The following is a 450,640-nucleotide window of genomic DNA, read 5'->3' as shown; positions in this document are numbered from 1 at the left end:
AACGGCCCGGTCGTCATTACGACCGGGCCGTTAAAGCACTACCTCAGCGATACACCGTTCGGGTCTTGAAACGAGACCTTAACTGAACGGCATTACTCCCTCGGGAGGCTTTTTTTTTAGCGGTAGGCGCCGGAGCCGATCAGGAAATCGTCGACCCGCTCGATGTAGCCCTCCTTCAGTTCAACGGTCTTGGTGACCGGATTGGGCCACTTGTAACTGATCCAGCCGCCGCCGCGCGTTTTGGCCAGCGTGATCATTTCCTGGATCATGAACTTGCCCTCCATGTCCTTGAGGGCGATGCGCGGCGTGCCGACCATCTGCGGGTTGTTGCCGTGCGCCAGCACCTTGCCGTTGAAATCGTAGACATAGACGTACAGGTCGCGGTCGTGGAAATCGGTGTTGGCCGGATCGGAGATCGCGGCGAACGCCTTGTCGCGGCCTTGCGCCTTGACCATCGCCACCGCCCGCTTGACCATGGCCACCGCCTCGGCGCGGCTGCCTTTCTGCGCCGCCGCCGCCGCACCGCCGCCGCACAGCGCCAGCCCCCACGCCAGTCCCAGGGCCGCCGCGGCCACCCATGCCTTCATCCGATGCTCCTCTTATGATTATGTCTGGCCATCTTAGCGCAGGCGCTGGCGGGACAGGGTGCGCGCGTTGCTAATCGGCAACAGGATTGCCGAACAGGCCATCCCACAGCGCCCGCACCTGGGCCGCCTGCGGCGCCACCCGCGCCCGGTCGACGCGCGCCAGGTCCTGGCCCTGCAGCCGCAGCTGGTGCTGCAGCTTGCGGTATTGGCGGTAGGCGTCCGCCACGCTGGCGGCCAGCGCGGCGTCGATCAGGCCCAGTTCGGCGCACATCTTCAGCAGCGCGATGTTGCCGTAGTTGGCGGTCAGCTGCGGATAGCGGTGGGCGTGCTGCAGCACCAGGAACTGGACGATGAACTCGATGTCGATCATGCCGCCCGGATCCTGCTTGAGGTCGAACAGCGCGCTGTGGTTGGGCTTGGCGTCCATCATGCGCTGGCGCATGGCGATCACCTCCGGCTTGAGCGGGCCGTCGGCCGGGCGCGCCTTGCGCAGCACCGCCTCGCGGATCTGCTCGAAGCGCTGGCCGATGGCGGCGTCGCCGGCGCAGTAGCGGGCGCGGGTCAGCGCCTGGTGTTCCCACACCCAGGCCGAGTTGCTCTGGTATTTCTCGAACGAGGCCACCGACGACACCAGCATGCCGCTGGCGCCGTCAGGGCGCAGCGCGGTGTCGATGTCGAACAGGATACCGGCCGGGGTGTGCGAGGTCATCCAGGTGATGAAGCGTTGCGCCAGCTTGGCGTACTGGGCCGGCGCCTCCTGGTCGGGGTCGTCGTACAGGAAGATCACGTCGAGGTCGGACACATAGCCAAGCTCCTTGCCGCCCAGCTTGCCGTAGGCGATGACGGTGAACAGCGGCACCTCGCGGTGGCGCGTGGCCACCGTGCGCCACACCGCCTGGAGGGTGGCGGCAACGATGGTGTCGGCCAGCGCCGACAGGTAGTCGGCCAGCTTTTCCACCGTCAGGTCGCCGGCCAGGTCCTGCGCCAGCAGGTGGAACAGCTGCACGTGGTGGACCTCGCGCAGGATGTCCATCTGGCGCTCGGTGTCGCCGGCGGCGGCGGCCAGTTGCGTGTCGAGCTCGGCGGCCAGCGCGGCCGGGTCGAACACCGCGTGGCGCAGGCGGTCGTCGAGCAGCTCGTCGAGCAGGATCGGGTGCTGGCTGAGGAACTGCGCCGCCCAGCCGCTGGCGTGCACCATGCGGATCACGCGCGCCAGCGTGTGCGGGTACTCGGTCAGCAGCGACAGGTAGGCCGCGCGGCGCGCGATCGCCTCCAGGAAGTCGAGCAGCCGGCCCAGCGTGGCCAGCTGGCTGCCGCCGCGCGATTCCTGCGCGGCCTGGACGATCAGCGGCAGCGCGCTGTTGATCAGGCTCTGCAGCCGGTTGCGGCTGGCCTCGGGCAGCGATTGCAGGCGCGGCGCCTGCCAGGTGGCGATCAGCCGCTTGGCGCCATCCTCGGGCGCGTCGAAGCCGAGCGCGGCGAAGCGCGCCACCAGCGCCTCGCGGTTGTCGGGATCGGCGCATTCGTTGCTGGACTGCAGTTCGATGTCGTTGTCGCCGCCCTCGGTCTTGTCCGAGAACATCTCGTCGAACTGGCCGGCGACGAACTGGCGGTGCGCCTCCAGCTGGGTCAGCAGCGTGGCCGCGTCGGGCAGGCCCATCATCTCGGCCACGGTCTGGCGGTCGGCCTCGCTGGCCGGCAGCGTGTGGGTCTGGGCGTCGTCCAGGTATTGCAGCCGGTGCTCCAGGTTGCGCAGGAAGGTGTACGAGGCCAGTAGCTGGTAGACGATGGCGTGGCTCAGCAGGCCCTTCTCGGCGATGATGCGCAGCGTGGTGCGGGTCGAGCGGTCGCGCAGCGCGGCGTCGCGGCCGCCGCGGATCAGCTGGAACACCTGGGCCAGGAACTCGATCTCGCGGATGCCGCCGCGGCCCAGCTTGACGTTGTTGCTGCGGTCCGGGTGCAGCCGCTCCTGGCGGTTGACCTCGGCGCGGATCTGCGCGTGCATATTGCGGATGGCGTCAATCACGCCAAAGTCCAGGTAGCGGCGGAAGCAGAACGGGCGGACAATCGCCTCCAGCGCGGCGATGTCCTCGGCGCGGCCGGTCACCGCGCGCGCCTTGACCCAGGCGTAACGCTCCCATTCGCGGCCCTGGACGATCAGGTAGTTTTCCACCATGCCGAGGCTGGCGGCCAGCGGGCCGGAATTGCCGTTCGGCCGCAGCGCCATGTCGACGCGGAAGGTGTAGCCGTCCTCGGTGATCTCGGCCAGCGCGGCGATCAGCTTCTTGCCGAGGCGCACGAAGAACTCGTGGTTGGACAGGCCGCGCTGGCCCGGCCCGGCGGCAGTGTCGCCGTCCTCGGGATAGACGAAGATCAGGTCGATGTCGGACGACACATTGAGTTCGCCGCCGCCCTGCTTGCCCATGGCCAGCACCATCATCTGCTGCGGCAGGCCGGAGTCGCGCCCGGTCGGCGCGCCGTGCGCGGCCACCAGCTCGGCGTGCAGCTCGGCCAGATGTTGCTGGATGGCAAAGTCGGCAAAGCGGGTCATGGCGCTCACCACCTCGGCCAGGTTGGCCTGGCCGCCGAGGTCGCGCCGGATCAGCGTGCACACCAGCAGGTTGCGCAGGCGGCGCATGGCGCGCACCAGCGGCAGGCCGCCGGCGGCTTCCTGGCGCAAATAGTGCGCCAGATCGATCTCGGCCAGCGATAATTGCGCCAGTTCGTCGATCCGGGCGGCGCGCTCGGGGGCGGCGGACAGCCAGCGCTGGTAAAAGCGTGAAACGGCGGGGGCAACGGACGGTGAACTCATAAACGGATAAGGTAGAATGGCTGCGACAACCGAGTTTAGCGCGAGTTTCGTGAATTTTTGACGCATGGCCTGATTTATTAGCGTATTAATGCAAAAACCAGAAGAGGAGACCGTGACAGGCGAAGGCCCATTGGCCACGCGCTGGCACCGGCTCCGTGCCGCCTACCGGATTTGCAACCTGGCCACCCATCATGTGCTCGGTTTCGCGCTGAAACTGACGCTGCTGCTGTATGTCGCCTTCACCGTGCTGTTCCTGGCGCTGCGCTACGTGGTGCTGCCGAACATCGACCATTACAAGGGCGACATCGAGCGCGCCGCCAGCCACGCGATCGGCAACCCGGTCAGCATCGCCCGCGTGTACGCGTCGTGGAACGGCTTCCGCCCCAGCCTGTTCCTGGGCGACGTGGTGCTGCACGATCCGCAGGGACGGCCGGCGCTGAGCCTGCCGAGCGTGTCGGCCACGCTGTCGTGGTGGTCGGTGGCGGCGGCCGGCGTGCGCTTCCATGCGCTGGAGCTGACCCGGCCCGACCTGTCCATCCGGCGCGAGGCCGACGGCCGCCTGTACGTGGCCGGCATTTTCATCGATCCCGACCAGCCCAGCGACGGCAAGGGCCTGGACTGGCTGCTGACGCAGCGCGAAATCGTCATCCACGACGGCCGGCTGCAGTGGACCGACCGCCAGCGCGGCGCGCCGCCGCTGGCGCTGGACAACGTCCAGCTGGTGTTGCGCAACCAGTGGCTGCATCACCAGCTGTCGGTGCGCGCCACGCCGCCGGCGGCGCTGGCGCGGCCGCTTGACCTGCGCGCCGACTTCACCCATCCGGCGTTTGGCGCGCGCGTCTCCAACATCTCGATGTGGAAGGGCGAGGTCTACGCCGACATCCGCGACACCGACCTGCTGGCCTGGAAGACCTGGGTCGATTACCCGTTTGAACTGAGCAAGGGCCACGGTTCGCTGCGTGCCTGGGTTGGCGTCGAGCAGTCGCGCCTGACCGGCTTCACCGCCGACGTCGGCCTGCGCGACCTCACCGCCGTGCTGGGCGCCGAGCTGCCGCTGCTGGACCTGCAGCAACTCAGCGGGCGCATCGCCGTGCGCGAGGACATCCGGCCGCCGCTGGCGCGCCAGGGCGCCGCCACGCCGCGCTTCGGCGCGCTCGGCCACAGCATCGCCCTGAACAACCTGACGCTGACCACCCGCGACGGCCTGGTGATGGCGCCGACCTCGCTGTCGGAAAGCTTCGTCGCGGCCGCCGGCGCGCGGCCCGAGCGGGTCGCGCTGCGCGCCGCCCAGCTCGACCTGCAAACGCTGGCCGGCCTGGCCGAGCGCCTGCCGCTGACCGAGCGCCAGCACCAGATGGTGGCCGGCTTCGCGCCGCGCGGCCTGTTGCGCAACTTCTCGGCCGAATGGCAGGGCACGTTCCCGGCCTTGCAGACCTACCGCGTCAAGGGCGACCTGATCGGGCTGGGTCTGAAACCGCAGCCGCCGCGCCTGCCGCAAGCGAAGACCGCCAAGACGCCGGCCATCGCCGGCATGCCGGCCATTCCCGGCTTCGACAACCTCAGCGGCGCGATCGACGCCACCGAGCGCGGCGGCAGCTTCAGCCTCAACTCGCAGCAACTGGTGCTGCAGATGCCCGACTATTTCGCCGAGCCGTCGATGCCGTTCGACTACCTCAACCTGAAGGCGCGCTGGTCGTTCGAAGCGGACAACCAGCTGCTGTTCCAGATCGACGCCATGGACTTCGAGCAGGAGGGCATGAGCGGCACCTTGCAGGGCTCGCACCTGATTTCGCTGGCCGGCAAGGGCCCCGGCAAGGCCGACCTCGACGGCACGCTGACCGGCTTCCAGCTGAACCGCATCGGCCGCTACCTGCCGATGCAGACGCCGCACGACCTGACCCACTGGCTGACCGGCGCGCTGGAGGGCGGCGTCGCCAGCGACGTGAGCATCCGCCTGCGCGGCGACCTGGCGCATTTCCCGTTCCAGGGCGAGGGCAGGGCGCACGGCGAATTCCGCGTGGCCGGCAAGCTGACCGAGGGCAAGCTGAACTACGAGCCCGGCTACTATCTGCACGACGGCAAGGAACTGGGCAAGGACGGCCAGCCGTTGCCGCTGTGGCCGCAGGCCGAGCACATCAAGGGCAGCTTCGTGTTCGACCGCGCGCGCATGGAAATCCACGGCGACACCGCCACCACCGCCGGCGCCGCGCTGAGCAACGTCAAGGCGGTGATCCCGGACCTGAGCGTGCACGATTCGATGCTGGAAATCGACGGTAACGCCGCCGCGCCGCTGCAGGAATTCCTGCGCTACGTGGCGCTCAGCCCGGTGCTGGAGTGGATCTCGCACTTCACCGACGAAACCCAGGCCAGCGGCAACGCCAAGCTGGCGCTGAGCCTGCGCATTCCGCTGGCGCACGCGATCGACACCAAGGTGCAGGGCACGCTGCAACTGGCCAACAACGACATCGTGCTGATGAACGACCTGCCGGTGGTACAGTCGGCGCAGGGCAAGATCGAATTCAACGAGCGCGGCGTCAACCTCAACCAGCTGTCCGGCGCCTTCCTCGGCGGTCCGGTGTCGATCACCGGCGGCAGCCAGAAGGATGGCGCCATCGTCGTGCGCCTCGGCGGCCTGCTGACCGCCGACGGCTTCCGCCAGGCCTTCCCGATGCCGGCCATGCAGCGCCTGGCCGACCATTTTTCCGGCGGCACCCGCTACAGCGGCACGGTGACCGCGCGCGACCACCAGGTCATCGTCGCGGTCGACTCGTCGCTGACCGGGCTGGCGCTGGACCTGCCGGCGCCGGTGAAAAAAAGCGCCGCCGACAGCCTGCCGCTGCGCTTCCTGCTGACCAGCGGCCTGACGGCGGACGGCGCCGGCTACCTGCACGACGATATCCGCATCAACCTCGGCAACGGCATCGCGGCGCGCTACCAGCGCCAGAAGCAGCTCAGGCAGCACTGGAAGATGGTGCGCGGCGGCATCGGCGTCAACATGCCGGCGCCGGAGCCGGACAGCGGCCTGGCCTTCAACATCAGCATGCACGAGCTGAACGTCGACAACTGGCTGGACTTTGGCGACGCCATCGCCGGCCCGGCCGCCGCCGGTTCGGCGGCGGCGTTGGCGTCGCCGTCCGAGGCCAGCGATGTCGCCCAGTACGTGGTGCCCGACGCCATCGCCGCCCGCAGCAGCGAGCTGGTGATCGGCGACCGCAAGCTGGAAAACGTGGTGGTCGGCGTCACCCATCAGAAAGGCACGTGGCAGGCCAGCATCGACTCGACCCAGGCCAATGGCTACCTGACCTGGGCCGAGCCGTCCACCGGCGCCGGCCTCGGCAAGGTGACCGCGCGGCTGTCGTCGCTGGTGATACCGGAGTCGGCCCCGGGCGACGTCCAGGCGCTGCTGGACGGCAAGAGCGCCGCCGCCACCATCCCGGCGCTGGACGTGGTGGTGGACCGCTTCGAACTGTTCAACAAGCCGCTGGGGCGGCTGGAACTGCAGGCCAACAACGCCCAGCTGGCCAGCGCGCGCGAGTGGCGCGTCAGCAAGCTGTCGCTGACCAATGCCGACGGCGAACTGGAAGGCACCGGCAAGTGGGTCAGCAAGAACGGCGTCCACGACACCAGCCTCAACTTCAATCTGGCCATCAACGACGCCGGCAAGCTGCTGGAACGCTTTGGCTACGCCGACACACTGAAGGGCGGCAAGGGCTCGCTGAAGGGCGACATCGCGTGGAAGGGCCTGCCGTACTCGCTGGACCTGCCGAGCCTGTCCGGCCAGATCGCGCTGAATGTCGAGAAGGGCCAGTTCCTCAAGCAGGACCCGGGCGCCGCCAAGCTGCTCGGCGTGCTGAGCCTGCAAGCGTTGCCGCGCCTGCTCAAGCTGGACTTCCACGACGTCTTCTCGGAAGGCCTGGCGTTTGACGGCATCACCGCCAACGCCGCCATCAACCGCGGCATCGTCAAGACCGACAACTTGAAAATGCACGGTGTGGCCGCCACTGTCTTGATGGATGGCACGGCCGATATCGCCAACGAAACCACCAACCTGCACGTGGTGGTGATACCCGAGGTCAACCTCGGCACGGCGCCGCTGGTGTACGCGCTGGCGGTCAATCCGGTCATCGGCCTGGGTAGCTTCCTGGCGCAACTGTTCCTGAGCGCGCCGGTGATGAAGGCGCTGACCTATCATATGCAGGTGTCCGGCCCGTGGAAGGCGCCGGTCGTCACCAAGCTGGACGCCACCAAACTGGAACCGACAAGGGGATCGCCATGAACCACACCGTTGCTGCCATCCAAATGATTTCCTCGCCCACCGTGGCGGACAATATCGCCACCGCGCGCCGCCTGGTGACCCAGGCCGCCCGGGATGGCGCCGGGCTGGTGCTGCTGCCCGAATACTGGGCCATCATGGGCCTGACCGACAGCGACAAGGTGCGCGTGGCCGAGCCGCTGGGGCAGGGACCGATCCAGGACTTCATGGCCGGCCTGGCGCGCGAACTGGGCATCTGGCTGATCGGCGGCACCTTGCCGCTGGCCTCGGACGACGCCGACAAGGTCATCAACACCACGCTGGTGTACAACCCGCAGGGCGAGCACGTCAGCCGCTACGACAAGATCCACCTGTTCGGCTTCACCAAGGGCAGCGAGTCGTACAACGAATCGAAGACGATAGTGCCGGGCAAGCATGTTGGCACGTTCGAGGCGCCGTTCGGCAAGGTTGGCATGTCGGTGTGCTATGACCTGCGCTTCCCGGAACTGTTCCGCGCCATGGGGCCGGTATCGCTGATCGTGGTGCCGGCCGCCTTTACCTACACCACCGGCATGGCGCACTGGGAAATCCTGCTGCGCGCGCGCGCCATCGAAAACCAGTGCTACGTGCTGGCGGCAGCGCAGGGCGGCATCCACCCCAACGGCCGCCGCACCTGGGGCCACAGCATGCTGATCGACCCGTGGGGCACGGTCAAGTCGGTGCTGGCCGAGGGCGAGGGCGTGGTGGCCGGCGAGATCGACCTCGGCTATATGGAAGGCGTGCGCGACAGCTTGCCGGCCCTGAAACACCGGACCATGTGATATCCACTACAATGCCGGTAACACCTCACAGAAAGCATCACCATGAAGCCATTTGAACCGAATCTGTCCACCCTGGCCGTAGCGCGCGATATTTTGCTGACGCCGTTCGGGCTGGACGAGGCCAAGCTGCTCAAGACCCTGGGCGCAATGTTCACCCACAAGGTCGACTATGCCGACTTGTATTTCCAATTTACTAAAAACGAGGGCTGGAGCCTGGAAGAGGGCATCGTCAAGACCGGCAGCTTCTCGATCGACCAGGGCGTCGGCGTGCGCGCCGTGTCGGGCGACAAGACGGCGTTCTCGTATTCGGATGAAATCTCCGAAGCGGCGCTGCTGGATGCCGCCTCCGCCACCCGCACCATCGCCCGCGCCGGTGCCGGCAAGGTGAAGGTGGCGGGCGCCATGAACCATGTCGGCGGCCGTTCGCTGTATCTGCCGCACGATCCGCTGGTGTCGCTGGACGCCACCGCCAAGGTGGCGCTGCTGGAGCGCATCGAGAAGATGGCGCGCGCCAAGGACCCGCGCGTGGTGCAGGTCATGGCCAGCCTGGCCGGCGAGTACGACGTGGTGCTGGTGGTGCGCAGCGATGGCGTACTGGCGGCCGATATCCGGCCGCTGGTGCGGGTGTCGCTGACCGTTATCGTCGAGCAGAACGGCCGCCGCGAAGTCGGCTCGTCGGGCGGCGGCGGGCGTTACGACTATGGCTACTTCAGCGACGCGCTGCTGGAGCAGTATGCGGACGACGCGGTGAAGTCGGCCATCGTCAACCTGGACGCGCGTCCGGCGCCGGCCGGCCCGATGACGGTGGTGCTCGGCCCAGGCTGGCCGGGCATCCTGCTGCACGAGGCGATAGGCCACGGCCTGGAGGGCGACTTCAACCGCAAGGGTTCGTCGACCTTCTCCGGCCGCATCGGCGAGCGCGTGGCGGCCAAGGGCGTCACCGTGGTCGATGATGGCACGCTGGCCGATCGCCGCGGCTCGCTGAACATCGACGACGAGGGCAATCCGACCCAGTGCACCACGCTGATCGAGGACGGCATCCTGAAAGGCTACATCCAGGACACGATGAACGCGCGCCTGATGAAGATGCCGGTGACCGGCAACGCGCGCCGCGAATCGTTCGCCCACCTGCCGATGCCGCGCATGACCAACACCTATATGCTGGGCGGCGACAAGGACCCGGGCGAGATTCTGGCGTCGGTGAAGAATGGTTTGTACGCGGTCAACTTCGGCGGCGGCCAGGTCGATATCACCAACGGCAAGTTCGTGTTCTCCGCCAGCGAGGCGTACATGATCGAGAACGGCAAGATCACCTACCCGGTGAAGGGCGCCACGCTGATCGGCAATGGTCCCGAAGTGCTGAACCGCGTCTCGATGATCGGCAACGACATGAAGCTGGACCCGGGCGTAGGGGTGTGCGGCAAGGAAGGCCAGAGCGTGCCGGTGGGCGTTGGCCAGCCGACCTTGCGGATTGACGGGGTCACAGTCGGCGGCACGGCGTAATTTGCTTTCACCCCCAAACGAAAGGGTCTGACCCCGTACGGGGTCAGACCCTGGCCGCAGCGGTGTGCGGGTTTGCGGGGTGCCGTCAGAACTTGTAAGACGCCTTCACGTAGAAGGTCCGGCCCAGCGGATCGGTGAAGCGCGGATCATACCCGCTCTGGAACGTGGTGCCCTGGTTGGTGTACGGCGGCGCGCTGTCGAACAGGTTCTTGATCCCCACCGTCAGGTCGGTGTTCCGGAAACCGGTATAGCTGGTGGACAGCGAATACGTCGAATACGCCCGCACCTTGTGGTAGTACGCCCCATCCACATCGTTCTCATCCACGTAACCGCTCAGATACTTGTTGGCGAAACTGGCGCTCCACGGCCCTTTCTTCCACGTCACCGTGGCGTTGTGCTTCCAGCGGAACACCGGCGCATTGTCGCCGTACACGCCGACATTCTCCACGAACTCGCCGCCCGTCTCGTTCTGGTACTTGTAGCTGTGCACCCACGTGCCATCGAACTGGAACAGGAAATCCCCGACCGACGAACGCGGCAGCTTCCAGCGCAGGCTGGTGTCGATGCCCGAGGTCTTCACCTCGCCCAGGTTGTCCAGCACCGCGTTCACGTACTGCAGCGTCTTGCCGTCCGCCGAGTAGACGAAGTAACTCTTGTACTTCTCATAGTTGTCGAAGATGGTCGACTCGGCCACGGTGCCGATCGAATCCCTGATCTTGATGTTGAAGTAGTCGAACGACACGCTGACCGCGTTCACCGGCTCAAACACCACGCCCAGCGCGAAAGTCTTCGACTTCTCCGGCTTCAGGTTGGCGTTGCCGCCGCTGCGGATGTATTGCTGCTGGTTGCAGGCGACGTTCGGATTGGCGCCGGCCGCCGCCACGCCGCCCGGGCACAGCACCGGATCGTCATAGGCGTTGCTGGTGAAGGTCGAGGTGGCCGGGCCGTGCAGGTCGTACAGGGTCGGCGCGCGGAAGCCGGTGTTGTACGAGGTGCGGAACAGCACCTGCTTGCTGGCCTCCCAGCGCAGGCCGACCTTCGGATTGAAGGTGCCGCCGACGTCGTTGTAATGGTCGTAGCGCGCGGCCGCCGACAGTTCCAGATCCTTGGCCAGCGGCACGCTCAGCTCCGAGTACACGGCCGAGATATTGCGCTGGCCGGCCTGGTCCTGCGCGTCGGCATAGCCCGAGCTGGACGCCTGCGACGCCAGTTCGCGGTTGACGTTGTAGGTGGCCTTGTCATGCCGGAACTCGGTGCCGAGCGCGAAGCCGACGCCGCCCGCCGGCAACTGGTAAATCTCGCGGCTGATCTTGCCGTCAACGCCGACGCTGGTCATCTTGGCGGACAGGTATTCGCCGCGCAGCTGGGCCGCGTCGATGTAGGCGGTGCCGGCCGCCGACTGCTCGCCGAACGGATTCAGCGTGCCATCCAGCACACCGGCCTTCATCAGCGAGTCGTTGGTGTAGCCGCCGGCAAACGCGCTGGCGGCCTTGTTGACCGCGTAGGTCAGGCCGACGTTGTAGTCCCAGCCGGCCACCAGGCCTTCCGATGCCAGCACCAGGCGGTCGGAGATCGAGGTGTCGTAGCCCTGGCGCTTGCCGGCGGCGACGGTGCGCCAGTTGAGCGTCAGGTCTTCGCCGGTCAGGCCGGCCACCGCCGGCACGCCGGCGCTGCCGCCTGGATAGTAGGGACTGGCCGAGGTCATGGTGATGCCGGTCAGCGGCGACGGCGCGATGGCGCTGGCGTTGGTCGAGCGGCTGTGCAGGTATTCGACGGTGGCGACGTCGTCCGCGCTCAGCTTGAAGCTGGCCTTGCCGAGGAAGGATTCCTGCTGCGTCTTCGGAATGTCCTGGATGTATTTGCTGGTGTCGGTGCGGCAGGTGCCGTTGGACTTGGTGATCAGCCCGGTGCCGATGCAGCCGCTGGCGTAGTACGGGTTGCCGGTGATGCCGTTGTCCGAGTAGAAGTTGGCCGGCTGCGAGGTGCCGCTGCTGTTGTTGATGCCCTTGTCCGGCCGCACGCTGGTGCTGGAGAAGGCGCGCTCGGCGGCGTCCAGCGCGGTCTGCTTGTGCAGGTCGATCACGCCGAACACGTTCCAGCCATCCTTGTCCAGGTCGCCGTAGCCGCCCGACAGGTTGAGGCGCGTCTCGGCGCCGGCGCCGCTGGCCTGCGGCTGGTAGCGCTCGACGCTGACGTTGGCGCCGCTCACCGAGCGCTTGGTGATGAAGTTGATCACGCCGCCGATGGCGTCGGTGCCGTAAATCGCCGAGGCGCCGTCGCGCAGCACCTCGACCCGCTCCAGCGCCGACAAGGGAATGATGTTCAGGTCGACCGACGAGCCGTTGAACGGGTGGTTGGCCAGGCGGCGGCCGTTCAGCAGCACCAGCGTCTTGTTGCTGCCCAGGCCGCGCAAGTCGGCGGTGGCGATGCCGCCGGTGCCGGAGCCGACCGACTGGCTGCTGCCGGTCACGCTCTGGTTCATCGACAGCGTGTTCATCACCTCGGCGGCGGTGGTCAGGCCCTGCTTTTCGAAGTCGGCGGCCTTGATGGTGGTGATCGGCAGCGCCGACTCGGTGGCCAGGCGCTTGATGCTGGACCCGGTCACTTCCACGCGCTGGATCGGCGCCTCGTCGGTTTGCGCCTGCGCGGCGTGCATGCCGACCATCAGGCCGCCGGCAAACAGCACGCGCACGGTGCGGGACATCGCTCTTTCAATCATCATTGTGTTCACTCCTGCATGGGTATGGGAGTTTCATCAGACCACCCACCGCGGGGCCCGAACAATGACGCTTGAACAAGTGTGCTGCGCGCAAACGGTCACAGGTGTAAAGCCCGCGTTGCGCGGGCGGCGCGGCAAGGCGGCGGAGAGCCGGCGGAGAGGCGCGGCACGCCGTCTCTCCGCCGGCATTACAACTGCTTACAGGTGCGAGGAACTTTACGTGATTGCGCGCAGTGTAAATTTATGTCAGAACTTGTAGGTGACGCGCGCATACCACGTCCGGCCCAGCGGATCGGTGTAGCGCGGATCGTAGCCTTGCTGGAAGGTGGTGCTCTGGTTGGTGAACGGCGGGTCCTGGTCCAGCAGGTTGCGCACGCCAACCGTCAGGTCCAGGTTGCGCACGCCGCTGTAGCTGGCCGACAGCGACCACACCGAGTACGAGTCGACCTCGTTGAAGAACTGCGGCGCCACGGCGTTCTGGTCGGTGTAGCCGGACACGTAGCGGTTGGTCAGCGACGCGCCCCACGGTCCGCGGCTCCACGTCAGCGTAGCGTTGTGGCGCCAGCGGAACACCGGCGACGCATCGGCATAGCGGCCGATGTTTTCGGTGAACACGCCGCCGCGCTCGTTCTGGTAGTCGTACTTGCGCACCCAGGTGCCGTCGAGCTGCAACGATACCGTGCCGTAGGGGCCGGACGGCGCGCGCCACAGGACGCTGGCATCGATGCCGCTGGTCTTCACCTCGCCAAGGTTGTTGGTGATCAGCGAGACGTCGTCCAGCCGGGTGCCGGCGGCATTGTAGTGGAACAGGCTCTGATACTTGGCGTAGTCGTTGAACACGGTCTGCTCGGCCAGCGCGCTGATCTGGTCGCGCAGGCGGATGTCCCAGTAGTCGAGCGACAGCGTCAGCGCGCGCATCGGCTCGAACACCAGGCCGGCGCTCCAGGTCTTGGAGCGTTCCGGCCGCACGTCCGGATTGCCGCCCTGGCGGATGTTCTGCTGCTGGTCGCACGCCAGGTTGGGATTGGCGCCGGCCACCGGCACGCCGCCGGGACACAGCACCGGGTCGTTCCACGGATCGGACGAGTTGGTCACTGTCTGTGGGCCGTGCAGGTCGAACAGCGTGGGCGCGCGGAAGCCGCGGTTCCACGAGGCGCGCAACAGCAGCGGCGCCAGCGGCTGGTAGCGCGCGCTGAGCTTGGGCGTGAAGCTGCGGCCGACGTCGCTGTAGTGGTCGAAGCGGGCGGCGGCGTTGAGCTCCAGGTGCTGGATGGCGGCGGCGTTCAGTTCGGCGAACAGCGCGTAGATGCGGCGGTCGCCCGACTGGTCCTGGGCGTCGGCGAAGCCGGAGCTGGAGGCCTGCGAGGCCAGCGCCCGGTTGATGGTGTACAGCGCGCGTTCCTTGCGCGCCTCGCCGCCCAGCGCAAAGCTGAGCGGGCCGCCCGGCAGCTGCATCAGGTCGCGGCTGGCGCGCACGTCCAGCGCGCTGGCGCGCATGCGGGCGCGCAGGTATTCGCCGATCAGCAGCGACTCGTTCAGGTAGGCCAGGCCGGCCGCGGTTTGCTCGCCGAACGGATTCAGCAGGCCGCTGCCGACGCCCTCGACGATGCGCTGGTCGATCACGTAGCCGCCGGCGAAGGCGCTGGCGGCCTGGCTGATGGAGTGGCTCAGGCCGGCGCTGTAGTCCCAGCCGCGCAGCGTGCCCTCGGCGCTCAGCACCAGCCGGTCCGAGGTGCTGGTGGAGAAGTCGGCGCGCCGCCCGGTCACCAGCGGGCGCCAGCTGATGTCGAGGTCTTCGCCGATGAGGCCGGCCACGGCCGGCACGCCGGCGCTGCCGCCCGGATAGTAGGGGCTGTCGCCGTGCATGATCAGGCCGATGCCGGCCAGCGGCGGCGGCGCCACCCGCGCGGTGTTGGTGCTGCGCGCGTGCAGCGCTTCGGCGGCCAGCGTGTGGTCGTCGCTGAGCTTGTAGCTGAAGCGGCCCAGATAGGATTCCTGCTTGGTGCGCGGGATGTCGTCCACCTCGCGCGTGTAGTCGTAGCGGCAGGTCGGCGAACCGCCGGTGTTGGGAATCGATGCCGGCGGCAGGCAGCCGCCGGCAAAGCCGGGATTGCCGCTGATGCCGTTGTCGGAAAAGAAGTTGGCGGGGAAGGGCGTGCCGCTGGTCTGGCTGACGCCGCGGCTGGGGATGACGCCGGTGGCCGAGAACGGCCGCGCCGTGGCCGGCAGCGCCTGCTGGCGGTGCACGTCCAGCACGCCGAACAGGTTGAAGCGGTCGCTGGCCAGGTCGCCGAAGCCGCCGCTGAGGTTGAGGCGGCGCTCGGCGCCGCCGCCGGATTCCTGCGGCTGGTAGGCCTCCAGCGTGACCGCGCCGCCCTTGACCTGGCGCTTGGTGATGAAGTTGACCACGCCGCCGATGGCGTCGCTGCCGTACACCGCCGAGGCGCCGTCGCGCAGCACTTCCACGCGGTCCAGCGCCGACAGCGGAATCACGTTGAGGTCGACGCTGTCGCCCTGGATCGGGTGGGCGGCGATGCGGCGGCCGTTGAGCAGCACCAGCGTGCGCTGGCCGCCCAGGCCGCGCAGATCGGCCTGCGACTGGCCGCCGGTGCCGGCGCCTACCGACTGCGCGCTGGACACCGAGGTCTGGTTCATCGGGATGCTGTTGAGCACCTGCTGGGCGGTGGTCAGCCCCTGGCGCGCGAAGTCCTCGGCGCGGATCGAGGTCAGCGGCAGCGCGGTTTCGCTGGCGATGCGGCGGATCGAGCTGCCGGTGATTTCCACCCGCTGCATGGGCGTGTCGTCCGTGGTCTGCGCCACGGCGTTGGCCGCCAACAACGCCAGGGCGAGGTGCGTGGTGAGTCGTGTTGTCATCATGTTCTCCCTTGAAAAAGCCGCAATACGCAGCAAGTTCAGTCTTGCGGCGTTCACGAGGGAGAAATCTGATCTGCGTCAGAGGTGCGCAATAAACTGCTTGCCAAACGCCGCAAGTTGTTGTTATAGTCGTTGGACACTTTACGGACTGACATGACCCACTTCTTCTTTACCGGCTGGTTTTACTTTAGCTTCCCAACCCCTCAGGCGGTGGAGTAGCGGCCGGTGCACGTAGAAGCAACCCGAGTCCCAGCAGAATTCCAAAAAAACCGCCTCCCCCGAGGCGGTTTTTTTTTACCCCCATTTTTGATCGATCACCTGGAGAACAGCAATGCCCCGTACCGATGATTTGCGCATCCGCGAGATGAAGGAATTGACGCCACCGTCCCACCTGATCCGCGAGTTTGCCTGCACGCCGGCGGCGGAGCAGACTGCCGCCAACGCCCGCGTGGCGCTGCACCGCATCCTGCACGGCCAGGACGACCGCCTGATGGTGGTGATCGGCCCGTGCTCGATCCACGATCCGCAGGCGGCGATGGAGTACGCGCGCCGCCTGGCGCCGCTGCGCCAGCAACTGGCCGGCGACCTGGAAATCGTCATGCGCGTGTATTTCGAAAAGCCGCGCACCACGGTCGGCTGGAAGGGCCTGATCAACGATCCGTACATGGACAACAGCTTCCGCATCAACGACGGTCTGCGCATGGCGCGCGAGCTGCTGCGCGACATCAACGAGCTGGGCCTGCCGGCCGGCACCGAGTTCCTCGACGTCATCTCGCCGCAGTACATCGCCGACCTGATCGCGTGGGGCGCGATCGGCGCCCGCACCACCGAGTCGCAGGTGCACCGCGAGCTGGCCTCGGGGCTGTCGTGCCCGGTGGGCTTCAAGAACGGCACCGACGGCAATGTGCGCATCGCGGTGGACGCGATCAAGGCGGCCTCGCAGCCGCACCACTTCCTGTCGGTGACCAAGGGCGGCCACTCGGCGATCGTGTCGACCAACGGCAACGAGGATTGCCACATCATCCTGCGCGGCGGCAAGACGCCGAACTACGACGCTGCCAGCGTGGACGAGGCCTGCAAGGCGATCGCCGCGCAGGGGCTGGCGCCGCGGCTGATGATCGACGCCTCGCACGCCAACAGCTCCAAGAAGCCGGAGAACCAGGTGCCGGTATGCGCCGACATCGCCGGGCAGGTGGCGGCGGGCGATACGCGGATTGTCGGCGTCATGGTGGAGTCGCACCTGGTGGCGGGGCGGCAGGACCTGGTGCCGGGCAAGCAGCTGACCTACGGCCAGTCGATCACCGACGGCTGCATCGACTGGGACAGCAGCGTGCAGGTGCTGCAAGGGTTGGCGGCTGCCGTGCGCCAGCGGCGCCTGGCCATGCAGGCGTCTGAGAAATAACCCGACCGGAAGGGTCTGACCCCGTACGGGGGCAGACCCTGGCGCCGGCGGTGTGCGGGTTGCGCGGGCGCGGTCAGAAGCTGTAGCTGCCGCGCAGGTACAGCGCGCGTCCCACCGGATCGGTGTAACGCGGATCATAGCCCTTCTGGAACAGCGTGCCCTGGTTGGAGAACGGCGGCTCCTTGTCCAGCAGGTTCTTGACGCCGGCCGTCAGCGTCACGCCCTTGAAGCCGGTGTAGCTGCCGCTCAGGTTCCACAGCGCATACGACGGCACCTTGTTCAGGTACTGCGGGTCGATGTCCAGGTTCTGGTCGGTATAGCCGGACTTGAACGCCTGCGCCAGCGTGGCGTTCCAGTCGCCCAGGCGCCAGTTCAGCGCCAGGTTGTGCTTCCAGCGGAACACCGGATTGTTGGCGGCATAGCGGCCGACGTTCTGGATGAACGGTCCGTCGCGCTCGTCCTGGTACTCATACTTGTGCACATACGTGCCGTCCAGCGTCAGCGTGAAGTTGCCGGCCTGGGTGGTGCCCGAGCGCAGCGTCAGGCTGACGTCGACGCCGTCGGTGTTGACCTTGCCCAGGTTTTCCTTCAGGTCCAGGATCGCGTACGGCGAGCCGTCCGGGTTGCGCAGGAAGCGCGCCTTGTATTTCTCGTAGTCGCCATAGATGGCTTCCTCCGGCAGCGCGTTGATCTTGTCCTTCAGGCGGATGTTCCAGTAGTCCACCGCCAAGGTCGCCTGCGGCACGGGCTCCAGCACCACGCCCACCGAGAAGGTCTTGGATTTTTCCGGCCGCAGGTCCTGGTTGCCGCCTTGCAGCTTGTACTGCTGCAGGTCGCAGTCGCGCAGCGGGTTGGCGATCGGGTTGGACGACAGCACGCCGCCCGGGCACAGGATCGGGTCGTTGTACGAGTTGTTGGTGTCGTTCTTCGACAGCGGCGCGTTCTTCTCGAACAGCGTCGGCGCGCGGAAGCCGGTCGAGGCCGAACCGCGCAGCAGCACCTGCTTGCTCGGCTGGTAGCGCAGGCCCAGCTTCGGATTGGTGGTGCTGCCGACGTCGCTGTAATCGTCGTAGCGCGCCGCCAGGTTGACTTCCAGGTCCGGCAGCAGCGGCAGGTTGACCTCGCCGAAGATGGCCTTGATGGTGCGCGCGCCGTCGGTCGACTGCGAGCCCGACAGCCCGGACGACGAGGCCTGGCCGGCGATGTCGCGGTTGACGTTGAAGTCGGCCTCCTCGCGCCGCAGCTCGGCGCCGATGGCCACCGCCAGCTTGCCGCCGGCCAGGTCCATCAGGTCGCGGCTGGCCTTGGCGTCGATGCCGGTGTTGCGGGTTTTGCCGTTCTGCACCTTGCCGCGCAGGGCGGTGCTGTCCAGGTAGGCCTTGCCGGCCGCGTCCTGCTTGCCGAACGGATTGAGGATGCCGTTGGCCACGCCGGCGGCGAACTTGGCGTCGTTGACGTAGCCGCCGGTGAAGTACTCGGCCGAGCGGCTTTCCGACAGCGTGAAGCCGGCCTTGTAATCCCATTCCCGGAACAGGCCTTCGGCGCTGAACACCAGGCGGTCGGCCGCGCCCTTGGAGTTGATCTCGCGCTGGCCGGCCTCGGTCGGGCGCCAGTTGACCGACAGCGGATCGCCCGACAGCCCCGGCATGGCCGGCACGCCGCCGCTGTTGCCCGGATAGTATTTGCTGGTGTTCGGCAACAGCAGGCCGGTCTGCGGCGGCGGCGCGGTGTGCGACACCACGTCGTTTTCCGAGTGCAGGTATTCAATCGACGCCAGGTGGTCGCCATTGAGCTTGAAGCTGGCCTTGCCGAAGAACGAGGTCTGCTTCTGTTCCGGCAGGTCGTCGATCTGGCGCGTGTAGTCCTGGCGGCAGGTGCCGTTGCTGGCGCGCGGAATCGACAGCGGGGCGTCGCAGCCGGAAGCGAAATACGGGTTGCCGGTGGCGCCCGAGGTCGGGTCGAAGTAGTTGCCGGGGAAGGTGGTGCCGGAGGTCAGGTTGAGGCCGCGCTCCGGGATCACGCCGGTCTTGGAGAACTCGCGCTGCTGCGAGGTCAGGATGTCCAGCTTGTGGTAGTCGAACACGCCGAAGACGTTGTAGCCGTCGGTGTCCAGGTTGCCGAAGCCGCTCGACAGGTTGACCCGCTTCTCGTCGGCGCCGTCCTTGCGCGGCAGCACCGCCTCGGCGGTGATGGTGGTGACCTGCACCGAGCGCTTGGTGATGAAGTTGATCACGCCGCCGATGGCGTCGGTGCCGTAGATGGCCGAGGCGCCGTCGCGCAACACCTCGACCCGTTCCAGCGCCGACACCGGGATGATGTTGAGGTCGACGCTGGCGCCGTCGTACGGGTGGTTGGCGATGCGGCGGCCGTTCAGCAGCACCAGCGTCTTGTCGCCGCCGAGGCCGCGCAGGTCGGCGCTGGCCTGGCCGCCGGTCGGCAGGCCCGAGCTGTTGCCGCCGACCACGTTGGCCGAGCCGAAGCTGGAGCTGTTGGTGGGGATGCGGTCCAGCACTTCCTGGGCGGTGGTCAGGCCCTGCTTGACGAAATCGTCGGCCTTGATCACGGTCAGCGGATTGGCGGTTTCGGCCGCCAGCCGCTTGATCGACGACCCGGTGATTTCCACGCGCTGCATCGGCGCCTCGCTCTGCGCCTGCGCCAGCGGCGCGATCAATCCCAGTCCCAGCACGCCACTCGCATAGACACGGCGCATGGAACGGGACAACACGGTCTCTTTCAACATTTGCTCTACTCCCAAAGCGAACTTGATCTTATGAATTGAACCTTCGTTCACAACGAAGGGCCTGTTGTCGATAATTTCACTGTCGGGGCGGCCGTGTCAATTTGAAAAGATTGTCTGTTTATATAAAACAACGGCGAAAAAAAAGGGCCCGCAGGCCCTTGATTTTTTTGCAGCGTTGCCTTTTACAGCACGTACGGGCCGTGCGCGTAGTGCTTGCCCAGGCTTTCCAGCGTGCGGCGGATCAGGCGGCCCCACGAGAAGGTGGTGGCTGGCTTGGCGGCGAAAGTGGCGGTAGCGGTGGTCATGGCGGCTCTCCTGTGTACTGCGGTAAATGTCGATAGGGGTAGATTACAGCAGGCTCAGATATAAATACAATTCCGTGTTTGGATATGCGCCATAGCTAAGTTGAATATCTTGGCCGATATGCGTTATCGTTCGCGTGAATAATAAAAAAAGGCCGGCGCGGGGCCGGCCTTGGAAGCTACCCTCGGCAGGGTTTAGAACTTGTATTGCGCGGTGACGTAGTACGTGCGGCCCAGCGGGTCGGCGTAGCGGCCGTCGTAGCCGACCTGGTTGCCGCCGCCCGAGTTGCGGATCGAGAACGGCGGATCACGGTCCAGCAGATTGCGGATGCCGGCGGTGATGGTCAGGTTCTTCACGTAGTTCAGCTTGGCTTGCCAGTCGAGCGTGGTGTACGAGCTGACGTCGTGGTCCAGCATGGCGGTCACACCACCGATGCTGCCGTCGGCGTTGACCACGCGCACGGCAGCGTCGTCCGCGGTCAGCGGCTTGTCGTGGTAGCCCGAACGGTAGTTGAAGGTCAGCGAGTTCGACAGCTTGTCCGAGGTCTTCAGTGTGAAGATCATGCGGCTGACCACGCGGAACACCACGTCGTCGTAGGAGTCGAAGCGGCCGATCGACTTTTCCTTGACCGACTTGCCGGTCAGCGGATCCGGCGTTTCCTGCTCGGCCTTCAGCATGTAGGTACCGGTCCAGTTGATGCTGGCCTTGCCGATCGGGGTGCTGGCGCGGTAGGTGGTGTCCCAGTCCAGGCCGGAGTAGCGCGACGACGCCAGGTTGAGCGGCTGGCGGATCGCGACCAGCACGTTGCTCTTCTGGATAGGGTCGGCGTACACGGCGATGTACTGCTGTGCCAGCGACGAGTTCTGATCAAACAGCTGATCCTGCGAGAAGGTGCGGATCTGGTTCTTCAGCTTGACGTCCCACCAGTCCAGGCCCACCGACAGCGCGGTGGTCGGCTCGATGCGGAAGCCGAAGGTGGCTTGTTTCGAGGTCTCGGCCTTCAGCGCCTTGGCGCCGGTGGCCGGGTTGCCGCTGTCCAGCAGGCCGTATTCCGACGAGCCCGGACGGCAGTACTTGGAGCGCGGATCGGTCGGCGCGGTGATCGGGCACGGGAAGTTGTTCGACGAACCGGCGTTCTTCAGCGGGTCGGCGATGTTGTTCAGCGTTGGCGCCTTGAAGCCGGTGCCGTAGGAACCGCGCACCAGCAGCGACTGCACCGGGGTCCAGCGCGCCGACAGCTTGTAGGTGGCCTTGGCCACATCCTCGCCCAGCTTGCCCGATGGCGCGGCCTTGCCGGCGGTATCGTAGCTGACGTTGTTTTTCTCTACGGCGTCGTAGCTGTCGTAGCGCACGGCGGCGGTGCTTTCCAGCGTCTTGGTCAGCGGCATCAGCAGTTCGGCGAACGCGCCCCAGTTCTTGCGGCTGGCGTCCAGCGCCTGCGAGCCGGTGCCGCCGCCGATTTCGACGTCGGTCCAGCCCGGGTTGCCGGGGCCGGGGCCCATGGCGATCTGCGACGGGGTGTCGGTGTAGGTCTGCTTGGTGAAGTCGGCGCCCAGGCCCAGGCCGGCAGCGCCGCCCGGCAGGTCGAACACCTCACGCGAACCGTGCACGCTGACCACGTCGATCTTGGACTTGGTCACTTCCAGGTCCTGCTGCAGCACGGCGCCGGCCAGCACGGCGGCAGCGCCGGTGCTCGACACGAACGGGTTGTACTTGCCGGTGCGGACCAGTTCCTCGAACTTGTTGCCGCTCATGTAGCCGGCCAGCGCCTTGTCGGTCTGCTTGTTCTGCGAGTGGGTGTACGAGGCACCCACGTCCCAGCCGGCGATGGTGCTGTCCACACCCGCCACGAAGTGCACGGCGTCGGTGCGGTACTCGTCGGTACGGCCGCCAGCGTCGGCGCCGCGGTAGTACAGGAAGGCGTCGGTCACGTCAGCGGGGTTGACGCCCTGGCTGGCCAGCAACGGCGCGACCGAGCTGTTGTAGGCGCCCAGGTAGGCGTTGTTGACGCTCTTGACGCCGGTATCGGGGTCGGTGCTGAACACGGTCAGCGGCTGGGCGGCCGGCGCGTAGCGCGCGGTGTTGGTGAACTTGGACAGCACCAGTTCGCTGTAGGCGGTGGTGTCCTTGCCCAGTTTCAGGGTGCCGTTGGCGAACACGCTGTCGCGCTTCAGTTCCGGCAGCAGTTGCACGGTGGCGGCGTAGTCGAAGCGGCAGGCGCCACTGCGCGCGAAGGTGTTGGGCTGGGTGCAGCCGTTCTTGGTCAGCAGGTCGGTGTTGAGCACGACGTCGTCGTCGGCAGTCACCACTTCCACGTTGGCCGGGGTCGAGTTGATCGAGGTCTGCCAGGTGGCGTATTGCTTGCCGTTGTGGGTGAACTTGTGCACGCCCGACTTGGCGAAGTCGCGCTGCGAGGCGTTCAGCTCCTTCTGCTCATCGTGGGCATACGAGACCTGGACGTTGAAGCCATCGGCCTCGACGTTGCCCCAGCCCTTGCTGATGGAGAAGTTGCTGCTCTTGCCGCCGGATTTCTGCGGCGTGTTGTAAGTGCCTTCGACGATCAGGTCGGTCTGGTTTTTCTTCAGGATGAAGTTGATCACGCCCGCGATCGCGTCCGAACCATACAGGGTGGAGGCGCCGTCGGTCAGGATCTCGACCCGTTCCACGGCCGACAGTGGGATGCTGGCCAGGTTGACCGCGCTGCCGGTGCCATACGGCGCCATGCGGCGGCCGTTCAGCAGCACCAGCGTGTACTGGGTGCCGATGGCGTGGATCGACGCCGTTTGTACGCCGCCGCCGCCGCCGTTGACCGAAGCCGACGAGGTGATGAAGCCCTGCATCGATGGCAGTTGGGCCACCAGGTCAGCAACGTTCTGCACGCCGCTTTGCTCGATGTCCGCGCGGCTCAGGGTCTGCACCGGCAGCGAGCCTTCCTTGGCGATGCGCTTGATCGACGAACCGGTGATTTCCACGCGGGCAATCGTGTCCGGGTCAGCGGCCTGCTGGGCCATCGCGGCGGCGTGGAGACCGAACGCCAGACCGCCAGCGCAGATCAGGCGAATCGATCGTGCCATTGCTGTTTCAACCATCATTGCTGTCACTCCCTATATTGAATTCGTTATTTTTTGTGCTGCTTTAATCCATCAAATCATTCGCGGACGGCCACTGTCAACGTGCAAGGAGCGACTGAATGTTGACAAAATGATGTGCCAATTTGGTGCGCGAAGCGCTCTAATTTGGTACGCATAGGCTATAAAACATCGGAAACATTGTTTTGTAATCAAAAACGACGCAAATGTGTGGCGGCGAGGAATGAAACTTGGTTCATATTGGTGCATCCTGTTTTAATGAAACTGAGTTCATGCAGCAACATTACGTTACTTTTACGCGACAGCTGCGCGCGGTACTGGCCTGGCTGTTGCGGGTGCCGAAACTGCGGTATTGTGGGAACCGTTTTTCGGCGAGAGGAGCGAGATGCTGGCGTTTACAGTTCGCCGCCTGGGGCAAATGCTGCCCACCATGGTCGGCGTGGTGCTGCTGTTGTTTGGGCTGTTTAATTGGGTGGGCGGCGACCCGGCCTATCTGCTGGCGGGCAAGATGGCTGACGCCGACGCCATTGCCGCCATCCGCCGCCAGTTGGGCGTGGATCAGCCGTATTACGTGCAGTTGTGGATCTTCATGAAACAGGTCGCCACGCTGGATTTCGGCCTGAGCTGGGCTACCGGCGAACCGGTGTCGGCACTGATCGCCAGCCGGCTGGGACCGTCGCTGGCGATCCTGGCGCCGCTGACCGTGCTGGAAACCGTGCTGGGCGTCGCGCTGGCGCTGGCGGTGGCCTTCCGGCGCGGCACGCTGACCGACCGCGCGCTGATGCTGGCGTGCACGGTGGGCATGTCGATCAGCATCCTGGTGTACATCATCGTGTTCCAGTACGGCCTGGCGTACCGGCTGGGCTGGTTTCCGGTGCAAGGGTGGGGCGGCTGGCGCTACGCGGTGCTGCCGGTGCTGATCGGGCTGGCGGTGTCGCTGGCGCCGACCTTGCGCCTGTTCCGCAGCTTCGTGCTGGACGAGGCGGGGCAGGACTATGTGCGCACCGCGCGCGCCAAGGGCCTGAGCGAGCGGCGCGTGCTGTGGGTGCATGTGCTGCGCAACGCCGCCATTCCCATCCTCACGCATGTGATGGCCAACCTGCCGGCGCTGCTGATCGGCGCCTTTTTGCTGGAGCGCTTCTTCGGCATTCCCGGCATCGGCCGCGAGGTGATCCTGGCGGTGGAGCGCAGCGATTTTCCGGTGATTAAGGCGATCACCGTCTACGTGGCGGCCGCCACCATGGTGTTCAATCTGCTGGCGGACCTGCTGTACCAGGCGGTCGATCCGCGGGTGAGGCTGGCATGACGGCCTGGCAGCGCTTGCGCGCCGATCGGCTGGCCATGGCGTCGCTGGCGGTGGTGGCGGCCTTTTTGTTGATGGCGGCGCTGTCGGCCGCCGGCCTAGTTGCCGCCGGCTGGGAAAACGAGGTGGCGCTCAGCTACGCGCCGCCTTCCTTGGTGGGCGCGGCGGCGGAGGCGGTCGCGCCGGCCGCGCGGCCGCACGCCGTGCCCGACAATCCCTTCGATCCGCTGGCGGACGACCTGCGGGCGCTGCGCGCCAGCCTGGCCGCGCGCAGCGGGGCGGCGACCGCGCCGGAGGCTGGCCGCCGCGCCACGCTGCCGTTCGGCGCCGACAAGTGGGGCCACGACGTGCTGCGTAAAACCATCAAGGGCGGCGAAACCTCGATCGTGGTCGGGCTGGTGGCGGCGCTGGTGGCGGTGGGGCTGGGCACGCTGTTCGGTGCCGTGTCCGGCTATTGCGGCGGCGTGGTCGACGATGTGTTCACCTGGTTCTACAGCATGTTCACGGCGATGCCGTCGGTGCTGATGATCCTGGCGGTGGCGGCGGTGCTGCAGCACAAGGGCGTGCTGACCATCGTGCTGATCCTCGGCCTGACCGGCTGGACCGGCCCCTACCGCCTGATCCGCGCCGAATACCTGAAGCACAAGACGCGCGCCTATGTGCTGGCCGCCGACGCCATCGGCGCCTCGCACTGGCGCCGCATGTTCGGCCACATCTTTCCCAACGTCAGCCACGTGGCGCTGGTGCAGCTGTCGATCCTGGCGGTGGGCTTCATCAAGGCCGAGGTCATCCTCAGCTTCCTGGGCTTCGGCGTCCCGGTCGGCACGGTGTCGTGGGGCAGCATGCTGAACGAGGCGCAGCATGAGCTGCTGCTGGGCCGCTGGTGGCAGCTGGCGGCGGCGGCCGGCGCGATGGCGGTGCTGGTCACGGCTTTTTCCCTGCTCACCGACGCGCTGCGCGACGCGCTTGACCCGCGGGCGGCGTCGTGAGCGCGTCGGAGATGCAGAACGTGTCGAACGTGCTGGAGGTGCGCGACCTGCGCATCGGTTTCGGCGCCGCGCCAGCGGTCAAGGGCATCAGCTTCAGCGTGCCGCGCCACGCCACGGTGGCGCTGGTGGGCGAGTCGGGCAGCGGCAAGTCGCTGACCGCGCTGGCCGTGATGGGCCTGCTCGACGCGGCGGCGGCCGTCAGCGGCGACATCGTTTTCGACGGCCGCGATGTGCTGGCGCTGGACCGCAAGCAGCGCCGCGCGCTGTGCGGCAAGGACATTGCCATGATTTTCCAGGAGCCGATGTCGTCGCTCAACCCGGTGTTCACCGTCGGCGCGCAGATCGCCGAGGTGCTGCGGCTGCACCTGGGCATGGGCCGCGCCGAGGCGCGCCGCCGCACGCTGGAACTGCTGGACGAGGTCGGCATTCCCGATCCCGCCGCCCGCATCGATGCCTACCCGGGCGAACTGTCCGGCGGCCAGCAGCAACGCGTGATGATCGCCATGGCCATTGCCTGCGCGCCCCGTCTGCTGATCGCCGACGAGCCGACCACCGCGCTGGACGTCACCATCCAGCAGCAGATCGTGGCGCTGCTGGCCCGGCTGCAACAGCGGCATGGCATGTCGGTGCTGTTTATCACGCACGATCTTGGGCTGGTGGCGCAGATGGCCGACCAGGTGGTGGTCCTGCGCCACGGCGTGGTGCGCGAAAGCGGCGCGGCTCAGCAGGTGTTGCGGCAGCCGGCCGACGCATACACGCGGGCGCTGCTGCATTGCCGTCCGCCGCTGGACGCGCGGCCATGGCGGCTGCCGGTCATCGCCGATTACCTGGAGGGCGCCACGCCGGCGCCGCAGCCGGCGCGCCGGCGCGGGCGGTCGCCGGCAGACCAGCCGCTGCTGGAGGTGCGCCACCTGAGCAAAACCTTCACGCTGCGCGACGGCTGGCTGCGCCGGAAGGAATTCCATGCGGTGCGGGAGGTCTCGTTCACGCTGGCGCGCGGCAAGACCCTGGGCGTGGTGGGGGAATCCGGCTCCGGCAAGACCACCCTCGGCCTGACCCTGTTGCGATTGCATCAAGCCAGCGGCGGCCGCGCGCTGTTCGGCGGCCGCGACCTGCTGGCCATGCCGGCGCGGGAATTCCAGGACTACAAGCGGCGCATCCAGGTAGTGTTTCAGAATCCCTACGCCTCGCTGAACCCGCGCTTCACGGTCGGTGACATTCTGCTGGAGCCGATGCGCATCCACCGCATTGGCGCCGACGACCACGAGCGCATGACCATGGCGCTGGCCCTCTTGGAAAAGGTCGGATTGCCCGCATCTGCGATCACCCGCTATCCGCACGCGTTTTCCGGCGGCCAGCGGCAGCGCATCGCCATCGCCCGCTGCCTGACGCTGCGGCCGGAGATACTGGTGTGCGACGAGTCGGTGTCGGCGCTGGACGTGTCGGTGCAGGCGCAGGTGCTCAACCTTTTGCAGGATTTACAGGATGAGCTGGGCCTGTCATACCTGTTCATTTCCCACGACCTGGCGGTGGTGCGCTACATGGCCGACGAGGTGTTGGTGATGCGGCAGGGCGAAGTGGTCGAGCTGGCCGATGCCGACACGCTGTACCGCAATCCGCAACATCCGTACACGCGGGCCTTGCTGGCGGCGGCGTCCGGCAGCGGTTAAGCGTTTTTTAAGTTAAGATATCCGTATGGCGAATTTAATCCTCCTGCTCCAACAATATGGCGTCCTGATCGTGTTCGGCATCGTGCTGATCGAGCAGATCGGCATGCCGATTCCTGCCTTCCCGATCCTGATCGTGGCCGGCGCCATGTCGGTTGATGGCGACGCGTCGTGGTTTTCCGTGCTGGCGGTGGCCATGCTGGCCTGCCTGATCAGCGACAGCTTCTGGTTCCGCGCCGGCCGCTTCTACGGCAAGCGCATCCTCAAGCTGCTGTGCAAGATTTCGCTGTCGCCCGACTACTGCGTCAGCCAGACCGAGGACAACTTCAAGCGCTGGGGCCCGAAGGCGCTGATTGTCGCCAAGTTCATTCCCGGCTTTAACGTGATCGCGCCGCCGCTGGCCGGCGCGCTGGGCACCCGGCGCGGGACCTTCCTGTGCTTCAGCATCATGGGCAGCCTGCTGTGGGCCGGCACCGGCATCGCCATCGGCGCCTTCTTCCACACCAGCGTGGACAAGTTGCTCGACATCCTCAGCACCATGGGCACGACCGCGCTGGTGGTGCTGCTGGTGTTGCTGGGCCTGTTTGTGGCATTCAAATACGTGGAGCGCAAGCGCTTCCGCCAGTCGGTGGAAATCGAGCGCATCACCATCGATGACTTCAAGCATCTGATGGAGCAGGGGCACGAGCCGATTCTGGTCGACGCCCGCAGCGCCACCGCGCAGATGCTGGACCCGGCCGTGCCGGGCGCGCTGCTGTTCAATGGCGGCGAGCTGAGCGCGGAGATCAGCGGACTGGACAAGAGCCGGCCGATCATCGTCTACTGCAGCTGCCCGAACGACGTGACCGCCGCGCACGTGGCCAAGAGCCTGATCGGCCAGGGCTTCCACCGCGCCCGTCCGCTGCATGGCGGGCTGGAAGCGTGGAACGCCGCGTTCCGCAGCGAATCGCTGCCGCAGGACAAAACCGCCTCCGCCTAATAAATACATTCAACCCGCACCCCTACCCGATGGGGTCTGGCCCCGTTCGGGGTCAGACCCCGCACACCGCTGCGCCGCGGGGTGTCGCATCCCGAAACGGTAGTCATACTACGCCCCAAATCCCCCGTTTCCCGAAGTTCTGTAGCAAAACTGTACTAAAACTACAAACTCCGCTTGCCTGAGTTGGCGAAAATACTTTAAGCTTAAGCCTCAACTTTTTTCGATCCATCATGACAGCTCAGTCCGTACAAACGCCTCCCTCCCTGACCACTGTGTTCCCTGGTGGCCCGCGTCTGCTGGCGGACATCGGCGGCACCAATGCGCGCTTTGCGCTGGAAACCGCGCCGGGCCGGATTGAAGCGATCGAAGTATTGGCGTGCGCCGCCTACCCAACCCTGGCCGCCGCCCTGGTTGCGTATCTGGCTTCGCCGACCGTCGCCCAGGCGGGCGTCACCGGCATCCGCAACGGCGCCATCGCCATCGCCAACCCGGTCACCGGCGACATGGTGCGCATGACCAACCACCACTGGGCATTCTCGATCGAGGCGCTGCGCCGCGAAGTCAATTTCGACACCCTGGTGGTGGTCAACGACTTCACCGCGCTGGCCAGTTCGCTGCCGCAGCTGTCGGCCAGCCAGAAGCACCAGGTGGGCGGCGGCGTCGGCGTGCCGGGCACCCCGCTGGGCCTGATCGGCGCCGGCACCGGTCTGGGCGTCTCCGGCCTGGTCCCGGGCAAGGACGGCTGGACCGCGCTGCTGAGCGAGGGCGGCCATGTCACCTTCTCGCCGGCCAATCCGACCGAAGTGGCGATCCTGCAGTACGCCTGGAAAGAATTCGAGCACGTCTCGGCCGAACGCCTGATGTCCGGCGCCGGCATCGAACTGATTTACCGCGCGCTGGCCGACCATGGCGGCCTGCCGGCCGAAAAACTGAGCGCGGCCGACATCTCGCGCCGCGCCCTGAGCGGCGAATGCGCGTTGTGCGACCAGGCCATCGAGGCGTTCTGCTGCATGCTGGGCACCATCGCCGGCAATATCGCCGTGACGCTGGGCGCGCAGGGCGGCATCTATATCGGCGGCGGCATCGTGCCCAAGCTGGGCGAGCGCTTTGACCGTTCCGGCTTCCGCGCCCGCTTCGAAGCCAAGGGCCGCTTCAACAAATACCTGGCCGCCGTGCCAACCTGGGTGATCACGGCCGAATATCCGGCATTTGTTGGTGTTTCTGCAATCTTGTCGGAGCGACTTGCCGCTGAGTAAACTCAGTTACATTTCAATGACGTCGAAATGCGCGTTTTGTGCTTTTATCAGGTACAATTCGCGGTGTTGGATGAAACGTCTGGCTTCCTGCCCACGTTTCACGTAGAAAGCAAGGGCTTAGGCCGTTGCCGGCATGTCCCTCCTTCCCGCCAGGTGCGCATAGGCCTTGGTGTCGGAAAAGCAGCTTCAGCGAGTCCTCCCGCCAGCCTCACTGAATGTGATTGATTTCTTTCGATTTTGCTTATGGATACAGTTGAGGCTAAAAAAGTCCTCGAAACCGCCTTGCTATGCGCTCGTGAGCCGTTGTCGATCCACAGTCTGAAAAAACTGTTTGTCGAGCTGGACGATCAGGACCGGCCGCGCGGCCCCGGCGTCGGCGCCGATACGATCAAGGAATTGCTGGAAGAATTGCGGCTCGACTGGGCCGGCAGGGGCGTGGAAGTGATCAGCCTGTCGAGCGGCTGGCGCTTCCAGAGCCGCCCCGAGATGAAGCTGTACCTGGACCGGCTCAATCCGGAAAAGCCGCCCAGGTATTCGCGGGCGACGCTGGAAACGCTGGCCATCATCGCCTATCGCCAGCCGGTCACGCGCGGCGATATCGAGGAGATTCGCGGCGTCGCGGTCAACTCGCAGACGATCAAGATGCTGGAGGACCGCGGCTGGGTGGATGTGATTGGCTACCGCGATGTGGTCGGCCGTCCGGCCTTGCTGGGCACCACCAAGCAGTTTTTGGATGATTTGGGCTTGAATTCGCTGTCCCAGCTGCCGCCGTTGCAGCAAATCAGCGACGGGCAGAACGCGATGGAAACCCTGGAAGCGGCTCTGCAAGAAAACTTTGATAAAGCGGCGCAGCAGGACAGTGCCGATTCCGCAGACATTGAGCAAGAACCCGGCCCTGCGCCAGATTTAACGGTTGACGCTGAGCACAACCAAGAAACGAATAATGAACAAACCTGATACCCCTGTGACGAACGACGCAGCGGCGGCCGAAGCTGCCGTCAAGCCGAAGCGCCGTACCAAAGCCCAGATCGAGGCCGACCACGCGGCGGCCGCCGCTTCCGCCGGCGACGCGCCAGCCGCCAAGCCCAAGCGCAAGACCAAGGCCGACAGCGAAACCGCCGATGCGGTTGCCGCCAACACGCTGGCGCCAGTGAAAAAATCGCGCGCCAAAAAGGCCGATGCCGCCGCCGACGCCGCCCCAGCTGAGGCCGATGCCGCCGCAGCGCCGGCCGCCAAGCCGGCCAAGCCGCGCACCCGGAAGGCCGCGCCAGCCGCCGAGGTGAGCGCCGAGGCGCCAGCCGCCGTTAGCGCGCCGGCCGCCGCTGAGGCCGCAGCGCCGGCCGCGTCCGCCGAAGCCGGCGAGCGCGCCGAGCGCCAGCAGCGTCCGCGTGGGCCGCGCCAGATGCGCGAACAGCGCGCCGCCCGCCAGGCCGCCAATCCGCGTCCGGAGCCGGTGGCCGCCGACGCCGCCGAGGCGCCAGCACCCGCGCCAGGCGCGGAAGGCGCCGCCGCGCCGGCCGTCGCCAAGGATGGCAAGCCGCGCAACGAGCGTAACAACCAGCGCAACGGCAAGAACAAGAAGAACGGCAAGCAGCGCGGCGGCCAGAACGCCGGCGGCGCCAAGCTGAACGACGCCGATGCCGCCTTCTCCTACGTCACCTCGGATGCGTTCGACAGCGACGACGGCAAGGGCCGCCAGCCGCAGAAGGCCGCGCGCCGCGACCTGACCGCCGAGGACGACGCGCCGAAGCTGCACAAGGTGCTGGCCGAAGCCGGCCTGGGCTCGCGCCGCGACATGGAAGAACTGATCGTCGCCGGCCGCGTGTCGGTCAACGGCGAGCCGGCCCACATCGGCCAGCGCATCCTGCCGACCGACGCGGTCCGCATCAACGGCAAGCTGATCCAGCGCCGCGTCAGCAAAAAGCCGCCGCGCGTGCTGATCTACCACAAGCCGGCCGGCGAAATCGTCTCGATGGACGATCCGGAAGGCCGCCCATCGGTGTTCGACCGCCTGCCGACCATGAAGGCCGGCAAGTGGCTGGCCGTCGGCCGCCTGGACTTCAACACCGAGGGCCTGCTGCTGTTTACCACCTCCGGTGACCTGGCCAACCGCCTGATGCACCCGCGCTACGGCATCGACCGCGAATACGCGGTGCGCACGCTGGGCGAGCTGGAAGAGGGCATGCGCCAGAAGCTGCTGGCCGGCGTCGAGCTGGAAGACGGCGTGGCGCAGTTCTCCAAGATCGCCGACGGCGGCGGCGAGGGCATCAACAAGTGGTACCGCGTGATCATCGGCGAAGGCCGCAACCGCGAGGTGCGCCGCATGTTCGAGGCGATCGGCCTGACCGTGTCGCGCCTGATCCGTACCCGCTACGGCGCCATGACCCTGCCAAGCAGCCTGAAACGCGGCCGCTGGGAAGAGATGGAAGAAAACGCGGTGCGCGGCCTGATGGCCGCCTACAGCGTCGAGAAGAAGGGCGGCGCGCAGCCTGCCAAGCAGCCAGCCAAGCCGGCGCCGAACAAGGGCCCGGAAAAGCGCGGCCGCAACGGCAGCCGCGACCAGCACGCCGAGCGCCGTGACGAGCGCGATGATCGTGACTTTTACGATGATGACGAGGACGACGAGAACGAGCCGAACTTCAACCGCGCCGATCTGAGCAACGCCAACGCGCTGCCGTTCGCCAAGCCCGCCCGCAACGGCGGCCGTGGCCAGGGCGGCTTTGGCGGTGGCAATGGCGGCAATGGCGGCAACGGCGCCGGCAACGGCAACCGCGGCGGCAAGGGCCGCCCGGGCCAGGGTGGCGGCCAGACGTCGGGCCGTCCGGGTGGCCGTCCGCAGGGCATCGGCGCGTACGCCGGCGGCCGTCCGCTGGGCGAGGCGCCGGGTCCGCGCGCACAAGGCCAGGGTGGCCGGGGACAAGCGCAGGGCCAGGCCCGCGGCCAGCAGTCCAAGGGCCCGAGCCGGGGTCCGCGCCAGCCGGATCCGTTGCAGACCACCTTCGGCTTTGGCGCCGCCAGTGGCGCGCCGCGCCGCGGCCAGCCGCCGCGCGGTGGCGCCATGGATCATGGCATGCCGCGTCGCCGCAAGGGTTAATCAGCGCACTTTGCCTTGTTGTTTGCCTGTCATGCCGCCCGTGCGGCATTGCGGCGAACAGCATATAAGGTTATAATATCTAGCCTAGTAGAAGTTCAGGAATGCACAAACGGCGCTGAACTCTTCATCTGGCTAGGTGTTTCAAGAAGATGGGCAGATGCCCATTTTTTTTTTGTTGAACCGTTTTAAACGGCTTGTTGTGTACCCACATTAACAAGCCTTGAACTGGAGAATTTTCTTGCAGCTGCCGGAATTAATTGAAAAGACCGTCACCGGTCTGGGCTATGAGCTGGTTGATGTCGAACGGGCCGAGCGCGGACTGCTGCGCGTGTTTATCGATTTCAGCGCGGAAGATGCCGAAGAAAAAGGTCCGATCACCGTCGAGGATTGCGCCACGGTCAGCCATCAGCTGTCGCACGTGCTGACGGTCGAGAACGTTCCGTACGAACGGCTCGAAATCTCGTCGCCGGGGCTGGACCGTCCGCTGCGCAAGCTGTCGGATTATGCACGGTTTGCCGGCTGCGAGGCAGTGATCAAGCTGCGCGCGGCCATGCCGGGTACGAACAACCGGAAATCGTTCACGGGCGTCCTGCTGGAGCCCGAGGGCGAGAATTTGTCGTTGGAATTTGAAAGCAATGAAGGTCCGGCGCAGTTGGATTTTACGCTCGCCGATGTGGATAAGGCACGCTTGGTGCCGCAGGTGGATTTTAAGGGACGCAAAGCATGAGTCGCGAAGTTTTGTTATTGGTAGACGCGCTGGCGCGTGAAAAGAACGTCGATAAGGATGTGGTTTTCGGCGCACTGGAATTCGCGTTGGCGCAGGCCACGAAGAAACGCTATGAGGGTGAAGTCGACATCCGCGTTTCGATCGACCGCGAGTCGGGTGAGTTCGAATCCTTCCGTCGCTGGCACGTGGTGCCTGACGAAGCCGGCCTGCAGCTGCCAGACCAGGAAATCCTGCACTTCGAGGCGAAGGAACAGATCGCCGACATCGAAGTGGACGACTACATCGAAGAGCCGATTGAATCGGTGGAATTCGGCCGCCGCTTCGCCCAGGACACCAAGCAAGTGGTGCTGCAGCGCGTGCGCGACGCCGAGCGTGAACAGATCCTGGCCGACTTCCTGGAACGCGGCGACTCGCTGGTCACCGGCACCATCAAGCGCATGGAGCGCGGCGACGCCATCGTCGAATCCGGCAAGATCGAGGCGCGCCTGCCGCGCGACCAGATGATCCCGAAGGAAAACCTGCGTATCGGCGACCGCGTGCGCGCCTACATCCTGCGCGTCGACCGCAATATGCGCGGCCCGCAGGTGATCCTGTCGCGCACCGCGCCGGAATTCATCATGAAGCTGTTCGAACTGGAAGTGCCGGAAATCGAGCAGGGCATGCTGGAAATTAAATCGGCCGCGCGCGACGCTGGCGTGCGCGCCAAGATCGCCGTCTACACCGCCGACAAGCGCATCGACCCGATCGGCACCTGCGTCGGCATGCGCGGTTCGCGCGTGCAAGCCGTTACCGGCGAGCTGGGCGGCGAGCGCGTGGACATCGTGCTGTGGTCCGAGGACCCGGCCCAATTCGTCATCGGCGCGCTGGCGCCGGCCAATGTGTCCTCGATCGTCGTCGACGAAGAGAAGCACGCCATGGATGTGGTGGTGGACGAAGAAAACCTGGCGATCGCGATCGGCCGTTCCGGCCAGAACGTGCGCCTGGCTTCCGACCTGACCGGCTGGAAGATCAACATCATGACGGCCGAGGAATCGGCCGACAAGGCAGCCCAGGAAACCGCCGCGATCCGCGCGCTGTTCATGGAAAAACTGGACGTCGACCAGGAAGTGGCCGACATCCTGGTGGAAGAAGGCTTTGCCAGCCTGGAAGAAATCGCATACGTGCCAATCTCGGAAATGCTGGAGATTGAATCGTTTGACGAAGATACCGTCAACGAACTGCGCACCCGCGCCCGTGACGCCCTGGTCACCGAAGCCATCGCTTCGGAAGAAGGCCTGGAAGGCATGGACGAGGCGCTGGTCGGTCTGGAAGGCATGGACCGCATCACCGCCGGCAAGCTGGGCCTGGCTGGTATCAAAACGGTAGAAGCGTTTGCCGGCCTGGCTTACGACGAATTCGGCGCCATCCTGGCGTTGTCGTCGGACCGCGCACGCGCACTGATTACGAGTGAATTTGAAGATGTGACCGACGATGAGATGAAGTTGGTTGACGCGAAGTACGACGACCGTGCCAAGGCGCTGCAAGCCAAGGCCTGGAGTCTGACTGAATCCGCAAAGGCTTAATTTGAGTATCTTTATCATCTCCGCGACACATAGAAAAGAGGACTGAATGGCGAGTAACAACGTAGCCCAATTTGCCACCGAACTGAAGATGCCTGCAGACTTGCTGCTGACGCAGCTGCGTTCTGCCGGCGTCGAGAAAAGTTCGGCGTCAGATCCATTGTCGAAAGAGGATAAGGATAAGCTGCTCGATCACCTGCGCCGTACCCACGGCGCCGGCGCTGAAGAGAAGAAGAAAATTACGCTGACGCGCAAGGAAACCACCGAGATCAAGCAGGCCGACGCCAACGGCAAGGCCCGCACGATCCAGGTCGCCGTCAAGAAGACGCGTACCTTCGTGCAGCGCGACGAACCGCTGACCACCACGCCCGCGCCCGCGCCGGCGCCGGTGATCGACGCGGCGGAAGTCGCGCGCCGCGAGGAAGAGGCCAAGAAGCAGGCCGAGCTGATCGCGCGCCAGGAAGCCGAGCTGCGCGAGAAGCAGGAGCGCCTGGCCAAGCTGGAGGCCGACAAGGCCGCCCAGGCCAAGGCCACCGCCGAAGCCGAGGCCGCCGCCAAGCGCGAGGCCGAGGAAGAGGCGAAGAAGGCTGCCGCCGAGAAGGCTGCTGCCGCCGCCGCGCCAGCGGCCGCCCCGGCGGTCGACAACGCCGCCGAGGAAGCCAAGAAGAAAGCTGCCGCCGAGGAAGCCAAGAAGAAGGCTGCGGCCGCCGCCAAGGAGGCCGCCGAACAAGCTGCCGCCACCGAGCGCGCGCGCCAGGCCGTGGCGGACGAAGTGGCCCAGATCAAGGCCATGATGAACGCGCCGCGGCGCGCCATCAAGGCGCCGGAGCCGGCACCGGCCCCGGCCAAGCCGAAGGTTGCCGAGGGCACGCTGCACAAGCCGGCCACCGCCGCCAACGCGGCCAAGCCGGGCGACAAGAAGGACGACAAGAAGCCGGTCGCCGGCAACGACAAGAAGTCGATCAAGTCGGCCAATGTGTCGTCGACCTGGCAGGATGACGCCAAGAAGCGCGGCGGTCCGGGCGGCTCCAAGGGCCGTGGCGGCAACGCCGGCAACACCGCCTCCACCGGCCGCGACAGCTGGCGCGGCGGCAAGGGCGGCGGCCGTCGCCACCACCAGTCGGACGAGCGCGAAAGCAACTTCCAGGCGCCAACCGAGGCCATCGTCAAGGACGTGTATGTACCGGAAACCATCACCGTGGCCGAGCTGGCGCACAAGATGTCGGTCAAGGCGTCCGAGGTCATCAAGCAGCTGATGAAGCTGGGCCAGATGTGCACCATCAACCAGGTGCTGGACCAGGAAACCGCGATGATCGTGGTCGAGGAAATGGGCCACAAGGCGCATGCCGCCGAGGTCGACGATCCGGAAGCGATCCTGGCCGACCAGGGCGAACACGCGCACTTCGAAGCGGTGCCGCGCGCGCCGGTGGTCACCGTCATGGGTCACGTCGACCACGGCAAGACCTCGCTGCTGGACTACATCCGCCGCGCCAAGGTGGCGTCGGGCGAAGCCGGCGGCATTACCCAGCACATCGGTGCCTACCACGTGGACACGCCACGCGGCATGATCACCTTCCTGGACACGCCGGGCCACGAAGCCTTTACGGCCATGCGTGCCCGCGGCGCGAAAGCGACCGACATCGTGATCCTGGTGGTGGCAGCCGATGACGGCGTGATGCCGCAGACCAAGGAGGCGATCTCGCACGCCAAGGCGGCCGGCGTGCCGCTGGTGGTGGCGATCAACAAGATCGACAAACCGGGCGGCAACGTCGACCGCGTGACGCAGGAACTGGTGGCCGAAGGCGTGGTGCCGGAAGAATACGGTGGCGATTCGCCATTCGTGCCGGTGTCGGCCAAGACCGGCCAGGGCATCGATGGTCTGCTGGAGCAGGTGCTGCTGCAGGCCGAGGTGCTGGAACTGAAGGCGCCGGTGGATGCGCCGGCGCGCGGCCTGGTGGTCGAGGGCCGCCTGGACAAGGGCAAGGGCCCGGTGGCCACCGTGCTGGTGCAGTCGGGTACGCTGAAGCGCGGCGACGTGGTGCTGGCGGGGTCGTCCTTCGGCCGCGTGCGCGCCATGCTGGACGAGAACGGCAAGCCGATCGCCGAAGCCGGTCCGTCGATTCCGGTCGAAATCCAGGGCCTGACCGAGGTGCCGCAAGCCGGCGAGGAAGTCATGGTCATGGCCGACGAGCGCAAGGCGCGTGAAATTGGTCTGTTCCGTCAAGGCAAGTTCCGCGACGTCAAGCTGGCCAAGCAGCAGGCTGCGAAGCTGGAAAACATGTTCGACCAGATGGCCGAGGGCGAGGTGAAGAACCTGCCGCTGATCATCAAGACCGACGTGCAAGGTTCGCAGGAAGCGCTGGTGGGCTCGCTGCAGAAGCTGTCGACCTCGGAAGTGCGGGTGCAGATCGTCCACGCGGCGGTCGGCGGCATCACCGAGTCGGACGTCAACCTGGCGGTCGCGTCGAAGGCGGTCATCATCGGCTTCAATGCCCGTGCCGACGCCCAGGCGCGCAAGCTGGCCGAATCGAACGGCGTGGATATTCGTTACTACAACATCATCTACGACGCCATCGAAGAGGTGAAGGCGGCAATGTCGGGCATGCTGGCGCCGGAGAAGCGGGAAACCGTCACCGGCCAGGTCGAGGTGCGCCAGGTCATCATGGTGTCCAAGGTTGGCGCGATCGCCGGCTGCCTGGTCACCGATGGCGTGGTCAAGCGTTCGTCGTCGGTCCGTCTGCTGCGCAACAACATCGTGGTGTGGACCGGCGAGATCGACTCGCTCAAACGCTTCAAGGACGACGCCAAGGAAGTGCGCGCCGGCCTGGAGTGCGGCCTGTCGCTGAAGAACTACAACGACATCCAGGTGGGCGACTCCCTGGAAGTGTTCGAAGTGCAGGAAATCGCCCGTACCCTGTAATTTCAGGGCGACAGCGCGGTATCTGGTAAAGTGGACGGGACTTCCCGTCCACTTGCCGTTTATGGAATCATCATGGCAAAACATAGCAAAAACATCCCACAGCGCGGCTTGCGCGTGGCCGATCAGATCCAGAAGGACCTGTCCGAACTGATCGCCTTTGAACTGAAAGACCCGCGCGTTGGCATGATCACGCTGGCCGAGGTGCAGGTGACCCCGGACTACGCCCACGCCAAGATTTACTTCACCATGCTGAAGGACGATGCGGAGTCGGTGAAGAACACGCTGGCCGGCCTGCAGGCCGCGTCCGGCTACCTGCGCAACCAGCTGGGCAAGCGTCTGCACATCCACACGCTGCCGCAGCTGCACTTCGTGCACGACACCTCGGCCGCGCGCGGCATGGCGATGTCGGCGCTGATCGACCAGGCCAACAGCACCCGCTCGCTGGACGACGGCGACGAGTAATCAGGTGTTCTATAGATTCCGGCGTGCGCCGGAATGACGGGCATCCCGCGCCGTCGTTCCGGCGCACGCCGGAACCCATGCTGAAGTGACTATGAAGCAAACTCATCCTAAAAAAGTCCGCGACCTGGTGGACGGCGTGCTGCTGCTCGACAAGCCGGTCGGCTTTTCCAGCAACGACGCGCTGATCAAGGCCAAGCGCGTGCTCAACGCCAAGAAGGCCGGCCATACCGGCACCCTCGACCCGTTCGCCACCGGCCTGCTGCCGCTGTGCTTTGGTGAGGCCACCAAGTTCTCGCAGGACTTGCTGGAGGCCGACAAGGCCTACGACACCATCGTCCACCTGGGCCAGACCACCGACACCGGCGACACCGAGGGCGCAGTCATCGAGACGCGCGACGTCAACGTCACGCTGGCGCAGATCGACGCCGTGCTGGCGCGCTTCCGCGGCCCGATCAAGCAGGTGCCGCCGATGTACTCGGCGCTCAAGCGCGACGGCAAGCCGCTGTACGAGTACGCGCGCGAAGGCATCACGCTGGAGCGCGAGGCGCGCGACGTCGTCATTCACAAGCTGGAACTGGTCGCCTACGAGGCGCCGTTCCTCACGCTGTCGGTCACCTGCAGCAAGGGCACGTACATCCGCGTGCTGGGCCAGGACATCGGCGCGGCGCTCGGCTGCGGCGCCCACCTCAACGCGCTGCGCCGCACGCAGGTGGGCGCGCTGACCGCCGCGCACATGATCACGCTGGACGAATTGGTGGCGCACAGCGCGCCGCTGACGCTGCTGTCGCCGGTCGACGCGCTGCTGTCCAGCTTCCCGCGCGTGGACCTGACCGCCGCGCTGGCCAAGCGCTTCCTGCAAGGCCAGCGCCTGCCGCTGGGCAAGGAGCCGGCCGTGGCCGTGCCGCCCGGCCACAGCGGGCGGGTGCGCGTCTACGATGGCGACCGCCTGCTCGGCACCGGGCTGCTGCAGGAATACGCCATCCTCGCGCCGGAACGCCTGATTGCCGCGTCCCACAGCTAAACCACCGCGGCGATGCGATATTTACGATAAGTTGCATCGCAACATGCTATACTAGAGGGCTTAGCGTACGTCCTGTGCGCAGCCCGCAGTTTTTCCCCCAAGATAACGACCATGTCTACTACTAAACGCGCAATTCGCAACATTGCAATCATCGCCCACGTTGACCACGGCAAAACCACGCTGGTTGACCAACTGCTGCGCCAGTCGGGTACTTTCCGTGAAAACCAGGCGGTCGATACCCGCGTGATGGACTCGAACGACCTCGAAAAAGAGCGCGGCATCACGATTCTGTCGAAGAACTGCGCGGTCGAGTACGAAGGCACCCACATCAACATCGTCGACACCCCGGGCCACGCCGACTTCGGCGGCGAAGTGGAGCGCGTGCTGTCGATGGTGGACTCGGTGCTGCTGCTGGTCGACGCCCAGGAAGGCCCGATGCCACAGACCCGTTTCGTCACCCGCAAGGCGCTGGCCCTGGGCCTGAAGCCGATCGTGGTGGTCAACAAGATCGACCGTCCGGGCGCGCGCGCCGACTGGGCGATCAACCAGACCTTCGAACTGTTCGATAAGCTGGGCGCCACCGACGAGCAGCTGGACTTCCCGATCGTCTACGCCTCGGGCCTGAACGGCTACGCCGGCATGGACGAAAGCGTGCGCGGCGGCGACATGAAGCCGCTGTTCGACGCCATCCTGAAATACGTGCCAGTGCGTGACGACAACCCGGACGGCCCGCTGCAGATGCAGATCACCTCGCTGGACTACTCGTCGTATGTCGGCAAGATCGGTATTGGCCGCGTCAACCGTGGCCGCGTCAAGCCAGGCATGGAAGTGGTGTTCCTGAACGGTCCGGACGACACCCCGACCAAGGGCCGCATCAACCAGGTGCTGAACTTCAAGGGCCTGGAGCGCGTGCTGGTGGACGAAGCCGTCGCCGGCGACATCATCCTGATCAACGGTATCGAAGACATCGGCATCGGCTCGACCGTGTGCGCGCCGGACACCCCGGAAGCGCTGCCGATGCTGACCGTGGACGAACCCACCCTGACCATGAACTTCATGGTCAACACCTCGCCGCTGGCCGGCCGCGAAGGCAAGTTCGTGACCTCGCGCCAGCTGCGCGACCGCCTGGAAAAAGAACTGAAATCCAACGTGGCGCTGCGCGTGCTGCCAACCGACGACGACACCGTGTTCGAAGTCTCGGGCCGCGGCGAGCTGCACCTGACCATTCTGCTGGAAAACATGCGCCGTGAAGGCTTTGAGCTGGCCGTGTCGCGTCCGCGCGTGGTGTTCAAGATGGTGGACGGCGTGCGCGAAGAGCCGTACGAAATGCTGTCGGTGGACGTGGAAGAAGCCAACCAGGGCGGCGTCATGGAAGAACTGGGCCGCCGCCGTGGCGACCTGCAGAACATGGAATCGGACGGCAAGGGCCGCGTGCGTTTGGAATACCGCATCCCGGCGCGTGGCCTGATCGGCTTCCAGGGCGAATTCATGACGCTGACCCGCGGCACCGGCCTGATGTCGCACGTGTTTGATGCCTACGCACCAGTGGACACCTCGAAAGGCGAACTGGCCGGCCGTCGCAACGGCGTGCTGATCTCGCAGGACGACGGCGCCGCCGTGGCTTACGCGCTGTGGAAGCTGCAGGATCGCGGCCGCATGTTCGTCGAGCACAACACCCCGGTGTACGAAGGCATGATCATCGGCATCCACTCGCGCGACAACGACCTGGTCGTCAACCCGATCAAGGGCAAGCAGCTGACCAACGTGCGCGCCTCGGGCACCGACGAAGCGGTGCGCCTGGTGCCGCCGATTCAGATGTCGCTGGAATACGCGGTCGAGTTCATCGAGGACGACGAACTGGTGGAAATCACCCCGAAATCGATCCGTCTGCGCAAGCGCTACCTGAAAGAGCACGAGCGCAAGAAAGCCTCCCGCGAAGGCGCATAAGTCTGCGACAGTCCCTCGACAAACCGCCCGGTGCAAACCGGGCGGTTTTTTTTTGCGGTTTCGCAGCGATGCTTCCTGCTACAACGTGATACCGCCAGTTACAATGCGTTACGTTCATGTGGCGTTATGTATTCCTATGTATCAGTGGTAAAAAGACACGCAATTTGCGTTACATTTTAGTGCCTCCAGCCGTGCGCGCTCGCACGGGCATCCTGTCGTTTTTATGAATTAAATTTCACAAAAAATGAAAAATAAAAAATTAAATATCGTATTAACCTAGGTTAAGTAAGATTTTTCACTAAAAAAGCTGGTGCGCGGCCGCTCCGGATTGGTGATTTTTCGCACCATAAATGTGCATTTTCAGCCTAATCGATCCAACAATGTTGTTTTATTGATGAAACTATTTCTCGGCAATTGACATCACTTTTGGCAACATGGTTTTATCACTCCCATGAGCTTGCGCTCTAAAAGTTAGTAGAAAAAGCGACTATTGGTTACAAACGGTCGCATCACTAAAAAACAGCCGAACGGTGGAAACACACCCATACCCCCGCCGCCGGCCTACTGATCGGGAATTGAAACTATGCTGAGAAAAACTGTGATCGCGCGCGCCCTCACCATCGCGTTTGGTAGCGCCATCGTTGCCGCGGGTGTCGTTCAGCCTGTCATGGCGCAGTCCAACGCCAGTGGCAACATTTACGGCACCATCGATGCGCCGGCCGGCGCCTCGGTGGCGCTGACCAACACCGAAACTGGCCTGAAGCGTACGGTCAATGTCGATGCATCGGGACGCTACCAGGTGACGGCGCTGCCGGCCGGCCACTACCGCGTCGACCTGGTGCGCAACGGCGCTGTCGCCCAGACCGCTGAAGTGGATGTGTTTGCCGGGCAGGGCGCCAACGCGTCGTTCGCCGCTTCCGTCCAGGCGGTGCAGGTGACCGGTCGCCGCAACCGCATCGATGTGTCGAACACCAACAACGGCGCCGTGTTTACCGCCAAGGAACTGGAAAAACTGCCAGTCGCGCAAAACCTGAACGCGATCGTACTGCTGGCGCCGAACACCACCAAGGGTGATTCCGCGTATGGCAACACCGCGTCGTTCGGCGGTTCGGGCGTGTCGGAAAACGCGTTCTACCTGAACGGCTTCCCGATCACCAACCCGCTGAGCCAGCTGGGTTCGATGGAACTGCCGTTCGGCGCCATCCAGCAGGCGTCGGTGATGACCGGCGGCTTCGGCGCCGAGTACGGCCGTTCGATCGGCGGCGTGCTGAGCGTGACCTCGAAGAGCGGCACCAACACCTGGGAAGGCGGCGCGATGTACAGCATCGAGCCATCCAGCCTGCGCGCCTCGTATCACAACTTCAACTACGCCAACACCGGCGATCCGAACAACACCGGCACCGATGGCAAGCTCGACGTTCGCCGCGACAACCGCTCGGTCAGCAGCAGCCAGTATGGCGCCTACCTGGGCGGCCCGATCATCCAGGACAAGCTGTTCATGTTCATCGCGGGCGACCAGACCATCACCAAGGATTCGTATGTGAATTCGACCTCGGTGACCAACCCGGCCACCATCAACCAGAGCGGCTGGAGCAAGAACCGCCAGCAGGAAAATCGCTGGTTGGGCAAGCTGGACTGGAACATCACCGACGATCACCGCCTGGAGTTCACCACGGCCGGCGACAGCAGCCAGACCCGCTACCAGAAATACGGCTACGCGCTCAACCCCAACAATCCTAACGCCGCCGCGCAACTGGACGGCGTGCCGACCGGCCAGCTGTACTCCTCGGCGGTGGGCAAAAACCTGGGCCCGACCGATCCGGAATTCCCAGGCACGCCAGGCGCCACCGTCAACATGCTGAAATACACCGGCAACCTGACCGACAACCTGGTCATCACCGGTCTGTACGGCGTACTGAAGAGCAAGCACGGCGTCAGTTACGAGGCGCTGGGCGCCAACGCCGGCACCGGCGGCGTACCACCAACCATCACCTACGGCACCACCGCCAAGTGGGGCGCGATTGATCCGGCGCTGTACCGCAACTACAACATCTTCCCAGGCTACATCAGCACTCCGGGCGAAGATGAAACCAAGGCGGCCCGCTTCGACCTGGAATACAAGCTGGACAACCACACCCTGCGCGCCGGTATCGATTCGGCCCGCCTGACCACCTCGGCCGCCGGCCAGATCCGCAGCGGCGGCTCGTCGTGGGCGTATAAATACGTCGGCGCCGCCAACGTTGGCCAGACCATCAATCTGTCCGGCGCGCGGCCAGGCAACGTCGCCGATTTCGGCGGCTCCGGCACCGCTGGTTATTACGTGTCGCAATCGATCTTCAACTCGCTGACCTCGGCCGCCGCCAAGCAATCGGCACAGTACATCGAAGACCGCTGGCAGGTGCGCAAGGACCTGCTGCTGACGCTGGGCCTGCGTAACGACAGCTATAGCAACTCGACCGGCGACGGCGCCAAGTTCGTCGACATGAAGCACGAAGTGGCGCCACGCTTCTCGGCGTCGTGGGACGCCAATGGCGACAGCTCGCTGAAGATCTACGGTAGCGCCGGCCGCTACTACCTGCAGCTGCCGACCCAGGTGGCCGCGCGCGCCGCCAGCCGCTCGACCTTCACCACCCAGGACTTCACCTACACCGGCATCGATCCGACCACCGGCGTGCCGCTGGGCCTGAAGGCGGTGAACACGCCGGTGTCCTCGGATGGCGAGTATGGCCAGGCGAAGAACGTCCAGTCGGTGGTGGCGGCGGACCTCAAGCCCAACTACCAGGACGAGATCACGCTGGGCTTCGAAAAGGCCTACAGCCCTGATCTGAACTTCGGCATCAAGGGCACCTACCGCAAGTTGGGCGCCGGTATCGACGACAGCTGCGACACCCGGCCGATCCTGAAGTTTGCGAGCGAACACGGCATTGACATCCAGAACCCTGGCGCCGTCAACTGCTACATCTACAACCCGGGTCGCGACGTCACCCTGTGGGTCGACGGCAACGACGCCGCCGGCAACCCGGTAGTGACCGGCAAAGGCCAGATGGCGCACTTCAGCGCTGCGGAAATCGGCGAGCCGAAAGCCGAGCGCACCTACGCCGCGCTGGACTTCTTCGCCGAGCACCCGATGCGCCACGGCTGGTATGGCCGCGTGAACTACACGCTGTCGCGCAGCCGCGGCAATATGGAAGGCCAGACCCGTTCGGACACCGGCCAGACCGACGTCGGCACTTCGGCGGCCTGGGACTTCCCGGAATTCGCGCCGGGTTCGAACGGCCTGCTGCCGAACGACCGCAAGCACCAGCTGAAGGCATACGGCTTCTACCAGCTCACGCCTGAGTGGACCGTGGGCGCGTTCGCGCTGCTGCAATCCGGCCGTCCGAAGCTGTGCCTGGGCACCAACGACGCCTCCGACAACGGCAGCAATCCAGCCTATCCGCTGGGGCAGGAATACGGTGGTCCGGGCTATGGCGCCGAGTACTACTACTGCGGCGACAAGCCGACCCCGCGCGGCAGCCTGGGCCGCATGCCGTGGGAGAAGCGCCTGGATCTGAACCTGGCGTACTCGCCACAACTGATCAAGGGTCTGACGGTAAAAGTGGACGTGTTTAACGTCTTCAACAACCAGTCGCCAATCAGCACCAACCCAACCTACGATGACGGCGACAGCAGCGTGATCACGGCAAAATACAACGAGGTGATGAGCTATCAATCGCCGCGTTATGCCAAGTTCACCGTGGAATACAACCACAAGTTCTGACGCTGATCTGATGGCGCCGGCAACATGCGCCATCTTCATGAAACCGCGGCTTCGGCCGCGGTTTTTTTTCGTTTGCGTTTTCTTTTGCACTGGGGTACTTTGTGCGTGGCAGCAAAAACGCATGGAGGCTTACCTTGAGTGACGACAAGAGCTTTTCCTGGCTGAACTGGCCCGGCAATCCCTTCAATCTTGCCCAACAGGCAAGCGACTACTGGATCGACGCCGCCCAGCGCTCGGTCCTGTTCATGGACGTGCTGCGCCAGCGCGGCGATGAACGCAACCACCGTGCCGAACAGACCGCGCCGCACGTGCTGACCTTCGCCTTTGACGTGGTGATGGACGGCCGCCACCTGGAGCGCCCGGTCAATTACGGCCTGCTGCGCATCCTGCAGCCGGACGGCATCGAGCCCGATCCCACCAAGCGTCCCTTCATCGTGTTCGACCCGCGCGCCGGCCACGGGCCCGGCATCGGCGGCATGAAGCATGACAGCGAGATCGGCGTGGTGCTGAAGGCCGGCCATCCTTGCTATTTCGTCGGCTTTACGCCGCACCCGGTGCCGGGGCAGACCATCGAGGACGTGTGCCGCGCCGAGGCGCAGTTCATCGCCAGGGTGGCCGAACTGCATCCCCATGCCGACGGCAAGCCGGCGCTGATCGGCAACTGCCAGGCCGGCTGGCAGATCATGATGACCAGCGCGCTCAACCCCGACCTGGTCGGGCCGCTGGTGCTGGCTGGCGCGCCGCTGTCGTACTGGGCCGGCGTGCGCGGCAAGAATCCGCTGCGCTATCTTGGCGGCATCCTCGGCGGCACCTGGATGACGGCGCTGGCGGGCGATCTGGGCAACGGCATCTTCGACGGCGCGCAACTGGTCGCCAACTTCGAGAAGATGAATCCGTCCAACACCTTCTGGAGCAAGAACTACAACGTGTATTCGAAGATCGATACCGAGGCGCAGCGCTTCCTCGACTTTGAAAAATGGTGGGGCAACCCGGTACTGCTGAACGCCGGCGAGATGCAGTACATCGCCGACTCGCTGTTCGTCGGCAACCGCCTGAGCGACGCCGCACTGCTGGACAGCGCCGGCCATCGCATCGACCTGCGCAACGTCAAGTCGCCGATCGTGGTGTTCTGCTCGTGGGGCGACGACATCACGCCGCCGCAGCAGGCGCTGGGCTGGGTGCTGGACCTGTACGAGGACGACGCGGCGCTGGTGGCCGGCGGCCAGACCATCATCTATTCGATGCACCAGAGCATAGGCCACCTCGGCATCTTCGTCTCGGCCTCGGTGGCCAACAAGGAGCACGAGGAATTCACCGCCGCCATGGACATGATCGACATCATGCCGCCCGGCCTGTACGAGGCGGTGTTCCTCGACAAGGACGAGGAAATGCTGCAGGCGGAAATCGCCGCCGGCGACCTGGCGGCCGGCGATTACGTGATGCGCTTCGAGCGCCGCAACCTGGACGCGCTGCGCGCGCTGGGCGGCAACGACGTGGCCGACGAGCGGCGCTTCGCCACCGTCGCCCGGGTGTCGGAGATCAACAAGGGCTTGTACCAGACCTTCGCCGCCCCGCTCGTGAAAAGCCTGGTGACCGAAACCAGCGCCGAGCACCTGCGCGAGGCGCATCCGCTGCGCATGCGCTACACGGCGTTCTCCAGCAAGAATCCGCTGCTCAACAACATTCCGGCGCTGGCCGAGAAGGTGCGCGCGGCGCGCCGGCCGGTGGCCAAGGACAATGTGTTCCTGCAGTTGCAGGAGGCCTGGTCGAAGCAGATCGTCGACGCGCTGGACCGCTACAAGGAGGTGCGCGACCAGGCCACCGAGAATATCTTCCTGGGCATTTATGGTTCGCCGGTGCTGCAGGCGCTGGTGGGGCTGAGCACGGACGGTGGCAGGCCGCGCCGCATCGGCCGCGACATCGCGCGCGAGGCGACCATCAACGCCAACCGCGCGGCAGCGGCGCTGAGGACCAAGGAAGGCGGCGTGACCGAGGCCATCATCCGCGCCTTGCTGTACATCTTCCGCAGTCCGGAGATGAGCGCGGCCGACGAGCGCGCCTTCGCGGCGATGCGCCAGCTGCGGCTGCGCACGTCGGATGATCAGGAAATGAGCGTGACGATGCTGAAGAAAATCCTGCGCGAGCAGTACCTGATGCTGCAGGTCGATGAGGCGGCCGCGGTTGCCGACCTGCCGCTGCTGCTGCCGGACGAGCCGGAAGCGCGCGCGGCGGCGCTGGGCATCGTGCGCCAGGTGGCCGGCGCCACCGGCACGCTGACCGGCGAGGCGGCCGCACGGCTGGAGCGCATCGCGGAGATGTTCGGTCCGGCCGCGCCCAAGCTGGCAGTGGTGCGCGGCAAGAAGAAGGGCGCCTGAGCTGTCGTTCCGGCGCAGGCCGGAACCCATAGAACGTTCGCAATGAGACGACGCATGCGTTGTATGGATTCCGGCCTGCGCCGGAATCACGAATCACACGGTGGCTGAACGGTGGTAACGCCTGCGCTAGCGCAGCGGCTTGCGCATGAAGACGCTGAGCGGATCGTCGCGGTACTCGCCATACGGGCCACAACGCGCAAAGCCATGGCGCTCGTACAGGGCGATGGCCTCCGGCTGCGACGGCCCGGTTTCCAGCACCATCAGCGGGCAGCCGGCGTCGCGGGCAGCCTGTTCCAGCAGATGCATCAGCTGGCGCGCCATGCCCCGGCCGCGCATGCGCGGCTGCACGTACATGCGCTTGATCTCGCCATACTCGGCCGACAGCACCAGCGCGCCGCAGCCGGCGATGACGCCGTCCGCATCGCGCGCTACGGCAAACTTCACCTCCGGCCGCATCAACGCATTCAGGTCGAGCGCGTAGACGGACTCCGGCGGATACAAGGTCAGCTGGTAGGCATCGAGATCGGCGATCAGCGCGATGACCTCCGGCTGGTTGGGGGATTCGAAAGTGATCTGCATGCGCGCCAGTATAGCGGACTACTCGCGCGAAGCCGGCGTGATGGTTTTGCTGACCTTGCCGTTTTCGTCCAGCATCTGGATCTGCGGGGCGCCGTCTGCGCTGACCAGCAACAGCATGCGCACTCGGCCGCGCGCGTCCTTCAGCTGCAGCGCCGCGCCCTTGTCGCGCGTGTTGCCCAGCCAGATGCGGTTGACGCTCAGCCGTTCCTGGTCGGCCAGCGTTTGCCAGTAGGCGTCGCGCTGCTCGGCCGGCAGGGCGCGCGCCTCGTCGCCGAAGCGGCGCACGTCGGCCAGCGAGGTGGTCTGGAAGTAGGGTACGTCGTTGACGCGCAGCCCGGTCTGTTGGTGCGTGGCGCTGTCGTTGTTGAGCAACTGCAGCGCCTGGTCCTGGCGGAAGCGGTCAAAGGTCAGCGACAGGCCGGACGACACCTTGCCGTCGTCGCCGATGCTGCCTTTCTGGATCAGGCCGCCGTTTTCCGTGCCCTCGTCGTTGATGAACAGCATGCCGGCGAAGGTGCGCCGGTCTGGCCGCGCGCCTTCCTTGCCTTGCATGAAGTCGCCGGGGAACCGGGCGCGGTTGGAGATCACCAGCCGCTTGGTGCCGTCGGGCTCGACGATGTTGATGCGGCCGACCGTGATCTCGTCAAACTCGGGGTGGCGGTCGGCGCGGGCGCCGGTCAGCAGCGCCACGGCGGCCACCGCGCCGGCCATGCTGGCGGCGCCAGCCAGGAAGGTGCTAAGCCGCGACATGGGCACCTCCGCCGGCTTTGCGCATGCGCCATTCAACCACCAGCAACAGCACCCCGCCGAACAGCAGCAGCGCGCCGGCGTATTGCATCACCTGGTTTTGCGGCGCGCGGACGTAGGTCACGTCGACCAGCTCGAACTTGCGCTGGCCGTTGGCGGCCGGCACAAAGAAGACGCCGCCGCGATTGCCCCAGTGCTCGATGGTCTGGATCTTGACGCGGTTGGCCTCGAACTCAGCCTGGGCTTTCAGCGCCACCTCGGGCGTGATGGTGTGCGCCTGCATGAGGAGATTCTGGATTTTGGCGTACTGCTCGAAGATCTGGTCCGACTCGCCCGGCAGGATCACGCCCAGCGACCGGTACTTGTACAGATTGTTGGCGAAGAAGATACCGTCATTGGCAGCCAGCATGAGCGCGAAGCCAAGCAGGCAGGCGGCTGCCGCGCTCCAGATGTATTTGCGGGCGTCGTGCACGCGGCGCCGCACCTCGCCGTTGAGAAACTGGCTGACTTCCGGAATGTGGCGCAGCGAAGTCTGCAGGACCTTGCGGTCGATGCCGGCCAGCAGCTCCGCCGGCGTCAGTTGCAGCGCCTTGACGATGCCGCTGAACATGTCGGCCGATGGCTGCGACTTGTCGTTCTCCAGCTTGGACAGGTAGGACTGCTCGATGCCGATGGCCTCGGCAAACTGCGGTTGCGTCAGATTCTTCTCGGTGCGGATTTGCTTCAATTTTTCGCCAAAATGCATACGCTCGACCTTTCTGAGGGGGGACTTGAGGCGTATTCTTGGGTATTCATGCAAGAATGAAAAGATGAATATGGCGGAATATGCAAGAATTTCGCACCGCCCGGCCGGGCGGCGCGACCGGCTGTCAGGCCTGGAAGGTGTGGCTGCAGCGGTTGCAGACGAAGCTGCGGTCCCATTGCGCATACAGTTGCGGCCATACCTCGCTGTTGTGTTTGCGCGCCGCGATGATGTAAGCAATCGACGCGCCCAGCCAGACCAACGACACCACCGGGCCCAGCACCGGACCTGTCAGGAACAAGCCGGCCACCACCATTGCCAGGAAAATGTACAGCAAGGGTTTCAGATAAGGCTTCTTCGCCGGCGGCGCGGCTTTCTGGGACGCTACCGTCTGCGAGGTGCCCTGGGTTTTGGTCTTGCCGCCGCCGACGGCCAGACCGCCGCGTCCAATGCCGACGCCGACGGAGCGCGAGGTGGTGTTGACATCGGACATGCCGTTTTCAAAAACCAGAGACAACTTTTGTGTGGCGTCGCTTTGGCAGGCTGGGCAGGACAGATCGGCAGGCATTATTTTCCTATCAATAAATAATTGTTGATCAAAGGTAAAACTTTTGCCGCATTATAGTTGCCAATTAGCATCACTATTCTCACCAATTCTCACCGGCGGCCCGACTGGCTAGCGCGGCGGCGGGCGAAAGTGCGGTATAATGCCGACCCCTTCCGCGATTCCCTTAGCGTAGCCGCCATGACCATCCTCAACCTGCCGACCGCCGACCACGCGCCCGTAGTGCCGAGCCGCCGCCTGTCCGTCGCGCCGATGATGGACTGGACCGATCGCCATTGCCGCGTGTTCCACCGCCACATCAGCAAGCACACCTGGCTGTACACGGAAATGGTGACCACCGGCGCGCTGGTGTATGGGGACGTCGAGCGCCACCTGCGCTTCAACGAGGAAGAGCATCCGGTGGCATTGCAGCTGGGCGGCAGCGACCCGGCCGACCTGGCCACCAGCGCCCGGCTGGGCGAGCAGTGGGGCTATGACGAGATCAACCTCAACTGCGGTTGCCCGTCCGAGCGCGTGCAGAAAGGCGCGTTCGGCGCCTGCCTGATGGCCGAGCCGCAACTGGTGGCCGACTGCGTCAAGGCGATGCGCGACGCGGTGTCGATCGACGTCACCGTCAAGCACCGCATCGGCATCGATGACGTGCAAAGTTACGACTTCGTCCGCGATTTCGTCGGTAAAGTGGCGGAAGCCGGCTGCACCACCTTCATCGTCCACGCCCGCAACGCCATCCTGAAAGGCCTGTCGCCGAAGGAAAACCGCGAAATCCCGCCGCTCAAGTATGACTATGCCTACCAGCTGAAGCGCGATTTTCCTGACTTCGAAATCATCATCAACGGCGGCATCAAGACCGAGGCCGAAATCGACGAGCATCTGCAGCATCTGGACGGCGTGATGCTGGGCCGCGAGGCCTACCACAACCCGTTCCTGATGGCCACGTTCGACCAGCGCTACTACGGCGACAGCCGCGCGCCGACAACCCGCGAACAGGTGCTGGAGGCCATGGTGCCGTACATCCAGGCCCAGCTCGCCCAGTACGGCCCGCTCGGTCTCAAGCTCAACTCCATCACCCGCCACATGCTGGGCATCATGACCGGCCTGCCCGGCGCCCGCGCCTTCCGTCAGACCTTGTCCGACTCCAAAAAGCTCGCCCTCGGCGACGCCCACTTACTGCTCGAAGCCGCAGCCCGCCTGCGTTTTGCTGCCTGAAACCAGCGCTAACGACAAACTTTTCTCGGCTGTGGCGGCATTTCCACACAGAAAGTTCGTTTGCGTATTTTCCGGGCAGTAATTGCTTGCTTTGAGGCAAAATTTGCATCTATAATTCCTGAATATACACACATATCCACCGACTTTCGTGTCGTATAGCGGTTCCAAAAAACTACATGCAGGCTGCCGGTGGAGCTGCAATTTTTTGCATTCGCAGTCATTGTTTGCTACTGTTAAAGCCTATTACTTAGCAGCAAGGGTTTTGTTGGGATGGGGCGCCACAAGCGGGGCCTGTCCGAGGCAACTTCTATCAACAGTGTCACTTAAGAAGAAGACGAAATGAATTTAGCAAAAATGAAAGTCGGTACCCGCCTGGGCCTCGGATTCGCCCTGGTGCTGGTGTTCCTGGTGGCCGTTACCGCCGTCGGCATCCTGCGCATGGCGCAGATCCAGAACCGTCTGGACCACGTGATCAGCGTCAACAACGTGGTGTCGCGCCTGGTGGTGGACATGCGTAACAACGTTGCCGAACGCATCAATTCGCTGCGCGTGCTGACCATGATCGCCGATCCGGCCGACATGGAAGCCGACATGAACCGTATCAAGGAACTGGCCGGCAAGTACGCCGAGTACCAGAACAAGCTGGGCGCGCAATTCGCGCTGGAATCGGTGCCGGAAGAGAAGGCGCTGCTGGCCACCGTCAAGGAAGCCGAAGCCGTCGCCATGCCGGCCATCGCCAAGGCACAGGACCTGTGGCTGGCGGGCAAGCCTGAAGAGGCGACCCGCGTGCTGGTCAAAGAAATCCGTCCGGCCCAGAAAAAATGGATGACCGCGCTGGAACAGCTGGGCACGCTGGAAGACAAGATGAACGCGCAGATGCAGGTGGACGCCGCCAACGGCTTCTCCAGCGCCCGTACCTTCATGATCATCATGGGCCTGCTGGCCGTGGCGATCTCGGTGGCGGCCGCGCTGGTGATCACCCGTGGCCTGCTGAAGCAGCTGGGCGGCGAGCCGGACTACACCGCCTCGATCGCCGGCGCCATCGCCGACGGCGACCTGTCGATCTCGATCAACACCACCGGCGCCGACAAGAACAGCCTGGTGTTCGAAATGCGTGAAATGCGCAACAGCCTGCGCGACATCGTCAGCCAGGTGCGCACCGGCACCGAGACCATCGGCACCGCCTCGCGTGAAATCGCCGCCGGCAACGTCGACCTGTCGTCGCGTACCGAAATGCAGGCGTCGTCGCTGGAAAAAACCGCGTCGGCCATGGATCAGCTGACCTCGACCGTGAAGCAGAACGCCGACAACGCCCGTGAAGCCAACCAGCTGGCCTCGGCCGCGTCGGATGTGGCGGTCAAGGGCGGCCAGGTGGTGTCGGAAGTGGTTGACACCATGAGCTCGATCGATGCCTCGGCCAAGAAGATTGTCGACATCATCGGCGTGATCGATGGCATCGCCTTCCAGACCAACATCCTGGCGCTGAACGCGGCGGTGGAAGCCGCCCGTGCCGGCGAGCAGGGCCGCGGCTTCGCCGTGGTGGCGTCGGAAGTGCGCAACCTGGCCCAGCGCAGCGCCGCGGCCGCCAAGGAAATCAAGGCCCTGATCGATGATTCGGTCGAGAAGGTCGGCGCCGGCACCAAGCTGGTGGGCCAGGCCGGCGTGACGATGGACGAGGTGGTGTCCTCGGTGCGCCGCGTTACCGACATCATGAGCGAAATCGCCAACGCCAGCCAGGAACAGAGCGCTGGTATTGCCCAGGTCAACCAGTCGATCATCGAGATGGACAGCATGACCCAACAGAATGCCGCGCTGGTGGAAGAAGCCGCCGCCGCAGCACAAAGCTTGCAAGATCAGGCCGGCGAGCTCGCTCGCGTGGTCAGCATCTTCAAGCTGGTGGAAGGTGAAGAGCGCGCGGCGGTGATCGCCCCGGCGCTGGCGCCGGCCGCCAAGGCCGCCGTGGTCAAACCGATCGCCGCAGCCCGCGCTCCCGTGAAGAAACTGGCGACCAAAGCGGCGCCAGCGCCGGCACCGGCAGCCAAACCGAAAAAAGTCGCCGCGGCAGCCAGCACCGCCGGTAGCGATGAGTGGGAAGAGTTCTAAGCCGTTCTAAAAATTTTGCCGCAGTCTGCCGTCCGCTCTTGTGGACAGATGGCCCGCTGTGGAGTTCGTTTAACCAGTCATTAATAACAAATTGTTGGGAAATCGTATTATGAACAAGTCTGTATTCGCCGCCATCATCCTGTCCGTCGCCACCTCGGCTGTTTTCGCCGCTGAAGTGCCAGCCTCGCTGGCCGACAAAAACTGCAAGGCGGAATATCCAAAAGCGTCGCTGCTGAACGAAGAGCAGGGCGACGTCACCATGGCTTTCCTGGTCGGCACCGACGGTAACGTGGTCGATTCCAAAGTCGAGAAATCGAGCGGCTTCAAGGGCCTGGACAAGGCCGCGCTGAAAGCACTGAGCGCCTGCAAATTCAAGCCGGGCACCAAGGATGGCGCTGTAGCCCAGACCTGGACCAAGGTCGACTACAGCTGGAAGCTGTAAATCGTCTCAAACAGGCCATGCATGGGCATGGCCTGCACGCCGGATTCTTACACTTGGGGAAATCAGATGTTGACTAATAAGCGTTGGTTGAGTGTGATCGCAGCAGTGCTGGTATCGGGCACCGCTTTTGCCGCCGAAGTTCCCGCATCGTTCGATGCCAAGAACTGCAAGGCCGAATATCCCAAAGCGTCGTTGATGAACGAAGAGCAGGGCACGGTATCGATGTCGTTCCTGGTCAAGCCGGACGGCAGCGTGGCCGACTCCAAGGTCGACAAGAGCAGCGGTTTCAAGAATCTGGACAAGGCCGCCATCAAGGCGCTGAGCGCCTGCAAGTTCAAGCCGGGCACCAAGGACGGGGCCCCCGCCGAAACCTGGACCAAGGTCGATTACGCCTGGAAGCTGGACTAAGCTGCAAGCGGCGTGCCGGGAAAAAAGGGACCGTTCGCGGTCCTTTTTTTCGTCTGTGCTGAGGGTTGTAATAAACTGTAATGCCACAGGAACGGCGCCGGACTTCCTTATATAGTAGGATCTGGATTGAGGAGAAAACCGCCATGAAAACCATTGTGATCGCTGTTGCCGCGCTGGCGGCGCTAACCGGCTGCGCCACGCAGCGTCCAGCCTACTACACCACTGCCACCGTGCAGGACCCATATCAGTGGCACACCGTGTCGGTGTTGCCTGCCGGCACGCCGGCGCAATCGGGCACGTGGACCGAGGAACTGCCGGCCCAGCCGCAATCGCGCGTGGTCTACACCACCGAGCCGGCCTACAGCACCACCACCACCTATGTGACCCAGCCGGCGCCGGTCTATTACGCGCCCGCGCCGGTGTACTATGCGCCGGCGCCGTCGTATTACTACCCGCCGGTGTCGCTCGGCCTGAACTTCTCGTGGAGCCGCTGGAGCCGTGGCGGCTGGGGCGGCCGTGGCTGGGGTGGCTACCACCACCGCTGAGCAGCGGCTTGGCCAATAAAAATCCCGCTGGCGCCTGGCGCGCGCAGCGGGATTTTTTTTTTGACCTGGTGGAACGGTGATGCTTAGCGCAACACGTAGATCGAAGCCTGGCTCAGCACGTTTTCCGAGCACAGTTCGTACGCCGACGCGCCAGCCACCGTAATCAGCAAGGCACCGAAGGCGATGTGTAGATAGCGTACCATGGCGGGCTCCTGGACAAAGAGGGATCTGGAATGACTCCAGAATAGTCCACGGCCCGCGCCTGCGACATCAGCCGAATGTCCGACAAAATGTAGGACAAAAGCTCGTCTCTATCTTCTAGTCAACTTTTATTTGGTTTTCCACAGCGTCACCGGTCCGGCCGGGGCGGTGTCCAGCGCGTTGGCTTGCGCCAGCCATTGTTCCAGGCGTTCCGGCTGCTTCAGGTGGATGCCCATGCCGTCGATGATGCCGATCTGCTCCAGCATGTTGGCGTTCAGCTTGGCTTTGGAGACGGTGGGGGCGCTCATGACCATGCGGTCGTAGGCTTTGCGCGCCTTGTTTTCCCACTTGTGCAGGCTGCTCTCGTCGAAGCGGTTGCCTTCGAAATACACGGTCAGCGTGCCGTCCGGATTGCCGAAGCCGACGATGCCCGCGCCGAGGCGGATGCCGGCGTTGTTGCCGGCGTCAAACGACGCCGAAGGAACGAAGACGGCGGCGCGGCCATCGGTATCGGGGCGGCCCACTGGCGTGTCTTTGCTATAGGTACTGACTTCAGAGATGGATTTTTCTTGGGACATACACTTACACGTTTTCAGGGGATAAGTAGCGGTGTTGCGCGGCTTTGCATGGGGATGCAAACGATGTCATATTGTAGCGTTAATCTAGTTCCGGCGGGCAATGGCCGTGGTCAAAATGTTGTAACCTTACGCATTGGTAAAGGTCATTCGGTTATAGTTGGCAACATGATAGCGACGGGAGGCCGGCATGCCACAGCACCAGGGACTGAGCGTGTTCATCATCGACGACAACGAAATGACGCGCAGTTTGCTGCGCGCGATTATCCAGGGCGACAAGTACGAGGTGGTGGGCGATGCCGGCACGGCGGAAGCGGCGCGTCTGCGGCTGCGTTCGCAGCACGCCGACATCATCTGTCTGGACGTGGTGATGCCGGACGGCGACGGCCTGCAGTTGCTGAACTGGATCGCCGAGCGGCAGCCGAAGGCGGCGGTGCTGATGGTCACCGCCAGCACCGACCGTGGCACGGTGGAGCAGGCGCTGCGCAACGGCGCCAAGGGCTACATCGTCAAGCCCTTCAATCCTGGCACCGTGATGGACATGCTGGACAAGATCGCCGCCCAATTACGCGCCCAGCGCGCCGCCAAGGCCTAAAGATAACGTATCGCCGCCACCACGACGCCAATGATCCCCACGGCGCCACCGGCCATGCGCCAGGTTAGCTGATACACGGCATCGTCATGGCGCCCTGGATTTGGATCAAACAGGCGTTGCAAGCGCTGTCATTCGGGGCAGTAGGCGGAGCACTGGTAGTGCCATTGCGACTCGATGGCCGCGCGTTTGCCGTTCTCGGTGATGATCTTGAATCCGGCGTTGAACAGCGTGCGCTGGCGCTCCGCATCCGGATGCGACATGCTGAAGCCGATGAACGACGGCTGACTCGCCCCCGCGAAAGACCGCATGATCTTGACCGCGCCTGATTGAAGCTTCACCAGCTCGGCGCTGCGAAACTGGTCCGTCAGCACCAGCGCGACATCCAGCCGCCCCACAGCCAGCTTGCGCAGGTTGAGGGTTTCCGACTGCGTCGACTCCAGCACAACCCCGCGTTTGGCCAACTCCGCAACGCCGGGCGGATACTCATACCCGTTCACAACGCCGACGCGCATTCCCGCGCGCAAGTCATCGATGGAATTCAGTGTCAACCCGCTGGTTTTGCCGACGAAGGCATGCAACGTCACGGCGTACAACGGTTTGTCTGCAAACCGCACGGTATCGGCCAAATCCTTCGACGGCGACATGCTGAAACAACTCGGCGACGCACCGCGGATTACCAGCGCCCGGCAACGCGCATAGGGCACCACGCGCAGGTCGACATCGACATGGACCGCGCCGAACGCCGCGCGCACCAGCTCGTTCGCCAGCCCGGTGCCATTGTGGTTGGACCACGGACTGAAATTGTCCTCCACCAGCACATGAACCACCTCGTTCGCGGCGCTGTCGCCACTGGCCGTGGCGGCGCCAAACGCAAACAGTAGAGGAGAAGCTGCAATTCGGAGACGGCGCCAGAGCAATTTCGACATAGAGCCTCGACGGAGTAAGCTGCATAAACGCTTGACGTCGCATAACGAAAAAAGCGCCAGTTTTCGTGGAAAACTGACGCTGATCTCTACATGCGAATTCTTTGGGGTGGCTGATGGGGGACCATTTGCCACAAAAAACTCTCATCTCTCGGGCGCTTTTTTACTTTGCTACACGAGCCTGTGTCGCAGATTGTGCCACAGCTTGTTCCTTCATGTCGAATGCTTTAACAAGCTGGACACGTCTGTCTTTTTTTGATGGGGCCGGCGTCAGGTGCCAAACAGGGGGGCGGTCAGCGGCTCATTTCCTCAATGGTGACATGCGGCTGATTCGGCCGCGTTAGCGCGCCCGCTATCTCTCTGGCATTTCTGCGCTTCACGCGGATAACCATTTCGCCGCCGTCCTGCTGCGTGATAGCTAGCCGATCCCCAGGGCCAGCCCCGAGTGCAGAGAGTAGAGTTTTGGGGAGAGCAACGCGCCCCCTCGAGTCTATTTTGACAATTGTGGTCGACATATCGGTGCCTCTTCAATCCCAGTTTCGCCATGCCGCTACTGTACCTCCCTGTGGTGGTAGATGGATAGTGATGTGCGGTCCGGGAAGGCCCTAATCGAGGCGCAAGGGAATTGAGATCGGTTATTTGTCCGCACGGTGCAGTGCAGACATCGCGAGCGTGACAAGCTCGCCAGGCTGCAGACCCAAAGCACCGGCGATCTTTACTACCGTGTCCAGGGATGGGGTTTTTTTCCCCAGTTCCAATTCGCTAACGTATTTTCTTTGAATACCAGCAGTAAGACCGAGCTGCTCTTGAGTCAGTCCCGCCTCTATCCGCGCGGTTCTCAGCACTTCTCCGAAAGCAGTAGCTAACGTATCCAAAAAATTCCCCCTATTGCGGGAATTCTGGCTGGCGGTTAGCATATGGTCTTCCCGCTATAGCGGGAATAATGTAACTTAAATTTTTAGGAAATTAACAGTCTGATCATGTCCCTCTTCAACTCCCGTCATGCCTCCTTAGCTCAGCCAGTGAAAAAACTGATTGCCGCGTGCGCGCTAGTTTCGGGCACGTGCAATGCATGTGTGCTTAACATAGTCGAGGTCCAGCAAGTCAGAGATGTGATGGAAGCAAATGGCGGCTACGCGGTTCCCGACCAGCAGTGCAAGCTCCTGCAGAGCAAGGGGCTGGTGCTCCATGTGATGGGCTATGGGAAAGGTTTAGGAAACACTTCAGTGGCGTGGGCGGAAGTGAGGTTGCAAGACCCGATTTTGGGCGTTATTTCGAATCAGGCGGGTATAAGCACCTTTGCGAATTCAGCAAATGCCACGGACGAGTTGGCCAACAATTTGCTTTACCGATCTATTAAAGATGCAATGTCAAGGCTGGACTTTGAAGTCGCGGCGAATGAGATCGATGCCTTCAAGGCCAAGGCGCGAGAACTGAACTCTCGTAGCGTTGGCAAACCCGGCCCTTGAGCCTCCCCTCAGGCATGGTCATAGCCACCGACCAGGCGAGGCAATTGCGGTCCTGTGCGACTTGAGTCAACGTTGAGCCGCTGCCGATTGACATGTTTTCCTAAAACACCGTGAAGAAGGTTGCGACCCATATGAACACTTTCGAACTCGATACCAATGGCCTTTCGACCGGAGCGTTGTCGGTGCTACGTGCAGCCATCAAGCATGCACGGTCGAGTGCTTCTGCCGGACCACATGTAGTGGCCGTCTCAAATTTTTACGCCTTGGCGAATTTGCCCCGCGACATGCCGCTACCGCAGTTCCAAGAGCTCATCAAAGAGGTCAAGCATACAGCGCTCTTTTCGCATGATTTTTCCGCTGGCGACCTAGGTGCATCTCTGGTGTTTGAAAGTATCGTGGCCACCAGCCGGCACGTGGAATATGTGCTGTCTCCGCACGCGGAGGGGGCGAGTGAGCCGAGCGAGGTTGCGAACGACCATCATATGGCGCAGTTAAATGAAGCCTTGAAAACCGCAGTAGAAAATGCGGATGGCAATGCCGAAGTCTTCGCTCTTTACTTGGGGGCCTCGATTGCTGGCTTCATGACACAAAAGATGTTGAACGAAGACATCGCGATGCAGGCGGTAAAGTTTCTTCACGAGCTGCACCCAAGCATTTCGATCTGAGTTACGACCAAGGTGATTGGAGATGGACGACTGCGGCACCGAATCAAGTCTTGCAGAAAAGGGCCTTGTGATCGCCTACTTGGACTATGACGGAGTGTTGCATCACGACGATGTCTATTGGTCTCGTAAAAAGGGTATCCATATGCGTGCGCCGGGTGCCACGCTATTCGAGTGGGCGTACATTTTAGAGCAGTTGCTGGCTCCTTTTCCTGAGGTTCGGATCGTCTTGAGCACGTCTTGGGTGCGAGTCAAAAGTTTCGACTTTGCCCAGAAGCAGTTGCCTCGAGGCCTTCGAGAGCGAGTAGTCGGTGCTACGTTTCACCGCCGTGAAATGAGCAAATTCGCATTCGATCAAATGGCTCGGGGCGCGCAGATATACGCCGACGTTCAGCGTCGACGGCCGGCAGGGTGGATTGCCATCGATAACGATGCTGAGGGCTGGCCTATTCACTGTCAGGACAATCTGATTAGAACAGAGGATGCTCTCGGCCTGAGTGACCTAAGAGTACAGGCCGCGATCCGAGAGCGGTTGGCGGTACTTGTGAGCGGCATTGCTAACAAGAGCCCCGGCATAAGCCGGGGCAGTCTTCACGTGGAGCGTTAGGACTCCTGCGCAGTTACCTCGCTCTGTGTTGCCAGGTAAGGCGCGAGAATGGTCAGGCGCAGTTGCTTCGACACACTTGCCTCAGCAGAGTCCCAGCTTAATTGGCTTGGCACATCGGCCGGCCAGTCTGTGTGACCCGCGACGATGATGTCGGGCCGCCTACCGAACTCCTGCGTGAGCTGTTGCAGCAGTTCTCCTCCTAAGAACGTGGAGTTAGCGACCGCGCAAGGAATGTACTCTACCAGGCAAGGGTGCTTGTGCCACCGAGCGTTTTTGATAGCGCTCTCCAGCGAGCGGTCGTAGTGCGACAGAATGATGGCCAACGCCCCCATGCGACGTGCGGCTGTGTCGCCGTGGTGCAAATGCTCGTACCCGAAGTCCCGCTTTATGTCCTCCCGTGCCTTGAAGGGGAGGGGCAGGAAACCTAATGCAAGCTGCGCTTCCTCAAAGCACTGGTGACGCTCTCGGTGCAGCTTACGATCATCAGCGTCGTAATCCGAAAAGGTCAGATGGCAAAAGCGGCAGTAATGGGCGCCGTTCAACTCAACGTGGCTTGCAACCTGCGCCTCGTAGCGCTTCTGCAGTTCGTGAAAGTGCCGAGCGCGGAAATACTGCTGCGCCATGGCATCGAGCCGCTGGGTATGGGTGAGTTCAGGATGTGTCGATTTGGCCGCCTTAGCGGCCTTCTTAACCCGGACTATGTCTGCCCAGGTAATTGGGGAGGTATATGTGCTCATCGGTTCTCTCAATCATAGGTTTCCTAAGGCCCGCTCTGTAGGAATCCGAAATTGAGATTCCAACGACGTTGCGCTGAGTGCGCAGAAAAAAGGCAGCGACTGAACTTTGCCATTGCGGACGGCTGGCACCTGCCGGGTGCACACCAATAGTGTATCACGCCACACCGAAAGAAACTAAGAGATCAAGATCAAGGCGAGTTGTTAACGCCCATTCCCGCGACGTAGTCCCAAGGTAGAGCTTGACATAGTACGGGATGCGAAATTCTCTCGGGCCTCACGCGACTTTCACGATCTTTCAGGATTCCTCCTATACTCACTGCACAGCTTGCAAACATGTACGGTGACGCGAAAAGCCTCCGATACCGAAGGTATGCTCCTGATGGGGCCTCATGGCAACGACGACTATTTCGTTGACTGCCGCAAGCACACAGTGATAAAACGGCCCCTGACTTTCCAGACGGAAGGCTTTGACTGTCGGTCTCCGCACTAGCGGAGGTTGCTATGTGAAACGTGCCGCTGTGGTCGACGGGCGAGTAGACAGTGGGGCCACAGGGAAACGGGAACACCACGAGGAAAGCGCATGAGATAGTCCCCGAACTGGCGAAGGTAGTGGTTCGTTGCGCGCAAGACTGCCGGGCTTCAAGTCCCCCATTTGGCACGGGGGCCTGAAGTGGAAGGGGCGATCCTGCTAAAGTTCGGCTTTAGCTAAGGAGGCTGGGCCCTTCCTCTTCGGCAAGGGGCCCCGCCCTAAAAGCGCCAACCAGGCGGAGGGCTTCGCCCTCCGCTAAGAACCTCCCTAGCAAAAAGGGGCTCCTCAGGGAAGGGCCAGGTTAGGGCGCATCGCCCCATCCGAGGGGATGGAATGCTGAGATGGAGGGCGCGGACATCGTCCGTTTTGGTATGTTGGTTCTATGTCGATCTAAGCCGTGCCGCTAAACCGAGGGCGCCTTCGAGTTTGATAGTCTGGCGAACCTCTGCTCAGATAGTCTTGCTTCCGATTTCTCCTTTTAGGAAAGGGCTTCTGACAAAGCCTTCGATTGTTAAGGGGGACATTTCATAAAATCAATTTTCGTTGTAATTTTTGTTGTAGCATGGCTCATCGCTTTTTGGAAAGAAGGAAGCTCTGTCCATGATCGAATCTCTGAGCATCGCTAAGACCGCGACCTACGGCATAGTCCCCCAAACGCTCGCGGGGCTTGCACGCTTCAACTTCCTTTTCGGCTCGAATGGGGCCGGCAAGACCACCATCACCAAGATCATCGCCAATCCCGGCGCGTACCCCAACTGTTCAGTGGCGTGGAAAAAAGGGACTCCGCTAGAGCCACTGGTCTATAACCGCGATTTCGTCGAGCGCAACTTCAACGCCGCTCCACGCCTCAAAGGCATCTTCACCCTGGGCGAACAGGACATTAATAACCTGGAAGCTATCGCTGCGAAAAAGGTTGAACTGGACGCCATCTCCAAGTCCATTGAGCAGCTGACCAACACGCTCCAGGGGGCAGATCAAAAGTCGGGGAAGAAGGGGGAGTTGACCACTCTGGAATCCGAGATCAAAGACAAATGTTGGGCACAGAAGCAAAAGCACGAGGACGCCTTCAAGGATGCGTTCACCGGCTTGCGAGCCAATTCAGAGAAATTCAAGGAGCGCACTCTCACGGAGTTGGCGTCGAACAAGGCCGAGCTTAAAGCGTTGGACTATCTCACTGAGAAGGCCAAGACAGTGTTCGGGGAGGCGCCGGCCATCGAAGCTGCCGTCCCCTCTCTCGGCGCCACCGGGATCACCGGCCACGAGTCGAATCCGATCCTGGCCAAAAAGGTGATCGGCAAAGAGGACGTTGACATCGCAGAGCTGATCCAGCGGCTTGGTAACAGTGACTGGGTTAAGCAGGGTCAAGTCTTCTACGGGCAAAGCAAACCCACCTGCCCATTCTGCCAACAGCAGGTGCTCGACAGCTTTGAGGTCAGCCTCTCCAGCTACTTCGACGAAACGTTCGCTCAGGACACGGCGGCCATTGCCGATCTGCAAAGCGTCTACGAACGCGATGCGGACGCCCTGCGCGCGAAGCTGAAGGCGGTCGCGGATGCCAATTCGAGGTTTATAAACGTGGACGCCTTCGAGGCTGAGCGCTCGGCCATCGAGGCCCGCCTTGCCACGAATGCGTTGCTGCTGTCCAGCAAGGGTAAGGAGCCAAGTCTTCCTATCCAACTTGAGTCGCTGACCGAAATGCTCGCGTCCGCCACCAAGCTGGTGGCGGACGCCAACGCGGCGGTCACCGCGCACAACGAGATCGCGCGTAACATTACCAAGGAGCGGGCTAACTTGACCGGCCAGGTGTGGAAATATGTATTGGAGATCGAGCTCAAGGCCGAATTGACCGCGTACACCGCCAAGAAGGCGGGGCTCACGGCTGCGATCAGCAAGCTGGGCTTGCAAATCCAGGAGGCCACTGCGTCGAAGGCGGCCAAGGCGAAGGAAATCAAGGAGCTTGAGAAGTCAGCGACGAGCATTGAACCGACGATTGAAGGCATCAACAGTCTGCTGAAATCGTTCGGCTTTCGAAACTTCTCGCTCGCCAAGGCGGATGACGGTCCGTTTTACAAGCTGGTGAGGTCGGACGGCAGCGACGCCAAGGAGTCACTTAGCGAGGGGGAGCGGTCGTTCCTTACGTTCCTCTACTTCTTCCATTTGCTCAAAGGCAGTGAGAGCGAGAGTGGCATGACATCCGACCGGGTCGTGGTGTTCGACGATCCGGTGTCCAGCTTGGACAGTGACGTTCTGTTCATCGTCAGCAGCCTCATCAAGTCGCTGTTCGACCCCGTGCGCGAGAAGAAGAGCGGCATCAAGCAGATTTTTGTCTTGACCCACAACGTCTACTTCCACAAGGAGGTGACTTACACCTCTGATCGCGGCGACGACGCCAAGGTGGGCGAGCGAACGTATTGGACCGTCAGGAAGGGCGATGGCGGTGCCACGGTCCAGCTCCACAAATCCAATCCCATCAAGACGTCCTATGACCTGCTGTGGGCGGAGCTTCGTCGCCCCGATAAGTCGGCGTTGACCGTCCAGAACACCATGCGGCGCATCCTCGAGAACTACTTCAAGATTCTGGGGCGGATCGACTTTGACAAAATTTGCGACGAGTTCCAAGGGCAGCAGAAGGCTATGTGTCGCTCGCTATTCGCCTGGGTCAACGACGGCTCGCACTTTGCCCACGACGACGCCTTCTACACGTTTGATGAAGCTTCCATCGAGGTGTACATGGACATTTTCAAGCAGGTCTTCATGAAGACTAATCAACAGGCCCACTACGACATGATGATGGCCGGCCCCCATTGACAAGCCTGCGTTAGCCGGTGGCGGACCGCGTCCGCCCTGGTTGTTCTATCCGTGCTAGGGCAGACGCTGCCGCGCGTTTGGCCTCTGTAATGTTCGTGGCATAGTTTGCTTCAACTGGTTTGCCGTCGATGGTTTCTACTGCAAAGCTCCACCCATTCTCGTCGTCCCAAACGTACGCGATATGCTTGTTGTAAGCCACTGCCAGACCGCCACTCCGGTGAGGCCGCCATCCTGATGCTTCAAGAATCTGCAAGATTCGGCTCGCACGGTCGGCGCTTATCTGTTCTTTCTGGATGTCGATTTGCCCCACGCCAGCGCTTCCGAGCAGAGTACATTTTGCCCAGTAGATGCTCAAGTCTGTTTTGGCTACGGCTTGGATGCCATTACGCACTCTTGTTTGGTGGTTCAACGTATGCCCGCGCTCATCAACTACGGGAGTAAGAAATGCCACCATTACTGCATTCGGCTTGAAGCCTGCGATAGATGCCGCTTGGCCGCTGGCCGCGATGCAAAGAGCATCCGCTAGCTTGTGCATCTCTTTTCCTGTCTTACGCGCGTGTTCGACTTCCAGAACGATTCCTTCATTGCCTTTGATGGCGAATCCGTCGGGAATCTTTGAATGATTCTTGGCGTGGCGGCGCAGTTCCATTTCGGGGTAAATTTGGTAGCCACGTCGATGGAGCTCGCACAGCACTCCATGTCCAATGAGATCGTGACGCCACGAAGCAGGCGGCAGCCACCCTTCTTCAGGGAACCTACCGATATCTTTTCCGCTTCCCGCTTCAATGCCATTTTCAGCCAGTAGCCGAACGCCGGCTGCAGCCAAAACGAGAGCTCGGCCGGCTCCATCGGGGAGCTCGCGCACGAGGACGAGTTGGCGTTCGATCCAGCTTCTTGCCAAGCGGTCGGCGGCTTGCCGGCTGGCAGGGCTGTTTGGCCACAAAAGTTTGCCAAGTTCGGCGGTGCGCAGCCAGCCGAACTGATGTACGAAATGAAGCCCGTTTGCGTCGTTCAGCCGCCGCTGTTCGTGAGGAGTAGTCATGCCCAGTATAGGGCGTGGCGTGTTTATGCTGTTGTTTATCGCAGCGAGCTGCAATAAACAACAGCACTACGGCTCTCCTCCTAAGGTCGGAGAGCCTGCGCACCCTAGGTCGTTCTGCAAGCAGAACTCCTTGCCGGGTTTGCCTTCGCGCCCGCACTCCGTGTCGGGCTCCAGCGTCACCCTGCGGGTGACTCGGGGCGCCTCCCGCGGCCTCCGGCCTCCCCTACGGGGACCGCTTCGCGGGCGGGCAAGGCGTTTTCGGCACTCGCCCGCAGGGGCTCGGCTCCGAGCCTTGCTCGGCCTGCGCCTTACGGCGCAGCAAAAACACCTTGCCCGCCCCCGTACCGGGATCGGGAGGCGGGGCTTTGCCCCCATCGAGCTTTTTTGCCGCCTGTCGCCTCCGGCTCCGGCTTGCGGCAAAAAACTCGACGGCTCCCCCACCAGGCGGCTGCCTGGACCGGGGCTGGCGCCCCCGCTGTGCCATCTCTGGCCGCCTGTCCGCTGCGCTCCCGGCTTGCGGCCAGACATGGCAAAGCGGCCCCCCCCCCCAAAGCGCTAGCTCGGCATTCATCTCTAACCGCGTGACGCCAAATGGCGTGGTGAAAAGTGGTGTGCCGCAAACAGTATCGCGGTATCCTGGAGACGCTCGTTGGAAAGTAGAAAGCGAGTCAAGAAATCGTCCGCTACTGGCTCCCGATAACGCCGAACGGCACCTGACAAGTCTCCATCAGATAGTGCTCGGTCGCTGCGAGCAGATCAAGCTGCGCGGTACTGGCCTGGGCTTTGGACATTCCCGGCTGGACTACATAGATGTGCAGACTGACTCGGCAGAGACGGCTCATCTCGACGAACGTCATAAGCTCGGTCACGCCGCCTCTCTCGAACCTTGTCACCTCCACGCCCGACTTGCGTTTCGGTTCTCGCTTCAGCAAATGCCGGAAAAGGTCGGTCCTTTTGTCTTGGCTGAACAACCAGGAAATGCTCTTCTGTGCCTGACCGCAAACGACGAATAGGTCGTCAACTCGTGCGCCCGGCTTCTCCTTGGAGAACTTGCAGTGGTAAAACACGACGTCGATTTCTTTAGCACCGTCTCGTTCCACCTGACGTATCGCTACGACATCAGCCGACTCGCCCGCACCGTCGTCGTCAAACACGACAGAGTAACTTGGGTCTAATAGGACGTTCTCGATAACCCTTCGCTGAATCGAGTTCGGAAGGCGCGATGTTCCCTGCGCTTCACGAGTGAGGTCAATTCCTATCCAGTCCCACGCGACGATTTTGCTCTTGTTATAAGGTATGTGCTTCGCCTTCGGGGAAACGTGTTGGTTGCCCTCCAGACTCGACCCGTCGACGAACCAAATGAGTGGCGACGCCTTCGTTAGAAATGCTTCCGCACTTGCAGATGCGCGCGCTGTGCAGAATGACAGCCTGTCCCCGGAGACATGGACGACCCTGAAGTTGCTGGTATCTTCGGAGCCAAACAGCTCGAGCCGCAGGACTGTGGCGGCTTCCTCAGTGAATATTCGGAAAGTGAGATCACCTTTGGTGCTTGGGTTCTCCAACTCAATCCCTACAAAGTAGAACGGGACTGGTTCCGCTTCGCCGAACCTCAGTGAATACCCTTGCTCCAGATCGTGATAGAGATGCGTGGGCCAGTCTATGGCAATTGGCATGATTTCAGGCCGGGTACTGATCATGACAGGCTCTAACGTTCCTTTCAGGACCTCGTCCGGGTCTATCTTGGTGTCGAGCACCTTCGCGCCTACGGCATCACACCAGGCGGCGAACGAATCAAGGCGCAACCGCCTAAAAGACCATACGCGTCCCTTTCGTGACACTCCGATGGTCGCCTTTTCGCCGCCAGAGTAGCCTGCTCCAAACAGTACCGACTTCTGCGTGTTCTGCTTTTGTGCGTCCGTAAGCCGCTGTCCGACGTCTGGCCCCATGCGGCCTGTGTAGCGGACCAAACGGCCTAAGTGCTCAGTCAGGCCGACGTTAGTGAACATGAGGCGCGCGATGCCATGGAAACATCTGAATAGCTGCGCTCCGCTCACGAGCTCGGCATCGTCTCCGCCGACCTTGTGGGCGATGCCCTGGAACTCGCCGTGGTTGCCCGAGCCATGCACGTACAAAAGCGCCTGCTCCTCGGACCAGTACATCACAAACATCTCCCAGTTCCAGTCCCGAATGTCCTCCAGGTCCGCCCACTCGGTCTGGCTGCTGCGCCCGACGATGGCGACCAGCATGCGCTTCTGTTCGTTTACCGAGATGTGGAGCTGGTCAAAAGAGCTCGCTCCGCGTAGTCCCTCTTCAAAAGCGTGTGGATTCCATGCGCCGCACCTCGTCCGGTAGATGACAGTGCTAGCGGCCGGACGGATTTCTCTGAGAGGAAATTCAGAGGGGAATTCCGAGAAGCCGTCAACGAATTCCTGGGTCGCCACCTGCTCGTCGATGGCACCGTCGCTAAGCGGAGGCAGGAGTACGTTCCAGTCTGGATCGCGGGAGTAGAGCTTTCTGAGCTCGTCCCTCACTTCGACGATACCAGTATTGGCAATGAAGGTCGCGTTGCCCAGGTCGCTCCTGGAACGTGTGAATCGCCCCGCGAGTTGAAGTGTTACTGCCAGCGTTTTGCGGATGTCGTGAAACGCGGCGATTTTCAGTTCGGGAAGGTCAAACCCCTCTCCCAGCATGTCAACACAGACGACGATACGTGAGCGCCCCGATATTAGCGCCTGCTTGGATTCCTCGCGCTCTTTGGCGGTCAATTTTGAGTGCAGCAGGACCGGTCCGTATTCCGTGTGCGGCTCGTAAAGCTTGAAAACATCGGCGGCGCGGTGAATGTTGGCAACGCGCGCCATTAGGATATGCTTTCCCGTGGTATCCCTGTGGAGCTCCTCAATTGCTTTGGCAGCTATCGCGGCATCTGCCTTGGTCTGGTCGAACTCCAGCACGGAAGAGAAGGCGATGGGCTTGAAGTAGTTTTCAGCCTGCGCCTTCCGAAGCGGATAGCGGTAAATGATCCTCCCGTCCACGAGCTTGTCATCCTCCCGGAAAGGAGTGGCGGTGAACTGAAGGACCTTGCCTGACTTGAACGACTTCTTGAACGTCTTCCAGGTCGGCGCTTCCGCATGGTGTGCCTCGTCGATAAACAGGTACGGGCAGAGTTCAGATATGCGCTCCCTGACGGCCGCTTCGCAACGGGCCGCTATCCCGCTCGTGATAACCACGACGTTGCAGGCGCTGAAGAATCGCTCCGCTTCATCGACGGTTGCAGGGGTGTGCTTGAGGGTGCCTACTACCGGATAGCTGGCCGAATCCAGCAGGAGCTTCGCACGGTCCGCTCGCAGTACACCAAGGTTTAGGAATTTCTCGGCGAGTTGCGTCCTCAGAGCGTCGGTCGGCACTACGACGAGCACCCTTTCGCAGGCGGCAGCGACTGTTGCTGCGATCATCGTATCGGTCTTGCCCGTCCCAGTCGGCATTACTACGGTCGCCACTCCAGCATCCACGCTCCAGTGTGCCATGATCGCGTGCAGCGCGCCGATCTGTGGCGGTCTCAGTCCTACGATTTCCTGCATTTCATCCTCCTGCACATAGGAGAATGCCCCGCGCCAAGACGCGACAGCTTTGATCGGAACGCGGTGGGCAAGGATGCTGTCAATGCTTGATTCGCCTGAATCGAGCCATTCCTCGTGCGAGAGGTCCAGGTCGGACACGGGGACCTCATCGAGCGGGCGCACGATGATCCGCATTCCGTCCACATTCCCTTTCGGCTTTTTTTCGAGCACATGGACGTGTGGAATTGCCTTATCTTCAGGAATGAATACCAAGCCGGTCCCGGCATCGCCGGTCCACTTGGCAAATACTCCCTCGATTTCACAGCCTGGCGATTCGATTTGCCGTATTTCGTCTCCCTTTTGTGTATAACGTAATGCAAGGGAGGAAGGCAATTTCAGTTTCACGGTGCCTCCTGAGTTAGGGCGACCTGTGTGGCAGAGGTGGACGATAACCTCCGCACAGTTCTCAGCAAATTGCTAAAGGGTTCTTTTTAGCAACGACTATATCTGAAAATTATATTTTTTGTAATTAAATTATGGTTTTCGGTAAATTGGCTCTGGCGTGCAACACGTGCGGAAACGGCATGTCGGTCATAGGACTGCTATTCCTTCCGTTCTCTTATTCGAGCAGCAGTTATCGGGGGCGCCCCTTGTATCCAGCCGGCGGCGCCTTTAACGACTTAGGAGCCTTGGCTGCGGATGTAGATTTGAAGAGAGAAGGGTCCACTTCAAAGACGCTGACAGCGACCTGTTGATTTCCATGCACATGTGCAATGAGACGCTCGTGCTTAGGTAGAGGCACCTGTGCTGTCGAACCGCCGAACTCGCCCGAGTTGGCGAGGACTACTGGCTGGTACATGTGGAAGTGCAGCGCTGCCACCATGTTGTCGAATGTTTGAACGTCTTGATTCAAAGCTGCGACCAAGAACATGTCTGACCTGTCGCGAAGGTCGGCTACGAGGTCCAAGTCCGTGGCATCGTAGCAAATGGCCGCCGCAATGCGGGTGCGCGACTTGGTGCCAATCGGCAGCTCAACCAGCGTCATATGCGGCCGATGGCCCTTCACTCCCATCTTCACTTCGTCCTTCATCGGATGCAGCTTGCCCTGCCAAGCGTACTGGAACGCCCGACCGTGTCCCGGAGATTCGGTTCGAATCAACCATAGGCCTTGATTGACGGTGCCGCCGGCTTTGTGCGACTGCAGAAACGTCAAGCCGGTAAAAATATTGGCTCGTGCGTTGTCTGAAAGCCGCCTCAGCAGGAAGACGTGCTCTGGATGCACAGCTAGTTCAGGGAACAGAATGATGTCGACCATCGGAGTATCGGTATTGTCGAACGCTGTCGAAGAGTTTGCTGACGTCCAAGTCTTAAGCTTCTGATGGGTCAGTCTGCAAACCTCGGCCAGGTGGCGGCGATGCTCGGCCAACGTTCCCGGCGTCCAGTGCGTCGGGTCCTTGTCATTAAACTCTTCGCGTCGTGGTCGCATCGGTTGAACGATGGCCACGCGCAGTGGTCGGTCCTGCAAGGGCTCATGGTCATCGACAGGCACCACGTACATCGGCGTTTTGCTTCGTCGGCCAAACAATCCCCGCTGCACCGTCATACGCTCTTGAACAAGCGTAAGCAGTTCTGCGGCAGTTCTGACATCTCCCGCTGCTGAAGCTGCGTTTACGCGGAACTCAACTCCCGGCCATTGCAGGAGCGTCGAAAGCAGGCTGGAGAGCCAAGGTGATACCGGTCCTGGCTCGTCCAGCAACCCGCGTCCGGAGTTCAAGAGGCCGAAACGACGTTTGTACCAAGTGCTACGCAGCCCACTGTATCGGCCTACCTCCTCAGTGACAAGGTAGCGACGGCTCGTGAAGTCAAGCTCCCCGGTAAGTGCCGAGCGCAGGATGCGGCCCAGTCCATAAAGCCAGGCCTTTTCAGGCACCACCCAGGGCGGGCTAGCGTACAACGGGTTCGTGGTATCGCCTCCTTCAATTGACTCCACATGCAGGAAGCCAGGATTCTCAGGCATTTCCGATAGCCTGGACCAATCCTCGCATCGGAGCACGATGTCAGCGGCGCTTTTACCTGAGGACAGCTGCTCCTCTACGCCGGGATGGCGGAGCAACGCATCAGCGAGCACGAGCAGAGCGTTTTCCTGGTCGAAAAGGTTGTTCGATTCGCTGATGACTTGTAGGAGTGGCTGGGTGCTTTTCAACTTGCTCGAGGGCTTTCGCGAATTGCTCGGCCGCTTGTTAGCCTGAACCAGCGCGGCTGGAACAAACTGGCGCCAATTCGACGCCCTTCGTCCGTTCAGCGCTGCTAGCAGCAAGTCCGGACTGCTGAGCGCCACGGATCGTACAACTGCCTCCCGGACCCTTTCGTCGTCCGTGAGCCTGAGCCCGTCTGACAACCAAACACCGAAGCGTCGGGCATTTGGCTGCAGTTGTTGCGCCACGATGGCTAGCGGTATGGCGTTCCTCAGTCCTTCACCCCGCGCGGGTTCAAACAGCGCCGCGCGTTGCAAAGCTGCGTACATTTGCACCTCTGGGGCAACTTCGACCACCGTGGCTAGCGAAGCATCACCGATGGAAGCCAGATAGAGGCGGGCCTGCTGGCGCAGGTACCAGGGCGACGACGTTCGTTCGGTCAAAACGCGGCGAGCGATTCCTCCAAGGTCCTCCCGGTAACCCTGTATGTCCGCACCGTCCGGGTACTCCTCTGGGGCACGGAAGCCGGTCTCCACAGCACCAGCTCGCAGGAGGTCTGCCAGGACGTACTCCGCCACCCGTACCTGCCTGCGCTTGGCAGTGTCCAAGTCCGCAGCCACGTCGAACAATTTAATGTTGAGCGCTTCGGTCACTGGACTCAGTAGGCGGGGGTGAGGGAAAAGGTCCAGACCACAACGCAGCAATAAGGCCAGCGCAGGGTTCTCAGCCCAGCATTTGATGAGCTTGCGCGCTGTTGACTCGAACTCATGCGACAGCACCGCGCCCTGTGTCACCTGGTCGCTAGTGGTCTCGCCTGAGCCCGCCTGGCTTTCAAGGTCCGTCATCGCCAGGCGGTGTCTCATCAGTTGGGCAATGCGCGTCGCGACGAACCGTTTTACGGTGTCGTCCCGGACGTCGGTGTTAGGCACGGTGACCGTCGCCAACGACAATCGAGAGGGCTTAGGGTCGGCGGCGCTTTCAATTTGATCCGAAACCGACAGTAGCCCGTCAAGGCCGCCTGCCGCCTGTGCCAGAGACTCTAGGTCAAAGGTACCGCTCAGCTCTGCGTTGAGCATCTCCATTAGGGCCGATACATGGCTCTGCGCTGAAATCGCCCGGTACGAGTTGATTACGCATTTTTCCAACGACAGCTCGAGCACCTTCTGAGCGCCGATGCGGTCGCAATGCGCTTTCATCGCCAAGCTCACATGGTGTTTGACATGCTCCAACACTGAAGCTTGTCCAAGCCCGCCGGGGCCGCTCTTCGCCTCGATAACAAGACGCATGTCATCGACGTAGCGGCAGTAGTCCAGCAGCTTGACGTCGTCCCCAACCATAGCACCTTCGGCAGCAGACTTTTGCATGTCGCGGTCGAATCGAACTAGGTAAGCGTTCGCAAGGAATCCCGAGGCGACCAGTCCTTGTGGCAACCCGAGCTCGAGCTCTTGATGCTCTCTTCCGCGAATTAGCTCAGCTTCGCGCTGGTCTTCGGAACGCCATTGCCATGAGAAGATGCGTGCAGCAAGCTCCCAGAATGCCGGGTCTGCTGCCGCAGAGTCAGGCAGACCATGTACCGCCCGGTGTTCGCCCTCCAAAATCTTCAGCTCTCCGAGTAAAGCGTTACGGTCTACATTGTCAAAGAACGACTTGATGTCCAGAGAAACCACAAACAGCTCCCGCCGTGGCCGTAGCTGAGAAGTCAGTTCTGCGCAGACGCGACGGGGGCGGGCGAGGAACGTCCGATAGTCCTGAAAGTATTGACGATAGATTCTGCTATTGCCCCAAGAGAAATGGGCTTGAGGCCGGGCGCCACTATTGGTGATCCATGTGCAGTGCAGGCGGTTGCCGTGGCTCACCACGCCATTTGCGCGCATTGCTGCTACATCAGTGCCCGTTGTATCGCCTTGGGCTGACTCCACGGCCTCCGCCAGACACATCATCACTGCAGTTGCCAATGTTTGGTCACGAATGGAAAGGTGGGCCAGTGGTCGCAACTTCAGGCGTGGCTGGTCTTGTACTGACTGCCCATTAGGGCCTTCTGCTTGACTTGACTCGCTGGGCGTCCAGTCATCAAACGTCGGCTCCGCGCCTAGGTCATTGAGGTTGAGGTCCAACAATTGGGCGAGCGAGGTTATGGAGGGGGCAGGCCGAAACCACCAGCGCGCGTTCTTTGGTGCGGGGACGAGCAGCAGGTCCTTCGGTCGGAAATCGGCTTGGCGAACCTCCGTTGCCCACTGCACCAGTTGGTTCTCTAGGTCGATGGTCGAAGCGTCCAGCTCCAGAACATCGGCATACCAATTGTGCCGGCGGATGTACGTGTGTGACTTCTTCCAGGCCTGTGCCAGGACAACTACATCGCAGAGCTTCTCGCCTTTTGGCGGAAGGTCTCGATACTCTTCTTTGACGATAGACACCTGGCTTCCCCTTCGTTCTTGATGTGCGCGCTTTCCAGAGTCCCTGTTTGCACAGGGAAGCAGAGGATAGCATGTTGCAAATTTGAAAAAATGCGTGAATTCTCACTTGATGACGCGAGCGTTGGGAAGGCACCTGCGTGGCGGATTGATCAAGCTTGCGGAAGTCGGTCCCGATAAGCGAGCGTTCTTCGGACTCGTAAGTGAGGACTCCAGTCGAGTTGCCGTCGTAGCTTCGCTTCGTCTACGCCGGGGGAGGTGGACGCGCAGCGCCCCCCCCTGGTTGTTAAAGATGTTGAATTAGGTTCCGCGAGGCCTGTGGGCTTCGGTTAATTTCTTCAACATGACCGAGCTTCCACCAGGTTGCCAAGGTAAAGCGGGAATGGTTGGGAACTTGATGTTGTTGAAATGGCCAACAATCAGGTTGAGCGGTAAGTCAGACCCGTATCCATCTGTTATGGCACCGTCACCGGTCGTGTGCCCCATGAGGCGGCGAAGATACTTGCTCGGTATTTCGGCAGCCTCGAGCAAGTCTTTCATCGTGTGCCGGAAAGAGTACAGTACCTTCCGAGACTCCTTGAGTCCGAGCGCTCGGATGTAGCGACCGAAGAACTTCGAAAAAGACCCGGACAACTTTCCGTGCCAGTCCTTCTTCAGGCCCGGGAACAGCATCGTTTCCCCCTCGGTGCGAAGGTACTCAACGTAACGAAGCAAACCAAGTTCGATCAACTCGGCGGCAGCGGGAATATGTCGTTCAGACTGGGCATTTTTGAGTGTCCGACGGTGGCTCTCGGGTATCGGGTCATCGAACAGGTCGTGGTCCTCGTCAGACGGCCTATCGATAATTACGAAGTACCAGCCGTGGGCGTCGTCATACCGAATGTCGCTCAACGCTAGGCCGGCGACTTCCTCCGGTCGGGCGCCGGTGTAAAACATCAGGAGCGGAATCCAGTAGCTCGCTTCGCCAGACTGTCCGCGAGAGCGCGTATGCAACGTGAAAACTTCGGAACCAAAGAGCTGGTTCAGGTCTGAGGCATCGAATGGCAGTCGCTTTTTACGCCGTTTTCTGACGCTGTTTTCCTTGAAGCCGAGGGTGTTTTCCGCAGGGTTCGATACGAGCTTGTGCTTGCCGACGGCAATTTTGTAGATCGCCCGAATCTTAGAGATACGTTCGTTGATGGTGTCAACGGCCAAGCCGCGTGCACGCATAGCGTCTGCGAATTCTGTCATGTCCCTCGGAGTAACTTGACTAGGCAATAACGTTTTTCCTTTACCTGTCAAAAACCGCTGCAGATCGCGCCAAGGTGTTTGTGCTGCGATGGTGGTCGATTTTGGTCGATCATCGACGTACTCCCGCCATATGGCGAAGACCTCGTCCCAGCCTGGAGCGTCTGAGCGAGTTGGGGCACGCTCAGGGGCGACAACCTGAAGAGGGTGGGGCACGTCGGGAGCGACAGCGTCAGTGTGTACGGGCTCCCCACGTTGTCGCGCCAACTGGTGATCCAGCGTCTCAACAATCGTCCTGAGGAAGGTGTATGAAGCTCGCTTTGCTTCGGCTTCCGCCGGATCAAAGTCCAACCCACACATGTAAAGGAAAGCACGCAGGGCCGGGAGGACAGGGGCTGTGTTCCCTTGAGCGAGCATGCGGCCGAAATGTTTGCGCTCGGATGTGAGCTTCTCACCCAGCTCATCGAACTCGTCGTCGTCCAGACCATCCTCACGCTGGCTGTCATCAAACAGCAGTACCTGCCTTGCCCAGTATTGCGCGGTACTCTGAAGCTGGTCGTCGCTCAGCTTGCTGATGCGTTTTGCCGCCAAAGAGGCGCGGCTCAATTCCATGCGTTCACGCGCTTGTGCGAACTCGGCCTCGATAAACGCCAGTTCAGCATGCGCCCGTGCCTTGGCTTCTCGGAGATCGGAGGTCCCGAGGCTCCGGGTGATGTGGGACTGATTAGCGGGATATGCGTGCCGCAGGGCGGCCGGGATGCGACGGCGAACGTACTTCGTCTTGCGCTTGCCGCGTTCGTAGATGTTTTCAGCGATAGCTTTCATTACCTGTTACTCCTAGTTGGGTTACAGGTTGTATAGCTAGTTTGGCGCTTGATAATGAAAAAAGCGCTTATTTTCCTTAGAAAACAAGCGCTTATTTCAAAAGATGAATTCTTTGGGGTGGCTGATGGGGCTCGAACCCACGACAACAGGAATCACAATCCTGGACTCTACCAACTGAGCTACAGCCACCGCTGTTTTGTTATTCAGCTAGTGCTGAACAACGAGCCAGAATTATACAAGCCAGTTTCGATTCCTGCAAATTTAATTGCAGCATTTTTTTCAAAACCGGCGGATGGCCTAAACATCAACCTTTTCCACCGCCGGGTTCAGGCCCAGCAAATCGGCAAAGGCTTGCGCCAGCGCGGCCGCCTCGCCGGTGGTGTAGCCGCGCAAAGTGGTATCGCCATCGGTGCCATGGCGCAGGCTGGCCGCGTCCAGCAGACGCACCAGCTGGCGCGCCACGGCGTCGCCGGTATCGATCAGCGTGACGTCGGCGCGCGCGTGGTCGCGCAGCACGCGCTCGATGCCGTCGCGGACAAAGGGATAGTGCGTGCAGCCGAGCACCAGCGTATCGGCGCCCTGATCCAGCAGCGGCGCCACGTAATGCTCCAGCATGGCGGCGATGGCCGGCGCGGACAGGTCGCCTTTTTCAATCTCGTCGACCAGGCCCACGGCCGGCTGCAGCAGAAACTCGGCCTGCGTGGCCGCGCTGATCTGCTCGCGCAGTTGCAGGAACTTGTCGCCCTTCAGCGTGCGCGCCGTTGCCAGCACACCCACCTTGCCGTTGCGCGTGGCCGCCGCCGCCGGCTTCAGGCCGGGCTCGACGCCCACCACCGGCAACGCGGGATATTTCGCGCGCACCGCCTTGATGGCGGCCACGGTGGCCGTGTTGCAGGCCACCACCAGCGCCTTGGCGCCGCGCGACAACAGGAAGTCCGTCACCGCCAGCGCGCGCGCGACCACGTACTCTTCGGTCTTGTCGCCATACGGCGCGTGGCCGGAGTCGGCGAAGTACATCAGGTCTTCATGCGGCAACTGCGCGCGGATATGGCGCAGCACCGAAAGCCCACCCACGCCGGAATCGAAGACGCCGATGGGGGAGCCGGGCGAGCGGGCGGGCTGCATCAGGCGGTCACGACCGGGATGTTCAGCTGCTCGATGCGCGCTTTCCATTCCGCCGGGCCGGTGTTGTGCACCGACGTGCCTTGCGAATCCACCGCCACCGTCACCGGCATGTCGACCACTTCAAACTCGTAGATCGCTTCCATGCCCATGTCGGCAAAGCCCAGCACTTTCGACTGCTTGATGGCTTTCGACACCAGGTAGGCCGAACCGCCCACCGCCATCAGGTAGGCCGACTGGTGCTTCTTGATCGACTCGATGGCGGCCGGGCCGCGCTCGGCCTTGCCGATCATCGCGATCAGGCCGGTCTTCTCCAGCATCATGTCGGTGAACTTGTCCATGCGGGTGGCGGTCGTCGGACCGGCCGGGCCGACCACTTCGTCGCGCACCGGATCGACCGGGCCGACGTAGTAGATGACGCGGTTCTTGAAGTCCACCGGCAGTTCCTCGCCGCGCGCCAGCATGTCCTGGATGCGCTTGTGGGCGGCGTCGCGGCCGGTCAGCATCTTGCCGTTCAACAGCAGGGTCTGGCCTGGCTTCCACGAGGCGACTTCTTCCTTGGTCAGCGTGTCCAGGTTGACGCGCTTGGACTTCTCGGTGTCCGGCGCCCACGACACATCAGGCCAGGTCGACAGCGGTGGCGGCGTCATGTAGGCCGGGCCGGAACCGTCCAGCACGAAGTGGCCGTGGCGGGTGGCGGCGCAGTTCGGGATCATGGCCACCGGCTTGGAGGCGGCGTGGGTCGGGTGCATCATGATCTTCACGTCCAGCACCGTGGTCAGGCCGCCCAGGCCCTGCGCGCCGATGCCCAGCGCGTTGATCTTGTCGCACAGTTCGATACGCAGTTCTTCCAGCTTGTTTTGCGGGCCGCGCTGCTTCAGCTCGAACATGTCGATGTCTTCCATCAGCACTTCCTTGGCCATCAGCATGGCTTTCTCGGCGGTGCCGCCGATGCCGATGCCCAGCATGCCCGGCGGGCACCAGCCGGCGCCCATGGTCGGCACGGTCTTCAGCACCCAGTCGATCAGCGAATCGGACGGATTCATCATGATCATCTTCGACTTGTTCTCCGAACCGCCGCCCTTGGCCGCGACCTTGACGTCGACGGTGTTGCCTTCCACCAGCTCCATGTGCACCACGGCTGGCGTGTTGTCCTTGGTGTTCTTGCGGTCGAAGTGCGGGTCGGCCACGATCGACGCGCGCAGCTTGTTGTCGTCATAGTTGTAGGCGCGGCGCACGCCCTCGTTGACGGCGTCGGTCACGGTGCCGGTAAAGCCTTCAAAGCGCACCCCCATGCCAATCTTCAGGAAGACGTTGACGATGCCGGTGTCCTGGCAGATCGGCCGCTTGCCCTCGGCGCACATGCGCGAGTTGGTCAGGATCTGCGCGATGGCGTCCTTGGCGGCCGGGCTCTGCTCGTGCTCGTAGGCGCGGGCCAGGTGCTCGATGTAATCAGCCGGATGGTAGTAGCTGATGAACTGCAGCGCGGCCGCAACGGATTCGATCAGGTCTTCTTGCTTTATGATGGTCATGATGTTCTCGCGTGAGGTAAGGACTTAGTGGTGCTTGGAATCGTTGTGCGTCATGGTGGTGATGCGGTCGGTGTAGGCGATGGCCATGGCCGACAGCAGGAACACGATGTGGATCACGGTTTGCGCCACCAGCGTTTTAATGTCGTAGACGCTGGCGTTGATAAAGGTCTTCAGCAGGTGGATGGACGAGATGCCGATGATGGCCATGGCCAGCTTGGTCTTCAGCACCGAGGCGTTGACGTGCGACAGCCACTCCGGCTGGTCCGGGTGCGCGTCGAGATTCATGCGCGAGATGAAGGTCTCGTAGCCGCCGATGATCACCATCACCAGCAGGTTGGAAATCATCACCACGTCGATCAGGCCCAGCACCACCAGCATGATGGTGGTTTCGGTCAGCTTGGTCGGCGGCACCGGCACCTGCACGGCCGCGTCGGCGGCCACCGGCGCGTGCACCGCCACCGCTTGCAGGATGTGCTGCAGCGCTGCGTCGCTGCCCAGCGCGGCGCCGATCAGGTCCTTGAGCTCCACCCAGAAATGGAACACATACACGCACTGCGCCAGGATCAGGCCCAGGTACAGCGGCAATTGCAGCCAGCGGGTCATGAAAATAAACGCGGGCAGGGGACGCAGTTTGTGCTTCGGGTCGGTCATTACGGCAAAACTCCTGGAAATGAGGCAGACTATCTGGACAAGGCGACATTTTACACGCGCCGCCGGGCGGCCGCATCGGATCGGCGCGTTGAATTATTGGTAAAATTGTCCGGCATGCCATCCTCCGCCGGGGAGTGGCTGGCCTGTAAGGGCGCAGTAAGCGATCCCGTTTATGTTGATCGCAAACGACTACTACACTGGAGACATGTATGAGCAGCACTACCACACAAGGTCCACAAGAATCCCGCATCTTCGCGCCACCGGCGGCGTTCACCGCCCAGGCCGCCGTATCCGGCATGGACGCCTACAACGCCCTGTGCGCCGAAGCGGCCGCCGACTACGAAGGCTTCTGGTCGCGCCTGGCCAAAGAACACCTGGACTGGCAGCAGCCCTTCACCAAGACCCTCAACGAAGACAACGCGCCGTTCTACAAATGGTTTGAGGACGGCAAGCTGAACGTCTCGTACAACTGCCTCGACCGCAATCTGAGCAACGGCAACGCCGACAAGACCGCCATCATCTTCGAGGCCGACGACGGCACCGCCACCCACGTCAGCTACAAGCAACTGCACGAAAAAGTCTGCAAGTTCGCCAACGGCCTGAAGGCGCGCGGCATCAAGAAAGGCGACCGCGTCATCATCTACATGTCGATGTCGGTGGAAGGCGTGGCCGCGATGCAGGCCTGCGCGCGCATCGGCGCCACCCACTCGGTGGTGTTTGGCGGCTTCTCCGCCAAGTCGCTGCAGGAGCGCATCATCGACGCCGGCGCCGTGGCCGTCATCACCGCCGACGAACAACTGCGTGGCGGCAAACACCTGCCGCTGAAAGCCATCGTTGACGAGGCGCTCGGCCTGGGCGGCTGCGACAGCGTCAAGGATGTCATCGTCTACAAGCGCACCGGCGGCGCCATCAGCTTCAAGGAAGGCCGCGACCTGTGGCTGCACGAACTGGTCGATGGCCAGTCGGCCGAATGCGAACCGGAGTGGGTGGAGGCCGAGCATCCGCTGTTCATCCTCTACACCTCCGGCTCGACCGGCACACCGAAAGGCGTGCAGCACTCCAGCGGCGGCTACCTGCTGTGGGCCGCGCTGACGATGAAATGGTCGTTCGACATCAAGCCGTCCGACGTCTACTGGTGCACGGCCGACATCGGCTGGGTGACCGGTCATAGCTACATCGCCTACGGCCCGACCGCGGTCGGCGCCACCCAGGTGGTGTTCGAAGGCGTGCCGACCTACCCGAACGCCGGCCGCTTCTGGGAAACCGTGGCCAAGCACAAGGTCAACATCTTCTACACCGCGCCAACCGCGATCCGCTCGCTGATCAAGGCCTCCGACGTGGACCCGAAAGTGCATCCGAAGAATTTTGATCTGTCGTCGCTGCGCCTGCTGGGCACGGTGGGCGAGCCGATCAATCCGGAAGCGTGGATGTGGTACTACACCCAGGTGGGCGGCGAGCGCTGCCCGATCGTCGACACCTTCTGGCAGACCGAAACCGGCGGCCACATGATCACCCCGCTGCCGGGCGCGACCCCGATGGTGCCGGGCTCGTGCACGCTGCCGCTGCCGGGCATCATGGCCGCGATTGTCGACGAGGCGGGCGTGGACGTGCCGAACGGGCAGGGCGGCATCCTGGTGGTCAAGCGACCATGGCCATCGATGATCCGCACCATCTGGAACAACCCGGACCGCTTCAAGACCTCGTACTTCCCGGAAGAACTGGGCGGCAAGATGTACCTGGCCGGCGACGGCGCCATCCGCAACAAGGACACCGGCTACTTCACCATCACCGGCCGCATCGACGACGTGCTGAACGTCTCGGGCCACCGCATGGGCACGATGGAGATTGAATCGGCGCTGGTGGCCAATCCGCTGGTGGCCGAGGCGGCCGTGGTCGGCAAGCCGGACGACACCACTGGCGAGTCGATCTGCGCGTTCGTCGTGCTGAAGCAGGCGCGTCCGACCGGCGACGAGGCCAAGAAGATTGCGCTGGAGCTGCGCAACTGGGTGGCCAAGGAGATTGGGCCGATCGCCAAGCCGAAAGAGATCCGCTTCGGCGACAACCTGCCGAAGACCCGCTCGGGCAAAATCATGCGCCGCCTGCTGCGCGTGCTGGCCAAGGGCGAGACGATCACTCAGGACGTGTCGACCCTGGAGAATCCGGCGATTCTGGAGCAGCTCAAAGAGACGTCCTAAATCGCGCGGCGGACCACCGCATGTCATGCCACAGCACGTCATTCCTGCGAAAGCAGGAATCCATGCTGAGCAGAGTGTCATGGCAGCCCGACAAATATTGTTGGTACTCCCAAGAATGTTTGCTATAATTCGGCGCTTCCCGAAGTTTGGGACATGCAGGAGAGGTGGATGAGCGGTTGAAGTCGCACGCCTGGAAAGCGTGTATAGGTTAATAGCCTATCGGGGGTTCGAATCCCCCTCTCTCCGCCAAGGATTCGAATTGGATGATCCGAGCAAGTCCGAAATCATCCAGAAAAAGCCGCTTTAGCCCCTGCTACAGCGGCTTTTTTGTTTTCTGACGTCTTTTGCTGTTCAGCTGCATCCAACACTTTAGGGGGCAAGATTCTGCCCCCAATGCCCCCCGCTCTCGGAACGCTTGCCCCCAATTGTGGTCTAACTTGCTTTCGGCATCCCGCCGAGCCAGGAGACTGTCATGGCTAAGAAGAGCGACGCGTTGACTGCGATACAAGTCAAGAATGCGAAACCCCGGGAAAACCCATACAAGCTGTTTGACGGAGGCGGACTGTACCTCGAAGTTGCCCCGAATGGCTCACGGATATGGCGCCTGAAGTTTCGTCAGAGTAACGGAAGGGAAAACCGGCTGACGTTTGGCCCCTATCCCGAAATAACGCTGCAGCACGCCCGGGAAAAGCGCCTGGAGGCGCGTAGACATATACTCAGCGGGGTTGACCCGGCCAAGCGTCGCGACGACGCCAAACGCCGCGCAGCCGAAGACGCTGCCAACACATTTGAGAAAGTTGCGCGGGAATGGTACTTCAACAGGGTGCCGACATGGAGTGAGCGTACCGCCAAGAACATGATCCAGCGACTTGAGGCGGATATCTTTCCAAAGATCGGAAACCGACCAATCGGCGAGCTCAAACACCTCGACATTATTGTGACGCTGCGAAAGATTGAAGAGCGGGGGGCCGCAGAAATTGCCCACCGGATGAAGGCGGTCTGCGCACATATCTTCAGCTATGCTATCCAGTGCGGCCTGGCGGAACGCAACCTCGTCTCCGACATGAAAGACGTACTCAAGACGCGTCGTGCGTCGCACTTCGCGGCGATTGATGCCGATGAACTACCAGCCTTTCTTGGAGTGCTAGAGCGCAATGAAGCCCGCATGTTCCAGCCTACACGCATTGCCTTACGTCTGATGTTGCTGGTTTTCGTGCGAACCAGTGAACTGATCGAGACGCCTTGGAGCGAGATCGACCTGGAGAAGGGCGAGTGGATCATTCCCTGGCAGCGGATGAAGCGCGGCAAGTTGACCGTCAATCCAGACACCACCAACCATCACGTCTGTTTATCGCGCCAGGCATGCGAACTACTGCGCGATCTGCATGCCATTACGGGCGGCGGAAAATATCTGTTTCCCAACCAGCGCGATCACCGCAGACCGATTAGCAACAACACGATCCTAGTGGCGCTTGAACGCATGGGCTACAAGGGGCGAATGACGGGACACGGCTTCCGCGCCTTGGCGATGAGTACAATCAAGGAGCGGTTGGGGTATCGGCACGAAGTGGTGGACCGCCAGCTGGCGCACGCACCGAAGGACAAGGTCGCTAGTGCATACGACCGCGCACAGTTCCTGTCTGAGCGCGGCAAGATGATGCAGGACTGGGCCGACTATCTGGACACGGTGGCTAAGACCGCACCTAGAAAATAAAGTTACGATGCATTTTCGGAGGAGCCCCGACTTTCATAGATGCGCGCATCAACCCATGCCAACACTTCATCACGGAGCCACGCGGACGCACGGCGGGTTATCTTAACGGGCGCTGGAAATTCTCCGCGCTTGGTGTAAGCGTAGACAGTGCTGCGCGAGATGCCACAGATCTGCATCACTTCAGGAAGGCGAATAAAGCGCTTATCGCCGGGCGGCATGGACAGGTTCATCTTTTCCTCCAAAGTTCAAACGGTACCCATACTGTCCTCCAGCGGCCAAGTTTGGACCAGCGGGAATTGAGCGAATGATTCAGTGCCATTTCGCGTTAGCTTCTTCAACAAATAAAATGCAAGAAACGATTTATACCATTTGCGCCAAGACCAGAAGGGAGGACAATAGATATTCCACCGCGAAGGATCGCCCTTCGCAAGACCTGGCATCGCGTCAGGCGTAGCGCTCGTCACGCGCCCTCAGATAGCACCGCATTCGTGCATAGCTTCACCGTCAAACGGCATCGCCCCGAGCGAGCCAGAATCATCAACTTGGCTACGTAAAAGGCCAGCCACGTGCGCATGTCCCTCCGGTGTATGCACGTCATTCCCGCGCAGGCGGGAATCCAATATCGCTCGCGTCATCACGCACATTGCGAGCCGCACGCGCCGTCCAACAGCGCGTGCATATTCTTACTCTGCCGAAGTCCGCAGCGTAAGCCGCGCGTCGTTACTGGCGGCCTGCTGCCAGTGACGACGCGCCAGCAGCCAAGCGCTATATGGGCTCCGCCGCTGATTTCTCAGTGACGCCTGCCAGTGACAGCGGACCTACCGCTATCAGCGCAGCAGAACGCTGCTTGCCAACCTTGCCCCTCGTGGGCCGACAACGTGTGCGAAGCACACCCCATGGACCCTGGGTAACTGGTCCCACCGCGATCGCGCTTCCCAGAGGAGCGGATCGCGGCGCCACACGCGCATGCGGCGCGGGCAAGCAGTGAACAACCGCATACACGGGAGTGGTGTCCCGAGGCCTTTCGATTCCGTCCTTGCTGCGGCAAGAACGGTGGCCAGAAACACTTACCTGACTCGATTACACCAAAGCGCTAACGGAGGACAGCATGCGCGATTTGAACTATCAACTCAAGCAGCTCTGCGACCGCAACCGCGACGGCAGTTACGCCACGCAATCCGACCGTGCCCGCATCCTGTCGCACATCGCCAACCAGCTGCACGATCTCGGATACCGCCACATGAATGCGGACAGCCTGCGCCCCAAGCATGTGGAGGCGCTGATAGGGCAGTGGAAGGCCGATGCAGTCAGCGCCGGCACGATGAAGAACCGCATGAGCGCTATGCGCTGGTGGGCGCAGAAGATCGGCAAGGACAACATCATCGCGCGCAACAACGCCGCCTACTGTATCGACAAGCGCACTTTCGTCACGAACATCTCCAAGGCCAAGACGCTCGATGATGTGCACCTGGCGAAGATCACAGATGCTTTCACGGCTATGTCGCTGCGCCTGCAGGCGGCCTTTGGTCTACGCCGCGAGGAAAGCATCAAGATCGTTCCTTCGTGGGCCGATGGCGGTGACCGGCTAAAGCTCAAGGACACGTGGACCAAGGGCGGGAAATATCGTGAGATCGCCATCCGCACCCCGGAACAGCGCCAGGTGCTCAATGAAGCCAAGCGGTTGGCGGCTAACGGGAGTCTCATTCCGGCCAGCATGCGGTACCGCGATCAGTTGCAGCGCTTTCGTACGCAATGCGATAAAGCGGGAATACACGGCGTTCATGGATTGCGCCATCGCTATGCCCAGGAGCGCTACAGGCAGCTTACGGGCTGGCCCTGCTCAAGTTGCGGCGGCCCTCGCTCGTCACATTTGAATGTCGAGAAGAAGGAACGCGATCTATCGGCTCGTCTTTTACTGTCGGAAGAGATGGGACATGGCCGTGAGCAAATCACCGCAGTATACCTAGGGCGCTAGCATGCCATCATCAAGTATATGAGCTACTCTCAGACGGTCAGTATATTACCCGCAGGTACACGTGATTCGATGGAAGGAGCAGCTAGTGGCTTCTGTCATCGATCCATCTCGGACCCTCGAAATTATTATTTAACATGCGTGAATGTAGGCTCAATTTCGCCACTAAAGATGAGGATAAGTCCGCCCACCGCAGCGATACGCGCATCCTCACCGACTTTCAATCAAAATCTGAAAACATCAGATATAAGTCGTCCAAAGTTTCTGGACCTTCCTGTGAAGATGCGCTGACCGTTGACTGCCATTGTTCTAGATCCGACGAGTCGAGCGGAATGAGATGCGCCAGTGGTAAATCGTACGCGATGTCGAGCGACTCAGTAACGAAATCAAAAGCGCCATAGGCCTTTCGCATAAATTGCGGTAGCGGCCGTTTTTCTTTACGCTCAATCAGGCGGGTCATCGATATCTCAGAGAATATCCACGGCGAATTCGTCGCGTCATCTTCGATATAACCTTTGCAGGACACCGAGTTGGGGGTGTTCAAGAAAATTACGCACTCGCATGCGTCAATCATGTTGTGCAATGCAGTCGAGAGCATTATGTTGACGTGGCTATTCGTCTTATTTCGCTTTTTGTACGAGTAAGTTTCACTTTTTTCGTTGTAACAATGTGCGTTATCAAACTGCCGAAGCAGCTCTTCTGAGTATCCCCACACTGTCGAATCGATAAAGGCATCTAATCCAAATGTTTCTTTCAACCACCCAGCCATTCCCAAAGCAAGGCTACTGTCGGCATGCGAGTGTGAAATGAACACATCCGCCTCAATGGCTGGGAACCAGGAGTTGACAACCTTAGAAGCGGAAATTTGTCCATCGCTACGGTAGTATTTATCTAGCTCCGCTTTGACTACATCCTTCCTTTGTTTATGAAGGGCCCGTCCTTTAGCCTCCCAACGCGCAAAATAATCCTCGTCAATCTTTAAGTTAAAACCTTTAAACAATCTGCTCTCCACTCAATCTACTAGGTTACTTGCCTTTTCCTTACAGATCCATCAGCCGATCAATCATCGCTCCAATGTCGGGCAGATAGTCCTTGAGTTCGGCCTTCTTCGCATTCAAGCGCTCCAAGATTTTCCTGACTTCCTTATCTTTGCTTGGGTAGTACTTCTCAAAATTACCCAGAACTTCCCGGGCCAGGTCTTCCGCCATAGAGCCGCTTCCGCCTATAGGCACCATGAAGAGTCCGTTTTGGTATGCCAGGTCAAACTCTGCACGCATTCCAGTCGCACTTACTGCCGAGCCGCCTGCAGGGGCAGCCTTATTTCCGAACAAGAACAGCGCAATACCTGCAGCACGCACCAGTTCGAACCTGTAAACAGCCCATATCTCGTCTCGGTCGCTTGCTACTGAGCTCCTCTGCGGAAAGGGTCTGACCTCCAAAAGCGAGTGCAAGTTAACGTGATCTTGTGTGTAAGCTTGCTCGACTGCACCAGCGACGATGGAGTTACCGACGCCGACTCCCAGCCCAGAAACAATCCGCTTTTTCTTCTTCACCAGAAGCTCGCCAACCGCCCGCAGGAAGTCCTCAACCATATCTTGTCCCCAGGGCGAATAGTCCGCGACGCTGCCGGAGACGAACACCGAATCTCTACGCGAGTATCGGTCTACTGCACCGAGGAACTCTGTGATCTCCGCATATTCGGTCACCATGATTGCCGTGATATTGAAGCGCTGAAGATCTTTGACGAACAGGTCCTGCTTGGCCGTTGCGTAGGTATGCTCAGCTGTTGTGTTGAAATCCTTCCTACTAACTCGTCGGAGAATGCAATAGTGCTCGCGCGTCGACTTTTGATATCGCTGTCGCACCTCACTCAGAACGTGATCAAGATTGGGATCTGTGAAACTAAAGCCTACGAACAAAAAAGTCTTAACAGTAAGGTCGCCCAGCAATGCGTTAATCAAACCGGGATGCTTGTGTGCATAGCTTTCATAGTCATCACGCGTCAGCACAGCTTCGTTAGGTGTGCCAATATCGCCGTGCATTTTGTACACGACAGCATCGCGCCTGGCATTCGAGGCAGGCAAATGGCTGTCGTTCCACTTGATGTCTACTGCCTTCCGCTCTTTGCGAAGAGCCGTTTCAATCAACGTGTCGTAGTTCGTCGTCCAATAGGTGGAGATCGGCATCTTGGCGAGAATCTCGTGATTTTGGCCAGGTTTGGCGAGCACCGGGAAGGCTTCGATAAGCGCCTGATTCAGGTGGTGGCGGTTGCCACCCTTCGCATTTACAGAGAACTGCGCGAGCTTTACGAGATTGTCGCGCTCCTTTGCAGAGTCGAGTCCCAATTCAGTTGCGAAAGGTTTGAGGAGCGATGCCCAGTCGACAAATCCAACCCCGGCAGACAGCCCCGCCCCGGCGAACACTGCAAGCTCGCGGTTCCTGACCAGCTTCGCCAGAACCTTGGCGTAATTATCTAAATTGTTTTGCATTTGTGCTTTCAACTTTTTATTCAATTCAGTGCCTTAATCACGCCAAGTTCCCCACGCATGGGGAAGGTAAGCCTCGTCACCGGCCAGCCAGGTATCGAAGCTTCGAGAAGCCGGTGCTTCCAATATGGTTAAGCCGGCAGGGCTAGTCACAACTGGCCGCTTCAGCTGCAGCCTTCCCAGCGCATCGATTTCGATGTATGGGTACAGCCCTAGGAATTCGCGAGCCCTGTATTTTTCATGCTCCTGAAGCACAGGGACAATGCAGACCTTTCCCTTGTTTCCATCAAACCAGCCCAGTTCCCAACACATCCACAGCGACTGATCCGCCTGCTGCGTGTCCAGAAACATTAAGCATTCGCTGATGCCCATCATCTTGCGAACAAATGCAGCATTGGCTGGTGACACCTCCGAACGATCTACTTCAGGCGCCGCGATCCAGTCGCAAAAGACCGTATAGCCACGATCAGTCAAATACAAATAAACGCCAAGAACTAGCTCCGCGTCGCGGATAGTCTGGGATAAGAAAATGTCGTACCTACTGTGTCGCCCCTTTGTGAGTGCAGAAAGCACCTTGTCGGCGGTCAGCTGGCGCTGCTTCGCGTACTGGGCAGCTCTGTCCCGAATGTTTTTTTCGTTAAGAAAGTTCATAGGTTCGTCGATGGGAGCGCCTGCTCGCTGCTCGCGACAGTACCGCTTGTAGACCGCACTGGCTTTGCGCTCGCTGTGCGCGAGTTAGCGGCCTGCAGCATTAGCCGCTGCTTCAATCCAAAGGTGCATGTTCTTATAGCCATCATCGCGCACCCAGTCATAGGTACGGTACAGGTTAGACAGCGCACGGCCGTTGGCAGTCACATAATCAAGAGGATTCCTTCCCTGAATATCGGTTCCCTGCCCTGGTGCATTGATGGAGTGGATATCGATCGCCACGATGCCTTTACCCAGCTCGTAACTACGCTTAATTTCATGGAGAACCCAAGGCCGCGTATACGTCTCCGCTCCGAACAGCACCACAGTCACGGAAGTACCCTTCAGTTGCTCCTCAATCCAGCGTTCGATACCGCCGGCACGACGTTTGGCCTCCTCAAAATCCGCTTTGTCGAAGAACGGAGTGGCCTGACCCTCGGGCCTAATGAGCCAAGAGTTCCGTACCTGCATTACGCGCTTTACATCGCGCCTATAGTGAAAACTGAAAAATACCTGTCGAGCCATGAGATTCTCCTTTTTTTTGGGGCAAGCGCAAGCATCTAGCCTGATCGAAGCCGGTGATGCAATTTACTAACAAATTGTTTCCGACTGGCATGAATGCTACCAGAAGTAGTTGGCGGTATTCCAGCGATTACAAGCGGATATCTACAATAAATTTCAAGCGATGTTGCATATAAAGCAGTATCGACTTGCTCACAGGCGAGGCCGGAAATCACCTTCTTCTTGGTCGCAAGAAGCAAATTCAGTCCCCCAAGAATTCTGGGCTCCCCTAACTACCTCGAGGTGGCTACCGTACTACTGAGTATTCTCATCACTGCGTTTCTCCTAAAATTCAGCTCAGTTGGCAGGTTGCCCATCATCAGAAGGACGCTGCTTTTTTCGGAGCGCTAGAGTAATCAAATCTTCCGCTTTCTTGATAGACACGCCCAATTGAGCCACGAGAAGTTCAACGATTGCACCGCGAGGTGTGCCTTTTGCCTGCATTGATCGGACTAGAGATACCACTTCATTTAGGTCGGGTTCTCGCGCTTGTGTCCACATATCACCCACAACGACTGAATCCCCATTGACGGCACGCGGAAAAACGTGCCTAAAAGAATTGTTGTCTGATCGAGTGTTTTCAATTTCCCGCATCCGGCGCTCAAGGCCGCGCGTACTCTCTAGGATTTCGGTAAGGATATCTTCTTGCTTGCGTGGCTCGACTACTGTTGTCTCTGGATATGTCTTCAAAATAGCTGCAAATTTAGCTTCAAACTGAGGCCAGTAAGTTTCAAACACTCCTTTAAGGATCGCTACGTCTAGACGGTTCGGTTCAGGAAGGCTTCCATTTAACGTTGAGATCAATTTCCACATACTTTCGGGATTTGGAAGCGTATGGTTAAACTGAGCCAGCGGATCACGAATGTCTTTAGTCTGAACATCGATCAAGAAGGTACAAACGCGGCTGCTAGCAAGACCTTTGGCCAAGGCGCCGGCCTCAAACAGGATCCAGGGTGCCTCTTTGTTCTCTTTAGTTAAGCAGATGATGCCAAAGGTAGTGTCCTGCAGCTCGCTGCTTATTTGGTTAAACCATATTGATCCGCTGTCAATTCCGCTTGTTGAAATCCAAGGACGCGATGCCTGGACAACGCACTTCACCCAATAGTCCAGCAGTTTTGCTACCTCTCGGCTTCGGTCACCCGACCAGCTCAGAAAAACTTTCATTTAAGGTCCCTAAATTTATTTGTCGACAAGTCTACAACATGTCGTATAGGAAAAGTATTTTCGGTCTGTGCGTTCTTCGGAGCTCTATGCCACTACACAAAATCATCACAGACGCACAAAGTCTGCGGTATGCGGAAGAGCTGCTTGATGAGCCTAAGATATTGGTAAAGTGCACGGTAGAACCTGCAGAAGAAAGCGGCCTGTGCTTATTTTTCAGCCTGGTATCCTTATTGGACGGGGCATTTTTCGGGGCATATTGTGAGCCTAGAAGTGTGAGCAGCAAGTCCGTAAAGGCTTACTTTGAGTGATAGGAATCCCCCTCTCAATTCCTGCAAGCGTCATTCATCCGATCAAATGTCCGAATGTCGGCACTGACCCCGGTATGCATACGGCTTCTGCAACGGAAGTCGAAATTCTCGTGATTGGCAAGCGCAATGATGATGAGGTTTATCGCATCTGGCAGCGGATGCTGTAGCTCTTGGGTGATTACGCTGAGTTGGGCTCGTCGCTCCGCCCTTGGCGAAAACAACCTCTGGCGACGGTGGAACCGTTGGAACGTCTGATGCATGCGTTCTATGGATTCCGGCTTGCGCCGGAATGACAGGTTGAGCGCGAACTTAACGGTGTTGTGTCTTGGCTTTTGGTGTTGGTGCAGGGCTAGGCGACGCGTCAGTCAGGGCTTTTTCAGTTGGCCGATGACGCTTGCTACCTTGGTGGTGATCATGTCCACCGCCGGGCCATTGGCGCCGTGGGGAATGATGATGTCGGCGTTGCGCTTGGTCGGTTCGATGAACTGTTTGTGCATCGGGCGCACGGTGTCCAGGTACTGGCCGATGACGCTTTCCACCGAGCGCGCGCGTTCGGTGATGTCGCGCTGCATGCGGCGGATGAAGCGGATGTCGGAGGCGGTGTCGACGTAAATCTTCAGCGACATCAGGTCGCACAAGGCCGGATCGTACAGCGCAAACAGCCCTTCGATGACGATCACCGGGGCTGGTTTGACCGGAATGGTGTGGCTGGAGCGGTTGTGCACCTTGAAGTCGTACTCGGGCATTTCGATCGCCTGGCCATCGCGCAGCGCCTGGACGTGCTGCACCAGCAGCGACCATTCAAACGCCTGCGGATGGTCGTAATTGGTCTGGTTGCGGACTTCCGGGGGAAGGTGGGTCTGGTCGAGGTAGTAGTCGTCCTGCATCACGACCGAGACCATGTCGGCGCCGAACGCGGCCAGTACTTTTTGGGACACAGTGGACTTGCCACTGCCGCTACCGCCTGCGACGCCAATAATAAACGGTTGGAAGGAAATCGAATTCATGCCGCATGATACCGGAACTGCGGCTAAACCGACAGCATCCGGTGGCAACGTCAGGGTTGTTGCGACTGGCCGATGATGCTGGCGACCTTGGTGGTAATCATGTCAACAGCCGGGCCGTTGGCGCCGTGCGGGATGATGATGTCGGCGTGGCGCTTGGTCGGTTCGATGAATTGCTTGTGCATCGGGCGCACCGTGTCCAGGTACTGGCCGACCACGCTCTCGACCGTGCGGCCGCGCTCGGTGATGTCGCGCTGCATGCGGCGGATGAAGCGGATGTCGGAGGCGGTGTCGACGAAAATCTTCAGCGACATCATGTCGCGCAAATCAGCGTCGTACAGGGCGAACAAGCCTTCGATGACGATCACCGGCGCCGGCTTGACGGGGATGGTGCGGTTGGAGCGGTTGTCGATGGTGAAATCGTATTCCGGCATGGCGATGGTGTCGCCACTGCGCAAGGCCTGCACGTGCTGCACCAGCAGCGGCCAGTCGAATGCCTGCGGGTGATCGTAGTTCTGCTGGCGGCGGACTTCCGGTGTGAGGTGGGTCTGGTCGCAGTAGTAGTCATCCTGCATCACGACCGACACCATCTCGGTGCCGAATGAGGACAACACGCGCTGGGAAACCGTGGACTTGCCGCTGCCGCTACCGCCGGCCACGCCAATAATGAAAGGTTGGTAGGAAATCTTTTGCATGCCGAATGATACCGGAGAGTGCGCCTGTTGATGACACAGCGCAGCATAAAAACTTCAAGGTTGCGCAATCATTTTTTTATTGAATGTGCTATGGTTGCGCCTATTACAAAAATGTTTGCGCAAACATGAAAATACGGGGACTACGCTGGTGGATGATCGGCCTGATCATGCTCGGAGCCATCATCAATTATCTGACGCGCAGCACGTTGGCTGTCGCGGCGCCGACCTTGCTGGCTGAGCTGCACATCAGCACCAAGGAATATTCGTACATCACGGCCGCCTTCCAGGGCGCCATCATGCTGCAGCCGCTGTGCGGCTACATCCTCGATGTGATCGGCCTCAAGTTCGGTTTCGCGATGTTTGCGGCCGCTTGGTCGGTGATCTGCATGTTGCACGGCTTCGCCACCAACTGGCATACGCTGGCCGTGCTGCGCGGCTTGCTGGGACTGGCGGAAGGCTCGGCCAATCCGGCCGGCATGAAGGCGGTGTCCGAGTGGTTCCCGGCCAAGGAACGCGGCATGGCGGGCGGCGTCTACAACGTTGGCGCGTCGTTCGGCTCGATGCTGGCGCCGCCGCTGGTGGTCTGGGCGATCCTGCATTACAACTGGCAGTCGGCGTTCGTCATTACCGGTGCGCTGGGCCTGGTCTGGGTGGCGATCTGGCTGCTGCTGTACGACGCGCCGGCGCGGCACAAGCGCCTGTCGCGCGAGGAGGCCGAGCATATCGCGGCCGGGCAGGAGCAGCACCTGCAAGGCAGCGGCGCCAAGCCGTCCATCATCAGCATCCTCAAGATGCGCAATTTCTGGGGCATCGCGCTGCCGCGTTTCCTGGCCGACCCGGCCTGGGGCACGCTGTCGTTCTGGGTGCCGCTGTACCTGACTTCGGTGCGCCATTTCGACCTGGGGCAGATCGCGATGTTTGCCTGGCTGCCGTTCCTGGCGGCCGACCTCGGCTGCCTGTTCGGTCCGATGGTGGTGCTGGCGCTGCAAAAGCGTGGCGTGCGCCTGATCAACGCGCGGCGCGGCGCCTTCACGCTGGGCGCGTGCATGATGATGGGCGTGGCCGGCGTCGGCTTTGTCGATAGTCCGTACGCGGCGATTGCCTTGCTCAGCCTGGCCGGCTTTGCGCACCAGACGCTGTCGGTGACGGTGATTACGATGTCGTCCGACCTGTTCCGCCGCAACGAGGTGGCGACGGTGGCCGGCATGTGCGGCACCTTCGGTAACCTGGGCCTGCTGATCTTTTCGCTGATGATCGGTGGCCTGATGGCCAGCGTCGGCTACACGCCGTTCTTCGTCAGCCTGGCGGTGCTGGACCTGGTGGCGGCGCTGCTGTTGTGGACCTTGGTGCGAGAAAAAACCTCATGATTCAGAATCCCATCCTGACCGGCTTCAATCCCGATCCGTCCATCGTGCGCGTGGGCGACGACTACTACATTGCGACCTCGACCTTCGAGTGGTTTCCGGGCGTGCAGATTCACCATTCGCGCGACCTGGTGCACTGGCGTTTGCTGACGCGTCCGCTCACCCGCGCCAGCCAGCTCAACATGCTGGGCGCGCCGGACTCGTGCGGCGTGTGGGCGCCGTGCCTGACCTATGCCGGCGGCCTGTTCTGGCTGATCTACACCGACGTCAAGCGCTACGGCCGCACCTCCACCGGCGGCGCCACGGGCAGCGCGTCGCTGCGCGATTTCCATAACTACCTGGTGACCAGTCCGACCATCGAGGGGCCATGGTCCGATCCGGTGTACCTCAACAGCAGCGGTTTCGACCCGTCGCTGTTCCATGACGACGACGGCCGCAAGTACCTGCTCAACCAGTTGTGGGACCACCGGCCGGGCAGCAACCGCTTCAACGGCATCGTGGCGCAGGAGTACGCGGACGGCCGGCTGATCGGCAAGCGCGAGATTATCTTCAAGGGCACGGCGCACGGACTGACCGAGGCGCCGCATCTGTACAAGCGCAACGGCTACTACTACCTGCTCACGGCCGAGGGTGGCACGGGGTGGAACCATGGCGTGACGATGACGCGTTCGCGCAATCTGTGGGGGCCCTACGAGCTGCATCCCGAGCAGACCATGCTGAGCGCGCGCCATCGGCCGGACGTGGCCTTGCAGCGCGCCGGCCATGCCGACATCGTCGAGACGCCGGACGGGCAGACCTACATGGCCTATTTGTGCGGCCGGCCGCTGCGCAACCGCGGCGTGTGCACACTGGGGCGCGAGACGGCGATTCAGAAAGTGGTGTGGGGCGAGGATGGCTGGCTGCGCACGCTGGACGGGGAGGGCACGCCGGAGTTGCAGGTCGAGGCGCCGGGCTTGCCGGAGTACCGTTTTGACGCCGAGCCGGTGCGCGAGGAGTTCGACCGGCCCGAGCTGCCGGTGGCGTTCCAGTGGCTGCGCACGCCGTGGCCGGAAGAGTTGTTCAGCCTGACCGCGCGGCCGGGGCACTTGCGGCTGTACGGCCGCGAGTCGATCGGCAGCACGTTCCGCCAGGCGCTGGTGGCGCGGCGGCAGCAGGCGCATTGCTACAGCGCGTCCACGGTGGTGGAGTTTGAGCCGGAGCATTATCAGCAGCAGGCCGGGCTGGTGTGCTATTACAACGCGTCCAAGTTCCACTACCTGTACATTTCGCATGACGAGGCGCTGGGCAAGCACCTGCGTGTGATGAGCAGCCTGCCGAATCACGTGCAGACCGACACCTTTACTGCGCCGGTGGCGCTGCCGTCCGGTGTGCCGGTCGAGCTGCGGGTGGAGGTGGACGAGGAGCGGTTGTACTTCGGCTACCGGTTCGATGGCGGCGCGTGGCAGTGGCTGCCGCAGCAGTTCGATGCCAGCATCCTGTCCGACGAGGCCAACGCGCCCGGCATGCCGAACTTTACCGGCGCCTTTGTCGGCGTGGCCTGCCAGGACATGGCCGGCACCGCGCAGCACGCGGACTTCGATTATTTCGAGTACCGCGAGCGACCGTACGCCGTTAATCCGAAGGCGGCGGTTGCTTCTCCCGCTCCCGCATCTGTCTGATGAGCGCGGCGGTTTCTTCGGCCTGTTTTTGTACTTCCGCATGCACCGCCGCCACTTCCTTGCCGGCGCTCAATGCCGCCAGCATGTTTGAATACAGCGCGGCATTGACGGCGGAGATGCCAAGGACGGCCGCCAGAACGCTGGTGATGCCGGTGACGACAATGGTGGTGCGCAGGCTGGCGATGCTGGAGCGCATTTCCGTAAGCATGGCCTCGATGCGATCGAAGCGCGCATCCGCGACTTTTTGTCGCTCGTCCATTAGCTTGACGAAGCCGGCAAAAGTCGCCTCCATGGGCGATGCCTCAAGGACGGTGGTCGGCGGCGCATCAGTATTGTTTGGCGAAGTCATGCACGGTTAGACCGCCCATGGTAGTACAAGTTCAATATCATTGTGCTGCCTGGTGAAATTCGTAATTGCAGCGCGACGCTGCCCACAGCACAATGGTGCGCATAAAAAACAGGAGACATCCCATGCATATCCGCCTTGCAGCCGCTTTAGCCGTATTGTCGTCGTGTGCCGTCGCGGCGCCCGCTGAACTGACTGTGTACGCCGGCCATCCGCCGGATGCCGGCAGCGTCGCCGTTTCGGATTCCGATTCCGTCAAGACCTTGAGCGGGGACGCGGTCGCCATCCCCAAGGCCGACAATGGCGTGGTCGAAGTCAGCAAGTCGCCCAAGGCGCGCAAGGATGATGCGCTGACGCTGAATTTCAACAAGGCCTGGTACGCCAGCCTGCGCGTGCAGGCCGGCAAGCCGGTCGATTTGCGGCCTTATCTGGCGCACGGCGTGCTGGCGCTGGATCTCAAGGTGGATGAGCTGGCCGAGGGCGGCCTGAGTTTCCGCGTCAAGTGCGGCGAACAATGCGAGCGCGGCGTGCCGTATGTGGTCCCGGCGCGGGCGGCGCAGGGCAAGGGCTGGCAGCATCTGGTGCTGCCGGCCAGCTGCTTTTATCGCGACGGCGACGATTTCAGCCAGATCACCCAGCCGTTCGAGCTGAACGGCACGGGCAAGGGCAAGGTGGCCATCGCCAACGTGCGGTATCAGGCGAGCGGCAAGCCCAACGTGCAATGCCCGGATTACCGCACCGTCTCGGTCACGCCGGACAAGCTGAACGAGTCGTGGTCGATCAGTTGGTGGACCGCGCGTCACGAGAAGAAGCTGGCGGAGGCGAGGGCGGTTGGCAAGCGCGCGCAGGTGGCGTTCATCGGCGATTCGATCACCGAGGGCTGGGAAAAGAGCGGCGCGCCGGTCTGGGACCGCTATTACCAGCCCTTGCAGGCCATCGACCTCGGCTTCAGCGGCGACCGCACCGAGAACGTGCTGTGGCGCCTGCTGCACGGCGAGGTGGACGGCCTGGCGCCCAAGGTGGCGGTGTTGATGTTCGGGACCAACAACACCGGCCACCGCCAGGAAGATCCGAGGACCACGGCGCTGGGCATCAAGCGCAATATCGAGGAGCTGCGCAAGCGCCTGCCGGACACCAAGATCCTGCTGCTGGCCATTTTCCCGCGCGGCGAGAAGCCCGACGACCATCTGCGCCAGCTGAACGAGCAGGTCAACGCCATCATCGCCGGCTATGCGGACAACCAGACGGTGTTCTTCGCCAATATCAACCAGGCGTTCCTGCAGCCGGACGGCACGCTGTCACGCGACATCATGCCGGACCTGCTGCACCCGAACGAGAAGGGCTACGAGATCTGGGCCAAGGCGATGGCGCCGGCGTTGCGGCGTCTGCTGCCGGAAACATAATGGGCCGGAAGCATTTAGTCAATTTCGTTATGGATAATGTGAAATTTTTCATATCTCCGCCATCCGGCCGGCCTGTACCATTAAAAAGGCCACCTACGTCCTGGAGCGGAGTTGTCGATGCAGATGAAGTCACACCGGATTGCGCTGCTGTTCAATGCGAATAAAATCTTCGATCGCGATGTCATCGCGGGCGTGGCCGCGTACCTGAGTTCCACGCGCGCCAGCTGGGACCTGTTTCTGGAAGAGGACTTCCGCCTGCGCCTGCCCGGCATCGAGCACTGGCAGGGTGACGGCATCATCGCCGACTTCGACGATCCCGCAGTGGCGGCGGCGCTGACCCGCAGCCGCATTCCGGTGGTGGCGGTGGGGGGCTCGTACGAGAACCAGGCCGCCTATCCGGAAGACGTGCCCTACGTGGCCACCGATAACTTCAAACTGATCAAGATGGCGCGCGATCACCTGATCGAGGCCGGCCTGCGCCACTTCGCCATGTTCTCGCAGCCGGCGTCGCCCAACAACCGCTGGGCGCAGGAGCGCGAAAGCGCCTTCCGCACGCTGATGCTGCAGGACCAGATGGCGCCGCACATCTACCGCGGCCTGGGCACCAGCGCGCCCTCGTGGGACGAGTCGGTGGAGCAGCAGATCCAATGGCTGCATGGCCTGCCCAAGCCGGTCGGCATCATCGCCGTCACCGACGCGCGCGCGCGCCAGCTGATGCAGGCCTGTATCATGGCCGGCATCGCGGTGCCGGAGCAGGTGGCGCTGATCGGCATCGACAACGATCCGCTGGCGCGCATGCTGACGCGCATTCCGCTGAGTTCCGTGATCCAGGGCGCGCAGGAGATGGGCCGCACCGCCGCGCATTTGCTGGACCAGATGCTGCACGGTGTGCGCATGAACGGCACGCGGGTGCTGGTGCCGCCGGTCGGCATCAACGTGCTGGCGTCCACTCAGCACGAGGCGCCCAAGCATCCGCACGTGATGCGCGCGCGCCATTTCATTCGCCAGTATGCCTGCCAGGGCATCAAGACGCACCAGGTGGCCGAGTATGTCGGCATTTCGCGCTCGTCGCTGGAATCGTACTTCCGCCAGGAGCTGGACTGTAGCGTGCATGACGTGATCCTGCGCTTCAAGCTCGATGCGGCCACCTCCATGCTGGCGCGCGGTGAGCGCAGCATCGCCGAGGTGGCGCTATGCTGTGGCTTCACGTCGGTGCAGTACATGCACGCGGTGTTCAAGCGCGAGCTGGGATGCACGCCGCGCACCTATCAGGACCGCGCCATGAAAGGCGTCATCGATGACGATGCCGCGCTGGCGGCGCCGGAGCTGGCGGCCTGACTGGCCGGCCGCCATTGCCGCCGCACGCCAGCGCACGGAATCCGGCGCTGGCCTCCAACTCGCTGTACCATACCTTAACGTGGCAAACAATCTGGAGACTGAAACAATGAAGAAATTACTGAGCACCGCGGCGATCGCCGTGATGATGGCCTTTGCGGGCGGTAACGCCATGGCGGACGCCAAGCATCCGAAGATCGGTTTTTCAATCGATGACCTGCGCCTGGAGCGCTGGGCGCGCGATCGCGACTACTTCGTCGCCGCCGCCGAGCAGCAGGGCGCCAAGGTGTTCGTGCAGTCGGCCGACGCCAGCGAGCAGCGCCAGATCGCGCAGATCGAAAACCTGATTTCGCGCGGCGTGGACGTGCTGGTCATCGTGCCGTACAACGCCACCGTGCTGACCAACGCCGTACGCGAGGCGAAGAAGGCCAAGATCAAGGTAATTTCCTACGACCGCCTGATCCTCAACGCCGACATCGACGCTTACATCTCCTTCGATAACAACATGGTCGGCCAATTGCAGGCGCAAGGCGTGCTGGCGGCCAAGCCGAAGGGGAATTTCTACCTGCTGGGCGGCGCACCGACCGACAGCAACGCCAAGATGCTGCGCGACGGCCAGCTGAAGGTGCTGCAACCGCTGATCGACAAGGGCGACGTCAAGGTGGTGGGCAAGCAGTGGGTCAAGGACTGGAGCCCGTCGGAGGCGATGTCCATCGTTGAAAACGCGCTGACCGCCAACGGCAACAAGATCGACGCCGTGGTGGCCTCCAACGACGCCACCGCCGGCGGCGCGATCCAGGCGCTGGCCGCGCAGAAGCTGGACGGCAAGGTGGCCGTGTCGGGCCAGGATTCCGATCTGGCGGCGGTCAAGCGCGTCATCGCCGGCACGCAGACGCTGACCGTCTACAAGCCATTGAAGCTGATCGCATCGGAAGCGGCCAAGCTGTCGGTGCAGCTGGTGCGCGGCGAGAAGCCGGCCTTCAACGCCAGGTACAACAACGGCTTCAAGGAAGTGGACTCGGTGTTCCTCAAACCTATCGCCCTGACCAAGGCCAACGTGGACATGGTGGTCAAGGACGGCTTCTACACCCAGGCCCAACTCGCGGCCAAATAAGCTGTACCGCGGGGCCGCCCGGCCCCGCGCATCCTCCCCGCATCTGTCGGATCGACGCTACGCTTGCACATTATCATTCGCCGCCTTGGTGAATTTCGCAATTGCTAGCGGCTCCCGTAAAAAGCACAATGTTCCCACATCGCGCGCTGCACAGCGCCTGCGGGCCTGTTCGCGCCGCACATTCCCTCACCCCACAGATGACGAGAAATACCAATGAAATGGCCGCAGAGCCAGGACATATTCGTATAACTTTGGAGACCGTAGATGAGACAGTTCAAGAAAAACGCCATCGCACTGGGCCTGGCCCAGATGACGATGACGCTGAGCGGCGCGGCCGTCGCCCAGACCAATGACGCCACCGCCCCGGACCCGGTGGCGGTGATCGTGACCGGCCAGCGCGCGGCGCTGCAGTCGGCGCAAAAGATCAAACAGAATTCCGACGAAATCGTCGACTCCATCGTTGCCGAAGACATGGGCAAGCTGCCGGACCGCTCGGTGACCGAGGTGCTGCAGCGCGTGGTGGGCGTGACCATCGACCGCACCATGGCCAAGGGCGACCCGGAGCACTTCTCAGTCGAGGGCTCGGGCGTGTCGATCCGGGGCCTGAGCTACGTGCGTTCGGAACTGAATGGCCGCGATTCGTTCTCGGCCAACGGCGGCCGCTCGCTCAACTTCGAGGATGTGCCGCCGGAGCTGGTGGCCGGCGTCGACATCTACAAGAACCCGTCGGCGGAGCAGATCGAGGGCGCCGTCGGCGGCCTGGTCAACCTGCGCACCGCGATGCCATTCGATTACAAGGGCTTCAAGGCGGCGCTGTCGGCCGACCGCACGTGGTCGGAACTGAAGAAGGGCAAAACCTCGCCATCGTATTCCGGCCTGATTTCCAACCGCTGGAAAACGCCGGTTGGTGAAGTCGGCGCCTTGCTGGACCTGGCCTACTCGGAGAGCGCCACCCGCACGGACGCCTTCCAGGTCGAGCCTTACTACCCGCTGAAAGACGCCAGCGGCAATCCGGTCTTTGTGCCGAAAGGCGCGCAGTGGCGCACGCTGGAATTCAACCGCAAGCGCGAGGGCGCATACGGCGCGCTGCAATGGAAGAAGGATGACTGGTCGAGCGGCCTGACCTACTTCAAATCAAAGTACGAGATGAAGTGGGACGAGCAGGCGATCTTCGCGCAATCGAGCCCGTACAACATCCGCGTGTCGCCCGACGCCACCTTCAACGCGAAGGGCGCGCTGCTAACCGGCACGCTGACCGATTCCACCGGCGCCGGCATCAACTTCGGCGACGACACTCGTGCCGCCAACCGCAAATCCGACACCACCGATATCTCGTGGAACCTGCGCTGGCGTCACGACAGCTGGACCGTCAGCACTGATCTGCAGCACATCAAGGCCACCACCGGCAGCTTCGACTCCACCGTAGCTACCGGCATCCAGATGCCGAAGGAGAAGCTGGACCTTACCGGCAACGTGCCCAAGCTGATCTTCGACGATGCCGACCGCGCTTACCTGGCCAATCCCGCCAACTACTACTGGGCGTTCACCATGGAGCACCTGGACCGCAGCAAGGCGGACGAAAACGCCTGGCGTACCGACGTCAAATACGACTTCGATCATCCGGTGCTGCGCGACGTGCGTTTCGGCGTGCGCCTGACCGATCGATCGGCCACCACCATCAACAGCAACCCAAGCTACAACTGGGCCGCCATCACGCAAACCTGGCAGGGCGAGATTTCGCACCTGGCGTATCTGAGCGACCCGCGCTTCTCCGGCAACACCAATCTGCACACCTTCAACAACTTCTTCAACGGTGGCGTGTCGGTGCCGTCGGTGGTGTTCCCGAACGTCTCGCTGGCGCAAGGCTATCCGGGCACTTACGCCACGCTGCACTCGTACCACGACATCCTGTGCGCGGAAGCCGGCAACACCTGCTCGCCATGGACGCCGGCCACTTTCGGCACCGATCCCGCCGGCACCAACGAGCAGTCGGAAAAGACCAAGGCGCTGTACGGCCAGCTGCGCTTCGGCTGGGACAACCTGAAATATCCGGTGGACGGCAATATCGGCGTACGTTACGTGAAGACCGATTCGACCGCGCACGGCTACACCGTGTTCAGCTCCACCGCGCCCACCGGCACCACGCAGGGCGTGCCGATCCCGGTGATCGCGCCGTTCTCCAAGGCGCAGGACTACGACAACAGCTATCACAACGTGCTGCCCAGCCTGAACCTGCGCCTGAAGGCGTCGGACACGCTGCAGTTCCGTTTTGCCGCCGCGTCGGCGCTGTCGCGTCCCGACTTCACGCAACTGCAGGCCTACACCACGCTGTCGCAGACCGCCGACAGCACCACCGTCAATGGCGTCACCACGGTCAACAGCGTGACCCAGAGCGGCATCGGCACCGGCAATCCCAACCTGCGCCCGACCACCTCCAAGCAGTTTGACGTGACGATGGAGTGGTACTTCGCGCCCACCGGTTCCTTCACCGCCGCGGTGTTCAACAAGCGCCTGAAAGACATCATCATCAACCAGGTGTACAACTACCAGCTGACCGACACCAGCGGCAAGGCGCAGAACTTCACCGTGACTGGCCCGATCAATGGCGCCAAGGGCAGCGCGCGCGGCGTGGAGTTGGCGTACCAGCAGTACTTCGACAAGTTGCCGGGTGCCTTGTCCGGGCTGGGCGTGCAGGCCAACTTCACCTTCGTCGACAGCAAGCGCGATCTGTACAACCCGGTGTTCTCGAAGTACTGCACCGGCGGCGACAACGCGGCCAACGTCAACCTCAATCTGAACGGCTGCGATACCAACGGCACCACCTTTGGCAATCTGCCGCTGGAAAACCTGTCGCGCCAGTCGTACAACGTGGCGCTGTTGTACGACAAAGGCCCATGGTCGGCGCGCCTGGCCTACAACTGGCGCTCGAAGTCGCTGCAAGGCGTCAACGTCAATGGCACCAAGGGCGGCGACGGACTGGATTCCAATCCCGCCAGCCCGACCTATGGTCAGACCAATGTGGCGTGGGCGCTGCCTACCTGGGCGGACGCGTATGGCCAGCTGGATGCATCGGCCTTCTACAAATTCAGCGACAAGCTGCAACTGGGCGTGGAGGCGCAGAACCTGACCGATGCAACTTACAAACAGCTGATGCAGCAAAATATCGGTATGATGGGGCGCGCATGGTTTAAAACCGGCCGCCGCGTGGTGGCTAAACTGAGCTACGACTTCTAACCTGAGAAAGGCTTACGCACGATGAAGCACACCGCCCGCCAGCTTGTTACCACATTGAGTTTGTTGATGGCCGCGGCTGGCGCGGCGGCCGCCGCCGATATTCCGCAGATCGTCAAGAAGGACGGCCGGTTCGCCTTGATGGTGGATGGCGCGCCGTTCGTCATTCTCGGCGGCCAGGCGCAGAATTCCAGCAACTATCCGCTGGCGCTGAACAAGGTGTTCGCGGCCATCAAGGACATGCACGCCAACACGCTGGAAATTCCGGTGGCCTGGGAGCAGATCGAGCGGGAAGAGGGCAAGTTCGATTTCAGCTACGTCGATACGCTGGTGGCGGAAGCGCGCAAGAACAACGTGCGGCTGGTGCTGCTGTGGTTCGGCACCTGGAAGAACACCGGGCCTAATTACGCCCCGGAGTGGGTCAAGTTCAACAACGCGCGCTTCCCGCGCATGGTGTCCAAGGACGGCAAGATTACCTACTGCCTGTCGCCGCAGGGGGAAGAAACGCTGAAGGCCGACAAAAAGGCTTTCGTCGCGCTGATGGCCCACATCAAAAAAATCGATGAAGCCAAACGCACGGTGATCATGGTGCAGGTCGAGAATGAAGTGGGCACCTACGGTTTCGCGCGCGACTACGCGCCCAAGGCCGAAGCGCTGTTCAATCAGCCGGTGCCGCAGGCGGTGCTGGACTATAAGAAATCGCCGGTGCCGCTGGCGAAGAGCGGCACCTGGAAACAGGTCTACGGCGACTATGCCGACGAATACTTCCACGCCTATTCCATCGCCAGCTATATCGAGGAAATCGCCAAGGCCGGCCGCGCCGTCTACAACCTGCCGATGTACGTGAATAACTCGCAGCGCGATTCGACCGAAGACCTGGTCAAGCCATGGCACGAGAACTTCGCCAGCGGCGGCCCGACCTACGACGTGATCGACATCTACCGTGCCGCCGCGCCGCACATCGACTTCGCCGGCCCCGATATCTATGGTCCGAACTGGAAGAAGTTCAATGCTTCGCTGCGCCTGTTCCAGCGTCCGGACCAGCCCCTGATGGTGCCGGAGATGAGCAACGCCGCCGAATACGTGCGCTACACCTGGCTGGTGCTGGGCAAGGGCGCCATCGGCTTTTCGCCGTTTGGCATCGACTATGCCGACTACAGCAATTTCCCGCTCGGCCACAAGGCCATCGACAAGACCATGGTGGAACCGTTCGGCAAAATCTACGCCGCCTTCCGGCCGATGGAGCGCCAGTGGGCCAGGTGGGCGTTTGAAGGCCGTACCTACGGAGTGGCGGAAGGCGATGACCGCCAGCCGCAAACCATCGACATGAAGGGCTGGAAGGCCACCATCTCGTTCCGCGAGTGGCAGTTTGGCGAGCGCGAATACTTCAAGGACGTCAAGGACGTGCCGGCCGGGACCGAGATCCCGAACGGCGGCGTGGCCATCGCCCAGACCGGCCCCAATGAATTCATCATCATCGGCCAGCGCGCACGCGTTAAAATCGATCACGCGGAAGGCAAGCCGTCCTTGTGGGGCCGCGTGGAAGAAGGGCATTACGACGCCGCCGGCAAATGGATCATGGAGCGTAACTGGAACGGCGACCAGACCGACTATGGCCTCAACCTGACCGGCAACCCGGTGGTGTTGAAGGTCACGGTGGGGACTTATTAAAACAACGGAGACAATATGCGTTTGACGATGATCGCCACGGCGGCAGCCGTGCTTGCGGCCGGCCATGCGGTGGCCGGCACCTTTGAGAAAACCGCCACCGGCATGGTGGTCAAGCCGGACAGCGGCGCCGCGAAGGAAGTGCGGCTGGAGGTCATGGCCGATAACATCATCCACGTGGTGAAGCTGGACCAGGCGGGCAAGGCGCTGACGCCATCGCTGATGACCGTGGCCGCGCCTGTTAGCGGTAACTTCAGCGTCGCCGCGTCGGGCAAGGACAAGGTCACGCTGAAGGCGAAACAGATTGCGGTGGCGGTGTCGCTGGCGACCGGGCAGGTACAGTTCTTCAACGCCGCCGGCAAGGCGTTCCTGACGCAACAGGCGGAGAGCATGTCGCCGACGGATGTCGACGGCAAGCCGTTCCTGGCGGTGAAGCAGGGCTTCAACTACGGCACCAGGGATGCCTTCTATGGCCTGGGCCAGCATCAGAATCACCAGATGAACCTCAACGGCGAGGACGTGCTGCTGATGCAGCACAATATGGCGATTGCCGTGCCCTTCGTCGTCTCCGACAAGAACTACGGCGTCCTGTGGGATAACAATGGCATCTCGCGCTTCGGCGACAGCAAGCCTTACGCGTGGCTGAGCCGCGACCTGCAGTTGACGGACGCCGATGGCAAGGCCGGCGGATTGACGGCGCGCTACTACATCGGCGACAAGCTGGTACTCACGCGCCAGGAAAAGGACATCGCCTACCAGTACCTGAAGGACGTGGCCGAGAACTGGCCGAAAGAGGTCGATCCCAAGGCCGCCAATCTGAAGGTGGTGTGGGAGGGCACGATGGCGTCGCCGAAAGCGGGCGTGCACAAGATGCAGTTGTATTCGTCCGATTATGCCAAGCTATCTGTGGACGGCAAGGAGATTATGGACGTGTGGCGCCAGGGCTGGAATCCTTGGTATCACAACTTCGAGGTGAAGTTTGAGGCCGACAAGCCGGTCAAGCTGCTGCTGGAGTGGAAGCCAAGTGGCGGCATGGTCGCCATCACCCACAACGATCCGCTGCCGCAGGACGAGCGTCACTCGCTGACCTTCTCGTCGGAGGTGGCGCAGGCGATCAACTATTACGTGGTGAGCGGCGACAGCATCGACAACGTCATCGCTGGCTACCGTCACCTCACCGGCCAGGCGCCGATGATGCCGAAGTGGGCCTACGGCTTCTGGCAATCGCGCCAGCGCTATGAAACGCAGGAGCAGCTGCTGGGCGTACTGCGCGAATACCGCAAGCAGGGCTGGCCGGTCGATAACATGGTGCAGGATTGGTTCTACTGGCCGGAGAACGGCTGGGGGTCGCACGACTTCGACAAGGCCCGCTTCCCGAACCCGCAAGCGATGGTTGACGAGGTCCACAAGTCCAATGCGCGCATCATGATTTCGATCTGGGGCAAGTTCTACGCCAACACCGACAACTACAAGGAGCTGGCGTCCAAGGGCTATATGTGGACCAAAAACGTCGAAGACGGCGCGCTGGACTGGGTAGGTCCGGGCTACAAGAACAGCCACTACGACCCGTACACCAAGGAGGCGCGCGACATCTACTATCGCCAGATGAAGCCCAAGCTGGTGGACCTGGGCTTCGACGCCTGGTGGATGGACAACACCGAGCCGGACGTGCTGTCCAATACCCGCCCCGCCGACTTCAAGAAGCTGATCGGTCCCACCGTGTATGGCGGCGGCGAAATCACCTTCAATCCGTATAGCCTGGTGCATACGGAGGGCTTCTACAATCACCTCAAGGCGGATCAACCGGAAAAGCGCCAGTTCATCCTGTCGCGTTCCGGCTTCGCCGGCATCCAGCGCAACGCCACCGCCGTGTGGAGCGGCGACACCGCCAGCCGCTGGAACAATCTGTATGACCAGATCTCGGCCGGCGTGAGCATCTCGATGTCCGGCATTCCCAACTGGACCCACGATATCGGCGGCTATGCGCAGGAGACGCGCTTTCAGGTTGGCGACGTGGGCTCGGCGCAGGAGAACCGCAGCACCGGCGTCAAGCAGGGCAATCCGGAAGACCTGAAGGAGTGGCGCGAGCTGAATCTGCGCTGGTTCCAGTTCGGCGCCTTCTCGCCGCTGTTCCGCTCCCACGGCGAAGTGGTCAAGCGCGAGATTCACGAGATTTCGCCGCCAGGCTCGCCGATGCGGGAATCGATGGTGTGGTACGACCAGCTGCGCTACCGTCTCATGCCGTATATTTACTCGGCCGCCGCCGAAACGCACTACGCGTCCGGCTCCATCATGCGCGGCCTGGTGATGGACTTCCCGCACGACGACGCGGTCAAGAACATCAACGATCAGTACCTGTTCGGCCACAGCATGCTGGTGGCGCCGGTGTATGTGTACGGTGCGCGCGAACGCAGCGTGTATCTGCCGAAGGGCGCCAGCTGGTATGACCTGTACACCGGTGAACTGCACAAGGGCGGCAGCACGGCGACCATCAAGGCGCCGGAGACACGCATGCCGGTGCTGGTGAAGGCCGGCGCCATCGTGCCGGTCGGCCCGTTGACGCAGTATGTGGACGAGAAGCCGGACGCGCCGATCACGCTGTACGTCTACACCGGCGCCGACGGCACATTCAGCCTGTATGAGGACGATGGCGTCAGCAACGCCTATCTGCGCGGTGAGGCCAGCCGTATTCCGCTGCGCTACAATGACAAGACCGGCGTCGTCACCATTGGCGACCGCGCGGGACAGTACAAGGGCATGGTGGCCAAGCGCCAGTTCAAAGTGCGCTTCATCAAGCCTGGCGTGTCGAGCACCGACAACTTCGACGTGGCCGACAAGACCGTCAGCTACGAGGGTAAAACCGTGACTGTGAAGCGTTAAGCATGAAGACTCTGACCGCAGCAGTATTGCTGGCGTTGGCCGTGCCAGCCATCGCCGCGCCGTCCGCGGAGCGCCGCATCGCCGTGGATGCCGCCGATGCCGGCACGCCGCGCGACCGCTTTGCCGATCTGTCGGTGGGTTCGGACTATCCGGGCACGCTGATCCGCGACGACAGCCTGTCGCAGTTGAAGACAGCGCGCGATGAACTGGGCTTCCGCTACATCCGCTTCCATGCCATCTTCCACGACGTGCTGGGCACCTACAAGGAGGTGGACGGCAAGCCGGTCTACGACTGGAGCAAGATCGATTATCTCTACGACCGCCTGCTGAAGATGGGCATCAAACCCTTCGTGGAGCTGGGCTTTACGCCGCTGGCCATGCGCAGCTCGGACCTGAGCATTTTCTACTGGAAGGGCAATACCTCGCATCCGGACCCGAAGAAGTGGGCGGCGCTGGTGGATGCGTTTGTGCGTCACGTGCAGGAGCGCTACGGCAAAGAGGAAGTGCGCAGCTGGTTCTTTGAGGTGTGGAACGAGCCTAACCTGGACGGTTTCTGGGAGAAGGCCGACCAGAAGGCGTACTTCGAGCTGTTCGACATCACCTCGCGCGCCATCAAGGCAATCGATCCGGCGCTGCGTGTTGGCGGACCGTCGACGGCCGGTGCGGCGTGGGTACCGGAGTTCCTGGCCCACGTCAAATCGTCCGGCGCCGTGGCGGACTTCATCACCACGCACACCTATGGCGTGGACGGCGGCTTCCTCGACGAGAATGGCAAGGACGACACCAAGCTGTCGCCATCGCCGGAAGCCATCGTCGGCGACGTGCGCAAGGTGCGCAGGGAGATGGCGGAGGCCGGCCATCCGGAAATGCCGCTGTACTTCACCGAATGGAGCACCAGCTACACGCCGCGCGACCCGGTGCACGATTCGTACATCAGCGCGCCGTACATCCTGAGCAAGCTCAAAGCCACCGAAGGCATCGCGCAGGGCATGAGCTACTGGACCTACAGCGATCTGTTCGAGGAACCGGGGCCGCCGACCGCGCCGTTCGAGGGCGGTTTTGGTTTGATGAATCCGCAGGGGATCCGCAAGCCGGCGTGGTTCGCGTACAAGTATCTGAATCAGCTGGGCGATACGGCGCTCAAGACCGGTGATGTGCAGAGCTATGCGGCCAGGGATGGGCAGGGTGTGCAGGTGCTGGCGTGGGATTTCCAGACGCCGAAGCAGGGCCGCAGCAATCGCGGCTTCTACACCACGGTGCAGCCGACGCGCGACAGCCAGCCGGTGAATATCGATCTGAAGGGCCTGAAGCCGGGCGCGTATTCGGTCCAGGTGTATCGCACCGGCTTTGAGGCCAACGATGCCCATACAGCGTATCTGAAAATGGGCTCGCCGAAGACGCTGACGCCGAGGCAGTTGGAGCGGCTGCAGGCGCTGACCACTGATCGCCCGCAGACCAGCACCGTGCGCGTTCCGGCGTCCGGCGCCGCCAGCGTGAAGGTGAAGATGCGCGTCAACGACGTTGTCCTGATCAAGATCAGTCCGCAATGAATGGTGGCACGCTCCGGCCTTGCGGTCAGAGCGTGCGCGCCAGCCAGTCGGCGGTGAGGTCCATCACGCGCTGGGCGGCGCCGCTGTCCGGCGCGAAGACGTTGAAGATGTGGTCCGCGCCGCTGATCAGCGCCGCTTCGGCGGGCTTGCCGCCCACCAGCTTGAGCATCTGCGCGTCCGCCTGCGGCAGGAAGTCGGCGCTGCCGCGGATGGTCAGGAAGGCGCCCGGATATTTGGGCAAGGACTGGTCCAGGTTCACGCCACGGAAGCTTTCGTAGAACGCGCGTTTGGTGGTGATGCGCTTCCAGCCCGGCACGTCGTCGCTGGCGACGCCATCGCGCAGCGCTTTCTGCGCCACCGGCGAGGAAGCCATCTGCCGCCATTGGTCGCCGCTCGGCGACGACCACAACACCATGCTGCGGAACCATTGCGGATGGCGGCCGCCGGTGATGATCGCCGTGGTGGAGCCCAGGCTCCAGCCCAGCACCGCGCCGCGCGCCGGCTGCACGCCCGGCTGCTTCTGCAGGAAGGCATATGCCGCCTCGGTGTCCGCCAGGCGCGTGTCCAGCGTCGATTCGATGTCGCTGCGGTTGCGGTCCCCTTCGCCGCGGAAGTTCACGCGCAGCGAGGCGATGCCCATCCGCGCCAGCCGCGCCGACATGCGCTTGCTCAGGTCCCCGGCGCCGTTCATGTCGTCGGCAAAGCCATGCAGGAACAGCACGGTGCGGCCGTCCCAGGCGCCGTCCGGCGTGACCCAGGCGCCGTTGACGCCCGGCGCGATGGTAACGTTCTGTTCCCCGGCCTGCGCCAGCAGGGCGGCGGCGCTCAGGGTGATTGCGGCGGCGAGGCGGCGCATCATGGCTGTTCGGCGGCCACTTCGGCGCCGCTCAGGAAGTTGGCGATCAGCGGATTGACGACGTCCGCATGCGTGATCGGTCCCATGTGGGCGGTGCGCGTTTGCAGCGCGGTGGCGTTGGGTAGCGATGCGCCCAGTTGCGCCACCAGCAGGCGCGTGGAGGCCGGGCTATGCTCGCCTGCCATCACCAGCGACGGCATGGTCAACATGGACAAATCATCCAACGTTGCCGGTTCGCCCAGCAAGGCCTGGAAGTCCAGGCGCACCTTGGCGATTTGCGCCACCATTTTGGCTTGCGCGCTGTCCGGCGCGGCGTCGAAGGCGCCGGCGCGGTTCCAGTAGTCGATGAAGATGCGGGTGGCGTCGCGGTCCGAGGCGCTGGCATGGATGCGCTCCACCACGCCGACGATTTCCGCCTTGGCCGGATGCGCCGCCGGCAGCAGGTGGAAGGCCACCGGCTCGAACAAGGTGAGCGACAGCACGCGCTGCGGCATGCGGCGCGCCATGTGCAGCGCGCAGGCGCCGCCGAAGGAGTGGCCGACCAGGTGAAACGCCTCGCCGGGTTCCAGCTCCGCCGCGGTGGCGGCGATCACCGCGTCCACCTCATGCGCCAGCGTGTGCACGTAAGCGTCGCCGGCATCGGCCGGGAAGGGAGAGGCGCCATAGCCCTGCAGATCGACCGCGATGCAGCGGTAGGCGTCACCCAGTTGCGCCTTCAGGGCGGACCACTGGGACTTGGAACTCATGGAGCTATGCAGCAGGACGACGGCAGGTTTCATTGTCGGCAAATCATGAAAAAAGCGAAGCGCAGATTATACCGGGTCGCGCTATCCACCTTGAGAAAGAGGCAATCGCCCCCATGTGTGGTCTATACCACGCCGCTGCAAATTTTGTACGCTATGCATGTAGCGGTATCGCTGGACAAGAGTAGAGTATCAATCATGAATCATTCTAAAAAAGTCGCGGGCCTGGCAGGCGTCGTCAGTGTGCTCTGGATGGGATTGACCGCAGCGGTGGCCGCCAATCAAAAGCGGCTGCTGTTCAACCCTCTGGGCAGCAAGCGCGAAGTGCTGAAGCCATACAGCTCGGGCCATCGCACCCGGCCGATCGTGGTGCGCGCCAAGGATGGCACGCGTTTGTCCGGCTGGCTGATGACGCCCCCGGTGGCCGGTCCGCATCCGGGCGTGGTGTATTTCGGCGGCCGCTCCGAGGAAGTGTCGTGGGTGGCGCGCGACGCCGGCAAGCTGTTCCCCGGCATGGCGGTGCTGGCGGTGAACTACCGCGGCTACGGTGATTCGCATGGCGACCCGGCGGAAGAACACTTCGTGGAAGATGGCCGCATGCTGTACGACTGGCTGAGCGAACGCCATCACGTCGATCCGAAGCGCATCGCGGTCGTCGGCCGCAGCCTCGGTTCCGGCGTGGCGGTGCAGGTGGCCAAGGAACGCGACGCCAACGCCGTCGTGCTGATTACACCGTATGACTCGATCCTGGCGCTGGCCAAGCGCAAATTCAGGACGCTGCCGGTCGACTACTTCCTGCGGCATAAATTCGAGTCGGTGAAGTACGCCGACCAGATCAAGGCGCCAGCCTATGTGCTGCGTGCGGCGGTGGATGACATCGTGCCGCACTCGCACACCGACCAGTTGGTGCAGAAGCTGGCCACGCTGCACGCGGACGAAATCGTGCCCGATTCCGACCACCTGAACATTCCCTACCTGGAGTCGACCCAGCAGCGCATCGCCAGTTTCCTGGCGAGCCGCTTCAGTGCTTAGCGCTGCCGGACAGCTGGTGGTGCAGGCGGCGCAGGCCTAACCACACGGCGCCGATCACCAGCGGCACGGCGATGCCGGTCACCAGTTCCGGATTGACCGGCAGGCTGCCGGCCTTGAGTGCTTTGCTGACGTAGCCCACCAATCCCAGCGTGTAATACGAGATGGCCGCCACCGACAGGCCTTCCACCGCCTGTTGCAGCCGCAGTTGCTGGGCCGCGCGCGCGTCCAGCGATTGCAGGATCTTGCGGTTTTGCTGTTCCTGCTCGATGCCGACGCGGGTGCGCAGCAGGTCGTTGCTGCGGGCGATACGCTTGGCCAGCGCCTCCTGCCGCTGTGCCACCGAGGTGCAGGTGTTCATCGCCGGCGCCAGGCGGCGGCCCATGAATTCCGCCAGCGTCGGCGTGCCTTCCATGCGCACCTCGCGCAGTTCCTGGATGCGCGCCTGCACCAGGTTGAAGTACGCCTGCGAGGCGGCAAAGCGGTAGCTGTTGTTGACCGAGATTTTCTCCACGCGCGCGGCCAGGCTGGTGATGCGGTCCAGCAGGTCCTGGTCCTCCTTGCCCTCGTCGTTGACCAGGGTGGCGGTCAGCGTCGCCAGCTCGTTCTCGATGGTGTTCAGCTCCGGTTGCGTGGCCTCGGCTTGCGGGAGGCCGAGCAGCGCCATCATGCGGTAGGTTTCGATTTCCAGCAGGCGCCCGACCAGACGGCCGGACTGGAACTCGCGCAGGCGCTGGTCGCGCACCACGAAGCGGCTGAAGCCGTCCGGCTGGATCAGGAAATCGGTCCACACCTCGGCATTGCCGCCGGCGCTGCTGCCCACCAGCGATTTGCCCTGGAACAGATCGCGGATGCCGTCGGCGAAGCCGTCGTCATCGTCACCCTTGCACAGCAGGACGTGGGCGGCGACGATGATCTTGCCGTCCAGCCCCGCCAGCCATTCCTGCGGCACGTGCTGCAGCGGCATGCGTTCGAACGAGGCGCGGCAGTCCAGCCCCGGCTCGCCGGGTTCGACAAAGGTGTAGGTGGCAAACTCGGTGTGGCATTCCCACTTGAGGCGGAAGCGCCCGAAATCGTGGAAGAAGTAGCGCGCCTGCGGGTGCGGCGTCGCCACGCCGTAGTGCAGGCAAAGCTGTTCCAGGATCTGGTGCTGGCTGGCGCGGTGGTTCTGGCGCGAGGGCTGGTCCTGTTGCAGGTACAGCGCAAAATGGGTCAGGCTTTCCGGCGCCTGCAATTGCAGGAACGGGCGCGAATGGATTTCCGCAGACAGCGGCACCCGCATCGGGTGATTCAGCTTGGCGAAATCGGCGTTGGCACGATAGGCGAGCGACATGGACTTCCTTCAGAACTAAGTGGTGGGGAGCGCGTTGGCGCAAGGTGCGCCGCGCAGATGACAAGCGAGATTGGAAAAGGTGACGGCGGCGATTTCGCGCATGGCTTCGATGGTAAAGAAGCCCTGGTGTCCGGTGACCAGCACGTTGGGGAAGGTCATGAGCCGCTGGAACACGTCGTCGGCGATGATGTCGCTGGAGTGATCCTGGAAGAAGAGGGTGCTTTCCTGTTCATAGACGTCGATGGCCAGCGCGCCGAGCTGGCAGGATTTCAGCGCCTCGATCACGGCGGCGGTGTCGATCAAGCCGCCGCGCGAGGTGTTGACCAGCATGGCGCCGCGCTTCATGCGCGCCAGGCTGGCGGCGTTGATCATGTGACGGGTGGCGTCCATCAGCGGGCAATGCAGGGATACCACGTCCGAGCGCGCCAGCAGATCGTCCAGCGAGGTGCGCTCCGCCACGCCGTCCAGTTGCGGCGTTGGCGCCGGATCGCTGACCAACACCTTGCAGCCCATGCCGTGGAAGATGCGGGCGGCGGCCGCGCCGATCTGCCCGGCGCCGATGATGCCGACGGTCTTGCCGTGCAGCGTCATGCCCAGCAGGCCGTCCAGCGCGAAATTGCCTTCGCGGACGCGCGCGTAGGCGCGGTGCGTGCGGCGGTTGAGCGTCATCACCAGCGCCAGTGCGTGTTCGGCCACCGCTTCCGGCGCGTAGGCCGGCACGCGCGCCATGAACAGGTCTAGCCGCGCGCCGGCGCGCAGGTCGACGTTGTTAAAGCCGGCGCAGCGCAGCAGCACGGCGCGCACGCCCAGCGCGTGCAGCGCTTCCAGCACCGGCGCGTCCAGCAGGTCGTTGACGAACACGCACACCGCCTGGCAGCCCTGCGCCAGCGGCACCGTATCCAGTTCCAGCCGGTCGGAGAAGTACACCGCCTCCACACCTGGCGCGGGCAGCGCGGCGCGCGCCTCGTCGAGGAAGCGGCGGTCGTATGGTTGGGCGCTGTAGACGGCGATTTTCATGGCAGCTCCGGCACCCACAGCAGCAGGTCGGTGACGCCGATATCAACGCCGGCTTGCGTCATCAAGGTGCTGGCCTGGCCGCGATGGTGGGTCTGGTGATTGAAGAAGTGCAGCAGCACCAGGCCGAACTCCTTGCGGTAGGCGTCGCCGCGCATGCTGCGGTATTCGAACGTCTGCGCCAGGTCGGCGGCCGTGATCTGCGGCACCCAGGCGCTGATGATGGCGTCCAGTTTTTCCCGGTGGGCGCGCAGCGTGGCCAGGTCGTCGCCGAAACTGTGCGTGAGGCCGGCGGGCTGCGGCAGGTCACGCGCCGCCAGCAGCGCGGGGAACTGCGCCGGATGCGTGCTGAATCGCTTGAGCCAGATGGTGTCGGCCGCCAGCAGGTGATTCAGCGTGCCGGCCAGTGAGCCGAAGAAGGCCTTGCGGTCGGCCGTGAATTCGCCCGCCGTCAGGCGCGCCGCGGCGTCGTACAGTTGCTGGTTCATCCCGGCGTTGTAGCGGGCCAGCAGGGCGAAGTGGGCGGGCGTCGTCATGCAGGAATCAGGCCAGGATCGGATTGCAGGAAAATCTGCTGGTTCAGTTTTGCCAGCACCTGCGCGCGTTCGGCATCGGACAGGCGGGGCAGGCCGGCGCGTTCCGGCTCCAGCGTGTCCAGCAGGTCGCGTTTCACCGAGCGGCCGGACGGCGTGGTGTGGTCGCTTTGCAGCTTGCCCAGCGTGTATTGCAGCACGCGCATCGACTGGTGCGCCTGGGTTTCCAGCGTGGCCTTGGCCAGCACGCCCTTGTCGTAGCCGATGTCCGTGGTGCTGCTGGCCGAGTCGTCGATGGTGATGTACTTGTAGTTCTGCGATTCCTTCGTCAGGTCGAGCGCCAGCCGCGCGCCTTCCTTGACCGGCGCGTGATAGCGCGCCTTCAGGTGAGCCTGCTGCTGTTGCGAGATGCCGCGATCCAGTTGCGACGTGCCGCTGATGCTGGTCTTCTGCGACAGATCATAGGCGAAGGTGTCTTTTTCCGAGGGCCGCATGGGATTGGATTGCACCTCGGTCTGCGAGAACGAGGCGTTGAAGTCGGCCAGGCCGGTGGTCATGGCGTGGTCCTGGTCGGTCAGCGCGATGCTCATCGGCGAGGCGGCCGGCGGTGTGCCATAGTCGGCGTTCATGCCGGTGAAGGCGTCCTTGAACATGCCGATCATGTCGCGGTTGCCGCGCCCGCGCACGCCGGCCTGCTCCACCTGATCCAGATAGTTCTTCAGCGCCGTGGCCTGCTGCGCCTTGCCGCCCCAGGTGCGCGGCTCGCTCAGGTCCACGCCGATGCTGGCGCTGCCGGCCGGACCGTTGAAGCTCAGGGTGCGCTGGGTGCTGTCGGCGTGGAAGGCCAGCGTTTGCGTGTCCTTGGCGTTGAGCTTGACCTGGCCCTTGAGGTCCACCGAGGCCAGTGCGCCGCTGTCGAACTGCGTCAGGCCAGCCAGGTCGATGTGGGGCGGATCTTCGGTCAGGCCGTCGATCGCCTTCTGGAAGGCGTCCGACAGCTTGCCCAGCGCCTTGCGCTCGGTCTCGGTCAGTTCGCCGTCCGCCTTGGCCTCGACGGCGATGCTGTTGTCGCCGGCGTCCAGCTTCAGCGTGACCTTGACGCCGCTGCGGGTGGTGATGTCGAGCGCAAACTGGTTGTCGCCCATGCCATGCCGCGACACCTGCGATGGCGCCACCAGCATGTCGTAGGTGTTGGCCTGTGCGCCTTCCGGTGCCAGCTGCACGCTTTGCGAGAAGTCGGCGCCGTCGTAGGCGATCTGTTTCAGCAGCTCGCCGCCCAGGCCTTTGAGGCGGCCGGCCAGTGGCTGGTTGGCGATGTTCTGTGCCATCAGCGCGGCCGAGCCGCTGCGGGTGCGGTTCTCCCACAACAGCGCGGTGTTGGCCGACAGCGCCGGCGTGGCCGCGCCGATGGACACCACGGTAGCCGGCGAGGCTGCCACGCCGCCGGCAGGGGAGGCGGATGCACCGCCGGCCGCCGGCATGGCGGGCATGGCCGGCGTGGTGGTGGTCCGATTGAGGGAGGTAATCGTTGTCATAACCTGATTATAGGCCGGTTTGGCAGCGTTGTAGCCTCCGGAAAGAGGGGGCGATCAGGCCGCCTTGTGCAGTCCCGGCGCGGGCCGCTGCTGGTCCGGCGTGTATGGGCTGGCCTGCAGGTCATGCAGGGCGTCGAAGGTGATGAACTGGCGCGGGCGCACCACGTCCGTGCCATACGGCGCCACCGAGACGGTCCACAAGCCGGCATCGGCGGCGGCGCGCAGGGCCGGCACGGCGGTGTCGATGGCGATGGCGTCGCGGGCCTGTACGCCCATGGCGTGCAGCGCGCGGGCATGCGGGCCGGTGCCGGCGGGGCCGTCGAAGCTGGCGCCGCCGGCGACCACGCTGAACAAGCTGGTGACGTCGGCGCCGAAATAGCGCTCCAGCAGCGCCGAGGTGGCGGGCGCCGGCAGGTCGGTCAGGATGCAGATCTTGCAGCCGGCGGCGGTGGCGTCCTCGATCAGCGCCAGCGCGGCGGCTTGCGCCTGCGGTGGGCGCATCAGGATGGCCTGATGGAAGTGGCGGTGCTTGTCTTCAAAGAGTTCGGCCACGCGCTGTTTTTCGCGTGCCAGGGCCGGCGTGGCGACGGCGGCGGCGAGGGCGCGGGCGTAGCCGTGGTTGGCGGCGGCGGCGCGCAGCGCCGGCAGGGTCCAGCGGATCGACAGGCCGGCGTTGGCGAATGCCGCGTTGCAGGCTGCCAGATGCAGGGCCTCGGTATCGAACAGCACGCCGTCCAGGCCCAGGAAGATCACGTCGATGCTCATGTCACTCTCCCTTAATCGATGTCAGTCAAGTGTGGAATATAGGGGTAGAATCCACAAAAGAAAAATTAAAGATTTTGGATAATCAATAAGGATCACTTATGTATCACGCCAGTTTTCGGCAATTGCAGTCGCTGGTGCTGGTCGCCCGCCACGAGAGCGTGTCGCGCGCGGCGGACGCCATGCACCTGACGCAGCCGGCCGTGTCGCTGCAGCTGCGCACGCTGGAGGAGATCGCCGGCATGCCGCTCACGCGCAAGGTGGGCCGCAATATCCAGCTGACGGCGGCCGGCGAGGTGATGGCCGAATTCTCCGAGCGCATCCTCCGCTTGTGGGAGCAGGCCACCGATGAACTGGCGGCGCTGCAGGGCGTCACCTCCGGCACGCTGCGCATCGGCGCGGTGACCACGGCCGAGCACCTGCTGCCGCCGCTGCTGGTGCCGTTCACGCTCAAGCGGCCGGACGTGCGGCTCAAGCTCCAGGTAGGCAACCGCACGGAGATCATCAACATGCTGGCGCGGCACGAGATCGAGCTGGCCATCATGGGCACGCCGCCGCGTGAACTGCGCACCAACGCCGCCCGCTTCGCACGCCATCCGATGGCGTTCGTGGCCAGCCCGTCGCACCCGCTGATGAAGAAGAAAAAGATCACGCTCAACGATGTACTGGCGGCCAACCTGCTGGTGCGCGAGCGTGGCTCGGGCACGCGCACGGCGGTGGAAAAACTGCTGCGCGAGGAGGGGCACGCGGCGGAATTCGGCTCCGAGGTGTCGAGCAACGAGGCCATCAAGCGCATGGTATCGGCCGGCCTGGGCGTGGGATTCTTGTCGGTGCACGCCTGCGGGCTGGAATTTGAAACCGGCCTGCTGGCCATGCTGCCGATGGCGCGCAACCCGGTGGAGGCGGACTGGCAGATCATGCACCTGACCGATCAGCCGATTCCCAAGGTGGCGGCCTCGTTCCAGGACTTCGTCATCGAGAATGGCCAAGAGCTCGTGCACCGGGAGCTGGAGAGCTTCTACAAGCAATTGCGCAAGCGCTCCAACGCGTACCGGTAAAGCTACCTATACAGTGGTGGCAGCTGTTTGCTGAAGTGTATAGGTCTGCACCAGTACACTTGGCCGTACAATGCAAGCACACCTCACGAACGGATTAATCATGTCGCCCGAACTGCTGCTGCCACTGTGCACCTTTGCCGCCATCAGCTCCATCACGCCCGGCCCGAACAACACCATGATGCTGGCTTCCGGCCTGAATTACGGCTTTGTGCGTTCGCTGCCGCACCTGTTCGGCATTACCTGCGGCTTCTCGTTCATGATTTTTGCCACGGGGCTGGGACTGCACGTGGTGTTCGAGCAGGTACCGGTGCTGCAGATCGTGCTCAAATACGGCGGCGCCCTCTACCTGCTTTGGCTGGCGTGGAAGCTGGCGCACGCGGCGCCGATGAGCGCCGAGCAGGCCGCGTTGTCCCGGCCGATGGGATTCTGGGGCGCCGCCGCCTTCCAGTGGATTAACCCGAAGGCCTGGGTGATGTCGCTTACCGCGCTGACCACCTATCTGCCGCAGGGCTTTGGCGTCGGCGATGCCGCGCTGCTGGCGGGCGTGTTTGGCGTGATCGGCACCCTGTGCGTGGGCTGCTGGGCGATGTTCGGCGTCGCCATGCGGCGGGTGCTGCAGGATCCGCGCTCGGTGCGTATCTTCAACATCGTCATGGCGCTGGCGCTGGTGGCCACGCTGTATCCGCTGCTCGCCTGATACCATAGCGCTTTACCGGATTTTTAGGGAATGCCCATGTATCGTCGAATTGCGCTGGCCTTGAGCGCCACCTTGCTGGCTGCCGCCGCCGGCGCCGCCACCCTGCCGTCCAACCTGATGCTGCCGGAACCGGAGCGTGCCGCGCGCGGCTACGTGGAAAGCTGGATCTTCGCCATCGACCTGGAAGGGGAGGAGCTGACCGGCATGAACCCCTGCCGCCAGATCCTCGCCGACCACGGTTTCGCGCCCACCCTGTCCCGGACTGCCAGTTCGGCCATTCCCACGCTGCACTTCAAGATCTCCGGCCAGAAGGAATACGCCCAGGCCAGCAGCGAGGCGGACGACGTGCTGGCCGCCGTGCAGCAGGCCAAGTGCAAGGCGGTGTTGAGCTGGACGGTCACGTCCAAGCCGGCGCGCCGCTGATCAATGCCGGGCGTGCGGCAGCCGCAGTGCGTGCAGGCGGCCGCGTATCGCGTCCAGGTCCGCCGGCCGCATGGCTTGCTGCGCCAGCAGATAGCCGCGCGCGAACTGGATGGTGCCGGCGGCATGCGGCTCCTGTTGCGCCAACTCCTGCAGCAGCCGCACGCCCACCACCACATCGTTGTGCTGTCCCAGTTCTTCCTGCGTGGCGGCCAGCGCCTTCAGATAGGCGCGCGTGCCCTTCGAGCGGTACAGCGCGTGGAAGAACTCCAGCGCGTAGCGGCCTCGCTTGGCGGCGATGCGCGTGCGGTGGGCACTGGCCGCGTCGTCCTCGCTCATGCGGGCGGCGCGCTTGAGGAGCGACTTGTGCAGATGCTGCATGGTCTGGCGCGAGAAGCGCGCGGCCGAGCCATTCAGCAGCGGCGCGGTTTGCAGCATCCATGATCCCAGCGTCAGCATCAGCTTGGTGTAGCGCGGCGACAGCAGGGCTTGCGCCGCCTCGCCGCGTTTGGCTTGCGCGGTTTGTTGCGCCAGCGCGTTCAGTTCCAGCAGGCCGTGGGCGCCGGCCGGTGCGTTGTCCACGCGCGGCAGCGTGGACGACAGCAGCACATCCCAGTCGCGCGCCGCGCCCAGCTCCGTGCCCAGCCAGTTGATGTCCTCCAGCAGCGCGGGCGGGCAGGGGGCCGCCGACTCGAACAGCTTCAAGGCCGAGCGCAGGCGGCGCACACCCACGCGCATCTGGTGCAGCGTTTCGGGATCATGGCCTTCGATCACGGCCACCTCGTTGCGCTGGATATGTTCCAGGCAGTTGCCCAGCACCGCCGGCAGCGCCTCGGCCAGCGTGGCATCCGGCGCCAGGTCCAGCGCCTGCGCGCGGAACGGCGCGTGGCCGGTTTCGCGCACCAGCATGTAGCCGCGCTGCGCCTTGTTGATATTGCTGATGCGCAGCGGCACATCCTCCAGCAGTTGCAGCGCAAACGCGTACAGGCCGGCGGGATCGCCGTCCTTCAGTTCCAGTTCCAGTTCGTTGACCGGCACGCGGTGGCTGCCGCGCTCGATATGGCCGACGTCCAGCGCCACCTCGATACTGTTGCCATCGACCTCCACATGCCACAGATGGCGTTGCACGTCGACCAGAAACAGCGGCTCCAGCCGCTCCTTCAGATGCGGCGCGTCCAGCACGGACAGCCAGTGTTGGTCGTCGCCGATCAGCTTGCGCAGCTGGCCGAGACGCGGCCACGAACGGTCGACGACGCCTTCCCATTCATTACGGCTGTGCAGGCCGCTCTGGACGCTGCCGCCGGCCTTCATGGTCTGCACCCAGTCGCCGTCGACCTTGCGCACGCGCAGGCCGGCGCCGTGGCGCAGCAGATGCAGGTCCGGCGTATCGAAATAGCGCGCCGCCAGGTGCTGCACGCCCACCGGCGCGCCAAGCAGCGGATGTTGCAGGACTAGCGCGTTGTGTTCCGGCGCCAGCAGCAGTTTGAGTTCGACTTCCATTGGATCAGTGTAGGGAAAAGTGCGATCGCGCGGCGCACGGCTTCACGCCTGGCGCGGCAGCGTCTGCAGAAGTTGCGCCCAGGCAGGCGTGGCGGCGCGCCAGAAAGCATCGATCGTTTCCGCCTGTATCTCCAGACCGAGGAAGCGCGCGGCCGGCAGCATGGCCTCGCGCAGCAGGACCAGCGGATCGGCGCCGGTGTCGAACGCTTGCGCGCCGGTTTGCTTGGACATCTTGTCGCCGGCCGCGTTGACCACCACCGGCACGTGCAGATAGCTCGGCTGCGGCAGCCCTAGCACCTGCTGCAAGTACAACTGGCGCGGCGTCGAGTCGAGCAGGTCGGCGCCGCGCACGATGTCGGTGATGCCTTGCGCGCCGTCATCGACCACCACCGCCAGTTGATAGGCCCAGTAGCCGTCGGCGCGGCGGATGATGAAGTCGCCGACGTCGGCGGTCAGGTCCTGGCTGTAGCGGCCGGCCCAGCGGTCGTCGAAGGACAGCACGCAATGCGGCGCCAGCGGCACCTTAACACGCAGCGCGCGGCCGACCTTGCCCGGCGCCAGGCCGTCGCGGCAGATGCCGGGATACACCAGCGCCTGCGTGTGATGGCCGACGTGATTGATCTGCGAATCGGCGATTTCCCTGCGCGAGCAGCCGCAGGGATAGACCAGATCGCCCAGTTGTGCCAGCGCCCGCTCGTACAGCGGATAGCGTTGGGTTTGCCAGGTGACGTCGCCATCCCAATGCATGCCGCAGCGCTGCAGCGACGCGAGGATATGCTCATCGGCGCCGGCCACGTTGCGCGCGCCGTCCACGTCCTCGATGCGCACCAGCCATAGTCCGTGGTGGGCCTTGGCGTCCAGATAACTGGCCATGGCGGCGACCAGCGAGCCGAAATGCAGGGGACCGGTGGGCGAGGGCGCGAAGCGGCCAATGTAGGGAGTGCGTGCAGTCATGCCGCCATTTTAACGCGGCCGCCGCCGTGCTGCGCTGCGCCATGGATGGCGGCCGGCGACGCCGGCAAATCGCATACAATGTGCGCGCGGAAAAACGCACCTCCACTGACTCAGGACATCACAACAATGAAGACCTCCTTTGTAGCATCCGCGCTGGCCATGAGCCTGGCGCTGGCATTCCCCGTCCACGCCGCCGACGCCGGCAAGAGCGCCGTCGTGCAGGAAGCGCCGCTGCGCGCGCATCTGCAGTTCCTCGCCAGCGACCTGCTGGAAGGCCGCGGCACCGGCCAGCGCGGCGGCGACCTGACGGTGGCGTATCTGGAAACGCAGGCCATGGCGCTGGGCCTCAAGCCGGGCAATGGCAACAGCTTCCGCCAGCCGGTGCTGATCGCCGGCGTCAAGACGCAGCCGGCCGAGAGCACGCTGAAGCTGGAAGCCGGCGGCAAGCCGCTGGACATCGCGTTTGGCAAGGACTGGGTGTTCGCGCCGGGCGACGCCACCGCCGCGCACAGCTTCAACGCCGACCTGGTGTTCGTCGGCTACGGCATCACCGCGCCGGACGAGCAGTGGAATGATTACAAGGGCATGGACCTGAAAGGCAAGGTCCTGGTCATGATGGTCAACGACCCGCAGCCGACCGCCGAGCAGCCCAACCGTTTCAATGGCAAGGGCCTGACCTACTACGGCCGCTGGACCTACAAGTTTGAAGAGGCGCAGCGCCAGGGCGCGGCCGGCGTGCTGCTGATCCACACCACGCCGACCGCGTCGTACGGCTGGAGCGTGATCCAGAACAGTTGGTCGGGCGTGGAGCGCTTCCAGCTGGCGGCCGGCACGCTGGGCACGCAACTGCAGGGCTGGATGACGGAAGACACGGCGCGCGCGCTGTTCACCGCCGCCGGACAGGACCTGGACGCGCTGCGCGCCGCCGCCGAGAAGAAGGACTTCAAGCCCGTGCCGTTGTCCGCCAAGCTGAACGGCGAGATGAAGGCGGCCGTGCGCAAGGTCGAGCAATTCAACGTGGCGGCCGTGGTGCCGGGCACCGATCCCAAGCTGAAGGATGAAGTGGTCATCTACAGCGCGCACTGGGACCACCTCGGCAAGCAGGGCGACAGCGGCGATACCATCTTCAACGGCGCGGTCGACAACGCCTCCGGCTCGGCGGCGCTGCTGGCGATGGCGGCCGAGGCCAAGCGCGTGCCGGCCAAGCGCAGCCAGATGTTCCTGTGGGTGGCGGCGGAAGAGCAGGGGCTGCTGGGCAGCGCCGCCTACGCCGCCTCGCCGCTGTGGCCGCTGGCAAAGACGGCCGCCAACCTCAACCTGGACAGTCTGAACTTTGTCGGCGCCACGCGCGACATCGGCACCCAGGGCAGCGAGCGCACCGAGCTGGGCAAGCTGGCCGAGACGGCCGCCAAGTCGATGGGCCTGAAGATTGCGGAAGCCAAGCCGGACCTGGCGGGCGGCTACTTCCGCAGCGACCACTTCAACTTCGCCAAGAACGGCGTGCCGGCATTCTCGATCGAATCGGGCCGCGACTACATCAAGGACCCGGAAGCGGCGAAAGCCAAGGCCCAGGCCTACGGCAAGCGCTACCACCAGGTCAGCGATGAGTATGACCCGAGCTGGGATTTGTCGGGCATGGTGCAAACCGCGCAGTACACGCTCAACCTCGGCCGCCTGATCGCCAATGGCGCCAAGCTGCCGGAATGGAAAGCCGGCGACGCCTTCGCCGTGCCGCGCAACTAAACGCCGGGGGAGCGGCGGAGCGCAGCCGGCGGCCTGAAACGCGGCGAGTCGCCGGAGGCATTAACCCCTTTAACCCGCATCGCCCCCCAAGGGTCAGACCCCGTACGGGGTCTGACCCTACGCCTTGCGGGGTTCAGTGGCAAACACACACAGCGCGATCAGCGGAAACGCGAGTCCTGTCCACAGCACCCCCGTCCACCCATGCGCGGCAAACATCCAGCCGCCCAGCGACGATCCCACCGCGCCGCCCATGAAGAACAGCGCCATGTACAGCCCGTTCAAGCGGCTGCGTATCTCCGGCGGCAACGCAAAGATCGCCCGCTGTCCCGTCACCAGGTTGGCCGACACGCCCATGTCCAGAATAATCGACGTCAGCACCAGCACACCCAGATCCACCAGCCGGCTGCTGCGGATCACCAGCGGCATCGCAAACGCCAGCACGCCCAGGCTCAAGGCCACAAACGTGGTCGAGCGGCTCTTGCCCTGATCCGCGCGGTGGCCGGCGATCGGCGACGCGATCGCCCCCGCCACGCCCACCAGCGCAAAGATCGCCACCCCGGTCTGGCTGATCTGGAAATACGGCCCGGTCAACTCCAGCGACACGCAGGTCCAGAACAGGCTGAATGCGCCAAACATGCAGGCCTGGTACGCCGCCCGGCGGCGCAGCACCGGCGTGGTCTTCAGCAGGTGCCACATCGATCCCAGCAGCGCAAAGTAGTGCATGCCGCCATGCGGCTGACGCTGCGGCAGCCTGGCGCGCAGCAGGAAGGCCAGCGCCGCCGTGGTCACCGCCGACAGCACGAAGATCGCATGCCAGCCCAGCGCATCGGCCACCAGGCTGGCGACCGGCCGCGCCAGCATGATGCCCATCAGCAGGCCGCTCATGACCTTGCCGACGGTCTTGCCGCGCGTTTCGGGCTTGGACAGGTGCGCCGCGAACGGCACCACAATCTGCGCCGCCACCGAGCCGAGGCCGATGCACAGCGCGGCAAACAGGAACAGGTGGCCACTGCTGGTCATCGACGCCGCCAGCAGCGCCACCGAGGTCGTCAGCAGGGCGATGACGATCAGCCGGCGGTTTTCCAGCAGGTCGCCCAGCGGCACGATGAACAGCAGGCCGAGGCAGTAGCCGATCTGCGTCAGCGTGACGATCAGGCCGGCCGCGCCGGGATCGAGGCCGGTGGCGCGGCTGATCGGGCCGATCAGCGTCTGGGCGTAGTACAGGTTGGCGACGATCAGGCCGGTCGCAATCGCGAACAGCCAGACCATGCCGGGAGAAAGGTCTTGATGGGCGTGGGACTGGCTCACGTCAGGCTCCGGAAATTTGAGAGGCGGTCATTCTAACGGCCTCGGCAATTTCCTGCTGAGCGTGGGCTGGTTTTACAGGCCGGCTTGTTGGCGTGCCAACGTCTGCCGCACGTCGGCGGTGATTTCGTACGAGCGCAAGCGCTGCGCGTGCTCGTAGATCTGCGACGTGATCATCAGTTCGTCGGCGCCGGTGCGGGCGATGAAATCCTGCAACTGGCGGCTGACCGTGGCCGGCGAGCCGATCGCCGTGCACGATAGCACCGAGTCCAGCATCGCGCGCTCGGGCAGGCCCAGCGTGTCGAGGTAGCCGGCTTTGGGCGGCGGCAGTTGCGACGGCCGGCCGGTGCGCAGGTTGACGAAAGCCTGCTGCATCGAGGTCGCGCGGAAGTGCGCTTCTTCATCGGTGTCGGCGGCGAACACGTTAAAGCCCAGCATGACGTAAGGCTTGGCCAGTTGCGCCGATGGCTGGAAGTTGGCACGGTACAGCGCCATCGCCTGCTGCATCATCTGCGGCGCGAAGTGCGAGGCGAAGGCGAACGGCAGGCCGAGGTGCGCGGCCAGTTGCGCACCGAAGGTGCTGGAGCCGAGTATCCACATCGGCACCTTGGCGCCTTTGCCGGGCACGGCCAGCACGCGCTGGCGCGGGTTGTCGGACATGTAGTCCTGCAGTTCCAGCACGTCCTGCGGGAAGGCGTCGGCGTCGCTGTCCAGGTTGCGGCGCAGGGCCCGCGCGGTGGTCTGGTCGGAGCCGGGCGCGCGACCCAGGCCGAGGTCGATGCGGCCGGGGAACAGCGCTTCCAGCGTGCCGAACTGCTCGGCGATGACCAGCGGCGCGTGGTTGGGCAGCATGATGCCGCCGGCGCCGACGCGGATGGTCTTGGTGCCGCCGGCCACGTGGGCCATCACGACGGCCGTGGCCGCGCTGGCGATGCCGGGCATGCCGTGGTGCTCGGCCAGCCAGTAGCGGTTGTAGCCCCAGCGTTCGCCGTGCTGCGCCAGGTCCAGCGTGTGGCGGAACGAGGCGCTGGCATTGCTGCCTTCGGCGATCGGGGACAGGTCGAGTATCGAAAATGGAATCATGGGTGTAATCTCTTGGCTAATGACAATCCCATTGAAAGTGTGTGGGTATAATTCTTTCGAAATGGATAGACAAGCATACACAGATTGGGCCAAGCGTGCAGGCCACGCCTTGATAGCGTTCAGCGTGATGGTGGCGTCCGCCGCCGCGCCCTTGCCGCCGCTGGTGGTGGCGGTCGATAACGGCACCGAGATGCCGATGGCCAGTTTCCGGGACAACCAGCTGACCGAAGGTTTTCACAAGGACATCGGCGATGCGCTGGCCGCCAGGCTGGGGCGCGAGGCGCGCTTCCTGCTGCTGCCGCGCAAGCGTATCGCCATGGCGCTGGAATCTGGCCAGGCCGATCTGATCTGCCTGTATCTGCCGCCGTGGCTGCCGGGCGCGTCGCGCTGGTCGCGCGGCTTTTTCCCGGTCGCCGAGGTGCTGGTCACCGATACCACCGTGCCGCAGCCGCGCAGCTTGCGGGACGTGGCCGGCCAGCCAATTGCCACGGTCTTGGGATATTACTATCCCGAATTCGACCACGCGTTAGGAAAACAGTTTATTCGAGATGATGGCCATTCGTCATCGGCTAATTTGCGTAAATTGGCGGCCGGGCGTTTGCATCATGCGATTACCCAGCAAAATACCCTTAATTATTATCTCAAGGTTGGCGAGAAACTATCGGTTTATCCGCCGCTGGTGGTGAAAAAATATAAATCCCAATGCGCCGTCTCTCCCAAAGGGCAGGTGGGCGTGGAAGATGTGAATAAAGCCATTGATGCGATGGTGAGGGATGGAAGTGTGAGCAAAATAATCAGTAATTATCAAAATCGCCTTAAATAATGTTTTATTTTGCCGACGGTCTTTAAAAAAAGTTTCTTGAAGCGCTCGCTGCTGACTTAACATTGGAATACATAAGGCGCTCGCCCTTATTCTCTTTTATTCCAATGTAAATATTATGAAATCCGGTATCGTATTCGCGTTCCTGCTGGCGTGCTGCCAGCTCGTGTTTGCCGCTGGCTCGCTGGAAACTTCGGCGCAACATCGCGGACAGCTCTACCGGGTGACGCATGACGGCAAGACCAGTTATCTGTACGGTACCATCCACGTCGGCCGCGACGGTTTCTATCCGCTGGATGAGGTGGCGTCGCGCGCGCTGCTGGATTCCAAGGCGCTGGTGATCGAGCTGGACATCCGCGAGGACAAGGCATTCCAGGTCGCGCTGGCGCGCCACGCCCGCTATCCGGATGGCGATACGATCCAGAATCATCTGACGCCCGCCGCCTTGCAGAAGACCGTGCAGGCGCTGACGCGTGCCGGCATCCCGCTGTCGTCGGTGCAGCACTACAAGCCGTGGCTGATCGCCAATCTGCTGGTGGGCGCGGAAATGGAGAAGCACGGCTATCAGCGCAGCCAGGCGGTGGAGTTCGCTTTGCTGGCGGCCGCGCAGAAGCAGGACAAGACGGTGCGCGAGCTGGAGAGCGCAGATTACCAGCTGGGCTTGTTCGACTCGCTGGACGCGCAGCAGCAGGAGCAGTATCTGCTCGAAAACCTGGCCGACCTGGCCGATGGCGATTCGCTGAAAAAATCCCAGGCGCTGATCGAGGCCTGGAGCGCGGCCGACCGCACGGGCATCCAGGCCGCGTGGCACAACGCCACCAGCGGCAACAGCATCTCCGCCGGCTTCATGAACCGCGTGTTGCTGGGCAAGCGCAATCCGGAGATGGCGGCCAGCATCGAGCGCATCATGCAGCAGGACCAGGTGGCGTTTGTGGGCGTGGGCCTGCTGCACCTGGTGGGCGATGACGGCTTGCCGCAACTGCTGCGGCGGCGCGGCTACCAGGTCGAGCAGCTGTATTAATACGGCCGGACGCTGCCGTTGCTGTAGCGGACGCGATCGCCGATTTTATAGCTGGGCAGGGATTCTTCGACGATCATCTGGCTGCTGCCGTCGTCCATCCGCAGCGTGATGCGGTAGACCTTGTCGGTCGGCGAGCCGCCCATGCTGCCGCCGGCCGCCGCCGCGCCAGCCGCGCCCATGGCGCCGACGCCGATATCTTGCCGCTGCAGCTGATCGATGGCTTGTACCACGGCGTAGCCCGCCGGCGATTGCTGCGTGCCGGTGCCGGTCATCATCGAGCCGGCGCCGCCGGCGCTACCTGCGCTGGTGCCCGTGCTGCTGCCGCCCGATCCGGTGCTGGCGCTGCCCGGCACGTAGCCGCTGCCGCCGGGCGCGCTGCCGTCGCCGGTCCTGTTCGCGCACGCGGTCGCCGCCAGCATGCACAGCGCCATCATCCAAACTGTTGTGTTCTTCATCTTCGCCTCCGTAAATACCGTCAGAGAGGCGCGCGGCCGCATCGTTCCCTTGCCATCGGTCCCGATTGATGTACATCAATTGAAACATGCTACCCGCAGACAATAATTGTCCGGTATCACACTAAAGGACATCGATATGTTGACACGCGTGACAGACACTATTATCGAAGAGCTCATTGATGCCACCTGCAGCGATACCCGCAGCCGGCATTTCTTCCTGCACGCACTGCACGGCCTGGTACGCGTGGCCAGGGCCGAGCAGCTGCGGGAGATGCGGCGGGATGTGGACCGGGCGACCGGCGACGTCAGCCAGCCGCAAGACTGCGATAGCGATTCCAGAGAGCCCACATGAAGCCGGCCGTCACCATCGCCGCCGTGCAGTCGACCATCCAGTCCGATACTGCGCCGTGGCGGTACGGGAAAAAGCTCTGCACGAATTCGTCGAGCGCGCCCATGGCGGCGATGGTCAGCACCGCCTTGCCGGCGCGCTGTGACGGCGTGCCGCTGCCGCCGGTAAAGATCAGGAAGGTCAGGCCGGCGTAGGCCAGCGAATGGAGGATGACGCCGGACGCCACTTCGCCGATGTCCTGCCGGGCGCCCGGTATCGAGCCGATGATCAGTATCAGCAGATACAGCGCAATGGCGGTCCAGTAGCGGAGGCGGGCGTAAGAAGGGGTGAGGAAGATTTGCTTGAGCATGAGCAGGACAATACCATGCACTGCAAAAAATGGGGAGTGGTGCACCGGAGCCCCGGTGCACCTTTTCTTCAGTCATGCCTATCGGTTGCATGTACTTAAGATGTGACCAGTATAGGCAGCGTTTGTGACGCCATCATGACACCAAACAAAAAAAAAGCCCGCTGTCTGGAGCGGGCTTAAAACTATTTTCTTGGAGGAGAATAGTGGAGACAGGTGCCATTATGCTGCGTCGCCAGATATGTGTCTAATTGTTCTTTCAGATACCAGTCATCAGGCAAGGGCATAACTCTGCCTTTGGGATTGACAGCGGCCACGCGGCGCACTAAATTATTTAACACGTTAACTAATTTGGGGCGAGGCAAATGGAACAGTTCGACATCCCCGTGGCGGAAGCGGGCGTGGTGGCCGCCACCTTGTGGCAGGCGCCGCAGCCGCGCGCCGTGGTGCTGCTGCATCCGGCCACCGCCGTCACGCAGCGCTACTACCTGGCCTTTGCCACCTACCTGCACGGCCTCGGCCTGCACGTGCTGACCTATGACTATCGCGGCACCGGGCGTTCGCGCCGTGGTCCGCTGCGCGATTGCGCCGTCTCGATGGCGGACTGGATGGAGGAAGACGTCGGCGCCGTCACCCGCTGGGCGGCCGAACGCTTTCCGTCGCTGCCGCTGCTGGCGGTGGGGCACAGCGTCGGCGGCCATGCGATCGCGCTGTCGTCGGCCACGCCGCGCCTGCGGGCGGCGGTCATGGTGGCGGCGCATGCCGGCGTCACCCGCACCATCCGGGGCGGGCTGGAACGGCTGCGCGTGTGGTGCGTGATGCGGCTGCTGGCGCCGCTGCTGTGCCGCCTGCTGGGCTACATGCCGGGGCGCCGGCTGGGGCTGGGCGAAGACCTGCCGGGACCGGTCATGCTGCAATGGAGCCGCTGGACCACCTTGCCGCGCTATTTCTACGACGATCCGGCCATGGACGCGGCGCGGCGGGTGGCGCGCGTCCGGCTGCCGCTGCTGGTGCTGGGCTTTGACGATGACCCGTGGGCCAACCGGCAGGCGATGGACCTGCTGCTGCGGCCGCTGATCCATGCCGACATCGAACGCCGCCACCTGGCGCCGGCCGACGCCGGACTGCCGGCCATCGGCCACATGGGCTTTTTCCGCCAGCGCAGCGCCGCCGCGCTGTGGCCGCAGGTGGGCAACTGGCTGCTGGCGGCGGCATGAGCGCGCCACGGTTTGGATTTCTGCTGAACCGCGCCCAGCGCGCCTTGCAGCGCTGGGTGGAGACGCGGCCGCATGCCTGGGAAGGCATCAGTTCGGCGCAGGTGGGCTTGCTGTTCTTCCTGGAGTCGCGGCGCGACGCCAAGATTGGCGAGATTGCCGAGGCCTTGCGGGTGGCGCCGGCGGCGGTGACCAACCTGTCCAAGCGCATGCAGGCGGCCGGCCTGATCGAGCGCGCCAACGACGACAGCGACGGCCGCGCCACCCGCCTGCGCCTGACGGCCGACGGCGAGCGCGCCAGCCGCCAGTCGCGCCGCCTGCTGGACGAGATGAACAACCATCTCAAGGCCGGCTTCACCGAGGCCGAGCTGGCCGTGGTGGCGCGCTGGCTGGAGCAGGCGGCCACGCTGGCCGGGGATTAGGCCTTGACCGGCACCGTGTAGTTCAGTGCCAGGCGGCCGCCGTCCACGTACAGGGTCTGGCCGGTGACGTAGCTGGCGTCGTCACTGGCGAGGAAGGCGGCGATGGACGCCACTTCCTCCGGCTCGCCGCAGCGGCCCATCGGCGTGCGCGACAAGATGGTGTGGCGCGATTCCGGGCTGGCCATCACGGCCTTCTTGGCCAGCTCGGTCAGGATGGTGCCGGGACCGATGCCGTTGACGCGGATGCCGTGTTCGACCAGGTTGAGCGACATCACCTTGGTCAGCTGGTTGATCGCGCCCTTGGATACCACGTACGGCACCTGGTTCGGAATCGCCAGCTCGGCGTTGACGCTGGACATATTGATGATCGAACCGCTCTGCTGCTTGACCATGACCCGCGCCACCGCCTGGCCGCACAGGAACATCGACTTCAGGTTGATGCGCATGACGCGGTCGAAATCCTCCTCGCACACGTCGAGGAAGCTGGCGGCGTGGGTGACGCCGGCGTTGTTGATCAGGATGTCGATGCGGCCGAAGGCGGCCAGGGTGGCGGCCACCATCGCGTCCACGTCCGCCTTCTGGGAGACATCGGCGGCGAAGAAGCGCGCCTGTTCGCCCAGCGCGGCGGCGGCCTCGGCGCCTTCCGGCTTGATGTCCACCAGCATGACCTTGGCGCCTTCGGCGATCATGCGCTGGGCGCAGGCCAGGCCGATGCCCTGGGTGGCGCCGGTGACGATCGCGACTTTATCGGTGAGTTTCATGGATTTCAGCTTTCTGTGGTGGGGATGGCAAATTTTAACAGCCACCCACGGGCGGGTTACAATAGAGGGTTTGCATTTTTCGTGAGGGGGCGTCGTGACTTTTATCAACAAACTTTCTGCCGCGTGGGCGGCCAACGACTCCCTGCTGTGCGTGGGCCTGGACCCGGACATGGCCAAGCTGCCGGCGCAGTTCCAGAACGACCCGCAAGGCATCTACCACTTCTGCCGCGAGATCATCGACGCGACCGCCGACCTGGCGTGCTCGTTCAAGCCGCAGATCGCCTATTTCGCCGCGCTGAGCGCGGAAGACCAGTTGCAGCAGATCTGCGACTACGTGCGCGAGCATTATCCGCACATCCCGCTGATCCTGGACGCCAAGCGCGGCGACATCGGCGCCACCGCCCGCCAGTACGCGCGCGAAGCCTACGACCGCTATGGCGCCGACGCGGTGACCGTCAACCCGTACATGGGCTTTGACTCGGTCGAACCGTACATGGAATGGCGCGAGCGCGGCGTCATCATCCTGTGCCGCACCTCCAACGCCGGCGGCTCCGACCTGCAGTTCCTGGACGTGGGCGGCAAGCCGCTGTACCAGCACGTGGCGCAACTGGTGTCGCAGAAGTGGAACGCCAACGGCCAGTGCGCGCTGGTGGTGGGCGCCACCTTCCCGGAAGAGCTGGCGCAGGTGCGCGCGATTGTCGGCGACATGCCGCTGCTGGTGCCCGGCATCGGCGCGCAGGGCGGCGACATCGCCGCCACGGTCAAGTCGGGCCGCACGACCAGCGGCGCCGGCATGATGATCAACTCCTCGCGCGCGATCCTGTACGCGACCCCAACCCCGGGGGAAGACTTCGCCATGGCCGCGCGGCGCGTGGCGGAAGAAACCCGCGGCGCCATCAACCAATATCGCTGACAGCCACCCCGCAGCCCGCATACCGGGGTCTGACCCCGGCGGGGTCAGACCCCATGCAGTGAGGGGTTACTGCGCCGGCGCCACCAACTCGGCATACTCGTACAGTTCACCGAGAATCTGCTCCGCGCGCTCGTCGGCATGCTGCTGCAGCTCGTCGATCTGCGCGAAGAAATCGTCGATGGTGCGGGCGCCGGCGGCGCCTTCGTAGAAGCGCGCGGCGCGGTGCTGCTCCCAGTGTTCCATCTCGGTGTCCGACAGCGTTTCCGGGAAGTTGCGGGCGCGGTAGCGGAACAGCAGCTCGGCCAGCCGGCCGTCGCCAAACGCCGGCGACGCCACCGCCAGCCGCGCCGGCGATTCGCGGCGCAGCGTGTCCAGCAGGCGGCGGTCGTCCTTGCTGATGAAGCCGTTGTACAGGTCTTCGTCCACGTCCAGCGGCTCGCCGGCGGGGCGGTGGAACACTTCCTGCCACACCGCGCTCAGGTCGCGGCCGGCCGCCGCGATGGCGGCGTGGGCCTTGCCCTGTTCCAGGTCGATGCCCCACTTGGCGGCCATGGCCGGCGACAGCGTCTTCAGGTTGGACACCAGCATCGGCGATTTGTTCAGGTGGATGCTCTTGACCGGCAGCCGCGTCATGCCTTCCGGCAGCGCGTCGGCGCGCGTGAAGATGCGAGTGCGGATGGTGTCGGCGTCCAGCGTGAACAGCTCGCTCGGATCGTAGGTGCAGTCCCAGACGATGACTTCGTTCTTGTTGGTCGGATGCGTGCCCAGCGGGTAGACCAGCGCGATGCAGCCGCGCTCGGCCGGGAACATGCCGGACACGTGCAGGAAAGGCTGGCGCAGGTTGAGCGCCAGGTGCATGCCGATCTCGTCGGCCACGCGCTCCTTCTTGTGCAGCGCGAAGCAGAAGTCGAACAGCTTGGGTTGGTGCTGGCGGATCAGGCGCGCCAGCGCGATGGTGGCGCGCACGTCGGACAGCGCGTCGTGCGCGGCCTCGTGCAGCAGGCCGTTGGCCTTGGCCAGGTCTTCCAGCCTGAAGCTGGGCTTGCCGTCGTCCTTGACCGGCCACTGGATGCCCTCGGGGCGCAGCGCGTAGGTCATGCGCACCACGTCCAGCAGGTCCCAGCGGCCGCAGCCGTTTTGCCATTCGCGCGCGTACGGATCGATGAGATTGCGCCAGAACATGAAGCGCGTCACCTCGTCGTCGAAGCGGATGGTGTTGTAGCCGACGCCGATGGTGCCCGGCTGCGAGAAGGCTTGCTCGATGGTAGCCGCGAACTGGTGCTCCGGCACGCCCCATTCCAGGCACTGCTGCGGCGTGATGCCGGTGATCAGGCAGGATTGTGGATCAGGCAAGAAGTCGTTGGCGGGCTTGCAGTACAACATGATCGGATCGCCGATCTCGTTGAGTTCGGCATCGGTGCGGATCGCGGCGAATTGCGCCGGGCGATCGCGGCGGGGAACGGCGCCAAAGGTTTCGTAGTCGTGCCAGAGGAAGGTCTGATTAGTCATAGGGTGCTACAGAAATTTAAAAAACTGCCGATAATTGCAGCGTGTTCAATGAGGAGCAACATCATGGCTACTCCCGTATCGGTTACTTCAAGCAATACCAATGCCGCTACCCAGGTTCAGTCCAAGGACGACAAGCCGGTGTCGGCGTCGGCCAAGGCCAAGGCGGAGCTGAATGCCTCCATCGTACAGGCTTCGCTGTCGGTATCGATCAATTCTTCGAACGAACCGCTGTCGGTGGTGCTGAAAACCGCGCTGACCGGCATTAACGAGGCGCTCAAGAACGATGGTTACGGCGATGACGCGATCCAGAACGCCATGTCGCAGGATAATACCCCGGAAGGCACCGCCGGCCGCATTGTATCCTTGTCCACCGGATTTTTCGAAGCGTACAAGCAGCAGCATCCGGGCGAGGACGAGGGCGAGTTGCTCAACAAGTTCATGGATACCATCAAATCCGGCATGGAACGCGGCTTCAAGGAGGCGCGCGAGGTGCTGCAGGGGCTGAACGTGCTGAACGGCGACATTGCGTCCAATATCGACAAGACGTACGAGCTGGTGCAGAAGGGCTATGCCGATTTCATCGCGGCGCACCAGCCGAAGGCGGACGGCGCGGCGGAGGGCAGCGCGAGCGCCAGCAGCAGCGCCAGCGCCACGATCGGCACCAACAAGACGGCCCAAGCCGCCTGACGCAGCGCCCGCACGCAGGGCGCCGGCAAACACCCGCGCTCGCACCTGCGTGACCGCGCCGCCGTCACCGGCCGTCGCACCGGCGAAGGCCGGTGCCCATGCTGAGGCAGCGCACCGGCGGCCGGCATCACGGTCAGGCCGCGACCTGGTCGCGGCCCAGTTCCTTGGCGCGGTACAGCGCGGCGTCGGCCGCCGCGATCAGATCATGCTCATTCTGCTGCGGCCGCAGCACCGCAACCCCCAGCGACGCCGTGATATGCGGCAACGGCTGGCGCATGTCGGCAAACACCTTTGCCTGCCGCATGCGCTCGCACAAGCGCTCGGCCACCGCCACCGCCACCTTGTCGCTGGTATCCGGCAACAACACCATCATTTCCTCGCCACCGTAGCGCACCGCAAAATCGGTCGGCCGCAGCGCCCCGCTCAACACCTGCGCCGCCGCGCGCAAGGCCTCGTCGCCGGCCAGGTGGCCATGGGTGTCATTGAATTTCTTGAAGTGATCCAGATCGATCATGATCAGCGCCAGCGGCGCGTTGGAGCCGTGCGCGGTGGCCACCATGGTCGGCAACAAATCGTTGAGCCAGGCGCGGTTGTACAAGCCGGTCAGACCATCGATCATCGACAGCTGGCGGTAGAACTCGCCCAATTTCTGCCGCCGCCGCAGTTGCGCGTTGGCGGCGCGGATGCGGAACGACAGCAGCCGCAACAGATTGCGCGCCAGCACGTTCGACTCATCAATGAGCTGCCATACCAGGTCGGCCTCGATCACCAGCACCTCGCTTTCCTCCAGCGCCGTGATGCTCGACAGATTGGCCTCCTCATCCAGCACCGACTGCTCGCCCACGCTTTCGCCCGGCAGGATCTTGCTGACCGTGCCGTCGGCCATGCCGGTGCGGGTATCGCTGGCCACCGACAGCGCGCCGCGCAGCAGGATGTACAGGCGCGCGCGGTTGGACTCGGTGATCGCCTCGCCGGCGTCCAGCAGCATGATCGGGCAGTGGGCCAGCAGTCTGGCGACGGCGGCATCGTCATCCGAGTTGCGCAGCATCTGCAGATCGCTGACCTGGTAACCGGATGTGCCGAATGTGCTGAATTCTTTCAAAGGTGTCTCGCAGGATGCCAAAAGGCAATCAATAGTTCTGGAATTATCATATCCGAAAACGCTGGCGGCGTGGTTCAATAACGGCATCGCAACCGACTGGATACAACATGAGCTTTATCGACGCGCTGGGCACCGCCCACCAACCCGATCCGCACGCGCGCATCGTCTCGCTGGTGCCCTCGATCACCGAGCTGCTGTGCGATCTCGGCCTGGCGGCGCAGGTGGTCGGGCGCACCGGGTTCTGCATCCATCCGTGGGAGGTGGTGCAGGACATCCCCAAGGTCGGCGGCACCAAGGACGTCAACCTGGACAAGATCCGCGCGCTGGCGCCGACGCACGTCGTGCTCAATATCGACGAAAACGAAAAGCCGACCGCCGACGCGCTGGCCGAGTTCGTGCCTAACCTGGTGGTCACGCATCCGCTGCGGCCATACGACAACGTGGCGCTGGCGCGGCTGATGGGCGGCGTGTTCTGCCGCCAGCGCCAGGCGGAAGAGTGGTGCGCGGCGTTCGAGCAAGAGTACGCGTTGCTGAAAGCCGCGCCCAAGGGGCCGCCGCAAACCATGCTGTACTGCGTCTGGCAGGACCCGTGGATGACGATCTCGAGCGACACCTACATCGCGCGCATGCTGGCCGAAATCGGCTGGAGCGTGCCGGACTTGGGCGAGGAGCGCTATCCGGCATTCCGCTGGTCGCGCCAGTTGATTGACAGCGTGGATGGCGTGCTGCTGTCGAGCGAGCCGTACCGGTTCACCGAAGCGCATGCGGATGTGCTGGAGCGGCAGATCGGCAAGCCGGTGCTGCTGGTGGATGGGGAGATGATGTCGTGGTATGGCAGCCGTGCGCTGCAAGGCTTGCGCTACCTGCGGGAGCTGGCGCAACGCTGATGGCGCGCCAGCCCCGCGGCGGGGATTACTCGTCAGCGTTGGCGACGGCGGCCGACACGGCCGCCACGCCTTCGGCATGGCGCTTGTTGTCGTGCAGCTTGCCGACGGCGCTATCGATAGCGCGTTTCAGCTTGTCGGTGGCGCCGCTGATGGCCTGGTGCAGCGTGGCCGCGTGGTCGCTGACGGCAATCGGCTGCAGGCCGGTGAGACGGGCTTCCATCAGGCAGCGGGTTTCGCCATCGGCCGATTTCTGGCCCAGGTTGTCGCTCAGATGGACTTCAACGCGCGTGATCTGCTCGCCGAAGCGGTGGAGGGCATTGCTCACAACGGTTTGGACATGGTCGTCCAGGCCAGCGTGATGAGTGATGGTTTTATCGGTATTCACTTGGATTTGCATAGCTTGCTCCTGTTGTTTGACTGCGAGACCATCTTACTCCTTCCAGGCTTAAGTGGGCGTTAATTGCTTAACGTCCACTTGATCTGACCATGCTTTCTAGCCGTTGAGCAAGGAGGCGGCGATGTTGATCGACAAACCGAGGATGGCCAGGTTGTAGAAGAAGCACAGCACCGACTGGCCCAGCACCACCTGGCGCAGCTCGCGCGTGCGCACCGCCACGTCCGAGGTCTGCACCGCCACGCTGATGGTGAACGAGAAGTACAGGAAGTCCCAGTAATTCGGCACCAGGTCGCCGTCCGGGAAGCCGAGCGCCTTGTCGTCGCTGTCGTTGGTGTAGTACAGGTGCGCGTAGTGCGAACAGAACATGATGCCGACCATGAACCACGAGCCGACCAGTGTCAGCACCGCCAGCGCGTAGCGCAGCGTCAGCGTTTCGTCCGGCAGGTTCTTGGTGGTGGCCAGTTGCGAGACGATGGCCGCCAGGCTGGCCAGCACCGCCAGCGACAGCACCGACAGGATCACCGGCCCTTTTTCATCCTGGCGCGCGGCGGCGCGCTTGATGTCGTGGTGGTCGGCCTTGGCCATCATCCAGCCCATGGTGGCGATGTAGGTCCATACCAGCACATCCCACGACGCCATCAGGCGCGTCAGCCATGGCCAGTTGTCCGGGAAAAACGGCGCGGCGATGATGCCGGCCACAATCGCCATGCTCAGGTGCGGACGGCTGTGGATGATGGCGGGCCAACGGATACGCAAGCTCATTTTTTCTCCTCGTGCGGGAAACGGTCCATGCGCGACAGCACCGGGAACAGCACGGTCCACGCGCCCACCACGGCCAGCGTGGCGGCGCCGCCGAACAGCACCGCGCGCGTCAGGCCCATCCAGCCGGCGGTGAGGCCGGATTCAAATTCGCCCAGTTCGTTGGACGCGCCGATGAACACCGAGTTGACGGCGCTGACGCGGCCGCGGATTTCGTCCGGCGTTTCGTACTGCACCAGCAGGTGGCGCACGTAGACGCTGATCATGTCGCCGGCACCCATCAGGAACAGCGACACCAGCGCGATGGCGAAGGTGGTGGTGGCGCCCAGCACGAGGGTGCCGAGGCCGAACACCGCCACGCCGCCCAGCATCCAGGCGCCGACCCGGCGCGTGATCGGGAAGAAGGCCAGCACGATCGAGCACAGCGCCGCGCCGATGCCCGGCGCGCTGCGCAAGGCGCCCAGGCCGCCCGGCCCGACGTGCAGCACGTCGTGCGCCAGCGCCGGCAGCAGCGCGGTGGCGCCGCCGAACAGCACGGCGAACAGGTCGAGCGAAATCGCCCCCAGCACCACTTTCTTGTTCCACACGAAGCGCAGGCCCTCCAGCACCGTGTGCCACGAGGCCGGGCCGCTGGCGCTGGCCTGCTTGACCGACTTCACCATGCACATCATGACCACCGCCAGCAACAGCAGCGTCGACGAAATCATATAGACCGTTTTCGGCCCGGCCAGGTAGAACAGGCCGCCCAGCGTCGGCCCCATGATGACGGCGACGTGGAAGCTGGACGAACTCAGCGCCACCGCCTTGCTGAAGCTCTCCTGCGGCACCAGGTTGACCAGGATCGCCTGCGTGGCCGGCCCCATGAAGGCGCGCGCGCTGCCATACACCGCCAGCACCGCGAACACCGGCCACACAGCGCGCAGGCCGGTGTAGGTGAAGCCCAGCAGCATCAGCCCGCACAGCAGCTGGGCGCCCAGCGTCAGCGCGATCAGGTTGCGGCGGTCATAGCGGTCGGCGGCATGGCCGGCGATGAGGATCAGCAGCAGGAAGGGCAGGAATTGCGACAGGCCGATCAGGCCCAGGTCGAACACATTGTGCGTCAGCGAATAGACTTGCCAGCCGATGGCGACGTTTTGCATCTGCACGGCCAGCGTGGCCAGCGTGCGGGCGGACAGGTAGAGGGTGAAATTGCGGTGGCGCAGGACGCTGAAACCGTTGCGGGAACTGTCTGACATTGGGGCTTTCGGGATGCGGAGCCCCGGGACTCCGCATCCCGAGGGCCCGGCGGGTTGGATGCTGTTATTGGTGGATGTCGGCCTCGGAGGTGAAGGCGTCGGCGTAGAACTCTTCCTCCGGCAGGCCGCAGCGCGCGACAAAGTCGGCCTTGGCCGACTCCACCATGACCGGCGCGCCGCAGGCGTAGACCTGGTGGCCGGACAGGTCCGGCAGGTCGGCCATCACCGCCTGGTGCACGTAGCCGGTGCGGCCGGCCCAGTGGTCTTCCGGCAGCAGGTTGGACAGCACCGGCACGTAGCTGAAGTTCGGCATGCTGGCGGCCCACTCGCGGCACAGCGCGTCCATGTAGATATCCTGCGGCCGGCGGCCGCCCCAGTACAGCGTCATCTGGCGGGACGAGCCCTGCGCGCGCAGGTGCTCGACGATGGCCTTGATCGGCGCGAAGCCGGTGCCGGAGGCCAGCAGCACCATCGGCTTGTCGCTGTCCTCGCGCACGAAGAAGGTGCCCATCGGGCCCTCGAAGCGCAGGATGTCGCGCTCCTTCATGGTGGTGAACACCTGGTCGGTAAACAGGCCGCCCGGCAGGTGGCGGATGTGCAGCGTCAGCGGCTGGCCCAGGTCCGGCGCGGTGGCCAGGCTGTAGCTGCGGCGCTTGCCGTCCTTGAGCATGAATTCGATGTACTGGCCGGCGCGGAACTTCAGCGTTTCGTTGGCCGGCAGTTGCAGCGTCATGACGATGACGTCGGCCGCCACTTTTTCCAGCGTCGACACGCGCGACGGCATCTTGCGGATCGGGTAGTCGTCGCTGCCGGCCACCTCGCGCGCTTCGATCACCACGTCGCTGTGCGGGATGGCGCAGCAGAACAGCGACATGCCATTGGCTTCCTCCTCCTTGGGCAGGGCGCGCTCCTGGTGCGGCTTGTGGGTGATGTCGCCGGACAGGACCTTGCCCTTGCAGGAGCTGCAGGCGCCGTTCTTGCAGCCGTACGGCAGGCCGACGCCGGCGCGCATGGCGGCCGTCAGGATGGTTTCGTCTTCCTCGCAGCTGAATTGGTGGCCGCTGGGCTGTACAGTGATGTGAAACGTCATACGATATCAAGCAGGTGGCATCAAACCCGGTATTTTACCTTAGTCGGCGGGTTCGGCCGGCCGCCGCTGTGGCGGGCGCAAGGCCGATTCGTGGTACATGACGTTGATGCGCGCCACGTACTTGGGCCGGCCCGCGCCCACCCGCGTGCCGGCGTGCGACACCGAATCGGTGGAAAAGCCATGCCGGAAAAACAGGGCCGCGCCCTTGCGCGGCTGGACGTCGACCACCTTGCCGTCGCGCCCGTACAGGCGGGTGGCGCCGCCGTTGACGCCGTCGCCGGCATCGTTCAGGTACAGCAGCATGGTCAGGCGCGAGCGCAGGCCGTCCCAGGTGTCCATGCGCTGGCGGTCGGCGCTCAGGCCGTAGCCGGGCCAGTCGCCGTCCAGGTGGCGGTTGAAGACGTCGTCGGCGTCATAGCGGTACATATTGATGCGGTGGCTCAGTTCGGGATGCAGCGGCACGCCGTCGATCTCGGCCGGCAGCAGCGCGGCCAGGCGTTGATAGATCGGCCCCAGCAGCGTTTGGTCCGCCACCCAGTGCACGGTCTTGTTCATGCGCATGCCGGGCGGGGTGCTGATGCCGGGCGCCTCGCTGCGGTAGCCCAGCTGCTCCGACCAGGCGACCAGCGCGTCGGCCTCGTCCGGCGTCAGCACGTTGTCGATTTCAAAGGCCAGCAGGCCGCCCAGATCGATGTCGCGCCGCTGTTGCCGCAATGCCGGCCGCGCCTGCAGTTGCAGGGCCGGCGGCAGCTGGCGGAAGGCGTGCACCGGCGTGCGCGCCACCGCGCCGCCCATTGGCAGCGAGCCGGTCAGCTCGGCCACGGTGTGGTGGGGATAGTCCATGGACGCCTCCTTACCAGCTGCCGACATTCGGCATCGATACCCACGGCTCGGCCGGCGGCAGCGGCCGGCCCTCCTGCAGCAGCTCGACCGAGATGCCGTCCGGCGAGCGCACGAAGGCCATGTAGCCGTCGCGCGGCGGCCGGCTGATGGTGACGCCATGGTCGAGCAGGCGCTGGGTGGCGGCGTAGATGTCCGGCACCGAATACGCCAGGTGGCCGAAGTTGCGGCCGCCGCTGTAGGCGTGCTCGTCCCAGTTGTGGGTCAGCTCGACCTGGGCCTCGCGGTCGCCCGGCGCGGCCAGGTAAATCAGCGTGTAGCGGCCGGCCGGCACGTTGATCTGGTGCACCACTTCCAGGCCGAGGGCGTCGCGGTAAAAGCCCAGCGATTGCGCCAGGTCGGCCACGCGGACCATGGTGTGCAGGTATTTCATGGTGTTCTCCAGCAAATGTCGATGGCGGCAGTGTGGCAGAAGGGGGCGCGGCTGGGGACTGGCCGGGAACGCTAACTGTTTCAACGCGGCGTTGATAATGTCCCTTACAATCGCGGCATGAAAACCTCCAACTTCCACCGCCCGCGCCTGCTGATCGTGGGCTGCGGCGACGTCGGCATGCGGCTGCTGCCCTTGCTGGCCCGCCATTTCCGCGTGTTTGCCACCACCAGCCAGGCCGGGCGCCGCGCCGAACTGCGGGCCGCCGGCGCCGTGCCGCTGGTCATCGACCTCGACCAGCCGGCCACGCTGCGCCGGCTGGACGGGCTGGCGCCGTGGGTGGTGCACCTGGCGCCGCCGCCGGCCGATGGCGTGCTGGACACGCGCACCCGCAATCTGACGGCGGTGCTGCCGGCCGGCGGCAAGGTGGTGTATATCAGTACCACGGGCGTCTATGGCGATTGCGGCGGCGCGCTGTTCGACGAGAGCCGGCCGGTGGCGCCGCGCAACGCCCGGGCGTTGCGGCGGGTGGATGCCGAGCGCACGCTGCGGCGCTGGGCGTGCCGCGCCGGCGCCACGCTGTCCATCCTGCGCGTGCCCGGCATCTATGGCGCCGACCGGCTGCCGCTGAAGCGCTTGCGCGAGGGCACGCCGGCGCTGATCGACGCCGACGACGTCTACACCAACCACATCCATGCCGACGACCTGGCCGCGATCATCGTGCGGGCCTTGTATCGTGCGCTACCTCACCGTGCCTACCATGCGGTAGATGACAGCGATATGAAGATGGCGCAGTATTTCGATGCGGTCGCCGATGCGTTCCAGCTGCCGCGCCCGCCACGCCTGCCGCGCGCCGAACTGCAGCGGGTGGTGTCGCCGGCGCTGTTGTCCTTCATGTCGGAGTCGCGCCGCCTGCGTAACGACCGCATCAAGCGCGAACTGGGCGTGCGGCTGCGCTACCCGAGCGTGGCGGCCACGCTGGCGCGAATGTAAAGATATGTAAAGCAGCAACAGAAGTTAAAGCAGTGAAAGTCTGTCGTCAGTTTTCTGTGACAAACTTATAAGCTGACTTATTTGATGCATATCAAATAAGTCAACACATGTTAAGATACTGTTAGCCATCTTCCACGAAGGAGTGCGCGCATGTCAGCCACTTTGCAGCCGACCAAGGAGCAGGTTCGCGCTTACATGCAGCAGCGTCAGCGGGATTTTGGCCACTGCCCGCCGCCGGTGCCGGAAGAAATCCGCCGCCAGCTGGGCTGGCACTGCAATCCGCAACATGCCGAGCATTTTTCCTCTTCCACGTTGTTCCTCCCAGGCACGATCGCCCAACTGGCCACGCTGATGGCGGTTGAATGGTGCTTCCTTGCCGCCGGCGTCACCCGTCCAAGTTGATCTTTACATACTTTGATACTTATTTTTACAACAGATATACGCACTACCACACAAAATAGGGTTAGAATCTCACTAAATCTCACAGAAACGTCTGTTGAGTTAGCCCTTTTGTAACGTCAGCGTGTATTACCTTGGTTAAGCACTAAAACGCGGCATAAATGTTCGTGGTTTCTCGTGCTTCGATGGTAATTGAGCTAAAAATTTTTCTTATCCATGTGTCGTTTTTTTGCAAAATCGACCGCGAACTTACTTAAACTACTATGTCCCTCAAAGAAATCACCGCGTCGCCGACTTATAACCCGAACCGTGTGCTGGACGCCATCATCGAAAAACTGCAACTGAAAAACGATGCGGCGCTGTCCCGCGCGCTGGAAGTGGCTCCTCCGGTCATCTCCAAGATCCGTCACAACACGCTGCCGATTGGCGCGACCATCCTGATTCGCATGCACGAGATCAGCGATTTCAGCATTCGCGAACTGCGCGAAATGATGGCGTCCTGATAGCGGACAGGCAAAAGAAACGGCGCGCACTTCAGAGTGACGCGCCGTTTTTTTTACCCCAAAACGTAAGGGTCTGACCCCGTACGGGGTCAGACCCTGGCGCCGCGGTGTGCGGGGTGTGGCGGTGCCGTCCGCAGTGACGGCCTCCTCGCGTAGGCTTGGGGGCCAGGTTGTGGCTTACCCCGCTATGCCGAGGTGCTGATGGTGGTGCCGATGCGCTGGCCGCTGGTGTTGACGGTCGGCGCGACCGCCGCCTGCGGCGGTGGTGGCGGTGGCGGCTGCTCGACCTTCTCGGCGGGCCGGTCCACGGCTTTTACCTGCTCAGGTTGGCGGTTGGGGGCGGCTTGCTGGATCGCGGTGGTATTGCTCGAAGCGACGGTATTGACGGCCATGATGAACTCCCATCATCTGTAGACTTCCGAGTATGCCACTTTTTTTGGCAAGCCGCCCGGTTTTTGTGCGTCAAACGGGTTGGGCCAGGCGAGGGCGCTGGCTGTAGAAGCTGGATTGTTGCGCCACCACGATCTCGCCGGCCACCACGCCCGAGTGGGCGACGTCCGGCAGCGCGCCGGAGTGGGCAAACGCCCCGGTCACCACGCCCGAGTGCGCGCTCCGCGCCGGCGCCGCCGCGCGCACATAGTCCTCGCCAAACGTCTCCTCGTACAGCTCTTTCATGCGCTGGCCAACCCGCACGTGCGCCGTCTCGTCATCCTCGCCACGCAGGCCGATGTACGGGAAATGGTGCAGGTAGTGGCCGAACACGGCGTCGCAATCGGCGTGGTATTTCATCGTGTCCAGGATGTGGTAATGCCAGAAGGTGTCGACGTCGACCAGCGGCGCGGTCTGTTCGTGCGGGTACTTCTTCATCAGGTGCAGGAAACGGCGGTATTCGAACTCGACGGCGTTGGCGCGCTCCAGCGTCCAGCCTTCGCCGGACTCCTGGTGCATCAGCTTGACTTTGATCGGTTCCAGGTCCAGGGCGGCGATGGCGTGCAGGGTTGGGGCATTCATCAGGATCTCCTTTGCTGTATTGATGCGGGTTGAAAAGGCTGCGAATGCCTTTGATTTTGCCCGGAGGAGAGAGGTGTTCCTTGAGGTTAATCAATGTTTCAAAGGAAATTTTACAACGCCAGGTCGGCGGTGCTGGCGGCCGGCAGGGGTAACTGCGACGTGGCCGGGTCGCTGACCGGCACGGCGATGGCCACCGTCGTGCCGGCGTTGGGACTGCCGGCGATCGAGCAGGTGCCGCCCAGCAGGCTGATACGCTCTTCGATGCCGACCAGGCCGAACGAGCCGATCTTGTTGCGGCTGCTGTCGCGCACGCCGATGCCGTTGTCGGTGATGGTCATGCACAGCATGCCGCCGGTTTGCAGCAGTTCCACGCGCACCAGGCTGGCGTGGGCGTGCTGCAGAATATTGCTGAGCGACTCTTGCAGCACGCGGAAGAAGGCGGTGGCGCGCTGGTCGTCGATGCGGATTTCGGTATCGTGGTCGATCAGCTCGCACACCATGCCGGAGCGCGCGCGAAACTGGGCGATCTGCCACTCCACCGCCGCGTTCAGGCCCAGGTCCAGCACCGTCGGGCGCAGGTCGTTGATGATGTGGCGCACGCTCTTGATGCTGCTGTCGATCTGGCTCAGCATGCGCTGGGCGCGCGCGTGCAGGCGCGGGTGGCGGTGGCGCGTGCGCGTGGCGAACATGTCGACGTCGATGCGCAGCACCAGCAGGTTCTGGCCGAGGTCGTCGTGGATTTCCCGCGCGATGCGCTTGCGCTCCTGTTCCTTGATCTGGTCCGAGTGCGCCGCCAGCCGGCGCAGCTTGTGGTGCGATTGCTGCAGCCGCGCCTGGCTGTTGCGCAGCTCGCGCGTCATTTCCTTGGCCATCTTCACCGCCCGCATGCGCGACGACGACAGCGTGTGGAACAGCAGGTAGAACAGCAGCGAGCCGGTGAAGCCGCACAGCATCGCCAGCCAGGGCAGCCAGATGTCGAAGCGGCTGTACCAGTTGGCCTTGGGCGCGCTGAAGTGCGCGCTCCAGCGGCGATGGTGGAAGTCGACCGGCAACACCACGCTGAACAGGCCGCTGCCGCGCGGCGGGCTGCCGGCTGGGTTGCTGTCGAATAGCTGCACCGGTGTGCGCGGCGCGCCGGCTTCGCCGGTGTCGTACAGCACCAGCCGGGTGTCGAGCACCTGCATCGGCTCCAGCGCCGCCGCCACCAGCCGCGGCACGCTGAAGCCGATGCCCACCGAGCCGACGTAGGCGGCGCGGCGCTGGGCCACGGTCCGCAGCGGCGCGCCGTTGCGGTACACCGGCAGGCGCAGCGCCAGGCCAGCGCCCAGCGGCTGGTGGGCGCTGTCGATCGGCAGCCCCGAGGCGCTGAGGTCGCCGGTGTCGCGGCCCTGACGCAGCGCCCGCGCCACCGGCGCCCGGTAGCCGATGTCGCGGCCGATTTTTTCGCGGAATTCGTCCAGCGGCTCGATCATCGTCAGCACCCAGTATTCCGCGCGGCGCTCGGCTGGCTGGATGCTGAGCCGGGCCGGATAGCCGGGCGCCACGCCGAAGCTGGCTTGTTCCAGCGCGTCGCGGCCGGCGTCGGTCACGTACAGGGCATAGTTGATGTTGTCCAGCGCGGGGAACTGCTTGTCGATATCGAGCCCGCTGACGTAGCGGTGAAAGCTGGCGCGGTCCACGTGCTCGGCCGCGTGGAAGAAGCTGGCGGTGCCGCGCAACACGTCGGTGTAGGCGTTCAGCCGCGAGCTGATGTTGTATTGGGCGTTTTGCGCCTGGTGCAAAAACCGCTCGCTGGCATCGTAGTCGATGGTGCGGTGGGCCCCCAGGTAAAACAGTCCGCCTATCCCCAGCGACAACAGCACCCCCGCCCACCATACCGGCCGGGAAGCGGGGAATAGCTGTCTGTGGGCGATGGCCATAATATTTTGACTATAGGAAATAAGCCTTCGCCGAGTCAAGCAGCTTTGCAAAAAAGCTATTTGTCCTGGACGGTTAGTCAACTTAAAGTCAACAAAAAACGGCGCCACGCGGGCGCCGTTTTGAGTGGAGCGGGGGCGGCTTATTTCGCGACCCAGCTGTCCTTCAGCGTGACGATGCGGTTGAACACCGGCTTGCCGGGCTGCGAGTCGACGCGGTCGGCCACGAAGTAGCCATGGCGCTCGAACTGGAAGCGCTGGTCCGGCTGCGCCGCGCGGATGCCCGGCTCCAGGTAGGCCTTCACCACTTCCTTGGCGTTCGGATTCAGCAGCGACAGGAAGTCCTTGCCGCCGGCGTCCGGCTGGGCGTCGGTGAACAGGCGGTCGTACAGGCGCACTTCGGCTTCCACGGCAGCGGCGGCCGACACCCAGTGGATGTTGCCCTTGACCTTGTAGTTGTCCGAGCCCGGCGTGCCCGACCTGGAATCCTCGAAGTACTTCACGTGCACGGCGACGACCTTGCCGTTTTCATCCTTGTCGTAGCCGGTGCACTCGGTCACGTAGCCGTGGCGCAGGCGCACGCGGCTGCCCGGAGCGTCGCCGATCGGCGGGTAGTAGCGGAAATAGCCCTTGGTCGGCACTTCCATGAAGTCCTCTTCTTCGATCCACAGCTCGCGCGAGATCGGGAAGGTGCGCACGCCCATCTCCGGGTGGTGCGGGTGGACCGGCGAGGTGCACTCCTCGGTCTGGCCTTCCGGGTAGTTGTCGATGATCAGCTTCAGCGGGCGCAGCACGGCGGTGGCGCGCGGCGCTTTCGGGTCCAGGTCCTCGCGCACGCAGCCTTCCAGCGTGCTCATGTCGATCCAGCCGTCGGCCTTGGTCACGCCGATGCGCTCGCAGAACAGGTGGATGGATTCCGGCGTGTAGCCGCGGCGGCGCAGGCCGACGATGGTTGGCATGCGCGGGTCGTCCCAGCCATCGACGATCTTTTCCTCGACCAGCTGGCGCAGCTTGCGCTTGGAGGTCACCACGTAGGTCAGGTTGAGGCGCGAGAATTCGTACTGGCGCGGCACCGGCAGCGTGAAGAAGCCGCCTTTCGACAGGGTTTCCAGCAGCCAGTCGTAGAACGGGCGGTGGTCCTGGAATTCCAGCGTGCAGATCGAGTGGGTGATGTTTTCCAGCGCGTCCGAAATCGGGTGCGTGTAGTCGTACATCGGGTAGATGCACCAGGCGTCGCCGGTGCGCACGTGGTGCGCGTGGCGGATGCGGTAGATGGCCGGGTCGCGCATGTTCATATTGGGCGAGGACATCGCGTCTTCGCTGATCTTGGCGCGCACGATGTGTTCGCCGTCGGCGTACTTGCCGGCCTTCATGTCGCGGAAGATCTGCAGCGATTCGGCGGCCGGCCGGTCGCGGAACGGCGAATTCTTGCCGGGGGTATTGAAGCTGCCGCGGTTGGCCGCCATATCCTCTGCCGACTGGCTGTCGACGTAGGCGTAGCCGTGTTCGATCAGCCACTCGGCCATGGTGTACAGCTGGTCAAAGTAGTCCGACGCGTAGTGCAGGTGGTGCTCGACCGAGCCGTCAGCCTTCGGATAGTCGTAGTCAAAGCCCAGCCACTTGACGCTGTCGATGATGGTGTCGACGTATTCCTGCTCTTCCTTGGCCGGGTTGGTATCGTCGAAACGCAGGTTGCAGCGGCCGTGGTAGTCGCGCGCCAGGCCGAAGTTCAGGCAAATCGACTTGGCGTGGCCGACGTGCAGGTAGCCATTTGGTTCCGGCGGGAAGCGGGTGATGACGCTCGGCATGCCTTGGCGGTCGTGGGTGCCGGCCGCGATATCGTGCTCGACGATGGCGCGCAGGAAATTGGATGGGTGCGCTGGCGCTGGGCTGTTTTTGTCGTTGCTCATCTGGAAGTTGAATTAGGCAAAAGTTCTATATTGCTCCATTTTACCGTATTGCCAGTGGGGATATGGCGGCGCGGTATAATGATCGATTAATTTGTTTCCGCACCAAGGCCCGGAGTTTCCAAATGGAAAATTATTACAACACACTGGGTATCGCGCCGAACGCCAGCGAAGAGGAGATCAAAAAGGTCTATCGCTCGCTGGCCATGCGCTTCCACCCGGACCGCAATCCCGAACCTGGCGCCGACGCGCGCTTCAAGGCCGTCACCAAGGCCTACGAGATCCTGTCGGACCCGGTCAAGCGCGAGGAATACAACCAGAGCCTGAATCACCGCATCATCATCGACGCCGAAGCCGAAGCGTACCAGCTGTGGCGTTCGCTGTTCGCGCTGCACGGCACCACGCTGCCGGCGGCCTGATACCTGTTTTGAGAAAGTAAGCAATGAGAAAAGTACACCCCGAGTTCGCCTATCAGGCGCGCGAACTGGAAGGCCAGATCGACGGCATCCTGGGCGATCCGCCGGACCGCAAGAACTACCAGCGCATGGTGGACGCGCTGGTGGGCGAGTACGCCCAGGGCGGCGGCATCGAGGACGTCAATATGCTGGCCTTTGCGCTGGTCGACCACATCGAGTTCACCAATCCGAAGGGCCTGCTGGCCGAGGCCGAGGACTACGAGTTCGGCGACGCCGCGCGCGTGTTCGCCATGGCCGAGTGCAAGGGCGAGGAGGCGGGCAAGATGTACGCGGCCATCGCCGACAGCATGCCGGACCTGGCGCGCCAGGCCATCATCACCGCCTTCCTGCACAAGAATCCGCGCAAGTGGGACGACGACGACCAGTCGCTGGACCAGCTGTCGGCCAATGACGATGGCGACGATGTCGAGGAAGACGACGCCGCCAGCGACGACTTCGCGCAAATGTTCGACCAGGATGGAGAATAAGCATGTCCGAGAAATCTAATCTGCCCGCACTGAGCAAGCAAGTGACGGAACTGGTGCTGGCCGGCTCGCTGAGCCACGCCGAGGAAGCCTTTGCCGAGGCCGCCGACCAGTTCGGCGACCTGGCGGTGGTGGAAGTGCTCAACAACATCCCGCCGCAGGTGACCGCGCTGCACATGGCCGGCTTTGACGGCGGCAAGATGTCGCTGACCACGCTGCTGGTGCCGCCGAAGGCCTGGGCCGACAGCCTGGCCTTCATCGCCGCCACCTGGCCGGACGACCAGATCGAGGACGATCCGGAGCGCATCGCCGAGTCGCTGTTCGCCCACATCCACGGCGTGGTGTTCGCCACCGACGACGAGGAGCGCCGCAACGAGCTGCTGGCGGCCGCCTCGGCCACCGACCACGGCGCCACCATCTTCGCCATCCTGTTCTCGCTGGCGCCGAAGGAGATCCTGGAAGTGGCCGGCGAAGTCATTTCGAAGGGCCCGTACCTGACCGGCCAGACCTCGTCCGACAGCGACATCGTGCCGGTGGCGATCGCGCTGGCGCAGGCGTCGGAAGACGGCTGGGACCGCGCGCTGTTCGAGCTGTTCCCGGAATTCCGCCACAGCGCCGACCTGGCCGACGCCGAGTACGACGACGATCCGGACGCCGAGCCGACCATCCTGCAGCGCTCGACCAAGGAGCTGCTGTACCGTCTGCGCAAGCAGGTGCCGTCCACGCGTGCTGTGCGCACCACGCGCCGCACGGTCGGCACCAACATCTTCTCGTGACGGGCGGCCCATCGATGCTGCCCGCAATCGTAGTAGCAACCCTGCCGCGCCTGACCCGCGCCATCCAGCAGCTGGCCAGGCACCCGGATGATGACGCCGCCTACACGCTGGCCGACGAGCTGACCGGCATCACCGCCATGGTGGCCGAGAAGTTCACCAACGACCGCACCGCCGAAGGCATCCAGAAGGCGCTGCAGCTGACGGTGGGCTGCGTGTCGCTGGGGCTGGACCACGCGCTGCCGGACGAGGACGACCTGGCCGCGCTGGACCTGCTGATCGACGAGGGCGCCGAGCACGCCTTCCAGATCGGCTTCCGCATGATCAAGGAGCTGTCGTCGCTGCCGGAGGACGCGCTGGTGGGCGAGTACGACACCGACCCGGTGTACGCCGCGCGCCGCCTGCGCGAGAAGTTCATCGACATCTGCCAGACCGATCCGAACCAGAACTGGGACGGCACGGCGCGCTATGCGGTGCAGTTCAAGCAGCGCAAGGAAGTGCAGGCGGTGGTGCGGCTGGCCGGCTGGCTGCGCCGTCACAACACCGAGGGCCCGGTCAGCGACGCCGACCTGAATGCCGAGGGCGTGATCGCGCTGGCCATCATCTTCGCGGTGGAGGGCGGCGGCCGCATCGTCGCGCGCACCGGCCAGAAGGAGTTTGAGCGCTTCGTCAAGGCGGTGCGCAAGAACAAGCCGGACTACGAGGCCGGCTGGGCCGAGCTGGTGGCCAAGGTGCCGGCGCAGCACCATCCGGTGCTGCTGGAGCGCATCGACAGCTACCGCCAGACCTGCACGGTGCTGCAAAACATCAAGGGCCGCACGGCCATGAAAACCTTGTTCGCGGAACTGGAAAACTACGCCGGCTCCGAGCTGGACGCGGACTACTCCTGACCCCCGCCCCCGTCGTTCCGGCGAAGGCCGGAACCCATGGAACGCATGCTCGTCATGGACTCCGGCTTTCGCCGGAGTGACGGGTATGTGGACGGGTGCGTGGACGTGGACGGGCCGCCTCGGCAGCCACCTCCACGAACGCCGCCACCAGCGGCGACGCCGCATCCTTCCGCTTGGCCAGATACAACGCCGTGGTGGCCGAAGCGTCAGCCATCGGCCGGTAGCAGACATCGCTCATGCGGATGATGTCAAACGAACTCGGCAGCACCGACACGCCGCAACCGGCCGCCACCAGGCCGATGATGGTGGACGCCTCGCCGGCCTCCATCGCAATGGTCGGCTTGAAGCCGGCCTCCCTGCACAGCCGGTTAATCTGCGGATGGATGCCGGTGCCGGCGCTTTCCGGGTACATCACCAGCGGTTCGCCGCGCAGGTCGCTGACCGCGATCTTCTTTTTCGCCGCCAGCGGGTGGCCGGCCGGCAGCACCATCACCAGCGGATCGCGCCGCAGCACGGTCAGCTCCACCGACTCCGGCAAGGTCAGCTCCGGCGGCCGCACCAGGCCCAGGTCCAGCTCGCGCGCCGCCAGCGCCTCGATCTGGCCGACGGTCGACATCTCCTGCAAGGTCAGCTGCACGCCCGGATAGCGCTGGCGGTAGCGGTTGATCATCGCCGCGAACAGCGGCGTCAGCGGCGTGGAAAAGGTGAAGCCGACCCGCAGCTCGCCGGCCTCGCCGCGCCCGGCCCGGCGCGCGGTGTGCATCGCCTGCTCGGACAAGGCCAGCACCCGCCGCGCATCGTCGAGAAACAGCTTGCCGGCCTCGGTCAGCCGCACCCAGCGCTTGCTGCGCTCCAGCAGCCGCGCGCCCACCTCCGCCTCCAGCATCTGGATCTGATGGCTCAACGGCGGCTGGCCGATATGCAGCCGCTCGGCCGCGCGCGTGAAGCTGAGCTCCTCGGCGACGGCAACAAAATAACGCAGGTGGCGCAGTTCCATTATCTTTTAAAAGTATAAGCAACGTCTCAAATATATATTGGACAGCTTAGTGACGCAATCCTAAGATAAACGCATCGCACCTCGCAGGATTACCATGTTAGCCGCCACCATGCCCCGTATCGCCCTTGGCAGCCAGGAATTCAAACGCAGCAACCGCGCCATGTTCTTCGGCGGCTTCGCCACGTTCGCGCTGCTGTACTGCGTGCAGCCGTTGATGCCGGTGCTGTCGCACGAATTCGCGCTGACGGCGGCGCAGAGCAGCATGGTGTTGTCGGTGTCGACCGGGGCGCTGGCGCTCTCGCTGGTGTTGTCCAGCGCCGTGTCGGAGCGCTGCGGCCGCAAGCCACTGATGGTGGCGGCGATGGCGGTGGCGGCCGTGATGACGCTGCTGTGCGCGTTTGCCCACAACTACCCGCAATTGCTGGTGATGCGCGCCTTGCTGGGCGCGGTGCTGGGCGGCATGCCGGCCATCGCCATGGCCTACCTGGGCGAGGAAATCGAACCGCAATCATTGGGCTTGTCGATGGGCCTGTACATCAGCGGCAGTGCCTTCGGCGGCATGGCCGGGCGGGTGATCACGTCGGTGCTGAGCGACCATTTTTCGTGGCGGTTGGCGCTGGCCGTGGTGGGCGCGGCCGGGATTTACGCCGCGTTCGAGTTCTGGCGCAGCCTGCCGCCATCGCGCCACTTCCGGCCGTCGGGCGATGGCTGGCGCGTGCTGCCGGCCGGCTTGCGGCTGCATTTCGCGGACCGGGGGCTGCCGTGGCTGTTCGCGCTGGCCTTTTTGCTGATGGGCGCGTTTGTCAGCCTGTACAACTACATCGCCTACCGGCTGCTGGGCGCGCCGTTCACGCTAAGCCAGAGCCTGGTGGGCGCGGTGTCGTTCTTCTACCTGCTCGGCATCTACAGCTCGGTGTGGGCGGGCCGGCTGGCCGACCGCTACGGCCGCCGCAACGTGTTGTGGATGATGGCCATCATCATGTTCAGCGGATTGCTGCTGACCTTGTCCAACTGGCTGCCGCTGATTTTGCTCGGGGTGGCGGTGTTCACCTATGGCTTCTTCGCCACCCATTCGGTGGCCAGCAGCTGGGTGGGGCGGCGCGCCACCAGCAACAAGGCGCTGGCGTCGGCGCTGTACCTGTTCTTCTACTACCTCGGCTCCAGCGTGGTCGGCTCGGCGACCGGCATCATGTGGGGCCGCGCCGGCTGGCCGGGCGTGGTGGCCGTGTTGTCCTGCTCGCTGCTGCTGGCGCTGCTGGTCGCGCTGCGCCTGCGCACGCTGGCGCCGCTGGGGCAGGCGGAGCGCTAGTCAGCGCGTGCGCAGCAGTTCGGCGACGGCGTCCGGCGCCAGCGGGCGGCTGAAGTAGTAGCCCTGGATTTCGTCGCAGCCCTGGGTGCGCAGGTAGTCGAGCTGGGCCGCGGTTTCCACGCCCTCGGCAATCACCCGGAAGCCGAGGCTGTGGCCGAGCGCGATCACCGAGCGCACGATGGCGGCCACCTTCGGCTGGTCCAGCATCTCGCGCGTGAAAGACTGGTCGATTTTCAGGCAATCGACCGGGAACTGCGTCAGGTAGGACAGGCTGGAATAGCCGGTGCCGAAGTCGTCGATCGACAGCGCAATGCCCAGTTGCTTGAGTTCAGTGATGACCGCCACCGCGTCGTCGACGTTGTGCATCATCAGGCTCTCAGTCAATTCCAGTTCCAGGTATTGCGGGTCGAGGCCGCTGTCGGCCAGCGCCGAACGGACCTCGTCGTGCAGCCCCTGGTCGCGGAACTGGCGCGCCGACAGGTTGACCGCCACCCGCAGCGGCGGCAGCCCGGCCTGCTGCCACGCCACCGCCTGGGTGCAGGCCATGCGCAGCACCCAGCGGCCGATGGCCACGATCATGCCGGTCTCCTCCGCCACGCCGATGAAGCGCGCCGGCGACACCGCGCCCAGCACTGGATGCTGCCAGCGCAGCAGCGCCTCCATGCCGGTCACCGCGCCGCTGCGCAGGTCCAGCTTGGGCTGGTACACCAGGCGCAGTTCGTCGCGCGCGAGCGCATGGCGCAGTTCGGTTTCGATCGAGGCGCGCTCGGCGATGCGCGCATGCATCGCCGCCTCATAGAACTGCACCTGGTTGCGGCCGGCCTCCTTGGCGCGGTACATGGCGATGTCCGCGTGCTTGAGCAGCTGCTCCGGCTCGCTGCCGTCGGCCGGGTAGACGCTGACGCCGATGCTGCAGGTCACCGCCAGCGTCTGGCCGTTCAGCGTGACCGGCGCGCCGATGGCGTCCTGCAGCAGTTGCAGCAGGCTGGACATCGGCCGCTGGTTGGCCACCGGCAGCAGCAACAGGAATTCGTCGCCGCCGAGGCGGGCCACGGTGTCGCCCTCGCTGGCGCAGGCGCGCAGGCGGTTGGCGATCACGCACAGCAGCTCGTCGCCGGCCTGGTGGCCGAGGTGGTCGTTGATCAGCTTGAAGTTGTCGAGGTCGATGAATACCAGCCACAGGCTGTGGCCGAAGCGCTGCGAGAAGGTGACTCCCTGCATCATGCGGTCATTCAGCAGCGCGCGGTTGGGCAGGCCGGTCAGGGCGTCGTGGTTGGCCTGGTGCTCCAGCTGCTCCTGGTATTCGAGGATGGCGGTCATGTCGGTCAGCACGCACACGTGGTGGCTGATGGCGCCGTCGGCGCCGCGCACCGGGCCGACGTGCAACTGGGTCCACAGCGCGGTGCTGTCGCGGTGGCGCGTGCGCAGCAGCAGCGTGACCTCCTGGCGCGACTGCATGGCGGCGTGCAGCGCCTGCTGCTGGTCGTGCGCCTGCACGCCCAGCAGCGACTCCAGGTCGTGCCCCAGCACCGCGTCCGGCGCGTGGCCGAACAGGCGGGCGAAGGCCGGGTTGGCATATTCGATGCGGTCGCTGCCGTCGTCATGGACGGTGATGACGATGGCGTTGACGCTGGCCTCCAGCGCCCGCCCGCGCAGCTGCAGCGTCAGCTCGGCCTGCTTGCGCTCGGTGATGTCCTCGATCGTGCCCAGCACGCCGATGATCTGGCCTTGCTGGTCGCGGAACGGCAGCTTGTTGATCAGGTACCAGTGGACCGTGCCGTCCGCCAGCGTCATGTGGTCTTCCTCGTTCAGGCGGCCGCGGCCGCTGGCCATGATGGCGCGCTCGTCGGCGCGGATGGCGTCGGCGTTGTGCGCCCACGGGAAATCCTCGTCGCGCTTGCCGGCGACGTCGGCGTTGCTGTGCAGGCCGGCGAAGCGGGCGAACACGCTGTTGCAGCCGAGATAGGCGCCGTCGCGGTCCTTCCAGAAGATCTGGTGCGGGATGTGGTTGATGACCAGTTGCTTGAGCTCGCGCGAGGCGTGCAGCGCCGCCTCCAGCGTGAGCCGCTCGGTCAGGTCGTGCGCGAACACCAGCCGGCCGGGCCGCCCGGACAAGGTCACCGAATGCGACGAGATGGCCACTTGCAGCAGCGTACCGTCGCGCCGCGCGTGCGTCCAGATGCCGGACTGCTCCGAGCCGCGCGCCGGCGTGGCGGCCAGGTTGCGGTCCAGCCGTTCCAGCTCGGCGGCCGGGCGGATGTCGCGGATGGTCATCTGCAGGAACTCGGCTTCCGTGTAACCGTACTGCACCACGGCGGCGGCGTTGACCACCATGAAGCGCAGCGTTTCCAGGTCGTACACCCACATCGCCAGCGGATGCGACTCGAACAGGTACTTGAAGCGCAGCCGCGATTCGTAGACATCGTAGTCGGCCAGCGGATGGGCCAGGCACAGGAAGCAGGGCGGGGCGGCGTCGGCGCGCCATTCGATGCTTTGCGTGACCGGGTGGCCGCCGCCGTCGCGGCCCAGCAGTTCGATCTCGCCGCGCCAGACGCCGCGCATGCGGGCGATGGGCAGCGCCTCGTTCTGCAGCATCGGCAGCGCCCAGGTGGCGTACAGCGTGTTGGCCGGGGTGCGGCGGGAAAGCGGACCGAGCACGTCGTCGCTGTGCTGGTTCCAGGCCAGCAGGCGGCCGTCCTCGCCGATGGCGAAGGCAAAGTAGCGGCTGGCGCCGAACAGCTGGTCGAAGGCATCCGCTTGCTGCTTGCTAGCTGCTCCGCCGCGTTGCGTCCGGTGGCGCCGGGGCGCGCGGGTGGAGGCTGGCTGCGGGTGTCGGTCCATAGCGGGTTTTGCCCATGCGAAAACGGTATGGTTCGATAGTAGCAGAAGGCTGTGGCTGGCTGGCATACTTCCGGCCCCGGCGTGTGGCGTTTTTATTTGCTTGCGGGCTGATCTGGATCAGTCTCCGGGCGGGTCGGCGCAACTGGCGGCGGGCGCCGCTGTCTCATCCGCACAGGCACCGGGGTGCCTGCTTCATGGAGGAGACCATCATGCTGCATCCGAACGATATTCAGCACCGCTTTTATTTTGTCGAGCGCGCGGTCCGGCTGGCGGCGCAGGCGGCGTCGGCCGAACCGGGCCTGCCGCGCGAACTGCGCAGTTGCCTGGAGTTGATGGACAAGCACGTCGACGGCGCGCGCGAGGTGTTGCAGGCCCGCGACGAGGCGCGCGTGCGCCAGCTGGTGCGCGACCTCGACCTGCTGGCCGAGCGCGCCCGGCGCATCTGCAACTACATCCCCACCTTGTCGGGCCAGATCAAGGGCGCGGTCACGCACATGCACAGCCAGATCCAGGAACTGAAGCGTGACATGAGTGTCTGAACGGGCAGGCCGCCGGGCGTGAGCACTACAGCACGCCTTTCGCGCGCAGGGCCGCGATGTCGTCGTCGCTGCGGCCCAGCAGGTCGCGCAGGATGGTGTCGGTGTGCTGGCCCAGCAGCGGCGGGGCGACGGCGTGGTCGGTGGGCGTGGCGGACAGGCGCATCGGGCTGCGCACCAGCTTGGTGGTGCCGGCGGTCGGGTGCGGCACCGCCATCACGATGCCGCGCGCTGCCACCTGCGGATTGCGGTAGACCTCGTCCAGGTTGTTGATCGGGCCGCACGGCACGCCCACCGCTTCCAGCGTGCTGATCCAGTAATCGCGCGGATGTTGCAGCACCATCTCGGCCAGCAGCGGCACCAGCTCGTCGCGGTGCCGCACCCGCAGCGGGTTGGTGGCATAGCGTTCGTGCAAGGCCAGGTCGCCGCGCCCGCCGGCCTCGACAAACTTCTGGTACTGGCCGTCATTGCCGGTGGCGACGATGATGTAGCCGTCCGCGCACTGGAAGGTCTGGTACGGCACGATGTTCGGATGGGCATTGCCCCAGCGCTTGGGCACCTTGCCGCTGTTCAGGTAATTGCTGCCGGCGTTGGCCAGCATCGCCACCTGCACATCCAGCAGCGCCATGTCGATGTACTGGCCCTGGCCGGTGCGGTCGCGGTGCGTCAGCGCGGCCAGGATGGCGATGGTGGCGTACATGCCGGTCATCAGGTCGGTCAGCGCCACGCCGGCTTTTTGCGGACCGCCGCCGGGCAGGTCGTCGCGTTCGCCGGTCACCGACATCAGCCCGCCCATGCCCTGGATCAGGAAATCGTAGCCGGCGCGGTGCGCGTACGGGCCGTCCTGGCCAAAGCCGGTCACCGAGCAGTAGACCAGGTCCGGCTTGAGCGCCGCCAGCGACTCGTAGTCGAGGCCGTAGCGTTTCAGCTGGCCGACCTTGTAGTTCTCCAGCACCACGTCGGACTGCCGCACCAGCTCGCGCAGCAATTGCTGGCCCTCGGCGCTGGCGATGTCCACCGTCACCGAGCGCTTGCCGCGGTTGGCCGCCAGGTAGTAGGCGGCCTCGGTGGTGTCCTTGCCGTCGGCGTCGCGCGCGTACGGCGGGCCCCAGGCGCGGGTGTCGTCGCCGCTGCCGGGCCGTTCGATCTTGATCACGTCTGCGCCGAGATCGGCCAGATTCTGCGAGCACCACGGTCCCGCCAGTACGCGGCTCAGGTCGAGGACGCGGATATGGCCTAGCGCTTTTGGAGCTGTCATGATGTGTTTCACCTTATGAGCACGGACAATCAGGCCGCTAGTGTAGTGGTTCAGTCGTCCGGCTGCACGTGGTTTTTTTGCAAGCTTGCCGCCACCGCCTGTGCCGCCCGCCAGCGCTGCGCCGGCGCCGGGTAGTCGCCGCGGCTGAAGCGCGGCGTCTCGCTGTCGCGCATCATCTTGCGGAAATAGCCGGTCAGCGCCGCCGCCGGCCAGCCGGCGCGCCACGCCAGCAGCAGGCCCTCGCGGTCGGCTTCCTGCTCCTGCGCGTAATTGGTGTCGGCCAGCAGCGCCATCAGCGCGCGGTCGTTGTCGACCGCGTATTCCAGTTCGGCGAACGGGCGCGCGGCCCACGACGGCGCCAGCCGCAGCGCCGCCTGGTATTCCAGCAGATTGTGCCGCAGCGCCGCATGCTGGATTTCGTGCGCCAGCAGCATGGCCAGCTCGGCGTCGCTCAGGCCAAGGCGCTCGACATAGGCCTGGCTGACCAGGATCTTGCCGCCGGCCATGCAGTCGGCGTTCTGCTCCGGCGTGTCGGTGGTGTGGACTTCCCAGGCCCAGCCGGCGGTGTCCGGGTAGTCGCGCCGTGCCTGGGCGATCAGCGCGCCGGCGATGCGGCGCACGCGGGCGGTGAAGGCATCGTCGCGGTCGATGGTGTACGCTGTCAGCCGGCCGGCGTAGATGGCGGCGGCGCGCTGCATGATCTGGTCCTGCGTCGGCCCGGCGGCCGGGCAGGCGCAGCAGGCCGCCGCTAGCAGCGGTGCGATGATTCGTGATAACGTTGGTATCCTGATCATAACCACCTCAAGGCGCAGCCATGTGGCCCTATCCGAAAATTGTTGCACATCGCGGCGGCGGCACGCTGGCGCCGGAAAACACCCTGGCCGGCCTGCGCGCCGGCCTGGCGCGCGGTTTCCACGCCGTCGAGTTTGACGTGATGCTGTCGCGCGACGGCATCGGCATGGTGGTGCACGATCCGGCATTCGGCCGCACCGTGGCCGGGCAGGGCAGCGTGGCGCACACCGACGCCGCCACGCTGGCCGGCATGGACGCCGGCAGCTGGTTCGGCGCCGCCTTCCGCAACGAACCGCTACCGTTTTACACCCAGTTCATCGATTTCTGCAAGGCGCAGCGGATCTGGATGAACGTGGAAATCAAGCCGGCCGACGGCCACGAGGCGGCCACCGGCGCCTGGGTGGCCAGGGTCACGCGCGACAGCTACGCCGCCGAACTGGCGGCCGGCGATCCGGCCGCGTATCCGCTGCTGTCTTCGTTCAGCTACGAGGCGCTGGCCGCCGCCCGCGACGCCGCGCCGGAACTGCCGCGCGGCTACCTGCTGGACGTGATTCCGGCCGACTGGCAACAGCAGGCGCGCGCGCTCGGCGCGGTTGCCATCCACACCAACCACAAGCACCTGACGGCGGAGCTGGCGGCGCAGATCAAGGCCGCCGGCTACGGCCTGTTCTGCTACACCGTCAACGACCCGGCCCGCGCGCGCACCCTGCTGGACTGGGGCGTGGACGGCTTCTGCACCGACCGCATCGACCTGATCGGCCCGGATTTCGCCTGAGCCGATTGCGCGCGACCGCTGCCCGGCGGCTTTTCAATAAAAAGCTTTTACCGCCCAAGCGGCGTTCCGCGTGTATGCTGGTTGGCGGGCCGGGAATACGGAGGAACTATGCCACAGACGCTGACGTCCCAGGCGGCCGCCGTGTATCTCGGCGCCGCGCTCAACCGCATGGACACGGCGGTGCTGCTGATCGATGCCGAGCTGTGCCTGCTGCACGCCAACCAGGCCGCGACCGCGCTGCTGGAACGTGATACGGCCTTGCGCCTGGACGGCCGCAAACTGATGCAGGACGCCGGCTGCGGCGCGCAGTCGCTGGCGCGCGCGGTGGCGGCGGCGCTGGCGGACGGCCACGGCGCCGCCCAGCGGGTGCTGAGCCTGCCGCGCGGCGGCCGCCAGCCGCTGTTGCTGGCGGTGGCGCCGTTCCTGCCGCCGGCCGCCTTGCCAGCCTTGCCGGCCTGCGCCATCGTGCTGGCCATCGACCCGGACGCCTACCAGCTGTCCGGCAAGCTGCTGATGCAGCTGTTCGACCTGACCCCGGCCGAGGCCGGCGTTGCGCTGGCGCTGGCGCATGGCGACGCGCTGGAGGACATCGCCGCCGCGCTGGACATCAGCCTGCACACCGTCAAAACCCATCTGCACAAGCTGTTCCGCAAAACCGGCACCCGGCGCCAGGGCGAGCTGGTGGCCATGCTGCACCGCGACGCCGGCCGCTTTGGCGCCGCCTCCATCGTTTGAACGATGTGGTTGCCGTTTATTCTTCCTAGACTGGCAGCAGCGCTCCACCCGAGGGAGCGTCTGTCTGACCAACCTGGGGAGGCTTCATCATGAAAATGCAATGGCTGCTGGGTGCGCTGCTGTGCGCCGCCAGCGTGGGCGCGCAGGCGCAGCTTGAAGAACGGGTGACCATTCCGGCGCCGCGCCTGACGATCGACCTGCCGCAGCAGGTGTACCGCATGAACAGCGCGGAGTTGCGCGAGTTTCGCGGCAGTTATACCTTGTCCGACGGCCGCATCCTGCGCCTGCGCGGTAACGACCACGCCATGTATGGTGAAGTTGGCAACGAGGGCGCGCACCGCCTGGTGGCGGCCAACCGCAACACCTTCGTGGCGCTGGACCGCAAGCTCAAGGTACGCATCGATCTGGACGACAACGGCGAGGCCGGCGGCGAAGTGTTGATGGCGGTGCCGATGCGGCTGGCGGCCGGCGGCGAGGTCGAGGACGTGGTGGTCCGGCTGGCGGCCCGCTAGCTGGGGAGGCGACGCTGGCTGTGGCATAATCACTCTTTTGCGATTTTGCACCGGCCAGCTATCTCACCCATACGACATGAAATCATCTGAAATCCGCGAGAAGTTCCTTAAATTCTTCGAATCCAAGGGTCACACGATTGTCCGGTCCAGCTCCCTGGTGCCTGGCAACGACCCGACCCTGCTGCTGACCAACTCCGGCATGGTGCAGTTCAAGGACGTGTTCACCGGTACCGACACCCGCCCGTACACCCGCGCCACCTCGGTGCAGCGCTGCGTGCGCGCCGGCGGCAAGCACAACGACCTGGAAAACGTCGGCTACACCGCGCGTCACCACACCTTCTTCGAAATGCTGGGCAACTTCAGCTTCGGCGACTACTTCAAGCGCGACGCGATCAACTTCGCCTGGGAACTGCTGACCAAGGTGTACCAGCTGCCGGCAGAAAAACTGACCGTCACCGTCTACCAGGAAGACGACGAAGCCTACGACATCTGGGCCAACGAAGTGGGCGTGCCGAAAGAGCGCATCATCCGCATCGGCGACAACAAGGGCGCGCGCTACGCGTCGGACAACTTCTGGCAGATGGCCGACACCGGCCCCTGCGGCCCGTGCACCGAGATCTTCTACGACCACGGCCCGGACATCTGGGGCGGCCCGCCGGGCTCGCCGGAAGAAGACGGCGACCGCTTCATCGAAATCTGGAACCTGGTGTTCATGCAGTTCAACCGCGACGAGCAGGGCGTGCTGCACAAGCTGCCGAAGCAGTCGGTCGACACCGGCATGGGCCTGGAGCGCCTGGCCGCCGTGCTGCAGCACGTGCACTCGAACTACGAGATCGACCTGTTCCAGGCGCTGATCAAGGCCGCCGCGCGCGAAACCGGCGCCACCGACCTGGAAAACAAGTCGCTGCGCGTCATCGCCGACCACATCCGCTCGGCCGCGTTCATGATCGTTGACGGCGTGATCCCGGGCAGCGAGGGCCGCGCCTACGTGCTGCGCCGTATCATCCGCCGCGCGCTGCGTCACGGCCACAAGCTGGGCCAGACCAAGCCCTTCTTCTACAAGCTGGTGGCCGACCTGGCGATCGAGATGGGCGCCGCCTATCCGGAGCTGGAAGAAGCCAAGGACAACGTCGCCAAGATGCTGAAGGCGGAAGAAGAGCGCTTCGGCGAAACGCTGGAAACCGGCATGAAGGTGCTGGAAGCGCAGCTGGCCAAGGACGCCACCGGCATCGACGGCGCCACCGCCTTCACGCTGTACGAAACCTACGGCTTCCCGCCGGACCTGACCGCCGACATCTGCCGCGAGCGCGGCATCCACTTCGACCAGGAAGGCTACGACGCCGCCCTGAAGGAAAGCCAGGAGCTGTCGCGCAAGGGCGGCAAGTCGGTCAAGGACGCCAAGGTGGAGTACTCGGGCGAGAAGAACAAGTTCATCGGCTATGACAGCCTGAGCCACGCGACCGCCAAGGTGATCGCGCTGTACTCGGCCGGCACGCCGGTGCCGGAACTGACCGCCGGCCAGCCGGGCATCGTGGTGCTGGACACCACGCCGTTCTACGCCGAATCGGGCGGCCAGGTCGGTGACCAGGGCGTGATCGGCAACGCCGGCGCGCGCTTCACCGTCAGCGACACGCTGAAGATCCAGGCCGACGTGTTCGGCCACCACGGCGTGCTGGCGTCCGGCTCGCTGAAGGTGGGCGACGCCGTCAATGCCGACGTCGACCAGGCCAAGCGCGCGCGCACCATCCGCAACCACTCGGCCACCCACCTGATGCACAAGGCCCTGCGCGAAGTGCTGGGTTCGCACGTGCAGCAGAAGGGCTCGCTGGTCGATCCGGACAAGACCCGCTTCGACTTCAGCCACAACGCGCCGCTGACCGCCGAGCAGATCGCCGAAGTGGAAGTCAAGGTCAACAAGGAAATCCTGGAAAACCACGCCACCAAGGCCCAGCACATGTCGTTTGACGACGCCGTGAAGCATGGCGCGATGGCGCTGTTCGGCGAGAAGTATGGCGACCAGGTGCGCGTGCTGGACATCGGCAGCTCGAAAGAGCTGTGCGGCGGCGTGCACGTGCAGCGCACCGGCGACATCGGCCTGTTCAAGATCGTCTCGGAAGGCGGCGTCGCGGCCGGCATCCGCCGCGTGGAAGCCGTGACCGGCGAAGGCGCGCTGGCGCTGGTGCAGGGCATGGCCCGCAAGCTGAACGAGGCGGCCGCCGCGCTGAAGTCGAATCCGGACGAGCTGACCGTCAAGATCGGCGCGGTGCAGGACCAGGTCAAATCGCTGGAGAAGGAACTGTCGGCGCTGAAGTCCAAGCTGGCTGCCGGCCAGGGCGACGAGCTGGCCGCGCAAGCGGTCGACGTCAAGGGCATCAAGGTGCTGGCGGCCACGCTGGACGGCGCCGATGTGGCCGGCCTGCGCGAGACCATGGACAAGCTGAAGGACAAGCTGAAGACCGCCGCCATCGTGCTGGCCGCGGTCAACGACGGCAAGGTCAGCCTGATCGCCGGCGTCACCGCCGACAGCATCGGCAAGGTCAAGGCGGGCGAGCTGGTCAACTTCGTTGCACAACAAGTGGGCGGCAAAGGCGGCGGACGCCCCGATATGGCGCAAGCCGGCGGCACCGATCCGGCCGGCCTGCCGGGCGCCCTGGCGGGCGTGGCGGAGTGGATCGGCAGCCGCGTGTAACGCCCGTCATCCCGCTGTAAGGCAGCGTTTATGCGGCCCGCGTGCGATATTGTGTCGTACGCGGGCCGTTGTCGTCTGGGGAGACCTGTTGTATACTTTCCAGCTTGCGTTGTGAACTTGCAACGTACAACGAACTATTTTGGTGCGGCGCGTCATCCCTTCCAAAAAGGAGTAGTATGACGACACCTCCCCACAAACCAGCGGGTTTCTTGATGAGCGAAACGATACTAGAAAACGAAGTCATCGAATTCCACAAGGAATTGGATGCGCGCGGCCTTAATTGCCCGCTGCCGATCCTGAAGGCGAAAAAGGCTCTGGCCGAATTGCAAAGCGGCGAAGTGCTGCGCATCATGGCGACCGACCCCGGCTCGGTCCGCGACTTCCAGGCGTTCAGCAAACAAACCGGCAACACCCTGTTGTCGCACGTCCAGACCGGCCGTGAGTTTGTCTTTTTGATGCAGCGCAAATAACAGCCGCTGCATTCTTCCCTTTTAGAAATTCGTCTTGAGGCTTTTATTTTTAGACGATTTCTACTAGCGAAAAATAGCACGATCGTGCTTTGATTTCTTGTGCGGCGTGGATTTCTCATATAATCTAGCCCACATTATTTAGTCCCGAATTCATCTTTTCCCAAAGGCATAGCTATGAAAGTCTTGGTACCCGTCAAACGTGTGGTCGACTACAACGTCAAGGTGCGCGTGAAGTCCGACGGCACGGGCGTTGATATCGCCAACGTCAAAATGTCGATGAACCCGTTCGACGAGATCGCGGTGGAAGAAGCGACCCGCCTGAAAGAAGCCGGCAAGGTGACCGAAGTGGTGGCGGTGTCCGCCGGCGTGACCCAGTGCCAGGAAACCCTGCGTACCGCGATGGCGATCGGCGCCGACCGCGGCATCCTGGTGGACACCAATGCCGAGCTGGAACCGCTGGCGGTGGCCAAGCTGCTCAAGGCGCTGGCCGACAAGGAACAGCCGCAACTGATCATCCTGGGCAAGCAGGCCATCGACGACGACTCCAACCAGACCGGCCAGATGCTGGCCGCGCTGCTGGGCTGGCCGCAGGCGACCTTCGCCTCGAAGATCGTGCTGGAAGATGGCAAGGCGACCGTGACCCGCGAAGTGGACGGCGGCCTGGAAACCCTGGCGCTGACGCTGCCGGCCATCGTCACCACCGACCTGCGCCTGAACGAGCCGCGCTATGTGACGCTGCCGAACATCATGAAGGCGAAGAAAAAGCCGCTGGACGTGACCAAGCCGGAAGACCTGGGCGTTGACGTGACGCCGCGCCTGAAAACGGTGAAAGTCGCCGAGCCGGCCAAGCGCTCGGCCGGCATCATCGTGCCGGACGCCGCCACCCTGGTCGCCAAGCTGCGCACCGAAGCCAAAGTCATTTAATGCCTGTGGCCCGCGCGCGGCGCGGGCCAAGCTCAATCACTATCCTGTCCCGCGCGCAGCGCGGGGCAACGCAAAGGAACAATCATGGTCGCATTAGTTATCGCAGAACACGACAACGCCAGCCTGAAGGCCAGCACCCTGCACACCGTGACCGCGGCGGCGCAAGCCGGCGGCGACGTGCACGTGCTGGTGGCCGGCTCGAACGCCGGCGCAGCGGCAAGCGCCGCCGCCGCCATCGCCGGCGTCTCGAAAGTCCTCCACGCCGACGCCGCGCACTTCGCCGACGGCCTGGCCGAGAACGTGGCCGAGCAGGCCCTGGCGCTCGCCGCGTCGTACAGCCACATCCTGGCGCCCGCCACCGCCTACGGCAAGAACATCCTGCCGCGCGTGGCCGCCAAGCTGGACGTGGCGCAGATTTCGGAAATCACCAAGGTCGACTCGCCGGACACCTTTGAGCGTCCGATCTACGCCGGTAACGCCATCGCCACCGTGCAGTCGAGCGACAAGGTGAAAGTGATCACCGTGCGCGCCACCGGCTTCGACGCCGCTGCCGCCAGCGGCGGTTCGGCCGCCGTGGAAACCGTGACGGCCGTGGCCGATTCGGGCAAGTCCTCGTTCGTCGGCCGCGAAGTGGCCAAGTCGGACCGTCCGGAACTGACCGCCGCCAAGATCATCGTGTCGGGCGGCCGCGGCATGGGCTCGGGCGAAGCGTTCAAGATCCTGGAACCGCTGGCGGACAAGCTGAACGCCGCCATGGGCGCATCGCGCGCCGCCGTCGACGCCGGCTACGTGCCGAACGACTGGCAGGTGGGCCAGACCGGCAAGATTGTCGCGCCTAACCTGTACATCGCCGTCGGCATCTCGGGCGCGATCCAGCACCTGGCCGGCATGAAGGACTCGAAAACCATCGTCGCCATCAACAAGGACCCGGAAGCACCGATCTTCTCCGTTGCCGATTACGGCATCGTCGGCGACCTGTTTGAAGTCGTGCCACAGCTGGTATCCGAACTGGGCTAAAAACGCGTAAAGCACACCGAGGCCACGCTGATCCGGAACGCCGGATTGCCGTGGCCTTTTTCTTGGAGAGACGAGATGCCATACCAACCACCTGTAAAAGACATGCTGTTCGTGATGAACGAACTGGCCAACCTGCAAGCCATCAGCGAACTGCCGGGCTGCGAAGACGCCACGCCGGAAACCGCCGAAGCCGTGCTGGAGGAAAGCGCGAAATTTGTCGCCGCTGAAATCGCCCCGCTGAACCACGCGGCCGACAAGGAACCGAGCTACTGGACCAAGGACGGCGTGGTCACGTCCAAGGGTTTCAAGGAAGCCTTCAAGCAATTCGCCGAGGCTGGCTGGCAGGGCCTGCAGCATCCGACTGACTTCGGCGGCCAGGGCCTGCCGAAACTGGTGGGCACGCCGTGCGTGGAGATGCTGCACGGCGCCAACATCTCGTTCGCCCTGTGCCCGCTGCTGTCGGACGGCGCCATTGAAGCGCTGCTGACCGCTGGCGATGACCAGCTGAAAGCCACCTACCTGGAAAACCTGGTCACCGGCAAGTGGACCGGCACCATGAACCTGACCGAGCCGCAAGCCGGCTCCGACCTGGCCGCCGTGCGCACCCGCGCCGAGCCGCAGGGCGACGGCACCTACAAGATTTTCGGCACCAAGATCTTCATCACCTATGGCGATCACGACATGACCGAGAACATCGTCCACCTGGTGCTGGCGCGCACGCCGGACGCGCCGCCGGGCGTGAAGGGCATCTCGCTGTTCATCGTGCCAAAGTTCCTGGTCAACGCCGACGGCTCGCTGGGCGCGCGCAATGATGCGCACTGCGTGTCGATCGAACACAAGCTGGGCATCAAGGCCAGCCCGACCGCCGTGCTGCAGTTCGGCGACAACGGCGGCGCCATCGGCACGCTGGTGGGCGAGGAGAATCGCGGCCTGGAATACATGTTCATCATGATGAACGCGGCGCGCTTTGGCGTCGGCCTGCAGGGCATCGGCCTGTCGGAGCACGCGTACCAGCACGCGCTGGCGTACGCCAAGGAACGCGTGCAGTCGCGCGACCTGAACGGCTCGCCGGCTGGCGTGGCCATCATCCACCATCCGGACGTGCGCCGCCTGCTGATGAATATGCGCGCACAGACCGAGGCGGCGCGCGCGCTGGCCTATGTCGGCGCCGCGCTGTACGACCAGGCGCACCACAGCGCCGACGCCGACGAGCGCGCGCGCAACCAGGCGGTGTACGAGTACCTGGTGCCGATCATCAAGGGCTGGTCGACCGAGCTGTCGCAGGACGTGGCGCGCGACGGCGTGCAGATCCACGGCGGCATGGGCTTCATCGAGGAAACCGGCGCGGCGCAGCACTACCGCGACGCCAAGATCCTGACCATCTACGAAGGCACCACCGCCATCCAGGCCAACGACCTGATCGGCCGCAAGACCGTGCGCGACGGCGGCAAGGTGGCCAAGGACCTGATCGCACAAGTGCGCGCGACCGAGGTCGAACTGGCCGCGCTGGACGGCGCCGAGTTTGCCGCCATCCGCAAGCACCTGGCGCAGGGCGCGGCCGAGCTGGAAGCGGTGGTGGACTACGTGGTCGGCAACATCAAGGCCGACATCAAGGGCGTGTTCGCCGGCAGCGTGCCGTATCTGAAGCTGGCCGGCATCGTGCTGGGCGGCTGGCAGATGGCGCGCGCGGCGCTGATCTCGCAGCGCAAGCTGAGCGCCGGCGACGGCGACGCCAGCTTCTACCAGGCCAAGATTGCGACGGCGCGTTTCTTTGCCGATCACTTCCTGTCGCAAGCCGCCGGCATCCGCGCGTCCATCACCGACGGCAGCGCAGGCGTGCTGGCGCTCGACATCGAGCAGTTCTAAGCAGCATGCGCATCGCCATCGTCTCCGACATCCACGGCAACCTGCCGGCGCTGGAGGCGGTGGTGAGCGATCTCGCGCGCCGTGGCGTGGACGTGGTGGTCAACCTGGGCGATAGCCTGTCCGGGCCGCTGCTGCCGCTGGCAACGGCGCGTTACTTGATGGCGCGCGACTGGGTGCAACTGGCGGGCAACCACGAACGCCAGATCCTGCATCCGCATCAACGCACCGCGTCCGACACCTACGCCCACGCGCAACTGGGCGAGGCCGAGCTGGCCTGGCTGGCGACGCTGCCGCAGCAACACCGGCTGGCCGCCGACGTGCTGCTATGCCACGGCACGCCGCGCAGCGACCACGAATACTTCCTCGAAACGGTGGAGCAGGGCGGCGCCCGCATGGCCACCGCCGCCGAGATCGACGCACGCCTCGCCGGCGCCGACGACGTCGGCGCAGCGCTCGCGCTGATCGCCTGCGGCCACAGCCACGTGCCCCGCGCCATGCGTGCGTCCGCCGGCAGCCTGATCGTCAACCCCGGCAGCGTTGGCCTGCAAGCGTACGATGACGACCATCTGCACTACCACACCATGCAAACCGGCGCGCCGGACGCGCGCTACGCCATCGCTGAGCGCGGCGCGGCCGGCTGGTCTGCCGCCCTGATCGCCGTGCCCTACGACTGGCGCCCGATGGCCGCGCTGGCCGCCCGCAATGGCCGCCCCGACTGGGCCCACGCCATCGCCACCGGCTACGCCCTGCAACACTGAACTTCTACCCGTTCGTTTGATCCAAGTTAAACCGGCCACCGCCCACGGTGGGACGCTTGCCCTTGTACGACGTGCAAACGAGGTGCCCGTGTTCCAGCATCATTTTGCGCGACGCTTCCATATCGCCGGCGAGTCCGTGACATCAGCACCGAGACGGTGGCCGGCTATCTCGAACGCCTCAGGACCTTGGCCGCTGATTAACGGCGGACGATGGTGCCGTTGACGTGCTCGACGCGGTCGCCGCTCAGCATTTGCGGATCGTGGTCGAAGGTGAAAGCGGCCTGGCGGCCGTCGTCGTACTTCACGTTGACGGTCCAGATTTTTTTGGACTTGGCGTTTTCCTCGATCTTCTTGCCGGCATAGGCGCCGCCGGCCGCGCCGGCGACGGTGGCCAGTTGACGGCCGTGGCCGCTGCCGACCTGGTTGCCGAGCAGGGCGCCCGCCACGCCGCCGGCGATCAGGCCCACCGCGCTGCTTTCGCCGGCTTTTTCGCCGAGCACGACGGAAGTGACCCGGCCGCAGTCATGGCAGGCGCCCGGTTTGCCCGGACCTTTGTATTGGGCGCGGGCCTGGGCCATGGCCTTGTCGTATTCGGTCTTGGAATCGCGCAGGCACTGCATGCGCGCGCCGGAATCGCGCTCGTCGCCGCACAGCTTCTTGTCTTCGGCGTAGCGGCTGGCGATGCGCCTGGTGTCGGCGTCGAACTGTTCCTTGGAGGTCTGGGCCTGGACGGTGCCGGCCAGACCGGCCAGCAGCAGGGCGGCCAGCAGGGTGTGGTTTTTCATGTTGTTCTCCTTCTAACCTTGAATGTCGCCAGTGTACCGCAGCGTACCGGGTGAATCCAAACGGTTGTGGCTTGCGTATAAGCTGCATTCTCTAAGAGGTCAGCATGAAGCCAATCACTCCCCATCCAGCGCGCGCCGATCGTCAGGCCTACGCCATCGACCGTATGCGGCGGGCCGCGCAGCGGCTGCTGCAGGCCGGCACCATGGCAGACGAAATCCGGGCCGGCCAATGGGTGCTGGCGTGGGCCATCGCGGCCGGCGTGCGCTCGTCCGGGCGCGCGGCGGTTGCCGCGATTCCCTTCGTCTCACTCAACCTGCATTGAGCGCCGCCTGGCGCGCGCGCTGCGCCTCGTAGGTTTTCAGGTGGGCGTAGGCCAGCTGCAGCGTGGGCGCGGCCAGCTGCCGGGCGCGCGCCAGCATGTCGCCGACGATGTGATCGGCTTCGATGGCGCTGCCGCGCTGCAGGTCTTTCAGCATCGAGGCCGTGATCGGCGAGCCGGCGGCCGTCAGCATGGTGTGGGCGCGCTCGGTGGCTGGCTGGCGCGGCGGGAAGCCATGGCTGGCGGCGATGGCGCCGCATTCGTCGAGCAGGGCCAGCGGCACGCGGGCCTGGCCGGCGGCGACGATGTCGCCGACGCTGCCGCGCAGCAGGCAGGTGGCGCCGGCCAGCGAGGTGATGAAGATCCATTTTTCCCACATCTCCTGGCGGATCCCGGCGCTGAGCCGCGCATCGAAATTGGCGCCGGCCATGGCCTCGGCGATTGCCGCCGCGCGTGGCGAGGTGGCGGCGTCCAGTTCGCCGAACACGAGCGCATGCGCGTCGTTCAGATGCTGGACGTCGCCCTGTTCGTCCAGTGTGGCGGAAATCAGGCACAGGCCGCCGAGCACGCGCTGCTGGCCGAAGCGCGCGGCCAGCCGCTCCAGATGGCCCATGCCGTTCAACACCGGCAGGATGGCGGTGTCCGGCCCGACAGCGGCGGCGAACGATGCCATGGTGGCGTCCAGGTCGTACGCCTTGCAGCCGACGATGATCACATCATAATGCTGCGCAATCTGCTCCGACAGCAGGTGCGGCGGCGCTGGCAGCACCAGATCGCCCTTGGGGCTGCTGATGCGCAGGCCGCGCTCGTTTAACTGCGCGGCGCGCCGCGCGCGCACCAGGAAGGTCACGTCCTGTCCCGCCGCCAACAGGCGCCCGCCAAAATAACCGCCCAGCGCTCCCGCGCCGACCACCAGGAATTTCATGATTAAGCTCCGCAAGTGACATCGCCGGACAGTCTAGCACCGCGCGCCCAAGCCCGCCGCCGCCGGGCTGCTGAAAAAAGACCAGTGGTATATAGTGGTTATTCGCGGCAGTCACCGCCAATTCAAGCACCCTGTAAAAGCAGGCAGGATTGAAATGAATACCCTACGCTACGCTATCGTTATCGAAAAAGCTGAAAGCAACTACGTGGGCTATGTGCCGGATCTGCCGGGATGTGTCGCCACTGGCGCAACGGTGCAGGATGTTGAGGCCGGCCTGCGGAAAGCCATCGTGTTTCATCTTGGCGGTATGCGCGAGGATGGATTGCCAGTGCCGCCACCGGCCAGCGTGGTCGCTTATCTTGATGTCGCCGCTTAGCCGTAGGCGCCGCCGGTGTAGAGCAGATCGAACAGGCGCGAGATGGTGGCGATCAGGCTGCCGGCGCCGATCATCATGCTGAACACCAGCACCACGGCCACCGGCCAGCGGGTGTCCGACTGGCGGCCGGAGCCGGCGTTGTAGCGCGCGTCCCATTGCTCGTCCGGCATCAGGCCCAGCACCAGCGCCTCCAGGAAGCCGGCCAGGCCGGACACAATCACCGGCAGCACCTTGTAGAAGCCATCGGCGTGCGGCGCCGCCGCCGCCACCAGCCACGCCGCCGGCAGGCAGGCCAGGTGCGTCCACAGCCACGGGTCGCGCCAGCCGCGCAGGTACAGGCGCTGGGCGCCCAGGCCGCCCAGCAGGAAGGCGAGCAGGGCGGCGAGTGTCTTGTTTTTGTGACGCGTCTGGTGCAAAACAGTCATGATTGTCGATCAGATAGCCGGAAAAACAGCAGTATCAGGCATAATACCGCCCCCGGCACGCCTTTTTTGCGGGCGCACCTATTGCCCCGATCGCCGGAACAAGGGATAATCTTTGATTACCCCAACATGCCCAATTATTTCATTAACGCTTGCTGCTTCGCGGCAAAGCGCGCTATAATTTGCGGCTTTTTCCGTCCTAGCACAATTTTTGGAAATATTATGGTCGTTATTCGTTTAGCTCGTGGTGGTGCCAAGAAGCGCCCTTTCTTCAACATCGTTGCAACCGATTCGCGTAACCGTCGCGATGGCCGTTTCATCGAGCGCATTGGTTTCTACAACCCAATGGCCGCAGGTGGCGAAGTAGGTCTGCGCATCACCGAAGACCGTCTGGCCCACTGGCAGTCGGTTGGCGCACAACTGTCGCCTACCGTGGCTCGCCTGGTTGCTCAGAACAAAAAAGCAGCCTAAGCAAGTCTGGTTACCGGTTTGACCGATAAGAATGCATCCGGGGTGCAAGTCCCCGACGATCTGGCACAGGTAGGCTTTGTCTTCGGTGCTTACGGCGTTGCAGGCTGGGTCAGGATTCGTCCTTTCTCGGAAGATGCGGATGCACTCCTCAAGGTCAAAACCTGGTGGTTGGATAAGCCGGCGATGCGCGATGTGGACGTCCAGCAGGTCAAACTGCATGGCGGCGACGTCGTGGCGCGCCTGGTGGGTGTGACTGACCGGAACGTGGCCGAGTCGCTGAAAGGCGCCGCCGTCTTCATTCCGCAAAGCCGCTTCCCGGTCTTGTCCGACGATGAGTTTTACTGGGCCGATCTGATCGGTTTGGAAGTAGAGAATCTGCAAGGTGAGCACCTCGGCACGGTGACTGACATGATGAGCAATGGTCCGCAGTCGATCTTGCGCGTCACGCCAGCGGCGGCCCCGGATGCCAAGCCAGAAGAAGTGGAGGCGCAGGAGCGCCTGATCCCGTTTGTGGACGCGTACATCAACAAGGTGGACAAGGCCGCGAAGAAGATCATCGTCGACTGGGGCCTTGATTACTAGCGCAATACATTGAGGGCGGTTCGCCATGCAATTTGATGTCGTAACCCTGTTCCCGGAAATGTTTGCCGCGATAACGCAGTCGGGCGTGACCCGGCGCGCGTTTGAACAGAATAAATGTGGCCTGTCGCTGTGGAATCCGCGGGATTTCACCACCGACAATCACCGCACCGTGGATGACCGCCCATATGGCGGCGGCCCCGGCATGGTGATGCTGGCCAAGCCGCTGGAGCTGACCATCAACGCAGCCAGGCAGCGCCAGACCGACGCCGGTCTGCCGGCGCCGCGGGTGCTGTTCATGTCGCCCCAGGGCAAGCAGTTGACGCACCAGCGCGTGATGCAGCTGAAGCAGGAGCCGGGCCTGGTGATCCTGTGCGGCAGGTACGAGGCGGTGGACCAGCGCTTGCTCGACCGCGTGGTCGACGAGGAAATCAGCCTTGGCGATTTCGTGCTGTCCGGCGGCGAGCTGCCGGCGATGGCCTTGATGGACGCGGTGATCCGCCAGATTCCCGGCGTGCTGAACACTGACGCCTCGGCCATCGAGGATAGCTTCGTCAACGGCCTGCTGGATTCGCCGCACTACACGCGGCCGGAAACGTATGAAGGTGTGGGCGTGCCGCCGGTGCTGATGGGCGGCAACCACGCCGAGATAGAAAAATGGCGCCGCCAGCGCATGCTGGAGGCGACCGCGCGCAAGCGACCGGATTTGCTCATCAAAGCGCGTGAGGCGGGACTGCTCACCAAGCGCGACGAGCAATTTTTGGCAGGCCTCTGAGCCTGTCTGTTATAACCCCATCCTCTACTGGGCAAGAGTGGCAGCACTCGCAGCGCGCCAGCACGATGGTTTTTGGAGTCATTACAAATGAACCTGATTCAACAACTCGAGCAAGAAGAAATCGCTCGCCTGGGCAAAAACATCCCTGAATTTGCGCCTGGCGATACCGTGATCGTCAACGTTAACGTAGTCGAAGGCACCCGCAAGCGCGCCCAGGCTTACGAAGGCGTGGTCATCTCCCGTCGCAACCGTGGCCTGAACTCGAACTTCATCGTTCGCAAGATCTCGTCCGGCGAAGGCGTTGAGCGTACCTTCCAGCTGTACTCGCCGCTGATCGCTTCGATCGAAGTGAAACGCCGCGGTGACGTACGTCGCGCTAAGCTGTACTACCTGCGTGATCGTTCCGGTAAATCGGCACGTATCAAGGAAAAACTGCCAAACCGTCGCCCAGCGGCGAAAGCAGCCGAGTAATATCGGTTGTGTTTGGAGGAAAGGGGCGCCCGTGGGCGTCCCTTTTTTTTCTAAGGAGCTTATCTTGGCCCAGCCCCCATTCGATCCCCAGCAATTGCCCATCGACGGTGTGGCCGGCGAGCCCGCCCTGGCGCCGGAGCGCCTCGCGCCCGCCTGGCTGCGCCGCCGCTTTGCCACGCCGCCCGCTGCCTGGACGCCGGAAGGCGGCGACGCCGTCATGCCGTCGCGCGCCGGCCGCCCGCCGACGCCGGCCTCGGTGCTGATCCCGCTGGTGCAGCGCGCGCATGGCCTGACCGTGCTGCTGACCCAGCGCACCGCCGACCTCACCGACCACCCCGGCCAGATCAGCTTCCCCGGCGGCCGCGCCGAGGTCTACGACCGCGACGCCGTCGATACCGCGCTGCGCGAGTCGGAAGAAGAGATTGGCCTGGCGCGCCGCCACGTCGAGATTCTTGGCAGCTTGCCCAGGTATCTGACCGGCACCGCTTATTGCGTGACGCCGGTGGTCGGCCTGATCCAGCCGCCGTTCGAGGTGACGGCCGATCCGTCCGAGGTGGCGGCCATCTTCGAGGTGCCGCTGGCTTACCTGATGGACGGCGCCAACCACCGGCGCCAGTCGTTCGCGCTGGCGGGCGGACGCCGCAGTTTTTATGCGATGCCGTACGAGGGGTATTACATCTGGGGCGCGACCGCGGGCATGATCCGCAATCTGTTCCATTTCTTGCGCGCCGACTAAGAACTACGCTATCGTATCGGGCATTAAGGCTATGCCAACGCAAAGGACGTTTAATGACATTTCTTTCCATTCTATGCGCGCTGCTGATCGAGCAGATGAAACCGCTGCGCGCAGACAATCCGATTTACGCCGAGATCAAGAGTCTGGCGTTGCGGATGGAGACCTGGTTCAACGCCGGCCACTCGACCCACGGCCGCATGGGCTGGTTCCTGATGATGGCCATTCTGATGATCCCGACCGCCGCCATTTACTGGGTGCTGCGGCACTATGACTGGTTCCTGGCCGCGTTCGCCTGGAACGTGCTGATCGTCTACCTGACGCTGGGCTTCCGCCACTACAGCCACTATTTCACCTCGATCCAGCTGGCGCTGAACGCCGGCGACGAGGCGGCCGCGCGCGCGCTGCTGGCCGAGTGGACCAAGCAGGACACCGTGGGCATGGACGTGTCCGAAATCGCCCGCGTCGCCGTCGAGAAATCGCTGGTTACCACGCACCGCAACGTGTTCGGCGTGTTCTTCTGGTTCCTGATGCCGCTGGGGCCGGCGGGGGCGGTAATGTACCGCGTGGCCGAGCACCTGGCGCGCGCCTGGAACGAGCCCGAGCACATGCGCAACGAAGCCTTCGGCCAGTTCGCTACCCGCGCCTTCTACTGGATCGACTGGATACCGGTGCGGCTGACCGCCGTGGCCTTCGCCGTGGTCGGCAACTTCGAGGACGCGATCTACGCCTGGCGCAATTTCGCCCACCGCTGGTCGAACGAGGCGATCGGCATCATCCTGGCGGCCGGCGGCGGCGCCATGGGCGTGCGCCTCGGCACGCCGGCGGAAAACGCCGTCCGCGCCCAGGTGGTGGACGCCACCACGGTCGACATCGAAACCGAGCCGGACGTGATGCCGGGCGACGAGCCCAGCATCCGTTCGCTGCAGAGCACGGTCGGCCTGGTGTGGCGCGCGCTGTTGTTGTGGATGATGTTGTTATTGCTGCTGTCGAGTGCCTGGTGGCTCGGAGCATCGCCTTAACGAGGTACAATAGCGGTATTGTTGTGGTGCGGGAATTCACCATTCCTGCACCAAAGTAGGAAACGGCAGGAAAAAAGCCTTACTCATCAAAGGCTTACTTATTTGAGTCTTCTATAAGATATAATACGTAAGTCCCGTCCTCTCACCGCAGAAGCAGCCGCGCCTATGTCAGTTCAAAAACCGGCAGAACAGCAAGATTCGTTCTTCATCGTTGGCCAGACCAGCAATGGCCGCCAGTTCCGTCCCAGCGACTGGGCGGAGCGCCTGTGCGGCGTGATGGCCTGTTTCAAGCCGGAAGGCACTGGCGGCGGTCGCGACTCCCACCTGCAGTATTCCCCGTACGTCACCCCGACCGTGGTCAACGGCGTCAAGTCCGTGGTGGTCAACGGCAAACTGCGCGCGCTGGAACCGCTGGCCTATCACTTCGTGCTGTCGTTCGCCAAGGACAACGACCTGCAAGTGGTCGACGCCTGCCTGCTGCCCGAGAAAAAATAGTATTAATTTTTCCTTAAGACACTACCCACGCTGACGGCGCGGGCGTATGCTGCATGTTCCCGCGTCTTTTCCAGAGAGAACATGAACAACCGCCGTCTGAAACACGCCGCCGCCGCCAGCTTGCTGCTGTGCGGATTGTCTTTCGTCGCCACCGGCAGCGCCTGGGCCGCCGCTCCCGCCAGCGCCGCGCTGCCGGCCGGCGTGGTCAAGGGGCCGTCGGTCGAGGGCATTACCGAGTACCGCCTGCCGAATGGCCTGAAGGTGCTGCTGTTCCCGGACGCTTCCAAGCCCACCGTCACCGTCAACGTCACCTACCTGGTCGGCTCGCGCCACGAGAACTATGGCGAAACCGGCATGGCGCACCTGCTGGAGCACATGATGTTCAAGGGCTCGCCGAAGAACCGCAACATTCCGCAGGAATTCTCCGCGCGCGGCATGGAGTTCAACGGCACCACCGCCAACGACCGCACCAATTACTACGAGGTGTTCCAGGCCAGCCCGGACAACCTGAAGTGGGCGCTGGACATGGAGGCCGACCGCATGGTCCACTCCTTCATCGCGCGCAAGGACCTGGACTCGGAAATGACCGTGGTCCGCAACGAATACGAGAGCGGCGAGAACAGCCCGTTCGCCGTGCTGCTGAAGCGCATGCAGAGCGTGGCCTACGACTGGCACGCCTACGGCCGGTCCACCATCGGCAACCGCAGCGACATCGAGAATGTCCGGATCGAGAACCTGCAAGCCTTCTACCACACCTACTACCAGCCGGATAACGCCGTGCTGCTGGTGGCCGGCAAATTCGATCCGGCGCAAACGCTGCAATGGATTACCAAATCGTTCGGCGCCATCCCCAAACCGAAGCGTGCCTTGCCGCCTTTCTGGACCGTGGAGCCAACCCAGGACGGCGAACGCAGCTTCGTCGTGCGCCGCAAGGGCGACGTGCAGATCGTCGCGCTGGGCTACAAGATTCCGAGCGCGCTGCAGCAGGATAGCGATGCGCTGAGCTTCATGTCCGAGATCCTTGGCGACACGCCCACTGGCCGCCTGCACAAGCAACTGGTGGACAGCGGCAAGGCGGCGCAGGTGTTCAGCTTTGGCGAGACCGGCTACGCGCCCGGCCTGCAGATCATCGGCGCCGTGGTCAAGGCCGGCCAGCCGCTGGAGCCGGTGCGCGATGCGCTGATCGAGGCGGTGGAGAGCTTCGCCAAGACGCCGCCGACCGCGGAGGAAATGGAACGCACCCGCCGCAACTTCGCCAACAGCATCGAGAAGTCGCTCAACGATCCGCAGCGCGTGGGCGTGACGCTGTCGGAAGAGATTTCGCTGGGTGACTGGCGCCTGCTGTTCCAGGGCCGCGACAAGCTGCCGACCATCACCTCGCAGCAGGTGGCCGACGTGGCCGCGCGCTACCTGCGGCGCGACAACCGCGTGGTGGGCGAATTCATCCCCGAGGACCACCCGCTGCGCGCCGAGATCCCCGCCGCGCCGAGCGTAGAAGAGGCGATGAAAGGCTTCAAGGCCAAGGACAGCGTGCTGACCTCGGAAGTGTTCGATCCGAGTAACGACAACATCAACGCCCGCACCGAGATCAAGACCATCGGCGGCCTGAAAGTGGCGCTGCTGCCGAAGAAGAACCGCGGCGAGACGGTGGCCGTCAAGCTGCAACTGCACTGGGGCGACGAGAAAAATCTGGTCAACACCTCGGTGCTGTCGGCGTTCACCAGCGAGATGCTGATGCGCGGCACCAGCAAGTACAGCCGCGAACAGCTGGCCGATGCCTTCTCCAGGCTGAAAATCACTGGCAGCCCGCAGCAGTTCGAGACCACCGGCCCCAATCTGGACGAGGCGCTGCGCCTGATGGCGCACGTGCTGAAGGACGCCAGCTTCCCGCCGGCGGAATTCGAACAGTTGCGCCAGCAGTGGATCGTCGGCCTTGAAGCGTCGCGCAACGAGCCGCAGGTGCTGGCCGGCCAGGCCATCGCCCAGCACTTCAACCATTATCCGCAAGGTGACGTGCGCAATACGATGAGCCTCGACGAGCAGCTGGCCGCGCTGAAGGCCCTCAAGCTGGAGGACGTAATCGCCTTCCATCGCGATTACTACGGCGCCAGCCACGGTGAACTGGCCGTCGTCGGCGATTTCGACAAGGCCGCCATCAGCAAGACCATCGCCGACAGCTTCACTGGCTGGGACAGCAAGGTGGCCTACGCGCCGGTGCTGAACACCAACGTGGACAAGGCGCCGTTGCGCGTCATGCTCAACACGCCGGACAAGGAAAACGGCTTTTACACCGCGCGTCTCAATGTCGACCTGAACGTCAACGATGCGGATTATCCGGCGCTGGAACTGGCCAACTACATCTTCGGCGGCGGCGCGCTGAAATCGCGCCTGATGGACCGCATCCGCCAGAAGGACGGCCTGTCGTATGGCGGCGGCAGCGATCTGAGTCCGGGCACGCAGGACCGCGCCGGCAGCTTCTCCATCGCCGCCATCGCCGCGCCGCAGAACCTGAAGAAGCTGGAAGCGGCTGTGCGCGAGGAGCTGGATCGTGTGCTGAAGGACGGCTTTACCGAAGCGGAGCTGGCCAACGCCAAATCCGGGCTGCTGCAGGAGCGCCAGCAGACGCGCGCCAAGGACACCGCCCTGGCCGGTGGCTGGACACGCAACCTGTACCTCGGTCGCACCTTCAGCTGGAGCAAGGAGTTCGAGGCCAGGCTGAGCGCGGCCACACTGGCGCAGGTCAACGCCGCCTTCCGCAAGGCGGTCGATCCCGCCAAGCTGTCGATCGCCACGGCCGGCGACGAGAGCAAGGCAGCGCCGACAAAATAACCATCGAAACGGCATGGAGCAACCGTGCGGAGCGGGCCGTCACGAAGCGCACCATGGGGATTGATGCATTTGACGTGATCGTCGTCGGCGGCAGCAACGCCGGCTTGTCGGCCGCAACGCAACTGGCGCGCGCCCGCCGGCGCGTACTGGTGATCGACGTAGGCCCGCGCCGTCACCGCTACGCGCGGCATTCACATGGCTTACTCGGCCAAGAGGGCGCGAAGGCTTGGCCGCGCGGGCGGCGCCGGAGGCTGGTGGTTCCGTGTCTCGCTCGCCGATGGCGGCGCGGTCCGCGCGCAACGCCCGACGCTGGCCAGGCTGGTCACGCGCTGGAGATGGACGGTCTTCGGACTGTCAGAGGTCTGACAGAATCGCCGGCATGGCCGCGCGCATGGCGTCGATAAAGCGGCGCAGGCGCGCCGGGTAGTGCGGCGCGTGGGGGTAGACGATGTACATCGGCAGCGGCGTGGCCTGCCACGCCGGCGCCAGGTGAACAAGCGTGCCTTGCGCCAGTTCCTCGCGCAGCGCCCAGGATGAAATCACGCATACGCCCATGCCCTGCACGGCGGCGTTGCGCACGGCGAACAGGCCGTCGCTGCTCATGCGCGGTTGCAGCGCCAGTTTGTGGCTTGCGCCGCTGGCGTGATGCAGCACGATCTCGTTGCGGTAAAAAGTGCGCAACGACAGCCAGGGCAGGGCGGCCAGTTGTTCCGGATGCGTGGGCAGCGGCTGGCCCGCCAGCAGCGAGGGCGCGGCCACGGCGATGCGCGGCACGTCGGCCAGCTTGATGGCGATGACCGACGGGTCGCTGACCTCGCCGACCCGGATGGCGCAGTCGATGTTCTCGCCGATGAAATCCGGCGCGCGGTCGTGCAGCAGCCATTCGATGGAGACGCGCGGGTGACGCCGCAAAAAGTCGCTCAATGCGCCTATCATCTGCTGCTGGCCGAAGGCATGGGGAACGACCACGCGCAGCAGGCCGGCCGGCTCCTCGCGCGCATCCTGCACGTCGGACGCCAGCGCGCTCCAGTGCGACAGCAGCTCGCGCGCGTGCGCCAGGCAGCGTTCACCGTCTTCGGTCAACTGCATGGCGTGGGTGGAGCGCTGCAGTAGGCGCAGGCCCAGCATGCGCTCCAGCGCCTGCAGGCGGCGGCTGATGGTTGGCTGCGTGGTGCCCAGCTGCGTGGCGGCGGCCGACAGGCTGCCCGCTTCGACGATGCGGACGAAAGTCTGCATCAGCGCTATGCGGTCGGCGGCGTTGGACGAGGTGCTCATACGTTGAGCGTATAACATTTGTACGGGGCGGTCCACTACCGCGCGCGGCACCGGCGGCGCATACTGGCCGGCTAACACACTATCGGAGGTATGCAATGAAAGTCAGCTTTATCGGGATAGGCGCCATGGGCGCGGCGATGGTGCCCCATCTGGTGCGCGCGGGGCATGAGGTCAGCGTGTGGAACCGCAACCGCGCGGCGGCGCAAGCCATCGAAGGCGTGACGGTGCTGGCGTCGCCGGCCGAGGCCTTCCAGGCGGACGCGGTGATGACCATACTGGCCAACGACGACGCGGTGCGCAGCGTGATCCTCGACAGCGGTGCGCTGGCCAACGCCAACAAGGATTGCGTGCACGTGATGATGGCCACCATTTCGCTGGCGCTGGTGGACGAGCTGGCGGAGCGCCATCGCGAGGCTGGCGTGGCCTTGGTGTCGGCGCCGGTGTTCGGCGTGCCGGCGGTGGCCGCGGCCGCGCAGTTGAACGTGCTGGCGGCTGGCGATGCGCGGGCCATCGCGCGCGTGCAGCCGCTGCTCGATGCGGTGGGACGCAAGACCTGGCCGCTGGGCGATGATCCCAAGCGCGCCAACGTGGTCAAAATCTCGGGCAACATGATGATCGCGCAGGCCTTCACGGCGATGGGCGAGGCGGCGCACCTGAGCGAGAGCTACGGCGTGTCGGCGGCGGATCTGCTGAATGTGCTGACCAATACGCTGTTCACGGCGCCGAGCTACCAACGCTACGGCGGTTTCATCGCCACCAACAGCTTTGAGCCGGGCTTCAAACTGCCGCTGGGACTCAAGGATGTGAACCTGGCCTTGTCGGCGGCGGAAGCGAAGGGCGCCGTGCTGCCGGTGGCGGAGCAGGTGCGCGCCAATATGCAGGAGGCGATTGCGCAGGGCCTGCAGGACCGCGACTGGTCGGTGGCGGCGACCATCCGCCGCACGCGCTAAGGCCTGGCCTTGCGCAGCACGCCCTGCTTGTGTTCCGGCAGGTGCGCCGACGGGTCTTGCGCCGGGTCGAACACGTAGTGCTGGAAGATGGCGCCCCAGGCGGCGCGCACTTCCGGCGGCTGGTGCTTCATGGCCTTGAGCGCGGCGACCAGCGCGTCGAAGGTGGTGCCGGCGTCCTCCGCTGGTTGTTCGTTCTTCCACCAATAGTTGATCATCATGTTCAGTGGGCCGTTGGACTGCACGTGGTGCCACCACAGCGTGGGGATGTACAGCGCGTCACCGGGCAGCAGATCGGCCACCAGCGCGTGCTTCATCGCTTCGCGAAAGCGGGGATGCTGACCGAAGTCCGGTTCGCGGCAGTTCACCATGCTGATCGGCGTGGGCGTGGGGGCGAAGTCCAGCGGGCCGATATACAGGTTGTCCACCTGCTCGGGCGGGAATAGGGTGAACCGGCGCTGGCCGCTGACCACGCAGGCGAGGTTATAGGACTCGTCGAAATGCGCTGGCGTGGTGATGGTGTTGCCGAGCCACAGGCGCGGGCGCACCGACGGCGGCAGCGCCGGCGCCGGGTTCTCCCGTGCGAGGCGTGGCATGCAATCGTCGATCAAGGCGCTTTGCACCGCCACGGCGGGCGGTTCGGCAAACTGCGAATAGCGCGCCAGTTGCTCGATCACGCGCGACACCGGCACCTTGTTGCGGACGAAATTGAAGCCTTCCAACGCCGGCTTGTAGAACAGGCGTCCGTGTTCGGCGGGCGGGGTCATGACGGCGTCCACCTCGGCGCCGGTGTCGAGTGGCAGCAGGTAATGGCATAGCGCTTCCGGCGATTGCAGCGCGGCGCGCACGGCCGGCCAATGGCGCACAAAGCCGCGCAGGATGGCGGGGCGGTAGCTGGTCGTCACTTCGGTGAAGAAGCGGGCCGGGTCGAGATCGTGGAATTCGGTCGGGGTGGTCATGAGCACTATGATGGCACAAAACGACATCGCTCTGGCGGCGCGCGGCACCCCTGGAACCCGCACACCGCTGCGGCCGGGGTCTGACCCCGTTCGGGGTCAGACCCCTTCGTTTGGGGGTGAAAAAAAGCCCGCCAGGGCCGGGGACGCCGTGGCGGGCACAGACTACACAATGAAGCCGATTAGTATTTCACGTGCACCCCGGCGTAGTACTGCGCGCCGTTGGCATAGAAGCGTGCCGGTTGATCCTTGTTGTAGATGTAGTTCTTCAGGATCGGGTTGTTCAGGTTCTGGCCACTGATCGTCAGCGTGATGTTCTTGCTGATGTTGTAGTTGAACGAAGCCGACAGCGTACCGGTCGAATCCTGGTACAGCGGCGTGCCGCGGTCCTGCGCCGCCAGGAACGACGAACGCCATGCATAGCTCAGACGCGCATTGAAGGTGTCGTTCTCGAAGAACAGGCCGGCGTTGGCGGTGGTCTTCGACGCGCCCAGCATGTCGCAAGGATCGCCCGAGGTCGCGGTCTGCATCGCCGGGCAGGCGCCGAAGTCCAGGTGCGAATCGGTCAGCGTGACGTTGCCGTCGATGCCGAAGCCCATGCCCACCGGTACTTGCGCTGCCAGTTCCAGACCCTTCACCTTGGCGCCGACGTTGATCGGCGAGGTGATGGTGTAGTCCGCGAACACCGCCTTGTTCTGCTGCTGCGAAGCGCGGGTATCCAGGAAGTTGCCAACGCTGGTGCCGTAGCCCACGTAGTCCTTCAGGTCCATGTAGAACACGCCGGCCGACAGCAAGGCGCGCGGCGCGAAGTACCACTGCAGCGACGCATCCAGGTTGTTCGACTTGACCGGTTTCAGGTGCGCGTTGCCGCCGTTGCCGGTGTGGGTTTCGTCGGTCAGCAGCACCGCGCCGCCCAGAGCGCCGTAGTCAGGACGGGTCATGGTGCGCGAGATGCCCAGGCGCGCCACCAGGTCGGAGCGCAGGTCGAACTTGAGGTTCAGGCTAGGCAGCGGAATCGTGGTGTTGTTGTCGATCGCCGTCTGCTTGACGAAACCGCCCCACGGATAGGCAGGCAGATTAGCGCCGGCAGGCTGGTTAGGCAGGATCTGGTAGCCGTTCGACGTGCCTTCGGTACGCACCACGCGCAGGCCGACGTTGCCGCTCCAGCCTTCGCCTTCCAGTTCACCCTGGACGTAGAACGCCTTGGTGTTTTCCTTCAGGTTGAACATGTCCTGGTAGTAGGTGCGGCTGACATCGCGGTTGGAGTGCAGGTCGCCCCAGGCGTTCAGGATCGCCGGATCCAGCAGCCAGACGTTTTTCGGGAAATCGCCGCCCAGGTCCTGGCCGAAGTTGCCAGGGTAGGTGGTCCCGTTCCACTGCGGGTTGGTGCTGGTGCCGCCAACGTCGGTGTTGGACCAGTTGGGACCTTGCGCCACTTCGAAGTTGGAGCGGGTGTGGTGCGTGCCGCGGATACCGAATTTCAGCTCGCGCAGCGGGCCTGCGTCCATCTGGAACGCGGCGTCGATCTGGCCGTAGGTTTCCTTGTCGTCGGTGCTGGCCGGCGAAACGCCGAACACCCAGTCCAGCGGCGTGCCGGTGAACACGGCGGTATTAATGTTCGGGAACTTGACGGTGGCCGGCGAACCCAGGCCGTTCAGCTGGTAGCTGGCGCCGGAGTTGTTGATGTCGCCCTCGAACACGCCCTGGCTCGGGGTCACGCCCTTGCCCTTGGTGGAGCCGGCTTTGGCGGTGAACACCAGGCGGTCGGTGGCGCGCCATTTGCCGTCCAGGTCAAAGAACTCGGTCTGCGCGTAAGCGCCGTCGCGCACGATGTTGTCGACGATACCGTAGCGCAGTGGCGCGGCGGCGGTGCCCTTGTTGGTGAACGATGCCGACACCAGCGTGCCGTTGCGGATCACATAGCCCGGATCAGGCGCCACGCCGGAACCCAGCATGCCCGAGCCGTTCATGTCGGTCATGTAGTTGGTGTTGTAGTTCGACGCGTCCATCTTCGAACGGAAGTAGGTCGCTTCCAGCGAGAAGTCGCGGCTAGGCTTGAACTGCAGGTCGATCAAGCCGCCCTTGCGCTTGCGCTCCTGCTGGAACAGCGAGGAACCGATCAGGCGCGGGAACCAGACATTGGCCAGGTCGGGATTGGTCTTGACGGCGGCGTTGGTCGGCGCCACCTGGGTCCATTGCAGCAGCTCCTGGCCATCGCGGCGCAGCGAGCGCTTTTCGGAGAAGCCCTGCACCATCAGGCCCAGCGTGCCGGCTTCGTTCTTCCAGTTGACCAGGCCACTGAATTGCGGATCGGTCTTTTCGGCCAGCGTGGAGTACACGCCCTGAATGGTGGCTTCCGCCGAAATGGCGTTCTTGAAGTCCAGCGGGTGACGGGTCTTGATGTCGATCGAGCCGCTCGAACCGCCTTCCACCTGGTCTGCGGTCGGCGCCTTGTAGACCACCACCTGGCCCACGATTTCCGATGGCAGCAGCGAGTAGGAAGCGGAACGGCCGACGGCGCCGCCCACCTGGTCCAGCACGAACCAGTCGCCGGTCGATACGGCGTGGCCGTTGATCAGGGTCTGGGTCAGCGACGGCGCGGTGCCGCGCATCGACACGCGGTCGTTTTCATCGAAGCCGCCCGAGCCCGCGCCCGAGGTGGAGATGTTCACGCCGGGGACGCGCTGCAGCGAGTCAGCCACGTTCTTGTCCGGCATTTTGCCGACGTCTTCAGCGGTGATGACGTCGACGTTGCTCGACGCGTTGCGCTTCACCGCCAGCGACTGCTGCAGCGATCCGCGGATACCGCTCACGATGACGGTCTCCGGCTCCTTGTCGGTCGCTGCCTGTTGCGCCTGGGCGTTCATCGCGACGCTCAGCGTCAGGATGGCCGTAGCGGTCGCGATGGGCGTTAGTTTGGACATTTTGATGTTATTCGAATTGTGGTACATGTTCCCTCCCGTTGATGAAGGCTCCGCCGAGCCCACTGATTGTCGATGTGTTTCTTTTTCTTCCTACAAAACCAATCCAACGCCAATATACTCGCCTTTTAATACCAGATCACTACCACTTTAAAATTCTTTTTTGTTATGTTGTATGCGGCATACAAAGTATCTTTTAAGTAACTTTGTAATACCGGATGGATGGTGGTATGGAAAGCCTTTGTGTGCCGGCGCAACACGAATAAAGCCTTTACCTAAAGGCGTTGTGCGATTTCAGTGAAAATATTTGCGGGCCCGGCGGGAGGTGGTGGATTTGTGGTGGTCTTTTTTTGGTATTATCGTCGAACAAACACGGAGAGGATGTCTCATCGTTATGAAAAGCGATCAAACGAGTCCACTGGTACACATCCGGCAGCACCTCAATGAGACCAGTAACCTGCCGCTGTACCAGCGTCTCCAGCGAGCCTTGCGCTCGGCCATCGAGCTGCATCTGCTGAAGCCGGAGGACGCGCTGCCGGCCGAACGCCAGCTGGCGGCCGATCTGGAAATCTCCCGCATCACGGTGCGCAAGGCCATCGATGGCCTGGTGAGCGAGGGCGTGCTGGTGCGCCGTCCCGGCTCCGGCAACTTCATCAACACGCGTATCGAAAAGAACTTCGCCAAGCTGACCTCCTTTTCCGAGGACATGCGCGCGCGTGGCCGCACGCCGCGCAGCGTGTGGCTTAAGCGCTCGGAAGGCACGGTGACGCCGGACGAGGCGATGCGGCTGCGGCTCAGCCCCGGCTCCAGGGTGTACCGCTTCAACCGCATGCGCTATGCGGACGATGTGCCGATGTGTCTTGAGTACGCGACCATCGTGGCGTCCTGCCTGCCGTCGCTGGATGCGGTGGACGTGTCGATGTACGACGCGCTGGAACGCTCGGGCAACCGGCCGGTGCGCGCGCTGCAGCGTTTGTCGGCGCTGCTGCTGAACGCCGAGCAGGCCACGCTGCTGCAGGCGAAGGAGGGCGACGCCGGGCTGGCGGTCGAGCGTCTGGGTTTTTTGCGCGACGGGCGCGCGGTGGAATTCTGCCGCTCGTACTTCCGTGGCGATATGTATGACTTTGTGGCGGAACTGAATGCGAGCTAACCTGATTTTGAGCGCGGCCTTGCTGGCCGCTTTGCCGGCGGCGGCGTCCGAGGTCGTCGGCTATTACCCGGGCTGGAAGCACGAGTCGTTTCCGGTATCGTCGGTGGATGCCGGCAGGTTGACGATGGCGCTGTACGCCTTCGTGGATCTGTGCTGGGACGGCAAGCATGGCAATCCCGAGCCGTCGGTAAATGATGTGGCGCCGTGCCAGGATGCGCGCAACGGCGCGCTGGCGTGGCGTGACGAGGCGGCCGATGGCGCCAACCTGCGCGCGCTGGTGGCGCTGAAGAAGGATCACCCGCAGTTCAAGGTGGTGATCTCGGTTGGCGGATGGAATTGGTCGAATCGTTTTTCCAATGTGGCGGCATCGGCGCCGGCGCGCGCCGATTTTATCTCGTCGACATTGGCGGCGATGCAGCGCTATGGACTGGATGGCGTCGATCTGGATTGGGAGTATCCGGGCGAGGCCGGCGTGCCTTGCGTGGCGGGCGAGGTGTGTGCGCGGCCGGAGGACCGGCACAATTTCATTGTGCTGGCGCGCGAGTTGCGCGCGGCGTTCGATCAGGCGGGCAAGCGGGATGGCCGGCATTACAGTATCACCATCGCCGCCGGTGCCAATGGCAATTATGTCGGCGACGGCGCCTGGGTGAAGGAACTGGCGCGGAGCCTGGACTGGATCAACATCATGGCGTATGACTACCACATGCCATGGGAGAAGCGTACGGGGCATCATGCGGCGTTGTATGCGGATGCCAAGGATCCGGTCACCGCCAGCGGCTTCTATGCTTCACGTTCGGTGCAGCGTTATCTGGATGCCGGCGTGGCGCGGGACAAGCTGGTGCTGGGCGTGCCGTTCTATGGCTACGGCTGGAAGGGCTGCGCGGCCGGGCCGGACGGGGACGGGCAGTATCAGTTGTGCGAGGGCGGCGTGACGGATGGCGTCAATGGCGGCAATTCGTACGGCTATGGGCAGGTGCTGGCGCGGGCAGCGGGATATCGGCGTTACTGGAATGCGGCGGCGCGGGTGCCGTATCTGTACAGCGCGGTGGAGCGGGTGTGGATTACGTATGAGGACCCGGAGTCGTTGCGGGAGAAGACGGGGTACATCCGGCAGCAGGGCCTGCGTGGCGCGATGTTCTGGGAGTTGAGTGCCGATAGTGACGGCAAGTTGCTGCGGACTTTGTGGGAAGGTATGCACCGCTGAGCCCCGCAGGGCCAAGCGGGGTCTGACCCCGTACCGGGTCAGACCCCAGCCTCAGCACACCGGTTGGGCGTGCAGGCTGGCCTTACTTGGCTTCCGCCGGCGCGATCTTCGGACCGGTCGCGTACATGATCCAGTAACGGGCCAGATCCGCGCGCGGGTCGGTGCCGGTGGCCAGTGGCTTCAGCACTTCCACACCTTCATCCTTCTTGCCGGCGATGATCATCGCGTAGCCCAGACGCAGCTTGGCGTCGTCCGGATTCTTGGCCACGCCCTTGGCGATACCTTGCTTCATCAGGTCAATGCCCTTGTCGGCCTGACCCAGCGTCACGTAGTTGTAGCCCAGGTTGACCAGACCCACGCCGTCTTTCGACTTCTGCGCGGCGGCGATGCCGTTGTCGATGTTTTTCGCGTCGTCGGCCGCACCCTTGTTGGCGCTGGCGCGGATGCTGTCCAGTTCCTTCTTGTCCTTGCCGGCCGGGATGGCGCCTGGGTAGGCCTTGTCCATCGCGATCTTGGCTTCGGTGAAGAAGCCGCCCAGCACGGCCAACTGCGCCTGGTCGACGTAGTCTTCCGTCTCCATCTTCGACGGGATGATGGTCGCCTTGATGCGGTCCATGTCCAGGTCCAGACGGTTGTTGTAGGTCTTCTTGCCGCGGGTGCGGTTCAGCAGGTCGTTCCAGTATTCTTCGGTCGGGTAGTAGCGGGTCAGCTCTTCCACGGCCTGCAGATACAGCACGGTGTCCTTGGTCTTGATGCCGACGTTGCCCAGCAGGTTCAGCGTGTCCTTGCTTGGCGCGGTGTTGGCGGCCTTGGCGGCTTCGATGTCCTTCAGCGCTTCGGTCTTGGCGGCGTTGTAGTCGCCCTTCAGGAAGTACGAACGAACGATGAACTGGCGCTGCTTGTTCTTGTCGCCCGACTCGGTGCCGTAACGCTCAAACCATTTGATGGCGTTGTCGTAGTCTTTCAGGTTGCTGTAGTAGATGCCGGCCACCGCGTCGATGAAACGCAGCTTGTCTTCCGGCTTCAGGCGGCCCGATTCGATCATGGCGTTCAGGCCCTTGACGGTCATCTCGTGGTTGCCCGATGCCTGGCCCAGTTGCACGCGCATCTGGTTCAGCACGAAGTCTTCGTACGGGGTGATGTTCGGCATGGCGGCCGCCTGGTCGATGCGGCTCTGGAATTCGGTGTAGTTCTTGGCGTCCAGCAGGGCCTTGGTCTGTGCTGGATCGATCAATTTGTAGATCTCAGGTCGAACGGCGTCTTTTGGCGCTTCCGGTGCTTTCTTTTCTTCGGCGGCGTGGACTGGGGCCATGCCCACGATGGCGGGAGCGGCGTTCAGGCCAATGGCGGCCAGGAGCAGGCTAATACGAGCAAGACGGGAGTGGGACATGGTTATCCTTCAATCAAACACATTGGGAATGTAAACCCGCGTATTGTTACACAAAATCGGCGGAAACTCCGAATTCAACCGTGTTGCGGCGCACTGCCTGGCCACTGCTGTCGAACAGCAGGCAGCGGGCCGGCGGCAGGTGCACACGCGCGCGGCTGCCGGCATGCGGCGGCACGGCTTCCGCGGGCAGTTTCACGGCGATCATTCCGGGCAGCCCGTCCAGCGTGGTGTAGACGATGGACTGGTCGCCCAGGTACTCAACGTGGCCGACACCGATCTGGATGACATTGTCGTGCTGTTGCGGTGCGGCGATGGACAGGTGCTCGGCGCGCACGCCCAGCGTGACCTGGTCGCCGGCACGCAGGCCGTGCGCAGCGGGCGCCGAGTCCACCTGGACGACGTGGCGGCCATGGCCGCCCGCGCCGTGCAGGCGCACCGTCACGCGGTGCTCGTCGACCGAAGTGACCTCGCCGGGGATGAAATTCATCTTCGGGGTGCCGAGGAAGCCCGCGACGAACAGGTTGGCCGGCGCGTTGTACAGTTCATGCGGCGTGCCCACCTGTTCGATGCGGCCGCCGTTGAAGACCGCGATGCGCTGCCCCAGCGTCATCGCCTCCACCTGGTCATGCGTGACGTAGATCATGGTGGTTTTCAGTTCGCTGTGCAGGCGGCTGATTTCCACCCGCATCTGCACGCGCAGGCTGGCGTCGAGATTGGACAGCGGCTCGTCGAACAAAAACACTTCCGGCTTGCGCACGATGGCGCGGCCGATGGCGACGCGCTGGCGCTGGCCGCCGGACAGCTCCTTCGGCTTGCGCTTGAGCAGCGGCGTGATTTGCAGGATGGCGGCGGCGCGTTCAACGGCGGCCTGCACCTCGGCCGGCTTGCGGCCGGCCAGCTTGAGCGCGAACGCCATGTTCTCGTACACGGTCATGTGCGGGTACAGCGCGTAGGACTGGAACACCATGGCCAGCTGGCGCTGCGCCGGCGCGATGTCGTTGGCCAGCGCGCCGCCGATGTGCAGCGTGCCGGCGCTGATGGTTTCCAGGCCGGCGATCATGCGCAGCAGCGTGGACTTGCCGCAGCCGGACGGGCCGACGAAGACCATGAATTCGCCGTCGGCGATATCCAGGTCGACGCCATGGATGACCGGCGTTTTGTCGTAGTGCTTGACGATGCCTTTGAGGCTGACGCTGGCCATGCGCTTATGCCGCCTGCTTGCTGGTCATGGGAATCAGCTGCGACAGCACGGCTACCGGAATCGCGCACACCATCACCCAGATGAAGAAGTGCTGGTAGCCCAGCGCGATCTGGATGTCGCCGCTGAACAGCTTGAACAGCACCGAGCCCAGTTGCATGATGCCGGTGGCGAACGCGTAGTGCGCGGTCTGGTATTTGCCCGGCGCGACCACCTGCATCATGTACAGGATCAGGCCGACGAAGCCGAAGCCGTAGCCGAACATCTCGACGCACAGCGCCACGCTGACGATGGACAGCTCGGTGGGCTGGAAGTAGGACAGCAGGTAGAACGCGATATTCGGCAGGTTGACCGCGATGATCAGCCATAGGATGGCGCGCTTGAGGCTCAGCCAGGAGGTAAAGTAGCCGCCAGCGATGGAGCCGACCAGGAAGGCCACGGTGCCCACGGTGCCGTAGACCGCGCCGACTTCGGCGGTGGTCAGGCCAAGGCCGCCGAGGTTGCGCGCTTCGCGCAGGAACAGCGGACCGATGGACTGCACCTGCGCTTCGCCGGCGCGGAACAGGATGATGAAAATGATGGAGACCCAGATGCCGGGCTTGCGGAAGAATTCGACGATCACTTCCCGCAGCGTGCGGGCGATGGTGGCGGCGTTGGTGTCTGCGCTGACGGTGTTCTTTGCCAGCGGCAGCGCCCAGCCGTTGTACAGGCCCAGTGCCACCATCATGGCGCCGAGGATGCAGAAGCAGATGGTCCATGCCGGCACCACGCCCATGGTTTTTTCGAAGTGCCCGGCCAGCAGCAGCAGCGCGCCGGTGGTGAAGAATTTGGCGGCGTTGAAGAAGGTGCCGGTCCAGCCGGCGTATTTGGCCTGGCCTTTTTCATCCAGGCTGGTGATGTACAGGCCGTCGCAGGCGATGTCGTGGGTGGCGGCGGAGATGCCGACCAGCGCGAGCATCGCCATGCAGGCGGCGAACCAGAACGGCGCCTGCAGCGCCAGCGCCACGCCGCCGAGACAGAGGCCGCCGAACACCTGGAAGAACGTCACCACCAGTTTTTTGCTCGGCGCCAGCTCCAGGAAGGGACTCCACAGCGGCTTGAATACCCAGGCGAAGCCGATCAAGCCGGTCCAGTGATTCAGCTCGTCGTTGGGCACGCCCATGCTCTTTAACATCTGGCCGGCCACGATGGCCACGGCGAAATACGGCAGGCCTTGCGCGAGGTACAGGCTGGGAACCCAAAGCTTGGGATTGCGGATGGTGTCAGTCATTGCGGCGTCTCTGTTGTCGTTATTTGAAACCGGGTACCGGCGCGTTGCCGCTGGCCTGCAGTTCGCCGGACAGCCAGGCGTTGATGGCGTCCAGCGCCGGCCGGGCGAAGCCGTAGGTCATCAGCGCCGGCGCGGCAATGTCCAGCGCCTGGTACGGATTCCACAGCGCCAGGTGCAGGTCCGGGCGCCAGGTGGCGCGGGCGTGGTCGCCGTAGCGCAGGCGCGAGGTGGAGGCCAGCATGGTGAAACGGCCATCCTGCGGCAGCGAATCCCAGTCGAAGGTGTTGGCATCGGCGAAGGTGACCAGCTCCACGTCGTACAGCTTGCGCAGCGAGTCGGCCACCACCGCAGCCGGCACGCCGGCTTCGGAAACGCCGTCGCTGACCACGTCCTGGCGCGCGACCAGTCGCACCTTGGCGCCGGCGGCAGGGCGGCGCAGGGTGTCGGCTGCGCCGGATGGACCGGCGTAAGCGGTCAGGCTGCGGCGCCAGCCTTCGGCCATGATCTCGCGGTCGGCCGCGTCTTCCTTGTACGAGCGTGGCTTGCACGGGTAGGCGCGGGCCAGCGCGGCCAGGCGCGCCAGGCGCGTGTCGATGTCGGCCTGCGACAGTTCGCCCGAGGCGATGGCGGCGGCGATGGCGTCCAGCGTCTCGTTCTGCGTTTCGGTGGTGCCCAGTGCCATCACCATGTCGGCGCCGGCGGTCAGCGCGCGCACGGCAGCGTTGCCCACGCCGTAGCGGCCGGCGATGGCGTGCATGTCCATGCCATCGGTGATGATGATGCCTTTGTACTGCCACTCATCGCGCAGCAGGTCGTTGAGGATGCGGCGCGACATGGTGGCTGGATTGTCGGCGTCCAGCGTCGGGTAGACGATGTGCGCGGTCATCATGGCCGGCGCGGCGCCGCTGGCGATGCGGAACGGCGCCAGTTCGAGGCGGTTCAGTTCTTCCACCGGCTTGTTCACGGTTGGCAGGTCGCGGTGCGAGTCGACGTTGGTGTCGCCGTGGCCGGGGAAGTGCTTGACGCAGCAGGCCACGCCTTCCGCGTGGCTGCCGGCCATCCACGCCATCGCCAGTTCGGCGGCGCGTTGCGGCTCGGCGCCGAAGGAACGTTCGGCGATGACCGGATTGTGCGGGTTGTTGTTCAGGTCCAGCACCGGCGCGAAGTTCCAGTTGAAGCCCAGCGACTTGACGGCGCGGGCGACGGCGGCGCCGGTGCGGTAGGCCAGGTCGGTATCGTTGGCGGCGCCCAGGCCCATGGCGGCCGGCGGCGCCGGCACCCAGGTCGAGCGCACCACGGCGCCGCCTTCCTGGTCGATGGCGATCAGCGCGTCCTGGCCCATGACGGCGCGCAGGTCGGCGGTGAGCTTGGCCAGTTGTTCGGAGTCGGTCATGTTCCCACGGAACAGGCAGACGGCGCGGATGCTGTTCCGCTGCAGGAAGTCGGCGGTGGCCGCGTCCAGCACCGTGCCGGGGAAGCGGATCATGATCAGTTGACCGGCTGTTTTTCTATGTTCGAGTTGAGTTGTCATTTCACTGCTCCGTCCATGCCGCGCATGAAGAATCGTTGGGTCAATAAGAAAGCTGCCAGGGTTGGCAGGATGGTCAGCACGGTGCCGGCGGCAATCACGCGCGTGCTGCTGCCGAAGGTGCCGCGCAAATACAGCACACCCACCGACAGCGGGAATTCATCCGGCTTGCTCATGACGATGGATGGCCAGATGTATTCGTTCCAGGCTTCCACCGCCGTCAGGATGCCGACCGTGGCCAGCCAGGGGGCGATCAGCGGCAGCATGATTTTGCTGAAGATGATCCATTCCGGGGCGCCGTCCACGCGGGCGGCGTCGATCAGGTCTTGCGGGACTTCCTCGAACGCCTGCTTGAGCAACAGGATGCTGACGGCGTTGACCACATTGGGCAGGATCACGCCGGCGTAGGTGTCGACCAGACTAAGTTTGGTGACGGTGATGAAGTTGACCAGGAAGTTGACTTCCGACGGCAGCACCAGCGTGGCCAGGATCAAGCCGAACACCAGCTTGCGGCCCTTGAAGTGCATGCGCGCCAGCGGGTAGGCGGCGGCGGAGCACAACAGCAGCTTCCAGAACACGGTGCAGGCGGCGATGAAGACCGAGTTGCCGAAGAAGCGCCACATCGGGATGGCGCGGAACACTTCGATGAAGTTGTCCATCGACGGTGCCTTCGGCCAGAAGGTCGGCGGGAAGGCGAAGATGTTCCCTTCGCTGGACAGCGCGGTCACCAACGTCCACCAGAACGGGAACACGCACACCAGCGCGATGGCGCACAGCAGCAGGTAGTGGGCGATCGTCTTCATCGGTGTTTGGGCCGGATGTAGCGCAGGCACAGCACGGCGATGCCGACGCAGAACAGCGAGACGATGAAGCTGGCGGCCAGTGCGCGCGGCAGCTTGAGGTGCTTGAGGCCCTGGTCGTAGGCGTAATACAGGCCGGTGAAGGTGGAGTTCATCGGGCCGCCCTGCGTCAGCACGTCCACTTCCTGATAGGCCTTGAGCGCGGCCAGCACCGACAGCACGGAGCAGATCATGATGGTCGGGCGCAGCATCGGCACGGTGATCTTCCAGAATCGCTGCCAGCGGTTGGCGCCGTCGAGGATGGCGGCTTCCTGCATGTCGGCGGGGACGGCTTGCAGGGCGGCCAGGTACATCACCATATACCATCCCAGCCCGCGCCATAGCGTGACGAACATGATGGCGAACAGCGCCAGGGTATCGTTGGACAGCCAGCCGACCGGAGCGCCGACCAGGCGACAGGTCATCAGCACGTAATTCAGCGCCCCCTGTTCGTGGAACATGAAGCCCCACATAATGCCGACCACCGAGACGGTGGTCACGACCGGCACGTAGAAGGCGGCGCGGAAGTAGCGGATGCCAGGCAGGCGGTTGTTGACCAACACCGCGAGACTGAGCGCGCCGATTTGCACGAAGGGCACCATCAGCAGGAACAGCAGCGAGTTTTTGAGGCCGGTGACGAACATCTCGTTGTCGAGGATGTAGCGGAAGTTGTCCAGGCCGACCCAGTGCGTTGCGCGTATCAGGCTGTAGTCGGTGAAGGCCAGCAGCGAGCCGAAGGCCACCGGCCAGAAGGAGAACACGGCCAGCAGGATCAGCGCCGGTGCAAGAAACAGCCACGCCACTCCGTCATTCCGGCGGCGGCCGGCATCCATGGAGCGCCGGCCGGTACGCTCGGCATGGGCTCCGGCTTCCGCCGGAGCGACGGGATGGTGGTGTTGGTGGTCGCGCATCAGCGGGTTCCCTGCGCGGCGAGTTTTTTGTTCCAGATGGCGACGGCCTGGTCGAGCGCCTGCTGGATATCCTGCTTGCCGGTGACGCCGGCTTCTACCGCCTTCACGAGATAGCGGCGCAACTCGTCGTAGTCGGTGATGCCGGCGACGTACAGCGTGTGCGAATGCGGCATCGACACCGCGCCCGCCGCGACGGCCTTTTCCGTCGCGCCGGCGTTGGGCGGCACGGTGGTGAAGAACGGATCATTGGCCGCTCGCGCCATGGCCGGATACACGCTGGCCTGTTTGGCAAAGGCCAGCTGGTTGGCGTCGTTGGTCAGATAGCGCGCGAACCTGCCGATCGCCGGCAGCAGCCGGGCGTCGACGTTCTTCGGCACGGCGAAGTGAATCAGCCAGCCGCCATCGGCAATGCCGGTCGGGCCGAGCGGCGCCGGAGCGACGTCGGTGATGGCGTAAATGTCCTTGGCGTCGCTCTCGATGCGCTTGACGGCGGTGGGCGGCGCCAGCAGCATGCCGAGGCGGCCGCCCTTGTAGGCGTCGATCGCGGCGGGGAAGTTATCCTCGGCGAACAGCGCATCTTTCAGCAGGCCGCCGGCCTTGTAGGTATCGGCCAGCTTGCGGATCAGGGCCACGTGGCCGGGCGAATTGAACACCGCCTTGCCGTTGGCGATGACAGGCAGGCCTTGCTGCATCATCAGGCCGTCGATCTTGGACAGGGCGGGGCACAAGCCGGCCTTGCCGGTACGGGCGGCGATCTGGCGGGCGAACAGCAGTTGTTCATCGAGGTCGCGCGGCGCGTGCGGAATGCCGGCGGCCTTGAAAATGTTTGTGTTGTAGGCGATGACGGCGACGTTGCTGTACATCGGGAAGCCGTAGGTCTTGCCGTTGAAGGTCAGATCCTGCAGCGTGCTGGCCAGGTAGCGCGGGCGGGCGTCGGCCAGCAGGGCATCGACCGGAGCGAGCAGGCCATCGCGGGCAAATTCATCGGCCCACGGCACGTTCAGATTGACCAGCGCCGGCGGCGTGCCGGCGACGATGCGCGTGACCAGTTTGGTCTGGATGATATCCCAGGGGAAGTCGACCCACTCGACCCGCACCCCGGGATTGGCCGCCTCATAATCGCGCACCAGCGTCTCGTAATAAGGCGTGAACTTGGGCTTCATGCTGAAGGTCCAGAATTCGATGGTTTGCGGGGCTGCGCTGGCGGGGTTTGCCAGCAGGGCGGCCAAAGCCAGCAGCCACCCCGCACGGCGGCACACCGGGGTCTGACCCCGAACGGGGTCAGACCCCATCGGCTTGCGGGGTCGCCCGGGCGCCATCATCAGTTGGTCTTGGTGACTTTGCTCAGGTGGCGCGGCTGGTCCGGGTCCATGCCGCGCGCGGCCGACAGTTCGGCGGCCATCTTGTAGAAGGTCTGAATCGCCACGATCGGATCCAGGTCCGGCGTGGCTGCCACCGGCAGGGTCAGATCGCGGTCCGCCACGTCGGCCGGCGCCGCCAGCAGCACGCGCGCGCCACGGCCGCGCATCTCGGTCGCCAGCGCCAGCAGGCTGGCCTGGGTTGGGCCGCGCGTGGCGAAGATCACCAGCGGATAGCCTTCCTCGATCAGCGCCATCGGACCATGCTTGATCTCCGCGCCGCTGAACGCCTCCGCCTGCAGCGCCGACGTCTCCTTGAACTTCAGCGACGCCTCCAGTGCCACCGGGAAGCTGATGCCGCGTCCCACCACCATGATATTCCGCGCCGGCGTCAGCACCTCCACCGCCTTCGACCAGTCCTCGGTGGTGGCCGCGCGCAGCGACTCCGGCAGCGCCTCCAGGCCGGCCTGCAGTTCGGGATCGTTCTGCCACGCCGCCACCAGGCGCGCGCTGGCCACCAGGCTGGTGATGAAGCTCTTGGTCGCGGCCACGCTTTGCTCCTTGCCGGCGCGCAGCGGCATCGCGTATTCCGCCGCTTGCGCCAGCGGCGAGTCGATGTCGTTGACCAGCGCGATGGTGGTGGCGCCGCCATCGCGGAAGTACCTGATCGGCTCCACCACGTCCGGGCTCTGGCCGGACTGCGAGATCGAAATGGCCAGCGTGTCGCGCGTGATCAGCGGCGATTTGTTCAGCGTCACCAGCGACATCGGCAGCGACGCCACCACCCGGCCCAGGCGCGCCATGATCAGGTAGGCGGCGTACGCGCAGGCGTGGTCCGAGCTGCCGCGCGCGATGGTCAGCGCGGTCGAGAAGGAGGTGCTCCTCAATTTGCGGCCCAGCTCCGCGTACTGTTCACCGTCGTGCGCCAGTTGCGTGGCGACGCAATCGGCGGCGGACAGGGCTTCTTTCAACATCATTGAGGTCACAACAATTCTCCTTCGATATAGACGGCTTTGAGGTTCAGGTCACGGTCGAGCACCACGAAGTCGGCAAAGGTGCCGGGAGCCAGGCGGCCCCGCTCTTGCAGGCCAAGATAATCGGCCGCATAGGTTGAGACCCGTGCCGAGGCATCCGCCAGATCGAGGCCGAGTCCGACCAGGTTGCGCAGGGCCTGGTCCATGGTGAGGGTGCTGCCGGCCAGCGTGCCGTCGGGCAGGCGCACGCCGCCCATGCACTTCATGACTTTATGACGGCCCAGCATATATTCGCCGTCCGGCATGCCGGTGGCGGAAGTCGAATCGGTGACGCAGTAGACGTTGGGAATGCAGCGCAGCGCGGTGCGGATGGCGCCGGGGTGCACGTGCAGCAGATCGGGAATCAGTTCCGCGTAGGTGCCGTGCGCCAGCGCCGCGCCCACCATGCCGGGTTCGCGGTGATGCAGGCCGGGCATGGCGTTAAACAGGTGGGTGAAGCTGCGCGCGCCCTGCTGGAGCGCGGCCACGCCATCCTCGTAGGTGCCGAGCGTGTGGCCGATCTGCACGCGCATGCCGGCGTCCGACAGTTCCTTGACCAGCGCCTGATGGCCTTCGATTTCCGGCGCCACGGTGATCACGCGCAGCGGCGCCAGTTCTTCCAGCTTGCGCACGTCGGCCAGCGTGGCGGAACGCGCGTAGGGCGGCTGCGCGCCAAGCTTGCCGGAGTTGATGAACGGGCCTTCCAGGTGCGCGCCCAGCACCCGCGCCTCGCCCTTGCCGCGCTGGGCGGCGGCCTTGCCGATGCCCTTCAGCGCGATGTCGATGTCCTCCGGCGGCGCGGTCATGGTGGTGGCCAGCATGCTGGTGGTGCCGTGCCTGGCGTGCACTGCGGCGATGGTGTGGACGGCGTCGCCGCCCTCCATCACGTCCTTGCCGCCGCCGCCATGCACGTGCAGGTCGATAAAGCCGGGCAGAATATAGACCGCTTCGTTGCGGGCGGGATCGGCGGCGCCACCGATGATGGCGGCGATGCGCTCATCGAAGGTGATTTCGCCATGGACCCAGCCGGAAGGTGTGAGGATATTGCCTTTGATTGCGTCGTGCATGGAGTCAGTCCTTCAAACGCTGGCGGATCAGGCGCAGCGCGCCGGCGGCCGAATCGCCCTGTGGCGCCACGAGGCGCGGCAGCAGCGTGGCCGGCAGATAGGGGCGCAGCGGCGCGGCCAGGCCGCCGCACAGCGCGATCGGCAAGGTGCCGCTGGCGTCGAGCGCATTGGCCATCAGCGCCACCTCGCGGCCGGCGGCCAGCAGGATGGCGCGCGCGGTGTCGTCGCTGTCGCCGTGTTGCAGCACGATGCGCGCCAGTTGCGCGTACTGGGTCTGGGTGGCGTGCGCCAGCCAGGTCTGGATGGCGTTGCGTGGCGCGGCGCCGCTGCCGCCGCAGGCATTGGCGACGTCGGTGGCGAAGGCGTTGGGCGGCAGGCGGCCGTCCACCACCTGCTGCACGTGGTTGATGGCGCGCAGGCCCATCCAGGCGCCGCTGGCCTCATCGCCGGCCGGGAAGCCCCAGCCGCCAACTTCGACGTGGCGGCCGTCGGCCAGCCTGATTTCGCCAACGCTGCCGGTGCCCAGCGCGATGATGGCGCCCGGCTGGCCGGCGTGCGCGCCCAGCACGGTAGTGTGGCCGTCGCTTTCCAGCGCCACTTGGGCGTAGCCGGGATTGGCGGCAACGAAGGCGGCCGCCCAGTCCTTGTTGTGCACGCCCGCCAGGCCGAGGCCGATGGCGACGCGCGCGGCGGCGGGCAGATCCAGGCCGGCCGCGCGGAAGGCCTGGGCGGCGGCGTCGGCCACGGCCGACCAGGCGTTGGCGATGCCATGCATCAGGCCGGAAGGGCCGCTGGCGCCTTCCGCGATTTCGACGCCGTCGGCGCGCGCCAGGCGTACCCTGGTGCCGCTGCCGCCGCCATCAACGCCGATGAGAAATTCGATCATGTTTACCTGAGAAAGCTGTGGCCGGAGTGGCCCGGGATGAGGGCACTATAGGGTAGCCAAAACCAGCTTGTCAACAGGTATTTAACTGGTATTAAAAAATATCGAAGTGGACTGCGGTTGTTTTCTTGGAATGGTTTTCTAAGTGACTGTTTTCAATCGCTAAAAATGTTTTTTGCGGTGCCGGGGCGAGTGTGGCATTTGCATGCCACTTTGCCGCAACACCGGGGTCAGTGCCGACATTCGGACATTGGGTCGCGCGCGACCCAATGTCCGAATGTCGGCACTGACCCCGGTGGGGGGTTAACGGTGGTAGGTGACCAGGCGGCTGCGGTTGGCGTCGAGCTTGTCGGCCACGGCGACCACGGCGTTGCCGGGGCCGTGGACGGTGACGTCGCTCTGGCGCGCGCACAGCTGGCGCGCGTCCAGCTCGCCCGAGCCGCTGACCTGGGCGCTCAGCGCGACCGTGGTGCCGGACAGGATCATGTTGCCGGGCCCGGCCAGGCGCGCGCGCACGTTCTGCGCCTCCAGCCCGCGCACCGTCAGATCGCCCGAGCCGTGCACCTCGGCGTCCAGCTTCTTGATGTGGCCGGCCAGGCAGGCTTCGCCGGGGCCGCGCAGCACGGCGCTGGCGGCGCCGGTGCTGAGGCTGCAGGCTTCGAGGTCGCCCGAGCCGTACACCTCGGCGCGGATCTCGTTGGCGCTGCCGCGCAGCGCGACGTTGCCAGGACCGTGCAGCGCGGCGCTGACGCGGTTGGCGCGGATGTCGCCGATGTCGAGGTCGCCCGCGCCGTTGACCACCAGGTTCAGCTCCTGCGTCACGCCGCTGGCCTCGACGTCGCCGGGGCCGTTCATTTGCAGGTTGAGGCTGGCGCTTTGCAAGGCGCGCAGGTCGAGGTCGCCGCTGCCGTTGGCGGTCACGCTCAGCGCGCCGACCTTGCCGCTGGCGGTGATGTCGCCGGGGCCGTCCGACACCAAGCTCAGTTGCTGGCCCTGGTAGCGCTGCAGTTCGACGTCGCCGCTGCCGGCGTTGCGCAGGCTTTTCAGGTTGGCGGCGCTGATGCGCACGACCAGCTCGCGCTGGCTGTCCTTGCCAAAGCTAAGGTGGAACTGCCAGCCGTGGTGTTCCTTGCGCGGCTGGCGCACGGTCAGCGTGTCGCCGTTGACGCTGGTTTCGATGTCGGCGAACTGGCCGCGCGGGCCGGACAGTTCGATGGTGTTGCCGGCATCCGGCGTGACGATCACGTGGAACGGGCCGATCAGGTTGATGCCGCTGAACGCGGCCACGGTGCGCGTTTCGCTGCCGTAGCTATTGTCCTGCTTGTCGGCGGCCGGCGCCGGCGCGGTGGCGGCGGCGAGGAGCAGGGTGCTGGCGAGCGCGGCGGCATGGAGGTTTTTCATGGTGGTCCCGTGGCGTTGGTGGTGAAGCCTGGACGATATGACAAAGCGCGGCGGCCGTCGCGGGCCGTGGGATGGACGTGCCAAAGCGTGGGATCAACTGCAAAAAACCGGGGCTGAACCGCAGTTCAGTTTTGCCGCCGCGCGGCCGTTACTGTTTGTGTGGCCCCGCCGCGGCCGTGATGTCATAATGATCGCATCAACCGGCCGCCGAGACAGGCCCGCGCAGGCGGAAAGGAGCGCACATGATCAAGTACCTTGGAACCAGAAGTACCAGCGAGGGGGGGGTGCTGTACGTTTTTTTGATTAATGGCTTGCAGAAGGAAATCAGGGAACACGCGTTGAAACAGTATCCGGGTTGTTACGAAGCACTGCCGGCCACCGCCAAGGCGCGCATCAGCGCCAACCGCGCGTGGTTGTCCAAAACGTAATGCGCGGGCGCCTGCTGCTGGCCGCCGCGCTGGCGCTCGCCTGTTCGGGCGCGGCCGCGCAGTCGGTGCCAACCACCTTCGGCACCATCATCGGCAATGGCCTGCTGTGCCGCGACCATACCGACAACCTCTATTATTACAACTATCTGGTCAAGCACTTCGGCAACTGGTACAAGCACGAGGGCGGCGCCTACTGGTTCCGCACCGCCGGCGCGTCGCTGTGGAACACCGAGATTTCCGAGGTGATGGTCAGTGATGACACCAGCACCTTCATCTTTGTCGGCGCGGTGGCCGAGGCCACGCCGGAAAACCTGGAGAAGGCCATCATCCAGCAGGTCGGCACGCATTACACGGTGATCGACACCTCGGCCTATCCGGTGCGCGAGGCCAAGCCGGCCAGCCGCATCGTCTACTTCGATACCAAGGCCAAGATTTACTGCGCCAAGTTCAAGCCGCTGCCGCCGGTGCAGCCGCCGCCGGTCCGACAGCGGCTAAAATAGGGAACCGCGCACTCCCAGGGTTTTCATGTACACGCAATTTTTCAATCTGAAGCAATCGCCGTTTTCCATCGCGCCCGATCCGCGCTACCTGTTCATGAGCGAGCGCCACCGCGAGGCGCTGGCGCACCTGTTGTATGGCGTCGGCTCCGGCGGCGGTTTCGTGCTGCTGACCGGCGAGATCGGCGCCGGCAAGACCACGGTGTGCCGCTGCTTCATGGAGCAGATTCCGGCGAATTGCAAGCTGGGGTATATCTTCAATCCCAAGCTGTCGGTGGAGGAGTTGCTGCTGTCGGTGTGCGACGAGTTTGGCATCGCGCTGCCGCCGCCGGGCGCCGGGGCGGTCAGCGTCAAGACCTATGTGGACGCGATCAATGCCTATCTGCTGGAGAGCCATGCGCAGGGGCGCAACAATGTGCTGATCATCGATGAGGCGCAGAACCTGTCGGCCGAGGTGCTGGAGCAGCTGCGCCTGCTGACCAATCTGGAAACCAGCGAGCGCAAGCTGCTGCAGATTATCCTGATCGGCCAGCCGGAGCTGCGCGGCATGCTGGCGCGGCCGGAGCTGGAGCAGCTGGCGCAGCGGGTGATCGCGCGGTATCACCTGGGCTCGCTGTCGGAGGCGGAGACCGGCACCTACATCGAACACCGGCTGGCAGTGGCGGGCGCCGGGGCGATCGCGCCGTTTCCGCGCAAATTGATGGGGCTGGTGCATGCGCTGACCAAGGGCGTGCCGCGACGGATCAATCTGCTGTGCGATCGGGCGTTGCTGGGCGCGTATGTGGAGAATCAGCCGCAGGTGACGCGGACGATCTTGAAGCGGGCCGCCAGCGAGGTGTTTGCCGGGCCGGACGCGGCGGCGGGCGCGGCGCCGCGTGCCGGCGCGCGCTGGCCGCTGGTGGCGGCGGGCGTGCTGGGCGGCGTGGTGATCAGCGCGCTGACGTGGCAACTGGCGTCGCGCGAGGCGCCAGCGCTGGCGCAGGCGCAGGCGCGGGCGGCAGGCACGCCAAGCATGCCGCTGGCGGGCAGCAGCACGCCGCAGTCGGCCGCGGCAGCCGGCGCGCTGGCGGGGAGCGCGAGCGCGACGGGCGCCCCGCAGCCGGGCGCGCCGCAGGCAAGCGGTGCGGCGAACGCTGGCCTTGGCGCGAACGCGGGCGGCGCGGGCGGGCAGAGCGCCGCGGGCGCGGCAGGCGCGGCCGTGCGGGCGGGCGCCGATAGTGCCGCCGCCATGCGCCAGTTGGCCGCGCTGTGGGGACTGACGCTGACCGGCGGCGATCCCTGTCCGACGGCGGCGCGCGCCAATCTGCGCTGTCTACAGGCCAAGGGCACGATTGAAGACATCCGTCTGCTGGACCGCCCGGCCATGCTGAAGCTGCACGACGACCCCGTCGCGCCCAACTACGTGCTGCTGACCGCGCTGGACGCCGGCGCCGCCACCATCGTCAGCGCCGGCGGCAAGCCGCAAACGCTGAGCGTGGACGCGCTGACCGCCCGCTACGACGGCGAGTTCGCCACCTACTGGCGCGCGCCGAGAGCCTGGCGCGACGAGGTCCGTGGCGGCGACCAGGGCCCGGATGTCGACTGGCTGGCCAAGCGCCTGTCGCAACTCTACGATCTGAAAAAGCCGCAGGACAACCAGCCGCTGGACGCGGCCCTGCGCAAGCGCCTGGTCGAATTCCAGACCGCGCAGAACCTCAAGGCCGACGGCGTGGCCGGGCCCAAAACCTTCATCCGCCTGTATCAGTTGGGCGGCGTGCAGGAGCCGCGCCTGCGCTGATTACCGCGCCCGGCCGTCGTAGTGGTGCACCGGGATGGCGGCCAGGTCGATGCCGTCGATGCAGCGCAGGTTGATGGCGGCGGTCGGCGTGCCGTCCGGCGCCACCGCCTCGGCGTACGGATGGATGCCGCAGTTCGGGCAGAAGCGGTGCTCGATCCTGTGTTGGTTGAACAGGTAGCTCCTGGTCTGGTCCTCGGGCGTCAGCAGCCGCAGGTTGGCGCGCGGCACGAACCACAGCAGCGAGCCCTTGCGCTGGCAGATCGAGCAGTTGCAGGCCAGGCCGGACTCGATCGCGCCCTCGGCCTCGAATTTGACGTTGCCGCAATGGCAGCTTCCGGTGTATTTCATGGCGCCTCCGTGTAGTGCTGCAGTTGCTGAAAGAACGCGTGCCAGCCGCGCTCGTGGTTGTCGCGGGCCTGGACGTCGACGAAGCGGTCGTGCACGAACGTCAGCTCGGTGCCCTCGCCAGCCGGCGCCAGCGTGATGCTGACGCGCGACACGCGCTGCGGCGTGCTGTGGAAGGCCCAGTCGAACACCAGCCGCTCGCGCGGCACGACTTCCAGATATTCGCCACCCACCTCGTTCTGTTCGCCATCCGGCGAGCGGAAGGCGATGCGGTAGCGGCCGCCGACGCGCAAGTCGATCTCGGCCAGCGTGGCGACCGTGTCCGGCGACGGGCCGAACCAGCGCATCAGCGCTTGCGGGTCGGTCCAGGCGCGCCAGAGTTTGTCGGCGCTGACGGGGTAGTGCCGGACGATGCGGACTTCTCCGGTGTGGGCTGGCATGTTTCCTCCTGGTGGTACAGATAGCGCCCGAGCGCATCTAGCTGGGCGGTCCAATAGCGTTCGTAATGGGCGATCCACTGGGCGGCGTCGCGCATCGGCGCCGGTTCCAGCGTACAGCGGACAATGCGGCCCTCCTTGGAGCGGGCGATCAGGCCGGCGGCCTCCAGCACTGCCAGATGCTTCATGAAGCCCGGCAACGACATCGCGTGCTGCCGCGCCAGATCGCTGACGGTCAGGCTGCCTTGCTCCAGTTGCGTCAGCACGCGGCGGCGGGTGGCGTCGGCCAGCGCGGAAAAGACCAGATCGAGTTGTTCGTCAGTATGCTTTACCATGTGGTTAAGTATTGTCCGGGGCTGCGGCTTTGTCAAGCTCCGGGCTTACGTTAAGATAGTGCGGTCTCCATCTCGATTACGGCTATGTCTTATATTTTGGAAGCGCTGAAGAAGGCGCAAGCGGAACGCCAGCTGGGCAGCTCGCCGACCTTGCACGCGCCGACCTTGCAGTCGGCGGACGGCGCGGCGCCGGCGCGCTTCAGCAAGCCGATGTTATGGGCGCTGCTGGGGATGGCGGTGGTGATCGGCGTGTTGCTGGTGCTGGTGTGGCGGCCGTCGGCGCCGCCAAGCACCGCGCGGCTGGCGGCTGCGCCGGCCCAGACGGTAGCGCCCGCCGCTGCGCAGGCCAGCGCGACGGTGCCAGCATTCGCGCCCGCGACCACGCCCATGCCAACGCCGACGCCGCTACCGGCGCCGGTGGCGGACTTGCCACAGTCGGTGGCCAATCTGGCGCGCGCCGCCGCGCCGGAACCGTCAGCGGCGCAGCCGGTCGCGCCAGCCACGGCGGCCGCAGCCGCAGCCGCCCGGCCGGCGCCGACGGCGTCGGACGAGCCGGTGGTCAACTTGCGCGACCTGCCGGAGCCGATCCAGCGCTCGCTGCCGCCGGTGACGGTGGGCGGCTATATCTATTCCAAGAACCCGGCCGACCGGCTGTTGCTGGTCGACAAAGTATTGCGCCACGAGGGCGAGGAGGTGGCGCCCGGCCTGGTACTGGAAAAACTGCAGCCGAAGGAGGCGGTGTTCAATTTCAAGGGCTACCGCTACCGCGTTCCGTATTGAATCGTCACTCGCCTGTCACAAAAAAATGATATTTTCTTATTATTGTGAACTCAGCAAGGGAAATATCATGAAACAGTTGAAGTGCCTGCCGTTCCTGATCGCCGCCGCCGCGTACGTGCCGCGCGCCCACGCCGCCGATGCCGCCTCGACGGTCGAGCCCAGCAGCATCACGCTGCTGCTGATCTGGGCCGGGCTGATCGTGCTGTCCTGCGCCCGCGATCCGGGCAGCTTCAAAGTCCAGCATTAAGCGGCGTCCGCTGCGCCCGCCTATCGTTGCTGCGTATAATAACGGCCATCAACATGATGGTGAGGTAGGCAATGCAAGAAGTCAGTCCCGCGTTCGCGCGCAAGGTGCTGGGCGTGGTCGGCACGTCGGGCAGCGGCAAGACCACGCTGCTGGAGCTGCTGCTGGCGCAGCTGGCGGCGCAGGGCCTGAAGGTCAATGTCATCAAGCACAGTCACCACGATCTGCAGTTCGAGCCGCCGCAGAAGGATAGCGCGCGGCTGCGCGCGGCCGGCGCGGCCGAGGTGATGGTGGGCTCGCCGTTCCGCTACGCCATCATCCACGAGCTGCGCGGGGCGCCCGAGCCGACGCTGGACGAGCAACTGGCGCGCATGTCGCCGGCCGACCTGACGCTGCTGGAAGGTTTCAAGACTTACCCGATCGACAAGCTGGAGGTGCACCGGCTGGAAAATGGCCGGGCGCCGCTGTATCCGCAGGATGCGCGGGTGGTGGCGGTGGCGGCCGATTATCCGCGCCCGGACGGCTTGCGCGACACGCTGGCGTGGCTGGATCTGAACCAGCCGCAGCAGGTGCTGGCCTGGCTGCTGGCACATCTGAAAAAAACTCCGGCGCCGGCCTAAAGTTGCGGCGCTAATGTCCGTTAACCTGAGGGATAGCCCTTAACGGAGGTACACATGGACGTTACCGGTATTGCCCAGCTTTCCACCACGATGGCCGACACTGGCACCAAGCAGGCGGTCGGTATTGCTGTGTTGAAAAAGGCCCAGGATATTCAGGCTTCCAGCGCCAACGCCTTGATCGAGGCGATTCCGCCCGTGCCGAATCTGCCACCGCATCTCGGCAACAATATCAACACCACCGCCTGAGCGCTTGGCGGCGGCCGCGTCCCGCGCCGCCCGGCCCCTTCCGTGCCCGATCGGCGGCGCGGCGCGTGCGCACGCACGCCGCTTTTTTCCCTGACGACAGAACTGATGCATAGCGGCGCTATTGCTGGTACGCTGCGGGTGCTCACACTTTTCTTTCAGGAGATGAACCATGAACAAACGTCAAGCTTTGATCGCGGCGGCGCTGGCGACCGTGTGCGCGGCGCAGGCGGCGCCAGCGGCGGCCGATGACAAGGAAAAATGCTACGGCGTGGCCAAGGCCGGCCGCAACGATTGCGCCACCGGCGCCCATTCGTGCGCTGGCCAGGCCAAGGCGGACAATGCGCCGGCCGAGTGGAAATATGTGCCGAAGGGCACCTGCGAGAAGGCTGGCGGCAAGACCACGCCGCCCGCCAAGTAAGCGATGACGGCGCCGGCGCAGCAGGCGCGCGCGGCGCCCGCGCTGGGCGTCGGCGTCGGGCTGCGGGCGCCGCATTATCGTCAGTTCCTCGACCAGCGGCCGCGCGCCGGCTGGCTGGAGGTGCATACCGAGAATTATCTGGATCAGGGCGGCTGGGACTGGCATGTGCTGGAGCGGCTGCGCCGCGATTATCCGCTCAGTCTGCATGGCGTGGGGCTGGGACTGGGCTCGGCGCGCGGCTTTTCAGCAGCGCATCTGGCGCGCGTGCGGGCGCTGGTGCGGCGGGTCGAGCCGGCGCTGGTGTCCGAGCATTTGTGCTGGGGCGCGGTGGCGGACCGGCAGCTCAACGATTTGCTGCCGCTGGTGCTGGACGAGGCGGCGCTGGCGCTGATGTGTGCGCGCGTCGATCAGTTGCAGGAGGCACTGGGGCGGCAGGTGCTGCTGGAGAATGTGTCGACCTATGTGCGCTTCCAGGCGGACGCGATGAGCGAGGCGCAGTTCCTGGCGGCGCTGGCGGCGCGCACCGGTTGCGGGCTGCTGTTGGACATCAATAATTTGTATGTGAACCAGTGCAACCACGGCGAGGATGCGCTGGCGGCCATGGCGGCGATTCCGCCGGGCATAGTGGGCGAGATGCATCTGGCCGGGCATCTGGTGACGCCGGAGGCGGTGATTGATCATCATGGCGCCCGGGTGGCCGAGCCGGTTTGGCGGCTGTACGAGGCGGCCTTGCGCCGCTTCGGCGTGGTGCCGACCCTGATTGAGTGGGATACCGACCTGCCGCCGCTGCAGGTGCTGCTGGCCGAGGCGGACAAGGCGGCCGCGCTGCACGCGGCGGCCACCGCGCGCGGCGCTGCGCCTGTCGCGGCCACGCCATCGGCCCCTGCCGCGCTTGCCGTCCCCGTCGCGCCCGCCCCGAACGCCACGAACGAAACGAATGCCACAAATGCCACGAGCGGGCCGATGGCGGGCGAGGGCGCGCTGGCGTCGGCGCAGCAGTTGTTTGCCGGCGCGCTGCTGGATGACGCCCTGGCCGCGCAGGTGCTGGCGCAATGCAAGCCCGGCCAGCGCGCGCACCGCCTCGCGCTGTATCGCGGCAACCAGAGCGCCACCTGGCAGAAAACGCTGGCGGCCGCCTATCCGGTGGTGCTGGCGCTGGTGGGCGAGGACTTTTTTGGCGGCCTGGCGCGCGCCTATGGCCGGGCGCAGCCGCCCGACAATCCCGACCTGAATCACTTCGGCGCGCGCTTCGGCGCTTTCCTGCGCGACTTTCCGCACGTGGCGCAATTCCCGTATCTGCCGGACCTGGCCGCGCTGGAGTGGGCCTTGCACCGCGCCCATTACGCGCCGGCGGCGGAGCCCCTCAGCGCCGCGCAACTGGCGGCCATCGCCCCGGAGCAGCTTGAGCTGACCCGCTTCCGCCTGCATCCGGCGGTGCGGCTGCTGGCCTCCGAGTGGGCGGTCGTACCGCTGTGGCAGGCGCATGAGGCCGACAGCGGCGTGGCATTTCCGTCGCAGTTGCAGGCGTCCAGCCACGCGCTGGTGGCGCGGCCGCACTGGCGGCCGCTGCTGCTGCCGCTGGACGCAGCCAGCCACGCCGCGTTAAGCGTGCTGGCGCAAGGCGGCACGTTCGGCGCCGCGCTGGACGCTGCATTCGCGCTGGATCAGCAGTTCGATGTGGCCGCCGCGCTGCAACAGTGGCTGGCGCAGGCGGTGCTGGTGGCGTCACTCGTCGCGCCGGAAGGCGCGTAGCAGCTTGGCTTCGCCGGTGAGGTCGCGGTGCAGGCGGGCGGCGATGGCGGTCAGCTCGATCATGCGGTCGATCTGCATGTCCTCGAAGCGGGCCAGCTCGGCGGTGGCGGTTTGCAGCGCCTCGGCCAGCTTGTTGCGCGCCAGCTGGTAGGCGGTGCCGTGGTACTGGCCGGTGTTCTTCAGCAGTTCCTCGGCGTTTTCGATGACTTGCCGCAAGTCGCCTAGCAGGCTGGCCTGGGTGGGGCCGTTTGGCTCCGGACCGTCCATGACTCCCCCCTTGCGCGTACTGGTTGAACAACTGGCCAACCTACTATAGCGAGGCGGGCGGCGGCTGGTTTGCGGCGGATCAAGCGGCGACCGGCGCAGCTTGCAGCTTACACTGAAATTCCCTAAAGGCAATAAATATTACGCGGCGACCACGCTGATGTGGACGTCGCCGACACGCACCTGCTGGCCGGCGCGGATCTTGGCGGTCTTGCGCAACTCCTGCTTGCCGTCAACGCTGACGTCGCCGCTGGCGACGATCTGCTTGCCGGCGCCGCCGCTGTCGCACAGGCCGACCAGCTTTAACAGCTGATTCAGCTCAACAAACTCGCTGTTTAATTCAAAACTTACTTTCTGCATTTTATCCTCTGGTGCCATGATGGGAAGGCGGGGCCGCCCCCTCCGAAGTCTAGTGTAGCGGCATTCCGACAGGCGCGCAGTTTACTCTATCGGCGTGGCGCTCATCCGATTGCTACGCAGAAAAGAAGTTGCTATTCTGAGTTAACTGCTGTTTTTTGAGGCAGGGCGCAACGACCGTCGAGTGAGTTGCATCATGAATAAGTTCTCTTTTGCCTTGGTAATAGCGTCGGCGCTGGGCGCCGGCGCCCGTGCGGCCGAGCCGCCCGCTTTTCCGTGGCTGGAGCCGCGCCCCAACGCGGCCTGGCTGTTTGACGCCAGCGACCGCCAGGCGGCGCTGGCCGAGCAACTGCAGCCGGCCGCCGGCCGCACCTACCGCGCGCTGTCCGGCGTGCCGCAACTGCATTTCGGTGCGCTGCCGGACAACCCGACGCTGCTCGATCCGCTCGGCCCGGTGCTCAACGAGCGCGCCAGGCGCTTCCTCAGCAGCGCCGAGTTCGAACGCAAGATGGGGCGCGGCACCGGCGTGCTGACGGTCGGCGTGCTGCGCGAGGCCGGCGGTGCGCCGGGCATGCAGCAGAGCATGGCGATGATGCTGCACACGCGCCCGACCACCACCTTCACCGCGCTGTCGCTGGGCTATGCGCTGTCGGCGCGCAGCGCGCTGGTGGCCATGGCCTCGTATGGCAAGACCGAGGGCATCGGCAGCCCGGACAGCCTGCTGGCGCAGGTGTCGTCGGTGCGCACGGTGGCCTACAGCGTCGGCTATGTGCGGCGCCAATGGCTGACCGGCAACGACCGGCTGGCGCTGACCATGTCGGTGCCAGCGCGGGTGCGCACCGGCGCGCTGGAGGCCAGCGGCCCGGTAGCGGTCGACGCCGCGCCCGGCATCGCGGCTGCCACGGCGGGCAGCGGGCCGACCCTGAACCTGCGGCCGACCGCGACCGAGCGCGACCTGGAATTCAGCTATACCCGCTTGCTGGGCCGTGATGGCGCGCGCGGCCGGCTGACCGGCGCGCTGATGTACCGCGTCAATCCCGGCCACGACGCCAACGCCGCCCCCGACCTGCTGATGGGCGTGCGCTATTCCTACGGCTTTTAGGCGCCTCAGCCCTCAGCCCTTGGCGCCCGGCCGCGTCATGGCCAGCGGCACGATCCACTGCTCGAACTGCTCGGCGCTGACGTAGCCCAGCGCCAGCGCGGCTTCCTTCAGCGTCGTGCCCTCGTGCTGCGCCTTCTTGGCGATGCTGGCGGCCTTGTCGTAGCCGATGTGCGGCGCCAGCGCGGTGACCAGCATCAGCGAGCGCTCCATCAGCTCGGCGATGCGTTCGCGGTTGGGCTCGATGCCGTGCACGCAGTGCTCGTCGAAGCTGCGCATGCCGTCGGCCAGCAGGCGCGCGCTTTGCAGGAAGTTGTGGGCCAGCAGCGGCTTGTAGACGTTGAGCTCAAAGTTGCCGGAGGCGCCGCCCATGGTGATGGCGACGTCGTTGCCGAACACCTGGCAGGCCAGCATGGTCAGCGCCTCGCACTGGGTCGGATTGACCTTGCCCGGCATGATCGAGCTGCCCGGCTCGTTTTCGGGGATGGTGATCTCGCCCAGGCCGGAGCGCGGGCCGGAGGCCATCCAGCGCACATCGTTGGCGATTTTCATCAGCGCGGCGGCCAGCGTTTTCAGCGCGCCGTGGGCGAACAGCAGGGCGTCGTGGCCGGCCAGCGCGGCGAACTTGTTGTCGGCGCTCTGGAACGGCAGCTTCAGCGCGTGCGCCAGTTCGGCGGCGATGCGGGTGGCGTATTCCGGATGGGCGTTGAGGCCGGTGCCGACGGCGGTGCCGCCGGCGGCCAGCTGCAGCACGCCGGGCAGGGCGGCGTCGATGGCGCGCTCGGCGAAGTCGAGCTGGGCGACGTAGCCTGAGAATTCCTGGCCCAGCGTCAGCGGCGTGGCGTCCTGCAGGTGGGTGCGGCCGATCTTGACGATGTCGGCGAAGGCGGCGGACTTGGCCTGCAGGCTGGCGCGCAGCTGTTGCAGCGCCGGCAGCACGTTGTGCGCCAGCGCCTGGGCGGCGGCGACGTGGATGGCGGTGGGGAAGATGTCGTTGGACGACTGGCCCTTGTTGACGTCGTCGTTCGGGTGCAGCAGGCGCTGTTCGCCGCGCACGCCGCCCATCAGCTCGGAGCCGCGGTTGGCCAGCACCTCGTTCATGTTCATGTTGGACTGGGTGCCGGAGCCGGTCTGCCACACGGCCAGCGGGAATTCGGTCGGGTGCTGGTTGGCCAGCACCTCGTCGGCGGCCTGGGTGATGGCGATGGCCTTGGGGCCGTCGAGCAGGCCGAGGTCGAGGTTGACGCGGGCGGCGGCGCGCTTGACGCTGGCCAGCGCGTGGATCAGTTCCAGCGGCATTTTTTCGGTGGAGATGCGGAAGTGTTCCAGCGAGCGCTGGGTCTGGGCGCCCCACAGCTGGGCGTCGGGGACGTCGATGGGGCCGAAACTGTCACGTTCACTACGGGTGCTCATATTGAATCCTTGGTAGGGAATTGAAGTTGTCGAGTGTAGCGCAGTTTGGAAAAATTAACCGGGGGCTACAAAAACGGGATTTGGCGCCGTTATAGCTGTTACACTTTTTGGAATTCTGCTCGGTGGTCCGTGGATGATTAAGTTTTTGCCAATTTCGATAGGCGCGCTGGCCTTGGCCGGCGCCGCGCTGGGCGCTGCGGCGGCCGAGCTGGGCGAGATCGCGCCACGCTCGTACATCGGGCAGCCGCTGGCGGTGGATATCGATCTGGTGGCGTTGACGCCGGAGGAGGTGGCCGGGCTGCAGGTGCGGCTGGCGGACCAGAATGTGTATCGCGGTGCCAATGTGACGATGAATCCGGCGCTGGCGTCGGTGCGCTTGCAGGTGGAGCGGCGCGGTGCGCGGTCGGTGCTGCATGTGACGACCACGCGGCCGGTGGAAGCCGATTACGTGCATTTGTATGTGGAGCTGGGCGTGCCGGGCCGGCAGGATGTGCGGCTGGCCACGGTGTGGCTGCAGAAGGACCCGAATCCGGCACCGCCGCCGGCCGCGCCCGCTGTGCCGTTGGCCAGCGCGCTGACGCCGGCGCAGGCCGAGCAGATTGCCGCGCAGGCCCGCGCGGCGCGGGCGGAGGCCGGGCGCGCGCCGGGCGGGCAGACGCAGACGGGGCGCGCGTCCGGCGGGCAGATGCAGGCGGGGCAAGCGTCCGGCGGGCAGGCGCAGGCGGGAGCCGCGTCGGGCGGGCAAACGCAGACGGGACAGGCGTCCGGCGGGCAGGCGCAGGCGGCCCAGGCGTCGGGCGGCCGGGGAATAGGTGGGCAGGCGCCGGCCGGGCAGGCGGCGCAGGGGTCAGCGGCGATCGACCGCAGCAAGCCGGCGCCGCTGCCGTCGGTGCATGAGGCGGAGACCGGCACGCCGGGCGAGGTCAAGGCGGCGGGACAGGCGCAGCGGATTGCCGGCGTTTGGGTCGGCGCCGATGGCAAGGTACTGAAATCGGCGCCGCGCGAGGAGCCGGCCGAGGTGCCGGTGCGCGTGGCGCAGGCCTTGCTGCCGCTGGCGCCGCTGCCGCTGCCGAAGGGCGTCAAGCGGCTGGCGCCGGCGTCCTGCCCGCCAGCCGGCATCAGCGCCAAGGAGTGCGTGGCGTTGGATCAGCATAATGCCGAGCTGTCCAGCAAGCTGCTGGAACTGGAGGGCAAGATGAAGGTCTTGCAGGGCGCGCTGGGCGGCTCGGCGGCGGCGGTCGGTGCGGCGGCTCAGCCGGGCAAGAGGGCCACGGCTGCGGCAGTGCCGGTTCCCGCCGGCGCGGGGACGCAGGGCGCGGTGGCGGCTAGCTTGTCGGCGCACGGGGCGGCGGAGATGAATGCGGCGAAGACGCCGGCGGAGTCCGGCGGGCCGGCGTCCGCGCCGTCGTCGGCGGTTGCTTCCGCTGCGTCGGGACGGGTTGCGGCGGGCGCTTCGGCCGCTTCTGGGGCGGCAGCGTCGGCAGCGTCGGCAACGGCGGGATCGGCCGCGGCATCGACGGCGACGGCGGCACCAATGGGATCGGCGTCGTCGGCACCGGCGTCGGCTGCACCATCGGCATCGGCATCGGCGTCGGCCGCCGCGTCGGCATCCGCTGCCGCATCGGCGTCGGGGCCGGTCAAGCAGATTCGCGTGCTGCCCAAACTGAAGTACAAGAAGGAAAAGCCGGCGGAGACGCCGACCGATTACACGCTGCCGCTGACCATCGGCGGCGTTGGTCTGCTGGCGCTGCTCGGCGCCGGTTATCTGTGGTGGCGCAAGAAGAAATCCGGCCGCGGCCCGCTGCAAATCTGGCAGGGCTTCCGCAAGAAGAAACCGGCCGAGCCTGCAGCCGATGCGGCCGCCCCGGCGCCCGCCGCCGCACCGGCCGCCGAGGCCGCGCCCGAATCGGTCGCATCGTAATACGCCCGCCGCATAAGCTTATAGCTGGAAGCTCTGCCTTCGCTCAGGCAATCTGGGGTATAGTGTTTGGCGCCATTTTCCCACCACAGAGAGACATCCTTCATGAGCGTTGCAGAACAATACCAGGCGTTTAAACAACTCGGCCTCAAACTCGACATGTCGCGCGGCAAGCCGGCGCCGGAGCAACTGGACTTGTCCAACGTGCTGGCCGAGGCGCTGCCGGCCTGGCACGCGGCCGACGGCACCGACGCCCGCAACTATGGCGGCACTGTCGGCCTGCCGGAGGCGCGCGCGCTGTTCGCCGAGTTGCTGGACGTGCCGGCCGCGCAGGTGGTGGTGGACAGCAGCGCCAGCCTGTCGCTGATGCATGACGTCATCGTCTACAGCCTGCTGAATGGCGTGCCGGGTCATGCGCCGTGGGTGCGCGAGCCGGTCACCTTCCTGTGCCCGGTGCCAGGCTATGACCGCCACTTCGCCATCTGCGAGGCGCGCGGCATCAAGATGATTAACGTGCCGATGCATGACGACGGCCCGGACATGGACCTGGTCGAGAAGCTGGTGGCCGAGGATGCCAGCATCAAGGGCATGTGGGTGGTGCCGAAGTACAGCAATCCGGGCGGCGTGGTGTTCTCGGACGCGGTGGTGCGGCGCCTGGCGGCGATGAAGACGGCGGCGCCGGACTTCCGCCTGCTGTGGGACGACGCCTACCGCTTCCACCATCTGGGCGAGCACAAGCTGGCTGTGGCCAATATCCTGGACGCCTGCGCCGAGGCTGGCAATCCGGACCGGGCGTTTGTGTTTGCTTCGTCGTCCAAGATCACCTGGGCCGGCTCGGGCGTGGCGGCGCTGGCGGCGTCGCCGGCCAATATCGCCTGGTGGACCCGGCATGCGGGCTTCCGCAGCATCGGCCCGGACAAGATCAACCAGCTTCGCCACGTGCGCTGCCTGAAGGATCTGCCGACCGTGGAGGCGTTGATGGAGCGCCATCGTCAACTACTGAAGCCGAAGTTCGACGCGGTGCTGGCGCAGTTCCAGGAGCATCTGGGCGACGTGCCGGGGGTGTCGTGGACGCAGCCGCAGGGCGGCTATTTCATCGATCTGGTGACGCCGGAGGGCGCGGCCAAGCGCACGGTGGCACTGGCCAGGGAGGCGGGTATCACGCTGACGCCGGCCGGCGCGGCGTTTCCGTATGGTGTAGACCCCAAGGATAGTCATATCCGCATTGCGCCGAGCTTCCCGTCGCTGGCGGAGATTGATCAGGCGGCGCGGGGGATCGCTCTTTCCTTGAAAGTGGCACTGTCTGCCTGAACCCCGCACGGCGGCAGGCAGGGGTCAGACCCCGTACGGGGTCTGACCCCACGGCTTTGATGGGTGTAGGTCTCACTCATAGGGGCGAAAAAAAAGCGCCGGCTGGCGCTTTTTTTTTATTGGCGGGACAGGCCCGGAATGTTGTTCATCCACGGATCGGTCAGGTCGCGGATTTCGCGGTCGTTGGCCAGGATCTGTTTCAGCAGGTCGATCTTGCGCAGACGCTGACCGCCGCTCAGGGCGGCTACGCCGGTGCCGACGCCGCGCGCTTCAGTGGCGCACTGATCTTCCAGCTGGTCCAGGCGGTTCAGATCTCCCATGCGCGCGGCGGCCGCCATTTGATTGGTCAAACCGGCAATGTTTTCGTACATCGAGAGGACTTCGGAAGAGGTCATATTCCCACCTGGCTAGTTGGCGCGGAGTACCGCATGTCCTGATTAACGTCGCCTTGAGCGGGAACTTTAGGGTTTTTTTGAAAAAAATCGAAAAAAAATCCGCCTGCAGTCAGTCAGGCGGATTTTACTGGTGAAAAATTGATTATTTGACCAGTTCTTCCAGGCCGGCGCTCAGTTCGTCCGGCGGCGGCATGTCGTCGATCAGCGCGTTGTCATCCAGGCCCAGTTCTTCGGCCAGGTCGGTGGGGTAGCAGGCTTCGATTTCCTCGGCGTTCAGCTCGGCCTGGGCGACGCGGGCGCGCCACGCGGCCAGCGCCACCACGGCGGCCAGACGGTTCAGCTCGCCGTTGTGGTGCGGCTCGGGGAAGGCCAGGATGGTTTCCGAGAAGGTGTGCGGGAATTTCCAGCGCTTGGCCAGCTCGGCGCCGACGTCGGCGAAGGTGTAGCCCAGCGAGGCGCGCTCGGCGTCCAGGCGGCGCGCGTCCATCGGGCTGGCCACCTTGTCCAGCGCCATCGCCTGCTCCGGCGCGGCCGAGTGGATCACCAGCTGGCCGATGGCGTGCATCATGCCGATGGTGAAGGCGAGGTCGGTATTTTCCTTGGTTTTCTTGGCGATCCACTTGGCGCAGACGGCGGTGTGCAGGCTGTATTTCCAGAATTGCTTGAGGTCGAGGCCGGGCACAGTCTTGAAGCCGCTGACCAGTCCGGAACTGATGACCAGCGTGCGCACGGTGACGAAGCCCAGCATCAGCACCGCATCCTCGACGGTGCCGATGCTGCGCGAGACGTGGTAATAGGCCGAGTTGGCCAGACGCAGCAGCTTGGCGCTCAGTACCGGGTCCGTCGACAATTTCTTCGCGATCTCTTCGGTCGAGACGCTGGCCTTGTCGAAACTGCTGATCAGCTCTTCCACGACCTTGGGCGCGGTGGGCAACGCAGTCGGATTCTGGAACAGGGCATCAAGTTTCATATTTATCTCCTTGGCGATAATCGCGTTGCTATAGGCTAACTATATAGGGAAACTTGGCGGACCAGAAGAGATTTGGTGGCCTTTCGTCGCTTTTCAGTGATCGTCGATACGCAGATGGCTGACCAGGTGCGACAATAGACCTGGTACCTGGCATCTTCACGGCAAAAATGGACAAGATTCAAGACATCACACAGACCACGCTGCAGCATTACGAGCGGACGGCGGAGCAGTTTTTCGCGGGCACCATCGATCATGACGTGAGCCAGAACATCGCCGCCTTGCTGCAGGCGATCCAGGCGGACGCGCCGTATCGCTTGCTGGACCTGGGCTGCGGGCCGGGTCGCGATCTGAAGGCATTCAAGGCGATGGGCCATGAGGCCATCGGCGTCGATGGCTCGGCGCGGTTTGTGGAGATGGCGCGCGCCTATAGCGGCTGCGAGGTCTGGCTGCAGGACTTCGTGCAGCTCGACCTGCCGGCCGCGCGGTTTGACGGCATCTACGCCAACGCCTCGCTGTTCCACGTGCCCAGCGCGGCGCTGCCCAAGGTGCTGCGCGACCTGCACGCCGCGCTGAAGACCGGCGGCGTTCTGTTCAGTTCCAATCCGCGCGGCGACAACAGCGAAGGCTGGCACGGCCCGCGCTATGGCAGCTACTACGACTACGATACCTGGTCGGCCTACCTGCAGGCGGCAGGCTTTGTCGAAGTCCGGCATTACTACCGTCCAACGGGGCTGCCGCGCGAGCAACAACCGTGGTTGGCCAGCGTGTGGCGCAGCGTTCGGGAACGCACAGAACCTCAGCCATAGCAGGCCTATAGTAGATCACATGCACACAGCACAGGGCTGTGTGTCCTTTAGCTACGAAGGAGTGCATCATGAACAAGGACCAAGTCAAAGGCAAGGCCAAAGAAATCGGCGGCAAAATCCAGGAAGAAGCCGGCAAGCTGGTGGGCAGCTCCGAGCAGCAAGCCAAGGGCCTGAACAAGCAGGCAGAAGGCAAAATCCAGAAGGGCTACGGCGACGCCAAGGACGCCGTTGAAGATGTCGTCAAAGGCAACCGCAACTAATGGATTGCGACGCCGCATAAAAAAACAGCCGCTGATTCAGCGGCTGTTTTGCTTTGAGGCTTAGTTCGATTCCGGCTTCAGGTTTTTCTTGAAGAAGGCTTCGATGTTGCCGTACACGTGGCGCTGCGGCGCGCGGCCGGAGATGCCGTGCTTGGCGCCCGGATAGGTCATCAGATCAAAGTGCACGTTGCGCTTGACCAGCGCGTCGATCATGCGCGTGGTGTTGGTGAACAGCACGTTGTCGTCGGCCATGCCGTGCATCAGAAGCAGCGGCGAATTCAGGCCGTTGATGTGCGAGTAGACGCCGCTGTAGTCGTAGCCGGCCGCGTTCTCTTTCGGCGTGCCCATGAACTGCTCGGTGTAGTGGGTGTCGTACAGCGACCAGTCGGTCACCGGCGCCACCGACACGCCCATGGCGATCTTGTCCGACGCTTCCGCCAGCAGGCGCAGCGTCATGAAGCCGCCGTAGCTCCAGCCGAACACGCCGATGCGCTTGGCGTCGACGAAGCTCTGCTTGCCCAGCCATTCGACGCCGGTCAGCTGGTCTTCCACTTCCACGCGGCCCAGTTGGTGGTAGTTGGCGTCGGTGAAGGCGCGTTCGCGGCGCGACGAGCCGCGGTTGTCCAGGCGCCATACCACGAAGCCCTGCTGCGCCATGTACTGGTCGAAGAAGTTGCCCCAGCGGCGCGACACGTGCTGCGAGTGCGGGCCGCCGTAGGTCGACAGGAATACCGGGTATTTCTTCGAGGCGTCAAAGCCGCTCGGCTTGATGATCGAGTAGTACAGCGTCTGGCCATCCTTGGCCTTGAGCGTGCCGTATTCGGTCTTCAGGTGCGCGTCCAGGTACTTGGCATACGGGTGGTTGGCGTTCAGCTCGTTGTGCTCCAGCCATTCGATCATGGCGCCGTCCGGCTTGCGGATGCTGACCTGCGGCGGCGTGTCCGGGTTCGAGTAGGTGTCGACGAACACCTCGCCGTTGCGGGCGAACGCCGAGTCGTGCCAGCCGTCGCCCTGGGTCACGCGGGTCGGCTTGTCGGCAGTGCTGCCGTCCAGCTTGAGCACGTAGGTCTGGCTGTCGATGACGGCGTCGCGGTTCGATTGCACGAACACGCGGCCGTTTTTCTCGTCCAGCGCCAGCAGGCGGTCGATGCCCCACTTGCCCTTGCTGATGGCATGCTTCAGCTTGCCATCCATGCCGTACAGGTACAGGTGCTTGTAGCCGTCGCGCTCGGACGACCAGATGAAGCCCTTGTTATCGGCCAGGAAGCGCAGGTCGTCGAAGATGCTGACCCAGGTCGGCGAGGTTTCGGTGATCAGCACCTTTTGCGCCAGCGTGGCGGCGTCGACCGACACCAGTTCCAGCGTCTTCTGGTCGCGGCTCTGGCGCTGGAACAGCAGCGCCTTGCTGTTGCCGCTCCAGTCGGCGCGCACCAGGTAGATGTCCTTGTGGTCGCCCAGCGCGACGTCGCGGATCGCGCCGGTTTCGGGCGAAACGATCTTCAGCTCGACCAGCACGTTGGGATCGCCGGCGGCCGGGTAGCGCTGCTCGACCACCTCGGTGCGGTCGGCGAAGATTTCAAAGCGGCGCACCACCGGCACCGGCGCCTCGTCGTAGCGCTTGTAGGCGATGGCGGAATCGTCCGGCGCCCAGTAGTAGCCGGTGGTCTGGCCCATTTCTTCCTGCGCCACGAATTCGGCCTCGGCGTTGTGGATGGTGCCCTTGCCGTCGGTGGTCAGCTGCTTTTCCTTGCCGGTGGTCAGGTCGATGACGAACAGGTTCTGGTCGCGCACGAACGACACGTAGCGGCCCTGCGGCGAAATCTTCGGGTCCAGCACGTTGCCGCTGGCGACCATGCGCGCGGTGTCCGGCTTGGCCACGTCCACCAGGTACAGGTTGCCGGCGATCGGCACCAGCAGGCGCTTGCCGTCCGGCGACCAGCTGTAGCTGAGGATGCCCTTGAGGGCGGCGGTGCGGGCGCGCTCGCGGCGCGCCTTCTCGGCGTCGGACAGGGTCTCTTCCGGCACCAGCACCTTGGAGTCGACCAGGCGGTGCGTGGTTTTGTCCTTGAGGTTGTATTCCCACAGGTCGAGCTGGAACTGGTTGTCGTCGCGGCCGCGCAGGAAGGTGACGCGGGCGCCGTCCGGCGACACTTTCAGGCTGCGCACGCCGGGGCCGCTCAGCGACGGGTCGCTGTGGATGCGGTCCAGGGTCAGTTTCTCCGCGGAGGCGTTGGCGCCGGCCAGCAGGGCAAGGAAGCAAAGGATGAATCGCATGGTCTCTCTCTAAAAGGCAGAATCCGAGACAATAACAGACGCACACGGCCATGGCGAGACGGCAAGATTGGGAATGCAGGCCGGAAAACCGTTTTTCCTTCGGTGTCAGGCCATCCGCACCTTCTGCAAGGCCAGCCGGTGCAGCGCCCAGCTCAGCAGCACGGCCGCCACCGTCAGGCCGACCACCAGGCCGATCCAGAAGCCGGCCGCCGCCATGTCATGCCCGAGGCCGAGCCAGCAGCCGAGCGGCAGCGCCACGCCCCAGAACGCCAGCAACTGGATCTGCATCGGCTGGCGCGTCACCTTGTAGCCGCGGATGGCGCTGGAGGTGGCCACCTGGGTGGCGTCCGACAGCTGGAACAGCGCGGCAAACAGCAGCAGGTAGGCGCACAGCGCGCGCACCGCCAAGTCCGAGGTGTAGGCGGCGGCGATCTGCTGGCGCCACGCCACCATCAGCAGCGCCGACAGCAGGCCGAACGCCAGCGCCATGCCGACCCCGACCCAGGCGACGAAGCGCGCCCGCACCGGATCGCCTTCGCCCATGGCCTGGCCGACGCGGGTGATCAGCGCGATGCCAAAGCTGAGCGGCACCATGAAGGTCAGCGAGCTGAAATTGAGGGCGATCTGGTGCGCGGAAATCTCCACCACGCCGTAGCGCGCCACCAGCAGGCTGACCGCGCCAAACGCGCTGACCTCGGCGAAATAGGTGACGCCGATCGGCAGGCCGAGGCGCAGCATCGGGCCGATCTCGGTCCAGCGCGGGCCTTCCCAGTGGCTGAACGGGAAGGTGGCGCGGTAGGCCGGCGCGCGCCAGATCCACAGCAGCATCGCCGCCAGCATCAGCCACATGCACAGCCCGGTCGACACCGCGCAGCCGACCCCGCCCAGCGCCGGCAGCCCCCAGTGGCCGAACACCAGCAGCCAGTTGACCGCCACGTTGAACAGCAGGCCGAGGATGGCGATCACCATCACCGGCTTGGTCTGGTTGATGCTGGTGCTGTAGCCGTACAGCGCGCGGTAGGCGGCCAGCGGCGGCAGGCCGATGCTGATCACGTGCACGAACAGCGCCGCCTGGCGTTGCACGTGGGGCGCCAGGCGCAGATGATCGAACACCAAGGTCGACAGGTTGGCCAGCAGCATCGCCGCCAGGCCGACGCCGAGCGCCTGCCACAGCGACTGGCGCACCGCGCGCGGCACCCGGTCCAGCGCGCCGGCGCCGACGTCGTGGGCGACGATCGAGTTGATCGCCATCATCACGCCGCTGACGGTGACCAGGATGATGGCCCACACCGACGCCCCCAGCGACACCGCCGCCAGCTCGTCGGCGCTGGTGTGGCCGGTCATGGCGACGTCGGCCACGCCCATGCCGACCGTGGCCAGTTGGCCGACCAGCACCGGCCAGGCCAGGTGCCACAGGGCGGCGATTTCACGGCGGATATTCGGCAGGGTAAACGTGTGCGGCATCGGCGGCGGGCCCAATAAAGTCGTTACAGAAAGGCACAATTTTACTGTGTTGCCAACAGTTTTGCGCGCTATGATGCGGGTTCCGCCCTTTTGGAGCCACCATGCGCCACCTGATTGCCGCCGCCGTCCTCGGCGCCGCCTGCACCGCCGTCCACGCCGGCGACATCACGCTGTACACGCGCGCCCACCTGGGCGGGCCGGCGATCACGCTGCACGAGGCCGTGCCCGACCTCGACCTGCAGGGCTTCAACGACAAGACCGCCAGCGTGGTGGTGCAAAAAGGCACGTGGGAAGTGTGCGCGGAAAAGCACTACAAAGGGAAATGCCTGGTGTTGGCGGAAGGCGAATACCCGGAGCTGAAAGGTTTCGTCAACATGATCTCGTCGGTGCGCGAAGTCGACCCGAAGCGCGCCCGCCCCGCCAAATAAACCGTCGTTCCGGCGCAGGCCGGACCCCCTGGAACGCTGGCATGGCAGTAGCGCGGGCTGTGGATGGAGTCCGGCTTGCGCCGGCATGACGGCCAGGCCATTTAGGAAGGCGCGGCGGCGGCGCATTTCCGGGTACACTCCAGTAAGGCAATTACCGGAGTGCGCAGCGTGGAATACAAGGATTACTACCAGACCCTGGGCGTGGCCAAGACCGCCGGCGAGGACGAGATCAAGAAGGCGTATCGCAAGCTGGTCCGCAAATACCACCCGGACGTCAGCAAGGAAGCCGACGCCCAGCAGAAAACCCAGGAAATCAACGAGGCCTACGGCGTGCTGGGCGACGCCGAGAAGCGCGCCGCCTACGACGAGTTGGGGCGCGGCCACCAGTACCGTGCCGGCCAGGAATTCCGTCCGCCACCGGACTGGGGCCGTGGCTTCGGCGGCGGCGCGGGCGCGGGTGGCGGCGCCGGGGGCTATGGCGGCGGCGGCTTCAGCGGCGCCGACAGCGACTTCTTCTCGGACCTGTTCGCCAACTTCGGCGGCGGCCGCCGGCGCCAGCAGGCGCCGCAGCGCGGCGCCGACAGCCACGCCAGCATCACCATCGACCTGGCCGACAGCTACCACGGCGCCACCCGCACCATCGGCCTGATGGTGGCCGAGCGCGACGCCGAGGACCGCATCGTCACCCGCGAGCGCAACCTCAGCGTCAACATTCCCAAGGGCGTGACCGCCGGCCAGCAGCTGCGTCTGGCCGGCCAGGGCGAGCCGGGCGCCGCCGGGCCGGGCGACCTGTATCTGGAAATCCAGTTCCGCCCGCACGCGCGCTACCGCGTCGACGGCCGCGATGTCTACCAGACGGTGCCGGTGGCGCCGTGGGAGCTGGCGCTGGGCGGCGAGATCGAGGTGGCCACGCCGTCGGGCAAGGTCAACGTCACGGTGCCGGCCGGCTCGCAGAGCGGGCGCAAGCTGCGCCTGCGCGGGCGCGGCATTCCGGGCAAGGAAGCGGGCGACCTGTACCTGCTGCTGGAGGTGGTGCTGCCGCCGGCCAGCAGCGACAAGGCGCGCGAACTGTACCAAACAATGGCGCGCGAGCTGGCCTTCAACCCGCGCGCGGGAGGATGAGCATGGAAGCCACGGTAACCGCCGTACTGATCGAAGACGAGGCCGCGCTGACGCTGGCCGAGCTGGCGCGCGCCTGCGCCGTCGAGCCCGACTGGGTGGTGGCGCGGGTGCGCACCGGCATTTTGCTGGACCTGGACCCGGAGGCCGCCGCCGGCGCCGCCGACAGCGCCGGCTGGCGCTTCAGCAGCGCCGACCTGGTGCGGGCGCGCCGGCTGTGCCAGATCGAGCGCGCGTTCGACGCCAACGACGACGTCGCCGCGCTGGTGGTCGACCTGTCGGAGGAGATCCGCCGCCTGCGCGGCAAGCTCAGCGCGGCCGGAGTGAAATAGGCGCGGCCACCGCGATGCCGGCCGGCGGCTCGGCCGCCGGCGGCCGCGGCAGGCGGTCGGTCAGCGCGTGGTAGCCATGCGGCGGCACCTGCGCCGCGTGGGCCGCGGCCGCCGCCAGCTCGTCGGCCTCGCGCGCGTTCAGCGGCACCGGCATGCCCGGCTGGTCGAGGTCGAGGAACTGCTGGATCAGCCAGCGCGTGGCCGGCCCCGGCTCCTCGTCGCCGCGGCGGATCACGTACAGCGGGAAGCTGAACGAGCTGCCCTCGGCGATCTGCAGCTGCACCAGGCGGCCGGCGTCGAGGTCCCACTGCACGAACTCCAGCGGCATATTGCCCCAGCCGATGCCGTTGCGCAGCAGCGCGTGCTTGGAGCTGAGGTCGCCCAGGCGCCAGTCGCGCAGCGCCAGCACGCCGAAGTCCTGGCCGGCGGTCAAGGTGCTGCGGTCGGTCAGCACCAGCTGGGTGTGTTCGCGCAGCACGGCGGTCGGCACGATGCCGTCGATCTGCGCCAGCGGATGGTCGGGCGCCACCACCGGCACCATGGTGACGAAGCCGCAGGCCTGGCGCTCGATCACGTCCGGCGTGCCCGGCATCCAGCCGCTGATGCCGATGCGGCAGGTGCCGTCGGCCACCAGCTGGGTCACCGCGCCCAGCGCCTCGGTGCGCAGGCGCATCGACACGGTCGGAAACTCCTTCTGGAAGGCGTGCAGGATGCGCACCAGCTTACAGGTGGAAAACATGACGTCGACCACCAGCGACACCTCGGCCTCCAGCCCGGCCGACAGCGCCTTGGCGCGGGCGCGCATGCCGTCCACCTTGAGCGACACCGCGCGGGCGTCGGCCAGCAGCGCCTTGCCGGCCTCGGTCAGGGTCGGCTTGCGCTTGCCGCGGTCGAGCAGCGCCACGTTCAGCTGCTCCTCCAGGTTGGCGATGGTATAACTGATGACCGACTGGGTGCGGTGCAGGGCGCGCGCGGCGTTGGCAAAGCCGCCGTGGTCGATGACGGCGATAAACACGCGCAGTTGGTCGAGGGAGGGCAGGCCGGGATCACGCATAATCGATTTTTTCGATAAAGATTATAGAAATAAACCACATTTCATCGATATTATAATCGTTTTATGATGCGCCCATTCCCTCACCGAAAGGAGCCGCACCATGACCACCATCCTCCACATCGACAGCAGCGTGCGCAGCGCCGGTTCGCTGACCCGCCAGCTGGGCGCCGAAGTCATCGCCAAGCTGCAGGCCGCCACCCCGGGCGCCAAGGTCGTCACCCGCGACATCGTCAGCCATCCGCTGCCGCACCTGACCGAACAGCTGATCGGCGCCTACTTCACCCCGGCCGAGCAGCGCAACGCCGAGCAGGCGCACGCCATCACCACCTCGGACGCGCTGGTCGACGAGCTGCTGGCCGCCGACACCATCGTCATCGGCGCGCCGATGTACAACTTCTCAATCACCTCCGGCCTGAAGGCCTGGATCGACCACATTGCCCGCGTCGGCCGCACCTTCCAGTACGGCGCCAACGGTCCGCAGGGCCTGGTGACCGGCAAGAAAGTCATCGTCGTCGTCGCCAGCGGCGGCGTCTACAGCCAGGGCCCGGCGGCCGCTTACGACCACGTCACCACCTACCTGCGCGCCGCGCTGGGCTTCCTCGGCATGACCGACGTCAGCTTCGTGGTGGCCGAAGGCGTGTCGATGGGTGAAGCAGCCGTGGCCCAGGCCCAGGCCAAGGCCCGCGCCCAGATCGACGCCATCGCCGCCTAAGCCGCTAAGCGGCCGCCGTCCCGGCGCAGGCCGGGACCCATGCTGAAGCGACCGACACGCGCCCCAGCCCCCACCGCCCTCCGGCCGTGGGGGCTTGTTGTATCATGCAGATCTATTGCCCTGGAGCCTGACATGAAACGCAACCTGCACCTGCTGCTGATCGACCCGCAAAACGATTTCTGCGACCTGCCCGCCGGCTACCTGCCGACCGACCCGGTCACGCGCCAGCCGCTGGCGCCGGCGCTGCCGGTGCCGGGCGCCCACCAGGACATGCTGCGCGTGGCCGGCCTGATCAACCGCGGCCGCGCCGGCCTGAGCGCGCTCAGCGTCACGCTCGACTCGCACCACCGCTTCGACATCGCCCACCCGACCTACTGGATCGCCGCCGACGGCGCGCCGGTGGCGCCGTTCACCGAAATCAGCGCGGCCGACGTGCGCGCGCGGCGCTACCTGCCGCGCCACCCGGCCGGGCTGGCCATCACGCTGAACTACCTCGACCGCCTGGAGGCGGCCGGCCGCTACCAGCTGATGGTGTGGCCGGTGCACTGCGAGATCGGCAGCTGGGGCCACAACGTCCACGCCGACGTGCGCGCCGCCTATGGCCACTGGGAAGAGGCGGCGCTGGGCATCGTTGCCAAGCTGGCCAAGGGCTCGAATCCGTGGACCGAGCACTACTCGGCGGTGCAGGCCGAGGTGCCGGACGCCGACGACCCCGACACCCAGTTCAACGTCAAGTTCGTGCGCACCCTGGCCGAGGCCGACCGCATCTACGTGGCCGGCGAGGCCGGCAGCCACTGCGTCAAGGCCACGGTCGAGCACATCGCCGACTACTTCGCGGCCGAATACGGGCCCGCCTCGCTGAGCAAGCTGGTGCTGCTGACCGACTGCATCAGCCCGGTGACCGGCTTCGCGCCCCAGTACCAGGCCTTCCTGCAGGCGATGGCCGCGCGCGGCGTGCAGCTGGCGACGGCGGCCGACGTGCTGCCGGAACTGCTGGCCAACGCCGGGCACGAGGCGGAGCGCGCATGAACGCCCCGGTCGTCCGCAGCCTGCTCGAAACCGACCTGTACAAATTCACCATGTGGCAGGCGCTGCTGCACGGCCACCCGAACGCGCACACCGAATACGAATTCGTCTGCCGCAACACGCCGGCCTTCCCGCTGACCGAGCTGCTGGGCGAGGTCGAGCGCGAGCTCGACCACCTGTGCTCGATGAGCTTCAGCGACGAGGAGCTGACCTATCTGCGCTCGCTGCGCTACATGAAGAGCGACTTCGTCGACTTCCTGACGGTGTTCCGCTTCCAGCGCAAGTTCATCGAGGTGCGCGCGGTTGGCGACACGCTGACCATCCACGCCGCCGGCCCGCAGGTGCACGTGATGGGCTTTGAAATCTACGTGCTGTACATCGTCAACGAGCTGTACTTCCGCCGCTTCGATCAGGCCGCCGCGCTGGACGAGGGCCGCAAGCGCCTGAGCGCCAAGATCGCCCGGTTGAAGGCTTTCGGCGCCGAGCCGGCGCGCCACTTTCCGTTCGAGCTGTCCGACTTCGGCACCCGGCGCCGCTTCTCCGGCGCCTGGCACGACGAGGTGGTGCAGCGGCTGGCGCGCGAGGTGCCGGAATACTTCAAGGGCACCTCCAACGTCTACCAGGCGATGAAGTTCGGCCTGATCCCGATCGGCACCATGGCACACGAATACATGCAATCGTTCCAGGCCTTTGGCGTGCGCCTGCGCGACTTCCAGAAAGCCTCGCTGGAGGCCTGGGTGCAGGAATACCGGGGCGACCTTGGCATCGCGCTGACCGACGTGGTCGGCATGGACGCCTTTCTCGACGACTTCGACCTGTATTTCGCCAAGCTGTTCGACGGCCTGCGCCACGACTCCGGCGACCCGGTGGTGTGGGGCGAGAAAGCCATCGCCCACTATGCCGCGCTGCGCATCGACGCGCGCACCAAGCGGCTGGTGTTCTCGGACGGGCTCAACCTGGACAGCGCGATCGCGCTGTACCGCCACTTCGCCGACCGCATCATGACCGGCTTCGGCATCGGCACCCACCTGACCAACGACGTCGGCCTGGCGCCGCTCAACATCGTCATGAAGCTGGTGTGCTGCAACGGCCAGTCGGTGGCCAAGCTGTCCGACTCGCCGGGCAAGACCTTGTGCAAGGACGAAACCTTCCTGGCCTATCTGCGCCAGGTGTTCCACCACCCGCAGGCGGCCTAGGCGGGCGGCGCCGGCCTCAGGCCTCGGTGGCGCCGTAGCCGCCCATGATGGTGTCGGCCTTGTCGTGCTCGTCGTCATCGTAGACATCGACCGACAGCATGGCGCCAGCGCGGTGGCGGGCGGCGGCCGCAGCGGCCGGGCCGCCCGGCGTCAGCGCGTCGAGCAGATTGCCGACGGTGTCGGTGGCCACGTTGGGCGGCAGCGTCGCGTGCTTGGTCAGCTGCACGCTGGCCTGCGGAAAGCCGCTGGCCAGCAGCGCGCTGCGGGCGCTCTCGGCGTCCGAGATTTGCGGGAAATTGCGATGGATGGTGCGGGTCATGATGGCCTCCTGTTCTTGCTGTTATGCGTGACGGGTTCAAAAGCCGGTCACGACCGGGGAGTAATGCTCGACCTTGGGCGGCTGGGCAAAGAAGCCGCCGACCAGCGCGCGCCAGTCCTGAAAGCCGGGGCTGCTGCGGAAATCAACCGTGTGGTGCTCCAGCGTGGCCCAGCCGATCACCAGATGGTAGGTGTCGGGCGACTCGATGCCGCGCTCCAGCCGCATCGACTGGCAGCCGCTGGCCGCTTTAAAAATCGGCACCGCCTGGGTAACGGCCGCCTCGAAGGCAGCGTGGGTGTCGGGCTTGACGGTGATCTCGGCGATCTCGTAAATCATGGCGCATCCTGGTAGTGGCAGATGGCCCTATTGTGCCTGAACTGCGGCCGGCGTGCGCAGGATGAAACGCATCGCCTGGTGTGCCAGTTCACGCACGTCGGCACCGCTGCCGGGCTTGTACCACTGGACGGTCCAGTTGAGCGCGCCGAAAATCAGCAGGCGGTCGAAGCGCGACGGCATGGCCCAGTCGCCCGAGTGGTGCAGGGCGGCGATGGCCTGGTCCCACACCGCCTCGTAGCGGTCCTTGAGCGCGTTGATGCGCTCGCGCGAGTTCGGGTCCAGCGAGCGCCACTCGTACAGCAGCACCGGGATGAAATGGTGGTCCGGCGCCAGCAGCGTGTGCAGATGGGCCTCGACCAGCCGGTGCAGCATGGCGCTGGGCGACAGCGGCTCGGCGGCGATCGCCTCGACCTCGGTCAGCGCGCGCTGCATGCCCTGTTCCATGATGGCGGCCAGGATCTCCTGCTTGGTCTTGAAATGGTAGAACCAGCTGCCGGCCTGGATGCCGGCGGCCGCGGCGATATCGCGCACGGTGGTGTTGTCATAGCCCTTGGTGCGGAACAGCCGCGCCGATTTCTCGATCAGCTCGGCGCGCAGGCTGCCGCTTTCGCCCTTTTGCGGGCGGCCGCGTTTCTTCGGGCTGGGCACAGTGGGCGCGGCGGCATCGTGCATGGCAGTGGCGAGCTGAAGTAATGACCATGTCATTCTAAACTGGGATTGCCGCAATTTCACAAATCCGCACGTGCTGTGCTGCAATGCAACAACAACCGCACCTTTGCGCCACCTCAGACGGGCCGCGCCCGCCGCGCCTAAGCTGGGGGTAAAACACGGAGAGACGCCATGCATTCCCCGGCTCAGCTTGACAACCGCCACCGTGTCCGCGAGGATGAAACCATGGATACGCTCACAAGCGAGATGCACAACGGCTTCCGGGAAACCAACGCCCGGATCGACGCGCTGCACCGCGAATCGCTGCAGCGGATGGACCTGCTGCGCCAGGAAGTCCACGCCCGCATCGACGCCCTGCGCGCGGAGACGCAGGTCCAGTTTCAGCAGGCCGAAGCCAGAACCGACCGCCTGCGGGCGGAAACCAACGAGAATTTCAGGCTGGTCCACGCCAAAATTGAGAGACTGCGCGAGGAAACCAACGAAAACTTCCGGCTGGCCGACGCCAAAATCGAACGATTGCGCGAGGAAACCAACGAAAACTTCCGGCTGGCCGACGCCAAAATCGAACGATTGCGCGAGGAGACCAACGAAAATTTCCGGCTGGTCGACGCCAAAATCGAGGGATTGCGCGAGGAAACCAACGAAAATTTCCGGCTGGCCGACGCCAAAATCGAGCGACTCCGGGAGGAAACCAACGAAAATTTCCGTCTGTCGCGCGAGGAAATGCGGGACAACATGCGGTTGGTGGACGCCAAGATCGAGCAGCTGCGCAAGGAGACGGCGCTGCGGATCGACGGCCTGGAGCGCCAATTGCGCTGGCTGGCCGGCATGGTCCTGACCAGTTTGCTCGGCATCGTCACCAGCGTCGCTGGCATCGCCGGCCTGCTGATCAAGGTGCTGTGAGGGGTGTTGGTGCCGGTATATTTCCCGACCGCCGGCGCCGGTAGTAGCCGCCGCGAGGGCGCTAATAAGTCGTTCCATGTGAGAACTGAGCGGATCATACCGCCCGAATATGACCGGCGTTTGACGTGGATAGCAGGGCAGCCCAAAGTGCGGTAGAATAGAAGTTCTGTGGGGCCGACCTGGTTTCGACGTGGGTTGCAAAGCAGAACAGGGCATACCGAGGCCTGGTTACCTCGTAAATACACCCAGAAATCAATAACTGCAAACGATAACTCGTACGCACTGGCAGCCTAAGGGCTGTTAGCTCCTAAACGCTTCTTCCCTGGGGCGGGCCGTTAAAAGCCAAGGAGTCATTTACAGGGAATCGCGCTGTAACGGGTCACTTGAAGCAGCGCTAAATCTAAGGTGAATCGCCTGTCCAAAACGTGCACATCCGTGTTGTACAGGTTAAATTAAATGATAGTGCTAAGTATGTAGAACTGTCTGTAGAGTGCTTGCGGACGCGGGTTCGATTCCCGCCGGCTCCACCATCCGGATAAAACAAAAGGCCCCGGCGCGTCAGCGTCGGGGCCTTTTTGTTTGTCGGCGTTAGAATCCCGGCGCCGGCACCTCGGGGATCTGGTTGTGCAGGCTGGCGTTGATGACGTTCCAGCCACGGATCACGGCGATGGCGTAGCTTAGTTCGGCGATTTCGTTGTCGGTGAAATGTTCTTTGAGCTGGGCGAAGTCGTCGTCGGTCGGCTGGCGCTGGGGCAGGGCGTTGACGGCTTCGGCCCAGTTCAGCGCGGCCCGCTCCAGCGCGCTGAAGAACGGCGCCTCGCGCCAGCCGGCCACGGCGTTCAGGTGGCGCGGTTCGGCGCCCTGGCGGATCAGGTCGCGCCAGTGCATGTCGATGCAGACGCCGCAGCCGTTCAGCTGCGACACGCGCAGGTTGACCAGCTCCACCAGGCGGATGCCCAGCGAACTTTTCTTGACCGACGCCGACAGCGCGATCATGGCCTGCAACTGGGCCGGGGCGAGTTGGAAGAAGGGAATACGGGCGGTCTGGCTCATGATGTGCTCTTTCACAGTGGCGAGGGCGCACCGCGCGCCCTCCTGTACTGTCAGACGGCCGGCGCGGCCGGCTTGTGACAGCCCGCGTCGACAACCGCCGGCACGCCGGCCAGCTTGTCGGGATTGCGGACGATAAAGACGGCGACGATGCGGTCGCCGTCGATCAGGAAGGACTGGGCCGACTCCAGCGCGCCGTCGACGTAGCGCAGCAGCCCCGGCTCGCCGTTGACGCGCGCCAGGCGGTAGCTGACCTGTCGCGGATGCTTGTGTTCCAGCGACCAGAAGGCGCCGGCCACGCGGCCGGCGCCGTGCAGCACGCGCAGATAGGAATTGACCTTGCCGCCGCCGTCGGCCACCAGCTGCACGTCGTCCGACAGCAGCGCCTTCATGGCCGCGCGGTCGCCGGCCTCGGCGGCGGCCATGAAGCGGCCCAGCAGCGCCTGCCGCGCAGCCCGCGCCGTGCGCGGCACCGCGAAGCGCGGCTGTTGCTGCTGCACGCGCTGCTGCGCCCGGCTGACCATCTGCCGGCACGCGGCCTCGCTCTTGTCCAGCATGGCGGCGATGTCGGCGTAGTCGTGCTCGAACACCTGGCGCAGCAGGAAGGCCGCGCGCTCCTCCGGCGCCAGCCGCTCCAGCACCCACAGCAGCGCCATCGACACCTCGCTGGCCAGCTCGGCGCTGCTTTCCGGCGTGTGCTCGTCCAGCTCGACGATGGGCTCGGGCAGCCACCAGCCGACGTAGTGCTCGCGCTCGGCCAGCCGCGCACGCAGCCGGTCGATCGCCAGCCGGGTGGTGATGGTCACCAGCCACGCCTCGGGCGAACGCACCTCGGCCTGGTCGCTGCCGTGCCAGCGCAGCCAGGCGTCCTGCACCACGTCCTCGGCGTCGGCGCGGGTGCCGAGCATGCGGTAGGCGGTGGCAAACAGGCGCGGCCGCAAGGCCGCGAACAGGGAAGTATCGGTCATCATGTACCTTAGACGGGCGATCCCGGCGATCTGTGACAGCTTACCGCAGCCGCCGCCCACCGCGCCGGCGCCGCGTTTTTCGCTTGCCGCGCCGCGCGCTCCCTCATAGACTCTGGCATACCCCTCCACCGCAGGCCTACACCCGGGAGCAACAATGAAGAATGCAGTCGCGATCGCCCTGGTCGCATGGTGTCTGGCGGCGCGCGCCGCCGAGCCGCCGCCGGTCGACGTCACCGGCGGTGCCGTGGCCGGCGAGCGCGCCGACGGCCTGCTGGTGTACAAGGGCATACCGTTCGCCGCGCCGCCGGTCGGTCCGCTGCGCTGGCGGGCGCCGCAGCCGGTGCCGCCGTGGGATGGCGTGCGCGCGGCGCGCCAGTTCGCCCCGGCCTGTGCCCAGACCGCCGTCTGGATCACCATGCCGAAGAGCGAAGACTGCCTGTATCTCAACGTCTGGGCGCCGGAACCGGATGGCCAGCGCGGCGGCAAGCTGCCGGTGATCGTCTGGATCCATGGCGGCGGCTATTACGGCGGCAGCGGCGCCGAGGCCCGCTACACCGGCGTCAACCTGGCGCGGCGCGGGGCGGTGGTGGTGACGGTGAATTACCGGCTCGGCATCCTCGGCTTCTTCGCCCACCCGGAACTGGCGGCCGAGTCGCCGCGGCACGCGTCCGGCAACCAGGGCGTGCTGGACCAGGTCGCGGCCTTGCAATGGGTGCGCGACAACATCGCCGCCTTTGGTGGCGACCCGGGCCGCGTGACCATCGCCGGCGAGTCGGCCGGCGCCGGCTCGGTGGCGCTCCTGATCGCGTCGCCGCTGGCGCGCGGCCTGTTCCAGCGTGCCATCGCCGAGAGCGGCAGCAACCTGCTGGAGCCGCCGCTGGACCGCGCCAGCGCCGAGGCGCGCGGCGTGGCGTTCGCCCGCGCGGCTGGCGCGGCGCATCTGGCCGACCTGCGCGCCATGCCGGTGGCGGCGTTGCACCAGCAAGCCTGGTCGCCCGATGTGTTGATCGACGGCTATCTGCTGCGCGAGACGTTGCCGGACGCCTACCGCCAGCAGCGTCACAACGACGTGCCGCTGCTGACCGGATGGAATGCCGACGAGGGCCGGGACCTGGCGCCGGAGATCCTGGGCACCAGCGAGTTCACCCCGGCCAACCGGCCGGCGCTGATGGGCAAGCTGCTCGGCCACGCGCCGTCCGACGCGTTGCTGGCGGCCTATCCGGCGGCCACGGCGGCCGAGGCCAGGGCCGCCATCGAGCGCTTCACCACCGACTGGTGGGGCTGGCGCGCGACCACCTGGGCCGGGCTGCAGCAGCGCTATGGGCGAGCGGCGTCCTACGTGTATTTCTTCACGCGCCGGCCGGACCCGCCGGGGCCGTGCAGCTACGGCTGCGGCGCCGGCCATACCGCCGAGATCCTGTACGTGTTCGATAACCTGGAGCGGGACCGGCGCCCGTGGAGCCAGACCGACCGCCAACTGGCGGCCACGCTGGCCGACACCTGGGTGCGCTTCGCGCGCGACGGCACGCCCAACGGGCCGGGCCTGCCGCGCTGGCCGGCCTATGACGGCGCGGCCGCGTCCATCCGGCGCATCGGCGGCGACGCGGCCTTGCCGCCGTTCGACCTGTTCCGCCGGGCGGCGCCCGGCGACGGCCGGCGCTAAGGCCTGCCGGTCGGCGCGCCTCAGCCCTTCTTGTCCGGCACCGGCACGCGCTCGACGATGACGTTGCCGTCCACCACGCGGCAGTCGATCACGTGGTTGCGCGAGACGCTGGTGTGGCGCGAATAGAGGTCGTGGTACTTGCCGGCCTCCTCCAGCCGCAGGTCGATGCGGAAGCTTTCCAGGTTGTTGAGGCGCGCCACCTCGGCCACGCGCTGCTTGCGCACGTCGGCCTCCTTGTCGCTGCGGCCGTGCATGTCCGGGCCCTCGAAGTAACGGATCAGCGCGCACTCGATGACGTCGATGCGGTCCTTCAGCAGCAGGTCGGTGGCCACCGGATTCTGGTTGACCTCCAGCGCGGCCGGGTCGCCGTCGGCCGACACCACCTCGACGTTCATGCGCTGGATCAGCAGCAGCATGTCGTTGTGTTCGCTGTGATGCTGGTGCACGCGCTGCACCGGCATCAGGCGCGCGCGCGCCAGCCGGCCCAGCGGATCCTTGGTCTGGCCGACGTACTGCACCTCGCTGGCGTGGGTGTAGGGGTTGTCGTACTGCTGCAGCACGTCGTGGATCGACAGCGCCTCGATCAGGCCGCCCCAGTTGAGCGTGATGAACTGGTCGGTCAGCACCACGGTCGGCTTTTTCAGCGTGGCGGCGAACGGCACCGTCAGCTCGATGGTCAGGCTGTCCTTCTTTTCCTCGGTGCCGACCAGCAGCGGGATGGTCAGCTTCAGCGAGAAGAAGCCCCAGCTGGTGTTGCGCGACGGGTCGAAGCGGATGCGCGGCCGGCTGACGGCAAAGTAGATCAGCCGCTTCTCGCTGGTGGCCTCCAGGTCGAACTGCATGCGGCGCAGGTGGCGGCCGACCGGGTCGCGGATGTCCGGCACCGGCGGGAAGCCGGCGATCAGGTCGTACCAGTGGAATTTGGCGTCGGCCACGGTGACCACCCAGGTCTGCGGCGCGGCGCTACGCTGCGGCATCAGCGGCAGCAGTTCCTCCATCTCGTCCGGCGGCGGCGCCAGCAGGTCGTGGAAGGGTTCCGGCGCTTCCGCGAACAGCGCGCCGATGCCCAGCTCTTCCGGCGACGGATCGGGATAATCGTCGTCGTCATGGCTCATGTGCGCGCTCCGTGGTGTCATAGTCCGGTGATTATAGTGCCTGCGCCGGGATATTTCCATGTGGAAATGTCAGGCGGCGCCCGGCGCCCACCCACTGTAACACCGCTCAGGCCTTGCCGCCCTTGACCGGCGCCGGCAGTGGCAGCGGCGCAACCTGGGCCTGGCCGTCGGCGATGTAGCAACTCAGCAGGTGGCGCCGCGCCGCGCTCACCACCTCCGAACACAAGTCAGTATAGAAGCCGGTGTCGGCCAGTTCCAGATCGATCGTGTATTGCGCCAGGTGGTTGGCGGCCTGCACCGCCGTGAGCCGCTCGCCGCGCGCGCGGCGCTCGTCCAGCGGGCGCAGGCGCGGCGCGCTGCCCTCGAAATAGCGGATCAGCGCCGCCTCGATGACGTCCATGCGCTCGGCCTGCAGGATGTCGGCCGGCGGCGGCTGCAGGTTGTGCGGCAGCGCCGCCGCGTCGCCCTCGGCGCAGTTGACGGTCACCTCCATGCCCAGCACCAGGATCAGCGTGTCGTAGTCCATGCCGAACTGGGCGCGCAGCTTGTGCAGCGCGCCCAGCCGGCCCTTGCCGAGCCGGCCCTCGGGGTCGCGCGTCTGGCCGACGTAGCACACCTTGCTGGGCAGCTTCAGCGTGTGGCCGTAGGTCTGCAGCAGGTCGTGCACCGAGAACACCTCGACCGTGCCGCCCCAGTGCAGGCTGAGGAAGGTGTCGGTCAGCGTCACGGTCGGCTTCTTCATGGTGGCCGCGAACGGCGCCTTGAGTTCGACCGTGATGGCGTCCTTGCGCTCGTCGGCGCCCAGCAGCAACGGCAGCGTCAGCTTGAGCGAGAAAAAGCCCCACTGCACCACGCCGGTGATGTCGAAGCGGACCCGCGGCCGGGTCACGGCCAGGAACAGGTGGCGCCGCTCGGCGGTGGCCTCCAGTTCGAACTGCATGCGCCGCATGTAGCGGCCGATCGGGTCGCGGATGTCCGGCTTGTCGGCGACGCCGGCGATCAGGTCGTACCAGTGGAATTTGGCGTCGGCCACGCGCACCATCCAGCTCTGCGGCGCGGCGGTGCGCTGCGGCAGCGTGGCAAACGAGTCGCTCAATGAACCAGCGTAGGGCTGCGGGGACGGGGCAGCCGGCTCGGGAAAATTCATCATGCACCTGATCGGAAAGTTGAGTGTCGGTGACCGGCTCACTTTTCCCATCGGCGGGGACTTGGCTTTTAGGAAATAAGTAATGCTACGCAGTCATGCGGGAGACTACGCTGAATATATCCACAGGGCAACAAAAATCGCTTGTGCGCCGCAGCCAGGGCGGCGCCAAACCAACACCTCAGGCCGCCAGTGCGCGGCCGGCCAGCGCCGCCTCCAGCAGCGCCAGCAGCTCGGCCGGCTGCTGGCACAGGTAATCGGCGCCCCAGTTGGCCGGCTCGGTGGCGCCGCCGTAGCCCCAGCCGCAGGCGATGGTCAGCATGCCGGCCGCCTGGCCGGCCTGGATGTCGCGCAGGTCGTCGCCGGCGTACCAGCACTGTTCCGGCGCCAGTTGCAGGCGGCGCGCCGCCTCCAGCAGCGGCGCCGGGTGCGGCTTGGGATGGGCCGTGGTGTCGCCGGAAATCGCGCAGGCCGCGTGGCCGAGGCCGATCTGCGGCAGCAGCGGGTCGGTGAAGCGCCGCGACTTGTTGGTCACCACGCCCCAGCGCAGGCCGGCCGCCTCGATGCCGGCCAGCAGCGCCGGCACGCCGTCGAACAGGCGGCTGTGCACCGCCATGGCGGCCTCGTAGTTGCTGAAGAACTCGTCGCGCAGCGCCAGGTAGCCGTCGTCGTCCGGCGTCAGGCCGAAGGACGCGCCGATCATGCCGCGCGCGCCGGCCGAAGCGGTCGGGCGCAGGAGGTCGTAGGCGGTGGGCGCCAGGCCGCGCCGGCTGCGCAGCAGGTTGACGGCGGCGGCCAGGTCGGGCGCGGTGTCAGCCAGGGTGCCGTCCAGGTCGAACAGGATGGCGCGCGGAGCGGCGGCGATGGTCATGGTCACAGGGGGCGGCGCGCGGCCACCAGGTAGTTGACGCTGGTGTCGTCGTTGAGCGAATAGATCTTGGTCAGCGGGTTGTAGCCCATGCCCTTGAAGCCGGCCACCTCCAGCCCGGCGCTGCGGATGTATTGCGACAGCTCGGCCGGGGTGATGAACTTGGCGTAATCGTGGGTGCCCTTGGGCAGCATGCGCAGGATGTATTCGGCGCCGATGACGGCAAACAGATAGGACTTGGGATTGCGGTTCAGCGTGGAAAAGAACACCTGGCCGCCCGGCTTGACCAGCGCGGCGGCGGCGCGCACGATGGCGCCCGGATCGGGCACGTGCTCCAGCATTTCCATGCAGGTGACCACGTCGTACTGGCCGGCTTCCTGCGCGGCCATGTCTTCGGCGGCGATCAGCTTGTAGCGCACCGCCACGCCGGACTCCAGCGAGTGCAGGTCGGCCACCTTCAGCGCTTTTTCGCCGAGGTCGATGCCGGTGACGGTGGCGCCCTTGCGCGCCATCGACTCGGCCAGGATGCCGCCGCCGCAGCCGATGTCGATGACGTTCTTGCCGGCCAGCGGCGCGCGCGCGTTGATCCATTCCAGGCGCAGCGGGTTAATCTCGTGCAGCGGGCGGAATTCCGAGGTCGGGTCCCACCAGCGGTGGGCGAGTTCGGCGAATTTTTGCAGTTCTAATGGGTCGGCGTTCATGTTTTTTTGGGCAGAGGGAATGCGCTATTTTACCCCGCACTTCGCACCGCCGGGGTCTGACCCCGTACGGGGTCAGACCCCTTTCTGCTTTGGGGTAAAAAAAAGCCCCGCGTCAGCGAGGCTTTTTTGACGGCGTCAGCAATTACTTGCTGGTGCCCACCACTTCGATTTCCACGCGACGGTTTTTCGCGCGGCCTTCGGCGGTCTTGTTGTCGGCCACAGGCTGTTTCTTGCCCTTGCCTTCGGTGTACACGCGGTTGGCTTCCACGCCTTTCGACACGATGTAGGCCTTGACGGCTTCAGCGCGGCGTACCGACAGCTTCTGGTTGTACTCGTCGGTGCCGATCGAGTCGGTGTGGCCGACGGCGATGATCACTTCCAGGTTGATCGAACCCAGCTTCGAGGTCAGGTCGTCCAGCTTGGCTTTGCCTTCCGGCTTCAGCACGGCCTTGTCGAAGTCGAAGAAGGCGTCGGCGGCGAAGCTGACTTTTTGCGCGGTTGGCACAGGGGCCGGCGCCGGGGCTGGCATCGGCGCTGGTGCTGGGGCCGGGGCTGGCGCGGCTGGTGGCGGCGGCGCCACGCACTTGCCGTTTTCCAGCTTCTCTGGCTCGACGCACAGCGGCAGGTCGCAGCCTGGCACGGCGTCAGCCGGGGTCCAGTAGCCGGTGCGCCAGCACAGGCCGAACGGGTCGCGGGCGATGATGCCGCGGGCATCCTGCACGTAGGCGCTCTTCGGGGTCGGGGCCTTGATGTCCTGGGTGACCGGCGCGTATGGTGGGGCGGTCGGCGCGGTCTGCGCGATAGCCGAGCCGGCGAATGCAGCCGAAATAGCCAGCATCGAAATCAGTTTTTTCATATTTTTTTTCCTTTCGGGGGTGATATCCGCAGAAAACTGCGCGACGTAGTCCTTTGCGTGGGGCGAATTCTACCACGCAGGGGCGTCACGCTGATTTCCCGCTTGCGAATCAAGCAATTGACTTCTCGTCCATTTTGCCACAAGCGGCCAATGGCGATAAAAACGCGCCAACATGGCGCTCTTTCGCGTTCAACCAAAATGTTGTTTTGTTGCAACGTGATTGTCGATAATAATTGAGTAATGTGTCATGAATATTACAACTTGTTACGCGTGCCAACCGTGCGCCACACCGCATGGCGGCAGGCCCGGCGGCAAAATGCGCTGGTTGCCGTGCGCCCATGCTAAAATCGAACGCTTGCCTGTCTCTTGGGAGAGGCTTAATAAACCAGAGTAAACGACGACCCGCCAATGGATCAATTCGCAAAAGAAACAATCCCGATTTCCCTCGAAGAAGAGATGCGCAAGAGCTACCTCGATTACGCCATGAGCGTGATCGTCGGCCGCGCCTTGCCGGACGTGCGTGACGGCCTGAAGCCGGTGCACCGCCGCGTCCTGTACTCGATGCACGAATCGAATTACGTGTGGAACCGCGCTTACGTCAAGTGCGCCCGCGTGGTCGGCGACACCATGGGTAAGTACCACCCGCACGGCGACGCCTCGATTTACGACACGCTGGTGCGCATGGCGCAGGACTTCTCGCTGCGCTACATGCTGGTCGATGGCCAGGGCAACTTTGGCTCGGTCGACGGCGACGGCGCGGCAGCGATGCGTTACACCGAGTGCCGCCTGGACAAGATTTCCAGCGAACTGCTGGCCGACATCGACAAGGACACGGTCGACTTCCAGCCGAACTACGACGGCAAGGAAAAAGAGCCGACCGTGCTGCCGACCCGCATTCCCAACCTGCTGATCAACGGCTCGTCCGGCATCGCGGTGGGCATGGCCACCAACATTCCGCCGCACAACCTGCACGAGGTGATTGCCGGCGCGCTGCACGTGCTGCAGAACCCGGACTGCTCGATCGACGAGCTGATCGAACTGATCCCGGCGCCGGACTTCCCGACCGGCGGCACCATCTATGGCGTCTCGGGCGTGCGCGACGGCTACCGCACCGGCCGCGGCCGCGTGGTGATGCGCGCCAAGACCCACTACGAGGAATACGGCAAGGACGGCGGCCGCACCGCCATCATCGTCGACGAGCTGCCGTACCAGGTCAACAAGAAGTCGCTGCTGGAGCGCATCGCCGAGAACGTGCGCGACAAGAAGCTGGAAGGCATTTCCGACATCCGCGACGAGTCCGACAAGTCGGGCATGCGCGTGGTCATCGAGCTGAAGCGCGGCGAAGTGCCGGAAGTGGTGCTGAACAACCTCTACAAGCAAACCCAGCTGCAAGACACCTTCGGCATGAACATGGTGGCGCTGGTGGACGGCCAGCCCAAGCTGCTGAACCTGAAGGAGATGCTGCAGTGCTTCCTGTCGCACCGCCGCGAAGTGGTGACGCGCCGCACCGTGTTCGAGCTGCGCAAGGCGCGCGAGCGCGGCCACGTGCTGGAAGGCCTGGCGGTGGCGCTGGCCAACATCGACGAGTTCATCGCCATCATCAAGGCGGCGCCAACGCCGCCGGTGGCCAAGGCCGCGCTGATGGAAAAATCGTGGGACTCGTCGCTGGTGCGCGAGATGCTGGCGCGCACGGGCGAGGGCGAGCACCCGAACAGCGTGGATGCCTTCCGTCCCGAGCACCTGCCGAAGCACTACGGCATGCAGAAGGATGGCCTGTACAAGCTGTCCGACGACCAGGCGCAGGAGATCCTGCAGATGCGCCTGCAGCGCCTGACCGGCCTGGAACAGGACAAGATCGTCAACGAGTACAAGGACGTGATGGCGGAAATCGCCGACCTGCTGGACATCCTCGCCAAGCCGGCCCGCGTGACCACCATCATCACCGACGAGCTGACCTCGGTGGTGACCGAGTTCGGCGATCCGAACAAGGATCCGCGCCGTTCCAACATCGAGCACAACGCCTCCGACCTCAACACCGAGGACCTGATCACGCCGCAGGACATGGTGGTCACGCTGTCGCACACCGGCTACATGAAGGCGCAGCCGATCAGCGAGTACCGCGCGCAGAAGCGCGGCGGCCGCGGCAAGCAGGCCATGGCCACCAAGGACGAGGACTGGATCGACCAGCTGTTCATCGCCAATACGCACGACTACATCCTGTGCTTCTCCAACCGCGGCCGCATGTACTGGCTGAAGGTGTGGGAAGTGCCGCAAGGCTCGCGCAACTCGCGCGGCAAGCCGATCGTCAACATGTTCCCGCTGGCGGACAATGAGAAGATCACGGTGATCCTGCCGCTGTCGGGCGAGAACCGCACCTTCCCTGAAGACCACTACGTGTTCATGTCGACCAGCCTGGGCACCGTGAAGAAGACGCCGCTGAAGGACTTCAGCAATCCGCGCAAGGCCGGCATCATCGCGGTCGACCTGGACGAGGGCGACTTCCTGATCGGCGCCGCGCTGACCGATGGCGAACACGATGTGATGCTGTTCTCCGACGCCGGCAAGGCGGTGCGCTTCGACGAGAACGACGTGCGTCCGATGGGCCGCAACGCCCGCGGCGTGCGCGGCATGAACCTCGACGAGGGCCAGCGCGTGATCGCGCTGCTGGTGGCCGAGAACGAGCAGCAGTCGGTGCTGACCGCCACCGAGAACGGCTTCGGCAAGCGGACCCCGATCGTCGAGTACACCCGTCACGGCCGCGGCACCAAGGGCATGATCGCCATCCAGACCTCCGAGCGTAACGGCAAGGTGGTGGCAGCCACGCTGGTCGATTCGACCGACGAGATCATGCTGATCACCACCGGCGGTGTGCTGATCCGCACCCGCGTGTCGGAGATCCGCGAGATGGGCCGCGCGACCCAGGGCGTGACCCTGATCGCGGTGGAAGACGGCACCAAGCTGTCCGGCCTGCAGCGCGTGGTGGAGACGGACATCGACGAAGTCGAGCTGGAACCGGGCCCGGATTCAGCGACCGAGTAAGCTCGCTTTTCCGGGAGTCAGCGGGGCCACGACTATTGCGCGACAATAGAACTGGCCCCGTTATTATTTCAAGGAGACGATATGAAACAACTGAAGCAATGCCTGGCTTGTGCGGCCGCCGCGCTGGCGCTGACCGCCGCCCCGGCGCTGTATGCGCAGACCGCCGATGCGGCCTCCACCGCCGCCGCCCGGGAGCTGTTCGATTCGATGAATTACCGCGCCGTGCTGCAGGGGATGATGCAGCAGATGGCGCAGGGCATGGCCGCCTCGATGCGCGGCGGCGCCGAAGCAGCCATCAAGAACAACCCCAAGCTCAGTGCCGACGACAAGCAGAAGGCGCTGGCGCAAATGGAAGCCGAGTTGCCGGGCGCCGTCAGCGCCATGCAGTCGGTGCTGAACGACCCGGCGCTGGTGGACGACATCCTCAACGAAACCGTGCCGATTTACGCGCGCAATTTCAGCGCCGATGAGCTGAAGCAGATCACCGCCTTCTACCGCACGCCGGTCGGCGCCAAGATGCTGACCAAGATGCCGCAGCTGATGGGCGAGGGCATGCAGGTTGGCCAGCAGATCGTCGCGCGCCGCATCGGGCCGATGATGCAGAAGCTGCAGCAGCAACAGAAATAACCCCCACTGAAGGATCGCAATGACTCATATCTACAACTTTTCCGCCGGCCCCGCCGTACTGCCGAAGGAAGTGCTGACGCAGGCGGCCGCCGAAATGCTGGACTGGCATGGCAGCGGCATGTCGGTGATGGAGATGAGCCACCGCGGACCGGAGTTTATGTCGATTTACAAGGCGGCCGAGCGCGATCTGCGCGAGCTGCTGGCAGTACCGGACAATTACAAGATCTTGTTCATGCAGGGCGGCGGACTGTCGCAGAACGCCCTGATCCCGTTGAACCTGCTGGGCCACAAGCCCGCCGGCGCAACCATCGATTTCATTCACACCGGGTCGTGGTCGGCCAAATCCATCAAGGAGGCTGGCAAATACGCCAACGTGAATATCGCCGCGTCGTCGACGACGGCGGTGCCGCCGCAGGCCGGCTGGCGGCTCACGCCCGCCGCCGATGCGGCCTATCTGCACATGTGCACCAACGAGACCATCGACGGCGTCGAGTTCCAGCCGGACTTCGACGACGCCCGCCTGGCGCAGCGCGTGCTGGTGGCTGACATGTCGTCGCACATCCTGTCGCGCGTGATCGATGTGTCGCGCTACGGCGTGATCTTCGCCGGCGCGCAGAAGAACATCGGCCCGGCCGGCGTGACCATCGTGATTATCCGCGACGATTTGCTGGGCAAGGCGCTGCCGGCATGCCCGTCGGCGTTCGACTTCAAGCTGGTGGCCGACAACGAGTCGATGTACAACACGCCGCCCACCTACGGCATCTATATCGCCGGCCTGGTGTTCCAGTGGCTGAAGCGGCAGGGCGGCGTGGCCGAGATGGAGCGCCGCGCCAAGGCCAAGGCCGACCTGCTGTACGCCGCGCTGGACGCGGACGATTTTTACCAGAACCGCGTGGCGCCGCAAAACCGCTCGCGCATGAACGTGCCTTTCTACCTGAAGGACGAAAGCGGGAACGACGCATTCCTGGCCGGCGCCAAGGCGCGCGGCCTGCTGCAACTGAAGGGCCACAAGTCCGTCGGCGGCATGCGCGCATCGATCTATAACGCCATGCCGATCGAGGGCGTGCAGGCGCTGGTCGATTACCTGAACGAATTCGCCGGCAGATGAGTGAGCCGCGCGGCCAACCCCGGACGGCTGGGGTCTGACCCCGTACGGGGTCAGACCCCTGTTCGCCGCAGTGCGGGGTGAACGGTGCCGCAGGCGATAGCAGAGGAATTTACGCTAACTATGAACGATAAACTTACCCCCTTGCGCGAGCAGATCGATGCGATCGACGCGCAAATCCTTGACCTGCTGAACCAGCGCGCGCGCGTGGCGCAGGAAGTGGGCCATGTCAAGGCCGAAACCGGCGCGCCGGTGTTCCGCCCCGAGCGCGAAGCCCAGGTGCTGCGCGGCGTGGCCGAACGCAATCCCGGCCCGATGGGCAACGCCGAACTGCAAACCATCTGGCGCGAGATCATGTCCGCCTGCCGCTCGCTGGAAAAACGCGTCACCGTCGCCTTCCTGGGCCCGGCCGGCACCTACAGCGAGCAGGCGGTGTACGAACAATTCGGCACCGCGGTCGACGTGCTGCCGTGCGCCTCGATCGACGAAGTGTTCCGCGCCACCGAGGCCGGCACTGCCGAATTCGGCGTGGTGCCGGTCGAGAATTCGACCGAGGGCGCCATCGGCCGCACGCTGGACCTGCTGCTGCACACGCCGCTGACCATCAGCGGCGAGGTGGCGATCGCCGTACGTCACAGCCTGCTGACCGGCACCGGCAACATGGACGGCGTCACCGCCATCTGCGCCCACGCGCAGGCGCTGGCCCAATGCCAGATCTGGCTGAACAACAACTACCCGAACCTGGAACGCATCGCGGTATCGTCCAACGCCGAGGCGGCGCGCATGGCGCGCGACGACCACGCGTTGGCGGCCATCGCCGGCGAACGTGCCGGCGTGCGTTACAGCCTGGGCACGGTCAAGGCCAACATCCAGGACGATCCGCACAACCGCACCCGCTTCGCCGTCATCGGCACGCTGCACGCCGGCCCGTCGGGCGAGGACCGCACCTCGCTGGCGCTGGCGGCGCCGCACAAGGCGGGGTCGATCTACCGCCTGCTGGGATCGCTGGCGCAGCATGGCGTGTCGATGACGCGCTTCGAGTCGCGGCCGGCGCGCACCGGCACGTGGGAGTACTACTTCTACGTCGACGTGCAGGGCCACGTGCGGGACAAGGCGGTGGCCGACGCCCTGGCGGAGTTGCAGAACAACGCCGCCTTCTTCAAAGTGCTGGGATCCTACCCTGTCAGCCTGAACTGAGAACACGAGAGAGACACTATGACCAAGACCTACGGCCCGGAATACGTCCGCGCCATCGCCCCTTACCAGGCCGGCAAACCGATCGCGGAAGTCGCGCGCGAATTCGGCCTGGATGAAGCCAGCATCGTCAAGCTGGCGTCCAACGAGAATCCGTTCGGCGTGCCGGAATCGGCCAAACAGGCCATGGCGGCCGCGATGGCGGAGCTGGGCCGCTACCCGGACGCCAACGGCTTCGACCTGAAAGGCGCGCTGGCCGCGCGCTACGACGTGCCGACCGACTGGATCACGCTCGGCAACGGCTCCAACGACATCCTGGAAATCGCCGCCCACGCGTTCGTGGAGCGCGGCCAGTCGGTGGTGTATTCGCAGTACTCGTTCGCCGTGTACGCGCTGGCCACGCAGGGCGTGGGCGCGCAGCACATCATCGTGCCGGCGCAGCATTACGGCCACGACCTGCCGGCCATGCTGGCGGCGATCCGCGACGATACGCGCCTGGTGTTCATCGCCAATCCGAACAACCCGACCGGCACCTTCATTCCGGCGGCCGAAATCGAAGCCTTCCTGGCCAAGGTGCCGGCGCACGTGGTGGTGGTGCTGGACGAGGCCTACAACGAGTACCTGTCGCCGGAGGACCAGTTTGAGTCGGCCGCGTGGGTGAAGAAGTATCCCAACCTGCTGGTGTCGCGCACCTTCTCGAAAGCCTACGGCCTGGCCGGCCTGCGCGTCGGTTTCGCCATTGCGCAGCCGGCGGTGACGGACCTGATGAACCGCATCCGTCAGCCCTTCAACGTCAACTCGCTGGCGCAAGCGGCGGCCATCGCGGCGTTGAACGACAAGGCGTTCCTGGCGCGCGGCGCGGCCAATAACAAGGAAGGCTATCAGCAGATGGTCGCGGCGTTCGACAAGCTCGGTCTGGAATATGTGCCGTCGCACGGCAACTTCGTGCTGGTCAAGGTGGGTGACGATGCCGGCGCCGGCGCGCGCATCAATCTGTCGCTGCTAAAGCAGGGCGTGATCGTGCGTCCGGTCGGCGGTTACGGGCTGCCGGAGTGGCTGCGCATTTCCATCGGCCTGCCGGAAGAAAATGAAGCGTTCATCGAGGCGCTGACGAAAGCACTGGCGGAGTAAATGCTGAACAAAGTCGTTATTTTTGGCGTAGGCCTGATCGGCGGCTCGTTTGCGCGGGCGCTGAAAAAGGCTGGCGCCGTGCGCGAGATCGTCGGCGTCGGCCGTTCGGCCGCGTCGATGGCGCGCGCGCTGGAGTTGGGCATTATCGACGCCATCGGCGTAAGCGGGCCGGCCGCGCTGGCTGCTGCCGTTGGCCCGGCGCCGCTGTCGCTGGCGGAAGCGCTGGCCGGCGCCGACCTGGTGCTGCTGGCCGCGCCGGTGGCGCAGACCGAAGCGATACTGGCGGCGATCGCGCCGCACCTGGGCGAGGGCACGGTCGTCACCGACGCCGGCAGCACCAAGTCCGACGTGGTGGCCGCCGCGCGCCGCGCGCTGGGCGACAAGGTCGCGCAGTTCGTGCCGGGCCACCCGATCGCCGGCCGCGAAACCAACGGCCCGGACGCCGCCATCGATCACCTCTACATCGGCAAAAAAGTGGTGCTGACCGCGCTGCCTGAAAACAGCGACGCCGATATCGAGCGCGTGGCCGCCGCGTGGCGCGCCTGCGGCGCCATCCTCCACCGCCTGACGGCGGAGGAGCACGACAAGGTGTTCGCCGCCGTCAGCCACCTGCCGCACCTGCTGGCCTACGCGCTGGTGGACGACATCGCCAACAAGCCGCACGCGGATTTGCTGTTCCAGTACGCCGCCAGCGGCTTCCGCGACTTCACGCGGATCGCCGGCTCGTCGCCGGAAATGTGGCGCGACATCAGCCTGGCCAACCAGCCAGCGCTGCTGACCGAGCTGGACGCGTACATGGCACAATTGACGACACTGCGCGCCCACCTGGCCGCCAACGACGGGGCGGCGCTGGAGCGCGTCTACGCCAACGCCCAGCACGCGCGTCACCAATGGATTACCGCAATCGAGACGGCCGAGGCGCCGCCGAAGGACTAAACACGCGGCCGGCGAGTGAGCCCCGGCGCCAACCCCGGACGATGGGGTCTGACCCCGTACGGGGTCAGACCCCTGGCCGCCGCAGTGCGGGTTTCGCGGGTGCCATCCGCGCACGTATTTTAAGGATTTTTTGTATGACCGATTTTATTGACCTCCAACCCGTCTCCCACGTTCAGGGCACGGTGCGCCTGCCGGGCTCCAAGTCCATCTCCAACCGCATCCTGCTACTGTCGGCGCTGTCGCAGGGGCAGGTTGCCATCGTCGACCTGCTGGCCTCGGACGATACCGCCGTCATGCTGGCCGCGCTGCGCTCGCTCGGCGTGCAGTGGACCGAGGAGAAAACCGCCACCGGCACCATCCACCACGTTACCGGCGTGGCCGGCGTGCTGCCCAACAAATCGGCCGATCTGTTCATGGGCAACGCCGGCACCGCCATCCGCCCATTGACCGCCGCGCTGGCCGTCATCGGCGGCGACTACACGCTGCACGGCGTGCCGCGCATGCACGAGCGCCCGATCGGCGACCTGGTCGACGCGCTCAACGCCGCCGGCACCAACGTCGAATACACCGGCAATCCGGGCTTTCCGCCGCTGCACATCAAGCAGGGCAAGATCACCACCCAGCGCCTGTCGGTGCGCGGCGACGTCTCCAGCCAGTTCCTCACCGCGCTGCTGATGGTGGCGCCGCTGATGGCCAAAGACCACGCCATCACCATCGACGTCATCGGCGAGCTGATTTCCAAGCCCTACATCGAAATCACCCTCAACCTGATCCGCCGCTTCGGCGTCAAGGTCGGGCAGAACGGCTGGGCGTCGTTCACCATCGAACCCGGCCAGGTCTACCAGTCGCCCGGCACCATCCACGTCGAGGGCGACGCCTCATCGGCCTCGTACTTCCTGGCCGCCGGTGCCATCGGCGGCGGGCCGGTGCGGGTGGAGGGTGTCGGCAACAACTCGATCCAGGGCGACGTCCGCTTTGCCGCCGCACTGGAGCAGATGGGCGCGCACATCACCATGGGCGACAACTGGATCGAGGCCCGCGCCAACGGCCCGCTGAAGGCCATCGACGCCGACTTCAACCACATCCCCGACGCCGCCATGACCATCGCCGTGGCCGCGCTGTACGCCGACCGCCCGTCGACGCTGCGCAACATCGCCAGCTGGCGCGTCAAGGAAACCGACCGCATCGCCGCCATGGCCACCGAGCTGCGCAAGGTCGGCGCCACGGTGGAGGAGGGCCCGGACTATATCAAGGTGACGCCGCCGGCGACCCTGGCGCCTGCTACCATTGACACCTACGACGATCACCGCATGGCGATGTGCTTCTCGCTGGTGTCGCTGGACGGCGCGCTGCGCAAGGGCGCGGCCACCCGCATCAACGATCCGAAATGCGTGAACAAGACCTTCCCCGACTATTTCACCGCATTTGCCAACATAGCAAAGTAAATACCATGGCAACTTCCCAGATTCCCGTCATCACCATCGACGGCCCGACCGCCTCCGGCAAGGGCACCGTCGCGCACCGCGTGGCCGACCAGCTCGGCTTCCACTACCTGGATTCCGGCGCGCTATACCGCCTGACCGCGCTGTCGGCGCTGCGCCGCGGCACCGACCTGGCCGACGAGCACGCGCTGGCCAAGCTGGCCGAGCACCTGCATTGCAGCTTCCAGGGCGGCGACATCATCCTGTCGCACGAAAACGTCACCGACGCCATCCGCGCCGAGGAGGTCGGCAACACGGCGTCGAAGATCGCCACCTTCCCGGCGGTGCGCCACGCGCTGACCGGGCTGCAGCTGGGCTTCCGCAAGGCGCCGGGCCTGGTGGCGGACGGCCGCGACATGGGCTCGGTGATCTTCCCGCACGCCCCGCTCAAGGTGTTTTTGACCGCGTCCGTGGCGGCGCGCGCGGGGCGCCGTTATAAGCAATTGATAGACAAGGGTTTTTCTGCTAATATGGAAGACCTACTGATGGATTTGCAGGCGCGCGACGACCGGGATACGAAACGGGCGATCGCTCCGCTGGTCCCGGCAGCAGGCGCGCACGTGCTCGATACCTCCGAAATGACCGCTGACGAAGCGGTCGATCAGGTCTTGAAATGGTACGCAAGTATCACCAAGTAACACCTTTACCAACCCTAACCCAGTTGAAGTCGCATTGTGCGAGCCTTACTGGCTAACCTGGAAGTTTTATTATTATGGAAAGTTTTGCAGCCCTCTTCGAAGAATCCCTGTCGCGTCAAGATATGCGCTCGGGCGAAGTAATTTCGGCTGAAGTCGTTCGTCTGGATCACAACTTCGTGATCGTCAACGCAGGCCTGAAATCGGAAGCTTTCATCCCTGTTGAAGAATTCAAAAATGACCAAGGCGAACTGGAAGTCAAAGTAGGTGACTTCGTTTCCGTGGCCATCGAATCGCTGGAAAATGGTTTCGGCGATACCATCCTGTCGCGCGACAAGGCCAAGCGTCTGGCATCGTGGCTGGCGCTGGAAAAAGCAATGGAGTCGGGCGAGATCGTCGTCGGCACCGTGAACGGCAAAGTCAAGGGCGGCCTGACCGTGCTGACCAACGGCATCCGTGCTTTCCTGCCTGGTTCGCTGGTGGACACCCGTCCAGTCAAGGACACCACCCCGTTCGAAGGCAAGACCCTCGAATTCAAAGTGATCAAGCTGGACCGCAAGCGTAACAACGTTGTGCTGTCGCGCCGCGCCGTCATCGAAGCGTCGATGGGCGAAGAGCGTCAGAAGCTGATGGAAACCCTGAAAGAAGGCACCGTGGTGACCGGCGTGGTGAAGAACATCACCGACTACGGCGCGTTCGTGGACCTGGGCGGCATCGACGGCCTGCTGCACATCACCGACCTGGCATGGCGTCGTGTGCGTCACCCATCGGAAGTGCTGACCGTTGGCCAGGAAATCACCGCCAAGGTTCTGAAGTACGATCAAGAGAAGAACCGTGTTTCGCTGGGCGTGAAGCAACTGGGCGACGACCCATGGACCGGCCTGTCGCGTCGTTACCCACAAGGCACCCGCCTGTTCGGTAAAGTGACCAACCTGACCGACTACGGCGCGTTCGTGGAAGTGGAACAGGGCATCGAAGGCCTGGTCCACGTGTCGGAAATGGACTGGACCAACAAGAACGTCGCTCCTAACAAGGTTGTCCAGCTGGGCGACGAAGTAGAAGTGATGGTGCTGGAGATCGACGAAGAGCGTCGTCGTATCTCGCTGGGCATGAAGCAGTGCAAGGCCAACCCATGGGACGACTTCGGCGTGACCCACAAGAAGGGTGACAAGGTCAAGGGCGCGATCAAGTCGATCACCGACTTCGGCGTGTTCATCGGCCTGGCTGGCAACATCGACGGCCTGGTGCACCTGTCCGACCTGTCGTGGACCGAGTCCGGCGAAGAAGCCGTGCGCAAGTTCAAGAAAGGTGACGAACTGGAAGCCATCGTTCTGGCCATCGACGTTGAGCGTGAGCGCGTGTCCCTGGGCGTCAAGCAACTGGAAGGCGATCCATTCAACAACTTCGCCGCCATGAACGACAAGGGTTCGCTGGTGACCGGCACCGTGAAATCGGTGGAGCCTAAGGGCGCCGTGATCCAGCTGTCGGAAGAAGTCGAAGGCTACCTGCGCGCGTCGGAAATCTCGCGTGACCGCGTGGAAGATGCTGGCACCCACCTGAAAGTCGGCGACACCGTCGAGGCCCTGGTGATCAACATCGACCGCAAAGCACGTTCGATCCAGCTGTCGATCAAAGCCAAGGATTCGGCCGACACCGCGGAAGCGATGAAGAACATCGCCGCCGACAGCAACGCCGCTTCGGGCACCACCAGCCTGGGCGCACTGCTGAAAGCCAAGCTGGACAACAAGAACTAAGCACTAGTTCGCGATGACTAAGTCCGAACTGATTAACCGCCTGGCTGAGCGTTATTCTCAGCTGGTGGCCAAAGATGCGGAATATGCCGTCAAGACCATTCTGGATGCGATGACCAACGCCCTGGCGACCGGTCAGCGCATCGAGATCCGCGGTTTTGGCAGCTTTGCCCTCAACAGCCGGCCACCGCGCATCGGACGCAATCCGAAGTCGGGCGACAAGGTGATGGTGCCCGAAAAACGGGTGCCTCACTTCAAGCCGGGCAAGCAATTGCGCGAGCGGGTTGACGCGATGGTCGGGCAACCGATCATCGAGGACTGAAGCATTCAATAGGTAAGCAAAAGCGGCGTCCTGAGGGATGCCGCTTTTTTTTTGCCGGAATGAGAGTTACCCCCACTGCGAAAGCCGGGGTCAGACCCCGTACGGGGTCTGACCCCTGTCGGCCGCATTGCGGGGTGGCGCTTCTGGTGCGATACTGGCGCTTTAGAATTTTCACTGGGTACTGGCTGATGAAATTTGTCTCCACGCTGATCGGTTTTGTCATCTTCATCCTGTTTTTCGGCTTCGCGCTGAAGAACACGCAGGAAGTCGACCTGCACCTGTTCCTGCACTACGAGCTGCGCGGCCCGCTGGTGCTGATGCTGCTCGGCTTCTTCGTTGCCGGCGCGGTGCTGGGCGTGCTGGCGCTGACGCCAACCGTGTTCCGCCACCGCCGCGAAACCAACAAGCACAAAACCACCATCCACACGCTGCAAAGCTCGGCGCAGCAGGCCAACCGCCCGCCGCAGCCGGACAGCGTCACCCCACAATAAACACAACAAGCACACATGGAATTTGAACTCTGGTGGTTACTGGGCATCCCGGTCTTCTTCGGCCTGGGATGGGTCGCCGCGCGCGTCGACATCCGTCAATTGCTGTCCGAGTCGCGCTCGCTGCCGCGCGGCTATTACAAGGGCCTGAACTTCCTGCTCAACGACCAGCAGGACAAGGCGGTCGACGCCTTCATCGACATCGTCCGGCTGGATCCGGAATCGGCCGAGATGCACTTCGCGCTGGGCAATCTGTTCCGCCGCCGCGGCGAGACCGAGCGCGCCATCCGCATACACCAGAACCTGCTGGCGCGTCCCGACCTGCCGCAGGATCAGAAGGAGCACGCGCAGTATGAGCTGGGCATGGACTACCTGAAGGCCGGCCTGCTGGACCGCGCCGAGGAGACCTTCAACACGCTGCTCAATGGTTCGTACGGCGCGCAGGCGCGCCGCGCGCTGCTGGAGATTTTCCAGCGCGAGAAAGAGTGGCCACGCGCGATCGAGGCGGCCATCGGCCTGCAGGAAGCGGGCGCCGGCTCGCGCCAGAAGCAGATCGCGCAGTTCTACTGCGAGCTGGCGCAGGACGCGCTGGTGCACATGCATCCCGAGCAGGCGCTGGAGCTGCTGGACAAGTCGCTGCAGGCGGACCGCGTCAACGTGCGCGCCACCCTGCTGACCGGCGACGCGCAACTGGCCATGGGCGACGTCGAAGGCGCCTTGATGACCTGGCGCCGCGTCGAGCAGATCAGCGTGCCGCACGTGGCGCTGGTGGCGCAGCGGCTGATGGACGGCTACCGCAAGGTGGGCCGGCCGCAGGAAGGCGTCAACCTGCTCAAATCGTACCTGGAGCAAGCCTCGTCGATCGACCTGATCGAGGTGGTCTACAAGGCGGTGCTGGAGCTGGACGGCGTGGACGCCGCCAAGCAGCTGGTGTCGAATGAGCTGCGCCGCACGCCGACGCTGCTGGGCCTCGACAAGCTGCTGGAAGCGCGCCTGCTGGACGCGCCGGCCACCCTGGTGCCGGAACTGTCGATGGTGAAGAACCTGGTGCACGGTTACACGCAGAAGCTGGCGCGCTATCAGTGCAGCCACTGCGGTTTCAAGGCGCGCCAGTTCTACTGGCAGTGCCCGGGCTGCAGCCGCTGGGAGACCTACCCGCCGCGCCGCACCGAAGAATTGAATGTCATGAACTAACCACCCCGCCGTCATTCCGGCGAAAGCCGGAATCCATGCCGCGTGTGCAAGGCTGCTGGCGTTCCATGGATTCCGGCCTGCGCCGGAATGACGGGGGTACTAACCGACTTTAACTATGAAAATCACGATTATCGGCACTGGCTATGTTGGCCTGGTCACCGGCGCCTGCCTGGCGGAGCTGGGCAACGATGTGTTCTGCCTGGACGTCGACCAGCGCAAGATCGACCTGCTGAACAGCGGCGGCATCCCGATCCACGAACCGGGCCTGGAAGAAGTGGTGGCGCGCAACCGCGCCGCCGGCCGCATCCAGTTCTCGACCGACGTCGCCGCCTCGGTGGCGCACGGCGAAGTGCAGTTCATCGCCGTCGGCACGCCGCCCGACGAAGACGGCTCGGCCGACCTGCAATACGTGCTGGCCGCCGCCCGCAACATCGGCAAGCACATGACCGGCTTCAAGGTCATCGTCGACAAATCCACCGTGCCGGTCGGGACCGGCGACCGGGTCCACGCCGCGCTGCGCGAAGAACTGCAGGCGCGCGGCTCGGACGCCACCTTCTCGGTGGTGTCCAATCCCGAGTTCCTGAAAGAGGGCGCGGCGGTGGAAGACTTCATGCGCCCCGATCGCATCGTCATCGGCCATGACATGACCGCCGAAGGCGAAAAAGCCGCGGCGCTGATGAAGAAGCTGTACGCCCCCTTCAACCGCAACCACGAACGCACCTTCTGGATGGACGTGCGCTCGGCCGAATTCACCAAGTACGCCGCCAACTCCATGCTGGCCACGCGCATCTCGTTCATGAACGAACTGGCCAACCTGGCCGACCGCGTCGGCGTCGACATCGAAGCGGTGCGCCACGGCATCGGCTCCGACCCGCGCATCGGCCACAGCTTCCTGTACGCCGGCGCCGGCTATGGCGGCTCGTGCTTCCCGAAAGACGTGCAGGCGCTGGAACGCACCGCGCGCCAGTACGACCAGGACCTGCTGATCCTGCGCGCGGTGGAAGCGGTCAACGACAAGCAGAAGCTGGTGCTGGGCCAGAAGGTCGTCAAGCGTTTCGGCGAGGACCTGGGCGGCCAGCACTTCGCCATCTGGGGCCTGGCCTTCAAGCCCAACACCGACGACATGCGCGAAGCGCCGGCCCGCGTGCTGGTGCGCCAGTTGCTGGACGCCGGCGCCACGGTGGCGGTGTACGATCCGGTGGCGATGGACGAGGCCCGGCGCGTGTTGGCGCTGGACCTGAGCGCGGACGAACTGGCGCGCGTGCGCTTCGCCGACAGCCCGATGGACGCGCTGACCGGCGCCGAGGCGCTGGTCATCGTTACCGAATGGAAGGCCTTCCGCAGCCCGGACTTCGACAAGATCAAGGCGGCGCTGAAGCATGCGGTGATCTTCGACGGCCGCAACCTGTTCGAGCCGGGCGTGATGGCCGAAGCGGGCTTCGAGTACCACGGCATCGGCCGCTCCATCCTGACCCGCAACTGAGCGAGGCGCACCGTGACGACCAATCTGGACAAAGTACGCATCCTGGTGGTGGGCGACGTGATGCTGGACCGTTACTGGTTCGGTGACGTCAGCCGCATTTCGCCGGAGGCGCCGGTGCCGGTGGTGCGCATCGCCAGGCGCGAGGCGCGGCTGGGCGGCGCCGCCAACGTGGCGCGCAATGCCGCCGCGCTGGGCGCGCAGGCCGGCCTGCTGGGCATTGTCGGCAACGACGAGGCGGGCGACGAGGTGCAGCAACTGCTGGAAGGCGGCGGCATCCGCAGCTACCTGAAGCGCGACGCGGCGATTTCCACCATCATCAAGCTGCGCGTGATCGGCCGCCAGCAGCAGATGGTGCGCATCGACTTTGAAGAGGCGCCGACCGACACCGTGTTGCGCGACAAGCTGCAGCAATTCAAGACGCTGCTGCCGGATTACGATGTGATCGTGCTGTCGGATTACGCCAAGGGCAGCCTGGTGGCGGTGGCCGACATGATCGCCGCCGCGCGCGCGGCCGGCAAGGTGGTGATGGTCGATCCGAAGGGCGACGACTTCACGCGCTACGCCGGCGCCACGGTGCTGACGCCGAACAAGTCGGAATTCAAGCAGATCGCCGGATCGTGGAGCAGCGAGGAGCAGTTGACGGCCAAGGCGCAAGCCTTGCGCGCGGAGCTGAAGCTGGACGCGCTGCTGCTGACCCGTTCGGAAGAGGGCATGACCTTGTACACCGAGGGCGGCCAGTTCCACACGCCGGCGCAGGCGCGCGAGGTGTTTGACGTGTCCGGCGCGGGCGACACGGTGATCGCCACCATGGCCTGCATGCTGGGCGCGGGGGCTGGCTGGCAGGAGGCGGTGGAAACCGCGAACCGCGCCGGCGGCATCGTGGTTGGCAAGCTGGGGACGGCTACGGTGACGCACACGGAGCTTTTTGCGGACTAAGCGGCACCAGCGAAACCCGCACACCGCTGCGGCCAGGGTCTGACCCCGTACGGGGTCAGACCCTTTCGTTTTGGGGTACTGCCAGCAATCGTCCACAAGCCCCTTGATCTACCTCAGCCGCGCGCGTCAACGAAGGCATGATCGCCTCGTTAAGGTCGAAGCAAGTCGCGATCCCCGCGCTTGCCAACAACCAAGGAGACATCATGATCAAGCAACTCGTTCTGCTGCTGGCCACCCTGATCGCCAGCATCACCCTGGCCTGGGCGCAGGTGGACGTCAACAAGGCCGACGAAGCGGCCCTCGACAGCATCCGCGGCCTCGGCCCGGCCAAGACCAAAGCCATCCTCGAAGAACGCAAGAAAGGCGAATTCAAGGACTGGGCCGACTTCGAAGCCCGTGTCAAAGGCATCGGTCAGAAGAACGCCGTACGCCTGTCGGAGGCCGGCCTGCAGGTGAACGGCAAGTCGAAGGACGGCGCGCCAGCCAAGGCGGCCGCTCCCGCCAAGGCCGCGGCCAGGTAGCCGCCACGCCGCGCCCCGGGTGACGCCGCGCGCGGCGCGTGAGATGATGCGGGCTATGAAAATCTCCCGCATCCTCCACGCCGGCTACGCCTTTGAAAGCGGCGCCACGCGGATCCTGTTTGACCCGGTGTTCGAAAATCCGTTCAGCCGGAACTGCCACGCCTTCCCCGACGTGCGCTTCGACCTGGCCCAAGTGCGCGAACTGCGGCCGGACGCGGTGTTCATCTCCCACTTCCACGACGACCACTGCTCGATGGAGAGCCTGAACCTGCTGGACCGCGCCACGCCCGTCTACCTGTACTGCGTCTTCGACGAACTGTTCGCCATGATACGCGCGCTGGGCTTCGTCAACGTGCTGTCGCTGGAAGTCGATGCCAGTGTGACCATCGGCGCCTTCGAGATCATCCCCCGCCGCGCGCTGGATGCGGACGTCGACTCCATGTTCCAGATCCGCGCCGAAGGCCTGAATGTACTGAACGTGGTCGACGCGTGGATGGACCCGCAAACGCTGGAGCAACTCAAACCCTACGCGCCGTGGGACATGGTGCTGTGGCCCTTCCAGACCATGCGCGAAGTGGACGTGATCGCCCCATCGCGCGCCGCGCGCGGGCCGGTCGAACTGCCGGAAGAATGGCCGCAGCAGTTGCAAGCGCTGGCGCCGCGCTACGTGGTGCCGAGTTCCTGCCAGTTCCGGCAGGAGCCATGGTCGTGGTACAACCACGCGCTATTCCCGATCACCTACCGCCGCTTCGCGCAGGCGGTGGGCGAGTGGCTGCCATCGGCGCAGGTGGTGCGGCTGAACCCATCGGTGTCGGTGGCGTTGACGGCCGCCGGGCTGACGCCCGCCGCGCCGCTGCCGTGGGTGCTGCCGGTCGGCGAACAGGACGTCGATTACGACTACGATGCCGACATCGTGCCGCCGCCCACCGCCGACATCGCGCGCCACTTCGCGCCGCTCACGGCGGAGCAGGCCGCGCTGGCGTTGGCGTTCTGCCGCACCGGCCTGATGGAACGCTACGAGCAAATGGAACTGCCGGAGGACAGCTACTTTGCCACGCCCTGCGTCTGGCAACTGTCGGTGTACGACCATGACGGCGGCGTGCAGCAGTTCCGCTATCGCGTGCACGGCGACAGCATCGCGCTGACTGGCGATGAAGAGGCGCCGACGTGGGCCACCGAAATCCCGCTGGCCAAGTTGTACGCCGGCCTGGCGCTGGGCGAGTCGCTGACCTCCATGTACCTGCGCATCCACGGCGCGCCGGCCGACGCCGACATCGTCGACGATCCGCTGATCCGCTGCCTGTTCGACGACGCCATCGGCGCTTATCAAGCCGCGCAACTGCGGCGACTGGGGATAACCATATGAAGAAGATATGCAGCGCGCTGGCGCTGTACGCGGCGGCGATGGCCGCCCACGCGCAATCGGTGGCCTTCACCTTCGACGACGGCCCGCGGCTGGCGGAAACCCCGCTGCTGTCGCCGCAGCAGCGCAACCAGGCCTTGCTGGACGCATTGGCCGCGCACAAGGTGTCGGCCGCGTTGTTCGTCACCTGCGGCAACGGCGCCGACCGCCCGGCCGGTTACGCGCTGGCGCAAGCGTGGGGCCAGGCCGGCCACGCGATCGGCAACCACACGATGACGCACTTGGACCTGAATAGCGCCAAGGTCACGCTGGCGCAGTACCAGCAAGAGATCAGCGACTGCGACCGCATCACCGCCACGCTGCCGGGCTACCAGAAATGGTTCCGCTTCACCTTCCTGCGCGAAGGGAACACGCCCGAGAAGCGCGACGGCATGCGCGCCTTCCTGGCGCAGCGCGGCTACCGCAACGCCTACGTCAGCCTGGACACCAGCGACTGGCGCCTGGACGAAAAGCTGAACGAGGTACTGCGCGCCAACGCCGGCGCCGACGTGGCGCCGATCCGGAAGGCCTATCTGTCCCACCTGCGCCAGCGCGCGCAGGCGTATCGCGACCTGTCGCGCCAGCTGGAAGGCCGCGATATCCCGCAAGTGATCCTGCTGCATCACAACCTGATCAACGCCTTGTGGCTGAACGACGCGATCCAGCAATTCAAGGACATGGGCTGGACCATCATCACGCCGGCGCAAGCGTTCGCCGATTCCGTGTACCAGCAGCCGCCCGACAAGCTGGTGGCCGGCCAAAGCCTGCTGCTCTCGATCGCGCGCAGCAAGGGCCTCGGCAAATTCCCCGGATGGGAGCGCCTGGTGGACGATGGGGATTTCGAGATCGAAGCCTTGAAGGCCGAGTGAGGGTTGGCGCTAACCCACAAGTTCGGGGTCAGACCCCGTACGGGGCTGACCCCTGTGCGCCGCCGTGCGGGGTGAACGGTTCCCGCCTGCGCCGCAGTGTTAGTGTTGCTTGTCGGCCGGCAGGTTGGCCAGGAACTGGTGGATCTGCGCCACCACGGCCGCCCCTTCGCCCACCGCCGCCGCCACCCGCTTGGTGGAGGTGGCGCGCACGTCGCCAATCGCGAACACGCCCGGCACGCTGGTCTCCAGCGCCGCGCGCGACGGCAGGTCGCGCGGGTAGACGCCGTTGGCGAAGTTGGCCTTGCACTGCGCCTTGGTCACATCAAAACCGGTGCGGATGAAGCCGTGCGGGTCAACGTCCACGCCGCAGTCGCTGAGCCAGCCGGTGTTGGGCTCGGCGCCGATGAACAGGAACACGCGGCAGACGTCGTAATCGCACTCCAGCCCGGTCTTGGCGTTGCGCGTGCGTACCTGGCGCAGGCCGTCCTCGTCGCCTTCCAGCGCGACGATCTCGGTGCAGGTGTGCAGCGAGATGTTGGGCGTGGCGGCAATCCGCTCGATCAGGTAGCTGGACATGGTGGACGACAGGCTGTCCTTGCGGATCAGCATGTGCACCTTGGACGCGTAGCCCGACAGGAATACCGCCGCCTGCCCGGCCGAGTTGCCGCCGCCGACCAGGATGATCTCCTCCGTCTTGCACAGCTTGGCCTCGACTGGCGACGCCCAGTAGTACACGCCCTTGCCCTCGAACTGCTTGAGGTTGGCCAGCGACGGCCGGCGGTAGCGCGCGCCGCAGGACAGCACCACGGTCTTGGCCTTGAGCATCTGCAGGCTGCCGCACATTTCCACTTGCAGCGGATAGGTGTCGCACACCAGGCGGCCGGCCGGCGCCGGGATGGCAACTTCGACGCCGAATTTCTGCGCCTGCACGTAGGCGCGTCCGGCCAGCGCGCGGCCCGACACGCCGGTCGGGAAGCCGAGGTAATTCTCGATGCGCGCGCTGGCGCCGGCCTGGCCGCCGTAGGCGCGGGTTTCCAGCGCCAGCACCGACAGCCCCTCGGACGCGGCGTACACCGCCGTCGCCAGCCCGGCCGGCCCGGCGCCGACCACGATCACGTCCCACACCTTGTCGCTGTCCAGCTCGGGCAGCATGCCGAGGCAGCGGCCGATGTCGACCACCGACGGGTTTTTCTTGACCACGCCGTCCGGGCATACCACCAGCGGCAGTTCCTCGGCCACCGGCTGGTAGTGCGCCATCAGGTCGGCCGCCTGCTGGTTGTGTTCCGGGTCCAGCACCACGTGCGGGTGGCCGTTGGCCTGCAGGAAGGTTTGCAACGTGTGGATGCGCCCGTGCCCGCGCGGGCCGACGATCACCGGCCCGCCCGAGGCCTGCTCGATCAGGCCGACGCGGCGCAGGATCAGCGCGCGCACGATGCGCTCGCCCAGATCGGCGTGCGCGACCAGCAGCTGGCGCAGCGATTCCGACGGCACCACCAGCACCTCGACGTCGCCCACGGCGTGGCCGTTGCCCAGCGCCGGCCGGCCCGACAACTGCGCCACCTCGCCGCTGAACTGGCCGGGCAGGTGGGTGGTCACATACGAGGTGTTGCCAAGACCGTCATAGCGGTTGACCTCGATGCCGCCCTTGAGCACCAGCATCAGGCCGAAGCTGGTCTTGCCGGCCTCGAAGATCATCTCGCCGTTCTTGAAGCACACCACGTGGCCGAAGCGGCGCATGTGGCGGATGTCGGTCGCGCTCAGCGTCGGGAAAATCTGGTGCGCGCGCTGCTCCAGGTCGAGCGTGGTGGTGGTCGGCGCCGGCTCGTCCGGCGTTTCTTCCGGCAGCAGTTCGGTGGGGGAGGTGGCCATGGTGAATCCGAGGTTATGAAGCTGGTTGCAGAGTTGATGCAAGTCTAGCCGATGCGGCGCCCGCCGTCCAAAGTCTTATGGGGTAGTCCGCCGCTTTCGGGCAACTCGGCTAAAATGGCTGTTTTGGCGAACTGACAGACAATAACACGATGGCTTACAAGACCCTGCAAGACACGATCGGCAACACGCCGCTGGTGCAGTTGACGCGCCTGCCCGGCGCCGAGGCGGCCGCCCGCAACAACATCATCCTCGGCAAGCTGGAAGGCAACAATCCGGCCGGCTCGGTCAAGGACCGCGCCGCCATGTCGATGCTGACGCGCGCCGAGGAGCGGGGCGACATCAAGCCGGGCGACACGCTGATCGAGGCCACCAGCGGCAACACCGGCATTGCGCTGGCGATGGCGGCCGCCATCCGCGGCTACAAGATGCTGCTGCTGATGCCGGAAAACCTCAGCGTCGAGCGGCGCCAGAGCATGGCCGCCTACGGCGCCCAGATCCTGCTGACGCCGAAAACCGGCGGCATGGAGTACGCGCGCGACATGGCCGAGCAGCTGCAGAAGGACGGCAAGGGCATCATCCTCGACCAGTTCGCCAACCAGGACAACGCCCGTGCCCACTACGAGAGCACCGGGCCGGAAATCTGGCGCGACACCGAGGGCCGCGTGACCCACTTCGTCAGCGCCATGGGCACCACCGGCACCATCATGGGCACCTCGCGCTACCTGAAGGAGCAGAATCCGGAGATCCAGATCATTGGCGCCGAGCCGGAGGAGGGCTCATCGATACCAGGCATCCGCAAATGGCCGGAAGCTTATCTGCCGAAGATTTACGACCGTTCGCGCGTGGACCGGGTGGAGTCGGTGTCGCAGGCGGCGGCCGAGCGCATGGCGCGCCGCATGGCGGCCGAGGAAGGCATCTTCTGCGGCATTTCGGCCGCCGGCGCCTGCGAGATCGCGCTGCGCATTTCCAGCACAGTGGAAAACGCCACCATCGTCTTCATCGTCTGCGACCGCGGCGACCGCTACCTGTCCACCGGCGTTTTCCCCGCCTAAACCCTAAACCGGGGTCAGTGCCGACATTCGGACACGAGCCCAACCGTAGCGGTCGCTACGGTTGGGCTCGTGTCCGAATGTCGGCACTGACCCCGGTTTAAATAACAACGCCCTCCTCCCTGTGGTGCAGGGCGAGGGCGTGCTGGCCGGACGGGGCGGGCTGGATCAGCCCTGGTTATTGTTGTTGCCGCCGCCTGGGGTTTCGCCTTCTTTAGGCTTGAATTGCTTGTCGCTGATGCGGAACTTGTTGCGGCGGTCGCCCATCAGGTAACGCAGGTCGCGGATGCTCAGATCGCTCACCTCGTGCATGCGGATCAGCAGCGAAGCGCCGACCGGCAGGCGGTGGTGACGGATCTTGCTGATCACGGGCGGTGCCACTTCCAGCGCGCGCGACAGCGCTGCGTCGTTTTTCAGGCGCAGGTTCTCGATCAGGGTATCGAGCAGGCGGTTGGGATTGTATTGCAGCAGATCATCGCCATCCGCATCGTTGTTCATGTCTATGCCGACTTGGTTTGTCATGTCGTCTTTTCCTTCTGTAAAGTTGTCCTGCAAAGTACAACACTCGGAGCTTTGCTGCGTCAATGTCCATCCTTACCAGGAGAATTCACACACGGACACGGATTCCAGGATAACAAGTTTCATAATATATACACAATTGTACAACATTCCGCAATCTAATACTCAGCAGCAATACAAAAAAGCTTTTTACCGCAGAGTATTGTTGTCGGTCTGCAACATTGTGTGAGAATTATACACCGACTTTTGTGCTAAGCTGCCTGTGCGCACTTTTAATTAACGATTAAAGTTAATTGTATAACAATCGCGTTGTAAAGCAGCTCATATCGCGCTGTCATGACCGCAAGTGTGAACAAACTATTGCCAAGTGTCAACAAAACAATACCGCGCACGGTGGCGCGGTTCAAGCCGATTTACGCTTGCTTACATTCCTGAAGCGGCCGTTGACGTGGCCGCGCCGCCGCGTGACAGCCGCACCGCCCGCCCCAGTTCCAGCACCGACATCGCGTAGAAGTAACTGCGGTTGTACTGCGTGACGGCAAAGAAGTTGTTGTTGGCCAGCCAATATTCGGTCGGGTCGGCGCCGTTTTGCAGGTCCACCAGGCCGTACAACTGGTCCGGCGCCGGCACCGCCGTGGTCACGCCGGCCGCGTTCAGTTCGCTGGCGCGGTACTTGGCCGTCAGCCCCTGGTTCAGCATGGTTTCCCAGGCGCGGTTGGGCGACACCGTGGCGGCGTACACCGGCGGTCCGCCCAGCTCGCGCTGCCAGCCGTGCGCGACCAGGAAGGCGGCGACGCTGCCGATGGCGTCGGTGGCTGAGTTCTGCAGGTCGATGGCGCCGCTGCCGTCGAAGTCCACCGCGTATTTCATCAGGCTGCTCGGCATGAATTGCGGCATGCCCAGCGCGCCGGCAAACGAGCCCTTCAGCGACAGCGGATCGATGCCGGTCTGGCGCGCGTACAGCAGCGTGGCCTCCAGCTCGCCGCGGAAGAATTCCATGCGCTCGCGCCGTTGCGGCGCTTCCGGATACGAGAACGCCAGCGTGGTCAGCGCGTCCAGCACGCGGAAGCGGCCGGTGTTGCGGCCGTACACCGTCTCAATGCCGATGATGCCGACGATGATCTCGGCCGGCACGCCGTACAGCGATTCGGCCCGGCTCAGCGCCTCGGCGTTGTCGTTCCAGAATTTGGTGCCGGCGTCGATGCGCACCGGGTCGATCATCAGCTTGCTGTACGCCTGCCAGTTCTTCGGCTTGCCGGGCGGCGCCGGCTTGACCAGCTGCACCGCCGCGTCGACGTAGCGCACCTGGTTGATCAGCGTGGTGAGCTCGGCGCGGTCGAAGCCGTCGCGCGTGGTGAGGTCGTCGAGGAAGGCGCGCACGTCTTTCCAGTCGCCAAAGTTGACGTACTCGCCGACGTAATCGATGGCCGGCACCACTTTCTTGGGTGGCGTCTTCTTGGCCTTTTTCTTCGGTTGCATGCTGGGCGGTAGCTTGTAGCCGTACGGGTCGACCGGGGCGGCGTGGCTGATGGTGGCTGCGCTCAGCAGCAGGGCGGTGATCAGAGTCTTCATCGGCATAAACGTAGCAAGGTGCGCAGCGCCGCCAGCGACGCCGCGCGTGATTCGGTCCCGCCGGCGCCGTATTTCAGCGTACCGTACAGGTGCAAAAACTGCTCCATGGCAGCGTGTTTCTCCGCGCTGGCCGGCATGCCGCGCAAGCGCGCCGCGTAGCTGCGCGGCCCTTCGTCCGGCGCCCGGCCGTAGCCATGGCGCGCCTGTTGCCGCGCGAAGGCGGCGTACAGCGCGTCCAGCAGATCGGCCGGCCGGCGCCTGCGCCGCCAGCGCCACACGAACAGCCATATTGCCACCAGCGCCGCACCGAGTGCCGTGCGCCAGCGCGCAAACATGCTGCTTAGTTCTTCGAGGAAACTTCGCTGCCTATCGGGATTGTAATCCAGTACCCATTGATTCCAAGAATTATTCAGCGCGCCATAGGCGAATCTGAGTTGCGCCAGCCACGAACCGGGCTGGTTGGGCAGGTCCAGCAGCGGCGCCAGACCGAATGGCGCGTTGCGCGGCAGGGCGCGCGCCAGGTTGCGCTGGACCCGCTCGGGGGCGACGGCGGCGGTGGGGTCGACGCGCTGCCAGCCGGCCTGGCTGGTCCAGATTTCGGCCCAGGCGTGGGCGTCGGACTGGCGCACGGTGAGGTAGCCGTCGACCGGGTTGCGTTCGCCGCCCTGGTAGCCGGTGACCACGCGCGCCGGCACGCCCATGGCGCGCATCAGCACCACGTAGGCGCCGGCGTAGTGCTCGCAGAAGCCGGCGCGGGTGGTGAACAGGAAGTCGTCGACGGCGTTGGCGCCGGTCAGTGGCGGTTCCAGCGTGTAGCGGTAGTCTTGCGTGCGGAAGCGCGTCAGCACGGCATTGCTCAGCTGTTGCGCCTGCGCCGCGCTCAGCGGGGCGGAGGACGAGGCGGAGGACAAGGCAGAGAGCGAGGCGGAGGGTGGGGCGCTGGGGCCGGGTGCGGCGTCCCCGGTGCTGGTGGCCGCGCCCGGCGTCGCGGCCAGCGCGGCAACCCGCAGCTGGCGCGCCAGCGCGAGTGCGCGCGGGTTGAAGCCGGCCGGCAGCTCCAGCCAGCGGGCCATGTGCTCTGGCTGTTCGCCGACTTGCAGCGTGTAGTCGAGGTAGGCGGCCGCGTCGTAGCGGATGCGGCGGGTGATCGGCTCGGTGGTGAATTGTTCCATCTCGTCGCTGTCGCGCAGGCGGTAGCCGGGCACGCTCAGGTCCGGCGCGGCCAGTTCCAGCAGCGCCAGCCAGCGGGTGTTGCTGGGCTCCATGGTCAATTCGTAGCGCACCGGCGCGCCGCGCGCGTGGATGGCCACGTCCAGCCGCTGCAGGCCGCGTTTGCGCGGCACGCGGGTCCAGGTGCGGCCATCGTAGTCGCCCAGCACGATGCTGCGCCAGTACAGCCGCGGTTGCGCCGGCACGGCGCCGGTGAAGCGCACGCGGAAGGCGACGTCGTCGGACTGCGCCAGCGACGATAGCGTGCCCGGCGCCATGGTGTCGCCCAGGCCGGAGCGGCCGGCGCTGGCGTCGCCGGGCAGGCCCCACAGCGGCCCCTGGATGCGCGGGAAGGCGACAAACAGCAGCAGCGCCAGCGGCGCCGCCAGCGCGGTCACCCGGACCGAGGTGCGCAACCGTTGCGTCAGCGGCGGCACCGTGCCGGTGTACTGGAAGGACTGTTGGGCAGTCAGCAGCGCCAGCAAGGTCAGCGCGGTCCACAGCGCGGCGGGCATCGATTGCGAGTAGAGGAAACCGGTCAGCAGCACGAAGAAGCTGAGGAAGGTGACCACGAACAGGTCGCGCCGGGCGTGCATTTCCAGCAGCTTGAAGGCCAGCAGCAGCACCAGCATGGCGACGCCGGCGTCGCGGCCCAGCAGCGTGTGGTAGCTGCGGTAGACCCCGGTCATGGCAGCCAGCGCCACCGGCAGCAGCACCCAGGCCGACGGCATGCGCTTGCCCCGCCACGTGAGGACGGCGCGCCACAGCAGGGTGGCGCAGGCGAGCGCGCTGATCCACGACGGCAGGTGGCCGAAGTGCGGCGCCAGCACCATCAGCGCGGCGGCCAGCAACAGCAGCGTGTCGGACTTGTCGCGCGTCAACCGCAGCGCCAGCCTCGCACCCGGCGCACCCGGCGCAGCCGGCGCCCGGCCGGGGGCGTGGAGGGGGGCGGACATCACCGCAGGATCCGGCGCGGGCTGCCCGGCTGCGTCGCGCCGGGTGGTGTCGTCGGCGTGCGGGGGCGGCGGGAGCGTGCCGCTCATGGCGCGTCCTCCCGGCCGAACAGGGCCAGCGCGCGCAGGCAGGCGGCGCGGTGGGCGTCGCCAAGGGCGGGGCCGTAGTCGTGTCGGGCCAGGCGGAAGCGGTAGGGCAGCGCGCGCTGCTCGGCCTCCAGCACCCAGCCCGCCATCCGCGACAGCTTGTGCTCCAGCGCCATCTGCGCCGGCAGCGCGGCGAAATCCAGCGCCAGCTCGGCCACCGCGCCGCCCTCGAAATGCTTGGTCACCAATTGCCCGCCCAGCGCCGGATCGTGGCGCGCGATCTGCCGCCACGCCAGATGCCGCAGCGGGTCGCCGGCCTGGTAGGCGCGGATGCCGGCAAAATTATCCAGCCCCACGGTGCCATGCCCATCCTCGCTGGCCGCGCCCGACGACGGCAGCGGCGCCGGCGGCCACTCGGGTGCCGGATACACCAGCACCCGCGCGTCCGGTTGCCAATAGCTCCACGCCTTGAACAGCCCCAGCGGGAAACGCGTCACCAGCCGCACGCGCGGCGCCGCCAGCCAGCCGCGTTCACGCGCCGGCGCGGACAAGCTCACCATGCCGCCAGCGCCGGCCGGCACATCGGCCACCTGGCGCGGTTCGCCGTCGGCCTGAAAACCCAGCCACACGGCATAGCGCTCGCGCCGCGTGGGGTTCTGCAGATGCAGCTCGAAGCGCGCCTCCTCGCCGGCGAACACCGGCTGCGCGCGGCCCGGCGCCAGCCGCAGCAATGCCAGGTTGCGCGCGGTCAGCACCATGTCCGCCACCGCGCAGGCGCCGACGAAGAACGTCAGCGCAAAGCCCAGCCCGAGGTTGTAATTCAGCGCGCCGATCAGCATCACCAGCAGCAGCGCCGCAAACGCCAGCCCGGCGCGGGTCGGCACGATGAACACCCGGCGCATGGTCAGCGTCACCGTGCCCGGCTCGCTGTCGCGCAACTGAAACAGCCATTTGTCACGGCCCCTGCGGTACAGCGCCTGCAGCAGCCCGGCCATTTACACCGGCACCGACGCTTGCAGCTGCAACACCAGATCGCGGCTGGCCAGCGCCACGCCGTGCGCCGACTTCAGCGGCCGCAAGCGGTGAGCGCACACCGGCACCAGCACCGCCTGCACATCCTCCGGCAGCACATGGTCGCGCCCCTCCAGCGCTGCCCACGCGCGCGCCGCCTGCAGCAGCGCGATCGCCGCGCGCGGACTCAGGCCCTCGGCGAACATGCCGTTGTGGCGCGAGGCCGCCGCCAGCGCCTGCACATAATCGATCAGCGCGGCCGACGCGTGGATCTGCCGCAAGCCCTGCTGTTCGCGCGCCAGCTCGTCCGGCGTCATCGCCGCCGGCAGCGACTTGAGCAGCACGCGCCGGTCCTCGCCCATCAGCAGCGCGCGCTCGGCGGCGGCGTCCGGGTAGCCCAATGACAGGCACATCAGGAAACGGTCGAGCTGCGACTCCGGCAGCGGGAAGGTGCCCACCTGGTGTGTGGGATTTTGCGTGGCGATGACAAAAAACGGCTCCGGCAGCGCGCGCGTGACGCCGTCGGCGCTGACCTGGCGCTCCTCCATCGCCTCCAGCAGGCCGGACTGCGTCTTCGGCGTGGCGCGGTTGATCTCGTCGGCCAGCAGCACCTGGGTGAACACCGGCCCCGGATGGAACACGAAGCCGTTGCGCTCGCGCTCGAACACCGAAATGCCGTTGACGTCGGCCGGCAGCAGGTCGCTGGTGAACTGGATGCGGTTGAAGCGCAGCCCCAGCGAGATGGCCAGCGCGTGCGCCAGCGTGGTCTTGCCCACGCCCGGCACGTCCTCCACCAGCAGGTGGCCGCCGGCCAGCAGGCAGGCCAGCGCCTGGCGGATCTGCAGCTCCTTGCCGACAATGATGCTGCCCACCTGGCGGGCGACCGCATGCAATTTTGTGGTCATGATATGTATGGTAGATTAGCGCCTGAAGCGATTCTATGCGAGAAACCGCTCGCGGCAGCAAAAAAAACGAGACACCGAAGTCACATGAGCACAGCCATCTACAGCCATCCCGACTGCCAGCGCCACGACATGGGCGACTGGCATCCCGAGTCGCCGGCGCGCCTGCAAGCGATTGCCGACCAGCTGATCGGCTCGCACATCAGCGACCTGCTGGACCACCGCGAGGCGCCGCTGGTGGACCCGGCCGACCTGGCCCGCAACCACAGCGCCAACGCCATCGCCATCGTGCGCGACAACGTGCCGGCCGAGGGCGAAACTTACCCGATCGACGGCGACACCTCGCTCAACGCCTGGAGCTGGCGCGCGGCGCAGCGCGCGGCCGGCGCCGCGGTGGCCGCCACCGACGCCGTCATCGACGGCGAAATCGACAACGCCTTCTGCTCGGTGCGCCCGCCCGGCCACCACGCGCGGCCGGTCGAGCCGATGGGCTTCTGCCTGTTCAACAACGTCGCCATCGCCGCCAAGCACGCGCTGGACGTGCGCGGGCTGCAACGGGTGGCCATCGTCGACTTCGACGTCCACCACGGCAACGGCACCGAGGAAGCGTTCAGGCACGAGCCGCGCGCGCTGATGGTCAGCTTCTTCCAGCACCCGCTGTACCCGTACTGCGAGCCGCAGCCGATCACCGACCACCAGGTCAACGTGCCGGTGCCGGCCTATACCAAGGGGGACGTGGTGCGGCGGATCGTCACCGAGCAATGGCTGCCGGCGCTGCACGCGTTCCAGCCGGAGATGATCTTCATCTCGGCCGGCTTCGACGCCCACCGCGAGGACGACATCGGCGGCATGGGGCTGGTGGAGGACGACTACGCCTGGATCACGCAGCAGATGATGGACGTGGCCCGGCTGTACGCCAGGGGCCGCATCGTCAGCTGCCTGGAGGGCGGCTACAACCTGTCCGCGCTGGGCCGCAGCGTGGTGGCCCACCTCAAGGCGCTGGCCGAACTCTGACGCCTACCTGGCGTCGCGCAGATTGGTCGCGAGGAAGCCCTCGACCTTGGTCCAGAAGGCGATGCGGTCATCGTCATGGCGCCAGCCGTGACCTTCGTTCGGATAGGTGAGCAGCTCGACGTTCTGGTTGCTGCGCTTGACGGCATCGTAGAAGCGGGTGGCATGCACGATCGGCACGCGCTTGTCCTCCAGCCCGTGCGCCATCAGCAGCGGCTGTTTCAGCTCGGCCGCGCGCAGGATCGGCGAATGGGCGCGGAAGCGGGCGGCGTCGGCGGCGTTGTCGGGATCGCCGATCAGCGTGCGCATGCCGTATTTCAGCGACTCTTGCGAGGCGTCCGAATAAGACACGGTGAACATCAGGTCGATGTCGGTGACGCTGGCCGAGGCCACGCCGCAACGGAAGATGTCCGGATTCTGGATCAGCCCCATCAGCGTGGCATAGCCGCCGTAGCTGCTGCCGACGATGGCGATGCGCTTGGGGTCGGCCCAGCCCTGCTTGACCGCCCACTGCGCGGCGTCGGCCAGGTCGTCCTGCATCGACTGGCCCCATTGGCGCAGGCCGGCCTTGAAGTGCTCGCTGCCGAAACCGGTGCCGCCGCGGAATTCCGGCTGGATCACCACGTAGCCGCGCGAGGCCAGAAACTGCGCCTCCGGCTCCCATTCCCAGGTGGCGCCGCGCACCGCCGGGCCGCCGTGCACCAGCACCACCGCCGGACGCGGACCGCCGGCCTTGTCCGGCGGCAGCGTCACATAGGCCGGGATGTTGCGGCCGTCGCGCGCGGTGTAGCGGTGGAAGTCGCGCAGGCCCATCTGGGCCGGCTGGATGTCCGGATGGGCGTGCCCCAGGCCTTCCAGCTGGCCGCTGGCGCGATGGTAGACAATAAACTGGCTGGGCTGGCGGTCGGACGCCGCTTCCACCAGCAGCACTGGCGCGGTCAGGCACTCGTCGGCGCAGTAGAGGGTATTGGTGGTGGTGGTCAGCAGGCTGTCGATTTTGGCCTGGTCCGCCTTGAGCGCCGGATTTAGCCAGTGGGTGGTGCCGGCGTCGGTGTACAGGTGGAAGCCGACCAGGCGGCGGCTGGCGTAATCGATGACCGGCGTACCGGTGTAGTCGAAGCCGGGCACCGAGATGGTCGGCTCGGGATCGCGCTTCATCGTCTTCAGGTCGTAGCGGAACAGCGCGCCGTAGCCCTGGTGGTCGGCGCGCACGTACAGCGCGTCGTCGCCATCGAAGAAGGCCGGCGTGAAGCCGCCGCCGAGCAGGCATTCGCTGTTGTCCAGCTCGCGCCATGGCGCGGCCAGGTCGGTGCGGTAATGGCTGATGCAGCGGCCCTTCTGCTGCGACCATGATACGCGCGCCATGCCGCGGTTGTCGGTGAGCCAGTCCTGCACCGAGGTCGGCTGCGAGCCTTCCAGCCCGCTCAGCTGGCGGGTGCGGGTGTTCAGGCGGAACAGGCGCGCGTGGTCGGGCGTCGCGTCGGTATTGTTCCAGTAATACTTCTTCAGCAGGATATCGTCCGAGCCGTCATGCAGCACGTCGAAGAACGCGTAGTCGGCGGTGAGCAGCTTGTTGGTGATGAAGCTGCCGGTGGTGTCCTGCTGGTGGTTCCAGTTGCCGGTGATGAGGTGGGCGACGTTGCTGCCATCGCGGTCGGCCGCCAGCTCGTCCAGATTGCCGTCGAATTCGATGCGGCGGTTCTTGACGGTGAAGCCGATGCGCTTCTCGTTGATCCAGTGGACGGCGTAAATCACTTCCTCGCTGGAGGTCCGGATAATGTTGGTGGCGCGCGCCACGTCGGCCGTGTCATGCACGCTCAGCACGCTGACGCCGCCGGGCAGCGTGGTCACCATGGCGACATAGCCGCCCTTGGGGGACAGGGCGACATGGCTGACTTTGGGCGTGCGGAAGAAGCTTTCAGCGCCCGGTACGGCGAACGCGGGGCTGGCCAGCAGGGCGCTGGCCAGCAACAGGGAGGTCAGACAGCGTAGCGTCACAATATGCCCTTTATGATTAGCAATTACGCTATCATAAATGGCAATTATTTATTTGTCTATTTGCAATAGTTAGTTTGTTGCGTCATTGCTGATGCACGGCCTGGCCATTTTTGGCCGACCAGCGGTACAGGCCCCAGACGATGGCGGTGCCGACGATCAGGGCGGCGGTCATGGTGGTGCCTTCGCCCATGCCGCTGGCGATGGCCAGCGGCTCGCCCTTGCCGGACAACACGATCAGCCCGGCCAGCGCGACGTTGAACAGGCTCTCGCCGACGATGAAGCCGGACATCACCAGCACGCCGATGCGCTTGGCCGACTCGCCGCCGGCGCGTTTTTCCACCGCGCGGTCGAACAGCCAGCCGGTGACGGCGCCGATCACCACCGGCGTGATCACCGCGCTTGGCAGGTAGATCGCCAGGCCGACGCCCAGCGGCGGCAGGCTGTACTTGTCGTTGCTGGCTTTCTTCAGCGCGAAGTTGATCAGCACCAGGCCCAGGCCGATCAGCACGCCGTAGCCGAGCAAGCCCCAGTTCAGGTCGCCGCCGATGACGCCCTTGGCCAGCGTCGAGATCAGCAGCGCCTGCGGCGCCGCCAGCGGCTCGTTGGAGATGGCGTCCAGGTTGGGCGCGCCGACGAAGCCGTTGGCGTGGTTCAGCAGCTCCAGTACCGGCGGCACCACGCACGAGCCGGCGGCCACGCCGATCAGCAGGCCGACCTGCTGTTTCCACGGCGTGGCGTTGACCAGCTGGCCGGTCTTCAGATCCTGCAGGTTGTCGTTGCCGATCACCGCCACCGCCAGCACCACGGTGGTGACGAACAGTGCGAAGGCGATCAGCGCCTGCGCCACTTCCGGCCCCATGATGCTGCGGCCGACAAAGCCGACGCTGAGCGCGGCGCCAAGGATGGTCAGGATGGCGATGCCGGACACCGGCGAGTTCGACGAGCCGATCAGGCCGGCCATGTAGCCGCACACGGCAGCGGCGAAGATGCCGGCGATCAGGATATAAGCCACGCCCACCGCCACCAGCGGCGCCGTCAGCGCGGCCAGCACGCCGCCTTGCAGGAAGCTGGCCAGCAGCCAGCCGGCCGGCACCAGCGCGATCAGCGTCACCAGGCCGACGATGAAGATCGGCATGTCCAGTTCGGTGCGGTCCAGCACCGCGCCGTCCAGTTTGGCCTTGCGCGCGGTCTCCATCGCCGACTTCAGGCCGCCCAGGATGGGCTTGGCCAGGCCGGCCAGCGTGATGATGGCGGCGATGCCGATGACGCCGGCGCCGATCATGCGCACCTGCGTCGACCAGACGCCCAGCGCCTGGCCGGCGGCGTCGACGCCGGCGGCGGCCGGCGTCAGCGAGGTCATCAGCGGCACCAGGATGCCCCAGGCGATGATGGTGCCCACGCCCATGGCAACGCCGACGGTGATGCCCATCAGGTGACCGGCGCCGATCAGCGCGAGCGAGCTCGACGCGCCGAGGCCGGTGGCGCCGGCGCCGGTACGGAAGTAGATCGCCACCTCGGCCGCCAGCAGCTTGGCGGCCGCGCCGGCGGCGAACAGGGCCGACGTCAGCGCGCCCCAGATCACCGCGCGCAGGCCGGCCTTGCCCTCCTTGGCGCCCTCGCGCGAGGCCATGCCGACCTTCAGCACCTCGGCCGCCGCCACGCCCTCCGGATAGGGCAGGTTGGACTGCGACACCAGCGCGCGCCGCAGCGGCACCGTGTACATCACGCCCAGCACGCCGCCGACGGCGCAGGCGCCAAAGGTCGGCCAGAACGGCACGTGCGCCCACCAGCCGATCATCAGCAGGCCGGGCAGCACGAAAATCACCGACGCCAGCGTGCCGGCCGCCGAGGCGATGGTCTGGACGATGTTGTTTTCCTGAATGGTGGCGTCCTTGAACGCGCTCAGCAGGGCCATCGAGATCACCGCGGCCGGGATCGAGGTGGCGAAGGTCAGGCCGACCTTCAGGCCCAGGTAGACCTGGGCGGCGGTAAATATCAGCGTAATCAGAATGCCCAGAATTATCCCGCGCAGGGTGATTTCCTTCGGGTTGGACGGTGCAGCTATGCTCATCTTCAGCACTCCGGAGTTGTTGTTTGTGTAAGTTATAAAGTAAGGCGACCCATGATAAACGAATCCCGCCCCGGTTAGCAGGTAAAATAGCGGGTTGTCAGAACGTTTTTGAAGGTCAGAGCATGTCGATACAATGGTACCCGGGGCATATGAACGCCGCCAGGAAGAAGGCGGCGGAGCAGATGGAGAACACCGATCTGGTGATCGAAGTGGTCGACGCGCGCCTGCCCGAGGCCAGCACCAACCCGATGGTGGAGGAGCTGCGCAAGTTCCGTCAGCGTCCGTGCCTGAAGATCCTCAACAAGATCGACCTGGCCGACCCCGACGCCACCGCCGCCTGGAGCGCCTACTACAACGCGCAGGACGGCGTGACGGCCTATGCCATGACCACCAAGAAGCCGGCCGACGTCGCCCGCATCCCGGAACTGGCCAAGCAGCTGGCGCCGCACCGCGGCGTGCCGACCAAGCCGCTGCGCATCATGATCATGGGCATTCCCAACGTCGGCAAATCGACGCTGATGAACGCGCTGCTGAAAAAGCGCGTGGCCAAGGTCGGCGACGAGCCGGCGGTGACCAAGCAGCAGCAGAAGCTGTACCTGGACAAAAACACCGTGCTGGTCGACACGCCCGGCATGCTGTGGCCGAAGATCGCGCTGCCGAGCGACGGCCTGATGCTGGCCGCCAGCCACGCGATCGGCTCGAACGCGCTGATTGAAGAGGAAGTGGCCGAATTCCTGGCCGGCGAATTGCTGGTGCACTACCCGGCGCTGCTGGTGGCGCGCTACGGTTTCAAGGACATCGACAAGATGGACGCGATAGGCGTGGTGGAAGGGATCGGCGTCAAGCGCGGCTTCCGCCAGCGCGGCGGCGACCTGGATTACGAAAAGGCGGCGCACACCTTCCTGGGCGACTACCGCAGCGGCGCGCTGGGGCGCATCTCGCTGGAGACGCCGGAGACACGCCAGGTGCGGCTGGCGCAGCACGAAGCCGAGATGGCGGAAAAGGCCGCCGAAAAAGCCGCCATCGCCGCCGAAAAAGCCCGCGCTGCCGCCAACGGCAAGCGCGGTACCTGATAAGCCCGTTGAAGCCGTTGGGGACAGACCACGTTTTTGCAATTTTTGGAACAAAAATTGCAAAAACGTGGTCTGTCCCCAAGCTTACGCTGCAGCTTGCCCGAAGCGGAAACTGCTGACGGCCAGCCCCCCCATAAAGGCGTCCTCGTGATACGGCATGGCCGCCGCTTCCTGCTCCGCCGCGCCCAGCGCCACCATCAGCGGCAACAGATGCTCTTCGCGCGGGTGCGCCATGCGCGCCGCCGGCGCCTGTTGCCACTGCATCAACTGCGCGCTGCGTTCGGCCGGCGGCAAGGCCATGGTCTGGCGCAGCCACTGGTCGAACGCGTGCGAGGCCGACGCCCCGGCCGCATTGAACGCGCGCAGATTGTGGAAACTCAGCCCGCTGCCCACGATCAGCACACCTTGCTCGCGCAACGGCGCCAGCAAGCGTCCTACCGCCAGGTGCTCCGCCGGATCCAGCCCATGCCGCAGCGACAGCTGCACGATCGGCACATCCGCGTTCGGATACACCGGATACAGCGCGCTGAACGTGCCATGGTCAAACCCGCGCTGCGGATCCAGCACCGCCGTGTGACCGCCGGCCTCCAGCAACCCCTTGACCTGCGCCGCCAGTGCCGGCGAGCCCGGCGCGGCGTACTGCACCTCGTAGGTGTGCGGCGGAAAACCGCCGTAGTCGTAAATCATCGGCGGCCGCGGCGACGACGACAGCATGAAGTCGCGCCCTTCCCAGTGCGCGGTGATGACCAGCAGCGCCTTCGGCGTCACACCGATCTGGCGCGGAATGTCGCGCAGCGAGGCGTCCAATTTGGCGTACAGATGGCCAACCTGGTCCATCATGAACGGCCACGGGCCGCCGCCATGGGACAGGAAATAGGTGGGTAGTTTCATGGTGTATTCCTTTCACCTTGCACTATAAGGACGCCGGCCGCCGCCATCAATGCGGTAAATATAGATGGATCATATCGAAATGCTGAATGATCGGCGCCGGCCCCTTGTCAGGCGGGTAACGTATAATGCCGCAGTTCTGGTGCCCGCCCTGCGCAAGCAGGCGAGGTTAAACGGGAAACACAAAGCCGCTGCCGCCCTCGCGCGCCGGCCAAGGTGTGCTGCCCCCGCAACGGTAACGCCGGCGTCATCGCCGTGCCAGCCCGGATATCGGCCAGACCAGGGGAGGCCGCGCGCGGCTTCCGTACCCATCCAGCTTGCGGGGACGCAGGCGGATGCCTCTTTTGAAAACGACTCACGCATGAACGCCTCCGTATTCCGCCCGCGCCTGCTGGCCGCCGCCGTTTCCCTGTGCTTTGCCGCGCCTCTTGCCGCCCACGCCGACGATGCCGCGCAGGCCGGCCAGGCCCTGACCTCGGTGGTGGTCACCGGCGCCCGCTTCGACGCCGACCCATCGCTTGCGCCCATCGGCGCCACCATCATCAGCGCCGACGAGATCCGCCGCGCCGGCGCCGGCGACGTCAACGCCGCCATCCGCAAGATCGGCGGCGTCTACGGCCGCCAGAGCCTGGACGGCAGCCCGGATTATGGCCTCGACCTGCGCGGCTTCGGCACCAACAGCAGCCAGAACCTGGTGATCGTGGTGGACGGCGTGCGCCTGTCGGAAAATGAACTGAGCAACGCCATCCTGTCGACCATCCCGATCGATACCGTCGAGCGCATCGAAATCCTGCGCGGCGGCGCCAGCGTGTTGTACGGCGATGGCGCCACCGGCGGCGTGATCAACATCGTCACCAAGCGCCCCGGCCAGTACAGCAGCCGTGGCAGCGTGTTCCTGGAAGGCGGCCAGTTCCACGCCGGCGAGGCGCGCGTGTCGGCCGCCCAGGCCTGGGACGGCTTCGCCGCCGACGCCACGCTGGACCGCCAGCGCACCGATAACTACCGCGACAACAACGCCTTCAAGCAGACCCACTTCAGCGGCGGCGCCCAGTGGTTCGCCAACGACTACGACCGCGCCGGCTTCCGCTACGAAGGCGCGCGCCAGGACATGCGCTTCGCCGGCTCGTTGACCGAGGCGCAGTTCAACGCCAATCCGCGCCAGACGCTGACGCCCAACGACAACGGCTCGCTCGACAGCGACCGCCTGACCGTGTTCGGCCAGTACCGCCTGTTCGGCCACGACCTCGCGGCCGATCTGTCGTACCGCAAGAAGACGGTGGCGTCGACCTATGTGTTCGGCGGCATACCGTCCACCTCCACCTACGACAGCAAGCAGCTGCAGTTCTCGCCGCGCGTGCGCAAGCTGGGCGCGCTGCGCGGCATGGTCAACGAACTGGTGGCCGGCGTCGACTTCATCAAGTGGGAGCGCAGCACCGTGTCCGGTTTCTCGGCGGCGGACGCCAACCAGAAGTCCAAGGCGCTGTACCTGCGCGACGAGCTGCGTTTCGATCCGGCGCACGAGGGCCGCGTCTCGGCCGGCGTGCGCCGCGAGCTGTTCGACAAGGACTTCAGCGATCCGCTCAACTACGCCACCACCGCCTACAACGTGGTGCAGGGCTTGAACGCGTGGGAGCTGCAGGCCAGCTACATGCCGGTGTCCGCGCTGACCGTGTTCGGCAAGCTGGGGCAGAGCTACCGTGTGGCCAACGTCGATGAAAACGCCGTCACTCCGGTGATCAACAAGGCGCTGGCGCCGCAGCAGTCGCACGACATGGAGCTGGGCGCGAGCTACGCCACCGCCACGCAAAAGCTCACCGCGCGCGTGTTCCGCCACAACTTGACCAACGAGATCTTCTACGATCCGACCGCGAACTTTGGCTTCGGCGCCAACACCAATCTGGACCCGACGCGCCGCCAAGGCTTGGAGCTGGACGCGGAACAGCGCCTCGCCGCCGCCTGGACCGTCAACGCCCACTACCAGCACGTGCAGGCCACGTTCCGCGACGGCGTCAACGACGGCCGCGAAATGGTGCTGGTGCCGAAGAACACGCTGACCGCGCGCCTGAGTTGGACCCCGGCCAGCGGCCAGACCGCCGACATCGGCGCGCAGTGGGTGGACAAGCAGCGCTACGGTTCGGACTTCGACAACAGCTGCGCCGGCGAGATGCCATCCTTCACCACGCTGGACGCGCGCTATGCGCGCACCTTCGGCCGCTGGGAGTGGGCGGTGTCGGGCCAGAACCTGGCGGACAAGCACTACTACTCGCAGGCCTTCGCCTGCAAGGGCGGCATTTATCCGGCCGACGGCCGCCAACTGAAGCTGTCGGCGCGCTACACGTTCTGAACCTGATACCGTTAAGTTGGCGTTTGACGGGGTTATTCCGGCGTAGACCGGAATCCCTATACCGCCAGCGTCATGGCACGCTGGCGTTCTATAGGCTCCGGCTTTCGCCGGAGCGACGGCTTAACTTGGCGGCGCGCCGTGCCGACCGGGTCTTAAGCCCCGCTTAATCCCTGGATCGAACACTGGAAAAAGTGGTAATCTCCCCGGCGATTGCCACTTTTTACACTAGAAGGATAGATATGCGTTTGCTGAACCTGCTGCGTCCACTGCTTGCCACCGTAGCGTTTGTGGCCGCCGCCGCCGGCGCCTCCGCCGCCGACTTCAAGGATGGCCTGGACTACAACACCGTCAACGGCCCGGCACCGGACACCGGCAAGAAGGTCGAGGTGCTGGAGTTCTTCATGTACCACTGCCCGCACTGCAACGCGCTGGATCCGGAGCTGGCCGCGTGGGTCAAGAAGAACAGCGACAAGATCGTGTTCCGCCGCATGCACATGGGCGACGACGCGCAGGCCAAGGCGTTCTACACGCTGGAGGCGATGAACGCGCTGGGTAACGGCATGCATGAGAAGATCTTCCACGCCATCCACGTGGAACGCAACCGCCTGAATACCGACCAGGCCTTGCTGGACTTCGTGGTCAAGAACGGCGTGGACAAGGCCAAGTACCTGGAAACCTTCAATTCCTTCGGTGTGCAGACTAAACTGAAGCGTGGCGAGCAGGTGGCAAACCAATATAAACTGGACAGCGTGCCGGCGGTGGTCATCGACGGCCGCTACACCACGTCGCCGGCGGTGGCGGGCCACGGCCTGACCTCGGCGGCGGCCGCGCACACGGCGATGTTTGCGGTGATGGACAGCCTGGTGGCGAAGTCGCTGCAGGAACGCGCCGGCAAGAAGTGATCAAGGAAGGACGGGTAGGGCGATGAAATTCCCACGCAATGAGCAGGAAGAGGCCGAAGGCCGGGTCATGAAGATTTACAAGGAATCTTCGCCGGCGCTGGAGACCTTGTTCGAGTGGTCGTATATCAATCACGTGGCGTGGAGCCTGGTGATTGTGTTTCTGGGGCTGATCCTGTGGATGGGCGTGGCGCTGGTGAACGCGGAGAACCAGCGCAATGCGCTGATCAACAAGCAGTGTCGTGACCAGGTGTTCAAGACCGAGGTGGATATGAAGTGCCTGCGCAGCGTGCAGTCGCGCGAGCATTGGTGGGAGCATCTGGGGTACGCGATGTCGCACCTCAGCCCTGAAAAGTAACGCCCCCGAAACCCGCACACCGCTGCGGCCAGGGTCTGACCCCGTACGGGGTCAGACCCTTTCGTTTGGGGTGCTGCAAACGCCGGAGAATAACTCATGAAACAAGTCATGCTCGTCACCGGCAGCAGCCGCGGCATCGGCGCGGCGACGGCGCTGCTGGCCAGCCGCCGCGGCTATGCCGTGTGCATCAACTACGTCAGCAATGCCGCCGCCGCTGACCAACTGCGCGCGCAAATCGCGGCGGAAGGCGGCGAAGCCATCGCCGTCCAGGCGGACGTCGGTATCGAAGCCGATGTCCTGCGCCTGTTCACCACCATCGACCAGCAACTCGGTCCGCTGACCGCGCTGGTCAACAACGTCGGCGTGCTGGAACAGCAGGGCAAGCTGGCCGATATGTCGGCCGAACGCCTGCAGCGCGTGCTGGCCACCAATGTCCTCAGCTATTTCCTGTGCAGCCGCGAGGCGGTGCGGCGCATGTCCACCGCGCGCGGCGGGCAGGGCGGCGGCATCGTCAATGTGTCTTCCGGGGCGTCGCGGCATGGCGGCGGCAATGTCTACGTGGACTACGCCGCCAGCAAGGGCGCGGTTGATGTGCTGACGCTGGGCTTGTCGAAGGAAGTCGGCCCGGAAGGCATCCGCGTCAATTGCGTGCGGCCGGGGATCATCTACACCGACATCCACGCCAGCGGCGGCGACGCCGGCCGGGTCGACAAGCTGGCATCCAGCGTGCCGTTGGGGCGCGGGGGACAGCCGGAGGAAATCGCCGAAACGATATTGTGGCTGCTCAGCGAGCAGGCCTCGTACGTCAGCGGCGCCATCGTCGACGCCGGTGGCGCGCGCTAGGGACGGCACCCGCGAAACCCGCACACCGTTTGCTTCAGGGTCTGACCCCGTACGGGGTCAGACCCTTTCGTTCGGGGTACTGCCGGAGGCTACGCCAGCGCCGCCAGCGTGGCGTCCAACACCGCGCGCAGGCGCGGCGAGCGTTTCAGATCCTTGTGATACCCCGCCCAGATGTCGCGCCCCGGCGGCGCCTCGCCCAACGCCACCAGGTGCAGCCCGCGTATCGCATCGCCGATACACCGCGGCAGCACCGCCAGCCCGGCGCCATGCCGGCACAAGCTGGCCTGCACATCGCGGCTGTTGGCGCGCAACGCGATATGCGCCTTTGGCAGCATGCGCCGTATCCACGTCACATCCGCCAGGTCGCCGTACGCGGTATCCATGATAATCAGCCGCTGGCCTTCGCCGCCGCCCGCCGCCGGCGCGCCGGCCTGGCGCAGGTAGGCGCCGGCCCCGTACAACCCGAACGCCGCGTGCATGGCCTTGCGCTGAATGACGTCCGGCTCGTCGAACTGGCGAAAGCGAAACACCAGGTCCGCCTCGCGCCGCGCCAAACTGACCAGCCGCGTCTCGCTCACCAATTCCAGCGTCATGCCCGGATTGTCCGCGCTGAAGCGCGCAAACACCGGCGCCAGTACGTGCGCGCCGAACCATTCGGTGGTCGATACCCGCAGCAAGCCGTCCAACTGCTGGCGGCCGGACAGCTTGCGCAGTACCGCATCCGCCTCATCCTCCATCTGCTGCACGTTCTGCAGCACCGCCTCGCCCTCGTGCGTCAGCAGGAAACCGTCGCCGCTGCGCTGGAACAGCAGGTAGCCCAGTTGCTCTTCCAGCACGCGGATGCGCCGCCCCATGGTCGGCTGCGACTGGCCGAGCGCGCGCGCCGCGCCGCCCAGCGTGCCGTGGCGCGCAATCGCAAGAAAGATCTTCAGGTCATCCCATTGCATGATGTCTGCCTCATTCATTTTTGCATGATGGTAGCTCATTTCTAGGGGTATGCATGGCTTTTTGCATGGTCTACGCTAATGCCATTCGACCCTACAAGGAGCAAGCATGAAACGCACATGGATCGCCGCGCTGATGATGAGCGCCGCGCTGGCCGCCGGCGCGGCCGAACTGAAAGTCGCCGCGCAAAGCGACAGCATGATCTGGAACGCCGTCGCCGCCGACGGTAGCCGCGTGTTCGTCGCCGGGCCGCGCTGGACCGGTTCCAGAGGCCCGGCGCTGGGTGTGCTGGACAAGGCCGGCAAGCCGCAGCCCTATCCGGACGCCGGCTGGAACGACTGGGCGCCGGGCAGCGACAACGCCATCGCCTTCGTCAACATCAACGCCATTCACCTGGATGGCAAGGGCAGCCTGTGGGCCATCGACAGCGGTTCGCCCGACTTTGGCGGCGACCCGCTGCCGCACGGCGCCAAGGCGGTGCAGATCGATCTGCGCACCAACCGTGTCAAGCGCGTCTACGAGTTCCCGGCCGACGTGGCGCTGCCGGGCAGCTATGTCGACGATATCCGCTTCCACGGCAGGCACGCTTACCTGACCGACGCCGGCAAGCCGGGCCTGATCGTGCTGGATCTGGACACCGGCGCCAGCCGCCGCGTGCTGGATAACGCGCCGTCCACCACCGCGCCGAAAGACCGCGTGATCGACGTCGCTGGCAGCATCGTGCGCGGCGGCGACGGCCAGCCGCTGCGCGTCAACGCCGATCCTTTCGAGGTCAGCCCGGACGGCAAGCATCTGTATTTCGGCCCGCTGTCCGGCCCATGGTCGCAGGTGGAGACACGCCTGCTGGATGATCCGAAGGTGGACGCTGCCACGCTGGAGCGCGCGGTGCAGCCATGGGCCGACTTGCCGCCGGTGGGCGGCACGGCCATGGACCGCCACGGCAATCTGTATTTCACCGACCTCAAAACCAGCAGCCTGAAAAAACGCGCGCCGGACGGCGGCGTTACCACCATCATCCAGGACGATCGCCTGCACTGGGTGGACGCGCCGATGATCGACAGCGCCAACCGCATCTGGTTGCCGGTGCCGCAGATGGACCGTGGCGCCTTGTTCAACAAGGGCGTTTCAAAGGTGCAGTGGCCGATCATGCTGTTCACGCTGCAGCTGGAAGGAGAGAAAAAATGAAGCCGCTGATCAAGCTGGGTCATATCGACCTGTCCTTCCACGCCGCCAGCGCGGCGGTGGTGGAGTCGCTATTGAACCTGCACGGCCACGAGGTGCACATCCTGAAAGCGCCGCACGAAAAAATGTTCGAGATGCTGGGCCGCGGCGAGGTGGACGTGATGGCATCCGCCTGGCTGCCCGCCAGCCACGAAAAATACCTGGCGCCGATCCGCGATCAGGTGCGCGAGCTGACGGTGCTGTATGAGCCTTACTGCATCTGGGGCGTGCCGGATTATGTACCAGCGGAGGTATTGGCGTCGGTGGACGACCTGCGCAAGCCGGAGGTGCTGGGGCGCATGCAGCGGCGGATCCAAGGCATCAACCCCGGCGCCGGCATTAGCCGCTTTTCGGCGGCCATGGTGGAGGCGTATGGCCTGGCGGAGCTGGGCTACCGTTTCCAGAGCGGCACCGAGCAGGACTGCTTTGGGGCCTATGAGCGCGCGGTGGCGGCGCGCGAGTGGGTCATCATTCCGCTGTGGCACCCGCAATTCCTGCATGCGCGCTACCGCATCCGCGCGCTGCATGAACCCAAGGGCCTGCTGGGCGGGCAGGACGCGGCCACGCTGGTGATGCGGCGCGACGCGCAGGATAAGCTGGACCCGGCCACCATCCGCGCGCTGGAAGGCCTGTATCTCGGTAACGACGTGGTCACCGCCATCGACAGCGCCATGCTGGCCGGCGGCCGATCTTCAAGCGCGGCTTGAAGGTGCTTCAAGCGCCGGCCCGGTTCCCAGCCGGCCGGCGCGCGCGCAGAATGGTCTCATCCACTCTACGAAAGGAAGCATCATGAAAGCACTGATCATCGCCGGCCTGCTGGCCGGCGCAGTTTCCCAGGCCGCCCACGCCGATCCTGTCACCGATGCCGCCCGTACCTACGCGGCGTTCTGGAACACCGGCGACCCGGCGCTGGCGCGCCAGGCGCTGTCGCCGGACTTCATCGACCGCACCTTGCCGGCCGGCCGCGAGCAGGGCGTCAATGGCCCGTTGCAGGCGTCCCAGGGCTTCCGCGCCGCCGTGCCGGATTTAAAGGCCGAAGCCACGCACATCGTGCCGCATGGCGACCTGGTGTCGGTGCGCCTGCACTTCACCGGCCACTTCACCGGCACGTTCGGCGAGGTGCGGGGCAAGGGCCAGGCCATCGACTTCCAGGCCTTCGACCTGTATCACGTGGTGAACGGCCGCATCGCCGAAAACTGGCACCTGGAGGACAACCTCACGCTGCTGCGGCAGATGGGCATCATGCCAGATCCGCAAAGCGCTCCATCAAAAACGCAATAAGCAGCGCGATGCGCGGCGGCTGATAGCGGTTGCGGTGGTAGAGGATGTTCAGCGGCGCGCTGTCGGTGAAGTATTCGTCCAGCACCGTCACCAGCCGCCCGCAACGCAGGTCGTCCGAAATGTCGATGATTGACTTGTAGGCGTAGCCCTGGCCGGCGATGGCCCACTTGCGGATGATTTCCCCATCGTTGCTTTGTTGCGTGCGGCGCACCCGCACCGACAGGCGCTCGTCGGCGTCGTCGTTGCTGCAGTAGCGCCAGTCCTGCATCGGGCCCAGGGCCGTCACCAGCACCAGCGTCGGCAGGTCGGCCAGGTCTTCCGGCACCGCCGGGCCGCCGGTCTGCGCGATCAGCGACGGCGCCGCGCACACCACGCGCCGGCTGGGCGCCAGCACCCGCGCCACCATCTCGCTGTCCGCCAGCTGGCCATAGCGCAGCGCCAGGTCGATATCGTCCTGCACCATGTTCGAGGTGTTGTCGCTCAGCGTGAGCGCGTACTGCACGTCCGGATGCTCGGCGCGGAACGCGTCCAGCATCGGCATCAGCACATTGCGGCCCAGGTCCGACGGCGCCGATATCTTGACCATGCCGCGCACGCGGCCGGTGCCGGCGTGCAGGCTGGATTCCGCTTCCGCCATCAGCGCCATGGCCTGCTCGCTGAAGTGGCGATACAGCCGGCCTTCCTCGGTCAGGCGCAGCTGGCGCGTGGTGCGCTCGAACAGCTTGACCTGCAACGACGCTTCCAGCCGCTGGATGCTGGCGCTGGCCGCCGCCGGCGACATCCCCTGCTTGCGGCCCGCCGCCGAAAAGCTGCCCAGTTGCGCGGCGTCGAGGAACAGGCGTACCAGGTTGCTATCCATGGATGACCACCGTGCAGGTGGTGCCGGCCACCAGATCGAGATGCTGCGGCTTGTCGTCGATGTGGATGCGCACCGGCACGCGCTGTGCCAGCCGCACCCAGTTGAAGGTGGGGTTGACGTCGGCCAGCAGTTCGCGGCCCATGTTGGCGTCGCGGTCGGTGATGCCGCGCGCGATGCTTTCGATATGGCCTTGCAACACGGCGTCGCCACTCATCATATGGACTTCCACTTTGTCGTTCACTTTCAGCAGGGGCAGCTTGGTTTCTTCGAAATAGCCTACCACGTAGAACGAGGCGGCGTCGATCAGCGCCAGCTTGGCCGCGCCAACGGCGGCGAAGTCGCCGTCATACACATTCAGGTTGGTGACGTAGCCGGTGACCGGCGCGCGCACCACCGTGCGTTCCAGATTCAGCTGCGCCAGGTCGTGCGCGGAAACGGCGGCCTGGTATTGCGCCGAGGCGGCGCCCATGGCCGCATCCGCCGTCTCCTTGCTTTCGGCCGAGACGATCGAACTATCCAGGCCCGCGCGCCGTTTGGCCTCGCTGGTGCGGCGGCTTTTTTCCACCTGCTGCGACGCCAGCAGCGCGTTCGATTGCGCCACCGCGTTGGCGTAGCGCGACTTGTCGATCACGAACAGCACATCGCCCTTTTGCACCAGCTGGTTGTCGCGCACCTTCACCTCGGTGACGATGCCGGCGACATCGGCGCTGATGGTGATCACGTCGGCCTTGACGCGGCCGTCGCGGGTCCAGGCCGATTCCATGTATTGGTCCCATGCGGTGCGGCCAGCCCACAAGGCGGCGCCCACCAGCAGCAGGGTCAGACAAAAGCGGAAGATTTTAGATGCGCTCACGGCGTGCTCTCACAGAAAATAGGAAGGTGTTATCGGTACAGCGTGACCAGCAGGGCGCTGAAGATGCAGACGAACATGCACAGGCGCACCAGCGCCGGGTGCCAGCCGAGGCGGTAGGCGCCGAGGTGGCTCAGCACCGCGTCCAGCCCCAGTTGCAGCAGGGCGCTGACGAGGAACACCGGCAGCACGCCGGGCAGCAGCACGCCAAAGAAGTCGACTTCACGCGGCAGGTGATGGAACATGCGGTTCTCCTGAAAGCTGGTCCAGCAAGGACGTGTAGATGGAATGCAGATCGGTCAGCGCCGTGTGCAGCCGCGCGCGGCGCTCGGGATGGGCGTCCGGCAGCGCGGCGCGCACCGCCGTCCCGGCGTCCAGCACGGCGCGCAGCGTGGCCTGGCCGCTGGCCGGCGACGGCGTGCCGAGATAGCCGGCCAGCGCGCGCAGCACCGCCTCCAGGCTGTCGCGCGCGGCGCCGGCATGGGCGGCGGCGATCAGCTGCCGCAGCTCGATGGCGGCGTGGCCCAGTTCCAGCAAGGTCAGGCCCTGGCGCACCACGGCGCGGGTGGCCGCGTCCGGCGCCGGGCCGGCGGTGGCGTTCAATTGGCTCAGCAGGTCGCGCACGCGGTTGTCGAAGCGCCGCTTGAGTCGGTGCAGGCGCGCGCCGCAGGCGTTGCGCGCCTCGCGCCACAGCGCCGCCGCCACGTGGCCGCGATGGCCCATGGTGTGCTCCGGCAGCACCACCCGGAACATCACGTAGGACACCAGCACGCCCATGATCAGCGCCAGCTCGTTGCCGAGGAAGGATTCGACGTCGTAGTGCATCAGGTTGGCCGGCACCACCAGCGTCGCCGAAAACAGGCCCATGCCGATGCCGACGCCCGACCAGCGCGGGCTGCTGCTGAGGTAAGCCGCCAGCGAAAACAGCGGCAGCGCGGCCAGCACCAGCGGGCCGTAGCTGTCGGCCTTGGGCACCATCAGGAATTCGGTCACGAACGCCAGCGGCGCGCCGATCAGGAAGCCGACCGCCACCTGCCGCACCAGCGCCGTCGGGCGCGGCGACGACGACGCCAGCGCGCAGAAGATGGTCGCCATCAGTATCGCGTTGACGGTGGCCGGCCACGCCAGCCAGTACCACATGGCGGCCGTCACCAGCAGCGTGACGCCGGCGCGCGCGCCGCTGGCGACGATGATGGCGGGCGGCGTCTTCGGCGAGTACGAACCGGGGTCGCTGACTTCCTGCTTTTTCTGCTGCGTCAGGCCGTGATACAGGCCGGCGAAATCGGCCAGGTTGCCGGCGAAGCGCTCCAGCAGTTCGACCGCCGTGTCGAAGTCGATCTGCTGCGCGCGTTCCACCGCCGGGCCGGCGGCCAGTTGCGCGCGCGCGGCGGCGATGTCATCGCTCAGCCGCGCGCGCATGTGCGCCAGCCGCGCCGGCGCCAGTTCCTCGCCCATGGCCAGCGCCAGATGCGCGTACATCGGTTCCACCAGCGGCAGCACCGGGCCGGTGCCGGCCACGCGCAGGCGGTGACTCAGGCGGTGCAGCGTGTAGAAAGTGGTCAGCGCCGCCATGAAGGCGGCGTTAAACGCGTGCAGCTGGCGCGTTTGCGCGCGCGAGTGGCCGGCCTCGAAGAAGGCTGCAGCGCGGCCCGATTCCAGGGCGGCGATGTCGGCGGCGAATTTCAGGTGCGCCAGTTCGGCGTCGGCCGGCGTGACGCGGTGTGCCAGCACTTCGCGGCAAAAGCCGATAAAGCCGCTGTAGCGCGCCTGCACGGTGCGCATCACGGCGCCCGCGTGGCGCCGGGGGAAGAACACGTCGTGCACCACCGCCGAGCAGAGGATGCCCAGGCTGACCTCGGTGACGCGGGTGACGGCCAGCGCGAACACGCCGGACGGCGCGTCCACCGACGGCACGGCGATCATCACCGCCGTGTACCCGGCCAGCACGAAGCTGTACGACTGCTGGTTGCGGTGCATGGCGGCGCCGCCGGTGCACAGCGCCACCCACAGCGCCAGGCCGATGAACAGCACCGTCGGCGATTGCGGGAACAGCGCCACCAGCGCCAGCGCGGTCGAACAGCCGACCAGCGTGCCGAGAAAACGATACAGGGCTTTTTCCAGCACCATGCCGCTGCTGGGCAGGGCAAGCACCAGGGTGGTGGCGAGGGCGGTGTAGGGCGCGTCCAGCCCGAGGCGGAAGGCCAGCCACAGCGCCGAGAAGGCCGCCAGCATGGTCCTGGCCACGAACAGCCAGCGCTGGCCCTCGGTGCCGGCCCAGGCGGCGCTTTCCGCCCCGATCCAGCGCAACGCCCTCCGCGCCGCGCTGTGGTCCGGGGAGGGCGGGGCGGCGGGAGATGCGTTCATGTGCGTGCGAGTGTTTAGGTGATTGCTTCTAAATTATCCAGCTGACGTTTCAGCAGGTTTTCCAACAGGGTGACTTCTTCCGCGCTGTAGCCATCGTAGGCGCGGGTGGTGGTGCGCCACACTTCCGGCAGCACCTTCTCGGCCAGCGCGCGGCCGGCGTCCGTCAGCGAGATCATCACGCAGCGGCGGTCGCCGGGCCGGTTGCCGCGCGTGATCAGGCCCTGGGCTTCCAGGTCGTTGCACACGCGCGTCAGGTTGGCCGGTTTTTCCATGCAGGCCTCGCCCAGCGTGGACGCGGTCGAGGTCTCATTGTCCGAACCGTACAGTACCGCCAGCACCATGTAGCTGGCGTCGACCAGCTCATATTTGCGCAGCGCGGCGTTGCTCAAATCTTTCATCCGTTTCTGGATGTGGTAAGTCATGCGCAACAGGCGCATCAACTCCTCAGGGAATTCCGGTATTCGGCCATGGATATTTTTAAGGCGCTTTCTAGTCGCATCAAAACTACTCATTGCCACTCCTCTAATATTTTTGGAAAGGTCAGATTGTACTATTTAAAGTGTCAATCTAAATCCAGTTTTAAGCCTCCGCCCAGCGCCGACATCAATAAAGCGTAATTATCCAGCTGCCTGCTGGCCACCTGCGCCATCTGCTGCTGCTCGTTCAACAAGGTGAGCTGGGCGTTGATGACGTTGAGGGTGTCGGTCAGGCCGGCGCGGTAGGCCTGCTCGGACAGGTGCTGCTGGCGGCGCGCCGATGCCAGCGCGCGCTGCGCCAGTTGGTCCTGTTCCTTGACGGAGGCGATTTTCACCACCGCGTTGGCGACGTCCGACATGGCCTGGATCACGGTGGCGTTGTACTGCTCGACCGCGCCGTCGTACCCGGCCGTCTGGCCGCCCAGTTGCGCGCGCAAACGGCCGCCGTCGAACACCGGCAGGCTGATGGCCGGCGTGATGCCGCGCGTGCGCGCGCCGGCGTCCAGGAAGTGGCCGAAGCCCAGCGACTGCATGCCGACGAAGGCCGCCAGGTTGATGTTCGGGTAAAAGTCCTTCTTCGCGCCCGCGACGCGCGCGCCGGCCGCTTCCACGCGCCAGCGCTGCGCCACGATGTCGGGACGGTGGCCCACCAGTTCCGCCGGCAGCGTGGCCGGCACGGCGGCGCCGTGGCCCTGGTCCAGCGTCAGCGTTGGCCGGGCGATGGTGTCGCCATCGCCCGGTCCCTTGCCGATCAGTGCCGCCAGCTGGTTGCGCAGCAGGGCGACGGCCTCGCCGTGCTGCTCGCGCTCGCGGCGCGCCGCCGGCAGCGTGGTCTCGATGCTGGCCACGTCCAGGTCGCTGGCCAGGCCGGCCGCCTGGCGGCGGCGCGTGATGTCCAGGATGCGCTGGCGCTGCGCCAGATTGTCCGCCACGCTGTCCTGCAGCGCGTATTCCAGCGACAGCTGGATGTAGGCGCGGACGATCGAGGTTTCCAGCGTCAGGCGCGCCATTTGCGATTCGGCGGCGGCCAGGCGGACTTCGTCCACGGCGGCGGCCAGCGCATCGCGATTGCGACCCCACAGATCCAGATCGTAGGAACCGGATAGCGCGGCGTTGTTCGTCCACGCGTAGTTCCCGGCGAGTGGCGCGGGGATCGTACTGTGCGCCGAATACAACTGGCGCTCGGCGCTGGCCGAGGCGTCCACGCGCGGCAGCGTGGCGGCCTTGGCGACGCCGGCCAATGATTCGGCCTGGCGCACGCGGGCCAGCGCGGCGCGCAGCGTCGGGCTGTCGCTCAGGGCGGCGTTCACCAGTTGATTCAGCTGCTCATCGTGCAATGCTTCCCACCAGCGCTCGTCCGGCCAGGCGATGTTGGCGCTGGCGGCGGCCAGCGCCTGGCCCTGGCGCAGGTCGGCGGGCTGGACCCGCGTGGCCGGTGGCCGGACCTTGCCCATGTCGGCGCAACCGGCCAGCACGGCCAGCGCCAGCACGGGAATCGCCAGAGGGGACGAGGACAGCTTCACGGCGGGCGTTTAGTGCTGGACGACGTGCTTGCGGGTCTGGGCGACGTCGAAGTCGGCCTCGGTCTGCAGCAGCGTGCCGTTCTTGCGCGCTGCCAGGTATTCGGCCTGCACCTCGGCGCGGGTTTTGCCGGCCGGCGCCGCCACCTTGACCGACTTGGCGGCAGGGGCGGATGCGCCAGCCGCTTCGGCGGCAAAGGCGTTGGTGACGGTGGTGGCGGTCGCGGCGATGGCGAAGACCGCGGTGGCGACGGCGCTCAACAGATGTTTGGTGGTGGTGCTCATGACATTCTCCGTATTCAATGGATTGAACTATAGAGATGAATATTACATTTGTAAAGTAAAAAATTCCTATGAGCACGATAGCCTCCCATCTGGCCAGTATGCGAAGCCGCGCACCGACCTGGTGCGCCGGCCGTGGTCGAATGGGGTTTTCAAGGCAAGGAGGACATCATGGCTGACAGCACTTTAGATCCGGACAACATCCCGGCAGGCAACGACCGGACGCTGGGGCGCGGCCACGGCACGCGCGCGCTGGGTCCGAGCGACAATTCGGACAGCGGCAGCGACGTGGTCGGCGAGCCGGACACGGAACTCGATAGCGATACCGACGCCGAAGGCACCGGCGAGCGCGCCAGCGTGGACATGGCCGAGGCCGGCAGCGACATCGGCTTCGACCACGTCGAAGCCATCCCGCTGGTGGATGGCGAATTCCGCGAGGCGGTGCCGGAAGACGGCGACGTCGAGCGCGATCAGCCGCCGCAAACGCCGCGCGAGGAACGCCGCGACTGGTCGCGCACCAACTAGGCTGGCAGCAGGCTAGCTGGCGGCGCTCATCACGTCGCTGAGCCAGTCGACGAACACGCGTACACGCGGCGACAACTGGCGCTGGTGCGGATACAGCACCGACACCGGCATCGGCCGCGGGCGCCATTGCGCCAGCACCTCGCGCAGGGCGCCGCTGCGCAGCTGCTCGGCGAGGTGATAGCGCGGCGCCTGCACCAGGCCCAGGTCGTGAGCGCAGCAGGCCGCGTAGGCCTCGGCGCTGGCCACCGACACATTGCCTGGCAGGACGATGCTGCGCTCGACGCCGTCGACGAGGAAATCAAACGGGAACATCTTGCCGGTGCTGGACGAAAAGAAGTTCACCGCGCGGTGGCCCTGCGTGATCAGGTCCTCCAGCGTGAGCGGCGTGCCATATTGCGCGAAGTAGGCGGCGCTGGCGCAGGTCACCTGTTCCAGGCTGGCGACGCGCCGGCCGACCATGCTGGAGTCGCGCAGCTCGCCCACGCGCAGCACGCAGTCGACGCCGTCGCGCACCAGGTCGACGTAGCGGTCGCCCATGCCGATTTCCAGTTCGATGTCCGGATAGCGGGCGAAGAATTCCTTCAGCCGTGGCAGCACATAATGCTGCGCCAGCGTGCCTTGCAAATCCACGCGCAGCTTGCCGCGCGGCGCCACACCGCTGGTGCCGAAGCCGGCCTCGGTTTCCTCCACGTCCGCCAGGATGCGCACGCAGCGCTGGTAATAGGCCTGGCCATCCAGCGTCGGGCTGACGTGGCGCGTGGTCCGCTGCAGCAGGCGCACGCCGAGGCGCGCCTCCAGCTGCTTGATGGTGTAGGTGGCGGTGGCGGCCGGTATCTGCAAATCCTCCGCCGCCTTGCTGAAGCTTTCCAGCTCGACGATGCGGGTGAAGATGCGCATGGCGTTGAAGCGGTCCATTATCGGTGCGACGACGAGCCGGCCCACAGGTTGATGGCGCCTTCCTGCGCCAGGGCGTCGATCTGCGCCAGCTCCTCCGCCGTGAACGACAGGTTCTTCAGCGCGGCGACGTTCTCGCGGATCTGCGCGGCGTTGCTGGCGCCGATCAGCGTGGAGGTGATGCGCGGATCGCGCAGCACCCAGGCCAGCGCCATCTGCGCCAGCGTCTGGCCGCGGCGCTGGGCGATGTCGTTCAGGCCGCGCACGCGTTGCAGATTGGCCTCGCTCAGGTGCGACGGCAGCAGCGAGCCGCCGCCCGGACGGTTGACGCGCGCATCGGCCGGCACGCCGTTCAGGTACTTGTCGCTCAGGATGCCCTGCGCCAGCGCGGTGAAGGTGATGCAACCGATGCCTTCCTGGCCGAGCGTGTCGAGCAGGCCCTCGGTTTCGATCCAGCGGTTGAGCATATTGTAGGACGGCTGGTGGATCAGGCACGGCACCTTCCACTCCTTCAGCAGGCGCGCGGCGTCGGCGGTCTTCTCGGCCGAGTAGGACGACACGCCCACATACAGCGCCTTGCCCTGCTGGACCGCGTGCGCCAGCGCGCCCATGGTTTCCTCCAGCGGCGTGTCGGGGTCGAAGCGGTGCGAGTAGAAGATGTCGACGTAATCGAGGCCCATGCGCTGCAGCGACTGATCGAGGCTGGCCAGCACGTACTTGCGCGAGCCGCCGCCCTGGCCGTAGGGGCCGGGCCACATGTCCCAGCCAGCCTTGGTGGAGATGATCAGCTCATCGCGGTAGGGCTTGAACTCGTGCTTGTAGTGGTGGCCGAAGTTGGACTCGGCGGAGCCGTAGGGCGGGCCGTAGTTGTTGGCCAGGTCGAAGTGGGTGATGCCCAGGTCAAACGCGGTGCGTAGCATGTCGCGCTGCGAGGCGAGGGTGGTGGTGTCGCCAAAGTTGTGCCACAGCCCGAGCGACATCAGCGGCAGTTTCAGGCCGCTGCGGCCGCAGGTGCGGTACTGCATCTCATCGTAACGGTGCGGCGCGGCGAGGTAGGTCATCGAAGGTCTCCGGTGGTGAGGTTGGGTCCAGCGATTATAGACGCGTGGCGCGACTCATTCAGGGGTTGAAAAGAATTGGACGATGCGTTCGGCGGAGGCGTCGGCGCGGTAGGGCATCAGGCGGCGCACGCGGTCCGGGTAGCGGGATGCGTAGGCGCTGGCGGTGCCTTGGGCGTCGCCCAGCAGGTCGACTTTTTCGCGCTTCAGGTAACGGCGCAGCGCGTCGAGGTGGTCGGCTTTGTCGGCGCCGGCGGCGCTGGCGGGGAGGTCGCAGACCACCAGCGTGAAGTGCCGGGACAGTTCGGCCAGATCGTCGCGGGGCGCCGGCACCAGCAGCAGCGGGCCGTCGCCCATCACTTCATAGTGGGCGGGGACGCCGTGGAGGGCAAGGCGGTGATGGCCAGGCAGCAGCGGCGAGATGTACGCGCCGCGCGGGGCGCCGGCCTGCGCGCCGCTGGTGGCGTGGACCAGCAAGCTGCAGATGCAGGCGAAGACGCGAAGAGAGGTCAGCATGATGCTCGATGTCTTGGAGTCGCGCGGCCCCCGTTAAACCCGCACACCGCTGCGGCCGGGGTCAGACCCCTTCGTTTGGGGGGACAAAAAAAGCCCGCAATAAGGCGGGCTTTCTTGACATGCTGCCGGCTTCGCTCAGGCGAAGTTGGCGGCGGCGAAGTCCCAGTTGGCCAGCTTGAAGAAGGTCTCGATGAACTTCGGACGCAGGTTGCGGTAGTCGATGTAGTAAGCGTGTTCCCACAGGTCGATGGTGATCAGCGCCTTGGCGTCGGTGGTCAGCGGGGTGGCGGCGTTCGAGGTGTTGACGATCTCCAGCGAGCCGTCAGCCTTCTTCACCAGCCAGGTCCAGCTCGAACCGAAGTTGCCCACGGCCGACTTGGTGAACTCTTCCTTGAACTTGTCGAACGAGCCCCACTTGGCGTTGATGGCGTCGGCCAGCGCGCCTTCCGGTGCGCCCTTGCCGTTCGGGGTCAGGCTGTTCCAGAAGAAGGTGTGGTTCCAGATCTGCGCCGAGTTGTTGAAGATGCCGCCCGACGATTTCTTGATGATTTCTTCCAGCGACAGGTTTTCGAACTCGGTGCCCTTGATCAGGTTGTTCAGATTGGTGACATACGCCTGATGGTGCTTGCCGTAGTGGTATTCCAGGGTTTCTTGCGAGATGTGCGGCGCCAGGGCGTCGATGGCATAGGGCAGAGGTGGCAGAGTATGTTCCATTGTTCTTCCTTTGATAAGTTGGTTTCAAAAACCGGGTATTTTTGGCGAAACGATCATCATTGTAAAGCGGTTACGCCGTCCCTGCTGAAATCACCCCGGTTCCGTGTGGATACTTCAGCGCCGGCGCGTGGTCTCGCGCACCACCAGCTCCAGCGGCGGCACCTGGCCACGCGCCTCCTCGCCATTGATGATGCGCAGCAAGGCCTGGGTGGCGATGCGGCCGATGTCGTACAGCGGCTGGCGGATGGTGGTCAGCGGCGGCGTGGTGTACGAGGAGCCGGGCAAATCGTCGAAGCCGACCAGCGAGATGTCGTCCGGCACGCGGATGCCCTTGCGGTACAGCGCCAGCCGCGCGCCGTACGCGCTCAGGTCGTTGGCGGCGAACACCGCGGTGAACTGCTGGTGGGTGTCGAACAGGTGGTTCATGGCCAGCATGCCGCTGGCCTCGTGGTAATTGCCCTCGACGATCAGGTTGGGATCGACGGCAATGCCGGCCTCGCGCAGCGCGCGCTGGTAGCCGGCCAGGCGCTCGTTGGCGTCGATGTTGTTGGCCGGGCCGGAAATGAAGGCGATCTGCCGGTGGCCCAGTTCGATCAGGTGGTGCACCGCCAGGTAGGCGCCGTGCTCGTTGTCCATCTTGAAGCCGAGCGCGCTGCGGGTGTGCAGCGCGCGGCCGGTGGAGACGATCGGCCGCTGGCTGGAAAAGCCCAGCACCGCCTCGTCGCCGATGCGGCCGGACAGCAGGATGATGCCGTCCACCTTGCGCGCCAACAGCAGGCGGATGCGGTCGGCTTCCTCCTCGGCGTTCCAGTGGCCGCTGACGATCACCGAGGCGTAGCCGGTGCCCTTGAGGCCGTCGTCGACGCCGCGCAGCGTTTCATCGAAGAACGGCGAGGAAATATCCTGCACCACGATGCCAATGGTCATCGAGCGGCCTTTTTTCAGGCCCTGCGCCATCTGGTTGGGCGCGAAATTCATCTGCTGGATGGCGGCCAGCACTGCCTGGCGCTTGTCGTCCGACACCTTGGCGGTGCCGTTGAGGATGCGTGACACCGTACTGGGCGACACCCCCGCCTGGCGCGCTACATCCATCAGGGTCGATGGGCCGGAGTGTGGGAGGTCTGCCAATGTCTCACCTTTTTAATGTAGTTATGAAAACCTTTTCGCCGAAGGTTACCATAAATTCCCCTCACATCAGGCAATTTGAGGGCCGATGGCGCATTGACTTTCCGCCAGCGCCGGTATTTAATGAAAAACACGCTTGAAATCGTTTTCATAACAACACGTGACATATAATCAAGCGGAAAGAGCAAGAATGCCAAGAGATAGAACGGAAGAGACAATGAAACGCGATTCATTTTCGCATCTCGCGCACGGCCCGCGCATTCTGGCCGACATCGGCGGCAGCAGCGCCAGCTTTGGCCTGGAGACGGCGCCCAACCAGATCGACGCCATCTGGGTGACCGAGTGCGAGGCCTATCCGACGCTGGGGGCGGCCATGGTCGCCTACCTGGCGCAGCCGCCCACGGTGGCGGCGGGCGGCTACCAGGCGCGCTTCGCCGGCATCGCCATCGCCAACCCCATCGATGGCGACTGGGTCACCATGACCAATCACCACTGGTCGTTTTCGATCGAGGCGGTGTGTTCGCAATTCAGCCTGAAATCGCTGGTGGTGGTGAACGACTTCACCGCGCTGGCCAGCGCCTTGCCCTACCTGGCGCCGGAGCACAAGCATCAGATTGGCGGCGGCATTATCCGCAGCGGCGCCACCATCGGCCTGGTGGGCGCGGACGCGGGGCTGGGCGTGTCCGGGCTGGTGCCGGCCGGGGATCGCTGGATCGCCATCGACAGCGAGGGCGGCCACGCGACGTTTGCGCCGATGAATGAGCGCGAGATCGATATTCTGCGCTATGCGCGGCGTTATCACGAGCACGTGTCGAGCGAGCGGCTGGTGTCCGGCATCGGGCTGGCGCTGGTGTACCGGGCGCTGTGCGAACGGGCGCGCGTGGAGCCGCAGCCGGTCGGCACGGCGGAGATCATGGAGCGCGGGCTGCACCGGCTGGATCCGGTGTGCGAGGAGACCTTGCTGGCGTTCTGCGAGATGCTGGGGACGGTGGCCGGTAATGTGGCGCTGACCCTGGGGGCCAAGGGCGGCATCTACATCGGCGGCCGCACGGTGCTGAAGATGAGCGAGTTCTTCGAACGGTCAGGCTTCCGCGCGCGGTTTGAGCAGAAGGGGCGCTTCTCGGATTATCTGGCGCATATTCCCACTTACGTGATTACTGAGAAATATCCGGCGCTGATTGGGATGTCGGCGATGCTGTCGGCCGCCTGAACCCCACAGCCGTTTCGACCCGCGACCGCCGCGTTGATGGGGTCAGACCCCGGCGGGGTCTGACCCCGCCTTGCCGGGTTGGACATCCTTGATGCCAACGCGCGCGCTGCCCTCGGCCAGTTTCAACGTCAGCGCCATGTCTTGCCGCAGTTGCTCGGGGGTGCGCACGATGGTGCCTTCCTGATCGGTAACGATCGCATACCCGCGCTCCAGCGTCCGCTGCGGATTCAGCAATTCCAGCTGCGATGCCAGCGCCGCCAGCGCATCGCGCTTCTGGTGCAGCTGGCGCGCCATGCCGGTGCCGGCGCGATGCCGCAGATTCCCCAGCGTCGCCCGCGCGGCGCTGACATCCGGCTTGCGCGCCCCCAGCCGTCCGCCCAGGCGATCTAGCTGATGCCGCGCCTGCGCCAGCGGCACCCGGTTGGCGTGCGTGAGCGCCATGGCGTGCGCGCGCAGCTTGTGGCGCTGCTGGTCGATCTGCGCCGTCGGGTTGAGCAGGCGGCGCGTGTGGCCATCCAGCGTTTGCCCGGCGTCGTTGAGCGCGCGGCGCATGGCGCGGCGCAGGTCGACCACGTCGGCCTTCAGGGAGCCGATCCAGTCGATGCGCGGGGTCACCGCCAGTTCGGCCGCCGCCGTTGGCGTGGCGGCGCGCAGGTCGGCGGCGAAATCGCAGATCGTAAAATCGGTTTCATGGCCCACGCCGGAAATCACCGGCATGCGGCAGTTGGCCACCGCGTACGCCACTTCCTCGTCGTTGAACGACCACAAATCCTCGATGCTGCCGCCGCCCCGGCAGACGATCAGCACATCGCACTCGCCGCGCAGCGACGCCGTATCGATGGCCGCCGCGATCTTCTGGGCCGCCAGCTGGCCCTGCACCGGCGCCGGATACAGTATCACCTGCACGTGCGGCGCGCGCCGCTTCAGCGCCGTCAGCACGTCGCGCAGCGCCGCCGCCTGCGGGCTGGTGACGATGCCCACCGCGCGCGGGAAGATCGGCAAGGCGCGCTTGCGGTCCGGGTGGAACAGGCCGGCCGCGTCCAGCTTTTCCTTGAGCCGCTGGAAGGCCTCGAACAGCGAGCCGACGCCGGCGCGGCGGATCGCTTCCACGTTGATCTGGTAATCGCCGCGCGCGCCGTACAGCGTGACCAGCGCCCGCACCTCGACCTTGTCGCCTTCGCGCGGCACGAAGTTGGCGTACTGCGCGCGGCCGCGGAACATCACGGCCCGCACCTGGGCGCCATCGTCCTTCAGCGTGAAGTACCAGTGGCCCGACGCCGCCCGCGTGAAGTTGGACACCTCGCCGGAAATCCACGTCAGTGGAAAGGAGCGCTCCAGCAGCCGCGCCACCGCCTGATTGAGGGCGCTGACGGTCAGCACCGGGGCGGCGGCAGGGGCGGAATCGTTACGGTCGTCAAAGTTCATAGATTTCAAAAATGGAAACTATCCACACTATGTGCGTTACGTCACACAGCGGTCACAGAGCAGGTAAAGCGCCAGCTATTATAGGTAGGTCCATGATTTTAAAGGGTAAACATTTCTGCCGTATTTACGTGCACAGACGAAAAAGCCTTACGGATCAAGCACTTTGCCCTTGCCACCGGCGGTTACGCACAAAGTTATCCACAAAAGATGTGTGGAACTTGGGTGAGCGATAGCCTTTTTCTTGTTGCTGATTTTGTCATGCCTAAAATTTACGCACGGAAATTATATTGTGACAAATCAGTGACTTAAGTTATGCCGGGCACCGTTTCGCACACTTTTATCCACAGAATTTGTGCAAAACTCAGAACTTGTCCGCGATTTTCGCCTGGAAGGGAATAGCCCGAACGATCAGGGAAGGGCGTGCCCACACCCGGCCAGCGGGGTGGAAAACCCCTGCTTTATTTTTACGCAAGGGTATAAAGCCTTTGCAAATCAAGGACTTGATTTCCTAACTTGCTCCTTGCTAACAATCTTATCCACACAAAATGTGCAGAAGTGCACAGTCGTGCGCGATAGTTGAAAGCGATCGGTCGCGGCTGGCGCCGCAGCGGTGGATAAGCCGGGTTTTGAACCCCAAACGGCGCCAAAACAGCCTGGTGCCAAATTTTTACGCAAGGCAAAAAATCCCTTCAAAATCAAGCAGATGTCCTGTTATCGCCGGCCTTGCTCACAATCTTTTCCACAATAAATGTGGGGAAGTGCACAGACGGTTTTGCCCCTGCCGGGCATGCGATTTTTTTGCGCAGGATAAAAATAGTCTTATAAATCAAGGGCTTCATCTTAACCCGTTATCCTTGCTCACAACGTTGTCCACAGAAGTTGGGCATAACTGTGCATGGCGCGACAGCCGCTGCGCGATTTTTAAGCTGAGTAACTATTTCCTTATGGATCAAGCACTTGGCGTGGAAGGCCTGGCCTTGCTCACATTATTGTCCACAGAAAATGTTGAGAACTCCGCCAGACACTTGCTGACTTGCTCCCAACACGCTACATTGCGCCATTCACGTCTGGATTTTCACCACAGGAGTTCGTTTTGCTTGCCATCTTCCAAGCCGCAGGTTGGCCCATCTGGTTATTGTTGATCGCGTCCATCGTCGCCACCGCCCTGATCATCGAACGCCTGCTGTATCTGCGCCGCGGCAAGCTCCTGCCGAAAAAGTTGTTGGACGAGGTGGTGCAGGTCTACCGCGGCAACCACATCACCCCGGACATCATCGACAAGCTGGAGAAAAGTTCGCCGCTGGGCGTGGTGCTGTCGGCCGCGCTGCGCAACGTCGACGCGCCGCGCGAGGTGATGAAGGAATCGATCGAGGAGGCGGGCAGCGGCGTGGCCCACACGCTGGAACGCTTCCTGACCACGCTGGGCACGATCGCCACGCTGGCGCCGCTGATGGGCTTGTTCGGCACGGTGGTTGGCATGATCGAGATCTTTGGCTCGCAGAATGCCGCCGGCTCCAATCCGGCCGCGCTGGCGCACGGCATTTCGGTGGCGCTGTACAACACCGGCTTCGGCCTGGCGATCGCGATGCCGACGCTGGTCTTTTACCGCCATTTTCGCGCGCTGGTGGACAGCTTCATCATCGACATGGAGCAGCAGGCGGTGAAGTTTGTCGACATCGTGCACAGCAAGCGCAAGTAAGGACGCGCCATGAACTTCCGCAAAGGCCAGCGCCGCGAGGACCCGGAGATCAACCTGATCCCCTTTATCGACGTGCTGCTGGTGATCCTGATTTTCCTGATGGTCAGCACCACCTACAGCAAGTTCACCGAGCTGCAGATCACGCTGCCGACCGCCGACGCGCAAAAGGCCACCGACAAGCCGTTCGAGCTGGACGTGACGGTGGATGCCAAGGGCAACTACACCATCAACGGCGAGCCGGTGTCGTTCCGCGACGTCAACGGCTTCGCGCAGGCGCTGCGCGCGGCGGCGGCCAAGGGCGGCGACGCCGGCAAGTCGCCGGTGGTGATCGTCAACGCCGACCAATTCGCCATGCACCAGATGGTGATCAACGTGATGGAAGCCGCGCGCATCGCCGGCTATGAAAAACTGACTTTTGCGGCGCAAACCGGTGGCGGCAAATAAGCCGGCGCTGGAGGCGACGCTGACGCGCAACTGGCTGCGGCGCGGGCCGCTGGCGTGTGCGCTGTGGCCGCTGTCGCTGGTGTTTCGCGCGCTGAGCGGCGCGCGCGCGGCCTTGTTCCGCGCTGGCGTGCTGCGCTCGTCGCGGCTGCCGGTGCCGGTGGTGGTGGTGGGGAATATCTACATCGGCGGCACCGGCAAGACGCCGCTGACGATCTGGCTGGTACGGGCGCTGCAGGCGGCCGGCCTGCGGCCGGGGGTGATTTCGCGCGGGTTTGGCGGCGCCGGGGACGGCGCGCGCGAGGTGACCGCCGCATCGACGCCGGCCCAGGTGGGCGATGAGCCGTTGCTGATCAAGCAGCGTACCGGGGCGCCGGTGGTGGTGGGGCGCGATCGCGCGGCCACCGGCCGGGCGCTGCTGGCCGCGCATCCGGAGGTGGATATCCTGTTGACCGACGACGGGCTGCAGCACTACAAGTTGCAGCGCGATGTGGAAATCATCCTGTTCGATGGGCGCGGGGTGGGGAATGGCTGGCTGCTGCCGGCCGGGCCGCTGCGCGAGCCGGTGTCGCGCCGGCGCGATTTCACCGTTATCAATACGCCGCAGATGACGGCGGCGCTGGTGCGCGCGGTGGACCCCGGCACGGCGGGGTCTGACCCCGTACGGGGTCAGACCCCATCTCCGCCGCGGCCGGCATTCCAGATGACGCTGGTGGGGGAGCACGCCGAACAGCTCCGCGACCGAACCCGTCACACCCCGCTGGCAGAACTGGCCGCCAGCCCGCAACTGCGCATCGTCGCCGCCGCCGGCATCGGCAATCCATCGCGCTTCTTCGCCATGCTGCGCGGCGCCGGGTTGCGGGTCGCCGAGCTGCCCCTGCCCGACCATCACGACTTCCAGGACCGTCCATTTGCCGCCCTCGACGCCGACCTGATCTTGATGACCGAGAAGGATGCAGTAAAATGTGCGCAAATTGAAGAACTCAGAGACGACCCGCGACTATGGGTCGTCCCGGTGACGGCGCGCATCGACCGCGCGCTGGCCGACCAAATTGTGGAGAAATGTCGTGGACGCTCGATTGCTTGATATCCTGGTTTGCCCGGTCTGCAAAGGCCCTCTGGAGTACGATAAAAAAGCCCAGGAAATGATTTGCAAAGGCGACCGCCTGGCTTATCCGATCCGCGACGGCATCCCCATCATGTGGGCCGACGAGGCGCGCACGCTGCAGGACAAGGCCGAATAAGGTGTCGTTCATCGTCATCATTCCGGCCCGCCTGGCCTCGACCCGGCTGCCGAACAAGCCGTTGGCCGATCTCGGCGGCAAGCCGATGGTGGTGCGCGTGGCCGAACGCGCCCGGCTGTCCGGCGCCGCCCGCATCATCGTCGCCACCGATCACGCCGACATCCAGGCCGCCTGCCAGCAGCATGGCGTGGAAGTCTGCCTGACCCGCGCCGACCACCCGTCCGGCACCGACCGCATCGCCGAGGTGGCGCACGCGCTGAACCTGCCGGCGGATGCGGTCATCGTCAACCTGCAGGGCGACGAGCCGCTGATCGAGCCGTCGCTGCTTCAGGCCGCCGCCGCCCGCATCAACGCCGACGTGCCGATGGCCACCTGCGCCCATCCGCTGCACGACGCCGCCGACGCCTTCAACCCCAACGTGGTCAAGGTGGTGCTGGACAAGGCCGGCCGCGCCTTGTACTTCTCGCGCGCGACCATACCGTGGCACCGCGATGCCTTTGCGCAGTCCAGGGAGACGCTGCCGGCCGCCTACGTGCCGCTGCGCCACATCGGCCTGTACGCCTACCGCAACGACTTCCTGCAAGCCTATCCGGCGCTGCAGGTGTCGCCGCTGGAATCGATCGAGGCGCTGGAGCAGCTGCGCGTGCTATGGCACGGCTATCCGATCGCCGTGCATGTCATCGACGCGGCCCCGGCCGCCGGTGTCGACACGCCGGAAGACCTGGAGCGCGTGCGCCAGCATTATTGATTTATATTGATTTGCATCAAACGCCCGTCAGTCGCCCGTCAGCTACCCCTGATATAACGCGCTTAACTGTGCGATATTCATACGGTCTATCGGGCATTAATTGGCGTTCAAACTAAGTTTTGTGGTAAGTTTCGTACGATCCGCTACTGACCAACCCATACCCATATCTGTTTTTTAGGAATTTTTCATGCGTCTCATTCTTTTAGGAGCACCGGGTGCCGGCAAGGGCACCCAGGCTAATTTCATCAAAGAAAAATATAACATCCCGCAAATTTCCACTGGTGATATGCTCCGCGCCGCCATCAAGGCCGGTACCGAACTGGGCATGGCCGCGAAAAAGGTGATGGACGCGGGCGGGTTGGTTTCGGACGACATCATCATCGGCCTGGTCAAGGACCGCCTGGCCCAGCCGGACTGCGCCAATGGCTACCTGTTCGACGGCTTCCCGCGCACCATCGCCCAGGCCGACGCCATGAAGGATGGCGGCGTGGCGGTCGACTACGTGCTGGAAATCGCCGTGCCGGATGAGCAGATCATCGAGCGCATCGACGGTCGCCGCTGCCATCCGGGCTCGGGCCGCGTCTACCACGTCAAGTTCAACCCGCCCAAGGTCGACGGCAAGGACGACGTCACCGGCGAAGACCTGGTGCAGCGCGACGACGACAAGGCCGAGGTGGTCAAGAAGCGCCTGGACGTGTATCACAACCAGACCGAAGTGCTGCTGGGCTACTACAACGACTGGGCACAGTCGGGCCAGGCCGGCGCGCCGAAGTACCGCCGCATCGAGGGCGTGGGCCCGGTCGAGGAAATTCGCGACGCAGCGTTTGCCGCGCTGTCGAAATAAGGCGTAGAGTAGAGCGGACCGATGGTCCGCTTTTTTTTTCGCCCGTGCCATCCCGCATTTTTGAAGTTTTGCAGTTCGCACGTGAAGTGTGGTTTGTAGGCTTACTCAACAAAAATAAAGGGGACAATATGGCAGCCAGCTTATGGTTTGCAGTGGCCTGCGGCATTCTCGCCGTGGTGTACGGACTCTGGTCGCGCAGCTGGATTTTGCGACAGGACGCGGGCAATCCGCGCATGCAGGAAATCGCGCTTGCGATTCAACAAGGCGCCGCCGCCTACCTGGCGCGCCAGTACCGCACCATCGCCATCGTTGGCGTGGTGCTGCTGATACTCCTCGGTGTGTTCCGCGACGTCAATACCGCGATCGGCTTTCTGATCGGCGCGGTGCTGTCCGGCGCCTGCGGCTTCATCGGCATGAATGTGTCGGTGCGCGCCAATGTGCGCACCGCGCAGGCGGCCGCCACCGGCATGAACGAGGCGCTCAACGTCGCCTTCAAGGGCGGCGCCATCACCGGCATGCTGGTGGTGGGGCTGGGCCTGCTGGGCGTGGCCTTGTTCTATCTGTTCCTGGTGGCGGGCGTGGGACCGGGCGCCGACCTGCACCAGATGATCGAGCCGCTGATCGGGCTGGCGTTCGGTGCCTCGCTGATTTCGATTTTCGCGCGGCTGGGCGGCGGCATCTTCACCAAGGGCGCCGACGTTGGCGCCGATCTGGTTGGCAAGGTCGAGGCCGGCATTCCGGAGGACGACCCGCGCAACCCGGCGGTGATTGCCGATAACGTCGGCGACAACGTCGGCGACTGCGCCGGCATGGCCGCCGACCTGTTTGAAACCTATGTGGTGACGCTGATCGCCACCATGCTGCTGGGCGCGCTGCTGATGGGCGCGGCCGGCACCACGGCGGTGGTGTATCCGCTGCTGCTGGGGGCGGTGTCGATCATCGCCTCCATCATCGGCTGCTCGATGGTCCGGGCCAGGCCGGGCAAGAAGATCATGTCGGCACTGTACACCGGGCTGTGGTGGGCGGCCGGGCTGTCGCTGATCGGTTTCGTGGTAGTGACCTGGCAGCTGTGGCCGGACCAGGCGATGCGCATGAGGATGATCGGCTGCACCGTGGTCGGCATCGTGCTGACCGGGCTGATGGTCTACATCACCGAGTACTATACCGGCACCGATTTCGCGCCGGTCAAGCACATCGCCGAGGCGTCGACCACCGGCCACGGCACCAACATCATTGCCGGACTGGGCGTGTCGATGAAGTCGACCGCGTTTCCGGTGCTGGCGGTGTGCGCGGCCATCCTGGTGTCCTACCAGCTGGGCCAGCTGTACGGCGTGGCGATCGCGGCCACGGCCATGCTGTCGATGGCCGGCATCGTGGTGGCGCTGGACGCCTACGGTCCCATCACCGACAACGCCGGCGGCATCGCCGAAATGTCCGGCATGCCGGATGCGGTGCGGGCCATCACCGATCCGCTGGACGCGGTCGGCAACACCACCAAGGCGGTCACCAAGGGCTATGCGATCGGCTCGGCCGGGCTGGCGGCGCTGGTGCTGTTTGCCGACTACACGCACGCGCTGGAGTCGGCCGGGCGCTCGGTCACGTTTGATTTGTCGAATCCGATGGTCATCGTCGGCCTGATCATTGGCGGCCTGGTGCCGTATCTGTTCGGCGCCATGGCGATGGAGGCGGTGGGGCGCGCGGCCGGCGCCGTGGTGGTCGAGGTGCGCCGCCAGTTCCGCGACATCCCGGGCATCATGGAGGGCACCGGCAAGCCGGAGTACGACAAGGCGGTTGACATGCTGACCGCCTCGGCCATCAAGGAAATGATCGTGCCGTCGCTGTTGCCGGTGGTGGTGCCGATCCTGGTCGGCATGCTGCTGGGCTCGGCCGCGCTGGGCGGCATGCTGATGGGCACCATCATCACCGGGCTGTTCGTGGCGATTTCGATGACCACCGGCGGCGGCGCCTGGGACAACGCCAAGAAATACATCGAGGACGGCCATTACGGCGGCAAGGGCTCGGACGCGCACAAGGCGGCCGTGACCGGCGACACCGTCGGCGACCCGTACAAGGACACCGCCGGGCCGGCCGTCAATCCGCTGATCAAGATCATCAACATCGTCGCGCTGCTGCTGGTGCCGCTGCTGCCGGCGTCCGGCTGGCTGGCGGTCTCGGCGCCGGCGCCGATGACCGCGCCGGCCCTGGCGCCACCGCCGCCGGCGCCACCGGCGACTCCGCTGACGGCGCCGGGCGCGGCGGACATGCCGCCAGCCCTCGACGGCGGACCGGGCCATCCGCCCGCTGACGGGCCGATGCCTGCGGCGCCGGCGCAAGGTGGTGCCAGCCCCGGCCATCCTCCATCCCCGCCGCCGGGCGAAACGCCGTCGCCTTCACCGAGGTAAGTTACCAATTGTTTCCGTGGCTTCCCTCCAATCGTGCATCTGCTAATAATGGAGGCAGGAGGGAAGACCATGAGCCTCATCAAACCTGCCGCGCTGACGGCCGCATTTCTGATTGGCATGCTGGTGTGCGAAGTGGCCTGGGCCGACGAGACCGAGGTGGCGGACGACTACGCCAAATTGCCCATCTGTACCCTGAACGCCGACGGCACCAGGCTGGCCGTCGAGCCCTGCCGCACGGCGCCGGCGCGCAAGCCCATGCCGCGCCGTCCGGTGCCGCAAATCATCGACCCCATGCCGACAGTGGCGCGTCCGCAACAGCCGGCCATGCCGCCGGTAACGCCATCGCCGCCGCTGCCAAGCCTGACCTCGCCGCCCCGTGCGCCGGTGCCGGTGACCGGCTGCGACACCGCCGGCTGCTACGGCGCCAATGGCGTGCGCTATAATAACGTCGGCAAGGGCGTCATCACACCCTCGGGCAAAACCTGCACCCGCGCAGGCGGCGCCATTCAATGTTAAGCAAAATGTGTCATAAAGCAATTTTAATTGTTTTTGAGATATTTTGATCTTTTCAGCTTTTCTTCTGATAGAATAGCTGTAATGCAATTCAAGTTGATGCGCTTCAATGAAAGCGCTTCCAACGACGCGGCTGACACCACGGTGGCCGCCTCATCGTCCGGCCCAGAAATCGCCGGCAGTTACCCCATACTATCTGTCATCAATTTACTGGAGCCTGCGTCCATGCGCATCAAAACTGTCCTGCTGTCCCTGTCCGCCATCGCTGCCCTGAGCGCGAGCGTCGCCAACGCCGCCTCGACCAATCTGATCCAGAACGGCGATTTCAGCCAGACCACCAACGGCAACAACAACCAGGTGGGCCACACCGCCGGCGTCTCCGGTGAAACCATGCTGAACGGCTGGACCAGCTACGACGGCAACAACGGCGGTTACAACTTCGTGCTCAACAGCAATCAAGTCACCACCACCGCCTCGCGCATCTGGCTGCAGAGCTTTACCGCCCAGTCGAACGGCGGCAACTTCTTCGCCTCGGATTCGCAATGGCATCCGGGCGTACTGTCGCAGACCATCAACGGGCTGACCGTGGGCAGCAAGTACACGCTGACCTTCGACTACGCGCTGGGCCAGCAAACCGGCTTCACCGGCGGCAATACCGACTACTGGCAAGTGCTGTTCGGCCAATCGGCCTCGGCGCACAACCTGGAACACGGCCTGACCCCGGCCAACACGGCGGTGCAAAACAGCGACGCGCTGACCATCGCCCAGGGCGGCTTCAGCGGCTGGCACACCGCCAGCATGACCTTCACCGCGCAGGACGCCAGCCAGGTGCTGTCGTTCTTCGCCAAGGGTGCGGAAGGCGCGCCACCGTTCCTGCTGCTGGACAATGTGTCGATGACCGCCGCCGTGCCTGAGCCATCGACCTGGGGCATGCTGCTGGGCGGCATGGGCCTGGTGGGCTTCATGGCCCGCCGCCGCGCCGCCAAGCGCGCCTGATCCGTTCGCATTCGTCGCCACCGGCGCATCCTGACAGGTGCGCCGCTTGACCTTCATGCACCTCTCCCTGCACGAATTCGCGCTTGCCGTCCTGCGTCTCAGCCTGTGGCTGATGGTGCTGACGATCATCTTCGTGCCGCTGGAACGCTGGTTCGGCGTCCGGCACGCGCCGCGTCCGCGCCGCGAACTTGTCCACGACCTGGTCTACTACGTCATCAGCAGCCTGATGCCGGTTTTCGTGCTCAGCGTGATCACCGCGCTGCTGGCGGTGGCGGCCCGGCGCCTGGTGCCGGACGCGCTGATCGCCGCGCTGCAAACGCTGCCGCAGTGGGCGCGGCTGGCGCTGGCCTTCCTGGTCGCCGAGACCGGCTTCTACTGGGGGCACCGCCTGAGCCATGAACTGCCGTGGCTGTGGCGCTTCCACGCGCTGCATCACCGCACCGAGCAGATGGGCTTCCTGGCCAATACCCGTACCCATCCGGTGGACATGGTGGTGACGCGGTTGTTCGGCCTGGTGCCGTTGTATTTGCTGGGGCTGGCCAGTCCCAGTGTGGCCGGCAGCGGGGCGCCGGTGGTGTTGCTGGTGGTGGGGACGCTGTGGGGCTTTTTCATCCACGCCAACCTGCGCTGGCGGCTGGGTCCGCTGGAATGGCTGGTGTCGACGCCGGCGTTCCACCACTGGCACCATACGCGGCACGACCACATTGACCGCAACTACGCCTCCACCTTGCCGTTTCTCGACCGCGTGTTTGGCAGCCACTATTTGCCGAAGCACTGGCCGGCGGAATACGGCACCGACACGCCGCACGCCGTCACCATCAGCGGCCAGTTGCTCGATCCGCTGCTCCCGGCAAAAAAATAACCCCCAACCGAAGGGGTCTGACCCCGTACGGGGTCAGACCCCGGCCGCAGCGCTGTGCGGGTTGCCCGGCTCCAAATACGCTACAATGGTTACGTTTACGTAAACGTCAAATAAAACCAGGAGACCCCATGCAAATCAACGACAGCGTATTCATCATCACCGGCGGCGCCTCCGGCCTGGGCGCGGCCACGGCGCGCATGCTGGCCGCGCACGGCGGCAAAGTCGTGCTGGCCGACCTGCAGGCCGACGCCGGCCACACCCTGGCCGCCGAACTCAACGGCACCTTCCTTCGCTGCGACGTCACCTCCGAAACCGACGGCAAGGCCGTGGTCGACGCCGCGCTGGCCCAGGGCACGCTGCGCGGCCTCATCAACTGCGCCGGCATCGCCCCGGCCGCCAAAACGGTCGGCAAGGACGGCCCGCACCCGCTCGACCTGTTCCAGCGCGTGATCGCCATCAACTTGGTCGGCACCTTCAACATGGCCCGCCTGGCCGCCGACGCCATGAGCAAGAACGCGCCGCTCGACACCGGCGAACGCGGCGTCATCATCAACACCGCCTCGGTGGCCGCCTTCGACGGCCAGATCGGCCAGGCCGCCTACGCCTCGTCCAAGGCCGCCGTCGCCGGCCTGACGCTGCCGATGGCGCGCGACCTGTCGCGCAACGGCATCCGCGTGATGACCATCGCCCCCGGCATCTTCGAAACGCCGATGTTGATGGGCATGCCGCAAGAAGTGCAAGACGCGCTCGGCGCCATGGTGCCGTTCCCGCCGCGCCTCGGCAAGCCGGACGAATACGCCTCGCTGGCCAAGGCCATCATCGAGAACCCGATGCTCAACGGCGAAACCATCCGCCTCGACGGCGCCATCCGCATGCAGCCGAAGTAGTACACAACTAAAACGATCTAAACGATTTCGTGTACGATTCAAGGTGATAGCGCGCGCGGCGCCAGCCGCGCGCTTTCATTTTGGAGAGTCCATGAAGCAGATGAAGATCCTGGCGCTGAGCCTCGCATTGATGGGTGCCCTGCAGGCGCCCGCCCACGCCCAGAAGGCGACCACGCCCGACGCGGCGCCGGAAATCGCCACCGGCTACGCCGCCAAGGTCGGCAAATCCTCGCAACAATTCATGGTGGCCGCCGCCAACCCGCTGGCCACGCAGGCCGGCTACCAGATCCTGAAGCAGGGCGGCACGGCGATCGACGCCGCCATCGCCGTGCAAGTGGTGCTGACGCTGGTGGAGCCGCAATCGTCCGGCATCGGCGGCGGCTCGTTCCTGATGTACTCCGACGGCAAGTGCGTGCAATCCTACGATGGCCGCGAAACCGCGCCCGCCAGCGCGGACGAGCATCTGTTCCAGGACAAGGACGGCAAGCCGCTGTCGCGCGCGCAGGGCATCGTCGGCGGCCGCTCGGTCGGCGCGCCGGGCGTGCTGCGCATGCTGGAGCTGGCGCACAAGCAGCACGGCAAGCTGGCGTGGAAGACGCTGTTCCAGCCGGCTATCCAGCTGGCGGAAAACGGCTTTGCCGTCAGCCCGCGCCTGAACGCGCTGATCTCCAACGACAAATACCTGGCGCGCGACCCGGTGGCGCGCGCCTATTTCTATGATGCCGACGGCAAGCCGCGCGCGGTTGGCTACATCCTGAAGAACCCCGAGCTGGCGCGCACGCTGCGCGAAATCGCCGATGGCGGCGCGGACGCCTTCTACAAGGGCCGCATCGCGCAGGACATCGCCGCCAAGGTGGCCGCGCATCCCACCAATCCGGGCAAGCTGACCGCCGCCGACATCGCCGGCTACCAGGCCAAGGAGCGCGCGCCGGTCTGCAGCGACTACAAGCAGTGGACCGTGTGTGGCGCGCCGCCGCCATCGTCCGGCGGCATCGCCATCGCGCAGATGCTGGGCATCCTGGAGTTCAAGGACATCAGTCCGTACAAGCCGGTCAACGGCCAGCTGACCGCGCAGGGCATCCACCTGTTCACCGAAGCGGGCCGCCTGGCCTTCGCCGACCGTAACCGCTACCTCGCCGACACCGACTTCATTCCGCTGCCCGGCAACGGCATCAGCGCCATGCTGGACAAGGGCTACCTGAAGCAGCGCGCGTCGCTGATCGGCGAGCAGTCGATGGGCACCGCGCCGTATGGCACGCCGGCCACCATGCAGGTCGCGTGGGGCACCGACAACGCGATCCAGACGCCATCCACCTCGCATTTCGTGGCGGTGGACAAGTTCGGCAATGCGCTGTCCATGACCACGTCGGTCGAAGACGCCTTCGGCGCGCGCCAGATGGTCGATGGCTTCATGTTGAACAACCAGCTGACCGATTTCTCGTTCGACTCGCAGGACGCCGACGGCCCGATCGCCAACCGCGTCCAGGCGGGCAAGCGCCCGCGCAGCGCCATGTCGCCGACGCTGGTGTTCGAGAAGGGCACGCACAAGCTGGTGCTGGCCACTGGCTCGCCGGGCGGTTCGGCCATCATCAACTATGTGGCCAAGGTGCTGGTGGGGACGCTGGACTGGGGCCTGGACGTGCAGCAGGCCATCGGCCTGCCCAACATCGGCAGCCGCAATGGTCCGACCGAACTGGAGGCGGGACGCGTCAGCCGCGCCGTGGTGGCGGAGCTGAAGGCGCGCGGCCATGATATCCGCGAATATGACCAGAACTCCGGCCTGCAAGGCATCCAGCGCCGCACCGTCAACGGCAAGCAGGAATGGTTCGGCGGCGCCGACCCGCGCCGCGAAGGCGTGGTGCTGGGCGACTGATCGCTATGAAAACCGCGTAGACCCTGCTAATCTTGCAAGATGGGACTACAAAAGAAAACTGGCTTGATCCTCACCGGCGGCGGTGCGCGGGCCGCCTACCAGGTCGGCGTGCTGCAGGCGATTTCGGAGATTCTGTGGGAGGAGGGCTGGCCGCCGGCCCGCAATCCGTTCGACATCATCTGCGGCACCTCGGCCGGCGCGATCAACGCCACGGCCTTGGCTTGTCGCGCCGATAACTTCGGCGAGGGCGTACAAAAGCTGCTGGACGTCTGGCAGCACATCGAAGTGGAGCAGGTGTACCGCGCCGATTCGCTGGGCGTGATCCGCTCCGGCGCGCGCTGGCTGTCGCTGTTGTCCTTCGGCTGGCTGCTGCGCAAATGGCGCGCCGCGCCGCCGGCCTCCCTGCTGGACAACACGCCGCTGGTCGGCCTGCTGCACCGCATGCTCGATCTGCCGCGCCTCGACAGTGTGCTGTCCGAAGGCCTGCTGCACGCGCTGGCCGTCACCGCCTCGTCCTACAGCGCCGGCAACCACCTGACGTTTTACCAGACCGCGGCCGACATTGCGCCGTGGATCCGCATGCAGCGCGTGGCGCTGCAGGACCAGATCGGCGTCGAGCACCTGCTGGCGTCATCGGCAATTCCGTTCATCTTCCCGGCCACGCCGCTGTACATGGGCGGCCACCGCGAGTACTGCGGCGATGGCTCGATGCGCCAGTTGGCGCCGATTTCCCCGGCCATCCACCTCGGCGCCAGCAAGGTGCTGGTGGTGGGCGCCGGCCGCCTGACCGAACCGGCGCGCAGCGCCGCCGAAAAAAACGCCGCCCGCTCTCCGAGCCTGGCGCAGATCGCCGGCCACGCGCTGTCGTCGATCTTCCTCGACGGCCTGGCGGTGGACATCGAGCGGCTGGAGCGCATCAACAAGACGCTGTCGATGCTGCCGCCGGAGCTGCTGGAGAAGACGCCGCTCAAGCCGGTGCGACTGCTGGTGATCGCGCCGTCCGAGCGGCTGGACGATATCGCCAGCCGCCACATCGCCAGCCTGCCGGCGCCGATCCGCACCATGCTCTCGGGCATAGGCGCGACCGAGGCGCGCGGCGCCGCGCTGGCGTCCTACCTGTTGTTTGAATCGACCTACACCTGCGAGTTGATCCGCCTCGGCCAGCGCGACACCTTCGCCCGCAAGAGCGACGTGCTGGCCTTCTTTGAATCCTGATGCATGCCGAATCCTGAACGCCTTTGCCGCTGGCTGCTGCTGCCGGTCCTGATGCTGTGGTGGGCCACGGCATGGGCCGGCGCGCCGCCGCGCAGCCTGCGCTTCGAGCAGCTCAGCGTCGAACACGGGCTGGCGCAGGAAACCGTGCTGGCCATCGCCCAGGACCGGCAAGGCTTCATCTGGCTCGGCACCCAGGCCGGCCTGACACGCTTCGACGGCTACCGCACCGTGACCTACAAGAGCGCCGTCGCCGATGCGCGCAGCCTGGTGGACAACTGGGTGCGGGTGCTGCACCTCGACCCCGCCGGCCAGCTCTGGGTGGGCACCGACGGCGGGCTGGATCGCTATGACTCTGCCACCCGTACCTTCACCCATTTTCTGCCACGCGAGTCGGCGCAGCGCGGCAACGGCAACCGCCACGTGCGCGCCATTGCAGACGACGGCCAGGGCGGCCTGTGGGTGGCCAGCGCCGACGGCCTGCATCACTTCGACCCGGCCAGCGGGCGCTTCACCAGTTGGCACCACGATCCGTCCGACGCCGGCAGCCTGTCCAACGACCACGTGACGGCACTGGCGCGCGACGCGGCGGGCCGCCTGTGGGTGGGCACCGCCTCCGGCCTGGACATGCTGCCGCCCGGCGCCACCCGCTTCCAGCACTACAGCATCGACGCCAGCGGCGACAGCAAATTCAATTCGGTGACGGCGCTACAGGTGGACAGCGCGCAGACGCTGTGGGTCGGCACCCAGGGCGGGCTGGAACAATGGCGCCTGTTGGCCGCCGACCCGCAGCGCCGCCGGCTTGGCCCGCGCGAGGGCGTGCATGCGGGCGTCAGCATCACGGCGCTGTACCAGGACGGCGAGTCGACGCTGTGGGCCGGTTCGCTGGCCGATGGCCTGTTCCGCTGGATGCCGGCGGAGGAGCGCATGGTGCCGTATCGCCATCAGGTGGGCGATCCGCACAGCGTGGCCGACAACCAGATTTCGGCGCTGTTCCGCGACCGCGTCGGCACGCTGTGGGTGGGCACGTGGAACGATGGCGTCAGCCGGGTCGACATGGGCAGCGGCGGTTTCGCGCGCATCGTGCGCCAGGTGGAGCAGGCCAACTCGCTGTCCGACAACAAGGTGCGCGCCATCCTGTCGGACGGCCGCGGCAAGCTGTGGCTGGGCAGCAGCGGCGGTCTCAATCTGTACGATCCGGTGACCGGCGAGAGCAAGGTGTGGCGCCACGATCCGCTGCGCGCCAACACCATCAGCGACGACCAGGTGACGGCGCTGTGGCGCGAGAAGAACGGCAACCTGTGGCTGGGCGGGCCGGCCGGCCTGAATCACCTCAACCTGGCCACCGGCGCGGTGCGCGCCGTGTCCTTCGTGCGCGGCGACCCCGCCAGCGACACCATCCGCAACATCGTGCAGGACCGCGCCGGCATCCTGTGGATCGCCTCGCGCGGCGGCCTGCACCGGCTAGACCCGCAGACCATGGACGTGCGCACCTACCGCCACGATCCGGCCGACAGCAACAGCCTGTCGGACAACGTGGTGCGGCCGATCCTGGAGGATCGCAAGGGCCAGCTGTGGGTCGGCACCTTCAACGGCCTGGATCTGCTGGACCGCAAGAGCGGCACCTTCCGCCACTTCCGCCGCGATCCGGCTGATCCGCGCAGCCTCAGTCACGACGAGGTGCACTACCTGTACGAAGACGCGCGCGGCACCATCTGGGTCGGCACGGCGGCGGGCCTGAACCGCATGGAGCAGATGGCCGACGGCGCCGTGCGCTTCCGCCGCTACCTGCGCCAGGACGGCATCGCCGACGACGCCATCGCCTCCATCCTGCCGGACGATGCCGGCAACCTGTGGATGAGCACCAACAGCGGCCTGTCGCGCCTCAACGTGGAAACGGGGCTGGTGCGCAACTACAGCGGCGCTGACGGCACCATCGAGGGCGCCTATTTCGACGGCGCCGCGCTGCGCACACCGGACGGCACGCTGTACTTCGGTGGCTTTAACGGTATCACCGCCTTCTCGCCGACCGACGTGCGCGAAAACAGCGTGGCGCCCACGGTGGCAATCACCGACTTCCAAATCTTTAACAAGTCGGTCAAGCCGGGGCAGGGCGAACATCCCGACGTGCTGAAGACCGCCATTGAACACACCAGCGCCCTGACGCTGCCGGAATCCGACTCGGTGTTTTCGCTGGAGTTCGCGGCGCTGCACTACGCGGCGCCGCAGCGCAACCGCTTCGCCTACCAGTTGCAGGGCTTTGACCAGGACTGGGTGGTGACCGACTCCACCAAGCGCTTTGCCACCTACACCAACCTCGATCCCGGCAAATACCTGTTCCGCGTGAAGGCCGCCAACAAGGACGGCATCTGGAACGATAACGCCGCCACGCTGGAGATCACTATCCAACCGCCATTCTGGAAAACCTGGTGGTTCCGCACGCTGATGGTGTGGGTGGCGATGGGCGCCGCCTATGCGGCCTACCACGCGCGCGTGCGCAGCCTGCGCCACCAGCAGCTGCGGCTGGAGCATCTGGTCGGATCGCGCACGGCGGAGGTGGAATACAAGAACCACCAACTGCAACAGCAGAAGCACGAACTGGAACGGCGCCGCCTGGAAGCCGAGGCGCAGCGCGCCGAGGCCGAGCAGCGCCGCATCGACACCGAGCGCCAGAAAGAGGAAGTGGAGCAGGCCCACCGCAACATCTCGGTGCTGAGTGAGCTGGGACGCGAGATGAGCGCCTCGCTGGACATGGAAACCACCATGCAGACGCTGTACCGCCACGTGCACCACCTGATGCACGCGCCGATCTTCGGCATCGGCTTCGTGCGCGAGGCCGACGGCGTGATCGACTTCCCGTTCGCCATCGAGGGCGGCGTGCGCACCCATCCCTACCAGCGCCGGCTGGACCAGCCCAACCAGCTGGCCGTGTGGTGCATCAGCCAGCGCAAGCCGATCCTGATCAACGACTTCCAGAACGAGTACCGCGACTACATGGACGAATCCGGCCTGGCCACGCTGACGCCCTGCGTGCGCGAGGACGGTGTGCCGGCGGCGCCGGCGCATTCGCTGATGTACGCGCCGCTGATCGTCGGCGACAAGGTGGTGGGCCTGCTCAGCGTGCAGAGCACGGAGCGCAACGCCTACCAGCGCGTCCACATGGACATGTTGCAGACGCTGGCCGCGCACGCCGCCGTCGGCCTGGAAAACGCGCGCGCCTACCAGCAGCTGGAAGAGACGCTGCAAACCCTGCGCCACACGCGCGACCAATTGCTGGCGCAGGAGCGCCAGGTGCGGCTGCACACCGAGGAGCTGGCGCTGGCCAACCGCGCCTTGCAGGACAACGAGGAGCGGCTGCGCTACGCCAAGCAGAAGGCGGAAGACGCCACCCGCCAGAAGTCCGAGTTCCTGGCCAATATGAGCCACGAGATGCGCACGCCGCTGGCCGGCGTGATCGGCATGCTGGGCTTCGCGCTGCGCGACGCCTCGCTGGCGCCGGGCACGCGCGAGCAGATCCTGCGCGGCCAGGCCAATGCGCAGTCGCTGCTGTCCATCATCAACGACCTGCTGGATTTCTCCAAGATCGAGGCGGGCAAGCTGACCATCGAGAACATCGACTTCTCGCTGTCGGCGGCGGTGGAAAACGTGGTCAGCCTGTTCGAGGAGCAGGCGGCCGCGCACAGCGTCGGCTTCCGCCTGGAGTTTGCCGACGACCTGCCGCAATTCGTGGTGGGCGACCCCACGCGCCTGCGCCAGGTGCTGGTCAACCTGGTGGGCAACGCCTTCAAGTTCACGCAGCAGGGCATGGTGACCATGCGCGTGGAGCGGGTGCCCGACGATGGCGCCGACAACCGCATCCGCTTCAGCGTGTCCGATACCGGCATCGGCATCGAGGCCGACGCCATCCCGCGCCTGTTCCAGCAGTTCGAGCAGGCCGACGCCTCCACCACGCGCCGCTACGGCGGCACCGGCCTGGGGCTGGCGATCTGCCGCCAGCTGGTGGAGCTGATGGGCGGCAGCATCAATGCCGTCAGCACGCCGGGGCAGGGCAGCACCTTCCTGTTCGAGCTGCCGCTGCCGAACGGCGTGGCGCCGCCGGTGGTGCCGCACGTGCCGCGCGAGCCGCACAGCCACCAGCTCAAGGTGCTGTGCGCGGAAGACTTCCCCACCAACCAGATCATCATCCGCATGATGCTGGAAGACCTGGGCCACAAGGTGGACATCGCCGCCAACGGCGCGCTGGCCGTCAAGGCCTGCTCGCTGACGCGCTATGACCTGATCCTGATGGACGGCCGCATGCCGGAAATGGACGGCGCCAGCGCCACGCGCCTGATCCGCTCCGGCGGCCCGGATGGCGCGCCGGTGCGCGACCAGGAACTGATGATCATCGCGCTGACCGCCAACGCCAGCGAGGAGGACCGCAGCCGCTACCTGGCCGCCGGCATGGACGACTTCCTCACCAAGCCGATCGACGAGGACAAGCTGCACTTCCAGCTCAGTCGCGCGATCGAACGCCAGCTGCAGCGCGGCTTCCAGCTGCCGCGCATGCAGCCGCGCGTCTCCCCGGCGGCCGGCACGCCGGAACTGGACGCCATGTTCGGCGTGGCGCCGGCGTCGCTGGAGACGTCGCGCCTGGCGCAGCACAGCGGCGGCGCTAGCGATCTGAAAGCCCGCCTGCGCAGTGTTTTCAGCCAGGATGCGCCGCTGCGGCTGGCGGATCTGGAACAGGCGGTGGCGGAGCGCGACAGCGACACCGCCAGTCGTCTGCTGCACGGCATGAAGGGCAGCGCCGGTTACCTGGAAGAGCAGGAGCTGCAGGCGCTGTGCGGCGATCTGGAAGGCGAGGCGGATCACGGCAACTGGGCGCAGCTGGAAGCGGCCATGCCGCATTTGCGGCGCCTGCTGGCGCGCGCGGCCGGCGCACAGTAAGTTGCAAGAAATGCTTATTGATATAATATCGGTACAAACGACACGAGGAGCCACATGAAAGTTCTGGTAGTGGACGATGATGTCGTCTCACGCATGGTGCTGATGCACCTGATCGATAGCTGCGGCAAGTTCGATATCGTCGAAGCCGAGGATGGCGCCGACGCCTGGCAGCAGCTGGAGGACGGCCTGCGGCCGGCCATCTGCTTCTGCGACCTGCGCATGCCACGCCTGTCCGGCATCGAGCTGCTGCAACGGGTGAAGGCGCATGCGGAACTGGACAACATGCCGTTTGTGCTGGTGACGTCGGCCAACGACAAGGAAACCGTGCTGGAAGCCACCAAGGCCGGCGCCGCCGGCTACATCGTCAAGCCATTCCAGGCGGAGCAGGTGCGGGTGCACCTGGCGGGCTTTCTCGACCAGGCGGCCAGCGGCTCCGAGCACCAGGCCGAAGCGCCCGCGGACACCCAGCGCCGCCTCGGCATCAACGCCGAACGTCTGCTGGTGTACCTGACCGGCTTCCAGAACCAGCTGACCGCCGCCGCCGCCGATCTGGACGCGGCGCTGGCCAAGGGCGACCAGCAGGACGCGCAGGTGCGCATCGACCGCCTGCACGCCGGCTGCGTCACGCTCGGCCTGCACGGCGCCGCCGCCGCGCTGAAAAGCTTTGCGCCGCAGCGCCTGTCCAACGACGAAGTGCAGGCCGTGCTGGCGGACGTGGCGCGCGCGGTCGGCCACCAGGCCGGCCTGGTGCGCCAGAGCGGCGGCTGACCAAGAATCGCTTGATGTTGATATAGTTTAAGCTTAAAGTATCTGGGTTGCAGTGGATACCTGTCGACTTCCAACTTCAAGGCGATCATGAATCAACCTCTCGCAGCCAGTGCCCACACCGACCATTTCGCCCGCGAGCACCTGCCGCCGCGCGACCAGTGGCCGGAATTCCGCTTCGACCTCCCCGAACTGCAATACCCCGCACGCCTCAATTGCGTGGCCCTGCTGCTCGACCATGGCGCCCAGGCGCATCCCGACCGCATCGCCATCCGCGGCGCGCGCCAGGCATGGACGTACGCCCAACTTCGGCAGCAGGTGGACCGCATCGCCCACGTGCTACGCGGCCCGATGCGGCTGGAGCCGGGCAACCGCGTGCTGCTGCGCGGCGCCAACTGCCCGCTGATGGCGGCCTGCATTCTGGCGGTGCTGAAGGCGGGGCTGATCGCTGTGCCCACCATGCCGCTGCTGCGCGCGCGCGAGCTGGGCGCCATCGCCGGCAAGGCGCAGATCAACGCCGTGCTGTGCGCCGACGGCCTGCGCGCGGAACTGGAAGCGGCGGAACTGCCGGCCGCCGCCCGCGCACGCACGCTGTGGTTCGGCGGCACCGGCGAGAACGCGTGCCCCGAGGCGGCCCCCGAGGCGGCCGCGGTCCCCGGCTCGCTGGAAGCGCTGATGGCCGCGCAGCCGTCGCACTTCGACGCCGTTGACACAGCGGCCGACGACGTCTGCCTGATCAGCTTCACCTCCGGCACCACCGGCATCCCCAAGGGCACGATGCACTTTCATCGCGATGTGATGGCGATCTGCGACTGCTTCCCGCGCTCGGTACTGCAGTCCCAGTCCAATGACATCTTCATCGGCACGCCGCCGCTGGCCTTCACGTTTGGGCTGGGCGGCCTGCTGCTGTTCCCGCTGCGCGTGGGCGCCACGGCAGTGCTGCTGGAAAAGCTGACGCCCGAGACTCTGCTAAAAGCGATAGAGACGTACCACGCCACGATATGCTTTACTGCACCGACCTTTTATCGGCAGATGGCCGCGCTGGCGGACAAATTTGACCTCGCCAGCCTGCGCAAAAGCGTGTCGGCCGGCGAAGCGCTGCCGCTGGCCACGCGCGAAAGCTGGCGCCAGGCCACGGGACTGATCATGATCGACGGCATAGGCGCGACGGAACTGCTGCACATCTTTATCGCGGCTGCCGGCGACTGCGTGCGGCCCGGCGCCACCGGCAAGCCGGTGCCGGGCTACCAGGCCTGCATCCTCGACCCGCACGGCAAGCCGGTGGGGCCGGGCGTGATTGGCCGGCTGGCCGTCAAGGGCCCGACCGGCTGCCGCTACCTGGCCGACGAGCGGCAGAACGACTACGTGCTGGACGGCTGGAACCTGACCGGGGACGCCTACGAGATGGATGCCGACGGCTACTTTTACTACCGCTCGCGCACCGACGACATGATCATCTCGGCCGGCTACAACATCGCCGGGCCGGAAGTGGAAGACGCGCTGCTGCGCCATCCCGCCGTGGCGGAGTGCGGCGTGATCGGCAAGGCCGACGAGGAACGCGGACAGATCGTGGAAGCGCACGTGGTGCTGCGCGCCGGCCACGAAGCCTCGCCGCAACTGGCGGCGCAGTTGCAGGAATTCGTAAAAGAGCAGATCGCGCCGTACAAGTATCCGCGCGCGATCCGCTTTCTCAAGGCCTTGCCGCGCACCGAAACCGGCAAGCTGCAACGTTTCAAATTACGCGATCACCCATGAAGATACTGTGCATAGGCGGCGGCCCGGCGGGCCTGTATTTTGCGCTGCTGATGAAAAAGCAGAATCCGGATCACCAGATCACGGTGGTGGAGCGCAACCGTCCCTACGACACCTTTGGCTGGGGCGTGGTGTTTTCCGACCAGACGCTGGGCAACCTGATGGAAGCCGACGCGCCGACCGCGCACGCCATCGAGGCCTCGTTCAACCATTGGGATGACATCGACGTCTTCTACAAGGGCGAGAAAGTCACCTCCGGCGGCCATGGCTTTTGCGGCATCGGCCGCAAGCACCTGCTCAATATCTTGCAGCACCGCTGCGAAGAACTGGGCGTGTCGCTGGTGTTTGAAACCGAGGTGGCCGACGAGCGGCAGTACGACGCGGACCTGATCATCGCCTCCGATGGCCTGAACAGCCGCATCCGCGCACGCCATGCGGACAGCTACCAGCCACAGATCGAGCAGCGTCATTGCCGCTTCGTGTGGCTGGGCACCCGCAAGAAGTTCGACGCCTTCACCTTCGCGTTCAAACAGACGGAGCACGGCTGGTTCCAGGCCCACATCTACCAGTACGACGCCGATACCTCCACCTTCATCGTCGAAACGCCGGAAACGGTGTGGCGCGCGGCCGGGCTAGAAGCCATGAGCCAGGAAGAATCTATCGCCTACTGCGAACGCCTGTTTGCCGACCAACTGGAGGGCCACAAGCTGATGTCCAACGCCGCCCACCTGCGCGGATCGGCCATGTGGATCAAGTTCCCCCGCATCGTCTGCGGCCGCTGGGTACACTGGAACGGCGCCACGCCGGTGGTGCTGATGGGCGACGCCGCGCACACCGCGCATTACTCCATCGGCTCCGGCACCAAGCTGGCGCTGGAAGACGCCATCGAACTGGCGCGCTGCTTCGCCAGCCGGCCGGACATGGCGTCGGCGCTGGCCACGTACGAGGAAGCGCGCGCGGTGGAAGTGCTCAAGCTGCAAAACGCCGCGCGCAACTCGATGGAGTGGTTCGAAAACGTCGACCGCTACAGCGCCATGGAGGCGCCGCAGTTTGCCTACTCCATGCTGACGCGCAGCCAGCGCCTGTCGCACGAAAATCTGCGCCTGCGCGACGCCGCCTACGTGGCGGACTACGAACGCTGGTTCGCCGCCCGCGCCGCCCAAGCCGTACAAGCCACACCAGCCGATTCAGCCGCGCAGCCAGCGCCGCCGATGTTCACGCCATACAAAGTGCGTGGCCTGACACTGAAAAACCGCATCCTCGTCTCGCCGATGGCGCAATACAGCGCGGTGGACGGCGTGGTCGGCGACTACCACCTCGCGCATCTCGGCGCCCGCGCGTTGGGCGGCGCCGCGCTGGTGATCGCGGAGATGACCTGCGTCTCCGCCGACGCCCGCATTACGCCCTACTGTCCCGGCCTGTACGCGCCAGAACACACGCAAGCCTGGAAGCGCATCGTCGATTTCGTCCACGCCAACAGCGACGCCGCCATCGGCGTACAGCTCGGCCACGCCGGCGCCAAGGGCTCCACGCGCGCCATGTGGGACGGCATCGACCAGCCGCTCGACAAGGACAACTGGCCGCTGGTCTCCGCCTCGCCGCAACAATACCTGCAAGGCATATCGCAAACCGCGCGCGAAATGACCGCCGCCGACATGGACCGCATCCAGGCCGACTTCGTGCGCGCCACGCTGGCCGCCGAAGAAGCGGGCTTCGACTGGCTGGAACTGCACTGCGCGCACGGCTACCTGCTGTCCTCCTTCATCTCGCCGCTGACCAATCAGCGCGGCGACGACTACGGCGGCAGTCTTGAAAACCGCTGCCGCTATCCGCTGCGCGTGTTCGCCGCCATGCGCGCCGTGTGGCCAGCCCACAAGCCGATGAGCGTACGCATCTCGGCGCACGACTGGGTGGAAGGCGGCATCACGCCGGACGACGCGGTGCGCATCGCGCGCCTGTTCAAGGCGGCTGAAGCCGACATGATCGACTGCTCCTCGGGGCAAGTCAGCAAACAGGAAAAGCCGGTGTACGGCCGCATGTTCCAGACCCCATTCGCGGACCGCATCCGCAACGAGGCCGGCATCGGCGCCATCGCCGTGGGATCGATCTACGAGGCCGACCACGCCAACAGCATCATCGCCGCCGGCCGCGCCGACTTGTGCGCGGTGGGCCGGCCGCACCTGGCCAACCCGGCATGGACGCTGGCGCAGGCGGCCAGCATCGGCTACAAGCATATCGCCTGGCCCAGGCAATACCTGGCCGGCAAACATCAACTGGAAAGAAATCATGGAAGATGAAGAACAGCTGGATCTGGCCAGCCGCCTGACGCAGGACCACCACCAGTCGCTCAAGCTGTGGCTGCGCATGTTGTCATGCACCGTCAAGATCGAGAACGAGATCCGCAGCCGCCTGCGCTCCACCTTCAACATCACGCTGCCGCGCTTCGACCTGATGGCGCAGCTGGAGCGCTTTCCGCAAGGGCTGCGCATGGGGGAACTGTCCAAGCGCATGATGGTCACCGGCGGCAATGTCACCGGCATCACCGACCAGCTGGAGCAGGAAAAGCTGGTGGTGCGCGTGCCCGACCCCAAGGACGGCCGCGCCTACAGCGTCAAGCTCACGCCGGCCGGCCGCAAGGCCTTCGCCACCATGGCGGCGGTGCACGAAGGCTGGATCGCAGAACTGCTGCAGGACGTCTCCGCCGCCGACAAGGGACAACTGATCGAACTGCTGTCCGACATGAAGCAGAAACTGAGGACCGAACCATGAAGTACCTACCCGGCGAACCGCAACAACTGCCCGGCAACCGCGCGTCGCTGGCTGGCTATCGGGCCAGCCACTTCCTGTTTGAGGTCAGCGGCGGCGTCGCCACGCTCACGCTGAACCGCCCGGAACGCAAAAACCCGCTGACATTTGAATCGTACGCCGAGCTGCGCGACCTGTTCCGCGCGCTGGCCTACGCCGACGACGTCAAGGCCGTGGTGCTGACCGGCGCCGGCGACAACTTCTGCTCCGGCGGCGACGTGCATGACATCATTGGTCCGCTTACCCGCCTCGATATGCCCGGCATGCTGGCCTTCACCCGCATGACCGGCGACCTGGTGAAAGCCATGCGCCACTGCCCGCAGCCGATCATCGCCGCGGTGGACGGCGTGTGCGCCGGCGCCGGCGCCATCCTCGCGCTGGCATCGGATATCCGTCTCGGCACGGCGCGCAGCAAGACCGCCTTCCTGTTCACGCGCGTGGGCCTGGCCGGCGCCGACATGGGCGCCTGCTCGCTGCTGCCGCGCGTGATCGGCCAGGGCAGGGCTGCGGAACTGTTGTACACCGGGCGTTCGATGGGCGGCGCGGAGGCCGAGCGCTGGGGCTTCTTCAACAGCCTGCAGGAACCGGAAGCGCTGCTGGACGCCGCGCGCGATTTCGCGCAAGGCCTGGCCAGCGGCCCCACCTTCGCCCACGGCATGACCAAGAAAATGCTGCAGCAGGAGTGGAACATGGGCGTGGACGAAGCCATCGAGGCGGAGGCGCAGGCACAGGCCATCTGCATGGCCACCAACGACTTCCACCGCGCGTATCACGCCTTCGTGGCCAGGCAAAAACCGCAATTCGAGGGCGACTGATGAGCGACAAAAACTACCTGGCGTGGCCGTTCTTCGCGCCGCGCCACGCCGCGCTGGAACAGGCGCTGGACGCATGGGCCGCGCAACACGTGGCCGGCGCGCACACGGACGATGTGGACGCGGCCTGCCGCCAGCTGGTGCGCCAGCTCGGCGAAGGCGGCTGGCTGCGCCACGCCATCGGCGGTGTGGCTTACGGCGGCACCGGCGACAGCATCGACACGCGCGCCATTTGCCTGATCCGCGAAACGCTGGCGCGCCACAACGGCCTTGCCGACTTCGCGTTCGCCATGCAGGGCCTGGGCTCCGGCGCTATTTCGCTGTTTGGCAGCGAGGCCAATCGCGCCGCCTACCTGCCGCGCGTGGCGCGCGGCGACGCGATCGCGGCGTTTGCGCTGTCCGAACCGCAGGCCGGTTCCGACGTCGCCGCCATGCAATGCCAGGCCACGCGCGATGGCGAGCACTATGTGCTGAACGGCGAGAAGACCTGGATCTCCAACGGCGGCATCGCCGATTTCTACGTGGTGTTTGCGCGCACCGGCGAACAGCCCGGCGCACGCGGCATCAGCGCCTTCATCGTCGACGCCGACACGCCGGGGCTGACCATCGCCGAGCGCATCAACGTCATCGCCCCGCATCCGCTGGCGCGCCTGCGCTTCAGCGACTGCCGCGTCCCGGTCGGCCAGCGGCTGGGCGAGGCGGGGCAGGGCTTCAAGGTGGCGATGGCGACGCTGGACGTATTCCGCACCTCGGTGGCGGCCGCCGCGCTGGGTTTCGCGCGCCGCGCGCTGGACGAAGCGCTGCAGCGCGCCACGCAGCGGCAGATGTTCGGCCAGGTGCTGGCCGACTTCCAACTGACGCAGGCCAAGCTGGCCGACATGGCGACCGGCATCGACACCTCGGCGCTGCTGACCTACCGCGCCGCGTGGCAGCGCGACCAGGGCGGCAAGGTCACCAAAGAAGCGGCGATGGCCAAGCTGCACGCCACCGAAACCGCGCAGCAGGTGATCGACGCCGCGCTGCAAATGTTCGGCGGCCTCGGCGTGGTCAGCGGGCAGGTGGTGGAAAACCTGTACCGCGAAATCCGCGCGCTGCGCATCTACGAAGGCGCGAGCGAGGTGCAGCAACTGATCATCGCGCGCGAACTGCTGAAGGAGGGATGATGGAGATCCTGCAACCGCCAGGCTGGGCGCGTCCGCGCGGCTACTCGAACGGCGTGGCCGCCAGCGGCCGCATGGTGTGCGTCAGCGGCATGATCGGCTGGGACCCGCAGGGCGTGTTCCACACCGACGATTTCGCCGGCCAGGTGCGGCAGGCGCTGCTCAACATCGTCGCCGTGCTGAAGGAGGCTGACGCCCGGCCCGAGCACATCGTCCGCATGACATGGTATGTGGTCGACAAAAACGAATACGTGGCGGCGTACAAGGAAATCGGCCGCCACTACCGCGAAATCATCGGCGCGCACTACCCGGCGATGACAGCGGTGCAGGTGGCGGCGCTGGTGGAAGACCACGCCAAGGTGGAGATTGAAGTGACGGCGATGGTGCCGTAAAACGCGAATACCGTTCAGTTAAGCGTGTCGTTCCGGCGCAGGCCGGAACCCATAGAACGTTTGCATGTGACCCATGCGACGTATGGATTCCGCCCTGCGCCGGAAGGACAACGCCAACGCCCACTGCACGGCGTTCCCGTAAGACGCGTGCCGCACCAGCTTAATCGGCGCTCAGTACGCCGCGCACGCTGGAAGGCATGTTGACGCCGCTCTCGGCAATCAGCACCACGCTGACGGCGCCGTTTTCCGTGCCCGGCCAGGTGAAGCTGGCGCCGGTGTCATTTTGCAGGAAGCCGCTGTCGAAAGCGACGCTCGGGCCGGTTTTCACCTGCAGCCGGATGCGCGCGCCCCCGCTCGCCACCGACTTGAAACGCATCTTCCGGCCGGCGACCGGTTTCCCCCAGTTGACTTTGCTCAGGGTGGTGTAATTGGTCTGGCTGATGCGGGTTTTGGTATCGGGGAACACAATCGCCTGTTCCCAGGTGCGGAAGGCGCCCGGTCCGGTGACGCTGGTGCCGGTATGAACCCAGCGGCCGCGCATCGACAACAGGGGGTCATCATCGTCGGCGGGCAGCGAAGCGTTGTTGCCGTTGACCCAGCCCTCGGCGCCGACCACCTGGCGCAGCGCAGCGCGGATCAGCTCCAGCTCGTCCACCACGCTGGTATCCCATCCATTCGGCATCAGTGAGAAGCCCGAACCGTTTTCCACATAGATGCTGTAGGCGGTGTCGTAGTTGCTGTCGACCACATAAGCGCCGTAGACCTTGAGCGTGTTGGCAACCTTGCGCAAGTCGGGGTTCTTGATCCGGCTGAGATCAAACGAAGCCGGCAGCATCATGCGCGCCCCCAGTGGCAGGGCGCCGGTAAAGCTGGCTGCGCCAGTGTCCGCGGTGGTGGCCGGGTAGACATAGCTTGGGGCGCTGATGCCGTTCGCCAGGCTGTGGGTCGGCAGCGACATCGCCAGCGCATGCTTGTAATAGGGGGCGCCATCGTTGACTTCGTGACGTCGGATCAGGCCGCCGGAGGACGGCACGCCGGACGCGCGGGCGCCCTGGCTCCAATGCGCGGCATCACCCCAGCCGCGGCCGTCAATCCGGCTCCAGCCATACATGGACGCGGTCCACCGTCCGTTCGTGTTACGCAGCTTATAGAACGAATGGATGATGCCGGTGCTGGTGTCGATGATGTCGGCGTGGCCATCACTGCCGCTGGCTGGCATCACGCGCGATGGCCAATGGGGCAAGGTGATGTCCCGCTGGCCACCGGTGTCGGGATCGTTCACGCCGTTCAGGCCGGCGGTGCCGTACACGGTGATCGGCGGATCGTCGCTGTCGGTCATGAAGACAGCCAAAGAAGTCCGACCTTCGCCCACGAACGGGATCCAGGTCGGGTTGTAAAGTGGTTTTTTGATCTGGTAGGTGCCTAGGGTGGGCCGCACTGGGCGGACATTCCATGGCGAGTTGGCGTTGAACAACTGGTAGTAGGTGCTAAACCCGGTGCGCGATGCAAAATTGGTTTGGGCTTGGACCGCTGATGTGGATGCGAGGAAGGGGAGGGAAAGACTTGATGCGATTAGTAAGCGTTGCCATCGAGATAGGGGAGTTTTCATTAATACAGTCCTTTGGTTGGGAACGGGCTGTAGCCGAATTAGTGAAAGGAGGAAAGGAAACGAGTTGCGGGCTCAATTCTATGATAATAGTCGGCATTTGTGAAATTTCTTTTTTAAAAGTTCACAATTTCAACTTAAGTTTCCTGGTGGAAGTGCCAATGGAATGGCCGCAAAAATGCGGCGCAGCAGCAGATTTGGCTGTGGCGGGAAGAGTGAAGGGGTGTTTTGTAGAGAGAGAGAGGGGGAGTGGTCCCCCCGACTGGAATCGGTGTCGCTGTAGAATCAAGTACTTATAGGAGTCTGTCGTAATTTTGTCGTAACGCAGCAGAAGATTTTGCGATGACAAAGTGTCGATCTGTATGGATAGGCAGAGATCCTGGCGACATTGTAGCAAATAAAAAAAGCGCTCCAGTCGAGCGCTTTTTTATTGTGGCGGCGTCGGAGTGGAACCGAATCAGTTCCGCTCCTGGTGGCTGTTTGTCCATGCGATCACCTCCATTGCTTTGTACAGCGGTTGTGCGCGGCCTGTTTTCGTGGGCAGGCGGATCGCCTTGGGGAAACTCGGCAGGCATGCCATGCGCTCACGTACGACCTGGGGATCGCGCTTCAGGTATGCGGCGATCGAGGCTATGTCCCACAGATCGATCGAGAGCGGAATTGCCGGCGGTGCGCTCAGCTTTTCCAGAATCTTCGACAGGATTTCGTCGGTGCTCATTTCTTCTCCTTCAATGCACGGATCGCCGCCGGCACACGTTTGATGATGTTGTCCCACACGCTGTCACGTACCCACTCGCGGCCGGTGCGGTCCTGCCGCTCAGCCTCGATCGCGGCTTCCTCCAACACTGAATTACGCGCTGCGGTTGTTTCCGCGAGTTCAGCGCGCAACTGCTTGATCTGTTCAATCAGTGCCGCTACGGTGCTAGGTTGCGCGAGCCGGAGAAATTTCAGCACCCGCAGATCGTCCACATACTCGCCAGTGTAGGTCGATGCGTCGACTGTGCCGATCTCGCTAAAATCGCCGTCCTCGTTTCGCCGGCCAAAGTAGTGAGTGCCGGTGTCCGGGTCGCGGCGACGATTTGGCCAGCTCCAGCCGCGGCAGGCAAGCGCCGCAGCATGTAGACGTTGAAATTCTTCATCGAGTTGGGTCATTGTGCCTGCCTCCTGGTAGAAATGAAGTCGACCGAAATCCAGTCGAGAAGCCAGCGGAGCCGATTTAGGTCATTCATCCGGTGGCCATGCTGGCGCCGTCTTTTGCGCATGCTCATGCCGCACATCCTTTCTGAGTTGCGGCGAGAGCACTGTCGATTGCACGGTCAAGATCAGCGCCGTACAGCGCCTGGTCGAACTTGCCTTCGGTCGTTGCGCCGGCACCCTCCAGCGCGTGCCATACCTCCAGCGGGAGCATGCCGGGCGTGTCGCGCAGGTAACCATACCGGCGCGCGGCGGCAGCATCCACCTGAAGCGCGGCGACCTTAGCGCGCTCTTCCGCCAGCATCGCCGCCAGCGTCTCGCTGTCTTTGATCTCGCGCTTCAGGCGCTGCAGGGGTGTCTCGCCTTCCTTGAGGTAAGGCGCGAACGCCATCGCTATACCGACGTCGGCGCCGGTCACCGCCAGTTTGAAGAACGCGGTGGCGTTGTCGACGGTGCCCATCACCTGCGGCCGCTGGCCGTCCAGCAGCCCCAGCTGACGGACGAAGAAGCCGCAGCTACGCAGCGTGCGGATCAGCATGTCGTCGGTGCTGGTGCTGCTTGCTTCGATTTGCTCACTCATGGGATTGCTCCAATATGGTTATTTCGCAAGGCCGCACTGGATCGCTGCTGCCCTTGAGGTAGACGACCATTTCGTCGTCTCCGTCGTGCCAGCAGAAGCCGGCGATAAATTTTTTGACGCCGCCGTGCAGCACCGGGCGGCACAGTTGCTTGGCGCGGTGGATGCGCATGTTGTGCATGTCGGCGTCGTCGCGCGGGTGGGGCTTGCTCATCACGGCCACCAGTTCAGCAGCACCAGGACGATGAAGATTCCGACGCTGAGCAGCAGTTCGGATCCGCTTGGCGGTGGCTCGCGCTTCGTGGGCAGCTTCGACTTAGGCATGCTCAGCCCCGGTGCTCTTGATGTAGGCGGCGATGAACAGAGCCTCATCACGGCTCATGGTGCAGATGGTCTTAGCGTCCCGCTGTAGTTCGATTACCCCATCCGACCAGACTGCGCAGCGCAGCCCAGCGGCTGCTGGCGCCACTGGCGCTTCAGGCGCTGCGGCGCGCGCTGCCTCGGCGGGTCGATCCGCACCAGCAGCTGGTCGTGGTGCTGGCGAACTCGCCCGGCGCTGTTTTGTCGCAGGTTGCCCCGTGCCTACGATCCAGTCATCCCCATCGCGCGCGACCCGCCCGTCATTCACGGCGGCGCGCAGCGCTGTCGAGGGATATTCGAAGCTCCTCATGCCCATCACGTCACGCAGTTGGTCGTTTGTCGCCTTGCCGTTGGCGCGAAGGTAGGCCAACGCGCGATCTAGCCGGCTACCTACTGGGCGCAGGCCCTGCGCTTCCAGGCCTACCTTCGACAACTGGTCGACCAGCGCCGTGGGGAGCTGGTCCTGGCCGGAAGGGGCTTGCTGCGCGATTGGTGCAGCGGGGGCGACACGCTGCATGAGGGCTTTGCCCTCGCTCGTTTTGCAGTATTCTGGGCTAAGGTTGTAGATCTGAGCCGACTGGCCGTTCGGCGCGGTGCCTTGCGTGCGGACGAGGTCGCCAACATCGACAAGCGATCGCAGCGCAGCGCTGGCGTCCACCAGCTCGACGTCGAATTTGTCTGCAATCTGCACCGCACGCACGTCCTTGGTGGCGGCGATGTATTCCATAATCTTCAAATCGTTCATCGTTCTTCCTTCAAGCGGCGCCAGCCACGCCGGCGGCAGCAAAATAAACTTCGATCTGCGCGACTGCCTCTGCGAGTTTGTTCACTGGCAGTCGCACCATGCGGCCATCAAGGCTCGCTACAGCGCGGCGCAGCGCGGTCGATTCCTCATCCTTCAGGCCGACCTTGCCCACGCGCTCAAATCGGCTGACTATCGCGTCCATCGTGTTGTTCGCGATATCCAGTGCCTCGCAGGCAAGGCCGGCCGTTGCCAGTGCAGCCAGCATCTTGGTCAGCGTGTTGTAGGTTTCAGGGCTCGGAGCGAGCACCAGCGCCTCGACAGCCAGGTGCAGCTCCAGCGCTAAGCGCCTGTGCGCTGGTGCTGTCATCGGCACGTTGACCCGCCCGCGGCGGTATTTCTTGCGCGGCTTCGAGGTGGCTGGCATTTGTCACCTCACGCTGCTGGCTGTTTCCGCGCTGGCGGCAGATGCCGCCAGGCGACGACATCGACGCTGGTGACCGGCACGCCGTCCGCGTAGAACCAGCGCTCGCCGTCGGCGAAGCCTGGGTAGACCTCGCCGTCGGACATCTCCAGCAGCACCAGCAGGTCAGCATCGACCGGTGGCAGCGTCCCTGCCGGCTGCCAGGCCGCCTGCTCGCGCAGCACAGCGTTCTCGGCGGCCAGCTCGGCGGCGCGGTCGTATGCGGCGCGAGCGGCTTGGCGCGCGTCCTGGAATGTGATCAGCCAAGCGTCGAAGCTCATGGTCAGGCCTTGCCGTGCAGGACGGTGAACTGGCTGTTGCGCACCTGGTCCACGTACTCCTTGAATGCGTGCTCCAGCGACACATCCGGACGGTCCAGCTCATACCAGAAGCTGACCTTCCCGCCGCCCACCAGCCGGTATTTCAGGCGGGCACGCACTTTGTAGCCGGCGCCGCCCTTGAACACGCGCGCGCCGATCTCGAAGGTGCGCGGGATTTCCAGCGAGCCGTTGACGCCGGCGGAGGCGTTCAGGTTTTCGGTGTAGCACAGCTGGACCTGGCCGTTGTCCAGGCGATGGCTGGAGCTGAAGTTGACTTCGTTCTTTGCCTGCAACGTGGAGGCAACGAGCAGCAGCGTTTCGCCGGTGGGCTGGGTGATGTCGGCGATGTTGTCCTCGATGAAGACTGCGAATGGCTCCTGCCCCATCTTCTCGCCGTCGTATTTCAGCCAGGTGGCGAACTCTTTGCTCAGCTCGGCGGTGTACACGGCTCGGTGATCGCGCCAGCCCGTGGCGTCGCCCGCGTCGACGTTGCCGTGGTCATTGAAGATCGCGGTCAACGTACGGGCATCCATGTCGGCGAAGATGCGCGTGATCGCCGGATTGCCTTGCTGAGTTACGTAGGTCAGGAAGCTGTCGAGGTCCGTCAAGCGCACTGTACCGCTCTTGCGCGTTGGGGCCGGGCGCGCCGCCTCGATCACGGCGGTCAAGTCGACCACTTTATAGTCGGCCGGCACCAGCAGCTGGGTGATGCCGCCTACCTCTACGGTGGCTTTGGCGGCATTCGCCATGCGCGCCAGCTTATCCAGCGCGGTGTCCGTGATGTGCAGGTGTTCGCCTACCAGCGGCGCGGCCGCGGTGCTGGCCAATTCGGCGGTTGCGGTCTGTTCGTTCATTGGGTTGCTTCCTTAAAGGTGGATGGTTTGCCCTGGCCGACGTCTTGCAGGTCCAGGGAGTGCTGGCGCGGGTGCTTACGCGACAGGTTGTTGTCTTCGGTGACGAAGAAATAGTCGTCGCCGCGCTCGGGCTTGGGCGCCTTGATCGTCACCTTGTCGGTGATGGTGACCTTGTCGACGTCGCCCCCGCGCGAGCCGGGCTTCACCTTGATTTCCAGGGTGATGGTGCCGGCCTTACCGGTGGTGCGGACGGCGGCCAGCAGTTCTTCCATGCCGGCGGTCATCTCGCTGTGTGGGCGCCCGTCGCGCAGGTCTTGCAGGATGCGGGCGAATGCGATTTGCGTCATTTGGTGTCCTCGTGGCGCAGGTGGTTGATGGGCAGCGCAGTGGTGCCGCCGCACGGCATGCGGACGGTGGCAACCTTGGCGCCGTTGGAAATGTCGGTCTGGATCTGTTCGACCAGGCCGACGGTACGGCCGGCGTCGCTGTCAAAGCTGACGGTGGCGCCGGTATCGATCATTTGCCGCATGAGCTGGTGATCAGAATTTCTTGCCGCCAGCGGCCAGGCGCGCGGCGGGCTTGTGGTCGGGGCGCTGGAGGTTGAACGCCAGTTTCTCGGAGATGGCGGCTCCCAGGTCGAAGCCACGGCTGCCCGCCAGATCGAAGATGCGGATAACCGCGTCGGCCAGCTCCACCTCCAGCATCTTGCGGTGCGGCAGCTTGTCGTCCATGAGGTCTTTGCGTTCGCCCTCCATGCCTTCGGCAATTTCGGACACGATCAGCATCAGCATCTCGCCGGCATTGCGCTCGATGCGACGGCCGGTCGCTGGGTCATTCCACCAACCGCTGTAGACGGCGGCACCGTGGCACTGCTGGTCGAGGATCTGGCCGGCCGTGAGCAGCGCCGGGGCGTTCAGTTGAAATTGGGGCAGGGCGTTGGACATATCGCTTCCTTTCAGTCGTTGTCGTTGGCTTGCAGCTTTTTTACATCGGTGCGCGCGCGGCGCTGCATGTGATACCGCGCGCGGTTTTCGAGAATGATTCGGAGCGTGGGGTGCGCCAGGGCCTGCTCCAGCGCCAGACCAGTCCGCATCCTGCGGTTCGCAACTTCGAGTGCGGTTTGGTCTGGCGCCGGCGCGGCCATGTCAGCGCGCCTTGCTGTAGATGACCAGGCTGGCGGGCGGCGCCCCTTCAGCGGCGCTGCTGCCGATCAGCGCGGCGATGGCCAGCGCTACGGCGACCGCCAGCGGCGCGGTGGCTGGCGACCTCATGCCTGCTGTCCGATGGCGAAGCCGGTGGCCACCAGCACGCCGTGGCGCTCGGGGCCGCGACCGACGACGTTCGACTTGCCGATCAGGCCGGCCTGCTGCAGTTTGTGGCGCACGTCGGCCAGCTGCACGGCCGTGATGTGGTTCAGCAGCGTGGTGATGACCTCGCCGGAATGGATCAGCTCCGCTGCAAGCAGGTCAGGTACGTTCGCCGGCGCCAGCGGACGGTGGGGGAGGGCGGCCTTCGTGGCGATGTGGCGGGCCCACAGCGCGCGGCCTTCCACCACGCCGGCATGGTAGGCGTCGTATGCCACGGTGCCGCCTTCGTACATTTCAGGCAGTACGCCGCCGGCGCTGGCGGACTCCAGCGCTTTCTCCACGCCCAGGCGGTACGCCTGGCTACGGGCCGGGCGCGTTGCCGGGAACGCGGTGGCGATGATGTCGGCGATCTCGATGCGGTTCAGTGGCTTCAGGTCGTGCATGTTCATTTGCAGCTCCGGTGCAGTGGGTGGATGGTGATGGCCGGCGCAGCGGAGTCGCTGTAGCGCGCGGCGACGCGGACGCCCACAGCTGCGCTGCTGGCGCCGATGGCGAACGAATAGGTGGGCTTGTGGCCGGCGCGGCGCACGGTGACGGTGTACGCGCTCATTGGGCCGCCTTGATGTCTATGAGCCGGGTCCGCGCAGCGCTCAGATCGGCGAGGCGGGGCTCCCAAAAAGCGCGCTCACCGCCTTGCGCAAGATACGACTCCATATCCTGGATGCGAGCGAGAGACGCGTTCAGGAGCGCGTCCAAATCGGCGCTTGTCAGTTTTTTGAGGGCGGCGGTGCGGCGTGTGGACTGGGACATTTCAAGCTCCATCTGGTCGATGAAGCGATTATCGGCATTCCGTTATTTGATGTCAACCGGAATACCGGTATTTTTGTGCGATAAATCAGAATTTCGATATTTCATGGGTGTGTCAGTCGCGGTCGAGTAGCCGTTGAATCATCTTTTTCAGCGCCGCCAGTTCTGCGATGACCGCCTGGTCGGGCGTCGCCTGTAGCCGCGCTAGAATCTCGGCGTTCATACTGCGGCCGTGTTTGGCCGCGCTCTTGCGCAGCTCGTCCCGCAGCGCAGGTGGCATACGGAAGGCGGACTGGACGTAGTCGGTTTGAAGTATCTTTTCCGGCAATGGTTTTTTCATCGCCGGATTTTCGCCGGTGCTGCACAGATCTAGTTGAAAGTGTTTCCGTGCTAGAAACACACACTTTGCTGATGACACCGTGGTCAGAACATTAAGCCTTCGCCCATTACAGGTCGGAAAGATGCTATGATCCTATTGCAGTGTGATTGCATTTTGGAATCAAAATTGTCTACAATGCAAGTTCGCTGATTTTGTGTTGAATGAGGTGCCCATGGCAGAAGATGATCCTACCTCGGATGAGGATGAGGTCAGGGCGCTGGCGGCGCTACGTGGAATGGATGAGGCGCGACGCAAGAAAATGGTCGAAATGCTTGAACGGACTGCAAAGCAACATCCAAGAGACAAAGCAAAATCGCTTTACCTGATCTTGAACAAAAACAAACCCCAGTAATCGCCGCAAGGCGCTTGTCGTACTTTCAGCCCCAGCCCCGCTGCCCACCTTTACTGCGAAATATTTTCCATTTGTGAATATTGGTTATATTTCAGCAACCAAAAATGTGTGAAACTACGCGTCTGATACCAAAACCGCCGGGGAATTGTGGAAACGTCGAATCGCGAGAACGAACTGACGCTTGAAGAGCGCGCTGTGATAGCGCTGCGCGCAATGGATGCCGAACAGAAGAAGTATGCAGTGGCAAAGCTCGCCGCTGTTGCGCGAGCATTCCCCGCACGCCCGGCCCTACGACTTATTGTCCGCAATACGAACTGAAGGTTCCTTCTCTGCCTCATCTGCCAAGTTCTGAATGGCATCCTTCCAACCCGAGGTGGCAGCTCTGTAGTTGCTCAGCAGTCGATACTCATCATCGGTGATCCACTGGAGGGCGGGTGAAACCGGGGTGTTGCGCTCAGCTTCGTGAACAGCCTGGGGCTTGGCTGACCTGACGAGGCGATCGCCCTTGCCGGTCTCCAGCCATAACGCGCTTACGCCCAAGACAGCAGCCATCTGGGCGATAGTTGTCGCTCCCTTCGACTTTCCTACTTCTAGGTCGGAAATAGTGCTTTGCTTCGTGCCTGAGCGAATAGCCAATTCTGCCTGAGTCAGACCAGCTTCTTTTCTCGCCTCTTTTAATCGGGTTCCTATCGCCATTTCGATATTATCGCAACGCTGTATACCGGAATACCGGTTGACTGAAAATACCGGAATTCCTATAATTGGCTCCATGAACATCCCTTTCACTATCTCAGGCCTGCGCAAGGCCGGTCTCACACAGACTCAAATTGGCGATGCCATCGGCCTCCGTCAGTCCTCGGTTAGCGATATGGAAACCGGTCGCGCCGGCATTCGAAATCCTTCAGCGCGCGTCGTGCTGGGCCTTATTGACTTGGCCAACAAACACGGCGTTCCGGTCGATCCGCCGGCAAAGCAACCTGCCTAGCACAGATCGAAGTATGGCATGCCATTTTAGAAACTTCCTAATTTATCAAAATGAACATCTCCGACGCCATCTACAAAACTGTGCGTGACGCCGCCGGCGGCCCTGAAGTGCTGGCTGTCCGGATGGGCTTGCGGACGCAGATCCTGCGCAACAAGGCCAACCCGAACAGCGACACGAACTACTTCAGCCCGCTGGAGCTGGATACGCTGATGGCGCTGACCGCCGACACGGGCATCCTGCAGGCCTACGCCATCAATCACGGCTACACATTGATCCGCACGGAGCAGGAGGTCGATTCGTCTGATATGGCGGTGCTGGAGATGCTGGCGAAGGTGATGTCCAGCACCGGCGACGTGGGCGCCGAGCTGTACGCCACCCTGGCCGACGGCAAGGTCGAGCAGCACGAAGTGGAGAAGGTCGAAGCGGTGGCCGTCCGCGCCAAGATGTCGCTGGACGCGCTGGTGTCGCGCCTCAAGGGCATGGTTCAAAAGTGAAGGGGAGCGCAATGTGTGCACGTCGTGTCAGCCGCGTGAAGCCGGCGTTTGGTGGAGCCGGAACGAAGCAGTATCGCCGTACTTCAGCTCGCCAGATCGAGCTACATTTTCATAAGAACTCGATAGGCCTCGGCGTTGGCGAATGCCATACGACCTGCGGCATCGACACGGTGTCCATTGGCGGCGCACCATTCGGGAAAAGTTTCCGGATCGATGTAGGCCTTGATGACCGTCTTACCCTCCCGCGAGAGTTTCTTCCTGCCTTGCTCGGCCTGATCCTGCCATCGGAGGAATGTCCCCGGCAGCTTGTCGCCGTCTTCAAACATGGCTTTTAAGCGATCGTAATCATTTTCGCGATACCAGACCATGCCGAGTGCCGCAATTTGATTGTCTTGATTGGCCACCATCTGCTCCCTGAAGTTAAAACTTGGATAATACACGAGGTATTTTGATGTCCGTTCGAACCCTTGCACCTCTGGACAGCTGCGCAGCATGACGCTCGACGACCTGATTGCAGAGATGCGTGGCCACGGTCTGCCAGCGCTCCCGGGCGATGGCCTGCCTGTCCTCAATGGCAAAATTCAACGCTTCGGCAAGGGGAAAAAGGCTTGGTATCGTCTCCGCGAAATCACGCTCGACAACGGCCAGCAGCAGATCGTCGGTTCGTTCGGCCTGTGGCATGGTCGCGACCCCGGCACCGTGTCCGTGACCTTCGACTGGTCGGGCATCAGCGATGCAGAGAAGGTCGAGTTTGAGCGCCGCCAGGCAGAACTGGAGAAACACGAGCAAGAACGCCGTGCGCGGGTCGCCGCGGCAGCGGCAGGCCGAGCGCGCGGCCAGTGGGCGATGGCGAAAGCGGTTGCTGCTCCCGAGGAAGTCGCCTATCTGAAGCGGAAACAGGTCAGTGGTGCATTCGCGCGCGTCACGTCCGACGGTGTGCTCCTCATCCCCGCGCGCAAGTATCGCCGCAACGCGAAACCAGAGTTGACCAGTGTGCAGAAGATAGCACCCGACGGCAGCAAGAAGTTCAATACCGGCGCCGACATGGTGGGCGCGGCCTGCCTGCTCGGCACCATCGACGACAGCACGCGCCTGATCGGCATCGCCGAGGGCTACGCGTCTGGGCAGTCCGTGCGCATGGCCACCGACGAGGCTTTCCCGGTCATGGTCACGTTCAGCGCGGGCAATCTCGGCGCCGTCGCGCGCCAGCTGCGTACGGACTTCCCCAGCGCCGTATTGCTGTTCTTTGCCGACGACGACTGGCAGATCCAGCAGCGCTATGCGCGTGACCTGCTGGAGCAATTCGACGTCGAGTCGCCGCCCGCTATCGATGGTCTTGACCACACCTGCCTGACGCGTGGCGATGAGCGCGTCACTGTCCGCGCCTGGCGCCGCATCGACGCGACCGGCACGCCGTATATCGAGGCAGATGTGCGGTGCGGGCGACGGATGCGGCAATGGAAATTCGAAAACGCCGGCATCGCGGCGGCGCGCGCGGCTGCGCGATTGGTCGGCAACGCCGAGGTGGTATTCCCGGTGTTCGCAGATCGCGGCGAGAATAAATGGACGGATTTCAACGACCTGCACGTCGAGCAGTCGATTGACGATGTGCGCGCGCAGCTCGGGCCGGTCGTAGCGCGTCTGCTCGAGAGCGGCGTGGCTGAGCCGGTGCCGGAGCTCCCTGCCGACGATGACATCCCGCTACCTCCTTCAGCGCAGAACCCCGCCGACTCCCCCGCGCCCCCTCCACAGGCGGACGCCGTCGGTCTGACGATGCCGACGGCCGAGCAGTTGGTCGACCACTTCGCGCTCGTCTGGCCCACGACCGACGTTTGGGACAGCCTGCGGCGCCAGCGCATGAAGCGCTCGGCCTTCGTGGCGTGGGTGGGCAAGGCCGCTGCAGCCGAGTGGGATACAAACCCGAAGCGCCGCACGGTCACACGGGAGTCGCTCCCCACTCTCATCGGCGGCCGTGCCGCTACCGGGGGCAGCGGGGGCAAGCTTGACGAGATGCTGGAGCACCTGACGCTGCTGCGCGGCACGGAAACCGTATGGGATGGCATCGGCCAGCAGGTGATGTCGCTGGGCGCCGTGCGCGCCGACTACACGGCCGAGCTGACGACCAAGTGGCAGGAGCACGCGCTGCGCAAGACGATCGAAGCCCGGAACCTGGTGTTCGATCCGACGCAGCAGGCGGACCCTGAGACATGCGTGAACATCTTCCTCGGCTGGCCGGTCACACCGAAGCCGAATGTTGACCTCGTCCAGCCAATCCTCGCGCTCCTTGAATCGCTGTGCGGCGCCGAGGACAACGTCGATGAGTGCGTCACATGGATCCTTCGCTGGCTGGCGTTCCCACTGCAGAAGCCCGGCGCCAAGATGCAGACGGCGCTGCTGATGTTCGGTGAGAAGCAGGGTACCGGCAAGAGCCTGTTCTTCCAGGATGTGATGGCGCCGATCTACGGGGAGTACGGCACGGTGGCCAGTCAGCACCAACTGGATTCGACGTTTACCGCCTGGCGCTCCCGCAAGCTGTTCGTGCTGTTCGAGGAGGTGCTGTCGCGGGACGACAAGTACAGCCACAACGGCACGCTGAAGTACATGATCACCGGCGCCAAGATGAGCATCAACCAGAAAAACCTGCCGGAGCGGATCGAAACGAACCACATGAACGGCGTGTTTCTGTCCAACGAGCCGCAGCCGATTCCGATCGAGCTGGAAGATCGCCGGTTCATGGTCATCGAGGCGCGCAACCGACAGCCGAAGGAGTTCTATGACCAGATCGCCGAGGCGATCAAGGCCGGTGCCGTCGAGGCGTTCTACGACTTCCTGCTGCGTCTGCCGCTGGACGGGTTCAACGAGCACACCAAGCCGCCGATGACGCTGGCCAAGGAGCGCGTGATCGAGTTCGGCCTCAGCAGCTGGATGTCGTTCCACCGGTCGTGGCAGCAGGGCTACCTGGCAGCGCCGTACTGCTCCTGCCTGTCGGAAGACCTGTTCAAGATCTACCGACGCTGGTGCGACCGGACCGGCGAGAAGCCGCTGACGCTGTGCAAGTTCGCCGGCCTGATCGCCAGCCGTGAGCACAAGGTGAAGCGTTCGGTAGCGGTTGGCGCGAAGGGCAAGACGACCAGGATGGTGTTCGAGGTCAAGGCCGAAGGTGAAACCGAATCGCTGGAAAAGCAGATCGAGCGGTTCCGCCGACTGGGCGATATCCGCGGCGATAGCAGGGCTGATGACTCTGATTAATGCAGGGTTGCGCAGGGTTTAAATACAACCCTGCAACGTGGAGAGCCGCATAAATACAGGCTCGCAGCAGGGTAGGCATGGTTATCAGGGTTTCAGGCGCGTACGTGAAGAAACAATTTTTTGAAGGCGTCTAAGTTTTTCTCACGTATACGCACGAAAACACCATGCACACCATACATACCCTGCTGAGAGTGAGTGTTGGTGCGGGTTACAGCGTTGCAGGGTTGGTTCCGCACCCTGCAAAAGGATGCAGGGTAGAAGGTTTGGGCATCTGAGATGCCAGAAAGGGAAGCAAATGGTCGTTGATGTTCGACAGGCGGTCGCCTCGATTGCGCAGATTTGCCAGGCCGGTGCCAAGCAAGTCAACTTCGCCACCAGGGTCGCGTTGACGCGCACCGCCAAGAAAGCTGCAGACGCTGAGGTCAAGGAAATGCGCGATGTGTTCCGCAATCCCACGCCGTACACGCTCAACAGCGTCTACGTGAAGCCGGCTACTGCCACGCGCCTGGAGGCGACGGTGATGCTGAAGGACGACGCCACCAAAGCCATTCCGGCAGCGAAGTTCCTGCGGCCGCAGATCGACGGCGGCCAGCGCGTGCAGAAGCGTTTCGAGCGGGCGCTGCAGGCTGTTGGCGCCATGCCGGTCGGCTACCGTGCAGTGCCGGGCGCCGGCGCGCGCCTGGATGCCTACGGCAACATGAGCAGCGGCCAGATCGTGCAGATCCTGGCGTTCTTCCGCGCCTTCCCCGAGATGGGCTACAAGGCCAACATGAGCGACCAGCGGCGTGCTCGCCTCGCGCGCGGCACGAAGCGGCAGCAGGGCTTCTCGTACTTCATCGGCCAACCTGGCGACCGCCTGCCGCTGGGCGTCTACCAGCGCACCAGCTTCGCCAGCGGGACCGCCATCCGGCCCGTGCTGCTGTTCGTCCGCTCCGCTGTGTACCAGGAGCGTTTCGATTTCAAGTATGTAGTCGAGCTGACCACGCAGAAGGAATTCGCCACCGAGTTCACCAAGGCCATGGTCGAGGCGGAAAGGACAGCACGATAATGCGTCGCAGCAACGTTGCCGAAAGGTACTCCCAAGCCCGGGCAGTCAGGGGTAATTCGAACCCTGACTGCGCGCTAGTCACCGGCCCATGCCAAGGGGGTTGTATTGTCGCTCCCTGACCTAACCCAGCCCCTGACCCAGGCACAGTTCGGCTCGCTCGTCGGGATCAGCCAGCAGGCGGTCGGCAACCTGGTCGGGCGGGGTGTGCTCGACACCAGCGTGCCGGGAATTCAGCTGCTGCAGGCCTACTGCTCGCACTTGCGCGAGCAGGCGGCGGGCCGGGCCGCCAACGGCGATCTGGATTTGGCGACGGAACGTGCGGGTCTGGCGCGCGAGCAGAAAATCCGCGTCGCGCTGCAGAACGCGGAGAAGCAGAAGCAGCTGCTGCCGGCCGCGCTGCTGGAGGAGATCCTGGCGAAGGCCGGCGCGCGGATCGCCGGTATCTTCGACGCCATCCCAGGCGCGGTACGTCGGCGGGTCCCGTCGCTGCCGGCGGAAGAGATCACCGCGATCGGCGCCGAGATCGCCCGCGCGCGCAACATCGCTGCCAGCATGTCGCTTGCCGATCTGCGCGACGACGATGCCGGTGGCGCCGACGACGCTGACGAAGAGGAGATCGAACTTTGAGCGACATGTATGACGTGCTCAACTGGGATGCTCCCGAGCTGGCCGGCACGCTGGCGCGAGGCCTTGAGGCCTTCGGAGTTCCCACCCCGCAGACGCTGGAGGAGTGGGCGCGCGCGCATTTCTACCTGTCCAAGGAAAGCTCGTACGTCGAGCAGGAATGGCGGCCGTGGCCATTCCAGCGCGCCATCATGGCCTGCATCAGCAACGACGACATTCGCTTCATCGACTTCATGAAGTCGGCGCGCGTCGGCTACACGAAGATCCTGCTGGCGGCCATCGGCTATTTCGCAGAGCACAAGCGCCGCAACCAGGTGCTGTGGCAGCCGACCGACGGCGACAACGATGAGTTTGTGAAGACCGAGCTGGATACCATGTTGCGCGACGTTAAGGTGATGAGCCGGGCCATGCCGGCGCACCTCGCGCGCCACAAGGACAACACGCTCGCGCAGAAGAAGTTCATGGGGTGCCTGCTGCACACCCGCGGCGGCACGGCGGCTCGCGCCTATCGGCGAATTTCGGTGGACGTCGCGTACCTGGACGAGCTCGACGCGTTCCTGCGTGACATCGAGAAGGAAGGCGCACCGGACAAGCTGGCGGCCAAGCGGGTGGAGGGCGCGACCTTTCCCAAAATGGTCACAGGGTCGACCCCGAAACTGTCCGGCTTCTCGCTGATCGAAGAGCGCTATAACTCGGCCGACGAGCGCTTCAAATACGCCATCCCGTGCCCGGGCTGTGGCCAGTATCATCCGCTGGCCTGGGGGAAAAAAGACGACAGCACTGGCTTCAAGTGGATCGCCGGTGATCCGTCCTCTGTTCGGCACCTGTGCCCGAACGCTGAATGCGGCCTCCTGATCACCCAGGCGGAATATCTCGCGATCGCAGAGCAGGGGCGCTGGCAGAATGCCGACGCCAGCATCACCATCGACGGCGCCGGCGTGTTCCGCAATGCGGCCGGCGCCATCATCGCGCCGCTGCAGCATATTGCCTTCCATGTTTGGACCGCGTATAGCCCGGCAGCTACGTGGGCGGATCTCGTCAACGAATTCCTGGAGGCGCACGAGAAGGCGCTGAGCGGTGACATCACGAAGCTGAAGACCTTCCACAACACCACGCTCGGCCTGCCCTGGGCGCTCGAGATGGAAAAGACGGATGCTGACCAGTTGAAGGATCGCGCAGAGCCGCATACCTTCGGCACCGTTCCGCGCGGCGGCCTGCTGCTGCTGGCCGCCGGCGACACGCAGGATAACCGGATCGAATACACCGTGCGTGCTTACGGGCGAGGCTGCGAAACCTGGCTGGTCGAGCACAAGATCTTCTACGGCAACCCGCAGGAGGACCAGGTGTGGCAGGACGTCGCCGAATACCTCTTTGAGACTGAATTCCCGCATGCCGCCGGCACCACGCTGAAAATTCACGCCAACTGTATCGACACGCAGGGCCACAACACGCAGGCTGTGTACAGCTTTGTCCACGCGCACACCGATAAGAGGACGTTCGCTATCCGCGGCCGCTCTGGCCGGGAGAAGCACATCAAGGATGGCGTCTCGCTGGTCGATATTGACTGGCGCGGGAAGACCCGTAAGCGCGGCCTGAAGCTGTGGCAGGTCGGCACGAACTTGGCCAAGGATCTGATCTTCGGCCGGCTCAGCATCGAGCGGCCCGGGCCGGGCTACATGCATTTTTCGAAGGATGCCAGCGACGAGTTCTTCAAGCAGATGGCGGGTGAGGCGCGCGTCGAGCGCGCAACTGCGTCCGGCAAGGAGTCGCGATGGACATCCATGCGCAAACGTGTCGAGGCCTGGGACTGCGCAACCTACATGATCTGGCTGGAAACGCATCTGGAGCTGACGAAGAAGCCAGCGAAGTATTGGGACGAGCTGGAGGCAAAGGTGCAGCCAGCCATCGACGACCTGTTCGCCGCGCCGATGACGGTCGCCGATCCGGCACCGGTGGCAACGACCGAACCGGTAGCCCCTGCACCAGCCGCACAACTACAACAACCGCCACGTGTCGCTGCGAGTTCTTTCGCCTCGGCAGAGTGGTCTAGCAGGGGATTTAGATGATCGAGGAAGTGCAATGTGACATCGTGACCGCGATGCTGAACGAGGTCCGGTTGCTACTTGGCGACGAGGTGTTCCACGCCGCAGTAGAAAAGGTTTTGGAGGCGAAACTTCGGATCGACTGGGGCGGGCAGGCGGTGTACGTCAAGAAAGTTGCCATCGATGTGCACGCGCGCCGGCGCGCCATCCGCGCCAAGTACGACGGAACGAATAGGCGCCAGCTCCAGCTCGAATTTGGCATCAGCCGTGGTCAGTTTTACAAGGATCTGCGCAGCGGCATTGATCCGGCGGTCGAGTCTCCTATTTCCCTAGAAAGGAGACTGCGTCGCCGGTAACTTCGGAGCCTCCAACGAAGGAGTCCCGAAATGTCTGCCGCCACTGAAATGCTTGCCAAATATCTCACTGCCGAGGCCGCCATCCTGGAAGGGAAGGAGGTTTCCTTCGGCGAGCGCAAGCTTCGCATGGAAGATCTGGATATGGTGATTGCGGGGCGGAAGGACTGGGAGGCAAAGGTCGCGGCAGAGGCCGCGAATGCCGCAGGCCGACCGACCGTTGGCGGCGTCGCCTTCTCCGTCGCGAACTTTGCCGGGCGGGGCTGACATGCCACGTGACGATGCCAACGCTCAGCTGAACGGACTTGATCGTGTGATCAAGTTCTTTTCACCGGCCTCCGCGCTGCGGCGACTGCAAGCGCGTCGCGTGCTGGCTGAATATGAGGCGGCACGTCCGTCTCGCCTGCGCAAAGCAGCGCGCGATGCGCGCTCGCCGAATGAGCAGGTCCAGCAAGGGGCGGTAGCGCTGCGCGCGCTGGCGCGCAATCTCGAACAGAATCACGACCTCGCGCGCGGCGCGCTGCGTACGCTGGTCAACAACATTATCGGGCCCAGTGGCATTGGTATCGAGCCGCAGCCGCGGCGCGCCGATGGCACCATACACGAGGAGTATGCCCAGGCGCTGCGTGTCGCATACCGCGATTGGTGCCTGGTTCCTGAGGTGACGCAGCGCCACCATTGGGCAAAAGTCCAGCGGATGGGCTGCGCATCGTGGCTTCGCGATGGCGAATTTTTTGCGCAGCGTCTCATGGGCCCCGTCGCCGCGCTCGATCATGGCACCAACGTGCCGTACTCGCTTGAATTGATCGAGGCTGACCTGGTGCCGATGGACCACAACGATGTCTCCCAAGGCATCCAGCAAGGGATCGAGAGCAACGCCTGGGGCAAGCCCACCGGCTTCTGGGTCTACAAGGAATATCCGTCCGGCACCACATGGTCGAAGGCGAGCTACGCCATGAAGCGGATCCCGGCCAATCGCATGCACCATGTCGCGCTGATTGACAGGATCGGCCAGATGCGCGGCGTCAGCGCCTTCGCGAGCGTGATCACCCGCCTGGAGGACATCAAGGATTACGAGGAGAGCGAGCGCATCGCCGCCAAGGTCGCCGCAGCGCTGACAGCCTATGTCAAGAAGGGCACGCCGGATATGTACGGCGACACCAGCGTGGGCAAGAGTGAAGACCACGGCCCCACGCCGGAAATCGGCATGGCGCCCGGCATGATCATCACAGGCCTGAAGGTCGGCGAAGAGATCGGCATGATCGACTCCAACCGGCCAAACCCCAATCTGATCACGTTCCGCGGTGGCCAACTGCGCGCGGTGGCCGCTGGCTTGGGCGGTAGCTACTCCAGCATCTCCCGCGACTACAACGGCACTTACTCCGCGCAGCGGCAGGAACTGGTCGAGCAGTGGATTCACTATGCCGTGCTCACCGACGAGTTCGTCGGCATGTTCGTACAGCCAGTCTGGCAGGACTTCGTCATGACCGCACACCTGTCGGGCGTAGTGCGGTGCCCGAGCGATGTGGTCCCAGGCAGCATGGATGACGCGTTGTTTGTCGGGCAGTCGATGCCCTGGATCGATCCCGTCAAGGAGGCGAACGCGTGGTTGTCACTGGTGCAGGCCGGATTCGCCAGTGAGGTTGAAGTCATGCGCAAGCGTGGCGCCAACCCGCGAGACGTACTCGAGCAAATCAATGCCCATCGTAAGCAGAGTGGGGAAAAGGCGCTCGTATTCTCTTCGGACTACGCAAATTTTGTGAAGCAGGCGGCGCACACGCGGCCATCATCCGACGCAGCTGATTAACAACAATCGAGAGGAAATCATGGTAAAGGCGGTATTGGCAAACATGGCGGCCGGCTCGGCGCATCCGGACGACGACTCATTGCGCATCCAACATATTGCGGTGGTGGATTCAAAAGGTATTCCGACATCGGGTGGCAGCCATGTATATGGCTATGCCAATGGCAACCTCGTCTCCGACACATGGTCGGTTGGTGACGTGGACTACGTCAAATATTTCACCTATGCAAATGGCGTGTTGGTCGGCGAATCGGATTGGGTGAAGAAATGAGCCTGAGCGAATTCCTGAAATATGCGGAAGCGACCAAGATTGTTCCACGTCTGCGCGTGACGATCACGCAGGCTGGCGCAAAGCCGGTGGCAGGCGACACGCTGCGCATTTCGGTGCCGGCTGGCTGGACCGTCACCAGCCCCGGCGCAACTATCGACCGTGGCGCAGGCCCGGTAACGTTGTTTAGCGGCCTTGGCCCGTATCCTCTGCAGTCCGGCGACATTCCGCCAATCGGCCAGTCGTGGCCTGTTGTGGCCACCGGCACGCTGAGCCAGGTCAGCAGCCCGACGTTCAGCATCAGCAATCCGATTGTTGTGCCGGATGCGCCGACCATGGGCACCGCGACGGCTGGCAGCAGCACCGTCAGCGTTCCGTACGCCGACGGCAGCAACGGCGGCGCCGCGATCACGTCGCACGATCTGCAGATCTATGACGGCTCCGGCGCCTACATCGGCACCATCACCGGCGTCGCAAACCCTGCGGTGCTTGGCTCTTCGCAAGGCATCCTCAGCGGTGGCTCGTACAAGTTCAAAGCGCGCGCCAATAACAGCGCAGGACCAGGCCCGTATTCCATCGCATTTTCCAACACCGTAGTTCCGGGGGTGGCTCCGCCGATCATCACAGCTGCGCCCACGTTGAATATGACGCCTACGGCGAACAATGTGCTGTCCGCCGTAGCGGGCACCGCCACCGGTACCTACAACACCGATTTGTTGGTCGTGTTCAAGGATGGTGTGAACGTCGGCCAGGACTATCTGGTCACCACCCGGGACGTGCAGTGCCAGTTCCAGGCCGTCTGGTCGATCAGCAACGCGGCAGGAATTGACGCCGCCAGCTCGGCCACTGCCCTGGCCATCCAGGACCCTACCTTGGCGCCAGCCTGGTCGCAGATCGGCGGGACCGGGCTGCCAGTTCATCCATACCTGATGTGCTACCAGGCCACGGCAGGCGAGCAGATCTGCCTCAACCTGGGCCAGCGCACCAGCGGTGCGACGATCGCTGCTGTTGTCTGGGAAGTTGAAACTGGTGTTGGCACCGGCGTCTACGCCCCAGGTGCCGGCACCAGCGTCACCACGCCATATTACGCCTACACCTCGCCGTCCAACGGCAGCGAAGCCGGCCGTCGCCTGCGGCCCTATGTTGATCTGGGCGGCACAGGCAGCACCCCGGAGGGCCGCTGGTACGTCGATCCTGTGATGATCGTGCCGTCAACACCGTCGAGCGGCGTCTATAACTTTGCCTCGGCGTCGAACCGTCTCGGACTGACCTCGCAGACCGACCAGCCGCTCAACATCTCCAATGCGACCTCGTACAAGATCCTGTCGAACGAGAGCCATATTGTTGGTTCCGGGGCCATCAACTCGATCGTATTCGACGTCGCGGCGCTGACCACGGATTCGACGGCCCAGAACACGATCCCGCTGGGCAACATCCGCCGGATCGAAGCTGCGGACACCGTGTACAACGGCGTCGTGGTCCCGCTGAAATTCACGGGGACCTTCAACGGCGTCGTGTTCAACAACGAGACACCGACCACCGCGAAGCCCTTGGAGGTGGACAGTGGCGCCATCGTGTCCTCCGACCCGTACCCCACCTCGGCCTACGGCGCGGCGTTCGCCAACGGCATCCCTGCAGGCCAGGTGATCCTTGGCCGGACGCGCAGCGACGTTCCGGCAGGGACCAAGGTGCCGTGTGCAGAGTCCGGTGACGACATCAGCTGGCCGTCCCAGCATTACTGGTACACCACCAGCGATACTGTCACCAACGACGTCGGTAACACCAACGCCGGAAACAACTACCGGGTGAGCGCGACCGGCGGTACTGTCTCCTTCCGCCAGGCAGGTCCGAAACTGGTCATGCGCGGTCGCTTCGTCTCGGCCGACCCGATCATCATCGGCAGCATCACCGACTCGCGCGGCGCCCAGGGCGGTACGTCCTCGATCCACTTCACCGTGACCATGCGCAATGCTGGCAAGCCTCCTATTGCGGGGTGCCTGATTGGGCGGTCAAGCACGAACGCCTCGCTGTTTATCAACTCCAGTCAGCTACAGGCGTACTCCAATTACGCAAATACTTGGCAGGTTGAACCGGGTATCAACAGTATCGGTAGCGGGCCTAATAGCGGCTCGGCGGCCGGCCTGATCAGCAATGCGAATTCGATATGGACTGGTATCAAGAACAATTACACCCTCAGCAGCGGTCGGCGCGCGTTGCGTATCTACCAGTTGTCGTTGATGTACCACTTCCTGGCTAACAACCCAGATTCCAGTACGTTCAGCAATACGATCGCCAGCCGGCAGACGTCGTACCCGCAGCTCGACAAGGGTGGGGATATTCAGCAGTACTTCGTACCCGCGATGCAGGCCGCGGTTACTGCCAACACCATCACCGGGTACATCGAGCACCGCAACGTGGTTTCGCTGAGCTATGACCCCAACAATCCGAACTACTACAAAGCGCGGGCGAGCTATTACGCCGATACCCTGCACCAGGGGGATGCGAGGGTGCACGGTCGCTACGGCTACTCGATCATGGTGGGCTAGCATCGTTCAGCTGAAATTTGTGAGTCTCCCTTTTAAGTAGAAAAGAGACAGAGCGATCTGCAAACTGAGCGCACTAAATAAGGAACGCATCATGCCAATACCGGTCAACAAACCAGCTGAACACGCGAAGTGGTATGCCATCCGCGCACGTGCTGCCGGCGCCCCAGTTGCTGCAGACACGCCTGTCGCCTCGGCTGCCGAGATCCTGATTTACGGCGACATCGGCGAAAGTTGGTACGAAGAGACTGTGGCCGCCAAGGACTTTGTGCGCGAGATCGCGGCGCTGGAGGTCGATCAAATAACCATCCGCATCAATAGCCTGGGTGGCTCGGTGGTCGATGGCATCGCTATCTTCAATGCGCTACGCCGGCACAAGGCGAACATCACCACGGTCATCGACGGCGTGGCTGCCTCCGTCGCGAGTCTCATCGCCATGGCGGGCGACAGCATCGAGATGGCGAACAACGCATTGATGATGATCCACGCGCCGTGGGGCTACGCGGCTGGCAATAGCGTAGCACTGCGCGAATCCGCAGACATGCTGGACAGCTATGCCGATGCCATGGCGTCGAGCTATGCGGTGCGCTCGAATGACAAGCCGGCAGCATTGGCGTTGCTGACCGACGGCAAGGACCACTGGTTCACCGCGGAAGAAGCGCTGGCGGCCCAGCTGATCGACGTGATCGTCGCAGACCTGCCGTTGGCAGCATCGGCTCACATGTCCGGTTTCGTAAAGGCGCGGTACGAATCGTACCCGCAACCAGTACTCCCTGCGGCGTCTGCCGCGCCTACCCGTCCCACCAATCCCAAGGAGAGCACCAATATGCCTACCCCAACCGAAGCTACGCAAGAGCCGGCAGCCGTACAGGCCGCAGCAGACGCAGCCGTTAAAGCTGCGCTGGAAGCGGACAAACAGCGCCGTGCCGGCATCTCGGCGGCGTTCGCTAAATTTACCAGCGTACCTGGCATGGCCGAGATTCACGCCGCCTGCGTGGACGATCAGGCGTGCACCGTCGACCTGGCTAACTCGAAAATCCTCGCGCACTTGGCGAAAGATGCGCAGCCGGTGGCGACCGCGCGCATCATCACCGTCGAAGATTCCCGCGACAAATTCCGAGCTGGCGTCATGGCCTCGGTGATGGCGCGTGCATCGCTGGAGAAGGATGATCGCGCCAACAACTATCGCGGCTTTTCGCTGATGGATATCGCACGTGAGTGCCTGGCCCATGCCGGCGCCAACGTGCGGGGCATGGACAAGATGCAGCTGGTCGCCGCAGCTTTCACGCATACCGGCAGCGATTTTCCGCTGTTGCTGGCGAACGTGGCCGAGAAAGCCATGCTGAAGGGGTACGACGAAGCCGAGGAGACTTTCCAACTTTGGACCTCCAAGGGCACGTTGGGCGATTTCAAGCCAGGCAGTCGCGTGGACCTGAACACGTTCCCATCGCTGTTGAAGGTGGCCGACGGCGCCGAATACAAAAATGCAAAGGTCGGTGAGCGCGGTGAAACCGTCCAGCTGGCGACCTACGGTCGGCTGTTCTCCCTGACCCGCCACACGATCATCAACGATGATCTGGACTCGTTCACCAAGATTCCGAAGGCGATGGGCCGCGCGGCTATTCGTACGATCGGCGACCTGGTGTACGCGGTCCTGACCAGCAATCCCGCGATGGCTGACGGCACTGCGCTGTTCCATGCTGACCACAAGAACTTGATGGCCGGAAGCGTGATCAGTACTGGTTCGGTGGACGCCATGGGTACGTCCATGGCATTGCAGAAGGATGCGACCGGCAGCACGCTGAATATCAACATGGCAAAGCTGATCGTACCTCGCTCCCTGCGTGGCGCCGCCAACACCGTCCGCGACAGCGAATTCGAAGTTGGCGCCGCCTCCAAAAACAATACCGTTCCGAATTCCGTGCGCGGCACGTTCGAGGTGATCGCAGATGCTCGCTTGGACGCGGCTTCCACGGCTGCATGGTACGGCGTCGCAAGCCAAGATGTCCACGACACCGTCGAGGTGAGCTACCTGGACGGTGTGGATACGCCGACCTTGGAAAACCAGAATGGCTGGCATGTCGATGGTGTCGAGTTCAAGGTACGTATGGACGCCGGCGTCAAACCGCTGGACTTCCGCACCATGCAGAAAAACCCAGGCGCCTAAACAGCCAGGAAAACTAGCCGCTCCGGCGGCTCACCACCAAATTTCAAGGAGCCAACAATGGCAACGAATTACGTTCAAGAAGGCGATGTGCTGGACTTCACTGCTGCGGCAGCGGTGGCGAGCGGTGCAGTCATCGTGCTGGGCAAGCGCATTGGTGTTGCAGCGCGCGCGGTGTCGCAGGGCTCCGTTGGCGCAGCCCATGTCACTGGCGTGTGGGAGATCGCCAAGCTGACGACCGATGTGGTGGGGCAGGGTGATCTGTTGTACTGGGATGCCCAGAATAGCCGGCTGACGACCACGGCCGCCAGCAATGTTCAGGCTGGCTATGCGGCGTCGCCTGCGGCCGCAGGCGCCGCCACCGTCCAGATCAAGATCAACGGCTGACCATGTTCGAAGCGCTCGAAGCTCGCCTCAACGCGGCCGCGATGAAGAAGCTGTCAAACGCGACGGCTCGGATCGACGGCATCGATGTACGCGTAATTTTCGACGCGCAGTACAAGGTCGGGATGGTCGGTGTGGTCGGCATGGGCGCATCGGAACCGCAAATGGTAATCGCTGACTCTGATATCCCGTCGGAGTTCATCGACACGGTGGTATCGGTCGATGGCGCTGCCTGGAAGGTGGTGGACGTGCACGCGGACAAAGCCAGCGGGCCGGGCTTGAGCCTCGCGATACTGGAAAAAGCATGACGACTGCACACCGGCAGGTTCTGGTCGCCGTGAAGGATGTGCTGGATGCGGCGGGCGTCGCACTCGGACGCGTCTACACGTCCAGGACCCGTTCCATCTCCGCAGAGACGCCGCACGCCGTGGTGATCCGACTGGGCCGAAGCGCTTCCGAACTGTCGCGCGTCCTGGGCGGGCCGACTACCTGGAAGACCCTGGTGCAGATCGAATGCTATGGCCGGATGTCCGGCGGCGAGCCGGATGAAGCGTCGGATCTGATCGTGGCGGCAGTTTTTGATGCGCTGGCGGCCGACCCGACGCTGTCAGGAGCGGTGATGCAGATGGTCCCGCTGGAAGGCGACACGCTGTCGTGGGACTTGGACGAGCTGGACACGGCACTCGGTTGCACGACCGCCAAATTTATCGTTTCACATAAGACCAAAGGAAGGACTCTCAACCCATGAGCTTCACGACGGAAGAAAGCGACGAAGTCGCAAAGCCCGCTCCAGTACCGGCTAACCCGGCACGCGGCGGTAGCTACGCCCGGGATCCGGACACTGGCGCGCTGGAGCTGCTGGTGGAGCCGCCGAAGCCGGCGCCAAAGAAACAATCCACCGAGGAGTAATCCATGAGCCGTCTCGTCAATAACACCGCCATCCTGGCGAAGCTGGAAACCACTTACGGCCAGGACGCCGCTCCCGCTGGCGCGCAAAATGCTTTGCTGATCAGCAATCAAAAAGTCACGCCGCTGGTGGCGCAGAACGCGGACCGCAACGTGATGCGGCCGTACCTGGGCAACTCGGAGTCGCTGGTCGGCACCCGCTACAAGCAGCTCGAATTTGATGTCGAGCTGGTCGGTTCCGGTACTGCGGGCACGGCGCCGGCCCTGGGCCCGCTGCTGCGCGCCTGCGGCTTTGCCGAAACCATCACCGCCAGCGTACGCGTCGACTACACCCCGGTTTCCGGTGGCTACGAGTCGCTGACCGTCTACTACTACGACGACGGCGTGCTGCACAAGCTGCTGGGCGCCCGCGGTAGCTTCAAGGTAAGCGCCCAGGTGGGCGAAATTCCAAAGCTGAGCTTCAGCTTCACCGGCCTGGACGGCGGTGATACCGCAGCCCCGCTGCCGACCGTCACGCTGGACGCATGGCGCATTCCACAGACTATCGTCGACGCGAACAGCGGTGACTTGACCTTTGGCTGCACGCACTCGATCACGGGCGCGCCGGCGCTCGTCGGTGGTACCGCGTTTCCCAGCGAAGGCATCAATATCGACAGCGGCATCTCCGCGCCATTCAATGCGCTGCTGGGCGGCGAAACCGTGCCGATCACCGAGCGCAAGGTCACGGCCGACATGAAGATGGATCTGACTGCGGTGGACGAAGTGGCGCTGCTGACTGCAGTCAAAGCCACGACCCTGACCAGCCTGGGCTTCGCGCACGGCACGGTCGTCGGCGACCGTGTGTTGATCTTCATGCCCTCGGTGCAGCGTACCGACCCCTCGAAAGAGGAAAAAAACGGTATGCGCATGATCGGCGTCAAATTGCGCGTCAACCCGAAGCTGGGTAACGACGAGTTGCGCATCGTCTTTTTCTAAACCGGCGCAAGCCAAACCATAAGGAAACACCATGTCGAGCAACAAAAAATACAAGATCGCCGTCAGCAACCTGGTCGTGGTCGAGGTCAAAGGCCAGCTGAAGAACGAGCAGGGCGAGCCAGTGGCCTTCAAGTTCGAGTTTACCGCCAAGCGCCAGTCGTCGAGCGAAGTTACCGCCAACAACGGCAAGCCGATGAAGGACATTCTGCAGGACATCATCACCGACGTGCGCGGCCAGAAGCTGGTGCTGCTGGAGGATGACACGCCGGCGCCGTTCGATCCGGACATGCTGGGTGCGCTGCTGGATATCTCCGGTATGGCGGTGCTGTGCTACTCCAAGTACCTGGCCGAGCAGAGCGTAGCGGAAAAAAACTAGCGCAGCTCGCGCGCCTGGCCGCGTTGGGGCAGCTCTGGGATGGTAAAGAGGAGCGCGTCGCGGTCAGAAAGCTCGACGAGGTAGCGGCGATGTTTGGCTTGTACATCGTCACCGATGATCGTGCGGCGTTGGAGCCTCAGGAATTCCACCTCTGGCCCGAAAACGTGCCCGCATGGAACCTGTTCTGCAAGGTGCTGACGCAATGGAATACAGACAACGGCGAGCCGACGGGACTGAACTATCCCGGTGTCGAGGTGGTGATGCGTAAGCACCGCATCAAGCGCAGCGAAGAGCTGAACATGTTTAACAAAATACAAGCTATGGAAGAAGCGACGTTGAAAGCGTGGAGCGAAAAGCGCAATGGCTGAAACAAGGGTAGTCATCACTGCGGATGCGGATCAGGCGGTCCTTGAGTTCAACCGCCTACGCAGCTCCGCGACCGGCAGCATCCAGCAGATCGCCCAAGCCGGTGAGCAGCTGAACCGTGCCGGTGTATCGGCCGGCCAGCTCCGCGCCGCGATGGCCGGCCTGCCGGCGCAGATCACTGACGTGGTCGTCAGCCTGCAAGGCGGCCAGGCGCCGCTGACGGTACTCCTGCAGCAGGGCGGCCAGATCGTCGGCCAGTTCGGCAACGTCGGCAACGCGCTGCGCGGCGTCGCCTCATATGTCACCGGCCTCGTCAATCCTTTCACGGTCGCCGCCGCGGCCGGTACTGTACTGGCTGTCGCCTTTTACAAGGGCAGTCAGGAAAGCGAGGAATTCCGCAAGTCGCTAGCCCTTACGGGCAACGCCGTCGGCGCCACGACCAGTGAGCTGATCGGCATGTCGGCGGCCACCGCCAAGGCAGCGGAGGACACGAAATCGCATGCGGCTGATGCGCTGAACCAACTGGTGCAGACGGGCCGCGTCGGTAAAGAAAACCTACAGCAGCTAGCCACCGCCACGGTGCTGGCTAATAAAGAGATCGGCATCAAGGTGGCCGACACGGTGTCCACGTTCGCCGATCTGGCCAAGTCGCCGTTGGAGGCCAGCGAAAAGCTGACCGAAAAATATCACTACCTGACGCTGGCGACCTACCAGCAGATCAAGGCGCTGCAGGATCAGGGGCGCGCTGACGATGCCGGGCGCGTTGCGCAGTCGGCGTATGCCGACGCCATCACCCAGCGCGCCAAGGATGTGGACGCCTCCCTTGGCTACCTCACGCGTGGCTGGAATGCTTTGGGCAGCGCCGCCCACAAGGCCTGGGATTGGATGCTCGACATCGGTCGCGAGGACACCTTCGAGCAGAAGCTGGAAAAGGCCAATGCCGCGTTGGAGGAGGCCAAGCGCAAGCGACTGACGTTCATTGGTGCGGGTGCGGACGGCAAGGCAGATCTTGACAAGGCTCAGGCGCGCGTTGACGCCCTGAATGCCGAGAAGGACAGGAAAGAGCGCATCGCCGCTATCGATGCCGGCCGCATCCAGTTACAAGAAGCCGGTATTGCCTGGGATAAAGAAGGCGAGAAATTTCTCACCCGGCGTGAGCAGCTGGAACGAGATATCGCGGCGAGTCGGAAACGGGGGCTCGAGGCCGGCGTCTCCGATGCGGAAATCGCCCAGCGCGAGGCGGCGATCCGCAAGCAGTACAGCGACATTTTCAACGCCGGCATCGATGGCCAGATCGAGGCCATCAAGCGCCGCGGCGTCGTGGAGGATACCGTAGCGGCCCGATCGATGTCGGCGCTGGTGGCCGCGCGCGAGGCCGGCCTGGACAATAGCTTCCAGGCCCAGCAACAGTACGCGCAGGCGGTTGAGGCGCTGGACCAGGCGCAGTTCGCGCGCGAGCGCGCCCGTCTGGAGCAGGAGCTGAAGCTGACGGCGCAGAAAGCGAATTCCGAGCGCGACCAGGCGGGCCTGCGTGGACAGATCAATGAGCTTGATGAAAAATCGATCTCTCGTAAAATCCAGCTGGAGCAGCAGCTGTTTAACCTGGACGTCAATGCGGAGCGCGCCGCGCTGGGCGTCATCGCCGACAAGCTCGACAAACGGGATGAGGATCTGCGCGGCATCAACGAGCAGATCAAGAAACAAAAGGATGCCAATGCCGTCATCGGCATGGGCAAGCAGCAGGTCGCGGCCTATTCGGCTGCGCTGGTGGAGGAGCGCGCGCGTCGGCTGGAATCCGACGCCGCCATCGCGGACACCATCCTCGGCTGGGAAGCCTTGGCCGAAAAAATGCGAGATAGCGCCAAGGCCCTGCGCGAACTGACCACCGCGCAAGCCGACGGCGTGGCGCGCACCCTCGACTTCGAGCGGCAGAAGAACATCTGGGAGGGTATCGAGCACACCGCGCACGACACCTTCCTGAGCATCGAGCAGAACGGCAAGGGCGCCTTCGACCGGCTTTACAGCACCCTCAAGAACGGCTTGCTGGAGCTGCTGTACCAGATGACGGCCAAGCAGTGGATCATGAACATCGGCGCGCAGGTGAGCGGGTACAGCGCGCTGGCCGGCGCCGGCAACGCTGCGGGTGCCGCAGCCAGCGCGGGTGGCGCGGGCAATCTGCTCAGCGGCGCTTCCAGCATCTCCTCGGCCTACAACCTCGCCACGGCAGGCCTCACCAATACCCTCGGCGGCGGCATCAGTGCAATCGGCAGCTGGGCGGGTTCGTCCGCGCTGGCGGACTTCGGCGCCGGCTTCTCCGGCTCGGCGGCCGCCGAGCAGATCGCCGCCACGCTGGCCGGCGAGACCATCCCGGCGATGTCGGCAGCCGCCAGCGCCGGCACGGCATTGGCATCGGCGCTCAGTACCGCCGTGCCGTGGATTGCCGGCGCCGCCGTGGCCTACAAGGCGTTCGATGCGCTGTTCAGCGATGGGCCGGAATCCGATACCCGCTTGACCTTCGGCAGCAACAACAAGGCCGGCAACATCTCGATCAACGAGCGTGGCAACGAAGGCAAGTCCGATTCCTATATCGCCGGCGCGAGCACGAACTCTGCCTTCGGCACTTTCGGCGTCACCAGCACCTTCTGGGCGCCGGCCGAGTCGAAAGCCGTGCAGGACTTCGTCAAGACGGTCGGCCTGGCCGACGATGCGCTGGCAAAATATCTGACCACGGCTGAAAAAGCCAGCGTGACCAGCTACCTTACCGGCAAGACCGACACGGCGCACGTCGGCGCGGAAGGACAGATAGACTCCGCTGACGCTGGCAAGGCGCTGGCTCAGGTGTTCAACGACCGGATCATGAACATCCTGGAAGGTATCGAGCCTGGCTTGTCGAAGCTGGAGCAGAACTTCCAGGGGACGTCGGCCGAGCTGGCCACCGAAGTCGAAAGCTTGCTGGCGTATCGTTCGGCATTGAACGACTCCGGCGAGGCCGTGTTCGGCGCCAAGGTCACGCTGCAGCAGATCGCCGCTCTGAAGACGCCAACCGAGGCGACCAGCGCGGCGCTGACGCGCATCACCAGCGAATTTGCCGCCACCAACCAGGTCGTCCAGCTGCTTGGCAAGGACGTCTCGACCGCGTTCGGCGCCGCCGGCCTGGCCGGCGAGGCAATGCGCGCGCAGATCATCCTGCTGTCGGGAGGCTTGTCCAACTTCACGGCGGCGGCCAGCTCGTTCGCCCAGAACTACCTCAGCGATGCCGAGCGCCTGGGGCCGGTGTCCAAGCAGCTGGACGCCCAGCTTGCCGCCCTGGGTCTTTCTGCCATCCCCAAGACGAAGGACGAGTTCAAGAGCCTGGTGATGGGGCTGGACTTGAGCAGCGAAAGCGGACAGAAGCTGTATGCGGGCCTCATGAACCTGCAGGATGCCTTTGCCCAAGTGCACGCCAGTGAAAAAACAGCAGCGGACGTGGCGCGTGAGCGCGCCGACCTCCAGGATAAACTGGACGAATTGACCATGACGCAGGCGCAGCTCGCGGAGAAGGCGCGCAACGCGATCGATGGGCATAACCGTGCGCTTTACGACCAGGTCGCCGCTGCGCAGGCGGCGAAGGATGCCGTAAAGGATTTGCTCGATAACACAAACCAGGCATACAGCACCCTGCAGGCTGTCGTCGCGCAGGAGCGGGATCATCTAGATACCGTGTATCAGGCGGCGACTGATGGCCTGCAAGCTGGTATCGACAAGGTGACGGGCGCTGTCAGCAACTTGCAAAACTTGTCGCAGGCTTTGCACTCCACCCTCGATTCAATGGCGGTTCCCGGCCAGGAAAAAGCTGAACGTGAACAGGCTCAAGCTCAGCTGCAGGCAGCTTTGGCGATCGCTAAGGCGGGTGGACCGCTGCCGGACGCGGATGTTCTCAAGAACGCGTTGGCGACCGTGGGTAAAGATGCATCCGGCCAGTTCTCGTCGTATCTCGACTATCAGCGTGATCTGTATCTTACGAAGAACACCGTGGCTGGTTTGGCGGGCTACACGGACACGCAGCTCTCCACCGATCAGTTGATGCTGAAATCGTTGCAATCGCAGAAAACAGCGCTCGACGAAGCACACAAGGCGGATCTCGCGCGTCTGGACGGCATCCTGGCTACATCGAAAAATCAAGTCGACTTACTCAACGGCGTCTCGACGGCCTTGGTGTCATTGCCGCAGGCGTTGGCTGAACTCGCCGCATCGATTTCGAAGGCGATGGCCAATCCTGGATCCGCAGCGCTCCAGCAGACCGCTGTTGCATATCAAGACTATCTTGGCCGAACTGCGACCAGCTCGGAGTTGGACTTCTGGCAGCAGCAGGCCACCAAGGGAGTCGATGTGGCGGGGGCAATCAAAAACTCCGACGAGGCGAAGATCCAGGCGCTCTATAAATCTTTACTAGGACGCACCGGTGACGCGGCGGGCGTGGACGCTTGGGAAGCTGCGGTCAAGGGCGGGATGTCCTGGGAGCAGGTCAAGCAGGGATTCTTGGGCAGCGATGAGTACAAAAGACTCCATCCGCCCGGATTTGCTGCTGGCGGGGATCACATGGGCGGCCTGCGCCTTGTCGGTGAAAACGGACCAGAGCTGGAGGCAACTGGCCCATCGCGGATATTCAACGCCAGCCAAACGAGATCAATGCTCGGTTCCGCCAACGCTGAGTTGGTCGCGGAGATCCGTGCGCTGCGTGCCGAAGTGCGCGAGCTGAGGGCCGCTGCAGCAAGTACTGCCGACAGCACCGGTGAAGTCGCGAAAGTGGTCCGGCGCGTGGGGGGGCGTGGCGACTATTTCGCGGTGAAGGTGATTACTGCGAAGGAACCTGCGTAATGCGAGTGATAGCACCCATCGAAATCACCGATGCAATGCTGGTGAGCAGCACCTTGGTGGAGACCCCACCAGCCATGCATGTCATGGGCACGACATACGCCGCCGGCGCCACGGTCGCCACCGGCACCGTCGGCGGGATCCTCACCGTCTGGAAGTCGCTGCAGGCGGCGAACACCGGTCACGCGCCAGCGACCAGCCCGACGTGGTGGCAGAACATCGGCACCACGTATGCTGTCTACGATTCCACCCACACCTATGCTTTCCACGACCGGGTAATCGATCCAGTGGCGCATCTGGTGTATGAGTCTCAGCTCACGGATGCGAATACGAATCAACCCCTGACAGGCGGAACCGCCTGGCTGCAGGTGCCAGGCACGACAAACAGGCGGGCCGCGTTCGACAACTTGCGCAACACGCAGGCTGAGGCACCGGTGGATATCGTGCAGAGCATCCAGCTAACTGGCCGCGCGGATTCTATCGCGGTCATCGGATTGGACGCCCGTACGGTGACGATCACGCAAACGGTGGCCGGCGTGCAGAAGTACTCTGTCACCGCCAACCTCAGTAAGCGCAAGAGCCGCAGCTGGAAGGAATGGTTCTTTAGCCTGTTCAAGAGCCGCACTAGTGTCCAGTACTTCGACCTGCCGCCGTATCGGAATGCTTTGATCACCATCACCGTCGCAAAGCCAGGTCCCGGGCGGCGCGCGGTCGGTGGAATTGTTATCGGGAATGCGGTGTACATCGGTGATGTGCAGTACGAGCCGACTTCGGATCACCTGAATTTCTCCAACGTCGAGCGCGACAAGTTTGGGAACCTCAAGCTCGACCCCGAGCGCTCGGTCCCCAAGGTCGACCTAACGGTCTGGTTTGACAAAAGCCTGACTAGCCAGATCCTCGAATTGCGGGAGCAGCTCAACGGCCGCCCGGCGGTGTGGTCGGGGCTAGACGATTTCACACTCGACTATTTCGAGCCACTTTTTATCTTCGGTATTCACAAGGAGTTCAGCTTGAACCTTAAAGGTTTGAATTACGGCGTCATCACGCTGCAAGTGGAGGAAATGTAATGGCGATCACCGCACCAGTCCATGCCGACGTGCTACCCGTCGCGCCGAGTATTGATGATCCGGACAACTTCGATGCCGAGGCCGACGCGTTTGCCGCCGCCCAGCGCCCGTTCGGCATCCAGATGAACGCCCTCGGCGACAACGTGTATGCGAATGCGCTCGCTGTTCAGTCCCTGGCCGGCGCCGCCGACGCAAACGCCCAGGCGGCCGCAACCAGTGCCGGCCAAGCGGCATCCAGCAAGAGCGCCGCTCTGCAGGCTGCCCAAGATGCAGGCGCCGCTGCGCAGGCTGCAGCGGACAGTGCGACGGCCGCCGCGAACGCATCCACCAGTCTGACCGCCAGCAGCTCCAGCGCCGTCGTGCTGGGCAACGGCGCCAAGGTATTCACCGTGCCGGCCGGGAAGCAGTTCCCTGCCGGCGAACTGCTGCAGTTTGTCAGCTCCGGAACGCCGGCCGCGCGCATGTTCGGCACGGTCGCGTCTTACGCCGGGACCACGCTGACCGCGACCATCACCCAGACCGAAGGCCCGGCCGGCACCTACAATGACTGGACGATCGCACCGGGCGGCGCGCGCGGTCCTATTGGCGGCACGGCCGGCGGCCAACTCACCGGCGCGCTGGACGAGCTGAAGGGCACGGCGCCGGCCAGCAGCGCGACGCCCGACATCTGGAACGCCGGCGGCAACTATGTGCCGATCACGCAGACGGCAAACATCACCGGCTTACCAAATGCGCCGCAGGCCGGCGCCAAGCGCACGCTTAAAGCGGAAAGCACGTTTTCAGTGGTAAGCAGCGCAAACTTCTATGTCCACGGCGGCTCGACGGTCATCAATCCCGGCGACGAACTGGATGTCGTAGCCGACACCGCGTCGAAGTTTCTGGTCACGGTGCGGAGGAACAACGGCGCGTTTCAAGGAGTTACCGGGCGGGTGATTCAGGTATTGAAACAGTCCGTCGTCTGGACCGCGCCGGTCACCGGGTGGTACACGATTATCCTGATCGGCGCTGCGGGTTCGGGCGCGGTCGCGATTGCCTCTAGCGGCGCGCGCGCTGCTGCTTCTGGCGGCAGCACAGGGGGCATGGTCATCAAGACCTTCTTCGCGGTAGCCGGCGATACCTACACGTTGGCGCTGGGCGCCAAAGGCCTCGGCGTTACGAATACCACGGTGGGCAACGTCGCCAAGAACGGCAACGATGCAACGGACTCGACCTTCATTGGCGGCTCGGTATCCCTGACTGCTGGCGGCGGAAAGAAAGGTAATGCGGCGGTCGGTACCACAAACTCGACTGTCGCAACTGGCGCCGCCGGCGGGACTGCATCGGGCGGCGACTTCAATTTCCCTGGCAGCGCTTCCGGATCCGCTACCGTGACTTTGACTGCAGGCGCCGTTAATGCGAATGCCGCAACTGGCGGCGCAGCTGTTCCATATAAAGGCGTCGCCAACAAAAGCGGCGATGTCGTGGTGTCCACCAATGGTACCGGCGGCGTACAAGGGGCCTCGGGCGGCGCCGGTATCGGCGGGAAGAGCGGCAACGTGACCGTGTTCGGCGACGCGAGCGCGTCTGCTGGGGCCAGCGCACTGGCACCATCCGCAGACGCGACCAGCTCCATCGGAGCGGCTCCGGTGTTGGACGACTTTGTGTCCGTTCTCGCTGCGGTGCCGCTCCAATTGTTGGGGGCGGGAACGAATGCGGCCACGAATTCTGCCAGCCAGTCACCAGGCGCAGGCGGCGGTAGTGGCGGGGTGTTCACGAGTCCCGGGACCAATGCGAATAGCGGGGGCGCAGTAATGTTGGGCGGCACCGGTGGGGTGACTGGCTACGCCAGCTCTAGCGGGATGACGCTGATCAGCGGGAGTGTGATCTACGGCGGCGCATCTGGTGGCGTTTCTTTGTCCAGCAACGTCAATTCTTCGGCCACGCTGACCTCTGGTGACGGCGGTGCCGCTTTCGCAATTATCGTTTCGCCATAAGGGGCAAGAATGTCGACCATACCTTATACCTGCACTGGCCAAGAAAACGCCGGTGATGCCGAACTGTTTGACGCGCAAGGGGAGCATTTCACTACCATCTTTGCATCGCGCTGCTTCGCAGACTGGTACTGCGCCAGCAACGGTTGGACCTGGCGCTGGCGCAACGGCGTCGATCCTGATGACCCGACGACCTGGCCGGCGCCACAAGAATCCGAACCACAAGATCCATCTCCCACACCTTAATCCACCACTATGAAAGCGCATATGCCTGCTCTCGAAACTACTTCTGCCGCCAGCGGCGCGCTGATCAAAATCTTCGGCGCCCCAGTGCTGGCTGGCGCCACTGCCACTGCGCTGGCGTTCTTGTTCATGTGGCCTAAGACGCTGCGCGAAGCGTTCTTGCGCTTCCTCACCACGATCGCCACCAGCGCGCTCGGCGGACCGTTCCTGGTGATGGCCGTGCACAGCTGGTGGCCATCGTTGTTCGATTCGGCTAAGGCGGTGACTATCCTGTACGGCGGCGACCCGGCGCTAGGCGTGCTGTTTGTGGCGGCGCCGCTGATGGTTGCGGCCGGCCTGCCGGCGTGGTGGCTTATCGGCGGGGTTATCCGGTGGCTCGATCGCCGCCGCGATAAGGATATCGGCGAGATCGCTCACGACGCTGCCGAGGTAGTCAAAGACGTGCGAGGTGCCCTGTGAACCTGACCGAACACTTCACCCTGGATGAGCTGACGGCCTCGCAGATCGCGGCCCGCCGGCGCATCGACAACACCGCCGGCCCGGCCGTCGTCGAAAACCTGCGGCGCGTCGCTGCTGTGCTGGAGCAGGTGCGCGCCGCGGTTGGCCGTCCAATCACCGTCTCCAGCGGTTACCGCTGCCCGGCGCTGAACACCGCCGTCGGCGGCGCGCGGGACAGCGCACACCTGCAGGGCCTGGCTGCCGACATCAATGTATCCGGCATGGCGCCGAAGGATCTGGCGCGCACGATCATCGCCGCCGGCATCCAGTTCGATCAGCTGATCTACGAGGGCACCTGGGTGCACATCGGCCTGGCCGCCGGCAAGCTGCGCGGCCAGGTGTTGACCGCAACTTTCACACAGGGCGGCGTGGTCTACAGCGCCGGGATCGCATGAGCACGATTGGCCGAAAGCTGGATGACTTTGGCGATAACCAGGTCGCCTTCAACTGCCCGGGGTGCGGGGAGATTCACGTGCTGGCGATCGGGCCGTCGGCCGCGGGCACGCCGCGCCCGGTGTGGGGCTTCAACGGAAACGGCGACGCGCCGACCTTTACACCGTCGGTGCTGTCGCGCGCGGGGCACTACATCGACGGCGATACCAAGGAGTGCTGGTGCACCTACGAAGCGCGGTTCGGCCGGCCGTCGCCGTTCAAATGCTGCGTGTGTCACTCCTTCGTCACCGATGGTCAGATCCAGTTTCTGAGCGACTGCACGCACGCGCTGGCGGGCAAGACGGTGCCGCTGCCCGATTGGACCAAGCTATGAGCGCCTTGGGCGACGTAGCCACCGGTGCGGGCGGCGCACTGGCCGGCCAGCTGTGGAAGGTGGCCACGCTGGTGCTGCTGGCGGTGCTGCTGGCCGGCGGTGGTGCCGGCGGCGCACTATGGTGGACGGCGGCGGCCGCGCGCGATCAGGCGCTGGCCGACCTCCGGGCGGAGCAGGGCATCAACGCGCAGCTGCGCGCCGGCGTCGATGCGCAGAACACCGCGATCTTGGCGCAGGCCACGCTGGCGCGCGAGGCCGAGGCGCGCGGCCAGGCTGCGATGCAGGCCGCCGCGGCGAACGGCCGGCGCTACGACCAGGCGCTGCAGCAGATCGCTGGCGCGCGGGCTACCAGCTGCACCGACGCGATGCCCTACGTGAACCAACTGCTGGAGAAGGTGCGATGAAACGCGAAATCGTCAACTTGACCAGATTGGCAGGTTTGTCCGCCGCCTGCATGCTGGCCAGCTGTGCCAGCGCGCCCGCGCCGGCCACTCAGACTGTCCAGGTGCCGGTGGCCGTTCCGTGCGTGAAGGCTGCACCGGCGCGCCCGGCGTTCGAGTTCGACCAGCTGCCCGCCACGGCGAGCGATGGAGACAAGGTTCTCGCCCTCGTGCGCGACTGGGCGCGGTACCGGAAATACACCGGCGAGTTGGAGGCGGTTATTGCTGGCTGTCGCTGACGTAGGTGCCGCTTCCACCGCTTCCAGTTAGCCACGCCGGAATACATCGATCGTGGTCCGCCATCTCTGCCCCCCTCGAAGAGAATCCCGTTACAGGTGGCTATCACAAATGCATGTTGGCATATTGTCTCGAACAGATGATTAGGATATCGTTTGTTTGATACAACTAATAAGGAACGGGAATGGAAGCAAAGTACCGATCTGCGGATGTTTGCATTTATTGTCAATTTTTATCGGATGAGAAAAGAAAAGTCTACGATCAGTCAGAACTGTCAAAGGAACATTTGTTAGCCTACTCTTTAGGCGGTACAGTGACTCTGCGGAAAGCTAGCTGCAAGTATCATCGCGATCTAACTTCCGCCTTTGAACTAGATGTGTCCCAACGAAGTTACCGGCACTACAGAGACTTTCATGGAGTGCAATCAAGGGGACCGCAGGAGGAGCGAGATGCCCGCCTCAGTCGGGAGGTTCCGATTACCGTCGAGGGATACGATGGCAAGAAAGGATTTAGGTTGGTAGCGAAGGGGGAGATCCCACTGCCGTTTATCTTTCCCAGGATTACCCAATTACCTACAATATTGACTGGCTTGCCGTACATGAGCGAGATAGGGCTAGCTTTTGTAACCGAGCCGCCAGATCAGCGAGACGTTGATCGGTTTTTGAGAAAGCATCGAATCAAAACATTTACGGCAACTTCAGACGGATTTGTCATCGGCTCTCCGCAGTTTTTTCAGATGTTAGCTAAGACAGCTCATGCTTTTCTATGGGCGGAAAAGGAAGGAAAAGGGTTTGCGCCTTTATTGATGGATATCATCGAGGGGGTGAACGTGAACTTGGACTATTGCCTCACGTATATAGGTGAAGATCCCGGTGGGGCAAAATCAGAAGAAGAGCTTTCCCTGGAAGAGGTGACCCGGGAAGGCGTTACTTATTTTGTTGCTGATATAGCAATCAAGGCAATAAAACAGCTCCCAAGCTATAAGGTCGTTGCCGGGATAAAAATGGATGTCGGGTAGAGTCTGCTTTGGATGTGAAAAGAAAGCATAAGGAGCAAAACGCTTAGCGGCAGTGCGTCGGATCCTAGGCGTCCGTAGACTCTGGAAAGTGCCCTTGATATGTGGTTTGACCCAATGCATGGGTGAATGCCTATAGACTGTTTTCGCCAGACGCTGCTTCCACAATTTCCAGTTGGCCCGGACGAAACACCTCGCTCTGCGGCTGGCCGTCGACGGTCCACTCGCAAAGTATGCCGTTTCTCACCCCCTCCCAATCGTGCTCTTCGCCCAGCGCCGAGCACGTTACCCACATCACCTGACCGTCCGGGTCGCCATTCATCCTGACCAAGCTGCCCTCGGGCGGTCGGTCGCTCAAATCTTCGCTCATAGCAGTCCCATCTGAATATCTGCCGCCGGCGTCGCCGCCTCGGCTTTCTTGGCGCGCGGCGGCACCGGGAATTCCCACGCGCGCATCAGTTCGGCCGGGTAGGGACGTAGGAAGCTCCGTGCATATTCCGGGTCGCTGCAGCTGAGCCAGTCGTCCCACTCGCTGTGCGGCACCACCACCAGCGCGCGCTTTTCGTCGCCGGGCTTATGGAATCGCCGCATCAGCGGGTGGTCGTCGGCATTAATCGTCAGCTGGGTGAAGCTGTGCTCGGCCCCGGCCTCGCCGCCCCACTCGCGCCACAGGCCGGCCACGGCAAACATGGACTCGTCGGCGGCGCCAATCCCCCAGCGCACCGGCTTGCCGCTCTCGTAGTTCGGCTCGTAGAAGGCGGTCATCGGCACCAGGCACAACTGCGAGTTCTTCCAGGCGCCAGAGAAGGAGCGCAGCTGGCCGACCGTCTCGGCGCGCGCGTTCATGGTGTCGAACGGCCGAACGCCCGGCGGAATGCGCTTGCGCGGCACCATGCCGTAGGTAGCCACCAGTCCTTCGCGCCGGCCGTCGGCGCCGCGGCGAACGATCGGCGCGCCGTAGTCCTTCCACGTCTCGGCCTTCCAGAAACCGGTGTCGTGCAGATCGATGATCACGCCCATCACCGTCTCCAGCATTTCCGGATCCGGCGGTCGGAAGTTCACGCACATAGCCGCCCCGCTCATTTTGATGAAAATCAAATAATAGCGTGTTTTCTCGATCCGTTTTATACTGTATATGCGTACAGTATTAATGCGGGGAAATAATGAAGGTGTGGGCGTCGAGACGGCGAGAGGAAGGAGCGGTGCTGGCCGCAGCGGTGCCGGCTGTAGACGGGGCTTCGCTCATGGAGTTGGTTGTGGTGGAGGTCACGCTGGATGGCAACCGCCGCCCGGCAAAGGTCGCTCGCCTCCGGCCGATCGGCGAGCAGCGCATCCTGGCGCAGCTGCTGCTCCCCAAGCTGGTGAAGCTGCAGGGCTGGAACTTGGTGTTGAGCGGGATCGAGGAATTGAAGGGAGTAGCAGGGCAGACGCGCGGCGTCGCACAAACTTGGGTATGCAAGCTGTGGGTGCCCGACAATGCCGTCGGCTACCGGGTGCGTGATACCTGTCAGCAGGGTGTTCTGGCGCCGAAAAGCGCAATCCGTCAGTCAAGCGGAACCCGGGGCCGGCTAGTAGTGACGACCGACTACGTGACTCCACTGCAGCGCTATACCTTGTGTGCCGAGGTGCATCATCACCAGGTTTCAACCTTTCCGGCCGGGCGCCTGGTTGATTGTCACATCGAGTGGATGTCCGATGAAACCTTCGAGCTTGGCGGCCTGCGGGTGTGTGCCTCGCACGAAGATCAGCCCGAGCGGCTGGAGCGTGCCGGCTGGCTCGTCGAGATCGACGTCAAGGAGCGGGAGCTGACGAAGCGCGAGGCGCGCATGTTGCGGTAGGTCAGTGGCGGCGGCGGTCTGGTTCAGCCAGGACTCGGGCAATGACTCGTAACGGGACGCCGGACTGGAGAAGGAAATCAGCGGCCGCCTTCCTGCCGTGGTGGTCCTGCATGATGACGCCTGCGTTGACGATCAAGGCCATACTGCGGGCCGGTCTGTCCTTACGGTCGGTTGCCTTCATCTATCCTCCTTGTCAGAACGTAGGATATTCGATCGGCTTCCTTAATGCTTTGCGCGACACCAAATGCTGCGTAGGTCCGGCGTAGCTTTTGGTGTAACTTTACTTCGTAGCGTCGGGCCTCAAGGCGAAATGTACTGCTGCAACGGGAGCCGTAGGCTATGCTACAGTGCTTTATTGACAATCAATTTTCTCGTGACAACGACGCCTCTATGTGGACTGAAGAGCGTGCGATGTATTTTGCAAATCGCTTCTAGTGGTTTAGTGATATTTTAATTTAAATATTGGAGTGAATATTTTGGAAACTATAGTTGCGATTAATTGCGGCGGCGAGTTGAAACGTGTATTTAAAATAGATGATAGAGAAAAAAAGAATGGCGGAAAGTGGTTACTTCAGATATTCCCATTTATAGGTTTAAATTTAGGCGATTTTACTGATAAGCCTATTGGAAGCCATAAATATTCCGTGCATCCTCCGCGAGCCGAAGGAGGCGAGCATATGATTCACTTTAAGATGACAAAGCCGCATACTGGTGATGATCGTATGGCAGAAAACCGTCACTACACTCGTGCGCTAAGCACTCCGGAGAAATTTGCCGCAGTATTTTTTGCCCGCTTCACACGTATGAATATGTCACCGACTGAAGTACTTTCAGATCAAGAAAATTTGATAGTTATCCCAGAGGAATTCGACCCAGGTAAGCAGATTTTCATGGCTGGTGTATTTATAGGCGGTGTGAATGATGAATTCGTTAGTCCGACAAATGAAGATAATATTAAATTGCTTCGGATAGATTGTAAGTTTATTAGCATAATAATTTTATATTCTTTTGAAGATCTACCAAGCTTAGATTATGGGTGGGTATTTAATATTAAAACGATGGATGTTGATAAGATAAACGATGAAATGGCGAGAGAGATTATTGTTAAAGTAATGAATGGCAACGATGTTAAATCTTGTTTTGATCTATATCGCTGGAATTGTTTAAAACTGATAGAAAATTACTGGGAACGCTGGATTTGGATTTGGGATCGCATGGAGGTAGAAAAAAGTATAACACCATATGAAGCCGCAGAGAGGCGCGGAGAGTGTCGGACCTATATCCGACAGCTACAAACGATAGGTGAGCAGCTCATTCTCGAAAACATTAGTGGCATCCCCATGCCTGACGGACTTTATGAGGAAAAAATAATGCCGCGTATGGTTTCGTATGCCCCGAAGTATTAAGAACGTTCATCTTTATCATGATGTCTGACTTCCAAGCGGATGCTCCATCAGTCCAACAATGATATGCGTGTAGGTATGAAAGTAGGTACGCAAGTATGCTTCCGCCTTGAATGGCGCATAAATGAATATTGTGTGCATTACACCGCTGCAGTCATAGTTACCCCAGCATGGCCGCGAGGTTCTCTGCAGTTTCGTTGTAGTAGATTTGCAGCATTCTTAGATCCTTGTGGCCCACCATACGGGCCAGCTCAAGTATGTTGAGTTTTTTCGATAGTCTGGTAATCGCTTCGTGGCGCGTATCGTGGAAATTTATTTCTTCAGTACAAGCTGCTATGCGAATTTTTCGATAGTTTGCATCTAGGGATGCTGCTGTCAGGCCGAACAGAGGGGCGTCAGAATCCGAACTCTTAGGCAGGAAACTCAGCAGTTCGATGGCGCGTTTTGAAAGTGGCACCCGGCGGCGAGTGCCGTTCTTGGTGTTGTAAAGCGTGGCTACGGGGCCATCAATCGATGTCGGTTTCAGTCCGCATATTTCGCCGGCGCGCATCGCGCTCTCAATCGCAAAGAGAAACGCGACGCCGACGCGTTGCTTCACCTTTGTCACCGGGCATTCATCAAAGCCGCTGGCCAGCGTAAACCGGTCGATTTCATCCTGGGAGATCCTGCGATCGCGCGACTCAGGGTCCCTCGGCCTGCGGACATCAGTAGTTGGGCTTGCCGCGACCCATTTCCACTCGCGCCTCGCGACTGTATACACATTAGAGATTAGACTGAAATCGCGGTTGACGGTCGAGGTCGCAACCTTGTCGACGTCTAGACGATGATCGCGCCACTTGCCCCAAAGGTCCGAAGTCATTTCGTGGAGTGGGATCGTCTTAATTGCCCGGCCGTTGATCTCCTGATCGCCGATAAATGCGAACCGGTTTTGCTCCCATTTCGGATCCCGCTTCTTGCGAGGTGATACCTCCGTGCCATATCGATCAAAGGCATCTCCGACGGTCTTGCTGAGGTCGATGCCGGTTTCGTGCTGCTTCCGGATCTCAGTCTCGCGCTCGGCGGCCCAGCTGACTGCCTCGGCCTTGGTCGAGAAGTTTCGTGCTGCACGAGTGCCTTTAATCGCCACTTGCGCCTGCCATCCGCCCTTGATCTTTTTGAAGCTGGCCATGCATACCTCAGTCGTAAAAGAGTCGTAAATCAGTCGTAAATGCTAGCAGAAAATAGCGTTTTTTTGTGGTGTTTTGTAGATTTCGGGAAGAGGCGAAAAAGGCTGTAACCCTATGAAAACCAAGACAAAATGGCTAAATATTGGGTTAAGTAAAAATGGTGGGTGGTCCCCCCGACTGGAATCGAACCAGTATCCCACGCTTAGGAGGCATGTGCACTATCCATTGTGCTACGGGGAGGACGCGGCGAAGATTATAGCCGAGGCAGGGGGCGGCTCACATTATTTTTGCGTCAAGCGGCCGTCACTTTTTATTCAGGACGCCGCTGGCTTCCAGTTTGCGGTCCAGTAGCTGCAGCGGGATCCAGGCGATGATGTCATCAAACTCGCCGCCCGGCGCCTGTGGCCGGGTTTCCAGCGGACGCGCAAAAAAGTCGAGGGTGGCGCGGTCGTTGTGCTGTTCGTCGAGGTTGCCCTCGGCGTTGTTGGCTTGTGGCACACCTAGTTCGCTGGTGCCCAGGTTGTTTTTGCCGCTGGAGAAGATCACCGCCGTGGCACACAGGGTGCCGACGTCGCAGCGCTCACCTCCCACCACGTAGTAGGGCTGGCCCTGGCCATCGCGCCCCAGAATACGCTTCTCGGCGACCGCCTGATTGGGGACGATGCGCCGGGCAAACCCGGGGCTCACGCTGTAGCGTAGCAGCTTGCCCCAGGCGTCGCTGCCGCTGACGCCCAGCGTGACCCATGGCAGGTAGCCGGTGCAGCCGTCGTCGCTGCACGGATCGGGCTGCTCCCGTCCGTCCTGCGCCGAGATGGCCGGGCGCGGCAGGCGCCCATGGACCATGGCAAAGCCGAGCAGCGCCTCCCTGGCCTCGGCCACCTGCGCGGCGCTGCGCTGTTGGCGCGCGCTGTCGTTGCCCGGGCTGAAACTGCTGATCAGCAGGGCGGATGCGCCCAGGCCCAGCACCACCAGTAGCAACAGCAGGGCGGCGCCGCGCTGGCGACGGAGCGGGAGGGGGGAGGGCGTACTCATGGCCTGATGCTAGCCGATCCCGGCCCGGCGCGCCAGCCCGCGATGGCGACGCCGCAGCTTGGCGTTACGCGCTGAGCCCGGCCTGCGTCAGGCGACGCTGGTTGAGCCAGCGCCGCGCCGGCTTTTCGACCAGGAAATAGCTGGTGATGCCGACCAGCAGCGCGCAGGTCAGCATCCAGCCGTGGCGCCGCCCCATCTCGGCGGCCTGGAAAAATGGCTGTTGCCACAAGTAGATCGAGAAGGACGTGATGCCGATGCCAGCGAACAGCTTGCTCGACAGCAGGTTGATCGTCAGCGGCGGCAACGCGGCGGCATGGTTGACCACGATGGCAAAGCACAGCGTGCCCAGCGAATACTTGATGGCGTCGGGCACCGGGTTGGTGTTGAGGACCACGCCGGCGAAGCCAAGCGCCGCCAGGCGCCAGCCCGACAGTCGCCACGGATGGCGCTGCTCATGCAGGCACAGCGCGGCCGAGATCAGGATCGACGCCCCGCGCACGTCCGAGCGCCAGTAGACCTCGTAGTAATCGCGTTCCAGCGCATAGGTCTGCCACATGCCGTTGGCGATGGCGGCAACCGCCAGCGTCGCGATTACCGGCAGCGCGGCGCGGCGGGCGTGCCGGGTCAGCACCATCAACAGCGACAGCAGGATATAGCTGTGCTCTTCGATGGCCAGCGACCAGAGGTGCTCCAGGCCAGGCGCTTGCTCTGGATTGGAAGCGCCCAGGTAATTGGTGTAAAACAGCAAGGTGCTGGCGACGGCGTTGAGGCTGGGCGGCTGGTGCTCGACCGTGGTCAGGTACAAGGCGTACAAGGTCACGAACACCAGCAAGCCGGGGACGATGCGGGCCAGGCGGCGGCGGTAGAACTCGCCCAGCGTAGTCCCTTGGATGAACAGGATCTGACACATCAGGCGTCCGCTGAGCACGAAGAACAACTCCACCCCCATGCGGCCCAGGTTGATGCCGCGCATCGGCAGAAAATGTCCCGCCAGTACGGCCAGGATGGCCAGGCCGCGCCAGCCGTCCAGGTAGGCGAGATGGGGCTGGCGGACGAGAGTTGGTGTCATGGGCGGGCGGGCGCACAATGGCGCCTATGCGCATATTGCAATAGTTCAATTTTTGCACGGTTCAGCTTGGCGTGGCGCGCGATTGCCGCTAGGCAAGCGTTTGAGGAATTCCGCCGGCGGGCCGTCAACAGTGGGTACAATGCTGGCTTTCATTGACTTCACCGCCGGCCGCCGCACCTCGCGCGCGCCGGCCCAACCTTACACATCCACTATGGCAGTCATCTCTCTCTCCTCGGCGCAACTGGCGTTCGGTCACGTCGCGCTGCTCGATCACGCGGAATTTTCACTGGAGACCGGCGAGCGTGTCGGCCTGATCGGTCGCAACGGCACCGGCAAGTCGTCCTTGCTGAAAATCATTTCTGGCAAATCCAAGCTCGACGACGGTTTGCTGGTGATGCAGCAAAACCTGCACATCGTCTACGTCGAGCAGGAACCGGTGTTTGAGCCGGAGATGACGGTGCACGACGCCGTGGCGGCCGGCCTGGGCGCGCTGCCGGCCCTGCTCAAGGAGTACGAGGCGCTGACCGGCCAGTTTGGCCAGGGCAACGACGAGGCGCTGATGGAGCGCATGCACGATATCCAGGTGCAGCTCGACGCCGCCGACGCCTGGAACATCAGCAACAAGGTTGAGACCGTGCTCGACAAGCTCAACCTGCCGGGCGGGCTGCGCATGCGCGAACTGTCCGGCGGTATGCAAAAGCGGGTGGCGCTGGCGCGCGCGCTGGTGTCGGCCCCGGACGTGCTGCTGCTGGACGAACCGACCAACCACCTGGACTTCACCTCGATCCAGTGGCTGGAGGGGCTGCTACGCGATTTCAAGGGCAGTGTGCTGTTCATTACCCACGACCGCTCCTTCCTCGACAACGTGGCCACCCGGATTATTGAACTCGATCGCGGCCGCCTGCTGTCCTTCCCCGGCAACTTCAGCACCTACCAGAGCCGCAAGGCCGAGCTGCTGGAAAACGAGGAAGTGGAAAACGCCAAGTTCGACAAGGTGCTGGCGCAGGAGGAGATCTGGATCCGCAAGGGCGTCAAGGCGCGTCGCGTGCGCGACGAGGGCCGCGTGCGCCGGCTGGAGGCGCTGCGCCTGCAGCGCGCCGCGCGCCGCGAGCAGCAGGGCCAGGTCAAGCTGGAAGTGTCGGTGGGGGAGCGCTCGGGCAAGATCGTTGCCGAGCTGGACGGCATCAGCAAGCGCTATGGCGGGCGGGCGATTGTCAGCAACTTCAGCGGCACCATCCTGCGTGGCGACAAGGTGGGCCTGATCGGTGCCAATGGCGCCGGCAAGACCACGATGCTGAAAATGATTCTTGGCGAGCTGGCGCCCGACAGCGGCACGGCCAAGCTGGGCACCAAGCTGGAAGTGGCCTACTTCGACCAGATGCGCACCCAGCTCAACGAGGAGGCCAGCCTGGTCGACACCATCTCGCCGGGCAGTGACTGGGTCGAAATCAATGGCCAGCGCAAGCACTCGATGAGTTACCTGAACGACTTCCTGTTCTCGCCGGAGCGCGCGCGCTCGCCAGTCAAGTCGCTGTCCGGCGGCGAGCGCAACCGCCTGCTGCTGGCGCGCCTGTTCGCCAAGCCGGCCAACTGCCTGGTGCTGGACGAACCGACCAATGACCTCGACATCGAAACGCTGGAGCTGCTGGAAGAGCTGCTGGAAGACTACAGCGGTACCGTGTTCCTGGTCAGCCACGACCGCACCTTCCTGGACAACGTGGTCACGCAGGTGATCGTGGCCGAGGGCGAGGGCCGGTGGCGCGAGTTCGTCGGCGGTTACAGCGACTGGGAGCGGGTGCGCGACGCGGCGCCGGCGGGCGGTGTGAAGCCGGCGCCCAAGGTGGCGCCGGCGCCCCAGCCAGCTCCGGCCCCGGCGGTCTCGGCGCAAAAAGGCAAAAAGCTCAGCTTCAAGGAGCAGCGCGAACTGGAAGCCTTGCCCGAGCTGATTGCCGCGCTGGAAGACGAGCAGAGTGCGCTGACGCTGCAATTGTCCGATCCGGACTTTTACAAGAAGAACGCTGCCGAAGCCAAGCGGATCAGCGCCCGCGTTGACCAAATCGAGTTGGAACTGCTGGCGGCGCTGGAAAAATGGGAGCAAATTGAAAGCCGCCGCTGAGGCTTATGCTGCAGGGCCGCAAAAAACTGGTCAACAGTGTAGGCATATAACAATGATTTAAATATAATAGTCGATATTGCATCGATGCTCTGGAGTGAAACATGCGCGCGAAGGCATGCTGGGCAGCGATAACGCAGGTGGCCGGTGGCGTCCAAGCCTGCGCTGCATCGCATCATTCCTTGCGATTGACCGCATGTTCTGGCTGCCGCCGACCCGGGGATGGGCGCGCTGCGTCAGGCCGGCCAGGTTGGCCGGTGAGGGAGGTGTTGTGCTGCGCTCGTTGCGGATACGTTGGTTGAGCGCGACAGATTTCCCGCGCCTGGCGCGGGCGGCCGTTAGTGTGCGGGCTTTCGTTATTGTAGTGTTACTATTTGGCGTCGAGCACAATTTGTGGCTTGCCGGTATGGTTGCGGGGCTGGCCTGCGGCGCCCTGTACTGGCGCAGCGGCAAACTGTGATGGGCGGTCATCGCGCACGCGGTCGCCGATGGCCCGCTCGGGATGTGGATAGTAGTTACTCAACAGTGGTCTTACTGGTAATATTGAAAAATCTGTTGATTATTTCGTAAAGATAATAATGTTAAGTCATCGAAACAGCCACGCCCCCGTGCCGTCCCCCGTTCCCCCTGAGTTGGCGCCGTTGGCGCCGCGCGCCGGCGCCAGCCGGCTGCGCCGGGCCTGTGCCTTGTGCCTGGCCTGCGCCGGCGGACTGGCCGGCGCGCCGGCGCAGGCGGCGTTGAGCGACACCATCCACCCATTCGTCGGCATTGGCTATTCCTACGACGATAACCTGTTCCGCTTCGACGACGGGCAGACGCTGCCAGGCGAACCGCGCGCCGACAGCATGCGCCAGAGCTTTGCCGGGGCGACGCTGGAGCGGCCGTTCGGGCGCCAGGTGCTGACCGCTTCGGCCAAGGTGACCCGGGTCGACTTCGACCATTACACCCGGCTTGACTACAACGCCAAGGACTTCAACGCCAATCTGGCCTGGGCCCTGGGCAACCAGCTCAGCGGCAACGTCGGCGCCAGCTACTCGGACGTGCTGACGCCGTTCAACGATGTCCGCACCACCGACCGCAACCTGCGCACCCAGCGCGGCGAATTTGTCGACCTCAACTGGCTGTTCCACCCGCGCTGGCAGGTGCACGGCAAGCTCAGTCGAGACAGCTACCGCTACGACCTGTCGTCGCAAAAATACCTGGACCGCGACGTCGACACCACCGAGGTGGGCTTCGACTACGTGGCGCCCACCGGCAGCACCGTCGGCCTGCAGGCGCAGCGCCGCCGCGCCGACTACCTGAACTTCATTTCCGGCGGCACGCTCAACGAGGGCTACGACGAGGACAACGTCAGCCTCAAGGTGGTGTGGCGCGTGACCCCGCAGACCCGGCTGCAGTTGCTGGCCGGGCACGCGCGGCGCACCCACGACCAGCTGCGCTTCGCCGATTCCAGCGGCGCCAACGGCAAACTCAGCGCGCAATGGTCGCCGACGGCGGCGCTGTGGTTCAGCGGTTCGCTGTGGCGCCAGTACGAGCCGTTCGAGGGCGGCGGCGTCAGCTATAGCCTCGACCGCGGCGTGCTGCTCGGCGCCGGCTGGCGCCCGCGCGACAACCTGAATTTCGAACTGCAGTTGCGCCGTATCGAGCGCGATTTCAAGGGGCCGCTGACCACCACCGTGCTGCTCGGCGCGGAAGACAAGACCGATCTCGGCTCGCTCAACGCCACCTATATGTGGCGCCAGAACGTGCAGCTGGGGGCCTCGGTGTTCCATGAAAAGCGCCGCGCCAACACGTTCTATAGCACCAACTATAAAGCGAACGGCGCCTCTCTCAATGTCACCCTCCAGTTTTAAGGCCCGCGAATCCACATGACGGTCAATGATATTCCCCTGATTTCGTTCTTTCAGCGCGTGCTGGACCCGGTGATCGTGATGTCCATGCTGTATCTGAGCTCACTGGCCTGCGGCACGCCGGTGACCGGCTTCTCGCTGGTGCTGATGATACTGGTGTTCTATATTTCCACCGGCGTCTACCAGCAGATCGATCCGTACCGCGCCTGGCGCAGCGGCCGCATGCTGATTTACGTGCGCGACGTGCTGGCCGGCTGGCTGATCACGGTGGCAATCCTGTTTGTGCTGGGCAAGCTGACCGGCATGCTGGCCTATTTCGATCGCACCACCTTGCTGGTGTGGGTGGTGGTGACGCCATTCGTGGTGCTGTTCAGTCACCTGGCGGTGCGCCTGTCCAGCCCGTATGCCGACCGCAGCAGCGGCGCCCGCACGGTGGCCATCGTCGGCGCCAACTCGGTCGGCATCCGCTTTGCCGCCGCCATCGAGCGCAACCCCAACCTGTACATGAAGGTGGTGGGCTTTTTCGACGACCGCGCGGCCGAGCGCTGGCCGGAGAATCTGGCGCACCCGATGCTGGGCGACATGGGCGACATCGCGCGCTATGTGCGCGAGCACCAGATCCAGCAGATTTACATCAGCCAGCCGATCTCGGCGCAGCCGCGCATCCGCAAGCTGATCGACGAGTTGCAGGACACCACCGCCTCGGTCTACTTCCTGCCCGACATCTATGTGTTCGACCTGATGCAGGCGCGCTTTGACAACATCGGCGGCATGCCGGTGATCGCCATCTGCGAGACGCCGTTCACCGGCTTTAACAGCCTGGTCAAGCGCCTCAGCGACATCGTGCTGGCCGCCGGCATCCAGCTGATGCTGACGCCGCTGATGCTGGTGATCGCGCTGGCCATCAAGCTGACCTCGCCGGGACCGGTGATCTTCCGCCAGCGCCGCTATGGCCTGAACGGCGAGCAGATCATCGTCTACAAGTTCCGCTCGATGACGGTGGCCGAGGACGGCGCCAAGGTGGTCCAGGCCACCAAGAACGACCAGCGGCTGACCCGCATCGGCGGCTTCCTGCGCCGCAGTTCGCTGGACGAACTGCCACAGTTCATCAACGTGCTGCAGGGGCGCATGAGCATCGTCGGCCCGCGCCCGCACGCGGTGGCGCACAACGAGCAATACCGCAAGCTGATCAAGGGCTACATGCTGCGCCACAAGGTCAAGCCCGGCATCACCGGCTGGGCCCAGGTCAACGGCCTGCGCGGCGAGACCGAGACGCTGGACAAGATGGAGGCGCGCATCAACTACGACCTCGATTACCTGCGCCACTGGTCGCTGTGGCTGGACTTGTGGATTGTGCTGCTGACGGTGCGCACGGTGCTCAAGCGGGAGAACGCGCACTGAGGATGGGGGATGACAGAATATCATTCCTATTTGCAATGTTGACAATTGAGGGGTGCCCCCTCATACTCGTCAGCCACGTGGTCTGCCTCTCCTCTGGCGGGGGCGTCCGGAATTCGCAGTAACTATAGAGGACTACATCTTGAACTATCACGCAAAGGCCCGTCCCCCGGCGGTATTGGGCAGACTCTGCATGGCTGTGCTGGTGGCGGCGGTGGCGCTGGCCGGCTGCGGCCAGAAGGAGAAGAAATCCGGCCAGGCCCTGGTCAGCGTCAACGGCGAGGAGATCACGGCCTCGCAACTGAATGACGAGCTGCAGCGCGCCGGCGTGACGGCCGAGCAGCAGGCGGCCGCCAGCAAGCAGCTGATGGACGGCCTGATCGAGCGCCAGCTGCTGCTGGCGGCAGCCGTCAATGACAAGCTCGACCGCGATCCGGCCGTGGTCCAGAGCATCGAGCGCGCCAAGGCGCTGATCATCGCCCAGGCCTACCTGCAAAAACGCGTGGGCCCGCCCGCCAAGCCGAGCGCGGCCGAAGTGGACGAGTACTACCGCCAGCATCCCGAGTTTTTCAGCGAGCGCAAGCAGTTTGACCTGCGCCAGCTGGTGCTGGCCACCAAGGACCTGGACGAGTCGTTGAGCAAGCAGATCGACAGCAAGAAGACGCTGGACGAGCTGGCCGAGCTGTTTGACGCGCGCGGCATCAAGTACAGCCGCAACCAGGTTTCCCGGACCAGCGCCGACGTGCCGCCGGCGCTCAGCGCCAAGCTGCAGGCGCTGGCCGGCGGCCAGATCTTCATCGTGCGCGAGGGCGAGCGCAGCATCCTGAACAGCATTGTCGGCATCAAGCCGGCGCCGGTCGCGCTGGAACAGGCGCGCCCGCAGATCGAGCAGTACCTGGTCGGCACCAAGAACAAGCAGGCGGTGGCGGCCGAGGTGGCGCGTCTGCGCGCCGCGGCCAAGATCGAGTACCTGAACAAGGCGCTGGCGCCGGACGCGAAGGCCGACAACGCCACGCCGGCGGCGGCCGCCAAACCGGACGCCGCCACCCAGGATGCCCACGACGCCGCGGCGCGCGGCGTGGCCGGCCTGAAGTAGCGCGTCCGCGATGGCGGGCTTTTGTCACCATGGTTTTTATTCATTTGAGGTAAGCACATGATCAAACACTCCGTATGGCGGATCCTCGGGCTGGCGCTGGCGCTGATGCTCGGCAACGCGAACGCCGAGGCGCCGCTGGGCGCCGGCGATGTGGTCCGGATTTCGGTCTACAACAACCCCGACCTGACCACCGAGACCCGCGTCAGCGAGTCCGGCACCATCACCTTTCCGCTGATCGGCCAGGTGTCGGTGAACAATCTGGAACCGGCCGCGGCGGAAAAGAAAATCGCCGCGCTGCTCGAATCCGGCGGCTACATCAAGAAGGCCCAGGTGAACCTGCTGGTGACCACCATGCAGAGCCAGCAGGTGTCGGTGCTGGGCCAGGTCAACCGTCCCGGCCGCTTCCCGGTGGACAGCCAGCGCACCGTGCTGGACATGCTGGCGCTGGCCGGCGGCATCAGCGCCGACGGCGCCGACACGGTCAGCCTGATCCGCAAGCGCGATGGCGCCACCACCAAGGAAACGGTGGATGTGATCGCGCTGGCGCGCGGTGACGCCGGCCGCGAGTATCAGCTGGCCGCCAACGATGTCATCTATGTCGAGCGCGCGCCGCGCTTCTACATCTACGGCGAGGTGCAGCGGCCGGGCGCGTTCCGCCTGGAACGCGCGATGACGGTGCTGCAGGCGCTGGCCACCGGCGGTGGCCTGACCCAGCGCGGCACCGAGCGCGGCCTGCGCATCAAGCGCCGCGACGCCGCCGGCAAGCTGCAGATCATCGACGCCCAGCATGACGACCTGCTGCAGCCCGATGACGTGGTGTACGTCAAGGAAAGCCTGTTCTGATGCCCGCCGGGGGCGGCTGCCGCCGTGCCCGGAGGACCCGCCTCAACTGTTTTGGAAAGTAAATCATGAATCTCAGCCAGTTCTTGCTTGCGTTGCGCGCCCGGTACAAGATCGTCGCGCTGGTGCTGGTCATCACGGTGATCACCACCATCATCATCAGCCTGGTGCTGCCGAAGTCCTATGTGGGCAGCACCTCGCTGGTGGTCAACTACAAAGGCGTCGACGCCATCACCGGCCTGACCATGCCGGCGCAGCTGATGCCCGGCTACCTGTCGACCCAGGTCGACATCATCAAGAGCCGCGCGGTGGCGCTGCGCGCGGTGGACCAGCTGAAACTGGCCGACAACCCGGCCGTCATCGCCCAGTTCCGTGACGAGACCGACGGCCAGGGCACGGTGCGCGACTGGCTGGCCGACCTGCTGCTCGACAAGCTGGATGTGCTGCCATCGCGCGAGAGCAGCGTGCTGACCATCGTCTTCAAGGGCGCCGATCCGCAGTTCGTCGCCGCGGTCGCCAACGCCTTCGCCAACGCCTACCTGCAGACCAGCGTGCTGCTCAAGACCGAGCCGGCACAGCAGGCGTCGGGCTACATGACCAACCAGACCAAGCTGCTGCGCGACCGCTACGAGGCGGCCCAGAGCAAGCTGTCGGCCTACCAGCAGCAGCACGCCATCTACAACGCCGACAACCGCCTGGACGTCGAGACGGCGCGCCTGAACGACCTGTCGAGCCAGCTGGTGGTGGCGCAAGGCCAGGCGATGGAGGCGACCGCGCGCCGCCGCCAGACCCAGGGCGAGGGCGCGGCGTCGCCGGACGTGCTCAACAATAGCCTGATCCAGAACCTGAAGGCCAGCCTGGCGCTGGCCGAGGCCAAGCTGGCCGACACCGCGCAGCGCCTGGCGCCGAACCACCCGCAGTACCAGGCCGCGCAGTCCGAGGTCGACAAGCTGCGCGCCTCGTTGAACGAGCAGATCAAGGTAACCTCGTCGGGCGTGGTCGGCAACGCCGAGATCCTGCAGCGCCGCGAGGCCGAGCTGCGCCAGGCGCTGGCCGAGCAAAAGGCCAAGGTGCTGGCGCTGAACACCGCGCGCGACGAGTTCACCGTGCTCAGCAATGAAGCCGAGAACGCCCGCCGCGCCTACGAGCTGGCGGCGCAACGCTACAACCAGACCAGTCTGGAAGGCCAGTCCAACCAGACCGACGTCGCCATCCTGACCCCGGCCACCGCGCCGATCAAGCCGGCCGGCCCGAAAGTGCTGCTCAACACGGCGCTGGCGCTGGTGGTGGGCACCATGGTCGGCGTCGGCATCGCGCTGGTGCTGGAACTGCGCGACCGCCGCGTGCGTTCGGCCGATGAGCTGATCACGCGCTTCGAGCTGCCCTTGCTGGGGGTGATCGACAAGCCGCGCGCGGTCAAACGCCGTCGCCGCCTGGCGCTGCCGTCGGCCACCGACGGCGGCGCGCGGCCGGCCCAAGCCTGACCCCCGCCCTCAAGATTATCACGGAGCCTCGAGCATGAATTCTACCCCCAACTATGTAGTCTCTGAAGTACGCGACGCCGCCGCCGAGGGCCCTGACCGCTCGATCGGCGCCATCCTGGTCAAGACCGGCCGCCTGTCGCAGGCCGATTCCGAGCGCATCACGCGCTTCCAGGTCGAGCGCAAGATGCGCTTCGGCGACGCCGCGCTGGAACTGGGCCTGCTGACCCAGGCCGACATCGAGTTCGCGCTGTCGCGCCAGTTCGACTATCCGTATCTGCTGGCCGGCGAGAGCCAGATCAGCGCCGACGTCGTGGCCGCCTACGAGCCGTTCAGCAGCCGCGTCGAGGCGCTGCGCGGCGTCCGCAATCAACTGATGTGGCGCTGGTTCGAGACCGGCCAGAACCGCCGCGCGCTGGCCATCACCGGCGCCCAGCGCGGCGATGGCCGCAGCTTCCTGGCGGCCAATCTGGCGGTGGTGTTCTCGCAGCAGGGCCAGCGCACGCTGCTGATCGACGCCGACATGCGCAACCCCAGCCAGCATCAGCTGTTCAGCCTGGAAAACCGCAGCGGCCTGTCGGCCATCCTGGCCGGGCGCGGCAACCAGTCGGCGATCCAGCGCGTGCCGGGCCTGCTGGACCTGTCGGTGCTGACCGCCGGCGCCACGCCGCCCAACCCGCTCGAACTGCTGGGCCGTCCGACCTTTGGCCAGCTGCTGGAGGAACTGGTGCCGCAGTTCGACGTCATCCTGATCGACACCCCGGCCAGCGCCGAGAATTCCGACGCCCAGATGGTGGCCGTGCGCGCCGGCGCCGCCATGATCGTGGCCCGCCAGGACGGTACCGCGCTGCAGGAGCTGGACGCGCTGGTCGGCCTGCTGCAGGATGCCCGCGTGCATGTGGTCGGCACGGTGCTGAACAACTTCTAGTTGCCATGGCACACACACTCGAACGGGGCGCGCTGAGCGGGCGCCAGGCGGCGCTGCCGTGGCTGATCGTCGCGGCCGGGTTGCTGGCGATGTATGTCCCCAGTTTTATCGACCTGTTCCAGGGCCCCTGGGGCTCGGACAAGAACGCCCATGGGCCGATCGTCATGGCGGTGGCGTTCGCCTACCTGGGGGTGCGCCTGCGCCAGCTGGTCGAGCAGCGCCTGTGGCAGCACGCGCCGGCGCCGCTGGCCGGCGGCCTGCTGCTGTTGCTGGGCCTGGCTTGCTACGCGCTGGGCCGTTCGCAGAACGTGCTGTTGCTGGAGGTCGGCTCGCTGATCGTCGTGCTGACGGCGCTGGTGGTGGGCTTTTTCGGGCTGCGCACCTGGCGCCGCATGTGGTTCGCTTTCTTCTTCATGCTGTTCATGATCCCGCTGCCGGCCTCGGTGGTGGACGCCGTGACGCTGCCGCTGAAAATTGGCGTGTCCTACGCCAGCGAGCAGCTGTTGTACTGGCTGGGCTACCCGATCTCGCGCAGCGGCGTGATCCTCAACATCGGCCAGTACCAGTTGCTGGTGGCCGACGCCTGCGCCGGCCTGAACTCGCTGTTCACGCTGGAAGCGCTGGGCCTGCTTTACATGAACCTGGTGCGCCACCCGTCGCTGGTGCGCAACGTGGTGCTGGCGGCCCTGATCGTGCCGATCTCGTTTACCGCCAACACCATCCGCATCGTCACGCTGGCCCTGATTACCTACCACCTCGGCGATGCCGCCGGCCAGGGCTTTTTGCATGGTTTCTCCGGCATGGTGCTGTTCCTCAGCGCGCTGGGCCTGATTATCGCGGTCGATAGCGGCTTGAGCTGGCTGGTGACGCGCGGGCGGCCGCCGGCCCCGCCGCCGCCGCCGGTGGCGCGCGCCGGCTGGGCCCAGATCTGGCCGGCGCTGGGCACGCTGGCGTTGCGCCCGGCGGTGCTGGTGGCGCTGGCCATGGGCGCCGGCGTGGCGGCGGCGCACGCGCTGACCCCGGTCTACCGTGCCACGGCGGCGGTCGACCTGGCTGCCAGCGTGCCGCGCCAGTTCGGCGAGTGGCGCGAGGTCAGCACCGCCATGGCCCAGGCCCAGCTGGCCACCGACGACGATGGCGCCGCGCTGGTCAACCAGATCTACGACGAGGTGCTGATGCGCACCTATGTCAATCCGCGCGGCGAGCACGTCATGCTGGCGCTGGCCTATGCGCGCGAGCAGCGCCAGGACGTCAAGATCCACCTGCCCGATGTGTGCTACCCGGCGCAAGGCTACAAGGTGCTCAGCGGCACGCCGGCGCAGCTGACGGTGGCGCCGGGCGCGCCGGTGCCGGGGCGCCGCTTGCTGGCCGCCGGCAACGGCCGCATGGAGGCCATCAGCTACTGGGTGCGCATCGGCGACGCCTACCCGCAGGGCGGGCTGGCGATGCGCATGAAAATCTTCAAGGACGGCTTGCGCGGCCAGATCGACGATGGCCTGCTGGTGCGGGTGTCGATGCTGGTGGACCAGCCGGAGCAGGCGGCCGCGTCCTATGCGCGCCAGCAGCAATTCCTGCAGGCGCTGGTGGCCGCCGTGCCCCCCGGCCGGCAAGTGTTGCTGGCGGCCGCGCCGTGAGGCGCGTTTGTTAACCCGTGTGATAGAAACTATGGTGGTTGCATGCTGACCCTTTCGAAGAACTTTGTCCTGCCCGCCAGCCTGACGCGCCGCAACGTGCTGATCGTGGCGGCGGCGATCGGCGCCGGCCTGTTTTTTGGCCTGCTGGTGCCGGTGTACGCCGGCCTGATGGGCGCCAGCGTGGCCAAGCTGGCGGCCTTGCCGGCGGTGCTGGCGCTGTTGCTGCTGCTGGTGTACGACGCCAAAACCCTGTTCATCGGCATTTTGCTGTTCCGCTCGGTGGGCGACATCGTGCTGGAAACCACCCGTTTCTCGGTCGGCGGCGCCGACCTCGGGGTGGGCGCCTTCGTCAACGCAGCCGTGATCGGCATGGCGGTGCTGTTCTCGGCCCAGCGGCCGCACTGGTTCCCGCGCAAGCTGGCCGGCATGTGGCTGCCGTTCACGCTGATCTGCCTGGGCGCGCTGGTGATCGCGCCGGTCAAGGGCGAGGCGATCCGGGTGTTCCTGGCGCTGCTGTCCTACCTGGCGATGTTCATCTCCGGCACCTACCTGGTGCGCAGCCGCGACGACTTCGTGCGGGTGGTGCGGCTGGTGGTGCTGTCGTCGATCCTGCCGGCCTGCTACGCCTTCGTCGACATCGCGCTGAATCACGCCGACGTGCCGTTCCGCCTGCGCAGCACCTTCGGTCACGCCAATATTTTCGCCTTCTATCTGCTGCTGATCCTGTCGCTGTCGCTGTACCTGATCAAGAGCCCGCATGTGACCTTGCGGCCGCTGTGGCGCTGGACCCTGACCGGCTACATGGTGCTGTTGCTGGGCATGCTGGTGCTGACCCAGACCCGCAGCGCCTGGATCGCCTGCGTGGCGGTGTTCGCGATTTACGCGCTGTTTTTCGAGCGCAAATACCTGATCTACCTGGCGCTGGCGCCGGTGCTGGCATTGATGATCCCGACCGTGCGTGACCGCATCATGTCGCTCGACAGCGGCAACGACGCGGTGCAGTATGCCAAGCTCAACTCCTTCGCCTGGCGCGTGCTGCTGTGGGAGAGCGGCCTGCACTTCATGCGGCCGGTGCGCTATGCGTTCGGCTACGGGCTGGAGGCGTTCCGCTACTATTCGCTCGACTTCTTCCCGCTGGCCGGCGGCATCAACTGGAGCCCGCACAACCTGTACGTGCAATGGATCTTTGACATCGGCCTGGTCGGCCTGACCAGCTACCTGAGCATCTTCGCGCGGGTGCTGCTGCGCATCCGCAAGCTGCTGGCGGTCGACCGCCTGGCGGCGGTGATCCTGATTGCGGTGACGATCGCCTACCTGATCGTGTCGGCCTCGGACAATCTGTTCGCCTACCTGGCCTTCAACTGGTACTTCTGGGTGGTGCTCGGCAGCGCATGCGCGCTGGTCAGCGTCGAGCTCGACGCGCCGCCGGCCGCCGCCGGCTCAGTGCGGCGCTGAGTGCGGCTGGGCGGCGGCTGCCGCCGCCTCGGTCCGCGCCGGCGGCAGCTCGGTGTGCAGGCGCCGGCGCAGCCGCGCGAACGGCAGCTCCACCAGCTGGTAGACCAGCGCCGAGTAGGCCAGCGTCAGCACCAGCGCGGCGGCGGCCACCAGCGCGGTGCGCTGCCCCAGCCATTGCTCGCACAGCGCCAGGAAATAGAAATGGCTCAGGTAAAACACGTAGGACACCAGGCCCACCCATTGCACCGGACGCCAGTTGAGCCAGCGGAACGGCCACCAGGCCGGATAGCGCACTGCCAGCCAGAACAGTGGGAACAGCGCCAGGCCCTGCAGCGTGTAGCGCCAGGTCTCGCGCAGCGCCGGGTCGCGCACCACCAGCGTCAGCAACAACAGCCCGCCGGCGCCGGCCAGCCACAGGCCGCGCTGGCGCGGCGCCCCCGGCAAGTCGCCGGCGTCCAGCGCCGGATTGCGCCACAGCGCCATGATGCAGCCGAACAGCATGTTGTCGAAGCGCGTGTCGGTGGCCATGTAGGTGCGGTTGGACGGCACGTGCCAGCCATACACCAGCACGCAGCGCCACAGCAGCACCAGCCCGCACAGTCCCAGCAGCAGCAGCGCCAGTCGCTGCAGCGGCCAGCGCCGCGCGCCCAGCGCGAACAGCAGCGGGAACACCAGGTAAAAATGCTCCTCGACCGCCAGCGACCAGAACGTGCCGGTATACGGCACGATGCCGGTGTTGTCCGGCTGGATCACATAATAGTTGGTGACCTGCAGCACTTGGGCCAGCACGCCGCCGGGCGTGACCTGGCCGGGGACGGCACCGGCCAGCCACAGTATCAACAGGCTGAATAGCACGAGATACATGGGCGGCAGGATGCGGTAGACGCGGCGCAGGTAAAAGGCCTTGAAGTCGATGCGCTGGCGGCGCGCGTATTCGCGCCGCATCAGCGTGGTGATCAGGTAACCGCTCAGGAAAAAGAAGATGGTGACCCCGAGGCCGCCCGGGATCAGGTGACCCCAGCCGGCATGCGACAGGAACACAATCATCACCGCGAGGGCGCGGATGCCGTCGAGCGATGGCAAGTGGAATTCGGTGGAGCTTTGGGAAGTCATGGATGCCGTTAAAGAGATTGTCAGCGTGTCAAGTATGGTAGCACAGTGCCATTGCAAAACTGGAAAAAATTGCTGCAGCGCGGCGTCGTGCGGCAGCAACTTATGATACATTGTGCAAGATTGGTGCGGCGCACTAATTACGCCGCGCCGCGCTGCGCGCTGCCGGCTGGTCCTTTATTTCTCTTTAACCCATGGACGGCGTGCCGTTATTAGCGATTTGAAAACGATTTTAGTGACCGGCGCGGCCGGTATGCTCGGGCGCGCGGTGGTGGCAGCGCTGGCGCGGGCCGGATACAGTGTGCGCGCCGGCGTCCGTGAGCCGCTGAGCCCGGCACAGATGGCCGCCTGCGGTTGGCCGGAGACGGTGGCGCAGCCGGTGTGCGATGTGCTCGACGGCGACGGCCTGGCGGCGGCGTGCGCCGGTGTCGACGCCGTGCTGCACCTGGCGGCGCGCATGCAGGGCACGCCTGAACAACAGCGCGCGGTGGCGGTGGATGGCTCGCTGCGCCTGCTGGCGCTGCTGCCGGCCGGCACCCGGGTGCTGCTGGCGAGCAGCTTTTCCGTCTATGACTGGGACCGGGTGGGCGCCACCCTGGACGAGGACGCGCCGTTGCTGGACGCGCGCACCATGCTGGCGCAGGACGGTTATGCCCAGGCCAAGCTGTTGCAGGAGCAGGCGGTGCGTGCCGAGTGCGCGCGCCGCGGCCTGCCGCTGACGGTGTTGCGCCCGGCGGCGATCTGGAGCCGCGCGCAGGCCGCGCTGCACTGTGTTGGCGCCGGCGCCGGCGCGGCCACCGTGGTGGTCGGCCCCGGCCGACCGCTGCGACTGACCCATGTGGACAACTGCGCCGACGCCTTTGTCGCGGCGCTGGCGCCGGCCGCCGCCGGCTGCACCTTCAATATCGACGATGGCCACGCCCCGAGCGCCTGGCGCTATGCCGCGCTGGCGGCGCCGGGCCGGCGCCTGCCGCTGCCGTACGCGGTGGCGGCGCTGCTGGGGCGCGCTGGCGCGCTGGCGTGGCAGCTGTTGCGGCCGGGGCGCGCCGCGCCGGGCCTGCTGGTGCCGCAGCGCCTGCGCGCGCGCTTCCACCCGGCGCGCGCCGGCCATCAGGCGCTGCAGCGCACGCTGGGCTGGCGCCCGCCGCGCGACTTCGACAGCGTCTGGCGCTGACGCGGCGCGCCGCCCGATTTCTTTTTTTACCTGCCGACCGAGTTATGATCCTAGCCTACATCACCAGTATTTACGGACGCGCCAGCGACACCTTCATCCGCAACGAGGTCATCGCGTTGCGCCAGCGCGGTCACACCGTGCACACCTATTCGATCCGGCGTGCCGAGGAAGACCAGCATGTCAGCGCCGAGGTGCGCAGCGAGCAGGCCGGCACCGACTACATCCTCGAACGCCCGCGCGCGCAATTGCTGGCCAACCTGGCCGGCGCCGTGCTGCGGCAACCGGCGGCGTTCTGGCGCACGCTGCGCCTGGCATGGCAGACCCGGCCGGCCGGCGTCGCCGCTGCCGCGCGCCAGCTGGTTTATCTGGTCGAGGCCTGCTACCTGGCGCGGCGCCTGCGCGCCCAGGGCGTGCAGCTGCTGCACAACCACATCGCGGAAAATTCCGCCACGGTGGCGATGCTGGCGTCGTCGCTGTCAGGCATCCCGTTCAGCATGACTGTGCATGGCCCGGGTATTTTCTATGATCCGCGCAAGTGGGCGCTGGCGACCAAGATCGCGCGCGCCAGCTTCACCGTCTGCATCACCAGTTTTTGCAAGAGCCAGTGCATGGTGTTCGCCGACCCGGCCGATTTTGCCAAGCTGCACGTGGTCCATTGCAGCGTCGGGCCGGAATTCACCGATGTCGCGCCGCTGCCGGTGCCGGCCGCCCCCAAGCTGGTGTGTGTCGGCCGGCTGTGCCCGGAAAAGGGCATGCTGCTGCTGGTCGAAGCGGTGGCGCGGCATGTGGCCGCCGGCGGCCAGTGCGAACTGACCTTCATCGGCGACGGGCCGTCGCGGCGGCCGATCGAACAATTGATTGCCCGGCACGGCCTGCAGCAGTCGGTGCGTTTGCTGGGCTGGCAGGGCAGCGCGGTGGTGCGCAGCGAAATCGAGGCCAGCCGGGCACTGGTGCTGCCCAGCTTTGCCGAGGGCTTGCCGATCGTGATCATGGAAGCGCTGGCGCTGGGCCGGCCGGTGGTGTCCACCCGTATCGCCGGCATTCCGGAACTGGTCGAGGATGGCCGCAGCGGCTGGCTGGTGGCGGCCGGTTCGCATGACGAGCTGGTCACCGCGTTGCAGGCCGTCACCAGCGCCGATCCGCAGACGCTGGCGGCCATGGGCGCCAGCGGCGCGGCCGCCGTGCGGGCGCGCCACCACGTGGCCACCGAGACCGCCAAGCTGGAACAACTGATGCTGCAGGCGGTCTGAGCCGCCCTCGGCCGCCAAGGCGGTTCAGCCCGGCCAGTCGTTCCGGCGCAGGCCGGAACCCATAGAACGCTGGCATGACCTGACGCAGGCGGTGTATGGATTCCGGCCTGCGCCGGAATGACCGTCACACCCAGCAGGGGGCGTATCGATGCCGGCGTGCGCCGGAATGGCCAGGCCTACGCTCGCTGAAGGGCACGCGGCGTCAGCCGTCGACCGCCATGTAGGGCGGCGCATTGCGGTAATAGCGCTGCAGGTATTTGGCCTCGTGGTTGGCCGGGCGGCGCGGCCGCAGCGTCACCGCCTCGTCCAGCCGTTGGCGCCAGCCATAGGCGGCCAGCGGATAGTGCGGGGTGTTGTTGGCGGCGATTTCCAGCGTGATCACGCCGCTGGCACGCTCGCCGTGCAGGGTCCAGCCGAGTTCCGGCAGGGCCAGTGTGTAATCGCCTTGCTCCACCGGCAGCGGCTGGCGCGGCGCGGTCCAGAACGGCGCCGAGTCGGGCTGCATGAAGGCCAGCACCAGTGAGCGCAGGCCCCAGTGGCAGCTGCCCGGGCCGATATACGGTTCGACCAGGCGCAGGTCGGTGCCATAATAGCCCTGGGTCAGGTGACCATCCTGCAACGCGCCGTGGCTGACGAAATGGCGCCACACCACGTCCAGCGCCTGGCGCCCCAGCCCGGCGACCTGCGGGTCGTCGCTGCCCACCGCGCGGGCGATCACCGGCGCCGGGATGGCGGTGCGGTAGCAGGTGCTGCGGCCCATCATCGTCACGCCCTTGGGGCCGAGCAGGTGGCTGACCACGTCGGCCGACTGCGCCAGCGCCGGGCCGATGAAGCCGGGGTCGTAGTCGGGGGCCAGCCATTGGATCCACTGCAGGTCGTAGCTGATGCCCCAGGCGTTGTAGTAATCGATGCCTTCCGGCGCGTCGTGGAACCAGCCATGCCCGCGATAGGCCTGCTTGAAGGCCTGGTAGTGGTGCGACGGCACCGCCACGTTCGGATAGCCGAGCTGGCGCAGCGCCAGCGCGGTGACCACCGGGAACAGCTGCCAGTTATTCGGATGCACCTTGACCCGCAGCGCGCCCTGCAGCCAGGCAGCGATCTGGTCGCGCTGGGCGCCGCTCAGCTGGTCCCATACCTGGCGCCGCGTCAGCCACAGCGTGCGCGCCACGTCGGCCGCCTCGACCACGCGCTGGTCGTAGTCGCCAATGTCGCCCCAGTAGCTGGCGCTGCCCGGCGCGGTGCCGGCCAGCAGGCCGCTGCGCAGCATGGCAACGAGGTCCGGCCGCGCCGGGTCGGCGTCCGGCCAGCGCGCCGGGCGGCCGCCATACAGCCAGGCGCCCAGCAGCGGCGCGGTGCGCGAGAAGCCTTCCAGGCCGGTGACCGCGTAGCCGTTATAGCTGCCGACGCCGGAATACTGGATGCGCGCGTAATCGGCGGTGGCGTTGTCCTGGAAGCCCTGGGCGAAATAGCTGAACAGCGCGGCATAGCGCGCGGTGTCGGGCCCGTCCTGCAGGAATGGCGGCGCCAGCGGATGGCGCTCCTGCGCCGCCGGCGCCCGGTACTGGCGCCAGCCCGGGATGTGGTAGCGGTTGACCAGCACGGCGTAGCCGGCGGCGGCAACGCACAGCACCAGCACGCTGGCGTACACGCCGCGATGGCGGAGAACGGAAAGACGCATGGGCGGACCTAGCGGGTGAGCGAGTTGTTCAACGAGAGCGTGTATTTGCCGCGCACCAGCTTGCGCGCGACCGGGCGCAACTGCGCCTCCAGCAGCAGCCGCAGCAGGTCGCGCGCGGTCAGTTCGACCTGCGGATAACCGGACATCGACAGCAGCACGCCGCCGGCGTCGGCCGGGCTGCAGTGCTTCTGGTAGAACAGGCGCGCGGCCTGGTGGATTTTGTCGCCGGAGCGCGCGGTGATCCGTTCGAACTCGTGCGACACGTCCATGAAATAGGTGTTGGAGCGGATGTTGATGGCCGGCCCGCCGCGGTCCACCAGCCGCACCCAGGTTTCCCAGTCCTGCCAGGCCGGCATTTGCGGGTCGTACATGCCGGCGGCGATCAGGTCGCTGCGGCGGGTGTAGACCTGGTTGCCGATCGCGTTACCGCGTCGCAGCATGGCGCTGTCGACGATCGGGCTCGGGTTGTTGACGTACACGCGCCGGCCGTCGTCGACGATGCAGGTGTCGAACAGGCAGGAAAAGCGCGTGCCGTCCTGCTCCAGCCGCGCCCAGTGCTGCTGGAAGCGCTCGATGCGGTGCGGCATGAAGAAATCGTCGTCGTCCAGGCCGGTGACGAACTCGCCGCTGGCCATCTCCAGCGCCTGGTTGCGGGCGGCGCAGGCGCCGCGCGACTGTTCGTTGTGGATCAGGCGCACCGGGATGTCGCCGCGCACGCTGTCGACGAACTCCGGCGTGCCGTCGGTGGCGCCGTCGGACACCACGATCAGCTCCAGGTTGCGCACCGTCTGCCCGAGGATGGAGTGGACGGCGCGCCGCAGCAGCGGCAGGCGGTTTTTGGTGGGGATGAAGATAGTAACGAGCGGGGCCATAGTCTCTTCGGAAGGAGGCGGGCGCTAGCGCGCGCCCATCAGTTTTTTCAGGTCCTGCAACAGCGAGCGCGAGAAGGCCAGGATCAGGGCGCCGAAGATCAGCATGCCGACCAGCGAGGGCAGCAACAGCTCCACCAGCACCGCGCTCTGTTGCGAGCGCAGCATTTCAACCAGCGGGTACAGCAGCGCCGTCATCAGCAGCGCGAACAGCACCGGCTTCCACACGGCGGCCAACAGGTCGCCGACGCCGCAGTTGAGTTCCTTGAGCGTGTAGTAGAAGCACGGCAGCAGGTTCAGCACGTTGGCGGCGCAATAGCAGGCCGCCACCCCGTTGATGCCCCAGCGCACCCCGATCAGGAACGAGGACACCAGCAGCACGGTACTGATCAGGCCCTGTTTCATCAGGATGTCGGTGCGGCCGGTGGCCATGAAGACGGTGCCGATGGTGCTGGTCAGCGACTGGATGAAGCCGACCGGCGCCAGCCAGGCCAGCACCGTGCCGACCTCGGCCCAGCGCGGGCCCAGCATGATGTCGATGAACGGCGCGCGCAGCAGCCAGACGCCGGCCATCAGCGGCGCCGTCAGCGTGGCGATCACGCCCACCGAGCGGAAGTACAGGCGCGCCATCTGCGGCTTGTCGTGCTGCTGGCGGCTCATGATCGGGAACAGCGCGCGGCTGGCCACGTAGGTCATGCTTTGCAGCGGGAACATCATGACCTTGTACGCCTGCGAGTATATCCCCAGCGGCATCGAGCCGAGCACGCGGCCGATGATCATGGCGTCGGCGTTGCGGGCGAAATAGTTAATGAAGGTGAAGCCGGTCAGGTGGCCGCTGAAGCCGAGCAGTTGGCGGAACTCGGCCCGGTCCCACAGCCGCAGCGGGCGCCAGCGGCTCGCCAGCCACAGCTGGCCGGTGGCGATCACCGCGGTGGCCAGCGCCTGCAGCGCCAGGCTATACACGCCCCAGCCCAGCCAGGCCAGCACAATGGCCAGCGCCAGGCCGCTGCCGGCCGCCACCACCTCGATCCGCGCCAGCAGGCGGAAGCCCGAGGCGCGCTCGAACAGCGCCTGGTGCACGGCGCCGCTGCTGGTGATCGGAAACACCAGCGCCAACACCCACAGCACCGGCATCAGCCGCGGCGCGTGGAACAGGCTGGCGATCAGCGGCGACAGCGCCAGCAGGCCCAGCGCCAGCGCCAGGCCCAGACCGATGTTCAGCCAGAACACCGTGCTGGTGGTCTGGTCGGTCAGTTCCTGTTTCTGCACCACCGCCGCCGCCGTGCCCATGTCGCGCAGCAGGTTGGCGAAATTGATGACCACGGTGGCCATGGCCATCAGCCCGTATTCGGACGGCGGCAGCAGACGCGACAGCACGGTCAGGCTGGTCAACTGGAGCAGCGTGCGGGCGCCCTGCGAAATCAGGATCCAGCGGGCGTTGGAGATGGCGGACATGGAGCGGCGTAACCTCAGGAAAGCAAGAAAAAAATGCGCCGGCCGCGGCCGGCGCCGCTGGCGTCAGGCGCGGCCGACCGCCAGGTACTCGATGCCCAGCTTGCGCATGGCCGCCGGTTCGTACAGGTTGCGGCCGTCGAAGATCAGCGGCTGCGACAGCGCGTCCTTGAGCGCGGCAAAGTCCGGGCTCTTGAACTGCTTCCATTCGGTGGCGATGACCAGCGCGTCGGCGCCATCCAGCGCGTCCATGGCCTGTTCGGCGTAGCGGATGCGGCGCTGCGCCGGCGCCAGGTCCTCCAGGTCGAGCGCGATCACGCGCTGCGCTTCCTCCATCGAGATCGGATCGTAGGCGGTGACGCTGGCACCGCGCTCCAGCAGGGCGCGGATGATCACCCGGCTCGGGGCGGCGCGCATGTCGTCGGTGTTGGGCTTGAACGCCAGGCCCCACAGCGCGAAGTGGCGGCCGCTCAGGTCCTGGCCCAGGCGGGCGACGATTTTTTCCACCAGGATGGCTTTCTGGCGGTCATTGACCGCTTCCACCGCACCCAGAATCTGCAGGTCCTGGCCGTACTCGGCGGCGGTGCGCACCAGCGCCTGCACGTCTTTCGGGAAGCACGAGCCGCCGTAGCCGGTGCCGGAGTACAGGAAGCTGAAGCCGATGCGCGGATCGGAGCCGATGCCCTTGCGCACGTGCTCGATGTCGACCTGCAGGCGGTCGGCCAGGTTGGCCATCTCGTTCATGAACGAGATGCGGGTGGCCAGCATGGCATTGGCGGCGTACTTGGTGAATTCGGCCGAGCGCACGTCCATGTACAGCACGCGCTCGTGGTTGCGGTTGAGCGGGGCGTACAGCTCACGCATCAGTTCCTTGGCCTGACGGCCGGCCTCGTCGTCGTCGACGCCGATGACGATGCGGTCAGGGCGCATGAAGTCGTCCACCGCCGCGCCCTCCTTGAGGAATTCCGGGTTCGACACCACGGTGAAGCTGGCGCCGGCGTCGGGGCGCTCCTGCAGCACGGCGGCGATGGCCGCGTGCACCTTCTCGCCGGTGCCGACCGGTACCGTCGACTTGTCGACGATGACCTTGTAGCCGGTCATGTGGCGGCCGATGTTGCGCGCGGCGGCCACCACGTACTGCAGGTCGGCCGAGCCGTCCTCGTCCGGCGGGGTGCCGACGGCGATGAACTGGACGTCGCCGTGCGCCACACTGGCGGCCACGTCGGTGGAGAACTGCAGGCGGCCGGCCGCGCGGTTGCGCTGGATGATTTCCTTCAGGCCCGGCTCGTAGATCGGCACTTCACCGTTGTTGAGAATGTCGATCTTGCGCTGGTCGACGTCGAGGCAGAAGACATTGTTGCCCAGTTCGGCCAGGCAAGCGCCGGTGACCAGACCGACGTAACCGGAGCCGATAATCGTGATATTCATGTAGTTCCTTTGCGTGGTGAAGGGACCGTCGCGGCGCGCGGCCGGTCCCGGAGCGATACATTAACCGAAGAGTTTGGACCCACGGCGACTGGTGCCATAGTGCGGTGCAGCATAGTGGAATTTTTGCATAGAATCACCAAGTCGTGTGTATTTTTTTTACATGTTTGCTATTCTTTTTGCATGGTTTCCGGAGGCCGGGCCGCCGCTGCCGCCGGCGTCGCCGGACCGGCGGCGCCCCAGCGCCGGTTGAGGCGCGCGGTCAGCGGCTGCTCCAGTGCGAGGTACAGCACGCACCCCAGCGCCAACGCGCCGGCCAGGGTCAGCGCGAACACCACGGCGGTGTTCTGGACCCCGGCTTTTTGCAGCACCATGAACATGGCCGGCACCAGCAGGCCGTGCGACAGGTACACCGAATACGAGGCGTCGCCCAGCAGCTTGAAGCGGGCGCAGACGCGCGCCACCAGCGCATGGCGCTCCAGCCAGACCATGGACATGACCAGCAGGGCCGACGGCAGGCCGACCGTCAGCAGGCGGTCCAGGCCGTCCGGCTTGGCCGGCCAGAACAGCCACACCAGCGACACCAGCAGCAGCAGCGGCGGCAACGCCGGCGGCAGCGTCAGGCCGCGCACCCACAGCCGCGCGATCAGGCCGCCCAGCAGGAATTCCAGCAGCAGGCTGCGGCCGAAAAAGTCAAACCACAGGTAGTCGCGCAGGAACTGGCTGACGAACAGCAGACCGCCCAGCAGCACCAGGCTGAAGCGCAACGGCGGCAGGCGCCGCCACAGCGCCAGCGCGAAGGCGGCGTAAAACAACATTTCGAAACTCAGCGTCCAGCCCGACTCCAGCACCGGCAGGCGCTGGCCAGCCGGATTGACCACCGGGAAAAACAGCAGCGACTCGAGCAAAAAGCGCGGATCGAGCCCGGCCGGGAAGGCGCGCGAGCCGACGCCGACGATCAGCGCCGCCTTCAGGCCGGTGTAGAACCAGTACATCGGCACGATGCGGATCAGGCGCCGCTTGCAGAACAGCCAGGCGGCAGCGGCGCCGCCTGGCTCCAGCTTGAGGGTGGAGATGGTGATGACGAAACCACTGATGACAAAGAAAATGTCGACCCCCATCGGCCCGAACTCGTGCCAGAAGTGGTAGCGGCCGTCGTCGGCGTAGCGGCGCCAGATTTCCAGCACAATGTGCGAAGCCAGCACCAGGAACACGGCGACAAAGCGCAACAGCTGGATGCCATTCAGTTGGGCCGGCGCGCCGGCGCGGCGGACGGCGCCGCTCATGGCGCCGCCCGCTGCGCGCGCAGGTGATCGGCCAGCCGCAGCGCCAGCGCGACGATGGTCAGGGTCGGGTTGGCGTGACTGCTGGTGGGGAACACGGCGGCGCTGGCCAGGTACAGATTGGGGCACTGGAACAGCGCGCAATGGGTGTCGACCACGCCGTGGCGCGGGCTGTCGGCCATGCGCGCCGTGCCAATGTGGTGGCCGCCCAGCGGCACCGAGCCGGCCAGGCGCGCGCGCAGTTGCTCGTCATCGTAGTCGAGGCGGCTGCCGGAGTGTTGCTGCAGCGCCTGACGCAACACGCCGAAGCCGCGGTAGGCGGCGTCCAGGTCGTCCTGGCTGACCCGCCAGTCGACCTCGACGCGGCGCATGCCGTGGCGGTCGCGTTCGCGGCTCGGCGTGATGCGGCTGTACGCCAGCGGCGTCTGCTCGCAGTTGAATTCCAGCGGGAAGCTGCCGTCGGCGTTGGGCACCAGCGTGTACGGCAGCTTGCGCTGCGCCAGCACGCGCAGGAACAGCCACTGGGCGCCGAACGTGGCCAGCGCCGGCAGGCCGCAGGCGACGTTACGCAGGTGGGCGGCGCGGCCCGAGGTGGCGGCCGGCGCGCCGCTGTGCTGCAGGATGGCGCGGTATTCGGGCAGCAGCACCGACTTGGCCAGGAAGATGGCCGACATCACGGCGCTGCCGTGGCGCGCGTCCGAGTATTCGGGGAAATGCAGGCGGAACGCGGTGTTGAGCAGGCGCTGCTCGCGCTGCGTCTGGTCGCTGAACTGCAGCTTGCGGCGCGCGTACACGCCGTCGCGGGTCTTCTCGAACTGGAACGGCGTGCCGGGCTGGCCGGGCACGACGCGGCCGCAGGTGTTTTCAAAGTGGCAGGCGTAGTAGCGGCCCAGCAGGTCGTTGTGGTTGCCCAGGCCGGGGCCCTCGGGGTCGGACTGGAACAGCAGCCGCGGCACCTCGATGCCGCCGGTGGCCAGCACCACCGTGTCGGCGGCGATGTGCAGGCGGCGGCCGGCCTGGTCCACCACCTCGACCGCGCCGATGCGTTCGCTGCCGGGGGCGCGTTGCAGGCCGACGCAGCGCGCGTACAGCAGCGTGGTGACGTTGGTCGAGGCGGCCAGCTTGGCGCGGTAGCGCTTGCCGAAGTCGGTGGGCAGGCTGTAGCGCTCAATGCGATCGCTGAGCAGCACCGGGTTGGGCCGCAGGTCGGCCAGCGTCGGGCGGGCGCCGGGCAGGGCCTCGGCCACGCTGAACTCGTCCGCGCCAGCGTCGCAGTACGCCAGCGCGCGCGGATAGTAGCGCGCCACCTCCTGGTAGGGGATGGGCCAGCCGCTGTCGGCGATGTAGTCGCGCCGCTCGAAGTCGATCGGGTCGAACGGTACGCAGCGCCCGCCCCAGATGCCGGTGGTGCCGCCCAGCACCGAGCGGCGGAACTGGGTGGTGGGCGGGTGCGGCGCGCGCGCCTGGCCGACATAATCGTCGTCCACCGCGGGGTCGGCCACATAGCCGCCGGCCTCCAGCAGCAGCACCTCGATGCCGCTGCCGTCCAGCTCGCAGGCCAGCGTGATGCCGGCGGCGCCGGCGCCGACGATGCACACCGTGGTGCGCGCGCTGTTGGCGCCCGGCGCCAGCGCGGTGGCGTTGAGGATCATGGCGCCTCCGCGGCGCCCTGCGCCATCAGATAGCTTTGCCAGCGCCAGGCGTCGGCGCACATCTGCTCGACGCCGCGCGTGGCTTTCCAGCCCAGTTCGCGCTCGGCGCGCCCGGTGGCGGCGTAGCAACTGGCGATGTCGCCCGGGCGGCGCGGCAGGATGTCGTAGGGAATGGCGCGGCCGCTGGCACGCTCGAAGGCGCGCACCATCTGCAGCACGCTGCTGGGGGCGCCGGTGCCGAGGTTGTAGGTCTGCACGCCGGGGGCGTCGGCCAGCCGCTGCAGCGCCTTGACGTGGCCCAGCGCCAGGTCGACCACGTGGATGTAGTCGCGCAGGCCGGTGCCGTCCGGGGTCGGGTAGTCGTTGCCGAACACCGCCAGGCGCTGGCGCCGGCCGTCGGCCACCTGGGCGATGAAGGGCAGCAGGTTGTTGGGGATGCCGCGCGGATTCTCGCCGATCAGGCCGCTTTCATGCGCGCCCACCGGATTGAAGTAACGCAGCAGGGCGATGCGCCACGTCGGCGCGGCGCGCGCCTGGTCGCGCAGCATGTCCTCGATCATCAGCTTGGAGCGGCCATAGGGATTGGTGGCGCGCAACGGCGCGCTCTCGTCGATGGGCACGCTGTCGGGATCGCCATACACGGTGGCCGAGGAACTGAAGATCAGCGTGTGCACCTGGTGCCGGGCCATGGTTTGCAGCAGCACCAGGCTGCCGTAGAGATTGACGTCGTAGTAGCGCAGCGGCTCGGCCACCGATTCGCCCACGGCCTTGAGGCCGGCGAAATGGATCACCGCGTCGAAGCGGTGCTCGGTGAACAGCTGTTCCAGCAGCGCGCGGTCGCGCAGGTCGGCGTGCGCAAACACCGGCGCGCGGCCGCAAATGCCGGCAATGCGGTCGATGACACTGGCCTCGCTGTTGGACAGGTCGTCCAGCACCACCACCTCATGGCCGGCCAGCAGCAACTCCACGGTGGTGTGGGAACCGATATAACCGGCGCCGCCGGTTACCAGAATCTTCATCAGGACTCCTTGTTAAAAAGGTGCGGACGGCACGCCGGGCGCCGCCAGGAAATCGACGCAGGCCAGGCGCAGCGCCCGCGTCACGGCCGGGGCGCACGGACCCAGCGCGAACGGCTGGCGGCAGCGCTGCTGGTGGCCGTACAACAGCAACAGCAGGCCCAGCGTGGCGCTGTCGACGCTGCTGACGGCGGCCATGTCGACGCTGAGCGGGCCGGGCTGGTGGTTCAGTTGGTCCAGCAGCGCGCGCAGCGGCGCCAGTGCGCCGGCGTGCCAGTCGCCGGCCAGCGTCAGGCGGTAGTGCCCGGCCACGCTGGCCAGGTCGGCGCGCGGCGCCTGGCGCACGCCGCGCCGGCGTTGCCGCCAGCCGTGCCACAGCGCCGGCAGCACCCGCGTCAGCAGCAGGCGCAGCATGCGCGTGCCATCGTCGCGGTAGCGGCGCCACAGCGCCGGCTCCTCCTTGATGCGCCACAGCCATTCCAGGCCGAGGTTGCCCACGCGCGACGGCGCGCGCGTGATGGTGCCGGCCACGAAGTTGAGCACGGCGCCGAGGTGGCTGACCGCCGGCGCGCGCAGGCGCGGCAGGTTGTATTCGATCCAGGCCTGGCCGCGCTTGGCGCCCAGCGCCACCACCAGCAGGTCGGCGCCGCTGGCGTTGATGTCGTCGATCATGGCGTCGCTGCTGAGCGCCTCGGTGCTGCCAAAGCCGGGCGAGCAGGAGCCGACGCAGCGCATCGCGCCGGGCGCGGCATTGAGCGCGTCGGCGGCCTGGCGGGCGACGCCGTCGGGACCGCCGAAGAAGTACACCCGCAGCGGCTGCGCCTGCTGCTGGCGCAGCAACTCGAACAGTGTCGAGCCGGCCACGCGTTCGCGCAGCGGCACGCCGAGCAGGCGCGCGATCCAGATGATGGGCATGCCGTCGGCCAGCGACAGGTCGGAGCGGATCACCGAGTTGCGGAAGGCGGCGTCGTCCAGGCAGCCGATCAGGAAATTCAGGTTCGGCGTGGAGAAAAAGCAGCGCCGGTCGGCGCCGATGGCGTCCAGCACGGCCTGTTGCGCCTGGCGCAGATCGAGCGCGTCAAACGGCAGCCCGAGCAGGCAGTGGACATCGCGCTGGAAATCGGTGACGACGCTGGTCAGCGCCTCGTGCTTATTTTTCAGTGTCACGTTTCGACCTCACCCATTCGACTTGGCGGTTGATCACAAAGCGCAGATACAGCGGAATCTTGCGCAGCATGTACAGCAGCGCGGTCGCCAGATCGCGCGCGCGCAGCAGGTGGCGGCCATGGCGCCACCACGCGGCCAGCACGGCGGCGCCGGTCAGCAGCAGGCCGAGCGCGGCCAGCGCCAGCGGCAGCACCGCGCCGCTCAGCAGGGCAAACAGCAGGGTGAGGGCGGTGGCCGCCAGCATCAGCAGGCACAGCAGGGCCAGCGGCGGCACGCACAGGTCCAGCGCCAGACCCAGCATGCCGCGGTCGGCGTGGCCCACGGCGCCGAGCAGCAGCCGCGGGACGGCGCCGATCATGCTCAGATGGCCGTGCTCCCAGCGCGTGCGCTGGCTGTCGGTGCCGCTATTGGACGTCGGGAAACTGCTGGTGACGCACACCTCGGGGCAGAACTGCGGCGCATGGCCGGCGCGGGCCAGGTCCATGCCCAGCTTCATGTCCTCGACGATATGGCCGTTGGCCAGCGGCGCGGCGCTGATCAGCGCCCAGGGGAAGGCCATGCCGGTGCCCATCAGCTGGCAGGGCAGGCCGAGGCGCAGAAAGCCGAGCGGCCGCACCTGGTTCTTCACCACCCAGGCAAACTCGGCGACTTTTTTCAGCACCCCGCTGCCGGCTGGCGCGTGCATCAGGTACAACGCTTGCTGCGGCCGGCCGCGCGCCAGCGTCTGGCGCGCCAGGCGGTCGATCGCGCCCGCGCCGAGCAGGCAGTCGGCGTCGACGATCATGACCACCTCGGGCGGGTCGGCGCGCAACTGGCGCATGCCGAAATCCAGCGCATAGCCCTTGCCGCGTTCGGTGAGATGCTGGCGCTCGCAGACCTCGGCGCCGGCGGCGCGCGCGATGGCCGCGGTCTGGTCGCTGCAGTTGTCGGCGATCACCAGCACGCGGTCGCCGTCCTGCAGTTGCGGCAGCACGGTGGCGAGGGTGGCGGCGATGCCACCGGCTTCGTTATGGGCGGGAATCAGGATGGCGCTGCGCGGCCGGCGCCCGGTCGGTGCCGCCGCCGGGCGCGCTGGCAGCAGCGCCAGCATGGATTGGGTGAACAGCACCAGCACGGGGATCAACAACACGCCCAGCAGGATGGCGAGTAGCCCGGTCACCCAATCGATCATCTAACGTCCTTGCAAAAAGTAAAGAAAAACAGCCAATTTGTGTATATTACACCAAGATTGGCTGCGTTTCGTTATTTTTGCTGCGGTGCGTCAGGTGGTCAGTTGGCCACCCTTACCAAGGTGCCGCTGACGGTCGATGGGCCGCCGGTGCCGCTGATGGCCCACAGCACGGTTTTGGCGTTGGCCGGCCATACCAGCCGCGCCGAGGCGCCATTGGCCAGTTCGCCGGTGTCGGCCACCACTTTGTTGTCCACCGTCAATTGCAAGCGGATCTTGCCACCGCCGGTGGTGATGGCGGTCAGGCGCTGGGTGGTGTTCGCCGCTGGCAAGGCCCAGCTGACGCCGCCCAGGCTGCGGTTGCTTGGATTGTTTTGCACGATCGGCACCGTGGTCGACGGGAACACCACTGCCTGGCGCAGCGTGTCAAACGTGCCCAGGGTCGGGCCGGACTTCAGCACCCACGGGCCGCGCATCGACAGCGTGTTGACGGCGGTGGTTGGCACCGAGGTGAACTGCTTGCCGTCGCCACTGATGAACTGGGTGGCCTTGACCATGCGCAGGCCCAGGCGGATGCGCTCCAGTTCGGCCGCCGCGACCGGATCCCACTTCGGCTGGTGCAGCGCGATGTTCGAGCCGATTTCCGCGTAGATGGCGTACGGGGTGCCGTCGTTCTGGTCGATCACATAGCCGCCATAGGTCTTCAGGGTGTTGGCGATCTTGCGCAGGATCGGGCTGACAATGGTGCTGGTGTCATAGTCCGGCGGCAGCATCAGCAGCGCGCCTTCCGGGATCTTGCCGCTGTTGCGGTTGGCCGCGTAGACGTCGGCCGAGGTGGCCGGGTAGACGTAGGCCGGGTTCGGCGACAGCGCGTTGAAGGTCAGCGACAGCGCCAGCGCGTGGCGGAACATCGTGTCGCCGTCGTTGACCTCCTCCTTGCGGATCAGGCCACCGGTTGGCGGCACGGCGGCCGCGCGCGCGCCTTGGTAGTAGTGCGCCGGATCACCCCAGCCGGAACCCGTCAGCTTGGTCCAGGCGTAGGTGCGGGCGCGCCATTTGCCGTCGGTGCCCTTTTGCAGCTTCCAGAACGAGTGGACGATGTTGGTGGTGGTGTCGATGATGTCGGCGTGGCCGTCACCGCCGGTGGCCGGGGCCACATCGGCCGGCCAGTGCGGAATCACCACGGTGGGGCGGTTGGCCTCGGCATCCGGGTCCCACACGCCGGGTTGGTCGGTCAGGGGATAGACGGTCACTGCCGGATCGGACGCCACCGCCTTGAAGGCGCCGGTGGAGTACACGGTGTTGCTGATCGAAGGGTAATACAGCGACTTCGGGATCACGAAGGAATTGTCGAACACCGGGTTCACCGGGCGCGAGTTCCACAGCGAATTGGCCGCGAATGGCGTCGTGTGCGTACCGTAGGTTCGGGTGGTGGTGGTGGTGTCTGTGGTCTGTGCCTGAGCGCAGGCGGCCAGCACGATGGTGGCAGCCAAAGGCAGGCTGTATTTCCAACCACGGTGGTTGGTCGGGAAACGGGTCAACATTGCTTACTCCTAGGTCAAATCAGGCAAGAAAAAATGCACCATAGGAACAATTATACACACGTGGATACGGGCGTAAGCGGCTTTTGAGGCCGTTGGGATGAGGTTTTAGACGTTTGATGGCAGGATAGCATTGGCGTGCCATTGTGTCCATCTGGAGAGATGCATCACACACATGTTTTTTGCGCTAGACAGCCTGGCAAACCGCTGTCCCGGTCCCTGTCGCGGCTTCATAGGAGAATCGGGGGCGTGGCCGATTTTGCGTGCGGTGGGCGGCGGATGCGCGGATGCGCGACCTTGCGCGGCGCGGAGGGCTCGGTTGGAGGCAAATGCCGCAAAATGCCTGTGGTGGGGCTGCAACGCTTGCGAATTGCTGCTCACTAAGAAGGCGTCCGCCAACATATTCCTTGCGGATACAGATAAAATTGCTGCGAAATGTTATTTAAATAATATCGAGCACGATTGGATTGCTGGTATAGTTGCCATTGTGTCCATGTCCAGAGGCACGAGTGGAGGCGCGCGTCGAGCAGGTATCCCTGCTGCGATTTATAAACATGTGAAAAGGGGTAACTATGAAAGCGATGATTTTGGCGGCAGGTAAAGGTACCCGGGTGCGTCCGCTCACTTACGATTTGCCCAAGCCGATGATTCCCATCCTGGGCAAGCCGGTGATGGCTTACCTGATCGAGCATCTGGCGAAGTATGGCGTCAACGAGATCATGGTCAACGTCAGCTATCTGCATGAAAAAATCGAGGACTATTTCGGCGAGGGCCACCAGTACGGCGTACAGATCGGCTATTCGTTCGAGGGCTACACCAACGATAAGGGCGAAGTGGTGCCGCAGGCGCTGGGCTCGGCCGGCGGGATGAAGAAGATCCAGCAATTCGGCGGTTTCTTCGACGAGACCACCATCGTGCTGTGCGGTGACGCGGTGATCAACCTGGATATCAAGTCGGCGCTGTTCGAACACCGCCGCAAAGGCGCGTTGGCCACGGTCATCTGCCGCGAGGTGCCTTGGGACAAGGTGTCCAGCTATGGCGTGGTGGTCAGCGACAAGGATGGCCGCATCAAGCAGTTCCAGGAAAAACCGAGCCGCGAACAGGCGCTGTCCAACTTCGCCAGCACCGGCATTTATATTTTCGAGCCCGAGGTGCTGGACCTGATTCCGGCCGACACGGTGTTCGACATCGGTTCCGAGCTGTTCCCGCTGCTGGCCGAGAAAGGCCTGCCGTTCTATGCGCAGAACCGCACCTTCAACTGGATCGACATCGGCAGCGTCAAGGATTACTGGGAAGTGTCGCAGAGCGTGATGATGGGCGAGGTGGCGCACATGGACGTGCCCGGCATCCAGCTGGCCGATGGCCTGTGGGTCGGGCTGAACACCAGCATCGACTGGGAGGGCACCACCATCGAAGGGCCGGTCTACATCGGCTCCGGCTGCAAGATCGAGGCCGGCACCACCATCGTCGGCCCGACCTGGATCGGCCACGGCAGCCATTTGTGCAAGGGCGCCGAGGTGGTGCGCAGCGTGCTGTTTGAATACACCCGTGTGTTACACGATGTAAGGCTGGAGGAAATGATCGTGTTCAAAGATTACAGTGTCAACCGCGCCGGCGAGATGAAACACGTCTCCGAGTACAGCCGCGACGAGTGGACCAATGCGCGCGACCGCCGCAACAAGCGCCGTACTGAGGCCGACAGCAACGTTTATAAGAAAGAGGAAGTCGCATGAAAATTTATCCGGTAATTTTGTCTGGCGGGGCCGGTACCCGTCTGTGGCCGCTGTCGCGCGCCGTGCTGCCCAAGCAACTGCTGCCGCTGGTGAGCGAGCGCACGATGTTGCAAGACACGGTGCTGCGCCTGAAGGACTGGCCCGAAATGCAGGCGCCGCTGATCGTCTGCGGCAATGAACACCGTTTCCTGGTGGCCGAGCAACTGCGCGCGGCCGGGATCGCCCCGTTGGGCATCCTGCTCGAATCGGTGGGCCGCAACACCGCGCCGGCGGTGGCCGCCGCCGCCCACTACCTGACCGCGCTGGACCCGGAGGCGGTGATGCTGGTGCTGCCGGCCGACCACGTGATCGAGAACCGCGACGCCTTCCATGCGGCCATCCTGAATGCCGCCGCGCTGGCCAATGACGGCGCGCTGGCGACGTTCGGCGTGGTGCCGACCGCGCCGGAAACCGGCTACGGCTATATTCGCCGCGGCGCGGCGGTGGGCGCCAGCGGCGGCTACCAGGTCGAGCGCTTCGTGGAAAAGCCGAACCAGGAGACGGCCGAGTCGTTCCTGGCCGAGGGCGGTTATTACTGGAACAGCGGCATGTTCCTGTTCCGCGCCGCCACCTACATCACTGAACTGCAGGCGCTGCAGCCAGCCATGAACGCCGCTGCCGAGAAGGCCGTGCGCGAGGGCTACCGCGACCTCGACTTCTGTCGCCTGGAAGAGACCGCCTTTGCCGCCTCGCCGTCCGATTCGATCGACTACGCCGTCATGGAGCATACCCGCCACGCGGTGGTGGTGCCGGCCGATATCGGCTGGAGCGATGTCGGCTCGTGGTCGGCGCTGTGGGAGGTGCAGGCGCGCGACGCGGCCGGCAACGCCACGCGCGGCGACGTCTACCTTGACGGCGTCAGCAACAGTCTGGTGCGCGCGGAAAGCCGCATCGTCGCGCTGGTGGGGGTGCAGGACCTGGTGGTGGTGGAGACCGCCGATGCCGTGCTGGTGGCGCACAAGGACCAGGTGCAGCGCGTCAAGCAGGTGGTTGACCACCTGAAGACGCAAGGACGTACCGAGCACTTGCACCATACCCGCGTCTATCGTCCGTGGGGCTCGTACGAGGGCATCGACATGGGCGAGCGTTTCCAGGTCAAGCGCATCACCGTCAATCCGGGCGGCAAGTTGTCGCTGCAAATGCACCATCACCGCGCCGAGCATTGGGTGGTGGTGAGCGGCACTGCACGCGTGACGTGTGGCGAAACGGTAACACTTTTGTCCGAAAATCAATCGACCTACATTCCGATCGGTATGACTCACCGACTGGAAAATCCAGGCAAATTGCCCCTGCATCTGATCGAAGTTCAGTCGGGCAGCTACTTGGGCGAGGACGATATTGTGAGGATCGAAGACGTCTACCAGCGGGCGTGAGCGGGGTCGCACGGCGGAGAGAAATATCGGCAATATGTTTCGAAAAAGGAAACTTGAATATTGTTTTGGTAATTCTCGATGATTCCGTGCTACTATACGTTCCAGTGGTTTAACGAATTCTAATTTTCCTCAATTTCTTAACGCTTTCCCGACGCGAAGGAACCTAAAAATGAAAAATATTGCGAGGTCGTTGCTCGTAGTTTCCCTGCTGGCTGGTGCCGGTCTGACTTCCCAAGCCGCATTTGCTGCCATCCCTACTCCTGTTGGCTCGCTGCCGTCAACTTGGCAACCGCTGGTCATCAAGAGCGATAGCGAGGGTGGGTTCACTTCGACCTTTGGTAATAATTTCAATACTGGTCTCAACAAAACTTTTAGCGATTCCTACACCTTCACCGTGGGCGGCCCTGCCGGAGCCGCAGCCTCGGTGTCGGCGCCATGGACCCGTACCCAAGACGTTTATATTGGTTCGTTCGGTATTTACGATGCCAGCACCAACGCGCTGGTCATCGGCGGTATCAACAGGGTGCCGGGCTCGGATAGTCCGAAAACGGATGATTGGTGGACCTTGCCCGCAGATGCGACCCTGCAAGCTGGTAACTACTACTTGAAAGTGACGGGGCAGGTGCTCAGCAAGTCCGGCGGCTCGTATGCTGGTAGCTTGAACGTGACCGCAGTGCCAGAAGCGGAAACCTATGCCATGCTGCTGGCTGGTCTGGGCATGATTGGTTTCGTGGGTCGCCGCAAAGCCAAGCAAGCCGCCTGAAGCCGTGGCGTTAAAACGCGCTGCGTGAGTTGAATCCGCAGTGTTCCGAAGCCGAGTTCCGTGTTGCACGGGCTCGGCTTTTTTCATAGGGAACCTGGTCTTTTGCAGTAAGATGCGGTGAATTGATCGCGGAGCGAAGGGGAGGGCGTGTTGCGGATTTTTTTGATGGTGTTGGTGTATTGCTGGTGCTGCGCGCCGGCTTGGGCCGGTACTCCGCTATCGCCGGCGCAACTGGCGCTGGTGGTCAATGACAATGAGCCCAACAGCGTGGCGATCGCTGCCTTGTATCGCGATGCGCACCAGGTGCCGGCGGCCAACGTGGTGCACGTCAGGTTGCCACCGCGCCAGCGGCGCTTGACCAGCGACGAGTTCGCGGCGCTCAAAAAACAGATCGATGCCCAACTGGCGCCCGGCATCGAGGCGGTGCTGATGGTGTGGACCGCCCCCTATGCGGTGGAATGCAACTCGATCACTGCGGCGTTCTCGCTGGGCTATGACGCTGCGCAGTGCAACAAGCCGTGCGGCCCGGGCCGGCCCAGCGCCTATTTCAATGGCGGCGAAAGCCGGTCCTACGCCGAAGGTGGCGTCAGGCTCAGCATGCTGATGCCGACCGAATCGGTCGAACTTGCCAGTGCGGTGATTACACGCGGCGCCACCCGCTATTTGCGACTGCCCTCCGCCACCGCCTATTTTCTCAATACCAGTGATCGGGCGCGCAGCTCGCGCGCACGTTACTTCCCGCCCTCCGGCGTGGTCAAAGCAAAAGAGTTGACCATCAAGACCATGAACGCTGACGTGCTAGAAGGGGCACAGGACGTCATGCTCTATCACACCGGACTCGTCAAGGTATCGAAACTGGACACGCTGCACTTTCTGCCCGGGGCGCTGGCCGATCACCTGACCTCGACCGGCGGTGATTTGCTCAGCGATGCGCAGATGAGCAGCTTGCGCTGGCTGGAAGCCGGGGCCACCGCCAGTTATGGCACCGTCTCCGAACCATGCAACTACTGGGAAAAGTTCCCTAACTCGCTGGTCTTGTTGCGTCATTACCTGAATGGCGACAGCGCCATTGAGGCCTATTGGAAAAGCGTCGCATGGCCCGCCCAAGGCCTGTTTATTGGCGACCCGCTGGCCGCACCGTATGCGCGTTAGGAGCGCAAATGCCGCACTTTTAGCAGATTGTTGTTTTATCGCTACGATTCGATATAAAAAAAATAAAAATTATCCTTTGGAATATATCAATGCAATAGGGAATTAAATTGGCCAGCCGGTGCAACTGCACAAAACAGCACGTTTGCTGGCCGCTTCATTCTACACAATGTTGCCGAAAGAACTATTTAATTGCGGTTGGTTAAATTTTTGTTGCGACGCCGCCCCGGATGCACAACGATGTCGCAGAGGTGTTTTTCCGCTCCAAAATTGCACCGTGGATCTTTTCATTTTACCTGGCGAAAAAAGTTAATTTTGGTTAAGTCTCAATAGAAAATCTTTAAGATTTCCGCGCGATTTTGCGATAGTCTAGTTCCTGTAGTATCCGATTAACCCTGGTGTGGCTGTATGCCACGATTGAACTGCAAGGAACTCGACATGAAACTAAAAACATACATCGGAGGCGCGCTGCTGGCGGCTGCGTCCTTTGGGGCTTCTGCTGCTACGGTAGACTTGGGATCCCTGGATCCAACGACGTTTGACTCCACTGGCCAAAGCATCAAGCATTCCGCTATCGGCTATTTCTACGATACGATCACTTTCACGCTGGCGACCGATTCGCTCAGCTCGTTCGGGGCGCTGCAAACCTTCGCAGCTCCGAGCAAGGCAATCACCGGCTTTGGTGGCGAGCTGGTCGGCCATGGCAGCTTTACGGGGCCGACGACGAGCGCAGATGACTCCCAGCAAAGCCTGAGCTGGAAGGGCGGCCTGGGCGTGGGGACTTACACGATCCACATCTGGGGCACCACCACGGCGCTGAATACCAGCTACGTTGCCACAGTCTCGGCGCTGCCAGTGCCAGAGCCTGAGACCTATGGCCTGATGCTGGGTGGTCTGGCGCTGGTCGGGGCAATTGCGCGCCGCAAGGCGAAAGGCAAGGTCTGACGTCAGCGGTTGCAGATTCATAAGGGTAGGCCGGGGTTTCGCGCTGCGCGAACCCCGGCTTTTTTGTGCCTGCCGTCTAGCGGACGATGCGCTTGAAGTCACCCAGCCGGAAGCCCAGCAGCAGCAGCACGCCGAAGTACACCACGCCGCAGCCGCCCACCACCAGCAACAGCGCGCCCAGTCGCAGCAGCGACTGGCCCTGCATGCCGATCCAGTCGAACTGGCGGGCGCCGAGCCACGCCACCGCCGCCATCACGGCGCAGGCGATCACCAGCTTGACGAAGAACAGCGGCCAGCCGGGCTGCGGGCGGTAGATGCCGCGCTTGCGCAGGCCGGTGTACAAAAAGCCGGCGTTGAGGCAGGCCGCCATGCCGATCGATAGCGCCAGGCCGGCCACCGCCAGCTGCGGCACGAAGAAATAGTTCATCACCTGGGTGGCGATCAGCACGCCGATGGCGATCTTGACCGGGGTGCGGATGTCCTGTTGCGCGTAGAAGGCCGGCGCCAGCGTCTTGACCAGGATGATGCCCAGCAGGCCGGCCGCGTAGGCCATCAGCGGCCGCGCCGACATGTGCACCGCCTCGGCGGTGAATTTGCCCGATTGCAGCAGCGTGGCGATCAGCGGCTCGGCCAGCAGCGCCATGCCGACCGCGGCCGGCATGGCCAGCAAAAAGGTCAGGCGCAGGCCCCAGTCCAGCAGCGACGAATATTCCTCGCGGTCACCCTTGGTGTTGGCCTTGGACAGGCTGGGCAGCAGTATCGTGCCCAGCGCCACGCCCAGCAGCGCGGTCGGGAATTCCATCAGGCGGTCGGCGTAGGTCAGCCACGAGATGCTGCCTTCCTGCAGGCCGGAGGCGATATTGGTGTTGATCAGCAAGCTGATCTGCGCGGCCGACACCGCGAACACCGCCGGCCCCATCTTTTTCAGCACGCGCCGCACGCCGGGATCGGCCAGGCCGCTGGCCGGGTTCAGCGACAGCCGCGGCAGCATGCCGATGCGGATCAGCGCCGGAATCTGGATCGCCACCTGCAGCAAGCCGCCCACGAACACGGCGATGGCCATGGCGTAGATCGGCTGCGCCAGGTGCTGTTGTAAAAACAGCGAGGCCAGGATCGACGCGATATTCAGCAGCACCGGTGTGAAGGCCGGCACCTTGAATTCGTTCCAGGTGTTCAAAATGCCGCCGGCCAGCGCCACGAAGGCCATGAAGGCGATGTAGGGGAACATCACGCGCGTCATCCACACGCCGGCGTGGAAGGCTTCGGGATCCTTGTCGAGGCCGGGGGCCACCAGCAGCAGGAACAGCGGCGCGGCGATGATGCCAATCAGGCTGGTGGCCACGGTGACCCACACCAGCGTGCTGGCCACGTGATCGGCCAGCCGCTTGCTGGCCTCCTGGCCCTGCTGGTTCTTGTATTCCGCTAAAATCGGCACGAAGGCTTGCGAGAAGGCGCCCTCGGCAAACAGCCGGCGCAGCAGGTTGGGGATGCGGAAGGCGACGTTGTAGGCGTCGGTGAGGGCGTCGGCGCCAAAGGCGCGGGCAATCAGGATTTCGCGTAACAGTCCCGTGATGCGGGACAACATGGTCATGCTGGAGATGGCAGCGAGGGTTTTGAGCAAGTTCATGGGACGTGATTATAGTTGCTCCTGCTGAAAAATATCGCTATAATCACAGGCTGTACAAAATTCTGTTGCGCAGACATTATTGTTTGGCAAGCAGTAGTTTGACTCACACGGTTCGCTCTCATCGCAACCTGAACGTACCTGTGTTGGCAAACAATAATGTTTGCAAACGCATCATTTACCTGATTTAGGAAATTTCATGGCAAATACCGCACAAGCGCGTAAACGCGCTCGTCAAGCAGTTAAGCAAAACGCTCACAACTCGGCTCAGCGTTCGACCCTGCGTACCGCTATCAAGGCAGTGCGTAAAGCGATCCAGGCTGGTGACAAAGCTGCTGCGACGACCATCTTCCAAGCTTCGGTGTCGACCATCGACAGCATCGCTGACAAGAAGATCATCCACAAAAACAAGGCCGCTCGCCACAAGAGCCGCCTGGCAGCTGCCCTGAAAGCGCTGTCGGCTTAATTTCGTTCGCGAAGTTTTGCAAGGAGCCCGCTCCGGTTCGTCCGGCGCGGGCTTTGTCGTTTCCACCCCGAACCGATAGAGGGGTCTGACCCCGTACGGGGTCAGACCCCGCGACGGAGCGCCGTGCCGGGGTGAAAGTCAGCGCCGCAAATCGGCTGAATCGACTTCCATCCACTCCCCCGGCAGCAACGGATGCGTGGCCAGCGACACCCCGCCAATCGCCGTGCGCACCAGCCGCAGCGTCGGCAGGCCGACCGCCGCCGTCATGCGCCGCACCTGGCGGTTCTTGCCCTCCTGCAGCGTGATCGCCAGCCAGCTGGTCGGCTGGTCGGCGCGCTGGCGGATCGGCGGGTTGCGCGGCCACAGCCATTCCGGCTCGGCGATGCGCACCGCCTTGCACGGCTGGGTGACAAAATCGCCCAGATCAAGCGGCGCCTGCAGCCTGGCCAGCGCCGCCGCGTCCGCCACGCCTTCCACCTGCACCAGGTACACCTTGGCCTCCTTGTGATCGGGATGGGCGATGGCGTGCTGCAGCTTGCCGTCGTCGGTCAGCAGCATCAGGCCTTCGCTGTCGTAGTCGAGCCGGCCAGCCGGGTAGATGTTGGGGATGGACAGATGGTCGGCCAGCGTGGCCTTGCCGTCCTGCGCTGAAAATTGGCACAGCACGTGGAAAGGCTTGTTAAATAAAATCAGGGGCATTATCGAAAACGGAAAATGGTGTAGGCTTGAAAACTTTGATGCCTCGACACATAATGGCACAAACGTCTTATATCTTATAGAAGACCAAGAATATTCCTTTCGGAGAACCACGATGTCCCAACATATCAAAGTACCGGCGGACGGCCAGAAAATCACCGTCAACGCGGATTTTTCCCTGAATGTACCAGATAACCCGATCATTCCCTACATCGAGGGGGACGGCACTGGCCGCGACATCTCGCCGGTGATGCGCAAAGTGGTGGACGCGGCGGTGGCCAAGGCCTACGGCGGCAGCCGTCAGCTGAAGTGGATGGAGATCTACGCCGGCGAGAAATCGACCCGGCTGTACGGTCCCGACGTCTGGCTGCCGGAAGAGACGCTGGCGGCGGTACGCGACTACGTGGTGTCGATCAAGGGCCCGCTGACCACGCCGGTGGGCGGCGGCATCCGCTCGCTCAACGTGGCGCTGCGCCAGCAACTGGACTTGTATGTCTGCCTGCGTCCGGTGCGCTATTTCACCGGCGTGCCGTCGCCGCTGAAGGAGCCGGAAAAAACCAATATGGCCATCTTCCGCGAGAACTCGGAAGACATCTACGCCGGCATCGAGTTCGCGCAGGGCTCCGAGGGCGCCAGGCGCCTGATGGACTTCCTGCTGAAGGAACTGGGCGTCAACAAGATCCGCTTCCCGGAAACCTCCGGCCTGGGCATCAAGCCGGTGTCGGTGGAGGGCACCGAGCGCCTGATGCGCAAGGCCATCCAGTACGCCATCGACCATGACAAGCCGTCGGTCACCATCGTCCACAAGGGCAACATCATGAAGTACACCGAGGGCGGCTTCCGCGACTGGGCGTACGCGCTGGCGCAGAAGGAGTTTGGCGCCGAGCTGATCGATGGCGGCCCGTGGTGCAAGGTCAAGAACCCGAAGACCGGGCGCGACATCATCATCAAGGACTCGATCGCCGATGCCTTCCTGCAGCAGATCCTGCTGCGCCCGGCCGAGTATAGCGTCATCGCCACGCTCAACCTCAACGGCGACTACATTTCGGACGCGACCGCCGCGCAGGTGGGCGGCATCGGCATCGCGCCGGGCGCCAACATGTCGGACTCGGTGGCGATGTTCGAGGCCACCCACGGCACCGCGCCGAAGTACGCCGGCAAGGACTATGTCAACCCGGGCTCGATGATCCTGTCGGCCGAGATGATGTTGCGCCACATGGGCTGGACCGAGGCGGCCGACCTGATCATCAAATCGATGGAGCAGGCCATCGCCTCCAAGCGCGTCACCTACGATTTCGCGCGCCTGATGGAAAACGCCGTGCAGGTGTCGTGCTCGGGCTTTGGCGAGGTCATGATCGAGCAGATGTCGGCTTGATAGCTGTGTGGGCTGTACAACAGCGCAGACGAAAAAAAACCTCGCGGCGCGAGGTTTTTTACATCGGTAGGCTCAACAATTAAGCCGACTGGATGTTGGAAGCTTGCTTGCCTTTAGGGCCTTGCGTGACTTCGAACTGAACTTTTTGACCTTCTTTCAGGGTCTTAAAACCGTTCATGTTGATTGCGGAGAAGTGAGCGAACAAATCTTCGCCGCCGTCATCTGGAGTGATGAAGCCAAAACCTTTGGAATCATTGAACCACTTAACAGTACCAGTTGCCATAAAAAGAACTTTCTAAATTAAAACAGATCACACGAGCCATAAAAGCAAGAAGCTTCTTGCCCCTCTCCTCACGCCCACTTCTTATCAACGTGTACATTTCTGCACGAAGCCGATAAACGCATTGTTAGCGGACCAATTTTGAAAGTCAAGCAGATTTGTATGCATTTTGCTACTTTTCCCACGATTGGCGAAGATGCAACTCTTGATTTTGCGGAATGGGGCGCCATCTGCGTCAAGTTCAGAAAGCGCGTAAGATGGAAAACAATTGGAGATGTGCAGTGAAATGCACATTGCATCAACCCCGAAAGCATTAGAATATAAGCGTATGGCAACCAAGCATGACACCGAAACCCTCTTGGAGCGGCAAACGCTGAAGCCGCCACCGTTGTACCAGGTGGCGTTGCTCAATGACGACTACACGCCGATGGAGTTCGTGGTAGCGATCATTCAGGAGTATTTCAACAAAGACCGTGAAACAGCCACGCAAATAATGCTCAGTGTTCACCGCTACGGCAAAGGAGTGTGCGGCGTGTTCTCTAAAGATATAGCCTGTACCAAAGTGGAGTTTGTTTTAACGCATGCGCGCAAGGCGGGGCATCCCCTGCAGTGCGTGATGGAGGAAGTATGATTGCGCAGGAATTGGAAGTCAGTTTGCACATGGCGTTTGTCGAGGCCCGACAGGCGCGCCACGAATTCATCACGGTGGAGCACTTGCTGCTGGCCTTGCTGGACAACCCTTCGGCCGCCGAAGTGTTGCGCGCATGCGCCGTCAACATTGAAGATCTGCGCAAAACGCTCACCAATTTTATTGGTGACAACACCCCGACCGTGCCCGGCACGGGCGAGGTCGACACCCAGCCGACGCTCGGTTTCCAGCGCGTGATCCAGCGCGCCATCATGCACGTGCAGTCGGCGTCGAATGGCAAGAAGGAAGTCACCGGCGCCAACGTGCTGGTGGCCATCTTCGGCGAGAAAGACTCGCACGCGGTGTACTACCTGCACCAGCAGGGCGTGACCCGCCTGGACGTGGTCAATTTCATCTCGCACGGCGTGCGCAAGGACCAGCAGTCGGACACCGCCAAGGCGTCCGAGGGCGTGGAGGAGGGCGCGCCGGCCGGCGAGGGCCAGAGCAAGGAAAGCCCGCTTGACCAGTTCACCCAGAACCTCAACAAATCGGCCGCCGACGGCAAGATCGATCCGCTGATCGGCCGCGAAGAGGAAGTGGACCGCGTGATCCAGATCCTGTGCCGCCGCCGCAAGAACAATCCGCTGCTGGTGGGCGAGGCTGGCGTCGGCAAGACCGCCATCGCCGAGGGCCTGGCCTACCGCATCACCCAGGGCGACGTGCCGGAGATCCTGTCGAATGCCGTCGTGTATTCGCTGGACATGGGCGCGCTGCTGGCCGGCACCAAGTACCGCGGCGATTTCGAGCAGCGCCTGAAGGCGGTCCTCAAGCAATTGAAGGACAATCCCAACGGCATCCTGTTCATCGACGAGATCCACACCATCATCGGCGCCGGCTCGGCGTCGGGCGGCACGCTGGACGCGTCCAACCTGCTGAAACCGGCCCTGGCCAATGGCCAGCTGAAGTGCGTCGGCGCCACCACGTTCACGGAATTCCGCGGCGTGTTCGAGAAGGACCACGCGCTGAGCCGCCGCTTCCAGAAGGTGGACGTCAACGAGCCGACCGTCGAGCAGACCGTGCAGATTCTGCGCGGCCTGAAGTCGCGCTTCGAGGAGCACCACGGCGTCAAGTACTCGTCGTCGGCGCTGTCGACGGCGGCCGAGCTGGCGGCGCGCTTCATCAACGACCGTCATCTGCCGGACAAGGCGATCGACGTCATTGACGAGGCGGGCGCGGCCCAGCGCATCCTGCCGAAGTCGAAGCAGAAGAAAACCATCGGCAAGACCGAGATCGAGGACATCATCGCCAAGATCGCGCGCATCCCGCCGCAGACCGTCAACCAGGACGACCGCAGCAAGCTGCAGACCATCGACCGCGACCTGCGCAACGTGGTGTTCGGCCAGGACCCGGCGATCGAAGCGCTGGCATCGGCCATCAAGATGGCGCGCGCCGGCCTGGGCAAGACCGACAAGCCGATCGGCTCCTTCCTGTTCTCCGGTCCGACCGGCGTCGGCAAGACCGAGGTGGCCAAGCAGCTGGCCTTCATCCTCGGCATCGAGCTGGTGCGGTTCGACATGTCGGAGTACATGGAGCGTCACGCCGTGTCGCGCCTGATTGGCGCGCCGCCGGGCTACGTTGGTTTCGACCAGGGCGGCCTGCTGACCGAGGCCATCACCAAGAAGCCGCACACGGTGCTGCTGCTGGATGAGATTGAAAAAGCCCACCCGGACATTTTCAACATCCTGCTGCAGGTGATGGACCACGGCACGCTGACCGACAACAACGGACGCAAGGCCGACTTCCGCAACGTGATCATCATCATGACCACCAACGCGGGCGCCGAGTCGCTGCAGAAGTCGACTATTGGTTTCACCACGACCAAGCAGGCCGGCGACGAGATGGGCGACATCAAGCGCATGTTCACGCCGGAGTTCCGCAACCGTCTGGATGCGATCATCAGCTTCCGTGCGCTGGATCAGGAGATCATCCTGCGCGTGGTGGACAAGTTCCTGATGCAGCTGGAAGAGCAGCTGCACGAGAAGAAGGTGGAAGCCGTGTTCACCGAGAAGCTGCGCAGCTTCCTGGCGAAGAAGGGCTTCGATCCGCTGATGGGCGCGCGTCCGATGTCGCGCCTGATCCAGGACATGATCCGCAAGGCGCTGGCCGACGAGCTGCTGTTCGGCCGCCTGGTCACCGGCGGCAAGGTCACCGTGGATCTGGACGACAAGGACGTGGTCAAGCTGGAGTTCCCGGAACCGCCGGACGCGGCGCCGGCGCCGCCACCGGAAACGGTCGAAGTCGACTAAGTCAGAAAAGCCCGCTCTCCAAGCGGGCTTTTTTTCGCGCGCAAAAAAAGCACACCGAACGAAAGGGTCTGACCCCGTACGGGGTCAGACCCTGGCCGCAGCGGTGTGCGGGTTGCACGGGTGCCATCCGCCGCCAAGGCATAGATACAACGTCAACCCCATCCATTCTGTGTCAGAATTGTCGATCCATATGACAACTTTTTGACGCCGTCCCATGAACCTGTCCCGCCCGCTTGCCTTGCTGCTGTTGTCCGCCGGCCTGCTGTCCAGCGCCGCCGCCGCCGATGCCTATTACCGCTATCCCGCCCTGCGCGGCGACACCGTCGTCTTCACCGCCGAAGGCGACCTGTGGCGGACTTCGGCCCACGGCGGCCAGGCCCAGCGCCTGACCACGCACCCGTCGGCCGAAACCAACGCCGCCATCTCGCGCGACGGCCGCTGGGTGGCCTTCTCGGCCGCCTACGAGGGCGCGCAGGAAGCCTACGTGATGCCGCTGGCAGGCGGCCTGCCCAAGCGCATCACGTTTGAAAACGGCGCCGTCACTGTGCTGGGCTGGACCGCGCAGGGCGAGGTGCTGGTCAGCATGGCCAGCGGCACCGGCCCGGGCCGCAGCTACGTCATCGCCGCCGTCACGCCGAGCGACCTGCAACGCCGCATCTTCCCGCTGGCCGACGCCAACGATGCCGTGCTGGATGACGAGGGCAAGACCTTGTACTTCACCCGCAACGGCCTGGCGCTGACCAACGACAACGTCAAGCTCTACCGTGGCGGCGCCTACGCCCAGCTGTGGCGCTACGACCTCGGCGGCAACAGCGAGGCGGTGCAGCTGCTGGCCTCGGACACCGGCAACAACAAGCGCCCGATGTGGTGGCAAGGCCGGCTGTACTTCATCAGCGACCGCGGCGGCTCGGACAATCTGTGGACCATGGCGCCGGACGGCAGCGACCCGCGCCAGCTGACCAGCCACAGCGCCTGGGACGTGCGCAACGCCGCCATGGGCGACGGCCGCATCGCCTATCAATTGGGCGCCGACCTGCACGTGCTGGACCTGGCCGCCAACAAGGATGAAAAACTGGCCATCGACCTGGTGTCGGACTTCGACCAGCAGCGCACCCGCCAGATCCGCTCGCCGCTGGAGACGCTGACCAATGTGCAAATCGCCGGCAAGGTCGAGCGCATCGTGCTGACCGCGCGCGGCCGCGTCAGCGTGGCCGGCACCGGCGCCCAGCGCCGCGTGGAGATCGCCATACCGGAAGGCGCGCGCGCCCGCGACGCCGTCTTCAGCCACGACGACAAATCGGTCTACGCGATCGTCGACAGCACCGGCGAAAACGAAATCTGGAAGTTCGCCGCCGACGGTTCCGGCAAGGGCGAGCAACTGACCAGGGACGGCACCAACCACCGCTGGAAGCTGTACCCGTCGCCGGACGGCCGCTGGCTCGGCCACACCGACAAGAAAGGCCGCTTCTGGCTGCTGGATCTGGCCACCAAGGCCAACACCATCATCGATGACGCCGGCAAGACCGGCGTGGGCGATTACGAGGAAATCCTGTGGTCGCCGGACAGCAAGAACCTGGCGATTGTCCGCGCCGGCAGCACCGAGCAGCGCGAGCAGATCGGCCTGTACAACCTGGCCGACAAGCAGCTGCACTTCGTCACCAGCGACCGCTACACCTCACGCTCGCCGGCCTTTTCGCCGGACGGCAAATGGCTGTACTTCCTCTCCGCCCGCAACTTCACGCTGGCCAACGGCTCGCCGTGGGGCGACCGCAACATGGGCCCGGTGTTCGACAAGCGCACCGGCATCTACGCGCTGGCGCTGCAGCCGGACAACCGCTTCCCGTTCAAGCCGGACGATGAACTGAGCAAGCCGGCCGACAAGCCGGCCGAAGGCGCGACCGAGCAGGCGGCCGAGAGGGCCGCCGAAAAAGCCGTGGCCAAAACCGCCGTGCCCAAGGCGACCGGCAAAACGCTGCCGGCCATCGTCTACGCCGGCCTGGCCGAGCGCCTGTACGAGGTGCCGCTGGCGGCCGGCAATTACCGTGGCCTGCAGATCGACGACAAGCGCCTGTACTTCATTGACGCCGACGGCGCCGACGGCAAGCCGGCGCTGAAAACGCTGGCCATCGCCAGCAACGATCCCAAGCCGGAGGTGTTCGCGGCCAACGTGCGCGAGTTTGATCTGTCGACCGACAAGAAGCACGTCTACTACCGCACGCAGGCCGCCAGCGGTCCGGGCGACATGCTGGTGGTGGACGCCGGCGCCAAGGCGCCGACGGATGTCAGCAAGGCCAAGGTCAAGGTCGACGACTGGACCTTTGTCTCCAATCCGCGCCTGGAGTGGAGGCAGATGTTCAACGACGCCTGGCGCATGCACCGCGACTTCCTGTACGACGTGAAGATGCGCGGCGCCGACTGGCCGGCGGTGCGCGCCAAGTACGCGCCGCTGGTGGACCGCGTGACCGACCGCGCGGAACTCAACGACGTATTGGGCATGATGATTTCCGAAGTGGGCGCGCTGCACTCGCAGATCGCGCCGGGCGACATCCGCCGCTCGGCGCCGGAAGGCACGCCGGCCGGCCTGGGCGCGCTGCTGACGCGCACCGCCGACGGCTACCGCGTCGACCATATCTACGCCAGCGAACCGGAACTGCCGACGCAGCGCGGCCCGCTGGCGCAGGCGGGCGTGGACGTGAAGGAGGGCGACATCATCACCGCCGTCAACGGCAAGCCGGTGCTGGAGGCGCGCGACATCGCCGACCTGCTGCTTAATCAGGCCGACAAGCAGGTGCTGCTGGAGGTCAGGCGCAAGAACGACACGCGCAAGGTGATCGTCCTGCCGGTCAACATGGTCAAGCAGAACGCGCTGCGCTACAGCGACTGGGAACAATCGCGTGCGCGTCAGGTGGAGGCGGCGTCGAAAGGCCGCATCGGCTACCTGCACCTGCGCGCGATGGGCGCCAACGACATCGCCTCGTTCGCGCGCGACTTCTACGCCAACGTCAACCGCGAAGGGCTGATCATCGACGTCCGCCGCAACAACGGCGGCAACATCGACAGCTGGATCATCGAAAAGCTGCTGCGCAAGGCCTGGGCCTTCTGGGCGCCGCCGGGCGTGGCGCCGTCGCCGAACATGCAGCACACCTTCCGCGGCCACCTGGTGGTGCTGGTGGACGAGTACACCTATTCGGATGGCGAGACCTTCGCCGCCGGCGTCAAGGCGCTGGGCCTCGGGCCGCTGGTCGGCAAGCGCACCGCCGGCGCCGGCGTCTGGCTGAGCGATAACAATCGCCTCAGCGACAACGGCATGGCGCGCGTGGCCGAGATGGGCCAGTTCAACACGCAGGACGGCCAGTGGCTGATCGAAGGCGTGGGCGTGACGCCGGACGTGGTGGTCGACAATCCGCCGCATGCCACTTATCAGGGGCAGGATCGCCAGCTGGAGGCGGCATTGCAGCTGTTGGATAAAAAAATCAGGGAGCAGCCGGTCAAGCCCTACACGCCGCAGGTCATCCCTGGCCTGAATGTCCGGAATTGAACAGCTGGCGCGCGGCGCCGGCGTTCGTTTCCGCACACCGCGCCGCCGCCACGCGCATTTGTGCGCGTGGCATGGATGTTGCAGTCAGAAGCGATAACTTCACTACGCACTGACACCCATGGACTTCCGCATTGGCTGGCGCACCCTGGCGCAGCAACCGGCGTACGCGCTAACGGTCATCTTCAGCCTCGGTATCGGCCTGGCGGCGAGCCTGCTGCTGCTTGGCTTCGTGCGTTTTTCGAGCAGCTACAACGCCGACATTCCGCATGTGGATCAGCTATACGTCGTCAACCAGTACTACAACGTGGCGGCCGAACGGCCCAAGTATGAAGCCGCGCCGCTGTTCCTGCGCGCGGTGGCCATAAATACCCCGGGTGTGAAGGATGCCACCAGCTATCTGCCGATGCGTCCCGTCGAGCGGCCGCTGGTGGTGCGCGCGCGGAACGGGCTGCAGCGCCTTGGCGCGCTGGTGGTGCTGCCGGGCTTCGACAGCACCCTGGGGCTGCTGGCGCTGCAGGGCAATCTGCGTGTCGCGCTGGAGCAGCCGGACAGCTTTGTGTTGTCCGAGGCGGCGGCGCTGCGCTTGTTCGGCAGCGCGCAGGTGCTGGGCCGTACCTTGCAGGCGGAAGGCAAAACCATCCGCGTTGGCGCCGTGGTCAGCGCGCCAGCCAATACGACGATTCCGTTCGAAGCGCTGTTCGGCGTAAATTCGGTGCTGACCGAGCCGGCGATACGCAGCGAGATGCTGACCGGGGAGCAGGGCTGGATGGGCAAGCTGCTGATCCGCGTGCAGCCTGGCGCCTCGCTGTCCGCCATTCGCGATGCGCTGCAGCGCGTGGTGGCGCGCACGCCCAGCCTGCAGGATGTTCCGCCCGAGACCAAGGCCCGTCTGGCCGGCCGCAGCGCGCTGGATCTCGAACTGGCTCCGCTGCGGGATGCCTATTTCGACCACCGCGTGGAGACGAGCCGCCTGACGCCGTCGCAGCGCGCCAATCCGCTGGTACTGGCCGGACTGACACTGATCGCGCTGGCGATAGTAGCGCTGGCCGCCATCAACTACGTCAACCTGGCAACCGTGCGTGTGCTGCGCCGGCAGCGCGAGGTGGCGATGCGCAAGGTGCTCGGCGCGTCCGCGGCACGCGTCGCCGGCTTGTTCATCGCCGAGTCGGTACTGGTGGCGCTGGCGGCGACGGTGCTTGGCCTGTTGTTGGCGTGGCTGGTGCTGCCGCTCTTTTCGCACATGGTGAATCGTGAGCTGGACGGCATGCTGCGGCTGTCGAATATCGCCGGCGCGCTGGCGCTGGGCGGCGTGCTTGGTGTGCTCACCGCGCTCTATCCCGCGTGGATCGCGTTGCGGGTGCGGCCGGTGCAGGTGCTGGCCGGACGGCCGGACGCCGAATCGGTGGCGAGCATGCGCTTCCGTCGCGCGCTGACCGTGCTGCAGGCCGCCACCGCCATGTGCCTCACCGGCGTCACCATCGCCATCGCCTGGCAGACCGACTACATGATGCGCGCCGAGCCGGGCTTCGATCCGGCGCCGCTGCTGGTGGTTGTTTTGCCGGAACCGGTGCGCGACAGCGACAAGGCGCGCGGCTTTATGGCGGCGCTCGCGGCGCAGCCGGGCGTGGAGGGCGTCGCTGTGTCGGAAGACCCGATCGGCAAGCTGGATATGGCATGGTCGCGCGAGTTGACGCGGCCGGGCGGCACGCCGGCGCTGATGGATATGAAAGGCGTGAGCGCCAACTTCTTTGAGCTCTATCGCATCCAGCCGCTGGCGGGACGGCTGTTTGAAGCGCGGCGCGACAAGGAGGACGATCCGGTGCCAGTGGTGCTGAACGCGATCGCCGTGCGCGAACTCGGATTCGCATCGCCGCAGGCCGCGCTGGGCGAGACGGTGCTGTTCACCGGGTTTGACGGCAAGGTGGTCCGCAAGCGCATCGTCGGCATTGCCCCCGAGCTGCGCTTCCAGTCGCTGCGCTCCCCACCACGCGCGACCGCGTTTGAATTGTGGACGGCGGGCGTCACACTCAGCGTGCGCACGCGCGGCGACAAGGCAGCTGTCGAAGAAGCCGTGCGCCGCCTCTGGCCGCAATACTTCCCTGAGCAGATACTCAACCTGCAGCGCGCCGACGCCATCCTCGCCGCCAACTATGCCGACGACGCGCGCATGGTGCGCGTGCTGGTCGCCGCCAGCCTGGTGGCGATGCTGATCGCCGCCTTTGGCACGTATTCGCTGTCCGCCAACACCGTGCAACGTCGCGCGCGCGAAATCGTGTTGCGCAAGCTCCAAGGCGCGCGCCGCGCCGACATTGGCCTGTTGGTGATGCGCGAATCCAGCGCGCTGACGCTGCTGGCCGCCATCATCGGACTGCCGATCGCGCTGCTGCTGATCCAGCGCTATCTCAGCAATTATATCGCCCACGCCCCCATCGGCGGCTGGACGCTGCTCCTGGCGTTGTTGCTCACCCTGCTGACCACCGCCATCGCCGCCACCCGGCACACCTGGGCTGCCATGCGGCTGCCGCCAGCGGACGCGCTGCGTTCCTGAGCGGCAGCCTGGGAATCAAATGGTGGTCAGCGCCTTGAACTGGGCGGCGCGGCGGCGTGACACCTCCACTTGCAACTGGTCGCGCAGCGTGAGGTCGAGGCCTCCGGCTTCGTTCGGTGCCACTTGTTCGATGAAGTCGAGGTTGACGATGTGACGGCGATTGGCGCGGAAGAAGCGGTCTGGATCGAGCTTTTCTTCAAGCTGGTTCAGGGAGCGCAGCATCAGCGGCTGATGGCGGTCGAAGTACACGCGCGTGTAGTTGCCGTCCGATTCAAACAGGCGGATGTCCTGCACCGGTACGAACCAGCAGCGCTCACCATCCTTGATGAACAGCTTGCGCGTAGTGGCCGGCGCCACCGAGCCGGTGCCACCCAGCCGTTGATGCCGCGCCGCGCAGCGCTGCAGGGCCGCCGCCATGCGTGCCGCCTGGATGGGCTTCTGCAGATAGTCCAGCGCATTGACCTCAAACGCCTGCAGCGCGTACTGGTCGAACGCGGTGGTGAAGATTACCTCCGGCGCTTCCTCCAGCGCGGCCAGCATGTCGAAGCCGGAACCGCCGGGCATCTGCACGTCGAGAAAAATCAGGTCCGGCTTCAGCGCCGCGATCTGCTGCAGGCCATCGGCCGCGTTGACCGCTTCGCCCACAATCTCCACATCGGGATGCGCCGCCAGCAGGCGTCGCAGTTCGGCGCGCGCCAGGCGCTCGTCATCGATCAGTAATGCCCGCATTACGCGGCCTCCGGCAAGGTCATTGTGGCGCGTACCCATCCACTGTTTTCGGATAATTCCAGTTGCGCATGCTCGCCCAGCGCGAGGGCGAGACGCTTGCGCGTGTTGGTCAGGCCCACCTTGGTGGAATTCGCAAACGGCACAATCGCGCCCAGGTTGGCGATTTCGATGTGCACCGCGCCATCGTCCAGCCGCTGCGCGCGGATGCGGATCTCGCTGCCGGTGGGGCTGGCTTCCACGCCGTATTTGACCGCGTTCTCCACCAGCGTTTGCAGCGACATCGGCGGAATCCGCACCTGATCCAGCCCGACGCCGATTTCCACGCTGACCCGCATGCGCTCCTCAAAGCGGATCTTCTCGATGGACAGGTAAGCCTGCACCGCCTCGATCTCCGCCGCCAGCGGCACGGTTTCATGATGGCCCGACTGCAGCGCGTAGCGCATCACGCTGGCCAGCTGGTCGATCATCAGGGCGGCGGAATCGGCGTCTTCATAAATCAGCGCCCGCACGCTGTTCATGCTATTGAAGAAGAAGTGCGGATTGACCTGCGCCTGCAGGGCGCGCAGCTCCGCATCCTTGGCCGCTACCTCCAGCCGCAGCGACTCGGCCTCCGCGCGGTTGGCGCGGCGCAGCGAGATCACCGCCATGTAGAAGATATTCCACACCAGGTACACCGCCCACCACGACATCAGCGCGCCGGGCACCCAGCCAAAACCGCGATCCATGTGCTGCGGCTGGAAGACCAGGTAGCCCAGATACTGGATGAAGGTGTGGATGGTGCCGAGTATCAGCACGGCGGCCGCCACCAGTTTCCAGCTGGTGCGCTGGCGGTTGCGGATGCGGCGCTTGATGACACGGTGCCACATATCGGTAATCAGCAAGCCGCTGACGGCGCCCCATGTCATGACCCACATCAGGTTCTGCACGCGCCAGGCGCCCATCAGGAAGGACATCAGCGGCAGGAAGGTCCAGCCGGACAGCTGAAAGATCCAGTACCAGTTCAGGCGCGCGATCAGCGGACGTTTGTCGTTCATGGTGCTCAGTTGAGGAAGTTGTCGATGCGATCATACATCCAGGCCGGGTCGTCGACCATGATGAAGTGACGGGCGTTTTCGGCCATTTCCACGCGCACGCCCGGCAGCTTGGCATATTGCGCGGTGTAGATCGACGCGATGGCCTGCTTGGGCACATAGTCCTTGTAAGCGATCCATGTGCCCAGCACCAGTGTCGGCGCCTTGATGCGGCTGATATCGTCGCGCAGGTCGGCGGCCATCAATTCGGCCATGCTGTCGATCACGGTGTCGCGGTCCGACTGCTTGCTGTTGGCGATGACGCGGTCGATGTCTTCCTGCTTGGTGATCATGGTGCGCAGGGTGCGCATCTGGTTGGCCTTGAACGTCTCGGCGTCCTGCGCCTTCATGCCGGCGCGCATGACGTCGGCCTGCTGCTTCAGTTGACCGCGGGTGAGCGATGGCACTTGCGTCGCGCCCAGCGCCGGCAGCGAGTCGACGATGACCAGCTGGCCCACCTGGTCCGGATGATCCGCCGCCAGCTTCATGCCGAGATAGCCGCCCAGGCTATGGCCGATGACGACTGGATGATCGAGTTTGTTGTCCTTGATGTAGGCGCTCAGTTGCCGTTCGGCGGCCGGCAGTAGCGGTTCCTGGATGGCCGGTTGGCCCGCAAAGCCCGCCAGCGTCAGCACGTGGCATTGATGCTTGCCGCTGGCGCAGTAATGCGCCACCGTGCCGTCCCACACGCTGCCGGGCGAGGCCAGGCCGGGAATCAGGATGATGGGCGCGCCGGCGCCAGTCACGTCGACCTTGAATGCGGGATGGTCGGCGGCGGCGGCCTGGCCGACGATCATGGTGGCGGCGAAAGCGGCGATGGTCTTGATCAGCATGGTGTTCCCCTCTTGTGGCGTTGTTGAGTCAGTGAGGCCATGCTATCGCCCGGCCATGGCGGTGGCGACGCGTACATGATGAGCGGTTTTTCCGGCTGGATGAGCGGTAGCGGCCTTGCAGCCAGCGGGGACGCCGGCCGGCGCACGGGTCATGCGCCGCCTTCCGCCTTCAGTTTACGCCAGAGCGTGGTGCGGCTGATGCCGAGGTACTCGGCCGCGGCGTCGCGCCGGCCGCCAAAGCGGGCCAGCACGGATGCGATGCTGTCGGCGCGCGACGGCGCGGTCATGGCGCCGCTGGCCGACGCCGCTGGCCACGCAGGCGACGGCAGCGGCGAGGGCGCTGAATGTGCGGAGTGGGCTGAGTGCGCTGAGTAAGGCGTGTGCGCGGCATGCGGCATGTGCTGGGCATGGTGCACCGGCGCCTGCCGCGCGGCCAGCTCGGGTGCGACGCTGAGCACGAAAGCCGGCGTCAACGCCTGCAGCGGCTCGGCGGCCAGGAACAGCGCCAGGCGCTCGGTCAGGTTGCGCAGCTCGCGCACATTGCCGGGCCAGTCGTAACGCTGCAGCAGCGGCGCGCATGCCGCCATCTCGGCATGCAGATTGGGATGCGGCCGCGCGCCCAGCGACGCCAGCGCGTTCTTCAGCGACCATTCCGCCAGCGACATCACATCCTCCGGCCGCGCGCGCAGTGGCGGCAGTGTCAATCGCAGCACCGCCAGCCGGTAAAACAGGTCGGCGCGGAAGCGGCCCTCGCGCACGCGTTGTTCAAGATCGCAATGCGTGGCGCTGATGATGCGCACATTGACCGGTATCGGCCGCGTGCCGCCCACCCGCACCACCTCGCGTTCCTCCAGCACCCGCAGCAGGCGCGTTTGCAGCGCCAGCGGCATCTCGCCAATCTCGTCGAGCAACAGTGTGCCGTGATTGGCGGCCTCGAACAGGCCAGCATGGCCGCCACGCCGTGCGCCGGTGAACGCGCCTTCCTCGTGCCCGAACAGCTCCGACTCCAGCAGCGACTCGGCAATCGCGCCGCAGTTGACCGCCACGAACGGGCGGTTGGGACCCAGCGTGCGCGGCGCCTCGCGGTGAATGGCCTGCGCCACCAGCTCCTTGCCGCAACCGGTTTCGCCCTGTATCAGCACCGTCGCCGGCGACTTCGCGTATAGCACCACCGACTGCCGCACCGTCTCCATCGCCACCGAGTCTCCGCGCAGATCGGTGATGCCATGCTTGGCGCGCAGCGTGTCCGTCACCACGGCACCGCGCGCGCGGTTGCGGTTGGACTCCAACTGGGCCAGGTGCGCCATCTCCAGCGCATCGTCAAACGCATGGCGGATCGAAGCGGCGGAGTAGACGAAGACACCGGTCAGCCCCGCTTCCTCGGCCAGATCGGTAATGCGTCCCGCGCCCACAATCGCCTGGATGCCGGCCGCCTTCAGGTCATTGACCTGCGCGCGCGCGTCCTCCTCGGTGACATAAGTGCGCTGCGCCACGTCGAAGCCGAAGGTGCCGGCAAATTCCGCCAGCTCCGCCAGCCGTTCCTGGTACGTGATGATGCCGATGCGGTCGGACACGCGCCGCGCGCGCGCCAGCGCCTGCATCACATCGAAGCCGCTGAACTTGGCGATCACCACCGGCACCGACAGCCGGCCTTTCAGGTAGGCCGCGTTGGAGCCGGCGGCGATGATGGCGTCGCAGCGCTCCGTCGCCAGCCGCTCGCGGATGTGCCGCGCCGCTTCCTCGAAGCCCAGGTGGATCGGTTCGATGGTGGCGAGGTTGTCGTATTCCAGCGTGATGTCGCGGAAGAGGTCGGACAGGCGCGACACCGACACCGTCCAGATGACCGGCTTGTCGTTGACGTCGAAGGGCAGGGGCGTGGAATGTCGCATGTTTCAATTATAGTGCAAAGTTGTTTCAGTGTTTCACTATGAAACATGGTGTGAACTGTAAGTGTTTGATTTATATAAGTTGGCGCTCTGGCACAGCCCTTGCACTACAGAGCGCAACTTCAACGCAACACCGAAAGGTCACAACATGAGTCACTACTCCGCTGGCGCCGCGTTCCGCAAAGCCGTTCAGGAAGAATCCCCATTGCAGGTGGTCGGCGCCATCAACGCCAACCACGCGCTGCTGGCCAAGCGTGCCGGCTTCAAGGCGATCTACCTGTCCGGCGGCGGTGTGGCCGCGGGTTCGCTCGGCCTGCCAGACCTGGGCATCTCGAATCTGGACGACGTGCTAACCGACGTGCGCCGCATCACGGACGTGTGCGACCTGCCGCTGCTGGTCGACTCGGACACCGGCTTTGGCGCCTCCGCCTTCAATGTCGCCCGCACCGTCAAGTCGCTGATCAAGTTCGGCGCCGCTGCCACCCACATCGAAGACCAGGTGGGCGCCAAGCGTTGCGGCCATCGTCCGGGCAAGGAAATCGTCAGCAAGGACGAGATGGTGGACCGCATCAAGGCCGCCGTCGATGCGCGCACCGACGACCAGTTCGTCATCATGGCCCGCACCGATGCGTTGGCGGTGGAGGGACTGGACGCCGCCATCGAACGCGCCGTCGCTTGCGTGGAAGCGGGCGCCGACATGATCTTCCCGGAGGCGATGATCACGCTGGATATGTACAAGCGGTTCGCTGCCGCCGTCAAAGTGCCGGTGCTGGCCAATATCACGGAGTTTGGCTCCACGCCGCTGTTCACCGTCGATGAACTGCGCAGCGCCGATGTGGGGCTGGTGCTGTATCCGCTGTCGGCCTTCCGCGCCATGAACAAGGCGGCGGAAAACGTCTATGGCGCGATTCGCCGCGATGGTACGCAGAAGAACGTCATCGACACCATGCAGACCCGCGCGGAACTCTACGACCGGATCAACTACCACGATTTCGAACAGAAGCTGGATGCGCTGTTCGCGGCCCAGAAAAAATAACCCGACGCCCCGGCGAAAGCCGGTGCCCATGCTGAGTTGGCGTTTAGACGTTCTATGGGTTCCGGCTTTCGCCGGAACGACACAATACCGGAGATAACGACATGACCGAATCCACCACCTTCAAACCCAAAAAATCCGTTGCCCTGTCGGGCGTCGCAGCCGGTAACACCGCGCTGTGCTCCGTCGGCAAAACCGGCAATGACCTGCACTATCGCGGCTATGACATCCTGGACGTGGCCACCACCTGCGAGTTCGAAGAAATCGCCTACCTGCTGGTGCACGGAAAACTGCCGGCCGAAGCGGAACTGCGCGGCTACAAGGCCAAACTGAAATCGCTGCGCGGCCTGCCGCAGGCGGTAAAGTCGGCGCTGGAGGCGCTGCCGGCATCGGCCCACCCGATGGATGTGATGCGCACCGGCGTCTCGGTGCTCGGCTGCGTGCTGCCGGAGAAGGACGACCACAATGTGCCCGGCGCGCGCGACATCGCCGATCGCCTGATGGCCTCCTTCGGCTCCATGCTGCTGTACTGGTATCACTACAGCCATAACGGCAAGCGCATCGAGGTGGAAACCGACGACGACTCCATCGGCGGCCACTTCCTGCACCTGCTGCACGGCCAGAAGCCGAAGGATTCGTGGGTACGCGCGATGCACACCTCGCTGATCCTGTACGCGGAACACGAATTCAACGCCTCCACCTTCACCAGCCGCGTCATCGCCGGCACCGGCTCGGACATCCACTCGGCCATTACCGGGGCGATCGGCGCGCTGCGCGGTCCGAAGCACGGCGGCGCCAACGAAGTCGCGTTTGAAATCCAGAAGCGCTACGAAAATCCGGACGAAGCGGAGGCCGACATCCGCAACCGCGTCGCCAACAAGGAAGTGGTGATCGGCTTCGGCCACCCGGTGTACACCGTCTCCGACCCGCGCAACGTGGTGATCAAGGAAGTGGCGCGCCAGCTGTCGGAGGAAGCCGGTTCCACCAAGATGTTCGACATCGCCGAGCGCCTGGAATCGGTGATGTGGGAGATTAAAAAGATGTTCCCGAACCTGGACTGGTTCTCGGCCGTGTCGTATCACATGATGGGCGTGCCGACCGCCATGTTCACGCCGCTGTTCGTCATCTCGCGCACCTCCGGCTGGTCGGCGCACATCATCGAGCAGCGCATCGACAACAAGATCATCCGCCCGAGCGCCAACTACGTCGGCCCGGAAGACCTGACTTTCGTCCCGATCAAGGACCGCAAATAATCATGAACACCGCATTCCGCAAGCCCTTGCCGGGCACCCAACTGGACTACTTCGACGCGCGCGCCGCGGTCGATGCAATCCAGCCGGGCGCCTGGGCCAAACTGCCTTACACCTCGCGCGTACTGGCGGAAAACCTCGTGCGCCGCTGTGACCCGGCCACGCTCAACGCCTCGCTGTCGCAGTTGATCGAACGCCGGCGCGACCTGGACTTTCCCTGGTTCCCGGCGCGCGTGGTGTGCCACGACATTCTGGGCCAGACCGCGCTGGTCGACCTGGCCGGCCTGCGCGACGCCATCGCCCTGCAAGGTGGCGATCCGGCGCTGGTCAATCCGGTGGTGCCGACGCAGCTGGTGGTGGATCACTCGCTGGCAGTGGAATGCGGCGGCTTCGATCCCGACGCTTTCGCCAAGAACCGCGCCATTGAAGACCGCCGCAACGAGGACCGCTTCGATTTCATCAACTGGACCAAGAAGGCTTTCAAGAACGTCGATGTGATCCCGCCGGGGAACGGCATCCTGCACCAGATTAACCTGGAGCGCATGTCGCCGGTGATTCAGGCCGTGGACGGCGTGGCCTTCCCGGACACGCTGGTCGGCACCGACTCGCACACGCCGATGGTGGACGCGCTGGGTGTGATCGCCATCGGCGTCGGCGGCCTGGAAGCCGAGAGCGTGATGCTGGGCCGCGCGTCGTGGATGCGTCTTCCGGACATCATCGGCGTGGAACTGGGCGGCAAGCCGCGACCCGGCATCACCGCCACCGACATCGTGCTGGCGCTGACCGAATTCCTGCGCAAGCAGAAGGTGGTGTCGTCGTATCTGGAGTTCTACGGCGAAGGCGCCGCGCACCTGACGCTGGGCGACCGCGCCACCATTTCCAACATGGCGCCTGAATACGGTTCCACGGCGGCGATGTTCTACATCGACCAGCAGACCATCAAGTACCTCCGGCTGACCGGCCGCGATGACGAAACGGTCAGGCTGGTGGAAACCTACGCGAAGGAGACGGGCCTGTGGGGCGATGCGCTGGCGGGCGCGGAATATGAGCGCGTGCTGCAGTTCGACCTGTCCACCGTGGTGCGCAACATCGCCGGCCCGTCGAATCCGCACAACCGCGTGGCGACGGCCGACCTGGCCGCGCGCGGCATCGCCCGTCCGGCGGACAGCGCGGATGCCGCATCCGCCGCTGCCGGTGCGCTGCCGGATGGCGCCTGCATCATCGCCGCCATCACCAGCTGCACCAACACCAATAACCCGCGCAACATGATCGCCGCCGGTTTGTTGGCCCGCAACGCCAACGCGCGCGGGCTGACGCGCAAGCCGTGGGTCAAGTCCTCGCTGGCGCCGGGCTCCAAGACCGTCACGCTGTACCTGGAAGAAGCCGGCCTGCTGCCGGAGCTGGAAAAGCTGGGCTTCGGCGTGGTGGCCTACGCCTGCACGTCCTGCAACGGCATGTCCGGCGCGCTCGATCCCGCGATCCAGAAAGAGGTGGTGGAGCGCGACCTGTATGCCACCGCCGTCCTGTCGGGCAACCGCAACTTCGACGGCCGCATCCACCCCTACGCCAAGCAGGCCTTCCTGGCCTCGCCGCCGCTGGTGGTGGCCTACGCCATCGCCGGCAGCATCCGCTTCGACATCGAGAAGGATGTGCTGGGCCATGACGCCAATGGCCAGCCGGTGACGCTGAAAGACATCTGGCCATCGGACGAAGAGATCGATGCCATCGTCGCCAGCGCCGTCAAACCGGAGCAGTACCGCAAGGTCTACATCCCGATGTTTGCGCGCGGCGCCGACAGCGGCGAACGCGCCGAGCCGCTGTACGACTGGCGTCCGCAATCGACCTACATCCGCCGTCCACCGTACTGGGAAGGCGCGCTGGCCGGCGAGCGCACGCTGCGCGGCATGCGCCCGCTGGCGCTGCTGGGCGATAACATCACCACCGACCACCTGTCGCCGTCCAACGCCATCATGATGAACTCCGCGGCCGGCGAGTACCTGCACAAAATGGGCCTGCCGGAAGAGGACTTCAACTCCTACGCCACGCATCGCGGCGACCACCTGACCGCGCAACGCGCCACCTTCGCCAATCCCACGCTGAAGAACGAGATGGTGCGCGACGCCGACGGCAAGGTCAAAGCCGGCTCGCTGGCGCGTGTTGAGCCGGACGGCAGGGTGATGCGCATGTGGGAAGCGATTGAAACCTACATGGACCGCAAGCAGCCGCTGATCATCATCGCCGGCGCCGACTACGGGCAGGGCTCGTCGCGCGACTGGGCGGCCAAGGGCGTGCGGCTGGCGGGCGTGGAGGCGATTGTGGCCGAAGGCTTCGAGCGCATCCACCGCACCAACCTGGTCGGCATGGGCGTGCTGCCGCTGGAATTCCAGCCGGGCGTCAACCGCCTGACGTTGGGCCTGGACGGCACCGAGACCTACGACGTGATCGGCGAACGCACGCCACGCGCCACGCTGACGCTGGTGATCCATCGCCGCGATGGCACGGGCATGCAGGTGCCGGTGATCTGCCGTCTCGACACGGCGGAGGAAGTGTCGATCTATGAAGCCGGCGGCGTGCTGCAACGCTTCGCGCAGGACTTCCTGGAATCCGCAAAGGCCGCATGATGACGCACAAGCCACAAATCAAAATTCCCGCCACCTATATGCGTGGCGGCACCAGCAAGGGCGTGTTCTTCCGCCTGCAGGACCTGCCGGAAGCGGCGCAGCGGCCGGGCGCGGCGCGCGACCAGTTGCTGCTGCGCGTGATCGGCAGCCCGGACCCGTACGGCAAGCAGATCGACGGCATGGGCGGCGCCACGTCCAGCACCAGCAAGACGGTGATCCTGTCGCGCAGCGAGCGCCCGGACCACGACGTCGACTACCTGTTCGGCCAGGTCTCCATCGACCAGGCCTTCATCGACTGGAGCGGCAACTGCGGCAACCTGTCGGCGGCGGTGGGCGCGTTCGCCATCAGCGGCGGGCTGGTTGACCCGGCCCGCGTGCCGCGCGACGGTGTGGCGATGGTGCGCGTGTGGCAGGCCAACATCGGCAAGACGATCATCGCCCACATCCCAATGACCAACGGCGAGGTGCAGGAGACCGGCGACTTCGAACTGGATGGCGTCACCTTCCCGGCGGCCGAGGTGCAACTGGAATTCATGGACCCGGCGGCGGAAGAGGAGGGTGCCGGCGGCGCGATGTTCCCGACCGGCCAACTGGTGGACGACCTCGACGTGCCAGGCGTCGGCACCTTGAAGGCGACCATGATCAACGCCGGTATCCCGACCATCTTCATCAACGCCGACGCCATCGGCTATACGGGCACCGAGCTGCAGGACGCCATCAACGGCGACGCCCAAGCGCTGGCCATGTTCGAGACGATACGTGCCCACGGCGCGCTGCGCATGGGCCTCATCAAGGACCTGGGCGAGGCGGCCATGCGCCAGCACACGCCCAAGGTGGCGTTCGTGGCGCCGCCGGCCGCGTATGTGGCTTCCAGCGGCAAGCCGGTGGCGGCGGGGGATATCGACCTGCTGGTGCGCGCGCTCTCGATGGGCAAGCTGCACCACGCCATGATGGGCACAGCCGCCGTGGCCATCGGCACGGCGGCGGCGATCCCCGGCACGCTGGTCAACCTGGCGGCGGGCGGCGGTGAACGCAACGCGGTGCGCTTCGGCCACCCGTCCGGCACGTTGCGGGTGGGCGCGGAAGCGGTGCAGCAGAACGGAGAATGGAGCGTGACAAAAGCGGTCATGAGCCGCAGCGCGCGGGTACTGATGGAAGGCTGGGTACGCGTACCCGCCTGAGCACTTCCACCGTCATTCCGGCGAAAGCCGGAATCCATAGAACGCTGGCGGAACACGCTCAGCATGGGTTCCGGCGTTCGCCGGAACGACGCGGGGCATCGAACGGAGGAGACATGAAGTACGCTGATTTTTATCAGCGCTCTATCGTCACGCCAGAAGCGTTCTGGCGTGACGAAGCTGCGCTCATCGACTGGAACACGCCGTTTTCACAGGTGCTGGACGATTCCCGTCCGCCGTTCGCCCGCTGGTTCGTGGGCGGCACCACCAACCTCTGTCACAACGCGGTGGACCGCTGGTGCGCCACCCAGGGCGACCAACCCGCGTTAATCGCCATCTCCACCGAAACCAACACGGAGCGCAGCTACTCCTTCAATCAGCTGCACGCGGAAGTCCAGCGCTGGGCGGCGATGATGCAGTCGCTCGGCGTGCGCAAGGGCGACCGGGTACTGATCTACATGCCGATGATCGCCGAGGCGGCGTTTGCGATGCTGGCCTGCGCCCGCATCGGCGCCGTGCACTCGGTGGTATTCGGCGGCTTCGCGGCCAACAGCCTGGCCAGCCGCATCGACGACGCCAGGCCGGTGCTGATCGTCTCCGCCGATGCCGGCTCGCGCAACGGCAAGGCCATTCCCTACAAGCCGCTGCTGGACGAAGCGATCGCGCTGTCCTCCGCCAAGCCGTCGCGCGTGCTGCTGGTGGACCGCGGCATGGCGCCCATGCAGCGCATGGAGGGGCGCGATGTTGACTATGCCACGTTGAGCGCCAGCCATCTGGCCGCGCAAGTGCCGGTCACGTGGCTGGAGTCGAACGAGCCGTCTTATATCCTGTACACCTCCGGCACCACCGGCAAGCCGAAAGGCGTGCAGCGCGACGTCGGCGGCTACGCGGTCGCGCTGGCGGCGTCGATGAAATACAATTTCTGCGGCCGCGCCGGCGAAACCTTTTTCGCCACGTCGGACATCGGCTGGGTGGTGGGCCATTCCTACATCGTCTACGGGCCACTGATCGCCGGCATGGCGACCATCATGTACGAAGGCCTGCCGATATGCCCCGATCCCGGCATCTGGTGGCGCATCGTCGAGAAGCACAAGGTCACGCGCATGTTTTCGGCGCCGACCGCGGTGCGCGTGCTGCGCAAGCAGCCGCCGGAATTCATGCGCAAGCATGACCTGTCGTCGCTCAAGGCGCTGTACCTGGCCGGCGAACCGCTCGACGAAACCACCTCCAGCTGGATCGCCGGCGAACTGGGTGTGCCGATCATCGACAACTACTGGCAGACCGAAACCGGCTGGCCGATCCTGTCCATCGCCAAGGGGATAGAAGACCTGCCGACGCGGCTGGGCAGTCCCGGTGTGGCGATGTACGGCTACAAGGTCCGGCTGATCAACGAAACCACCGGCACGGAATGCGGCGCCGATGAAAAGGGCGTGGTCATGATCGAAAGCCCGCTGCCGCCGGGCTGCATGCAGACCGTGTACGGCGACGATCAGCGCTTTGTCGACACCTACTGGTCCGAGATCAACGGCCGCATGATGTACTCCACCTTCGACTGGGGCGTGCGTGATGAAGATGGCTACTACTTCATCCTCGGCCGCACCGATGATGTGATCAACGTCGCCGGCCACCGGCTCGGCACGCGCGAAATCGAGGAAGCGATGACCAGCCATCCGAACGTATCCGAGGTGGCGGTGGTTGGCGTGGCGGACAATATCAAGGGGCAGGTGGCCGTCGCCTTCGCGATCCTGAAAGACGCGGGGGCGGCAACCACCGAGCAGGACATCATGTCCGTGGTCGACCGCCAGCTCGGCGCGGTGGCGCGGCCGGCGCGTGTGTACTTCGTGACGCAGCTGCCCAAGACGCGCTCGGGCAAATTGCTGCGTCGCTCCATACAAGCGATCTGCGAAGGCCGCCATCCCGGGGACCTGACCTCGATCGAAGATCCATCGTCACTTCAGCAGATCCAACGCGCATTGTTGTAAGCCACCGGTAAGGCTGCTCTTCTATTCTGTGTATAAGCTCGAATAGAAGAGCATCGATAACGGAGACACACAATGCAAGACGATTTGGTTCAACAACTTAAACGCGACCCCAATTATCACCAGCTGGTCAAGTCGCGTTCGCGCTTTGGCTGGTGGCTGACCGCCGCCATGATGGTGGTCTACTACGGCTACATCCTGCTGATCGCGTTCGACAAGGAATTCCTCGCATCGAAAACCGGCACCGGCGTCATGACCTGGGGCATGCCGATTGGCCTGTTCGTGATCATCTTCACGGTGCTGATCACCGGCGTCTACGTGCGCCGCGCCAACAGCAAATACGATGAACTGACCCAAGCCATCCACGCCAAGGTGAAAGCATGAGCATCCTGAAACGTCTGATGGCGCCAGCCCTGCTGGCAGCATGCGGCGCCGCGCTGGCCGCCGGCGGTGACCTGGGCCAGGCCGAGCGCCAGCCCACCAACTGGACCGCGATCATCATGTTCGCGGTGTTCGTGCTGTTCACGCTGTACATCACCAAGTGGGCGGCCAAGAAGACCCGCTCCGCTTCCGACTTCTACACCGCCGGCGGCGGCATCACCGGCTTCCAGAACGGCCTGGCGATCGCCGGCGACTTCATGTCGGCGGCATCCTTCCTCGGCATTTCCGCCTCGGTATTCCTGAACGGTTACGATGGCCTGATCTACGCCATCGGCTTCCTGGTTGGCTGGCCGGTCATCACCTTCCTGATGGCCGAGCGCCTGCGCAACCTGGGCCGCTTCACCTTTGCCGACGTGGCGGCGTACCGCTTCAAGCAGGCGCCGATCCGCATCTTCTCGGCCTCCGGCACGCTGGTGGTGGTAGCCTTCTACCTGATCGCGCAGATGGTGGGCGCGGGCCAGTTGATCAAGCTGCTGTTTGGCCTGGAATACTGGATCGCCGTGGTGCTGGTCGGTACGCTGATGATGATCTACGTGCTGTTTGGCGGCATGACCGCCACCACCTGGGTGCAGATCATCAAGGCCGTGATGCTGCTGGGCGGCGCCAGCTTCATGGCGATCGCCGTGCTGGCGCAGTTTAACTTCAGCCCCGAGGCGCTGTTTGCCAAGTCGGTGGAAGTGCACGCCAAGAAGGACGCCATCATGGGCCCCGGCACCTTCATCAAGGACCCTGTCTCCGCGATTTCGTTCGGCATGGCGCTGATGTTCGGCACCGCCGGCCTGCCGCACATCCTGATGCGCTTCTTCACCGTGCCAAGCGCGAAGGAAGCGCGCAAGTCGGTGTTCTGGGCCACCACCTGGATCGCTTACTTCTATATCCTGACCTTCATCATCGGCTTTGGCGCCATTGTCCTGGTGAGCACCAACCCCGAGTTCAAGGACGCGGCGGGCAAGCTCCTGGGCGGTAACAACATGGCGGCGGTGCACCTGGCCAAAGCCGTGGGCGGCAACGTCTTCCTGGGCTTCATCTCGGCCGTGGCCTTTGCCACCATCCTGGCCGTGGTTGCGGGCCTGACGCTGTCCGGCGCCTCGGCCGTATCGCATGACCTGTACGCCACCGTCATCGCCAAGGGCAAGGCCAGCGGCGCCAGCGAACTGAAAGTGTCGAAGATCACCACCATCGCGCTGGGCATCATCGCCGTGGTGCTGGGCATCGCCTTCGAGAAGCAGAACATCGCCTTCATGGTGTCGCTGGCCTTCGCCATCGCGGCGTCGGCCAACTTCCCGGTGCTGTTCATGTCGGTGCTGTGGAAGGGCTGCACCACGCGTGGCGCCACCATCGGCGGCTTTATCGGCCTGACGCTGGCGCTGGTGATGACCGTGCTGTCCAAGTCCGTGTGGGTGGATGTGCTGGGCAACGCGCATGAACTGTTCCCGTACGCCTCGCCGGCCATCTTCTCGATGCCGGCTGGTTTCCTGGGCATCTGGATCTTCTCGCTGCTGGATAACAGCGAACGTGCGCGCATCGACCGCGCGGGCTTCGAGGCGCAGCAAATGCGTTCCGAAACCGGCATCGGCGCCGCCGGCGCCACCGCGCATTGATTTAAAAACCATCTTGTAGTCTAGACAATGCCCGGCCTGTCCGGGCATTGTCGTTTTGGGCGCACGGCACAAGTACTTTCATGGCGATCGGCGGGAATGTGGTTTATGATCTGCCAACTATGCTCTCCGATGCTACCGACGACCTGCGCGCCCAGCGCGAAGAACAACTGCGCCGCATGCTGCTGGAGCAGAAGGCCATTTTCGATAACGCCTCGGTCGGTATCCTGTTCAGCAAATCGCAGATCATGATGCGCTGTAACGCGCGCATGGCGGAGATGTTCGGCTACGCGCCGGGCGAGATGGAAGGGCTGCATTCCTCGGTCGTTTTCGAGTCGCTGGAAAACTATGCAGCGTTTGGCCGCGAGGCGACGCCGCTGCTCGGCGCCGGGCAGCCATTTGAAAAGCCGGCCTGGCGTTTCAAGCGCAAGGACGGCAGCTTGTTCTGGTGCCGCGTGCGCGCCAACGCCGTGGACACCGAGCATCGCGGTGGCGGCACCATCTGGATCCTGGAAGACGTGACGGACACGCTGCAGACGCAGATGGAGGTCGAGGCCATCATGACCAATGCCTCGATGAGCATCCTGTTCACCAAGAACCGCGTCATCACCCGCTACAACCGCGGCTTTGCCGAGATGTTTGGCTACGACGACAAGTCCGGCCTCGGCGTGCAGGGGCGCGCGCTGTATCCGTCGCAGGAAGCGTATGACAAGCTGGGCGCCGAGGCCTTTCCTTTTCTCTCCATCGGCAAGCCGTTCCAGACCGAGATGGAAATGCAGCGCGCCGACGGCTCCACGCTGTGGGCGCAGCTGATCGGCTACGTGGTCAACCCGGAAGATCCGTCGCAGGGTACGATCTGGGTGATCGAAGACCGCACCGAGCAAAAGCGCGCCGAGGAGGCGCTGCGCAACGCGCTGCTGGAGAACCAGGCGATTCTGGACAGCGCGGTGCTGGGCATCTCGGTGGTGGAGAACGGCCGCAACCTGCGCTGCAACCGCAAGATGGAAGAGTTGTTCGGCTATGCGCCGGGCGAGATGAACCATCTCAGCGTGCAGGCCTTCTACGCCGACAAGGACGCATGGGAGCACGCGCGCGCCGCCACCGTGCGCGACTTCCAGAACGGCCAGGTCAACGTCTCCGAGTATGAGCTGGTGCGCAAGGACGGCAGCACCTTCTGGGCACGGCTGTCCGGCCGGCCGTTCGACCTGGCGCACAACAGCGGCCGCTCGGTATGGCTGGTGGACGACATCACCGCGCGGCGCGAGGCGGCGGAGGCGGTGGCCCGCGCGCGCGACGAGCTGGAACTGCGGGTGCAGGAGCGCACCGCCGAACTGGCCGGCGCCAACGCGCTGCTGCAGGCCGAAATCGTCGAGCGCCGCCAGGTGGAGGCGCGGGTGCACCACATGGCGTATCACGACAGCCTGACCGGCCTGCCCAACCGCGCCTTGCTGTCGGACCGCCTGGACCGCGCCATGCTGGCGGCGCAGCGTTTCGACCGCAAGCTGGCGGTGATGTTCATCGATCTCGATCGTTTCAAGACCATCAACGATTCGCTTGGCCACATGACCGGCGACCAGTTGCTGAAGGAAGTGGCCAGCCGCCTATGCCGCGCGGTGCGCGCCAGCGATACCGTGGCCCGCCTGGGCGGCGACGAATTCGTGGTGCTGGTGCCGGGCATCCGTCTGCCGGACGAAGCGGGGCAGGTGGCCGAGAAGATCATCGAGGCGCTGTCCGAAGGCTTTCCGCTGGAGGGCCGCAATCTGCACATCACGCCGTCGATCGGCATCAGCATGTATCCGGACGATGGCGGCGACGTCGAGGCGCTGATGCGCAACGCCGACAGCGCCATGTACCACGCCAAGGCCAGCGGCCGTAACAACCACCAGTTCTTCAAAGAGGTGATGAACCAGACGGCGGCGCGCCACTTCGAGCTGGAGTCCAGCCTGCGCGGGGCGCTGGCCGCCAATGAGTTCGAGTTGTACTTCCAGCCCATCATGGACATCGGCACGCGCCGGTTGCACGCGATGGAGGTGCTGCTGCGCTGGCGGCGCGGCGGCACCGAGGGCGAGCTGGTGACGCCCGACCAGTTCATTCCCATCATCGAGGAAAACGGCATGATCGTGCCGGTGGGCGAATGGGTGATACGCCAGGCCTGCGAGCAGATCATGCTGTGGCAGCGGCAGGGCATGGTGCCGGTGCCGCTGGCGGTCAACCTGTCGCCGCGCCAGTTCATGCATCGCGGGCTGCTGGCCTCGGTGCGGGCGATACTGGAGGACACCGGCATCGCGCCGTCCATGATCGAATTCGAAATCACCGAGACGGCGCTGATGCAGCACGGCGAACAGACGCTGGAAATCCTCGGTCACATCAACGCCATGGGCATCCGCCTGTCGATCGACGATTTTGGCACCGGCTATTCGTCGCTGGCTTACCTGAAGCGCTTCCCGGTGAAGAAGATCAAGATCGACCGCGCCTTCATCAAGGACCTGGAGCAGAGCGCCGAAGACCGCGCCATCGTGGCCGCGATCATCGCGCTGTCGGACAGCCTGCAGCTGTCGGTGGTGGCGGAGGGCGTGGAGACGGAGGGGCAGTACGCGCTGCTGCAGCGGCATGGCTGCCAGTTCGCCCAGGGCTACCTGTTCTCGCAGCCGGTGCCGCATGCCACCGCCCAGCTGCTGCTGCCGCGCTGTTAGCTGAAGGTGGCCACCACCGGCGTGTGGTCGGACGGCTGCTCCCATTTGCGCGGCACGCGGTCGATGACGCAGGCGGTGCAGCGCTGCTTGAGCGCGTCCGACAGCAGCAGGTGGTCGATGCGCAAGCCCTTGTTCAGGCGGAAGCCCAGGCCGCGGTAATCCCACCAGCTGAACGACTTGTCCGGTTGCTCGAACATGCGGAAGGCGTCGGTCAGGCCGATGTCCAGCAGGCGCTTGAGCTGCGCGCGCTCCTGCGGCGACACATGAACCATGCCTTCCCACGCGGCCGGGTCATGCACGTCGCGGTCTTCCGGCGCGATGTTGTAGTCGCCCACCACCGCCAGTTGCGGGTAGGCCGCCGCCTGTTCCTGGATCCAGTCGTGGAAGGCGTTCAGCCACGCCATCTTGTAGTCGAATTTGTCCGAGCCGAGCGCCTGGCCATTGGGCACATAGGCGCACACCACGCGCACGCCGTCGATGGTGCCGGCGATGATGCGCTGCTGCGGATCGTCGAATTGGGGATTGTTCTTGACGATATCGTGGATCGGCTGGCGCGAAATGATGGCCACGCCGTTATACGTTTTCTGGCCGGTGTAGGCCACGTGATAGCCGGCCGCTTCCAGTTCTGCCAGTGGAAACTTGTCGTCCGTTAATTTTGTTTCTTGAATAGCTAGCACATCGGTGGGGTTTTCCTCTAGCCATTTCATAACGTGCGGCAGTCTTACGTTCAAAGAGTTAACATTCCAAGTGGCTAATTTCATGTGATCGTGCTTTCTGGTAAGGTCGAGTGGCTTGCATCTTACAGTATCCGGATTTAACAGATAAGTTGTTAGGTTGTAAAGTTGTATGAAAAAACATGAAAAGCCCTTCCTTATTTCATGCGGGAGGGCCTAAAATGTTGCGAAATGTGTGAAATCAAAAAAAAATTGCCAATACTGTCTCGTTGTTGTCAGAATAGAACTGGAAAGCAAGACAAAGTAAGCAAAATAGAAATATACTAGTACAAATTGAGTGGAAAACTTGTGTTTCCGTTTAGCAACTAAGACAGCGTAATTCAGGCATCTTTTTGTGTTGTGATGGCGCAATAAGTGATACCATACGGAAATTACTTGTGGTTTTTATAGTGAATTGCGCTTAGCGCGTTTGCAAAGGAATGAAAAAATGCGATCTGCATTTGAGGCATGGGCACAGCGCGATGGCCATATCGTACGCCGTCGTGAAGACAAGCCAGACGAATATCTGGTCTTCGAAACGCAACGCCGCTGGGTAATCTGGCAAGCGGCGCTGGAACATGGCAAACCGCCGGGCGGCCGCAAGACCGCCGCACAGAAGGAGGCTGCTGCCGCCGAGAAGCGCGCCGTCGCCGCCGTGCAACGTCCGCCAGCGATCAACCCTGACGAAGCGGCCGTGCGCAACCAGGTGCTGAACGAGGTGCTGGATGCCTTTTCGTCGCTGGGCGGCGAGCGCGGCATGGACGACATCCTGAAAGTGGTGCAGGGCCTGAAGCAGAAGCAGCAGGAACAGGCTGCCGCGCCGCTGGCCAGCGCCGAGAAGACGGCGGACCGCCACAACGCCTGAGGCGCCCGGCGAAGGCGTAAAGTGCAAGGCTTTACGCCGCCTGATCCACTGACTAAAACCGCCTGCGGGCTGGTACACTCGTCTGCATCGCTATTCCCGAGACAGACCATGTATCTCCGCCCCGCTGCAGCGGTTGCGTTGTTCGCCTCACTGGCGGGCTGCGCTTCCCTGACCGAATCCACCGACCAGAATGTGCTGGTGCAAACCGTGCTCGATCACCGCGAGATCGCCGGGGTCGGCTGCGTGCTGTACAACGACATGGGCAAATGGTTCGTCACCACGCCGGCGCGCGTGACGCTGCGCAAGAGCGCCGGCCCGCTGCGCATCGACTGCGAAAAGAGCGGCAAGGGCTGGGCTTACGAGAAGGTCGATTCCAGGGCGGACGCCAATATCTGGGGCAACCTGGTGCTGACGGCCGGCGTCGGCCTGTATGTGGACCGCAATACGGGCGCGGGCTACGACTACCCGTCGATACTGACGGTGGTCATGCGCCCGGCCCAGGAGAAGGAAGAAGGGCCGCCGCCGGCGCCCGGCGTGACCCTGTTCTGACCGCGCGCTTAGGCGCGATTGATCAGGAAGTTCGACAGCAGCGGCACCGGACGGCCGGTCGCGCCCTTGTTGCCGCCCGATTTCCACGCGGTGCCGGCGATGTCCAGGTGTGCCCAGGTGTACTTGCGGGTGAAGTTTTCCAGGAACGCGGCCGCCGTGCACGAGGCGCCGCCCGGCGTGCCGATGTTGGCCAGGTCGGCGAAGTTGGACTTCAGCTGCTCGTTGTACTCCTCGCCGATCGGCAGGCGCCATGCGGTGTCGCTGGCGGCTTTGCCGGCGGCCATGATCTCGTCGGCCAGCTTGTTGTGGGCCTCGTCGTCGCGGGTGAACAGGCCGCTCTTGTGGTGGCCCAGGGCGACGATGCAGGCGCCGGTCAGCGTGGCGATGTCGATCACCGCGGCCGGGTTGAAGCGCTCGGCGTAGGTCAGGGCGTCGCACAGAATCAGGCGGCCTTCGGCGTCGGTGTTCAGGATCTCGATGGTCAGGCCGTTCATCGAGGTGACGATGTCGCCTGGCTTGGTGGCGCGGCCGGACGGCATGTTCTCGCACGAGGCGATCACGCCGATCACGTTCAGCTTCAGGTTCATCTCGCCGATGGCGCGGAAGGTGCCCAGCACCGAGGCGGCGCCGCCCATGTCGTACTTCATCTCGTCCATGCCCGGACCCGGCTTGAGCGAGATGCCGCCGGTGTCGAAGGTGATGCCTTTACCGACCAGTACCACCGGCGCGTCCTTCGGCTTGCCGCCCATGTGCTTGATGATGATGAACTTCGGCGGCTGCTCGCTGCCGTTGGTGACCGACAGGAAGCTGTTCATCTTCAGCGCTTCCAGCTGTTTGCGGTCCAGCACTTCGACGTCGAACTTGTAGTCCTTGCCCAGTTTCTTGGCGACGTTGGCCAGGTGGGTCGGGGTGCAGACGTTGGCCGAGGTGTTGCCCAGTTCCTTGGTCAGGTCCATGCCGTTGGCGATGGCGATGGCTTGCGCCAGCGCGATCTTGGTGGCGGCGTTGTTCGGCACGGCCAGGGCGATCTTCCTGACGCCGGCCGGTGCCGGGTCCTTCTTGCTCTTCTGGCCATCGGTGCGGAACACCGATTCGTGGGCGCTCTGCACGATGCAGCGGATGGCCCAATTGACGTCGCGCTCTTTCACTTCGGTGGCCGGCAATGCGATAATAGCGTCGCTCGCGCCCAGGGTGGAGAACACCTTCAGCGCCGCGGTCACGCCGCCGGCAAAGCTTTTCTCGCTGACGGCTTCGTCGCTGCCCAGGCCCACCAGCAGTACGCGCTCGGCGCTGGCGCCCTTGACGCCGCGCAGCAGCAGGGTGGTGCCGGCCTTGCCGGTGATGTCGCCGGACTTGAGCGCAGCCGTGATTTCACCGGCGCCGTCCAGCGCCTTGGCAGCCTGCGACAGCTTTTTGTTCTCGAAGACCGCGACGGCGATGACGCCGGCTTTGGCCGTAGCGATGGTGTTTTTTGTGTCGAATGCTTTTATGCTAAAGTCCATTTGATTCTCCGTGTCGTGTACGTACTTAAAACTTGTGGTCCCATGTAGCTTATATATGGGCCAAACTACCGAATTATAATCTTCAATGATCTTTCAACGCGCCCTACGACGTGAAATGGCCAGTGCCGCCGGGGCCACCTTCACTGTGTTGTTCAGCATTAGCGTCACCTGGACCCTGATCGGGGTCCTCGGCAAAGCCGCCGGCGGCAAGGCCGCTTCGGGTGACGTGGTCGCGCTGATCGCTTTCGCCGTGCTGAATTATCTGCCAACTCTCGTCATCCTCACCAGTTTTATTTCGGTGCTGATGGTGGTCACGCGGACCTACCGCGATTCCGAAATGGTGGTGTGGTTTGCCTCGGGACTGAGCCTGGCGCGCTGGGTGCGCCCGGTGCTGACTTTTGGCCTGCCGCTGGTGCTGATCACCGCCGGCCTGAGTTTCATCGCCACCCCGTGGGCCAAGCAGAAAAGCATGGAGTACGTGGAGCGCTTCGAGAAGCGCGAGGATCTGCAAAAAGTCTCGCCCGGCCAGTTCAAGGAATCGGCCGCCGCCAACCGCATCTTCTTCGTCGAAGGCGTGGCCGGCAAGTCGGCGGTGGTGCAGAACGTGTTCGTCAACACCACCGATGCGCGCGGCGACGCTGTCATCGTCGCGCGCGAGGGCGTGGTCAACACCGGCCCCAAGGGCGAGCGCTATCTGGTGCTGAAGAACGGCCGCCGTTACCAGGGCACGCCGGGCCAGGCGGACTTCCAGACCATGGAGTTCGACAGCTACAGCATGCGCGTGACGCAGCAGACGCAAGACCTGGAGTCCGACCACGAGGCGGTGGCCATGCCGACCATGGAGCTGCTGCAGCACGAGGGCAGCGTGGCGCGCGCCGAGCTGCTGTGGCGCATCGCCCAGCCGCTGACCTGCCTGGTGCTGATCTTGCTGGCGGTGCCGCTGGGTTTCGTCAACCCGCGCGCCGGCAGCTCGGCCAACCTGATCATCGCGCTGCTGGTGTTCTTCAGCTATAACAACTTCGTCAAGCTGGTGGAGGCCAGCGTCAAGCAGGGCAAGGGCAGCTTCGCGCTGTCGTGGTGGCCGCTGCACCTGGCGGCGCTGCTGGTGGTGTTTGGCCTGTTCGCCTGGCGGCTCAACCTGAACCACCGCTACCATCCGCTGGCGCTGCTGGCCGCATACAAGCGTTCGCGCAACAAGAAAGACTGATCGCATGAAAATCCTGCAACGCTATTTCGCGGTCTCGATACTGCAAGCGGTGGCCTTTGTGCTGGTGGCGTTTCTGGCGCTGCAAGCCTTCATGGACCTGACCGGCGAACTGCCGGCGGTGGGCACCAACGGCTACGCGATCCAGTACGCGTTTTTGTACGTGCTGGTGCAGCTGCCCAGCCACGTGTATGAAGTGATGCCGCTGGCGGCGCTGATCGGCACCATCTACACGATGGCGCAGTTCGCGGCCACGTCGGAATTCACCATCATGCGCGCGTCCAGCATGTCGACCGGCACGGTGGCGTGGATGCTGGCCAAGATCGGTGTAGTCCTGGTGGTGATCACCTTCATCTTCGGCGAACTGATTGCGCCGCGCACCGCGCCGATGGCCGAAAAGATCCGCCTCAGCGCGCGCGGCGCCGCCATCTCCACCGAGTTCCGTTCCGGCCTGTGGACCAAGGACATCGTCAAGTCCAACGGCATGACCGGCGAGGTGACCGGCTCGCGCTTCTTCAACGTGCGCCAGGTGAAGCCGGACGGCACGCTGATCGGCGTCAAGCTGTACGAGTTCGACACCAACTTCCGCCTGCGCTCCATCACGCTGGCCAAGACCGGCACCTTCCAGGGCAATAACAAGTGGCTGCTGAGCGATGTGACGGAAAACCTGTTCAGCAATCCCAAGCTGCTCAAGCCCGGCGCCGAGGCCAACCTGGAGAACAACTTCGCGCAGGAGTCGGGCATGATCACCACCCGCCACAGCGCCACCAAGGACCTGCTGTCTGAAATCACGCCGAAGATCCTGCAGGTGGCCGGCTCCGACCCGGACCGCATGTCGGCGCTGGAGCTGGCGGTGTACACCCGCCACCTGCAGGAGAACAAGCAGGAAACCGAGCGCTTCAAGATCGCCTTCTGGAAGAAGCTGTTCGACCCGCTGACCATCTTCGTGCTGATGGCGCTGGCCCTGCCGTTCGGCTACCTGCACACGCGTAGCGGTGGCGTGAGCCTGAAAATCTTCATCGGGATTATGATCGGCGTCAGTTTCCAGCTGGTCAACGCGCTGTTCTCGCACCTGGGTGTGCTCAGCACCTGGCCGGCGATCGTGACGGCGATCGCCCCGAGCATGTTGTTCCTGCTGCTGGCGCTGGGCGCCTTGTGGTGGGTGGAGAGACACTGATGACGCAACGTGCGCTGATTTTATTTGCACATGGCGCCCGCGCCGCATCGTGGGCGGCGCCGTTCGAGCGCCTGCGCGACCTGACGCAGGCCCGCCAGCCGGAGGTGCGCGTGGAGCTGGCCTTCCTGGAGCTGATGTCGCCGCGCCTGCCGGAAGTGGCGGCGGCACTGATCGGCGACGGCATCCTCGATCTTACCGTAGTGCCGGTATTCCTCGGGCAGGGCGGTCACGTGTTGCGCGACCTGCCGCTGATGATCGACGAACTGCGCGTGGCCTATCCGCAAGCCGCCATCAAGGTGGTGGAAGCGGCCGGCGAAAACGAGGCGGTGCTCAAAGCGCTTTCCGACTACTGCGTCAGCGCCCTCGCTTAGCGGCGCAAGCGGGAATCGCACAACCCGCACGGCGGCGAACAAGGGTCGGACCCCGTACGGGGTCCGACCCTGACCTTTAGGGGTAGGCCGTGCGGCTCACTCCAACGTTGGCGCATATATGCCTCATCTAACAGAAGGAATGCAAAATAGCCTCTAAGCTGTGACTTCCACACATACGGGAGTGAGCAAAGATGAGCATCCGGAATCTACTCTCCTCCGCGCTGATCGGCGCGGTGGCAAGCGCGCGTTCGATGACACCGATGGCAACCCTGGCAGCGGCCCGGCTGGCCCACCGCGAGACGCCCGGCGAATTGTTCCTGCTGGACCGTCCACTGTTCAAATACGGCGCGCTGGCGATGGGCGCCGGCGAGCTGGCCGGCGACAAGATGAAGACCGCGCCAGACCGCACGGTGTTCCTTGGCCTGCTGGCGCGCGTGGCCAGTGCCGGCATCGCCGGTTCCGCGCTGGCGCCCAAGGGGCAGGAGAAAGCCGGCGCCGCGCTGGCCGTGGCCACCGCCGTGCCGCTGGCTTATCTCACGCTGGCGGGCCGCAAGCGCGCCATGGCAAAGATCGGCCAGACCAAAAGCGGCTTGATCGAGGACGCGCTGATCGTGGCGGCGGGCGCCGCCATCGTGGCGCTGGCTACCCGGTCGAGCTAGCGGCGGAGCGGCTTATTTGCGCGGTACGATCTTGACTTCGTAAATTTTCGGCCACAGTTTGCCGGTGACGAACAGGCGCTTCTTCTCGGCGTCGTAGGCGATACCGTTCATGACGTTTTCGCCGTTGGGGCCTTTGCCGGCGTCGGGATAGAGTTTGCTGAAATCGATCCAGCCGGTGATCTTGCCGCTGCTCTGGTCGATGCGGGCGATGGTGTTGGTGTGCCAGATGTTGGCGTAGATTTCGCCTTCCACCACTTCCAGCTCGTTGAGCTGATCGACCGCGATGCCGTCCGCCGTCACCTTCACGCGCCGCACTTCGAGGAAGGTCTTGGGGTCGAGGAAACGCAGCGTGGCCGTGCCGTCGCTCATCACCAGCTCCTTGCCGTTCTGCGCCAGGCCCCAGCCTTCGCCCGGATAGGCGAACTGGTTTTTCAGTTCAAAGGTCTTGAGATCGAACACGAAGCCGGTCTGCGTCTGCCACGTCAGGCCGACCAGCGTGTCGCCCCAGGCGGTCAGGCCCTCGCCGAAATACTGTGGCGGGATGTCCTTGCTCTGCAGGACCTTGCCGCTGGCCAGATCGACCTTGCGGATCGACGATTTGCCGTTCAGGCCCGTGCTCTCGTACAGGAAACCGTCGCGATACAGCAGGCCTTCGGTGAAAGCCTGCGTGTCGTGCGGATAGCTGCGCACCACCTTGAAATCGTAGGTGGGCAGCGCCGCGTGGACGGCGGCGGCGGGCAGCAGGGAGGCGAGGAGGAGGGCTTGAGCGTAAATCTTTTTCACTATGCAGTCACCGAATGTTGTAGTTCAACCATGGCGTCCAGCGTGGTGCCGGGAGCGTCCAGCTCCGCTTGCACACAGGCGCGCGCCTCGGGCGCCTGCACCAGATCCACAGCCTGCTGGCGCGCGCGCTCCGCCGCAGCAGTATCGCCGCAGCCGGTCAGCAAGTCCAGTACCAGCGCCACTTCGGTGATGTAATTGAAAACGTCGGCCAGCAGTTCGGCCATGCCGTCGTGGGTCAGCACGTTGAGATGGCTTTTCTGTTCATTCAGGTGGGCAGCGGCATCCGCGAGGTGCTGCTCGGGATCCGGCAGGTAGCGGCGCGCCAGCGGGTAGTCGCCGCAGACCATCAACGCCGGCAGCGCGGTGTGCGCGACTTCCGCCGCCAGCGCGTCGGGCAACTGCTGGAACAGGCGGTAGGTGTTTTGCAAGTCGCCCAGCTTGTCGTTGATGACGCTGACGTCGTTGAAGGTGGCGGCATCGGTCGGCGCGGCCAGCAGTTGCGCGGTGAGGCGGTCGCGTTCCGCCACCAGTGCCTGGCGCGCGGGCAGGTATTCTTCCGCAAGCCGGGCCCACGCTGCCAGCACGTAGGACAGGCGCAGCGAGGCGGTGTCCGGGTCTTTGGCGGTGGCGTCGAACAGCCGGGTGTAGTCCTGCAGGGCGGCTTCAAATTCGCCGGCGGAGTGGGCGTTCCAGGCGCGTTCCAGTTGTTGAACAATGTCCATTGCTACCTCGTGTGGTGGGAGTGGACATTTTAATACCGAATTTTGGAAGTCAGGCGCGGAGTTGGGCGGCTATTGGACCGCTACTCTCCGCATCGCAGGGCTGGTGCGGGCGCGGGTGCATGGCTTCGCCGATCATCACCAGCACCGGGCCGTGCGGCCTGCCCAGGCCCTGCGTCAGTTGGGCGATGGTCATGCGGTGGATGCGCTGGTCGGCGCGGCTGACGTTCTCGATAACCACCACCGGCTTGTCCGGCGCGTGACCGTGCGCCAGCAGGCGCTCGGCGGTGGCGATGGCCTCGCGGCCGCCCATGTACTGCACCAGCGTGTCGGTTTCCGGAATGGCGTCGTGGTCCGAATGCTCGGGCGCGGTGGAGGAGGTGAAGAAGGCCACGCTGCGGGCGACGCCGCGCTTGGTCAGTGGTTGTTTGGTGGCCGCCGCCGCGGCCAGCGCGGTGGTGATGCCGGGGACGATGTCGGCCTCGATGCCGGCTTCCTCCAGCGCGCGCAGCTCTTCGTCGGCGCGGCCGAACATCATCGGGTCGCCGCCTTTGAGGCGCACCACCAGGGGGGCGCGCCGGGCGGCTTGCACCAGTTGCTGGTTGATGAGCTGCTGCGCCACCGAGCGCTGGCCGCTGCGTTTGCCGACCGGGATCTTCTCGGCCTGCGGGCACAGTTCCAGCATCTCGGGCGTGACCAGGGCGTCGTGCAGCACGATGTCGGCTTGCGCCAGCAGGCGTGCGCCGCGCAGGGTGATCAGGTCTTGCGCGCCGGGACCGGCGCCGATGAGGTAGACCTTGCCGGGAAGTGTCATGGTGTGTTGGCTCTCGCCCCGTCATTCCGGCGCAGGCCGGAATCCATGGACAGCATGCGGGATGCTCAGCATGGATTCCGGCTTTCGCCGGAATGACGGCGGTTGGGGTTACAGGCGGATCATGCCGGCGGCGACGGTTTGGTGCGTCACCTCATCGATCAGGATGAAGGCGCCGGTCGCGCGGATATCGCTGTAGGCGTCGGCCGCCAGCGGCTGCTGCACGGCCAGTTCGATGGTGGCGATGTCGTTCAGCTTCAGGCCCTCGGCGCCATGCCGTTGCTGGGTGTTGATGTCCAGCAGGGACTCGATCGCCTTGACCTTGGCCGACGTCTGCCTGGTGCCGTGCTTGATCCAGTACTTGCGGCGCAGGTCCAGCGCTTCGTCGGACATCCAGCACACATCGGCCTTCAACTGCTTGAGCTGCGTGGCCGGCTGCTCGGCGCTGGCCAGCAGGTCGCCGCGCGACACGTCCACGTATTCTTCCAGCAGCAGCGTGATCGACTGGCCGGCCACCGCCGACTGGTGCGAACCTTCCAGCGTGACGATGTCCTTGACGGTCGCGCTCTGGCCGGAGGGCTGCACCACCAGCTTGTCGCCCACCGACACCTTGCCAGCTTCGATGCGGCCCATGTAGCCGCGGAAGTCGTTGGCTTCGTGGCCGTTGTGGCGCGCCACCAGCTGCACCGGGAAACGGAACGGCGCGTCGTGCGACTCGTCGTACACCGACAGCGATTCCAGCAGCTCGATCAGCGTCGGGCCCTGATACCAGCCCAGCTTCTCGCTCTTTTCCACCACGTTGTCGCCGGTCAGGGCAGACAGCGGAATCGGCGTGATGTCCTTCAGGCCCAGCGACGCGGCAAACTCGCCGTACGCTTTGACGATGCGGTTGTAGATATCCTGGTCGTAGTTCACCAGGTCCATCTTGTTGACCGCGACGATCACGTGTTCGATCTGCAGCAGGTGGGCGATGGTCGAGTGGCGCTTGGTCTGGATCAGCAGATCGACGCCGCCATCTTCGCGCAGCTTGACCTTCGACACGTCCACCAGGATGATGACCGCGTCGGCGGTGGAGGCGCCGGTGACCATGTTGCGGGTGTACTGCTCGTGGCCCGGCGTGTCGGCGATGATGAACTTGCGCTTGGGCGTGGCGAAGTAGCGGTAGGCCACGTCGATGGTGATGCCTTGTTCGCGCTCGGCTTCCAGGCCGTCGGTCAGCAGCGACAGGTCGACCGTGTCGCCGACAGTGCGCTTGTGCTTCGAGCGCGACATGGCGTCCAGCTGGTCGGCGAAGATGCCTTTGCTGTCGAACAGCAGGCGGCCGATCAGGGTGGACTTGCCGTCGTCGACGGAACCGGCGGTGATAAAGCGCAGCAGGCTTTGTTCGTTGGTGTGCTGAGTCATTAGAAGTATCCTGCTTTTTTACGTTTTTCCATCGAGGCTTCGGACGTCTGGTCGTCCATGCGCGTGGCGCCGCGCTCGGTCACCTGCGTCACCGCGGTTTCCGCGATGATCTGGTCCACGCTGGCCGCGTCCGAGGACACCGGGCAGGTGCAGGAGATGTCGCCGACGGTGCGGAAGCGCACCACCTGTTTTTCGACGGTTTCGCCTTCGCGCGGCGGCGTCAGTTCGGTCACCGGCACCAGCAGGCCGTTGCGCGGAATGACGTCGCGCTCGTGGGCAAAGTAGATCGGCGGCAGTTCCAGCTTTTCGCGGGCGATGTACTGCCACACATCCAGCTCGGTCCAGTTCGAGATCGGGAACACGCGCATGTTTTCGCCGGGATGGACGCGGGTGTTATACAGATCCCACAGTTCCGGGCGTTGCGACTTCGGGTCCCACTGGCCGAATTCGTCGCGGAAGGAGAAGATGCGTTCCTTGGCGCGGGCTTTCTCTTCATCGCGGCGCGCGCCGCCGATGCAGGCGTCGAAGCCGTGTTCGGCGATGGTTTCCAGCAGCGTGACCGCCTGCGCGGCGTTGCGCGAATCGGTTTGCGGATTACGCAGGCGCACCGTGCCTTTCTTGATCGAGTCCTCGACCGAGCCGACGATCAGGCGCTCGCCCAGTTCGGCCACGCGCTTGTCGCGGAAGGTGATCACTTCCGGGAAGTTATGGCCGGTGTCGACGTGCACCAGCGGGAACGGGAATTTACCGGGACGGAAAGCCTTCTCGGCGATGCGCAGCAGCACCACCGAGTCTTTACCGCCCGAGAACAGCAGGGCAGGGTTGCTGCATTCGGCGGCCACTTCGCGCATGATGTGGATCGCTTCCGATTCCAGTGCATCGAGGTGGCGCGCGTTCACGTGCGCGTTGTTTTCTACTAAAGCGTTCATTTGAATTCTTTCAAGCTGCGACAGGTTTAATGCGTATCAGTTTGCCGTCGACCACGTGGAGGCCGCATTCCTTCGATTCCGGGTTCTCCCACCACCAGCGGCCGGCGCGAACATCCTCGCCAGGCTGGATGGCGCGGGTGCACGGTTCGCAACCGATCGATGGATAGCCCTGGTCGTGCAGCGCGTTGTACGGCACGCCGTTGTCGCGGATGTACTGCCAGACGTCTTCCTCCGACCAGTCGGCCAGCGGATTAAACTTGGTCATGAAGTGGGCCGGATCGTCTTCCTCCACCATCAGCGACGAGCGGGTGGCCGCTTGCGCGCGGCGCTGGCCGGTGACCCAGGCTTTTTTGCCCAGCAGCGCGCGGCCCAGCGGCTCCACCTTGCGGATGCGGCAGCATTCCTTGCGCATCTCGATGCTGTCGTAGAAGGCGTTCAGGCCGTTCTGCGCGACGTAGGCGTCCACTGCTTCCTGCTGCGGCTTGAACACGGCGATGTCGTAGCCGTAGTGCGCTTTCACCTTGTCCAGCATGGCCAGCGTTTCCTTGTGCAGGCGGCCGGTCTCCAGCGAGAAGATGCCGATGTCGTAGCCGCCTTTCAGAATCAGATCCGTCAGCACCATGTCTTCCGCCGCCAGCGAGGAGGCGAAGACGGCCGGAGAAAAATCGCTGGCGATGCGGGACAGCGTGGCGCGCGTGTCCGCAATCAGCTTGCTCAGGTCAGTCATGTGGCGCTCCAATCAGATGCCGGCGCCGTCGTTGTTGATCGCCGCCGGCGCGGGGCGCGCGTGGCGGCGGAACAGCGGCACTTTCTGGTCCACCGACGCCTGATAGGTTTCCGAGAAGTCGGACAGGCCTTTCAGCGCATCGTACGGATCGCGGTCCGGGCGCACCGAGAACGCGTCAAAGCCCACGCGCTGCATGGAGAACAACTGGTCGCGCAGCACGTCGCCGATGGCGCGCAGTTCGCCGGTCCAGCCCAGGCGGGTGCGCAGGTTGTAGGCGATCGAATAGCCTCGGCCATCGGTGAACTTGGGGAAGTCGACGGCGATCAGCGGGAACTGGTCCAGCAGGCCTTTCAGCGTTTCGGGACGTTCGTCGGACGCGATCCACACGGCGATCTCGCCGGCGGCGGTGCGCGCCGCCAGCACTTCGCGCTGCACCAGCCACAGGCTCAGTGGCACGATGAATTTGCCGGCGGGGACGGCCACGGTGGCCGGGTCGTGCGCCGGCGCGCCTTCGACCGGTTCGGCCAGGCGCAGCACCTGCCAGTCGTCTTCCACCACTTCGCGGCCCTTGATCATCAAATGCTTAGACATATTCATCCTCTCCCACCAGGCGGCCGCCTTTTTCAGCGATCGGCGTGGCGTACACAAATTCCTTGAACGGCGCGACGCCGATGCGCCCCACGCATTCGGCGAACGACTCGCCCTCAAAACGATCACGCAGGTAGACCTGCAGCAGGCGGTCGATCACTTCCGGCATTTGCAGCGCGGAGAACGACGGGCCGATAATCTTGCCGATGGCGGCGTTGTTGCCCTGCGCGCCACCGATCGACACCTGGTACCATTCGCTGCCATCCTTGTCCACGCCCAGCACGCCGATGTTGCCGACGTGGTGGTGGCCGCAGGCGTTGATGCAGCCGGAGATATTCAGTTCGATCTCGCCGATGTCGTGCTGGTAGTCGAGATCATCGAAACGCTCGGCGATGGCGGCGGCGATCGGGATCGACTTGGCGTTGGCCAGCGAGCAGAAGTCGCCGCCGGGGCAGCAGATGATGTCGGTCAGCAGGCCGATATTCGGCGTCGCCAGGCCATGCGCCTTGGCTTCCTGCCACAGCGCGAACAACTGCGACTGCTCGACGTCGGCCAGGATGATGTTCTGTTCGTGGGTGACGCGCAGTTCGCCGAAGCTGTAGCGGTCCGCCAGGTCGGCCATGAAGTCCATCTGCTCGGCGGTGGCGTCGCCCGGCGGCACGCCGGTCTTCTTCAGCGACAGCACCACGGCCGCGTAGCCCGGCACCTTGTGCGGCTTGACGTTGCGGTTGATCCAGTTGGCGAAGGCCTTGTTGCCCGGCTGCGCGGCGACCACGTCGCTGTCCTCCAGCGTCTTGTAGGCCGGCGGCTGGAAGAAGTCGATGATGCGCTGCATCTCTTCGGTGGTCAGCGTTTCCGGGCCGTCTTTCAGGTCGGCCCATTCCGCTTCCACCTGGCGGGTGAATTCCTCCACGCCGATGGCCTTCAGCAGGATCTTGATACGCGCCTTGTACTTGTTGTCGCGGCGGCCGTACTGGTTATACACGCGCATCACGGCTTCGGTATAGGTCAGCAGGTGCTGCCATGGCAGGAATTCGCGGATCACGCTGCCGATGATCGGCGTGCGGCCCATGCCGCCGCCGGCCATGAACTTGAAGCCGATTTCGCCGGCCTCGTTGCGCACCACGGTCAGGCCGATGTCGTGGATGGCGATGGCGGCGCGGTCCTCGACGGCGCCGTTGATCGCCACCTTGAATTTGCGCGGCAGGGCGATGAATTCGGGGTGGAAGGTCGACCACTGGCGCAGCACCTCGGCGTACGGGCGCGGATCGATGATCTCGTCGGCGGCTACGCCGGCAAACGGATCGGAGGTAGTGTTGCGGATGCAGTTGCCCGAGGTCTGGATGGCGTGCATCTCCACCGAGGCCAGGTCGGCCAGGATATCCGGGGTCTGCTCCAGCTCAACCCAGTTAAACTGGATGTTTTGGCGAGTGGTGAAGTGACCATAGCCACGATCATACTTCCGTGCGATATGGGCAAACATGCGCATTTGCTTGCTTGCCAACAGGCCATACGGTACGGCAATGCGCAGCATGTAGGCATGGCGCTGCAGGTACAGGCCGTTTTGCAGGCGCAGCGGCAGGAATTCTGCCTCGGTCAGCTCATCGGCGAGGCGGCGGCGTACCTGGTCGCGGTACTGGGCGATGCGCTCCCGGACAATGAGGTGGTCGTATTGGTCGTATTGATACATGAATATTCTTCCTGGATAGTCGCTGATTCCCCAAACTAGCGCTAATAGTAATAAACTTCGTCTTTATTCCATACGACTTAGTCTTTATTTGCTTATATAAGGATTGGGCATAAGCATGGACGCTAATAATTTTAAGATGGGCCAAGACCTGCAATGAACCTTCATCAACTGCGCTTCGTGCGCGAAGCAGTACGCCAGAACTACAACCTGACCGATGCCGCCAAGGCGCTGTTCACCTCGCAGCCGGGCGTGTCCAAGGCGATCATCGAACTGGAGGAGGAACTGGGGGTGGACATCTTCACCCGCCACGGCAAGCGCATCCGCGGCCTGACCGAGCCGGGCCGGCTGGTACTGCAGTCGGTGGAACTGATCATGCAGGAGATCGACAGCCTGAAGCGCATCGGCAAGGAGTACGCGGCACAGGACAGCGGCAGCTTCACCATCGCCACCACCCACACCCAGGCGCGCTACACGCTGCCGAAGGTGGTGCAGGCCTTCATGGTCAAGTTCCCCAAGGTGCGCTTGTCTTTGTTGCAAGGCAATCCGCAGCAGATCGCCGAGATGGTGCAGCGCGACCAGGCCGACCTGTGCATCGCCACCGAGTCGATCGCCGGCGTCACCGGCCTGGTCACCTTGCCATGCTACCAATGGGAACACGTGGTGGTGGTGCCGCCCGATCACCCCTTGCTGCGCAACAAGCAGCCGACGCTGGAAGAGATCGCGGCTTTCCCCATCATCACGTATGATGGCGCCTTCGCCGGCCGCAGCAAGATCGACCACGCCTTCTCGCTGCGCGGCCTGAAGCTGGACGTGCTGCTGGAAGCCATCGACGCCGACGTCATCAAGACGTATGTGGAGCTGGGCATGGGGATTGGTATCATAGCGGGCATGGCCTTCGACGCCGAGCGCGACAAGAACCTGCGCGCCATCCCCGTGGGCCACCTGTTCGGCATGAACGTTTCGCGGGTGGCGGTCAAGCAGGGCGCCTACCTGCGCAGCTATATCTACACCTTTATTGAACTGCTGGCCCCGACGCTTAACCGCAAGTTGATCGAACAGGCCATGAGCGGTGAAAAAGAGAACTACGAACTATAAGAGAAAGCATCAACATGATTACCAACCAGTTGACACAATATTACGCCGTCAACGCGGACAACTATGACCAGGTCTACGCCCAGGAAGAGCGTTTCGACGACCTCGATGATTTGCAGGAGATGGTCGCCGAGCTGTTCCAGGACCACAAGGTGCTGGAACTGGCTTGCGGCACCGCCTACTGGACCGACCTGATCTCGGAAGTGGCCGAGTCGGTGCACGCCACCGATATTTCGCAGGAAATGCTGGACCTGGCCGAAACGCGCGGCCTGGACGAGGACATCGTCACCTTCGAGCAGATGGACGCCTTCAACCTGCCGGACGGCCTGGAAGGCCAGTACACGGCGGTGTTCGCCGCCGGCCTGTGGGCGCACCTGCCGCGCGAGCAGCACGAGAAGTATCTGAAGACCCTGCGCGCCAAGCTGGGCAAGGATGTGCTGCTGGTGCTGCTGGACGAATCGTATGTCGATGGCAACTCGGCGCCGATCGCCCGCACCGACGCCGAAGGCAACACCTACCAGATCCTGACCGCCGACGATGGCCAGCGCTACGAAATCCTCAAGAATTACCTGACCGACAGTACGCTGCGCAAGCGCTTCGCCGCGCACACCAAGCAGTTCCGCACCGAGCGGCTGCAGTACTACTACTTGTTAAGTTGCCGCCTGAAATAATCTTAAAAGCCGCTTAAGCGGCTTTTTTATTTTCCAATGATGTCGATTTACAACAAATTGGCGTTGTCACATTGTTGAAGTAATTGACAGGCATGATCTCGGCCGTGGAATCAATTGTGCAGTATTTCTTCAACCTCAAGTAGAGAACATCAAGTGAAAAAACTTACTCTGGCAGCAATGATCATCGGTGGCTTCGCAGCCCAAGCCCAAGCGCAATCGAACGTCACGATCTACGGTCTGGTCGATGCCGGTATCGTCAGCGAGCGCGGTGGCGCAGCAGGCAACCTGACCAAAGTTACCAGCGGCATCGGCGGCCAGTCCCGCCTGGGCTTCCGCGGTACCGAAGACCTGGGCAACGGCCTGTCGGCCATCTTCCAACTGGAAAACGGCTTCCGCGCTGATGACGGCTCGCTGGACAACAGCAACAGCGCCCTGTTCAACCGTCAAGCTTACGTTGGCCTGAAGAGCAAGGACGCCGGCCAACTGACCATCGGCCGTCAATACACCATGCTGTACAACGCGCAAAGCCAGGTGGCCGACCCATTCGGCGCAGGCTATGCCGGCACCATCAAGAACCTGTTCCCATCGGTGGGCGCCAACACTCGCGTCAGCAACGCCCTGGTGTACTCGACCCCGGTGATGGAAGGCTTCAGCGCCGACGCACTGTACGCCCTGGGCGAGCAGCAAGGCAGCGCCACCGCCGGCCGTCAGTTCGGCCTGGGCCTGAACTATTCGCAAGGCCCGCTGAATGCGCGCCTGGTGTACAACAACAAGAACAACGATACCGCCGCCACGCTGACCACCCCGGCCAAGCCGCAGGACACCGGCCGCAACACCATGTTCGCCGCCAACTACGACTTCCAGGTCATCAAGGCTTACTTCGCCTACGGTGCGGACAAGGGCATCAAGAGTGCTGAAATCCCGAACGGCAACAATCCGTACAACTACACCGTGGCGCCGAAGGCCAGCACCGACAGCAACGAGTTCCTGATCGGCGCGCAGATCCCGGTGGGTTCGGGCACCATCATGACCTCGTACATCCGCAAGAACGACAAGACCGCCGCCAACCAGGACGCCGATCAGTGGGCGCTGGGCTACCTGTACTCGCTGTCCAAGCGCACCGGCGCCTACATCGCCTACGCCAAGATCAAGAACAAGAACGGCGCCGGCTACACCGTGGGTAACAACAACGAATCCGGCAGCGGCGACAAAGCCTTCAACCTGGGCATCCGTCACGCCTTCTAAGTTGGCTCTGGCGGCAGCGGCAAGCGGATCATGATCCGGGTGCCGCCGTCGCTGACGATGGCGATATCGCCATGCAGCGCCCAGACGCGTTCGCGCATCCCGATCAGGCCGAAGGACGAGGCTTTGTCCATGTCCTTTTCGGCGATGCCGCGGCCGTCGTCATGTATCGTCACATGCAGCGTGGCATCTTGCCGGTACAGTGACAGCGCCACCTTGCCGGCCTGGGCATGGCGGGCAATGTTGGTCAGCGCCTCCTGCACGATGCGGAAGATGGCGGTGCTGTAGGCATCATCGAGTATCAAATCCTCCTCATACGCGTCCAGCGTGCAATCGATGTTGTTGCGCTCGACGAACTCCTGGCGCAGGCTCTCCAGCGCGAAATACAAGCCTCCCTCATCCAGCGCGCGCGGCCGCAGGTTGCCGGCAATCCGCCGCAGCGACGAGATGGCCGACATCAGCAGCTCATCCATGCCGGCCTGCAACTTGCGGGCGCTGGCATTGTGGCCCGCATGCCGTTGCAGCAGCGCCAGGTCGCCGCGCAGCGTGGCCAGCAGTTGGCCGAGATCGTCGTGCAGCTCACGCGCGATGTGCTTGCGCTCCTCCTCGCGGATGGTCTGCAGCGCCGCCGACAGTTCGCGCAGTTGCGAATACGACTGCTCCAGCTGCTCCTGCACCTGCTTGCGCTCGGTAATGTCGCGCAAAATGATGGTGTAGATGCGGCCGCCATTCTCGGCCAGCGACGAAATCGTCCCCTCCAGCGGGAAATGCTGGCCGCTGGCCCGCAGGCCGGTCACCGCGTAATCGCTGGTGCGCCGCCCCTTCATGCGCATGCGGATGCCGGTGCTGCCGAAGTACTGGGCGGCGCCGTTGCCGCCGTGCTGGCGCTGGTCGCGCGGGATGAAGTGGTGCAGCGGCGCGCCCTGCATCGCCTGCACCGTGGTGCCGAACATGCTGGCGGCGGACGGATTGACCTGCAGGATGCGCTGGCGCTCGTCGGTGGAAATGATGGCGTCGGTGGCGTGCTGGATGATGCCGCGGCTGCGCTTGGCCGCGGCGGCGCTGTGCGCGCATGACCAGCCGAGCCGCCAGGACAGGCGGCCGGTCAGGGTCAGCGCGGACAGGACTAACAGGGTGGTGGCAACTCGGCTCATGGCGTCACTCCCCGCGGCCGACAGGGCCGCGTGGACTTACGCTAAACCGGAAACCGGTGGCGACTGTTGATCTACATCTGCTTGAACAGATGCAGGAAGCTACGGCTGACTTCCAGCTTGTCGGAACGGCCCTTGATCATCACCAGGTGGCGGCCGCGGATGTCGCGCGTCACGCCCTCGATGGCGTTGACGTTGACCAGCGTGGCGCGGTGGATCTGCCAGAACAGCGCCGGGTCGAGCTCCTCGGCCAGGTCGCGCACTGGCTTGCGGATCAGCGCCTCGTACTTCTCGGTCTGGACGCAGGTGTATTTTTCGTCCGAGCGGAAGAACAGGATTTCCTCGACCGGGATCATGCGCAGATCCTGGCCGATGCTGGCCTGTATCCATTGCAGGTGGGCCGGCTTGGGCGCGGCGATCTTCTCGGTCAGCTGGGCCAGCATGGCGGTGACGCTGGCGTTGATGTCGGCGCCGGCGGCAGCGGCCGGCTTGTTGAGGCGGCCCTTGAGGCGGTCGACCGTCACCTGCAGGCGTTCCGGCTCGGGCGGCTTCAGCACGTAGTCGATGGCACCGCGCTCGAAAGCCTCCACCGCGTAAGCGTCGTAGGCGGTCACGAACACGATGTTGCTCTTGTTGCCGATGACGGCGGCCGCTTCCATGCCGGTCTTGCCCGGCATGCGGATATCGAGGAAGGTGAAGTCGGGCTTGAGCTGGTCGACCAATTCGATCGCCTCGTCGCCATTCTTGGCTTCGCCGATAATCTCCAGCTCGGGCCAGACCTGGCCCAGGCGCATGCGCAACTGGTCGCGCATCAAACGTTCGTCGTCTGCAATGATTGCTGTAGGCATAGTGCGGGTGTGTGTTGGTGTTTAAATCATTATTCAACGAATTGCGTTAATACGCAATCATGCTGTCTTTTTTGCCAACTGGTAGGGCACTTCGATGGTGACGATGACGCCGCTCGGACTGTTGGCGGCGATCAGCAACTGGCCCTGGTCGCCGTGCAGCAGTTTCAGGCGCTCGCGGATATTCGACAGCCCCAGGCCGGTGCCGGTGCTGGGCTTGGCGCCGAAGCCGAGGCCGGTGTCGGAGACGGTCACGCGCAGCTTGTTGTGGGCGACGTCGGCGCGCACCTTCAGCATGCCGCCCTCCGGCTTGCCCTCCAGGCCGTGCTTGATGGCGTTTTCCACCATCGATTGCAGCATCATCGGCGGGAAGGCGGCGGTGCGCAGGCCTTCTGGCACGTCGAACTCGACGGTGAGGCGTTCTTCCATGCGCATCTTCAGCAGGTTGAGGTAGGCCTCGACCATGTCAGCCTCGCGGCCGAGGTTGGTGAACAGCGAGCTGTCGCGCATTTGCGGCAGCACCGCGCGCAAGTATTTGATCAGGCTGTGCTGCATGGCCGAGGCGCGCGGCGGATCGGTTTCGATCAGGTGCTCGACCGAGGCCAGCGTGTTGAACAGGAAGTGCGGCTCCACCTGGGCCTGCATCATCTGCATCTTGGCCTCGCTGAGCTGGCGCTGCATGGATTCACGCTCGGCGGCGGCGTTGGCGGACTGGGTTTCGGCTTCCGCGCGCTTCTTGCTGCCCATCAGTGCCTTGGTGCCGAACAGGAACAGCACCAGCAGCGTGATGAAGCTCTTGAACCAGGTCGAGGCCTGGCCGTGGTAGCGGGCCACTTTCTGCTCGGCGGCGGTGTCGACCGCCTCTTCGATCGCGTTGGACAGTTCCTCGCCGATTTGCGGCGGCAGGTCGATGTGGACCTCCTCGCCCGGCAGCGCCGGCAGGGCGGGGACCGAGGCGGCGCCGTTCTTGCCGCTTTTGGACGGCTTGGCCGAGGTGGTCGGGCTGGCCGGGGTGGCGGGCGTCTCGGGCGCGGCTGGCGCCTCCGCCGCCTCGGGCGGCTCGGCCGCTTCGGGCGCGGACGGCGTCTCGGTGCTGTCGTCCGCGTTCTTGTTGCGGATCTTGCGCGGGTTGAAGTGAATGCCGCTATCGTCGATCAGGATGTTGGAGTCGCCGCCTTTGCGCTTGGAGGAGTGCGTGCGCTCGTCCTCCTGCACTGGATTGGACGAGAACAACTCGTCCTGCAGGATGGAGCCGGCAAGCAGCATCAGGATGGCAAACACCAGGAACTTCCACCACGACAGCTGCGTCACCCAGGTGGCGGTGGCGTCGAACGCGCGGTGCAGCCAGCTGCCGGCGGTCTTCAGGGTGTCTTGCACTTTAGGCGTAGGAAACATGAACGGCTTTCACACTTAACATGATGCAAGTGTACCCAGCGCCGCCGCTGTACGCCATGCGCGTGCGACAGTCTGCAAAAAAAGGCGACCAGACGGTAATGCCGTTAAGTTAAGCGCGTCGCTCCGGCGAAGGCCGGAGCCCATGGAACGCCAGCGTGCCATATCGCATGCTGTCTATGGATTCCGGCCTG

General features: G+C 64.5%; 406 protein-coding genes, 3 tRNA genes, 1 other RNA gene and 1 riboswitch. Of the genes, 230 read left to right on the top strand and 180 right to left on the bottom strand.

The features are described from left to right. Positions 1-116: 116 nt before the first annotated feature. Both FHW58_RS18520 and glnE read right to left on the bottom strand, forming a co-directional pair. Complete coding sequence (locus FHW58_RS18520) at positions 117-587, bottom strand: cache domain-containing protein (protein ID WP_179674618.1); 471 nt, start codon at positions 585-587, stop codon at positions 117-119. A gap of 70 nt (positions 588-657) precedes the next feature. Next, complete coding sequence (glnE, locus tag FHW58_RS18515; RefSeq protein WP_179674617.1) at positions 658-3,399, bottom strand: bifunctional [glutamate--ammonia ligase]-adenylyl-L-tyrosine phosphorylase/[glutamate--ammonia-ligase] adenylyltransferase; 2,742 nt, start codon at positions 3,397-3,399, stop codon at positions 658-660. A gap of 88 nt (positions 3,400-3,487) precedes the next feature. On the opposite strand from glnE, the gene FHW58_RS18510 reads away from it, so the two are divergent. Genes FHW58_RS18510 through tldD form a run of 3 tightly spaced genes read left to right on the top strand, consistent with a single transcriptional unit; the run spans position 3,488 to position 9,975 of the window. Continuing rightward, positions 3,488-7,675, top strand: a complete 4,188-nt coding sequence (locus tag FHW58_RS18510) for a YhdP family protein (RefSeq protein WP_179674616.1) — start codon at positions 3,488-3,490, stop codon at positions 7,673-7,675. Then, entirely contained in the window at positions 7,672-8,472 is an 801-nt protein-coding gene (locus FHW58_RS18505) for a carbon-nitrogen hydrolase family protein (protein ID WP_179674615.1), read from the top strand. Before FHW58_RS18510 ends, FHW58_RS18505 begins: the two co-directional genes overlap by 4 nt. A 42-nt stretch (positions 8,473-8,514) precedes the next feature. Next, entirely contained in the window at positions 8,515-9,975 is a 1,461-nt protein-coding gene (tldD, locus tag FHW58_RS18500) for a metalloprotease TldD (protein WP_179674614.1), read from the top strand. A gap of 85 nt (positions 9,976-10,060) precedes the next feature. On the opposite strand, the gene FHW58_RS18495 is transcribed toward tldD, so the two are convergent. Both FHW58_RS18495 and FHW58_RS18490 read right to left on the bottom strand, forming a co-directional pair. Further along, complete coding sequence (locus FHW58_RS18495) at positions 10,061-12,697, bottom strand: TonB-dependent receptor (protein WP_229265398.1); 2,637 nt, start codon at positions 12,695-12,697, stop codon at positions 10,061-10,063. A 243-nt stretch (positions 12,698-12,940) separates the two neighbouring features. Continuing rightward, positions 12,941-15,568, bottom strand: a complete 2,628-nt coding sequence (locus tag FHW58_RS18490; protein WP_229265397.1) for a TonB-dependent receptor — start codon at positions 15,566-15,568, stop codon at positions 12,941-12,943. A 331-nt stretch (positions 15,569-15,899) separates the two neighbouring features. On the opposite strand from FHW58_RS18490, the gene aroG reads away from it, so the two are divergent. Then, entirely contained in the window at positions 15,900-16,970 is a 1,071-nt protein-coding gene (gene aroG / locus FHW58_RS18485; protein ID WP_179674612.1) for a 3-deoxy-7-phosphoheptulonate synthase AroG, read from the top strand. A 73-nt stretch (positions 16,971-17,043) separates the two neighbouring features. Here the strand turns inward: aroG and FHW58_RS18480 are convergent, their stop codons facing one another. The 3 genes from FHW58_RS18480 to FHW58_RS18475 all read right to left on the bottom strand — a co-directional run bounded on the left by FHW58_RS18480 (position 17,044) and on the right by FHW58_RS18475 (position 23,087). Next, positions 17,044-19,710 carry a TonB-dependent receptor gene (locus tag FHW58_RS18480; protein ID WP_179674611.1) on the bottom strand — a complete coding sequence of 889 codons (2,667 nt, stop codon included), beginning with the start codon at positions 19,708-19,710 and terminating at the stop codon, positions 17,044-17,046. A gap of 182 nt (positions 19,711-19,892) precedes the next feature. Then, a complete protein-coding gene (locus tag FHW58_RS27740; protein WP_255484687.1) occupies positions 19,893-20,015 on the bottom strand; it encodes a hypothetical protein in 123 nt (40 codons plus the stop codon). A gap of 192 nt (positions 20,016-20,207) precedes the next feature. Further along, positions 20,208-23,087, bottom strand: a complete 2,880-nt coding sequence (locus FHW58_RS18475) for a TonB-dependent receptor domain-containing protein (RefSeq protein ID WP_229265396.1) — start codon at positions 23,085-23,087, stop codon at positions 20,208-20,210. A 400-nt stretch (positions 23,088-23,487) separates the two neighbouring features. Here FHW58_RS18475 and FHW58_RS18470 point away from each other — a divergent pair, with 400 nt between their 5' ends. The 15 genes from FHW58_RS18470 to FHW58_RS18400 all read left to right on the top strand — a co-directional run bounded on the left by FHW58_RS18470 (position 23,488) and on the right by FHW58_RS18400 (position 47,161). Then, positions 23,488-24,408 carry an ABC transporter permease gene (locus tag FHW58_RS18470; RefSeq protein ID WP_179674609.1) on the top strand — a complete coding sequence of 307 codons (921 nt, stop codon included), beginning with the start codon at positions 23,488-23,490 and terminating at the stop codon, positions 24,406-24,408. After that, positions 24,405-25,394, top strand: a complete 990-nt coding sequence (locus FHW58_RS18465) for an ABC transporter permease (protein WP_179674608.1) — start codon at positions 24,405-24,407, stop codon at positions 25,392-25,394. The genes FHW58_RS18470 and FHW58_RS18465 overlap by 4 nt, the downstream gene beginning before the upstream one ends. An 11-nt stretch (positions 25,395-25,405) precedes the next feature. Continuing rightward, positions 25,406-27,064, top strand: a complete 1,659-nt coding sequence (locus FHW58_RS18460) for an ABC transporter ATP-binding protein (protein ID WP_179674650.1) — start codon at positions 25,406-25,408, stop codon at positions 27,062-27,064. 25 nt (positions 27,065-27,089) lie between these two features. Continuing rightward, complete coding sequence (locus tag FHW58_RS18455; protein ID WP_179674607.1) at positions 27,090-28,040, top strand: VTT domain-containing protein; 951 nt, start codon at positions 27,090-27,092, stop codon at positions 28,038-28,040. A 230-nt stretch (positions 28,041-28,270) separates the two neighbouring features. Continuing rightward, positions 28,271-29,296: a glucokinase gene (locus tag FHW58_RS18450; protein ID WP_179674606.1), complete on the top strand. Its 1,026-nt coding sequence runs from the start codon at positions 28,271-28,273 to the stop codon at positions 29,294-29,296. Between the two features lie 243 nt (positions 29,297-29,539). Beyond that, positions 29,540-30,253, top strand: coding sequence for an SMC-Scp complex subunit ScpB (gene scpB / locus FHW58_RS18445; RefSeq protein ID WP_179674605.1), 714 nt, complete (start codon positions 29,540-29,542; stop codon positions 30,251-30,253). Continuing rightward, a complete protein-coding gene (locus FHW58_RS18440) occupies positions 30,240-32,390 on the top strand; it encodes a pseudouridine synthase (RefSeq protein WP_179674604.1) in 2,151 nt (716 codons plus the stop codon). The genes scpB and FHW58_RS18440 overlap by 14 nt, the downstream gene beginning before the upstream one ends. Before the next feature lie 238 nt (positions 32,391-32,628). After that, entirely contained in the window at positions 32,629-33,117 is a 489-nt protein-coding gene (rimP, locus tag FHW58_RS18435; RefSeq protein WP_179674603.1) for a ribosome maturation factor RimP, read from the top strand. Further along, positions 33,114-34,679 carry a transcription termination factor NusA gene (nusA, locus tag FHW58_RS18430; RefSeq protein ID WP_179674602.1) on the top strand — a complete coding sequence of 522 codons (1,566 nt, stop codon included), beginning with the start codon at positions 33,114-33,116 and terminating at the stop codon, positions 34,677-34,679. Before rimP ends, nusA begins: the two co-directional genes overlap by 4 nt. A 46-nt stretch (positions 34,680-34,725) precedes the next feature. After that, positions 34,726-37,596 carry a translation initiation factor IF-2 gene (gene infB / locus FHW58_RS18425; protein ID WP_179674601.1) on the top strand — a complete coding sequence of 957 codons (2,871 nt, stop codon included), beginning with the start codon at positions 34,726-34,728 and terminating at the stop codon, positions 37,594-37,596. Between the two features lie 72 nt (positions 37,597-37,668). Further along, the gene (gene rbfA / locus FHW58_RS18420) at positions 37,669-38,058 is read left to right on the top strand and encodes a 30S ribosome-binding factor RbfA (protein ID WP_179674600.1); all 390 of its coding nucleotides are present in this window, start codon (positions 37,669-37,671) and stop codon (positions 38,056-38,058) included. A 91-nt stretch (positions 38,059-38,149) separates the two neighbouring features. Beyond that, the gene (gene truB / locus FHW58_RS18415; RefSeq protein WP_179674599.1) at positions 38,150-39,079 is read left to right on the top strand and encodes a tRNA pseudouridine(55) synthase TruB; all 930 of its coding nucleotides are present in this window, start codon (positions 38,150-38,152) and stop codon (positions 39,077-39,079) included. Positions 39,080-39,190: 111 nt separating this feature from the next. Continuing rightward, positions 39,191-41,026 carry a translational GTPase TypA gene (typA, locus tag FHW58_RS18410; RefSeq protein ID WP_179674598.1) on the top strand — a complete coding sequence of 612 codons (1,836 nt, stop codon included), beginning with the start codon at positions 39,191-39,193 and terminating at the stop codon, positions 41,024-41,026. Positions 41,027-41,609: 583 nt separating this feature from the next. After that, positions 41,610-44,786 carry a TonB-dependent receptor gene (locus tag FHW58_RS18405; RefSeq protein WP_179674597.1) on the top strand — a complete coding sequence of 1,059 codons (3,177 nt, stop codon included), beginning with the start codon at positions 41,610-41,612 and terminating at the stop codon, positions 44,784-44,786. A 134-nt stretch (positions 44,787-44,920) separates the two neighbouring features. Then, complete coding sequence (locus FHW58_RS18400) at positions 44,921-47,161, top strand: DUF3141 domain-containing protein (RefSeq protein ID WP_179674596.1); 2,241 nt, start codon at positions 44,921-44,923, stop codon at positions 47,159-47,161. 126 nt (positions 47,162-47,287) lie between these two features. Here the strand turns inward: FHW58_RS18400 and FHW58_RS18395 are convergent, their stop codons facing one another. The 4 genes from FHW58_RS18395 to FHW58_RS18380 all read right to left on the bottom strand — a co-directional run bounded on the left by FHW58_RS18395 (position 47,288) and on the right by FHW58_RS18380 (position 49,722). Further along, positions 47,288-47,740 (bottom strand): GNAT family N-acetyltransferase, encoded by a 453-nt coding sequence (locus tag FHW58_RS18395; protein ID WP_179674595.1) that lies wholly within the window; start codon positions 47,738-47,740, stop codon positions 47,288-47,290. Between the two features lie 18 nt (positions 47,741-47,758). Then, entirely contained in the window at positions 47,759-48,490 is a 732-nt protein-coding gene (locus FHW58_RS18390; protein ID WP_179674594.1) for a hypothetical protein, read from the bottom strand. Continuing rightward, complete coding sequence (locus FHW58_RS18385; protein ID WP_179674593.1) at positions 48,477-49,232, bottom strand: helix-turn-helix domain-containing protein; 756 nt, start codon at positions 49,230-49,232, stop codon at positions 48,477-48,479. Before FHW58_RS18385 ends, FHW58_RS18390 begins: the two co-directional genes overlap by 14 nt. Positions 49,233-49,356: 124 nt before the next feature. Next, positions 49,357-49,722, bottom strand: coding sequence for a hypothetical protein (locus FHW58_RS18380; RefSeq protein WP_179674592.1), 366 nt, complete (start codon positions 49,720-49,722; stop codon positions 49,357-49,359). A 252-nt stretch (positions 49,723-49,974) separates the two neighbouring features. On the opposite strand from FHW58_RS18380, the gene dusA reads away from it, so the two are divergent. The 5 genes from dusA to FHW58_RS18355 all read left to right on the top strand — a co-directional run bounded on the left by dusA (position 49,975) and on the right by FHW58_RS18355 (position 54,498). Continuing rightward, complete coding sequence (dusA, locus tag FHW58_RS18375) at positions 49,975-51,000, top strand: tRNA dihydrouridine(20/20a) synthase DusA (protein WP_179674591.1); 1,026 nt, start codon at positions 49,975-49,977, stop codon at positions 50,998-51,000. A gap of 339 nt (positions 51,001-51,339) precedes the next feature. Then, positions 51,340-53,103 carry a methyl-accepting chemotaxis protein gene (locus FHW58_RS18370; RefSeq protein WP_229265394.1) on the top strand — a complete coding sequence of 588 codons (1,764 nt, stop codon included), beginning with the start codon at positions 51,340-51,342 and terminating at the stop codon, positions 53,101-53,103. 109 nt (positions 53,104-53,212) lie between these two features. Next, positions 53,213-53,545: an energy transducer TonB gene (locus FHW58_RS18365; protein ID WP_179674590.1), complete on the top strand. Its 333-nt coding sequence runs from the start codon at positions 53,213-53,215 to the stop codon at positions 53,543-53,545. Between the two features lie 66 nt (positions 53,546-53,611). After that, on the top strand, positions 53,612-53,953 hold the full coding sequence (locus FHW58_RS18360; RefSeq protein ID WP_179674589.1) for an energy transducer TonB: 342 nt from the start codon (positions 53,612-53,614) through the stop codon (positions 53,951-53,953). Between the two features lie 143 nt (positions 53,954-54,096). Then, positions 54,097-54,498: a hypothetical protein gene (locus FHW58_RS18355; protein WP_179674588.1), complete on the top strand. Its 402-nt coding sequence runs from the start codon at positions 54,097-54,099 to the stop codon at positions 54,496-54,498. 329 nt (positions 54,499-54,827) lie between these two features. Here FHW58_RS18355 and FHW58_RS18350 read toward each other — a convergent pair whose 3' ends face one another. Next, positions 54,828-55,277: a hypothetical protein gene (locus FHW58_RS18350; RefSeq protein ID WP_179674587.1), complete on the bottom strand. Its 450-nt coding sequence runs from the start codon at positions 55,275-55,277 to the stop codon at positions 54,828-54,830. A gap of 187 nt (positions 55,278-55,464) precedes the next feature. Here FHW58_RS18350 and FHW58_RS18345 point away from each other — a divergent pair, with 187 nt between their 5' ends. Further along, the gene (locus tag FHW58_RS18345; RefSeq protein ID WP_179674586.1) at positions 55,465-55,869 is read left to right on the top strand and encodes a response regulator; all 405 of its coding nucleotides are present in this window, start codon (positions 55,465-55,467) and stop codon (positions 55,867-55,869) included. 128 nt (positions 55,870-55,997) lie between these two features. Here FHW58_RS18345 and FHW58_RS18340 read toward each other — a convergent pair whose 3' ends face one another. From FHW58_RS18340 to FHW58_RS18330, 3 genes are all read right to left on the bottom strand, one after another. Next, positions 55,998-56,795, bottom strand: coding sequence for an ABC transporter substrate-binding protein (locus FHW58_RS18340; protein WP_179674585.1), 798 nt, complete (start codon positions 56,793-56,795; stop codon positions 55,998-56,000). Positions 56,796-57,085: 290 nt separating this feature from the next. Then, positions 57,086-57,307: an AbrB/MazE/SpoVT family DNA-binding domain-containing protein gene (locus tag FHW58_RS27955; RefSeq protein WP_179674584.1), complete on the bottom strand. Its 222-nt coding sequence runs from the start codon at positions 57,305-57,307 to the stop codon at positions 57,086-57,088. 120 nt (positions 57,308-57,427) lie between these two features. Then, positions 57,428-57,709 carry a helix-turn-helix domain-containing protein gene (locus tag FHW58_RS18330; RefSeq protein WP_179674583.1) on the bottom strand — a complete coding sequence of 94 codons (282 nt, stop codon included), beginning with the start codon at positions 57,707-57,709 and terminating at the stop codon, positions 57,428-57,430. Between the two features lie 63 nt (positions 57,710-57,772). On the opposite strand from FHW58_RS18330, the gene FHW58_RS18325 reads away from it, so the two are divergent. The 3 genes from FHW58_RS18325 to FHW58_RS18315 all read left to right on the top strand — a co-directional run bounded on the left by FHW58_RS18325 (position 57,773) and on the right by FHW58_RS18315 (position 59,530). Further along, positions 57,773-58,261: a hypothetical protein gene (locus FHW58_RS18325; RefSeq protein ID WP_179674582.1), complete on the top strand. Its 489-nt coding sequence runs from the start codon at positions 57,773-57,775 to the stop codon at positions 58,259-58,261. 131 nt (positions 58,262-58,392) lie between these two features. Then, entirely contained in the window at positions 58,393-58,926 is a 534-nt protein-coding gene (locus FHW58_RS18320; RefSeq protein ID WP_179674581.1) for a hypothetical protein, read from the top strand. 22 nt (positions 58,927-58,948) lie between these two features. Further along, positions 58,949-59,530, top strand: a complete 582-nt coding sequence (locus FHW58_RS18315) for an HAD domain-containing protein (RefSeq protein ID WP_179674580.1) — start codon at positions 58,949-58,951, stop codon at positions 59,528-59,530. Here the strand turns inward: FHW58_RS18315 and FHW58_RS18310 are convergent. Next, entirely contained in the window at positions 59,527-60,267 is a 741-nt protein-coding gene (locus tag FHW58_RS18310) for a hypothetical protein (protein ID WP_179674579.1), read from the bottom strand. The genes FHW58_RS18315 and FHW58_RS18310 overlap by 4 nt on opposite strands. A gap of 1,129 nt (positions 60,268-61,396) precedes the next feature. Between FHW58_RS18310 and FHW58_RS18305 the strand changes: the two genes are divergently transcribed. Next, positions 61,397-63,604, top strand: a complete 2,208-nt coding sequence (locus FHW58_RS18305; protein ID WP_179674578.1) for an AAA family ATPase — start codon at positions 61,397-61,399, stop codon at positions 63,602-63,604. A 10-nt stretch (positions 63,605-63,614) separates the two neighbouring features. Here FHW58_RS18305 and FHW58_RS18300 read toward each other — a convergent pair whose 3' ends face one another. The 8 genes from FHW58_RS18300 to FHW58_RS18265 form a co-directional block, all read right to left on the bottom strand. Beyond that, positions 63,615-64,646, bottom strand: coding sequence for a hypothetical protein (locus tag FHW58_RS18300; protein WP_179674577.1), 1,032 nt, complete (start codon positions 64,644-64,646; stop codon positions 63,615-63,617). Positions 64,647-65,329: 683 nt separating this feature from the next. Then, on the bottom strand, positions 65,330-68,608 hold the full coding sequence (locus tag FHW58_RS18295) for a DEAD/DEAH box helicase (RefSeq protein ID WP_373996700.1): 3,279 nt from the start codon (positions 68,606-68,608) through the stop codon (positions 65,330-65,332). Between the two features lie 229 nt (positions 68,609-68,837). After that, the gene (locus FHW58_RS27585) at positions 68,838-72,812 is read right to left on the bottom strand and encodes a reverse transcriptase domain-containing protein (protein WP_179674576.1); all 3,975 of its coding nucleotides are present in this window, start codon (positions 72,810-72,812) and stop codon (positions 68,838-68,840) included. A gap of 297 nt (positions 72,813-73,109) precedes the next feature. Then, the gene (locus FHW58_RS18285) at positions 73,110-74,861 is read right to left on the bottom strand and encodes a site-specific integrase (protein WP_179674575.1); all 1,752 of its coding nucleotides are present in this window, start codon (positions 74,859-74,861) and stop codon (positions 73,110-73,112) included. A 113-nt stretch (positions 74,862-74,974) separates the two neighbouring features. Beyond that, positions 74,975-75,050, bottom strand: a tRNA-His gene (locus FHW58_RS18280). A gap of 108 nt (positions 75,051-75,158) precedes the next feature. Continuing rightward, a complete protein-coding gene (murI, locus tag FHW58_RS18275; RefSeq protein WP_179674574.1) occupies positions 75,159-75,986 on the bottom strand; it encodes a glutamate racemase in 828 nt (275 codons plus the stop codon). Next, positions 75,986-77,515, bottom strand: coding sequence for a fumarate hydratase (locus tag FHW58_RS18270; RefSeq protein ID WP_179674573.1), 1,530 nt, complete (start codon positions 77,513-77,515; stop codon positions 75,986-75,988). Before FHW58_RS18270 ends, murI begins: the two co-directional genes overlap by 1 nt. 24 nt (positions 77,516-77,539) lie before the next feature. Further along, positions 77,540-78,166, bottom strand: coding sequence for a YqhA family protein (locus tag FHW58_RS18265; protein WP_179674572.1), 627 nt, complete (start codon positions 78,164-78,166; stop codon positions 77,540-77,542). A 209-nt stretch (positions 78,167-78,375) separates the two neighbouring features. Here FHW58_RS18265 and acs point away from each other — a divergent pair, with 209 nt between their 5' ends. From acs to FHW58_RS18250, 3 genes are all read left to right on the top strand, one after another. After that, positions 78,376-80,361 carry an acetate--CoA ligase gene (gene acs, locus FHW58_RS18260; RefSeq protein ID WP_179674571.1) on the top strand — a complete coding sequence of 662 codons (1,986 nt, stop codon included), beginning with the start codon at positions 78,376-78,378 and terminating at the stop codon, positions 80,359-80,361. Between the two features lie 158 nt (positions 80,362-80,519). Then, positions 80,520-80,610: transfer RNA gene (locus tag FHW58_RS18255), tRNA-Ser, on the top strand. 223 nt (positions 80,611-80,833) lie between these two features. Then, positions 80,834-82,075 carry an integrase arm-type DNA-binding domain-containing protein gene (locus FHW58_RS18250; RefSeq protein WP_179674570.1) on the top strand — a complete coding sequence of 414 codons (1,242 nt, stop codon included), beginning with the start codon at positions 80,834-80,836 and terminating at the stop codon, positions 82,073-82,075. 2 nt (positions 82,076-82,077) lie between these two features. On the opposite strand, the gene FHW58_RS18245 is transcribed toward FHW58_RS18250, so the two are convergent. Beyond that, entirely contained in the window at positions 82,078-82,305 is a 228-nt protein-coding gene (locus FHW58_RS18245) for an AlpA family transcriptional regulator (RefSeq protein ID WP_229265393.1), read from the bottom strand. 878 nt (positions 82,306-83,183) lie between these two features. Here FHW58_RS18245 and FHW58_RS18240 point away from each other — a divergent pair. Then, positions 83,184-84,050 carry a phage integrase N-terminal domain-containing protein gene (locus FHW58_RS18240; RefSeq protein ID WP_179674569.1) on the top strand — a complete coding sequence of 289 codons (867 nt, stop codon included), beginning with the start codon at positions 83,184-83,186 and terminating at the stop codon, positions 84,048-84,050. 217 nt (positions 84,051-84,267) lie between these two features. On the opposite strand, the gene FHW58_RS18235 is transcribed toward FHW58_RS18240, so the two are convergent. The 7 genes from FHW58_RS18235 to udk (FHW58_RS18205) all read right to left on the bottom strand — a co-directional run bounded on the left by FHW58_RS18235 (position 84,268) and on the right by udk (FHW58_RS18205) (position 90,952). Further along, positions 84,268-85,047 (bottom strand): hypothetical protein, encoded by a 780-nt coding sequence (locus FHW58_RS18235; RefSeq protein WP_179674568.1) that lies wholly within the window; start codon positions 85,045-85,047, stop codon positions 84,268-84,270. Between the two features lie 40 nt (positions 85,048-85,087). Beyond that, positions 85,088-86,560: an SIR2 family protein gene (locus FHW58_RS18230; RefSeq protein ID WP_179674567.1), complete on the bottom strand. Its 1,473-nt coding sequence runs from the start codon at positions 86,558-86,560 to the stop codon at positions 85,088-85,090. A 9-nt stretch (positions 86,561-86,569) separates the two neighbouring features. Continuing rightward, the gene (locus tag FHW58_RS18225) at positions 86,570-87,184 is read right to left on the bottom strand and encodes a toll-Interleukin receptor (protein WP_179674566.1); all 615 of its coding nucleotides are present in this window, start codon (positions 87,182-87,184) and stop codon (positions 86,570-86,572) included. 84 nt (positions 87,185-87,268) lie between these two features. Continuing rightward, the gene (locus FHW58_RS18220) at positions 87,269-87,745 is read right to left on the bottom strand and encodes a TIR domain-containing protein (RefSeq protein ID WP_179674565.1); all 477 of its coding nucleotides are present in this window, start codon (positions 87,743-87,745) and stop codon (positions 87,269-87,271) included. A gap of 333 nt (positions 87,746-88,078) precedes the next feature. Then, on the bottom strand, positions 88,079-88,945 hold the full coding sequence (locus tag FHW58_RS18215; protein ID WP_179674564.1) for a toll-Interleukin receptor: 867 nt from the start codon (positions 88,943-88,945) through the stop codon (positions 88,079-88,081). A 673-nt stretch (positions 88,946-89,618) separates the two neighbouring features. Continuing rightward, the gene (udk, locus tag FHW58_RS18210; RefSeq protein WP_179674563.1) at positions 89,619-90,260 is read right to left on the bottom strand and encodes a uridine kinase; all 642 of its coding nucleotides are present in this window, start codon (positions 90,258-90,260) and stop codon (positions 89,619-89,621) included. A gap of 50 nt (positions 90,261-90,310) precedes the next feature. Next, positions 90,311-90,952: a uridine kinase gene (udk, locus tag FHW58_RS18205; protein ID WP_179674562.1), complete on the bottom strand. Its 642-nt coding sequence runs from the start codon at positions 90,950-90,952 to the stop codon at positions 90,311-90,313. 125 nt (positions 90,953-91,077) lie between these two features. Here udk (FHW58_RS18205) and FHW58_RS18200 point away from each other — a divergent pair, with 125 nt between their 5' ends. Beyond that, positions 91,078-92,319: an MFS transporter gene (locus FHW58_RS18200; RefSeq protein ID WP_179674561.1), complete on the top strand. Its 1,242-nt coding sequence runs from the start codon at positions 91,078-91,080 to the stop codon at positions 92,317-92,319. After that, on the top strand, positions 92,316-93,974 hold the full coding sequence (locus tag FHW58_RS18195; RefSeq protein ID WP_179674560.1) for a glycoside hydrolase family 43 protein: 1,659 nt from the start codon (positions 92,316-92,318) through the stop codon (positions 93,972-93,974). The genes FHW58_RS18200 and FHW58_RS18195 overlap by 4 nt, the downstream gene beginning before the upstream one ends. Here the strand turns inward: FHW58_RS18195 and FHW58_RS18190 are convergent. Then, positions 93,928-94,266 carry a hypothetical protein gene (locus FHW58_RS18190; RefSeq protein ID WP_179674559.1) on the bottom strand — a complete coding sequence of 113 codons (339 nt, stop codon included), beginning with the start codon at positions 94,264-94,266 and terminating at the stop codon, positions 93,928-93,930. The genes FHW58_RS18195 and FHW58_RS18190 overlap by 47 nt on opposite strands. A 179-nt stretch (positions 94,267-94,445) precedes the next feature. Here FHW58_RS18190 and FHW58_RS18185 point away from each other — a divergent pair, with 179 nt between their 5' ends. From FHW58_RS18185 to FHW58_RS18155, 7 genes are all read left to right on the top strand, one after another. Further along, positions 94,446-95,723: a GDSL-type esterase/lipase family protein gene (locus FHW58_RS18185; RefSeq protein ID WP_179674558.1), complete on the top strand. Its 1,278-nt coding sequence runs from the start codon at positions 94,446-94,448 to the stop codon at positions 95,721-95,723. A gap of 123 nt (positions 95,724-95,846) precedes the next feature. Further along, complete coding sequence (locus tag FHW58_RS18180; protein ID WP_179674646.1) at positions 95,847-97,061, top strand: DNA-binding transcriptional regulator; 1,215 nt, start codon at positions 95,847-95,849, stop codon at positions 97,059-97,061. 142 nt (positions 97,062-97,203) lie between these two features. Then, the gene (gene xylF, locus FHW58_RS18175; protein ID WP_373996702.1) at positions 97,204-98,172 is read left to right on the top strand and encodes a D-xylose ABC transporter substrate-binding protein; all 969 of its coding nucleotides are present in this window, start codon (positions 97,204-97,206) and stop codon (positions 98,170-98,172) included. A 264-nt stretch (positions 98,173-98,436) separates the two neighbouring features. Continuing rightward, positions 98,437-101,406 (top strand): TonB-dependent receptor, encoded by a 2,970-nt coding sequence (locus FHW58_RS18170; RefSeq protein ID WP_179674556.1) that lies wholly within the window; start codon positions 98,437-98,439, stop codon positions 101,404-101,406. 21 nt (positions 101,407-101,427) lie between these two features. After that, positions 101,428-103,074: a DUF5597 domain-containing protein gene (locus FHW58_RS18165; protein ID WP_179674555.1), complete on the top strand. Its 1,647-nt coding sequence runs from the start codon at positions 101,428-101,430 to the stop codon at positions 103,072-103,074. Between the two features lie 15 nt (positions 103,075-103,089). Next, positions 103,090-105,951: a TIM-barrel domain-containing protein gene (locus FHW58_RS18160; RefSeq protein ID WP_179674554.1), complete on the top strand. Its 2,862-nt coding sequence runs from the start codon at positions 103,090-103,092 to the stop codon at positions 105,949-105,951. 2 nt (positions 105,952-105,953) lie between these two features. Then, positions 105,954-107,501, top strand: a complete 1,548-nt coding sequence (locus FHW58_RS18155) for a beta-xylosidase (RefSeq protein ID WP_179674553.1) — start codon at positions 105,954-105,956, stop codon at positions 107,499-107,501. A 25-nt stretch (positions 107,502-107,526) separates the two neighbouring features. On the opposite strand, the gene FHW58_RS18150 is transcribed toward FHW58_RS18155, so the two are convergent. Both FHW58_RS18150 and FHW58_RS18145 read right to left on the bottom strand, forming a co-directional pair. Continuing rightward, complete coding sequence (locus FHW58_RS18150) at positions 107,527-108,360, bottom strand: S9 family peptidase (protein ID WP_179674552.1); 834 nt, start codon at positions 108,358-108,360, stop codon at positions 107,527-107,529. Continuing rightward, on the bottom strand, positions 108,357-109,136 hold the full coding sequence (locus tag FHW58_RS18145; protein WP_179674551.1) for an alpha/beta fold hydrolase: 780 nt from the start codon (positions 109,134-109,136) through the stop codon (positions 108,357-108,359). The genes FHW58_RS18150 and FHW58_RS18145 overlap by 4 nt, the downstream gene beginning before the upstream one ends. A 162-nt stretch (positions 109,137-109,298) precedes the next feature. Between FHW58_RS18145 and FHW58_RS18140 the strand changes: the two genes are divergently transcribed. Next, positions 109,299-110,132: an alpha/beta hydrolase gene (locus FHW58_RS18140; RefSeq protein WP_179674550.1), complete on the top strand. Its 834-nt coding sequence runs from the start codon at positions 109,299-109,301 to the stop codon at positions 110,130-110,132. Here the strand turns inward: FHW58_RS18140 and FHW58_RS18135 are convergent. The 5 genes from FHW58_RS18135 to FHW58_RS18115 are packed head-to-tail and all read right to left on the bottom strand — an operon-like array spanning position 110,122 to position 115,309. After that, the gene (locus tag FHW58_RS18135) at positions 110,122-111,462 is read right to left on the bottom strand and encodes a DUF3422 family protein (protein WP_179674549.1); all 1,341 of its coding nucleotides are present in this window, start codon (positions 111,460-111,462) and stop codon (positions 110,122-110,124) included. The two genes, FHW58_RS18140 and FHW58_RS18135, sit on opposite strands and share 11 nt — an antisense overlap. A gap of 15 nt (positions 111,463-111,477) precedes the next feature. Continuing rightward, a complete protein-coding gene (locus tag FHW58_RS18130) occupies positions 111,478-112,479 on the bottom strand; it encodes a 2-hydroxyacid dehydrogenase (protein WP_179674548.1) in 1,002 nt (333 codons plus the stop codon). Next, positions 112,476-113,012, bottom strand: a complete 537-nt coding sequence (locus tag FHW58_RS18125) for a DinB family protein (RefSeq protein ID WP_179674547.1) — start codon at positions 113,010-113,012, stop codon at positions 112,476-112,478. The genes FHW58_RS18130 and FHW58_RS18125 overlap by 4 nt, the downstream gene beginning before the upstream one ends. Then, the gene (locus FHW58_RS18120) at positions 113,009-114,544 is read right to left on the bottom strand and encodes a hypothetical protein (protein WP_229265391.1); all 1,536 of its coding nucleotides are present in this window, start codon (positions 114,542-114,544) and stop codon (positions 113,009-113,011) included. The genes FHW58_RS18125 and FHW58_RS18120 overlap by 4 nt, the downstream gene beginning before the upstream one ends. Positions 114,545-114,598: 54 nt before the next feature. Then, complete coding sequence (locus FHW58_RS18115) at positions 114,599-115,309, bottom strand: HAD family hydrolase (RefSeq protein ID WP_179674546.1); 711 nt, start codon at positions 115,307-115,309, stop codon at positions 114,599-114,601. Positions 115,310-115,407: 98 nt separating this feature from the next. Here FHW58_RS18115 and FHW58_RS18110 point away from each other — a divergent pair, with 98 nt between their 5' ends. The 3 genes from FHW58_RS18110 (at position 115,408) to FHW58_RS18100 (ending at position 117,484) form a co-directional block, all read left to right on the top strand. Continuing rightward, positions 115,408-116,364, top strand: coding sequence for a LysR substrate-binding domain-containing protein (locus FHW58_RS18110; RefSeq protein ID WP_179674545.1), 957 nt, complete (start codon positions 115,408-115,410; stop codon positions 116,362-116,364). A gap of 100 nt (positions 116,365-116,464) precedes the next feature. Beyond that, a complete protein-coding gene (locus FHW58_RS18105; protein ID WP_179674544.1) occupies positions 116,465-117,061 on the top strand; it encodes a LysE family translocator in 597 nt (198 codons plus the stop codon). Between the two features lie 36 nt (positions 117,062-117,097). Next, positions 117,098-117,484: a hypothetical protein gene (locus tag FHW58_RS18100; protein WP_179674543.1), complete on the top strand. Its 387-nt coding sequence runs from the start codon at positions 117,098-117,100 to the stop codon at positions 117,482-117,484. Here FHW58_RS18100 and FHW58_RS18095 read toward each other — a convergent pair whose 3' ends face one another. Together FHW58_RS18095 and gluQRS are read right to left on the bottom strand one after the other, a co-directional pair. Beyond that, a complete protein-coding gene (locus FHW58_RS18095) occupies positions 117,485-118,981 on the bottom strand; it encodes a CYTH and CHAD domain-containing protein (protein WP_179674542.1) in 1,497 nt (498 codons plus the stop codon). Positions 118,982-119,023: 42 nt separating this feature from the next. Next, the gene (gene gluQRS, locus FHW58_RS18090; RefSeq protein ID WP_179674541.1) at positions 119,024-119,935 is read right to left on the bottom strand and encodes a tRNA glutamyl-Q(34) synthetase GluQRS; all 912 of its coding nucleotides are present in this window, start codon (positions 119,933-119,935) and stop codon (positions 119,024-119,026) included. 126 nt (positions 119,936-120,061) lie between these two features. On the opposite strand from gluQRS, the gene FHW58_RS18085 reads away from it, so the two are divergent. Continuing rightward, entirely contained in the window at positions 120,062-121,678 is a 1,617-nt protein-coding gene (locus FHW58_RS18085) for a M28 family peptidase (RefSeq protein WP_179674540.1), read from the top strand. Between the two features lie 117 nt (positions 121,679-121,795). Here the strand turns inward: FHW58_RS18085 and FHW58_RS18080 are convergent, their stop codons facing one another. Then, the gene (locus FHW58_RS18080) at positions 121,796-122,947 is read right to left on the bottom strand and encodes an MFS transporter (protein WP_179674644.1); all 1,152 of its coding nucleotides are present in this window, start codon (positions 122,945-122,947) and stop codon (positions 121,796-121,798) included. Positions 122,948-123,058: 111 nt separating this feature from the next. Continuing rightward, positions 123,059-124,066, bottom strand: coding sequence for an LLM class flavin-dependent oxidoreductase (locus FHW58_RS18075; RefSeq protein WP_179674539.1), 1,008 nt, complete (start codon positions 124,064-124,066; stop codon positions 123,059-123,061). A 109-nt stretch (positions 124,067-124,175) separates the two neighbouring features. Between FHW58_RS18075 and FHW58_RS18070 the strand changes: the two genes are divergently transcribed. Together FHW58_RS18070 and FHW58_RS18065 are read left to right on the top strand one after the other, a co-directional pair. Further along, positions 124,176-124,889, top strand: coding sequence for an ABC transporter substrate-binding protein (locus FHW58_RS18070; RefSeq protein WP_179674538.1), 714 nt, complete (start codon positions 124,176-124,178; stop codon positions 124,887-124,889). A 115-nt stretch (positions 124,890-125,004) separates the two neighbouring features. Continuing rightward, on the top strand, positions 125,005-125,907 hold the full coding sequence (locus FHW58_RS18065) for a TraB/GumN family protein (protein ID WP_179674537.1): 903 nt from the start codon (positions 125,005-125,007) through the stop codon (positions 125,905-125,907). Here FHW58_RS18065 and FHW58_RS18060 read toward each other — a convergent pair. Further along, positions 125,904-126,362, bottom strand: coding sequence for a hypothetical protein (locus tag FHW58_RS18060; RefSeq protein WP_179674536.1), 459 nt, complete (start codon positions 126,360-126,362; stop codon positions 125,904-125,906). The two genes, FHW58_RS18065 and FHW58_RS18060, sit on opposite strands and share 4 nt — an antisense overlap. 305 nt (positions 126,363-126,667) lie before the next feature. After that, positions 126,668-127,060 carry a VanZ family protein gene (locus FHW58_RS18055; protein WP_179674535.1) on the bottom strand — a complete coding sequence of 131 codons (393 nt, stop codon included), beginning with the start codon at positions 127,058-127,060 and terminating at the stop codon, positions 126,668-126,670. A gap of 362 nt (positions 127,061-127,422) precedes the next feature. Here FHW58_RS18055 and FHW58_RS18050 point away from each other — a divergent pair, with 362 nt between their 5' ends. After that, positions 127,423-128,274 (top strand): serine aminopeptidase domain-containing protein, encoded by an 852-nt coding sequence (locus FHW58_RS18050; protein WP_179674534.1) that lies wholly within the window; start codon positions 127,423-127,425, stop codon positions 128,272-128,274. Next, positions 128,271-128,693, top strand: a complete 423-nt coding sequence (locus FHW58_RS18045; protein WP_179674533.1) for a MarR family winged helix-turn-helix transcriptional regulator — start codon at positions 128,271-128,273, stop codon at positions 128,691-128,693. The genes FHW58_RS18050 and FHW58_RS18045 overlap by 4 nt, the downstream gene beginning before the upstream one ends. Here the strand turns inward: FHW58_RS18045 and FHW58_RS18040 are convergent. After that, positions 128,690-129,454, bottom strand: coding sequence for an SDR family NAD(P)-dependent oxidoreductase (locus tag FHW58_RS18040; RefSeq protein WP_179674532.1), 765 nt, complete (start codon positions 129,452-129,454; stop codon positions 128,690-128,692). The two genes, FHW58_RS18045 and FHW58_RS18040, sit on opposite strands and share 4 nt — an antisense overlap. A 94-nt stretch (positions 129,455-129,548) precedes the next feature. Here FHW58_RS18040 and pyrF point away from each other — a divergent pair, with 94 nt between their 5' ends. Then, a complete protein-coding gene (gene pyrF / locus FHW58_RS18035) occupies positions 129,549-130,367 on the top strand; it encodes an orotidine-5'-phosphate decarboxylase (RefSeq protein ID WP_179674531.1) in 819 nt (272 codons plus the stop codon). Between the two features lie 66 nt (positions 130,368-130,433). Here the strand turns inward: pyrF and sbcB are convergent, their stop codons facing one another. Beyond that, complete coding sequence (gene sbcB / locus FHW58_RS18030) at positions 130,434-131,876, bottom strand: exodeoxyribonuclease I (protein WP_179674530.1); 1,443 nt, start codon at positions 131,874-131,876, stop codon at positions 130,434-130,436. A 63-nt stretch (positions 131,877-131,939) separates the two neighbouring features. On the opposite strand from sbcB, the gene FHW58_RS18025 reads away from it, so the two are divergent. Continuing rightward, positions 131,940-132,563 (top strand): DUF5610 domain-containing protein, encoded by a 624-nt coding sequence (locus tag FHW58_RS18025; protein ID WP_179674529.1) that lies wholly within the window; start codon positions 131,940-131,942, stop codon positions 132,561-132,563. A 133-nt stretch (positions 132,564-132,696) separates the two neighbouring features. Here the strand turns inward: FHW58_RS18025 and FHW58_RS18020 are convergent, their stop codons facing one another. Continuing rightward, positions 132,697-133,665 carry a GGDEF domain-containing protein gene (locus FHW58_RS18020; protein ID WP_179674528.1) on the bottom strand — a complete coding sequence of 323 codons (969 nt, stop codon included), beginning with the start codon at positions 133,663-133,665 and terminating at the stop codon, positions 132,697-132,699. A 107-nt stretch (positions 133,666-133,772) separates the two neighbouring features. On the opposite strand from FHW58_RS18020, the gene FHW58_RS18015 reads away from it, so the two are divergent. Next, the gene (locus FHW58_RS18015) at positions 133,773-134,552 is read left to right on the top strand and encodes a helical backbone metal receptor (RefSeq protein WP_179674527.1); all 780 of its coding nucleotides are present in this window, start codon (positions 133,773-133,775) and stop codon (positions 134,550-134,552) included. A gap of 25 nt (positions 134,553-134,577) precedes the next feature. Here FHW58_RS18015 and FHW58_RS18010 read toward each other — a convergent pair whose 3' ends face one another. The 6 genes from FHW58_RS18010 to FHW58_RS17985 all read right to left on the bottom strand — a co-directional run bounded on the left by FHW58_RS18010 (position 134,578) and on the right by FHW58_RS17985 (position 139,306). Next, complete coding sequence (locus tag FHW58_RS18010) at positions 134,578-134,949, bottom strand: HPF/RaiA family ribosome-associated protein (RefSeq protein WP_179674526.1); 372 nt, start codon at positions 134,947-134,949, stop codon at positions 134,578-134,580. Between the two features lie 96 nt (positions 134,950-135,045). After that, positions 135,046-135,711 carry a DUF1345 domain-containing protein gene (locus tag FHW58_RS18005; protein WP_179674525.1) on the bottom strand — a complete coding sequence of 222 codons (666 nt, stop codon included), beginning with the start codon at positions 135,709-135,711 and terminating at the stop codon, positions 135,046-135,048. Continuing rightward, complete coding sequence (locus FHW58_RS18000; protein ID WP_179674524.1) at positions 135,708-136,943, bottom strand: MFS transporter; 1,236 nt, start codon at positions 136,941-136,943, stop codon at positions 135,708-135,710. The genes FHW58_RS18005 and FHW58_RS18000 overlap by 4 nt, the downstream gene beginning before the upstream one ends. A gap of 64 nt (positions 136,944-137,007) precedes the next feature. Then, a complete protein-coding gene (locus FHW58_RS17995; protein ID WP_179674523.1) occupies positions 137,008-138,033 on the bottom strand; it encodes a CDP-6-deoxy-delta-3,4-glucoseen reductase in 1,026 nt (341 codons plus the stop codon). A 39-nt stretch (positions 138,034-138,072) separates the two neighbouring features. Then, the gene (locus FHW58_RS17990) at positions 138,073-138,876 is read right to left on the bottom strand and encodes a 2OG-Fe(II) oxygenase (protein ID WP_179674522.1); all 804 of its coding nucleotides are present in this window, start codon (positions 138,874-138,876) and stop codon (positions 138,073-138,075) included. A gap of 10 nt (positions 138,877-138,886) precedes the next feature. Continuing rightward, complete coding sequence (locus FHW58_RS17985) at positions 138,887-139,306, bottom strand: VOC family protein (RefSeq protein ID WP_179674521.1); 420 nt, start codon at positions 139,304-139,306, stop codon at positions 138,887-138,889. 117 nt (positions 139,307-139,423) lie between these two features. On the opposite strand from FHW58_RS17985, the gene FHW58_RS17980 reads away from it, so the two are divergent. The 3 genes from FHW58_RS17980 to FHW58_RS17970 all read left to right on the top strand — a co-directional run bounded on the left by FHW58_RS17980 (position 139,424) and on the right by FHW58_RS17970 (position 141,198). After that, positions 139,424-140,296 carry an SDR family oxidoreductase gene (locus FHW58_RS17980; RefSeq protein WP_179674520.1) on the top strand — a complete coding sequence of 291 codons (873 nt, stop codon included), beginning with the start codon at positions 139,424-139,426 and terminating at the stop codon, positions 140,294-140,296. Between the two features lie 150 nt (positions 140,297-140,446). After that, on the top strand, positions 140,447-140,698 hold the full coding sequence (locus FHW58_RS17975) for a hypothetical protein (protein ID WP_179674519.1): 252 nt from the start codon (positions 140,447-140,449) through the stop codon (positions 140,696-140,698). Positions 140,699-140,958: 260 nt separating this feature from the next. Further along, positions 140,959-141,198, top strand: coding sequence for a hypothetical protein (locus FHW58_RS17970; protein ID WP_092278423.1), 240 nt, complete (start codon positions 140,959-140,961; stop codon positions 141,196-141,198). 185 nt (positions 141,199-141,383) lie between these two features. On the opposite strand, the gene FHW58_RS17965 is transcribed toward FHW58_RS17970, so the two are convergent. The 4 genes from FHW58_RS17965 to FHW58_RS17950 form a co-directional block, all read right to left on the bottom strand. Further along, a complete protein-coding gene (locus tag FHW58_RS17965) occupies positions 141,384-141,590 on the bottom strand; it encodes a hypothetical protein (RefSeq protein ID WP_179674518.1) in 207 nt (68 codons plus the stop codon). 70 nt (positions 141,591-141,660) lie between these two features. Further along, positions 141,661-142,209: a hypothetical protein gene (locus FHW58_RS17960; protein ID WP_229265390.1), complete on the bottom strand. Its 549-nt coding sequence runs from the start codon at positions 142,207-142,209 to the stop codon at positions 141,661-141,663. A 110-nt stretch (positions 142,210-142,319) separates the two neighbouring features. After that, a complete protein-coding gene (locus FHW58_RS17955) occupies positions 142,320-144,128 on the bottom strand; it encodes a CHASE domain-containing protein (RefSeq protein WP_179674517.1) in 1,809 nt (602 codons plus the stop codon). A gap of 140 nt (positions 144,129-144,268) precedes the next feature. Then, a complete protein-coding gene (locus tag FHW58_RS17950; protein WP_179674516.1) occupies positions 144,269-146,035 on the bottom strand; it encodes a glutamine--tRNA ligase/YqeY domain fusion protein in 1,767 nt (588 codons plus the stop codon). A gap of 122 nt (positions 146,036-146,157) precedes the next feature. On the opposite strand from FHW58_RS17950, the gene FHW58_RS17945 reads away from it, so the two are divergent. Genes FHW58_RS17945 through FHW58_RS17930 form a run of 4 tightly spaced genes read left to right on the top strand, consistent with a single transcriptional unit; the run spans position 146,158 to position 148,635 of the window. Then, on the top strand, positions 146,158-146,451 hold the full coding sequence (locus FHW58_RS17945; RefSeq protein WP_179674515.1) for a DnaJ domain-containing protein: 294 nt from the start codon (positions 146,158-146,160) through the stop codon (positions 146,449-146,451). Between the two features lie 23 nt (positions 146,452-146,474). After that, a complete protein-coding gene (locus tag FHW58_RS17940) occupies positions 146,475-146,975 on the top strand; it encodes a hypothetical protein (RefSeq protein ID WP_179674514.1) in 501 nt (166 codons plus the stop codon). A gap of 2 nt (positions 146,976-146,977) precedes the next feature. Beyond that, complete coding sequence (locus FHW58_RS17935; protein ID WP_179674513.1) at positions 146,978-147,748, top strand: hypothetical protein; 771 nt, start codon at positions 146,978-146,980, stop codon at positions 147,746-147,748. A 14-nt stretch (positions 147,749-147,762) separates the two neighbouring features. After that, complete coding sequence (locus FHW58_RS17930; protein ID WP_179674512.1) at positions 147,763-148,635, top strand: hypothetical protein; 873 nt, start codon at positions 147,763-147,765, stop codon at positions 148,633-148,635. 52 nt (positions 148,636-148,687) lie between these two features. Here FHW58_RS17930 and FHW58_RS17925 read toward each other — a convergent pair whose 3' ends face one another. Further along, the gene (locus FHW58_RS17925; RefSeq protein ID WP_179674511.1) at positions 148,688-149,632 is read right to left on the bottom strand and encodes a LysR substrate-binding domain-containing protein; all 945 of its coding nucleotides are present in this window, start codon (positions 149,630-149,632) and stop codon (positions 148,688-148,690) included. A 94-nt stretch (positions 149,633-149,726) separates the two neighbouring features. Here FHW58_RS17925 and FHW58_RS17920 point away from each other — a divergent pair, with 94 nt between their 5' ends. Beyond that, positions 149,727-150,941 (top strand): MFS transporter, encoded by a 1,215-nt coding sequence (locus FHW58_RS17920; protein ID WP_179674510.1) that lies wholly within the window; start codon positions 149,727-149,729, stop codon positions 150,939-150,941. Here FHW58_RS17920 and FHW58_RS17915 read toward each other — a convergent pair whose 3' ends face one another. Continuing rightward, entirely contained in the window at positions 150,942-153,782 is a 2,841-nt protein-coding gene (locus tag FHW58_RS17915; RefSeq protein ID WP_179674509.1) for an EAL domain-containing protein, read from the bottom strand. Positions 153,783-153,991: 209 nt separating this feature from the next. On the opposite strand from FHW58_RS17915, the gene FHW58_RS17910 reads away from it, so the two are divergent. Beyond that, positions 153,992-154,321 (top strand): hypothetical protein, encoded by a 330-nt coding sequence (locus FHW58_RS17910; RefSeq protein ID WP_229265389.1) that lies wholly within the window; start codon positions 153,992-153,994, stop codon positions 154,319-154,321. Positions 154,322-154,346: 25 nt separating this feature from the next. Here the strand turns inward: FHW58_RS17910 and FHW58_RS17905 are convergent, their stop codons facing one another. Beyond that, entirely contained in the window at positions 154,347-155,576 is a 1,230-nt protein-coding gene (locus FHW58_RS17905) for a CaiB/BaiF CoA-transferase family protein (protein ID WP_179674507.1), read from the bottom strand. A gap of 50 nt (positions 155,577-155,626) precedes the next feature. Then, a complete protein-coding gene (locus tag FHW58_RS17900) occupies positions 155,627-156,370 on the bottom strand; it encodes a M48 family metalloprotease (protein ID WP_179674506.1) in 744 nt (247 codons plus the stop codon). Between the two features lie 20 nt (positions 156,371-156,390). Here FHW58_RS17900 and ugpQ point away from each other — a divergent pair, with 20 nt between their 5' ends. From ugpQ to FHW58_RS17855, 9 genes are all read left to right on the top strand, one after another. Beyond that, positions 156,391-157,143 carry a glycerophosphodiester phosphodiesterase gene (ugpQ, locus tag FHW58_RS17895; protein WP_179674505.1) on the top strand — a complete coding sequence of 251 codons (753 nt, stop codon included), beginning with the start codon at positions 156,391-156,393 and terminating at the stop codon, positions 157,141-157,143. A gap of 108 nt (positions 157,144-157,251) precedes the next feature. Further along, positions 157,252-157,878 carry a helix-turn-helix transcriptional regulator gene (locus tag FHW58_RS17890; RefSeq protein WP_179674504.1) on the top strand — a complete coding sequence of 209 codons (627 nt, stop codon included), beginning with the start codon at positions 157,252-157,254 and terminating at the stop codon, positions 157,876-157,878. 89 nt (positions 157,879-157,967) lie between these two features. Next, positions 157,968-158,390: a hypothetical protein gene (locus tag FHW58_RS17885; protein ID WP_179674503.1), complete on the top strand. Its 423-nt coding sequence runs from the start codon at positions 157,968-157,970 to the stop codon at positions 158,388-158,390. Between the two features lie 76 nt (positions 158,391-158,466). Then, entirely contained in the window at positions 158,467-161,079 is a 2,613-nt protein-coding gene (gene alaS, locus FHW58_RS17880; protein ID WP_179674502.1) for an alanine--tRNA ligase, read from the top strand. A 212-nt stretch (positions 161,080-161,291) separates the two neighbouring features. Further along, the gene (locus tag FHW58_RS17875; protein WP_179674643.1) at positions 161,292-161,549 is read left to right on the top strand and encodes a sulfurtransferase TusA family protein; all 258 of its coding nucleotides are present in this window, start codon (positions 161,292-161,294) and stop codon (positions 161,547-161,549) included. Between the two features lie 174 nt (positions 161,550-161,723). Next, a complete protein-coding gene (locus FHW58_RS17870; RefSeq protein ID WP_179674501.1) occupies positions 161,724-162,473 on the top strand; it encodes an electron transfer flavoprotein subunit beta/FixA family protein in 750 nt (249 codons plus the stop codon). Positions 162,474-162,557: 84 nt separating this feature from the next. Beyond that, positions 162,558-163,490, top strand: a complete 933-nt coding sequence (locus FHW58_RS17865) for an electron transfer flavoprotein subunit alpha/FixB family protein (RefSeq protein WP_179674500.1) — start codon at positions 162,558-162,560, stop codon at positions 163,488-163,490. A 75-nt stretch (positions 163,491-163,565) separates the two neighbouring features. Next, the gene (locus tag FHW58_RS17860) at positions 163,566-165,356 is read left to right on the top strand and encodes an acyl-CoA dehydrogenase C-terminal domain-containing protein (protein ID WP_179674499.1); all 1,791 of its coding nucleotides are present in this window, start codon (positions 163,566-163,568) and stop codon (positions 165,354-165,356) included. Positions 165,357-165,361: 5 nt separating this feature from the next. After that, positions 165,362-166,114, top strand: coding sequence for a metallophosphoesterase (locus FHW58_RS17855; protein ID WP_179674498.1), 753 nt, complete (start codon positions 165,362-165,364; stop codon positions 166,112-166,114). A gap of 197 nt (positions 166,115-166,311) precedes the next feature. Here the strand turns inward: FHW58_RS17855 and FHW58_RS17850 are convergent, their stop codons facing one another. After that, positions 166,312-166,899, bottom strand: a complete 588-nt coding sequence (locus FHW58_RS17850) for a glycine zipper 2TM domain-containing protein (RefSeq protein WP_179674497.1) — start codon at positions 166,897-166,899, stop codon at positions 166,312-166,314. A gap of 104 nt (positions 166,900-167,003) precedes the next feature. Between FHW58_RS17850 and FHW58_RS17845 the strand changes: the two genes are divergently transcribed. Next, positions 167,004-167,222, top strand: coding sequence for a hypothetical protein (locus tag FHW58_RS17845; protein ID WP_179674496.1), 219 nt, complete (start codon positions 167,004-167,006; stop codon positions 167,220-167,222). Here the strand turns inward: FHW58_RS17845 and panE are convergent. Next, complete coding sequence (gene panE / locus FHW58_RS17840) at positions 167,209-168,144, bottom strand: 2-dehydropantoate 2-reductase (protein WP_179674495.1); 936 nt, start codon at positions 168,142-168,144, stop codon at positions 167,209-167,211. The genes FHW58_RS17845 and panE overlap by 14 nt on opposite strands. Positions 168,145-168,298: 154 nt before the next feature. Between panE and FHW58_RS17835 the strand changes: the two genes are divergently transcribed. Beyond that, positions 168,299-168,520, top strand: coding sequence for a type II toxin-antitoxin system HicB family antitoxin (locus FHW58_RS17835; protein WP_179674494.1), 222 nt, complete (start codon positions 168,299-168,301; stop codon positions 168,518-168,520). Here FHW58_RS17835 and FHW58_RS17830 read toward each other — a convergent pair. After that, entirely contained in the window at positions 168,517-168,945 is a 429-nt protein-coding gene (locus FHW58_RS17830; RefSeq protein ID WP_179674493.1) for an NINE protein, read from the bottom strand. The genes FHW58_RS17835 and FHW58_RS17830 overlap by 4 nt on opposite strands. 219 nt (positions 168,946-169,164) lie before the next feature. On the opposite strand from FHW58_RS17830, the gene rpsP reads away from it, so the two are divergent. The 8 genes from rpsP to FHW58_RS17790 all read left to right on the top strand — a co-directional run bounded on the left by rpsP (position 169,165) and on the right by FHW58_RS17790 (position 176,317). After that, the gene (rpsP, locus tag FHW58_RS17825; protein WP_176646534.1) at positions 169,165-169,413 is read left to right on the top strand and encodes a 30S ribosomal protein S16; all 249 of its coding nucleotides are present in this window, start codon (positions 169,165-169,167) and stop codon (positions 169,411-169,413) included. An 18-nt stretch (positions 169,414-169,431) separates the two neighbouring features. Next, positions 169,432-169,995 (top strand): ribosome maturation factor RimM, encoded by a 564-nt coding sequence (gene rimM / locus FHW58_RS17820; protein WP_218892801.1) that lies wholly within the window; start codon positions 169,432-169,434, stop codon positions 169,993-169,995. A gap of 25 nt (positions 169,996-170,020) precedes the next feature. Next, positions 170,021-170,767 (top strand): tRNA (guanosine(37)-N1)-methyltransferase TrmD, encoded by a 747-nt coding sequence (gene trmD / locus FHW58_RS17815; protein ID WP_179674492.1) that lies wholly within the window; start codon positions 170,021-170,023, stop codon positions 170,765-170,767. Positions 170,768-170,854: 87 nt separating this feature from the next. Next, positions 170,855-171,238, top strand: coding sequence for a 50S ribosomal protein L19 (rplS, locus tag FHW58_RS17810; protein WP_179674491.1), 384 nt, complete (start codon positions 170,855-170,857; stop codon positions 171,236-171,238). A 64-nt stretch (positions 171,239-171,302) separates the two neighbouring features. After that, complete coding sequence (locus FHW58_RS17805; protein WP_179674490.1) at positions 171,303-171,974, top strand: CoA pyrophosphatase; 672 nt, start codon at positions 171,303-171,305, stop codon at positions 171,972-171,974. Positions 171,975-172,027: 53 nt separating this feature from the next. Then, positions 172,028-172,993, top strand: coding sequence for a CobD/CbiB family protein (locus FHW58_RS17800; RefSeq protein ID WP_179674489.1), 966 nt, complete (start codon positions 172,028-172,030; stop codon positions 172,991-172,993). A 165-nt stretch (positions 172,994-173,158) separates the two neighbouring features. Next, a complete protein-coding gene (locus FHW58_RS17795; protein WP_179674488.1) occupies positions 173,159-173,488 on the top strand; it encodes a DUF3579 domain-containing protein in 330 nt (109 codons plus the stop codon). An 81-nt stretch (positions 173,489-173,569) separates the two neighbouring features. Further along, the gene (locus FHW58_RS17790; RefSeq protein WP_179674487.1) at positions 173,570-176,317 is read left to right on the top strand and encodes a pitrilysin family protein; all 2,748 of its coding nucleotides are present in this window, start codon (positions 173,570-173,572) and stop codon (positions 176,315-176,317) included. A gap of 354 nt (positions 176,318-176,671) precedes the next feature. Here the strand turns inward: FHW58_RS17790 and FHW58_RS17785 are convergent, their stop codons facing one another. Next, complete coding sequence (locus FHW58_RS17785) at positions 176,672-177,592, bottom strand: LysR family transcriptional regulator (protein WP_218892800.1); 921 nt, start codon at positions 177,590-177,592, stop codon at positions 176,672-176,674. Positions 177,593-177,687: 95 nt separating this feature from the next. Between FHW58_RS17785 and FHW58_RS17780 the strand changes: the two genes are divergently transcribed. Then, positions 177,688-178,542: an NAD(P)-dependent oxidoreductase gene (locus FHW58_RS17780; protein ID WP_179674486.1), complete on the top strand. Its 855-nt coding sequence runs from the start codon at positions 177,688-177,690 to the stop codon at positions 178,540-178,542. On the opposite strand, the gene FHW58_RS17775 is transcribed toward FHW58_RS17780, so the two are convergent. After that, positions 178,539-179,498: a cupin-like domain-containing protein gene (locus tag FHW58_RS17775; protein ID WP_179674485.1), complete on the bottom strand. Its 960-nt coding sequence runs from the start codon at positions 179,496-179,498 to the stop codon at positions 178,539-178,541. The two genes, FHW58_RS17780 and FHW58_RS17775, sit on opposite strands and share 4 nt — an antisense overlap. Before the next feature lie 179 nt (positions 179,499-179,677). Then, positions 179,678-182,419 carry a TonB-dependent receptor gene (locus FHW58_RS17770; RefSeq protein WP_179674484.1) on the bottom strand — a complete coding sequence of 914 codons (2,742 nt, stop codon included), beginning with the start codon at positions 182,417-182,419 and terminating at the stop codon, positions 179,678-179,680. A 391-nt stretch (positions 182,420-182,810) separates the two neighbouring features. Here FHW58_RS17770 and FHW58_RS17765 point away from each other — a divergent pair, with 391 nt between their 5' ends. Further along, positions 182,811-183,566 (top strand): GntR family transcriptional regulator, encoded by a 756-nt coding sequence (locus tag FHW58_RS17765; RefSeq protein ID WP_179674483.1) that lies wholly within the window; start codon positions 182,811-182,813, stop codon positions 183,564-183,566. Continuing rightward, entirely contained in the window at positions 183,556-184,770 is a 1,215-nt protein-coding gene (locus tag FHW58_RS17760; protein ID WP_179674482.1) for a glycoside hydrolase family 18 protein, read from the top strand. Before FHW58_RS17765 ends, FHW58_RS17760 begins: the two co-directional genes overlap by 11 nt. Before the next feature lie 82 nt (positions 184,771-184,852). On the opposite strand, the gene FHW58_RS17755 is transcribed toward FHW58_RS17760, so the two are convergent. The 11 genes from FHW58_RS17755 to FHW58_RS17705 all read right to left on the bottom strand — a co-directional run bounded on the left by FHW58_RS17755 (position 184,853) and on the right by FHW58_RS17705 (position 197,628). Then, on the bottom strand, positions 184,853-186,160 hold the full coding sequence (locus FHW58_RS17755) for a hypothetical protein (RefSeq protein ID WP_179674481.1): 1,308 nt from the start codon (positions 186,158-186,160) through the stop codon (positions 184,853-184,855). Between the two features lie 46 nt (positions 186,161-186,206). Further along, the gene (locus tag FHW58_RS17750; protein ID WP_179674480.1) at positions 186,207-187,361 is read right to left on the bottom strand and encodes an ABC transporter ATP-binding protein; all 1,155 of its coding nucleotides are present in this window, start codon (positions 187,359-187,361) and stop codon (positions 186,207-186,209) included. A gap of 4 nt (positions 187,362-187,365) precedes the next feature. Beyond that, the gene (locus tag FHW58_RS17745) at positions 187,366-188,628 is read right to left on the bottom strand and encodes an MFS transporter (RefSeq protein WP_179674479.1); all 1,263 of its coding nucleotides are present in this window, start codon (positions 188,626-188,628) and stop codon (positions 187,366-187,368) included. A gap of 19 nt (positions 188,629-188,647) precedes the next feature. After that, a complete protein-coding gene (gene nagZ / locus FHW58_RS17740) occupies positions 188,648-190,159 on the bottom strand; it encodes a beta-N-acetylhexosaminidase (RefSeq protein ID WP_179674478.1) in 1,512 nt (503 codons plus the stop codon). Then, the gene (locus FHW58_RS17735; protein WP_179674477.1) at positions 190,156-190,959 is read right to left on the bottom strand and encodes a carbohydrate ABC transporter permease; all 804 of its coding nucleotides are present in this window, start codon (positions 190,957-190,959) and stop codon (positions 190,156-190,158) included. The genes nagZ and FHW58_RS17735 overlap by 4 nt, the downstream gene beginning before the upstream one ends. Beyond that, positions 190,956-191,906 (bottom strand): carbohydrate ABC transporter permease, encoded by a 951-nt coding sequence (locus tag FHW58_RS17730; RefSeq protein WP_229265388.1) that lies wholly within the window; start codon positions 191,904-191,906, stop codon positions 190,956-190,958. The genes FHW58_RS17735 and FHW58_RS17730 overlap by 4 nt, the downstream gene beginning before the upstream one ends. Beyond that, a complete protein-coding gene (locus FHW58_RS17725) occupies positions 191,906-193,069 on the bottom strand; it encodes an ABC transporter substrate-binding protein (RefSeq protein WP_229265387.1) in 1,164 nt (387 codons plus the stop codon). The genes FHW58_RS17730 and FHW58_RS17725 overlap by 1 nt, the downstream gene beginning before the upstream one ends. A gap of 158 nt (positions 193,070-193,227) precedes the next feature. Beyond that, positions 193,228-194,241: an SIS domain-containing protein gene (locus FHW58_RS17720; RefSeq protein WP_179674638.1), complete on the bottom strand. Its 1,014-nt coding sequence runs from the start codon at positions 194,239-194,241 to the stop codon at positions 193,228-193,230. A gap of 5 nt (positions 194,242-194,246) precedes the next feature. Then, positions 194,247-195,344, bottom strand: coding sequence for an N-acetylglucosamine-6-phosphate deacetylase (gene nagA / locus FHW58_RS17715; protein WP_179674476.1), 1,098 nt, complete (start codon positions 195,342-195,344; stop codon positions 194,247-194,249). A 4-nt stretch (positions 195,345-195,348) separates the two neighbouring features. Continuing rightward, the gene (locus FHW58_RS17710) at positions 195,349-196,230 is read right to left on the bottom strand and encodes a BadF/BadG/BcrA/BcrD ATPase family protein (protein WP_179674475.1); all 882 of its coding nucleotides are present in this window, start codon (positions 196,228-196,230) and stop codon (positions 195,349-195,351) included. A gap of 300 nt (positions 196,231-196,530) precedes the next feature. Further along, a complete protein-coding gene (locus tag FHW58_RS17705) occupies positions 196,531-197,628 on the bottom strand; it encodes a head GIN domain-containing protein (protein WP_179674474.1) in 1,098 nt (365 codons plus the stop codon). 242 nt (positions 197,629-197,870) lie between these two features. Between FHW58_RS17705 and FHW58_RS17700 the strand changes: the two genes are divergently transcribed. The 3 genes from FHW58_RS17700 to FHW58_RS17690 are packed head-to-tail and all read left to right on the top strand — an operon-like array spanning position 197,871 to position 200,330. Next, on the top strand, positions 197,871-198,056 hold the full coding sequence (locus FHW58_RS17700) for a hypothetical protein (protein WP_179674473.1): 186 nt from the start codon (positions 197,871-197,873) through the stop codon (positions 198,054-198,056). Beyond that, positions 198,056-198,556 carry a hypothetical protein gene (locus tag FHW58_RS17695; protein ID WP_179674472.1) on the top strand — a complete coding sequence of 167 codons (501 nt, stop codon included), beginning with the start codon at positions 198,056-198,058 and terminating at the stop codon, positions 198,554-198,556. Before FHW58_RS17700 ends, FHW58_RS17695 begins: the two co-directional genes overlap by 1 nt. Before the next feature lie 25 nt (positions 198,557-198,581). Next, positions 198,582-200,330: an AAA family ATPase gene (locus tag FHW58_RS17690; RefSeq protein ID WP_179674471.1), complete on the top strand. Its 1,749-nt coding sequence runs from the start codon at positions 198,582-198,584 to the stop codon at positions 200,328-200,330. Here the strand turns inward: FHW58_RS17690 and FHW58_RS17685 are convergent, their stop codons facing one another. From FHW58_RS17685 to FHW58_RS17675, 3 genes are read right to left on the bottom strand one after another with little or no spacing between them, the layout of a single operon-like run. Next, a complete protein-coding gene (locus FHW58_RS17685) occupies positions 200,331-200,678 on the bottom strand; it encodes a GFA family protein (RefSeq protein ID WP_179674470.1) in 348 nt (115 codons plus the stop codon). Continuing rightward, positions 200,675-201,115, bottom strand: coding sequence for an SRPBCC domain-containing protein (locus tag FHW58_RS17680; RefSeq protein WP_179674469.1), 441 nt, complete (start codon positions 201,113-201,115; stop codon positions 200,675-200,677). The genes FHW58_RS17685 and FHW58_RS17680 overlap by 4 nt, the downstream gene beginning before the upstream one ends. Then, a complete protein-coding gene (locus FHW58_RS17675) occupies positions 201,022-201,447 on the bottom strand; it encodes a helix-turn-helix transcriptional regulator (protein ID WP_179674468.1) in 426 nt (141 codons plus the stop codon). The genes FHW58_RS17680 and FHW58_RS17675 overlap by 94 nt, the downstream gene beginning before the upstream one ends. A gap of 84 nt (positions 201,448-201,531) precedes the next feature. Here FHW58_RS17675 and FHW58_RS17670 point away from each other — a divergent pair, with 84 nt between their 5' ends. The 6 genes from FHW58_RS17670 (at position 201,532) to FHW58_RS17645 (ending at position 205,507) form a co-directional block, all read left to right on the top strand. Continuing rightward, positions 201,532-202,227, top strand: a complete 696-nt coding sequence (locus FHW58_RS17670; protein ID WP_179674467.1) for a general secretion pathway protein GspB — start codon at positions 201,532-201,534, stop codon at positions 202,225-202,227. 67 nt (positions 202,228-202,294) lie between these two features. Continuing rightward, positions 202,295-202,474 carry a hypothetical protein gene (locus FHW58_RS17665; RefSeq protein ID WP_179674466.1) on the top strand — a complete coding sequence of 60 codons (180 nt, stop codon included), beginning with the start codon at positions 202,295-202,297 and terminating at the stop codon, positions 202,472-202,474. Between the two features lie 71 nt (positions 202,475-202,545). After that, positions 202,546-203,091 (top strand): molybdopterin-guanine dinucleotide biosynthesis protein B, encoded by a 546-nt coding sequence (gene mobB / locus FHW58_RS17660; protein ID WP_179674465.1) that lies wholly within the window; start codon positions 202,546-202,548, stop codon positions 203,089-203,091. A gap of 54 nt (positions 203,092-203,145) precedes the next feature. After that, the gene (locus tag FHW58_RS17655; protein ID WP_179674464.1) at positions 203,146-203,337 is read left to right on the top strand and encodes a YjfB family protein; all 192 of its coding nucleotides are present in this window, start codon (positions 203,146-203,148) and stop codon (positions 203,335-203,337) included. A 169-nt stretch (positions 203,338-203,506) separates the two neighbouring features. Continuing rightward, positions 203,507-203,755 (top strand): DUF2282 domain-containing protein, encoded by a 249-nt coding sequence (locus FHW58_RS17650; RefSeq protein WP_179674463.1) that lies wholly within the window; start codon positions 203,507-203,509, stop codon positions 203,753-203,755. Positions 203,756-203,758: 3 nt separating this feature from the next. Continuing rightward, the gene (locus FHW58_RS17645) at positions 203,759-205,507 is read left to right on the top strand and encodes a DUF692 family multinuclear iron-containing protein (protein ID WP_179674462.1); all 1,749 of its coding nucleotides are present in this window, start codon (positions 203,759-203,761) and stop codon (positions 205,505-205,507) included. On the opposite strand, the gene FHW58_RS17640 is transcribed toward FHW58_RS17645, so the two are convergent. Further along, the gene (locus tag FHW58_RS17640) at positions 205,481-205,774 is read right to left on the bottom strand and encodes a hypothetical protein (RefSeq protein WP_179674461.1); all 294 of its coding nucleotides are present in this window, start codon (positions 205,772-205,774) and stop codon (positions 205,481-205,483) included. The genes FHW58_RS17645 and FHW58_RS17640 overlap by 27 nt on opposite strands. Before the next feature lie 138 nt (positions 205,775-205,912). Next, on the bottom strand, positions 205,913-206,131 hold the full coding sequence (locus tag FHW58_RS17635) for an RNA-binding S4 domain-containing protein (protein ID WP_179674460.1): 219 nt from the start codon (positions 206,129-206,131) through the stop codon (positions 205,913-205,915). Between the two features lie 193 nt (positions 206,132-206,324). Between FHW58_RS17635 and FHW58_RS17630 the strand changes: the two genes are divergently transcribed. After that, entirely contained in the window at positions 206,325-207,230 is a 906-nt protein-coding gene (locus tag FHW58_RS17630; protein WP_179674459.1) for a hypothetical protein, read from the top strand. A 12-nt stretch (positions 207,231-207,242) separates the two neighbouring features. On the opposite strand, the gene fumC is transcribed toward FHW58_RS17630, so the two are convergent. Then, positions 207,243-208,640, bottom strand: coding sequence for a class II fumarate hydratase (gene fumC / locus FHW58_RS17625; RefSeq protein ID WP_179674458.1), 1,398 nt, complete (start codon positions 208,638-208,640; stop codon positions 207,243-207,245). A gap of 145 nt (positions 208,641-208,785) precedes the next feature. Between fumC and FHW58_RS17620 the strand changes: the two genes are divergently transcribed. Both FHW58_RS17620 and FHW58_RS17615 read left to right on the top strand, forming a co-directional pair. Next, the gene (locus FHW58_RS17620; protein WP_179674457.1) at positions 208,786-210,561 is read left to right on the top strand and encodes a FimV family protein; all 1,776 of its coding nucleotides are present in this window, start codon (positions 208,786-208,788) and stop codon (positions 210,559-210,561) included. A 102-nt stretch (positions 210,562-210,663) separates the two neighbouring features. Next, positions 210,664-211,869: an aminotransferase class I/II-fold pyridoxal phosphate-dependent enzyme gene (locus FHW58_RS17615; RefSeq protein ID WP_179674456.1), complete on the top strand. Its 1,206-nt coding sequence runs from the start codon at positions 210,664-210,666 to the stop codon at positions 211,867-211,869. Positions 211,870-211,985: 116 nt separating this feature from the next. Here FHW58_RS17615 and FHW58_RS17610 read toward each other — a convergent pair whose 3' ends face one another. After that, positions 211,986-212,264 carry a flagellar protein FliT gene (locus FHW58_RS17610; protein ID WP_179674455.1) on the bottom strand — a complete coding sequence of 93 codons (279 nt, stop codon included), beginning with the start codon at positions 212,262-212,264 and terminating at the stop codon, positions 211,986-211,988. 142 nt (positions 212,265-212,406) lie between these two features. Then, complete coding sequence (locus FHW58_RS17605; protein WP_179674454.1) at positions 212,407-213,234, bottom strand: HDOD domain-containing protein; 828 nt, start codon at positions 213,232-213,234, stop codon at positions 212,407-212,409. Positions 213,235-213,401: 167 nt separating this feature from the next. On the opposite strand from FHW58_RS17605, the gene FHW58_RS17600 reads away from it, so the two are divergent. Continuing rightward, the gene (locus tag FHW58_RS17600; protein WP_179674453.1) at positions 213,402-214,040 is read left to right on the top strand and encodes a class I SAM-dependent methyltransferase; all 639 of its coding nucleotides are present in this window, start codon (positions 213,402-213,404) and stop codon (positions 214,038-214,040) included. 68 nt (positions 214,041-214,108) lie between these two features. Next, on the top strand, positions 214,109-214,300 hold the full coding sequence (locus FHW58_RS17595; protein WP_179674452.1) for a CsbD family protein: 192 nt from the start codon (positions 214,109-214,111) through the stop codon (positions 214,298-214,300). A 60-nt stretch (positions 214,301-214,360) separates the two neighbouring features. Here the strand turns inward: FHW58_RS17595 and FHW58_RS17590 are convergent, their stop codons facing one another. Next, positions 214,361-216,574 carry a S9 family peptidase gene (locus FHW58_RS17590; RefSeq protein ID WP_179674451.1) on the bottom strand — a complete coding sequence of 738 codons (2,214 nt, stop codon included), beginning with the start codon at positions 216,572-216,574 and terminating at the stop codon, positions 214,361-214,363. A 105-nt stretch (positions 216,575-216,679) separates the two neighbouring features. Next, positions 216,680-218,038 carry an MATE family efflux transporter gene (locus FHW58_RS17585; RefSeq protein WP_179674450.1) on the bottom strand — a complete coding sequence of 453 codons (1,359 nt, stop codon included), beginning with the start codon at positions 218,036-218,038 and terminating at the stop codon, positions 216,680-216,682. Positions 218,039-218,139: 101 nt separating this feature from the next. On the opposite strand from FHW58_RS17585, the gene FHW58_RS17580 reads away from it, so the two are divergent. From FHW58_RS17580 to FHW58_RS17570, 3 genes are all read left to right on the top strand, one after another. Further along, complete coding sequence (locus FHW58_RS17580) at positions 218,140-218,466, top strand: beta/gamma crystallin-related protein (RefSeq protein ID WP_179674449.1); 327 nt, start codon at positions 218,140-218,142, stop codon at positions 218,464-218,466. A gap of 168 nt (positions 218,467-218,634) precedes the next feature. After that, positions 218,635-219,588 carry a DnaJ C-terminal domain-containing protein gene (locus FHW58_RS17575; protein WP_179674448.1) on the top strand — a complete coding sequence of 318 codons (954 nt, stop codon included), beginning with the start codon at positions 218,635-218,637 and terminating at the stop codon, positions 219,586-219,588. Positions 219,589-219,590: 2 nt separating this feature from the next. Next, positions 219,591-219,917, top strand: a complete 327-nt coding sequence (locus FHW58_RS17570; RefSeq protein WP_373996699.1) for a MerR family transcriptional regulator — start codon at positions 219,591-219,593, stop codon at positions 219,915-219,917. On the opposite strand, the gene FHW58_RS17565 is transcribed toward FHW58_RS17570, so the two are convergent. Further along, complete coding sequence (locus FHW58_RS17565; RefSeq protein WP_179674446.1) at positions 219,895-220,971, bottom strand: LysR family transcriptional regulator; 1,077 nt, start codon at positions 220,969-220,971, stop codon at positions 219,895-219,897. The genes FHW58_RS17570 and FHW58_RS17565 overlap by 23 nt on opposite strands. Before the next feature lie 100 nt (positions 220,972-221,071). Between FHW58_RS17565 and FHW58_RS17560 the strand changes: the two genes are divergently transcribed. The 3 genes from FHW58_RS17560 (at position 221,072) to pncB (ending at position 223,905) form a co-directional block, all read left to right on the top strand. Continuing rightward, the gene (locus FHW58_RS17560; RefSeq protein WP_179674445.1) at positions 221,072-221,683 is read left to right on the top strand and encodes an FMN-dependent NADH-azoreductase; all 612 of its coding nucleotides are present in this window, start codon (positions 221,072-221,074) and stop codon (positions 221,681-221,683) included. 132 nt (positions 221,684-221,815) lie between these two features. Next, positions 221,816-222,712: a cysteine hydrolase gene (locus FHW58_RS17555; RefSeq protein WP_179674444.1), complete on the top strand. Its 897-nt coding sequence runs from the start codon at positions 221,816-221,818 to the stop codon at positions 222,710-222,712. After that, positions 222,709-223,905, top strand: a complete 1,197-nt coding sequence (gene pncB / locus FHW58_RS17550; protein ID WP_179674443.1) for a nicotinate phosphoribosyltransferase — start codon at positions 222,709-222,711, stop codon at positions 223,903-223,905. The genes FHW58_RS17555 and pncB overlap by 4 nt, the downstream gene beginning before the upstream one ends. A 16-nt stretch (positions 223,906-223,921) precedes the next feature. Here the strand turns inward: pncB and FHW58_RS17545 are convergent, their stop codons facing one another. The 3 genes from FHW58_RS17545 to FHW58_RS17535 are packed head-to-tail and all read right to left on the bottom strand — an operon-like array spanning position 223,922 to position 225,232. Then, the gene (locus FHW58_RS17545) at positions 223,922-224,224 is read right to left on the bottom strand and encodes a hypothetical protein (RefSeq protein WP_179674442.1); all 303 of its coding nucleotides are present in this window, start codon (positions 224,222-224,224) and stop codon (positions 223,922-223,924) included. 36 nt (positions 224,225-224,260) lie between these two features. Further along, complete coding sequence (locus tag FHW58_RS17540; protein ID WP_179674441.1) at positions 224,261-224,560, bottom strand: antibiotic biosynthesis monooxygenase; 300 nt, start codon at positions 224,558-224,560, stop codon at positions 224,261-224,263. 27 nt (positions 224,561-224,587) lie between these two features. Beyond that, the gene (locus FHW58_RS17535) at positions 224,588-225,232 is read right to left on the bottom strand and encodes a TetR/AcrR family transcriptional regulator (RefSeq protein WP_179674440.1); all 645 of its coding nucleotides are present in this window, start codon (positions 225,230-225,232) and stop codon (positions 224,588-224,590) included. Between the two features lie 222 nt (positions 225,233-225,454). On the opposite strand from FHW58_RS17535, the gene FHW58_RS17530 reads away from it, so the two are divergent. Together FHW58_RS17530 and ssrA are read left to right on the top strand one after the other, a co-directional pair. Beyond that, a complete protein-coding gene (locus tag FHW58_RS17530) occupies positions 225,455-226,132 on the top strand; it encodes a hypothetical protein (protein ID WP_179674439.1) in 678 nt (225 codons plus the stop codon). A gap of 170 nt (positions 226,133-226,302) precedes the next feature. After that, positions 226,303-226,662, top strand: a transfer-messenger RNA (tmRNA) gene (ssrA, locus tag FHW58_RS17525). A gap of 58 nt (positions 226,663-226,720) precedes the next feature. Here the strand turns inward: ssrA and FHW58_RS17520 are convergent. Together FHW58_RS17520 and FHW58_RS17515 are read right to left on the bottom strand one after the other, a co-directional pair. Beyond that, a complete protein-coding gene (locus FHW58_RS17520; protein WP_179674438.1) occupies positions 226,721-227,185 on the bottom strand; it encodes a carboxymuconolactone decarboxylase family protein in 465 nt (154 codons plus the stop codon). Between the two features lie 50 nt (positions 227,186-227,235). After that, the gene (locus FHW58_RS17515; protein ID WP_179674437.1) at positions 227,236-228,150 is read right to left on the bottom strand and encodes an RNA polymerase sigma-70 factor; all 915 of its coding nucleotides are present in this window, start codon (positions 228,148-228,150) and stop codon (positions 227,236-227,238) included. Between the two features lie 154 nt (positions 228,151-228,304). Here FHW58_RS17515 and FHW58_RS17510 point away from each other — a divergent pair, with 154 nt between their 5' ends. Beyond that, positions 228,305-229,813, top strand: coding sequence for a carboxylesterase/lipase family protein (locus tag FHW58_RS17510; RefSeq protein ID WP_179674436.1), 1,509 nt, complete (start codon positions 228,305-228,307; stop codon positions 229,811-229,813). Positions 229,814-229,833: 20 nt separating this feature from the next. On the opposite strand, the gene FHW58_RS17505 is transcribed toward FHW58_RS17510, so the two are convergent. The 5 genes from FHW58_RS17505 to ompA form a co-directional block, all read right to left on the bottom strand. Beyond that, positions 229,834-230,928: a hypothetical protein gene (locus FHW58_RS17505; protein ID WP_179674435.1), complete on the bottom strand. Its 1,095-nt coding sequence runs from the start codon at positions 230,926-230,928 to the stop codon at positions 229,834-229,836. A 106-nt stretch (positions 230,929-231,034) separates the two neighbouring features. Continuing rightward, complete coding sequence (locus FHW58_RS17500; protein WP_229265386.1) at positions 231,035-232,024, bottom strand: hypothetical protein; 990 nt, start codon at positions 232,022-232,024, stop codon at positions 231,035-231,037. Between the two features lie 229 nt (positions 232,025-232,253). Next, positions 232,254-232,943, bottom strand: coding sequence for an HAD family hydrolase (locus tag FHW58_RS17495; RefSeq protein WP_179674636.1), 690 nt, complete (start codon positions 232,941-232,943; stop codon positions 232,254-232,256). Positions 232,944-232,945: 2 nt separating this feature from the next. After that, entirely contained in the window at positions 232,946-233,641 is a 696-nt protein-coding gene (gene ubiG / locus FHW58_RS17490) for a bifunctional 2-polyprenyl-6-hydroxyphenol methylase/3-demethylubiquinol 3-O-methyltransferase UbiG (RefSeq protein ID WP_179674434.1), read from the bottom strand. A 142-nt stretch (positions 233,642-233,783) separates the two neighbouring features. Then, a complete protein-coding gene (ompA, locus tag FHW58_RS17485; protein WP_179674433.1) occupies positions 233,784-234,497 on the bottom strand; it encodes an outer membrane protein OmpA in 714 nt (237 codons plus the stop codon). A 408-nt stretch (positions 234,498-234,905) separates the two neighbouring features. Here ompA and gyrA point away from each other — a divergent pair, with 408 nt between their 5' ends. From gyrA to FHW58_RS17400, 17 genes are all read left to right on the top strand, one after another. Further along, positions 234,906-237,536 carry a DNA gyrase subunit A gene (gyrA, locus tag FHW58_RS17480; protein WP_179674432.1) on the top strand — a complete coding sequence of 877 codons (2,631 nt, stop codon included), beginning with the start codon at positions 234,906-234,908 and terminating at the stop codon, positions 237,534-237,536. Between the two features lie 81 nt (positions 237,537-237,617). Then, positions 237,618-238,163 (top strand): DUF2059 domain-containing protein, encoded by a 546-nt coding sequence (locus FHW58_RS17475; protein WP_229265385.1) that lies wholly within the window; start codon positions 237,618-237,620, stop codon positions 238,161-238,163. Between the two features lie 19 nt (positions 238,164-238,182). Further along, on the top strand, positions 238,183-239,271 hold the full coding sequence (gene serC / locus FHW58_RS17470) for a 3-phosphoserine/phosphohydroxythreonine transaminase (protein ID WP_179674431.1): 1,089 nt from the start codon (positions 238,183-238,185) through the stop codon (positions 239,269-239,271). Positions 239,272-239,391: 120 nt separating this feature from the next. Then, the gene (gene pheA / locus FHW58_RS17465; RefSeq protein WP_179674430.1) at positions 239,392-240,465 is read left to right on the top strand and encodes a prephenate dehydratase; all 1,074 of its coding nucleotides are present in this window, start codon (positions 239,392-239,394) and stop codon (positions 240,463-240,465) included. A gap of 18 nt (positions 240,466-240,483) precedes the next feature. Continuing rightward, positions 240,484-241,593 carry a histidinol-phosphate transaminase gene (hisC, locus tag FHW58_RS17460; RefSeq protein WP_179674429.1) on the top strand — a complete coding sequence of 370 codons (1,110 nt, stop codon included), beginning with the start codon at positions 240,484-240,486 and terminating at the stop codon, positions 241,591-241,593. Beyond that, positions 241,594-242,529, top strand: coding sequence for a prephenate dehydrogenase/arogenate dehydrogenase family protein (locus FHW58_RS17455; RefSeq protein WP_179674428.1), 936 nt, complete (start codon positions 241,594-241,596; stop codon positions 242,527-242,529). 134 nt (positions 242,530-242,663) lie between these two features. Then, complete coding sequence (gene aroA / locus FHW58_RS17450; protein WP_179674427.1) at positions 242,664-243,974, top strand: 3-phosphoshikimate 1-carboxyvinyltransferase; 1,311 nt, start codon at positions 242,664-242,666, stop codon at positions 243,972-243,974. Positions 243,975-243,979: 5 nt separating this feature from the next. Then, entirely contained in the window at positions 243,980-244,648 is a 669-nt protein-coding gene (gene cmk, locus FHW58_RS17445; protein WP_179674426.1) for a (d)CMP kinase, read from the top strand. Positions 244,649-244,722: 74 nt separating this feature from the next. After that, positions 244,723-246,399 (top strand): 30S ribosomal protein S1, encoded by a 1,677-nt coding sequence (gene rpsA, locus FHW58_RS17440; RefSeq protein ID WP_179674425.1) that lies wholly within the window; start codon positions 244,723-244,725, stop codon positions 246,397-246,399. 13 nt (positions 246,400-246,412) lie between these two features. Continuing rightward, positions 246,413-246,718: an integration host factor subunit beta gene (locus tag FHW58_RS17435; protein ID WP_008446215.1), complete on the top strand. Its 306-nt coding sequence runs from the start codon at positions 246,413-246,415 to the stop codon at positions 246,716-246,718. A gap of 188 nt (positions 246,719-246,906) precedes the next feature. Further along, positions 246,907-247,209, top strand: coding sequence for a lipopolysaccharide assembly LapA domain-containing protein (locus FHW58_RS17430; RefSeq protein WP_179674424.1), 303 nt, complete (start codon positions 246,907-246,909; stop codon positions 247,207-247,209). A gap of 15 nt (positions 247,210-247,224) precedes the next feature. Further along, on the top strand, positions 247,225-248,400 hold the full coding sequence (gene lapB / locus FHW58_RS17425; protein ID WP_179674423.1) for a lipopolysaccharide assembly protein LapB: 1,176 nt from the start codon (positions 247,225-247,227) through the stop codon (positions 248,398-248,400). A gap of 115 nt (positions 248,401-248,515) precedes the next feature. After that, complete coding sequence (locus tag FHW58_RS17420; RefSeq protein WP_179674422.1) at positions 248,516-249,883, top strand: UDP-glucose/GDP-mannose dehydrogenase family protein; 1,368 nt, start codon at positions 248,516-248,518, stop codon at positions 249,881-249,883. Between the two features lie 12 nt (positions 249,884-249,895). Next, entirely contained in the window at positions 249,896-250,819 is a 924-nt protein-coding gene (gene rfaE1, locus FHW58_RS17415; RefSeq protein WP_373996698.1) for a D-glycero-beta-D-manno-heptose-7-phosphate kinase, read from the top strand. Positions 250,820-251,022: 203 nt separating this feature from the next. After that, complete coding sequence (locus tag FHW58_RS17410) at positions 251,023-251,340, top strand: helix-hairpin-helix domain-containing protein (RefSeq protein ID WP_179674421.1); 318 nt, start codon at positions 251,023-251,025, stop codon at positions 251,338-251,340. 55 nt (positions 251,341-251,395) lie between these two features. Then, complete coding sequence (locus tag FHW58_RS17405) at positions 251,396-252,706, top strand: MBL fold metallo-hydrolase (protein ID WP_179674420.1); 1,311 nt, start codon at positions 251,396-251,398, stop codon at positions 252,704-252,706. Further along, positions 252,703-253,611, top strand: a complete 909-nt coding sequence (locus FHW58_RS17400) for a polysaccharide deacetylase family protein (RefSeq protein WP_179674419.1) — start codon at positions 252,703-252,705, stop codon at positions 253,609-253,611. Before FHW58_RS17405 ends, FHW58_RS17400 begins: the two co-directional genes overlap by 4 nt. 99 nt (positions 253,612-253,710) lie before the next feature. Here the strand turns inward: FHW58_RS17400 and FHW58_RS17395 are convergent, their stop codons facing one another. Next, positions 253,711-255,480: a cyclic nucleotide-binding domain-containing thioredoxin-disulfide reductase gene (locus FHW58_RS17395; RefSeq protein WP_179674418.1), complete on the bottom strand. Its 1,770-nt coding sequence runs from the start codon at positions 255,478-255,480 to the stop codon at positions 253,711-253,713. A gap of 149 nt (positions 255,481-255,629) precedes the next feature. On the opposite strand from FHW58_RS17395, the gene cysM reads away from it, so the two are divergent. Continuing rightward, positions 255,630-256,532: a cysteine synthase CysM gene (cysM, locus tag FHW58_RS17390; RefSeq protein WP_179674417.1), complete on the top strand. Its 903-nt coding sequence runs from the start codon at positions 255,630-255,632 to the stop codon at positions 256,530-256,532. Between the two features lie 165 nt (positions 256,533-256,697). Here cysM and FHW58_RS17385 read toward each other — a convergent pair whose 3' ends face one another. From FHW58_RS17385 to FHW58_RS17365, 5 genes are all read right to left on the bottom strand, one after another. After that, on the bottom strand, positions 256,698-257,051 hold the full coding sequence (locus tag FHW58_RS17385; protein WP_179674416.1) for a hypothetical protein: 354 nt from the start codon (positions 257,049-257,051) through the stop codon (positions 256,698-256,700). A 420-nt stretch (positions 257,052-257,471) separates the two neighbouring features. Beyond that, entirely contained in the window at positions 257,472-258,626 is a 1,155-nt protein-coding gene (gene mltB / locus FHW58_RS17380) for a lytic murein transglycosylase B (RefSeq protein ID WP_179674415.1), read from the bottom strand. Beyond that, positions 258,617-260,872 (bottom strand): DUF3488 and transglutaminase-like domain-containing protein, encoded by a 2,256-nt coding sequence (locus tag FHW58_RS17375; protein WP_229265384.1) that lies wholly within the window; start codon positions 260,870-260,872, stop codon positions 258,617-258,619. The genes mltB and FHW58_RS17375 overlap by 10 nt, the downstream gene beginning before the upstream one ends. Continuing rightward, positions 260,869-261,864, bottom strand: a complete 996-nt coding sequence (locus FHW58_RS17370; protein WP_179674414.1) for a DUF58 domain-containing protein — start codon at positions 261,862-261,864, stop codon at positions 260,869-260,871. The genes FHW58_RS17375 and FHW58_RS17370 overlap by 4 nt, the downstream gene beginning before the upstream one ends. Then, positions 261,865-262,785, bottom strand: coding sequence for a MoxR family ATPase (locus FHW58_RS17365; protein ID WP_179674413.1), 921 nt, complete (start codon positions 262,783-262,785; stop codon positions 261,865-261,867). It abuts the gene before it with no gap. An 84-nt stretch (positions 262,786-262,869) separates the two neighbouring features. On the opposite strand from FHW58_RS17365, the gene FHW58_RS17360 reads away from it, so the two are divergent. After that, positions 262,870-263,796 (top strand): histone deacetylase family protein, encoded by a 927-nt coding sequence (locus tag FHW58_RS17360; protein ID WP_179674412.1) that lies wholly within the window; start codon positions 262,870-262,872, stop codon positions 263,794-263,796. A gap of 3 nt (positions 263,797-263,799) precedes the next feature. Here the strand turns inward: FHW58_RS17360 and FHW58_RS17355 are convergent, their stop codons facing one another. Together FHW58_RS17355 and FHW58_RS17350 are read right to left on the bottom strand one after the other, a co-directional pair. Continuing rightward, positions 263,800-265,791 carry an alpha/beta hydrolase family protein gene (locus FHW58_RS17355; RefSeq protein WP_373996697.1) on the bottom strand — a complete coding sequence of 664 codons (1,992 nt, stop codon included), beginning with the start codon at positions 265,789-265,791 and terminating at the stop codon, positions 263,800-263,802. A gap of 82 nt (positions 265,792-265,873) precedes the next feature. Next, positions 265,874-267,862 carry an OPT family oligopeptide transporter gene (locus FHW58_RS17350; protein WP_179674411.1) on the bottom strand — a complete coding sequence of 663 codons (1,989 nt, stop codon included), beginning with the start codon at positions 267,860-267,862 and terminating at the stop codon, positions 265,874-265,876. 122 nt (positions 267,863-267,984) lie between these two features. Between FHW58_RS17350 and ylqF the strand changes: the two genes are divergently transcribed. Next, positions 267,985-268,935, top strand: coding sequence for a ribosome biogenesis GTPase YlqF (gene ylqF, locus FHW58_RS17345; protein ID WP_179674410.1), 951 nt, complete (start codon positions 267,985-267,987; stop codon positions 268,933-268,935). Positions 268,936-269,019: 84 nt separating this feature from the next. Here ylqF and FHW58_RS17340 read toward each other — a convergent pair whose 3' ends face one another. Beyond that, entirely contained in the window at positions 269,020-269,826 is an 807-nt protein-coding gene (locus FHW58_RS17340; protein ID WP_179674409.1) for a class III extradiol ring-cleavage dioxygenase, read from the bottom strand. Between the two features lie 120 nt (positions 269,827-269,946). Next, positions 269,947-270,117: riboswitch (cobalamin riboswitch) on the top strand. A 67-nt stretch (positions 270,118-270,184) separates the two neighbouring features. Between FHW58_RS17340 and FHW58_RS17335 the strand changes: the two genes are divergently transcribed. From FHW58_RS17335 to FHW58_RS17320, 4 genes are all read left to right on the top strand, one after another. After that, entirely contained in the window at positions 270,185-272,167 is a 1,983-nt protein-coding gene (locus FHW58_RS17335; protein ID WP_179674408.1) for a TonB-dependent receptor, read from the top strand. Positions 272,168-272,406: 239 nt separating this feature from the next. Next, a complete protein-coding gene (locus FHW58_RS17330) occupies positions 272,407-273,069 on the top strand; it encodes a thiol:disulfide interchange protein DsbA/DsbL (protein WP_179674407.1) in 663 nt (220 codons plus the stop codon). 22 nt (positions 273,070-273,091) lie between these two features. Then, complete coding sequence (locus tag FHW58_RS17325) at positions 273,092-273,424, top strand: hypothetical protein (RefSeq protein WP_179674406.1); 333 nt, start codon at positions 273,092-273,094, stop codon at positions 273,422-273,424. A 96-nt stretch (positions 273,425-273,520) separates the two neighbouring features. After that, positions 273,521-274,267, top strand: a complete 747-nt coding sequence (locus FHW58_RS17320; RefSeq protein ID WP_179674405.1) for an SDR family oxidoreductase — start codon at positions 273,521-273,523, stop codon at positions 274,265-274,267. A gap of 89 nt (positions 274,268-274,356) precedes the next feature. Here FHW58_RS17320 and FHW58_RS17315 read toward each other — a convergent pair whose 3' ends face one another. Further along, a complete protein-coding gene (locus FHW58_RS17315; protein WP_179674404.1) occupies positions 274,357-275,214 on the bottom strand; it encodes a LysR family transcriptional regulator in 858 nt (285 codons plus the stop codon). Positions 275,215-275,320: 106 nt separating this feature from the next. Between FHW58_RS17315 and FHW58_RS17310 the strand changes: the two genes are divergently transcribed. The 3 genes from FHW58_RS17310 to FHW58_RS17300 all read left to right on the top strand — a co-directional run bounded on the left by FHW58_RS17310 (position 275,321) and on the right by FHW58_RS17300 (position 277,714). Next, positions 275,321-276,397 (top strand): L-dopachrome tautomerase-related protein, encoded by a 1,077-nt coding sequence (locus tag FHW58_RS17310; RefSeq protein WP_179674403.1) that lies wholly within the window; start codon positions 275,321-275,323, stop codon positions 276,395-276,397. Further along, positions 276,394-277,140 (top strand): glycine betaine ABC transporter substrate-binding protein, encoded by a 747-nt coding sequence (locus FHW58_RS17305; protein ID WP_179674402.1) that lies wholly within the window; start codon positions 276,394-276,396, stop codon positions 277,138-277,140. Before FHW58_RS17310 ends, FHW58_RS17305 begins: the two co-directional genes overlap by 4 nt. 82 nt (positions 277,141-277,222) lie before the next feature. Further along, positions 277,223-277,714, top strand: a complete 492-nt coding sequence (locus tag FHW58_RS17300; protein ID WP_179674401.1) for an ester cyclase — start codon at positions 277,223-277,225, stop codon at positions 277,712-277,714. Here FHW58_RS17300 and FHW58_RS17295 read toward each other — a convergent pair. The 7 genes from FHW58_RS17295 to FHW58_RS17265 are packed head-to-tail and all read right to left on the bottom strand — an operon-like array spanning position 277,674 to position 284,068. Further along, entirely contained in the window at positions 277,674-278,573 is a 900-nt protein-coding gene (locus tag FHW58_RS17295) for a LysR family transcriptional regulator (RefSeq protein WP_179674400.1), read from the bottom strand. The two genes, FHW58_RS17300 and FHW58_RS17295, sit on opposite strands and share 41 nt — an antisense overlap. Continuing rightward, complete coding sequence (locus FHW58_RS17290) at positions 278,566-279,426, bottom strand: efflux RND transporter periplasmic adaptor subunit (protein ID WP_179674399.1); 861 nt, start codon at positions 279,424-279,426, stop codon at positions 278,566-278,568. The genes FHW58_RS17295 and FHW58_RS17290 overlap by 8 nt, the downstream gene beginning before the upstream one ends. Before the next feature lie 29 nt (positions 279,427-279,455). Continuing rightward, positions 279,456-279,668 carry a DUF1656 domain-containing protein gene (locus FHW58_RS17285; protein WP_229265383.1) on the bottom strand — a complete coding sequence of 71 codons (213 nt, stop codon included), beginning with the start codon at positions 279,666-279,668 and terminating at the stop codon, positions 279,456-279,458. Continuing rightward, positions 279,646-281,787 carry an FUSC family protein gene (locus FHW58_RS17280; RefSeq protein WP_179674398.1) on the bottom strand — a complete coding sequence of 714 codons (2,142 nt, stop codon included), beginning with the start codon at positions 281,785-281,787 and terminating at the stop codon, positions 279,646-279,648. The genes FHW58_RS17285 and FHW58_RS17280 overlap by 23 nt, the downstream gene beginning before the upstream one ends. 14 nt (positions 281,788-281,801) lie before the next feature. Next, positions 281,802-282,299: a MarR family winged helix-turn-helix transcriptional regulator gene (locus tag FHW58_RS17275; RefSeq protein ID WP_179674397.1), complete on the bottom strand. Its 498-nt coding sequence runs from the start codon at positions 282,297-282,299 to the stop codon at positions 281,802-281,804. Between the two features lie 50 nt (positions 282,300-282,349). Beyond that, positions 282,350-283,786, bottom strand: a complete 1,437-nt coding sequence (locus tag FHW58_RS17270; RefSeq protein WP_373996696.1) for an efflux transporter outer membrane subunit — start codon at positions 283,784-283,786, stop codon at positions 282,350-282,352. Between the two features lie 9 nt (positions 283,787-283,795). Continuing rightward, a complete protein-coding gene (locus FHW58_RS17265; protein ID WP_179674396.1) occupies positions 283,796-284,068 on the bottom strand; it encodes a DUF4148 domain-containing protein in 273 nt (90 codons plus the stop codon). 168 nt (positions 284,069-284,236) lie between these two features. Between FHW58_RS17265 and FHW58_RS17260 the strand changes: the two genes are divergently transcribed. Further along, positions 284,237-284,590: a hypothetical protein gene (locus tag FHW58_RS17260; RefSeq protein WP_179674395.1), complete on the top strand. Its 354-nt coding sequence runs from the start codon at positions 284,237-284,239 to the stop codon at positions 284,588-284,590. A gap of 12 nt (positions 284,591-284,602) precedes the next feature. Here FHW58_RS17260 and FHW58_RS17255 read toward each other — a convergent pair whose 3' ends face one another. From FHW58_RS17255 to FHW58_RS17235, 5 genes are all read right to left on the bottom strand, one after another. Beyond that, positions 284,603-285,505: a LysR family transcriptional regulator gene (locus FHW58_RS17255; RefSeq protein ID WP_179674394.1), complete on the bottom strand. Its 903-nt coding sequence runs from the start codon at positions 285,503-285,505 to the stop codon at positions 284,603-284,605. Further along, positions 285,505-286,545, bottom strand: coding sequence for an L-glyceraldehyde 3-phosphate reductase (gene mgrA, locus FHW58_RS17250; protein WP_179674393.1), 1,041 nt, complete (start codon positions 286,543-286,545; stop codon positions 285,505-285,507). The genes FHW58_RS17255 and mgrA overlap by 1 nt, the downstream gene beginning before the upstream one ends. 54 nt (positions 286,546-286,599) lie before the next feature. Then, positions 286,600-287,058, bottom strand: a complete 459-nt coding sequence (locus FHW58_RS17245; RefSeq protein ID WP_179674392.1) for an alpha/beta fold hydrolase — start codon at positions 287,056-287,058, stop codon at positions 286,600-286,602. A gap of 135 nt (positions 287,059-287,193) precedes the next feature. Further along, positions 287,194-287,772 (bottom strand): superoxide dismutase, encoded by a 579-nt coding sequence (locus tag FHW58_RS17240; protein ID WP_179674391.1) that lies wholly within the window; start codon positions 287,770-287,772, stop codon positions 287,194-287,196. A gap of 114 nt (positions 287,773-287,886) precedes the next feature. Further along, complete coding sequence (locus FHW58_RS17235) at positions 287,887-288,864, bottom strand: LacI family DNA-binding transcriptional regulator (protein WP_179674629.1); 978 nt, start codon at positions 288,862-288,864, stop codon at positions 287,887-287,889. Between the two features lie 250 nt (positions 288,865-289,114). Between FHW58_RS17235 and glk the strand changes: the two genes are divergently transcribed. Then, positions 289,115-290,107, top strand: coding sequence for a glucokinase (glk, locus tag FHW58_RS17230; protein ID WP_308937275.1), 993 nt, complete (start codon positions 289,115-289,117; stop codon positions 290,105-290,107). Between the two features lie 42 nt (positions 290,108-290,149). Here glk and xseA read toward each other — a convergent pair whose 3' ends face one another. Further along, positions 290,150-291,532, bottom strand: coding sequence for an exodeoxyribonuclease VII large subunit (xseA, locus tag FHW58_RS17225; RefSeq protein WP_179674389.1), 1,383 nt, complete (start codon positions 291,530-291,532; stop codon positions 290,150-290,152). A gap of 1,093 nt (positions 291,533-292,625) precedes the next feature. Between xseA and FHW58_RS17220 the strand changes: the two genes are divergently transcribed. The 21 genes from FHW58_RS17220 to FHW58_RS17120 all read left to right on the top strand — a co-directional run bounded on the left by FHW58_RS17220 (position 292,626) and on the right by FHW58_RS17120 (position 317,868). Beyond that, entirely contained in the window at positions 292,626-293,231 is a 606-nt protein-coding gene (locus FHW58_RS17220) for a MotA/TolQ/ExbB proton channel family protein (RefSeq protein WP_179674388.1), read from the top strand. Positions 293,232-293,240: 9 nt separating this feature from the next. Continuing rightward, entirely contained in the window at positions 293,241-293,675 is a 435-nt protein-coding gene (locus tag FHW58_RS17215; RefSeq protein WP_179674387.1) for a biopolymer transporter ExbD, read from the top strand. Then, entirely contained in the window at positions 293,662-294,759 is a 1,098-nt protein-coding gene (gene lpxK, locus FHW58_RS17210) for a tetraacyldisaccharide 4'-kinase (protein ID WP_179674386.1), read from the top strand. The genes FHW58_RS17215 and lpxK overlap by 14 nt, the downstream gene beginning before the upstream one ends. Then, the gene (locus tag FHW58_RS17205) at positions 294,740-294,916 is read left to right on the top strand and encodes a Trm112 family protein (protein WP_008446346.1); all 177 of its coding nucleotides are present in this window, start codon (positions 294,740-294,742) and stop codon (positions 294,914-294,916) included. The genes lpxK and FHW58_RS17205 overlap by 20 nt, the downstream gene beginning before the upstream one ends. Before the next feature lies 1 nt (position 294,917). Then, positions 294,918-295,664: a 3-deoxy-manno-octulosonate cytidylyltransferase gene (gene kdsB / locus FHW58_RS17200; protein WP_179674385.1), complete on the top strand. Its 747-nt coding sequence runs from the start codon at positions 294,918-294,920 to the stop codon at positions 295,662-295,664. A gap of 187 nt (positions 295,665-295,851) precedes the next feature. Further along, a complete protein-coding gene (gene adk, locus FHW58_RS17195) occupies positions 295,852-296,508 on the top strand; it encodes an adenylate kinase (protein WP_179674384.1) in 657 nt (218 codons plus the stop codon). 128 nt (positions 296,509-296,636) lie between these two features. Then, positions 296,637-298,910 carry a sodium-translocating pyrophosphatase gene (locus FHW58_RS17190; RefSeq protein ID WP_229265382.1) on the top strand — a complete coding sequence of 758 codons (2,274 nt, stop codon included), beginning with the start codon at positions 296,637-296,639 and terminating at the stop codon, positions 298,908-298,910. A 69-nt stretch (positions 298,911-298,979) separates the two neighbouring features. Further along, positions 298,980-299,426 (top strand): hypothetical protein, encoded by a 447-nt coding sequence (locus FHW58_RS17185; RefSeq protein ID WP_179674383.1) that lies wholly within the window; start codon positions 298,980-298,982, stop codon positions 299,424-299,426. 222 nt (positions 299,427-299,648) lie between these two features. Beyond that, positions 299,649-300,419, top strand: a complete 771-nt coding sequence (locus tag FHW58_RS17180) for a PEPxxWA-CTERM sorting domain-containing protein (RefSeq protein WP_179674382.1) — start codon at positions 299,649-299,651, stop codon at positions 300,417-300,419. A gap of 55 nt (positions 300,420-300,474) precedes the next feature. Then, the gene (locus tag FHW58_RS17175) at positions 300,475-301,281 is read left to right on the top strand and encodes a sterol desaturase family protein (RefSeq protein ID WP_179674381.1); all 807 of its coding nucleotides are present in this window, start codon (positions 300,475-300,477) and stop codon (positions 301,279-301,281) included. Between the two features lie 128 nt (positions 301,282-301,409). Beyond that, positions 301,410-302,168, top strand: coding sequence for a 3-hydroxyacyl-CoA dehydrogenase (locus tag FHW58_RS17170; protein WP_179674380.1), 759 nt, complete (start codon positions 301,410-301,412; stop codon positions 302,166-302,168). 91 nt (positions 302,169-302,259) lie between these two features. After that, a complete protein-coding gene (gene ggt, locus FHW58_RS17165) occupies positions 302,260-304,041 on the top strand; it encodes a gamma-glutamyltransferase (RefSeq protein WP_179674379.1) in 1,782 nt (593 codons plus the stop codon). 39 nt (positions 304,042-304,080) lie between these two features. Continuing rightward, positions 304,081-305,256, top strand: coding sequence for a patatin-like phospholipase family protein (locus FHW58_RS17160; RefSeq protein WP_179674378.1), 1,176 nt, complete (start codon positions 304,081-304,083; stop codon positions 305,254-305,256). 3 nt (positions 305,257-305,259) lie between these two features. Then, positions 305,260-310,182 (top strand): two-component regulator propeller domain-containing protein, encoded by a 4,923-nt coding sequence (locus FHW58_RS17155; protein WP_179674377.1) that lies wholly within the window; start codon positions 305,260-305,262, stop codon positions 310,180-310,182. A gap of 54 nt (positions 310,183-310,236) precedes the next feature. Then, positions 310,237-310,950, top strand: coding sequence for a response regulator (locus tag FHW58_RS17150; RefSeq protein ID WP_179674376.1), 714 nt, complete (start codon positions 310,237-310,239; stop codon positions 310,948-310,950). Positions 310,951-311,037: 87 nt separating this feature from the next. After that, positions 311,038-312,702, top strand: coding sequence for an AMP-binding protein (locus FHW58_RS17145; RefSeq protein WP_179674375.1), 1,665 nt, complete (start codon positions 311,038-311,040; stop codon positions 312,700-312,702). Then, entirely contained in the window at positions 312,699-314,996 is a 2,298-nt protein-coding gene (locus FHW58_RS17140) for a bifunctional salicylyl-CoA 5-hydroxylase/oxidoreductase (RefSeq protein ID WP_179674374.1), read from the top strand. The genes FHW58_RS17145 and FHW58_RS17140 overlap by 4 nt, the downstream gene beginning before the upstream one ends. After that, entirely contained in the window at positions 314,986-315,468 is a 483-nt protein-coding gene (locus FHW58_RS17135; RefSeq protein WP_179674373.1) for a MarR family winged helix-turn-helix transcriptional regulator, read from the top strand. The genes FHW58_RS17140 and FHW58_RS17135 overlap by 11 nt, the downstream gene beginning before the upstream one ends. Beyond that, positions 315,465-316,319: an enoyl-CoA hydratase family protein gene (locus FHW58_RS17130; protein WP_179674372.1), complete on the top strand. Its 855-nt coding sequence runs from the start codon at positions 315,465-315,467 to the stop codon at positions 316,317-316,319. Before FHW58_RS17135 ends, FHW58_RS17130 begins: the two co-directional genes overlap by 4 nt. Then, on the top strand, positions 316,319-317,479 hold the full coding sequence (locus FHW58_RS17125) for an acyl-CoA dehydrogenase family protein (RefSeq protein WP_179674371.1): 1,161 nt from the start codon (positions 316,319-316,321) through the stop codon (positions 317,477-317,479). Before FHW58_RS17130 ends, FHW58_RS17125 begins: the two co-directional genes overlap by 1 nt. Then, positions 317,479-317,868 (top strand): RidA family protein, encoded by a 390-nt coding sequence (locus FHW58_RS17120; RefSeq protein ID WP_179674370.1) that lies wholly within the window; start codon positions 317,479-317,481, stop codon positions 317,866-317,868. The genes FHW58_RS17125 and FHW58_RS17120 overlap by 1 nt, the downstream gene beginning before the upstream one ends. A gap of 160 nt (positions 317,869-318,028) precedes the next feature. Here the strand turns inward: FHW58_RS17120 and FHW58_RS17115 are convergent, their stop codons facing one another. From FHW58_RS17115 to FHW58_RS17045, 16 genes are all read right to left on the bottom strand, one after another. After that, on the bottom strand, positions 318,029-319,207 hold the full coding sequence (locus FHW58_RS17115) for an Atrophin-1 multi-domain protein (RefSeq protein ID WP_179674369.1): 1,179 nt from the start codon (positions 319,205-319,207) through the stop codon (positions 318,029-318,031). Positions 319,208-319,931: 724 nt separating this feature from the next. Further along, a complete protein-coding gene (locus tag FHW58_RS17110) occupies positions 319,932-320,192 on the bottom strand; it encodes a hypothetical protein (RefSeq protein ID WP_179674368.1) in 261 nt (86 codons plus the stop codon). Beyond that, the gene (locus FHW58_RS17105; RefSeq protein WP_179674367.1) at positions 320,189-320,626 is read right to left on the bottom strand and encodes a hypothetical protein; all 438 of its coding nucleotides are present in this window, start codon (positions 320,624-320,626) and stop codon (positions 320,189-320,191) included. Before FHW58_RS17105 ends, FHW58_RS17110 begins: the two co-directional genes overlap by 4 nt. A gap of 112 nt (positions 320,627-320,738) precedes the next feature. Continuing rightward, positions 320,739-321,248, bottom strand: a complete 510-nt coding sequence (locus tag FHW58_RS17100; protein WP_179674366.1) for a hypothetical protein — start codon at positions 321,246-321,248, stop codon at positions 320,739-320,741. After that, positions 321,241-321,459, bottom strand: coding sequence for a hypothetical protein (locus tag FHW58_RS17095; protein WP_179674365.1), 219 nt, complete (start codon positions 321,457-321,459; stop codon positions 321,241-321,243). The genes FHW58_RS17100 and FHW58_RS17095 overlap by 8 nt, the downstream gene beginning before the upstream one ends. Positions 321,460-321,561: 102 nt before the next feature. Next, entirely contained in the window at positions 321,562-322,350 is a 789-nt protein-coding gene (locus FHW58_RS17090; RefSeq protein WP_179674364.1) for a hypothetical protein, read from the bottom strand. A gap of 10 nt (positions 322,351-322,360) precedes the next feature. Further along, on the bottom strand, positions 322,361-322,774 hold the full coding sequence (locus FHW58_RS17085; protein ID WP_179674363.1) for a hypothetical protein: 414 nt from the start codon (positions 322,772-322,774) through the stop codon (positions 322,361-322,363). Between the two features lie 8 nt (positions 322,775-322,782). Continuing rightward, on the bottom strand, positions 322,783-323,091 hold the full coding sequence (locus FHW58_RS17080) for a hypothetical protein (protein WP_179674362.1): 309 nt from the start codon (positions 323,089-323,091) through the stop codon (positions 322,783-322,785). Positions 323,092-323,093: 2 nt separating this feature from the next. After that, positions 323,094-323,984 carry a DUF2303 family protein gene (locus tag FHW58_RS17075; RefSeq protein WP_179674361.1) on the bottom strand — a complete coding sequence of 297 codons (891 nt, stop codon included), beginning with the start codon at positions 323,982-323,984 and terminating at the stop codon, positions 323,094-323,096. Continuing rightward, the gene (locus FHW58_RS17070; protein ID WP_179674360.1) at positions 323,981-324,331 is read right to left on the bottom strand and encodes a hypothetical protein; all 351 of its coding nucleotides are present in this window, start codon (positions 324,329-324,331) and stop codon (positions 323,981-323,983) included. Before FHW58_RS17070 ends, FHW58_RS17075 begins: the two co-directional genes overlap by 4 nt. Further along, positions 324,328-324,504 (bottom strand): hypothetical protein, encoded by a 177-nt coding sequence (locus tag FHW58_RS17065; protein WP_179674359.1) that lies wholly within the window; start codon positions 324,502-324,504, stop codon positions 324,328-324,330. Before FHW58_RS17065 ends, FHW58_RS17070 begins: the two co-directional genes overlap by 4 nt. Before the next feature lie 19 nt (positions 324,505-324,523). After that, positions 324,524-324,928, bottom strand: a complete 405-nt coding sequence (locus FHW58_RS17060; RefSeq protein ID WP_218892797.1) for a hypothetical protein — start codon at positions 324,926-324,928, stop codon at positions 324,524-324,526. An 11-nt stretch (positions 324,929-324,939) separates the two neighbouring features. Further along, positions 324,940-325,128, bottom strand: coding sequence for a hypothetical protein (locus FHW58_RS17055; RefSeq protein WP_179674358.1), 189 nt, complete (start codon positions 325,126-325,128; stop codon positions 324,940-324,942). A gap of 1 nt (position 325,129) precedes the next feature. Then, positions 325,130-325,255, bottom strand: a complete 126-nt coding sequence (locus FHW58_RS27735) for a hypothetical protein (RefSeq protein ID WP_255484686.1) — start codon at positions 325,253-325,255, stop codon at positions 325,130-325,132. Then, positions 325,252-325,740 carry a hypothetical protein gene (locus FHW58_RS17050; protein ID WP_179674357.1) on the bottom strand — a complete coding sequence of 163 codons (489 nt, stop codon included), beginning with the start codon at positions 325,738-325,740 and terminating at the stop codon, positions 325,252-325,254. The genes FHW58_RS27735 and FHW58_RS17050 overlap by 4 nt, the downstream gene beginning before the upstream one ends. Beyond that, positions 325,737-325,901 carry a hypothetical protein gene (locus FHW58_RS17045; RefSeq protein ID WP_179674356.1) on the bottom strand — a complete coding sequence of 55 codons (165 nt, stop codon included), beginning with the start codon at positions 325,899-325,901 and terminating at the stop codon, positions 325,737-325,739. The genes FHW58_RS17050 and FHW58_RS17045 overlap by 4 nt, the downstream gene beginning before the upstream one ends. On the opposite strand from FHW58_RS17045, the gene FHW58_RS17040 reads away from it, so the two are divergent. Then, positions 325,901-326,185, top strand: coding sequence for a hypothetical protein (locus FHW58_RS17040; protein WP_179674355.1), 285 nt, complete (start codon positions 325,901-325,903; stop codon positions 326,183-326,185). The genes FHW58_RS17045 and FHW58_RS17040 overlap by 1 nt on opposite strands. A gap of 28 nt (positions 326,186-326,213) precedes the next feature. Here FHW58_RS17040 and FHW58_RS17035 read toward each other — a convergent pair whose 3' ends face one another. Then, complete coding sequence (locus FHW58_RS17035) at positions 326,214-326,438, bottom strand: Arc family DNA-binding protein (RefSeq protein ID WP_179674354.1); 225 nt, start codon at positions 326,436-326,438, stop codon at positions 326,214-326,216. A 211-nt stretch (positions 326,439-326,649) separates the two neighbouring features. Here FHW58_RS17035 and FHW58_RS17030 point away from each other — a divergent pair, with 211 nt between their 5' ends. Next, on the top strand, positions 326,650-326,829 hold the full coding sequence (locus tag FHW58_RS17030; protein ID WP_179674353.1) for a hypothetical protein: 180 nt from the start codon (positions 326,650-326,652) through the stop codon (positions 326,827-326,829). A 288-nt stretch (positions 326,830-327,117) separates the two neighbouring features. Here the strand turns inward: FHW58_RS17030 and FHW58_RS17025 are convergent, their stop codons facing one another. After that, positions 327,118-327,600 carry a helix-turn-helix domain-containing protein gene (locus tag FHW58_RS17025; protein WP_218892796.1) on the bottom strand — a complete coding sequence of 161 codons (483 nt, stop codon included), beginning with the start codon at positions 327,598-327,600 and terminating at the stop codon, positions 327,118-327,120. Between FHW58_RS17025 and FHW58_RS17020 the strand changes: the two genes are divergently transcribed. Together FHW58_RS17020 and FHW58_RS17015 are read left to right on the top strand one after the other, a co-directional pair. Beyond that, positions 327,599-327,814, top strand: coding sequence for a helix-turn-helix domain-containing protein (locus tag FHW58_RS17020; RefSeq protein WP_179674352.1), 216 nt, complete (start codon positions 327,599-327,601; stop codon positions 327,812-327,814). The two genes, FHW58_RS17025 and FHW58_RS17020, sit on opposite strands and share 2 nt — an antisense overlap. A 50-nt stretch (positions 327,815-327,864) precedes the next feature. Continuing rightward, the gene (locus FHW58_RS17015) at positions 327,865-328,308 is read left to right on the top strand and encodes a phage regulatory CII family protein (RefSeq protein WP_179674351.1); all 444 of its coding nucleotides are present in this window, start codon (positions 327,865-327,867) and stop codon (positions 328,306-328,308) included. A gap of 101 nt (positions 328,309-328,409) precedes the next feature. Here FHW58_RS17015 and FHW58_RS17010 read toward each other — a convergent pair whose 3' ends face one another. Next, a complete protein-coding gene (locus FHW58_RS17010; protein WP_229265381.1) occupies positions 328,410-328,802 on the bottom strand; it encodes a hypothetical protein in 393 nt (130 codons plus the stop codon). Between FHW58_RS17010 and FHW58_RS17005 the strand changes: the two genes are divergently transcribed. From FHW58_RS17005 to FHW58_RS16875, 27 genes are all read left to right on the top strand, one after another. Further along, positions 328,801-331,557, top strand: coding sequence for a DUF5906 domain-containing protein (locus tag FHW58_RS17005; protein ID WP_179674350.1), 2,757 nt, complete (start codon positions 328,801-328,803; stop codon positions 331,555-331,557). The two genes, FHW58_RS17010 and FHW58_RS17005, sit on opposite strands and share 2 nt — an antisense overlap. 295 nt (positions 331,558-331,852) lie before the next feature. Continuing rightward, entirely contained in the window at positions 331,853-332,605 is a 753-nt protein-coding gene (locus tag FHW58_RS17000) for a hypothetical protein (protein ID WP_179674349.1), read from the top strand. Between the two features lie 105 nt (positions 332,606-332,710). Next, entirely contained in the window at positions 332,711-333,232 is a 522-nt protein-coding gene (locus FHW58_RS16995; RefSeq protein ID WP_179674348.1) for a terminase small subunit, read from the top strand. Positions 333,233-333,237: 5 nt separating this feature from the next. Further along, positions 333,238-335,295: a phage terminase large subunit family protein gene (locus tag FHW58_RS16990; protein ID WP_179674625.1), complete on the top strand. Its 2,058-nt coding sequence runs from the start codon at positions 333,238-333,240 to the stop codon at positions 335,293-335,295. Next, positions 335,292-335,627, top strand: a complete 336-nt coding sequence (locus FHW58_RS16985) for a Mor transcription activator family protein (protein ID WP_179674347.1) — start codon at positions 335,292-335,294, stop codon at positions 335,625-335,627. Before FHW58_RS16990 ends, FHW58_RS16985 begins: the two co-directional genes overlap by 4 nt. A 30-nt stretch (positions 335,628-335,657) precedes the next feature. Next, complete coding sequence (locus FHW58_RS16980; RefSeq protein WP_179674346.1) at positions 335,658-335,891, top strand: hypothetical protein; 234 nt, start codon at positions 335,658-335,660, stop codon at positions 335,889-335,891. A 1-nt stretch (position 335,892) separates the two neighbouring features. Further along, the gene (locus FHW58_RS16975; protein ID WP_218892795.1) at positions 335,893-337,431 is read left to right on the top strand and encodes a phage portal protein; all 1,539 of its coding nucleotides are present in this window, start codon (positions 335,893-335,895) and stop codon (positions 337,429-337,431) included. 19 nt (positions 337,432-337,450) lie between these two features. After that, the gene (locus FHW58_RS16970) at positions 337,451-337,699 is read left to right on the top strand and encodes a hypothetical protein (protein WP_179674345.1); all 249 of its coding nucleotides are present in this window, start codon (positions 337,451-337,453) and stop codon (positions 337,697-337,699) included. Next, positions 337,696-340,242 carry a hypothetical protein gene (locus FHW58_RS16965; RefSeq protein WP_179674344.1) on the top strand — a complete coding sequence of 849 codons (2,547 nt, stop codon included), beginning with the start codon at positions 337,696-337,698 and terminating at the stop codon, positions 340,240-340,242. The genes FHW58_RS16970 and FHW58_RS16965 overlap by 4 nt, the downstream gene beginning before the upstream one ends. Before the next feature lie 91 nt (positions 340,243-340,333). Further along, positions 340,334-342,406, top strand: a complete 2,073-nt coding sequence (locus FHW58_RS16960) for a ClpP-like prohead protease/major capsid protein fusion protein (RefSeq protein ID WP_179674343.1) — start codon at positions 340,334-340,336, stop codon at positions 342,404-342,406. Between the two features lie 57 nt (positions 342,407-342,463). After that, positions 342,464-342,790: a DUF2190 family protein gene (locus tag FHW58_RS16955; protein ID WP_179674342.1), complete on the top strand. Its 327-nt coding sequence runs from the start codon at positions 342,464-342,466 to the stop codon at positions 342,788-342,790. A gap of 2 nt (positions 342,791-342,792) precedes the next feature. Then, positions 342,793-343,095 (top strand): hypothetical protein, encoded by a 303-nt coding sequence (locus FHW58_RS16950; protein WP_179674341.1) that lies wholly within the window; start codon positions 342,793-342,795, stop codon positions 343,093-343,095. Beyond that, a complete protein-coding gene (locus FHW58_RS16945) occupies positions 343,092-343,535 on the top strand; it encodes a hypothetical protein (protein ID WP_179674340.1) in 444 nt (147 codons plus the stop codon). Before FHW58_RS16950 ends, FHW58_RS16945 begins: the two co-directional genes overlap by 4 nt. After that, entirely contained in the window at positions 343,532-343,696 is a 165-nt protein-coding gene (locus FHW58_RS16940) for a hypothetical protein (RefSeq protein ID WP_179674339.1), read from the top strand. The genes FHW58_RS16945 and FHW58_RS16940 overlap by 4 nt, the downstream gene beginning before the upstream one ends. Positions 343,697-343,699: 3 nt before the next feature. Then, complete coding sequence (locus FHW58_RS16935) at positions 343,700-344,668, top strand: phage tail tube protein (protein WP_179674338.1); 969 nt, start codon at positions 343,700-343,702, stop codon at positions 344,666-344,668. A gap of 31 nt (positions 344,669-344,699) precedes the next feature. Continuing rightward, positions 344,700-345,044, top strand: a complete 345-nt coding sequence (locus FHW58_RS16930) for a hypothetical protein (RefSeq protein ID WP_179674337.1) — start codon at positions 344,700-344,702, stop codon at positions 345,042-345,044. Then, positions 344,996-345,412 carry a DUF1799 domain-containing protein gene (locus FHW58_RS16925; protein ID WP_179674336.1) on the top strand — a complete coding sequence of 139 codons (417 nt, stop codon included), beginning with the start codon at positions 344,996-344,998 and terminating at the stop codon, positions 345,410-345,412. Before FHW58_RS16930 ends, FHW58_RS16925 begins: the two co-directional genes overlap by 49 nt. After that, a complete protein-coding gene (locus tag FHW58_RS16920) occupies positions 345,405-350,267 on the top strand; it encodes a phage tail length tape measure family protein (RefSeq protein WP_179674335.1) in 4,863 nt (1,620 codons plus the stop codon). Before FHW58_RS16925 ends, FHW58_RS16920 begins: the two co-directional genes overlap by 8 nt. Continuing rightward, entirely contained in the window at positions 350,267-351,331 is a 1,065-nt protein-coding gene (locus tag FHW58_RS16915) for a hypothetical protein (RefSeq protein ID WP_179674334.1), read from the top strand. The genes FHW58_RS16920 and FHW58_RS16915 overlap by 1 nt, the downstream gene beginning before the upstream one ends. After that, positions 351,331-353,304: a hypothetical protein gene (locus tag FHW58_RS16910; protein WP_179674333.1), complete on the top strand. Its 1,974-nt coding sequence runs from the start codon at positions 351,331-351,333 to the stop codon at positions 353,302-353,304. The genes FHW58_RS16915 and FHW58_RS16910 overlap by 1 nt, the downstream gene beginning before the upstream one ends. A 9-nt stretch (positions 353,305-353,313) precedes the next feature. Continuing rightward, positions 353,314-353,547 (top strand): hypothetical protein, encoded by a 234-nt coding sequence (locus tag FHW58_RS16905; RefSeq protein ID WP_179674332.1) that lies wholly within the window; start codon positions 353,314-353,316, stop codon positions 353,545-353,547. Positions 353,548-353,568: 21 nt separating this feature from the next. Then, positions 353,569-354,003 (top strand): hypothetical protein, encoded by a 435-nt coding sequence (locus tag FHW58_RS16900; protein WP_179674331.1) that lies wholly within the window; start codon positions 353,569-353,571, stop codon positions 354,001-354,003. Further along, positions 354,000-354,437: a D-Ala-D-Ala carboxypeptidase family metallohydrolase gene (locus tag FHW58_RS16895; RefSeq protein ID WP_179674330.1), complete on the top strand. Its 438-nt coding sequence runs from the start codon at positions 354,000-354,002 to the stop codon at positions 354,435-354,437. The genes FHW58_RS16900 and FHW58_RS16895 overlap by 4 nt, the downstream gene beginning before the upstream one ends. After that, positions 354,434-354,808, top strand: a complete 375-nt coding sequence (locus FHW58_RS16890) for a DUF6527 family protein (RefSeq protein ID WP_179674329.1) — start codon at positions 354,434-354,436, stop codon at positions 354,806-354,808. The genes FHW58_RS16895 and FHW58_RS16890 overlap by 4 nt, the downstream gene beginning before the upstream one ends. Beyond that, positions 354,805-355,212: a hypothetical protein gene (locus FHW58_RS16885; protein ID WP_179674328.1), complete on the top strand. Its 408-nt coding sequence runs from the start codon at positions 354,805-354,807 to the stop codon at positions 355,210-355,212. Before FHW58_RS16890 ends, FHW58_RS16885 begins: the two co-directional genes overlap by 4 nt. Then, entirely contained in the window at positions 355,209-355,487 is a 279-nt protein-coding gene (locus FHW58_RS16880; protein WP_179674327.1) for a hypothetical protein, read from the top strand. Before FHW58_RS16885 ends, FHW58_RS16880 begins: the two co-directional genes overlap by 4 nt. 182 nt (positions 355,488-355,669) lie before the next feature. Next, a complete protein-coding gene (locus FHW58_RS16875; protein ID WP_179674326.1) occupies positions 355,670-356,503 on the top strand; it encodes a hypothetical protein in 834 nt (277 codons plus the stop codon). 130 nt (positions 356,504-356,633) lie between these two features. Here the strand turns inward: FHW58_RS16875 and FHW58_RS16870 are convergent, their stop codons facing one another. Beyond that, the gene (locus FHW58_RS16870) at positions 356,634-356,870 is read right to left on the bottom strand and encodes a hypothetical protein (RefSeq protein ID WP_179674325.1); all 237 of its coding nucleotides are present in this window, start codon (positions 356,868-356,870) and stop codon (positions 356,634-356,636) included. Next, positions 356,867-357,568 carry an SOS response-associated peptidase gene (locus FHW58_RS16865; protein WP_179674324.1) on the bottom strand — a complete coding sequence of 234 codons (702 nt, stop codon included), beginning with the start codon at positions 357,566-357,568 and terminating at the stop codon, positions 356,867-356,869. The genes FHW58_RS16870 and FHW58_RS16865 overlap by 4 nt, the downstream gene beginning before the upstream one ends. 134 nt (positions 357,569-357,702) lie before the next feature. On the opposite strand from FHW58_RS16865, the gene FHW58_RS16860 reads away from it, so the two are divergent. Next, the gene (locus FHW58_RS16860; RefSeq protein ID WP_179674323.1) at positions 357,703-358,338 is read left to right on the top strand and encodes a hypothetical protein; all 636 of its coding nucleotides are present in this window, start codon (positions 357,703-357,705) and stop codon (positions 358,336-358,338) included. A gap of 476 nt (positions 358,339-358,814) precedes the next feature. Further along, positions 358,815-359,744, top strand: a complete 930-nt coding sequence (locus FHW58_RS16855) for a hypothetical protein (protein WP_179674322.1) — start codon at positions 358,815-358,817, stop codon at positions 359,742-359,744. A 157-nt stretch (positions 359,745-359,901) separates the two neighbouring features. Here FHW58_RS16855 and FHW58_RS16850 read toward each other — a convergent pair whose 3' ends face one another. The 4 genes from FHW58_RS16850 to FHW58_RS16835 all read right to left on the bottom strand — a co-directional run bounded on the left by FHW58_RS16850 (position 359,902) and on the right by FHW58_RS16835 (position 363,008). Then, on the bottom strand, positions 359,902-360,909 hold the full coding sequence (locus FHW58_RS16850) for a site-specific integrase (RefSeq protein WP_179674321.1): 1,008 nt from the start codon (positions 360,907-360,909) through the stop codon (positions 359,902-359,904). Between the two features lie 163 nt (positions 360,910-361,072). After that, positions 361,073-361,147 (bottom strand) — tRNA-Arg (locus FHW58_RS16845). Between the two features lie 63 nt (positions 361,148-361,210). Then, on the bottom strand, positions 361,211-361,939 hold the full coding sequence (locus FHW58_RS16840; protein ID WP_179674320.1) for a hypothetical protein: 729 nt from the start codon (positions 361,937-361,939) through the stop codon (positions 361,211-361,213). Positions 361,940-362,003: 64 nt separating this feature from the next. Next, positions 362,004-363,008, bottom strand: a complete 1,005-nt coding sequence (locus FHW58_RS16835; RefSeq protein ID WP_179674319.1) for an acyltransferase — start codon at positions 363,006-363,008, stop codon at positions 362,004-362,006. Positions 363,009-363,219: 211 nt separating this feature from the next. Between FHW58_RS16835 and FHW58_RS16830 the strand changes: the two genes are divergently transcribed. From FHW58_RS16830 to FHW58_RS16790, 9 genes are all read left to right on the top strand, one after another. After that, complete coding sequence (locus FHW58_RS16830; RefSeq protein WP_179674623.1) at positions 363,220-365,124, top strand: ATP-binding cassette domain-containing protein; 1,905 nt, start codon at positions 363,220-363,222, stop codon at positions 365,122-365,124. 638 nt (positions 365,125-365,762) lie between these two features. Next, positions 365,763-366,974: an XrtB/PEP-CTERM-associated polysaccharide biosynthesis outer membrane protein EpsL gene (epsL, locus tag FHW58_RS16825; RefSeq protein ID WP_179674318.1), complete on the top strand. Its 1,212-nt coding sequence runs from the start codon at positions 365,763-365,765 to the stop codon at positions 366,972-366,974. Positions 366,975-366,989: 15 nt separating this feature from the next. Beyond that, positions 366,990-368,372 (top strand): undecaprenyl-phosphate glucose phosphotransferase, encoded by a 1,383-nt coding sequence (locus FHW58_RS16820; RefSeq protein WP_179674317.1) that lies wholly within the window; start codon positions 366,990-366,992, stop codon positions 368,370-368,372. 190 nt (positions 368,373-368,562) lie between these two features. Beyond that, a complete protein-coding gene (locus tag FHW58_RS16815) occupies positions 368,563-369,465 on the top strand; it encodes an EpsD family peptidyl-prolyl cis-trans isomerase (RefSeq protein WP_179674316.1) in 903 nt (300 codons plus the stop codon). Between the two features lie 57 nt (positions 369,466-369,522). After that, on the top strand, positions 369,523-370,308 hold the full coding sequence (epsE, locus tag FHW58_RS16810; protein ID WP_179674315.1) for a polysaccharide export protein EpsE: 786 nt from the start codon (positions 369,523-369,525) through the stop codon (positions 370,306-370,308). Between the two features lie 65 nt (positions 370,309-370,373). Then, positions 370,374-371,789, top strand: coding sequence for a chain length determinant protein EpsF (gene epsF / locus FHW58_RS16805; RefSeq protein ID WP_179674314.1), 1,416 nt, complete (start codon positions 370,374-370,376; stop codon positions 371,787-371,789). Between the two features lie 34 nt (positions 371,790-371,823). Further along, entirely contained in the window at positions 371,824-372,714 is an 891-nt protein-coding gene (gene epsG / locus FHW58_RS16800; RefSeq protein WP_179674313.1) for a chain length determinant protein tyrosine kinase EpsG, read from the top strand. 5 nt (positions 372,715-372,719) lie between these two features. Then, on the top strand, positions 372,720-374,348 hold the full coding sequence (gene xrtB, locus FHW58_RS16795) for an exosortase B (RefSeq protein ID WP_179674312.1): 1,629 nt from the start codon (positions 372,720-372,722) through the stop codon (positions 374,346-374,348). A gap of 42 nt (positions 374,349-374,390) precedes the next feature. After that, positions 374,391-375,803 (top strand): O-antigen ligase, encoded by a 1,413-nt coding sequence (locus FHW58_RS16790; RefSeq protein WP_179674311.1) that lies wholly within the window; start codon positions 374,391-374,393, stop codon positions 375,801-375,803. Here FHW58_RS16790 and FHW58_RS16785 read toward each other — a convergent pair. Beyond that, positions 375,789-376,916, bottom strand: a complete 1,128-nt coding sequence (locus FHW58_RS16785; RefSeq protein ID WP_179674310.1) for an acyltransferase — start codon at positions 376,914-376,916, stop codon at positions 375,789-375,791. The two genes, FHW58_RS16790 and FHW58_RS16785, sit on opposite strands and share 15 nt — an antisense overlap. A gap of 217 nt (positions 376,917-377,133) precedes the next feature. Between FHW58_RS16785 and FHW58_RS16780 the strand changes: the two genes are divergently transcribed. Continuing rightward, positions 377,134-378,087, top strand: a complete 954-nt coding sequence (locus FHW58_RS16780; protein ID WP_179674309.1) for an NAD(P)-dependent oxidoreductase — start codon at positions 377,134-377,136, stop codon at positions 378,085-378,087. 44 nt (positions 378,088-378,131) lie between these two features. After that, positions 378,132-379,337 carry a glycosyltransferase gene (locus FHW58_RS16775; protein WP_179674308.1) on the top strand — a complete coding sequence of 402 codons (1,206 nt, stop codon included), beginning with the start codon at positions 378,132-378,134 and terminating at the stop codon, positions 379,335-379,337. 202 nt (positions 379,338-379,539) lie between these two features. Here the strand turns inward: FHW58_RS16775 and FHW58_RS16770 are convergent, their stop codons facing one another. The 10 genes from FHW58_RS16770 to FHW58_RS16725 form a co-directional block, all read right to left on the bottom strand. Next, positions 379,540-381,015 carry a DUF2264 domain-containing protein gene (locus FHW58_RS16770; protein WP_179674307.1) on the bottom strand — a complete coding sequence of 492 codons (1,476 nt, stop codon included), beginning with the start codon at positions 381,013-381,015 and terminating at the stop codon, positions 379,540-379,542. Positions 381,016-381,023: 8 nt separating this feature from the next. Further along, positions 381,024-381,887, bottom strand: coding sequence for a glycosyltransferase (locus FHW58_RS16765; RefSeq protein ID WP_179674306.1), 864 nt, complete (start codon positions 381,885-381,887; stop codon positions 381,024-381,026). 24 nt (positions 381,888-381,911) lie between these two features. Further along, the gene (locus FHW58_RS16760) at positions 381,912-383,339 is read right to left on the bottom strand and encodes an MOP flippase family protein (protein WP_179674305.1); all 1,428 of its coding nucleotides are present in this window, start codon (positions 383,337-383,339) and stop codon (positions 381,912-381,914) included. Between the two features lie 63 nt (positions 383,340-383,402). Then, positions 383,403-384,764, bottom strand: coding sequence for a UDP-glucose/GDP-mannose dehydrogenase family protein (locus FHW58_RS16755; RefSeq protein ID WP_179674304.1), 1,362 nt, complete (start codon positions 384,762-384,764; stop codon positions 383,403-383,405). Positions 384,765-384,931: 167 nt separating this feature from the next. Beyond that, positions 384,932-386,047 carry an acyltransferase gene (locus FHW58_RS16750; protein ID WP_179674303.1) on the bottom strand — a complete coding sequence of 372 codons (1,116 nt, stop codon included), beginning with the start codon at positions 386,045-386,047 and terminating at the stop codon, positions 384,932-384,934. Continuing rightward, positions 386,044-387,696, bottom strand: a complete 1,653-nt coding sequence (locus FHW58_RS16745; RefSeq protein ID WP_179674302.1) for a GMC oxidoreductase — start codon at positions 387,694-387,696, stop codon at positions 386,044-386,046. The genes FHW58_RS16750 and FHW58_RS16745 overlap by 4 nt, the downstream gene beginning before the upstream one ends. Then, entirely contained in the window at positions 387,693-388,715 is a 1,023-nt protein-coding gene (galE, locus tag FHW58_RS16740) for a UDP-glucose 4-epimerase GalE (protein WP_179674301.1), read from the bottom strand. Before galE ends, FHW58_RS16745 begins: the two co-directional genes overlap by 4 nt. A 12-nt stretch (positions 388,716-388,727) precedes the next feature. Continuing rightward, the gene (locus FHW58_RS16735; protein ID WP_179674300.1) at positions 388,728-389,879 is read right to left on the bottom strand and encodes a WecB/TagA/CpsF family glycosyltransferase; all 1,152 of its coding nucleotides are present in this window, start codon (positions 389,877-389,879) and stop codon (positions 388,728-388,730) included. Continuing rightward, a complete protein-coding gene (locus tag FHW58_RS16730) occupies positions 389,863-391,050 on the bottom strand; it encodes a glycosyltransferase family 2 protein (RefSeq protein ID WP_179674299.1) in 1,188 nt (395 codons plus the stop codon). Before FHW58_RS16730 ends, FHW58_RS16735 begins: the two co-directional genes overlap by 17 nt. Positions 391,051-391,148: 98 nt before the next feature. Continuing rightward, positions 391,149-392,591 carry an Atrophin-1 multi-domain protein gene (locus FHW58_RS16725; RefSeq protein WP_179674298.1) on the bottom strand — a complete coding sequence of 481 codons (1,443 nt, stop codon included), beginning with the start codon at positions 392,589-392,591 and terminating at the stop codon, positions 391,149-391,151. A gap of 569 nt (positions 392,592-393,160) precedes the next feature. Here FHW58_RS16725 and FHW58_RS16720 point away from each other — a divergent pair. The 5 genes from FHW58_RS16720 to FHW58_RS16700 all read left to right on the top strand — a co-directional run bounded on the left by FHW58_RS16720 (position 393,161) and on the right by FHW58_RS16700 (position 398,590). Then, positions 393,161-394,321 carry a sugar phosphate nucleotidyltransferase gene (locus FHW58_RS16720; RefSeq protein ID WP_179674297.1) on the top strand — a complete coding sequence of 387 codons (1,161 nt, stop codon included), beginning with the start codon at positions 393,161-393,163 and terminating at the stop codon, positions 394,319-394,321. Next, on the top strand, positions 394,318-395,733 hold the full coding sequence (locus FHW58_RS16715) for a mannose-1-phosphate guanylyltransferase/mannose-6-phosphate isomerase (protein ID WP_179674296.1): 1,416 nt from the start codon (positions 394,318-394,320) through the stop codon (positions 395,731-395,733). Before FHW58_RS16720 ends, FHW58_RS16715 begins: the two co-directional genes overlap by 4 nt. 169 nt (positions 395,734-395,902) lie before the next feature. Continuing rightward, positions 395,903-396,496 carry an FxDxF family PEP-CTERM protein gene (locus tag FHW58_RS16710; RefSeq protein WP_179674295.1) on the top strand — a complete coding sequence of 198 codons (594 nt, stop codon included), beginning with the start codon at positions 395,903-395,905 and terminating at the stop codon, positions 396,494-396,496. Positions 396,497-396,643: 147 nt separating this feature from the next. Further along, the gene (locus tag FHW58_RS16705) at positions 396,644-397,648 is read left to right on the top strand and encodes a TIGR03790 family protein (RefSeq protein ID WP_373996695.1); all 1,005 of its coding nucleotides are present in this window, start codon (positions 396,644-396,646) and stop codon (positions 397,646-397,648) included. Positions 397,649-398,083: 435 nt separating this feature from the next. Next, complete coding sequence (locus FHW58_RS16700; protein ID WP_179674294.1) at positions 398,084-398,590, top strand: FxDxF family PEP-CTERM protein; 507 nt, start codon at positions 398,084-398,086, stop codon at positions 398,588-398,590. Positions 398,591-398,666: 76 nt separating this feature from the next. Here FHW58_RS16700 and murJ read toward each other — a convergent pair whose 3' ends face one another. Next, positions 398,667-400,217 (bottom strand): murein biosynthesis integral membrane protein MurJ, encoded by a 1,551-nt coding sequence (murJ, locus tag FHW58_RS16695; RefSeq protein ID WP_179674293.1) that lies wholly within the window; start codon positions 400,215-400,217, stop codon positions 398,667-398,669. A gap of 196 nt (positions 400,218-400,413) precedes the next feature. On the opposite strand from murJ, the gene rpsT reads away from it, so the two are divergent. Continuing rightward, entirely contained in the window at positions 400,414-400,680 is a 267-nt protein-coding gene (rpsT, locus tag FHW58_RS16690) for a 30S ribosomal protein S20 (protein ID WP_055937377.1), read from the top strand. A gap of 138 nt (positions 400,681-400,818) precedes the next feature. Here the strand turns inward: rpsT and FHW58_RS16685 are convergent, their stop codons facing one another. Then, positions 400,819-401,379: a pseudouridine synthase gene (locus FHW58_RS16685; RefSeq protein WP_179674292.1), complete on the bottom strand. Its 561-nt coding sequence runs from the start codon at positions 401,377-401,379 to the stop codon at positions 400,819-400,821. 112 nt (positions 401,380-401,491) lie between these two features. On the opposite strand from FHW58_RS16685, the gene icd reads away from it, so the two are divergent. Beyond that, entirely contained in the window at positions 401,492-402,751 is a 1,260-nt protein-coding gene (gene icd, locus FHW58_RS16680) for an NADP-dependent isocitrate dehydrogenase (protein ID WP_179674291.1), read from the top strand. A 79-nt stretch (positions 402,752-402,830) separates the two neighbouring features. Here icd and FHW58_RS16675 read toward each other — a convergent pair whose 3' ends face one another. Then, positions 402,831-403,034 carry a cold-shock protein gene (locus tag FHW58_RS16675; RefSeq protein WP_008446468.1) on the bottom strand — a complete coding sequence of 68 codons (204 nt, stop codon included), beginning with the start codon at positions 403,032-403,034 and terminating at the stop codon, positions 402,831-402,833. A gap of 325 nt (positions 403,035-403,359) precedes the next feature. On the opposite strand from FHW58_RS16675, the gene clpS reads away from it, so the two are divergent. From clpS to FHW58_RS16655, 4 genes are all read left to right on the top strand, one after another. Then, a complete protein-coding gene (gene clpS, locus FHW58_RS16670; RefSeq protein WP_008446470.1) occupies positions 403,360-403,662 on the top strand; it encodes an ATP-dependent Clp protease adapter ClpS in 303 nt (100 codons plus the stop codon). After that, the gene (gene clpA / locus FHW58_RS16665) at positions 403,659-405,965 is read left to right on the top strand and encodes an ATP-dependent Clp protease ATP-binding subunit ClpA (protein WP_179674290.1); all 2,307 of its coding nucleotides are present in this window, start codon (positions 403,659-403,661) and stop codon (positions 405,963-405,965) included. The genes clpS and clpA overlap by 4 nt, the downstream gene beginning before the upstream one ends. Before the next feature lie 214 nt (positions 405,966-406,179). Continuing rightward, positions 406,180-409,503 carry a S41 family peptidase gene (locus FHW58_RS16660; protein ID WP_179674289.1) on the top strand — a complete coding sequence of 1,108 codons (3,324 nt, stop codon included), beginning with the start codon at positions 406,180-406,182 and terminating at the stop codon, positions 409,501-409,503. Between the two features lie 118 nt (positions 409,504-409,621). Then, entirely contained in the window at positions 409,622-412,051 is a 2,430-nt protein-coding gene (locus FHW58_RS16655) for an FtsX-like permease family protein (protein ID WP_229265380.1), read from the top strand. Between the two features lie 15 nt (positions 412,052-412,066). On the opposite strand, the gene FHW58_RS16650 is transcribed toward FHW58_RS16655, so the two are convergent. The 4 genes from FHW58_RS16650 to prpR form a co-directional block, all read right to left on the bottom strand. Beyond that, a complete protein-coding gene (locus tag FHW58_RS16650; RefSeq protein WP_179674288.1) occupies positions 412,067-412,780 on the bottom strand; it encodes a LytTR family DNA-binding domain-containing protein in 714 nt (237 codons plus the stop codon). Then, positions 412,780-413,814: a sensor histidine kinase gene (locus FHW58_RS16645; RefSeq protein WP_179674287.1), complete on the bottom strand. Its 1,035-nt coding sequence runs from the start codon at positions 413,812-413,814 to the stop codon at positions 412,780-412,782. Before FHW58_RS16645 ends, FHW58_RS16650 begins: the two co-directional genes overlap by 1 nt. 5 nt (positions 413,815-413,819) lie before the next feature. Beyond that, positions 413,820-414,683 (bottom strand): alpha/beta fold hydrolase, encoded by an 864-nt coding sequence (locus FHW58_RS16640; RefSeq protein WP_179674286.1) that lies wholly within the window; start codon positions 414,681-414,683, stop codon positions 413,820-413,822. Positions 414,684-414,832: 149 nt separating this feature from the next. Then, positions 414,833-416,572, bottom strand: a complete 1,740-nt coding sequence (gene prpR, locus FHW58_RS16635; RefSeq protein WP_179674285.1) for a propionate catabolism operon regulatory protein PrpR — start codon at positions 416,570-416,572, stop codon at positions 414,833-414,835. 145 nt (positions 416,573-416,717) lie between these two features. Between prpR and prpB the strand changes: the two genes are divergently transcribed. The 8 genes from prpB to FHW58_RS16595 all read left to right on the top strand — a co-directional run bounded on the left by prpB (position 416,718) and on the right by FHW58_RS16595 (position 429,362). Then, complete coding sequence (gene prpB, locus FHW58_RS16630; RefSeq protein WP_179674284.1) at positions 416,718-417,605, top strand: methylisocitrate lyase; 888 nt, start codon at positions 416,718-416,720, stop codon at positions 417,603-417,605. A 101-nt stretch (positions 417,606-417,706) separates the two neighbouring features. After that, entirely contained in the window at positions 417,707-418,855 is a 1,149-nt protein-coding gene (prpC, locus tag FHW58_RS16625) for a 2-methylcitrate synthase (protein WP_179674283.1), read from the top strand. Between the two features lie 2 nt (positions 418,856-418,857). Continuing rightward, positions 418,858-421,473, top strand: coding sequence for a Fe/S-dependent 2-methylisocitrate dehydratase AcnD (gene acnD, locus FHW58_RS16620; RefSeq protein WP_179674282.1), 2,616 nt, complete (start codon positions 418,858-418,860; stop codon positions 421,471-421,473). Then, positions 421,473-422,654 carry a 2-methylaconitate cis-trans isomerase PrpF gene (gene prpF / locus FHW58_RS16615; protein WP_179674620.1) on the top strand — a complete coding sequence of 394 codons (1,182 nt, stop codon included), beginning with the start codon at positions 421,473-421,475 and terminating at the stop codon, positions 422,652-422,654. The genes acnD and prpF overlap by 1 nt, the downstream gene beginning before the upstream one ends. 44 nt (positions 422,655-422,698) lie before the next feature. Next, positions 422,699-424,633: a propionate--CoA ligase gene (locus FHW58_RS16610; RefSeq protein ID WP_373996701.1), complete on the top strand. Its 1,935-nt coding sequence runs from the start codon at positions 422,699-422,701 to the stop codon at positions 424,631-424,633. A gap of 72 nt (positions 424,634-424,705) precedes the next feature. Further along, positions 424,706-425,014 carry a DUF485 domain-containing protein gene (locus FHW58_RS16605; protein ID WP_179674280.1) on the top strand — a complete coding sequence of 103 codons (309 nt, stop codon included), beginning with the start codon at positions 424,706-424,708 and terminating at the stop codon, positions 425,012-425,014. Then, entirely contained in the window at positions 425,011-426,672 is a 1,662-nt protein-coding gene (locus FHW58_RS16600) for a cation acetate symporter (RefSeq protein WP_179674279.1), read from the top strand. The genes FHW58_RS16605 and FHW58_RS16600 overlap by 4 nt, the downstream gene beginning before the upstream one ends. A gap of 119 nt (positions 426,673-426,791) precedes the next feature. Next, positions 426,792-429,362, top strand: a complete 2,571-nt coding sequence (locus tag FHW58_RS16595; RefSeq protein ID WP_179674278.1) for an EAL domain-containing protein — start codon at positions 426,792-426,794, stop codon at positions 429,360-429,362. Here the strand turns inward: FHW58_RS16595 and xth are convergent. Further along, positions 429,359-430,123, bottom strand: coding sequence for an exodeoxyribonuclease III (xth, locus tag FHW58_RS16590; protein ID WP_179674277.1), 765 nt, complete (start codon positions 430,121-430,123; stop codon positions 429,359-429,361). The two genes, FHW58_RS16595 and xth, sit on opposite strands and share 4 nt — an antisense overlap. 400 nt (positions 430,124-430,523) lie before the next feature. Here xth and FHW58_RS16585 point away from each other — a divergent pair, with 400 nt between their 5' ends. Continuing rightward, positions 430,524-430,940 carry a hypothetical protein gene (locus FHW58_RS16585; protein WP_179674276.1) on the top strand — a complete coding sequence of 139 codons (417 nt, stop codon included), beginning with the start codon at positions 430,524-430,526 and terminating at the stop codon, positions 430,938-430,940. A 108-nt stretch (positions 430,941-431,048) separates the two neighbouring features. Further along, positions 431,049-431,489 carry a hypothetical protein gene (locus tag FHW58_RS16580; RefSeq protein ID WP_179674275.1) on the top strand — a complete coding sequence of 147 codons (441 nt, stop codon included), beginning with the start codon at positions 431,049-431,051 and terminating at the stop codon, positions 431,487-431,489. Positions 431,490-431,497: 8 nt separating this feature from the next. On the opposite strand, the gene FHW58_RS16575 is transcribed toward FHW58_RS16580, so the two are convergent. Further along, positions 431,498-432,991 (bottom strand): leucyl aminopeptidase, encoded by a 1,494-nt coding sequence (locus FHW58_RS16575; protein ID WP_179674274.1) that lies wholly within the window; start codon positions 432,989-432,991, stop codon positions 431,498-431,500. An 85-nt stretch (positions 432,992-433,076) separates the two neighbouring features. On the opposite strand from FHW58_RS16575, the gene lptF reads away from it, so the two are divergent. The 4 genes from lptF (at position 433,077) to FHW58_RS16555 (ending at position 436,402) form a co-directional block, all read left to right on the top strand. Beyond that, positions 433,077-434,198 (top strand): LPS export ABC transporter permease LptF, encoded by a 1,122-nt coding sequence (gene lptF, locus FHW58_RS16570; RefSeq protein WP_179674273.1) that lies wholly within the window; start codon positions 433,077-433,079, stop codon positions 434,196-434,198. 4 nt (positions 434,199-434,202) lie between these two features. Further along, the gene (gene lptG, locus FHW58_RS16565) at positions 434,203-435,372 is read left to right on the top strand and encodes an LPS export ABC transporter permease LptG (protein ID WP_179674272.1); all 1,170 of its coding nucleotides are present in this window, start codon (positions 434,203-434,205) and stop codon (positions 435,370-435,372) included. Beyond that, complete coding sequence (locus tag FHW58_RS16560; RefSeq protein ID WP_179674271.1) at positions 435,372-435,743, top strand: sirohydrochlorin chelatase; 372 nt, start codon at positions 435,372-435,374, stop codon at positions 435,741-435,743. The genes lptG and FHW58_RS16560 overlap by 1 nt, the downstream gene beginning before the upstream one ends. Before the next feature lie 191 nt (positions 435,744-435,934). Further along, positions 435,935-436,402 (top strand): hypothetical protein, encoded by a 468-nt coding sequence (locus tag FHW58_RS16555; RefSeq protein WP_179674270.1) that lies wholly within the window; start codon positions 435,935-435,937, stop codon positions 436,400-436,402. A gap of 12 nt (positions 436,403-436,414) precedes the next feature. On the opposite strand, the gene FHW58_RS16550 is transcribed toward FHW58_RS16555, so the two are convergent. The 8 genes from FHW58_RS16550 to FHW58_RS16515 form a co-directional block, all read right to left on the bottom strand. After that, positions 436,415-437,185, bottom strand: coding sequence for a glutaminyl-peptide cyclotransferase (locus FHW58_RS16550; RefSeq protein WP_179674269.1), 771 nt, complete (start codon positions 437,183-437,185; stop codon positions 436,415-436,417). Next, positions 437,185-437,907, bottom strand: coding sequence for a hypothetical protein (locus tag FHW58_RS16545; protein WP_179674268.1), 723 nt, complete (start codon positions 437,905-437,907; stop codon positions 437,185-437,187). Before FHW58_RS16545 ends, FHW58_RS16550 begins: the two co-directional genes overlap by 1 nt. A 49-nt stretch (positions 437,908-437,956) precedes the next feature. Next, positions 437,957-438,718, bottom strand: a complete 762-nt coding sequence (cobA, locus tag FHW58_RS16540; protein WP_179674267.1) for a uroporphyrinogen-III C-methyltransferase — start codon at positions 438,716-438,718, stop codon at positions 437,957-437,959. Positions 438,719-438,826: 108 nt separating this feature from the next. Beyond that, positions 438,827-440,119: a sulfate adenylyltransferase subunit 1 gene (locus FHW58_RS16535; RefSeq protein ID WP_179674266.1), complete on the bottom strand. Its 1,293-nt coding sequence runs from the start codon at positions 440,117-440,119 to the stop codon at positions 438,827-438,829. Next, complete coding sequence (gene cysD, locus FHW58_RS16530; RefSeq protein WP_179674265.1) at positions 440,119-441,048, bottom strand: sulfate adenylyltransferase subunit CysD; 930 nt, start codon at positions 441,046-441,048, stop codon at positions 440,119-440,121. The genes FHW58_RS16535 and cysD overlap by 1 nt, the downstream gene beginning before the upstream one ends. Before the next feature lie 10 nt (positions 441,049-441,058). Beyond that, entirely contained in the window at positions 441,059-441,775 is a 717-nt protein-coding gene (locus tag FHW58_RS16525) for a phosphoadenylyl-sulfate reductase (RefSeq protein WP_179674264.1), read from the bottom strand. Positions 441,776-441,787: 12 nt separating this feature from the next. Then, entirely contained in the window at positions 441,788-442,372 is a 585-nt protein-coding gene (locus FHW58_RS16520; RefSeq protein WP_373996694.1) for a DUF934 domain-containing protein, read from the bottom strand. After that, positions 442,359-444,053, bottom strand: coding sequence for a nitrite/sulfite reductase (locus tag FHW58_RS16515; RefSeq protein WP_179674262.1), 1,695 nt, complete (start codon positions 444,051-444,053; stop codon positions 442,359-442,361). The genes FHW58_RS16520 and FHW58_RS16515 overlap by 14 nt, the downstream gene beginning before the upstream one ends. 153 nt (positions 444,054-444,206) lie before the next feature. Between FHW58_RS16515 and FHW58_RS16510 the strand changes: the two genes are divergently transcribed. From FHW58_RS16510 to FHW58_RS16500, 3 genes are all read left to right on the top strand, one after another. Beyond that, the gene (locus FHW58_RS16510) at positions 444,207-445,148 is read left to right on the top strand and encodes a CysB family HTH-type transcriptional regulator (RefSeq protein WP_179674261.1); all 942 of its coding nucleotides are present in this window, start codon (positions 444,207-444,209) and stop codon (positions 445,146-445,148) included. 14 nt (positions 445,149-445,162) lie between these two features. After that, positions 445,163-445,816 (top strand): class I SAM-dependent methyltransferase, encoded by a 654-nt coding sequence (locus tag FHW58_RS16505; RefSeq protein WP_179674260.1) that lies wholly within the window; start codon positions 445,163-445,165, stop codon positions 445,814-445,816. Between the two features lie 177 nt (positions 445,817-445,993). Next, complete coding sequence (locus tag FHW58_RS16500; protein WP_179674619.1) at positions 445,994-447,061, top strand: porin; 1,068 nt, start codon at positions 445,994-445,996, stop codon at positions 447,059-447,061. On the opposite strand, the gene FHW58_RS16495 is transcribed toward FHW58_RS16500, so the two are convergent. The 3 genes from FHW58_RS16495 to FHW58_RS16485 form a co-directional block, all read right to left on the bottom strand. Then, positions 447,058-448,212 (bottom strand): PAS domain-containing sensor histidine kinase, encoded by a 1,155-nt coding sequence (locus FHW58_RS16495; protein ID WP_179674259.1) that lies wholly within the window; start codon positions 448,210-448,212, stop codon positions 447,058-447,060. The genes FHW58_RS16500 and FHW58_RS16495 overlap by 4 nt on opposite strands. 71 nt (positions 448,213-448,283) lie before the next feature. After that, complete coding sequence (locus FHW58_RS16490) at positions 448,284-449,057, bottom strand: LytTR family DNA-binding domain-containing protein (protein ID WP_179674258.1); 774 nt, start codon at positions 449,055-449,057, stop codon at positions 448,284-448,286. A 57-nt stretch (positions 449,058-449,114) separates the two neighbouring features. After that, on the bottom strand, positions 449,115-450,449 hold the full coding sequence (locus FHW58_RS16485) for a sensor histidine kinase (RefSeq protein WP_179674257.1): 1,335 nt from the start codon (positions 450,447-450,449) through the stop codon (positions 449,115-449,117). Positions 450,450-450,640 lie beyond the last annotated feature (191 nt).

The sequence above is a fragment of the Duganella sp. 1224 genome (genome assembly GCF_013408245.1).
In the GTDB taxonomy this organism is placed as follows: Bacteria; Pseudomonadota; Gammaproteobacteria; order Burkholderiales; family Burkholderiaceae_D; genus Rugamonas.
The sequence above is the reverse complement of the archived record's forward strand: the minus strand, read 5'-3'. Positions and strand labels throughout refer to the sequence as shown.

Coding starts and splice junctions, on each gene's coding strand:
- FHW58_RS18520 (WP_179674618.1), bottom strand. CDS start 587: ATGAAGGCATGGGTGGCCGCGGCGGCCCTGGGACTGGCGTGGGGGCTG.
- glnE (WP_179674617.1), bottom strand. CDS start 3,399: ATGAGTTCACCGTCCGTTGCCCCCGCCGTTTCACGCTTTTACCAGCGC.
- FHW58_RS18510 (WP_179674616.1), top strand. CDS start 3,488: ATGCAAAAACCAGAAGAGGAGACCGTGACAGGCGAAGGCCCATTGGCC.
- FHW58_RS18505 (WP_179674615.1), top strand. CDS start 7,672: ATGAACCACACCGTTGCTGCCATCCAAATGATTTCCTCGCCCACCGTG.
- tldD (WP_179674614.1), top strand. CDS start 8,515: ATGAAGCCATTTGAACCGAATCTGTCCACCCTGGCCGTAGCGCGCGAT.
- FHW58_RS18495 (WP_229265398.1), bottom strand. CDS start 12,697: ATGATGATTGAAAGAGCGATGTCCCGCACCGTGCGCGTGCTGTTTGCC.
- FHW58_RS18490 (WP_229265397.1), bottom strand. CDS start 15,568: ATGACAACACGACTCACCACGCACCTCGCCCTGGCGTTGTTGGCGGCC.
- aroG (WP_179674612.1), top strand. CDS start 15,900: ATGCCCCGTACCGATGATTTGCGCATCCGCGAGATGAAGGAATTGACG.
- FHW58_RS18480 (WP_179674611.1), bottom strand. CDS start 19,710: ATGTTGAAAGAGACCGTGTTGTCCCGTTCCATGCGCCGTGTCTATGCG.
- FHW58_RS27740 (WP_255484687.1), bottom strand. CDS start 20,015: ATGACCACCGCTACCGCCACTTTCGCCGCCAAGCCAGCCACCACCTTC.
- FHW58_RS18475 (WP_229265396.1), bottom strand. CDS start 23,087: ATGGCACGATCGATTCGCCTGATCTGCGCTGGCGGTCTGGCGTTCGGT.
- FHW58_RS18470 (WP_179674609.1), top strand. CDS start 23,488: ATGCTGGCGTTTACAGTTCGCCGCCTGGGGCAAATGCTGCCCACCATG.
- FHW58_RS18465 (WP_179674608.1), top strand. CDS start 24,405: ATGACGGCCTGGCAGCGCTTGCGCGCCGATCGGCTGGCCATGGCGTCG.
- FHW58_RS18460 (WP_179674650.1), top strand. CDS start 25,406: ATGCAGAACGTGTCGAACGTGCTGGAGGTGCGCGACCTGCGCATCGGT.
- FHW58_RS18455 (WP_179674607.1), top strand. CDS start 27,090: ATGGCGAATTTAATCCTCCTGCTCCAACAATATGGCGTCCTGATCGTG.
- FHW58_RS18450 (WP_179674606.1), top strand. CDS start 28,271: ATGACAGCTCAGTCCGTACAAACGCCTCCCTCCCTGACCACTGTGTTC.
- scpB (WP_179674605.1), top strand. CDS start 29,540: ATGGATACAGTTGAGGCTAAAAAAGTCCTCGAAACCGCCTTGCTATGC.
- FHW58_RS18440 (WP_179674604.1), top strand. CDS start 30,240: ATGAACAAACCTGATACCCCTGTGACGAACGACGCAGCGGCGGCCGAA.
- nusA (WP_179674602.1), top strand. CDS start 33,114: ATGAGTCGCGAAGTTTTGTTATTGGTAGACGCGCTGGCGCGTGAAAAG.
- infB (WP_179674601.1), top strand. CDS start 34,726: ATGGCGAGTAACAACGTAGCCCAATTTGCCACCGAACTGAAGATGCCT.
- rbfA (WP_179674600.1), top strand. CDS start 37,669: ATGGCAAAACATAGCAAAAACATCCCACAGCGCGGCTTGCGCGTGGCC.
- truB (WP_179674599.1), top strand. CDS start 38,150: ATGAAGCAAACTCATCCTAAAAAAGTCCGCGACCTGGTGGACGGCGTG.
- typA (WP_179674598.1), top strand. CDS start 39,191: ATGTCTACTACTAAACGCGCAATTCGCAACATTGCAATCATCGCCCAC.
- FHW58_RS18405 (WP_179674597.1), top strand. CDS start 41,610: ATGCTGAGAAAAACTGTGATCGCGCGCGCCCTCACCATCGCGTTTGGT.
- FHW58_RS18395 (WP_179674595.1), bottom strand. CDS start 47,740: ATGCAGATCACTTTCGAATCCCCCAACCAGCCGGAGGTCATCGCGCTG.
- FHW58_RS18390 (WP_179674594.1), bottom strand. CDS start 48,490: ATGTCGCGGCTTAGCACCTTCCTGGCTGGCGCCGCCAGCATGGCCGGC.
- FHW58_RS18385 (WP_179674593.1), bottom strand. CDS start 49,232: ATGCATTTTGGCGAAAAATTGAAGCAAATCCGCACCGAGAAGAATCTG.
- FHW58_RS18380 (WP_179674592.1), bottom strand. CDS start 49,722: ATGTCCGATGTCAACACCACCTCGCGCTCCGTCGGCGTCGGCATTGGA.
- dusA (WP_179674591.1), top strand. CDS start 49,975: ATGACCATCCTCAACCTGCCGACCGCCGACCACGCGCCCGTAGTGCCG.
- FHW58_RS18370 (WP_229265394.1), top strand. CDS start 51,340: ATGAATTTAGCAAAAATGAAAGTCGGTACCCGCCTGGGCCTCGGATTC.
- FHW58_RS18365 (WP_179674590.1), top strand. CDS start 53,213: ATGAACAAGTCTGTATTCGCCGCCATCATCCTGTCCGTCGCCACCTCG.
- FHW58_RS18360 (WP_179674589.1), top strand. CDS start 53,612: ATGTTGACTAATAAGCGTTGGTTGAGTGTGATCGCAGCAGTGCTGGTA.
- FHW58_RS18355 (WP_179674588.1), top strand. CDS start 54,097: ATGAAAACCATTGTGATCGCTGTTGCCGCGCTGGCGGCGCTAACCGGC.
- FHW58_RS18350 (WP_179674587.1), bottom strand. CDS start 55,277: ATGTCCCAAGAAAAATCCATCTCTGAAGTCAGTACCTATAGCAAAGAC.
- FHW58_RS18345 (WP_179674586.1), top strand. CDS start 55,465: ATGCCACAGCACCAGGGACTGAGCGTGTTCATCATCGACGACAACGAA.
- FHW58_RS18340 (WP_179674585.1), bottom strand. CDS start 56,795: ATGTCGAAATTGCTCTGGCGCCGTCTCCGAATTGCAGCTTCTCCTCTA.
- FHW58_RS27955 (WP_179674584.1), bottom strand. CDS start 57,307: ATGTCGACCACAATTGTCAAAATAGACTCGAGGGGGCGCGTTGCTCTC.
- FHW58_RS18330 (WP_179674583.1), bottom strand. CDS start 57,709: ATGCTAACCGCCAGCCAGAATTCCCGCAATAGGGGGAATTTTTTGGAT.
- FHW58_RS18325 (WP_179674582.1), top strand. CDS start 57,773: ATGTCCCTCTTCAACTCCCGTCATGCCTCCTTAGCTCAGCCAGTGAAA.
- FHW58_RS18320 (WP_179674581.1), top strand. CDS start 58,393: ATGAACACTTTCGAACTCGATACCAATGGCCTTTCGACCGGAGCGTTG.
- FHW58_RS18315 (WP_179674580.1), top strand. CDS start 58,949: ATGGACGACTGCGGCACCGAATCAAGTCTTGCAGAAAAGGGCCTTGTG.
- FHW58_RS18310 (WP_179674579.1), bottom strand. CDS start 60,267: ATGAGCACATATACCTCCCCAATTACCTGGGCAGACATAGTCCGGGTT.
- FHW58_RS18305 (WP_179674578.1), top strand. CDS start 61,397: ATGATCGAATCTCTGAGCATCGCTAAGACCGCGACCTACGGCATAGTC.
- FHW58_RS18300 (WP_179674577.1), bottom strand. CDS start 64,646: ATGACTACTCCTCACGAACAGCGGCGGCTGAACGACGCAAACGGGCTT.
- FHW58_RS18285 (WP_179674575.1), bottom strand. CDS start 74,861: ATGAAAGCTATCGCTGAAAACATCTACGAACGCGGCAAGCGCAAGACG.
- murI (WP_179674574.1), bottom strand. CDS start 75,986: ATGCAGCCCGCCCGCTCGCCCGGCTCCCCCATCGGCGTCTTCGATTCC.
- FHW58_RS18270 (WP_179674573.1), bottom strand. CDS start 77,515: ATGACCATCATAAAGCAAGAAGACCTGATCGAATCCGTTGCGGCCGCG.
- FHW58_RS18265 (WP_179674572.1), bottom strand. CDS start 78,166: ATGACCGACCCGAAGCACAAACTGCGTCCCCTGCCCGCGTTTATTTTC.
- acs (WP_179674571.1), top strand. CDS start 78,376: ATGAGCAGCACTACCACACAAGGTCCACAAGAATCCCGCATCTTCGCG.
- FHW58_RS18250 (WP_179674570.1), top strand. CDS start 80,834: ATGGCTAAGAAGAGCGACGCGTTGACTGCGATACAAGTCAAGAATGCG.
- FHW58_RS18245 (WP_229265393.1), bottom strand. CDS start 82,305: ATGAACCTGTCCATGCCGCCCGGCGATAAGCGCTTTATTCGCCTTCCT.
- FHW58_RS18240 (WP_179674569.1), top strand. CDS start 83,184: ATGCGCGATTTGAACTATCAACTCAAGCAGCTCTGCGACCGCAACCGC.
- FHW58_RS18225 (WP_179674566.1), bottom strand. CDS start 87,184: ATGAACTTTCTTAACGAAAAAAACATTCGGGACAGAGCTGCCCAGTAC.
- FHW58_RS18220 (WP_179674565.1), bottom strand. CDS start 87,745: ATGGCTCGACAGGTATTTTTCAGTTTTCACTATAGGCGCGATGTAAAG.
- FHW58_RS18215 (WP_179674564.1), bottom strand. CDS start 88,945: ATGAAAGTTTTTCTGAGCTGGTCGGGTGACCGAAGCCGAGAGGTAGCA.
- udk (WP_179674563.1), bottom strand. CDS start 90,260: ATGAATTCGATTTCCTTCCAACCGTTTATTATTGGCGTCGCAGGCGGT.
- udk (WP_179674562.1), bottom strand. CDS start 90,952: ATGCAAAAGATTTCCTACCAACCTTTCATTATTGGCGTGGCCGGCGGT.
- FHW58_RS18200 (WP_179674561.1), top strand. CDS start 91,078: ATGAAAATACGGGGACTACGCTGGTGGATGATCGGCCTGATCATGCTC.
- FHW58_RS18195 (WP_179674560.1), top strand. CDS start 92,316: ATGATTCAGAATCCCATCCTGACCGGCTTCAATCCCGATCCGTCCATC.
- FHW58_RS18190 (WP_179674559.1), bottom strand. CDS start 94,266: ATGGAGGCGACTTTTGCCGGCTTCGTCAAGCTAATGGACGAGCGACAA.
- FHW58_RS18185 (WP_179674558.1), top strand. CDS start 94,446: ATGCATATCCGCCTTGCAGCCGCTTTAGCCGTATTGTCGTCGTGTGCC.
- FHW58_RS18180 (WP_179674646.1), top strand. CDS start 95,847: ATGAAGTCACACCGGATTGCGCTGCTGTTCAATGCGAATAAAATCTTC.
- xylF (WP_373996702.1), top strand. CDS start 97,204: ATGATGGCCTTTGCGGGCGGTAACGCCATGGCGGACGCCAAGCATCCG.
- FHW58_RS18170 (WP_179674556.1), top strand. CDS start 98,437: ATGAGACAGTTCAAGAAAAACGCCATCGCACTGGGCCTGGCCCAGATG.
- FHW58_RS18165 (WP_179674555.1), top strand. CDS start 101,428: ATGAAGCACACCGCCCGCCAGCTTGTTACCACATTGAGTTTGTTGATG.
- FHW58_RS18160 (WP_179674554.1), top strand. CDS start 103,090: ATGCGTTTGACGATGATCGCCACGGCGGCAGCCGTGCTTGCGGCCGGC.
- FHW58_RS18155 (WP_179674553.1), top strand. CDS start 105,954: ATGAAGACTCTGACCGCAGCAGTATTGCTGGCGTTGGCCGTGCCAGCC.
- FHW58_RS18150 (WP_179674552.1), bottom strand. CDS start 108,360: ATGATGCGCCGCCTCGCCGCCGCAATCACCCTGAGCGCCGCCGCCCTG.
- FHW58_RS18145 (WP_179674551.1), bottom strand. CDS start 109,136: ATGAAACCTGCCGTCGTCCTGCTGCATAGCTCCATGAGTTCCAAGTCC.
- FHW58_RS18140 (WP_179674550.1), top strand. CDS start 109,299: ATGAATCATTCTAAAAAAGTCGCGGGCCTGGCAGGCGTCGTCAGTGTG.
- FHW58_RS18135 (WP_179674549.1), bottom strand. CDS start 111,462: ATGTCGCTCGCCTATCGTGCCAACGCCGATTTCGCCAAGCTGAATCAC.
- FHW58_RS18130 (WP_179674548.1), bottom strand. CDS start 112,479: ATGAAAATCGCCGTCTACAGCGCCCAACCATACGACCGCCGCTTCCTC.
- FHW58_RS18125 (WP_179674547.1), bottom strand. CDS start 113,012: ATGACGACGCCCGCCCACTTCGCCCTGCTGGCCCGCTACAACGCCGGG.
- FHW58_RS18120 (WP_229265391.1), bottom strand. CDS start 114,544: ATGACAACGATTACCTCCCTCAATCGGACCACCACCACGCCGGCCATG.
- FHW58_RS18115 (WP_179674546.1), bottom strand. CDS start 115,309: ATGAGCATCGACGTGATCTTCCTGGGCCTGGACGGCGTGCTGTTCGAT.
- FHW58_RS18110 (WP_179674545.1), top strand. CDS start 115,408: ATGTATCACGCCAGTTTTCGGCAATTGCAGTCGCTGGTGCTGGTCGCC.
- FHW58_RS18105 (WP_179674544.1), top strand. CDS start 116,465: ATGTCGCCCGAACTGCTGCTGCCACTGTGCACCTTTGCCGCCATCAGC.
- FHW58_RS18100 (WP_179674543.1), top strand. CDS start 117,098: ATGTATCGTCGAATTGCGCTGGCCTTGAGCGCCACCTTGCTGGCTGCC.
- FHW58_RS18095 (WP_179674542.1), bottom strand. CDS start 118,981: ATGGAAGTCGAACTCAAACTGCTGCTGGCGCCGGAACACAACGCGCTA.
- gluQRS (WP_179674541.1), bottom strand. CDS start 119,935: ATGACTGCACGCACTCCCTACATTGGCCGCTTCGCGCCCTCGCCCACC.
- FHW58_RS18085 (WP_179674540.1), top strand. CDS start 120,062: ATGAAGACCTCCTTTGTAGCATCCGCGCTGGCCATGAGCCTGGCGCTG.
- FHW58_RS18080 (WP_179674644.1), bottom strand. CDS start 122,947: ATGGTCTGGCTGTTCGCGATTGCGACCGGCCTGATCGTCGCCAACCTG.
- FHW58_RS18075 (WP_179674539.1), bottom strand. CDS start 124,066: ATGATTCCATTTTCGATACTCGACCTGTCCCCGATCGCCGAAGGCAGC.
- FHW58_RS18065 (WP_179674537.1), top strand. CDS start 125,005: ATGAAATCCGGTATCGTATTCGCGTTCCTGCTGGCGTGCTGCCAGCTC.
- FHW58_RS18060 (WP_179674536.1), bottom strand. CDS start 126,362: ATGAAGAACACAACAGTTTGGATGATGGCGCTGTGCATGCTGGCGGCG.
- FHW58_RS18055 (WP_179674535.1), bottom strand. CDS start 127,060: ATGCTCAAGCAAATCTTCCTCACCCCTTCTTACGCCCGCCTCCGCTAC.
- FHW58_RS18050 (WP_179674534.1), top strand. CDS start 127,423: ATGGAACAGTTCGACATCCCCGTGGCGGAAGCGGGCGTGGTGGCCGCC.
- FHW58_RS18045 (WP_179674533.1), top strand. CDS start 128,271: ATGAGCGCGCCACGGTTTGGATTTCTGCTGAACCGCGCCCAGCGCGCC.
- FHW58_RS18040 (WP_179674532.1), bottom strand. CDS start 129,454: ATGAAACTCACCGATAAAGTCGCGATCGTCACCGGCGCCACCCAGGGC.
- sbcB (WP_179674530.1), bottom strand. CDS start 131,876: ATGACTAATCAGACCTTCCTCTGGCACGACTACGAAACCTTTGGCGCC.
- FHW58_RS18025 (WP_179674529.1), top strand. CDS start 131,940: ATGGCTACTCCCGTATCGGTTACTTCAAGCAATACCAATGCCGCTACC.
- FHW58_RS18015 (WP_179674527.1), top strand. CDS start 133,773: ATGAGCTTTATCGACGCGCTGGGCACCGCCCACCAACCCGATCCGCAC.
- FHW58_RS18010 (WP_179674526.1), bottom strand. CDS start 134,949: ATGCAAATCCAAGTGAATACCGATAAAACCATCACTCATCACGCTGGC.
- FHW58_RS18005 (WP_179674525.1), bottom strand. CDS start 135,711: ATGAGCTTGCGTATCCGTTGGCCCGCCATCATCCACAGCCGTCCGCAC.
- FHW58_RS18000 (WP_179674524.1), bottom strand. CDS start 136,943: ATGTCAGACAGTTCCCGCAACGGTTTCAGCGTCCTGCGCCACCGCAAT.
- FHW58_RS17995 (WP_179674523.1), bottom strand. CDS start 138,033: ATGACGTTTCACATCACTGTACAGCCCAGCGGCCACCAATTCAGCTGC.
- FHW58_RS17990 (WP_179674522.1), bottom strand. CDS start 138,876: ATGGACTATCCCCACCACACCGTGGCCGAGCTGACCGGCTCGCTGCCA.
- FHW58_RS17985 (WP_179674521.1), bottom strand. CDS start 139,306: ATGAAATACCTGCACACCATGGTCCGCGTGGCCGACCTGGCGCAATCG.
- FHW58_RS17980 (WP_179674520.1), top strand. CDS start 139,424: ATGAAAACCTCCAACTTCCACCGCCCGCGCCTGCTGATCGTGGGCTGC.
- FHW58_RS17975 (WP_179674519.1), top strand. CDS start 140,447: ATGTCAGCCACTTTGCAGCCGACCAAGGAGCAGGTTCGCGCTTACATG.
- FHW58_RS17970 (WP_092278423.1), top strand. CDS start 140,959: ATGTCCCTCAAAGAAATCACCGCGTCGCCGACTTATAACCCGAACCGT.
- FHW58_RS17965 (WP_179674518.1), bottom strand. CDS start 141,590: ATGGCCGTCAATACCGTCGCTTCGAGCAATACCACCGCGATCCAGCAA.
- FHW58_RS17960 (WP_229265390.1), bottom strand. CDS start 142,209: ATGAATGCCCCAACCCTGCACGCCATCGCCGCCCTGGACCTGGAACCG.
- FHW58_RS17955 (WP_179674517.1), bottom strand. CDS start 144,128: ATGGCCATCGCCCACAGACAGCTATTCCCCGCTTCCCGGCCGGTATGG.
- FHW58_RS17950 (WP_179674516.1), bottom strand. CDS start 146,035: ATGAGCAACGACAAAAACAGCCCAGCGCCAGCGCACCCATCCAATTTC.
- FHW58_RS17945 (WP_179674515.1), top strand. CDS start 146,158: ATGGAAAATTATTACAACACACTGGGTATCGCGCCGAACGCCAGCGAA.
- FHW58_RS17940 (WP_179674514.1), top strand. CDS start 146,475: ATGAGAAAAGTACACCCCGAGTTCGCCTATCAGGCGCGCGAACTGGAA.
- FHW58_RS17935 (WP_179674513.1), top strand. CDS start 146,978: ATGTCCGAGAAATCTAATCTGCCCGCACTGAGCAAGCAAGTGACGGAA.
- FHW58_RS17930 (WP_179674512.1), top strand. CDS start 147,763: ATGCTGCCCGCAATCGTAGTAGCAACCCTGCCGCGCCTGACCCGCGCC.
- FHW58_RS17925 (WP_179674511.1), bottom strand. CDS start 149,632: ATGGAACTGCGCCACCTGCGTTATTTTGTTGCCGTCGCCGAGGAGCTC.
- FHW58_RS17920 (WP_179674510.1), top strand. CDS start 149,727: ATGTTAGCCGCCACCATGCCCCGTATCGCCCTTGGCAGCCAGGAATTC.
- FHW58_RS17915 (WP_179674509.1), bottom strand. CDS start 153,782: ATGGACCGACACCCGCAGCCAGCCTCCACCCGCGCGCCCCGGCGCCAC.
- FHW58_RS17910 (WP_229265389.1), top strand. CDS start 153,992: ATGCTGCATCCGAACGATATTCAGCACCGCTTTTATTTTGTCGAGCGC.
- FHW58_RS17905 (WP_179674507.1), bottom strand. CDS start 155,576: ATGACAGCTCCAAAAGCGCTAGGCCATATCCGCGTCCTCGACCTGAGC.
- FHW58_RS17900 (WP_179674506.1), bottom strand. CDS start 156,370: ATGATCAGGATACCAACGTTATCACGAATCATCGCACCGCTGCTAGCG.
- ugpQ (WP_179674505.1), top strand. CDS start 156,391: ATGTGGCCCTATCCGAAAATTGTTGCACATCGCGGCGGCGGCACGCTG.
- FHW58_RS17890 (WP_179674504.1), top strand. CDS start 157,252: ATGCCACAGACGCTGACGTCCCAGGCGGCCGCCGTGTATCTCGGCGCC.
- FHW58_RS17885 (WP_179674503.1), top strand. CDS start 157,968: ATGAAAATGCAATGGCTGCTGGGTGCGCTGCTGTGCGCCGCCAGCGTG.
- alaS (WP_179674502.1), top strand. CDS start 158,467: ATGAAATCATCTGAAATCCGCGAGAAGTTCCTTAAATTCTTCGAATCC.
- FHW58_RS17875 (WP_179674643.1), top strand. CDS start 161,292: ATGAGCGAAACGATACTAGAAAACGAAGTCATCGAATTCCACAAGGAA.
- FHW58_RS17870 (WP_179674501.1), top strand. CDS start 161,724: ATGAAAGTCTTGGTACCCGTCAAACGTGTGGTCGACTACAACGTCAAG.
- FHW58_RS17865 (WP_179674500.1), top strand. CDS start 162,558: ATGGTCGCATTAGTTATCGCAGAACACGACAACGCCAGCCTGAAGGCC.
- FHW58_RS17860 (WP_179674499.1), top strand. CDS start 163,566: ATGCCATACCAACCACCTGTAAAAGACATGCTGTTCGTGATGAACGAA.
- FHW58_RS17855 (WP_179674498.1), top strand. CDS start 165,362: ATGCGCATCGCCATCGTCTCCGACATCCACGGCAACCTGCCGGCGCTG.
- FHW58_RS17850 (WP_179674497.1), bottom strand. CDS start 166,899: ATGAAAAACCACACCCTGCTGGCCGCCCTGCTGCTGGCCGGTCTGGCC.
- FHW58_RS17845 (WP_179674496.1), top strand. CDS start 167,004: ATGAAGCCAATCACTCCCCATCCAGCGCGCGCCGATCGTCAGGCCTAC.
- panE (WP_179674495.1), bottom strand. CDS start 168,144: ATGAAATTCCTGGTGGTCGGCGCGGGAGCGCTGGGCGGTTATTTTGGC.
- FHW58_RS17835 (WP_179674494.1), top strand. CDS start 168,299: ATGAATACCCTACGCTACGCTATCGTTATCGAAAAAGCTGAAAGCAAC.
- FHW58_RS17830 (WP_179674493.1), bottom strand. CDS start 168,945: ATGACTGTTTTGCACCAGACGCGTCACAAAAACAAGACACTCGCCGCC.
- rpsP (WP_176646534.1), top strand. CDS start 169,165: ATGGTCGTTATTCGTTTAGCTCGTGGTGGTGCCAAGAAGCGCCCTTTC.
- trmD (WP_179674492.1), top strand. CDS start 170,021: ATGCAATTTGATGTCGTAACCCTGTTCCCGGAAATGTTTGCCGCGATA.
- rplS (WP_179674491.1), top strand. CDS start 170,855: ATGAACCTGATTCAACAACTCGAGCAAGAAGAAATCGCTCGCCTGGGC.
- FHW58_RS17800 (WP_179674489.1), top strand. CDS start 172,028: ATGACATTTCTTTCCATTCTATGCGCGCTGCTGATCGAGCAGATGAAA.
- FHW58_RS17795 (WP_179674488.1), top strand. CDS start 173,159: ATGTCAGTTCAAAAACCGGCAGAACAGCAAGATTCGTTCTTCATCGTT.
- FHW58_RS17790 (WP_179674487.1), top strand. CDS start 173,570: ATGAACAACCGCCGTCTGAAACACGCCGCCGCCGCCAGCTTGCTGCTG.
- FHW58_RS17785 (WP_218892800.1), bottom strand. CDS start 177,592: ATGAGCACCTCGTCCAACGCCGCCGACCGCATAGCGCTGATGCAGACT.
- FHW58_RS17780 (WP_179674486.1), top strand. CDS start 177,688: ATGAAAGTCAGCTTTATCGGGATAGGCGCCATGGGCGCGGCGATGGTG.
- FHW58_RS17775 (WP_179674485.1), bottom strand. CDS start 179,498: ATGACCACCCCGACCGAATTCCACGATCTCGACCCGGCCCGCTTCTTC.
- FHW58_RS17770 (WP_179674484.1), bottom strand. CDS start 182,419: ATGTCCAAACTAACGCCCATCGCGACCGCTACGGCCATCCTGACGCTG.
- FHW58_RS17765 (WP_179674483.1), top strand. CDS start 182,811: ATGAAAAGCGATCAAACGAGTCCACTGGTACACATCCGGCAGCACCTC.
- FHW58_RS17760 (WP_179674482.1), top strand. CDS start 183,556: ATGCGAGCTAACCTGATTTTGAGCGCGGCCTTGCTGGCCGCTTTGCCG.
- FHW58_RS17755 (WP_179674481.1), bottom strand. CDS start 186,160: ATGTCCCACTCCCGTCTTGCTCGTATTAGCCTGCTCCTGGCCGCCATT.
- FHW58_RS17750 (WP_179674480.1), bottom strand. CDS start 187,361: ATGGCCAGCGTCAGCCTCAAAGGCATCGTCAAGCACTACGACAAAACG.
- FHW58_RS17745 (WP_179674479.1), bottom strand. CDS start 188,628: ATGACTGACACCATCCGCAATCCCAAGCTTTGGGTTCCCAGCCTGTAC.
- nagZ (WP_179674478.1), bottom strand. CDS start 190,159: ATGACAACTCAACTCGAACATAGAAAAACAGCCGGTCAACTGATCATG.
- FHW58_RS17735 (WP_179674477.1), bottom strand. CDS start 190,959: ATGAAGACGATCGCCCACTACCTGCTGCTGTGCGCCATCGCGCTGGTG.
- FHW58_RS17730 (WP_229265388.1), bottom strand. CDS start 191,906: ATGCGCGACCACCAACACCACCATCCCGTCGCTCCGGCGGAAGCCGGA.
- FHW58_RS17725 (WP_229265387.1), bottom strand. CDS start 193,069: ATGAAGCCCAAGTTCACGCCTTATTACGAGACGCTGGTGCGCGATTAT.
- FHW58_RS17720 (WP_179674638.1), bottom strand. CDS start 194,241: ATGATGTTGAAAGAAGCCCTGTCCGCCGCCGATTGCGTCGCCACGCAA.
- nagA (WP_179674476.1), bottom strand. CDS start 195,344: ATGCACGACGCAATCAAAGGCAATATCCTCACACCTTCCGGCTGGGTC.
- FHW58_RS17710 (WP_179674475.1), bottom strand. CDS start 196,230: ATGATCGAATTTCTCATCGGCGTTGATGGCGGCGGCAGCGGCACCAGG.
- FHW58_RS17705 (WP_179674474.1), bottom strand. CDS start 197,628: ATGAAAAACCTCCATGCCGCCGCGCTCGCCAGCACCCTGCTCCTCGCC.
- FHW58_RS17700 (WP_179674473.1), top strand. CDS start 197,871: ATGATCAAGTACCTTGGAACCAGAAGTACCAGCGAGGGGGGGGTGCTG.
- FHW58_RS17695 (WP_179674472.1), top strand. CDS start 198,056: ATGCGCGGGCGCCTGCTGCTGGCCGCCGCGCTGGCGCTCGCCTGTTCG.
- FHW58_RS17690 (WP_179674471.1), top strand. CDS start 198,582: ATGTACACGCAATTTTTCAATCTGAAGCAATCGCCGTTTTCCATCGCG.
- FHW58_RS17685 (WP_179674470.1), bottom strand. CDS start 200,678: ATGAAATACACCGGAAGCTGCCATTGCGGCAACGTCAAATTCGAGGCC.
- FHW58_RS17680 (WP_179674469.1), bottom strand. CDS start 201,115: ATGCCAGCCCACACCGGAGAAGTCCGCATCGTCCGGCACTACCCCGTC.
- FHW58_RS17675 (WP_179674468.1), bottom strand. CDS start 201,447: ATGGTAAAGCATACTGACGAACAACTCGATCTGGTCTTTTCCGCGCTG.
- FHW58_RS17670 (WP_179674467.1), top strand. CDS start 201,532: ATGTCTTATATTTTGGAAGCGCTGAAGAAGGCGCAAGCGGAACGCCAG.
- FHW58_RS17665 (WP_179674466.1), top strand. CDS start 202,295: ATGAAACAGTTGAAGTGCCTGCCGTTCCTGATCGCCGCCGCCGCGTAC.
- mobB (WP_179674465.1), top strand. CDS start 202,546: ATGCAAGAAGTCAGTCCCGCGTTCGCGCGCAAGGTGCTGGGCGTGGTC.
- FHW58_RS17655 (WP_179674464.1), top strand. CDS start 203,146: ATGGACGTTACCGGTATTGCCCAGCTTTCCACCACGATGGCCGACACT.
- FHW58_RS17650 (WP_179674463.1), top strand. CDS start 203,507: ATGAACAAACGTCAAGCTTTGATCGCGGCGGCGCTGGCGACCGTGTGC.
- FHW58_RS17645 (WP_179674462.1), top strand. CDS start 203,759: ATGACGGCGCCGGCGCAGCAGGCGCGCGCGGCGCCCGCGCTGGGCGTC.
- FHW58_RS17640 (WP_179674461.1), bottom strand. CDS start 205,774: ATGGACGGTCCGGAGCCAAACGGCCCCACCCAGGCCAGCCTGCTAGGC.
- FHW58_RS17635 (WP_179674460.1), bottom strand. CDS start 206,131: ATGCAGAAAGTAAGTTTTGAATTAAACAGCGAGTTTGTTGAGCTGAAT.
- FHW58_RS17630 (WP_179674459.1), top strand. CDS start 206,325: ATGAATAAGTTCTCTTTTGCCTTGGTAATAGCGTCGGCGCTGGGCGCC.
- fumC (WP_179674458.1), bottom strand. CDS start 208,640: ATGAGCACCCGTAGTGAACGTGACAGTTTCGGCCCCATCGACGTCCCC.
- FHW58_RS17615 (WP_179674456.1), top strand. CDS start 210,664: ATGAGCGTTGCAGAACAATACCAGGCGTTTAAACAACTCGGCCTCAAA.
- FHW58_RS17610 (WP_179674455.1), bottom strand. CDS start 212,264: ATGACCTCTTCCGAAGTCCTCTCGATGTACGAAAACATTGCCGGTTTG.
- FHW58_RS17605 (WP_179674454.1), bottom strand. CDS start 213,234: ATGAAACTTGATGCCCTGTTCCAGAATCCGACTGCGTTGCCCACCGCG.
- FHW58_RS17600 (WP_179674453.1), top strand. CDS start 213,402: ATGGACAAGATTCAAGACATCACACAGACCACGCTGCAGCATTACGAG.
- FHW58_RS17595 (WP_179674452.1), top strand. CDS start 214,109: ATGAACAAGGACCAAGTCAAAGGCAAGGCCAAAGAAATCGGCGGCAAA.
- FHW58_RS17590 (WP_179674451.1), bottom strand. CDS start 216,574: ATGCGATTCATCCTTTGCTTCCTTGCCCTGCTGGCCGGCGCCAACGCC.
- FHW58_RS17585 (WP_179674450.1), bottom strand. CDS start 218,038: ATGCCGCACACGTTTACCCTGCCGAATATCCGCCGTGAAATCGCCGCC.
- FHW58_RS17580 (WP_179674449.1), top strand. CDS start 218,140: ATGCGCCACCTGATTGCCGCCGCCGTCCTCGGCGCCGCCTGCACCGCC.
- FHW58_RS17570 (WP_373996699.1), top strand. CDS start 219,591: ATGGAAGCCACGGTAACCGCCGTACTGATCGAAGACGAGGCCGCGCTG.
- FHW58_RS17565 (WP_179674446.1), bottom strand. CDS start 220,971: ATGCGTGATCCCGGCCTGCCCTCCCTCGACCAACTGCGCGTGTTTATC.
- FHW58_RS17560 (WP_179674445.1), top strand. CDS start 221,072: ATGACCACCATCCTCCACATCGACAGCAGCGTGCGCAGCGCCGGTTCG.
- FHW58_RS17555 (WP_179674444.1), top strand. CDS start 221,816: ATGAAACGCAACCTGCACCTGCTGCTGATCGACCCGCAAAACGATTTC.
- pncB (WP_179674443.1), top strand. CDS start 222,709: ATGAACGCCCCGGTCGTCCGCAGCCTGCTCGAAACCGACCTGTACAAA.
- FHW58_RS17545 (WP_179674442.1), bottom strand. CDS start 224,224: ATGACCCGCACCATCCATCGCAATTTCCCGCAAATCTCGGACGCCGAG.
- FHW58_RS17540 (WP_179674441.1), bottom strand. CDS start 224,560: ATGATTTACGAGATCGCCGAGATCACCGTCAAGCCCGACACCCACGCT.
- FHW58_RS17535 (WP_179674440.1), bottom strand. CDS start 225,232: ATGCACGATGCCGCCGCGCCCACTGTGCCCAGCCCGAAGAAACGCGGC.
- FHW58_RS17530 (WP_179674439.1), top strand. CDS start 225,455: ATGGATACGCTCACAAGCGAGATGCACAACGGCTTCCGGGAAACCAAC.
- FHW58_RS17520 (WP_179674438.1), bottom strand. CDS start 227,185: ATGAGCCAGACCGCCCGTATTCCCTTCTTCCAACTCGCCCCGGCCCAG.
- FHW58_RS17515 (WP_179674437.1), bottom strand. CDS start 228,150: ATGACCGATACTTCCCTGTTCGCGGCCTTGCGGCCGCGCCTGTTTGCC.
- FHW58_RS17510 (WP_179674436.1), top strand. CDS start 228,305: ATGAAGAATGCAGTCGCGATCGCCCTGGTCGCATGGTGTCTGGCGGCG.
- FHW58_RS17505 (WP_179674435.1), bottom strand. CDS start 230,928: ATGAGCCATGACGACGACGATTATCCCGATCCGTCGCCGGAAGAGCTG.
- FHW58_RS17495 (WP_179674636.1), bottom strand. CDS start 232,943: ATGACCATCGCCGCCGCTCCGCGCGCCATCCTGTTCGACCTGGACGGC.
- ubiG (WP_179674434.1), bottom strand. CDS start 233,641: ATGAACGCCGACCCATTAGAACTGCAAAAATTCGCCGAACTCGCCCAC.
- ompA (WP_179674433.1), bottom strand. CDS start 234,497: ATGAAAAAACTGATTTCGATGCTGGCTATTTCGGCTGCATTCGCCGGC.
- gyrA (WP_179674432.1), top strand. CDS start 234,906: ATGGATCAATTCGCAAAAGAAACAATCCCGATTTCCCTCGAAGAAGAG.
- FHW58_RS17475 (WP_229265385.1), top strand. CDS start 237,618: ATGAAACAACTGAAGCAATGCCTGGCTTGTGCGGCCGCCGCGCTGGCG.
- serC (WP_179674431.1), top strand. CDS start 238,183: ATGACTCATATCTACAACTTTTCCGCCGGCCCCGCCGTACTGCCGAAG.
- pheA (WP_179674430.1), top strand. CDS start 239,392: ATGAACGATAAACTTACCCCCTTGCGCGAGCAGATCGATGCGATCGAC.
- hisC (WP_179674429.1), top strand. CDS start 240,484: ATGACCAAGACCTACGGCCCGGAATACGTCCGCGCCATCGCCCCTTAC.
- FHW58_RS17455 (WP_179674428.1), top strand. CDS start 241,594: ATGCTGAACAAAGTCGTTATTTTTGGCGTAGGCCTGATCGGCGGCTCG.
- aroA (WP_179674427.1), top strand. CDS start 242,664: ATGACCGATTTTATTGACCTCCAACCCGTCTCCCACGTTCAGGGCACG.
- cmk (WP_179674426.1), top strand. CDS start 243,980: ATGGCAACTTCCCAGATTCCCGTCATCACCATCGACGGCCCGACCGCC.
- rpsA (WP_179674425.1), top strand. CDS start 244,723: ATGGAAAGTTTTGCAGCCCTCTTCGAAGAATCCCTGTCGCGTCAAGAT.
- FHW58_RS17435 (WP_008446215.1), top strand. CDS start 246,413: ATGACTAAGTCCGAACTGATTAACCGCCTGGCTGAGCGTTATTCTCAG.
- FHW58_RS17430 (WP_179674424.1), top strand. CDS start 246,907: ATGAAATTTGTCTCCACGCTGATCGGTTTTGTCATCTTCATCCTGTTT.
- lapB (WP_179674423.1), top strand. CDS start 247,225: ATGGAATTTGAACTCTGGTGGTTACTGGGCATCCCGGTCTTCTTCGGC.
- FHW58_RS17420 (WP_179674422.1), top strand. CDS start 248,516: ATGAAAATCACGATTATCGGCACTGGCTATGTTGGCCTGGTCACCGGC.
- FHW58_RS17410 (WP_179674421.1), top strand. CDS start 251,023: ATGATCAAGCAACTCGTTCTGCTGCTGGCCACCCTGATCGCCAGCATC.
- FHW58_RS17405 (WP_179674420.1), top strand. CDS start 251,396: ATGAAAATCTCCCGCATCCTCCACGCCGGCTACGCCTTTGAAAGCGGC.
- FHW58_RS17400 (WP_179674419.1), top strand. CDS start 252,703: ATGAAGAAGATATGCAGCGCGCTGGCGCTGTACGCGGCGGCGATGGCC.
- FHW58_RS17395 (WP_179674418.1), bottom strand. CDS start 255,480: ATGGCCACCTCCCCCACCGAACTGCTGCCGGAAGAAACGCCGGACGAG.
- cysM (WP_179674417.1), top strand. CDS start 255,630: ATGGCTTACAAGACCCTGCAAGACACGATCGGCAACACGCCGCTGGTG.
- FHW58_RS17385 (WP_179674416.1), bottom strand. CDS start 257,051: ATGACAAACCAAGTCGGCATAGACATGAACAACGATGCGGATGGCGAT.
- mltB (WP_179674415.1), bottom strand. CDS start 258,626: ATGCCGATGAAGACTCTGATCACCGCCCTGCTGCTGAGCGCAGCCACC.
- FHW58_RS17375 (WP_229265384.1), bottom strand. CDS start 260,872: ATGAGCGGCACGCTCCCGCCGCCCCCGCACGCCGACGACACCACCCGG.
- FHW58_RS17370 (WP_179674414.1), bottom strand. CDS start 261,864: ATGGCCGGGCTGCTGCAGGCGCTGTACCGCAGGGGCCGTGACAAATGG.
- FHW58_RS17365 (WP_179674413.1), bottom strand. CDS start 262,785: ATGACCACAAAATTGCATGCGGTCGCCCGCCAGGTGGGCAGCATCATT.
- FHW58_RS17360 (WP_179674412.1), top strand. CDS start 262,870: ATGAGCACAGCCATCTACAGCCATCCCGACTGCCAGCGCCACGACATG.
- FHW58_RS17350 (WP_179674411.1), bottom strand. CDS start 267,862: ATGAGCATAGCTGCACCGTCCAACCCGAAGGAAATCACCCTGCGCGGG.
- ylqF (WP_179674410.1), top strand. CDS start 267,985: ATGTCGATACAATGGTACCCGGGGCATATGAACGCCGCCAGGAAGAAG.
- FHW58_RS17340 (WP_179674409.1), bottom strand. CDS start 269,826: ATGAAACTACCCACCTATTTCCTGTCCCATGGCGGCGGCCCGTGGCCG.
- FHW58_RS17335 (WP_179674408.1), top strand. CDS start 270,185: ATGAACGCCTCCGTATTCCGCCCGCGCCTGCTGGCCGCCGCCGTTTCC.
- FHW58_RS17330 (WP_179674407.1), top strand. CDS start 272,407: ATGCGTTTGCTGAACCTGCTGCGTCCACTGCTTGCCACCGTAGCGTTT.
- FHW58_RS17325 (WP_179674406.1), top strand. CDS start 273,092: ATGAAATTCCCACGCAATGAGCAGGAAGAGGCCGAAGGCCGGGTCATG.
- FHW58_RS17320 (WP_179674405.1), top strand. CDS start 273,521: ATGAAACAAGTCATGCTCGTCACCGGCAGCAGCCGCGGCATCGGCGCG.
- FHW58_RS17315 (WP_179674404.1), bottom strand. CDS start 275,214: ATGCAATGGGATGACCTGAAGATCTTTCTTGCGATTGCGCGCCACGGC.
- FHW58_RS17310 (WP_179674403.1), top strand. CDS start 275,321: ATGAAACGCACATGGATCGCCGCGCTGATGATGAGCGCCGCGCTGGCC.
- FHW58_RS17305 (WP_179674402.1), top strand. CDS start 276,394: ATGAAGCCGCTGATCAAGCTGGGTCATATCGACCTGTCCTTCCACGCC.
- FHW58_RS17300 (WP_179674401.1), top strand. CDS start 277,223: ATGAAAGCACTGATCATCGCCGGCCTGCTGGCCGGCGCAGTTTCCCAG.
- FHW58_RS17295 (WP_179674400.1), bottom strand. CDS start 278,573: ATGGATAGCAACCTGGTACGCCTGTTCCTCGACGCCGCGCAACTGGGC.
- FHW58_RS17285 (WP_229265383.1), bottom strand. CDS start 279,668: ATGTTCCATCACCTGCCGCGTGAAGTCGACTTCTTTGGCGTGCTGCTG.
- FHW58_RS17280 (WP_179674398.1), bottom strand. CDS start 281,787: ATGAACGCATCTCCCGCCGCCCCGCCCTCCCCGGACCACAGCGCGGCG.
- FHW58_RS17275 (WP_179674397.1), bottom strand. CDS start 282,299: ATGAGTAGTTTTGATGCGACTAGAAAGCGCCTTAAAAATATCCATGGC.
- FHW58_RS17265 (WP_179674396.1), bottom strand. CDS start 284,068: ATGAGCACCACCACCAAACATCTGTTGAGCGCCGTCGCCACCGCGGTC.
- FHW58_RS17260 (WP_179674395.1), top strand. CDS start 284,237: ATGGCTGACAGCACTTTAGATCCGGACAACATCCCGGCAGGCAACGAC.
- FHW58_RS17255 (WP_179674394.1), bottom strand. CDS start 285,505: ATGGACCGCTTCAACGCCATGCGCATCTTCACCCGCATCGTCGAGCTG.
- mgrA (WP_179674393.1), bottom strand. CDS start 286,545: ATGACCTACCTCGCCGCGCCGCACCGTTACGATGAGATGCAGTACCGC.
- FHW58_RS17245 (WP_179674392.1), bottom strand. CDS start 287,058: ATGCTGACCTCTCTTCGCGTCTTCGCCTGCATCTGCAGCTTGCTGGTC.
- FHW58_RS17240 (WP_179674391.1), bottom strand. CDS start 287,772: ATGGAACATACTCTGCCACCTCTGCCCTATGCCATCGACGCCCTGGCG.
- FHW58_RS17235 (WP_179674629.1), bottom strand. CDS start 288,864: ATGGATGTAGCGCGCCAGGCGGGGGTGTCGCCCAGTACGGTGTCACGC.
- glk (WP_308937275.1), top strand. CDS start 289,115: ATGAAACGCGATTCATTTTCGCATCTCGCGCACGGCCCGCGCATTCTG.
- xseA (WP_179674389.1), bottom strand. CDS start 291,532: ATGAACTTTGACGACCGTAACGATTCCGCCCCTGCCGCCGCCCCGGTG.
- FHW58_RS17215 (WP_179674387.1), top strand. CDS start 293,241: ATGAACTTCCGCAAAGGCCAGCGCCGCGAGGACCCGGAGATCAACCTG.
- adk (WP_179674384.1), top strand. CDS start 295,852: ATGCGTCTCATTCTTTTAGGAGCACCGGGTGCCGGCAAGGGCACCCAG.
- FHW58_RS17190 (WP_229265382.1), top strand. CDS start 296,637: ATGGCAGCCAGCTTATGGTTTGCAGTGGCCTGCGGCATTCTCGCCGTG.
- FHW58_RS17185 (WP_179674383.1), top strand. CDS start 298,980: ATGAGCCTCATCAAACCTGCCGCGCTGACGGCCGCATTTCTGATTGGC.
- FHW58_RS17180 (WP_179674382.1), top strand. CDS start 299,649: ATGCGCATCAAAACTGTCCTGCTGTCCCTGTCCGCCATCGCTGCCCTG.
- FHW58_RS17175 (WP_179674381.1), top strand. CDS start 300,475: ATGCACCTCTCCCTGCACGAATTCGCGCTTGCCGTCCTGCGTCTCAGC.
- FHW58_RS17170 (WP_179674380.1), top strand. CDS start 301,410: ATGCAAATCAACGACAGCGTATTCATCATCACCGGCGGCGCCTCCGGC.
- ggt (WP_179674379.1), top strand. CDS start 302,260: ATGAAGCAGATGAAGATCCTGGCGCTGAGCCTCGCATTGATGGGTGCC.
- FHW58_RS17160 (WP_179674378.1), top strand. CDS start 304,081: ATGGGACTACAAAAGAAAACTGGCTTGATCCTCACCGGCGGCGGTGCG.
- FHW58_RS17155 (WP_179674377.1), top strand. CDS start 305,260: ATGCCGAATCCTGAACGCCTTTGCCGCTGGCTGCTGCTGCCGGTCCTG.
- FHW58_RS17150 (WP_179674376.1), top strand. CDS start 310,237: ATGAAAGTTCTGGTAGTGGACGATGATGTCGTCTCACGCATGGTGCTG.
- FHW58_RS17145 (WP_179674375.1), top strand. CDS start 311,038: ATGAATCAACCTCTCGCAGCCAGTGCCCACACCGACCATTTCGCCCGC.
- FHW58_RS17140 (WP_179674374.1), top strand. CDS start 312,699: ATGAAGATACTGTGCATAGGCGGCGGCCCGGCGGGCCTGTATTTTGCG.
- FHW58_RS17135 (WP_179674373.1), top strand. CDS start 314,986: ATGGAAGATGAAGAACAGCTGGATCTGGCCAGCCGCCTGACGCAGGAC.
- FHW58_RS17130 (WP_179674372.1), top strand. CDS start 315,465: ATGAAGTACCTACCCGGCGAACCGCAACAACTGCCCGGCAACCGCGCG.
- FHW58_RS17125 (WP_179674371.1), top strand. CDS start 316,319: ATGAGCGACAAAAACTACCTGGCGTGGCCGTTCTTCGCGCCGCGCCAC.
- FHW58_RS17120 (WP_179674370.1), top strand. CDS start 317,479: ATGGAGATCCTGCAACCGCCAGGCTGGGCGCGTCCGCGCGGCTACTCG.
- FHW58_RS17115 (WP_179674369.1), bottom strand. CDS start 319,207: ATGACCGACAGCGACGATCCGCCGATCACCGTGTACGGCACCGCCGGC.
- FHW58_RS17110 (WP_179674368.1), bottom strand. CDS start 320,192: ATGAGCACCGACGAAATCCTGTCGAAGATTCTGGAAAAGCTGAGCGCA.
- FHW58_RS17105 (WP_179674367.1), bottom strand. CDS start 320,626: ATGACCCAACTCGATGAAGAATTTCAACGTCTACATGCTGCGGCGCTT.
- FHW58_RS17100 (WP_179674366.1), bottom strand. CDS start 321,248: ATGAGTGAGCAAATCGAAGCAAGCAGCACCAGCACCGACGACATGCTG.
- FHW58_RS17095 (WP_179674365.1), bottom strand. CDS start 321,459: ATGAGCAAGCCCCACCCGCGCGACGACGCCGACATGCACAACATGCGC.
- FHW58_RS17090 (WP_179674364.1), bottom strand. CDS start 322,350: ATGAACGATTTGAAGATTATGGAATACATCGCCGCCACCAAGGACGTG.
- FHW58_RS17085 (WP_179674363.1), bottom strand. CDS start 322,774: ATGCCAGCCACCTCGAAGCCGCGCAAGAAATACCGCCGCGGGCGGGTC.
- FHW58_RS17080 (WP_179674362.1), bottom strand. CDS start 323,091: ATGAGCTTCGACGCTTGGCTGATCACATTCCAGGACGCGCGCCAAGCC.
- FHW58_RS17075 (WP_179674361.1), bottom strand. CDS start 323,984: ATGAACGAACAGACCGCAACCGCCGAATTGGCCAGCACCGCGGCCGCG.
- FHW58_RS17070 (WP_179674360.1), bottom strand. CDS start 324,331: ATGACGCAAATCGCATTCGCCCGCATCCTGCAAGACCTGCGCGACGGG.
- FHW58_RS17065 (WP_179674359.1), bottom strand. CDS start 324,504: ATGATCGATACCGGCGCCACCGTCAGCTTTGACAGCGACGCCGGCCGT.
- FHW58_RS17060 (WP_218892797.1), bottom strand. CDS start 324,928: ATGTCCAACGCCCTGCCCCAATTTCAACTGAACGCCCCGGCGCTGCTC.
- FHW58_RS17055 (WP_179674358.1), bottom strand. CDS start 325,128: ATGGCCGCGCCGGCGCCAGACCAAACCGCACTCGAAGTTGCGAACCGC.
- FHW58_RS27735 (WP_255484686.1), bottom strand. CDS start 325,255: ATGAGGTCGCCAGCCACCGCGCCGCTGGCGGTCGCCGTAGCGCTGGCC.
- FHW58_RS17050 (WP_179674357.1), bottom strand. CDS start 325,740: ATGAACATGCACGACCTGAAGCCACTGAACCGCATCGAGATCGCCGAC.
- FHW58_RS17045 (WP_179674356.1), bottom strand. CDS start 325,901: ATGAGCGCGTACACCGTCACCGTGCGCCGCGCCGGCCACAAGCCCACC.
- FHW58_RS17035 (WP_179674354.1), bottom strand. CDS start 326,438: ATGAAAAAACCATTGCCGGAAAAGATACTTCAAACCGACTACGTCCAG.
- FHW58_RS17030 (WP_179674353.1), top strand. CDS start 326,650: ATGGCAGAAGATGATCCTACCTCGGATGAGGATGAGGTCAGGGCGCTG.
- FHW58_RS17020 (WP_179674352.1), top strand. CDS start 327,599: ATGAACATCCCTTTCACTATCTCAGGCCTGCGCAAGGCCGGTCTCACA.
- FHW58_RS17025 (WP_218892796.1), bottom strand. CDS start 327,600: ATGGAGCCAATTATAGGAATTCCGGTATTTTCAGTCAACCGGTATTCC.
- FHW58_RS17015 (WP_179674351.1), top strand. CDS start 327,865: ATGAACATCTCCGACGCCATCTACAAAACTGTGCGTGACGCCGCCGGC.
- FHW58_RS17005 (WP_179674350.1), top strand. CDS start 328,801: ATGACGCTCGACGACCTGATTGCAGAGATGCGTGGCCACGGTCTGCCA.
- FHW58_RS17010 (WP_229265381.1), bottom strand. CDS start 328,802: ATGCTGCGCAGCTGTCCAGAGGTGCAAGGGTTCGAACGGACATCAAAA.
- FHW58_RS17000 (WP_179674349.1), top strand. CDS start 331,853: ATGGTCGTTGATGTTCGACAGGCGGTCGCCTCGATTGCGCAGATTTGC.
- FHW58_RS16990 (WP_179674625.1), top strand. CDS start 333,238: ATGTATGACGTGCTCAACTGGGATGCTCCCGAGCTGGCCGGCACGCTG.
- FHW58_RS16985 (WP_179674347.1), top strand. CDS start 335,292: ATGATCGAGGAAGTGCAATGTGACATCGTGACCGCGATGCTGAACGAG.
- FHW58_RS16980 (WP_179674346.1), top strand. CDS start 335,658: ATGTCTGCCGCCACTGAAATGCTTGCCAAATATCTCACTGCCGAGGCC.
- FHW58_RS16975 (WP_218892795.1), top strand. CDS start 335,893: ATGCCACGTGACGATGCCAACGCTCAGCTGAACGGACTTGATCGTGTG.
- FHW58_RS16970 (WP_179674345.1), top strand. CDS start 337,451: ATGGTAAAGGCGGTATTGGCAAACATGGCGGCCGGCTCGGCGCATCCG.
- FHW58_RS16965 (WP_179674344.1), top strand. CDS start 337,696: ATGAGCCTGAGCGAATTCCTGAAATATGCGGAAGCGACCAAGATTGTT.
- FHW58_RS16960 (WP_179674343.1), top strand. CDS start 340,334: ATGCCAATACCGGTCAACAAACCAGCTGAACACGCGAAGTGGTATGCC.
- FHW58_RS16955 (WP_179674342.1), top strand. CDS start 342,464: ATGGCAACGAATTACGTTCAAGAAGGCGATGTGCTGGACTTCACTGCT.
- FHW58_RS16950 (WP_179674341.1), top strand. CDS start 342,793: ATGTTCGAAGCGCTCGAAGCTCGCCTCAACGCGGCCGCGATGAAGAAG.
- FHW58_RS16945 (WP_179674340.1), top strand. CDS start 343,092: ATGACGACTGCACACCGGCAGGTTCTGGTCGCCGTGAAGGATGTGCTG.
- FHW58_RS16940 (WP_179674339.1), top strand. CDS start 343,532: ATGAGCTTCACGACGGAAGAAAGCGACGAAGTCGCAAAGCCCGCTCCA.
- FHW58_RS16935 (WP_179674338.1), top strand. CDS start 343,700: ATGAGCCGTCTCGTCAATAACACCGCCATCCTGGCGAAGCTGGAAACC.
- FHW58_RS16930 (WP_179674337.1), top strand. CDS start 344,700: ATGTCGAGCAACAAAAAATACAAGATCGCCGTCAGCAACCTGGTCGTG.
- FHW58_RS16920 (WP_179674335.1), top strand. CDS start 345,405: ATGGCTGAAACAAGGGTAGTCATCACTGCGGATGCGGATCAGGCGGTC.
- FHW58_RS16915 (WP_179674334.1), top strand. CDS start 350,267: ATGCGAGTGATAGCACCCATCGAAATCACCGATGCAATGCTGGTGAGC.
- FHW58_RS16910 (WP_179674333.1), top strand. CDS start 351,331: ATGGCGATCACCGCACCAGTCCATGCCGACGTGCTACCCGTCGCGCCG.
- FHW58_RS16905 (WP_179674332.1), top strand. CDS start 353,314: ATGTCGACCATACCTTATACCTGCACTGGCCAAGAAAACGCCGGTGAT.
- FHW58_RS16900 (WP_179674331.1), top strand. CDS start 353,569: ATGCCTGCTCTCGAAACTACTTCTGCCGCCAGCGGCGCGCTGATCAAA.
- FHW58_RS16890 (WP_179674329.1), top strand. CDS start 354,434: ATGAGCACGATTGGCCGAAAGCTGGATGACTTTGGCGATAACCAGGTC.
- FHW58_RS16885 (WP_179674328.1), top strand. CDS start 354,805: ATGAGCGCCTTGGGCGACGTAGCCACCGGTGCGGGCGGCGCACTGGCC.
- FHW58_RS16880 (WP_179674327.1), top strand. CDS start 355,209: ATGAAACGCGAAATCGTCAACTTGACCAGATTGGCAGGTTTGTCCGCC.
- FHW58_RS16875 (WP_179674326.1), top strand. CDS start 355,670: ATGGAAGCAAAGTACCGATCTGCGGATGTTTGCATTTATTGTCAATTT.
- FHW58_RS16870 (WP_179674325.1), bottom strand. CDS start 356,870: ATGAGCGAAGATTTGAGCGACCGACCGCCCGAGGGCAGCTTGGTCAGG.
- FHW58_RS16865 (WP_179674324.1), bottom strand. CDS start 357,568: ATGTGCGTGAACTTCCGACCGCCGGATCCGGAAATGCTGGAGACGGTG.
- FHW58_RS16850 (WP_179674321.1), bottom strand. CDS start 360,909: ATGGCCAGCTTCAAAAAGATCAAGGGCGGATGGCAGGCGCAAGTGGCG.
- FHW58_RS16840 (WP_179674320.1), bottom strand. CDS start 361,939: ATGAGTACGCCCTCCCCCCTCCCGCTCCGTCGCCAGCGCGGCGCCGCC.
- FHW58_RS16835 (WP_179674319.1), bottom strand. CDS start 363,008: ATGACACCAACTCTCGTCCGCCAGCCCCATCTCGCCTACCTGGACGGC.
- FHW58_RS16830 (WP_179674623.1), top strand. CDS start 363,220: ATGGCAGTCATCTCTCTCTCCTCGGCGCAACTGGCGTTCGGTCACGTC.
- FHW58_RS16820 (WP_179674317.1), top strand. CDS start 366,990: ATGACGGTCAATGATATTCCCCTGATTTCGTTCTTTCAGCGCGTGCTG.
- FHW58_RS16815 (WP_179674316.1), top strand. CDS start 368,563: ATGGCTGTGCTGGTGGCGGCGGTGGCGCTGGCCGGCTGCGGCCAGAAG.
- epsE (WP_179674315.1), top strand. CDS start 369,523: ATGATCAAACACTCCGTATGGCGGATCCTCGGGCTGGCGCTGGCGCTG.
- epsF (WP_179674314.1), top strand. CDS start 370,374: ATGAATCTCAGCCAGTTCTTGCTTGCGTTGCGCGCCCGGTACAAGATC.
- epsG (WP_179674313.1), top strand. CDS start 371,824: ATGAATTCTACCCCCAACTATGTAGTCTCTGAAGTACGCGACGCCGCC.
- xrtB (WP_179674312.1), top strand. CDS start 372,720: ATGGCACACACACTCGAACGGGGCGCGCTGAGCGGGCGCCAGGCGGCG.
- FHW58_RS16790 (WP_179674311.1), top strand. CDS start 374,391: ATGCTGACCCTTTCGAAGAACTTTGTCCTGCCCGCCAGCCTGACGCGC.
- FHW58_RS16785 (WP_179674310.1), bottom strand. CDS start 376,916: ATGACTTCCCAAAGCTCCACCGAATTCCACTTGCCATCGCTCGACGGC.
- FHW58_RS16775 (WP_179674308.1), top strand. CDS start 378,132: ATGATCCTAGCCTACATCACCAGTATTTACGGACGCGCCAGCGACACC.
- FHW58_RS16770 (WP_179674307.1), bottom strand. CDS start 381,015: ATGCGTCTTTCCGTTCTCCGCCATCGCGGCGTGTACGCCAGCGTGCTG.
- FHW58_RS16765 (WP_179674306.1), bottom strand. CDS start 381,887: ATGGCCCCGCTCGTTACTATCTTCATCCCCACCAAAAACCGCCTGCCG.
- FHW58_RS16760 (WP_179674305.1), bottom strand. CDS start 383,339: ATGTCCGCCATCTCCAACGCCCGCTGGATCCTGATTTCGCAGGGCGCC.
- FHW58_RS16755 (WP_179674304.1), bottom strand. CDS start 384,764: ATGAATATCACGATTATCGGCTCCGGTTACGTCGGTCTGGTCACCGGC.
- FHW58_RS16750 (WP_179674303.1), bottom strand. CDS start 386,047: ATGAGCGGCGCCGTCCGCCGCGCCGGCGCGCCGGCCCAACTGAATGGC.
- FHW58_RS16745 (WP_179674302.1), bottom strand. CDS start 387,696: ATGATCCTCAACGCCACCGCGCTGGCGCCGGGCGCCAACAGCGCGCGC.
- galE (WP_179674301.1), bottom strand. CDS start 388,715: ATGAAGATTCTGGTAACCGGCGGCGCCGGTTATATCGGTTCCCACACC.
- FHW58_RS16730 (WP_179674299.1), bottom strand. CDS start 391,050: ATGATCGATTGGGTGACCGGGCTACTCGCCATCCTGCTGGGCGTGTTG.
- FHW58_RS16725 (WP_179674298.1), bottom strand. CDS start 392,591: ATGTTGACCCGTTTCCCGACCAACCACCGTGGTTGGAAATACAGCCTG.
- FHW58_RS16720 (WP_179674297.1), top strand. CDS start 393,161: ATGAAAGCGATGATTTTGGCGGCAGGTAAAGGTACCCGGGTGCGTCCG.
- FHW58_RS16715 (WP_179674296.1), top strand. CDS start 394,318: ATGAAAATTTATCCGGTAATTTTGTCTGGCGGGGCCGGTACCCGTCTG.
- FHW58_RS16710 (WP_179674295.1), top strand. CDS start 395,903: ATGAAAAATATTGCGAGGTCGTTGCTCGTAGTTTCCCTGCTGGCTGGT.
- FHW58_RS16700 (WP_179674294.1), top strand. CDS start 398,084: ATGAAACTAAAAACATACATCGGAGGCGCGCTGCTGGCGGCTGCGTCC.
- murJ (WP_179674293.1), bottom strand. CDS start 400,217: ATGAACTTGCTCAAAACCCTCGCTGCCATCTCCAGCATGACCATGTTG.
- rpsT (WP_055937377.1), top strand. CDS start 400,414: ATGGCAAATACCGCACAAGCGCGTAAACGCGCTCGTCAAGCAGTTAAG.
- FHW58_RS16685 (WP_179674292.1), bottom strand. CDS start 401,379: ATGCCCCTGATTTTATTTAACAAGCCTTTCCACGTGCTGTGCCAATTT.
- icd (WP_179674291.1), top strand. CDS start 401,492: ATGTCCCAACATATCAAAGTACCGGCGGACGGCCAGAAAATCACCGTC.
- FHW58_RS16675 (WP_008446468.1), bottom strand. CDS start 403,034: ATGGCAACTGGTACTGTTAAGTGGTTCAATGATTCCAAAGGTTTTGGC.
- clpS (WP_008446470.1), top strand. CDS start 403,360: ATGGCAACCAAGCATGACACCGAAACCCTCTTGGAGCGGCAAACGCTG.
- clpA (WP_179674290.1), top strand. CDS start 403,659: ATGATTGCGCAGGAATTGGAAGTCAGTTTGCACATGGCGTTTGTCGAG.
- FHW58_RS16660 (WP_179674289.1), top strand. CDS start 406,180: ATGAACCTGTCCCGCCCGCTTGCCTTGCTGCTGTTGTCCGCCGGCCTG.
- FHW58_RS16655 (WP_229265380.1), top strand. CDS start 409,622: ATGGACTTCCGCATTGGCTGGCGCACCCTGGCGCAGCAACCGGCGTAC.
- FHW58_RS16650 (WP_179674288.1), bottom strand. CDS start 412,780: ATGCGGGCATTACTGATCGATGACGAGCGCCTGGCGCGCGCCGAACTG.
- FHW58_RS16645 (WP_179674287.1), bottom strand. CDS start 413,814: ATGAACGACAAACGTCCGCTGATCGCGCGCCTGAACTGGTACTGGATC.
- FHW58_RS16640 (WP_179674286.1), bottom strand. CDS start 414,683: ATGCTGATCAAGACCATCGCCGCTTTCGCCGCCACCATGATCGTCGGC.
- prpR (WP_179674285.1), bottom strand. CDS start 416,572: ATGCGACATTCCACGCCCCTGCCCTTCGACGTCAACGACAAGCCGGTC.
- prpB (WP_179674284.1), top strand. CDS start 416,718: ATGAGTCACTACTCCGCTGGCGCCGCGTTCCGCAAAGCCGTTCAGGAA.
- prpC (WP_179674283.1), top strand. CDS start 417,707: ATGACCGAATCCACCACCTTCAAACCCAAAAAATCCGTTGCCCTGTCG.
- acnD (WP_179674282.1), top strand. CDS start 418,858: ATGAACACCGCATTCCGCAAGCCCTTGCCGGGCACCCAACTGGACTAC.
- prpF (WP_179674620.1), top strand. CDS start 421,473: ATGACGCACAAGCCACAAATCAAAATTCCCGCCACCTATATGCGTGGC.
- FHW58_RS16605 (WP_179674280.1), top strand. CDS start 424,706: ATGCAAGACGATTTGGTTCAACAACTTAAACGCGACCCCAATTATCAC.
- FHW58_RS16600 (WP_179674279.1), top strand. CDS start 425,011: ATGAGCATCCTGAAACGTCTGATGGCGCCAGCCCTGCTGGCAGCATGC.
- FHW58_RS16595 (WP_179674278.1), top strand. CDS start 426,792: ATGCTCTCCGATGCTACCGACGACCTGCGCGCCCAGCGCGAAGAACAA.
- xth (WP_179674277.1), bottom strand. CDS start 430,123: ATGAAATTAGCCACTTGGAATGTTAACTCTTTGAACGTAAGACTGCCG.
- FHW58_RS16585 (WP_179674276.1), top strand. CDS start 430,524: ATGCGATCTGCATTTGAGGCATGGGCACAGCGCGATGGCCATATCGTA.
- FHW58_RS16580 (WP_179674275.1), top strand. CDS start 431,049: ATGTATCTCCGCCCCGCTGCAGCGGTTGCGTTGTTCGCCTCACTGGCG.
- FHW58_RS16575 (WP_179674274.1), bottom strand. CDS start 432,991: ATGGACTTTAGCATAAAAGCATTCGACACAAAAAACACCATCGCTACG.
- lptF (WP_179674273.1), top strand. CDS start 433,077: ATGATCTTTCAACGCGCCCTACGACGTGAAATGGCCAGTGCCGCCGGG.
- lptG (WP_179674272.1), top strand. CDS start 434,203: ATGAAAATCCTGCAACGCTATTTCGCGGTCTCGATACTGCAAGCGGTG.
- FHW58_RS16560 (WP_179674271.1), top strand. CDS start 435,372: ATGACGCAACGTGCGCTGATTTTATTTGCACATGGCGCCCGCGCCGCA.
- FHW58_RS16555 (WP_179674270.1), top strand. CDS start 435,935: ATGAGCATCCGGAATCTACTCTCCTCCGCGCTGATCGGCGCGGTGGCA.
- FHW58_RS16545 (WP_179674268.1), bottom strand. CDS start 437,907: ATGGACATTGTTCAACAACTGGAACGCGCCTGGAACGCCCACTCCGCC.
- cobA (WP_179674267.1), bottom strand. CDS start 438,718: ATGACACTTCCCGGCAAGGTCTACCTCATCGGCGCCGGTCCCGGCGCG.
- FHW58_RS16535 (WP_179674266.1), bottom strand. CDS start 440,119: ATGACTCAGCACACCAACGAACAAAGCCTGCTGCGCTTTATCACCGCC.
- cysD (WP_179674265.1), bottom strand. CDS start 441,048: ATGAACGCTTTAGTAGAAAACAACGCGCACGTGAACGCGCGCCACCTC.
- FHW58_RS16525 (WP_179674264.1), bottom strand. CDS start 441,775: ATGACTGACCTGAGCAAGCTGATTGCGGACACGCGCGCCACGCTGTCC.
- FHW58_RS16520 (WP_373996694.1), bottom strand. CDS start 442,372: ATGAATATGTCTAAGCATTTGATGATCAAGGGCCGCGAAGTGGTGGAA.
- FHW58_RS16515 (WP_179674262.1), bottom strand. CDS start 444,053: ATGTATCAATACGACCAATACGACCACCTCATTGTCCGGGAGCGCATC.
- FHW58_RS16510 (WP_179674261.1), top strand. CDS start 444,207: ATGAACCTTCATCAACTGCGCTTCGTGCGCGAAGCAGTACGCCAGAAC.
- FHW58_RS16505 (WP_179674260.1), top strand. CDS start 445,163: ATGATTACCAACCAGTTGACACAATATTACGCCGTCAACGCGGACAAC.
- FHW58_RS16500 (WP_179674619.1), top strand. CDS start 445,994: ATGATCATCGGTGGCTTCGCAGCCCAAGCCCAAGCGCAATCGAACGTC.
- FHW58_RS16495 (WP_179674259.1), bottom strand. CDS start 448,212: ATGAGCCGAGTTGCCACCACCCTGTTAGTCCTGTCCGCGCTGACCCTG.
- FHW58_RS16490 (WP_179674258.1), bottom strand. CDS start 449,057: ATGCCTACAGCAATCATTGCAGACGACGAACGTTTGATGCGCGACCAG.
- FHW58_RS16485 (WP_179674257.1), bottom strand. CDS start 450,449: ATGTTTCCTACGCCTAAAGTGCAAGACACCCTGAAGACCGCCGGCAGC.